Here is a 458523-nt window from a genome sequence, read left to right as displayed (position 1 = left end):
GAACGGAGGCTGGGAATGCGCCCCGCCGGCGTGGTGCTGATGGACACCTACCGGGTCGACACCGACGACCGGGACCAGTCCCGGCTGATGGAGCAGCTCACCGTCGGGCTGGTCCAGGCCGACGCCCGCTTCGGGATGCTCAACAGCGCCGCCCTGTCGGGGATGAACCGCTACTTCGACCTGGTGCCCCGGTTCCGGCTGGACCCGGTCGAGGCGCCGGTGCTCTTCGTCGGCGCGGCCGAGCCGTTCCAACCGGACGCGGCCGACGACGGCTCCTGGCAGGCCCGGCCCTGGGAGCCGACGCACGAGTACCGCACCGTCGCGGCCACCCACTTCACCATGATCGAGGACCGGGCGGCGGTCGCCGCGGAGGTCGTCGAGGAGTGGCTCGGGACGCTCCCCCCTAGGGGCTGATAGGGGTATGGACCGCCCGCCCCGGTCCATAGTGTCTGCCACGGGAAGCGATCGACGCACGATAGGGAGCAACGGATGAGCACCGACGGCAGCTGGCAGCTGGACATCGAGAGCCCGCTCGGCAAGCAGAGCCTCTGGGTCGACCTGACCGCCGAGGGCGAGAAGCTGATCGGCAAGGCCCGGGCCAACGGCCAGGTCATCGACCCCGACATCATCGACGGCGAGCTGGTCGGCGACGTCGCCTCGTGGAAGATCAAGTGCCGCAAGCCGGTGCCGCTGACCATGAAGGTCACCGTCACCGTCAACGGCGACACCATGACCGGCAAGGCCAAGCCGGGCATGTTCGGTACCTTCCCGGTCACCGGCCGCCGCGTCTAGTGACCGCACCGACGACCAAGGGGACGGCGCCGTTCGGCGAATTCCGGACCTGGTACCGGGTCACGGGGGAGCTGTCGCCGCAACGGACCGCGCTGGTGGTCGTGCACGGCGGCCCCGGCAGCACCCACGACTACCTGACCAGCCTCTCGGTGTTCGCCGACGGCGGCACCCCCGTCGTCCACTACGACCAGCTGGGCAACGGGGGTTCCACCCATCTGCCGGGCCGGCCGGCCGAGTTCTGGACGGTCCAGCTCTTCCTCGACGAGCTGGACAACCTCCTGCGCCACCTCGGGATCGCCGACAACTACGTCCTGTTCGGACACTCCTGGGGCGGCCTGCTGGTGGCGAAGCACGCCGCGGCGGCGCCGGCCGGCCTGAAGGGCCTGATCATCGCCGACGCGCCGGCGTCGTATCCGTTGTGGCTGGACGCGATGGCGGAGCTGCGCGCCGCGCTGCCGGCCGGGGTCGACGACACGCTGCGCCGGCACGAGGCGGCGGGCACCACCGACAGCGACGAGTACCACGCCGCCACGAAGGTCTTCTACGACCGGCACCTGTGCCGGCTCGACCCGTGGCCCCGCGACTACCAGGCCTCCTTCTACGAGCTCTACAACGACCCGACCGTCTACCTCGCGATGAACGGACCGAGCGAGTTCCACGTCATCGGGTCGCTGAAGGACTGGGGCGTCACCGACTGTCTCGCCGACATCGCGGTGCCCACCCTGGTCATCTCGGGCCGCCACGACGAGGCCACTCCGGCCACCGTCCGGCCTTTCGTCGACCTCATCCCGGACGCGCGCTGGGAGCTGTTCGACGACTCCAGCCACGTGCCGCACCTGGAGGAGCCGGACCGGTTCCGCCAGACGGTGGGCGACTACCTCAAGACCGTCGCGCAGGTGTGAAGAAGGACGGACATCCGATGACCGACGCGGTCGGGCGGTTTCCCGCCGACACCCTGGACCAGTTCGTACTCGGCCCCGCCGCCCGCACCCCGGACAAGCCGGCGGTGATCGAGCGGGCCGGCGGCGCGCTGGTGACGGTCACGTACGGCGAACTGGCCCGCGCGGTCGACGCGCGGGCCGCCGCGCTGGCCGAGGCGGGCGTCGGCACCGGCGACCGCGTCGTCATCGAGTCGCAGACCTCCGCCGCGGCCATCGCGCTGCTGCTCGCCTGCTCCCGGCTCGGCGCGGCGTTCGTGCCGGTCGACCCGGACACCCCGGACCTGCGGGTACGCGCCATCGTCGAGGCGACCGACCCGGTGCTGCACATCCGGCCCGCTGGCCGCCCGGCCCGGGAACTGCCGTCGACCACCGCGGTCGCCGAGTTCAGCCCGGACGGGCTGGTCGCCCCCGCCGGCAAGCCCCGGCAGCGCCGCCGCCGCGCGGTGGTGGGCACCGACCCGGCGTACCTGATCTTCACCTCCGGCACCACCGGGCAGCCGAAGGGTGTGGTGCTCAGCCACCACGCCGCGCTGGCCTTCTACCGGGGCGCCCAGCGGTTTCCGGTGGTGGCCGCCGACGACGTGGTGGCCAGCACCTCGCCGCTGGCCTTCGACGTCTCGCTCTTCGACCTCGGGGTCACGCTGGGCAGCGGGGCGACCCTCGCGCCGGTGCCCCGCGAGTTCCTGAGCTTCCCGCGCCGGCTGCTCGGCTTCCTCCGCGACGCCGGCGCGACCGTGGTGCACGGCGTGCCCTCGCTGTGGCGGCCGTTGCTGCGCCACGAGCCCGACGACCTGGCCGCCCTGGACCGGCTGCGCGGCATCCTCTTCGCCGGCGAGAACTTCCCGCTGGCCGAGCTGCGCCGGCTGCGCGAGCTGCACCCGGGACTGCGGGTGGTCAACGCGTTCGGCGCCACCGAGACGGTGGCCTGCTCCTTCGCCGAGGTGCCCGACCCGCTCCCCGCCGACGCCGAGCGGCTCTCCATCGGCGACGGCTACCCGGGGGCCGAGCTGCTGCTGGTCGACTCCGACGGCAGCGTGGTCGACGCGCCCGGCGCGGTCGGCGAGATCCACGTCCGCTGCCCGTCGCTGTTCAGCGGCTACTGGGACGACCCGGCGGCCACCCGGCAGGTGCTGGTGCCCGACCCGCTGGAGCCCCGCTCCGGGCAGCTCGTCTACCGCTCCGGTGACCTGGCGTACCGGGGGGCCGACGGGGAGCTGTACTTCTGCGGCCGGACCGACTCGATGGTGAAGATCCGGGGCAACCGGATCGAGCTAGGCGAGGTGGAACGCCGGCTGCTGGACCACCCGACGGTCGGTGCGGCGGTGGCGGTGGCGGCCCCGGCGGCCGACGGCGAGCCGAGCCTGCACGCCTTCGTGGTGCCCCGGCAGGGCGCCACCGTCGGCGCGGCCGAGCTGGTGGAGCGGTGCCGGCGCACCATGCCGGCGTACATGGTCCCGGCGCGGTTCCACTTCCTCACCGAGCTGCCGCTGACCGCCAACGGCAAGGCGAACCGGACCGCGCTGGCCGAACTGGCCCGCGCGGCCCGGTAGGCCGCCGGATCATCCCACCAGGGTCCGCTGCCGCGGCCGGGGCCGCAGCGCGAGCGCCGGGGTCAGGGTCAGCACGTCGAACGGTCGCCGTGCCGCGTCCACCCGGCCCCACAGCCCGTCCGGACCGGAGACGCAGAGCCGGGACACCCCGTGGGCGCGCAGCGTCTCCAGCGCCCCGGGCCAGCGCACCTGCCGGACGATCCCGTCCAACAGCAGCCGGCGCACCTGCTCGCCCCGGGTCAGCACCGCGCCGTCGTGGTCGGAGACCATCGGCAGCCGCGGGTCGGTGAACGGCAGCCCGGCCACCAGTTCCCGCTCCACCGTCGCCCGCAGCGGGGCGAACGCGGCCGAGTGCATCGGCGGGCTCATCGTGTACAGCGGCAGGCCGCCGCGCGCCCGCACGGCGGCCTGGAGCCACTCCAGGCGGTGCCGGCGCACCGAGAGCATCCAGAAGTCGTCGTCGACGTGGCAGGCCGTCTCGTACCACTCGCCGGCCTCGTCCAACTCGCCGAGGATCTCCGCCAGCCGGGCCCGGGGCGTCCGGGCGAAGGACTGGGTGACCACGTCGCTGTGGGCGTGGGCGAAGTACTCGTCCAGGTGCCGGTTCCAGCCGACGGTGAGCCGTACCGCGTCGGGGAAGCTGAGCGCCCCGGCGTAGACGGCGGCCGGCGTGCCGCCGAAGCTCGGCCCGACGACGATGTCGGGCCGGACGTCCAGCGCGTCCTCCGCCCAGTGCGCCAGCGCCAGGCAGACCACCAGGAACGCGACCCGTTCGCTCTCCGAGTAGCCGCCCTCGGCCTGCCGGTAGCGGTCCACCAGCGACCAGCCGAGCGTCTCGTCGGCCTCCGCGGTGAGCCGGCGCGCCTCCGGGTTGATCAGCAGGAAGCGCCCGACCTGCGCGAACGAACTGGGGCTGATGCCGGGGAAGACCACGGCGGTGGCCCCACCGCCGGGCTCCGCATCAGCGCCGTCGGGCGCGGGGCCGGTCACAGCAGGACCTCCGACCGGTACGCCGGCGGCGCGGCCAGGATCTGGGTGGCGATCGCCTCGACGTAGTCGGTGATGGTGACGTCCCGGTCGAGGTAGGGGACCAGTTCCCGGGTCCGCTCGTAGAGCTCGCGGGTGACCGGGGAGAGACCCTCGTTGCCCCGGATGTCGACCGCCTGGGCGGCGCAGAGCAGCTCGAAGGCGACCACGTAGGTGGCGTTGGCGAGCACCTCCCGGGCCCGCCGGGCGGCGACGAAGCCGAACGAGACGATGTCCTGGAAGTCACCGGTGCTGGTCAGCGACTGCACGGACATCGGCACCGCCAGGGCCCGCGTCTCGGCGGTCAGCGAGGCGGTCATGAACTGCCCGCCCATCAGGCCGAGCCGCAGGCCGGGGTTCTCCCGGCACAGGAACGCCGGCAGCCCGTTGCTGTTGCTCTTGTCGAGGAACCGGTCGATCCGCCGGTTGGCCAGGTTGGTCAGGGTGGTCAGCGAGATGACCAGGTGGTCCATCGCCATCGCCACGTACTGGCCGTGGAAGTGCCCGTTGTGGAAGACGTCGTTCTCGTCCGGCACCACCAGCGGGTTGTCGTTGGACGAGTTGAGTTCGGCCTCCAGCGTCTCGCCGATCCGCAGGAAGCTGTCCAGCACCGGACCGAGGATCTGCGGCGTGCACCGGATCGAGTACGCGTCCTCGATGGGCTGCGAGCCGGCCTTGGCCGAGGAGTCCATCTCGGCGGCCAGCGCCGCCTCGGTCTCCTGCTCGTTGACCGCCAGGGTGGACTCCTGCAGGGTGCGCCAGAGCCGGGCGGCGATCTCGCGCTGACCCTTGTGCGGCTTCAGCTCGTGCACCCGCGGGTCGAACGGCTTGGTCATCCCGCGCAGCCCCTCCACGGACAGCGCCGAGACCGTCAGGTACGTCTCCAGCAGCCGGCTGGCCTGGGCGAAGACCAGGCCGCCCAGGCCGACCATGCCGGAGGTGCCGTTGATCAGCGCCAGCCCCTCCTTGAAGCTGAGCGTCATCGGCGCGATGCCGGCCAGCCGCAGCGCCTCCGCGGCGGGCATGGTCTCGCCCCGGTAGCGGGCCCGCCACTGGCCGACGCAGGCCAGCGCGATCGCGGCGAGCGGGCCGAGGTCCCCGCTGGTGCCCAGCGACCCCTTCTCCGGTACGCACGGGATGATCCCCGCGTTGTACACGGCGATCAGCTTCTCCAGGTTCGCCGGCGAGATCGCCGAGTTGCCCCGGGCCAGCGACACGATCCGGGAGAGCATGATCGCCCGGACCGTCCGGTCGTCCAGGTGCGGCCCGACGTTGGTGGCCACCGCGTTGATCAGGTTCTCCTGGAGCTGCTGGGCCATGGTGACCGGCACCAGCCAGTCGACGAAGCCACCCATGCTGGTGTTGACGCCGTAGATGACCCGGCCCTCGTCGACGAAACGCTGCAGCGTCTCCCGGGAGGTCTGGACGCGCTGCCAGACCTTGTCGTCGAGGCCGACCGGCACCGAGTGCGTGGCCGCCGCCTCCAGTTGCTCCAGCCGGACCCACTGGTCGGCTGCCACAGTGAATTCCACGAGATCGAACCCCCTCCGCGGGACGGATGTCAGCGTTGTCCGCGTCGGGCGGGACCATCGGGCAGCGCGGTGTCGCACTGCCTCTGAGCAGGTGCCCCGTGGAACCCGACGGGTGCGCAGGGTCAGTCAAGCCGCCTCCGTCGCGGGTGGAACAGACCGGGCGTACCCCTAGAAGGGCGCGACCGGCCCCTAACCCGGGCCCGGTCCGGACCCCTTGCCCCGACGGGCGCCGGCCCGGGGGAGGGCGTTCCCTCTGCCGGGGGAGGCCCCAGCGGCGGCCAGTTTCTAGCGTCACTGGCATGGATACGACAGGCGCCGCTGCGCTCACCGTCGGGGGTGGGCGCTGATGCTGGTGCGGACCACCACCCTGGTACGCCGGCCGCCGGAGGCGGTCTGGCCGCTGCTCTGCGACTCGCGGATCACCTCGACGCCCCGCTGCCCGGTGTTCCAACTCGGCGCGCCCACCCCGGTCGAGTGCTTCCTGCCGGCGGGGCCGGGTGCGGTGGGCGCGCCCCGGCAGTGCGTCTCCGATCGGGGCGTGGTGTACCAGCGGATCACCGAGTGGTCGCCGCCGGCCCGGCTGGCGTTCCACATGGAGCGTACCGACCTGCCGTTCGGCTCGTGCGTCAGCGCGTTGAGCGACACCTTCGAGCTGACGCCGGTGGCCGGCGGCCGGGCGACCCGGCTCACCCGCAGCACCCGCGTCGAGGTGCGCGGTCGGTTCCGGTGGGCCCGGGCCCTGGCGGTCGGGATCGGGCTCAAGGCGGTGCACCGGTTCGTCTTCCGCGACTGGCGCCGCTGAGCCGGGCCCTTCAGCTCCCGGAGTTTGTGCCTACGCCTCGCCGGCGCGGTGGGCCGCGGCGAGGCGTTTCGGCGCGCGGGCGTACCAGGCGTCCAGGACCAGCTCGGTCAGCTCCGGCACGGTGATCCGGTCCAACCGGACCAGCACCGCCGGGTAGCCGTCGAAGTGCGGGGTGGTGAAGTAGATCGCCGGGTCGTCGGCGAGCAGTGCCTCCTTGGCGCCCAGGTCGGGCAGCTGCGCGCCGAGGATCGGACCGTCGGGAGCGGTGTCGCCCAGGGCTTCGTGGTCCGCCTTGCGCAGCGGTCGCTCCCACACGAACGGCTTGTCGCGTACCCGCCAGGCCGGTGCGCCGTCGTACGACGGCCGCTCCGTCGTCTCCGGCAGGGCGAGCGCGAGCCGACGTACATCGTCCCAGGTTGCCACGGTCCGACCATACGACCCGCGGCACGACCGGAACAGGACCTCACCCCGTCCTCCGGTCCGCCACCGCCAGGTGATCAAGAAGTTTGCGTCCTCCCGAGGCGGAATCCTGACGCAAACCTCTTGAGCAACTCGCCTGGGGGGAGGGAGCGGGGGTCAGGGGAGGGGGTGGGAGATGTTGCGGGCGTGGTCGGCGACGGCGGCGGCGACCACCGTCGCCTCCAGGGGCAGCATCTCCAGGCACCGTCGGACGGCGGCGGCCATCAGCACGTTCGGCACCCGCATGGACAGCGTGCAGTGCGGCACCCAGCGCCCCGGGCGGTACTGCTCGGACAGGGTGATCCCGGCCCGGGTCAGCCGCTCGTGCACCAGGGCGTGCTGGGCCAGCAGCTCGACGGTGGGGGTGACGCCGAGCCAGAGCACCCGGCCGACGAACTGGCCGGCGTGGTCGAAACCCAGCCGCAGCGGCGGGGCGACCACCGTCCCGCGCAGCGCGTCGGCCACCCGCTCCGGGTCGAGCCGGGGCGCCACGGCGAGGGACACGTGCGGCCGGTGCCGCTGCTCCAGCAGCGAGCGCATGCTCTGTACGCCCTCGGCCTCCAGCGCGTCCCAGAGCACCCGGATACGACGGGTGGCGTCGGTGTCCAGATACAGCTCCAGCGCCGCGACCACGTGATCACCCTAGATGCCGGGTTTACCGGCCCCGGCCGGCGGTACCCGACGGGAGGCGGCGGCCCGCGAAGGAGTGCTCCGGTGGATGTGAACGACCTGCTGACCGAGATCTACGACCGGCTGCCCGACCTGGTGCGCGCGGCGGTGGACGGGCTGAGCCCGGCGGAGCTGCGCCGGTCGCCGGCGCCCGGCGGCAACCCGGTCGGCTGGCTGGTCTGGCACCTGACCCGGATCCAGGACCACCATGTCGCCGACCTGCTCGGCACGGAGCAGGTCTGGACCTCCGGTGACTGGGCCGCCCGGTTCGGGCTGGACCCCGACCCGAACGACACCGGCTACGGCCACACCCCGCAGCGGGTCGCCTCGGTACGCCCGGACAGCTCCCGCGCCCTGGTCGACTATTACGACGCGGTCGCGGGGCGTACCCGGATGTTCCTGGCCGGGCTGCGGCCGGCGGACCTGGACCGGGTGGTGGACGAGGCGTGGGACCCGCCGGTGACCCTCGGGGTGCGGCTGGTCAGTGTGGCCGACGACGGCCTTCAGCACGCCGGCCAGGCCGGCTACGTCCGGGGCCTGCTCCGCGCCGGCTGAGCCGCCGTCACCCGGCCCGGCGCAGGGCGGCGTACGCGAGCAGGTGGAACGCCTGCGCCTCCGGGGAGGTGCCGGGGCGCGTGAAGTCCGGCGCGCCGCTGACCGGCCGGACCAACCCGTGCCGGTCGACCTGCCGGGTCGCGGCGGCCAACAGGTCCCGCCCGACGTCCCGGTACGCGGCCGGCAGCCAGCCGTCGGCGACCCCGGTCAGCGCCGCGTACGCCAGCATCTGCGCGACGTTGGCCTCGACGAAGCTGCCGGGGTCGTCGAGCACGTCGTGGAAGAGCCCGTCCGGCCTGCGGTGGGTCAGGCAGGCGTCGAGCACCGTCCGGGCGTGTCCGAACAGCTCCTCGCGCTGCCCGGTCGGCCAGTCGGGCCGCAGCCGCAGCGCGCGGGCGATGCCGGCGACCACCCAGCTGTTGCCGGTGCCCCAGTGCTGCGGGTGGTCCAGCCGGGCCCGGTCGGAGTCCCAGCGGGCCGCGTAGAGCCCGCTGCGCTCGTCGTACAGCCGGCGACGGTGACCGTCGACCTGGGCCGCCGCCGGTCCGGGATGCCCGCAGAGGGCGAGCAGCGGCACCACCATGTACACCGTGTCCGCCCAGACCTGCCGGTTGCCGAGCAGGTGGAACAGGGTGCCGTCGTCGGCCCGGGGCGCCCGGGTCAGCAGCCAGTCGAGCTGCCGGTCCAGCGCCGCCGCCCAGCGCTCGTCGGGGTGCGCCCGGACGGCGTACCGCAGCGCCTCCCCGCAGGCCGCGCCGTTGACCGCGCCGTCCTCCCCGGAGACGTCGCCGAGCCGGCCGTCCGGGTGCTGGCGGGTCACCGCCGCGTCGGCGAGCAGCACCGCCTGCTGCTCGAACCCGAGGTCGAGCAACGCGTGGCCGGTCACCCCCTGCTCCCACGACTGCCGCTGCATGGCCAGCAGTGCCGCGAGCACCCGACCCACCCGGGGGTCGTCGAGCTCACCCATCGTCGCCTCCCCCCGCTCCTGCTACCCCGGATCCGGCGGCGCACCCCCGGGTTCCAGGCTTCGAGGGGAGGGACCGGGCCGGCTCACCCGGTTCGGGTGAGGCGACCTCACCCTGACGCCTGCCATCGTGCTCACCGGACTGCGGACCGGACGGGGAGGGGTGCCATGGCGACGTCGGGCGCGGAGTTCCTGCAGCGGCTGACGTCGCGCCGTCGCCCGCAACTGCCCGAGACCTTGTCCGGCACGATCCGGCTCGACCTGCACGACGGGGGCAGCACGGAGCACTGGTACCTCACCGTGCACGACCAGTCCCTCGACGTGACCCGCTCGCCCGACGACGCCGACCTGGTGGTGCGCGCCGACCGGGAGGTCTTCGACCGGCTCGTCGACGGCCGGACGGAGGTGGTGCAGTCGCTGATGCGCAACGAACTGACCGTGCAGGGCGAGGTGCGCCTGCTGCTGGCCTTGCGGCGGATCTTCCCGGGCCCGGTCGACGCCCGGCACCCCCGCGACGTCGCCCGAGAGAGCCTGCGCCGGTGAGACAGGAACGGGTCCACGTCATCGCCGGCAACGCCTTCGCGGCCAGCGACGCCCAGGGCGACATGGAGGTCGACCCGCGGGCGCCGGTCGGGCTCTTCTCGTTCGACACCCGGTTCCTGTCCCGCTGGGTGCTCACCGTCGACGGTCAGCGGCTGGACGCCCTGTCCCGGGACGACATCAGCCACTTCGAGACCCAGTTCTTCCTGGTACCCGGCACGGCCAGCCACTACGTCGACGCGGACGTCTCGGTCATCCGGTACCGCTCCATCGACGACAGCTTCAACGAGCGGATCACGGTGCTCAACCACTCCACCGGCCCGGCTGAGTTCGTCGTCCGGATGGACATCGGCGCCGACTTCGCCGACACCTCGGAGATCCGCAGCCCCCGGCCCCGCCGGACGACCGCGACCGCCTTCCCGAACGAGGGCGTGCTCCGGCTGCGGTACGAGCGGGACCGGTTCTGCCGGGAGGCGGCGGTCTCCACGACCGCCCCGGGCCACGTCGACCAGCGTGGCATCACCTACCGGATCACCGTGCCCCCGAACGGGCGGTGGGTGACCGACCTGCACGTCAACATGATCGCCCGCGGCGAAGGCGGCCGGGACGTGCGGGCCAGCCTGGAGACGCACCGGCAGCGGGTCGACCACGACATGCGTCATGACCTGCGGGACTGGCTGGATCGGGCACCGCGGCTGGTGGCCGAGCGTGACGTGCTGACGGACGTCTACGAGGGCGCGTTGACCGACCTGGCCGCGCTGCGCTACACACCGCTGTCCTACCCCGCGCGGGTGCCGGTGGGCGGCCTGCCGTGGGCGATGGCGCTCTACGGCCGGGACGCCATGATCACCTGCCTGCAGACGCTGCCGTTCACCCCCGAACTGGCCCCGGCCACCCTGCGGCTGCTGGCTCTGCTCCAGGGCGGGCGACTCGACGACCACCACGACGAGGAGCCCGGCAAGATTCTCGGCGAGCTGCGCTACGGCGAGTCCGCCGGCTTCGGCGAGGAGCCGACCGCGCTCTACTACGGTGCTGCCGACACCACGCCGCTCTTCGTCGTCCTGCTCGACGAGTACGAGCGCTGGTCCGGCGACGCCGCGCTGGTCCGGGAGCTGCAGCACCCGGCGCGGATGGCCCTGGACTGGATCGACGAGTACGGGAATCTGACCGGCGACGGCTACCTGCGCTACCAGCGGCGCTCGCGCAACGGGCTGGTCAACCAGACCTGGAAGAACTCGCCCGACGCGATCGTGCACCGCGACGGCCGCGAGCCCGGCCACCCGCGGGCGACCTGCGAACTCCAGGGGTACGCGTACGACGCGAAGCTGCGGGGCGCCCGGCTGGCGCGGGAGTTCTGGGGCGACCCGGCGTACGCCCACCGGCTGGAGCGGGAGGCGGCGGCGCTCAAGGAGCGGTTCAACCGGGACTTCTGGCTGCCCCGGCGCGGGCACTACGCGCTGGCGTTGGAGCCGGACGGCACCCCGGTGGAGACGCTCACCTCCAACATCGGCCACCTGCTGTGGAGCGGGATCGTCGAGGAGGAGCGGTCCGCGCAGGTCGCGGAGCACCTGCTCGGGCCGGAGATGTTCACCGGGTGGGGCGTGCGGACGCTGGCCGAGGGGCAGCTGCCATACAACCCGGTGGGGGCGCACGTCGGCGCGGTCTGGCCGTCGGACAACTCGCTGATCGCCGCCGGCCTGCGCCGCTACCACCACGACGACGAGGCGGCCCGGGTCGCGGCCGGCATCCTCGCGGTCGCGGAACTGCTCGGCGGTCCGGTGCCCGAGGTGATCGCCGGCTACCCACGTGAGAGCACCCGGTATCCCGTCCAGTTGCCGATGGCGGGCCGCCCGCAGTCCTGGGCCTCCGGGGCGCTGCTGATGCTGCTGGGCACCATCCTCGGGCTGCGGCCCTGCGGGGACGAACTGCTGGTCACCCCGGCCGTGCCGCAGGGCTTCGGCCGGCTGGAGCTGCTGGACGTCCCCGGACGCTGGGGCCACGCCGACGCGTACGGCCGGGACCGCTCGGTGCGCGCGGACGGGAGGCCTTCCCGGCTGCGCTGACCGCGACCGCGTCGCGCCTTCGACCGTGGCCGCGGTGCGGTCACCGCTGGGCGGCGGGTGTCTCCGTCGCGGCGTCGTCGGGGGCCGGACCCGGCGCGGGAACGGCGGGCGCCGGGGCGTCGGCCGGCCGGGCGGCGACCCGGCGGGACAGTCCGCGGTCGACGCCGACGAAGAGCAGGCCGAGCAGCCAGAACGCGAAGGCGAAGAAGACCGCGCTGACCGACACCCCGGCGTAGCCGAGCTGTCCGGCGTCGATGAACGGGTACGGGTACCGGTGCACGACGAGCCCGCGCACCAGCGCGAAACCCAGGTACGCCAGCGGGAAGGCCAGCCACCAGGCGGCGTAGCGCAGCCGTAGCCGGCCGCGCTGGTCGAACAGCGCCCAGTCGGCGATCGCGAGCAGCGGCACGACGGTGTGCAGGAACTGGTTGCCCAGCGCCTCGCCGAGCGCGCGGTCCGGCTGGGGCATCGCGAAGGGGCTGGCCGGGTTGGCCAGGACCAGGTGGTAGACCACCCCGGTGATGGTGATGTAGAGGGTGACCGCGCCCTTGAGCGCCGACGGCGGCTCGGGCCGGGCCCGCCAGGCCCGCCAACCCGCGTGGCCGGCGAAGAGTCCGACCGCGACGTTGCTCTGGATGGTGAAGTACGGCAGGAGGCCGGTGACCGTGGCCGGACCGAGCGCGGTGAGCACGATCCCGGCCAGCACGCTGATGACGATCGCCAGGCGGAAGGCCACCGGCACGCGTCGACGCCGCAGACTCATCGGCGCAAGCTATCAGCCCCGCCGATCACCAGCCGGCGGAGCCGGCTGGCCGGCGATGGTCAGTGGGTCGGGCGGGACGGGACGGTCCGGGCGGGGGCGTCCGGCTTGCCGCCCGCGGTGGAGGGCGCCTGTGAGGGCCGGCCGGTCGGCCGTTCGGCTGGCGTCGGGTGGTCGGCCGAGGGGGGTGCGGAGGGAGGTGTCGGGGCCCCGCTGTCGCGGACCACGCGCTCGCAGTAGCCGGCCACCTCGTCCCGGCCACCGGCCCTGTTGATGAGGTCGGCGAAGGCCGGGTTGTCCAGGGCTCGGCCGGGGTTGTCCCCGGCCGCGGCGCGGTAGGAGCGGCACAGTCCGAGGATCGACGCGGGTGGCATCGGCCTGCTCGGCTCCGGCTTCACGCTGGACGGAGCGGCGGACCCGCCGGGCCCGGCGGTGGTGGGCGGGGTGGACTGCGGCACGGCGGACGGCGGGGTGACCGGCGCGTCGCGGTGCAGCGGTCCGGGCAACGTGCCGGTGGCGGCGGCGAAGGCGACGCCCCCGGTGGCGGCCACGGCCAGGCCGGCGAGCGCGACCTTCAGCCCGGCCAGTCGGGCCAGGGAGAATGAGCGGGCGGGTGACGGAGCCGGCAGCGGAGCCCCGGCGCGGGCGCTGCGGAACGCGTGCATCGCGGCGCTCTCCCCGCGCAGCTCGCCGGGGTGCGGCGCGGCACGCACCGCCGTCAGCAGCCGGACGAGCGGCTCCGGGCCGTCGTGCGGGTCGACGACCGGACCGACGAGCAGCCGCTCGACGGTTTCCTGGTCCATCCGATGTGCGTTCATCTCGTGTCCCTCAGCGCCGGGCACCCCCCCGACGTCACATCTCTGCCCGGAGGGTGGCGCTGATCACGCGGCGACACCCGTCAGGTCAACCGCGACGCGCCAGCACCCTTACGGTGCGTGACAATGAGGGTGTTGCGCTGCCCGCTGCGCTGGAGGGGCAGGCCAGCGAGATCGGCGGGATCCGGGACGACCTCTGCGACCTCGATCGACCCCGCTGACCCGGGGCGGATCAGCCCATCGTCTTGGTGCCGTCGATCGCCTCGCGGAGGATGTCGGCGTGCCCGGCGTGCTGCGAGGTCTCCGCGACGAGGTGCAGCAGGACCCGGCGCACCGACCAGCTCGCACCCGGCTCGAACCAGGGCGCCACCGGCAGCGCCTGCGCGGCGTCCAGGTCGAGGGTGGCGATCAGCTCGTCGGTGCGGGCGGCGACCTGCGCGTAGTGGTCGAGCAGGCCGGCGAGCGTCTCGCCCTCGACCATCCGGAACCCGTTCACCCAGTCCAGCGGCTCGCTCTGCATCGCCTCCGCGCCGCCGACCGCGAACCGCATCCAGCGATCCTCGATGACCGCCACGTGCTTGATCAGCCCGCCGAGGCAGAGCTCACTGACCGTGGTGCGCGCCGCGGCCTGCTCGTCGGTCAGCCCGCGCACCGTCTGCCGCAGAAACCCCCGGTGCCGGCCGAGGGTCTGGGTCAGGTCGGCCCGCTCGCCGGTGAGAACCCGCTCCGAAGTGGTCATCGCTGCACCTTCCGTCGACGTCGTCGAGGCTCAGGCTAGGCCGGTGCACCGACAGTTCCGCGCCCGCCACGCGACGCCAGCGGTTGCCGATCCGGCGCTCCGGCGGTCCACTGAACTACATGGGTGACATTTTGGTCGGCACGTCCTCCTGGGCGGACCAGACGCTGCTGCGGTCCGGCTGGTACCCACGGTCGGCGAAGACCCCCGCCGACCGGCTCGGCTTCTACGCCCGCCACTTCGGACTGGTCGAGGTGGACACCTCGTACTACGCGGTCCCGGCGCCGGAGACCACCGCCGGCTGGGTCGAGGCCACCCCGCCCGGGTTCACCTTCGACGTCAAGGCGTTCAGCCTCTTCACCGGCCACCCGACGCCGGTGTCGATGCTGCCGAAGGACCTGCGGCCGGCCGGTGGCCCGACCCGGATCCGCCGCCGTGAGCTGCCCGAGCGGGCGTACGAGGAACTGTGGCGCCGGTTCCGGGCGGCGCTGGAGCCGCTCGCGGCGGACGACCGGCTCGGCGCGGTGCTGTTGCAGTTCCCGCCGTGGTTGACCCGGGGCGAGGCCGCCCGGCGGCGGATCGTGGAGCTGGCGGGGCGCTGCCGGCCCTGGCCGGTGGCGGTGGAGCTGCGGCACGCCTCCTGGTTCGAGGACGCGGCCGCCGCCGAGACGGTGACCTTCCTGCGCGACAACGACCTCGGCATGGTCTGCGTGGACATGCCCCAGGGCCATCCGTCCTCGGTGCCGCCGATCATGGTCGCCACGGCCGAGCCGGCGGTGGTCCGGTTCCACGGCCACAGCGCCCACTGGGAGGGCGGCAGCAAGGAGGACCGGTTCCGGTACGCCTACTCCGACGGCGAGCTGCGCCGCTGGGCGGAGCTGCTGACCGACCTGGCGGAGAGCGCCGGCGAGCTGCACGTGTTGTTCAACAACTGCTGCGAGGGGCAGGCCCAGCGCGACGCCGGCCGGCTGGCCGAGCTGCTCGGCGTGACCCCCGCGCCGGAGCGCGCCGGGGTGTGAGGCGGTTTGTCGTCCCGGGGCACGGGTACCGCGCCGGCAACGACAGAAAGGTGCCGCGATGACGCAGGAACAACAGCCGGGCGTGCCGGACGACGCCGAGGCCCGCCGGGTTCGCGAGGCGGAGGAGGCGCACGGTGGCAGCATGGCGCCGGGACTGGTGGACGAGACCGGCCGGCCGGTCGCCGAGCCGCCGCCGCCACCGGCCGGTGAGGAGGACGGCACCGGCTCCTGACCGGCGGGCCCGGTCCCGGACGGACGCCGGCGGGGCCGGCCACGGATCTCCGTGGCCGGCCCCGCCGTTGCAAGTGGTCGGTGCACTTACCGTGCGACCGGGGCCGGGGTCGGGGCGCGAGTCGTCCTGCCCCAGCCCGGCCCGCCACACCACCGTCAGTCCCGGGTGACCCCTTCCGGGTGCATCCCGGTGGCCTCCTCCAGCGCGTTGTCCGGCAGGTCCCCGCCGGCCGTGTCGTCGGGGAAGGTGCGTGCCGACGGCGCCGGGTCGGGCGGGGCGCCCGGCCCCGCGTCCGTGTAGCGGGTCGGCTCCACCGAACCGAAGCCGTGCCGGCCCTCCCGCCCGGACGGCCCGCTCGGCGCGCCCGCGCGGCGCTCACCCCGCCGGCCCTCCGGCACGGCGGTCTCCTCGCTGCCCTCGTCCATCGGGTCGTGCTCGCCCGCGCCCCAGGGCGGGTCCGCGTCGAAGCCGTCCGTGGTGCCCCAGGGGGCGGCGGACTCCGGCCCCCGCCCCGCGCCTCGCCTCGGTCCCTTGTTCGCCGTCATGGCCACCTCGCAGCTCGTCTTCCCGACCGGCCGTTGTCGCGCCCGTCCCGACCGGTACGCCGGCCGCCGTCGCGGACGGCCACCGGCGCACCGGTCGGGCGCGGCGTTCAGCCGGCCATCGCCATCCGGCGCTGACGGTTGGCCGTGCCCATCGCCGCGAGCTTCCCGATCGTCGACGGCGCGCTCATGAACCCGCCGGCGCGGCCCATCATCCCGCGGAACACCTGGCCGGGCTTCTGCTGCTCGCCCATGTACGACGTGACCACGACCAGCGCCCCGGTCAGCGCCGGAACGGCCCACTGGAGCAGCTTCATCTGCCGCTGGCAGGAGGCCACGTCGGACGGGGTCTGGTAGTTGGGCTCGGTGGTCCCCTGGACCGGCGGGTTGCCGGCCTTCTCCAACCGCATGCCGAGCAACCGGCTGTATCCGGTCACGGCGAGAGCGCCGATGGTCAGCGCCGTCTTGACCGCGCTGACCTTCCCCACGCCCCGCTGGCTGAACACCCGCGGGCTCTCCGCGGCCAGTTCGCCGACCGCGCCGGCCAGGTGGGCGCCGATCGCCGCCGCGTTCACCGGCGTCCAGCGGGACCACCCCGCCGAGGCGACCGGGAGTCGCTGAGTCGAGTCGCTGATCCGCGCCGCCGCCCCGTTGACGCCGAGCGCTCCCATCAGGGAGCCACCGAACCAGGCTGCCAGGCCCAGGTCGTGCATCGAGCGCAGTGCGGTGTGCCGTTCGGACATCTGATCCCCCTCCACCGTATTCGGGCGCAGCGGCATACCCGCCCGGCGCGCGGCTACGCACCCGATCTCATCGGCGGTCGGGACGTCCCCTGCCGCGCCGTTCGTCCCGGCGGTGCCGCCGGGGAATCCGGCGGTGGGGCGGGCCGGTACGGCCGCTCAGCGGCGGGGCAGGCCCGCCGCGAAGGTCGCCACCCGGGCGGCCAGCGGCCGCCCGGCGCGTACCCAGGTGAAGTGGTCCAGCGCGGCGCCGGCCTCGGCGGACGTGTAGCGGTCCCGGGTGACCGGCGCGGCGGTCAGCTTGGCGCAGAGGTGGTCCAGGGTGCCGTGCGGGGTGTACTGGTCGTCGTCGACGCTCACCGCCAGCACCGGCGTGCCGATCCGCCCCACCGCCGCCTCGGCGTCCACCCCGTCCAGCACCGGGAAACGCCCGGTCCGGGCGGTGTACGCCCAGTCCCGGATCACCCCGCGCGCCTGCCGCCCGCCGAAGCCCCAGCCCGGCCAGACGCCGAGCGCCGCCGCGGTCGCCGCGATGCCCTGGGTGTACGGCAGCACCCCGTACCGCCGGGCGCCGGGGTAGCTGCGCCAGTACGGCACGCCGACGGCGAGCAGGGCGAGCCCGTCGACCGCGTCCGCGCCGTGCAGGGCGAGGTGCAGCAGGGCCGCCTGCCCGCCGAGGGAGTGCCCGAGCAGCAGCCGGGTACGCCCGTCCAGCCGGGGCTTGAGCGCGTCGAGCACCGCGCCGACGTCACCGGCCAACTCGGCGTAGCCGTAGCGGCAGGCACGGCTCGGCGCGGGAGTGCTGGCGCCGGTGCCGCGCAGGTCGGCCACGACCACGGCCAGGCCGGCGTCGCGCAGCGCGACGGCGAACGGGCGGTAGTAGCGGGCCCGGACGCCCATCGCCGGCCAGAGCACCACCACCGGCGCGCCGGCCGGCCCGTCCGGTTCGGGGTAGACCTGCACCCCGATGCGCGCGCCGTCGACGTCGACGAACTCCTGGCTGTACCCGATGTCCCCGCTCACCGCCCCAGCCTAAGCGGAAGCTACCGGCGGGTAGCAAGGGGCGTGCCCCGCTCCACCCGCTCCACGGCGGCCAGCACCGCCGGCACGTCCAGCGCGGCCAGCGCCGGGTGCACGGCGGCGGCGTCGACCGGTTGCCGCTGCCCCACCCAGAGCGCCTGGTGCCAGGGCCGGTCCGGCGGGGGACCCCACTGCGCGGGCGGTACCGGGCCGAAGAGCAGCACCGACGGGGTGGCGTAGGCGGTGGCCAGGTGACCGATGCCGGTGTCGCCGCTGACCACCAGGCGGGCGTGGGCGACCAGCGCGGCCAGCTCCCCGAGGCCGGTCTCCCCGGCGAGCACCGCGCCGGCCGGCAGCCCGGCCAGGGCCCGCACCTGCTCGGCGATGCTCCGCTCGCCGGCGGTGCCGGTGACCACCACCCGGTGTCCCCGGTCGGTGAGCGCCCGGGCCACCTCGGCGAACCGGGCCGGCGGCCAGCGCCGCTGCGCCGCCTTCGCTCCCGGGTGGACGATGCTCACCCCGGTCGGCGTCCGTCCCGCATCCGGGCGGCGCAGGGCCAGGTCGGTGCGGTCGGCGGGGATGCCGTACCAGGCCAGCATCCGGCACCAGCGGTCGATCTCGTGCTCCTCGGCCCGCCAGTCCGGGCCGTCGCGGTGGCCGGCCTCGGCGTTGGCGAAGGCGAGCAGCCGGCCCGGCCGGACCCCGGCGAGCATCCGGTGCGACTGCGGGCCGCGACCGTGCAGGTTGACCGCCAGCTCCGGCGGCGGGCCGGGCCACGCCAGGTGGCCCAGCCCGTCCGCCCCGACCAGCCGGTCGACCCCGCCGACCAGGTCGACCAGCGGGGCCAGCCAGCGCGGCGCGACCAGCGCCAGCTCCTCGTCCGGGTACGCGGCCCGCAACGCGCGCAGCGCCGGCACCCCGGTCGCGAGGTCGCCGACGCCGAGCGCCCGTAACACCAGGATCACGGGTACGACGACTCCTGCTCGGCGCAGACCACCAGCTCGCGTACCGCGCAGCCGGGCGGCTGGGCGAGGGCGAACATGACCGCCGCGGCGGTGTCGGCCGGGTCGTTGAGGATCGCGTCCGGACCCGGCTTGTACTGCTCGTCCCGGTCGTCGAAGAAGGCCGTGCGCATGCCGCCCGGGATCAGCAGGGTCACCCCGACCCGGCCGGCCAGCTCGGCGGCGAGCGCCCGGGTGAAGCCGACCACCCCGAACTTCGCCGCGCAGTACGCGGTGGCGTCGCTGACCGCCTTGATCCCGAGCGTCGAGGCGACCGTCACCACCGTGCCGTGCGCGCGCTCCAGGTGCGGCAGGGCCGCCCGGACGACGGCGGCGGTGCCGAGCAGGTTGATGCCGACGATCCGGTCCCAGGTCGCGCCGTCGATGTCGGCGAGTTTGCCGGGCACGTCCATCCCGGCGGCGGTGACCAGGCCGGTCAGCCCGCCGGCCTGCTCGGCGACGCGCCGGGTGGCCGCCTCGGCGGCGCGGGTGTTTCCCAGGTCGCACTCGACCCACGGCACCCCGTCGGCCGGCGGCTGCCGGTCCAGCACGTACGGCCGCCCGCCGGCCTTGGTCACGGCGGTCACCACCGCCGCGCCGAGGCCGCTCGACCCGCCGGTGACCAGCACCGCCGATCCGTTCAGATCCCTGCTCATCGTGCTCCCTTGACCAGTCGGGCGCCGCGCGAGCGCGCGGCGCTGATCGTCGCGGTGGTGGACCGGCCCGCCAGGTAGGGCACGGTCACCACCCGGCCGCCCCAGCCGCGTACCAGCTCGGCCTCGGGCAGTTCGGGGGCGCCGTCGCCGGCGTAGTCGCCACCCTTGACCCAGACGTCGGGGCGCAGCCGGGCCAGCGCGGTGGCCGGGGTGGGCTCGTCGAACACCACGACGGCGTCGACGCAGTCCAGCGCGGCCAGCAGCCGGGCCCGGTCGGCCTCCGGGTTGACCGGGCGGTCCGGACCCTTGAGGGCGCGGACGCTGCGGTCGGAGTTGAGGCAGACCACCAGGCAGTCACCCAGCCGGCGGGCCGCCTGGAGGGTGGCGACGTGCCCGGCGTGCAGGATGTCGAAGCAGCCACCGGTGGCCACCACGGTGCCGCCGTCGGCGCGTACCCGGGCCACCAGCTCCTCGGCGGCGGACGCCGGGCGGCGCGACCCGGCCGGTTCGGGCTCCCGGCGGGCCAGCCCGGCCGCCCCGCCGGCGGCAACGTACGCGGACGCGGCGGCGACCGCCTCCTGCACCGCCTCGGAGGTGACCGCTCCGGCGGCCAGCGCGGTGGCGGCGGTGGCGGCGAAGCGGTCCCCGGCGCCGCAGGTGTCCTCGGCCCGTTCCACGTCGGACGGTGGTGGCACCACCAGCGGGGTGCTGCCGGAGTGGCAGAGCACCGCGCCGTCGGCGCCCATCGTCACCGCCACCGCGCCGACCCGCCAGCGCCGGCGCAGCTCGTGCCCGGCGCGGGTGGCGGTGGACAGGGGCGACCCCGCGCCGGCGTCGCCGGTGAGCTGTCGCAGCTCGGCCAGGTTGGGGGTGGTCAGCCGGGCGCCCGGCACCGCAACCGGCCCCCGGGGGTGTGGGTCCCAGACCACCGGGGCGCTCGCGTCGGCGAGCGCGGCCCGTAGCGCGGGCTGCCGGACCAGGCCGCGACCGTAGTCGCTGACCAGGATGGCGCCGGCCGAGGCGAGCACCTCCAGCGCCGCCTCGGGCGGCTCGCCGGGGGGCCGTGGCTCACCGCCGCGGTCCAGCCGCAGCAGGGTCTGCCCGCCCGCCCGGAGTCGGATCTTCTCCGGCGTCGCCCCGGGCAGCCGCAGCGGGTACAGGCGTACCCCGGCGGTGGTGAGCAGTTCGGCGATGCGGGCTCCGGCGGCGTCGTCGGCGAGCGCGGTCACCAGCGCCACCTCGGTACCCTGGGCGGCGGCGAGCAGCGCGGCGAGTCCGGCGCCGCCGGGCCGGTCGGTGCTGGCCCGCTCGTCGAGCACCGGCACCGGCGCGTCCGGGCAGACCCGGTTGACCGCGCCCTCGACGTCCCGGTCGAGCAGGGCGTCGCCGACGACCACCAGCGGCCGGCTCACGACGGGCACCCGCGGCGGCTCGACCCGTGCCCGTTCGGCCCGTGGCCGTTGGCGCCGTGGCCGTTGGCGGCATGCCCGTTGAGGGCGTGCCGGTTGATCCCGGGGCCGCTGCCGGCGGCGGCGAGGGCGGGTGCGTCGGCGCCGCCGGGGAGCCGGCCGGTGAACTCGACGCTCCGCTGCCGCGGGGCCGCCGTGCGCGGCAGCTGGCGGACCAGCGGCAGCGCCTCGTCGACGTACTCGCAGAGCAGGTGCAGCGAGACCAGGTGCAGCTCCTGCACGACCTGGCTGTCCGGCGAGGGCACCGCGAGCACGTCGTCGCAGACCTCGGCCAGCGGGTTCGGCGCGGGACCGGTGAACGCCCAGCAGCGCACCCCGACCTCCCGGGCCGCCTCCACCGCCCGCAGCAGGTTGGTGCTGGTGCCGCTGGTGGACATCAGCAGCAGGACGTCGTTCTCCCGGCCGTGGGCGCGCACCTGGCGGGCGAAGATCTCGTCGTAGCCGTAGTCGTTGCCGATCGCGGTCAGCGACGACGTCTCGGCGTGCAGCGCGATCGCCGAGTAGGGCTCCCGGTCGTCGCGCAGCTTGCCGACCAGCTCGGCGGTGAGGTGCTGGGCCTCGGCGGCGCTGCCGCCGTTGCCGGCCGCCAGCAGCCGGCCGCCGGTGGCCAGCGTCCAGGCCAGCTGGGTGCCCCAGCCGGCCAGCCGCTCGGCGGTACGCCGGTACGGCAGCAGCGCGGCGGCCAGCCCGGACAGGTGCCCGTCGAGGGCGGACATCGCGTCGTTCATCAGGCCACCGCCGGGACGACTCGACCGACCGTGCTGACCGTGGCGTAGACCGCGCTCAGCTGCTCGGCGCAGCGCTTCCAGGAGTACCGGCTGCGGATGCGGTCCAGCGCCGCCGTGGCGTACGCGAACCGGCGCACCCGGTCGGCGAGCAGCCGGCGGATCGCGGTGCCCAGCGCGCGCGGGTCGCGCGGCGGCACCAGATCACCGGTCAGCCCGTCGACCACGGTGTCGGCGATGCCGCCCACGTTCGTGCCGATCACCGGCACGCCGCAGGCCATCCCCTCCAGCGGGGTGAGCCCGAACGGCTCGTACCAGGGGGCGGCCACGAGCACGTCGGCGGAGCGGTACCAGGTGCCCATCTCCTCGCGCGGGACCGCGCCGACCAGCTTGACCCGGTCGGCGACCCCGCAGGACTCGGCGAGCGCGCCCAGCCGGCGGGCGAAGCTGTCGGCGGGCAGCAGCTCGGCCGCCGGGCCGCCGACCACCACGCACTCGGCCTCCGGCACCGCCGGCAGCGCCCGGATGACGTCCTGGAAGCCCTTGCGCTCCACCATCCGGCCGACGGTGAGGATGCGCGGGCGGGCCGGGTCGCGGGGCGCGACCGGCCCCTCCGGACGAAACATCTCCTCGTTGACCCCGGACGGGACCAGCGCCATCCTCGATCGGGGCACGCCGAGCCGGACCAGCTCGCCGATCTCGTCCTGGCACTGGACGATCACCCGGTCGGCCGCCCGGCCCAGCGCGCGTTCGTAGCCGATCCGGCCCGGTGGACTGGTGTCCCGGGCCCCCTGGTGGCGGCGCTTCACCGAGCCCAGCGCGTGGTACGTCAGCACCACCGGCGTGTTGGTGCGCCGGCCGGCGTGCAGGGTGGCCAGGCCGCTCATCCAGAAGTGGGCGTGCGCCACGTCCGGCCGCCAGCCCCGGTCGCCCCACTGTTCGGCCATCCACCGCCCGAACTCGCCCATGTACGGCAGCAGCTCGTCCTTGGGCACCCGCTGCGCCGGCCCGGCGGGCACGTGCCGCACCTGGTAGCCGGCGGCGGCGTCGACCACGTCGGGCAGGTCGACCGCGTCCCGACGGGTGTAGACGCGCACGTCGTGCCCCTCGCCGACCAGGGCCGCCGCCAGTTCGGCGACGTGCGTGTTCTGCCCGCCCGCGTCCTCCTCGCCGAGGACGGCGAGCGGGCTGGCGTGCTCCGAGATCATCGCGATGCGCATGTTTCCTCCTCAAGGATCCGGTCCCAGTCGGCGAGGAACCGGTCGAGCCCGAAGCGTTCCTTCGTCACCTCCCGCGCCCGCGCACCCAACCGGTACGCGGCGTCGCGGTCCTCCGTCAGCCAGCGGGCCGCCTCGACGAGCGTGTCGACCCGGGTGGAGAGCACTCCCGCGTCGGGCGGCACCGCGTCCACGGCCTCGGTGGTGGCCAGCGCGACGACCGGCATGCCGATCGTCATGGCCTCGACCAGGCTCAGCCCCAGCGACGTCCACCGGCACAGGTGCAGGTACGCCCGCCGCCGGGCCACCTCCCGGTGCATGACGTCCTGCGGCAGGTCGTCGTGGCTGGCCAGGCGGTGCCCGGGCAGCCCGAGCCGGTCGGCCAGCCCGGTCACCCCCATGCCGAAGACGTCCAGCGGGGCGACCTCGGCGAAGCGGGGCATCAGGTCGGTGCCGGTGACCCGCCAGCGCCGGATGGGTTCGTTCGTCACCACGGCGAGCCGGTCCAGCTCGCCGGTCCACTCCACCCTTGGCGGCACGATGCCGTGCTCGACGACGGCCGTGCGGGTGCCGCCGTTGTCCCAGAACAGCTCGTTGAAGTGGGTGACGTGGGTGAGCAGCAGGTCGTCCCGGTCGGCCATCGGGTGGCGGGTGGTGGGCACGTCGCCCTTGGGGGTGTTGTGCTCGACGTAGATCGCCGGCAGGTCCCGCCCCGGCCGCCGGCGCAGCCAGCGCTCGGCCAGCTCCAGCTCCTCGGGGCGTTGCAGCACGACCACGTCCACGTCGGCGTCGGCCAGTTCCTCCGGGGTCAGTTCGACCGCGCCGGCCGGCCACGGGTAGGTGCGGGCCCGGCCCAATCCGTACGGGCCACGGTCGGGGGTGACCGGCACCAGGTAACGGTGCCTGCCGTGCACGAAGGACGTGGTCCAGGAACCGTGCACGTGCCAGAGCAGGACGTTCATGACCCTCCTTCAGCGTCGGATTCCCGTGGTGAGCAGGCGGACCGCGGCGACCACCCCGGCCGGGTCGACCCCGGCGGTGAGGCAGGGGTGGCCGGGCACCGGGCAGCGGGTGGCCCGGCTGTCCCGGCAGGGCACGGCGGCGTCGCCGAGTCGGACCAGCGGCACCCGGTAGGGCGCCCACTGGCCGAAGGAGACGGTGGGGGCGAAGAGGCTGACGACGGGTACGCCGACGGCGGCGGCGAGATGGGCGGGGCCGGTGTTGCCGACCACCACGCAGCTCGCTCCGGCGAGGACTCCGGCCAGCTCCGCCAGCCCGGTGCGCCCGCCGAGGTCGGTGCCGCCGGCGGCGGCCACCCGGGAGGTCAGCGCGGTCTCGACCGGCCCCCCGGTGACCACTACCCGATGGCCGGTCGCGGTAAGCCTGCGCACGATCTCCACCCACCGCTCGGGCGGGCAGGCCCGGGCCGGCACGGACGCCCCGGGGTGCACCACCACGTACGGGCCGTCGGGAAGGGCGGTCGTGGGCACCTCGACGCGCAGCGTCGGCTCCTCGCCGACGGGCAGGCCGAACCCGGCGGCGGCGGCGAGGGAGAGGGCCCGCTCCGGCTCCGGCACACCGACCGGCACCTTGTGTCGGACGTCCAGCAGGGAGCCGGGGTAGTCGTCGCTGATCGCGCTGATCCGGCCCACCCCGGCCAGCCGCAGCAGCAGCGCGAGGGGGAGCGCCGACTGGTGGAAGGAGGTGAAGACGACCGCCTCGTCGGCGCCGACGGCGGTGAGCCGGCCGGTCAGCGCGCGGATGTCGTCGGGGTCGACGGGGGCGGGGTCGCCGTCGATCCAGGGCAGCGGCCATTCGACGATCTCGTCCACGCCGGGGAGCAGCTCGGCGGCGGCCCGGCCCCGGGGACCGCAGAGCAGCACCACCCGCCGCGCCCCGGCGGCGACGGCCCGGATCGCCGGGCCGGTGACCAGCACGTCGCCGGCGGAGTCACTGCGTACCACGAGGACGGTGCCGGCGCGGCGTGGCGCGGTGGGCCGGACGGCGGCCTGCCGGCGCAGGATCTCGTCCACGGCCGCCGGCAGGTCGCGGGCGACGTGCGGGGCGGCGGCGATCTCCTCGGGCCGGGTGACCGGGGTGGGCACCAGGACGCCGGTGGCGCCGGCGGCGAGCGCGGCGGTCATGTCCCGCCCGATGTCGCCGACCATCACGCAGCGTCCGGCGGAGGTGCCGAGCGCGGCGGCGGCCGCGTGGACCATCCCCGGCGCGGGCTTGCGGCAGCCGCAGCCGTCGCCGTCGTCGTGCGGGCAGATCTGCCAGTCGTCGAACGGGCCGAGCAGCTCCTCGATCCGGGCGTGCACCGCCCGCATCTGGTCGGCGGTGAAGAGCCCCTTCGCCAGGCCGGACTGGTTCGTGACGACGCCCAGGCGCAGGCCCGCGGCGCGCAGCCGGTCCAGCGCCTCGCGCGCGCCGGGCAGCGGACGCACCTTCTCCGGGTCGCCGTTGTACGGCACGTCCTCGACCAGGGTGCCGTCCCGGTCGAGCAGCACCGCGTCGAAGAGGTCGTACGTCGTCGCCGCGCCCCCGTTCATGGCAGACCAGTTGCCCGGGGCAGGGGGTGTAAACATCAACTCTGCGCTCCGGCGGGGTCACCGTCCGCACCGGAGGGTCGGTGTCGCCACCAGCCGCGTACCCAGTGGGCGACGGCGACCGGCGGGATGAGCGCGCTGGTCAGCAGCATGGTGGACACCTCGCCGCGGGTGCGCGGCCCGGGCGCGATCCGCACCGCCGCGAACTCGGCCGTTCCCGCCACCCAGCCCAGCGCGCCGGCGGCGGCGACCGCGCCGAGCACCCGGCGCGGCGCGCCGTCGCGGGGCAGCAGAGTCCGCAGCGCGCCGGCGGTCACCGCCAGGGCCCCGGCGGCGGCGGTCGCGACGTGCCGGGGCCGCCGGCCGGGCGGCAACCCCAGCTCGGCGCGCCAGTCCGGGCCGTAGAGCCGGCGCAGCAGCGCGTCGTCGGCGTTGCCCCGCTGCACCCGCAGGCTCACCCAGCGGTCCTCCGGCCGCACCGGGTGGGTGACGACGCGTCGGCCCCGGACCAGCTCCCAGCCGGCGAGGCGGACCCGGTGGGCCAGCTCGGCGTCCTCCCGGTAGGCCCGGGGGAAGCGTTCGTCGAAGCCGTCGACCGCCTCCAGCGTGGCCCGCCGGTAGGCCATGTCCGCCGTGATCCACTCGCCCTCGGCCAGGCCGGCGGTGCTCCGCTCCCAGTCGGTGGGGCGCCGGTCGCCCGGCAGCGGCACCGCCACCGTCCCCTGCACCCCGCCGACCCGGTCACCGACCGCCAGGTCGGCGAGCAGCCGCCGGGCCCAGTCCGGTGCCGGCACCACGTCGTCGTCGAGGAAGACCACCCAGGGCCGGCGGGCCGCCCGCCAGCCGACGTTGCGCGCCGCCGCCGGGCCCGCGCCGCGACCGGTCACCACCTTGGCGTACGCGGACAGCGCCCCCGGCACCGCCAGCTCGCCCGCGGTGTCGCGCCGGTCGTCGACCAGCAGGATCTCCACGTCGGGCAGCTCGGCGAGCTGCGGGGCGAGGGCGTCGAGCAACGTGCCGAGGCTGGGCCGGCCGAGGGTCGGCACCACGATGCTGATCACCGGCCACCGCCGAGCGCGCCGCGGCGCACCGCGAACGGGCCGAGGGCCAGCAGCTCCACCGGGGCGGAGCCGAACAGCTCCATCGCCTCGCGCGGGGTGTCCACCATGGGCCGGCCGGCGGTGTTCAGCGAGGTGTTCACCACCACCGGCAGCCCGGTGAGCCGTTCGAACTCGGCCAGCAGCTCGGCGACGAGGGGCTCGGTGTCGGTGTGCACGGTCTGCACCCGGGCGGTGCCGTCGACGTGGGTGACCGCCGGGATGCGGTCGCGCCACTCCGGCTTCACCCGGTGCACGAAGAGCATGTACCGGCTGGGGAAGACCCCGTCGAAGATGTCGGCGAAGCGTTCGGCGCGGACCATCGGCGCGATCGGGCGGAACTGCTCCCGCCCCTTGACGTCGTTCATCCGGGCGGTGGTCGCCGGGTCGCCGGGGTGGGCCAGCAGCGAGCGGTGTCCGAGGGCGCGCGGGCCGTACTCGCTGCGCCCCTGGTACCAGGCGACGATGCCGTTGTCGGCGAGCACCCGGGCCGCCTCGGCGGCGATCGAGTCCGGCCGGAAGTACGGCAGCGCCGCCCGGCGCAGCTCCGCCTCCAGCTCCTCCACCGACCAGCCGCGGCCGAGGTCCGCCCCGCTCATCGGCGTCGCCCGGTCGCCGAGGGCGCCGGCGACGTGCAGGGCGGCGCCCAGCGCGGTGCCGGAGTCGCCGGCCGCCGGCTGCACCCAGACGTCCCGGTACGGCCCGTCGGCCGCGAGCCGGGCGTTCGCGACGCAGTTCAGCGCCACCCCGCCGGCCATCGCCAGGGTCGAGGCGCCGCCCGAGGCGTCGTACAGCCAGCGGGCCAGGTCGAGGACGACCTCCTCCAGCCGGGCCTGCACGCTGGCGGCCAGGTCGGCGTGGTCCTCGGTCAGCTCGGCGCCCGGCTCGGCGGCCTTGGCCAGGCTGGCCCAGTCGATCCGGTCGACGTGGAAGCCGCCGGCGTCGGTGACCCGGACCAGCTCGCGCAGCAGCCCGAGGTGCTTCGGCCGGCCGTACGAGGCCAGCGCCATCACCTTGTACTCGTCGCTGGAGTGCAGGAAGCCGAGGTGGCGGGTGAGGTCCTCGTAGAGCAGGCCGAGCGAGTGCGGCAGTTCCTGCGAGTACAGCGGGCTCAGTTCGCCGTCGCGGTAGACGCCGGCCAGGTGGCTGGCCACCTCGCCCCGGCCGTCGAGCACCAGGACGGCGGTGTCGTCGCCGGCCGGCGGGGCGGCCAGCCCGGCCGAGGCGGCGTGCGCCACGTGGTGCGGGACGAAGCGCACCTTCTCCGGGTCGAGGCCGGGCAGGGCGGCGGCGAGGAACTGCGGGGCCCGCCGGGCGTAGTCGACGCGCAGCCAGTCCCACGGGTCGGCCAGGCCGAGGTCGGCGGCGTCGCGGCACAGGCCGGGGTCGAAGGAGTAGGCCACCGCGTCGAGGCTGTCGACGTCGACGCCGGCGCTGGACAGGCACCAGGCCGCGGAGAGTTCGGGCAGTTCCCAGGCGGAGAACGGGACCGGTCGCTTGCCGTGCTTGCGGCGGCTGAACCGTTCCTCTTCGGCGGCGGCCACCACCTGCCCGTCGACCACCAGGGCGGCGGCCGGATCGTGGAAGATCGCATTGATACCGAGGACGCGCATGGCAGGGTCGGTACCCTCGCCTTCTCCTCCTAACCTGTAGATCATCGAGTTCTCCCGCCGGCCACGAATCTCCAGGTTGGAGCTTCGCGGCCGGTCCGGTCGCCGTGCCGGCCCGGTGGCGGGCGTGGAGCGGCGGTGCGCTGGCCGGCGGACGGTAGCCTGCAGGTGGAGCGGCCCACGTCGATGCGGAGCGCCGATGTCCAACTCCCGGGTGTCCCACCCGCTGTTCGCCCGGTTGTTCGCGCGGGCGAGTGTGGCCCTGGACCGGGCCGGCGCGGCCGAGCACCGGCGTCGACTGGTCGCCGGCCTGCGTGGGCGGGTGGTCGAGGTGGGCGCCGGCAACGGCCGGATGTTCGCGCACTACCCGTCCGAGGTGGACGCCGTGCTGGCGGTGGAGCCCGAGCCCTGGCTGCGCGCTGCCGCCTGCGGCGCCGCCGAGCGCGCGCCGGTGCCGGTGACGGTCACCGACGGGCTGGCCGAGGCGCTGCCGGTCGCCGACGCCAGCGTCGACGCCGTGGTGATGTCGCTGGTGCTCTGCTCGGTCCCCGACCAGTCCGTCGCGCTGCGGGAGGCGTACCGGGTGCTGCGTCCCGGCGGGTGGTTGCGCTTCTACGAGCACGTCGCCGCGGGCACCCCCGGGCTGCGCCGGACGCAGCGGGTGGTCGACGCCACCTGCTGGCCGCTGCTCTGCGGCGGCTGCCACACCGGACGGGACACGGTGTCGGCCATCGTCGCGGCCGGCTTCAGCGTGGTCCGGCTGGACCGGTTCCGCTTCCCGCCCGGGCGGTTGCCGGCGCCGGCGTCGCCGCACGTGCTCGGCGCCGCGATCCGGTCCTGAGCCGTCGTCGGGCGGGCGCGCGTCGGGGGCGACCCGGGTGGGCCGCCCCCGACGGGGCACTCAACCGACGGTGACGGTGCCGTCGGGCGCGCGTACGCAGGAGACCGCCCGGGAGGCGGTCGCGGCGGCGCCGGTCAGGCATCGGCCGAGCACCCTGTGCCCGGCGGCGTTCGGGTGCCAGGACTCCTGGCAGGTCTGGAAGTACGTCCCGCAGGCGTTGGCGATCCGCTGGATGTCCAGCTTGTCGTAGCCGGAGAGGCTGGTGACGAAGACGCCGGACGGGCCGTCCTGGAGGCGGATCGGGGTGGCCAGCGTGCCGGTGGGGCTGCCCGCCTGCTCGCAGAGCCGGGCGCCGTCGAAGGCGCGCTGCACGTTGAGGTAGACCAGGTCGGCGGCGGGGAACTCGGCGGCCAGGGTGGCGCGTACCGAGTTGACCAGCGTGCCGAGTCCCTGGGAGAAGCGGTGGCCAGGGGCGAGGCTGGCCCGGTGGATCGGGCAGCCGGCGGCGTACCGCTCGGCGCCCAGCGCGCGGAACTTGTCCCGGGTGTCGTCCCGGTCGTCCTCGCTCCAGTAGACCTGGGCCAGCTCCGGCGGCAGCGGGTTGGTGTAGTCCTGGAACACGATCCGGTGCTGACCGTCGGCGTCGATCTGGTCGAGGGTGGTGAGGATCTGGCGGACGGCCGCGGTGGTCTCCGCGGTCGCGGCGCTGAACTGGGCGGCGGTGGCCAGGTCGGCGTCGCCGCAGGGCTTCTGCTCGACCGGTCCGCCCAGGTACGCCCAGAACTCCCACCAGCCGGTCCACGCGTCGGCGATGAACCGGTTGGCGCACTTCTCGGCGACGCTGCCGAAGGTGAACGAGCTGTTGTTCGAGCCGAGGCCGACCAGCACCAGGTCGATGTCGTGGGTCTGCCCGACCGCGCGGAGCTGGTCGAGCTGCGCGGCGACCTGCCGGCCCTTGGCCCGGGTGGCGGACGCGGCGGCGATGTCGTACGGCTGGCCGCCGGAGCAGGCGAGGTTGAACCGGGCCTGGACGCCCGGCAGGTCCGCCTGGTGCAGCGAGGCGTTGGGTGAGCGGTGGCAGAAGTAGGCGTTGCTGTTCGGCGCCGACCAGCCTGGGAAGGGCTGCGAAGCGCCGATGACGTCGACCACCGGGGAGTACGCCCCGGCGCCCTCGCCGCTGATGAAGCTGTCGCCCAGCGCCACGGCGGCGGTGGGCAGCGCCGCGGCGGCGGGAGCGGGCAGGCCGACGGCGGCCGAGAGCGCGGCCGTGGCGACGGTGAGCACTGCGGCGAGAGCGGTACGACGGAACCTGACCATCGCGTCCCCCATCTGTCCATCGAAATGTGAAAGATCCTCCGATGGTCGCGATCAGATCACTTCGGCGTGATGGGCGTCAATGGGTGGTAACGCGTTCGTTCAACGCTCGACACACGCGTGTGGCACGCGTGGCACCAACCGGCCCGGCCCCGGGGAACACCCCGGCGGGGACCGGCGTTGCTGCCGGGAGACCGACGACCGGCACCCGGTTCGCGATGGCTCCAGCGGGGCTGCGCGGTTGTGTCGGGGCGTGCGGCTAGGCTCGCTGCGGCGCGCCGCGCGTGGAGATCGAGTCAGGGTGGATCAAGACGGTGAGCGGCACCACACCGCCGAGACCTGGGAGTACGACCAGTTGACCGCACAGCCTGAGACCCTCTACGGGGCCGACGACCTCACCCACCTCGAGGGCCTGGACGCCGTCCGCAAGCGTCCCGGCATGTACATCGGCTCCACCGACAGCCGTGGCGTGGGTCACCTCGTCAACGAGATCCTCGACAACTCCACCGACGAGGGTGTCGCGGGTCACGCCAGGAAGGTCGAGGTGACGCTGCACGCCGACGGTTCGGTGCAGGTCGACGACGACGGCCGCGGCATCCCCACCGACGTGCACGCCAAGTCCGGCATCTCCGGGGTCGAGCTGGTGCTCACCCGGCTGCACGCCGGTGGCAAGTTCGGCGGCTCCGGCTACAAGACCTCCGGCGGCCTGCACGGCGTCGGCGCCTCGGCGGTCAACGCGCTCTCCCGCCGCTTCGACGTCACCGTCCGGCGCGGCGGCAAGGTGCACGCCATGTCGTTCCGGCACGGCGTGCCGGGCATCTTCGACGGCGACGGCCCGGACGCCCCCTTCACCGCCGGTCCCGGGCTCCAGATCGTCGGGGCGATGAAGCGCGGCCAGCGCACCGGCACCTCGATCCGCTACTGGCACGACGCCCGCTACTTCGAGACCGGCGCGACGCTCGACGTCGACGCCGTCCGGATGAAGCTGCGCAACACCGCCTTCCTGGTGCCCGGGGTCGACTACCGGCTGCGCGACGAGACCGGTGAGCAGCCCGCCGAGGAGCGCTTCCACTTCCCCAACGGCCTCACCGACATGGTCGAGTTCCTGGCCCCGGCCGGCGACCGGCCGGTCTCCGGCACCCTGCTGGTCACCGGCGAGGGCACCTACCGGGAGAACGCCGCCGACGCCAACGGCGTGATGCAGTCCAACGTGCAGCGCCGCGCCGAGGTCGAGGTGGCCTTCCGCTGGGGCACCGGCTACGAGCGCACCGTGGAGTGCTTCACCAACACCATCCGCAACGCCCACGGCGGCACCCACCGCAAGGGCTTCGAGCGGGCGCTGGCGCGCACCCTCGCCGACGCCGTACGCAACACCCGTGGCCTGCTCAAGGCCAAGGAGGAGCCGCCCACCCTGGACGACGTCCTGGAGGGGATGACGGCCGTGGTGCACGTGCGCATCCCGGAGCCGCAGTTCACCTCGCAGACCAAGGACGAGCTCTCCACCGCCGGCATCACCAAGGTGATGCAGTCCCTGATCGAGCAGCACCTGAAGGCCTGGCTGGAGGACCGGCGCACCAAGGCCGAGGCGCGCACGGTGCTCCAGAAGATCGTCGACGCGGCGCGGGTCCGGCTCACCCAGAAGCAGCAGAAGGACGCGGCCCGGCGCAAGACCGCCCTGGAGGGCGCGTCGATGCCGGCCAAGCTGGTCGACTGCCGCGCGGCCGGCATCGACCGCAGCGAGCTGTTCATCGTCGAGGGCGACAGCGCCCTGGGCACCGGCCGGCTCGCCCGGTCGGCGGAGTACCAGGCGCTGCTGCCGATCCGCGGCAAGATCCTCAACGTGCAGAAGGCGAACCTCCAGCAGGTGCTGGACAACGCCGAGTGCGCCGCGATTGTGCAGGTGCTCGGCGCCGGCTCGGGGCGTACCTTCGACCTGTCGGCCCTGCGGTACGGCCGGGTCCTGATCATGGCGGACGCCGACGTGGACGGCGCGCACATCCGTACCCTGCTCATCACGCTCTTCGCCCGCTACATGCGGCCGCTGATCGAGGCCGGTCGGCTCTTCGCCGCGATGCCGCCCCTGCACAAGATCACCACCAAGGGGCGCAACCCGCAGACCATCTACACCTACACCCAGGCCGAGATGGAGGCGACGGTCCGCAAGCTGGAGAAGGCCGGCAAGCAGATCGTCACCCCGATCCCGCGCTTCAAGGGCCTCGGTGAGATGGACGCCGACGAGCTGTGGGAGACCACGATGAACCCCGCCACCCGGGCGGTCCGCCGGATCACCCTCGACGACGTCGACGCCGCCGAGCGGATCCTCGAACTGCTGATGGGGGAGAAGGTCGAGCCGCGCCGCAACTGGCTGATCGACTCCTCCGACCGGGTCGACCGGGAAGCGATCGACGCATGAGCACCGGGTCCGTTCGAGGGGAAAGCTGACGATGGCACGCCGCAAGGAAGACCGCGCCAAGGTGGACCTGTCCGCCTTCGACCAGGCCGGCGCGCGGGTCTTCGACAACCCGCTGGTCACCGAGGTCTCCGACTCCTACCTGGAGTACGCCTTCTCGGTCATCCACTCCCGCGCCCTGCCCGACGCGCGCGACGGGCTCAAGCCGGTGCACCGGCGCATCCTCTGGTCCATGCACGAGGCCGGCCACCGGCCGGACCGGGGGCACGTGAAGTCCGCCCGGGTCGTCGGCGACGTGATGGGCAAGTACCACCCGCACGGGGACACCGCGATCTACGACGCGATGGTCCGGCTGGCCCAGGACTTCTCGCTGAACGCGCCGCTGATCGACGGGCACGGCAACTTCGGCTCCCCGGACGACGGCCCCGCCGCGGCGCGCTACACCGAGGCCCGGCTCTCCCGCGAGGCGATGCTGCTCGTCGGCGAGCTGGGTGAGGACACCGTCGACGTCGAGCCCAACTACGACGGCTCGCTGACCCAGCCCACCGTGCTGCCGGCCGCCTTCCCCAACCTGCTGGTCAACGGCGCGTCCGGGATCGCGGTCGGGATGGCGACCAACATGATCCCGCACAACCTCGGCGAGGTGGTCTCCGCCGCCCGCTGGCTGATCAACCACCCGGACGCCGACCTCGACAAGCTGATGGAGTTCGTCCCCGGCCCCGACCTGCCGACCGGGGGTCTGCTGCTCGGCCTGGACGAGGTGCGTCGGGCGTACGAGACCGGGCGGGGCGTGGTCCGGATGCGCGGCCGGGTCGAGATCGGCCCGCTGGAGGGCAGCCGCGGCCGGCAGGCGATCACCGTCGTCGAGCTGCCGTACGGCGTCGGCGCGGAGAAGGTCATCGCGGCGATCACCAACGAGGTCACCAAGACCAAGCGGCTGACCGGCATCGCCGACGTCAAGGACCTCACCGACCGGGAGAGCGGCACCCGCCTGGTCATCGAGTGCAAGGTCGGCGTCAACCCGCAGGCGCTGCTGGCCGACCTCTACCGGCTCACCCCGCTGGAGCAGTCGTTCGGCGTCAACAACCTGGTGCTGGTCGACGGCCAGCCGCGCACCCTCGGGCTGAAGGCGCTGCTGGAGGTCTTCCTGGCCCACCGCTACGAGGTCGTCACCCGGCGCAGCGCGTACCGCCGTCGCAAGCGCGAGGAGCGGCTGCACCTGGTCGACGGCCTGCTGATCGCCCTGCTCGACATCGACAAGGTGGTCAAGCTGATCCGGGCCAGCGACGACGCCCAGGCGGCCAAGGACGGCCTGATGCAGAAGTTCAAGCTCTCCGAGATCCAGGCCACCTACATCCTGGACACTCCGCTGCGCCGGTTGACCAGGTACGACCGGATCGAGCTGGAGGCCGAGCAGGAGAAGCTGCGCGGGGAGATCGCCGAGCTGTCCAAGATCCTCGACGACGACAAGGTGCTGAAGAAGGTCGTCTCCGACGAGCTGTCGGCGGTGGTGAAGCAGTTCGGCGCGCCGCGGCGTACCACCCTGGTCGACGGCGACCTCAAGGAGGTGCTGGCGGCGTCGGTGCCGGCCGGCCCCTTGGAGGTGGCCGACGACCCCTGCCAGGTGATCCTCTCCGCGACCGGGCTGGTGGCCCGCACCGCGGCCGAGTCGGAGGAGGCGGCCGAGGGGCGCCGGCGCAACGGCCGGGTCAAGCACGACACGGTACGCGCGGTCGTGCACACCACGGCCCGGGGCCGGGTGCTCCTGGTGACCAGCGCCGGCCGGGCGTTCAAGATCGACGTGCTGCCGCTGCCGGTGCTGCCGGAGCAGGCCGGCACGGTCTCGCTGCGCGGCGGCATGTCCGCCGCCGAGCTGGTGCCGCTGGAGGCCGGCGAGACGGTGGTCGGGCTCGCCCCGCTCGGGGCGGCCGCGCAGGGCTCGCCGGGCCTGGCGCTCGGCACCCGGCAGGGCGTGGTCAAGGTCTGCGCGCCGGAGTGGCCGGTCCGCTCGGACGAGTTCGAGGTGATCGGCCTGCGCGAGGGCGACGAGGTGGTCGGGGCGACCTGGCTCACCGACGGCCAGGAGGCGCTGACCTTCATCACCTCGGAGGCGTCGCTGCTGCGCTTCGCCGCCACGCTGGTCCGCCCGCAGGGGCTCAAGGGCGGTGGCATGGCCGGCGTCAACGTGCCCGACGGGGCGCGGGTGGTCTGGTTCGGGGCGGTCCGCACCGACGACCCCGGGCACGGGGAGCCGATGGTGGTCACCTCGACCGGCGCGACGGTCAAGGTGACGCCGTTCGGGGCGTACCCGGCGAAGGGGAGGGCGACCGGCGGCGTGCGCGCGCAGCGGTTCCTCAAGGGCGAGACGGACCTGGTGGTCGCCTGGGTCGGCGCCCGGCCGGTCGGCGCGACCGCCACCGGCGACCCGGTGGAGCTGCCTCCCGCCGACCCGCGCCGCGACGGCAGCGGCTTCGCCGTCATGCTCGGCCCCACGGTCCTCGGCCACCTCATCGAACGCGACTGACCCGCACGCGCAAGGGGCCCGGGGGCTGACGCCCCCGGCCCCCTTCCGCATCCCCCGCGCCCCCGGTACCCCCGCGTGCCCCCGCGTTGATCATGAAGTTGTTGCTCTGCCCACCGGCGTTTTGCGGCAATAACTTCATGATCACCGAGCCGAGAGGCGACGGGGGCGGCGTGGGGTGGCGGTGGTGCTGCGGGGGTGGGCGCTGTCACGGGCGGTGATCAAGAGGTTTGCGTCAGAAAGCCGCGCCGGCCCGACGCAAACTTCTTGATCAACAGCGCGATGGCCGGCGGCGGAGGCCGGGGGAGGCCGGGGGTGGGTCAGGCGACGCCGGTGGGGCGGAACTGGACGCTGACGCGGGGGCCGACCGGGCGGGCGGTCTTGGGGATGGCGTGTTCCCAGGTGCGCTGGCAGGAGCCGCCCATCACCACCAGGTCGCCGTGCCCGAGCGGGAAGCGCAGGCTGGCGCCGCCGCCGCGCGGGCGCAGCAGCAGCGGCCGGGGCGAGCCGAACGAGACGATGGCGACCATGGTGTCGGTGTGCGCCGACCGGCCCTGGGTGTCGCCGTGCCAGGCGACGCTGTCCCGGCCGTCGCGGTAGAGGCACATGCCGGCGGTGACGAAGGGCTCGCCCAGCTCGGCGGCGTAGTGCCGGGTCAGGGTTTCGCGGGCCTCCGTCAGCACCGGGTGCGGCAGCGGGCGGCCGCCCGCGTACCAGCAGAGCAGACGGGGGACCTCGACCTCGGCGTCGTACATGGTGCGGCGCTCGGCGCGCCACGGCACCTCGGCCAGCAGGGTGTCGAGCACCGCGTCGGACCCGCGCACCCAGCCGGGAAGGTGGTCGACCCAGGCGCCCCGGGTGAGCACGTGCCGGCGCAGCGCGCCCGGCAGCGGCCCGAGCGACGGACCGGCGTCGGCGAGGTCGAGCATCGACGGCTGGTAGGCGGCCTGCGTCATGCCGCCACCCTATCAGCGGTTTAGTACAGGCGTACGATCGCCGCGCTGGACCAGGTCGAGCAGCGCGTCGGCGACCCGGGCCCGGCCGCGCCCGTCGACGGTGGCCCAGGCCCGCGCGGCGAGCGCGGCCCGCCGCCGGGGGGAGCCGAGCAGGCCGGTCATGGTCCGCGCGGCCGCCGCCCGGGCCGCCCGCCCGGCCACCCCGGCCCCGGCCAGCTCCGGCAGCTCGCCCAGGCCGGCGACCAGCCCGTGGTCCACCACCCGGCGGTACGACTCGCGCTGGTTGTCCACCACGCAGACCAGTGCCGACGGCGCGCCCAGGCAGCACAGTTCCCAGGTGGACGTGCCGGCGGCGCTGACCACCAGGTCCGCCGCCCCGATCAGGGCGGGCAGCTCGTCGGTGGGCGGGACCGGACGCAGCGACTGGCCCCGGCCAGGGGTCAGCGCCTCCAGCTCCGCCTCGGCGTCGGGACGGCCGACCACCACGGTCAGCTCCATCGGGTGCCCGGTGGCGAGCAGCACCCGGGTCAGCACCGGGGCGGCGCCGAGGGCGTCGGTCCCGCCGAAGAAGGCGAGCACCCGGGGCCGGTCCACCGGCGCGGGCTGCTTCGGGGCGGCCGGCCGGGCGCCGATCACCGAGTCGCGCAGCAGCGCGTACCGGGTGCCGGCCAGCAGCCGCCCGGCGGGCGCGTCGGTCCGGGCGCCGAAGTTCTGGTCCAGGTAGAGGTCGGCGTCCTGCCCCCGGGTGTCGCCGTCGACCACCGCCAGGGTGACCACGCCCGCCGCGCGCAGCGCCCCGGCGCCGGCCGGGTCCAGCTCGTACGAGTCGAGCACCATCGCGTCCAGCCGGTGCCGGTGGGCCGCCTCGACTAGCCCGGCCGGGGTGTCCGGGCCCGGGTGCGCCGGGATGCCCCGGGCCGCCAGCTGCGCCTGCGCCCAGCCGATCCGCTCGACGGTGCCGAACAGCTCGACCCGGGCCCCCCGGGCCAGGAACTCCTCGCCGAGGGCCAGGCAGCGGACCAGATGCCCGACCCCGCGCCGGGGCCCGGCGTCGCAGCGCAACCCGATCCGTGGCGTGTTCAGGACTCCTCCAGGCGCTTCTGGCGTACGTCGGCGTTGAGGGCGCGCAGGGCGGGCTGGCCGTCCAGCCAGTCGGCGAGCTTGGCCAGCGGCACGCTGACGTCGCCGAAGTGGTCGGTGACCGCCCGCACCAACGCCCAGTCCTGCTCGGTGTCGAGGGTGAGCCGCAGCGCCGACCGGTCCGGGGTGAGGGTCACCCCGAGCACCCGGAACAGCTCCGGGTGGGTGTACGCGTACGAGGTGACGTGCACCCGGTGGTGGTCGGTGGCGAGCCGGTCCAGGGTGCGCAGCGCGTCCGCCCGGATGATCTCGACGTCCAGCCCGCGGGGCAACGTACGGGCGATCGAGGTGCTGGCGTAGTCCAGGCCGGGCACCGCCCGGTACACCGACGCCACCAGCGCGATGATCTCCGGGTCGAGCAGCGGGCAGTCGGCGGTGAACCGCATGACCGCGTCACCGGGGTGGGCGGCCAGCGCGCCGACGAAGCGACCCAGTACGTCGTCGACCGGGCCCCGGTGGCACGGCGCGCCCAGCCGGTCGCACTCGGCGGCCACCGCGTCGTCGACGGCGTCGGTGCTGGTCGCGACGACCAGGTCGGCGAGCACCCCGCTGTCCCGGGCGGCCCGGACCACCCGGCCGAGCACGCTGCGCCCGGCCAGCGGGCGCAGCACCTTGCCGGGCAGCCGGGACGAGCCCATCCGCGCCTGCACGATCCCCACGATCCGCGGACCACCAGCCGACCAGGTCGCGGCGCTCACTGCTGCTCCTCCCGCGGACCGCGCTGGTTCAGCGCCTCCCGGGCGCGGCGCTTGGCCGCGCGGGCGCCCCGCTTCGCCAGCCGGGCCGGCGTGATGGCCAGCCGGCCCACCCGGTAGCTCAGCGAACCGCTGAGCAGGTTGATCGTGGCGTCGGCCCGGCGCAACGCCCGCTCCCGCGAGGTCAGCAGCTCCTCGGTCCACTTCAGCAGCGCGCCCAGCCGGGTCAGCTCCTCCCGCTGGCGCAGCCACGCCTCCCGGAGTTGCTGGTAGCTGCGCGGCCCGGCCGGCGGGTCGGTCGGCTCGACCGCGCGCAGCTCGGTGGCGAGGCGGACCCGCCCGTCGGCGTCGAGGCCGCGCAGCGCGGCGGAGACCGCCGCCTCCGCCTCGATCGCCGCGTCGACGGTGCGCCTGTCCAGCTCCCGGCCGGCGAGGCCACCGAGCACGACGGTCAGCCCGGCGACGTCCAGGGTGGACGGCCAGGGGTGGGCGTACCCGCCGGTGAGCAGCGCGGCGGCGAACCGCCACAGGCTCCGGGCCAGCACCACGTCCACGTCCATCGGCGCGGCGGCCCGCCAGCTCGGGTCGAGCACCGCGTGCTCGTCGCCGGCGACCACCACGTTGTCCGTGCCGGCGAGAGCCACCGCGCCGCCCAGCCGGCCGTCGGAGTCGGCCTCGGCGGCGAGCCAGGTCGCGTACCCGCGCAGCAGCCGGCGCACCGTGTCCAGGTCGCGGCGCAGGCAGGCGTCGAGCAGCAGGGTGCGCAGCAGCCGCCCCTCGGGCACCGGCCCGTCCAACGCGCCCGCGTCCCGGTAGGCCGCCTCGCGGGTGGCGAACGGCGCCGGCTCCGGCCGGCTGACCCGGCCGCCCACCCGCCACCGCCAGCCGTCCGGCCCGTCGACCACCTCCACCACGCCGATCCCCGGCGGCCCGGTCTGCACCAGCGCCACGGGCAGCGCGTCCGCCGACGGGTCGACCGGCCCGGTGTCCGGGTCGGCGGGCCGGCGGGCGAGCAGCAGCCAGCCCGGCGCCAACGCCGAGCCGAGGCCCGCGTGCAGCGCGTCGACGGCCAGCCGGGCCGGATCCTGGAGCACGGTGGCCGCGCCGTCCGCGCAGGCACCGTGCAGCACCGCGTCGAACAGCCCCGACGTGGTCCGCCGGTCCAGCTCGTCGGCGGCCACCAGCGCGGTCGGCGTGCTCGGATCGGGGTACGCCGCGAAGCACCCCGCCGGTCGCAGTCCCGCCCCGGTGAGCCGGTCGCGCAACTGCTCCGGGTTGGCCGGCCGGTCGGTGTCGAGCACCCCGCCGATGGTCCAGGCGGAGTCGGCGCGGTCGGCGTACCAGGGGGCGGTGGCGACCAGCCGGTGCACGCCGAGCGGGTTGTCCAGCCGCAGCAGCAGCGTCCCGCCCGGGCGCAGCGCCCGCGCCAGCCGGTCCAGCACGCCGTCCCAGCCCAGCCGGGGGCCCTCCACCGACTCCACGGCGTCCAGCCCGGCGGCCGCCACCACCACGTCGAAGGTCTCGCCGGCGGGCAGGCCGGACGGGCCGCCCACCACCACCCGGGCGCCCCGCTCGGCCAGCGCCACCCCGTCCGGGTGGCTGCGCAGCAGGCAGGTCACCTCGGCGTGCGCCAGCCGGGTCAGCAGCGCCGGGTCGTGCGGCCCGGCCAGCAGCACCCGCGCCCCCGCCGGTACCACCCGCGCCGCCAGCGCGGCCAGCGGCCCGCCGTCGGGCAGCCGCTCCTCCGGCAGGTCGGACCAGGCCAGCATCTCCCCGCCGGGCAGCGCGATCCGGGCCACCGTCTCAGTGGTCAACTCTTCTCCTCCTGGAGGTTCGCCCACCCGAGCAGCTCGCGCAGCTCGGCCGGCGTACAGCGGTGGTCGGTGCCCAGCTCGGCGCGGGCGATCTCGACGGCGGTCGGCAGGTCGACGGACTCGCCGTGCAGCTCCGGCCACTGCCGGCGGATCCGGGCGGTGCCGCCGAAGGTCGGGTCCTCGGCGGCGAGGATCATCGGGTCGCCGTAGACGGCGGGTTCGCAGCCGGCGGCGATGCCGTAGAAGATCGCGCTAGTCAGCCGGTTGGAGGCGACCCGCTTGTGCCGCCGCAGCTCGGTGAGCTGCTTGTCGAGGAAGAGCGGGTCGGTGTCCTTCCACCAGTGGCCGCGGTAGCCGTGGCAGATGACCCGGAAGCCGGCGTTCTCGTAGAGCCGGCGCACCCGGCGCATGCCGTACTCGTGCCAGTAGAGGCAGACCGTGACCGGGCCGGGCTCGGTGGCCCGGATCCGGGCGATCAGCTCCTTGTGGTCGCCCTTGACGTGCTGGCCCTCCCAGCCGTGGAACGGGTACCAGATGGTGCCCGCCCGCTCCGCCTCCGGCGGGTCCTGCGGACGCAGCGACAGCAGGTAGGCGAACGGCGCGCCGACGGTGACCACGTTGCGCCGCCCCACCGACCAGGCCCGCCGCCGGGTCTGCTCGGACCAGAGCAGGCTGGGGGTGAACTCGGCGTACGGGTGGCCGGGGGCCAGCCCGTCGCCGATGTTCCAGCCGTGCTGGACGTACCCGTTGATCCGGGGCGGGTGCCCGTCGCCCAGCCCGCAGTAGCGGGCCAGCACGTGCGCGTGGCCGTAGAAGTGGTTCGCGTGGTGCATCGGTTCCCCCGTCAGGCGGCGGCGGGACGTGCCGGGACGCCCCGCAGCGCCGCGCCCAGCGCGTCGATCACGCGATCCTGGTCGGCGTCGGTCAGAGTCGGGAAGAGCGGCAACGACAACTGCTGCTCGTAGAACGACTCGGCCACCGGACAGGATCCGCGCCGGTAGCCGAGGTCGGCGAAGGCCGGGTGCCAGTGCGCCGGCAGGTAGTTGACCTGGACGCCGATGCCGGCGGCCCGCATCCGGTCGTACACCTCGCGGCGGCGGCCGTCGAGCACCCGGATCGGGTAGAGGTGCCAGGCCGGGGCGGCCCACGAGCGGCGGCCGGGCCGCAGCACGCCGTCCAGGTCGGCCAGCGCCTCGTCGTACCGGGCCACCAGCCGGGCGCGGGCGGCGAGGAAGTCGCCGAGCCGGCGCAGCTGGCTGCGGCCCAGTGCGCAGAGCACGTCGGGCAGCCGGTAATTCAGGCCGAACTCGTGCACCTCCTGGTGCCAGCCGCCCTCGTCCGGCCAACGCAGCGCGTCCCGCTCGCGGACCAGCCCGATGTTGCGGAACCGGCGGGCCCGGGTCAGCAGCTCCGCGTCGAGCGCGGCGACCGCGCCGCCCTCGGCCGTGGTCAGGTTCTTGGTGGGGAAGAACGAGAAGGTGGTCAGGTCGGCCAGCGAGCCGACCGGCCGGCCCCGGTAGGTGGCGCCGATGGAGTGCGCCGCGTCGGCCAGCAGCAGCGCGTCGCTGCCGGCGAGGGCGCCGCGCAGGGCGTCGTAGTCGGCCGGGTGGCCGGCGTAGTCGACGGCGGAGACCACCCGGGTACGCGCGGTCGTCGCGGCGGCCGCCGCGGCCGGGTCGAGGGTGAAGGTCTCCTCCTCGACGTCGGCGAAGACCACCTTCGCGCCGAGCGCCACCGCGCTGCTGGCGGTGGCGACGAACGTCATCGGCGGCACCACCACCTCGTCGCCGGGACCCACCCCGGCCGCCGCGTACCCGACGTGCAGCGCGGCGGTGCCGTTGGAGACCGCCGCGCAGCCGACCCCGCCGGTCCAGCTCGCCAGGTCGGCCTCGAAGGCGTCGACCTGCGGGCCGGTGGTGAGCCAGTCGCTGCGCAGCGCGGCCACCACGGCGGCGACGTCGTCGGCGGTGACCGACTGCCGCCCGTACGGCAGCATCGCCGTCACGCGCCGAGGCCGAGCATGTCGCGCAGCTGCTCGACGCTCAGCCACTCGTCGTTGGTGTCCGACTGGTACGCGAACCCGTCCGGCACCGGCTCGCAGCCGACCGGCGGCTGGTAGCCCCAGGTCGCGATGGTGGGCTGGACGATGAACCGGTCCTTGGCGCGCAGCGTCCGCCGGCTGTCGTCCGGGGCGATCATCTCCTCGTGCAGCTTCTCGCCCGGCCGGATGCCGATCTCGTGGGTGGTGGCGTCCGGGGCGACCGCCTCGACCAGGTCGAGGATGCGCATGCTGGGGATGCGCGGCACGAACAGCTCGCCGCCCTGCATCTGGTCGAAGCTGTCCATGACGAACTGGACGGCCTGGTCGAGGGTGATCCAGAACCGGGTCATCCGCTTGTCGGTGATCGGCAGGCTCTTGCCCTCGGCGGCCAGCCGGCGGAACAGCGGCACCACCGATCCGCGACTGCCCACCACGTTGCCGTAGCGGACCACCGCGAAGCGGGTGGGGTGCTGGGCGGCGTAGTGGTTGGCGGAGACGAAGAGCTTGTCGCCGACCAGCTTGGTGGCGCCGTACAGGTTGATCGGGCTGGACGCCTTGTCGGTGGAGAGCGCGATGACCTTCTTGACGCCGGCCTCGATCGCGGCGTCCACCACGTGCTGGGAGCCGGTGATGTTGGTGGCGATGAACTCCGACGGGTTGTACTCGGCGGTGTCCACCTGCTTCAACGCCGCCGCGTGCACCACGTGGTCGACGCCGTGCATGGCCCGGGTGAGCCGGTGCCGGTCCCGGATGTCGCCGATGAACCAGCGCAGCCGCGGGTCGTCGCCGAGCTGCTGGCGCAGCTCGTACTGCTTCAGCTCGTCGCGGGAGAAGACCACCACCCGGGCCGGGTCGGCCTCGGCCAGGATGTGCCGGAGGAAGGTCCTACCGAAGGAACCGGTGCCGCCGGTGACCAGGATGGAGGATCCCGTCAGCTCGCTCAATGTGGTGCTCCCATGATCGCAGGTTGTGCGCCGGTGGCCGGGGGCCACGCGACCGGACGGACGCTAGCCACGGCGGGTTAACACCCCGACGCGCCCGGGTGAACCGACCGCGCTGGTCCCGTGAATGCCGGACACCCGGCAGGCGAACACTTGCGCCGACCTCGCCGAGCGGCTGACCGGCGGGAACTGTGCTGGCTACAGTGACCGCGCGTACGCGACGGCGGGCCCCGGCCCGGTCGCCCTCCGGCCCCGCGCCGCCGGCCACCACCCTCCGCCCGACCCGCCCGCCGCGACCCGCCGCGCGGCCGGCGCGGCTCACCAGCGACCAGGAGACGAGATGACGTCCGACGTACGGGAACGGGTCGCCGACCCGGCCGACCCGGCCGAGGCCCCGGCGGCGCCGGCCCGGCGGCGCTGGCTGGTGCCGGCGCTGCTGGTCCTGGGCTGGCTGGCCGGGGTGGCCTGGCGGATGTGGCTGGCCCGGCACGTCGCCCTGCCGATCGCGCACACCGACGAGGACAGCTACCTCAACACCGCCCGGGCACTGGCCGGCGGGCCGGGCGGCTTCAGCAGCGAGAACGGCCCGCTGCGCCGGGTCGGCTACCCGATGCTGATCTCCCCGGCGTTCCTCGGCGAGCGGGACTTCACCGACAGCTACCGCCTGGTGCAGCTGATCAACGCGGTGGTCAACGCCACCGTGCTGCCGCTGGCGTACCTGCTGGCCCGTCGGCTGCTCGCGCTGCGCCGCTCGTACGCGCTGGTCGCCGCCGCGGTGGCCGCGACCTTGCCGGCCACCGCCTTCTACGCCGAGGTGGCGATGATCGACGCGGTGCTGGCGCCGCTGGTGCTGGCCTGGCTGCTGGCCGTGCACCGGTGGGTCGCCCGCCCGGGAGCGCTGGCCGCCGCGACGGTGGGCACGCTGGTCGGCGCGTTCCACCTGCTGCACTCGCGGGGCCTGGTGATCGTGGCGGTGCACGCCGGTCTGGTCCTGCTGCTGCTGGTCCGCCGCCGGGCCACCCTCGCGCAGGGGCTGGCCGCGGTGCTGCCCGTGCTGGCCCTGGCCCTGGTGAACGCCGCCGGCATCCGGCTGCTCGGCGACCGGGTCTACCTGCTGGGCAACCCGCCCGGCGGCGGCACCGTCCGGGCCGTCGCCTCCGGCCAGGGGCTGCTGCGGCTGGGGGCGGCCGTCGCCACGCAGCTCTGGTACCTGGTGGTGATCACCTTCGGGATGGCCGGGATCGCCTGGGCCGCCGCGGTGCGCGAGCTGCGCCGGCGCGGGGGCGACCCGGCCGTCCGCTGGACGCTCGGCGTCGCCCTGGTGACCAGCGTCGGGGTGGCCGGCGGCGCGTCGGTGATCCTGGCCGGCATCACCACCAAGCCGCTGGACGCCATCTACGGGCGGTACGTGCAGATGCTGGCCCCGTTCTGGCTGCTGGTCGGGGTGGGGGTGCTGCTCACCGTGGCGTACCGGGTGCTGCTGGCCCGGGCGGCCGTCGCGGTCGCGCTGCTGGTGGGGGGCGCGGCGCTGATCGCCGCCCGGCTCGCCTACGTGGCGAGCCGGGGGCACGAGCTGCGCTACGGCGGCTTCGGCGCCCCCGACCTGATGGCGCTGACCGGCGGCTGGCGCGAGTTCCGCCCGTTCACCGGGGCGGCGGTGGGCGCGGTGGCCTGCCTGCTGCTGGTCGCCGCGGTCCGGGTGCCGAGGCTGCGGGTGCCGGTGCTCGCCGCGCTGGTGGTGGTGAACCTCGGCACCATGCAGGTGATCACCGACCGGCTGGTCCGGCCGATGGTGGCGGCGACCGCGCCGACCCCGCGCCTCGCCGACCTCGGGGTACGCCCCGGCGAGCGGGTCTACGCCTCCGTCGGCGTGCACTACATCCTGCGGTTCAACCTGAGCCACCAGGTGACCTGGAGCGACGTGCGGTGGTTCAGCGACCGGCCGCCGGCCGCCGCCGACGTGGTCTTCGCCCGCTGGGCGCCCGGCGCCCCGGACGACTGGGACGGCACCCGCTACGGCTTCGTCCGCCTCGGCGGCAATCCGGGCCAGCACTGGGCGGCCTGGCGGCGCGGCTGACGGTTCTTTCCCGACGTCGATGAACGGGGAATGGCCGGCCGGTTAATGCGCGGCGGACAATTGTCGACATCAGCGCCGTCGACGATTCTCCCGATCCAGCGAAACGGGGACGACGGTGATTTCCCGCCCGTCGTGCACCTGCATTTCGGGGATGCCCTCGACGAACCGGAACCGGCGGTTCATCTGGCGGACCACCGTGTTGTCGGCGAGCACCTCGCCGTCGAGCCGGTCGAGCCGCAGCTCGTCGAAGGCGTGGTCCACCGCCGCCCGCATCACCTCCAGCCAGGCGGGCAGCGTCTCGCCCCGCTCGGCCAGCCCGTCGGCGTCCAGGTAGAAGCCCCAGGAACCGGTACGCGGACCGTCGAGACGCAGTTCGAAGAAGGTCACCACGCCGCAGGGCCGCCCGTCGCGGACGTACACCAGCACCCGCCGGTTGGGGTCGGTACGCACCCGCGACCACCACGCGGCGTGCTCCTCGGCGGTGATCTCGTGACTGTTCTTGCTGACCTGCCGGTTGGTTTCCTGATTACGCCAGGACAACATCAGGTTAACGTCGTCCTCGGTCGCCCCACGCAGCACGTCGACCTCTTTCCATCCGATTCCCACGGGCCCCGGAAACCCTACCCGGGAAATGCCGGGACCAATTCCCGGGCTGTACACTCCGCCGCATGAACGAATTGAGTCGCGCGCAGATCCGCGACCTCATGGCGCAGGTGCTCGCCAACCAGGGCAAGGTGCTCCCGGACGACGACGCCGCCGACCTGCGGGAGATCGGCTTCCGGTCGCTGGACTTCTCCGAGCTGGCCCTGCGGGTCGAGGACGAGACGGGGGAGGAGTTGAACTTCGACGCCCCCGGCCTGCGCCGGATCGCCACCGTCGGCGACGTCCTCGACTTCCTCGGCACGCTCCAGCGGCAGTGACCATCACGACCTCCACCCCGGCCGGCCTGGACAACCGGGTCGTCCTCGGGGGTGCCGCGCGCACCTGGCGGGCGCTGCCCGCGCCGGCGCTGCCATCGCCCGCCGCGGTCCTCGCCGCCGGCTCCGCCGACGCGCTGGCCGCCGCCCGGCAGCACGCCGAGCACGGCACCGAGCTGCTGCTGAGCACCGCCCACCGGGTCGACCCGGCGATGCGGGACGAGCTGCGCGAGGCCGGCTTCGCGCTGACCACCCTGGACGCCGACGGGCCGGTGACCGTACCGCCCACCCGGCCTCGCCCCGCCGAGCCCGGCCGGCTCTGGCTGCTCACCTCCGGGTCCACCGGGCGGCCCAAGCGGGTCGGGCACACGCTGGAATCGCTGACCACCGTCCGGGGCGCCCAGCCGGAGCGGACCTGGCTCTGCCCGTACGCCCCCGGCACGTACGCCTGGTGGCAGGTGGTGACGCTGTCGCTCACCCAGCCCGGGCAGCACCTCGTGGTGGTCGACCCGGACGAGCTGGACGAGTGGCCGGCCGTCGCCGCCGCGCACGGCGTGGACGCCGCCTCCGGCACGCCGACCTTCTGGCGGCGCACCCTGCACCGCGACGGCACGGCGCTGGCCCGGGTGCCGCTGCGCCAGCTCACCCTCGGCGGGGAGCCGGTCGACCAGGCCGTCCTGGACCAGCTCCGCGCGGTCTTCCCGACCGCCCGGATCTCCTGGATCTACGCCTCCTCCGAGGTCGGCGCGTCCATCGTGGTGCACGACGGCCGCGCCGGGTTCCCGGTCGACTGGCTGGACCGGGAGGTGCCCGGCCGGCCCCGGCTCTCCGTCGACGGCGAGGAGCTGGTGGTCAGCTCGCCGTACCACGGGGTCGGGCTCGACGGGCCGGTGCGCACCGGCGACCGGGTGCAGGTGGTCGACGACCGGGTGCTGATCACCGGCCGGCTCGACTCCGACGAGATCAACGTCGGCGGCAGCAAGGTCTCCGCCGGGCTGGTCCGCGGCGTGCTCACCGCCCACCCCCGGGTGGCCTGGGCACGGGTCACCGGTCGGCGGGCCCCGGTGCTCGGCCGGATGGTCGTCGCCGAGGTGGTGCCGACACCGTCCGGCGACCCGCTGGACGAGGCCACGCTGGTGCGCTGGTGCGCCGACCGGCTCCCCGACTACGCGGTGCCGCGCCGCATCCGCATGTTCACCGAGATTCCCGTCAAGGAGACGTTGAAGAGCGATGTCTGACTCCCCGCTCGTCCCGCCCAGCACCGTGGTCCTCGTCTCCGGCGGCTCCCGGGGGCTGGGCCTGGCCATCGTCACCGACCTGCTCGACGCCGGCGTACGGGTGGCGGCCTTCGCCCGTACCGTCACGCCGGAGCTGGAGAAGCTGGCCGCCGAGCATCCCGACCGGGTGCACGTCGGCGCGGTCGACGTCACCGACCCGGCCGCCACCCAGGCCTTCGTGCGGGAGGTGGAGGAGCGGCTCGGCCCGATCGACGGCGTCGTCAACAACGCCGCCGTCGGCCAGGACTCGCTGCACGTGCACACCTCCACCGGCGACATCGCCCGGATCATCGAGACCAACCTGACCGCGCCGTTGCAGCTCACCCGCCTGGTGATCCGGCGGATGCTGGGCAAGGGGCTGCGCGGACGGATCGTCAACATCACCTCGATCTGCGCGCAGCGCGGCTTCCCCGGGTTGGTGGCGTACTCGGCCACCAAGGGCGGCATGGACGCCGCCACCCGCTCGCTGGCCCGGGAGCTGGGCGGCCGGGTGCTGGTCAACTCGGTGGCGCCCGGCTTCTTCGCCTCGGAGATGTCCGCCGTGCTGGGCAGCACCCAGCTCGACCAGATCGTCCGGCGCACCCCCACCGGCCACCTCACCGAGCCGGAGGAGGTCGTGCCGGTGGTGCGGATGCTGCTGCGCGAGCAGACCAACATCAACGGCCAGGTGATCGTGGTGGACGGTGCGGCCTCCGTCTGACGCCGCGCTGTCCCGGCCGGGGCCCGCCACCCGCGCGCCCCGGCCGGTGCCGGCCCTGCTCGGCACCGCCGAACGGCACCTGCGGGTGGGCCGGCCGGCCGACCTCGGGTACGCCGTCACCCGCAGCCACCTCGACGACGGGCGCTGCGTCGGCTGGTACGGCCCACCGACCCCGGGCTGGCGGGTCGCGGTGGACGCCGAACGGGCCGACGCGGACGTCCCGCCCGCCCTGGCGCACCGCTTCGGGCGGGCCGACTTCTGGGCCCGTTGGACCCGTGCGGAGAGCCTCTGCAAGCTGGCCGACGTGCCGGTGGCCGCCTGGTGGCGGCGGCACGGGCTGGCCGTACCCCCGGAGAGCCGGGCGGTATGGCGGACCCTGCGCCTGGACGACCTGGTGGTCACGGTGGCCTTCGCCCCGGCGCGCCCCGGCCCGTGACGCTCGCCGCCTCGCGGCATGTCGCGGTGTCGCCCCTTCGGGGCAGCGCGACGTGCCGCGCCCGGTCCGCTCGGCACGGACCGGGCGCGGGATGGTCAGGTCAGACGAGGTCCCAGCTCAGCGGGGTGCCGCGCGGGACGTCGACGGCGAAGGTACGGCCCAGCACCTTCTCGATCTCCACCGGCGGCAGCCCGCCCGCGGGCCGGATCGACCGCACGTTGTCGGCGGTCACCGGGTCGCCGGCGCGCACGTCCGCCACCACGTAGAGCGAACGGCGGAACCGCAGCCCCTCCCGCTCGGCGGGGGTGGGGCCGATCGCGGTACCGCCGAGCGCCGCGTACGCCCGCCCCGACTCGACCACCAGCGCGGCCAGCTCGTCCGGGTTGAGGGAGAAGTCGGAGTCCACCCCGCCGTCGGCGCGGTCCAGCGTCACGTGCTTCTCGATGAAGCAGGCGCCCAGCGCCACCGAGGCGACCGGCACGCCGATGCCGGGGGTGTGGTCGGAGAGCCCCACCGGTACGCCGAACGCGTCGGCGAGCACCGGGATGCGGCGCAGGTTGCTGTCGGCCGGCGGGGCCGGGTAGGAGGCGGTGCAGGCCAGCAGCACGATGCCGCCGGCCCCGCCCTCCCGGGCGGTCCGCACCGCGGCGTCGATCTCGGCCACCGTCGCCATTCCGGTCGAGATCACCAGCGGCTTGCCGGTGCCGGCGACCAGCCGGATCAGCGGCAGGTCGACCAGCTCCGACGAGGCGATCTTGTACGCCGGCGCGTCCAGCTCCTCCAGCAGCTCGACGGCGGTCGCGTCGAACGGCGACGAGAAGACGGTCAGCCCCCGCTCGCGGGCGCGGGCGAAGATCGGCGCGTGCCACTCGTACGGCGTGTGCGCCCGCTCGTAGAGCCGGTACAGGTTCTGCCCGCCCCACAGCTCGTGCCCGCCGGAGATCCGGAAGGCCGGGGTGTCGACGTCGATGGTGATCGTGTCCGGCCGGTACGTCTGGAGCTTCAGCGCGTGCGCCCCGCTGGCCGCGACCGCGTCCACGATGGCCAGCGCCCGGTCCAGGTCACCGTTGTGGTTGCCGGACATCTCGGCGACCACGAAGGGCCGCTCCCCGGCGCCGACCACGTGCGGCCCGATCTTCACTGTCGTCGTCATGTCCGACCTCTGTCCGCTGTGCGTCCGCGCAGGCGCGCGGTCCCTGCCTCGTCGTCCGGGGACGACCTGGAAAAACTCCGCCGCCGGTTGCCGACCGGACCGGGTCCGGACATCACGGCGGCGCGACGTGTCGACCCTCGCCGTCACGGCGTGCCGTGACGGGCCAGCGCGTCGGTCGCCTCGGCCCGCTCCGCCGGGTCGGCGGCGACCCGGTCCGTACCCGCTGGCGCGACGGCGGCACCGGCCGGGGGCGCGGCGGGCCGGCGCAGCCGACCGGCCAGCCGGTGGGCCTGGCGCAGCGCCGCGTACGCGAGGTAGTTGTCCCGGCCCACCAGCCGGTGCTTGAGCCCGGCCACCCCGCCGGGGCGGGGGTAGCCGCCCGCCGGCAGGTGGCGACGGTACTGGGCGGCCACCCGGTGGAAGAAGTCCCGGCGCAGGTGCGGGTGCAGCCGGTCGTCGTTGCCGACCACCACCAGCATGTGGTTGACCATCAGCCCGAACAGCTCGGCCCGCAGCCGCTCGTCCGGGTACCGCCGCCCGACCCAGTCCAGCAGCCGGTCGTACTGGTCGAAGGCGTCGAAGTGCCGGCCGCTGCGGGTGGAGGTGATGGCGCCCTGCCGGCCCTGCCGGTAGAGGTAGCAGACCCGGTCCAGCACGGAGATCTTCTCCGCGCCGATCAGCAGCGGGTGGCTGAACGGGATGTCCTCGTACCAGCCGGGGTGGAAGCGCAGCTCCAGCTCGTCCATGAAGGCGCGGCGGACCACCTTGTTCCAGGCGGTGTGCTGCACCCGCAGCAGCTGCGGCCGGTCGGCCAGGCGGACCACGTCGGGCACCCCGCGCAGCAGGGGACTGCTGGCGTCCAGTTCCCGCCGCCCGCCCTCGTGCACCCGTACGTGGTCCAGCAGCAGCACGTCCGGGCGGTGCGCGCGCAGCCGGTCCAGCACCGCGGGGATGGTGCCCGGCGGCAGCCAGTCGTCGCTGTCGACGAACCAGACGTAGTCGCCGGTCGCCACCGCCAGGCCGGCGTTGCGGGCCGGGCCCAGCCCGACGTTGCTGCTCAGGTGCACGGTGCGGACCTCGGACCGGCCGGCGGCGTACGAGCGCAGCATGTCACCGCACCGGTCCGGGGAGGCGTCGTCGACGGCGACCAGCTCGACCGTGCCCCGCTCGCCGGCCGGTATGTCCGCCCGGATCGACTCGAGGCACTGGTACAGGTACGCCTCCACCCCGTGGACCGGCACCACGATGCTCAGCAGAGGGGTGGCGCGCGTCGGCTCGTTGACCACGCCGCCACCCTGGTGCACCCGGGTGGACGGCCCCGGAACCTGACGTATCCGGTGGAGATGGAGTTACTGAACAGCCGCCGAGCGGCGGGTTAACGACTCAGGATCCGCCGTACCGGCGCGCCGACCGCCCGCCTGACCCGGGCCCGCAGCCGCTGCTCCTCCAGCGTCCGCACCTGGCCGTCCAGCGCGGTGTTGCGGTCCCGCAGCCACTGGATCCGCTCCAGCAGGGCCTCCGGGGAGGTCGAGGTGGCCGGGCGGACGGCCGGCGGGAAGCTGGTGGCGCGGACCCGCTCGTCGAAGCGGGCGGTGGCGTCCCCGTCGTCGAACGCGTTGCCGAGCCGGTGCGCGGCGAGGAACGCCGTCATTCGCTCGTAGCGGGCCCGGTGGCCGGCGTGCAGGGCGGTGTAGTCCGCCTCGGCGTAGAGCTGCGCGGCGTCGACGTCGGCGGGCACCTCCTTCATCGTCCGGTGCGGGATGTCGAAGTACCGGGCCAGCTCCAGCGTGCGCGAGTCGTGCGCGAAGAGGTAGCCGGGGGTTCCGGCGACCAGCGCGGTGATGGTGCCGTGGATGCGGGTGCCGAAGGCGAAGTCGAACCCGGAGAGGTAGTCCATCCAGGTCCACGGGTCCAGGAACATCCGCACCTTGTCCTCGACGAACAGCGGGTGGGAGGTGTGCACCGGGATCGGGCTGGTCTTGCCCCGGTCCTCCGGGGCGTCGCCGTAGAGCAGCGTGCCGAGGGTGGTGAGGTCCTGCGGCAGGTAGCGCAGGTTCGGGTAGCGCCGGTGGTGCGCGGCGATGATCTTCGCCATCGACTTGACGTACGGGGAGACGGTCAGCGCCACCCGGGCGTCCGGCTCCAGCGTCGGCCTGGTCTTCTCCACCGTCAGCCGGTCGCCGTGCAGGAACATCGACGGGCAGCCGATCACGTCGACCGCCGAGAAGCCCAGGGTGCGCAGGTAGCTCTCGGTGATCTCGCCGCGTACGCCGATGCTGGGGGAGCGGTCGAGCACGGCCCGGACGAACCGGCTGACCACGGCGTCGATCGGGCGCAGGTACTCCCGGTCGCCGGTGACGTCGGTCTGCACCCCGACGCCGAGCACGACCACCGGGATCTTCAGCCGCTCGACCAGCCGGGTCATCAGTTCGATGCGGTGCGCGTAGCTGCGCCGGAAGGCGTTGGCCAGCGGTACGACGTAGACGTCGTACCGTTCGTTGATCTCGTCGGCGTCGCGCGGGTTGACCTTGAACTCGGTCGGCGTGATCTCGGCGGTCGTCGTGCTGAGCAGCTTGTGGGCGGCGTGGCTGAAGACGAGGTTGCCGTTGTTGACCCCGATCCAGTCGCCCTCGAAGGCCTCCTCGGCGGAGCGGACGTCGAACGGGCCCTTCTTCGCCCGCATCAGGATCCGCTGGTGCATCGCCGCTCCATTTCGTGGTCCACGCGTGCCGGGGCGGCCTGGAGGGAGGACGCCGGCCGGCCCGCCGCCGGGCACGACGTCGGCTGCGGGTCCGGGGAATATTAGGGCAATCTGCAGCCCGCGTACATCTCCCGGTGGGTCCGCGTCCCCCGGCCCGGTCGTGGCGGCCCCACCAGCCGGTAGGGTGCCCGGACGGTGGCACGACCGGTGCCGCCGTCCGGCACCGGGCCGCGGTCGCGGCGGCGAGCGGCCGGGGGAGGAGAGGTACGTGCGGGTGAGCGTGGCGACGGCGGGGTGCCCGGCATGACGAGCGCGCAAGGCGCACCGACGGCCACGGCGAGCCGGCTGCCCTCGCTGACCGGGCTGCGCTGGGTGGCCGCGATGCTGGTCTTCGGCTACCACGCGGGCACCATGCGGATCGTCGGCGAACCGGACTACCAGGCGGTCGTCGGCGGGGTGTTCACCCTGGGCCTGTCCGGGGTGCAGTTCTTCTTCATCCTCAGCGGGTTCGTGCTGGTCTGGTCGGCCCGCGACGGGGACCGGCGGCGCGACTTCTGGCGGCGGCGGCTCGCCAAGATCTACCCGAACCACCTGCTGACCTGGGTGGCGGCCCTGCTGGTGATGTGGTGGTTCGCGGACACCATCGTGCCCCGCGCCGCGCTGGAGAGCCTCCTGCTCGTGCAGGCCTGGGACCCGACGCCCGGCTACTTCTACGCCATCAACACGGTGAGCTGGTCGCTCTCCTGCGAGCTGTTCTTCTACCTCTGCCTGCCGCTGGTGCTGCCGGCGCTGCGCCGGGCCCGCGCCGGCCTGCTCTGGGCGGTGGTGGCGGCGGTGCCGCTGCTGATCGTGGCCCTCTGGCCCGGGCAGGCGCTGGTGCCGGAGGAGAGCACCTGGTGGTTCACCCAGATCTTCCCGGTGGTCCGCTCGCTGGAGTTCTGGCTGGGCGTGGCGGCCGCCGAGCTGATGCGGCGGGGCCGCTGGCGGGGGCCCGGCCTGCCGCTGGCCAGCCTCGTCTTCGTGGTCACCTGGGTGGTGGCGGCGCAGTGGATCCGCGCCGAGCTCTGGGCGGCGATCCTCTCCGTGGCGTACATCCTGGTCATCACCGCCGCGGCGGACGCCGACGTGCGCGGCCTGCCCTCGCCCTGGCGGCACCGCCGGCTGGTCTGGCTCGGTGAGGTCTCGTTCGCCTTCTACCTGGTGCACGTGCTGGTGATGGTCACCGTGCTGCGGGCCACCGGCCACCTCGGCGTCGGGCTGCCCGGCTGGTGGGGACCGCTGGCGGTGCTCGGCTTCCTGGCGGTGAACCTGGTGCTGGCCGCCCTGCTGCACCGCTGGGTCGAGACGCCGATGATGCGCCGCCTGGCCCCCCGCCGCCGGCCCCGCCTCGCCCCGTCCACCCTGGACGCGGAGACTGCGCCGGCGCCGCGCCCCACGCCGGCGCCGCGGGCGGCCGCCGACGGCCCGCCGGCCGGCCGACCCATCGAGTACGCGGGCCCGCGCGACCCCCACTGACCCCACGTCCACCCTGGCCGGCGCGCTCCGGTTCGGTCCCCGTGCCCGTGCGCCCCGCGCGGTTTGCGGCATGTCGCGGTGACGCTCGTCCGGGATCGCGCGACACGCCGCAAACCGCGCTGGTCGGTCGCTGGGACTCCATCGGCAGGTGTTCGTTGGCCGCCCGCGCTCGTGCCCATGCGCCTCGCGCCGTTTGCGGCGTGTCGGGGTGACGTCCCCGAGGGAGGGCGCGACACGTCGCCAACGGCGGGCGTTCGTCACGTCGCACGGTGGTGAGTGTCGCGCCGACACGCCCGGCGACGCTGCGATCACCCGGCATCGGCGGTAGCGTGGTGCCGTGCTCCCGGTCGCGCTCACCAGTCCTCTGTGGTGGGTGGCGCGCTGGAGCTCCCGGCTGCTGACCGGCCTCGCCCTGGCGGTCGCGCTCTCCCTCGGCGGTCCGGCCGGGCCGGACGCCGGCGCGCTCCCCGCCGCCCCGAGTCCGGCGGGCGCCCCGGTCCTCGCCGACCTGGCGGTGCCCGACGGGTCCGCCGTCCGCGCGGCCGCCGTCCCCGCCGTGACGATCGCCGCCGACGACGCCCAGAGCGCGGGCCGCGCATCCGTCGCCCCGCCCGCCGCGCCGCTCGCTCAGGTCACCTCGATCGACCCGGTCGGCCGGCCGGCCCATCCGGTCACCGCGCCGCCGCTGCCCCTGACCGGGCTCGCTGCCGGCACGACCGGTCCCCGCGCCCCGCCGGTCGGCTGACCGCCACGCGGGGCCACCCGCGACCGCGCCTTCGAGAACCGCACCACCGCACCCGCTCCCCGGCACGCGGCGCCGCCCCGGCCTCGCCCCGTCGCCCCCGGACCGGTGTGTGACTCCTCTTTCCGCATCCCGCTTCCGGGAGGTGCCCACCGTGAACACCGTCCTCTACCAGTTCCTCGTCGAGGTCCCGACCGCCGCCGCCATCTGGTCGGCCCTGCTCGTACTCGCCCTGACCGTGCTCACCGTGCTGGTCGCCCGCCCCGAGCGGGACCCGGCTCCCGACGAGCCGGTCGTCGACCCGGCCCCGGCCGCCGACCCCGCGACCGAGCTGGCGGATCTGCGTCGGTACGCCGAGGAGGTCGCCGTCGCCGCGGCGGGCGCCGCCCAGACCGCGCGCCGGTGGCGGGAGGCCTGGCTGGCCGCCCAGGAGGAGGTGGACCGGGCCTGGACGGCGTACGACGAGGCGGAGTCCGCCGCCCGCCGGTTCACCGGCGCCGCCGCGCTGCCCGCCCCGCGTACCCCGCGTACGCCGGCCGAGTACGCGGGCCGGGAGCGCTGGCTGCACCAGGCGGCGGTGGCGGCCCACTGGCGCGGCGAGCTGCCGGTGGAGCGGCTGCGGGACGTCTTCGCGCACCGGGACGGGTGGGACCCCCGGCGGCACCCCGTCGAGCAGGAGGTGCTGCTGGCCCGGGCGGTACGCGACGGCCGGCGGGACGCGTACCGGGCGGCGGCCGGGCGGGAGCGGTCGGCGTGGCGGGACGCGGAACTGGCCGCCGAGGCGGCCCGCGCGCTCGCCGCCGAGGCGTACGCGGCGGCGGAGCGGCTGCGTCCGGCGCGGCTGCCCGCCCAGCGGACGGCGACGGCGACGGCGCGGACCGCGCTCGCGGCGCGGTGGCGGCCGGCCCGGGTGGGCTGAGGACGCGACCGAATTGTTACCCGTATTTCCGTGACTCGCGTCACGGCAATCGGGAAACCGGTCATCCGGTCACAGTCGGTGACATCGATCGCGACGAGCGGCAGGGTTTGCCGCCGTGCTGTCCGGTTGTCGCCCGACGGTCCCGGAACAACCGCCTGTCCCATTGAGTGACGTCAGTGCCGAACTGTACGGCAAATTTGTCGCCCTGATCATGTTTACGCAGCTGACGGCGCTTGGCCGACACGTGACCGACCAGTAGTGTCGCCCGGGTCCGGTGCGGTTTCCGATCGCAAGAGGCGACGCCGCGCCGACCCGCTCAATCGTGATTTCACGAACCGGGGACCCATGCACGTCCGGGGTGAATCCGCGGGCCACGGCCCGTGGTAGGGCGCTCTTCCCGCCCGAATCCGTCAGCTAACCCGGTAGGCGGTGTCGGAAGGAGTTCCAACTTTTGCTGCTCCGTCGCATTCCTCGGCTTGATCTCCACCTCGGTACCGGGGTGTTCGTGCCGGTCCGCCGCGCCCTCGCGCGCTGATTCCGGCCCCACCCCGCCGCCCGGTCACCGACCGGGCGCACCCCCGCCGAGCGGCCTCGCACACCGGTCTTGACACCGCGGGTGACGTTTCGTCACGCGCCGGTCCGGCACGCCGCTCCCGCCCTCGTACCGTGGAGGAAAACACGTGAAGCACCCCCTGAAGCGGCAGCTGCGACGCCTGGCCACCGAGCGGTCGTACCAGCTGGTCGCCGGCTCGGCCGCCGCGCTCGTGCTCGTCTCCGGCGCCAGCACCCTGCTCGCCGACGAGGCGCCCGCCCGCCAGCAGACCTCGGCCGCCGTCGCCGAGGTGGCGCCCCGGCTGGACGACGTCGCGACCCGCGGCCAGGCCCGCGTCGGCACCCCGTCCGCCAGCCCGTCGCCCTCGGCCAGCCCCTCGGCGTCGGCGAGCGCCACCAAGAAGGCCAAGGCGGACCCGGACCTGACCCGCAAGGCGGCCCCCAAGCCGCCGTCGACCAAGGTTCTCCGCTACGACTACCAGGCGCAGACCACCTTCTACAACTGCGGTCCGGCCGCGGTGCGCAACGCGCTCAGCGCGGCGGGCGTCGAGCGGACCCAGGCCGAGCTGGAAGGCCCGCTCGGCACCACCGAGATGGGCACCAACTCGGCGCTGGACACCACCCGGGTCCTGAACCAGTCGGTCAAGGGCGACCCGTACCGGACCCGGATGTTCCAGGGCACCCCCAGCTCCGCCCAGATCGACCGGCTCCAGGCCGACGTGATCGCGGCGATCACCGACGGCCGGGGCGTCGTGGCGAACGTGGCGGGGAGCGCCACCGACACCGACGGCGGCTGGCACTCCTTCCCGGGCGGCCACTACATCGCGGTGGTCGGCTACAAGAACGACGGCCGGACGGTCCGGATCGCCGACTCGGCGGACCCGAACCTGCCGTCGTACTGGGTCAGCACCATCGACCTGGCGAACTGGATCGCCACCCGCGGCTACTCCGCCTGATCCACACCGTCGCTCGTCCGGGCACCGGCTCCCCTGGGGGCCGGTGCCCGTCGCCGTTGGCGCGGGTCTCGCGCGGCGGAACCGGGCGATGGCACACTGCGGCCCATGACCGACGACTCGGGTAACCGCCGGCTGCTGTTGCTGCTGCACGGGATGGGCGCCACCGGCGACGTGTGGCTGCCCTGGGCGCCGCTGCTGGAACACCGCTGGCCGGGCCGCTGGCTGGCGCCGGACCTGGCCGGCCACGGCTTCTCGCCGCCGCTGCCCGGGTACTCCTTCGCCGGGTTCGCCAAGCAGGTCGCGGCGGGGCTCGGCCCGGTGCCCGAGAGGGCCCGCCCGGGTGACCGGCTGGTCGTCCTCGGCCACTCCCTCGGCGGGGTGGTCGCGCTGGCGCTGGCCGCCCGCGACGCCGGGCTCCCGGTGGACGCGGTGGTCGGGCTGGGCATCAAGGCGGTCTGGTCGCCGGCCGAGCTGGCCCGGGCGCGCGAGCTGGCGGAGCGCCCGGTGACCTGGTTCGCCACCCGGGACGAGGCGGCCCGCCGCTACCTGAAGGTGGCCGGCCTGGGCGGGCTCTTCGCGCCGGACCACCCGGTGGTCGACGCGGGGCTGCGTGCCGAGGACGGCCGCTGGCGGCTGGCCATGGACCCGGCCGCCTTCGCGGTGGGCGCGCCGGAGCTGCCGGCCCTGCTGGCCGCCACCGACGTCCCGGTGCTGCTGGCCCGGGGCGAGCACGACCCGATGGTCAGCGACGCGCAGCTCGCCGAGCTGGGCGTGCCGGTGGCGACCCTGCCCGGCCTCGGCCACAACGCGCACGTCGAGGAACCGGCGGCGGTGCTGGCCCTGCTCGACCCGTACCTGTGACCGGTTGCGGACGGCGGGCGTCGCCGTCGTGGGCGGCATTCGGCTCGGGACTACCTGCCGACCCGGAGGTTCGAGCTCGCCGTCCACACCGGACGTTGTCACGGCGCTTGGTGTACCGCCGGACGTTGTCCGCCACTGACCGCAGTCCGTTCGTTAGGCCTGACCAGGGGATAAAGCCACGATGACCTCTTCGGTGTGAAGGAACCACCAGCCGTCGATGAGCTGCGCCAGCAGCAGGGCTGAGCTGTCCCAACGGTCCACCAGAATCCGTGGACGTCCGGCGCTGCCCGCGCCCGTCGTCACCCAGTTGGTCACCCAGCCCGAGCTCCTTGACCCCAGGCACGCGCTGGTTCGTATGGCTCTAAGATCCTTCTCTTCGGCAGGTATACGCCTCCGGAGTCCTCGAAGGCGGATTCGCCATGATCCCTGATCCGACTGACGTGAGCGGCCGCCTGGATGTGGCGCTGGCGGGTGTGGCCGCCACGTTCCGGGGCATGACGGCCCACCGGCAGGAGTCCAACTGCGAGTGCCACTGGGGCAGCGCGGAGGAACTGGCACTGCTCAAGACCCCGGACGTGCCGCTTGACGACGACTGCTCCGCCGCACGTACTGGACCACGGACTGGCGCTACCCCGGGCCGCTGCTGCGCCGGATCCTGCCCCAACTGACCCAGGGCCTCGTGGCGGGCCGAGTAGAGCCGATGGCCGGGACGGAGAGCCTGGGACGTCTGTTCACCGCCGGCCGCTGGCAGGAGTGGCCCACCGAGCAACGCAGCGCTCTGCGGGAATTCCTGGACGCCTGGTGGCTTCACGTCCTGGTCGAGCCCGATGCAAAGGTGCCCGCCCATGAGGCCCTGACGCTCCTCGCCGAGGTCACCACGAAGCTCACCCCGTGGTTGACCCTCTGGGCGGAGTTGCTGGTCGACGCGGTGGCGCGGCGGCGGCTGGTTACTGCCGTGGATGAGTGGATGTACGACCTACTGGGCGATGCGCTCCCCTGGTCGAGTTGGCACGACGAGGACACGTGGTGCCGCGCGCTGTCGCTGTGGGTGCTGCGACACGCGCCGGCCGTACTGCGAGAGCACGGCGCGTCGACCGAGTTATACGACCACGTGCGGCTGCTTGGCCTACCCTACGCCGATCGGTGGGACCGATAATCCCGTGTGCAAGGGATGGGTGTGATGACCTGCTGATCAGCGCGCGTACTCGTCCCACGATGGAGGCCAGCGCCTTCTTCGACGGGTAGGTGTAGACCACGCGTTTGGTGCCTCGCTTGCGTTTCCGTTGGATGCGGAAGCCCAGAAAGTCGAAGCCCTGGTTGATGTGGCTGACCTTCGTCTTCGCCTCTGACAGGCGTAGGCCGATCGGGGCGAGGACCTCGGCAACCTGTTCCGGTAGAACCTCCGCGTGCGCCCGGCTGCCGCTGACCATGACCACGAAATCGTCCGCGTAACGGACGATTCGGTAGTTCGGTAGCCCAACCCGGCGACGCTTGGTCCGTTGGTAGTCGGTGCCGCTATCGGTCTGCCAATGCTCGGTGAAGTGCTCATCGAGCACGGACAGCGCCACGTTCGCGAGCAGGGACGACAGAATGCCCCCTTGCGGGGTGCCGGCGATGGTGGCCTGCGCCTGGCCGTCCTCGGCGAGGATGCCCGCGCGCACGCCTTCACCAAGGCCAGGACACGTTTGTCCCCGATCCGTTGACGCAAGCGGTCCATCAGGGCCGGATGCGAAATCTGGTCGAAGCACGCCTCGATGTCAGCTTCGAACACCCACTTGTAGGAGCGGGAGGTGAACTGATGGATCTCAGCGATCGCGTCATGGCTCGGCGCTTCGGGCGGAACCCGTAGGAACACGGGAAAGTCCGCCTCGAAAATCGGCCCCAGCACCAGCTTGAGGGCCGCTTGCAGGGTGCGGTCCCGATGTTCGCGGTCGTCAGATCAGGGCGGTGATCTGCTCCTGGACACCGAGCAGTGCTCGGCCGTAGAGCTCGAAGCCGATCTCGGGGTTGACCACGCCGTGGCGGCTGCCGGTCTCCAGGTCACGCCAGACTCGCTGGAGCGGGTTGGCCTCGGCGAAGCTGCCGGCGCCGTGCACGTTCAGCAGCAGGTCGACGGCCTCGCGGCAGCTGCGGGCGACCGTGCCGACGTCGGCGCGCACGCGGGCTCGGGTGTCGAAGTCGAGGTACTCGCCGGACGCTGCGGCACGGTCGATGTCGCCGGCGGCACGGAGCATGTGGAGCTCTGCGGTGTCGATCAGCTGGGCGGCCTGGGCGACCTGGAGCTGGGTGGTCGGGGCGAGCGAGGACTTGTCGTAGAACGTGTAACTGATGCCGCGGCCTTTGGCGAGGGAGGCTTGCACGATCTCCAGGGCCTGCTTGGCCAGGCCCACCTGGGGTGCGACCAGTACCAGGGCGAGGACCGGCACGAGCGCCGACCGGTAGAGCGCCTCGCCGGTGTGCTCGGTCGGGTAGTCCCCACCGATCGCGCGCGTCACCGAGAGGATGCGGTGGTCGGGCACGAAGACCTCGTCCGCGACCAAGGTGTTGCTTCCGGTGCCGCGCATGCCCGCGACGTACCAGGTGTCCTCGACGGACAGGTCGCTCATCGGGATCAGCGCCATGCCCTGGTCGATCGGCTCGCCGGCCTCGTTCACGATCGGGATGCCCAGGCCGGCCCACTGCGAGTGCAGGCAACCGGAGGCGAAGCCCCACCTGCCGGTGACGACCAGTCCACCCTCGACCTTGCGGCTGGTGGCGGTCGGTGCGAGTACGCCGCACACGCGAGCGGTCGGGTCCTCGCCCCACACCTCCTGCTGGGCGCGGTCGGGAAAGAGCCCGATCATCCAGGCGCTTACGTTCATCAGCGTGGTGGCCCAGGCGGTCGAACCATCGCCCCGGGCCAGCTCGACGCTGACGCGCAAGGAGGTGGTGACGTCGGTCTGGAGGCCGCCCAGGCGCGACGGCACGGAGATCCGGTAGAGGTCCGCGGCCTTGATCGCCTCGATGTTCTCCTCGACCACGCGTCGCTGCTTCTCGGTGGTCTCGGCGTTGCTGCGCAGCAGCGGCACCAGGTTGGCCGCGCGTGCGACCAGCTCGTCGCTGGACGGCACCGCGTCGGCGGTCGAGGGTCGGTCGGTGGTGATAGCGGTCATGATGTGCTCCTGTGCAGGTCTGGTCCCGCCTCGGGTGGGCCGCGGTGGTGTGCGGGATCGCCGCAACCATGCGACAAGGTCACACCGGCTGCCTGCGCTGCCGCACCATACTTCCGGCGCAGCTTTGGACTCGGCGTGATCCCTGTCATGCAGTGCAACGGGCGCCCCGAGCATTGGCCCCGAAGGCCAAGGCAGGTAGGAACGTGACGTCTTAACTTGTAGGGTCGGCGGGAGTCGGACTCCCGGTCACCTGACGTCCCACCTGGAGAATCGGCCATGATCATGACCAGCGTGCAACCACAGTTTGACGCGACGACGTTCCGCCGGGCCCTCGGTCACGTGCCCACCTCGGTGTGCGTGGTAACCTCCTGCGACGACGACGGTCCGACCGGTATGACCGTCGGCAGCTTCACCTCCATCTCGCTGGACCCGCCGCTGGTGGGCTTCTTCGCCGACTCCGGCTCCGCCACCCTTCAGCGGGTGCGTCGGGCGGGGAGGTTTACCGTCAATATGCTTGCCGACGACCAGGGAGCCCTGTGCCAGGTGTTCGCTCGCAAGGGAGCAGACCGGTTCGCCGGCGTTCCGCTGGTGGCGGGCGACCACCCGGCTCCGCGCCTGACCGACGCGCTGGGGTGGATCGACTGTGAGCTCGAGTCGGTCGTCCCGATCGGCGACCACGACGCGATCGTGGGCCGCGTCGTGAATCTCGACGTACCCCCGCTGCCGCGAAGGCCACTGGTGTTCTACCGCGGCACCCTGTGTCAACTCGACGCGCGCACGGTCCCGAGCAAGGGCAACTGGCAGCGCGACCACTACGCCGAATGGTGAGTCGCGACAACCCGCGCCGAATGGTGAGTCGCGACAACCCGCCCGAGCCCGCCGGGCAGTGGGTGCTCAAGCTCTCCGGATCGGGGCGGCATGCTCCAGCCAGCCACGCACCGCTGATCGCGGCTGCCACTGAGACACTGGGCAGCGAGGCACTGGCGTGGGCCGTCGATATGGGGCATGAGATGGCGTCCACGATCATCGCCGAGATGCCGGACTTCAGCGGTGGCGAGGAGGCGTTCCAGACTCTGCGGATGGGAACGGAGTCCTCGACCATCCATGGCATGCTGCTGCTGGTCTCGAACGACCTCGTGACAGTGAGGGCGAGCGAGGAGGCACTCGAGGGTGACCGCGACTTCGCGCGACGGAAGATCCCGCTCGACCACGTGCTGCGCGGCATCCGGTTCGGCCATTCGATCATGTCCCGAGCATTGCTGGAGGCGGCGTCGACCACCGTCGAGGAGCCGATGCGCACAGCGGAGATGAAGCGCAGCTCAGAACTGCTCTTCGCCTACATCGACGACTTTGCCTCAAGCATGGCTACCGAGTACCTCGCTGAGCACGATCGCTGGGTGACCAGCGCGGCCGCCGAACGTGCAGAGCTGGTGCGTTCGATCCTCGATGGGGATCCCGTGTCGGCACCCAAAGCGTCGGCCACACTCGGCTATCCACTGGACCGTCACCACGTGGCGCTGGTGGTTTGGCGGGATCCCGGCAGCGTGGGGACACTCAGCGACCTGCAGCGCGTTGCTTCCCGCCTGCTGGAGGGCAGCGGGTGCAGCGCCACCCTCGTTGTACCCTTCGGGGCGTCCTCGGTGTGGGTGTGGTCATCATGGTGCTCCCGGAACGTCCAGCGTCCCTCGCTCGTGGCCCCGGACGCGCCAGGCGTGAACGTCGCAGTCGGCACCCTGGCAACGGGGGTCGACGGGTTCCGGCAGTCCCACCACGAAGCAGCCCAGGCTGCGGAGCTCATCCGTGGCGGCGCACCGGCCCCCGCATGGCTCACGTGGTACGCCGACGTGGAACTCGCCGTCCTGCTCAGCCGGGATCCGGCACTGGCTCGCGCGTTCGTGTCCCGCGAACTCGGCCAGCTGGCGCAGAACACCCAGGCGGCCGCGGAACTGCGGGAGACCGTAGCCGCCTATCTCGCCTGCGACCGAAGCCTCGCCCGAGCCGCGGACATCCTCCACGTCGCTCGTAACACGGTCGCCTACCGGGTCAAGAAGGTCGAGCAGGAGACCGGCAGGGATCTTCGCGACCGCCGCCTGGAGTACGAATGTGCACTGCGCCTGGCCCAAGCCCTCGGCCCAGCCGTACTCGCCTAATTCACTCGAGGTGGACGCGCAAATGGCCCCCTCGACAACCGGCATGCATGGTGCGATTGGCTTGTTCCGGCGGCTCCCGGCTGTCGAGTCCCACCTGATGCTTGACGAATCCGTCCAGGTGTTGCTTGACGGTTGGTCTAGAGATAAGTGCGGAGATCGTATCGCCGTCCTGGCGCTACGGGTCCTGGCGTGGTGGTGAACCGGCCCTCGGTGTGGCCTGACCGATGATTCTTCCGCGCCGTGCTGGTCTGTACGCCGAGTACCGACTCACGGGAGGCTGACACCATGCGAAAACTGACCTTCGGCATGAACCTGAGCCTGGATGGCTACATCGCCGCGCCCGGCGACGACCTCGGCTGGAGTGTGCCGAGCGACGAGCTGTTCCAGTGGTGGTCCGACCGGGTGAGGGCGACAGGCGTGGCGCTGTACGGGCGCAAACTGTGGGAGACGATGAGCTCCCACTGGCCGACCGCCGACCAGCAGCCGGGTGCCACACCGGCGGAGATCGAGTTCGCCCGCCGCTGGCGGGACATGCCGAAGGTGGTGTTCTCCTCGACGACCAGCACGGTCGACTGGAACACCCGCCTGGTCACCGGCGACGCGGTCACCGAGATCACCCGGCTCAAGGCCGAGGACGGCGGCCCCATGGATATCGGCGGCGCCACACTCGCCGCAGTGGCCATGCGGGACGGGCTGATCGACGAGTACGCGATCGTCACCCATCCGGTCCTGGTAGGTGGCGGCACGCCGTTCTTTGCGGCCCTGGACAACTGGGTGAACCTGACCCTGGTGGAGACCCGGACGTTCCCTGACGGCGTGGTCCTGACCAGGTACGAGACCAGGCGCTGAGTACCCAACCTCGGATCGGCCCGGGCTTCGGGCCGCCCAAGGATCAGGCAGCACAGCTTCATGAGGTCTGTGTCCTGGTCATGCTGCTCAAGGTCCGCTAGGGCTTGGAGTATTTCGCGGATGTGGGGCAGGTCGGCTGAGGACGACAGCCGGCAGCCCTGATCGGCGCAAGGCAGAGGCCCCCACCGTGTGGATCTTTCACGGCGTCGCTTCCGACCGAGCAAGCCCCACCATGGGACGCCAGAACATGTCGCCGGTTTCTCATCTGGCCTTCGCCATCGGCATCTGACCGAAGGCGCGCCGGACTAGCCGGACCGGAGCCGGTGGACGCGCCCCGGGCCGACGTTCAGGCGGTGGGGGAGAGGGGTGACCCCTCCTGCGCCACCGAGTCGGCGGCGCGGGGCGACGGGGGCTCCCACCCCGGCTCCAGCTCACGCCGGGCCGCCTCGAGGAAGCCGTCGGCGTACGAGTCGGCGGGGAAGTCGCCGAGGTAGCGGCGGCGGGTCTCCCACCGGGCCGAGGCCAGCGGGTCGGTGTCCAGCAGCCCGGTCAGCACGTCGTCCACGTTGGACATGTCCCGCCGCAGCACGTAACCCGAGCCGGCGAGGGGGAACCGCGTCACGAAGTCGTCACCGTCCACCCCCATGTCGGTCACCGCGTACGGCTTGCCGGAGTAGAGGAAGTCGGAGATAACCCCGGAGACGTCGGAGACCAGCGCGTCCGCCCGGTTGACGCAGTCGACCAGGGACAGCTCCCGGCTCGCCGCGGCGCCCCAGAGGTGCTGCCGGCCGGTGCCGGCCCGGTCGGCAGCCAGCAGCTCGGTCAGCCGGGCCAGCTGCCGGGCCGAGGCCGGGTTCTGCGAGGTGTACGGGTGGGCCCGCAGGATCACCGTCGCCCCCCGGTCCAGCAGCCGGCGCAGCAGCGTCTCGGCCACCGGCAGGGAGCAGTAGTTGGCGTCGGCGTGGTGCCCCGTCCAGGTCGGGGTGTAGAGCACGGTCGGGTGCGCCAGGCCGGTGACCGGCTCGGTGCGTACCTCGATCGCCTCGACCTGCGGGCGGCCGACCACGACGAACTTCTCCGCGGGGATCTCCACCCCGGCGCGGGCGTACCGCTCGACGGCGGCCGGACCGGCCACGAAGATCCGGTCGAAGATCGCCGACACCGGGTTGGCGCTCGGCGCCTTGTCGCTGTCGCCGTGGTGCAGCTGCACGTGGGTGAGCTGGGAGAACCGGATGCAGTGGCTGTTCTTCGCGCCGTGGTTGACGTAGAACGCCACCCGCAGGCTCGGCACCAGCGCCTCGTCCATCGCCTTGAGCGTCGGGCAGTAGACGACGGGGGCGCTCGTCGCGGCGGCGACCGCCGGCAGGAACTCCGGCTCCCGCAGCAGCACCACGAAGGGCCGGCCGAGCCGCTCCAGGTACGGCAGCCACATGGTGACCTGGTACTCGGAGCCGGGGGGAGCGGAGAAGTAGAGCAGGAACTCCGGCTGGTGCGCCCGCAGTGCCCGGGCGACCGGCCCGCCGCCCGCCGCCGGCCGGAACCGCCGGCGGGCCAGGTCGAGCCCGACCGCCGCGCAGGCGCCGGCCACCAGCAGGCTGGCGGCCAGCGCGACGACGGCGGGCAGGGTGAGCGCGGCGCACACCGCCACCACCCCCAGCAGGGCCAGCAGCGCGCCGCCGAGTCGCGCGGCGACCAGCGGGGTCCAGGTGCGCACGGGCAGGTTGGCGGCCCGGATCTCCAGGTTGCCGGCGTCGCGCAGCGGCCCGATCAGCAGCACCAGGCCGAGCAGCGCCAGCGCGGTGAGCACCAGCGCCGGGTCGAAGCCGCCGTCGAGTCGGCGGGCGTACCCGACCAGGATCCCGGCGGCGAGCAGCACCGACTCGGCGCTGATGTCGGCGCCCGGCCGGACCCGACGCTCCGCCGCGGCCGCGACGAGCGCGGCCACCGCCAGCGCCAGACCCCAGCCGGTGGCGCCGGTCAGCGCCACCACCAGGAACGCGACCACGGCCAGACCGGTGGTCAGGCACCGCGCGATCAGTTTTCTGACCAGGTCACCACGCATGTCGCCCACTCGCCTCCGGGTCGTGGGTCAGCCGGCGTCGACGCCGCTGGCCAGCCGGTCATGGTCGGCGACGGTGGGCTGCGCCGGCACCGGGGCCGGTTCGCCCGGCGCCCGGCGTACGTCGATCACCTGGCCGGTCAGGTCGGAGATCAGCACGTCCAGCGAGGACTGGGCCACCGTCTCGGCGGCGAGCAGGGTGTGCTCGGGCTCCTCGCCGAAGGCCTTGGTACGCATCGGGGTGGCGGTGCGCTCCGGGTTGATGCAGTTGACCCGCACGCCGAACTCGGCCCACTCGTCGGCCAGCGCCTGGGTCAGGTTGACCAGGGCCGCCTTGGTGGCGGAGTAGAGGGCGTACTGGGCCCGGCCCCGGGTGTAGGAGCTGGACGTGTAGAGCAGCAGCTGACCCTTGGTCTGCTGCAGGTACGGCAGCGACTGCCGGGCGGCGATGACCGGGCCGACGAAGTTGACCTGGAGCACCCGGTCCATCGTCTCCTGGTCCATGTCGGTCAGCGAGCCCTTCTCCAGGATGCCGGCGGTGACCACCACGTGGTCGATCCGGCCGGTGGCCTCGAAGGCGGTCTTCAGCGCGGCCTCGACGTCCTCGGCGCGCTCGACGTGGGTGCCGGTGGAGGAGCGGCTGAACGGGAAGACCTGGGCGCCGTAGCGGCGGGCCAGCTCGGCCAGGTCGTGGCCGATGCCGTAGCTGCCGCCGAAGATCACGATCGTGCGGCCGGTCAGCTCCTCGGTGTAGCTGCGGTGGTCGGTCAGCCGGGGCGCCTGGGCGGCGGCGAGCTGGAAGAGCTTGTCCGCCAGGTGTACGTCGACCGGGTGGGTGACCTTGATGTTCTCGTCCGAGCCGTCGATCACCTTGATCGGCGTACCGGGCAGGTAGCGCAGCACCACGCCGCAGTCGTCGGTGGCGGCGAAGTCCGGGTCGCCCTCGGCCCGCCGGTACGCCTCCCGGATGGTGCCGGAGCGGAACGCCTGCGGGGTCTGGCCACGGCGCAGCGTGGCGCGGACCGGGATGTCGGTGATGCACTCGTTCTCGTCGACCTGGATGATCGTGTCGGCCGAGGGGATCGCCACGTCGACCGCGGAGTAGGTCCAGAGCGCGTTCACGCACTCGCGCACGATGCGGGCGCTGACCAGCGGCCGGACCGCGTCGTGGAAGAGGATGTTGACGTCGCCCTCGCCGACCGCGTCCAGGGCGATCCGGGTGGTGGCGTTGCGGGTGTCGCCGCCCTCGATCACCTTGCTGACCTTGCGGAAGCCGGCCCTGTCGACGATCTGCTGGGCGTCGGCGACGTGGCCGGTGGCCATCAGCACGATGATCTCGTCGATCTCCGCCGCGGCCTCGAAGACGGCCAGGGTGTGCTCGATGATCGGCTTACCGGCGATCTTCAGCAGCTGCTTCGGGATGCCCAGGCCGAGCCGGGTCCCGGTGCCACCGGCCAGCACCACCGCCACCGTCCGCGAGGGCCGCCACGGCGCCGGGGTCTCCGGTGTGGCGTCCGGGCCAGTGGTGTGGTCCTGCGTCATTGCCGATCCTCACTTCCGGGAATGCCTGAACGAAAGATTGCGCCCGAGTGGCGACGGGTTGAACCTTAACGCGCGGACCGCGCCGTCCCAACGGGGCGGCGCGGTCCGGGATGTTACTTACCGTTGGAGAATGCCTCGTATGCCCGGATCACCTCGTCGGTCGGTCCGTCCATCCGGAGCACGCCCGATTCCAGCCAGATCGTCCGTTCACAGGTGTCCCGGATCGAGGAGAGCTGGTGGCTCACCAGGAACACCGTGCCGGCGCCCTCCCGCAGCTCGCGGACCCGCTGCTCGCTGCGCTTGCGGAAGCCCTTGTCGCCGGTGGCGAGCGCCTCGTCGATCAGCAGCACGTCGTGCTTCTTGGCGGCGGCGATGGAGAAGCGCAGCCGGGCCGCCATGCCGGAGGAGTAGGTCCGCATCGGCAGGCTGGCGAAGTCGCCCCGCAGGTTGATCCCGGAGAACTCGATGATCTCCGGGGTCATCCGGGCCACGTCGTCCGGGTGCATGCCCATGGCCAGGCAGCCGAGCGTGACGTTCCGCTCACCCGACAGGTCGTTGAGCAGAGCGGCGTTCACGCCGAGCAGCGAGGGCTGGCCCTGGGTGTAGACCGCGCCCCGGTTCACCGGCAGCAGGCCGGCGATGGTGCGCAGCAGGGTGGACTTCCCGGAGCCGTTGCTGCCGATCAGCCCGATCGCCTCGCCCCGGTACGCGGTGAAGGAGACCCCCTTGACCGCGTGCACCTCCTGGATGTTCGGTGCGGAGGACCGCTTCACCAGCCGCCGCAGCGCGGCCACCGGCGTGCTGCCCCCACCGGCGCCCTTGTGCACCCGGTAGATCACGTGCGCGTCGTCCACCACCACGGTGGGGATCCGCTCCGTCAGCCGGGGCAGCGTGACGGTGACGTCGTTGGACGCCTCGAAGTGGTCAACCACGGCCGTACTCCTGTTCGCCGCGCCAGAAGTAGATGAAGCCCCCGACACCCGCCAGCACCGCCCACGCCGCGCCGACCAGCCAGAGCTGGGTCAGCGACTCGTTGAGCAGTGGCGCCTGCTCGAGCAGGGAGTAGCGGGCCAGCTCGATGTAGACCAGCATCGGGTTGAACTGGACCACTGTCGTCGCCCAGCCCGGCAGCCGCTCGAAGAGGCTGACGCTGTAGAGCACGCCGGAGCCGTACATCCAGGTCCGCAGGATGAAGGGCATGACCTGCTTCAGGTCGCTGGCCTTCGAGCCCATCCGGGCGACCAGCATCACGATGCCGGCGTTGAAGACCGCCTGGAGCAGCAGCGCCGGGACCACCATCAGCCACTTGAGGGTGATCGGCTCGCCGGTCACCAGCACGATCCCGACCAGCACGACCATCGAGGCCAGCAGCTGCTGGAACTGGGTGAGCGTGGCGGCCAGCGGCAGGCTGGCCCGGGGGAAGTGCAGCGCCCGGATCAGCCCGAGGTTGCCGCTGATCGACTGGGTGCCGGCCAGCACCGCGCTCTGGGTGAAGTTGAAGATGAACAACCCGGTGGTCAGGTACGCGATGAAGTTCGGGATCTGGTTCTGGGCGAGCACGATCCCGAAGATCAGGTAGTAGACCAGGGCGTTGGTGAGCGGGGTCAGCACCTGCCAGACCTGACCCAGCTTGGCGTTGCTGTACGAGGCGACGAGCTTGGCGTTGGCGTACGCGGCGATGAAGTGCCGGTAGGACCACAGCCGGCGGCTGTATTCGGCCAGGGAGGGGCGCTCACCGGCGACCCGTAGTCCGTGCCGGGCGGCCAGCTGCGCCTGGGTCAGGCCCGTTTCGGGGTCGACCAGCGCGGTGTCGGCCATGGAAGGGCACTCCGATCTTTCGTGCCAACGGGATGCTCGCGACGATGGAATCTTACGAGGAGCTGTTCGCGGAGGCCGCCTCGTCGCTGCGTGGACGGTAGTCCAAAACACGTCGGGACGCAACCGTACCGTCGTTGCGGTACATTGGCCCACGTGACAGCTGCGGAAGGTCCCCGATGACCAGCGAGAAGAGGCGTACGCCGGCCGGCGCCGCGGTGCTCCGGGGCGACATCACGAAGGCCATCCGGCGCGCGCTGATGCAGGAGCTCGCCGCGGTCGGCTACGGCCGGCTCTCGATCGAGGCGGTCGCCCGCCGGGCGGGGGTCAGCAAGACGGCCATCTACCGGCGGTGGAGTTCCAAGCTCGAACTGGTCCTGGAAAACGTGGTCGCCGCCGCCGGCAGCAAGCTGCCCGCGCTGGACACCGGCACCCTCCGCGGCGACCTGGCGCTGCTGTTCCAGGTGATGGCGCACGCGCTGAGCCACCCGCTGGCCTCGCAGATCATCCCCGACCTGCTCGCCGAGGCGGCCCGCAACCCGACCATCGACCAGACCCTGCAGCAGGTGCTCCGGGGCAAGCAGCAGGAGATCGGCGGCCAGCTCATCGGCCGGGCGATCGAGCGCGGCGAGCTGCCGGCCGACACCGACCCGGACGCCGCGGTCGACCTGATCGTGGGGCCGCTCTACTGGCGGCTCGCCATCGCCCGCACCCCGCTCACCGACACCTACCTCGACACCCTCGCCGAGGCGGTCGCGGCCGGCCTCGGCGCCGAACCGATGCTGCCCCGCCAGCGCGAGGCGCCGGTGCCCGGCTGACCCGGAACACACCGGTGCGCCCCGACGCGTCACCGCCACGCCATCTGCCGGACATCACGAAAGGGTGGTTCCGGCTACTCTGCAACCCGGACCGGAGCCGGGCCGCCCCCGTGGCGCCGCCCGCCGCATGCCTGTCGCGCACATCGCCCACACAACGACAAGGACGACCCGTGTCGAACGCCGACCACGTTGCCGTCGAGGAGCGTCCCGCTCCCGCGGACGCGTCCCCCCAGAGCCCGCACGCGCCCGGTCGGCGCCGCCTGTCCGCGCTGATCGCGGCGGCGCCCGCCGCCGTCACCGACGCCGGCGTGGTCGGCTTCGCCCTGTGGACCGTGCTCTACCACGCCGCGTTCCTGTTCAGCCTCCGCCCGTCGGTGACCTTCCTGATCTGGGTGGCGTCCGGCGTCCTGCTGGCCGGCTGGGCGGGGGTGCGCGCCTGGCGGCGCAGCGGCGCGGCCACGTCGTCGACGCCCGTGGCGCCGAGCCCGTCGCCCGCGGCTCACCCGCGCCGCTGGGTGCTGCCGGTCGTGGCGGCCGCCGCCGTGGCGGCGATCACCGCCGGCCTGGCCGGCACGCCGGCCGGGGACGGCATCTCCTGGTGGGTGCCGGCCGCCGCCGGGATCGTCGCGGCCGTCGGCGTGATGCTGCTGACCCGGCGGGCCTGGCTGGCCGGGCCCGCGCCGGAGCCGGCGGCGCCCGCGCCGACCGCGCTCCAGTCGGCGTACGCGCTGCTGGTCTCGGTCGGGGTGGCGATCTCCTCGCTGTTCATCGCGCGCAACACCCCCGACGACGTCTACTACGTCGGCAAGTCGGTCTGGGTGGCCGAGCGCGACATCGTCCCGCTCAACGACTTCCTCTTCACCGAGAACATCGCCCCGGCGATGGGCTCGCAGCCGCCGACCCCCTCCATCGAGGTCTTCGCCGGCGCGCTCGGCCGCGTTCTCGGCATCCACGGCGCCTCCGCGACCTGGTACGTGCTGCTGCCGGCGCTGGCCGTGCTGGCCATCCTGGCGCTCTGGCGGCTGGTCCACCGGTGGGCGCCCCGCCGCCCGGTGCTCGCCTTCAGCGTCGCCGTCGCCTACCTCTACCTGGTGGCCGGGGCGGACGCCGCGCTGGGCACCTTCCACCTGCCCCGGCTCTACGAGGGCAAGGGCATGTTCGTCTCGGCGGTCATCCCGCTGATGTGGCTCTACCTGACCGAGTGGTTCGACACCCGCTCGCGCCGGTCGCTGCTGCTGGTCTTCGCGCTGTCGGTGACCGCCGCCGGCCTGACCACCACCTCGGCGATCATCCTGCCGATGCTGGTCGGCGCGGCGGGGCTGGCCATGCTGCTGGTCGGCCGCTGGAAGGACGCCCTGATCGGCGGAGTGGCCGCCGTCGCGTACCCGATCGGGGCGATCGTGGTGTCCCGGCTGGTGCTCGGCGGGATGAACGCGACCGGCGCGGACGACGCCTTCTTCGACGCCGAGTACACCTACCGGCGGACGCTGCTGGTGGGGATCGTCGGCGTGATCAGCGGCCTGGCGCTCTGGTGCGGCCCGCTGCTGGCCCGGCGCCGCACCCCGGCGCTGCTGGCCGCCGGCGCCACCCTGACGATGAGCGTGCTGCTGATCCCCGGCGTGCTGGAGGTGCTGGGCGACCTCAGCGGCATCTCCGTGGTGCTCTGGCGGGTGCCCTGGCTGCTGGCCCTGCCGGCGCTGATCGGCCTGCTCTGCACGGTGGACGTCCCGTCACCCGCGCCGCTGCTGCGCGGCGCGGTCGGGGCCGTGCTCGCGGCGGCGATGGTCGCCTGCTTCGCGCTCTGGGCGACTCCGATGTGGTCCCCGGTGAGCTGGGTGGAGACGCACGACCGGCCGACCTGGAAGCTGCCCCAGCAGCGGCAGAAGATCGCGTTCTGGATCAAGGACCAGGACCGGCCGGACGGCCTCCTGCTCGCCCCCTCGGTGATCATGCGGACCTCGCTGATCGTCACCAGCGAGGTCCGGGTGGTCCTGCCGCGCGACTTCTACCTGGTCGAGTACGACCTCACCTCGGACTTCGCCAAGGACCGGCTGCTGCTCGCCAGGTTCGCCGACGGCCGGATCCAGCCCCCGAAGGACGAGGTGGCCACGGCGGTGCGACGGGTCGGCGTGGGCACCATCTGCGTCTACAACGGCAACCGGTACGCCCGCGACACCGTGGTCGACCTCGGCTTCCAGGAGTTCGCCGCGCGCAAGGGGCCGGGGGCGATGACCTGTTACCGACCGGCCGGCTGAGCGGTCCGACACCCACGCCCCGGCGGCGCGCCGGTCCGGGTCGCGGCGACGATGATCGTGCCCGACACCCGACCGACGCCGGGGCATCCACTCGCGTTAAGGTCGCAGTCACCCGCAGCCGGGTCGAATGGGACACGGCGCGGGACAGACCACCCACGTCGCGGCGTGACGTCGACGACACGGGCAATGCCCGTCATCGATCTCGTAGGGAGCGTAACCGTTGTTCGGCACGTTAATGGAACGCATCGGCGTCGCCGCCCGTGGCGCACTGCTGGTGCTGTCCTACCTGGTCATGCTCGTCGCGGGCACCCTCGGCTGGGTGCCCGTCTTCGCCGTGGCCGGGCTGGCCGCCGTCGTCGGTGAGTTCGCCCTCTCCCGGTGGTCGCCGCCGTCGGACCTCCTGCTGGAGAAGGTCGGCCTCAACCGGGGCTACCGGCAGCTCAGCCGCGACCTGGCCACGGTGCTGCTGGTCGCCGCGACCGTCCGGCTGACCGCGATCGAGGTGACCTGGCTGCTGATCCTGCCGGCCGTGGTGTGGGTGATCGCGGTCTTCTCCGGCGCGCTCAACACGATGATCGACCGTCGCAACCCGATCTCCGCGCTGGTCCGCAACATTGAGCTGGGCCCGATCCGGTCCGCGCCGCGCCCGCCGCAGTGGGCGTCCGACCTCGCCGGCGTCCCGCTGGCGGTGGCGAACGTGCTGCTGATCCCGGCCGCCGTGGTGGCCGCGGTCCAGGACGACGTCGCCCCGGTCCTGGTCGTCGGCGCGGTGGCCGCCGTCGCCGCCGCGGCGGTGGGCGCGATCATCGCGCTGACCTGGCTGCGCGGCCGGGGCACCGGCAAGAGCCCGGTGCTGCCGGTGCTCCAGCGCTGGCTGGACAGCTACCGGCCCGAGGTGGCGCTCTACTTCGCCGGCCCGGCCAAGGACGTCTACCAGGCCAACATGTGGCTGGCCCCGACCGAGGCCCTGAACCAGCGCGGCATCGTGCTGATGCGCAGCAGGGAGGCCTTCCTCGAGCTGGCCGACACCCGGCTGCCGGTGGTCTGCGTACCGGCCGGGGTCGACTTCATGAACCTCGAACTGGGCACCGTCCGCGCCGCGCTCTACGCCGCGAACGTCGGCGCGAACATCCACATGCTCCGCGAGCCGGGCATGAAGCACGTCTTCGTCGGGCACGGCGACAGCGACAAGCAGGCCAGCGTCAACCCCTACAGCAAGGTGTACGACGAGGTGTGGGTCGCCGGCCTCGCCGGCCGGGAGCGCTACGCCCGGGCCGGTGTCGGCGTACGCGACGAGGACATCGTCGAGATCGGACGCCCGCAGCTCGCCGGCGTGCACACCTTCGGCGCGCGCGCCGAGGACCGGCCGTTCACCGTCCTCTACGCCCCCACCTGGGAGGGCTGGCTGGACGACGACCCGTACCACACCTCGGTGGTGCTGATGGGGGAGCGGATCGTCAAGGGACTGCTGGCCACCTCGCCCACGGTCCGCCTGATCTACAAGCCGCACCCGCTGACCGGCTCCCGCTCCAAGGAGGCCAAGGCCGCGCACGAGCGGATCGTGTCGCTGGTCCGGGCGGCCGGCGGCGACGTCGACGCCACCTCGCTGGACGGCCCCGGCCACCGGGTGGTCACCGGCCGCGTCCCGGCGCTGTTCGACTGCTTCAACCAGACCGACCTGCTGATCAGCGACGTGTCCAGCGTGGTCTCCGACTTCGTGCAGAGCCAGCGGCCGTACGTGGTCGCCAACCCGAGCGGGCTGCCCGAGGACGAGTTCCGCCGGGAGTTCCCGACCTCGCGGGCGGCGTACCTGCTCTCGGTCGACTGCGGCGAGCTGGAGAAGATCCTCGCGCTCACCCGCACCGGCGACGACCCGATGACCGAGGCGCGGCGCGAGCTGAAGACCTACCTGCTCGGCCCGGCCGAGGCGAACCCGATGGACCGGTTCCAGGAGGAGATCGGGCGGCTCTGCCGCTGACCCAGCGCACCAGGAGGCCCGGGACGGACGACTCGTCCCGGGCCTCCTCGGCTGCCGGCTCAGCGCAGCAGGTCGGCCACGGCCTCGGCGGCGGGCACGTCCGCCGGCAGCTCCGCGACGCCGCTGACCGCCTCCAGCGGCAGCTCGCCGTACAGGTGCGGGAACCAGGCGCCGTCGCGGGACGGCTCCCAGCGCAGGTCGTCGCCGAGCAGGTCCTCCTCGACGGTGAGCAGGGCCAGCCCGGTGGCGCCGGCGTAGTGCCGCCGGGCGGTCTCCACGATCTGGTCCGCCGCCGACAGGTGCAGGAACCCGTCCTGGCGGTCCAGGGCCGAGGCGGGGACGTACCCGTCGACCCCGGCCCGCGCCCACTCGTCGAGGGTCACCAGTTTGTAGATCATGACGGCAGCCTACGGCCCGCTCCGCCCACCCCGGCGCCGGTCGAGCTGCCCGATGGCCGGACCGGGCCTCCCGCCCGTCGCGCTCTTCTGCCACCATTCGCACGTCATCCGTACGACGAATGGGGGTCACCCGTGCGCATCCTGCTGGTCGAGGACGACCGTCGGGTGGCCGCCGCCCTCTCCTCGGCGCTGACCCGGCGCGGGTACGAGGTCGAGCACGCCGCCACCGTCGCCGCGGCCCTCTCCGCCGCCCCGTGCGACCTGGTGCTGCTGGACCTGACCCTGCCCGACGGGGACGGCACCGAGGTCTGCCGGGAGCTGCGCCGGCGCAGCAGCCAGCTCGGCATCATCGCGGTGACCGCCCGGGGCGAGGAACGCGACCGGGTGCTCGGCCTGCGGCTCGGCGCCGACGACTACGTGGTGAAGCCGTTCTCGATGGTGGAACTACAGGCCCGGATAGAGGCGGTGCTGCGCCGCGCGTCGCACACCGTGCCGGAGCGGGACCTGATCGAGGCCGGCGCCGTGCGCATCGACGTCGCCGGCCGTACGGTCACCGTCGCCGGGCGGCCGGTGGCGCTGACCCGCAAGGAGTTCGACATCCTGCTCTCGCTGGCCCGCCAGCCCGGCGTCGCGGTGCCCCGGGACCGGATCCTGCTGGACGTCTGGGGCACCACCTGGGCCGACCGGCACACCGTCGAGGTGCACGTGGGCTCGCTGCGCGGCAAGCTCGGCGAGCCCCGCCTGGTGGAGACCGTGCGCGGGGTCGGCTACCGGCTCCGCGGCGAGTGAGGGGCGGCCGGTGCGTCGCCGACTGGTGATCAGCTACCTGCTGCTGATGGTGCTGGTGCTGCTGGCGTTGGAGACTCCGCTGGCGGCCACCCTCGCCTCCCGGGAGACCGACCGGGTCCGCGCCGACCGGCTCGCCGACGCGACCCGGTTCGCCTCGCTGGCCGGGCCGGCGCTGCGCGGCGGCGTGCCCGGACCGCTCAGCGGCGAACTGGCCGCCTACGAGGAGCTCTACGGCATCGGCGCGGCGGTGGTCGACCGGGACGGCCGTACCGTGGTGGTGTCGCCCGACTGGCGCGCCGGCCGGGCCGCCGAGACGGCGCGTGACACGGCCCTGGCGGGCCAGCAGTTCAGCGGGCCGGAGGCGGTCTGGCCGTGGGTGGACGGCCCGCTGGTGGTGGCGGTGCCGATCAACGACGGTGGCGAGGTGCTCGGCGCGGTGGTGACCGCCACCCCGGCCGGCAAGGTCCGGCGCACGGTGACGGTCTGGTGGCTGCTGCTGGCCGGGATCGGCCTGCTCGCCGTGCTGGCCTGCGTCTCCACCGCGTTCGGGCTGGCCGGCTGGGTGCTGCGCCCGGTCACCGAGCTGGACGCGGTGACCCACGAGATCGCCGAGGGCGACGGCGGGGCGCGGGTGCAGCACCGGCTGGGCCCGCCCGAGCTGCGCCGCCTCGCGGCCAGCTTCAACAACATGGCCGACGCGGTCTCCGACGTGATGGACCGGCAGCGCGCGTTCGTCGCCCACGCCAGCCACCAGCTCCGCAATCCGCTGACCGCGCTGCGACTGCGGGTGGAGGAGCTGGGGCCGAGCCTGACCGACCCGGACGGCCGGGCCGAGCACCGGCTCGCGCTGGAGGAGACCGACCGGCTGGCGCTGGTGCTCGACGCCCTGCTCACGCTGGCCCGGGCGGAGCGGGAGGAGAACCAGCGGGTGACCGTGGACGCGGCGGAGGTCGCCGCCTCGCGGGTCGCCGCGTGGGAGCCGCTGGCCCGGCACCGCTCGGTGGCCCTCCGGCTGCACGCCCGTGGCCCGGCGTACGCCCGGACCGTGCCCACCGCCGTCGACCAGGCGCTGGACGCGCTGATCGACAACGCGGTGAAGTTCAGCGGGGCCGGGGGAGAGGTCACGGTGACCGTCCGGTACGCCGACGACGGCACCGCCCTGGAGGTACGCGACACCGGGCCGGGCATGACGCCGGGCCAGCTCGACCAGGCCACCGAGCGGTTCTGGCGGGCGCCGGACGCGCAGAACATCGACGGCGCGGGGCTCGGGCTGACCATCGTCGCGGTGCTGGTGGACGCCTCCGACGGGCGGCTGACCATGCGGGCGGGGGAGCCGCGCGGCCTGGTCGCGGAGCTGTGGTTCCCGGCCCCGGTCGACCCGCCACCGGCGTTGGCCACCATCGGGACCACCCCGGCGGACGCCCCGGTGCCGAAGCAGGTGGGCCCGGGGCACTCCGCCGAGGACGTGGGCGTCGACGGGGCGCCGGCCGGGGCCTGAGCGGTCAGGGTTTGACGGAGCGGTACCAGCCCGCCGCGCCCGGGTGCAGCGGCAGCGGCGCGGTGGCGATCGCCGAGCGGGGACTCATCCGGCCGGCCGCCGGATGGGCCGCAGCCAGCTCGGCCCGGCGCTCCATCAGCAGCCGGGTCACCTCCCGCACCAGCGGCTCCGGCAGGTCCGCCCGGACGATCAGGTAGTTCGGGTTGGCCACCGTGGTGACCGGGTCGAGGTGGTACACCGAGCGCGGGATGTCCCGCGACACGTACACCTCGCGGTAGCTGCGGCGCAGCGGCTCGGTCCACTCGCCGAGGTCGACGACCCGGGTGGCCGAGTCGGCGGTCAGCTCGCGCACGGCGCGCACCGGCAGCCCGCCGGAGAAGAAGAACGCGTCGATCTCGCCGGCCCGCAGCGCGGCCACCGAGTCGTCCAGGTTGAGGTGCTTCTGCTGGACCCGGTCGCCGCCGAGCCGGGCCACCTCCAGCAGCCGGGTCGCGGTGACCTCGGTGCCGGAGCCCGGCGCGCCCACCGACACCCGCCGACCGCGCAGGTCGGCGACCGTCCGGACCGGGCCGCCGGCGGTGGTGACCAGGTGCAGCAGGTCGTCGTAGACCCGGGCCACCGCGAGCACCGACGGGTGCGAGGCGGGCCCGGTGGGCAGCACGTCGGCCTGGGTGAAGCCGAGTTCGGCCGCACCCGCGCCGACCAGCCGCATGTTCTCGGCGGAGGCGGCGGTGACCACCACGCTGGCCCGCACCCCGGGCAGCTCCCGGTTGAGGATGGCGGCCAGCGACTGGCCGAAGGCGTGGTACACGGCCGTCGCGCTGCCGGTGGCGATCCGGATCGGCACCGGCTCGGGCGGAGAATCGCGGCAGGCAGCCAGCCCGCCCGTCGACACGAGCAGCAGCATCAGCAGCGCCGCCGGGGCGGCGGCACGCCGCCGGCCGGGGACAGACCAGCAACGGCTCACGCGCAGCACTCTGCGCCGCGCACTGCCCTGGGCGCAAGCCCGGGGCGGTCGGCGTACCGGGTCAGCGGGCCGGGGCGAGCGCCGCGCGGTCCATGATCCGGAGCCGGTCCGGGCCGTCGGCGACGCTGACCACGAAGCAGCCGGCGCCCGGCCGGAGCAGGGCCGGCACGTCCAGCAGGGCGGCGCTCCGGACCAGCACGGCGGCCAGCTCCCGGTCGGTCAGCCGGATCCCCAGGATGTGCCGGCGCACGTGCCGGCCGCCGGCCAGCAGCGCCGACCGCCAGGCCGCCGCGGCCAGCCGGGAGCGCCAGGCCGCCCGAGCCGTCGACGCGCCGGGGGCCGGCCCGCCCAGCAGCTCACGGCGGCCCCGCCGCCAGCCCGACTCACGCAACTCCGCGTACGCCGCCCGGTGGTCCCGGGGTACGTGCAGCCGGTGCAGCTCGTAGCGGCGGCGCAGGCCACCGCTGACCACCTCGTGCTCCACCGGCACGTCCAGCCGGTTGAGCAGTTGCCGCATCCGCAGCGCGGCGTCCTCCCGGTTGAACTCCACCGGCCGGTACGGCTCGATCGGGCCGCGCTCGGCGGCGGGTGGGGGTGTGCAGCGGACCAGGCAGGCCACCTCGAACGCGTCGCCCAGGGTGAGCCAGTCCATCGGCGGCGGGGGCGGCGGAACACGGGGCCGGTCGAGCACAGTGGGTTGCGGGGCCATCGGACCGCTCCTTGTCGGCGTCGGGGGTCCCCATACCGTCACCCGCGCGCCGGCCGGGTTCCACCGATCCGGCCCAGCCTTGAGGAAATCTTGCGGCTCGTCAGAGCTCGGTGACCACCACGTCGAGCTGCCGGGGGCGCCCGGGCGGCGTCGGCTGCTCCTCGACCGTGTACTTGAGGTCACGCAGCGCGGTGACCAGCCCGGCGGCGGTGCGCGGCCGGGCGCCGGCCATCAGCAGGTCGCGGACCAGCCGGCCCTTGGTGGCCTTGTTGAAGTGGCTGACCACGCTGCGGGTCGGCCCGGCCGGCGTCTCCCGCTCGTGCAGCACCCGCACCGTCACCGTGCGGCCGGCCTGCTCGCCGCGCGGCGTCCAGGTGGCGGCGTACGCGCCGGAGCGCAGGTCCAGCACCGGCCCGTCGCCGGCCGCCGCCGCCATCGCCGGGGCCAACGCCCGACGCCAGTACGCCGACAGCGCCCCCACCCCCGGCAGCTTCGCCCCGATCGGGCAGCGGTACGGCGGGATCCGGTCGGTGAGGCGCACGGCGCCCCAGAGGCCGGAGCTGATCAGCACGGTCCGGCGCGCCGCCCGCTGTGCCGGGGCCGGCAGCGAGGCCAGGTCGAGCGCCTCGTAGAGCACCCCGGTGTAGACCTGCCCCGCCGGTGCGGTCGCCGCCCGGTCCAGCCGCGCGTTGCGGGCCAGCTCACCCCGCTGCCCGGCGCTGAGCCCGAGGGCGGCCAGCGCCGCCGTCTCGTCGCCACCGCTCAGCGCGATCAGCGCGGCCAGCACCTCCTGGCGGGCGGGGGTCAGCTCGGGCAGGGAGAGCCGGGTCAGGTCGAGCCGCCGGCCCGTGCCGGTGTCGGCCTTCCCCTCGGAGGGCGGCAGCAGGATGAGCACGCCGCCAGCGTACGGGCCGGACTCAGCGCCACGGCCGCACGGCGGTCGGCGGGTGGTACACGCGATATCCGGCGACCTCCACCAGGGCGGCGGCGTCGGCCCGCTCGCCGAGCAGGCGGCGTAGCCGGCGGTCCGCCGCGGAGCCGACCTCCACCACGTACCCGGGCCGCTCCGCCCGGCCGACCTGCTCCCAGTACGGCCGGTAGCGGTTTTGCCCGGGGGTGAGCGCGCCGTCGAGCACCGCGCAGACCACCCGCTCGCCGGTGGCGAAGGTGAGCCGGTTGCAGGTCCAGTAGTCGCCGTACACCTCGCGCAGCCCGGTCCGGCGCACCGCGTCGGCCAGCTCCCGCGCCTGCCGCTCCTCGTCCTGGGCCGCCTCCGTCCCGGTCAGGAAGAGCCCGGTGGCCACCACGGCGGTGGCGGTCAGCCCGGCCAGCACGGCGGTCGCGGTCGCCCCGGCCAGCCGGCCCGCCGCACCGACCGTGCCCCGCCAGCAGGCCACCGCCGCCGCCCAGAGCGGCCAGAGCACCGCGGGCAGGGAGATCTGGAGCACCGACAGGTAGCGGGCGTTGCCCAGCGGGTCCGTCACGGTGAGCGGACTGCGGACGTACGCGAGCAGGGTCAGCGCCGCGCCGACGACCAGGGTGAGCTGCGCGACCGGCCGGACCCGCCGGGCCGTGGGCAGGCCGGCGGTCCGGCGGTACGCGACCAGCGCGAGCAGCCCGGCGACGGCCAGCAGCACCGGGTAGAGCAGGCCGAACCACTCCTGCCAGCGGGCGCAGCCGGTGATCGGGCAGAGCCCGGTGGCCAGCGGCACCCCCTCCAGCAGACCGCCGCGCAACCGGAGCGACCAGGGCGGCGGCGGGCCGCCGGTGGAGTTGATCTCACGGAGCACCGACAGCGAGTCCGACCCGGGCGGCGCGAGAAGGTTGTCCCAGATCATCGGCGCCACCCCGACGGCGAAACCGGCCACCAGCAGCAGCCCCGGCCAGCCGAGCAGGTCCCGGCGGGCGGCGTAGAGCAGCAGCAGCCCGGCCACCGCCAGGTACGGCACGATCAGCCAGTCCGACCAGAGCGCCAGCCCGGCCAGCAGCCCGGCCAGGCCGATCGCGGCCCACCGGCGCGGCACCCGGTCCTGGGCCAGCGCCACCGCGATCAGCAGCATCGCCAGCACCGCCGGTTTTACCTCGGGCCGGCCGCCCACCACGGTCAACTGGTCACGCACCACCCGTTCGGTGCCGAGCACCAGCAGACCCACCACGAAGGTGGCGAACCAGGGCGAGTAGAGCCGACGGGTCAGCCGGTACGACAACCAGAGGAAGAGCGCGTACAGCACCAGCAGCGGCAGCCGCAGCACCGGCCAGCTCGGACCGGCCAGCGCCACCAGCGGCGCCGCCAGGTACGCCTCGGCCATGCCCATGTAGTGCTGCCCGTAGAGGAACACCGGGCGCTCCCGGCCGGCGGCGATGTGCAGGGCGGCGAGCCCGAAGGTGGCCTCGTCGCTGTTCGACGGGGGCACGGTCAGCAGGGTCAGCACCAGCCGGTAAACCACCCCGACCGCCCCGAGCAGCAGCGCGACGAGCGCCGGCCGGTCGAGCCGCGGCCGCTCCGCGTGGTCCTGCGATCCTGATGTCGACACGACCAACGCCCCCGTCGTCGTCCCGACCGGAGTGTTTCACGCCGTACCGGACGCCCGGGGCGGATCCCGGGAGCCGGGCGTCTCTCGCGTGGCCGCTTCCGCCCACGTGTGGCAGGGTTGCAGCGTGCCACCCACTCCCGCAGGCCAGCTGGCCGTACCGAACCTGCACCGAGCCGCGCGGCTCGAGGACGCCGTGCACCAGCTGGTGGAGCGTCGCCTGCGCCGCACCGGCTGGCAGGCCAACATCGTCGCGTACGCCGGCTACGGCGCGCCGGGCTGGGCGCGGGTGCTCTGCCGGGTGCTGCTCGGCCGCCCGGACACCCGGCAGCGGGGCCGGCTGGACAAGGTACGCGGCTGGCGCAGCTTCACCACCCTGCCGGCCAAGCACGTCAAGGTGACCATCGAGGCGGGTGGGGTCACCCACGAGGCGCAGGCCGACCGGAGCGGCTTCGTCGACACCGTCGTCGAAGGCGACTTCACCCCCGGCTGGTCCTCGGTACGCCTCAGCGTCGCCGACGCCGAGCCGGCCGAGGCGTTGGTGCGGATCCTCGACCCGGAGGTCCGGTTCGGCATCCTCTCCGACATCGACGACACGGTCATGGTGACCGCGCTGCCCCGGCCGCTGCTCGCCGCCTGGAACACCTTCGTGCTGGACGAGCACGCCCGGGCCGCGGTGCCCGGCATGGCGGTGCTCTACGAGCGGCTGGCCACCGCCCACCCGGGCGCGCCGGTCTTCTACCTCTCCACCGGGGCGTGGAACGTCGCGCCGACGCTGACCCGGTTCCTCTCCCGGCACCTCTACCCGGCCGGCCCGCTGCTGCTGACCGACTGGGGGCCGACCGCCGACCGGTGGTTCCGCAGCGGCCGGGAGCACAAGCGGGCCACCCTGGCCCGACTGGCCCGGGAGTTCCCCGAGGTGCGCTGGCTGTTGATCGGCGACGACGGGCAGCACGACCAGGAGATCTACCGCGAGTTCGCCGCCGCCCACCCGGAGAACGTCGCCGGGGTGGCGATCCGCCGCCTCTCGCCGACCCAGTCGGTGCTGGCCGGTAGCCTGCCCGCCCCGGCCGGTCAGTCCTCGTCCGGCCCGGTGGGGCAGAAGTGGCTCTCCGCGCCGGACGGCGCCGGGCTCTGGAAGCTGCTGCGGGACGCGGGCCTGGTCTGACGTACGCCCGACCAGGCCGCGCCCACCGCCGTCCTTAGTCCGTGCGTGACCCGCTGACCGTGCCGGCCTTGCGGCCGTCGGCACCCGCACCCGTGCCGGTGTCGGCCGTCCCGCCGTCGGCGGCGGACCCGCCGGACTTTTCCCCGGCTGCGTCGGCGCAGCCCGGCGCACTCGGATCGGCCACCATATAGACCGAACCGGCATTGCCCGCGCCCTGGTCCTCGGCTCCGGCCTGGTCCTCGGCTCCGGCTTGGTCCTCGGCTCCGGCCTGGTCCTCGGCTCCGGCTTGGTCCTCGGCTCCGGCCTGGTCCTGCGCTCCGGCCTGATCCTGTGCCCCGGCCTGATCCTCAGCTCCGGCCTGGTCTGCTGCGCCGCTCTGGTCGTGGGCGCCAGCCTGGTTCTCGGCTCCGGCCTGGTTCTGTGCGTCGGCCTGGTCGTCGGCCTCGTTCTGGTTCCCGGCTTCGTTCTGGTTCTGTGCCCCGGCCTCGTTCTGCGCCTGGTCCTCGGCTGCGGCCTGGTCGCGCGCGGCCTGCCGGGCCTCCCGCACCTGCTGCACGATCGCCCGCAGTTGCTGGATCCGGACGCGGATCTGCTGGATCCGGTCGGCGACCTGCCCGCCGGCATTCGCCGCCTTCTGGCCGCCCGTGTTCCCAGCCTTTTGACCGCCCGTGTTCCCGGCCTTCTGGCCGCCCGCGTTTCCGGCCTTCTGGCCGCCGGCGTTCCCCGCCTGCTGGCCGGCGGCCTGCTCGGCGCCCGCCTCCTGCCCGCCGGCCTCCTGCTCACCTGCGGCCTGCTGTCCGCCGGCCGCCTGCTGCCCTGCGCCCTGTTGCTCGCCGGCCTGCTGCCCACCGGCCCCCTGCTCTCCGGCGCCGGCCTGCTGGCGAGCCCTGGCGGCCTCGATGATGTCGGCGATCTGCCCTAGCAGCCCACCCACAGCGTCGATGATCCCGGCCGCCCGCGCCGCGCCGCCGCCGCCCGCCGCACCTGCGCCGGGAGCCGCGCCTTCGCCGGGAGCCGCGTCTTCGCCGGCCGCCGCGCCTGCGCCGGGAGCCGCGCCGCCGCCGGGGGCCGCGTCCCCGCCGGGAGCGGCCTTCCCGGCCTGGGCCTGCTGCGCACCCTGCACGATGTCGCGGACGCCGCCGAAGATCCCGTCGAGCCGCTGCACCCGGGCCTGGGTCGCCTGCGGGTTGGCGAGCTGGCCGGTCCGCTTCCCGGCCAGCTGCTCGGTGATCGCCCACGCCTGGTCCAGGCGGGTGGCCATGGCCACCTCCCACGGGACCATCGGGCAGGCGGCCCCGGCGACGTCCACGTCGCCGTCGCAGCCGGCGGCGGCGCGGCGCTGCTGGATCAGGTCGACCACGGCCTGCCGGTTGGCGATCCGGGCCGGCGAGTTGGCGTCCGGATTCTGCCGCTGTCCCGCGATGAAGGTCAGGTTGTTGCGCAGGGCCGTGTCCAGGCCCTGGCAGTTTTCCGCCGCCTGACCGGTCCCGGTCGCGACCGCGAAGGCCGCGCCGGCCGTCACCGCGAGCGCGACCCCGCCGGCGATCTTCCGCTGACGGGACGAGCCCGTCACCCTTTGTCTACTCGTCGTGCCCCTGCTCCACGCCATCGAAGCTCCTCCGCCTCGTCGTCACGGGTGTCCGGCATCCGATGCGGGATACGGCGGCGACTGCGGGGACGGTTCACGTCGCGGCACGGCAGCGGCGCAAAGTTCGACGGAGGGTGAGAGTTTTGGCGTTGCCGGCTACGGCCAGTAGTGCATGCCTGGTCGATGATGCGCTGAGCGATATGACTCTGAGGCATATTTATGACTCACAGGCATATCGCTCACCACGAACATGTCTCCCCGGCGGCGACCTGACCAACCCGCCCGCGAGCTGACTGACCGGCCCGCGACCTGACCAACCCGCGACCTGACCGACCAACCCGCGACCTGACCGACCGGCCCGCGACGCGACCGACCGGCCCGCGAGCCGGGTGACTGTCCCGCGACGGAGGCGACGAGTCCGACGAACCGCGCCGATCCTTGCGACGCGGGCGGGAAACGAGAGGCGGGCGGGTAACGACCAGCCGACCCGGGAACGGCGCGGTCAATCGCGGCGGAGCCAGAGCACGCCCAGCGGCGGCACCCGCAGCGGCACCGACGCCGGCATCCCGTGCCACGGCACGTCCTGCGCGTGTACCGCGCCGAGGTTGCCGACCCCGGAGCCGCCGTAGTGGTGGGCGTCGGTGTTGATCACCTCGGTCCAGGTGCCGCCGGCCGGCAACCCGATCCGGTAGTCCTCCAGCGGCAGCGCGGAGAAGTTCGCCACGCAGACCAGCGTCGCGCCGTCGGGGGCGATCCGGACGAAGGAGACGGTGTTGTGGGCGACGTCGTCGCCGGCGATCCACCGGAAGCCGGCCGGGTCGGTGTCCTGCGCCCAGAGTGCCGGCGTCGCCCGGTAGACCGTGTTGAGGTCCCCGATGAGGCGTTGCACGCCGGCCCGGGCCGGGTCGTGGGTCAGGTACCAGTCGAGGCCGCGCTCCTCGCTCCACTCCCGGTCGTCGGCCAGTTCGCAGCCCATGAAGAGCAGTTGCTTGCCCGGGTGCGCCCACATGTACGCCAGCAGCGCCCGCACGTTGGCCAGCCGCTGCCAGGTGTCGCCGGGCATCTTGGCGGCGAGCGAACCCTTGCCGTGCACCACCTCGTCGTGGCTGATCGGCAGCACGTAGTTCTCGCTCCAGGCGTAGGCCAGGGAGAAGGTGAGCTGATGGTGGTGGTGCTGCCGGTAGATCGGGTCCTTGGAGGTGTAGAGCAGGGTGTCGTGCATCCAGCCCATGTTCCACTTGAACCCGAAGCCGAGCCCGCCGTCGGCGGTCGGCCGGGTCACCCCGGGCCAGGCGGTGGACTCCTCGGCGACCATCACCACACCGGCGTGGTGCTTGTAGACGGTGGCGTTGACCTCCTGGAGGAACGCGATCGCCTCCAGGTTCTCCCGGCCGCCGTGCACGTTCGGGGCCCACTGCCCCTCCTGGCGGGAGTAGTCCAGGTAGAGCATCGAGGCGACGGCGTCCACCCGCAGGCCGTCGACGTGGAACTCCTCGCACCAGTAGAGCGCGTTGGCGACGAGGAAGTTGCGTACCTCGCGGCGGCCGAAGTCGAAGACGTACGTGCCCCAGTCGGGGTGCTCGCCGCGCCGCGGGTCGGCGTGCTCGTACAGCGGGGTGCCGTCGAAGCGCGCCAGCGCCCACTCGTCCTTGGGGAAGTGCGCCGGCACCCAGTCCAGGATCACGCCGATGCCGGCGCCGTGCAGCCGGTCGACCAGGTGGCGGAAGTCGTCCGGGTCGCCGAAGCGGGAGGTCGGCGCGAAGTAGCCGGTGACCTGGTAGCCCCACGACCCGCCGAACGGGTGCTCCATCACCGGCAGGAACTCCACGTGGGTGAAGCCCATCTCGGTGACGTACGCGGTCAGCTGCTCGGCCAGTTCCCGGTAACCCAGGCCGGGCCGCCAGGAGCCGAGGTGCACCTCGTACACGCTCATCGGCTCCTGGTGCGGCTGCCGTCGGGCCCGCCGCTCCAGCCAGACGGCGTCTGACCACTCGTACGTCGAGTGGTGCACCACCGAGGCCGTGGCCGGCGGCACCTCCGCGTACGCGGCCAGCGGGTCGGCCTTGTCCCGCCACCGCCCGTCGGCGCCGAGGATCCGGTACTTGTACCGGGCGCCGATCCGCGCCTGCGGCACGAAGATCTCCCACACGCCGCTGGAACCGAGCGAGCGCATCGGCCAGCCGTCGTCCGGGCCCCAACCGGTGAAGTCGCCGACCACCCGCACACCCCGGGCGTTGGGCGCCCACACCGAGAACGCCACGCCCTCGTCGAAGACCCGCGCGCCGAGCGCCTCCCAGAGCCGCTCGTGGCGCCCCTCGCCGATCAGGTGCAGGTCCAGCTCGCCGATGGTCGGCGGGTACCGGTACGGGTCGTCGGTGACCTGCCCGTCGGCCTCGATCCGGTAGTCGAGCACGGTGCCCTCGACCCGGGTCTCGAAGACGCCGACGTCGTGCACCCGCTTCATCGGGTGCCGCTCGTCGCCGACCAGCAGCATCACGTCGCCGGCACCCCGGCGCATGGCGCGGATGGTGGTCCACCCGTCGGCGGGGTGCGCGCCGAGCAGGGCGTGCGGGTCGTGGGTCTCGCCGGCGATCAGCTGGTCCATCGCGCGTCCTCCGGGGCGGGAGCGGTCGGGGCGGTGCCGCCCGAAAGGTCGGTCGGCACGTCGGCGACGGTGAGGTCGGCCGGGGCGTGCCCGGTGGGCTCCGCCGCGGCCGCGGCGGCCGGGCGGCGCACCGTCAACACGTGGGCGGGCTGAAGATACGGGTCGAGGCGGACGGCGTTGCGCTGCCCCCACTCGTAGCCGGCGCCGGTCAGTTCGTCGTGGACGGTGAACCGCTCGTGCCAGTCGAGGCCGAGGGCGGGCATGTCGAGGGTGGTGTTGCCCCACTGCACGCTGCGGGAGTCGAACGAGCAGACCACGATGACGGTGTTGCCGCTGTCCGGGTCGTGTTTGGACCAGCAGAGCAGCGCCGGGTTGTCGATGTCGTGGAAGCGCAGGTTGCGCAGCTGGTGCAGGGCGGGGTTGTCCCGGCGTACCCGGTTGAGGGTGGCGATGAACGGCGCCAGCGAGCGGCCCTGCGCCTGCGCGCCGGCCCAGTCCCGGGGGCGCAGCTCGTACTTCTCGTTGTCCAGGTACTCCTCGGCGCCGGGGCGGGCGACGTGCTCGAAGAGCTCGAACCCGGCGTACACGCCCCAGGAGGGGGAGAGCAGCGCGGCCAGCACCGCCCGGATCTTGAACATCGGTGGGCCGCCGTGCTGCAACGAGGAGTGCAGGATGTCCGGGGTGTTGGGCCAGAAGTTCGGTCGCATGTAGTCGGCCGCGGCGACCAGTTCCTCGCAGTACGCCCGCATCTCCGCCGCCGACGTGCGCCAGGTGAAGTACGTGTACGACTGGGTGAAGCCGATCTTGCCCAGCCCGTGCATGATGGCCGGTCGGGTGAACGCCTCGGCGAGGAAGAGCACGTCCGGGTCGACCTTCTTGACCTCGGCGATCAACCAGTGCCAGAAGTCGAACGGCTTGGTGTGCGGGTTGTCCACCCGGAAGATCCGGATTCCCTCGCCGACCCAGTGCAGCACCACCCGCAACACCTCGGCCCGGATCCCCTCCGGGTCGTTGTCGAAGTTCAGCGGGTAGATGTCCTGGTACTTCTTCGGCGGGTTCTCCGCGTACGCGATGCTGCCGTCGGCCCGGGTGGTGAACCACTCCGGGTGCTCGGTCACCCAGGGGTGGTCCGGCGCGCACTGCAACGCCAGGTCCATCGCCACCTCCAGGCCCTGCTCGGCGGCGGCCGCGACGAAGTCGCGGAAGTCCTCCGGCGTACCCAGGTCGGGGTGGATGGCGTCGTGGCCGCCCTCGGCGGCGCCGATCGCCCACGGCGAGCCCACGTCGTCGGGCCCGGCGGTGAGCGAGTTGTTGGGGCCCTTGCGGTTGACCCGGCCGATCGGGTGGATCGGCGGCAGGTAGAGCACGTCGAAGCCCATCGCCGCGACGCCCGGAAGCCGCTCCATCGCGGTGACGAAGGTGCCCGAGCGGGCCGGGGAGTCGACGGTGGCCGGGATCGCGCCCTCGGAGCGGGGGAAGAACTCGTACCAGGCGGAGAAGAGCGCGCGGGGGCGGTCCACCCAGAGCCGGTGCTCCTCGCCGGTGGTGACCAGCTCGCGCACCGGGTTCTCCCAGAGCAGGTCGGCCAGCTCCAGCGCCGGGGCGACCCGGTGGGGCAGGTCCAGCCCGGTGTCGCGCAGCGCGGCCACGGCGGCCTTCACCCGCACGACCTCGGCGGCGGGCACCAGCTCGGCCGCCGCCGTCAGCACCCGGGCGCCCTCGGCGAGGTCGTTGGCCAGTTCCGCCGGCCCCTGCCCGGCGGCGATCTTCTTGGTCACCGCGTTCTGCCAGGTGAGGTAGGGGTCCTGGAACGCCTCGACGGTGAAGACCCAGTCGCCGACCGCGTCGGGCCGGATGGTGGCGTGCCAGGTGTCCTGGCCCGGCTCGCCGGGGCGCATCCTGGTGAAGGGTCGCGCCGCGCCGTCCGGGCCGAGCCAGACCACGTTGCAGCCGAGCGCGTCGTGCCCCTCCCGGTAGGCGCGGGCCGACACGGGCACCACCTCGCCGACCACCGCCTTGGCCGGATAGCGACCGCAGGCGACGACGGGGGAGACGTCTTCGATCGGGAACCGTCCGCTCACCCCGCCAACCTACTGCCCGAGATCGCTTCGCGCTCGGGTCAGCCTGCGGCGCCCACCGACCGGTACACCTCCATGGTGCGGGCCGCGACGGCGTCCCAGGAGAAGTGCTCCACCGCCCGCCGCCGCCCGGCCCGGCCGAGCTCGGCGGCGCGCGCCGGGTCGGCCAGCACCTCGTTGATCCGGGCCGCCAGGTCGGCCACGAACCGCTCCGGCTCCAGCGGCCGGCCGGAGCCGTCGCCGGCCTGCTCGATCGGTACCAGCAGCCCGGTCTCGCCGTCGGCGACCACCTCGGGGATGCCGCCGGTGGCGGTCGCCACCACGGCCGTCTCGCAGGCCATCGCCTCCAGGTTGACGATGCCCATCGGCTCGTAGACGGACGGGCAGACGAAGATCGTCGCGTGCGTGAGCACCTGGATCACCTCGTGCTTGGGCAGCATCTCGGCCACCCAGATGACCCCGGAGCGGTTGGCTCGCAGCTCGCCGACCAGGCCCTCGACCTCGGCGGCGATCTCCGGGGTGTCCGGGGCGCCGGCGAGCAGCACCAGCTGGGTGTCGGCGGGCAGCTCCCGGGCCGCGCGCAGCAGGTAGGGCAGTCCCTTCTGCCGGGTGATCCGGCCGACGTAGACCACGCTGGGGCGGGACGGGTCGATGCCGAGCCGGTCGACGACGTCGGTGGCGGTGTCCGGGGCGTACTGGGCGGTGTCGATGCCGTTGTAGACCACGCGGACCCGGTCCGGGTTCACCTCCGGGTACGCGGTGAGGACGTCGCGGCGCATCCCCGCGCTGACCGCGATGATCGCGTCGGCCGCCTCCACCGCCGTGCGCTCGCACCAGGACGAGAGCGCGTACCCGCCGCCGAGCTGTTCGGCCTTCCACGGCCGCAGCGGCTCCAGGCTGTGCGCGGTCACCACGTGCGGCACGCCGTGCAGCAGCTTCGCGGTGTGCCCGGCCAGGTTGGCGTACCAGGTGTGGCTGTGCACCACGTCGGTGCCGGCGCAGCCCGCGGCCATCTCCAGGTCGACGCCCATGGTGCGCAGCGCGGCGTTCGCGCCGGCCAGGCCGGCCGGTTCGGCGTACGCGGTGACGCCCGGCTCGGTGCGCGGCGCGCCGAAGCAGTGCACCCGTACGTCGGCGAGTCGGCGCAGCTCCCGGGCCAGGTACTCGACGTGCACCCCGGCGCCGCCGTACACCTCGGGCGGGTACTCCCGGGTCAGCAGATCCACGCGCAGCCGTGCCGATTCCGTCATGCCCCCGCACCCTAGTGCAGAACTGTGCCCGTACGAGTGGTGAAGTCGCAGCGGGATGGATAGCGTCGGGACATGGCTGCCAAGGTGCTCGCGATCGTCCTCGCCGGCGGAGAAGGCAAGCGCCTCATGCCGCTCACCACGGACCGGGCCAAGCCGGCCGTCCCGTTCGGCGGGATGTACCGCATGGTCGACTTCGTCCTGTCCAACCTGGCGAACGCGGGCTTTCTCAAGATCGTCGTGCTGACCCAGTACAAGTCCCACTCGCTGGACCGGCACATCACCCAGACCTGGCGGATGTCGACGATGCTCGGCAACTACGTCACGCCGGTGCCGGCGCAGCAGCGCCGCGGCCCGTGGTGGTTCGCCGGGTCCGCCGACGCGATCTACCAGAGCTTCAACCTGATCAACGACGAGCAGCCCGACTACGTGATCGTCTTCGGGGCCGACCACATCTACCGGATGGACCCCCGGCAGATGGTGGACGACCACATCGCCTCCGGCGCCGGCGTGACCGTGGCCGGCATCCGGCAGCCGCTGTCGATGGCCGACCAGTTCGGGGTGATCGAGGTCGGCGAGGACGGCCGGCGGATCCGGGCGTTCCGCGAGAAGCCCACCGACGCGGTCGGCCTTCCCGACGCCCCGGACCAGATCTACGCCTCGATGGGCAACTACGTGTTCAGCACCGGCGCCCTCTGCGAGGCGGTCGAGCGGGACGCGGAGGACAAGACCAGCAAGCACGACATGGGCGGCAGCATCATCCCGATGCTGGTGGAGCGGGGCGAGGCCAACGTCTACGACTTCAAGGACAACGAGGTGCCCGGCAGCACCGACCGGGACCGCGGCTACTGGCGGGACGTGGGGACGCTGGACTCCTTCTACGACGCCCACATGGACCTGATCAACGTGCACCCGGTGTTCAACCTCTACAACTTCGACTGGCCGATCTACAGCAACCAGCCGCCGTACCCTCCAGCGAAGTTCGTCCACCAGTGGGGCGAGCGGGTCGGCCGGGCGGTCGGCTCGATGGTCTCGCCCGGCGCGGTGATCTCCGGCTCGCTGGTGGAGAACTCGATCGTGTCGCCGAAGGTCAAGGTCCACTCCTGGGCGCACGTGGACGGCGCGGTGCTGATGGAGGGCGTCGAGATCGGCCGGCACGCCGTGGTCCGCCGGGCCATCCTGGACAAGAACGTCTTCGTTCCTGAGGGCGCGGAGATCGGTGTCGACCTGGAGAAGGACCGGCAGCGCTACACCGTCTCCGACAACGGCATCGTGGTGATCGGCAAGGGCCAGCGCGTCGAGCCGTGAACCAGGTGTGACCCCGGCCGTGGCCGGGAAGCAATGAGCGTCGGAGTACCGCCCTTGGAGGTTGCAGCAGTGGCCCATCCCCGCGCCGGACAGCCCGCCGAGCCCGCCGACCTGGTGGACGTGCCGCGGCTGGTGACCGCCTACTACGCCGAGCACCCGGACCCCGACGACCCGGCGCAGCAGGTCTCCTTCGGCACGTCCGGGCACCGCGGGTCGTCGCTGCGCAACGCCTTCAACTCCGACCACATCCTCGCGGTCACCCAGGCGCTCTGCGACTACCGCCGGGAGCGGGGCCTCGACGGCCCGCTCTTCCTCGCCCGGGACACCCACGCGCTCTCCGCCCCCGCCGAGGCCGACGCCCTGGAGGTGCTCGCCGCCAACGGCGTCACCGTGCTGCGGGACAGCCGCGACGGCTACACCCCCACGCCGGCGCTCTCGCACGCCGTGCTCACCCACAACCGGGGGCGCACCAGCGGCCTCGCCGACGGCATCGTCATCACCCCGTCGCACAACCCGCCCGACGACGGCGGGTTCAAGTACAACCCCACCCACGGCGGCCCCGCCGACAGCGACGTCACGAAGTGGATCCAGGACCGGGCCAACGCCATCCTGGCCGCCGGCCTCAAGGAGGTCCGGCGGATCCCGTACGCCCGAGCCCGCGCCGCCGACACCACCGGCGGGTACGACTTCCTCGCCGGCTACGTCGACGACCTGCCCGCCGCGATCGACATCGACGCCATCCGCGACGCCGGGGTGCGCATCGGCGCCGACCCGCTCGGCGGGGCCAGCGTCGCGTACTGGGGGGAGATCGCCGAGCGGCACCGGCTGGACCTGACCGTGCTCAACCCGACGGTCGACCCCACCTGGCGGTTCATGACCCTGGACGGCGACGGCAAGATCCGGATGGACTGCTCCTCGCCGAACGCGATGGCCTCGCTGATCGCCGCCCGCGCCGACTACCAGGTCTCCACCGGCAACGACGCCGACGCCGACCGGCACGGCATCGTCACCCCCGACGGCGGCCTGATGAACCCCAACCACTACCTCGCGGTGGCGATCGGGCACCTGTTCCGTACCCGGGAGCAGTGGGGCCCGGCGGCGGCGGTCGGCAAGACGCTGGTCTCCTCCTCGATGATCGACCGGATCGCGGCGGACCTGGGTCGTCCGCTGCTGGAGGTGCCGGTGGGCTTCAAGTGGTTCGTGCCCGGGCTGCTCGACGGCGCGGTCGGCTTCGGCGGCGAGGAGAGCGCCGGCGCGTCCTTCCTGCGCCGCGACGGGAGCACCTGGACCACCGACAAGGACGGCATCCTGCTCTGCCTGCTCGCCTCGGAGATCATCGCCACCACCGGCCGGACCCCCAGCCAGCACTACGCCGAGCTGACCGAGCGCTTCGGCGCCCCCGCGTACGCCCGGATCGACGCCCCGGCCAGCCGGGAGCAGAAGGCCGTGCTCGGCAAGCTCTCCCCGGAGCAGGTGGGCGCCACCGAGCTGGCCGGCGAGCCGATCACCGCGACGCTCACCACCGCGCCCGGCAACGGCGCGGCGATCGGCGGGCTGAAGGTGACCACCGAGTCGGGCTGGTTCGCCGCCCGGCCGTCCGGCACCGAGGACGTCTACAAGATCTACGCCGAGTCGTTCCGGGGGCCGGAGCACCTGGCCCGCATCCAGGAGGAGGCGAAGGCGCTGGTCGACGGGGTGCTCGCCAAGGCCTGAGCCACGGGGCGCGGTCAGCGCGGCGGGGGCAGCTCGCGGCGGTTCAACTGCTTGCGCATCCCGTCCGGCAGCAGCTCGCGCAGCTGCTCCGGCAGCAGTGGCAGGTCCAGCAGGCTGAGCTTGAGCTGGTTGCGTTCCGCGTAGCGGCGGGGGTCGAGGCGGACCACCAGGCCGGCGTTCTGCTGGTACCGCACGTGCACCGCACCCTCGGTCGAGGCGTCCCGGATGATGATGCCGTCGATCTCCACGGCCACCGGCGCCGAGTCGGGCAGCAGCTCCAGCCGGATGGTCTCGTCGGAGGAGAGCACCACCGACCGGGAGATGCCGGCCATCGGCGCTGACGGCGTCACCACCACGGCCTGCGTCGCCGGCGAGATCAGCGGCCCGCCCGCCGCGTAGCTGTACGCCGTCGAGCCGGTCGGCGTGCTGATCACCAGCGCGTCGCACCGGTAGTAGCCGTAACGCTGCCCGTCGACGGCGAGGGTGGCGGTGACGAAGCCGGACCCCGGATGGCGGACGAGGGCGATGTCGTTGAACGCCACCACGTCGTCCCCGCACACGTCGCAGGCCAGGCAGGCGCGCGACTCGACGATGAAGTCGTGGGCGACCAGCCGGTCCAGCGCCCGGGGCAGATCCGGCGGCTCGACCTCGACGAGGAAGCCGAGCTTGCCCAGGTGCACCCCGAGCACCGGCTTCGGGTCCCGCACGGCCGAGCGCAGCGCACCGAGCATGGTGCCGTCCCCGCCGATGCTGATCAACGCGTCCGACCGGTGGGCCAGCTCCGCCGCCGGCACCAGCTCCACCGACGGCGGCACCCGGTGCCGGTCCTCGGTGCGGACGGCGAGGCTCTTGCCGTGCCGGACCGCCCAACGGTCGACGATCTCGACCACCTCGGAGACGTCCCGGCTGGGATGCAGCACCAGACCGAACAGGAACCCCGCCACCGGTACAGCTCATCACACGGGCGGACGGTCCGGCAGCCGTACGGACAGGTGCGGCGGCGGTGGGAGCCCGCCGCCGCACCCGCGTCCGCTAGCGGCGCGGCCGGCCGCTCAGGTGGGCCAGCGACCGGGCGACCAGGTCGTCCCGGACCGCCGGGGCCAGCCCCTCCAGGCCGAAGCCGAGGTAGACGGTGTCGTCGGTGACCACCGCCGCGCCCTCGGTGAACGCCTGCTGGCTACGGGCCCAGTCGTTGCCGCCCGGTGCGGAGCCCGGCGGCGGCCCGGCCACCGTCCACCCACCCAGGTCCGGCGTCTCGAAGGAGGTCTCCGAGACGACCGTGCCGTCGGTGATCACCCGCGCGTCGTCCAGGAACACACCCAGGCCCTGGGTGCCCCAGTCGGAGACGTACGAGATGGAGATCTCGACCTGCTTGCCGGCGTACGCCGACAGGTCGACGGCGAACTCCCGCCAGCCGCCGGAGCTGCCGGTGGCCGCGTTCCAGCTACCGGTGCTGCCCGTCGGAGAGCAGTCGGCGCCCTGGTAGTGGGCGAGGAACGGGTGCAGGGTCTCCGCCCAGCCCGACTCGCAGCTGTCGCCGGTCTCGGTGCCGGTCCGACCGTTGGCGTCGGGCAGCGTCGTCCAGTTGTCGCTGCCCACCTCGTGCGCCTCGACGATCAGGAAGTCCCAGTTCTGCTCGATGTCGTACGAGGCGAAGAAGCGCAGCTGCCCGCTGGTCGCCGAGGTGAGGTCGACGGTCCGGGTGAGCCGCTTGTACGACTCGTCGGACCGCCCGCTGTACAGGTACCAGTCGCCGGTGCGGGGGTCGAACGGCGCGCTGCCCGGCCGGGCCCAGTCCACCGCCGCCGAGCTGGCGAACTGCGGGAACCGGTCCGGGGCCAGGAAGCTCGACGTGGTGAGGAACGAGGCCGTGTGGTCCTGGTTCCCCGCCGAGCCGGGCGCGTTGAGCTGTCCCTCGAAGCCGGCGAAGGCGCCGTCCGCGCCGCGCAGCGGGTACGGCGTGCTGTCCGGGTCGCTGCCGCCGTCGCTGACGTAGTTGTACGCCCCCAGGTAGTACTGCTGGAAGTCGTTCAACAACGGCAGGCAGGTGGCGTCGTCCGGGTCGGCGCACTCCGCCACCGCCGGGTCCGGCTGGTAGACGTACGAGCCGTTGGCGGCCTGGGCTAACAGCGCGTACTTGCCGCTGACCAGGAGCTTGCCGCCCTCGTTGAGGTAGTCGCGGACGGCCAGCTCGGTGTCGAGCGCCGCCCGGGCGGCGGTGCCGCCGACCTGGCCGGGCGAGCGCAGGATGATGTCGTCGCCGGTCTCCCAGACCACCGTCCGGTAGTGCGACAGCACGCCCAGCGGGTGCGGGGCGGCGCGGCCCATCGCGTCGAAGTCGTAGACGTCGCTGCTGCGGCCGGCCTTGGCCAACGACGCGGCGATCTCGTCGGCGTACTTCGCGGTCGGGCCGCCGGTCTGCACCGGGCTGAGCCCGGTCACGTCCTCCACCGCGAGCACCAGCACGTCCCCGCCGATGTCGGTGTGCACCCGGTAGGTGAAGTGCTCGCTGGCCACCGGGCCGCTGCGCGGCTTGACCCCGGTGAACCACACCTCGACCCGGTCACCCGGCTTGGTACCGGTGACCGTGCCGCGCAGCTCGGCGTAGTAGTCGTCGTGGGTGTCGCCGTACCGTTCGCCGCCGCGCCACTCGCGGACCTTGATCGTCTTCGGGCGGCCACCGTTGACCACGTAGTGCATCCGGACGTCGCGCAGCGCGCGGCGGGTGATCGACGCGACCTGCTGGGTACGCCCGTAGGAGGTGTCGAAGGAGTCGACCACGAAATCGGGGGTGCTGCGGCCGACCACCGACACCGGGTCGTCCGGGTCGGCCGCCGACTTCGCCACCGACAGCGCGAACGGCAGGTTCTTCGCCACCTCGGCGGAGATCAGCTTCTCGTCGTCGGGGAAGATGAACCCGCTGATGCAGTCCTCCGGCCGCCACTGGTCGTCCGGGTCGGAGGCGGCCGCCGACTGGCAGGTGGACATCTCCGGGGTGAAGCCGAGTGTGCCGTAGCGGACCGTGGCGTGGCTGTCGGTGTCCCCGTTGGTGGTGTACAGCTCGGCGGAGATGTCCGGGTCGTAGCCGGGCACCGCCGGGTGCGCGTCGTCGCCGGCCATCGCCTGGTAGATGACGTCGTCCGGGGTCGGCGTGCTGACCTGCCAGCCGACGCCGTAGAGCAGCAGCTGGGCCGCCGAGTGGTAGTTGACGAAGAACTCGAAGCGCACCCGCTTGAAGAGCGCGTCGAGCGCCTTCGTCTCCGGCTCCGAGTTGGGGTCCGGGCCGCGGTAGGTGTCGCTGTTCGGCTCCGGCGAGGAGCCCTCGTCGTCGTACCCCCACTTGTAGCTGAAGTTGCGGTTGAGGTCGACGCCGTCGGCGGTGGTGACCTGGCCGTCACCGTCGTTGTCGCGCAGGTTCTTGCGCCACAACCGGTTGCCCGGGGTGAAGGTGTGGTCGTAGCCGTCCGGGTTGGCCACCGGCAGGAACCACAGCTCGGTGCGGTCCACCAACCGGGTGATCTCCGGGTCGGTGCCGTAGTTGTCCAGCACGTGGTGCAGCAGGCGGCGGGTCATCTCCGGGGTGATCCACTCGCGGGCGTGCTGCGCGCTGCCGTAGAGCACCGCCGGGCGTCGCCCGTCCGGCACGGTCCGCGCGTTCTTCGTCACCTTCACCGCCAGGATCGGCTTGCCCTGGACGGTGCGGCCGATCGTCTCCAGCTTGGCCAGCTTCGGGAAGCGCGCTGCCGTGGCGGTGATCTCGTCCCGGAGGCCACCGGGCTCGCTGTACGACCGGAACGCGTCCCAGCCGGCCGCCGCCTGCTCGCGCAGCGCCCGGGAGGCCTCCTTGCCGCGCACCTTCTTGACCTCCAGCCGCACGCCCTGGTCGGCCAGGCGCGCCGCCTCCCGTCTGCTGAGCACCGTCTCGACCCGGGTGGCCCCGTTCTCATCGGTGCCGCGGTGGTCGTGGCCGAGGTCGACGCCGGACGCGCGCAGCTTCTCCAGCTGTTGCGGGTCGAGCGTGCCGACGTACACCTCCAAGCTGTCGCGGCCGCCCGGGTCAGACGGTGGCCGTGCGCTCGCCGGTGCGGTCAGCGCCAGCGCGCCGACCAGGGTGAACACGCCGGCGATCGCCAGCCGTGTTGGTCTCATCGCATCCCCTTCGGTGGAAGGACCGGTAACGGAGAGCCTTCCCAACATGACTCACGCGTGTCAATGGGGCGCTCGGCTCCGCCGGTATCCCGGGATGCCGTCACTGTCGTCGGTGGTGGCCCACCTGGCCGGCCTGCCTTCGTAACCCGCATTCTGTCGCCTCGTTTAGGGAGGTGCTGATGAATGGGCGGTGCGGCGAAGATCAGGATGCCCCGACGGTCGGCAGCCAACCCTGGGAGCGATTGGAGGTGGATGCGTTGACGCGGGCGAAGGTGATGTTCGCGGAGCGTCGTCGGCAACTCGCCCGGAAGGCTGCCCTGCATGACGAGCGCCGGGCGCACCCCCGACCGCTACCGGCGCGGACGCCCAGTCAGGTGGGCCGATCGTCCGGCTGTGAAGAACGCCTGGGCCGAGTTCACGCCGTTCCTCGCCGTCGGCGTCGAACTCCGCAAAGTCATCTGTTCCATGAACGCGATCGAGAGCGTCAACGCCCGCAATCCGCAAGGCCGTACGCGCCCGCGGGTGCCTCCCCAACGAGCAAGCAGCACTCAAGTGCGTGTACATGGCCCTGATGAGCCTGGACCTCACCGGCACCGGCCGCCGCCGATCCACACTTCCAGGCGGATGATTTCCGGATACACCCGCGGGTTGATTAAAGGCCTTAATATTGCACTTCGGGCTTGTCTAATTGCGTTGGAGGAGTGAGTGATTTTCGCCATGTACCGTGGCCCGGGCCAGCTCGATTGGCGCCGGCAGGTTGAGGAGCATGCCCGCTGGCTCGGCCTGGTATCGGCGTATGTCACGTATGGAGCCTTTACGTGCGCACAGCTTTCCAAGCTCGGGGAATCCCCTGCGATCAGTCAGATCGGTGATGCGATCCGGCTTCGTACGACGCGAGCAACGGCGGCCAACGCCATGGCGATCGCGGCCAGCGAGCCGGCTGGGAACGACATCTGGATCGATCACCGGCTGGGCACTGACACCGTGCAGGTCCACGTACCGCCAGCCACGCCGGAACAGGTGGTCTTCCGGGCTGCGGACGGCGGCTTCTGCCTCAGCAACGACCTACGCCTCCTCGGCCGTATCGGGCGCAGTCGCCTCGATCGCCGCGCGGTGCACGCGCTCCTGCAGTACGGCGCCATCCCGGCTCCGCTCACCCTGTTGTCCGGCGTCGAGCGTGCGGCACCCGGGCATGTCACCAGCATTGATCTCAGCAGCGGCGTGGCAACTGCCGCCGTCAATCACCTTCAGCCACGCGAGGCTGCCGATGGCATACGCTTTGACCGATGCCTCGACGCCATCCTCGACACCGCGCCCAAGGGTTCGGTACTGACCTTCAGCGGTGGAGTGGATTCGGGGCTTCTCGCGGCCCGACTGTCCGCCCTGCGGCGTACCGATGTCTGGTTGCTCAACTTTTCCTTCGGCGACGCCGACCCGGAAGCGAAGCATGCGGCCGCGATGGCCAGGCATTTCCACCTGGACTTCGAGCAGACGACCTACGAGTCCACGGAGATGAACGCGTTTCTGGCCGACATCGGCCGCGACTACACGTACCCGTTCGGGGATTTCGCCACCATATCTGCCAACTTGATGGTGCGGGCCGGCATCAAGATGGCCCCCGACGCCCCGCAGTTCATCGACGGAACCGGCGCGGACGGCGCTTTCGGCGTCGGTCAACTGGCAACGTGGCAAAAGCTCTACCGGCTGCCTCGGCCGCTACTGCGTGGCGCAGCAGGGCTCTACTCCTGGGCCGGACTATGGCGGCGGCCAAGCCGGTTCGAACATCGCACGAGGGCTCTCCGGCGAGCCGCCCAAATGCCGCTCTTGGAAGCCGCGGTGGTGGCAACCAATGCACTCGACGGCGTCCTCTACCGCTTGCCCCCGCCGGACCGCGCGTACCTGTCGCGGGCGATACGCACGTACATCATCGACTGCGCGCCCTCGACCGACGTTCGTGACCAGTATCAATGGCTGGACCTTCTCCATGTCTGCGCCGGCGAGTATGCGGCCAAGAGCTTCGATCCATTGCGCATGCGGGGAGTACGTGCATCCTTCCCTTTCCTGGAGCCAGATCTGCTCGCCGAAGCGTTCGCCATGCCGCGGGAGATCAAGTACACCTTCCGGGATGCCAAACTAGCGCTGAAAAACAGCCTTGCCGCGTCCGTACCGGCTGAGCTGGTCTACCGCCCCAAGTCCGGTTTCGTTCCGCCGTTAGACCGGTGGCTGACCGAGGAGCCGCTGCGTGGTGTTGTGCAGCGGATCTCGGCAGAACCTGGGGCATTGGCCGATTACCTCGAGATCACCCGTCTACGGCGGATCGTCGAACGCGCTGCAGAGGGCCAGCCGTTGACCCAGGGTGTGAGGAACTTCGTCTGGATGGTGACTTTCTTGAAGCTCTGGTTGGATCAGCAGCCGTGGTTTGCCGATTAGCCTCGCGCCTTCAGGCTGGCGGTGGTGGGTCGGGAACATGAGTGCCCTCTGGGTTGGGCGGATGTGACTTGGCGGCCGCGCCACCGGCGCGCCGGAGCGCTGCTCGTCACCTGCCGACGGCAGTGGAGGAACGGGGCCGGTCACGATCCTGACCGGCGGCAGCGGTGTGCGACCCGTTCGCCCTCGTGCGTCCGTACCAGCGCAACGCGGCCAGCGCGACCAAGACGCCGGCGACGGCCGCTTCCGCGATGCAGGTTGCGGCGGCGACGCCCGTCGGACCGAGCGTCAGGGCCTGGACGAGCAGTCCACCGGTGACCACCATGGCGATGGACACGGCCACCCGGGTGGCGGCCCGGTAGTTGCCGTCGCCAATGCGATTCAGCATGAAGGCCCGGTTGACCGTGGCGAACGGGAGGGCGAGCGCCAGCAGTTGTAACCAGATCGCCGATTCGGGGATCGGCAGGCCGAGCAGGCTGGTGGCCATCCAGGGAGCCCAGGCGACGACGCCTGCGGCGATCACCGCCCCGGTGGTCACGGAGATAACCTCGGCCTCCCGGCTGACCGCACCGGTCGGCCCCAGATTGTGCCGGTGCCGCGTGCGCATTGCCATCGGCACCCGCAGCCCGCTGAAGACGACGGCGACCAGCGCCTGATAGACGCTGACCAGGGCACCGAAGCAGCCCACGACGTGCGGGCTGGCGACCAGGGAGAGGGCGATCGTGCCGGCTCGCCCGGTGAGCGACTCCGCGAAGCTGTGGGTGAACAGTTGTCGGTTCAACCGGAACGCCCGCCTCGCCCACGAGGGCGACAACCCGGTCCACATCGGGGGGCCGCCGGACGGGCTGCGGCAGACAAGCGCCTCGGTCGTGGCCAGGTAGGCGGCCGCGCCGGCCGCCAGCGCGATCGTCAGCGGCACGCCGGCGATCAGCAGCACCAGCGCGAAGAGCCGGGTGGCGGTCATCGCTGCCGAGGCCGCGATGAATCTCATCTGGCGGACGAGATCGCTGAAGCGTAGCTCGGCGAGACTGTTCAGGATCATTACGCCGCCGGCGCTCAGCAGGGCCACCGTCCCGTACCCGCGACCGCCGTACAGCCAGGCGAGCAGCACGGTGGCGGCGGCCATGGCCGGCGCCGCGATCAGCAGGCGCTGACAGCGGACCGACCGACGTTCGTCCTCGTCCCCCGTCGCATAGAGGAGCGACGATCCGCCCATGATCAGAATCGCGATCCAGGTGAGCGCGGCGGTCATGACGCTGTAGGCGGCGATTTCACCGGTCTGCCCCTGCCGTGCGCTGTAAGCGAGTATCCCGGCGTTGAGTACGCCACTCACCAGACTCGACGCAGACGCCACGATGGTGTTCGACCGGACTCCTGTCGCGCGGGTCCGGCCCGCCCTGGGAGGCGCGGCGGGCGAGGGGGCCATCGTCTCCCGCGTGAACCGGTCGTTCAAGCGCATTCCTTTCGCGGCAACGAGCGGGTCGACGAGCCAATGGTTGATTGCCCGCCGGTGAGGCTGGCCCCACAGGCTCCCGACGATCCGGCGTCAGTGCCCCCGACTGTCAGCCTGATCCGGTCGAGAATGTTCAGACGGCTCCGACGAGCCCAGCTCCCGGTCCCTGGTCACCATCGTGACCTCGACCGCTGGCGACACGACGTCGAGCAACTGGGCGATGGATCGGGCTGGCCCCCCGGCGCGGAATCCCGGCTCGAAGAAGTCACCCGTCAGCAGCACGCGAATCGGCCGGAAGGGTGCCGGTGGATGGGTGTTTTCCCCGGGACGTGCCGTGGGTCGCCCCTGATGGACCGTCACGGCGGATCCCCTGGACCGAGAATATGGTTCGAGGCTGAGCGCGTGTTGCCGCCAAGGGGAACGTCGGACAATTCAGCCACGCTGGACTAACGCTGAAGAGTTCGAGTCGGTGACGCCGGAACTGCTCGGTCGGAGTGTCGGCGCTCAGCCGGAGCGCCACGTGTCGACGGCCTCGGACACGTCCCGGGTCGGATGCGGACCTGCCCGAACCGGTACCTCCCCACCGGATTCCACCTCGATCCCGCGAGCCGCGCCCGTCCCACGGGCGTGGCGGCGGGCGGCCGCCGCGATAACCCCCAATGCGATATAAGGCATTCTCAGCCGTAATCTGCAGGAACGCCGCAGGGCGTTCCGCGTCGCCGGGCGCCTGCCTCACCGGACGTTGCATTCCAGGATCTTTTCGGGGAACGGACAGCATGAACAAGATCACGATTCGCGAGCTGGTGCGGCACGGCCTGCACGCCACGTCGCTCGACCAGCTCCTGCTCCGACGCCGCGCGTCCCGCGGTCTGGACGTGAGCTACCTGCGGACGGGGGCCCGTAAGGAGGCGTTCGAGCGGATCTACCGACAGGGGATCTGGCTGGTCGGTCCGAACCGTGACTGCCTCTCCGGCGCCGGTTCGCGGCTGGAGGCGACGGCGGTGCTCCAGGCCGAGCTGCCGAAGGTGGTCGCGCAGCTCGGCGCCGAGTCCCTGCTGGACGTCGGATGTGGCGACTTCACCTGGATGCAGCACGTGCAACTTGGGGTTCCCTACCTAGGGGTGGACATCGTCGAGTCGGTCATCGAGGAGAGCCGGAGGCGGCACGGTTCCCCGCTGCGGGAGTTCCGGTGCGTCGACGCGGTCACCGAGCCGCTGCCCGCCGCCGATGTCGTGCTCTGCCGGGAGGTCCTCTTCCACCTCTCGTTCGCCGACGCGACGAGCCTGTTGTCGAACGTCCGGGCGTCCGGTGCCCGGTACCTCATCGCGACGACCGACGAGGCGACCGCGTTCAACGCCGACATCCGCAGCGGCGACTTTCGGGTGCTCAACCTGCGCAAGCGTCCGTTCCACCTGCCGGCGCCGATGTACGAGATCAGGGACGACGCGGTCCAGCACGGGCGGGTCATGGGCGTCTGGCGGGTCGCCGACCTCCGAACGGCGCGGACGGGGTCGACCGCAGGGCCGGGCGCGTGCCGCCGCGACCCGCGGTCACCGCCGAGCCCGGCCCACCGGCGGCGGGTTGATGATCCAGGCCGACAGCCGGCCACGCCGGCGCAGCACGGCCAGGCCGAGCACCGCAGCGGTGAGCACCTCGGCCGCGAGGGTGGCGGCCGCCGCCCCGGTCGGGCCCGCCAGGGGTACGGCCACCAGCGCCAGCGGAGTGATCAGCCCGGCGTTGAGCAGCATGATCCGGGTGGCCCGCCGGTACGCCGCGTCGCCGATCTGGTTGAGGATGGCCACCAGCTCCGCCCGTCGATCGGGTGCGGCGCTGCCGATGCCCTGCCGGCTGCGCACGCGCCCGACCATCGGCACGCGCAAAGTGGCGAGCAGGACGCCGCCCAGTGCCTGGTAGACGCTGATCACCGCGCCGCCGGCGACCATCACCAGCGCGGGGATCTTGCAGCCGCAGGTGACCAGCGCGCTGCTGACGAACCGCAGGTCGCGCGCCAGGTCGCCGAGTTGGAGCAGGGCGAGGTTGTTGCCCATGGCGACTGCCCCACCGCCAGCATGGCCGGCCGCTCATAGCCGGAGCGGCTGTAGAACGCGCCCACCGCCAGCGTGCCGAGCGCATGGTCGGCAGGGTCAGGAAGACCCACTGGCTGCGCACCGCGCGGCGTTGCCCCGCGTCTCCGCTGATGTACAGCAGAGGCGAGCCGCCGGCGACGGCGACGAGGGTCAGGGCGGCGGTGACGACGGCGTAGGTGGCGATCTCTCCGGTCTGGCCGGTCCGGGCGCTCAGGGCGAGCATCGCCGCGTTCAGCAGACCGCTCGCCAGGCCCGAGGAGGAGGCGATCAACGAGTTGCGGGTGGACGAGGGGAGCTTTCGCGGTACCCACGGGCGTCGCTGACGCGTGTCGGTGTGGCGGTGCCGAGTGCTGACCAAAGACTACTTCGGGGTTTCTGAATGGCGCTCTGTTTCCTGCCGTCGGAAGCGCCGGTCACGATTGCCGCGGTTTGTCGCGGTGATCCGTGACCTCCACGCGCGGAAACGGGTTTGTATGACGGGCGGACCCGGTGTCCAACCGGGCCGACCCCCAGCAGGCTCTTCGGGTCGGTGTTCGAGGTGATCGCATGCGTACGAAGGCGAGGTCGGTGTGAGCGGAGACCGCGGGTTGCTGTCGATCGACATCGACCAGATGTCGGACGGGACGCCGGTGACCTACCGCGTGCTGGCCACCAGCCGGGCCTTCCAGCCGGGCTACCGCGGCGGAGGTCCGGTCCGGTCCCTGGAGAAGATCCTGGACAGCTGTCCGGCGCACGTCGAGGTCATGCTCGTCACGCGCGACCGGGACCTGGGCACGTCCGACCCGTACCCCGGCCTCTCCGCGCGGTGGGTACGCCGCCGGGGGGCGCTGGTCCACTATCTGCGGGTCAGTGACGTCCGCAACTGGGTGCGCCTGGCCCGGCAGCTGCGGGCCCGCCGGATCGACCTGCTCTACGTCAACAGCCTGTGGTCGCTCTTCTCGCAGGTGCCGGTGCTCGCGGCCGCCGTGGGGCTGCTGCCGGTGCGCAGCATCCTCCTCGCGCCCCGGGGTGAACTCTCGCCGGGCGCGCTGCGCCTCAAGGCCGGCAAGAAGCGGCTCTTCCTGCTGTTCTGGGCGCCTCTGCTCAAGCGGCTGCGGGTCCGTTGGCAGGCCTGCAGCGATCTGGAGGCACGGCACATCGCCGCGCGGTTCCCCTGGGCCCGGATCATCGTGCACGGCCAGCAGACGTCCCTGCCCGACGACGCGAGGCCGCCGCAGGACCGTCCCGACGGGCCGCTGCGCCTGGTCTTCATCAGCCGGATCTCGCCGATGAAGAACCTCGACCTGGCACTCGCCGGCCTGCACAAGGTGACCCGGCCGGTGAACTTCGACATCTTCGGCCCACTCGAGGATCAGGCCTACTGGGCGCGCTGCCAGCGGCTGATGGCCGGCATGCCGGCGAACGTCACGGTCCGCTACCGCGGATCGCTGCCGCCCGAGCAGGTGATCCGTACCTTCGGCGAGTACGACGCCTTCCTGCTGCCGACCCGGGGCGAGAACTTCGGTCACGTCATCCTGGAGAGCCTGGCGGCGTCCTGCCCGCTGATCTGCTCCGACGAGACCCCGTGGAACGATCTGATCGAGGCCGGCGGCGGCGCCGTCGTGCGGCCCCTCACCGCCGACGCGGTCGCCGCCGGCGTGGAACGCTTCGCCGCCCTCTCGCCGACCGACCGCCGGCGGGCCAGGGACCGCGCCGCGGAGGCCTTCGGGGCCTGGCGCGGCCAGCAGCGCTTCACCAACCTCTTCGAAGAGGTACGCCTGCTGGGCTGACCGCGCCGCCGGGTCACGTCGGATCCGCCGCCACATCCACCATTTCGATCGGTGACGTTTCTCGTCGACTCCACGATTCGTTGTGTCTACGGGCGCCCGGTGCGTCGGACACCGGTCGTCGGTCGGAAGGGACGTGAGATGACGCGGGTTGTGACGGTGGTAGGGACGCGACCGGAGATCATCCGGCTATCCCGGGTCGTCGACCGGCTCGACCGCACGGTCGACCACGTCCTCGTCCACACGGGGCAGAACTGGGATCCGGCGCTGTCCGAGGTGTTCTTCCGCGAGCTACGGATGCGCGAACCCGACCGGTTCCTCAACGTCGACACCACGTCGCTGGGCCGGATGCTGGGCGGGGTGCTCGCCGGTGTCGAGGACGTCATCCGTGAGGTCCGGCCGGACGCGATGCTGATCCTCGGCGACACGAACAGCTCCATCGCCGCCCTGATCGGACGGCGGATGCGGGTGCCGGTGTACCACATGGAGGCCGGCAACCGGTGCTTCGACCTGAACGTGCCGGAGGAGACCAACCGCCGCCTCGTCGACCACGTCTCGGACTTCAACCTGGTCTACACCGAACACGCCCGGCGCAACCTGCTGGCCGAAGGGCTGCACCCCCGCCGCATCCTGCACACCGGGTCACCGATGCGTGAAGTGCTGGATCACTACCGCGCCGACATCGACGCCTCGACGGTGCTGCGGCAGCTGGAACTCGCCCCGGGAGGCTACTTCCTGGTGAGCGCCCACCGCGAGGAGAACGTGGATCAGCCGGAGCGGCTGCGCCAGCTGCTCGGCTGCCTGCGGGCGGTACGCGACGAGTGGGACCTGCCGGTGCTGGTGTCCACCCACCCGCGCACCCGCAAGCGGCTCGAGGCGCTCGCCCCCGACCCCAGCGACCTCGACGGTCTGGCCTTCCACGAACCATTCGGTCTCTTCGACTACATCCAGCTCCAGCGCAACGCCCGCTGCACGCTCTCGGACAGCGGCACCATCAGCGAGGAGGCGGCGATCGTGGGCTTCCCCGCGGTGACGCTGCGGGAGTCCATCGAGCGTCCCGAGGCATTGGACGTCGGCAGCGTCATCATGACCGGACTGGATCCGACCGGCGTGTCGGAGGCCGTCCGGGTCACGGTTGACCAGAGCCGGGAAGGCGTCCCGTGCCCCGCCGACTACCAGGTGCGCGACACCTCACGCCGGGTCGTCGACTTCATGCTGTCCACCGTCCGCCGGCACCACGGGTGGGCCGGCATCCGGCGGTGAGGCCGGCCCGGGACCGGTCAGGACCCGGTCCCGGGCGGCCGGGGCCAGTCCCACCAGGCCGAAGCCGAGGTACACGGTGTCGTCGGTGACCACCGCCGCGCCCTCGGAAACGCCTGCTGGCTGTGGGCTCAGTCGTTGGCGCCGGGCGCCGGGCGCGGAGCCGGGCGGCCGCCGGGCCACCGTCCAGCCGCCCAGGTCCGGCGTCTCGAACGAGATCTCGGCGGTGAACACCTTCCAGCCGCTCGAGGAACCGGTGGCCGTGTTCCAATGCCGGTGCTGCCGCTCGAGGGGCAGTCGGCGGCCTGGTGGTGGGCGAGGAACGGGGTGCAACTCGGCCCAGCCACCGGCGCAGCTGTCCCCGGTCTCCGTACCGGTGAGGCCGCCGGCGTCCGGCAGCGTGGTCCAGGCGTCGCTGCCCGCCTCGTGCGTCTCGACGATGAGGAAGTCCCAGTTCTCCTCGATGTCGTACGTGGTACCCGAGTGCCTGACCTGGCCGCCGGGCCCACCGCCACCCGGGCGGACACGCTCGTTCGGCCGGGCGACCACCCGGCTGGACGAGTGTCCGAGGTCGGTCAGCTGGCCGGAGCCAGACTTGCCAGGCGTCCCGCCGGCAAGTTCCACCGCGACATCGCCTCGCGCAATTGGCTGATCATCTCCGGCCAGGCGGGCGGGCGGTACCCCGTGGCGGCGAAGAGCGCGTCGGCCGACAGGGATCGGTCGCAGCGGAAGCCGTCCTCGGGCAGGATCCGTCCCGTCCAGCCGTAGGTGCGGGCGACGAGCCGGAGCAGGTCATACTTGGACACGGGCGCGGCCGCGAGGTGGTAGAGCCCCTGAAGATCCTCGCGCGGCAGCACGACCGTCCTGAGGAAATGGGCGAACTCGGTGGTGGTGACCCCGGTGTAGATCGCCTTGGTGTAGCCCCGGACGTCGGTCGTCTGGGACAGGAACCAGTCCACGAGTGACCGGTTGCTGGTCAGCTCGTGGCCGATGATGGACGTCCGAAGCGTGAGGGTTGGGGGAGCGGTCTCCCCGAGCAGCTTGGACCGACCGTAGAGGTCCGGGGGATCGGGAATATCCGTCTCCATGTAGTTGCCACGGTCGCCGGAAAAGACACAATCGGTGCTCACGCTGACCAGGCGGACACCGCGCGTCCCGCACTCGTGGGCCAGGATCTGGGGAAGGAGCGCGTTGATCGTGACCGTGCGGACGGCGTCGTGCACATCGGACCGTTGCTTGATCACACCGACGCCGTTGACCACCAGGTCGGGTCGGACGTCGTCCAGCAGGCGACGGACGCGGTCGGTGTCGAGAGCGTCGACGCCGGGCGTGATGCGACGTGCGAGGTGCGGCGGGAAGAAGCGTGACAGGTCGTCAGCGGAGCGGGCCGAGCCGAACACGTCCAGCTCACCGCCGCGGTCCAGTTCTCGCAGCAACGTGTGCCCCAGCATTCCGGTGGCGCCGAGGACGAGCACCCGCTGACTCATGCCATCTCCTGTCCCCGCCCGCGTGGCACCCTGCCGGTGTTCCGGGCCGCGCAGGCGACGGCCACGTCCGCGAGCAGCTGCGAGCTGACGGATTCGCTCATGTGTTCGAGGTAGTAGGCGCGCCCGGCCTGCCCCATGGCTCGCCGGCGGTCTGCGGAGGCGGCGTGCGCCTGTCGGAGCGCCGCAGCCAGTCCGGCCGGATCGCCCGGCGGGCAGGTGAGGCCCGCACCGGCCTCGTCGACCACCCTCGACGCGTCACCCGGTACGCAGGCCACCACCGGCTGCCCGCAGGCGAAGATCGACTGGATCTTGCTCGGCATGGTGATCCTGAACAGCGGTTCGTCCGCCAGGGACACCAGCTGGATGTCGGCCGAGGCCATCAGGCCGGCCATCCGCTCCGGTGGCTGGGCCGGCAGGAAGTGCACGGTACGCAGGCGGAGCCGGTCGGCCAGCGACTGCAGCGCGCGCTTCTCGATGCCGTCACCGACCAACACGAGGTGGACGTCCGATAGATCGTCGAGGCGTGCCAAGGCTTCGATCGCGACGTCGAGTCGCTGGGCCATGCCGTGATTGCCGCCGTACATGACGACGAACTCGTCGGTGAGGCCCAGCTGCCGGCGCAGCTCCCCGTCGGGCTCCGTCGGGTGCATGACCTTCTCGTCGACCCAGTTGTAGACGACGGAGACCCGGTCCGGGGCCACTCCCCGGGCGACGATCGCGTCGCGTTGTCCCGGAGACGTGACGGTGACATGGTCCGCGCGCCGGTACGTCTGGTTGGTGAACCAGCTGAGGGCGTTCTCCGCGACCCGCCGGCTCACGCCCCCGGTCAGGAACCCGGACGCGAAGACCGAGTCGGGCCAGAGGTCCATCACCATGGCCACGTAGGGCGTCCGCCACCGGAGCCGGGCGGTCATGGCCGCCGTCGCGGCTGTGGCCGGGCCGGAATAGACCAGCGCCACGTCGGCGCCCCGGAGCGCCTTCGCGCCGAGGGCCGAGGACGAGGCGGCGTAGCTGAGGTAGTTCGCGGCCCGGCCCGCCGCCGAGTGGTTGTGGCTGGGGTAGAGCGGGGTCCGGACAACGCGCAGGCCGTGCTCCGTTCCGGTCGTCCGACGCCAGGCCCGATATCCCGGCTTGAGCTTGCCGTCGGGATAGTTCGGCATGCCGGTCAGGACGTCCACCTCGAATCCCCGCCGGTGCAGGGAGTGGGCGATGCTCAGCGGGACGGGGGTGGGCTCGGGTGGGAACCACTGGGTGATGAGTGTCGCCCGGCAGGGCCCCTCCGACTGGACGTGGTGGCCGCGCACGCTGCCGTCAGGCCCTTCCCGCGCCAGCGAGGTCCATGACCTCGGTCAGCCGGGCACGCACCTCCGGGAGCGTGTCCAGCAACCTCATGACGTCAGTGACGTCGAGGCGCTCGGCGTTGTGCGAGGTGTAGTCCCACGGGTGGTGCCGGCGGGGGTCTCCCTCCTCGAAGTACAGCGAGTAGTTGAGGTCCCGACTGTCCACCGGCACGCGGAGGAACTGCCCGAGGTCTTCCGCCCTGGCCAACTCCTCCTGACTGGCCAGCGTCTCGTGCAGTTTCTCGCCGTGCCGGATACCCAGCACCTCGATCTTGGCGGGGACCTCGAACAGGTTGCACATGGCGGTGGCGAGGTCGCCGATCGTGCAGGCGCGGGCCTTCTTGATGAAGATGTCGCCGCTGCGCCCGTGCTGGAACGCGTGCTCGACGAGTTCCACGGACTCCGGCAGTGACATCAGGAAGCGCGTCATTTCCGGATCGGTGACCGTCAACGGCACGCCGTTGCCGATCTGGTCGAGAAAGAGCGGAATGACGGAGCCCCGCGAACACATGACGTTGCCGTACCGGACGATGCAGATGCGGGTGCGGGCACCGGGGTTGTTCCGCGTGTGCGCCTGGGCGACCTTCTCCATCAGGCCCTTGCTCATGCCCATGGCGTTCACGGGGTAGACCGCCTTGTCGGTGCTCAGGAATACCACAGCCTCGACGCCGTTCTGCACCGCCGCGTCCGCGACGTTCGCGCTGCCCAGGATGTTCGTCCGGACGGCTTCGAGCGGGAAGAACTCGCAGGAGGGGACCTGCTTCAGCGCCGCGGCGTGAAACACGAACTGGACCCCGCGGCTCGCCTTCGACACGGTGTCGAGGTCGCGCACGTCACCCACGTAGTACCGGACGCGGTCGTCCCGGAGCCGGAGCCGCATGGCGTCCTGCTTGGACTCGTCCCGGCTGAGTACGCGGACCTCTGCCGCCCCGGTGGACAGCAGCCGGTCGACCATCGTCTGACCGAATGAGCCGGTCCCGCCGGTGATCAAGAATCGTCCGTTCGCTAGCGAAGGCGTCACCCTTTGTCCTTTCGTCTTCGACCTCCGGCCGGAGCCGGGTCGGGGCGGTCTCGCCAAAGGCTGACGTTAGCCCAGAATCGGACTCTATCCCCTTAAAGCGACAAAATAGGTTTTTCGACGTAAGACGGGACCTGCGCCCCGAATCATCGGCGGCGTCCGGCGGGTCCCGCCCCCGGCGGCCGGCCCGAGTGCGACCCGCCCGACGACCGGGCCTCGGAAACGACGCGCAGGTGCGGCAGGAGGCGGCGCGGAGCGGCTGAACGTCGGAGGCGACGCACGGGCCGCCGACCCGGAGTTCGGGCCACCCGGATCGGGGTCCCGTCGTCGGCCGCGACCTCTGGTCGACCTGACCGCTGGCGCTGGCCCGACCGCCGGTCGCGTCACGAGATCGCCGCCGTCGTGACCTCAGGTCGGACGCGCAGTCGGCAGACCGCCGCGTCGTTCCGGCGGCCTGCCTGGTCAACGACGAGCGGTGCACCCGGTGACGACGGCCCGCGTACCGTCACCGGCGGGGCGCCTCCCGGGTGGTGACGGCCGTAACCAACCCGCGACGCTCCCGTTGAGCCCGGTGTTCCGGCCCGGTCGGAGGTGACTCCTCGCCGACGTCGCACCCGAGCTGGTCGCGACCGCGCCGGTTCTCCGGTCGCGACCGGAAGGCCGTTGCTCGCTCGTCGGTGCGCTCACCTGTGCATCCGCTCCGGCCGGCAGTTGCGCAGCGCTCAGGAGGTAGTCGTCATGGGGGATCGCCGGCCGGATGAACCGCGTCCACTCGAGCCGCGAGGGCGGCCCCTCGTCGGAGCACCCGGGGGCGGCCCGGTCGGGTCGGTCGAGCCCGAGGCGCGAACTCGGTTCGCCGAGCGGCGGTACGCGCAGGTGCTGGCCGGTCTGGGCTGGCTCTGCCTGGGGTGCGTTCCGCTCGTCCTCGACTCCCTGACCGCGATCGAGGATCGGCGTTACCACGGCACCATGGTCTTCGCCGTCCTCGCCCTGTTCTTCGGGATCTGGGTCTTCTGGCGGGATGGCGGGCCGAGGATCACTGTCGTCGGCACCTACAACCTCGGCTTCGCGCTGTTCGTCGGCTTCGCCGCCGCCTACCACGCTGTCCGGGACACGTCACCGGAGCTTCCGCTCTTCCGCGCGGTGACCCTCTGCTACTTCGTCCACGTCCTGACCTGGATGCTGTTCTGGAGCGCGCCGTCCGCCAGGCCGGCCACGAGCCCGGCCCTGCGGGTGGACCCGGCCGTCTCCCGATGGGCCGTCCGGTGGGGTCTGACCCTGCTGACCCTGGCGGTCCTCCTTCAGCTGTCGCTGCCGGAGCAGGACAAGCACATCCTCATCAACGCGGCGGGATTCGTCGGTGTCGTGCTGTTGAGCGTCGGATTGCTGCGTACCCCGCTGCACAAGCCGCCGCTGGTGTACGGCCTCGTGCCGGTCGCCGGCTTCGCCGTCTACTGCACCTTTCTCTTCGACGGTTTCGGTCGGATCGTCGTGGGTTCGCTCGGTCTTGCCCTGGCAGCCGTCCTGATCGACCGGAGCGGTCGCGGACGGCACGTCAAGGTCGCGATCCTCGCCCTGACGCCGATCGCGGTCCTGGTGCTGGCGCGGATCCGCGCCGCGGCCCCGGTCGAGTCGGTGGTGGACAACGCCAATCGGGACATCGACGGCCTCTACTCGGTGGTGTGGCCGTTGCGTGACTTCGCTCAGCTCCTCAGCATGAACGACCTCGGTCTGCTGCCGCGGGCGTGGGGCGGGACGTTCTACGCCGCGGCCGTCTTCCTGGTGCCGAGGGCCGTCTGGCCGGACAAGCCGCTGGGACTCGGCGCCGAGTTGGTGCCGTTCCTGTCTCCCGACATGGTCGGAACCAACCAGTCCGACGCGGCGCTCTTCTTCGGCGAGTGGCTGTTCAACTTTGGCGTCGGCGGTCTGGCGCTGATGATCCCGGCGGCCGGTCTGGCTATCCAGTACCTCGACCGGCTCGCCCGACGGATCACGTCGGTGCCGCTGATGACGCCCCGGACGGTGCTGGCGTACGTGACCGGGATCGTCCTCACCGTGGGGCTCTTCGACGTCATCTGGGTCGGCGCCGCCACCTTCGCCGGACGTACCGGGTGCCGCCTGCTGGTGCTCGCCGCGCTGCTCCTGATCATCCCCAAGGGCGCTGCGGCGCAGCGGACGAGCGCGGTGCCGCACCGGCCCGGCGGCGCCGGGGTCCACGCCGAGCGGCTGCTCCCGGCCGCTGCGGGCATGTCGTCCTCCGCGCCTGGCCGCCAGGACCCGGCGGTGGGCCGACCCCCGCACGGAGGCGGATGACCGCGCGCTCGGCCGGCCACCGGGACGGTCGGAGAGCGCGGGGAGCGCCGAGACATGAAGGGCCATTTTGTTCCGCTTTGGGGCCTTTCATGGCTTTTCATGCTGATAGGACTGTTGTATGGCTAAAGGCATTCTCGAAGAACCGGTGGGGCGCGCCCTGGCTCACCCCCCTGCCGCCGCCGACCAGGCCCGTTCCGGCGCCTTGGCGGGGCGGCCGTACGACCGCTGGAAGCGGTTGATCGACATCGTCGGTGCGATCGTCGTGCTGATCCTCGCCGCGCCGGTGATGGCCGTCGTGGCCGGCGCGATCCTGCTCGTCCTGGGCCGTCCGGTGCTGTTCCGGCACACCCGGCCCGGTCGCGACGGCAGGCTGTTCGAGCTGGTCAAGTTCCGCACCATGCACCCCGTCGACCCGGCGCGCGGACTGGTGTCGGACGCCGACCGGCTCAACCCGCTGGGTCGGTGGTTGCGTGCCACCAGCCTGGACGAGCTTCCCGAGTTCTGGAACGTGCTCCGCGGTGAGATGAGCATCGTCGGGCCGCGGCCCCATCTCGTCCGCTACCTCACCCTGTACAGCCCGCGACAGGCGCGGCGGCACGAGGTGCGACCCGGCATCACCGGGCTCGCCCAGGTGCGCGGCCGCAACGCCCTCGACTGGCAGCACAAGTTCGAGTACGACGTCGAGTACGTCGACCGGCGATCGTTCTGGTTGGACGTGCGGATCCTCGCCGCGACGGTGCGGGTGGTGCTCAGGCGGGACGGCATCTCGGCGCCGGGCGCCGCCACCTGGCACGAGTTCACCGGCAACGCGGAGCCCGACCCCGGCTTGCTGCGGCCCGCCGGAGAGTCCGTCCGTCCCGGCGCTCGATGAGCCGGGTACTGCTCTTCGGCGCCGGCGGCTTCCTGGGCCGGCACATCCACGGTGCGCTCGCGTCGCATTCCATGGTCCTGGCGCCGGATCGATGGGAGTGCGACCTGGTCGGCATCGAACTGTCGGCGCTGGTCGCCCTGCTCCGCCGGGAGAAACCGGACGCGGTGGTGACCGCAGCGGGTCGGATCAGCGGCTCCGGGTACGACTTCGTGCAGGCGCACGTGGCCACCACCGCCAAACTGATCGAGGCGGTGGCTGCCGGTGCGCCCCAGGCCCGGCTGGTCCGGATCGGTTCCGCGGCGGAGTACGGCGCCGTACCGCACGGGAGCGCCGTGACGGAGGACCATCCCGCCAGCCCGGTGGGCGAGTACGGACTGAGCCATCTCACCGCCACCCGGCTGGCGCAGCTCGCCGGGGAGTCGGCCCGGGTGGACACGGTGGTCCTGCGGGTGTTCAACCCGGTCGGTCCGGGCATGCCGGCCGGCAACGTGCTCGGCCGAGCGGCGACGCTGATCAGGACGGCGCTGGCCCGGGGGGAGGAGCGGGTGTCACTCGGCCTGCTCAGCACTTACCGGGACTTCGTCGACGTGCGGGACGTGGCGGACGCGGTGCTGGCCGCGATCCGCAGCGGGCCGCTCGCCGAGCGGATCTTCAATGTCGGCAGCGGGCGGGCGGTGGCCACCCGGGAGGCGATCGGCCGGCTGGCCGAGGTCGCGGGCTTCACGGGGGAGGTAGGCGACGGCTCGTTGGCGCCCGACGCCGGTCGGTCGGCCGCCGTTCCCTGGATGTGCGCCGACATCGGGCGCAGCGCCCGTGTGTTGAACTGGGCCCCGCGACACACCTTGACCGGCTCGCTGATGACGCTCTGGCAGGAGACGGCCGCTGGCCGGCCGACGCCGGAGCTCGTGCCGTAGATCCGTGGAACCGCAGTGGACGTGCTGCGCTCCTGACTGGAGTCGGTACAGTGCTGCGGCCAGTGACAGGCACACGTCCGACCGCAGGGAGCCCGACGGCGCTGCACTTGAGGATCATCGTGCCGGGTGACCGCGCCACCGCCGTGGCGGCATGCTCGGCGACGACCCCGGCTGGCTCCACCCGGCGGTCATACCCGGTGCTGCCCGGCAGCTCCGCCGGCGACCTCATCCGCTGCGACGCTGTCCTCGGGCGTCGACGGCCTCGGTCCGCGCCCGGTTGACGTACCAGCCGCTGAGCCGGGTGCGGTAACGGCTGCGGCCGTCGTACGCCGTCGCCGTGATTCGGTCCGGGCGCAGACCCCGTCGGGTCGCCTCGGCGGCGAACCAGGCCACCAGTTCCGCGGCCGCCGCATGCTCGGTCGCCTGCCGGCGCTCGTCGGCCGCCGCGTGCGCGGCCGCCGCGCGCCGCTGCCGCTCCCGCCAGTCCGCGCCGTCCTGCTCACCCACGACCGCGACGGTACGCCCCGACGCCACTCGCCGCCGGCCACCGCGCTCGCGGAGGTGGGGAGGGGCACGACCATCACCGAGCCAGCTTCGTCCCGACCGTGTGAGCTGGCCCGGGTGGTCGTAACGGCAGATCTGAAGGAGTGGTCGCCCCCGGGCCACGTGGTGGCGTGGGCCGGGGGTGTGACGCTTCAGCTTCCGCCCGTCCGTACGGTGGCCAGGGCGCTGTCGAGCCGGGGCGCGAGCGTCCGGGCGTAGGTGGCGGTGAGATGGTTGGTGTCCCGATAGACGAGTACGCCGCCGATGACCGGCGCGCAGCGGTCGGTGGGACAGATCGCGTCGTTGAGATTGACCAGGTGGATTCCCGGCTGTCCCTCGGCGGCCCGCTCCTGCGCGCTGCCACCCCCGGCAGCCAGCACCTCGTCACGTTGCGGCGCGCACCGAGTGAGCCGGTCCGGGTTGGCGGAGACGCACTCGACCGGGTCTCGGCGGTGGTACGGCGTGTCCCGGAGCACCACCACCCGCACCCCGATCGTGGTCATCTCCCGCCACGTGTTCCGTAGCCCGGTGGCCAGGATGTCGTGCGCATCCCGGGTCACCAGCTCGCCGTCGCGCACCGTCAGGTAATGGGAGTTGCCCACCAGCAGCAGGTCGGGCGGGTCGGCGCGCAGATGGCCGCGGACCCGCTGGTTCCACTCGGTGCAACTGGTGTACGGCCGGCCGTCCAGCGCCACCTCCATCGCCAGGAACGGGCACGAGGACTTGGTGTGGGTCACCACCCGCCACTTCCGCTGTACCGCGACCGCCTCCAGCGCCGGCAGCCACTGCGCGGCATGCGAGTCGCCGGCGAGCACGACGGTGTAGGAGGCATCCTTGACCCCGTACACACAGGTCAGTGGCTCGCTGCTGTTCTGTTGGACGTGACAGTTGGTGCGGGTCGTCGCCGGGACGTCCTTCGCGGCGACCAGCGGGTCGGGGGTGATCGAGTCGACCCGGTCGACCGGCCTCCCGGCCTGGTCCCCTCTGGGCGACTTGCGCAGGACGGCGGCTCCCGGTGGCCCGGCCGGGGCGAGGGCGCCCGCCGACGCGCTGCTGCCGCCCAGTGGCGGCACTGCGGACGTGGACAGGGACGGTCGGGCCGGCGACCAGACGGTCAGCTGGAAGAGCAGGCCGGCCATCACCGCCGTGCCCGTGCAGAGGGCGCCGATGCCCAGCGCCTGCGCCGGCTGCCAGTGCAACGTCTGCGATCGGCGGATGGGGTTCTCGACGAAGTGGTAGGTGAGGACCGCCGGCACCGCGGAGAGCGCGACCACCGCCAGGCGCGCGGACGCGCTCAGCTCGCCGAACCGGTAGTCGGCGACGATCAGCAGCGGCCAGTGCCACAGGTAGAGCGAATACGACAGCGCACCGACGCCGCGCATCGGCGGCAGGCTGAGCAGCCCGGCCGGCCCGGCCCGCCCGGCGGCCACCGCGAAGGCGATCACCACCGCTGTGCCGGCGGTGGGCAGCAAGGCGACGTACCCGGGGAAGGCCGACGCGGAGTCCAGCAGGAAGGCCGAGGCGACCACGGTGACCAACCCGGACCAGGCGAGCACGACGGCCAGCGCACGTGGGGTGCGGTGCAGTCGGGCACCGACGATGGCCACCGCGCCGCCCAGGGCGAGCTCCCAGATCCGGGTGGTGGTCACGAAGTACGCCGGGGCCCGATCGGTCGACGTCAGGAATACCGACCAGGCGAAGGACGGCAGGGCCACCACGGCGAACCCGACCATCAGCACGCCGCGGCGTAGCCGTCGCCGGCCACCGAGGACGGCCAACCCGAGCAGCAGCAGCGGCCAGATCAGGTAGAACTGCTCCTCGACGCTGAGCGACCAGTAGTGCTGCAGGACGCTGGGTGCCTGGTCGACGAACATGTAGTCCACCGACTGCTCGGCGAGCCGCCAGTTCATCACGTACAGCGCGCTGCTCACCACGTCCCACGCGGTGTTGGAGAAGCGCACCTTCGGCAGGAACAGGTACGTCAGCAGCAGGGTGACCACGAGCACCAGGCCGGCGGCCGGCAGCAGCCGCTTCGCGCGTCGGGCGTAGAAGCCCACCAGCGAGATCCGTCCGGTGCGGTCGAGTTCCTCGACGAGCAGGCCGGTGATCAGGAAGCCTGAGATCACGAAGAAGACGTCCACGCCGACGAAGCCGCCGGGGATGAACTGGCTTCCGGCGTGGCCGACCAGTACCAGCAGGACCGCCAGGGCGCGCAGTCCCTCGATGTCGCCCCGGAAGGATGCCCATGGTGGGGCATTCGGCCTGCTTCGTGTCTGGGTCATTGTCCCGTCCTGCGCTAGAAATCCGGTGAGCGTTGCCGTTAGGGGTTATATCCCACAAACGCACGTTCGTCCGGTTTCCGCAGTCTTGCGCCGTGTCGCCGTCTCGTCGGAGTTCGGCCGTCCGCCGCTCCCGTGCGGGGCGAGCGCCGCCGAACCGGTGTCCGTCCGGCGTGGAACCGTGAGGGCTGACATCCCGAAGGTGCGCCGTGGCGACGGGTCCCGGGCGCGGGCGGTAGGGTTCTCCGGGCCGCGCCCGGCGGTTGGTGCCTCGAGGGGAGCGATTCTTGCTGCACTTGAGGATCATCGCGCCGGCCGACCGGTCGTCCCAGGTGGCGGACCTGCTCGCCGACAACCCGGGGGTGGTGCACCTGGCCGTGATCCCCGGCGCGGCCCGGCAGCCCGCCGGCGACCTGGTCCTCTGCGACGTGGTCCGGGAGAGCGCCGACCGGGTGCTGCACCAGTTGCAGGAGCTGGGGGTCGAGGCGCACGGCGGGATCTCCGCCGACGACGTCGAGCTGACCCTGTCCCGGGCGGCGAAGCAGGCCGCCCGGGACGCCCCCGGTCACGGCGAGGACGCGGTCGTCTGGGACGAGATCGCCGCCAAGACCGGCGAGCAGACCGAGCTGACCGGGACGTACCTGGCGCTGATCATCGTCGCCACGATGATCGCCGGGGTGGGCGTGCTGCTGGACCAGCCGATCCTGATCGTCGGCGCGATGGTGGTCGGCCCCGAGTTCGGCCCCCTCGCCGCACTCTGCGTCGCGCTGCTGCGCCGCAAGCCCCGCACCATCGTCCGCTCGGTGCAGGCGCTGACGGTGGGCTTCCTGGCCGCCATGGTGGCCACCGTGCTGAGCACCTGGGCGCTCACCGCCGTCGACCTGGTCAACCGGGAGATGCTGCTCGCCGAGCGGCCGTTGACCGACTTCATCTGGCGGCCCGACGCGCTCTCCTGGGTCGTCGGCATCCTCGCCGGGATCGCCGGGATGCTCTCGCTCACCTCGAAGAAGTCCGGCTCGCTGGTCGGCGTGCTGATCTCGGTCACCACCGTGCCGGCCGCCGCGAACGTGGCCGTCGCCGCCGCGTACGGGGTGTGGCACGAGGCGGCCGGGTCGGCGCTCCAGCTGGTGATCAATATCTGTGCGATCGTGCTCGCCGGGCTGGCCACCCTCGCCGTGCAGCAGCTGTGGTGGTGGCGGGTGGGCCGGCGCGCCGGCCGGGTCACCGCCAGTCGTCCCCAGCCTCCAGTCGGCGGGTGAGCAGCGTCCGCAGCGGGATCGACTCGCCGTCCCGGCCGCCCCGGCCGAGCACCAGCGGCGCCGGGTCGGGCTCGGGGTCGACGCCGAAGAGCCGGCCGCGCAGGCTGGGCGGCACGCTGAGCAGGTGGAACCGGCCCGCCGTGTCCACCGCCCGGGTCCCGGCCCGGTCGACGTACCAGCCGGTCAGTCGGGTCCGGTAGCGACCGCGACCGTCGTGCCCGCGGGCGACCAGCGGCGTGGTGCGCAGGCCCCGCCGGGTCGCCTCGGCGGCGAACCAGGCGACCAGTTCCGCGGCCTCCGCGTGCTCGGCCGCCCGCTGCCGATCGGCGGCCTCCGCGTGCGCCCGCACCGCCCGCCGCTGCCGCTCCCGCCACTGGAGGCCGTCGTCCGCATCCATGCCGCGACGGTACGCCCACCACGCCGCTCCGGCCCCGCCCGGTCGTCAGGGCTCGCGGGGCCGTCCGGGCATGCGAGGTCGTCGGGGCATGCGGGGTCGGCCGGGTTTCGGCCTTGCCGGGTCGTGCGGCCGCAGGCCGGCACGGCGTGGTCTCCGCTGAGGGCGACCACGCCGTGCCGTCGAGCGTCAGGCCAGGCCGGCCCGGCGCAGCGCCTCGGCCATCGCGTCGTTCACCGGGGCCGGCGCGGAGCCGCCACGGCCCTGCCGCTGCTGCGGTCCGCCCCGCGACCCGCCGCGCTCACCGCGCTGCCCGCCACGCCCGTCAGCGCCGCCGCGCCGGTCACCACCGCCGCGCCCGTCGGCGCCGGCGCGTGCCTCGGCGCCGCCGCGCTGGCCGCGGGCGTCGGAGCCGGTCCGTCCGCCCTGGTCGCCGCGCGCCCCGCCCCGCTCCCGGCGCCCGCCCTCGGCGGGGGCCGAGGGGCGGCCGGTCGGGTCCTCGTCCAGCCGCAGGGTGAGCGAGATGCGCTTGCGGGGCACGTCCACGTCGAGCACCCTCACCCGGACCACGTCGCCGGACTTGACCACGTCCCGGGGGTCCTTGACGAAGGTGTGGGACATCGCCGACACGTGCACCAGGCCGTCCTGGTGGACGCCGACGTCGACGAACGCGCCGAACGCCGCGACGTTGGTGACCACGCCCTCCAGCAGCATCCCCGGGGTCAGATCGCTGATCTTCTCCACCCCCTCGGCGAAGGTGGCGGTGCGGAACTCCGGCCGCGGGTCGCGGCCCGGCTTCTCCAGCTCGGCGAGGATGTCGGTGACGGTGGGCAGGCCGAACGTCTCGTCGACGAAGTCGGTGGCCCGCAGCCCGCGCAGGATCGCCGACTTCCCGATCAGCGAGCGCAGGTCCTGCCCGGTGCTGGCGAGGATCCGCCGCACCACCGGGTACGCCTCCGGGTGCACGCTGGAGGAGTCCAGCGGGTCGTCGCCGCCCGGGATGCGCAGGAAGCCGGCGCACTGCTCGAACGCCTTCGGGCCGAGCCGGGGCACCTTCTTCAGCTCAGTGCGGGACCGGAACGGGCCGTTGGCGTCGCGGTGCAGCACGATGTTCTCCGCCAAGCCGGCGCCGATGCCGGAGACCCGGGTCAGCAGCGGCGCGGAGGCGGTGTTGACGTCCACCCCGACCGCGTTGACGCAGTCCTCGACCACCGCGTCCAGCGAGCGGGAGAGCTTCACCTCGGACAGGTCGTGCTGGTACTGCCCGACGCCGATCGAGCGCGGGTCGATCTTGACCAACTCGGCGAGCGGGTCCTGGAGGCGGCGGGCGATGGAGACCGCGCCGCGCAGCGACACGTCCAGCCCGGGCAGCTCCTGCGAGGCGTACGCGGAGGCGGAGTAGACCGACGCGCCGGCCTCGGAGACCACCACCTTGGTGAGGTTGAGCTGCGGGTACCGCTTGATCAGGTCACCGGCGAGCTTGTCGGTCTCCCGGCTGGCGGTGCCGTTGCCGATGGCGACCAGCTCGACGCCGTGCGCCCCGGCGAGCTTCGCCAGGGTCTCGACCGAGGCGTCCCACTGCCGGCGCGGCTCGTGCGGGTAGATGGTGTCGGTGGCGACCACCTTGCCGGTGGCGTCGACCACCGCGACCTTGACGCCGGTGCGCAGGCCCGGGTCCAGGCCCATCGTCGCGCGGGTGCCGGCGGGCGCGGCGAGCAGCAGGTCGCGCAGGTTGGTGGCGAAGACCCGGACGGCCTCCTCCTCCGCCGCCTGCCACAGCCGCATCCTCAGGTCCGCGCCGAGGTGGATGAGGATCCGGGTACGCCAGGCCCAGCGCACCGTGTCGGCGAGCCACTTGTCGGCGGCCCGCCCCTGGTCGCTGATCCCGAACCGGCCGGCGATGGCCGCCTCGTACCGGGTCGGGCTGGTGACCACGGCGTCGCTGTCGCCCTCGGCCTCCGGGTCCATCGTCAGGTCGAGCACGCCCTCCTTCTCGCCCCGGAACATCGCCAGGATCCGGTGCGAGGGCAGCTTGGTGTACGGCTCGGCGAAGTCGAAGTAGTCGGCGAACTTGGCGCCGGCGGCCTCCTGGCCGTCGCGTACCCGGGAGACCAGCCGGCCCCGCGACCACATCTGCTCGCGCAGGGTGCCGATCAGGTCGGCGTCCTCGCCGAAGCGCTCGATCAGGATGGCCCGGGCACCCTCCAGCGCGGCGGCGGCGTCGGCCACGCCCCGGTCGGCGTCGACGAAGCCGGCCGCGGTCTCGCGCGGGTCCTGCGACGGGTCGGCGAGCAGGGTGTCGGCGAGCGGCTCCAGCCCGGCCTCGCGGGCGATCTGCGCCTTGGTCCGCCGCTTGGGCTTGTACGGCAGGTAGATGTCCTCCAGCCGGGACTTCGAGTCGGCCGCCATGATCTGCGCTTCCAGGGCCTCGTCGAGCTTGCCCTGGCCGCGGATCGACTCCAGCACGGCGGCCCGCCGCTCGTCCAGCTCACGCAGGTACCGCAGCCGTTCCTCGAGGGTGCGCAGCTGCGCGTCGTCGAGCAGGCCGGTGGCCTCCTTGCGGTAGCGGGCGATGAACGGCACGGTGGCGCCGCCGTCGAGCAGCTCCACGGCCGCCCGCACCTGACGCTCCGCGACGCCGAGCTCGTCGGCGATCCGCTGATGAACTGACTGGGTCACGATCTTGATCCGCCTTCGCTGTGGGTTCCGTGCTGCATTCTGCCGCCCGCCCCCGACGGCGCTCGCCACACCCGCCGAACGCGCCTGCGCTAGCGTTGCGATCATGGAACAACCAGCGGATCCGCGGGCCCGCCGGCTCTTCGGCGGCAGCGCCCGGGCGCTCGGCGACCTGGCCGCCAGCCCGTTCCGGGCCGATCGGGACCGGATCGTCGGCTCGCCGTTCTTCGCCCGGCTCAACGGCGTCACCCAGGTGATCAGCCCGGGTGGGTCCGGTCTGCTGGTGCACAACCGGCTCACCCACAGCCTCAAGGTCGCCCAGGTGGCCCGGGCGATCGCCGAGCGGCTCACCGCCGACCCGGCGCACCGTCGGCTCCTCGACGAGCTCGGCGGCCTCGACCCGGACGTGGTCGAGGCCGCGGCGCTCGCCCACGACCTCGGCCACCCGCCGTTCGGGCACCTGGGGGAGCGGGTGCTGGACCGGCTGGCCCGGCAGCGGCTCGGCCTGCCGGACGGCTTCGAGGGCAACGCGCAGTCGTACCGGATCGTCACCAGCACCGAGATCCGGGGGGCGGCCACCACCGGGCTCGACCTCACCGCCGCGGTCCGCGCGGCCCTGCTGAAGTACCCGTGGACCCGGCTGGACCATCCGGACCCGCACCCGCGGCACCTCACCCCGGCGCCCCGGGGCGCGGCCGTCCCGCCCGACGACCCGGAGAGCGGGTCGGCGAAGTTCGGCGCGTACCGGACCGAGCTGGCCGACCTGCGGCAGGCCCGGGCGCCGTTCGCCGGCCGGATCGCCGACTGGCAGCAGACCGTCGAGGCCTCGGTGATGGACACCGCCGACGACATCGCGTACGCGATCCACGACGTGGAGGACTTCTACCGGGTGGGGGTGCTCCAGCAGGGGGCGGTGGCCGCCGAGCTGATGGCCTGGCAGCGGGAGGGCGGTCACCTGCGCGCGGTCACCGACGCGGCGCTGACCGGCGCGGCCCGTCGGCCCGGCTCGGCGATCGAGCGGCTGCGCCGCCAGCTGCACCGTAAGGACGGCTGGATCGCCGCCGACGACGCGTTCGCCGCCGCCGTCGAGCACGTCCGCCAGGAACTGGTCGAGGGCCTGCTGGCGATGCCCTTCGACGGCTCGATCGAGGCCGAGCAGTACGTGGCCCGCTTCTCCGCCCGCTGGACCACCCGCTTCGTGGACGCGATCACCGTGGTCCGCCGGCCGTCGGTGCGCTCCGGTCACGTGCTGCTCGCCCCGGCCCAGTGGCACGAGGTGCAGGTGCTCAAGTTCGTCCACCACCGGTTCGTGCTGGCCCGCCCCGACCTGGCCCTGCACCAGCGGGGTCAGGCCCGGCTGCTGGGCACCCTGGTCGAGGCGCTGTGGGAGTGGCTGCTCGACCCGGAGGAGGAGTCCCGGCTGCCGCGCCGGCTGCACGACCTGGTCGAGCTCGCCGAGGCGGAGCTGCACCCGCGTACGGCGGACCGGATCGGCCGGGCCCGGGGCCGGGCCATCGTCGACTTCGTCGCCCAGCTCACCGACAGCCAGGCCGTCGCCATGCTGGGCGCCCTCTCCGGCCGCTCCGGCGCCCTCTGGACCGACGCCTTCGTCCTCTGACCGCTCGGCGCAAGTGACGGACGGCCGGCCGGCACCGGCGGCGGGTACGTCAGGCGACCGCCTGCCACCAGCCGTCCACCGGCGGCGGGTCGTCGACCACCACCCGCTCGCCGGGGCGGGGTACCGCCAGCCGCACGTCGCGCGCCTTGGCCTCGGCCCAGAGCCGGTCCACCGGCTCGGACCAGTCGTGCAGGGCGAGGTTGAACGTCGCCCAGTGCACCGGGAGGAAGAGCCCGCCGCGCAGGTCGAGGTGGGCCGAGACGGCCTCCTCGGGGAACATGTGGATGGCCGGCCACGCCCGGTCGTACGCGCCGATCTGCATCAGGGTCACGTCGAACGGCCCGTGCTCCGCGCCGATCTCGGCGTACCCGTCGAAGTAGCCGGAGTCGCCGGTGTAGAAGACCCTGCGGTGCGCGCCGGCGATTACCCAGGAGCTCCAGAGGGTGCCGTCGCGACGCAGCCCCCGGCCGGAGAAGTGCTGGGCGGCGGTGGCGATGATGTCGAGCCCACTTACCCGGTGCCGCTCCGACCAGTCCAGCTCGACGATCCGCTCCGCCGGCACGCCCCACCGGTCGAGGTGGGCGCCGACGCCCAGCGGCACCAGGAACGGCGCGGACTGCCGCCGGGTCAGCTCCTGCACGGTGGCCATGTCGAGGTGGTCGTAGTGGTCGTGGGAGATCAGGATGGCGTCGACCGGGGGTAGGTCGGCCAGGCGCACCGGGGGCTGGTGCAGTCGCCTCGGCCCGACCGCGGCGGACGGGGAGCAGCGGTCGCTCCACACCGGGTCGACCAGGACCTTGCGCCCCTCGATCTCGATCATCGCGGAGGCGTGGCCGTACCAGACGATGTTGAGTTCGCGCTCGACGTCGGTCGAGGGCGGGGGCGTCGGGGGCAGCAGCGGGACCGGGGCGCTGGGGCGCCGGCGTTGCTTGCCGAAGATCAGCTCCCAGACCAGGTTCCGACCCGGGTCACCGGTGGTCATCGTCCGGGTGGCGGCCCGGTTGTGGAAGGTGCCGTCGCGGAACTGGGGGGAGCGGGCGGCCCGTTCCGCCCGGGCCCCGGTCAGCCGCCCACCCAGCGCCGCCGGCACGTCCCGCGCCGCCCAGGCCAGGCCGGCCACCGCGGCCAGCCCTGTCATCCGCCACAGCCGCCCGCCGAGTGCCCGGTCGAGTTCCCGGTCCGCTGGTGCCCGCATCGCCACGTCCCCTCCGCCGTCTCCCGAGTACACGGTAGCCACCGCGTCACCCCCGCGCCGGACCGCCGCCGCACCCACACCCCCACCTGCGCACTTTCCAAGAAAGCGTCGCCAGGCCGCCCCGACGAGCCCCCTCATCCACGCACTTTCGGAGAAAGCGTGGCTATTCCGCGCGCCATAGCCACGCTTTCTCCGAAAGTGCGGCCAGAAGGTGGCGCGGCGGGGCCGGGGACGTGGGGCGGGGGTGGAGCGAGGACGGGGTGGTGGGTGGTCAGCGGAGGCGGCGGAGGGCGGCGGCGCCGGCGGTGACCGCTGAGGTGGCGGTGTCGCCCACGGCCCGGGCCAGGCGGGGAAGGTCGGGCAGCCAGCCGCCGCGGAGGGCCTCGCCCGCCGGGTTGGGGGCGAACACCGCGCCGTCGTGCGGCGGCACCTGGCGGTCGGTCAGCCCGCCCCAGCGCATCAGCGGCCCCACCAGCGCGTCGTAGACGCCGGGCAGCACGGTGAAGCCGACCCGCATGATCAGGTTGACCCGGCCCACCGAGATCTCCCGGCGGGGCCGGTCGGCGCAGTCCACGATCGCCCGGGCGACCCGTTGCGGGCTGGTGATCGGCAGTGGCGGTCGGCCCATCCGGCCCAGGTAGTTGGCGGCCTGCTGGTAGACCGGGGTGTCCACGCTGCCGGGGGTGACCAGGCAGACGCACACCCCGGGCAGGTCCCGCGACTCCTGCTGCAACGTCCGGACCAGGCCGTGCAAACCCCACTTGCTGGTGACGTAGCCGCTCATGTAGGGCGCGGTGATGTGCCCGAGCACCGAGCCGGTGAGGATCAGGGTGCCGCCGCCGGCGGCCTTGAACTGCCGCAGCGCGACCCGGGCCACCCCGGCGGAGGCGAGCAGGTCGGTCCGCACCACCTGGTCGAAGACCTCCGCCGGGATCTCCTCGAAGCGCCCGTACGCCATCACCGCCGCGGTGTGCACCCAGACGTCGATCCGGCCGAACTCCCGCAGCGCCGCCTCCGTCAGGGCGTCCAGCGCGCCGGGGGTGGTCACGTCGGTGGGCACCTCGCGTACCTCGGCGGCGCCGGCGTCGTGGCACTCGCGGCGCACCTCGGCCAGGGTGGCGTGGGAGCGGGCGGCGAGGACCAGCCGGTCCCCGCGCCCGGCGAACTCCCGGGCGGCCGCGCGGCCGATGCCGCTGGTCGCCCCGGTGACCACCACCACCCGGCTCACGGTGCGAGCACGACCTTGACGCAGCCGTCCTGCTTCTTCTGGAACATCTCGTACGCCTGCGGCGCCCGCGCCAGCGGCACCCGGTGGGTACGCAGGTCCTCCACGCCCAGCGGGTCGTCGTCGCCGGAGAGCAGCGGCATGATCTCGTCGGTCCAGCGGCGCACGTGGCACTGCCCCATCCGCAGCTGGATGCCCCGGTCGAACATCTCCATCAGCGGCAGCGGGTCCACCTCGCCGCCGTAGACGCCGGAGATGGAGACGGTGCCGCCCCGGCGGACCGCCTTGAGCGCGGCCTTGAGCACCACGAGCCGGTCGACGCCGACCTTGTCGGTCATGGTCTGGGCGAGCTTGTCCGGCAGCAGCCCGGCCGCGGTCTGGGCCAGCTTGCCCGCGGTGGAGCCGTGCGCCTCCATGCCGACCGCGTCGATTACCGCGTCCGGGCCGCGCCCGTCAACCAGGTCGATCAGGGTGGTCGGCACGTCGTCGAGTTCGCTGACGTCGAGGGTCTCGATGCCGTGCCGGCGGGCCATCTCCAGCCGCTCCGGCACCAGGTCCAGCCCGATCACCCGCTCGGCGCCCAGGTGGCGGCCGATCCGGGCGCAGAACTGGCCCACCGGCCCCAGCCCGAAGACGGCGAGGGTGCCGCCGGGCGGGGTGTCGGCGTACTTCACCGCCTGCCAGGCGGTGGGCAGGATGTCGCTGAGGTAGAGGTAGCGCTCGTCCGCGCCGGTCTCCGGGATCTTGACCGGGCCGAACTGGGCGTACGGGACCCGCAGGTACTCGGCCTGGCCGCCGGGGACGGCACCGTAGAGCGAGGTGTAGCCGAACAGCGACGCGCCCTTGCCCTCGGAGGTGACCTGGGTGGTCTCGCACTGGGCGTAGAGCTGCCGCCGGCACATCCAGCAGTCGCCGCAGGAGATGTTGAACGGGACGACGACCCGGTCGCCCGGCTTGAGCCGGGTCACGCCCGGGCCGACCTCCTCGACGATGCCCATCGGCTCGTGCCCGAGGATGTCGCCGGGCTTCAGGTACGGCCCGAGCACCTCGTACAGGTGCAGGTCGGAGCCGCAGATCGCGGTGGAGGTGATCCGGACGATCGCGTCGGTGGGCTCCTCGATCCGCGGGTCGGGTACCTCCTCCACCCGGACGTCACGCTTGCCGTGCCAGGTCAGTGCCTTCATGCCTGTCGTCCCCTCTCGGTGCCGTCCATGGGACTGCTACCCCGAGTGGGCGGCTTGAACCGGCGGGCCGCCCGGGCCGGCGCCAGCGCTGTTTTCCCGCCGTACCGCCGGGAAAACGCCGATCGCCGCACCCCCGGTCGGGGATGCGGCGGTCGGTGCGCAACTGGCGGTCAGGAGCCGGGGGTGCCGGCGCCCTTGGTGGTGGCCTTCAGGTAGTCGCGGTTGAGCCGGCCGATGGTGTTCAGCGGGATGCCCTTCGGGCAGACCACGGTGCACTCACCGGCGTTGGTGCAGCCGCCGAAACCGGCCTCGTCGTGCGCGTCGACCATGCCGATCACCCGGGTGTAGCGCTCCGGCTGGCCCTGCGGCAGCAGCGAGAGCTGGGTGAGCTTGGCGGCGGTGAAGAGCATGCCGGAGCCGTTGGGGCAGGCCGCCACGCAGGCGCCGCAGCCGATGCAGGCGGCCGACTCGAAGGCGGCGTCCGCGTTGGCCTTGGCCACCGGGGTGGAGTGCGCCTCGGGCGCGCTGCCGGTCGGGGCGGTGATGTACCCGCCAGCGGCGATGATCTTGTCGAAGGCGCTCCGGTTGACCACCAGGTCCTTGATGACCGGGAAGGCGCGGGCCCGCCACGGCTCGATGTCGATCGTCTCGCCGTCGGAGAACTGCCGCATGTGCAGCTGGCAGGCGGTGGTGCCGCGCTGCGGCCCGTGCGCGTCGCCGTTGATCATCAGACCGCACATGCCGCAGATGCCCTCGCGGCAGTCGTGGTCGAACGCGACCGGCTCCTCGCCCTGGAGGATGAGCCGCTCGTTGAGGACGTCGAGCATCTCCAGGAACGACATGTCCGGGGAGACGTCGTCGACCTGGTAGGTCACCATCCGACCCTTGTCCTCAGGGCCGGACTGGCGCCAGATGCGCAGGGTCAGGTTCACTTGTAGCTCCGCTGCGTGGGGTGGACGTATTCGAACTTCAGGTCTTCCTTGTGCAGCACGACCGGCTCACCGGTGCCGGTGTACTCCCAGGCCGCCACGTAGGCGAACCGGTCGTCGTCGCGCTGCGCCTCGCCGTCCGGGGTCTGGTGCTCGGCCCGGAAGTGGCCGCCGCAGGACTCCTCGCGGTGCAGGGCGTCGATGCACATCAGCTCGGCCAGCTCGAAGAAGTCGGCCACCCGGCCGGCCTTCTCCAGCGACTGGTTGAGCCCCTCGCCGTCGCCCGGCACCCGCACCCGCTGCCAGAACTCGTCCCGCAGCGTGCGGATCTCGTCGATGGCCTTGCGCAGCCCGGCCTCGCTGCGCTCCATGCCGCAGTGCTCCCACATGATCTGGCCCAGCTCCCGGTGGAACGAGTCCACGGTCCGATCGCCGTTGACCGCCAGCAGCCGGGTGATCCGGTCCTCGACGTCGCGGCGGGCCGCGATCGCCTCGGGGTGGCTGGCGTCGACCTTGTCCAGCGAGCCGGTAGCCAGGTAGTTGGCGATCGTGCTGGGCAGCACGAAGTAGCCGTCGGCCAGGCCCTGCATCAGCGCCGAGGCGCCGAGCCGGTTCGCGCCGTGGTCGGAGAAGTTCGCCTCACCGATCACGAACAGACCCGGGATGGTCGACTGGAGGTCGTAGTCGACCCAGAGGCCGCCCATCGTGTAGTGCACGGCGGGGTAGATCCGCATCGGGACCTCGTACGGGTCCTCGCCGGTGATCCGCTCGTACATCTCGAAGAGGTTGCCGTACTTGGCCTCGATCGCCTTGCGGCCCAGCCGGTTGATGGCGTCGGCGAAGTCGAGGTAGACGCCGAGCTTGGTCGGTCCGACGCCCCGGCCCTCGTCGCAGACGTTCTTCGCGGCGCGGGAGGCGATGTCGCGGGGGACCAGGTTGCCGAAGGAGGGGTAGATCCGCTCCAGGTAGTAGTCGCGCTCGTCCTCGGGGATGTCCCGCGGCGCGCGGTCGTCGCCCTTGGCCTTCGGCACCCAGACCCGGCCGTCGTTGCGCAGCGACTCGCTCATCAGGGTCAGCTTCGACTGGTGGTCGCCGGAGACCGGGATGCAGGTCGGGTGGATCTGCGTGTAGCAGGGGTTGGCGAAGTACGCGCCCTTGCGGTGCGCCCGCCAGGTGGCGGTGACGTTGCAGCCCTTGGCGTTGGTGGAGAGGTAGAAGACGTTGCCGTAGCCGCCGGAGGCGAGCACGACCGCGTCGGCCATCTCGGTGCTGATCTCGCCGGTGACCAGGTCCCGGACGACGATGCCCCGGGCCTTGCCGTCGACGACGACCAGCTCCAGCATCTCGTGCCGGGCGTTCATCTCCACGTTGCCCAGGCCGATCTGCCGCTCCAGCGCCTGGTACGCCCCGAGCAGCAGCTGCTGGCCCGTCTGGCCCCGCGCGTAGAAGGTCCGCTGCACCTGCGCGCCGCCGAAGGAGCGGGTGTCGAGCAGGCCGCCGTACTCACGGGCGAACGGCACGCCCTGCGCCACGCACTGGTCGATGATGTTGACCGAGACCTCGGCGAGGCGGTGCACGTTCGACTCCCGGGAGCGGAAGTCGCCGCCCTTGACGGTGTCGTAGAAGAGCCGGTGCACCGAGTCGCCGTCGTTGCGGTAGTTCTTGGCGGCGTTGATGCCGCCCTGCGCGGCGATCGAGTGGGCCCGGCGCGGGCTGTCCTGGTAGCAGTAGGACTTGACCCGGTAGCCCTGCTCGGCCAGCGTCGCCGCGGCGGAGCCGCCGGCCAGGCCGGTGCCCACCACGATCACGGTCATCTTCCGGCGGTTGGCCGGGTTGACCAGCTTGGCCTCGAAGCGGCGGGTCTCCCAGCGCTTCTCGACGGGGCCCTCGGGTGCCTTGGTGTCGGCGATCGGGTCGCCCTCGATGAAGAGATCCATGGTCAGGACACCAATCCGGTGAGTACGGCGAACGGGACCACCAGGTAGCCGGCGCAGAGCGCGACGGCGAAGACCAGCGCGGCGGCCCGCGCCCGCCGCTCGCCCTTCGGCGTCTGCTGGCCGAGGCTGCGGAAGGCGCTGAACGCGCCGTGCCGCAGGTGGAAGCCGACGGTGACGATCGCCAGGGTGTAGAAGAGCGTGACGTACCAGCGCTCCGGCGCGAAGTCCGCGACCACGTTGCCGTACGGGTTGCTGGCGTCGCCCTGGGGGTTCAGGTGACCGGTGGTCAGGTCCAGGATGTGGTAGATCACGAAGAGCAGGATGATCACCCCACCCCAGCGCATCGTGCGGGCGGCGTAGCTGCCCTGGATCTTCTTGCGGTGGGCGTACTTCACCGGGCGGGCGGCGCGGGCGCGCCGGGCCAGCACGGTGGCGGCCACGATGTGCGCCACCACGGCGACCGTGAGCACGGTGCGCTGGATCCACAGGTACCAGGTGTGGGGCAGCAGCGGCGCGCCGATGTCCCGCAGCCAGTGCGCGTAGTGGTCGAACGACGTCTCGCCGGTGAAGATCTTCAGGTTCCCCAGCATGTGCACGACGAGGAAGAGCACCAGGAGGATGCCCGTCACCGCCATGACGGCCTTCAGGCCGACGTTCGAGCGGATGGGCGACCGAGTTTTCGTGATTACCACCTGACCGACGCTAGGAGGACTTTGATCAGTCGTCCAATGCATCGACCTCGCAGTCTTGATAGCCATAAGCTATGTAGATGCAGCTCCATCAGCTCAAGTACTTCGTGGCGGTCGCAGAAGTACGACATTTCACCCAAGCCGCCGACCTCGTCGGCATAACCCAGCCCTCGCTGAGTAAGCAAATTCACGCCCTGGAGACCGACCTGGGGGCCCCGCTCTTCGAACGGGTAAGGGGCAACATCGCCCTCACCGCTGCCGGCGAGGTGCTGCTGCCGTTGGCCAAGCGGATCCTCGCCGACGTCGACACCGCCACCCGCGAGGTGCAGGAGCTGGTCGGCCTGCGCCGGGGCCGGGTCCGCCTCGGCGCCACCCCCAGCCTGGCCACCTCGCTCGCCCCGCCGGTGCTGCGCCGGTTCCGCGACGCCCACCCCACCGTGGACCTGCGGGTGGAGGAGGGCGGCTCCCAGGACCTGGTCCGTGACCTGCTGCGCGGCGACCTCGACCTGGCGCTGATCATCATGCCGGCCCAGGGCGCCGACCCGGGGCTGCGTGCCGATCCGATCCTGCGGGAGAGCCTCGTCGTCGCGTCGGTGGACCCGCTGCCCGCCGCCCGGGACAACGGCCAGCTGCGCATCACCGACCTGCGTGGCCAGCCCCTGGTGATGTTCCGCGAGGGCTACGACCTGCGCGACGCCACCATCCAGGCCTGCCGGGAGGCCGGCTTCGAACCGACCATCTCGGTCGACGGCGGCGAGATGGACGCCGTGCTCAGCTTCGTCGAGGCCGGGCTGGGCATCGCCCTGGTGCCCGGCATCGTGGTCGCCCGCCGGGCCGGCGTCCGGGTCACCCGGCTCGCCCCGCCCGGCGTACGGCGGACCATCGCGGTGGCCCGCCGCCGGGACGTGGTGCCCACCCACGCCGGTCGGGAGCTGCGCCGGATACTGCTCGACTACGTGCACGACGCCACCGCCGCCGACGAGCTGCCGCCGGGGGTGGAACCGCTGCCGTAACCGGCGAGCCGGCTCAGCCGCCGGGCGAGGGCCGGCCGGATGGGCGGTCCGCAGGCCGGCACAGCCGCAGCGGAGGCAACAGCACGACCGCCTCGCCCAGGTTGACCACCCGTCCATCAGCCCGCGCCGGCGCGGGCTGCGGTCGCTACCAGCGCCGTGAAGCGCGCCACTCCTCGGCGGCGACCAACGCCCGCTTTGCGGCGTCACGGTCGGCGCGGCGCTTCTCCCGGTGCCGGAAGCCCTGGTACAGCTTGTACCCGGCGTAGAACGGCACGAAGAACGCCGGGACGAAGACCACCCCGCGGGTCGCGCCGGTGGCGATCAGGTGCCACGCGTTGCCGGCTGCGCAGACGGCGAAGAACGCGGCGAGCACCCGGTCGACCACGGACGTGGTGGCGAACGACGTCACGGCGACACCGAGCAGCGCCACAGCGCTCGCCACGAGAACCACGATGTAGAAGACGATGACCATGGACACGCTGCACCCTGGGGATCGAAGCCGGTCGCCCGATGACCGGTCGCGCAGACGATAACGAAGCGCCGGCAATCGCGCCGCCCCGTGCGCCGCTCAGTGGCTCAGCGCCCCTCGGCGTCGTCCATCGCCCGGTAGATCCGCTGCTCCGACACCGGGTACGGGGTGCCGAGCGCCTGGGCGAAGACGCTCACCCGCAACTCCTCGATCATCCACCGGATCTGCCGTACCGCCGCCGAGTTGCGCCGGCTCGGCGGCAGTGCGGCGAGCATGTCGGCGTACTCCTTCTGCACCACCGCGATCCGGTCCTGCTGCTGCTTGTCCCGCTGCGGGTTGCCCGGCAGCCGGTCCAGGCGCCGCTCGATCGCGGTCAGGTAGCGCAGCAGGTCGGGCAGGCGCGCGTACCCGGCCTCGGTGACGAACCCCTTGTGCACCAGCCCGGAGAGCTGGTTGCGGATGTCGGCCAGGGCGGCCACCACGGCCAGGTTCCGGGTCGCGCCGAGGCGCTGCTCCACCGCGTACCCGGCGGCGAGGACCCGGCGGACCCGGTCCATCACGTCGACCACGGTGTCGATCAGGTCGGCACGGACCCGCTCGCGCAGCGCGGCGAAGCCCTCGGCGTCCCAGGCCGGCCCGCCCGCGTCGGCGATCAGCTTGTCGATCGCGGCCCCGGCGGCGTCGGCGATCAGCTCCTGCACCCCGCCGTGCGGGTTGCGGCTGAGCGCCAGCTTCGCCTCGTTGGAGAGCCGGCCCTGGAGGAACTTCGCCGGCGACGGCACGGTCAGTCGCAGCAGCCGCCGGGTGCCCGCCCAGTGCGCCGCGGCCTGCTCGGCCTCGGAGTCGAACACCTTCACCCCGACCGTCGCGCCCTCGTCGACCAGCGCCGGGTACGCGGTCACCGCGTAACCGGCCCGGACCTGCTCGATGGTGCGAGGAAGATCGTCGATGCTCCACTCACGGAGGCCCGTCCGGGCCACGTCCGGCGCGGCGGCGGCCACGACCTGGCGTACCTCCTGGCGGAGCTGGCGTTGCAGGGTCGGCAGGTCCTTGCCCTCGGCGACCGGCTTGTTCTCCTCGTCGAGCACCCGGAAGCTGACCCGCAGGTGGGCCGGCAGCCGGTCGACGTCCCAGGCGTCGCGTGGCACGGTGACGCCGGTCATCCGGCGCAGCTGCCGGGTCAGCGCGTCCAGCAGCGGCTCCTCGCCCGCCGGCATCGCCGCCAGCGCCGCCCGGGCGTAGTCCGGCACCGGGACGAAGTTGCGCCGGACGGCCTTGGGCAGCGACCGGATCAGCGCGACGACCAGTTCCTCGCGCAGCCCCGGCACCTGCCAGTCGAAGGTCTCCGCCGGCACCTGGTTGAGCAGCGGCAGCGGGATGTCCACGGTCACGCCGTCGGTCGGGGTACCCGGGTCGAAGGTGTAGGTCAGCGGCAGGGTGACCCCGTCGGCCTGCCACTCGTCCGGGTAGTCGGCCTCGTCCACCCCGCCGCGGCCGGCGTTGATGAGCAACTCGCGGGTGAAGGTGAGCAGCTCCGGCTGCTCCCGGCGGGTCTTCTTCCACCAGGAGTCGAAGTGCCGGCCGGAGACCACGTCGGCGGGGATGCGCTGGTCGTAGAAGTGGAAGATCGTCTCGTCGTCGACCAGGATGTCCCGCCGCCGGGCCCGGTTCTCCAGCTCCTCGATCTCGGTGAGCAGCCGCTGGTTGTCCCGCCAGAACTCGTGGTGGGTCTGCCAGTCGCCCTCCACCAGGGCGTGCCGGATGAACAGCTCCCGCGACAGCGCCGGGTCGATCCGGCCGAAGTTGACCTTGCGGGAGGTGACCAGCGGGATGCCGTACAGGGTGACCTTCTCGTAGGCCATCACCGCGGCCTGCTTCTTTTCCCAGTGCGGCTCGCTGTAGCTGCGCTTGACCAGGTGCTGCGCCAGCGGCTCGACCCACTCCGGCTCGACCCGCCCGGCGACCCGGCCCCAGAGCCGGGAGGTCTCCACCAGCTCGGCGGCCATCACCCAGCGCGGTGGCTTCTTGAACAGCGCCGAGCCGGGGAAGATCGCGAACTTCGCACCGCGCGCCCCCAGGTACTCGTGCTTCTGCGCGTCCTTGAGCCCGACGTGGGACAGCAGGCCGGGCAGCAGCGACTGGTGCACCTTCGGGGTGTCGATCTCCTCCGGCAGGTCCGCGGTCGGGCCGCGCCGGCCGCCGTCCGCCGGGGCCTGTTCCGCGCCGCGCCGGCCACGCCCGCCGCCGCCCTGATCCGGGGTACGCAGCACCTGGCGCAACTGGCTGACGATGTCCTGCCACTCGCGGACCCGCAGGTAGTTCAGGTATTCCGCCTTGCACATCCGGCGGAACGCGCTCGACGACAGCGTCCGCTGCTGCTCCCGCAGGTAGCGCCACAGGTTGAGGAAGGCGACGAAGTCGGACTCCTTGTCGGCGAACCGGGCGTGCGCCTGGTCGGCCTGCGCCTGCTTCTCGGCCGGCCGCTCGCGCGGGTCCTGGATGGAGAGCGCCGCGGCGATCACCACCACCTCGGTGGCGCAGCCGTTGCGCTCGCCCTCCAGCACCATCCGGGCCAGCCGAGGGTCGACCGGCAGCTGGGCCAGCCGCCGGCCCAGCGGGGTGAGCCGCTTCGCCGGGTCGGTCTCGGTCGGGTCGAGCGCGCCCAGCTCGTGCAGCAGGTTGACGCCGTCGGTGACGTTGCGCCGGTCCGGCGGGTCGATGAACGGGAACGCGGCGATGTCGCCGAGCCCGATCGAGGTCATCTGGAGGATGACCGAGGCGAGGTTGGTGCGCAGGATCTCCGGGTCGGTGAACTCGGGCCGGGAGAGGAAGTCCTGCTCGTCGTAGAGCCGGATGCAGATGCCGTCCGAGGTACGCCCGCAGCGGCCCTTGCGCTGGTTGGCCGAGGCCTGCGAGACCGGCTCGATGGGCAGCCGCTGCACCTTGAGCCGGCTGGAGTAGCGGGAGATGCGGGCCGTGCCCGGGTCCACCACGTACTTGATGCCGGGGACGGTCAGTGACGTCTCGGCGACGTTGGTCGCCAGCACCACCCGTCGCCCGGCGTGCGGGGCGAAGACCCGGTGCTGCTCGGCGGTCGACAGCCGGGCGTACAGGGGGAGGATCTCGGTGCCGAGCAGCGACCGTTTCTTCTCCACCAGCTTGCCCAGCGCGTCGGCGGTGTCCCGGATCTCCCGCTCGCCGGAGAGGAAGACCAGGATGTCGCCGGGCCCCTCGGCGGCCAGCTCCTCGACCGCGTCGCCGATCGCCTGGACCTGGTCGCGGACGTTCTCCTCGTCGTCGCCCTCGTCCTCCTCGGTGTCGCTCACCTCGACCAGCGGCCGGTACCGCACCTCCACCGGGTACGTCCGCCCGGAAACCTCGACGATCGGGGCCGGCTCGCCGTCGGCATCGGCGAAGTGCCGGGCGAACCGGTCCGTCTCGATGGTCGCCGAGGTGATGACCACCTTGAGGTCGGGGCGGCGGGGGAGGAGCTGCCGGAGGTACCCGAGGATGAAGTCGATGTTGAGGCTGCGCTCGTGCGCCTCGTCGATGATCAACGTGTCGTACTGGCGCAGCATCCGGTCGGTCTGCAACTCGGCGAGCAGGATGCCGTCGGTCATCAGCTTGACCAGGCTGCGGTCGCTCACCTGGTCGCTGAAGCGCACCTTGTAGCCGACCACGTCGCCCAGCTCGGTGCCGAGTTCCTCGGCGATCCGGTCGGCGACCGTCCGGGCGGCCAGCCGGCGGGGCTGGGTGTGCCCGATCAGGCCGTGCACCCCGCGCCCCAGCTCCAGGCAGATCTTGGGCAGCTGGGTGGTCTTGCCCGAGCCGGTCTCGCCGGCCACGATCACCACCTGGTGGTCGCGGATCGCGGCGGCGATGTCGTCCCGGCGCTCGCTGACCGGCAACTGCGCCGGATAGGTGATCACCGGCACGGCGGCCCGCCGGTCCGCCAGCCGCGCCTCGGCGCGGGCCACGTCCACGGCGATCTCGGCGAGCGCGCCGTCGCGCCGCTCGGGCTCCCGCAGCTTGCGTGCGCCGTCCAGCCGCCGCTGCAGACGGCGCTGGTCGCGGAACATCAGCGAGGAGACGCGACGGTGCAGGTCGCGGACGGTGACGGCCTCGGCGGGTACGGCTGGATTCTGCATGTCGTCGCCAAGGATAGGCAGCCCGCCGCCGGAGCGCCCCCGGGTTACCTCCCCACCGCACCCCGTCGGCGTCGCTGCCCGGGCCGGCGGGCCGGCCAGGCTAGAGTTTCCGCCGAGCGACACCGATCCGGGGGCGGCGACATGACGATGCTGGACACCGACCGCGCGCTGGTGCAGGCGGCGACCGCGGTCGCCAAGCTGCGCTGCCGCAGTGACAACCACACCGTCGCCGCCGCGGCCCGGACCGCCGACGGCCGGGTCTTCACCGGCGTCAACGTCTACCACTTCACCGGTGGCCCGTGTGCCGAGGTGGTCGCGATCGGCGCCGCCGCCACCCAGGGGGCCGGCGAGCTGGAGGCCATCGTCGCGGTGGGTGACCGGGGGCGGGGCGTCATCCCGCCCTGCGGCCGGTGCCGCCAGGTGCTGCTGGACTACTTCCCGTCGATCAAGGTGATCGTCGGGCCGATGGACGCGCTACGCCCGGTGCCCGTCGCCGACCTGCTGCCCGAGACGTACGTCTGGGGCGACCACCAGCTCGACGCGCCGATGGCGGTGCGCACCGGGCAGTGGCCGATGCCCACCGTGCCGAGCAGCCGACCGGCCTCCGAGGACTGACCCTCCGCTCGGCGGCGGCGGCCTGCTTCCCGGCGGCGCCTCGGCACTCTTTCGGCGGCGGGTCAGTCGCCGGCGGCGGCCTCCAGCATCGAGCGGGGCATGCTGACGCTCTCGTAGCGCACGTTGCCCTCCGGCACCAGCCAGCTCGCCACCCGCACCACGAGTTGGCCGGCGCGCACCGCCGGGTCGTTGGCGTACAGCTCGCGGGCCTCGTCCGGGCTGATCGGCAGCACCGCGAGACCGCGCATGGTCGGGTCGTCCGGGTCCACGAACGGGCCGGCGGCGAGCACGAGTCCCTGCTCCACCAGCCCCGCCTGGTGTGCCAGGTGGGTGTCGTGCAGCAGATCCGCCGCGTCCCGGGGCAGCTCCGGCGCGTCCGCCGGGCGGCTGAAGAGGACGAGGGTGTGCTGGTCGAATCGCATGGACCCAGGGTAGGGGGGATTTTCCCCGGTTGGTTCCGGTGTGCCCGGGTCGGTGGCTTATCGACGATGCTCGGTTAGGACACCCTTCACGTCTCGGCTAAGGTAAGGCGTACCTTAGTTCCAGCTCGGGAGCATCGTGACCACCCTCGCCGCACGTCCGGTCGGCGCCGCCCGCCGCACCGGCGGACAGCGGGGCCGCCGCACCGCCGTCGCCGCCGCGGCCGCGCTGGCGCTGCTCCTGGCCATCCTCGCCAGCCTCGCGCTCGGCAGCCGGCCGCTGGGCGTGGGTCAGGTCTGGGACGCGCTGGTCACCCCGGACGGGGGTACGGCGAGCACCATCGTGCGCGAGCTGCGGATGCCGCGTACCGCCCTGGGTCTGGTCGTCGGCCTCGCCCTCGCGGTCGCCGGGGTGCTCTTCCAGGCGCTCACCCGCAACCCGCTCGCCGAGCCGCGGATCCTCGGCATCAGCGCCGGCGCTTCCTTCGGCGTCGTGCTGGCCATCGCCGTCCTCGGCGTCGGCAGCCTCGCCGGGTACGTCTGGTTCGGCATCGCCGGCGCGCTCGGCGCCGGCCTGCTGGTCTTCGCCGTCGCCAACCGGACCCGCGAGGGCGCCAGCCCGGTCACCCTCGCGCTGATCGGCGCGGCCCTCGACGCCAGCCTCGCCTCCGTGGTGTACGCGCTGCTCAGCATCGACGCGCGCACCTTCGAGGAGTACCGGTTCTGGGTCGTCGGCGGGCTGACCGGGCGGGATCTCGGCGTCGCCGCCCAGGTGCTGCCGATCGTCCTGGCCGGGCTGGCCCTGGCCGCGGTGGTCGCCCGGGGCCTCGACGCGCTCGCCCTCGGCGACGACGTCGCCCGTGGGCTGGGCCACCGGATCGGCCTGGTACGCCTCGGCGGCGGTGCGGCCGCCGTGCTGCTCACCGGCGCCGCGGTCGCCTCGGCCGGGCCGATCGCCTTCGTCGGGCTCGCCGTGCCGCACCTGGCCCGCGCCCTGGTCGGCGCCGACCACCGCTGGACCCTGGGCGTCTCCGCCCTGCTCGGCCCCACCCTGCTGCTCGGCGCCGACATCGTCGGCCGGCTGATCGCCCCGCCCGGTGAGGTGCCGGCCGGGATCATCACCGCGCTGATCGGCGCGCCGCTGCTGGCGTACCTGGTCCGCCGCGCCAAGGTGGTGACCGCGTGAGCGCCCCCGACGTGACTGTCGCCCCGCCCGCTGCCGCCACGAGCGGCCCCGCCGGGCTGCCCGGACGGTCGCTGGTGCGGGTCGGGCCGGTCAGCCTCCAGGTGCGCCGCCGCGCGGTGCTCGTCGCGCTCGCCTCGATCGTGCTGCTCGCCCTCGCCGCGCTGCTCAGCCTCAGCCTCGGCACCCCGTACGTCGCGCCGGCCGACGTGCTCCGCGCGCTCTCCGGCGCCGGCACCCCGTACGACCTGGTCGTGCTCGACCTGCGGCTGCCCCGGCTCGTGCTGGCGGCGACGGCCGGCGCGGCCTTCGGGATCGCCGGCACGCTGATCCAGAGCGTGGCCCGCAATCCCCTGGCCAGCCCCGACGTCATCGGCATCACGCAGGGCGCCGGCCTGGCCGCCACCGTCGCGATCACGACCGGCGCGGCGGCCGTGCTGGTCGCCCCGGCGGCCCTGGTCGGCGGGCTGGCCGCCGCGGTCCTGCTGCTCGCGCTCGGCGCCCGGCACGGGCTGGCCGCGCAGCGGTTCGTGCTGGCCGGCGTCGCCGTCGCGTTCGCCCTGCGGGCGCTGACCGAGGTGGTCATGCTCTCCGCCGACCCGATCGACGGGCTGCGGGCGCAGATCTGGCTGATCGGCACCCTCGCCGGCAAGGGCTGGACCGAGACGGTCTGGATCGCGCTCACCCTGGCCGTGCTGCTGCCGGTGCTGGCCTGGGCCGGCTGGGCGCTCAACGGCTCCGCCCTGGACGACGACACCGCCCGGGGGATCGGGCTGCGGCCGGTGGCCCGCCGGATCGGCCTGGCCGCCACCGGCGTCGTCGTCGCCGCCACCGTCACCGCCCAGGTCGGCGCGGTCGACTTCGTCGCCCTGGTCGCCCCGCAGGTGGCCCGCCGGCTGGTCCGGGCCGAGCGGCCGCCGATGGTATGCGCCGCGCTGCTCGGCGCGCTGCTGCTGGTGCTGGCCGACCTCGCCGGCCGGCGGCTGTTCGCTCCCACCCAACTGCCGGCGGGCGTGCTCACCGCCGCGATCGGCGGGCCGTACCTGATGTTCCTGCTGGTCCGCGGCCGTCGGCGGTCGTCGTGACGTCCACCCCTGGCACAGGAGGCGCGATGCTCTCCACCCGCGACCTGGTCGCCGGCTACGACGAACGGACCGTGCTCGACGGGCTCGACCTGGAGCTGCCCGCCGACGCGTTCACCGTCATCGTCGGGCCGAACGCCTGCGGCAAGTCCACCCTGCTGCGCACCATGGCGCGGCTGCTCACGCCCCGCCGGGGCGCGGTGCTGCTGGACGGCACCGCCATCCGCGACCTGCCCACCCGGGAGGTGGCCCGCCGGCTGGGCGTGCTGCCGCAGAGCCCGCTGGTGCCGGAGGGCGTCACCGTGGCCGACCTGGTCGGGCGGGGCCGGCAGCCCTACCAGCGGTGGTGGCGGCAGTGGTCGGAGCAGGACGCCGTCGCGGTGGACCGGGCGATGGCGCTCGCCGACGTCGCCGGGCTGGCCGACCGGCCGGTGGACACCCTCTCCGGCGGCCAGCGGCAGCGGGTCTGGATCGCGATGACCCTCGCCCAGGACACCGAGGCGCTGCTGCTGGACGAGCCGACCACCTTCCTCGACCTGGCCCACCAGGTCGAGGTGCTGGACCTGCTGCACCGGCTGCGCGCCGAGCGGGGCCGCACCGTGGTCGCCGTGCTGCACGACCTCAACCAGGCCGCCCGCTACGCCGACCACCTCGTGGCGATGCGGGCCGGGTCCGTGGTCGCCGCCGGGCCGCCACGGGAGATCCTCACCGCGGAGCTGGTCCGGGACGTCTTCGGGCTCGACTGCGTGGTGGTGCCCTGCCCGGTCACCGGCGCCCCGCTGGTGGTGCCCGGTCTCACCAGCCCGTCGCTGGCCCCGCTGCCCGGCGCCCCGCTGCCCGCCGATCCGGCTCCGGCCGCCGGCACACCCTCCGTTGCCGGCCCGGCCGGCTCGAATCCCGTGGGCCCGACCGCTCCGGCGGCCCGCACCACCGTCGACGCGGACAACCCGCGCGTCGGCCCGTACCCCTCGAAAGGACTCTGATGCGTCGTCTCGCCGCCACCCTCACCGCGGCCCTCGCCCTCGGCGTGGGCCTCACCGCCTGCGGGGAGAGCGACCCGGTCGCCGGCACCGCCACCGGGGAGACCCGGGAGATCACCCACGCCATGGGCAGCACCAAGGTGCCGGCCGAGCCGAAGCGCGTGGTGGTGCTCGACACCGACAAGATCGACACCGCGCTCTCGCTCGGCGTCACGCCGGTCGGCGCCGCCACCGCCGGTGAGGCGAAGAGCTGGCCGACCTACTTCGGCGAGGAGAAGCTCGCCGGCATCAAGGAGGTCGGGGTGCTCACCGAGCCCGACCTGGAGGCGATCACGGCGCTGAAGCCGGACCTCATCCTGGGCAGCAAGTTCCGGCAGGAGAAGTTCTACGACGAGCTGAGCGCCATCGCGCCCACCGTCTTCACCGAGAAGGTCGGCATCACCTGGAAGGAGAACCTGCTCCTCGACGGCAAGGCGCTCGGCAAGGAGCAGCAGGCGCGCGACCTGCTCGCCGGGTACGAGAAGCGGGCCAAGGAGCTCGGCGCGAAGCTGGGTGACGCCGCCTCCCGCAAGGTGTCCATCGTGCGCTTCATCCCGGGCAACATCCGGGTGTACGGCCCCGACTCGTTCTCCGGCATCGTCATCGGCGACACCGGGCTGGGCCGCCCCGAGCGGCAGCGCCTGGAGGGCAAGGAGGACAAGCGCTTCGACCTGGTCAGCGCCGAGCGGATCAACGAGGTCGACGGTGACGTCATCTTCGTGACCGCGTACGGCGAGAAGGCCGCCGCCGAGCAGGCCAAGGTCACCGCCGGCTCGCTCTGGCAGGGCCTCTCGGCCGTCAAGGCCGGCAAGGCGCACGTCGTCTCCGACGAGGTCTGGATGACCGGCATCGGCGTCGGCGCCGCCAACAAGATCCTCGACGACCTCGCCAAGTACCTCACCGCCTGACCTGACCCCCGCGCGCCCTCCTCGGCGCGCACTTACAGAGAAAGAGTGGCTATTCCACGTGGAATAGCCACTCTTTCTCTGTATGAGGGGCCCCGTGTTGGCGGTGGGTGGGGTCAGGGGGTGGGGTGGTCGGATTCGAAGCGGGAGCGGGTGAGGAAGGCGAGTTGGGCCCGCTTGTCGGGCATCTCGATCTCCTCGTCGAAGGTGAAGCCCTCGCGTTCGAGGCGGCGCAGCGCGAGGTGGTTGCGGACGTCCGGTTCCACCACGATGCGCTGCCGGGTGGGGTCGCCGAACAGGAAGCGGGCCAGGGCCGGGCCGACGGCGGTGGTCAGGCCGCGCGGGGGCCGGTGGCCGGGGGCGAGCAGCAGGTGCATCCCGATGTCGCCGTCCCGTACCGGGTATCGCTCGCCGACCGGGTCCGCCTCTGGCAGGTAGGTCTGGAACAGGCCGACCGGATCGCCGTCGAGCATGATCAGGTACGCGTGGTGCGTGTCCAGCCCGTCGATGAACGCGTAGACCTCGCGCACCTCGTCCACGGTGTACCCGCCCATGCCCCAGAACGTCGCGCGCGGCTGGGTGACCCAGCCGTGCAGCAGCTCGGCGTGGGCGGTCGGGTCGACCACGACGAGTCGCAGCTCGCCGAAGCCGGGGATGTCCTGCTGGTAGGTCACGGGTTCTCGTCTCCTGGTTGTCGGGTCAGGTATCGCCAGTCGGTGTCCACCGGGTCCAGTTCGCCGGCCGCCCACTGGGGAAGCTGGTCGGCGAAGTGCGGGTCGTCGGGGCGTCCGGACGTGCCGAACGGGACGATCCAGCGGCTGCGGGCGCGGTCGCCGAGGTCCCACACGTAGCGGGCGACCGGCCCGCGCCAGCAGGCGTCGGAAACCCCGGGGACGCTGGAGGTGGCGAGCACGCAGTCGGCGTCCCCGCCCAGCGCGGTCGCGGCCCGCATGGCGGCCACCGCGGCGTCGACGGCGGGGGCCACCCCGAGGTGCACCGGATGCAGCAGGTGCCGCCGCCCCCAGGCCGGCGGCGGCCCGTCGGCGGCGACGTCCGCGAGCGCCGCAGCCGCCACCGGCGCGACGTCGGCGCCGAGGCGGTGCAGGCCGGCCACGACGCCGTCGAGGGCGTGGCCGATCCGCGACAGCGGGTCCGTCCACGGCGTGAACAGCTCGTCGTATGCGCCGGGGGCGCGCAACGGGCGCAGGCTCGGGTGCTCGTGCAGCCGGCGGGCCAGCGCGGTACGCCAGGCGGCGAAGGCGCCGGCGTCGGTGCTGTCGGCCCGCATCGACCCGTCCCAGGCGGTGAGCCGGTCCAGTAGCTCCCGGGCGGGCGGGTCGAGGTCGGCGGGATCGAGCCGGTGGAGCAGCTCGCGCAGCGGCGTCGCGGCGAGCCGGGTGTCCATGTGTACGTCCTCCGGCGCGACGCCGTCGGCCAGCAGGGCCCGGATCCGGTCGGCGCGGTGCGGCGGGGCGAAGTCGGCGCCGAGGTCGGCCACGTCGGAGCGGCGGTCGTTGGCGCAGACCGCGATCTCCTCGACCGGGATCGGCTTCGTCTCGGCGTACCCGCCGCGCCACCGGTACCGCGGGTCCCAGCCGGGCACCGGTTCTGACCGGCAGCGTTCGTCCCGGTCGGGCACCAGCCCGGCGACCAGTTGGTGGACGGCCCCGCTGCGGTCCGCCACGAGGACGCTGTTGACCGGCTCGACCCAGGCGCGCAGCGCGTCGGCGACGTCGTCGACGGTGCGGGAGCGCAGCAGTGGCAGCAGCGCCTCGAAGCCGAGATCCGCCTCGACCCGGGCCGGGGTGCGCAGGCTGATCGCCTCGCCGGTGTGCCGGTCGTGGTCCACCACGGGACCCCGCGGCGTCTCGACGACCTCCACGGTCTCCGGGTCGCCGCCGCGGACGGCGATCCATTCGACGTGGCGGTGCGCCGGCACCCAGCCGTCGGCGTCGCGGACCAGCACCCGGTCGCCGTCGGTGCGCAACTGCTCGCGGTAGAGGTCCTGGTAGTCGGCCATCGCGTTGGTGACCGCCCAGGCCACCTCGCCCGCGTGGCCGAAGTGGGGCAGCCCCGGCACCCCGGGGAAGGCGAAGCCGAGCACGTCGAACTCGGGGCAGGCCAGGCGTACCTGCTGGTAGATGCCGGGCAGTTCGAGGAGGCGGTGCGGGTCGCCGGCGATGACCGGCGCCCGGCCGGTGGCGGCGTCGCCGGGTACCGCCCAGGCGTTGCTGCCGGAGCCGCCCGGGCCCTCGACGGCGAAGAGCCCGGTCGCCGCCGCGCCGAGGGTGGCGGTGACGTGGGCGTGCCAGAGCTTGTTGGGAAAGGTCGAGAAGAGGATGTGCTGAACGAGGAAGACCCCCAGCGGTGACCAGGGCTGCCACCGGCCGGGCGCGCAGCCGACCGCCGCGAACTCGGGGGCACCGGCGGCGCCCTCGGCGAGCCCGTCGTTGACCCCGGCCACGTAGGCGGTGACCCACCGCCGGGTGGTGGGGAAGAGGCGGTGGAAGCACTTCCGCGCGGTGTCGTCGAGCCGGGCGCGCCGGGCGAACCGGTCCCAGCCCAGCGCGTCGGGACCGACGTGCGCGGCGAGCCGGCCCTCCGAGCGCCACCGCTCGACCTCGATCTGCCAGGCCCGGTCGAGCGCGGCCACCCGGCCCTGCAACCGGGCCAGCTCGTCGACCGACCCGGCGCGCAGATGCGGCACGCCCCGGGCATCGCGATAGACGCCCGTCACCGCGCGGCCCGCTCCGGAATCGGGGCGAGCCGCGTGCTCATCGAATATCAACTTAGGTTACCCTCCCCTAACTAAGGCGAACCTTACTGGAGGGCGACACGTGAAACGCAACTGGGAGGCCCTGGTCCTCAAGGCCATGGGCGGCCGGGACTTCCGGCTGACCGTCCTCGACACAGAGGCGGTCGGCGGCCACTACCAGCGGCTGCTGATGGACGGCGGCGGCCTGCTGGAGTCGTGCGGGGTGCACCCGACCATGTGGATCCGGCTCTGGTTCGACGACGGCGGCCGACCGCACCAGCGCGCGTACACGCTGGTCGACCCGGACCCGGCCACCGGACGCTTCCACCTGGAGTTCGCCCTGCACGACGGGTGTGCCGCGCGCTGGGCCACCACGGCCGAGGTCGGCGACACCATCGACGCCACCGTCCAGGGCAGCGCCTTCCACCTGCCCGACCCCGCGCCGGCGCACCTCTACCTGGTCGGCGACGCCGCCTCGCTGCCGGCGGTGAACAGCCTGCTCGACACCGCCGCCGGCATCCCGGCGACGGTCTGGCTGGAGTACGCGCACGAGGGCGAGCAGGCCCTGACGCCGCGCGCCCGGACGGGACACGAGGTCACCTGGGTGCCCCGCCGGGACGAGGGGCGGCACCTGGTCGAGACGGTCTGCGCGGCGCTGCCCGCCGCCGCCGACGCCCACTACTGGGTCGCCTGCGAGGCGGCCAGTACGCGCAGCATCACCCGGCACGTCCGGCGTACCCTCGGCGCCGGCAAGCACCAGGTGACCTCGCTCGGCTACTGGACCGCCCGGTGAACGGCCGCCTCGGCACCCTGACCTCGCTCTACGTCACCCAGTACCTCGGGGTCGGCTTCATCACCGTCGGGCTGACCGCCATCCTGCGCGACGGCGGCACCTCGCTGGACACGTTGGCGCTGCTGCAGTTCGTCGGCCTGGTCTGGCCGCTCAAGTTCCTCTGGGCGCCGATCCTCGACCGGTACGGATCACGCCGGCGGGGCCACTACCGGTCCTGGCTGCTGGTGCTCCAGGCCGGCCTGGTGCTGTCCCTGCTCGCCCTGCTGCCGTTCGACCGTCCGGCCGGGCAGCTCGGCCCGATCGTGGCGATCTGCGCCGCGTACGTGTTCCTCTCCGCGACCCAGGACATCGCCGTCGACGCCGTCGCCGTCCGGCTGTTGTCGGCGCGCGCCCGGGGGGCCGGCAACGGCGTCCAGGTCGCCGCCAGCTATCTCGGCAACCTGCTCGGCGGCGGCGCCTGCGTGGTCGTCTACGACCGGTTCGGCTGGCGGCCGGCGATCCTGCTGCTGGCCGGGCTGACCGCGTTGGGGCTGCTGGTGGTGTGGCGGTTCCGGGAGCCGGACCGGGCCGACCGGGTGGGCTCCGCCGCGCAGGCGTACCGGGCGCTGCTGTCGGTGTTCGCCCAGCCCGGGTGTCGGTGGTGGACGTTCGGGGTCGTGCCGCTGGTCTACACCGGCGCCGGCGCGGCGTATGCGCTGGTCACGCCGGCGCTGGTGGACGCCGGCTGGTCCCTGGGGCGGATCGGGGTGGTGACCGGCGTGGTGACCAGCGCTCCCGCCGTCGTGGCCGGGCTGCTCGCCGGGGCCGGGGTGGGCCGGTTCGGTCGCGGCGCGGTGCTCGTCGTCGCGGGGGTGTCCCTCGCGGTCTCCACGGCGCTGCTGCTGCCGCTGCTGACCGGGCGGGCGCCGGTGGGCGGAACGGTCGCCGCGCTGTGCTGCTTCATGGCCGCGTACACCGTGGCCAACGTGGTGCTCTACACGGTCAACATGGACTACTCCCGGCCCGGCACCGGCGGCACCGACTTCACCGTCCTGTCCTCGTTCGGGCTGGTCTGCTCGTTCGTGGCGGCCTCGATCGGGCTGGCCGCCGCCGACCGGGCGGGCTATCCCGCCGTCGCGGTGGCCTGCGTGGTCCTGGTGGTGCTCGGCGTCGGGGTGGGCGTCGCCCACCAGCGCCGGTTCGCACCCGCAGCCGGGTCCGACGCCGGGGATGAGCCGCCGGTCGCCGAGCCGCGGCGCGCCGAGCCGGTGCGGCGTTGACCCGAACTTAGGTTAGGGTAACCTAACTTCACTCGATCAACTCGGGACCGCTGGCGGACGCCGCGCCGTCGCCCGCCCGCCCGCCGTGTCCACTCTCGACCATTGAGGACTGCCATGAGTCTGCCCGGAGCAACCGTTCAGGCCCTCCCGACCGGAGCCGTCCCCGGCCCGGTGGCCGCCGACCGGGCCCACCTGTTCACCGCCGGCACCGTCGCGGACTACCGGCGGGTGCTGGCCGACGGCATCGACCGGGTGGCCGACCGGGTGGCCGCCGCCGACCGGCCCTTCACCGGCGTCACCCCGCAGGACCTCGCGCCCCGGATCGCCGGCATCGACCTGGACCGGCCGCTCGGCGACACCGGGGCGGCGCTCGACGAGCTCCAGGACGTCTACCTGCGCGACGCGGTGTACTTCCACCACCCGCGCTACCTGGCGCACCTGAACTGCCCGGTGGTGATCCCGGCGCTGCTCGGCGAGGCGGTGCTGAGCGCGGTCAACTCCTCCCTGGACACCTGGGACCAGAGTGCCGGCGGCACGCTGATCGAGCGCCGCCTGATCGACTGGACGACCGACCGGGTCGGACTCGGCCCGGCCGCGGACGGGGTGTTCACCAGCGGCGGGACGCAGTCGAACCTCCAGGCGATGCTGCTGGCCCGGGAGGAGGCGGTCGGCCGGGCGGCGACCTCGGGCGGCACCCGGCCGCCCCGCCCGGAGTCGCTGTCCCGGCTGCGGATCCTCACCTCGGCGGCCGGCCACTTCAGCGTGCAGAAGGCGGCGAAGCTGCTCGGCCTCGACGCCGACGCGGTGGTCACCGTCGGCACCGACGCCGAGCGCCGGATGCGCACCGACGAACTGGCCCGGGAGATCGACCGGTGCCGTCGGGAGGGGCTGCGGGTGATGGCCGTGGTGGCGACCGCCGGCACCACCGACTTCGGCACCATCGACCCGCTGCCGCAGATCGCCGACATCTGCGCGGCGGCCGGCGTGTGGCTGCACGTCGACGCCGCGTACGGCTGCGGGCTGCTGGTCTCGCCGACCCGGCGGCACCTGCTCGACGGTATCGAGCGGGCCGACTCAGTAACCGTGGACTACCACAAGTCGTTCTTCCAGCCGGTCAGCTCCAGCGCGCTGCTGGTGCGCGACCGCCGGGTGCTGCGGCACGCCACCTGGCACGCCGACTACCTCAACCCCGCCCGGGCGGTCGAGCAGCGCATCCCCAACCAGGTCGACAAGAGCATCCAGACCACCCGCCGCTTCGACGCCCTGAAGCTCTGGCTCACCCTGCGCATCATGGGCCCGGACGCGGTCGGGGCGCTCTTCGACGAGGTGATCGACCGGGCCGCCGCCGCCTGGCAACTGCTGACCGAGGACCCCCGCTTCGAGGTGGTGACCCGGTCCCAGCTCAGCACCGTGGTCTTCCGCTACCTGCCGACCGGTCCCGGCCGGGCCCTCGTCGACGAGGCCAACCTGTACGCCCGCGAGGCGCTGGCCGCGTCCGGCGCCGCCCTCGTCGCGGGCACCACCGTGGACGGCGCGCACCACCTGAAGTTCACCCTGCTCAACCCCGAGACCACCGTGGACGACATCGCCTACGTCCTCGACCTGATCGCCGAACACGCCGGCTGGTACGTGCGTACCCGCACGGCCGGTGAGCTGTCCTGCCCCATCCGCTGACCGGCCGTCCCGCCCTGGAGAACCCCATGTCGACCCACGACTTCATCGCCGTCGGGCTGGGCCCGTACAACCTGGGCCTGGCCTGCCTGACCGCGCCGATCGGCGACCTCGACGGCCTCTTCCTCGAGGCCCGCGACGACTTCAACTGGCATCCCGGCATGCTGCTGGAGTCCACCCGCCTGCAGACGCCGTTCCTCGCCGATCTGGTCACCCTGGCCGACCCCACCTCGCCCTACTCGTTCCTGAACTACCTCAAGGAGTCCGGGCGGCTGTACCCGTTCTACATCCGAGAGAGCTTCTTCCCGCTGCGCAGCGAGTACAACGACTACTGCCGGTGGGCGGCGGCGAAGCTGTCCAGCGTCCGGTTCGGCCACGAGGTCACCTCGATCGAGTACGACCCGACCGACGAGCGGTACGTCGTGCACGCCACGGCGGCCGGCCAGCGGGTCACCCACCGGGCCCGGCACCTGGTGCTCGGCACCGGCACCCCGCCCCACGTCCCCGACGCCTGCCGGGACCTCGGCGGCGACGTGATCCACAACTCGCGGTACCTGGAGAACCGGGCGGCGCTGCGGGCCAAGCGCAGCGTCACCGTGGTCGGCAGCGGGCAGAGCGCGGCCGAGATCTACCACGACCTGCTCTCCGACATCGGCACCCACGGCTACCAGCTCAACTGGGTCACCCGCTCGCCGCGGTTCTTCCCGCTGGAGTACACCAAGCTCACCCTGGAGATGACCTCGCCGGACTACGTGGACTACTTCCACGCCCTGCCCGAGGCGACCCGGTACCGGCTGGAGGCCGAGCAGAAGGGGCTGTTCAAGGGCATCAACGCCGACCTGGTCAACGACATCTTCGACCTGCTCTACGCCCGCAGTGTGGCCGGCCCGGTGCCCACCCGGCTGATGACCAACACCGCGCTGAGCACCGCCACCCACGACCCGGCGAGCGGGACGTACACGCTCGGCCTGCGCAACGTCGAGCAGGGCCGCGACTTCACCCTCGCCACCGAGGGGCTGGTGCTGGCCACCGGCTACCACTACCGGGTGCCCGACTTCCTGGAGCCGATCCGCGACCGGCTCCGCTGGGACTCGCACGGCCGCTTCGACGTCGCCCGCAACTACTCCGTCGACCACACCGGCCGAGGCGTCTTCCTGCAGAACGCCGGCACCCAGGCGCACAGCATCACCTCGCCGGATCTCGGCATGGGCGCGTACCGCAACTCGTGGATCATCCGGGAGTTGACCGGGCGCGAGCACTACCCGATCGAGCAGCGCATCGCCTTCCAGGAGTTCGGCGCGCCGGTGGCGGTGACCGCATGACGGTGTTCCGCCGGGTCGACGACCGGCTCGGCGAGTTCGCCCTGCGTACCCTCGATCCGGACGGCGACGCCGCGCTGCTGCACGGCTGGGTCACCCACCCCAAGGCCGCGTTCTGGTTGATGCAGGACGCCGACGTCGCCCGGGTGGCGCAGGAGTACCGGCGGATCGCCGCGCACCCGCACCACGACGCGTACCTCGGCTCGTGGCGCGGCCGGCCGGCGTTCCTCGCCGAGCGGTACGACCCGGCCCACGTCGAACTCGTCGGCCTGCACGACGCCGCCGACGGCGACGTCGGCATGCACTTCCTCTGCGCGCCCGCCGACACCCCCGTGCACGGCTTCACCCGCGCCGTGATCACCACGGTCATGGCGTGGCTCTTCGCCGACCCGGCCGTCCGCCGCGTCGTCGTCGAACCGGACGTGCGCAACCACGCCGTGCACGCGCTCAACGCCGCCGTGGGCTTCACCGTCGTCGGCCCGATCCGCAAGCCCGAGAAGGACGCCCTGCTCAGCGTCTGCACCCGTGAGACGTTCCTGGCCGCCACCCGAGGAGACCTGACCGCGTGAACCCGCTCGCATCCGTGGACCACCTGACCCCGGGGCACTGGGCCGAGGCCAACCGGCTGCTGGTCCGCAAGGCCCTCGCGGAGTTCGCCCACGAACGACTGATCACCCCCGAGCCGCTGGGGGCGGACCGCTACCGGGTACGCGGCGACGACGGCACCGTCGAGTACCGGTTCACCGCCCGGCTGCTCGCCCTGCGGCACTGGCAGGTCGACGCGGCCAGCATCACCCGGCACTCCGACGGCCGTGAGTTGCCGCTGGACGCCGTCGACCTCTGCCTCGACCTGCGCGGGGCGCTCGGCCTCACCGACGAGATCCTGCCGGTCTATCTCGAGGAGATCACCTCGACGCTGGCCGGCACCGCGTACAAGCTCGGCAAGCCGGCGATGGACGCCACCAAGCTGGCCCGGGCGGACTTCCAGGACGTCGAGACGCAGATGACCGAGGGGCACCCCTGCTTCGTGGCCAACAACGGCCGGATCGGTTTCGGGGTGCACGAGTACCACCGGTACGCCCCGGAGACCGCCCGGCCGGTCCGGCTGATCTGGCTGGCCGCACACCGCGACCACACCACCTTCAGCTGCGCCGCCGACCTGGACTACGACACCCTGGTCCGCGCCGAACTCGGCGACGACACGCTCGCCGGCTTCGCCCGTACCCTCACCGGGCTGGGCCTGGACCCGGCCGACTATCTGCTCCTCCCGGTGCATCCGTGGCAGTGGTGGAACAAGCTCTCGGTCACCTTCGCCGGCGAGGTGGCCCGGCGGCAGCTGGTCTGCCTCGGCGAGGGCCCCGACGAGTACCTCGCCCAGCAGTCCATCCGCACCTTCTTCAACGTCACCCACCCGGAGAAGCACTACGTCAAGACCGCCCTGTCGGTGCTCAACATGGGCTTCATGCGCGGGCTGTCCGCCGCGTACATGGAGCACACCCCGGCGATCAACGACTGGCTGGCCGACCTCGTCGCCACCGACCCCGTGTTCCGGCGCAGCCGGCTGACGATCATCCGGGAGCGCGCCGCGATCGGCTACCGCCACCGGCAGTACGAGGCGGCAACCGACCGGTACTCCCCGTACCGGAAGATGTTGGCCGCGCTCTGGCGGGAGAGCCCGGTCGCCGGGCTGGAGCCGGGCCGGCGGCTGGCGACCATGGCGTCCCTGCTGCACGTCGACCGGGGCGGCCGCTCGGTCGCCGGCGCGCTGGTCGCGGAGTCGGGGCTGGCGCCGACGGTCTGGCTGCGCCGCTACCTCGACGCCTACCTGGTCCCCCTGCTGCACAGCCTCTACGCCCACGACCTGGCCTTCATGCCGCACGGGGAGAACGTGATCCTGGTGCTGCACGACGGCGCGGTGGAACGGGTGATCTTCAAGGACATCGCCGAGGAGATCGCGGTGATGGACCCCGAGGCCGACCTGCCACCGGCGGTGCGGCGCATCCGGGTCGCCGTCCCCGACGAGGAGAAGATCCTGTCGATCTTCACCGACGTGTTCGACTGCTTCCTGCGCCACCTCAACGCCATCCTGGTCACCGAGGGCGTCCTGGCCGAGGACGAGTTCTGGCGCACGGTGGCCGAGTGCGCCGCCGACTACCAGCGCAACGTCCCGCACCTGGCCGACCGGCTGCGCCGGCACGACCTCTTCGCCGCCGAGTTCCCGCTGTCCTGCCTGAACCGGCTGCAGCTGCGCAACAACCGGCAGATGGTCGACCTCGCCGACCCGTCGGCCGCGTTGCAGTTCGTCGGCACCCTGGCCAACCCGCTCGCCCGCTTCGCCCCGCCGCGATGAGCGCCCCCGGCGCGGTACGCGACGGCAGCCCGGCGGCGGGGATCCGGCCGGCCGGTCCGGTCCGGCACCGCTGGTTGATCCTGGCCGTGCTCTGCCTGGCCCAGGTCACCGTGGTCCTCGACAACACCGTGCTGACCGTGGCGATCCCGGTGCTCACCGGCGAGCTGGACGCCACCACCGCCGACGTCCAATGGATGATCAACGCGTACGCGCTGGTGCAGTGCGGTCTGCTGCTCACCGCCGGCAGCGCCGCCGACCGGTACGGGCGGCGGCGGATGCTGCTCGCCGGGCTGGTCCTGTTCGGCGTCGGCTCGCTGGCCGCCGGGCTCGCCGGGACCAGCGGTCAGCTCATCGCCGCCCGGGCCGGCATGGGGATTGGCGGTGCCCTCCTGGTCACCGCCACCCTCGCGGTCGCCATGCAGATCTTCGACGCCACCGAGCGGGCCCGGGCGATCGGTCTCTGGGCGGCCACCAGCGCGCTGGGCTTCGCGGCCGGGCCGCCGATCGGCGGCGCCATCCTCGCCCACCTGCCGTGGAACGCGATCTTCCTGGTCAACGTCCCGATCGTGCTGGTCTGCCTGCTGGCCGCCGGGGCGCTGGTGCCGGAGTCCCGCGACCCGGTGGACGGCCGCCTCGACCTGCTCGGCGTGCTGCTCTCCACGGCCGGCCTCACCGGGGTGGTCTGGGCGATCATCTCCGGCCCGGAGCACGGGTGGACGGCGCCGGCGGTGCTCGGCGCGGCCGGCGCCGGCGTGCTCCTGCTGGTGCTCTTCGTGGCGTGGGAGCGGCGGATCCCGGCCCCGATGCTGGACATGAGCCTGTTCTCCGAACGCCGGTTCGTCGGCGCGGTCTCCGGGGTCGTCCTGATCACCTTCGGCGCCACCGGCGCACTGTTCCTGCTGACCCAGCACCTGCAGTTCGTGCGCGGCTATTCGGCGTGGGAGGCCGGGCTGCGGATGGTGCCCTTCGCGCTCTCCATCGTCGTGCTCAACCTCGCCGGCGTCGCCGCCCGGGTCATCCGCCGGCTCGGGTCGCCGGCGGCGATCGCCGTCGGGATGGCGCTGCTGGCCGGCGGCCTCACGGTCGTCACGCACGTACCGGGGGACGGCTACCCCGTGCTGCTCGGCGGGCTGCTGCTGATGGGCGCCGGCTGCGCGCTGGCCAACCCGGCCATCGTCGAGGCGGTGATGAGCGCCGTACCGGCGCGCAAGGCCGGCATCGGCGCGGGGGTGGACGGCACCATGACCGAGGTCGGCGGCAGCCTGGGCATCGCCGTGCTGGGGGCCGTGCTGAACGCCCGGTTCGCCGCGCTGCTGCCGCCCGCCCTGGCCGGCGCGGGATCACTCCCCGCCGCCGTGGCCGCCGCCCGGTCGGAGACCGAACGGCAGGTCGTCTCCGACGCGTTCCGCGCGGCACTGGAGACCGGCCAGACGGTGGGCGCCGTCGCCGTCCTCGTCGGCGGCCTCGTCACCGCCGGGCTGCTGCGCCGGGCCGACCGCGCCGGCTGATCCCCGCGGCCGTCACGGGTCCCGGGACTGCGGCCCATTTGGCGACCGCGCGTCCGGAACTGCGACCGCCCGTCCGGGACGCCGATCGCCCGTCCGGAGCGCCGATCGCCGTCCGGAGCGCCGACGTCCCGTCCGGACCGGTGATCGGCCCGGACGGGATGTCGGGTCAGGCGGCGGTGGACCAGATGGCGCGGAAGGCGGCGGCCTCCCCGGCCAACCACTGCTCGACCTGCTCGGGCTTGATCGTGTCGGGCATCCGGTGGGCCTCGCCCCGCCGCACGTCGACCAGGACCGGCTCGGCGTGCGGCAGCACCGCGTCCATGTGCCGGGCCATCAGGTGCAGCGTCGCGAGGGTCGCCTCCTCGCTCGGCGGGGCCTCGTCGAAGTGCAGCCGGACCGCCTCGGCGTGGCCGTCGGCGTACCGGACGCCGAAGTGCGGGTTGATCTTGACGGGCAGGTCGCCCAGCATGGCGAGCGCGTCGCGGGTCTGGGCCAGGTCGATGCCGGCCGGCTCGCCGAGGGACTCCAGCCAGGCCGTCGCCCCGGGGACGAGGGCCTGGTAGAGCGGGCGCCACCGCGGCTTGACCACGTCGGCCACGCCGGCGAGGTGGGTGCCGCCGGTGTGGAACGCGATGTCGGCCTTGAGGGCCTTGACGAACTGGCCGTGCGGGTTGAACCCGTGCCGGCTGGCCCGCTGCTTGCGCAGCCCGCCGACGAAGGTGGCCTTGGTCGGCCCGGTGCGGTCGACGTACCGGGTGAAGCCGAGGAGCGTGGCGTAGGGGGTGAGCGGGGCGGCGGAGGTGGGCGCGGTCACGAGCGTCCTCCCAGGTCAGGAACCTCGATTAGTACATACATTCTAATCGACGGGGGTGACATCGCCCAGGGAACGAAAGGGGCCGCCCGGACACTCCGGACGGCCCCGCGAAACTCTTTTCTACAGCTGCCCGACGTCGGTGATCCGGACGACCGCGGCGCCCGCCTCGTCGGACGCGGCGAGGTCCACCTCGGCGCTGATGCCCCAGTCGTGGTCGCCCTCGGGGTCGTCGAGGATCTGCCGTACCGTCCAGCGCTCCCGGCCCTGCTCGATCATCAGCAGCGCCGGCCCGCGCGCGTCGGGGCCGACCCCGATCGAGTCGTACGACTCGAAGTACGGCTCCAGCGCCTCGGCCCACGCGTCGGCGTCCCAGCCCGACGCGGAGTCCAGCTCGCCCAGGTCGTACCAGCGGCGCAGCGCGGCCAGCTCGACCCGGCGGAACAGCGCGTTGCGTACCAGCACCCGGAAGGCGCGGGCGTTGCGGGTGACCGCCGGCGGCTTGTCCTCCAGCGAGGAGGCCAGCTCCGCCACGTCGGACGGGTTGCGCAGCCGCTCCCACTCGTCGATCAGGCTGGAGTCGACCTGGCGGACCAGCTCGCCCAGCCACTCGATGAGGTCGACCAGTTCCTCGGTCTTGGCGTCCTCGGGCACGGTCTGCCGCAGCGTCTTGTACGCGTCGGCCAGGTACCGCAGCACCAGGCCCTCCGAGCGGGTCAGCCCGTAGAACTGCACGTACTCGGTGAAGGTCATCGCCCGCTCGTACATGTCCCGGACGATGGACTTGGGGGAGAGCTGGTGGTCGGCGACCCAGGGGTGGCCCTGCCGGTACATCTCGTACGCGGCCTCCAGCAGCTCGGCGAGCGGCTTCGGCCAGGTCACCTCGTCGAGCAGTTCGAGGCGGGCCTCGTACTCGATGCCCTCGGCCTTCATCGCGGCCACCGCCTCGCCGCGGGCCTTGAACTGCTGCGCGGAGAGCACCTGCCGGGGGTCGTCGAGGATCGACTCGACGACCGAGAGCACGTCGAGGGCGTACGAGGGGGACTCGACGTCGAGCAGCTCGATCGCGGCCAGCGCCAGCGGCGACAGCGGCTGATTGAGCGCGAAGTCGAGCTGGAGGTCGACGGTGAGGCGGACCCGCCGGCCGGCCTCGTCCGGCTCGTCGAGCTGTTCGACCACCCCGCCGGCGCGCAGCGCCCGGTAGATCGCGATGGCCCGGCGGATGTGCCGGCGCTGGGCGGCCCGGTCCTCGTGGTTGTCGGTGAGCAGGTGCCGCATCGAGGCGAACGCGTCGCCGGGGCGGCCGATGACGTTGAGCAGCATCGAGTGGCTGACCTGGAAGCTGGAGGTCAGCGGCTCGGGCTCGGCCTCGACCAGGCGCTCGAAGGTGGGCTGCCCCCAGCCGACCGAACCCTCCGGCGGCTTCTTCTTGACCACCTTGCGGCGCTTCTTCGGGTCGTCGCCGGCCTTGGCCAGGGCCTTCTCGTTCTCGATGACGTGCTCGGGGGCCTGCACCACCACCCGCCCGAGGGTGTCGAAGCCGGCCCGCCCGGCCCGCCCGGCGATCTGGTGGAACTCCCGGGCCTTGAGCAGCCGGGTCCGCACCCCGTCGTACTTGGACAGGCCGGTGAAGAGCACGGTGCGGATGGGCACGTTGATGCCGACGCCCAGGGTGTCGGTGCCGCAGATGACCTTGAGCAGGCCGGCCTGGGCGAGGGTCTCCACCAGGCGGCGGTACTTGGGCAGCATGCCGGCGTGGTGCACGCCGATGCCGTGCCGGACCAGCCGGGACAGGGTCTTGCCGAAGCCGGAGGTGAACCGGAAGTTGCCGATCGCCTGGGCGATCATGTCCTTCTCGGCCCGGGTGCAGACGTTGACGCTCATCAGCGCTTGCGCGCGCTCGAGCGCCGCGGCCTGGGTGAAGTGCACGACGTAGACCGGGGCCTGCTTGGTCTCCAGCAGCTCCTCCAGGGTCTCGTGCATCGGGGTCATCGCGTACGAGAAGAGCAGCGGGACCGGCCGCTCGGCGGAGCGGACGACGGCGGTGGACCGCCCGGTGCGCCGGGTCAGGTCGTCGACGAACCGGGTGGTGTCGCCGAGCGTGGCCGACATCAGCACGAACTGCGCCTGCGGCAGCTCGATCAGCGGCACCTGCCACGCCCAGCCGCGGTCGGGCTCGGCGTAGAAGTGGAACTCGTCCATGACCACCTGGCCGACGTCCGCCCGGGACCCCTCGCGCAGCGCGAGGTTGGCCAGGATCTCGGCGGTGCAGCAGATGATCGGGGCGTCGGCGTTGACGCTGGCGTCGCCGGTGAGCATGCCGACGTTCTCCGCGCCGAAGACCTCGCAGAGGGCGAAGAACTTCTCCGACACCAGCGCCTTGATCGGCGCGGTGTAGAAGGTGGTCCGGTCGTCGGCCAGGGCGGCGAAGTGCGCCGCGATCGCGACCAGGCTCTTGCCGGAGCCGGTCGGCGTGTTCATGATCACGTTCGCGCCGGAGACGATCTCGATGACCGCCTCCTCCTGGTGGGGGTAGAGGTCGAGGCCGCGCTCCTTCGCCCAGCCGGCGAACGCGTCGTAGAGGGTGTCGGGGTCGGCGCTTCGAGGCAGCGCGGCAGTGAGCGTCATAGCCGCTCCATCGTGCCCGCCCCGCACCCCCGCCCGCCAACCGGGTGCGCCGCACCCCCGCCCTGCCGGCGCGCACTTTCCGAGAAAGCGTGGCTGTTCCCGCCCCGATAGGCACTCTTTCCGGGAAAGTGCGGCCGGCCCGGGCCGGGGTGGGTGGTCAGGGTTGGCGGGGGTGGATGAGGTCGAAGACGGGGCGGCCGGCGGTCAGGGCGCGGCGCTCGAACTTGGTGACCGGGCGGTGCGCCGGGCGGGGGGCGAAGCCGTTGTGCGGGTCCGTCAGGCCGGGGTCGGCGGTCAGGGTGTCCCGCATCGACTCGGCGTACTCGGCCCAGTCGGTGGCGCAGTGCAGGGTGCCGCCCGGCCGCAGGCGGGAGCGGAGCAACGCCACGTGCTCCGGCTGGATGATCCGCCGCTTGTGGTGCCGGGCCTTGGGCCAGGGGTCGGGGAAGAAGACGTGCACCGCGTCCAGGGCGTCGGTCGGCATGGCCCGGACCAGGTCCAGCGCGTCGCCCTTGGCCACCCGGACGTTGGTCAGCCCGTGCCGTTCCACCAGTTCCAGCAGGTTGCCGAGGCCGGGCGTGTGCACCTCGACGGCCAGGTAGTCCCGGCCCGGGTCGGCGACCGCCATCGCCGCCGTGGCGTCGCCCATGCCGGAGCCGATCTCCAGCACCACGGGGGCGCCCCGGCCGAAGAGCGCGGCCGGGGCGAAGGGGCCGTCGAGCTCGTCGATGTCGACGCCGTACTCCGGCCAGAGCCGTTCCAGCGCGTCCGTCTGGCGGCCGCTCATCCGGCCGCGGCGGGGGTGGAAGGTGCGGATCCGGGCGGCCGCCGGGGCCGCCGGGACGGCGGGGTTCTGGTCGGTGAGTGTCACAGCGACCCGAGCGTACGCGACGGTTCCGTCGTATCGGATGTGATGTACGCCCGGGGGTGAGACGATTCATCCCGTACGGCAGGCCGGCGCTCGCTGTCCCGGCACTGCCCGAGGCAGCCGGAAGGGGGCAGGATGTCGATCACGCTCCAGCGCACCGCGTTGGCCATCACGTTCGGCGCCCTCGGCCCGGCGCTGCTCGGGGCGGGCGCGGCGCTCGCCGCCCCGCCACCCGCGGTGGCCCCGGCCCCCGGCGAGCCGGCTCAGGGCTGGCCGGAGCAGGCCGCCGAGCAGCAGCCGGCCCCCGGCGTGGTCTTCGTCGAAGTACGCCCGAGCCCGGTGCAACCCGGCTACCTGGTCGGCATCCGGGCCAGCTGCCGGGACAACTCCATCCCGGCGACGGTCGTCTCCGACGCCTTCGGTCGCGTGCAGGTGCACTCCCAGCGTGGTGAGCTGACCGCCTCGGCCGAGGTCCGGGAGCGGACCCGGCCGGGCAACTACCGGGTCAAGCTGGAGTGCCGGGACGGCGCGACCGCCTCGACCATGCTCCAGGTGGTCAAGTCGATGAAGCCCAGCCCCGGCCCGCACACCGGCTTCGGTGGTGCCGCCGGTGCCAACCTCACCGGCCTGCTCGTACCCGGTGGCCTGGCCCTGACCATCGCCGGCGCGACCGTCGGCATCATCGCGGCCCGCCGCCCCCGTGGCGCCGCCCGAGGCTGAGCGGCGCGATGGCCTCGCAACCCGTCTCGACACCGGCCGCCCGCGGCGACCGCACCTCGGCACGCAGCCCCTGGTCGGTGCCGCTCGCGGCGGCCCTGGTGCTGCTCGGCGTCTTCGCCACCGGCGCGGGTCTCGGGCGTACCGTCGGTCCGCTGGACTGGGCGGCCGGCCAGCAGCGCCCGGCGGACGCGCAGGAGCGGCCCGCCGCCGGGCGGGGCGGCGGGTTGCCGGCCAGCCGGCCGGTGAGCCTCGCGGTGCCGGCCATCCAGGTGACCGCCCCGGTGGCTCCGGTGGGCAAGGCGAAGGACGGGTCGATCGCCGTGCCGCCGCTGGACCGGCACCACGAGACCGGCTGGTACGACCGCGGCCCGACCCCGGGTGAGCCGGGCCGGGCCATCATCGTCGGGCACGTCGACTCGAAGAGCGGCCCGGCCGTCTTCTACGACCTGCGCAAGCTCAAGCCCGGCGACCGGATCGAGGTGACCCGCGAGGACCGCAAGGTCGCGGTGTTCACCGTCGACTCGGTCGAGTACTTCGACAAGTCCCACCTGCCGGCCGACCGGGTCTACGGCGACGACGGGCCGCCGGCGCTGCGGCTGATCACCTGCGGCGGCGCCTGGGTCGGCGGCCGGACCGGCTACGAGGACAACGTCATCGCCTTCGCCTCGCTGGCCGAGACCCGGCAGCCCTGACCGGCCGGGCGCTCAGCCCTTGCCGGCGACCTGCTGGACGACCTCGAACTCCAGCAGCGTGGCGCCGGAGGCCACCGGTCGCCGCTGCTCGCCGCCCTCGCCGCCGGCGTGCGCGGCCCGGGCCGGGCCGGCCGCCCACGCCTGGTACGCCTCCTCGCTCTCCCACCGGGTGTAGACGAAGTAGCGGCTCTCCCCGGCGACCGGGCGCAGCAGCTCGAAGCCGAGGAAGCCGGGGGAGTTCTCCACCGCGCCGGCCCGGGCGGCGAACCGCTTCTCCAGCTCCTCCCCGGCGCCGGACGGGACGTCGATCGCGTTGATCTTCACGACTGCCATGGCTCCACCCTAACCAGCGGCCGACCAGCCGGCCGGACGTCCCGCCCACGCCCGACGACGGCCGAGCCCGCCGACTGACCGCGTCGAGGCAGGGCTCAGAACGACTCGACGGCCGGCACCAGCTCGGCGTCGACCACGATCGGGGCGTGGTCGGAGGGGCCCTTGCCCTTGCGGGCCTCGCGGTCGACGTACGCGGAGCGGACCGCCCGGGCGAACGGCGCGGAGGCGTAGACGAGGTCGATCCGCATGCCCTTGTTCTGGTGGAACATCCCGGCCCGGTAGTCCCAGTACGTGTAGGGGTGCGGGCCCTTCATCGGGGTCGGCACCACGTCGACCAACCCGAGGTCGCGCAGCGCCGCCAGGGCGGCCCGCTCGGCCGGGGTGACGTGGGTGGAGGCGACGAAGAGCGCCGGGTCCCAGACGTCGGCGTCGGTGGGGGCGACGTTGAAGTCGCCGCAGACCGCCACCGGCGACCCGCCGGCCAGCTCCGGCTCCAGCGCGTCCCGCAGCGCGGCGAACCAGGCCAGCTTGTACGCGTAGTGCGGGTCGTCGGGGGAGCGGCCGTTCGGCACGTACACCGACCAGACCCGGACCCCGTCGCAGTTGGCCGAGATGGCTCGGGCCTCCGGCTCGGGGAACCCGGGCTCGCCGGGGAACCCGACCGCCACGTCGGCCAGCCCGACCCGGGACAGGATCGCCACCCCGTTCCACCGGCCGTCGCTGTGGCTGGCCACCTCGTAGCCCAGCTCGCCCACCTCGGGGCTGGGGAAGGCGCCGTCGGGGCACTTGGTCTCCTGCAGGCAGACCACGTCCGGGCCGGTCGTGGCCAGCCAGTCGAGCAGCCGGGGCAGGCGGGCCTTCACCGAGTTCACGTTCCAGGTCGCCAGACGCATGCCTTCAGCCTGCCGTATCCGGCCCCCGCGCGCCGGGCCAGCGGGGTCGGCGCGTCGCATGATCGGCTCGGAGCCGGCCGGGCGAGGCGGCTTGCCGTATCCGGGCTCAGTGCCCGTCCGGGCCAGCCGGGTCGGCGCACCGCGTGATCGGTTCTGGAGCCGGCGGTCGGCGGGCGGGCGGTCCGCCGTATCCGGACTCAACGCCCGGCCGCGTCGGCGCGGCGCCTGATCCACTTGAAGCCGCACGGGCGGTCGGCGCCGTGGTGACGGCGCCGACCGCCGGTTGTTCAGCGGTCGGCCGGTTCAGCCGTTCGGGGTGTCGCCGGGTCGGGTCTGCTCGGCCAGGAACCGCTCCAGCTCGGCGCCGAGCTCGTCGGCGGTGGGCAGCGGCCCGGCCTCGGCGGCCAGCAAATTCTTCTCGCCGCGCCCACGGGCGAACGCGTCGTACTGCTCCTCCAGGGCCTGGACCAGCGCGGCGGCCTCGTCGGTCTGCGCGACCTGCCGGTCGATCTCGACCCGCACCACCTCGGCGGCCGTGCGCAGGCTGTCGCTGGGCAGCAGCAGCCCGGTGCTGCGGGAGACCGAGGAGAGTAGCACCTCGGCGGCGGCCGGGTACTCGGTCTGGGCGACGTAGTGCGGCACGTGCGCGGCGAAGCCGATCGCGTCCCGGCCCGCCTCGCCGAGCCGGTACTCCAGCAGGTGGCCGACGCTGCCCGGGACCTGCACCCGCTGGAGCCAGGGCTCGTAGCCGGAGATCAGCTCGCGCCGGGTGGCGTGCGCGGTCACCCCGGTGGGGCGGGTGTGCGGCACGGCCATCGGGATGGAGTTCAGCCCGGCGGTGAGTCGGACGCCGAGTCGGGTGGCCAGGGCGGCGACGGCGGCGACGAACCGCTCCCACTGCAGGTCCGGCTCCGGGCCGGTGAGCAGCAGGAAGGGGGTCTCGTCGTCGTCGTGCAGCAGGTGCAGCGCCAGCTCCGGCGCGTCGTAGTGCTCCCAGTGGTCCTCGACGAAGGTCATCACCGGGCGGCGGGAGCGGTAGTCGAAGAGCTGGTCGACGTCGAAGGTGGCGATCTGACGCGATTCCAGTGAGGTGAGCAGCTGCTCACGGGCCAGGCGGCTCGCGCTGCCGGCGTCGACGAAGCCGGTCAGGGCCTGGATCAGCACCGGCTGCCCGAGGTCGGGCAGATCGTCGGTGAGCTGGTAGAGCTCGTGTGGGTCGAGCACCGGTCGAACCTCCTGTGGAAACGCGCGTACGGGCCGCCGTGCGCGCACGGCTCCCGGTTCGCCGAACGTACCCGCCCGCGGTATCCATTCCAGCAACGGGCGGCTCGCGGCGATCCTGGCGAGCAAAGACGGACGAAGTGCGCATTTCGTCGATCATCCGAGGCGCGGTTGTCCGTTGGTCTGCCAATCGCTCATACGAACGGGGGACGCGGTCGATCATGCGGGCCGGGGCGGCGGTGTCGAACCTGTCGTTCCGGGACTCCCGCCGCCGGGGGGTATTCCCGAGATGCCGGTTCTGCGGGGTTACGCCCCACGGCCACGGGGCACCACCGACGCGTCCCGGTTCGACCCGTCGGATTGTGGCGAGGGCCACTCGCTCACGGTGGGTGACCCGTGAAACGCCTGCCTAACGTCGTCGGATGCGTGACGACGACACCATCGACGACCAGTACGCCCACGAGGGCCCGACTGGCCGTTCGGACGATACCCCCTCGTCCGTTCAGGTCGGCGTTCTCCGTGGCACCGAGGCCGCTCCCTCGCTCCGTACCCGCCTCGGCGCCCTCGTTAACCCCCTGACCCGCCGCCCGTCGCGGGTGGCGCTCGCCTCCGGCGTGGTCTGCTGCCTCGGCGTGGCGGCCTTCGCCGGCGTGCAGGCCCTGCCGGCCGACCGGCTCGATCCGGTCGCCGCCCAGCCGGCGCTCACCGAGCGGGCGCAGGAGGGCGCCGCCTCCCGCGGCCAGGCGCGTCCCCCGGTCACCGCGACCCCGACCCCCGCCGCCACCCCGACCGCCTCGCCGTCGCCGACCGCGACGAAGAAGGCCAAGCCGAAGCCCAAGCCGAAGCCGAAGCGGATCGCCCCCGTCGCCGGCCTGGACCAGGCCCAGATGGACAACGCCAAGGCCATCGTCAAGGCCGGCCGGAAGATGGGCGTGCCCCGACAGGCCCTGATCATCGCCGTGGCCACCGCGATGCAGGAGAGCAACCTCTACAACTACGCCAGCGGCGTGCTGCCCGAGTCCCAGAACTACCCCCACCAGGCCATCGGCTGGGACCACGACTCGGTCGGGCTGTTCCAGCAGCGGCCCAGCAGCGGCTGGGGCGAGGTCCGCGACCTGATGGACCCCGAGTACGCCACCCAGGCGTTCCTCTCCGCGCTGCTGGAGATCCCCGGCTGGCAGAACCTCGCGCTGACCGACGCGGCCCAGGCCGTGCAGGTCTCGGCGTTCCCGTGGGCCTACGCCCAGCACGAGTGGCGGGCGACCGAGGTGGTCGAGGCCATCCTGGCCTGATCGGCGCCGGTTGTCGGTTGCCGGTTGTCCGTTCGGGGTACACATGATGCACGACCACCGAACGGAGGACGACATGTCACTGGTGCAACGGATCAGGGCGTTCCTGCGCTCGCCGCGCGGGCAACAGCTGGTCGACCGGGGCCGGCGTGAGTTGGCCAAGCCGGAGAACCAGGCCAAGCTCAGGCAGGTGGCGAACCGGTTCTCCAGCCGCCGCCGCTGATCGTCCCCCGCTCGCCCTCGACACCGGGAGCCCCCGTGACCGACTCCGCCCCCGTCGACGACGAACCCACCACCCCCACCCCGCCGCCGGCCAGCCCGGCGGCGGCGGTCACCCCGCCGGCCACCCGGGCGGGGGAGCCGGACGCCCCCGAGGCGCCGCCCGCCCGGCTCTGGGACCGGATGCGGGAGGACCCGCAGTACGCGCCGGAGCACCTCGCCCTGGAGGCGGTGCGCCGGCTGGGGCCGGAGGCCGCCGAGTGGGCGGCTCGGGCCCGTGCCGAGCGCCCCGACGTGTCCGCCGACGACCTCGCCGAGCAGGCGGTCCGCAAGTTCGTCAACCGGGCCCGCCTCTCCGGGGCGGTCTCCGGCGCGGCCGGGCTCCCCGGCGCGGTGATCGACGTGGGCGTGCTGGCCTGGACCCAGGCCCGGCTGGTGCTGCACATCGCCGCCGCGTACGGGGTGGACCCGGTGCACCCGGACCGGGCCACCGACCTGCTGGTGCTGCAGAAGGTGCACAAGGTCGCCGAGAGCGCCCGGCTGGCCTTGGGCGTGGCGGCGGGGCGGGAACGCGCCGGGGCGCTGTTCGGCCACGGCGCGCAGAACCCGCTCGGCAAGGTGATGCTCCGCCTCGGCGTGCGGCTGGCCCAGATGGCCGGGGTCCGCGCGGCGAAGCGGATGTTCGCCAAGGTCGTGCCGGGCGCCGCCATCGTCCTCGGCACCTGGGCCAACTCGTCGGCCACCAAGGACCTCGCCGAGCGCGCCCGCGCGCTCTACCGGACCGGTCAGGGCGGCGTGCCGCAGCCCCGCCGTTCCTGACCCGCACGGCAGCACGGCGGTGTCCCGGTCTCCGGGGCACCGCCGTTTCGCGTGCCCGGTGGGCACCAGCGGTCCACGCCGCCCGGGGTCGGCGGCCGACCGTTCCACCTCAGGCTCTGCCGAGCGTCCCGGTGACCCGCTCGGAATGCTCGTCAGAGTCGCCAGCCGGCGGTGGCGAAGCTGACGTCGGCGAGCCGGTTCTGCCCGGCCACGTTCGGGTGGAACCAGTCGAGCCCGTTCACCTCGTCCAGGGTGAAGCGCACCCGGTGCACCGCCCCGCCGTCGTGCCGGCAGCGTGTCCCGTACGCCCGGCAGGCCGCCTTCAGTTGGGCGTTGTAGTCGTCGATGCGGTCGCGGAACCTGGCCCGGCGGGCCCGGTCGGCCGGGGCGGTGGAGGTCGGGTTCGCCAGCAGTGAGGGGCAGATGCCGGCCCGCCAGATCCGGGTGGCCCGCGAGTCGGTGTGCCCGACCTCCCAGAGCCGGTACAGGTCGGGGATGCTCACCACCAGCACGCGGGCCTTCGGTCGTCCCTTGCGTAGCACCCGCAGGCCCCGGTCGACCTGGGTGCGGAACGTCGCCACCGGCGTCATCGTGTCGATGTCGTCGCGGCAGGCGTCGTTGGCGCCGATCAGCACGGTCACGTAGTCGGCTCTGTCGCGGACGGCCGCCTGCGCCTGCCCGGCCAGCGCCTCGGCGCGCGCCCCGGGCACGGCATGGTTGTGAGCCCGGCCGCGGATGTCCGGGTTGGCCTCGAGCAGTCGGCGGTAGTGGCTCTCCACCCGGATGCCGTCCCCTGTGGACCAGGAGTTGCGCTGGCAGGAGGTGAGCACCAGGCAGGAGCCGAAGCCGGAGGTGATCGAGTCGCCGAGCGCGGCCATGGTGGTGGGCAGGCCGGACTGGCCCGACTCCCGGGTCGGCCGGGGCGAGGCGCTGTCACCCTCCTCGCACGCGAGGGCGGCCAGCGCCAGCAGGCAGGCGACGGCGGCGACCCAGCGTCGAGGCATTGTCTTCCCCCGGTCCGGCGGCGCAGAGCGACAGCGCGGTAACTCTACGGGGGCGATCGGCCGGTTGAGGCCGTTCGTGTCGACTTTCAGGCAGAGTAAATATTTAGAAACATGAATTTGATAGGTCGGGTCAGCGGGATGCCCGCCACGGCGGCCGCTGCCCGTGCAGCCACCAGTGCAGCGCCCGGGTGATCCGGGGCAGCACCAGGTACGTCATCAGCGGCGTCAGGCAGAGCGTCATGAGCAGCGTCCGCGCGGCCAGCGGCACCCCGCCGATGAACCGGGCGGTGAGCAGAGTGGCGGCCAGGCTCAGCGGGAAGAACGCCAGCCAGATCGTCACCGCCTGCTTCCAGCGCGGCGGGGACACCGGCGCGGCCGGTTCGCCGACGGCCGGCGCCAGGGTCTCGACCACGTGGTCGACCGGCGGGTCGAACCAGCCCTCGATCCCGGTGCGCCGCTCGATCCGGGTGTGCTCGACGATGCCCTGCGCGGAGGTGAGCCACCAGTTCCGCTGCGGGGACTCCTCCCAGCGGCGCAGCGTCTCGTGGTCGGCGAACCGGTAGAGCATGTGCCACTCCGGCGAGCCGGGGGCGCTCTGCACCCAGCCCACGCCGAGGAAACCCGGGAAGCTCTCGGCCAGCGCGCTGCCGGCCCGCATCCAGGCGACCATTTCGTGGGCGCGCGCGGGGTCGGCGCGCCGGGCGATGGCGACGGTCACCGGCACCGCGTGGGTCATGGTCATGCCCTCATCCTTCCCGCCTGCGCCGGTGTCGGCCCGGTCGTGGCGCGTCGGTGTAACGCAACCCACCGCCGGCCGCATCCGCGGCATACCCGCTCCGTGGCCGGCATCACCGCCCCGCCCTTCCGAGCCACCCCGGACCCCTGAGCCCGGTCGGCCCGGCCCCCGGTTTGCGGCGGGTGGGGGTGACGTCAGGACGGGATGGCCCGACACGCCGCAAACCGGGCTCGGGGGTGCGGTTCGCCAGCGGGCGGCGGGTGGGACGGTGGCGGTCGGTGCGGCGGCTGGGGCGGGCGGTTAGGGCCCGTCCTGCGGGGGTAGGCCGGAGGAATGACGAGATCGCAGCCCCGGCGTGCCCGTGGCACGGTCGGCCACGCGTACAGCGCGTTGAACCTCCGGCTCGCGCTGGCCCTGTTCGGCCTGGTCACCATGACCGTCTTCGCGGTGCTGGCGTTCTGGGCCGACGTGGTCTGGCTGGGGGTGGTGTGCGCGATCTTCGCCGTGGTCGCCGTGGTCGACCTGGTCGTCATCCAGCGCCGCCGCGCCGCGCGCCGCCGTGAGGAGCCGGGCGTGCGGCACTCACTCTTCGAGTGACAGGAGTACGAGATGCCCATCGCCACCACCAATCCCGCCACCGGCCAGCTGCTCAAGTCGTACGAGCCGATGTCGGCCGAGCAGATCGACGCCGCGATCGACCGGGCCGACGTGGCGTTCCGGGATCTGCAGGCCACCACGCTCGCCCAGCGGGCGCAGTGGATGAACGCCGCGGCCGACCTGCTCGACGCGGAACGGGACGCCACCGCCCGGCTGATGACCACCGAGATGGGCAAGACGTACGTCGCGGCGCAGGCCGAGGTGACCAAGTGCGCCACCGCCTGCCGGTTCTACGCCGCCAACGCCGAGCGGATGCTCGCCGACGAGCCGGCCGACGCCGGCGCGGTCAAGGCCAGGCGGGCCTTCGTGCGGTACCAGCCGATCGGGCCGGTGCTCGCGGTGATGCCGTGGAACTTTCCGCTCTGGCAGGTGATGCGGTTCGCCGCGCCGGCGCTGATGGCCGGCAACACCGGCCTGCTCAAGCACGCCTCGAACGTGCCGCAGACCGCCCTCTACCTGGAGGAGCTGTTCCGCCGGGCCGGCTTCCCCGAGGGCGCGTTCACCACCCTGCTGGTCGGCTCGGAGGCCGTGGACCGGATCCTCAGCGACCCGCGGGTCCGCGCCGCCACGCTGACCGGCAGCGAGGGGGCGGGCCGTTCGATCGGCCAGATCGCCGGGCGGGAGCTGAAGAAGACGGTGCTGGAACTCGGTGGCAGCGACCCGTTCGTGGTGATGCCGTCGGCCGACCTGGACCGCGCCGCCGAGGTCGCCACCACCGCCCGCTGCCAGAACAACGGCCAGTCCTGCATCGCCGCCAAGCGGTTCATCGTGCACACCGACGTCTTCGACGCCTTCGCCGAGAAGTTCGCGGCCAACATGTCCGCGCTGCGGGTGGGCGACCCGATGGACGAGAACACCGACGTGGGGCCGCTGGCCAGCGAGGGCGGCCGGGACGAGATCCACGCCCAGGTGCAGGACGCGGTCGACCACGGCGCCACCGTGCTCTGCGGCGGCGAGAAGCCCGCCGGCGCCGGCTGGTTCTACCCGCCGACCGTGGTCACCGACCTGAACCCGCAGATGCGGATGTGGTCGGAGGAGGTCTTCGGGCCCGTCGCCGGCCTGTTCCGGGTGTCGTCCTACGCCGAGGCGATCGAGGTCGCCAACGGCACCGCCTTCGGCCTCGGCTCGAACGCCTGGACCACCGACCCGCAGGAGCAGGAGCGCTTCGCCGTCGACCTGGACGCCGGCAGCGTGTTCATCAACGGGATGACCACCTCGTACCCGGAGCTGCCGTTCGGCGGCGTGAAGAACTCCGGCTACGGCCGGGAGCTGTCCGCGCTCGGCATGCGGGAGTTCTGCAACACCAAGACCGTCTGGGTGGGCGAGGGCGCGGCATCGGCCGGTGCCGGCGCGCACGCCGAGTAGCCCCGCTTTTGGCCGGACACCGTCATGGGTAGGGATGAGCCCATGACGGTGTTCGGCTTCCATGCCTCCCACGAGCAGATCCACCCGAGCCGGCTGCTGGAGGCGGTGATCCACGCCGAGCGGGCCGGCTTCGACGCCGCCATGTCCTCGGACCACTTCTCGCCGTGGAGCGCCCGGCAGGGCCAGTCCGGCTTCGCGTGGTCCTGGCTGGGTGCCGCTCTCCAGGCCACCGGCCTGCCGTTCGGCGTGGTCAACGCGCCCGGCCAGCGCTACCACCCGGCGATCATCGCGCAGGCGATCGGCACCCTCGGCGCGATGTACCCGGGCCGGTTCTGGGCCGCGCTGGGCACCGGCGAGGCGAGCAACGAGCACATCACCGGCGACGGCTGGCCGCGCAAGGACGTGCGCGCCGCCCGGCTGCGGGAGTGCGTCGACGTCATCCGGGCGCTGCTCGCCGGCGAGGAGGTCAGCCACGACGGCCTGGTCCGGGTCGACCGGGCCCGGCTCTGGACCCGCCCGGAGCAGCCGCCGGCCCTGATCGGCGCGGCGGTCAGCGTCGCCACCGCCCGCTGGTGCGCCGAGTGGGCGGACGGCCTGATCACCGTCAACGCCCCCACCGCACACCTGCGGCAGATGATCGACGCCTACCGGGACGCCGGCGGACGCGGCCCGCTGCACCTGCAGGTGCACGTCAGCTGGGCGCCCGAGCAGGCCGAGGCCGAGGCGATCGCGTACGACCAGTGGCGCAGCAACGTCTTCGCCCCGCCGATCTGCTGGGACCTGGACACCGCCGAGCACTTCGACGCGGTCTCCGAGCAGGTGCCGATGGAGAAGGTCGCCGAGGTCGTCAACATCTCGGCCGACACCGGCCGGCACGTCGGCTGGCTGGAGGAGTACGTCGAACTCGGCTTCGACCAGATCGCCCTGCACCACGTCGGGCAGGAGCAGCGCGCCTTCATCGACACGTTCGGCGCGCAGGTGCTGCCGAAGCTGCGGACCACGGCCTGATCTCGTCCCGCCCCCGCGCCCCCTAGGCTCGTACCCATGGAGGCTCTGTTCGACGTCGTGGTCATCCTCGCGATCGCGACGTTCGGCGCTGCGCTGGCCCGGCGGCTGGGCGTGCTCGCGCCCATCCTGCTGGTGATCCTCGGTCTCGCCCTGTCCTTCCTGCCCGGCTTCCCGCAGGTGCGGCTCGACCCGGACCTGGTCCTGGTCGGCATCCTGCCGCCGCTGCTCTACGTCGCGGCCCTGGAGACGTCGGTGCCGGCGTTCCGAACCAACCTGCGGCCGATCCTGCTGCTCGCGGTGGGGCTGGTGCTGTTCACCGCGTTCGTGGTGGGCACCGTCGTGCACCTGCTCCTGCCGGATCTGCCGTACGCGATCTGCCTGGCGCTCGGCGCGGTGGTGGCGCCGCCCGACGCGATCGCCGCCACCGCGGTGGCCCGGCGGGTCGGGCTGCCCCGCCGGATCGTCACCATCCTGGAGGGCGAGAGCCTGATCAACGACGCGACGGCGCTGGTGCTGCTCCGCGTCTCGATCATCGCCGCGACGGCCAGCGGTGGCCGGGTGGAGTTCGGGGAGGTGGCCTGGGAGGTGCTGCGCTCCGCCGGCGGCGGCGTCCTGGTGGGCCTGCTCGGCGTGGTGGTCTTCGGCTACCTGCACCAGCGGACCTCCGACGCGCTGCTGGACAACGCCCTGTCGCTGATCGTGCCGTTCGCGGTGGTCCTCGCCGCCGAGGAGATCCACGCCTCCGGCGTGGTCGCCGTCGTGGTGACCGGGCTCGGCATCGGCCACAAGATGCCGCGGCTGATGTCGGCGGCCTCCCGGCTCCAGATCGGCGCGTTCTGGCGGCTGGCCCGGTTCCTGCTGGAGGGGCTGGTCTTCCTGCTGGTCGGCCTCCAGTTGCGCGACGTGGTGCGCGACCTCGACGAGCCGCTCGGCTGGCTGGCCGGCGTCACCGGGGCGGTGCTGCTCGCCGTCTTCCTGTCCCGGTTCGTCTGGCTCTTCCCCGCCACCTACCTGGCCCGGCTGGGGCCCCGGCTGCGGCGCCGGGACCCGGCCCCGCCGCCGCAGGTACCGATCGTCCTGGGCTGGGCCGGGATGCGCGGGGTGGTGACCCTGGCCGCCGCGCTGGCCCTGCCGCTGACCCTGGCCGGCGGCCGGTCGTACCAGCGGGAACTCTTCATCTGGCTGGCCTTCGCGGTGATCGTGGTGACCCTGGTGGGGCAGGGCGCCACCCTGCCGATGGTGGCCCGCCGGCTCAAGCTGCCGCCGGACGACCCGGTGCAGGACGCGCTCTCCGCCGCGGCGGTGCAGCAGCAGGCCAGCAAGGCCGCCCGGGACCGGCTGTACGAGCTGGCGCCCGGCGCGCCGTCGTCGGTGGTGGAGCGGTTGCGCGAGCTGCTGGAGGCACGGACCAACCTGGCCTGGGAACAGCTCGGCGGTGGCGGCCGGGAGACCCCCTCCCAGGCGTACGGCCGGCTCCGGCAGGAGATGATCGACGCCGAGCGGGAGGTGTACCGGGCCGCGCGTGACTCCGGCCGGATACCGGAGGAGGTGCTGGTGCGGGCGTACCGTGACCTGGACCTGGAGGAGTCGTTGCTGACCCGGGAGGTTGACGAATGAGTTGCCAGCACCTGACCGAGGCGGGGAACCCCGAGCCGCAGGCCGAGGACGTCTGCCCGGACTGCGTCGCGATCGGCAACGACTACTGGGTGCACCTGCGCGCCTGCCTGAGCTGCGGGCACGTCGGCTGCTGCGACTCCTCGCCGTACCAGCACGCGACGAAGCACTACGAGTCCAGCCGGCACCCGGTGATGCGCTCGATCCAGCCGGGGGAGACCTGGCGCTGGTGCTTCGTCGACGAGGAGATCGGCTGACCGGTCCGGTCCCCGGATCAGGGGCGGCCGGCGGCTCTCCGTCGAGCGCCAGCACGGGGCGCCGGTGCGGGCAGATCGTTCGCCGCCTGCCCCGCACCGAGGGCGAGAGCCCGCCGGGTCAGGGTCGGGACGAGCAGCCCGACGAGCGCGAAGAGCAGGGCCAGCGCGCACCACCCGGCGACCCCGCCGTCGAGGACCGCCCAGGTCAGCAGCGCCGGTCCGACGGCCCGGGTGAGGCCGGCGAGCAACCCGTCCACCCCCTGGTACGCCCCGATCGACTTCGGCGCGGCCAGACCGTAGGCGAGCCCCGCGCCGGCGGTGCTGTGCCACAGGTCGCCGACGGTGTAGACGGCGGTGGCGAGCAGCAGCAGGCCGGTCGCCGGCCCGGCCGGCATGCCGGTGGTGGCCGCGTACAGCAGCATCGCCACCGCCAGCACCAGGCCGGCCCGGCGCATCGCGGCGGCGGCCGGGGCGGCGGTGTCCGAGCCCCGGGCGAGGCGCACGGCCAGCAGCACCGTGAGCGACGTGTTGACCAGCAGCACCGCCGACACCACGGCCGGCGGGGCACCGGTCCGGCTCACCGTCCACAGCGGCACGACCAGGGTGAGCACCGTGGCGTGCAGTGCCAGCACTGCCGACGCTCCGCTGACGGCCAGGAACGGCAGGTCCCGCAGCGCCCGCGCCCGACCCGACGTGGCCGGCCGCGCCGGGGCCGCCGGGGGCGGGTAGCCGGGCAGGCGCATCAGCAGCGCCGCCGACACCAGATAGGTGGTCGCGTTGCCGACCACCAGCACCTGGTACGCCAGGTGCGTGTCGGCCGCCAGGGCGAACCCGGCCAGGCCGGCGCCGAGCGCGATGCCGAGGTTCGCCACCGCGCGCAGGGTGGCGAACGCCTGCACCCGCCCCTCGGGTCCGCCGACGGCGGCGACCAGGGCGGCGCGGACCGCCAGGTTGCCGGCGGTGAGCAGCGCGTCCAGCACCGCCACCACCAGGAACGCGGGGAAGGACGCCACCAGCAGGTACGCCCCGGCGACCGCGGCCTGCAGCAGTTGCAGCAGCGCGCGCAGCGTACGCGGGTCGCGGCGGTCGGCCAGGCCGCCGAGCGGGACGGCGGCGGTCAGCCCCAGCAGCCCGGCGAGGGTGAGCCCCAGCCCGACCGAGGCGGCACTCAGCCCGACGTCCCGGCTCAGGTAGAGGGGCGCGCCGGCCAGCCAGAGCCCCGAGCCAACGGTGTTGGCGAGCGTGGCCAGGGCCAGGGTGCGCAGCCGGCCGGGCGGCGGCAGTGGCGACCAGCGCCCGGGAACGGTCATCGGCTCGACCGTATGGACCGGCCGCCGCCTGCGGGGACCCGCGGCGGGCGACGCCGGTCACACCTTTGCCGCAATCGGGGCCTGGCGATGTCTGTCCGCCGGGAGAACTCCCGGTTGGCGGGCGGTCAGGCGTGGCCCACCCACCCGTTCTGGACGGCGTACCAGCTCAGTTGCATCCGAGTGCGGACACCCGCCGTGTCCATCAGGTGGCGCAGCCGTCGTTGCAGCGTACGCAGCGACAGGTCGAGCTGCGTCGCGACCGCCTGGTCGGTGAGCCCGGCGAGCAGCAGCGCGATGATCTTCCGGTCGAGGTCGGTGGGTTCGTCGGTGGCCAGCTCCGCGAGCTGCGCCGGGCCGGCCCCGACGGTGGACAGCTCCAGCGGATGGGCGCGCTGCCATACCGCGTCGAACAACGCCTCCATCGCGGTCAGCAGTCCGCTGCGGTGCAGCAGCACCGCTCCCGGCTCACCACCGGGCGCCACGGCGAGCGGCACCAACGCCAGGTCGGCGTCGGCGATGGCCAGTTTCATCGGCAACTCGTCGACCACGCGCAGCTCGACGCCGCGGCCCAGCGAGTCGACGGTCTCCTCGACGTGACCGGGCTGCTCCAGCACCGCACGCTCGAGCACGGCGCGGAAGCGGATCCCGCGCTCGACGGCCGCCGTCTCGGCCGTGTTCTCGCCGGGCGGCACGGCGATGAACGGCGCGGTGATGAACAGACGCAGCTCGGTGCGGGCGGCCTGTTGCAGCTGGAGGAAGCGGTGCCGGATGGCGTCGACCCCGGTCACCACCTCGATCAGCTCGCCGATCGTGCGTCCGGCCACCGCCGCCCGGTGCTCCTCGGCGAGGGTGACGAGCGCGTGCTCGGCCATCCGGAGCGAGTCCCGCCGCTCGGTGATCAGCGCGCCGAGCCCGACGGCAGGTGGCGTCGCCCGGTACGCGCCGGTCGGGTCGCGGTTGACCAGGCCGACGTCCTCCAGCCGGGCCAGCGCCCTGGCGGCGTCCGGCTGCGCCAGGTCGAGGAGCTCGGCGATCCGCAGCGCCGTGGCGCTGGGTCGGTTGAGCAGGGCGCGGTAGACGGCCTCCTCGGCGGGCTCCAGCCCGAGCGCGGCCAGCATCGGTACCCGTCCCTCTCGCCGTATGCGGTAGCGGGGAGAGTATGCGCCATGGCTGCTGACTTCGGTAGGTCGGCACGAGCCGGTGCCCGGCGGGACGGGCCCTGGGACGTGGTCGCCCCAGGGCCCGCTGAGCTGGCTCATCGCAGGCCGTAGGCCCGGATGATCTCTTGTTCGATGCCGTACCCGCTGTCCGTCGCGGCGCCGGCGCGCACCGAGAGGAACCCGTTCGCCTTGGCGGGCGCGCGGAAGGTGCCGTTCCACCAGCCGTCGGCGTTCCTGGTGAGGGTCACCGACCGCCAGGTGGCGCCGTCGTCCGACGAGACGTCCAGCGTGACGCTGGTGATCTTGCCCGGGATGGTGCCGGCGTCCGAGGATCGCGGCCGCACGGCGATCTGGTGGACGGCGTTCGCCTGGACGTCGCCGCGCAGGTCGGTCGCCAGCCGGTAGTCCAGCTGCAGCACGGAGAACGGCCGGAAGAAGTCCGCGTCGACCGTGTCGGAGCGGAACGTCCACTCGGTGTGGGTGCGGGTCGACAGCCGGAACACGTCGCCGGGGCGTTCCGCGTCGAGGACGGCGCGGTAGGGAAGGTCGCCCGCGGGCACCTCCATCCACTGCATGTCCGTGCTGAACGGGTTGTCGTGGATCAGCGTGTCGCCCTGGAAGACCCGCAGATGGGTCGGGGTCTCACCCCACGGCAGGTAGCCGCCCAGGCGTTGGACCTCGCTGGACGAGCTCCACGGCTGCACGTTCCAGGTCATGAAGTTCTGCCAGCGCTCGTTGGTCACCGAGAAGGCGTCGCTGAACGCCGGGCGCACCGCCGGGGCGAACCAGTCCAGCCGGGTGGTGGCGCCGGCCGGGAAGGTGTTGACGCCCGACACCACCTCCCACGGCAGGGCGCCGTGGATGTTCTGGGCGTGCGACTCGGCCCAGACCTGGTCCGGGCTGACCCACTCGGTCCTGGTGCCCGGGTGCCACTCGCGCTCGTGCTCGCCGAGCGTCGGGATCAGCGTCATGTCGTAGCGGTAGCCGGAGCCCTCACCGTCGCGCACGCCGTAGTAGCGGGCGTCGATCCGGGCGAGGTCGTGCTGGCTGGGCCGGTAGACCAGCGGCCGGTCCGGCACCCGCCCCGGGTAGTCCCGGGTCAGGTCGTAGACGAAGTCGCTGTACTCGGACTGGGTGACGGTCAGCTTGCGGCCGAGCCGGGCCAGCGCGATGAGGGCCTTGCCCGCGTCGCGGTGCACGGTGGCGACGGGGATCGGCGACTGGCCGACGTACTCCGTCAGGCCGCCGACGCCGTCGTTGACGACGATGAGCGCCTTGGCGCCGGCCGCGACAGCGGCGGCGGTGCGTTCCTCCGGCGTGACCGCGTCGCTGCGTCTGACGACGACGACCTTGCCCTTCGCGTCGACCTTCCGGTAGTCGTCGGCGGCACCCGTGCCCGCATAGGCCGACCCCACGGTGTCCCTGGCGTCCGCCAGCGTGCTGCCCCGCTGCACCAGGGTCTCGAATGCCGGCTTGCCATCCGGTGCGCTGAGCCCGAGCATGGGCTCACCCTTGCGCCAGCGGGTGGTCAGCGTGAACTGGCCCTGCGTCATCGGCTCGGTGGGCGAGACGTACAGGTCGTCGTAGTTCGGTGGGACCAGGTAGGCGTTGCGGAACGTCAGACCGAAGCCGTCCACCACGCTGAAGTCGACCTTGCGCTGCCGGTCCTCGGTGCGTTGCGGCGCGTCGGTCTGCAGCAGGCGAGCCTCGCTCGCGTCCAGGACGACCTCGGTGTCGCGCTGGAGCACGGTCTCCGGATCGACCAGCACCGCCAGGCCGGACCGGTCCGCCCGCTCGCCGGCCACGTCGAGGTTGGCCGCGACCAGGTACGTGCCGACCGGCATGCGCATGGTCGTCTCGCCGTCGACGTGGATCGCCCACGGCCAGGAGTCGCCGGCCTTGCTGATCCCGACCCAGCCGGCGGCGGGCTCGCCGTCCCGCCCGACCAGCTTGATCTTCAGGTCGTAGCGCTCCTCCTCCTTGACCAGGGCGACCGAGGTGCGGGTCACGGCTCGGCCGGTGGCCGCGTCGGTGCCGACCACGTAGCCGGTGAACCGGCCGAAGTCGGCGGCCCGCGGGTCACCGGTCACCGGCACCGTCGCCTTGCCGCCGGCCGGCACCGTCACCGTGGACCCACCGAGGGTGAACTGGCCTCCGGTGCTGGTCAGCGCCAGGTTCAGCGTGACGTCGGTGGCGCCGTGGTTGGTGAGGACGAGGTCCTTGGTGACGGCGACGTCGGTCGGTTCGTGGGGCCAGTCGTAGTTGCCGAAGAACAGCGAGCCGGTGGCGGTCACCGTGGTGCGCGTGGCGGCGGCGACGTCGAGCCGGCCGGTGCCGACCTCGTACGGCGAGTACCACTCGGCCAGGCCCTTCGCGCTGCTCATCAGGTGCTCCTTGAGCTGAGCGCCGGTCCACCCCGGGTGTTGCTGGGCCAGGATCGCCGCCGCGCCGGCGACGTGCGGGGTGGCCATCGAGGTGCCGCTGATGGTGCGGTACGGGCCGTCCCCGCCGTCGGTCATCGCCTGCGAGCGCGCCGCGGTGATGTCCACGCCGGGCGCCGAGATGTCCGGCTTCATGCCACCGGACCAGGCCAGCGGGCCGGTGCTGGAGAACCCCGCCAGACCGTCCTGCTTGTCCGTCGCGCCGACGGTCAGGGCCGATGCGGCCGCCGCCGGGGTGGAGATCGTCTCCGGGCCGGCGTTGCCGGCGGCGATGACGAACAGCGTCCCGTACTGCGCTGACAGCGCGTCGACCGTCTGCGACATCGGGTCGCTGCCGTCGGAGGGGATGGTGCCGCCCAGGCTCATGTTGACGACGTCGGCACCGGACTCGGCCGCCCACTGCATGCCGGCGATGATCCACGAGTCCTGGCCGGAGCCTTCCTCGCCGCCGAGCACCTTGCCGACGATCAGGTCGGCGCCGGGGGCGACGCCCTTGAGCTCGCCGCCGGAGGCGGCGCCGCTGCCGACGATCGTGCTGGCCACGTGGGTGCCGTGCCCGTTGACGTCGGTGATCGCCTCACCCGGCACGAAACTGGCGGTGCCGTCGATCTGGTTCTTCAGGTCGGGGTGGTCGACGTCGACGCCGGTGTCGAGCACCGCGACCTTGACGCCCTTGCCGTCGTACCCCGCCGACCAGGCTTCGGGCGCGCCGACCAGCGGCACGCTCTCCTTGAGGTTGACCTTGACGCGGCCGTCGAGCCACAGCTTCGCCATGCCGGTGCCCAGCTCCGGCTTGCCGCCGCGCGCCGGGCCGGCCGCCGGCGCGACGGCGGACCAGAAGGTGCGGGCCTGCTTCTTGTCGGCGGCGAGCGCGGCGCCGTGGATGCCCGCCAGTTTGCGGACCACCTTGCTGCCGCGGGGCGCGGTCGGCTGGACCGCCGCACGGGCCGTCGGCCCGGCGTAGGTCGCGATCAGCGGCACGCCGCCGGCCTTCGCGTCGTCGTAGCCCATCTCCACCAGGTCGGAGACGTTGAACAGCCGTCGGTCCAGCTTGTCGGCGCTCAGCAGCGCCGCCGCCTCGTCGGGGACGACGTACAGGTCGCCCTTGATCTCCTGCATGCGTACGCCGCCGACGGCGTCGTCGGGCCGGTCGACGTCGGCGATCTGCCGGCCGTCGGCCAGCGTGGTGACCGTGACGACGTCGCCGGTGACCAGCGTGACCTTGTGGGTCGCGGAAGGCTTGGGTGCAACGGTGGGCCTGGACGGCGCGGCCTGCCCGGGCGCTTGCGCGACGACGGCGCTGGCAGCCAGTACCGGGACCATGGCGGCCGCCGCGACCAGCTGCCAGCGACCGCGGCGCCGGCGAGATGGCTCTGAGGGTGAGGACATGTCACGGGTTTAGCGGTACGCCGGCGACCGCGTGAAGGGCTGGTGACGACGGTCTTCTGCCATGGCGCGGATCCGCCAACCAGGATCGCGCGATACCCGGAGCTTTCGCCCACCTCGACTGCCCGCCCGCCGTGCCACGGCCAGCATATGACGAATCCGGTATTCCACAGACACCCATCGATACATCTAGCATCAATGGACATCTATCGATGGGAGGTCGGATGTTCCGACGACACAATCTTCCGCGTACGGCGGGCGCCCTGCTCGCGATGGTGCTGGCGGCGCTCTGCCTGGTGGCGGTCGAGACGACGGCGGCCTCGGCGGCCGTCCGGACCGTCTACTACGACGCCAGCCGGGCCGGCGAGTTCCGCACCAACTTCGACCAGGCCGCCACGATCTGGAACAGCTCGGTGAGCACCGTGCGGCTCGCGCCGCGCACGCCCGGCAACGTCACCATCTACGTCGACGACGGCTGGCCCCGGGCGCAGCCGACCGGCCTCGGCTCCGGCCGGGTGTGGATGGGCCGGCAGGCGGTGAACCAGGGGTACGACCGGACCCGGATCGCCACCCACGAGATCGGCCACATCCTCGGCCTGCCCGACCGGCGTACCGGGCTCTGCTCCGACCTGATGTCCGGCAGCAGCGCGCCGGTGTCCTGCAGGAACGCATACCCGAGCGCCGCCGAGGCGTCCCGGGTCAACTCGCTGTTCGGCGGCACGCTCACCGCGCCCACCACCGGGGTCAGCTACACCTGGACCGGCGGCGAGGACCCCGGGCCGTTCGTGGTCGGTGGCCGCCCGGCCAGCGAGAACTACCCGTGGATGGTCTACGTCTCCGGCTGCACCGGGACGCTGATCAAGGCGAACTGGGCGGTCACCGCCCGGCACTGCTCGACCCCGTCGTCGGTGCGGGTGGGCAGCGTCAACCGCACCACCGGCGGGACCGTGGTCCGGGTGACCAGGGCGGTGAGCCACCCGTCCGTGGACGTCAAGCTGCTGCAGCTGGCCAGCTCGGTCAGCTACGCCCCGGCGCCGATCCCGGGCACCTCCGGGGCCGTCGGCACGGCCACCCGGATCATCGGCTGGGGGCAGACCTGCCCGCAGCGGGGCTGCGGCTCCGCGCCCGCGGTCGCCAACGAGCTCGACACCTCCATCGTCGCGGACAGCCGCTGCCTCGGCATCAACGCGACGTACGAGATCTGCACCAACAACACGAACGGCAACTCCGGCGCCTGCTACGGCGACTCCGGCGGCCCGCAGGTGCGGCGGATCAACGGGGTGTGGAACCTGATCGGCGCCACCAGCCGGGCCGGTAACAACAACCCCACCTGCGCCACCGGCCCGTCCATCTACGTCGACCTGCCGTCGATCCGCTCCTGGATCAACACCCAGGTGGGCGGCCTGCCCGCCTGAGTACGACCCGTACACCCGGGGCGTCCGTTCCTTCCGCAGCGGGCGCGGACGCCCCACCGGGCCGCCCCGACCCCCGCCGTTCCGGAAACGGTCGCGGCGGTCCGGTTCGGTCGGCCTGACCGCCACCGGTCGGGCGCGGGCCGGGCGGCGTGACCGCTGCCGGTCCGAGCCGGGCGGTCCGGGCCGGCCGGGCGGCCCGAAATTCGGTGGGCGGCACGGCGCCACGGGTGGTTGGGTCTGGGCCGTGGAGCGGATCAGAACGGCCCGGACGGACGAACTCGCCGACCTGCAACGGATCGAGGTGGCCTCCGGCGCGCCGTTCCGGGAGATCGGCATGGTCGACATCGCCGACGCGCCGCCGCTCGACCTGGACGTGCTCGAGGAGGGCCAGCGGGCCGGTCGGGTCTGGGTGGCGGCCGGGCCGGACGACCAGCCGATCGCCTTCGCCGTGGCGCACCTGGTCGACGGCTGCGCCCACGTCCAGCAGCTCAGCGTCCACCCCACCCACGCCCGCCGGGGCGTCGGCCGGCGGCTGCTCGATCACATTGCCGGCTGGGCGGGGCAGCGGGGCCTGCCGGCGCTGACGTTGACCACCTTCCGCAGCGTGCCGTGGAACGCGCCGTACTACGCCCGTTGCGGGTTCGTCGCACTGTCACCGGCGCAGGTCGGCCCCGGCCTGGCGGAGGTGCTGGCGGCCGAGGCGGCGCTGGGCCTCGACATGACCGACCGGGTCGCGATGCGCCGGGCGACGCGCTAGCGGACCGAACCACCGCCGTCGGCCGACGCCGCACCCCGGCCCCTGATTGGTGGCAGTTTCACGGAAAGAGTGGCCTTCCGGAGCCGGGAGGCCACTCTTTCCGTGCACATGCGCGGATCTTGACCGGCGCGCGGGGCGCCGGGGTGGGGTCAGGACAGGGTGCAGGCGGCGCCGTTGAGGGTGATCAGGTTGGGGGAGGGGTTGGCGAGGGTGCCGGCCTTGCCGAGGAGGCCGAAGGTGACGCTGCCGCCGGGCGGGATCTTCCCGTTGTACGCCAGGTTCCGGGCCGTCACGGTGGCGCCGGACTGGCTGACCTGGGCCGTCCAGGCCTGCTCGACCTTCTGGTCACCGGTGAAGGCGTACCGCACGGTCCAGCCGTTCACCGCGCTCGTGCCGGTGTTGCGGATCGTCACCTGGGTGTTGAAGCCGTCCGGCCAGGCGCCGTGCACCCGGTACGCGGCGGCGCAGCTCTGCGCCGGTACCGCCCCGGCGTCGCCCTGGTCGGCGAGGAACGAGGCGAGCCAGGCCAGCGCCGAGTTCCAGTTGATCGCCACCTCGTTGGTCGCGTACGAGTTGATGTCGTCGACGTAGCAGAACATCGGCTTGCAGCCGGCGAGCAGCTGCGCGGCGTACGGGTCCTGGAGGGCGGCGTTCGGGCCACCGGCCAGCGAACCGGCCGGCGGGTTCGGCAGGTCCGGGTCCAGCTGGTGGGCGAAGATGCGGCTGTGCTGGTTGCGGGCGTGCTGCTCGCCCCAGCCGGTCACGTACGACATGTTGAGCGCGTTGCGGCCGAGCAGGTAGTCCGTCGCCTGCACGGCCCCGTCCCGGTAGGTCGCGTTGCGGGTCAGGTCGAAGGCGGTGGCCAGCACGATCGCATTGTTGACGACGTTGCTGTTGCTGCCCCACACGTAGTTGCCGGCGTCAGCGGGCAGTGGCAGGCCGTACGCCTGGGCGCGTAGCGCCGCCAGGTACCGGTCGGCGGCCTCGGTGACCGAGGCGCGGATCCGGGCCTTCTCGACGGCCGGCAGGCCGTTCGGCACGGTGGCCAGGTCGAGGCGACCGAGGGCGGCCACGCTCTGCCAGCCGAAGGCCCCGCCGGCGGCGAAGACGTCGCCGGTGTGGTGCGGCGAGGCGGTCACGTCGTCCAGGTAGGCCTTCGTCCCGCTGCTCAGGTACAGCTCGACCGCCGCCCAGTAGAACTCGTCGGTGACGGTGGTGTCGTCGTACGCCCCACCGCCGGTGCCGTCGGCCGCGCTGGCGTAGACCGCCGGGTGCGCCTTGGCGGCCGCGTACGCGGTCCTCGCGGCGGCGCCGCAGCGGGCGGCGAAGGCCGCGTCGTAGGGGGCGAAGAGGCGGGCGCACTGGGCGGCGACGGCGGCCAGGTTGAGGGTGGCCGCGGTGGACGGCGGGTGCAGCTCGCGCGGCTGCGGGTCCTCGTGCGGGGCCAGCGGCAACCCGGTCCAGTTCCGGTCGTGGATCTTGTGGTGGGCCATCCCGGCGAGCGGCCGGCCGGCCGGCACCTGCATGCGCAGCAGGAACTCCAGCTCCCAGCGGGCCTCGTCGAGCACGTCGGGGACCCCGTTGCCGCGCTCGGGCAGCCGCAGGGTCGCGTCGCCCAGCGCCGCGCCGCCGTCGGCGGTCTCCGCCGTCCTGGTCCGTTCGAAGGTGTTCAGCAGCTGGTAGGTGGCGATGCCGCCGTTGACCACGTACTTGCCGTGGTCGCCGGCGTCGTACCAGCCGCCGCGCACGTCGAGGGAGTAGTCGCAGACGCCGGGCTGGCAGGGCACCTCGGTGTCGCCCTGGTTGGGTGCGACGCCGAGGTGGCCGGCCGGGCGGGCGTACTCGGCGCCGATCAGGTCGCCGTCGATCGGGGTGCCGCTGCGCTGGGCGTAGAAGAACTGGAGGGAGTCGGCGCGCAGCCGGTCGTAGCGGCCGCCGGAGATGTCGAACGGGTGGCTGGTCTCGCCGTCGGCGACCAGCGTGTAGCCGGTGCCCGGCGTGCGGTACGCGGAGAAGTCGACGGTCTGCACGTGCTGCCCGGAGGCGGCGTCCACCCCGCGCGGGGTGCTCTCGCCGCTGGACACCACCGCGCCGGCCGCGGACCGCAGCTCCCAGCGCAGCGGGTCGGTCGCCTCGGTCACCACGGTGGCGTTCTTCGGCCCGCCCGGCAGGTAGCCGACCTGGTTGACCCGCACCCGGGGGCCGGTGTCCGGCTGGTAGGGCGGGGCCGCCTCGCCGCCGCGCAGCGAGACGTTGTCGAGGCAGATCCGCTGCTCGGCGGCGGACCCGCCGACCTGGAAGATCAGCTGCGCGGCGGGGTTGTCGTCCGGCACGGTGAAGGTCTGCTCGACCCGGGTGCTCTCGGGGCCGGCGGTGGCGTCCACGGCCGCGTACGTGGTGTAGGGGGCGCTGCCGAGCTGGAGGACGGCCTTGATCGCGGCGCCGGGGGTGGCGGAGACGTCGAAGCCCAGTCGGTACTCCGCGCCGGCGTTGAGCCGTACCCCGTCCTGGCCGATGCCGGCGTCCCAGGGGTTGGCCGACCCGCCGGCGACGGTGGTGCAGAGCCGGCCGTCGGCCGCGTCCAGCGCGCCGGTGCCGTAGGAGAACCAGGGGGAGACACCGGCGCTGAAGTCGCCGTTGCTGAGCTGTTCGGGGGCGTCCGGCGGGACCTCGGCGTGGGCCACGCCGGCGCCGGCGCCGGTGAGGGCCAGGGCGGTCGCCGCCAGCAACGCGAGGTGGCGGCGTCGGATTGGGATCACGGGGATTCCTTCCGGGCGGGGGAGCGGTGGGGGGGTCGGGAGGGAGCGATGCCTGGGAGCGCTCCCAGCATCGCCCCGATGTTTCCAGCGCATCTCGTCCGTGTCAATTGATCGGGCTGGATGACCTTCCGGCCGGGGTCGATGGCCTCCGGGAACGTGAAGGACAGTGAGATTCGCCGCGCCACGACCCGTCGTCCTGATCTCCTAGAGACAACAGCGGCCTTCGCCTGGCAGGCTGCCTCCCATGACCCTGAAGCTTCGTTCCGTCGGGACGAGCGACCGTGGGCTGATCCGCAGCGGAAACCAGGACGCCCAGCACGCCGGTGCCTGGCTCGTCGCCGTCGCCGACGGCATGGGCGGGATGGCGGCCGGCGACCTGGCCAGCCGGATCGCCATCGACGCGATCGCCCCCCTGGACGTGGAGACCCCCGAGGACGCTCTGGTGGCGGCGCTGCAGAGCGGCATCGAGCTGGCCACCGCGCGGATCCGCCAGGCGGTCGCCGAGGATCCGGAACGGCAGGGCATGGGCACCACACTGACCGCCCTGCTCTTCTCCCGGACCGGTAGCTGCCTCGCCCTGGCCCACATCGGCGACTCCCGGGCCTACCTGTTCCGCGAGGGCACGCTCAAGCAGATCACCCGGGACGACACCTTCGTGCAGATGCTCGTCGACCAGGGCGTGATCGGCCCCGAGGAGGCCGCCAGCCACCCCCGGCGGGCGGTGGTCACCCAGGCGCTGCAGGGCGAGGACGTCTCCCCGGCGTACGCGACCATGGTCCCCTGGGCGGGGGACCGCTGGCTGCTGTGCAGCGACGGCCTTTCCAACGTGGTCCGCCCGGACACCCTCGCCGAGGTGCTGGCCGAGACCGCCGACCGGGAGCTGTGCGCCCGCCGTCTGATCGACCTCGCGCTGCGGGCCGGCGGCCCGGACAACGTCACCGTGCTGATCGCCGACATCGTCGAGGAGTGAGCCGGAGCCGGTTCAGCGGCGCCGGGGTGTGGCGTGCCGGGTGGGCGTGGCGCTGCCCGGGTCCTCCGGCCACGGGTGGCGCGGGTAGCGGCCGCGCAGCTCGGCGCGGACCTGCGGGTACCCGGTCCGCCAGAACGACGCCAGGTCGGCGGTGACCGCCACCGGCCGGCCGGCCGGGGAGAGCAGGTGCAGCAATACCGGCACCCGGCCGTCGGCGATCCGGGGCGCGGCCGGCCAGCCGAACGTCTCCTGGAGCTTCACCGCCAGCACCGGCGCCGCCGGGTCCGCGTAGTCGACCCGGATCTTCGAGCCGCTGGGCACCTCGATCCGCTCCGGCGCCAGCTCGTCCAGCCGGGCCGCCTGCCGCCACGGCAGCAACCGGCGCAGCGCGGCGGCCACGTCGATCCGGGCCAGGTCGGCCCGCCGTCGCGCGGCGGCCAGCTCCGGGCCGAGCCAGTCGTTGACGGCCGCGAGCAGCGCGTCGTCGCTGACCTCGGGCCACTGGTCGCCGAGCGCCCGCCGGCAGAACGCCATCCGCTCCCGCAGCGCGCGGGCCGCCGGCGTCCAGGTCAACACCGACAGACCTTCCTGGCGCAGCCCGTCGCGCAGCGCCGCCGCCAGCAACGTCTGCTCCGGCCGGGCCAGCGGGCGGCTCAGCAGCTCGATCGCGCCGAGCCGGACCACCTCCCGGGCCACCACGTCACCGTCGACCCAGCCGACCTCCCGCGCCTCGCGCAGCAGCGGTCCGCCCGCCTCCCGGGCGGTGGCCTCGTCCAACCCCGCCGCCAGCCGCACCCGGGCGGTCGGCGCGCCGGGTGACCGGTCGGCCACCGCGACGGCCAGCCAGTCGACGCCCGCCAGCCCAGACCCGGGCGCCAGCTCCGCCGCGGTCCCACCCGCCATCAGGTACGACCTCCCGCCGGCCCGGCGGACCCGGGCCAGCCGTTCCGGGTACGCCAGCCCCACCAGCAGCCCGGCGGCCAGGTCGTCGGGCAGGTGGTCCCGGCCTCCCGACCCGGTGCCGCCGGTGGGCAGGGCGGCGCGCAGCCGGCGTACCTCGGTCCGCCAGCGGGCGGTGGCCCCCGGGTCGGCGTTGCCGCGCAGCCGCCGCCAGCCGGCGACCAGGTCGTCGTCCCGGCCGGTCAGGCCCTCCTCGGCCAGCAGCGCGACCAGCTCCGCCGCCCGGTCGGCGCCGACCCGCGGCGCGCCGTCGAGCAGGGCCCGGCCCAGCCGGGGATGGGCGCCGGCGGCCGCGATCGCCCGGCCCCGCGCGGTGATCCGGCCGTCCGCGTCGACGGCGCCGAGGCTGGCCAGCGTCTCGCGGGCCACCGTCAGCGCCGCCGGCGGCGGCGGGTCGGGCAGGGCCAGCCCGGTGCCGTCCGGGCTGCCCCAGGCCGCCAGCTCCAGGGCGAAGCCGGTCAGGTCGGCGGTGGCGATCTCCGGCTCCGGCTGCGCGGCCAGCCGTTCGTGGGTGGCCGCCGACCAGCAGCGGTAGACGTGGCCGGGTGCCTCCCGGCCGGCCCGGCCGGCGCGTTGCGTGGCGGCGGCCCGGGAGACCGGGACGGTGACCAGGGCGCCGAGGCCGCGGGACAGGTCGGTGCGGGCCACCCGGCTCAGCCCCGCGTCCACCACCACCCGGACGCCGGGCACGGTGAGGCTGCTCTCGGCCACCGAGGTGGCCAGCACCACCCGGCGGCGGTCGGCCGGCCGCAGCGCCGCGTCCTGCGCGGCGCCGGGCAGCCGCCCGTGCAGCGGCAGGACGGCCACCCGGTCGGTCAGGTCCGCCAGCCGCCGGGCGATGCCGGCGATCTCGCCGGCCCCCGGCAGGAAGACCAGCAGGTCCCCGTCGCGCTCCTGCAGCGCCCGCCGGACGGTGGCCGCCACGTGGTCGAGCAGGGCCGGGTCCACCCGACCGGCGCCGGGCGGGGCCACCGGGCGGGGTGGGGGCGCCCAGATCCGGGTGACCGGGTGCAGCGCCGCCTCGGCCCGGACCACCGGGACCGGCCGGTCCGTGCCGAGCAGCGCGGCGAACCGGTCCGCCTCCGGCGTCGCCGACATCGCCAGCAGCCACAGGTCGGGGCGCAGGGCGGCCCGGGAGTCCACCGTGAAGGCCAGCGCCAGGTCCGCGTCGAGCTGCCGCTCGTGGACCTCGTCGAGCAGCACCGCGCCGACCCCGGGCAGCTCCGGGTCGTGGTGCAGCCGGCGGACCAGCAGGCCGGTGGTGACCACCTCGATCCGGGTGCCGGGGCCGACCCGGCGCTCCCCGCGCACCGCGTACCCCACCCGTCCGCCGACCCGTTCGCCGAGCAGGTCGGCCATCCGGCGGGCCGCCGCGCGGGCGGCCACCCGACGCGGCTGGGCCACCACCACCCGGCCGTCGACCCGGTCGGCCACCGCGAAAGGCGCGAGCGTGGTCTTGCCGGTGCCGGGCGGCGCCACCAGCACCGCGCCGCCGGCCTCGGCCAGCGCCGCGACCAGCGCCGGCAGGACCGGACTGACCGGCAGTTTCAGGGGTACGTCGGAGAGCACGGTGCCCACTGTGGCACCCGGCGGTCAGCCGGGGCGCACCGCGTCGACGCCGGTGACGAAGGCGACCCAGGTCGCGGACGGGAAGACCAGCACCGGCCCGCCCCGGTCCTTGCTGTCGCGGACGGCGACCCGACCGTCGACGGTGGCGACCTCCACGCAGTTTCCGTTGCCACTGCTGCGCGTGCTGGTGCGCCAGTCCGCCCGGGTCAGGTCGAGCGCGGTCATCCCCGTACCTCTCGTCTTCTGCGGGCGTGCCGCGATGCGGTCACGCAAAGTTACGAGAAGCGGCCTCCAGGCGGGCCACGGAGTCCGCCGGATCCAGTGCCATGCGGCACAGCTCCTCGTGCACAAGGCTATACCCGCGTACGTGAGCGGCATCCTCCAGAGCCAGCCCCATCGTGAGATTGTCCAGGTAGACCACGGAGGCGTCGGCGGCGTCGGCGAACTGCAGGATGACGTACGGGGTGCTCATCGCCGGATGCGCCCCGGCCATGAATGGAAGTACGTAAATAGTCACGTTGGGTGATTGCGCGATCCGGGCCATGTGGGTCAGCTGCTCGGCCATCACCGCCGCACCGCCGACCGGGCGGAGCAGTACGGCCTCGTTGAGCACCACGGAGAGCTGGACCGGGGACTCCCGGCGCAGCACCTCCTGCCGGCGCAGCCGGGCGGCGACCTTGCGTTCCAGCCCCTCCTCGCCCGCGGTGCGCCGGTAGATCTCCCGCGCGTACGCCTCGGTCTGGAGCAGACCGGGCACCGACTCCGCCTCGTACGTGCGCAGCGTCGCCGCCTCGGCCTCCAGTCCGACGTAGAACTCGAACCATTCCGGCAGGACGTCGCTGTAGTTCTGCCACCAGCCGCGCTGCTGCGCCCCGCGGGCGATCTCGATCAGCGCCTCCGCGTCCGCGCCGGTGACCGCGTACAGCGCCAGGGCGGCCCGTACGTCGCGCGGCTTGATGCCGATCTGGGCGTTCTCGATCCGGGACAGGTTGCTCTTGGACATGTCGAGCTGGCGGGCGGCGACGTCGAGCGTCATGCCGGCGCGCTCGCGCAGCTGACGAAGTTCGCGGGCGATCCGGCGGCGGCGGACGGTGGGGCTGGCGGTCACCCTCTGAGTCTGGCACGGCAAGATCCGCAGGTCGCGCCAGCACGGAGTGCAACCATCGAATCCGGGAGTTGCAATGGCCGGAGGGTGCGGGCATCCTGTCACCCGGCGTCGATCACTTGTGGACAACCCGCGTTGGAGGCTCGTTTGCTCATCGCCGACGAGTTCTTCCTCATCGCCCACAACGACAGCCGGGGCAAGGCGAAACTGCACCCGGCCGCCACCGGGCTGGGGCTCGCCGGCGCTCTCCTCGGCGAACTGATCCTGTTCGGACAGATCACCGTCTCCGGCGGGCTCGTCACGGTGCTGGACCGGCGTCCACCGCCGGACGCCCTGGCGCACACCGTGCTGGACCAGTTGATCGGCGAGTCGCAGCACCAGTCGGTGCGTACCTGGCTGAGCTTTCTGGCCCAGACGGCGACCACGTCGGTGGGGGAGCGGCTGGCCCGCGCCGGGGTGCTGCGCCGGCAGGAGAGCCGGCGGTTGCTGCGCACCAGCGTCAGCTACGTCCCGATCGACCTCAACGTGGTGGCCTGGCCGGCCACCCGGCTGCGCGCCCTGCTGGAACGGCCGGATCCCCCTGGCGTGCCGGACGCCGTCCTGCTCGGCCTGGTCTGCGCCGCCGGGTTGAGCCGGGAGGTGCTCTGGAGCGCCGGACCCCGGGCGCACCACCGGCTCGGTGTGCTCATCCCCGCCCTGCCCGCCCCCCTGCGGGAACTCGTCGCGCACACCGAGGCCGCGGTCGGCGCGGCGGTGCTGCGCGGCATCCCCTGAGCTGCGCCACCACCATCCCCCCTCATCCCCCCTCGAACCGGAGCCGCCCCCATGTCTCCCACGACGCTGGAACGCCCCAGCAACGTCTCCGACGCCCTGGCCCGTGGCCGGTTGGGCGTCCCCTCGGTCATCTTCTTCGTCCTCTCCGCCGCCGCGCCGTTCACGGTGGTCGCCGGGGTGGTCACCACCGGGTACGCGGTCACCGGCGTGACCGGCATCCCGCTGGCCTTCCTGGCGGTCGCGGCGGTGCTCGTGCTCTTCTCCGTCGGCTACGTGGCGATGGCCCGCCGGGTCGCCAACGCCGGCGCGTTCTACGCGTACATCTCCCGCGGGCTGGGCCGGCCGGCCGGCGTCGGTGCGGCCTGGGTGGCGCTGATCGCGTACAACGCCCTGCAGGTCGGGCTCTACGGCACCATCGGCATCGCCGCCGAGCCGGTGCTCGACCGGCTCTTCGGCGGGCACCCGCAGTGGTGGGTGGTGGCCCTGGTCGCCTGGGCCCTGGTCGCCGTGCTGGGCCTGCTGCGGGTCGACATCAACGGGCTGGTGCTGGCGGTGCTGCTGGTCACCGAGATCGCGGTGATCGTCGTCTACGACCTCGCCCAGCTCACCCACCCGGCCGGCGGCGAGGTCAGCGTCGCCGCGCTGTCGCCGGAGAACCTCTTCGTGCCGGGCGCCGGGGCGGTGCTCGTGCTCGCCATCACCGGCTTCGTCGGCTTCGAGTCCTCGGTGGTGTTCAGCGAGGAGAGCAAGGACCCGCGCCGGACGGTGCCGATGGCCACCTACCTCTCGGTCGCGATCATCGCGGCGCTCTACGCCCTGTCGTCCTGGACGATGACGGTGGCCACCGGGCCGGACCGGATCGCCGAGCGGGCCGGCGAGGACAGCGTCCTGCTCATCTTCAACCTGGCCGGCGAGCACCTCGGCGACACCGCGGTGCTGATCGGCCAGGCGCTCTTCGTGACCTCGGTGCTGGCCGCGATGATCTCGTTCCACAACACCACCGCCCGGTACGCCTTCGCGCTCGGCCGGGAGCGGGTGCTGCCCGCCGCGTTCGGGCAGACCTCGCCGCGTACCGGGTCGCCCCGGGTGGCGTCGCTGGCGCAGAGCGTCCTCGGTCTGCTGGTGATCGTGCTGTACGCGGTGAACGGCTGGGACCCGGTGCTGAAGCTGTTCTACTGGGCCGGCACCGGCGGCGGCTTCGGCGTGCTGCTGCTGATCGCGGCGACCTCGGTCGCGGTGATCTCGTTCTTCGCCCGGCAGGGGGTGCGGGAGACCCTCTGGCGGCGGGCGATCGCCCCGGGCCTGGCGGCGGTCGCGCTGGCCGTGATCATCGTGGTGGCGCTGGACAACTTCGCCAACCTGCTCGGCGTCGCGCCGGATTCCCCGCTGCGCTGGGCGATCCCGGCGGTCTACCCGGTCGCCGCGCTGCTCGGCGTGCTCTGGGGCGTGGTCCTGCGGCGCAGCCGCCCCGACGTGTACGCGCGGATCGGCCTCGGCGCGGAGAGCGCCGCGGTGGCCGTGCTGCCGGAGCCGGGCCAGCCGACGCCGGCCGGGGCGGGGGTACGGCGGTGACCGGGCTGACCGTCGAGCGGCTCGGGCCGGCGGAGACCCGGGCGGTCGCCGAGCGGATCGCCGGCGCGTTCCACGACCTGGCGGCGACGCGGTGGCTGGTGCCGGACGCCGCCAAGCGGGAGGCCGTGCTGGCGGACAACTTCGAGATCCTGGTCGACCACGCGATGCGGCACGGCCTGGTCCACGCCACCGCCGACCGGTCCGGCGTCGCGGTCTGGTTCCCGCAGTCCGGCGACCCGGCGCCGCCACCGGCCGACTACGACGAGCGGCTGGCCGCGGCCTGCGGCGAGTGGACCGAGCGGTTCCAGCACCTCGACACGCTGTTCGAGGCGCACCACCCGCACGACGACCACCACCACCTGGCGTTCCTGGCGGTGGCCCCGCAGCGGCAGGGGCGGGGCGTCGGCACCGCCCTGCTGCGGCACCACCACGCGGCGCTGGACGCCGCGGGCGTGCCGGCGTACCTGGAGGCGAGCAGCGAGCGCAGCCGCGACCTGTACGCCCGGCACGGCTACCGGGTTGGCGAGCCGTTCCGGCTGCCCGACGGTTCCCCGTTCTACCCGATGTGGCGGGAGCCGGGCACCCGCTGAGCACAGGCCGAAGGCCGGCACCGGTGACCGCCGGGGCCGGCCTTCGCGCTGCCCGACGCGGATTGCGGCGTGTCGCGGTCTCCGCCGCCCGCATCACCCCGACACGCCGCGAAGCGTGAGGCGCGGGCCGTCCCCCCCGGATGCGCGCCCGCATGTCGGCCGCCCCGGACACCGCGCGGCGCCGCACACCGTGAGGCGCGGGGGCGCCTCCCCGGATGCGGGCCGGCCGGTCCGAAGTGGAGGTGCGGGATCCGCCGGTGCTGCGGTGCGCGATGTGGGCGCGGAAAGGCCCGGTCGGCGAACCGCCGACCGGGCCCGAAGGACGCGACGGTGACCGGGTCCGCCGACCCGGCCGCCGTCAGCGCACCCTAGTAGGTTCCGTCGAGCTGACCCCGCAGCTTGGTCAGCGCCCGGGCCAGCAGCCGCGAGACGTGCATCTGCGAGACGCCGATCTGCTCGGCGATCTGCGACTGGGTCAGGTTGCCGTAGAAGCGCAGGGTGAGGATCTTCTGCTCGCGCTCGTCGAGCGTGGCGAGCGCCGGGCCGAGGGCCACCCGCAGCTCGGCCAGCTCGAACTCGTTGTCCTCGCCGCCGAGCATGTCGCCCAGCTCGGTCGCGCGGTCGCCGTCGCCGGTCGGGGTGGACAGCGAGACCGCGTTGTACGCGCGGGCGCCCTCCAGGCCTTCCAGGACCTCTTCCTCGGTGAGCTTGAGGTGGGCGGCGATGTCGGCGACCGTCGGCGAGCGGCCGAGGGTCTGCAGCAGCGAGCTGTTGGCGTCGGAGATGGCCAGCCGCAGCTCCTGGAGGCGGCGGGGCACCCGGATGTCCCACGTGCGGTCGCGGAAGTGCCGCTTCAGCTCACCGATGATGGTCGGGATGGCGTAGCCGGCGAAGTCGACGCCGCGGGAGGGGTCGAACTTGTCGATCGCCTTGATGAGGCCGACGGCGGCGGTCTGCGCCAGGTCGTCGGTGGGCTCGCCGCGACCGCTGTAGCGGTGGGCGAGGTGGTTGGCGAGCGGCAGCCAGGCCTCGATCGCCCGGTCCCGCATCGCGGCGCGGGACGGATGGTTGGCGGGCAGCGCGGCCATCGCGTTGAGCAGGTCGGCGGCGCTGTCGGTGAGCGCGCGCGGGTCCAGCTTCTCGGTGGTCGTCGCGGCGGTGGCCGGCTGCTCAGTGGTCGCTGGCGCGGTCATGGGTGGTCCTCCCTGCACCTCGTCCGCGGACAAAAAGACGTGACGCTTTGGTTTAGCTTCAGATGGTCCGTTCGGGACTCACCTTAGCCTGATCGGCTTGACGAAATCTAGCCGAAAGGACGATGTACTTAAGTAATTTTGAGTCATGAAAGGTGCGGAACGGGCATATATTCGCGGGCTTGTGATCACCGTTACCGGGTCGCTTGACCGATGGCGGTGTCCGACGGATACCCGATCGTCCCGTCCGGTCGGCCGCGCCGGCCCGACCGACCGGTCAATCGCGGAACCGACATGGCGGACGAGTGTCGGCTTTCCGTCGTTGTCCCGTTGACAGGACCGCACGTAGCGTCGCCCTACACCCATCGGTACGGAGGCGTCGTGCTGGACCCCACGGATCCGCAACTCGTCGTCGACAGTCGCACGCTGCACTTCAGCTGGCTGCCGGCGGATCCGGACGCCGTCGCCGCGCTCGTGCCGCCCGGGCTGCGGCCGCGCCGGGACCGGCAGGTCTTCATGAACCAGTACGTGGTGGAGGACGCCGCCCAGACCTCCGGCTTCGGCGCCTACTCGCTGACCTACCTCGGTGTGGCCCTGGACGGGGTGAACGCGCCCGGCGGGGTGACGCCGGGCGGCTGGTGGACGCACTACGTCACCTCCAGCCCGCTGGTGCGGGAGTACGCGGCCGCCCGCGGCGCTCCCGCGGTGCTCGGCCGGACCACCATCGACGTGCGGGGCGAGGCGCTGGTCGCCGAGACCGTGGCCGACGGGTCACCGCTGATCCGGGCCCGGGCGCGGGTCGGCGAGACCGGGCACGTGGTCCACTCCGGGCACCACCGCTACTTCACCCGCTGCGGCGGTCAGCTGGTCAGCGCCGTCTACCCGTTCATCTCCGAGACGGTCGACCCGTTCGAGATCGAGTCGGTGGAGTTCCTGGAGCCCGGGCACCCGGTCTACGCGCTGCGCCCGGAGAACCCGCTGCTGATCACCTGGGGCTTCTACGCCCCGCGCACCGCGTTCGCGTACCCGGGTGGGCTGACCCCGTACCCGGGGCAGCAGGCGCGGGCGGAGGCACGTGGCGACGCCTCACCAGGTGCCGGCGCGCCGGGCTCGCAGCGGTCTGCCGTCCGGGTCGTAGACCAGCCGGTACGCCGGTAGCGCCCAGAGCCGGGTCAGCCACGGCAGCCGTTCCGGCCGGTGCGGGCGCAACCGGCCCGGGGGCCGGGGGCCCTGCCGGCCGCCGTCGTACCACCGCTGGAGGGCGTCGGCCGCCGAGGTGATCGCCTTCACCGCCGCTTCCGGGTCCAGCAGGTCGGCGTCCTCGCCGCCGTCCGGGTCGCGGTCGAGGTGCTCGCGCCACAGCCGCAGCCGCAGTTCCCGGGCGAAGACCCGGGCGCCGTCGCCCTCGCCGGTCGGATCGGTGGGCGCCCGCTCGTCGCGGGTGTCGTCGAGCACCGCGCAGGACAGCTCGCTGTCGTGCGTCCAGGACCGGCGGTTGAAGTTGTCGCTGCCCACGCTCGCCCAGACGTCGTCGACCACGCAGACCTTCGCGTGCACGTAGACCGGCTCGCCCTCGCGGTTCTCCACGTCGAACACGTGCACCCGGTCCGGGGCGGCCTTGTCGCAGAGCGAGAGCGCCTGCTCGCGGCCGACCATGTTCGGCGGCAGGGCCAGCCGGCCGTCCACGTCCGGGTAACGGGGCACCACCGCCACCAGGTGCAGGTCGGGATTGTCCCGCAGCGCGTCGGCGAACAGCTCGGCCACCTCCTCGGACCACAGGTACTGGTCCTCCAGGTAGATCAGCCGGCGGGCCCGGCGTACCGCCTTGGTGTAGCCGCGGGCCACGGTCCGCTCGCCGTCCGGCGCGAAGGAGTAGCGGGGGCGGACCGCCGGGTAGGTGCGCAGCACCTGGATCCGGTGCGGGCCGCAGGTCGGCGGGTCGGCCGGCTGCTCGGGCAGCGGATCGGGGCTGAGGTCGGCGCCGCGCAGCCGGTCGCGCAGGTAGGCCAGCGGGTTCTCCGAGTCCAGCGGCATCGGGTCCGTCCAGCGCTCCCGGAACGTGGTGTCCAGCGCGCCGACCACCGGGCCGCGGACGGCGAGCTGCACGTCGTGCCAGGGCGGGTGCGGGCCGTACCGGGGGGACATCTGCACGGCCTGCGGGTCGCCCCGGTGCGCCGCGTCGTCGCGCCGGCTGTGACACAGGTCGATGCCGCCGGCGAAGGCGATGTCGCGCTCCGGCGCCCCGGGGTGTCGCAGCACCACCAGCTTCTGGTGGTGCGAGCCGCCCCGCCGGACCCGCTGGTCGAGCAGCACCTCGCCGCCGGCCGCGCAGATCGCCTCGCTGAGGTTGCGGTTCTCCGTCTCGCTGTAGGAGAGGGCGTCGAGGTGGGAGCGCCAGATCAGCCCCTTGACCACGACGCCCCGCTGGGCGGCCCGGGCGAAGAGCTGGGCCACGGTCGGGCCGTCCGGGCGCATCCGCTGGTCCGGGTCGCCGCGCCAGTCGGTGAAGAACAGGTGGTCACCGGCGCGCAGCGCCTCCACCTCGTCGACCAGCCGGTCGAAGTACGCCGCACCGTGAATCAACGGCTCGGCGAGGTTTCCCGCCGTCCAGACGGGTAACACCGAGACCGGGTTGGCGCGTTCGTCAGCGGTCAGGAACCAATCCTGGATCGCCACGTTCCAGCCCCCCGAGGTCGTCGACAACGTCCTCACGGTAGGTGTCCTACCGCCGGTACGCACGCCGGGCCTGCTCCGCGTGCCCTGGTGGTGGCACCTGTCGGACCCGAGACGCGCACACCGAGGAGGCCATACCATGCCCGCCGAGACGACGAACCCCGTGACCGAGTACCGCCCTCAGGCGGTGGAGAGCGAACGGGGTGCGCTGTTGGCGGTGTTGCTCATGGTGATCCTCGGGGTCGCCGGAATCTTCGCCGTCTCCTGAGGCCGACGCGGGGCGCCCCGGTGGACCGGGGCGCCCTGGCGTGCGATCAGGGACGGTCGCCCTGGCCGCCGGTGTGCGGCAGCCGCTTGGCGGGGACGACCCCGAGCCGGCCGGCCTGGAAGTCCTCGAAGGCCCGGACCAGCTCGGCGCGGGTGTTCATGACGAACGGCCCGTAGTGCGCCACCGGCTCCCGGATCGGCCGGCCACCCATGATGAAGAGGTCCAGCGCCGGGGTGTGGGCGTCCTGCCGGGCGTCGGCGGTGATCCGCAGCGCGTCGCCCGGCCCGTGCACGGCCAGCTGGCCGGTGCGCACCGGCCGCCGGTCGGTGCCGACGGTGCCGCGGCCGCCCAGCACGTAGACCAGCGCGTTGAAGTTCGGCCGCCAGGGCAGGCTCAGCTCGGCGCCGGGCTGGAGCGTCACGTGCGTGATGGTGATCGGGGTGTGGGTCGAGCCCGGGCCCCGGTGCCCGGCCACCTCGCCGGCGATCACCCGGATCAGCGCCCCGCCGTCGGGCGTGGTGAGCAGCGCCGCCTCCCGACCCCGGATGTCCTGGTAGCGCGGCGGCTTCATCTTCGCCACCTTGGGCAGGTTGACCCAGAGCTGGAGGCCGTGGAAGAGGCCGCCGCTCATCACCAGGTGCTCCGGCGGCGCCTCGATGTGCAGCAGGCCACGGCCGGCGGTCATCCACTGGGTGTCGCCGTTGGTGATAGTGCCGCCGCCACCCTGCGAGTCCTGGTGGTCCATGATCCCGTCGATCATGTAGGTCACCGTCTCGAAGCCGCGGTGCGGGTGCCACGAGGTGCCCTTCGGCTCGCCCGGGGCGTAGTCCACCTCACCCATCTGGTCCAGGTGGATGAACGGGTCCAGCTCGGTCATCGGCACCCCGGCGAAGGCCCGGCGCACCGGGAAGCCCTCGCCCTCGTAGCCGCGCGGGGCGGTGATCAGGCGGCGCACCGGACGGAAGCTGGTGCTCTCGTCGAGCCGGGGCAGGCGGGGCAGGACGAGGACGTCGTCGACGGTGATGGCGGGCATCGCGAACTCCTTAGTCGCTCAGGGTGGACGACGCGTCGCGGTCGGCGCGCAGGCGCCGGCCGAGTCGTTCGAAGACCCGGGTCAGGGTGGCGACCTCGGCGTCGTCGAGGTCGTCCATCAGGTGCCGGCGGACCGAGGCCAGGTGCCCCGGCGCGGCCTCGCGCAGGGCGAGCAGCCCGGCGGCGGTCAGCACCGCCTCGCTGCCCCGGCGGTCCTGCGGGCAGGACTCCCGGGCGACCAGGCCGCGCCGCTGCATGGACGTGATCTGGTAGGTCAGCCGGCTGGGGGAGAAGACCAGGCGGTCGGCCAGCTCGCCCATCCGCAGCCGCTGCCCCGGCGCCTCGGCGAGCAGGACCAGCACGTGGTAGTCGGCGAAGCTCAGGCCGCGGTCGGCGCGCAGGTCGTCCTCCAGCTGGGTGAACAGCCGCTGGCTCGCCTCGATGTACGCGCGCCAGCCGGCCATCCGCGCGCTGTCCAGACTCTCCGTCACGGCTACGACGATAGCACTCTTTCAAATTTAAACAAGCTCTCTTCGAGCTGTCCTTGGCGGGCGGGGCGGGGGTGAGCGGCCGGGTACTTCAGTTGTGAAGGAACGCGATCGGCGGAAAGCGCGGGCGGGCCGGCGGCACGTCGTGCCACACTCCGGCCCGTGGATCCCGTCGACCTGACCGCGCCCGGCCTGCTGCTGCGCGCCTGGCGGGCGCGGGACGCCGCCGCCGTGCTCGCGGCGCTGCGGGAACCCGAGGTCGAGCGGTGGAACCCGCAGGGCGTACGGGACGAGGCCGGAGCGCGCGAGTGGGTGCGCCTGCGCGCGGACCCCAGGGCGGTGGACCGGCTCTCCCTGGCGGTGACCGACGCCGCCGACGGCACCCTGCTCGGCGGGGCCTCGCTCTTCCAGATCCACGACGGCAACGCCTCGATCGGCTACTGGACGGCCGCCGCCGCGCGGGGCCGGGGAGTCGCCTCCCGGGCCGTCACCGCGCTCGGCGGGTGGGCCTTCACTCACCTGGGCGTGCACCGCATCGAGCTCTGCCACGCGGTCGCCAACCCGGCCTCCTGCCGGGTCGCCGCGCGGGCCGGGTACCCGATCGAGGGCACCATGCGCGACTCCCACCGGTACGGCGACGGCCGCCGCCACGACGAGCACCTGCACGCCCGGCTGGCCACCGACCCCTGACCCGGGGCCCGGCTAGGCTCGACGGGTGGACGATCTCGAGCTGCTCGACTGGCGGGAGCGGGTGGCCCGGCTCTACCTCTCCGACCACGACCTGGCCGGCTTCCGCGCGGCCCGCGACGAGCTGTTCGCGGGGCACCCGCAGAGTCCGGTGCCCGCCGCCGACCGGGCGGCCTTCACCGGGCTGGGCTGGTTCCCGCCGAACCCGGACGCCGTCGTGGAGGCGCCGCTGCGCCCCGCCTCGGGCACCGAGAGCATCGACACCGGCGGCCCGGACGGCGTGGTGACCTACCGCCGGGTGGCGGTGGCGCAGACGCCGTGGGGCCCGCTGACCCTGTGGTGGATCGAGGCGTACGGGGGCGGGCTCTTCGTGCCGCTGCGCGACGGCACCTGCGGCCGGGAGAGCTACGGCGGCGGCCGGTACCTGACCGACACCGTCAAGGGCACGTACGGCCGAGGGCTCACCGTGCTCCCCGGCGGGCGGGTACGCCTGGACGCCAACTACCTCTACAACCCCAGCTGTGCCTACGACGACCGGTGGGCCTGCCCGCTCGCCCCGCCGGAGAACCGGGTCGACGTGCCGATCCGGGCCGGCGAGCTGGCGTACCACCGGGCCTGACCCACGCCGCGACGCCCCGGCGCGCGGTGCGCCGGGGCGTCGGGGTACGTGCTCAGCGGGCCGTCGCGCCGGTCGGGGTGAGGTGCATCCGTCCCAGCAGCTGACGCGCCTGGTCGGCGAGGTTCGCGTCCACGGTGACCGCGTACTGGCCGGCGCGCAGCGAACTGGCCGAGGTGAAGTCGCGCTGGCCGCCGGACATGGCGTGCGCGACCGCACCGAAGACGGCACCCCAGATCGCGCCGATGACCAGCCCGACCAGGATCACCGCCAGCCAGTTGCCGACCGTGAAGATGCCGAACAGCAGGCCGATGAAGAGTCCGAACCAGGCTCCGGTGCCCGCGCCGAGCAACGCGGCCCGCCCGGTCGTCAACCGGCCGAGCACGGTCTCCACCAGGGTCAGGTTCGTCCCCACGATCGCGGTGTGTTCCACCGGGAACCGGTTGTCGGCCAGGTAGTCCACCACCCGCTGCGCGGACGGATAGTCCGGGTACGAGCCGATCGTCACGGTGGGCGGCCCGGTCTGCGGGCCGTGCCCGTCACCGCTGGGCGCGGCCGGCCGGCCGGCCGGACCGGACGGGAGGTTCTCGTCGCCCGGCATCCCGGGACGCCAGGCCGCGGTCGGGTTCGAGGGTCTGGTCATCGCTGCCTCCTTCGTCGACCACCCGTCTTCCCGACGGTCCCCACCGGTAACGCCCAACCGCCGCCGACGTCGAGGAATGCTGCTTCGCCGGTCCGGGTAGGCACGGGCGTGCAGAGCGGACGGATCAGTGAGCACGGGTTCCTGGCCGACGGCAGCAGCGCCGTGCTGGTGGATCGTGCCGGCTCGGTGAACTGGTGGTGCCCCGCCCGGTTCGACGCGCCGTCGGCGTTCGGGCGGCTGCTCGACGACCGGGCGGGGCACTGGTCGATCCAGCCCGAGGGCGGGTACACCAGCGAACGCTCCTACCTGGACGACACGCTGGTGCTGCGTACCGTCTTCACCACCACGACCGGCGCGGTGGCCGTCACCGACGCCCTGGCGCTGGAGCCCGGGGCGCGCGGGCACGACATCGGCCGGCGCTCCCCGCGGGTGCTCGCCCGGGTGGTCGAGGGACTCGCCGGCGAGGTGCCAATGCTGGTGGACTACCAGCCCCGGTTCGAGTACGGGAGGGTCAGCGCCTACCTGACGAACTCCGATGGGGTGATCGACGCGGCCGGCGGCGGCTGCCGACTGCGACTGCGCGCCGACGTCGCGCTGGACTGCGGAGAGGACGGGGCCACCGCCCGGGTCACCGTCCGCGCCGGGGAGACCTACCGCTTCACCCTCGGGCACGCCCCGGCCTACGGCGACGCGCAGCCGGCCACGCCCGACGCCGACCAGGTGGTCGCCGATGCCGTCGCCGGCTGGCGGTCCTGGGCGGCGCTGCACGACGACTACCAGGGCTGCTACCGCGACGCGGTGCGGCGCAGCGCGATGGTGGTGCAGGGCATGACCTACGGGCCCAGCGGAGCGGTGGTGGCCGCGGCGACCACGTCGCTGCCCGAGCAACTGGGCGGTGACCGCAACTACGACTACCGCTTCGTCTGGGTGCGCGACTTCAGCCTCACCCTTCAGGCGCTCTGGCTGGCGGCCTGCCCGGACGAGGCGAACCGGCAGTTCTCCTGGGTGGGCCGGGCGATGGGCCGGATCGGCGACGAGCCGGTGCCGATCATGTACGGCGTCGACGGCGGACGGGACCTCACCGAGCACACCCTCGGCCACCTCTCCGGCTACGACAACAGCCGGCCGGTCCTGGTCGGCAACGACGCCTGGCGGCAGCGGCAGACCGACGTGCTGGGCGAGGTCCTCGACGCGGCCTGGCTGATGCGGTACTACCTGGACCCGATGTCGCCGGACGTCCGCCACCTGCTGCGCGCGCTGGCCGACCGGGCGGTGTCGGACTGGCGGCGGCCCGACGCCGGGATGTGGGAGGCGCGCGACGCGGAGCGGCACTACGTCTCGTCCAAGGTGCAGTGCTGGACGGCGCTGGACCGGGCGGTCCGTTTCGGCTCCCGGCTGGGTGACCCGGCGGACGTGGCCCGCTGGGCGGCGGCCCGCGACGAGGTGCGGGCGGCGGTGCTGACGCGCGGCTGGAACGAGCGGCTCGGCGCCTTCACCGGGGCCTTCGACTCCGATCAACTGGACGCCTCGGTGCTGCTCATGCCGCTGGTCGACTTCCTGCCGGCGGACGATCCCCGGATGCGCTCCACGATGGACGTGGTGGAGCGACGGCTGTCCCGCGACGGCCTGCTGCGCCGCTGGGACGACGACCCCGCGGGCTTCGTCATCTGCTCGTTCTGGCTGGTCGGCTGCCTGGCCAAGGCGGGGGAGCGGGACCGGGCGGGCCGGGTGTTCGAACAGCTCGCCGCCCGGGTGAACGACCTCGGGCTGTACGCCGAGCAGATCGACCAGGCGACCGGGGAACACCTCGGCAACTTCCCACAGGCGTTCTCGCACATCGGCCTGATCAACGCGGCGGGTCATCTCACCGCCGCCGACGAGCGGGCCCGCAGGGCCACGGAAGGCGACCGACAGCCCGTGCCGGCCGGTACGGGACCCAGGGAGGGAGCACGCTGATGACCGGACGACTGGCGGGCAGGACCGCGCTGATCACCGGCTCGGACTCCGGGATCGGACAGGCCACGGCGATCGAGTTCGGCCGGGAGGGCGCCGACGTGGTGGTGCACTACCTGCACGACCACGCCGGGGCCAACCACACCCGGGCCGAGGTGGAGAAGGCCGGCCAGCGGGCCATGGTGGTGCAGGGCGACATCAGCGTCGAGCAGCAGGTGGAGGCGATGTTCGACGAGGCGCTGGCCGAGTTCGGCGTGCTGGACGTCCTGATGAACGACGCGGGGGTGGACGCCTCCGGCATCCAGGTCGCCGACCTGGACACCGAGACCTGGGACCGGTGCATGCGCACCAACGTCTACGGGGCCTTCTTCTGCTCCCGACGCTTCGTGCGGCACCGCCGGGACCAGGGTGGACAGGGGAAGATCATCAACATCACCTCGATTCACCAGGAGGTGGCCCGGGCCGGCGGCGCGGACTACGACACCAGTAAGGGCGCGATGTTGGAGTTCGCCAAGAGCCTCGCCCTGGAGGTGGCGCCGATGCGGATGAACGTCAACAACATCGGACCTGGGATGGTGCTCACCCCGTTCAACCAGCGGGCGATCGACGATCCGCAGTACCTGGAGGAACAGGTGCAGTCCATCCCGTGGAAGCGGGCCGCCCAGCCCGGCGAGATCGCCAAGCTGGCCGTCTTCCTCGCCAGCGACGACGCCGACTACGTCACCGGGTCGACGTACTTCATGGACGGCGGCCTGATGCAGAACCAGGGCCAGGGCGCCTGAGCGCACCCTCGCGCCGGTCACCCGGCGGCGCGCAGCCGCGCGGCGGTGGCGTCGTCGGCCGGGAAGAACGACTCGTCGGCCGGGCCAGGCGGCGGCGCCGCGCGCCGGGTGTCCACCCGGATCGGTGGACTGGCGGAGAATGGTGAGATGCGCCTGGTCATCCTCGCCGACACCCACGTACCCAAGCGGGCGCGCGACCTGCCCGCGCCGGTCTGGTCGGCGGTGGAGGCCGCCGACGTGGTGGTGCACGCCGGTGACTGGGTCGACGTGGCGCTGCTCGACGCGATGAGCGCCCGGGCCCGCCGGCTCGTCGGCGTGTACGGCAACAACGACGGCCCGGAGTTGCGGGCCCGACTGCCCGAGGTGGCCCGGGTCGACCTGGACGGCCTGCGGGTGGCGGTGGTGCACGAGACCGGGCCGAAGACCCGGCGGGAGGAGCGCAGCGCGGCCCGCTTCCCCGACCGTGACCTGCTGATCTTCGGCCACTCGCACATCCCGTGGGACAGCGTCGCCCCGGGCGGGCTGCGGCTGCTCAACCCCGGCTCGCCCACCGACCGGCGGTCCCAGCCGTACGCCACCTACCTGACGGCGCGGGTGGCAGCGGGGCGACTCGACGAGGTCGAGCTGCACCGCCTGCCCCCGCGCTGAGGGTCACCGGCCCCGGCCGGTCTCCTCCTGCAACTCGTCGATCCGCCGGGACGCCTCGGCCTTGGTCAGGTCGTCCGGGACCTCCTCGCCGGCCTCCCGGGCCAGCGTGTGCAGGTACGACTCCTGGGCGGCGGTCGGCGGCTCCTCGCCGGTCACCCAGTCGTCCGGGTCCTTGATCGCGCCCCGCGGATCGGGCTGCTGTCTGTTGCGGTCGGCCATGATGTCCACCTTTCTTCGAACAGGTGTACCCCTACCCACGGTGTCGGTCCTTCATGCCGCCCGCCGCCAGGGCACATACGATCACCCGGTGACCTCGGGCGTGATCGTGGTGGGAGCCGGCATCGCCGGCGTGGCGTGCGCGACGGAGCTGGTCCGGGCGGGCGTTGCAGTGCAGATCCGGGAACGGGGCCGGGTGGCGGGCGGGCGGATGGCCAGCCGCCGCTTCGACGGCCGCCCCGCCGACACCGGCGCCGCGTACCTCACCGTCGACGACCCGGACTTCGCCGAGGTCGTGCGGGGGTGGCGGGCCGCCGGGCTGGTCCGGGAGTGGACCGACACCTTCGTGGCGTACGGCCCGGACGGCCGGCGCGAGGTGACCGGTCCGACCCGCTGGGCCGCCCCGCGCGGTCTGCGCTCACTGGTCGAGGAGCTGGCCCGCGATCTGCCGGTGAGCGTGGACCGGCTGGTCATGACGGTGCGGCCGGGCCCGACGGTGGACGGAGCCGGGTGCGCCGCGGTGGCGCTGTGCATGCCCGGCCCCCAGGCGGCGCTGCTGCTCGACCCGGAACTGGCCGACGCGACGCGCGCCGCGCTGGAGCAGCGCTGGGCGCCGACGCTCAGCGCGGTGCTGCGCTTCCCGAACCGCCGCTGGCCCGAATTCCGGGGCGCCTTCGTCAACGACCACCCGCTGCTCGGGCTGGTCTGCGACGACGGCGACCGACGCGGCGACGGCGCCCCGGTGCTCGTCGCGCACACCACGCCGGAGTTCGCCGCCGGCCACCTGGCCCAGCCCAGCGCCGCCGGGCCGGCCGTCGAGGAGGCGGTGCGCGATCTGCTCGGGCTGCCCGAGCCGGCCGAGCTGGTGCACGTGCACCGCTGGACGTACGCCCGCCCGACCGCCGCTGCCGGGGACGGGACGTACCACCTCGACGACGACGGGGTCGGGCTGGCCGGCGACGCGTTCGGCCGGCCCCGGGTGCAGAGCGCGTGGCGCTCCGGGCGGGACCTGGGGCGCGCCCTGGCCGAGCGGGTGCTCGCCGTGCGTGGCTGACCGGTACCGGTGCGCGCACCGGCCGCCGGCGGGGGGCGTATCGTCCGTCAGGGGAGGTGTGCGACGTGGACGGGGATTCCGGACGGTGGGGGACGGCGTGACCGGCCGGGGCCTGCGGCACGACGCGCTGCTCTACGCCGACGACCACGACTACCTCGACGCCATCACCGCCTTCGTGGCGGCCGGCCGGGCGGCCGACGAGCCGGTCCTGGTCGCCGTCCCCGCGTACCGGCTCGGCCAGGTCGGGACCGCTCTCGGCGCGTTCGCCGGGGTGACCCTCGCCGACATGAGTGCCATCGGGCGCAACCCGGCGGCGATCATCCCCACCGCCCTGCGCGACTTCGTGCACCGGTTCCCCGGCCGCCGGCTGCGGATCGTGGGGGAGTCGCTCTGGCCGGGCCGGCGTCCGGCGGCGTACCGGCACTGCGTCGAGCACGAAGCCATGATCAACCTGGCGCTCCCGGCGTACCCGGTGAGTGTGCTCTGCCTCTTCGACCGCTCCCGGCTGCCCGCCGACGCCCTCGCCGACGTGGGGCGGACCCACCCCGTCGTGCGCAGCGGGGCGCTGGCCCGGCCCAGCGCCGGCTACCAGCAGCCCGAGACGGTGCTGGCCGGCTGCGCCGAGCCGCTGCCCCCGGCCCCGCCCGACGCGGCGACGCTGCGGGTGGAGGCGGCCGGCCTGGCCGCGCTGCGGGCCGCCGTCGCCGCCACCGCCGTCGCCGCCGGACTGCCCGCCGACCGCGTCGACGACCTGCAGATCGTCGTCACCGAGCTGGCCGCCAACGCGATCACCCACGCCGGCGGGCCCGCCACGGCCCGCTGGTGGGTGGCGGCGCCGGACGAGCTGGTCTGCGAGATCAGCAGCCACGGCACGCTGGCCGACCCGCTCGCCGGCCGGATCCCGGCCCCGGCGTCGGCCGAGCGGGGACGCGGGCTGCTGCTCGTGCAGCAGCTCTGCGACCTGGTCGACATCCGCACGGTCGACGGTGGTATCACCGTCCGGGTGCACCTGGACCTGCCGGCGCCGGCCGCGGTGCCCGCCCCGCGGTCAGCCCCGGACGCCGCCGAGTGCGGGCTCGCCCCGCTCTGACGGCTCCTTCGTGCGCTCGCCCGCCCGGTCGAGCAGCTGCATGACCGGGGTCGCGGCGATCCCGTGCACCACCACGGACACCACCACCACCAGCCCGACGGTCGCCCAGATCAGGTCGGCCTGGGGGAAGTCGGTCTTGCTGGTGGCGTACGCCAGGTAGTAGAACGAGCCGACGCCACGGATGCCGAACAGCGAGATCACCCAGTGCTCGGACGGTCGGCCGGGCGCGCCCCGCAGCGACAGCCAGGCCACCAGCGGCCGGACCACGAAGAGCAGGGCCAGTCCGACCGCCGCCGCCGGCCAGGTCAGCGGAGCCAGCAGGCCGTCGATCACCGCGCCGCCGAAGAGCAGCAGCAACAGCACCGTCAACAGCCGCTCGATCTGCTCGGCGAAATCGTGCAGCACCGAGTGGAACTCGTGGGTGCGCTCGGCTGCCCGGATCGCCCGCGCGGCCACGAAGACGGCCAGGAAGCCGTACCCGCCGATCACCTCCACCAGCCCGTACGCCAGGAAGGTGGCGGCCAGGGCGAGGAAGCCCTCGGCGTGCCGGGCCAGCCGCAGCTCGCTGGGGGCGCGGAAGAACAGCTTGCCGAGCAGCCAGCCGACGAGCAGCCCGCCACCGACGCCGACGACGAGCTTGTAGAGCACGTCGACGGTGAACCAGTCGGCGAGCCAGTCCGCCGGGGCGAGGCTGGTGGTGGCGATGGCGATGGCGGCGTAGACGAACGGGAAGGCCAGCCCGTCGTTCAGGCCGGCCTCCGAGGTGAGGGCGAAGCGGACCTCGTCCTCGGAGTCCTCCACGTCGGTGGGCTCGCCCACCTGCACGTCGGCGGCGAGCACCGGGTCGGTCGGGGCCAGCGCCGCCCCCAGCAGCAGCGCGGCGGCCGGCACCAGGCCGGCCCACCACCAGCCGAGCAGCGTCACCGCCGCGATGCACACCGGCATCGCGATCGCCAGCAGCCGCCAGGTGGACGACCACCGCCGCCAGCTCAACGGCCGGTCGATCTTGAGGCCGGCGCCCATCAGGGCGACGATCACCCCGATCTCGGTCAGGTGGGTGGTCAGCTCCGGATGGGCCAGCGGGTCCGGCGACGGCAGCCCGGTGGGCAGCAGGAAGACCAGCATGCCCAGCCCGAGGAACGCGATCGGCATGGACAGCGGGCGGCGCTCCAGCACCCGGGGCAGGATCCCGGCCAGCAGGGCGCCCACGCCCACCAGCGCGAACGCGACATCGACCGGTTCCACGGCACCACCTCTCGCACCTCGCCCGCGCCCGCGCGCGAGGTGGGGACTGTGCCCCGTGCTCCGGCGGGCTAAGCCTCGGTGTCCGGCTTGTCCCGCGGTGACGTCCGCCTCGGTGTGACGAGGGGGGAGTCGGCCAGCGCGGCCAGCAGCGCCGCCGGGTCGTCGTAGACGGCGACCGCGCCCGCCCCGGCCAGCTCACCCCGGCTGGTGCCGCCGCAGGTCAGCCCGACGCAGGGGATGTCGAGCTTGGCGGCGGCGGCCACGTCCCAGACCGAGTCGCCGACGAAGACCACCCGCCGGGCGTCCAGGCCGGACTGCTCCAGGGCCGCCACCAGGATGTCCGGCGCCGGCTTGCTCTGCTGGGCGTCCGCCGACGAGGTGACGGTGTCGACCGCGTCGTCGGCGTCCAGCGCGGCGCGCAACGCCCCGACCTCGTGCTCGGCGGCGGAGGTGGCGAGCACCACCCGCAGGCCCCGGGCGGCACAGGCGCGCAGCAGCTCCGCCGCGCCGGGCAGCGGGGCGAGGCGCTCCCAGTACTCGGCGAAGAGGCTGTCGTGCGCGTCGCGCAGCTTGCCGTCGGCGTCCCGATCCCGTTCCGGGCCGAGCAGGTGGTCCAGGAGCTTGTCCGAGCCCATCCCGATGGACCGGTGGATCAGCGACATCGGCACCCGGTGCTCGGCCTGCCGCAGCGCCTCCCACCAGCTCACCGTGTGCAGGTAGGTGGTGTCGACCAGCGTGCCGTCGACGTCGAAGAGGACGCCGGAGGGACTCTCTGCGCTCATGGGCGTCCTCCTACCCCGCTCGGGCGGCGCTGACGCCCGTACTCATCCCGCCGGAATGAGGATCTCGAACCAGACCGTCGAACCACGGACCGTGGGGTCGGTGCCCCAGGCGTCGGAGAGCTGCTCGATCAGGCCGAGGCCCCGGCCCCGGCTGCTCAACGTGTCGGTCTGCGCCCGGGTCACGGTGCCCCGGGTGCCCGAGTCGGCGACCGACACCAGCAGCCGCTCCGGGCTCAGGTCGATCTCCACCCGGGCGGCCGTGCCGGCGTGCAGCAGCGCGTTGGTGGTCAACTCGCTGGTGCACAGCACCGCCGCGCCGATCACCCCCTCCGGCACCCGCCAGTCGGTCAGCTGCGCGGTCAGCCAGTGCCGCACCCGGCTCGGCGCGGTCGGCTCGGCCGGCATCTCCATGCTCGCCGAGCGGCTCGGCTTCAGCGCGTGCTCCACCGCCAGCACCGCGACGTCGTCCTCGGTCGCCCCGGCCACCGCGCCGGTGGCCACCGCGCAGAGCGCGCGCGGGTCGCCGCTGGCCGCGTCGGCCACCGCCGTGACCAGCACGTCCAGCCCCGCGGTGAGGCTCTGCCGCCGCCGTTCGACCACCCCGTCGCTGTACAGCAGCAGGGTGTCCCCGGGCCGGAACGGCACGGTCGCGGTACGCGGCCGGCAGCCCAGCCCGAGCGGGGCGCCCGCCGGCAGCTCGACGAAGGCGGCCGTCGCCGAGCCGTCGGGGTGGCAGCGCCGGATCAGCGGCGGCGGGTGCCCGGCGCTGGCCAGCGTGATCTCGCCGCGGTCGGCGTCCACCACGCCGAAGACCACGGTGACGAAGAGCTCCTGGGTGCCGGTCTCGGTGCCGAGGCTGGCCACCAGCCGGTCCAGCCCGGTGAGCACGGCGTCCGGGCGCGGGTCGGCCAGCGCCAGGGCGCGCAGCGCCGCCCGTACCTGGCCCATCCGGGCCGCCGCCTGCACGTCGTGGCCGGCGACGTCGCCGAGGACCACGCCCAGGTCGCCGGTGGGCAGCACGAAGGCGTCGTAGAAGTCACCGCCGGCGGCGTTGCCGTCGACGCCGGGGTCGTACCGGGCGGCGATGCGCAGCCGGGGCAGCGCGGGCAGCCGCTCCGGCAGCATGCTGCGTTGCAGCAGCTGGGCGGTGCCGTGCTGGGTCTCGAACCGGCGGGCCCGCTCGGCCGCCTGGCCGACCAGCTCCGCCGAGGCGGCCAGCAACGCCCGCTCCGCCGCCGACCAGCCGTGCGGCGTCCGGTAGCCGACGGCGAGGCCGCCGCGGATCACCGAGGAGCGCAGCGGCAGCGCGGCCAGCGAGCGGATCTTCTGGTCGTGCCGGTCGATGGCGCTCGCCCGCAGCGGTTCGCCGTCGCCGACGAAGTACGGCACGCCGCTGCGCGCGGTCACCACCACCGGGGCGGGGGAGTCCGCGGCGGTGGGCCGCCACAGCGGAGGCAGCCGCTCGTCGGCCTCGTCGAGCAGTTCGCCCCGGATGCGCCGGACCATCCGCCAGCCGGGGCCGTCGTCGACGGCGAAGGTCACCCGGTCGGCGTCGAAGGAGTGCAGCGCGTAGCGCAGGGTCACCCGGGCCACGTCGTCGAGGGTGAGCGTGCCGGAGAGCGCGGCGGCGAAGTCGCTGAGGCTCTGCAACTGCTGGGTGAGCTGGGTGGTCTGCGCGGCCACGGTGAGCACGCCGACGATCCGGCCGGTGCTGTCGCGTACCGGCGAGTGGCCGCGGGTGAAGACGGCGTGGTCGCCGGTGGCGGCCAGGTGCCGGTCGACCGGCAGCATCGACTCCCGCTGGAGGAAGGACTCGCCCCGCCGGTAGGCCCGTTCGATCACGTCGCCCACCCCGGGGGTGTGCCAGAGGTCCGCGAAGACCTCGCCGGCGGGCCGGCCGAGGGCGTCCGGGTGCCGGTCCCCGATCAGCTCGGAGTAGCCCTGGTTGTAGAGCAGCACGAACTCGTCGCCGTAGTAGAGCGCCATCGGCACCGGCGAGGAGAGGATCACGTCGACCAGGGCGCGTACCGCCGGGTCCCACCGCTGCGGCGGCCCGAGCGGGGTACCCGCCCAGGGGTGGGCGAGCACGGTCGCCGCCACCTGCGAGACCGGGGCCGGTCCGGGGGCGGCGGGTGGTGGCGTGGGGACTCGCCCGACCGTGCCTGGCATGTCACGCAGCCTAGCCGGAGCGTCGCGCAGAGGTTTGGATCATGCCCCCCGACCGTGCCGAACGGTCCGGGCACGGTGATGTTAGGGCAGGTCAGGAGGTCTTTCGGGGGACATGTCGGGAAATTGATCCTGGGTGTCGCGGCGTGCACCCTGAGCGACCGGGTATCCGGCCGGCGCAGTCCATGCGACAGGAGGGACATCATGCCGGAAACCCTTGCGGTCAGGCAGGCCGACATCGGCGACGCCGTGGCCGACATGTGGAGGTCGGTGCTGCTCTTCATCCCGAGGGCGATCGCGTTCATCGCGATCCTCGTGGTGGGCTGGATCATCGCCCGAGCGGTACTCAAAATCGTGGACAAGGCACTGGAACGGGTGGGGTTCGACCGGGCGGTCGAACGGGGTGGCATCAAACGGGCATTGGAACGCACGAAGTACGACGCGAGTGACATCCTGGCGAAGCTCGCGTACTACGCGGTCCTGCTGTTCACCCTGCAGTTCGCCTTCGGGGTGTGGGGACCCAACGCGATCAGTGACCTGATCCGGGGCGTCGTGGCCTGGCTGCCGCGCGCGTTCGTGGCGATCGTCATCGTGGTCGTGGCGGCCGCGATCGCCAACGCCGTCCGGGACCTGGTCACCGGCGCGCTGGGCGGCCTCTCGTACGGCCGGATCCTCGGCGACCTGGTGGCGGTCTTCATCCTGGCGCTCGGCATCATCGCCGCGCTGAACCAGGTGGGCGTCGCCACCACGGTGACCACGCCGGTGCTGATCGCGGTGCTCGCCACGGTGGCCGGCATCCTGATCGTCGGCGTCGGCGGTGGTCTGGTGAAGCCGATGCAGAGCCGCTGGGACCGCTGGCTGGACCGGATGGCCGAGGAGTCGCGGGCGATCCAGGTGCACCGCCAGGCCCAGACGGCCGGGCGGGGCGACATGAACCGGCAGATGGCCGACCGGGGCGGCGAGCGCGTTGCGCCCATGGCGTCCGCCGAGGAGGCCAGGGCGGCGGCCGGGAGCCGGGGGACGTACCAGTCCGGCAACGTGGGCGAGGAGACCCAGCAGTTCCGCCGTCCGGGGACCTGAGTCGGAGGCGTACCGGGTGGAGGGGGTCCGTGCGTGGCGCGGACGCCCCTCCGTCGTGTGCCGGTGGGGTCAGGCCGCTTCGAGGTGACGCGGGTCGAGCGTGCGGGCCAGCGCGCAGACCGCCAGCAGGCGGATGCGCAGCCAGTCCGGCTCGGTCCAGTCGACCGTGCCGGTGGGCAGGCTCAGGCCGTGCTCCAGTGCGGCCGCCCGCAGCCCGTCGGCGTACCCGACCAGCGCCGCCGGGGTCAGTGGGCGCCGGTCGCCGTCGAGGCTGTCGCGTACCGCGGCCGCGTGCTGGTCGACCATCGCGAGCAGGCCGGGGTTGGCGGCCGCCGCGGCGAGGCCGGAGACGCCGACCGAGGCGCAGAGCAGGGCGAGGGCGGACCTCGCCGCGCTCGCGGCGGTCCGGGTCGCGACCTGGGAGTACGGCAGACGCATGGGGACCGAGGTTAGTCACCCGGCGGCCCGGGCGGCCTCGGCCGCTCGGCCGGTCCCGGGTCCTCTTCCGGTCGGCCGCCCTCCTCCGCCGGGATTGACCCGGCGGAGGGTGGGCAGAAGGAGAACCGCGCGCGAACGGGCGCAGCCGGCACCTTGGGGGGACGGATGGGACAGCACGACGACGGCCCGGACCGGCAGCACCGCCGGCCGGACGGGGTGACCGACGAGACGGTGGCCGCGCTGGGCAAGCTCAGCGAGGCGCTGGAGGCGGTGGAATGGGCGCGCGGGCACCTCTACTCGCTGCACCAGTTGATCGGGCACGCCGACCTGATGCTCGACGACGCGGTCGCGCAGTTGCGGGCCGCCGGCCACGAGGACCTCGCGGAGCGGGTCCGCACCGAGCTGCTCGGCCGCAACGTGATCGCCGGTCGGTGGACGTTCCAGATCGTCGAGGACTTCGACGACAACTACTACGCGGTCTTCCGCGAGCTGGACCGCGCCGCCCGGGACCAACTGGTGGACGGCCGCCGCCACCTCTACGAGGCGGAGATGAAGGAGCGGCGGCGGACCCGGGGCCGACCCGGGCACGAGGCCCGCCCCGCCGAGCCCGGCTCATCCCGGGACTGACGCGGCGGGGCCGCCCGTCAGGTGGGTGTCAGTCGGCCGACGGCGCGTCGGCCGGCCGGCGACGGCTGGTGTCGTCGGCGATGATGACGGTCGCCACCATGAGCGCGACGCAGAGGCTGAACAGCCAGGAGTCGTCGGCGACCAGCTTGGCCGAGACCGGGGCCTGGAGCGCGGCGAGCAGGAAGCCGAGCCAGGCCAGACGCCGCTGACGTGGGGTGAGGATGCCGGAGCCCTGTTGCATCCCGAAAGTCTGACGCGGCACCCCCCGGTTGCCGTCAACCGATCGGCCGATTCTGGATGGGCTGTCCGCATTCCTGCCCGTCCGGGCGTTGCTTTTTGCCGGTTCGGGGGAAGTCGTTGCCGGCTGGAAGTGTTCTCGGCGGGTACGGCAGGATGGCCCCCCGTGTCCGTCACCCCGCCCCGCGCCTCCCTGCTCCTGCTCGCCTACCTCGCCTTCGTCAGCCTCGGCCTGCCCGACGGGCTGATCGGGGTCGGCTGGCCGTCGATCCGCGCGGACCTCGGCGTACCGACGGAGGCGGTCGGGCTGGTGCTCACCGCGGGCACGGTCGGGTATCTGACCTCCAGCGTGCTCGCCGGCTTCACCCTCGCCCGACTCGGCGTCGGTCGGCTGCTGGCCGGCAGCACGGTGCTGGCCAGCCTCGCGCTCACCGGGTACGCCTCGACGCCGGAGCTGGCCCTGATGATCGGCTGCGCGCTGGTTCTCGGGCTCGGCTCGGGCGCCGTCGACTCCGGGCTCAACGCGTACGCGGCCGGGGCGTTCGGGCCCCGGCACATGACCTGGATGCACGCCTGCTTCGGCCTCGGGGTGGCGCTCGGCCCGCTGATCATGACCGGCGCGCTCGGCGCCGGGCTGAGCTGGCGCTGGGGCTACGGGCTCGTCGCCGCGGCGCAGCTCGCCCTGGCCACCGCCTTCGCGCTGACCGTACGGGCCTGGCGGGGGCGGCCGGCGAACCCGGCCGTACCCGTCGTGACCGGCACCGCGCCGGTGCCGGTACGCGAGACGCTGCGGCTGCCGGCGGTCTGGCTGGGCGCGCTCGCCTTCATGCTCTACGTGGCGATCGAGATCAGCGCCGGACTCTGGGCGTTCCTGCTGCTCACCGAGGGGCGCGGCCTGTCGGCGACCACCGCCGGCCTCTGCGTCTCCGGCTACTGGGGGAGCCTCTTCGTGGGGCGGGTCGTCCAGGGCGTGGTCGCCGAGCGCCTCGGCGTCGGTCGGGTGCTGCGGGGCAGCCTGCTCGGCATGACAGCCGGCGCCCTGCTGATCGCGCTGCCCGCGCCGGCCTGGGTGGCGGTGGCCGGCCTGGTCCTGGTGGGCTTCGCCGCCGCGCCGGTCTACCCGCTGCTCACCCTCGCCACCCCGGAGCGGGTCGGCGCGGCGCACGCGGACCGCGCCATCGGCGTCCAGATCGGGACCGCCGGGCTCGGCTCGGCGCTGATCCCCGGCGGGCTCGGCGTGCTGTTCGGCCACACCTCGGTGGCGTTGCTGGGGCCGGCGCTGACCGTGCTGGCGGTGCTGCTGCTGCTCCTGCACGCCATGGCCGGGCGCCGGTCGGTGGCCGTCACCGGCTGAGGCGACCGGGCCGTGGGACGGGCCGGCCCCGGGCGGGTCCCGCCCGGGGCGTCTCGCGCATCAGACGTCGGGGCCGGTCCGGCCGGTGGTGGAGGGGCGGTACGCCCGCTCCGAGTCGGTCATCTCCCGCCGCTCGGCCTGCGGCCCGGCGCCCCGGTCCACCGCCTCGGGGCCGTGCCCGAAGGCGGCCTCCCCACCGGCGTCGTTGCCCGTGACGTCGTCGGCCTGTCCGTCGATGGTCGACCGGGCGATCGCCCGGTCCAGTTCCCCCAGCGGGGTCTTCTGCTCGTCCCGCCACACCCTGTCGTCGTTCTCCGTCATCCCCCTGGCGTACCCGGGGCGGATGATCGCAAACGGCCGGCGGGCGGGCCCGGACGCGGCGATGGCCGCCGGATCCACCGGCGGCCATCGGATGTGTGAGTTCCGGGGGGAACGGTCACGGCTGCGGGCGGTCCACCTTGCCCCGCCAGGCGCCGGTCTCCTGACCGCGGCGCTCGATGAACTGCTTGAACCGCTCCAGGTCGCCCTTGGCGCGCCGGTCCACCACACCCAGCTTGTCGCCGGCCTTCTCCACCACGCCGTGCGGCTCGAAGTCCATCTGCAGGGTGACCCGCGTCCTGCCCTCGTCGAGCCGGTGGAAGGTGACCACGCCGGCCTGCTGGGTGCCGCCGGTCGACTTCCAGGCCACCCGCTCGTCGGGGAGCTGCTCGGTGATCTCGGCGTCGAACTCCCGCTTGACCCCGGCGATCTCGACGGTCCAGTGGGTCATCGTGTCCGTCAGCTGCCGGACCTCCTGCACCCCCTCCATGAAGTGGGGGAACTCCTCGAACTGGGTCCACTGGTCGTACGCGGTGCGGATCGGGACGGAGACGTCCACGTGCTCGGTAACGCCGCTCATGAAGATTCCTCCTTCGGCCGCCGGTGTTCGTCCGGATCGTGGGCCGATCCGGTCACCAGCGGGTCGTCTCGTTCTTGTGGCCGAGGGCGGCCCACACCTCGGAAACGGTGCGGTACCGCGTACCGTCGGGCAGCCGCTCCAGCTCCTCGATGAGGTCGGCGGGCGCCTGGTTCTCGCGGGCGTTGGCGATCAGCTTCTCGCGGTCGCCCGGCAGGGCCGTCATCGTGATGAACCGCCCGAGCCGGCTGCGGTCCTCGACGTCCCGAGAGCTCATGCCCTTCGGGGCGCCGCTTCGCAGCTCACCCGCCGGTGCCGTGGTGGCACCCGGCTGGTCCTCGCCGGCCGGCTCGGGCTCGCGGAACTCCTCGGCGCGCGAGCCCCCGGTGCCCGGGCCCTGGACCAGGCCGGCGACCTCCTGGCTCATCTGCTCGTCGAGCCTCGGTCCGTGCTTGCTGCTGCCACGTTCCAGTTCCATGCTGTGGTGCTACCCCTGGCGGCCCCCGGGAAACGCCGAACCCGGCACGCGGTCACGAATCGGCGGGGGCCTTCGGGGGCAGGACCGGCTCGCCCGGATCCTCCGCCCCGGCCTGGAGCACCCGGCCCCGTTGCAGCTCGGCGTTGATCTGCACGCCGAACATCAGCGCGCAGTTGGACAGGTAGAGCCAGACCAGGAAGGCGATGACCGCGCCCAGGCTGCCGTACGTCACGTCGTAGGAGCCGAAGTTCGCGACGTACAGGCCGAAACCGGCGGAGGCGACGATCCAGGAGAGCAGGGCCACCGCCCCGCCCGGGGTCAGCCAGCGGAACCTCGGCTGCTGGACGTTCGGGGCGATCCAGAACAGCAGGGACAGCAGCGTCATCATCACCAGCGCCAGCACCGGCCACTTGGCCACGCTCCACACCGTGCGGGCCAACCCACCGGCGCCCAGCAGGTCGCCCACCGCGTCGGTCACCGGCCCGCTGACGATCAGGCCGAGGGCCACCACGGCGAGCAGGACCAGCGACACGGCCGCCAGGCCGATCTGCATCGGGCGTAACCGGTAGAACGGCCGCCCCTCCTCGACGCCGTAGATCGCGTTGGAGGCCCGGGTGAACGCGCCGATGAACCCGGACGCCGACCAGAGCGCGCCGAGCAGACCGAAGCTGAGCAGCACCTTCGCCCCGCTCTGCTGGTCGACCACGGTGCGCACCACCGACACGAAACCGTCGTTGGCGACCACCGAGCCGGCGCCGATGTCGCGGGCCAGCTCCAGCACCGTGTCGACGGTGCGCTCGCCGTCGGAGACCAGGCCGACGAGGGCGACCACCACCACGGTGGAGGGGAACAGCGCGAGTACGCCGTAGTAGGTCAGCGCCGCCGCCCAGTCCGCGCAGTTGTCCCTGACGAAGTTGCGCCCGCTGCGCACCAGCGCCCCGCGCCAGGTGGACCAGCTCAGCTGGCGTACCCGGCGGGGGACCCGCAGGCCGTCCCGGCCACCGGCGACCGCGGTCGGCTCCGTCGTCGCTGCCATCTCCCGCTCCCGTCCCCGCCGGCGCACCCGGCACCCGCTGGCCCCGCCGGTACCCGGTGCCGGAAATCGACAAACCCGGCGGACGAGTTTGCCGATGAGGGCCCGGGGAACCGTCCATACGCAGACATCGACGCGGAGGAGGACGAGATGCCCGGGCGCGAGGTACTGCCCAGCACGCTGCGGCGCTCCCCGAAGAAGGCGCAGCGCACCTGGGAGAAGACGCACGACTCGGCGGTGGAGACGTACGGCGAGGGCGAGCGGTCGCACCGCACCGCGTTCGCTGCGGTCAAGCACGAGTTCGAGAAGGTCGGCGACCACTGGGAGCCGAAGGGACGCAAGGGACCCAGCGACCGCCAGGCGCAGGGTGGCGGACCGGCCCGACGGGCTCCCACGGCGGGCGGCGTGGACGCCAACGCCAAGAAGGACCACCTGCTGGAGGTGGCCAGGAAGCTGGACGTACCCGGCCGGTCCCGGATGACCAAGCCGGAACTGGTCAAGGCGATCGAGAAGGCCAACGACCGGCAGACCGCGAAGGCCCGCGAGAGGTCCAAGGCCCGCAGCGGTCGCTGAGCCGGGGGTACGACGCACGGGAGCCCGGGACCGCACGGTCCCGGGCTCCCGCGTTCCCGCTCACCAGTGGCCGCCGCCCGGGGCCTCCAGGTGCACCGTCTTCACCGTGCTGAACTCGTCGAGCAGCTCCGGGCCGTACCCGAAGCCCTGGCCGCTGCCGCGACGCGGCTGCGCGGCGCCGCCCGGCGCCCCGCCGAACACCGCGTTCACCTTGACGGTGCCCACCGGCAGCTCCCGCCAGGCCCGCTGCGCGTGGCTCATCGAGGCGGTGAGCACCGTGCCGGCCAGCCCGTACGGGGAGTCGGCGGCGCACCGCAACGCCTCGCTGAACGAGTCCACCACCACCACGGGCGCCACCGGCCCGAACGTCTCCTCGCGGACCAGCGTCATCTCGTGCCGGCAATCGGCGACCACCGTCGCCGGGTAGAACGCCCCCGGCCCCTCCGGCAGCACACCCCCGGTGCGCAGCGTCGCCCCCTCGGCCACCGCCGCGGTCACCTGGCCGTGCACGTGGTCACGGTGCCGCCGGTCCACCAGCGGGCCCAGCTCGGTCTCCGGGTCCCGGCCCGGTCCGACCCGCAGTGCTTCCGCCCGCTCGACCAGCGCGTCGACGAAGTCCTCCGCCACGTCCCGGTGCACGTAGATCCGCTCGACGGCGACGCAGATCTGGCCGGCGTTGGCGAACGAGCCGATCGCCGCCTGCCCGGCCGCCCAGACCGGGTCCAGCCCGGCGTCGACGATCAGCGGGTCGCTGCCGCCGTTCTCCAGCAGCGCCTTCGCGCCCGTCCGGGCGCAGGCCGCCGCGATGGCCCGGCCGGTGGCGGTGGAGCCGACGTGGGCCACCACGTCCACCTCCTGCGCGGCCAGCGCCGCGCCCACCTCGGCACCGCCGGTCAGCAGGGACAGCACCCCGGCCGGCAGCGCGCCGTCGAGGATCCGGGCCAGCAGCCAGCCGGTGGCCGGGGTCCGCTCGCTCGGCTTGTACAGCACCACGTTGCCGGTCACCAGGGCCGCGCCGAGCAGCCCGCAGGAGACCGCCACCGGGTCGTTCCACGGGGTGATCGCGGCGACCACCCCGCGCGGCTCCGGCGCCATGAAGTCGATGGCGTGCGCGCCGCCGTGCAGCGTCCGCCCGCCCCGCACCGGGCCCAACTCGGCGTACTGTCGCAGCGTGCCGATGCCCGCCTCCACGCCGCCCCGGGCGTCGGCGAGTGGCTTGCCCATCTCCGCCGTCGTCGCCTCGGCCAGTTCGTCCGCCGCCGCGGCCAGCGCGTCCGCGGCCCGGTGCAGTGCCGCCGCTCTGTCCGCCGGGGCCGTCGCCGCCCACTCCGCCGCCGCGCCCCGGGCCGCCTCGACCGCCTTGGCCACCTCGTCCGCCGTCGCCACCGGTACGGTGCTGACCGGCGTGCCGTCGGCGGGATCGTGCACGACCAGTTCACCGCCCGCGCCGCCCGCGCCCCACACTCCACCGATGAGCTGTTCAACCCTGTACATGCGGCAGTGGATGCCCCGGTCCCGGCAAGGCAAACGCGTTTCGCCCGGTTGCTGGCCGGGTAGGCGGATCGGATGACCGGGACCGGCATCGAGACCGCTGACGCCGTCGTCATCGGCGCCGGACACAACGGACTGGTCGCCGCCAACCTGCTCGCCGACGCCGGTTGGGACGTGCTGGTCCTGGAGGCCACCGGCGCCCCCGGCGGGGCGGTCCGGTCCGCCGAGGTGACCGCCCCCGGCTACCTGAGCGACCTCTACAGCTCCTTCTACCCCCTCGGATACGCCTCGCCGGTGCTGCGCGGGCTCCGCCTCGACACGTACGGGCTGGCCTGGACGCACGCGCCCGACGTGCTGGCGCACGTGCTGCCCGACGGCCGGGCGGCGGTGCTCAACCGCGACCCCGACCGCAGCGCCGGGTCGATGGAGACGTTCGCGCCCGGCGACGGGCAGCGCTGGCTCGACACCTACGACGACTGGCGGGCGATCTCCCGTCCCCTGGTGAACGCGCTGTTCACCCCCTTCCCGCCGGTCCGCGACGGGCTGGAGCTGCTGGGCCGGCTGCGCACCGCCGGGGCGCTGCGGCTGGCCCGTCGGCTGGTGCTGCCGAGCCGGCAGTTCGGCCGCGAGGTGTTCCGGGGCGAGGGCGCGGCCGCGCTGATGGCCAGTTGCGCCCTGCACACCGACCTGTCGCCCGACGACGCCGGCTCGGGCATCTATGGCTGGCTGCTCGCCATGCTCGGTCAGGACGTCGGCTGGCCGGTGCCGGTGGGCGGCGCGCAGCGGATCACCGACGCGCTGGTGGCGCGGCTGATCGCCAAGGGCGGCCGGATCACCTACTCCGCCCGGGTGGACCGGGTGCTCATCGCCCGGGGCCGGGCGATGGGCGTACGGACCGAGGGCGGCGCCACCTGGCGGGCCCGTCGGGCGGTGCTGGCCGACGTGCCGGCGCCGGCGCTCTACCTGGACCTGGTCGGCGCGGCCTGGCTGCCGCCGAGGCTGGTCGAGGACCTCGACCACTTCCGCTGGGACGGGTCGACGGTCAAGGTCGACTGGGCGCTGGACGGGCCGATGCCGTGGACCAACCCCCAGGTCGCCGGGGCGGGCACCGTGCACCTGGCGACGGACGTCGACGGGCTCACCCGCTACGCGGCGGACCTGGCCTGCGGGCAACTGCCGGAGGACCCGTTCCTGCTGGTCGGCCAGATGACCACCGCCGACGCGAGCCGGTCACCGGCCGGCACGGAGTCGCTCTGGTCGTACACCCACCTGCCGTTCCGGCGGAACTGGCGGGCCGAGGACGTGGCCGCGCACGTGGACCGGATGGAGGCGGTGCTGGAGCGGCACGCCCCCGGCTTCAAGGGGCTCGTCCGGGGCCGCTTCGTGGCCGGCCCCGCCGACCTGGAGGAGCGCAACCCGAGCCTGGTCGGCGGCGCGGTGGGTGGCGGCACGGCCGCCGTGTACCAGCAGCTCTTCCTGCGCCCGGTGCCCGGCCTGGGTCGGCCGGACACCCCGGTCGACCGGCTCTACCTGGCCAGCGCCTCGGCGAACCCGGGCGGCGGGGTGCACGGCGCCCCGGGCGCGAACGCTGCGCAGGCGGCGCTGAGCCGCAACCGTGCCCTCACCGGCGGCCTGTACGCCCGGGCGATCGGCGCCGCCCACCGCGCGGTCTACCGCTGACCCGGCGCGGCTTCCCCTGCCGGAGACAAGCGACCTGCCCGAGCGGCATTCTCATGCCTCTCGGACAGGTCGCTCACGACGGTGTCCGCCGCACCCGTCACGCCACGTGACGGTCCGGGTGCGGACGGGTGGGTCAGCGCTCCAGGTTGCGGTGCCGGGTCCGCAGCTTGAACGGCATCAGCGCGCTCTCCACCTTGGTGGCGGTGGTCATCTTCGAGGCGCCGTCGCGGCGCTCCTCGAAGCGGATCGGCACCTCCAGGATGGTGTGCCCCAGCTTGGTGGCGAGGTAGTGCATCTCCACCTGGAAGCTGTAGCCGTTGGACTGCACCCGCTCCAGGCCGATGTCGCGCAGCGCGTCCGCCCGCCAGATCTTGAAGCCGGCGGTGAGGTCACGGATCCGCACCCGCAGCAGGGTGTGCACGTAGAGGTTCGCCCAGCCGCTGAGCGCGCGGCGGTACAGCGGCCAGTTCTCGTCCAGCTCGCCACCGGGCACGTACCGGGAGCCGATCACCACGCCGGCCTGGGTGGAGAGCAGCGCGCCGAGCATGCCTGGCAGCGCCTCCGGCGGGTGGGACAGGTCGGCGTCCATCTGCGCCACGTAGTCGGCGCCGCCGTCGAGCGCCCGGCCGATCCCGTCGACGTACGCCCGGCCCAGGCCCTCCTTGCCGGCCCGGTGCACGACCTGGATCCGGTCGGGGTGCTCGATGGCCAGCTTGTCGGCCACCTCGCCGGTGCCGTCCGGGGAGTTGTCGTCCGCCACCAGCACCTTGAGGCCGGGCAGCGGCAGGGCGAGGAGCCGCTCGACCAGCACCGGGAGGTTGCCCGCCTCGTTGTAGGTGGGGACCACGACGGTCAGGCGTGCTTCCCGCCACGGCGAGGGCAGCTCCACGGGTTCGATCATGACGGACATCCTCTGGTTGCCGACGGTTTTCCCCCAAAGGGTAGCCAGTGCCCCGTCGGGCCCCGTCGAGGCTCCCCGCCCCTCAGCTCTCCGCGGCCTCGTCCGCCTTCTGACGGGTGGCGATGTCGGAGAGCCGCCGCAGGGTCTCCTTGTTGCGCTGGTGCAGGACCAGGTCGTTGAGCTTGTTGCGGATCCAGCGCAGCGGCCCGGCGGCGAAGTCCTCGCCGATCCGCACCCGGGTGGCGTCGGCGCCGACCGGTTCCAGGGTGAACACCACGATCGCCTCACCAGCCGGCCAGAGCCCGGCCTTGATGACCATCTTGTGCGGCGGCTCGCAGGCCAGCACGGTCGACGAGTCGTGCAACGAGAGCGGCCACGGCCCGGCCTTGTGGTGCAGTTGGCTGCCCACCCGCGGCCAGGTGTCGTCGACGTCCCGCACGTGCACGGTCCCGACCACCCAGTCGCTGTACGTCCACCCGTCCGCCAGCACGTCGAACACCTGCTGCGGGGGAGCGTCGATCACTTTCTCCACAATCGCCACCGGCGTCCAGTACCCCGGCGGCGACCGGGGCTAACCGACGGGTCGGAGCGGGCGTTAGCTTCTCCGGGGCGACGGGTAAGGCCCGGTCGGCGACCGCTGCGCGGCCGGGACGGCGACGAGCCGTACCGCCGGGTAGATGATGTTTACTCCCCGGGGCTCCGGGAACCCGCCGCCCGTGCGACGGGACCAGATGGAGCCGGATCAGCGCAGGTCAGGCCGGGTCGACCCGGCCGTCGACCGGGCCGTGATCCGGCCGGTCCTGTTCGACGCGGTGCTGCTGGACCGGGACGGCACCCTGGTCGAGGACGTGCCGTACAACGGTGACCCGGAGAAGGTGCGGCCGATGCCGGGCGCGCGGGCGGCGCTGGACCGGCTGCGCGCTGCCGGCCTGCGCCTCGGCGTGGTGACCAACCAGTCCGGGCTGGCCAAGGGGATGTTCACCGCCGCGCAGATGCGGGCGGTGCACGCCCGGATCGAGGCACTGCTCGGCCCGTTCGACACCTGGCAGGTCTGCCCGCACGACGACGGCGACGGCTGCTCCTGCCGCAAACCCGCCCCCGGCCTGGTCCACCGGGCCGCGGCCGCGCTGGGCACCACGCCCGCCCGGTGCGTGCTGGTCGGTGACATCGGCCGGGACATGACCGCCGCGCTCGCCGCCGGCGCCACCGGCCTGCTGGTCCCCACCCCGGTCACCCGGCCCGAGGAGGTGGCCGCCGCCCCGCACGTCGCCCGCGACCTGCCGGCGGCCATCGAGGAGATCCTACGGCGGCAGGCCGCGCTGCGCCCGAGCGCGCCCCGCCGGTCCGGCACCGTGCTGGTCGTCCGCAGCGACTCCGCCGGCGACGTGCTGGTCACCGGCCCGGCCGTCCGCGCCGTCGCCGCCGGCGCCGACCGGGTCGTCCTGCTGCACGGGCCACGCGGTCGGCACGCCGCCGCCCTGCTGCCCGGCGTCGACGAACTCGTCGAATGGCCGCTGCCCTGGATCGACGGCGACCCCGCCCCGGTCGACCCGGACGACATCCGCCGGCTCACCGACCGCCTCGCCGGGGTGCGCGCCGACGAGGCGGTGGTCTTCACCTCCTTCCACCAGTCACCGCTGCCGCTCGCGCTGCTGCTGCGGATGGCCGGCGTGCCCCGGGTCAGCGCGATCAGCGACGACTACCCGGGCGCGCTGCTGGACGTCCGGCACCGGGTCCCCGACGGGCTGCCCGAGCCCGAGCGGGCGCTCTCGCTGGCCGCGGCCGCCGGCTTCCCGCTCCCGGCCGCCGACGACCCGGCGCTGCGCGTCCGCACCGACGGCCTGCCGCCCGCGCCGGCCCGCGTCGGCCGCCCCGGCTACGTGGTGCTGCACCCCGGCTCGGCGGTGCCGACCCGGGCCTGCCCGCCCGAGCTGGCCGCCCGGATCGTCCGGGTGCTCACCGCGGCCGGCCACCGGGTGGCGGTCACCGGCGGCCCGGACGAGACGGAGCTGACCGCCCGGGTGGCCGGCGACACCGGCGTCGACCTGGGCGGGTGGACCGGTCTGGCGGATCTCGCCGCCGTGCTGGCCGACGCCGGCGCGCTGGTGGTCGGCAACACCGGCCCGGCGCACCTGGCCGCCGCGCTGGGCGTACCGGTGGTGAGCCTCTTCGCCCCCACCGTCCCGTTCGGACAGTGGGGGCCGTACCGGGTGCCGGCGGTGCGCCTCGGCGACGCCGCCGCGCCCTGCCGGGACACCCGGGCCACCCGCTGCCCGGTGCCCGGCCACCCCTGCCTGTCCACCGTCGAGCCGGACCACGTCCTGGCGGCGGTACGCCTGCTCGGGGTACCCGCCGACGCGCCCCCGCCGGGCGCGGCGCCGGCCACCGTCGGCATCGATCCGGTGATCGCCGGCGGCGGGAGCGCCCGATGAACATCCTGGTGTGGCACGTGCACGGCTCCTGGACCACCTCGTTCGTGCACGGCAAGCACCGCTACCTGGTGCCGGTCACCCCCGACCGCGGCCCGTACGGGCTGGGCCGGGCCCGCACCTATTCCTGGCCGGACAGCGCCGTGGAGGTCACGCCGCAGCAGCTGCGCCGGGAGGAGGTCGACGTGGTGCTGCTGCAACGGCCCGAGGAGATGGACCTGGCCTGCGACTGGCTGGGCCGGCGGGCCGGCCGGGACCTGCCGGCGATCTACGTCGAGCACAACACCCCGAAGGGCGACGTGCCCAACACCCGCCACCCGATGGCCGACCGGGACGACCTGCTGCTCACCCACGTCACCCACTTCAACGAGCTGTTCTGGGACAACGGCGGCACCCGCACCGCCGTGGTCGAGCACGGGGTGGTCCCGCCGGCGGTGCAGTGGACCGGGGAGCTGGACCGGCTCGCCGTCGTCATCAACGAGCCGGTACGCCGCTGGCGCGTCACCGGCACCGACCTGCTGTCCCGCTTCGCCGAGATCGCCCCGCTGGACGTGTTCGGGATGAAGGTCGCCGGGCTCGCCGAGCACCTCGGCCTTCCCGCCGACCGGCTGGCCAGCCACGACGACGTGCCGCAGCACCGGATGCACGCCGAGCTGGCGCGGCGGCGGGCGTACCTGCACCTGTGCCGGTGGACGTCGCTGGGGCTAAGCCTGATCGAGGCCATGACGATGGGCATGCCGGTCGTCGCGCTGGCCACCACCGAGGCCGTCGAGGCCGTGCCGCCCGGGGCCGGCGCCCTCTCCACCCGGGTGGACGCGCTGCTGGAGGTCGCGGGGCGGTTCGTCACGCAACCCGACGAGGCCCGCCGCGCCGGCGCCGAGGCGCGCACCGCCGCCCGGGCCCGCTACGGCCTGGACCGTTTCCTCGCCGACTGGGACCGCCTGCTGGAGGAGGAAGTATGCGCATCGCGATGATCTCCGAGCACGCCAGCCCGCTCGCCATCCTGGGCGGTGAGGATGCCGGTGGGCAGAACACCCACGTCGCGGAGCTCTCCGCCGCGCTGGCGGCCGCCGGGCACGACGTCCGGGTCTACACCCGACGCGACGCGGTCGACCTGCCGGTCACCGTCCGCGCCCCGGACGGGTACGACGTGGTGCACGTGCCGGCCGGCCCGGCCGAGCCGTTGGCCAAGGACGCGCTGCTGCCGCACATGAAGGAGTTCAGCGGCTGGCTGGTGGAACGGTGGCGCGGCGGCGACTGGGTGCCCGAGGTGATCCACGCGCACTTCTGGATGAGCGGGCTCGCCGCGCTGGCCGCCAGCCGGCAGACCGGGGTGCCGGTGGTGCAGACGTACCACGCGCTCGGCACGGTCAAGCGGCGCTACCAGGGCGTGCAGGACACCAGCCCGGCGCGGCGGATCGCGTACGAGCGGGAGCTGGGCCGCGCGGTCGACCGGGTGGTCGCGCAGTGCCAGGACGAGGTGGGCGAGCTGGTCCGCCTCGGCGTCCCGCGCTCGCGGATGACCGTCGTGCCGTCCGGGGTCAACCTCGCCAGCTTCGCCCCGCTCGGCCCGGCCGCCGAGCGGGAGCCCGACCGGCCCCGGATCCTCACCGTCGGGCGGCTGGTGGAACGCAAGGGCTTCCAGACGGTGATCCGGGCGATGGCCCTGGTGCCCGACGCCGAGTGCGTGGTGGTGGGCGGCCCGCCGGCCGGCCTGCTGGAGACCGACCCGTACGCCCGCCGGCTGCGCGCCCTCGCCACCACCTGCGGGGTGGCCGACCGGGTCAGGCTGGTCGGCGCGGTGCCCCGGGAGGAGATGGGGCGCTGGTACCGCTCCGCCGACGTGCTGGTCGCCGCCCCCTGGTACGAGCCGTTCGGGCTCACCCCGCTGGAGGCGATGGCCTGCGGCGTGCCCGTCGTCGGCACCGCCGTGGGCGGGATCAAGGACACCGTGGTCGACGGGGTGACCGGGGACCTGGTCCCGGCCCGGGACCCGCAGGCCCTGGGCACGGCGATCCAGCGGCTGCTCGACGACCGGATCCGCCGCTTCGGGTACGCCACCGCGGCGCTGCAACGGGCCCGGCGCAGCTACTCCTGGTCGACCACCGCCGAGCGGCTGGCCGAGCTGTACGGCGAGGTGGCCGCCGTGCGCCGGCCGACCCGGGTGGTCGCCTGATGACCACGGCCACCGACGGGCTGTTGGACGCGCACCTCACCCTGCTGGCCGAGGCGCTGCTGCCGTTCCGGTCCTCGGAGCAGCAGCTCGCCCGCTGGGGCACCGAGCTGGCCGCCACGCTGGCCGGCGGGGGCCGGCTGCTGGTCGCCGGCAACGGCGGCAGCGCGGCCGAGGCCCAGCACCTCACCGCCGAGCTGGTCGGCAAGCTCCGCGACGACCGGCAGCCGCTGTCGGCGATCGCGCTGCACGCGGAGACCTCCGCGATGACCGCGATCGGCAACGACTACGGCTACGACGAGGTCTTCGCCCGCCAGGTCCGCGCGCACGGCCGGGAGAACGACATCCTGCTGCTGATGTCCACCAGCGGGGCCAGCGCCAACCTGCTGGCCGCCGCCCGCGCCGGCCGGGAGGTCGGGCTGCGCTGCTGGGCGTTCACCGGCCCGGCACCCAACCCGCTCGCCGACGCCTGCCACGAGACGCTCGCCATCGCCTCGCCGGAGAGCCAGGTGGTGCAGGAGCTGCACCTGGTCTCCACCCACGTGCTCTGCGAGTACGTCGACCGGGCCCTGCCGGCCGCGCTGGCGGTGGCCGGGACGGCCGGCCAGGCCCCCGTCGAGCGGCCCACCGCGCCGGTGCGCACCGGCGTCGAGGTGGTGCTCGACGGCGGCGACCGGCGGGTCGAGGCGGGATGAGGAGGCCGGCCGTGCGGGGACCCCTGGTGGTCATCGGCGACACCCTGCTGGACCGCGACGTCGAGGGCGTGGTGAACCGGCTCTGCCCGGACTCACCGGTACCCGTGCTCGACGAGACGACGTACGCCGACCGCCCCGGCGGCGCCGGCCTGGCCGCGGTCTTCGCCGCCGCCCAGGGCGCCGGCGAGGTGGCGCTGGTGACGGCGCTCGCCGACGACGCCGGCGGCGCCCGGCTCAGCTGCCTGCTCAGCGCCGCCGGCGTGCAGGTGTACGCGCTGCCGCTGCCCGGCGCCACCGCCGAGAAGATCCGGCTGCGGGCCCGCGGCCGGGTGCTGCTGCGCCACGACCGGGGTGGGTCGGCCGCCGACCCCGGGCCGCCCAGCGAGGCGGTGCTCCGGCTGATCGCCGAGGCGTCCGCCGTGCTGGTCAGCGACTACGGCCGGGGCGTCGCCCGGCAGCCCGCGCTGCGCGCGGCGCTCGCCGCGACCCGCGCGCCGGTGGTCTGGGACCCGCACCCGCGCGGACCGGCGGCGGTGCCCGGGGTCACCCTGGCCACCCCGAACGAGGCGGAGGTGCGCGACCTGACCGAGGTCCCGCCGGGCTCGTCCCGGCTGGCCACCGCCTCCCGGGGCGCGCAGGGGCTGCGCGAGCGGTGGCGGGCCGGCGCGGTGGCGGTGACGCTCGGCGGCGACGGCGCGCTGCTCTGTCACGCCGGCGCCACCCCGCTGGTGGTCGCCGCCCCGGTGAACGCCGAGGGGGACACCTGCGGGGCCGGGGACCGGTTCGCCTCGGCGGCCAGCCTCGCGCTGGCCCGGGGCGCGCTGGTCTCCGAGGCGGTGCAGGAGGCGGTGGCGGAGGCGTCGGCGTACGTGGCCGGCGGGGGAGTGGCGGCCGCGCTGCCGCCCGAGGTCCGCGCCGCCGCGCCGGTGCCACTGGGCGGCGGCGGGGAGCGGATCGGGGCCGCCGCGGCCGGTGCGGTGGTGGCCGAGGTACGCGCCGCCGGCGGCACCGTGGTCGCCACCGGCGGCTGCTTCGACCTGCTGCACGCCGGGCACGTGGCGACCCTGCAGGCCGCCCGGCAGCTCGGCGACTGCCTGATCGTCTGCCTCAACTCCGACGCCAGCGTCGCCGGGCTGAAGGGGCCGCAGCGCCCGGTCGTGCCGCAGGGCGACCGCAGCCGGCTGCTCGCGGCGCTGAGCTGCGTCGACGCGGTGCTGGTCTTCGACGAGTCCACCCCGGACGCGGTGCTGAGCTGGCTGCGCCCGGACATCTGGGTCAAGGGCGGCGACTACGCCACCGGCGGCGGCGACCCGGCGAGCCTGCCGGAGGCCGAGGCGCTGCGCCGCTGGGGCGGGCACTCGGTGGTGGTGCCGTACCTGGACGGACGTTCCACCACCGACATGATCGCGGCGGCCCGCGGCGAGCGCCCCGGGGCGTACCGCGCCGCACCCACCGGCGCCGTCAGGGCCGCCGGTGCGCAGCGTCCGACGGCGGAGGGAGCGCGATGAGCAGTGCACCGGGTGCCGGCCCGACCGTCCTGGTCACCGGCGGATCGAGCGGGCTCGGCGCGGCGGTGGTCACCGCGGTGGCCCGGGCCGGCGGGCGGCCGCTGGTGCTGGACCGGCAGCGCCCCGGTGACGGGGTGCCCTGGGTCGAGTGCGACCTGGCCGACACCCGCGCCGCCGAGGAGGCCACCCGGCAGTTGGCCGAGCGCTCCGGCGGCCTCGACGCGGTGGTCACCGCCGCCGGCACCGATGTGCCCGGCAAGCTCGCCGACGTGCCCCGGGAGACCTGGGAGCGGATCGTCGCGGTCGACCTGCTCGCCACGGTGGCGGTGGTCCGCGCGGCGCTGCCGTACCTGGAGGCGTCGCGGGGCGGGATCGTCACGGTGGCGTCCACCCTCGGGGTGAAGGCGGTCAGCGACGCCACCGCGTACTGCGCGGCGAAGTTCGGGGTGGTCGGCTTCACCCGGGCGCTCGCCGCCGAGCTCGCCGGCCGGGTGAACGTGACGCTGCTGATCCCCGGCGGGATGCGCACGGCCTTCTTCGACGCGCGTGATCCGCAGTACCGGCCCGGCCCGGAGGCCAAGCTCAACGACCCGGCCGACACCGCCGCCGCGGTGATGTTCGCCCTCTCCCAGCCGCCCGGCTGCGCGGTCCGCGAGATGGTGGTCTGCGCCGAGCAGGAGACCTCGTACCCGTGATCCTCGTGCTCCGCGCCCTCGGCGTGGGCGACCTGGCCACGGCCGTACCGGCGCTGCGCGCCCTGCGGGTCGCGTACCCCGACCGGGAGCTGGCGCTGGCGGCGCCGGCCTGGCTCGGGCCGCTGGTCGACCTGGTCGGCGGCGTCGACCGGCTGCTGCCCACCGACGGCCTGGGCTCCCCGCCGTGGCCGTCCCCGCCGGTCGCGGCCAACCTGCACGGGCGCGGGCCCGACTCGCACCGGATGCTGGCCGGCGCGGGCCGGCTGCTGGCGTTCCGCTGCCCCGAGGCCGGCCACCCGGACGGCCCGCGGTGGCGCGCCGGGGAGCACGAGGTGCACCGCTGGTGCCGCCTGCTGGCCTGGTACGGCATCCCCGCCGACCCCGGCGACCTCGCCCTGCGCCGGCCGGCGGCGGACCGGACGCCGACCGGGGTCACCGTCGTCCACCCGGGCAGCAAGATTCCCGAGAAGCGCTGGCCGGCGGCGCGCTTCGCCGCGCTGGCCCGGACCCTCGCCGAGCGCGGCCACCGGGTGGTGGTGACCGGCTCGGCCGACGAGCGGGAGCTGGCGCGTCGGGTGGCCGCCGGGGCGGGTCTGCCCGACCCCGCCGTCCTGGCCGGCCGGACCGACCTGGGTGAGCTGGCCGCGCTGGTCGCCCACGCCCGACTGGTGGTCAGCGGCGACACCGGGGTCGGCCACCTCGCCACCGCCTACGCCACCCCGTCCGTGCTGCTCTTCGGCCCGGTCCCGCCGGCCGAGTGGGGTCCGCCGCCGGACCGGCCCCGGCATCGGGTGCTGTGGAGCGGCGCGCGGGATTGGCCCGGCCGGCCCGGGGTAGGAAGCCACCCGACGTTGGCGGCCCTGTCCGTGGACCGGGTGCTGGCCGCGGTGGAAGAGGCCGAAGAGGCGGTGCGGGTCTCCGGTGCGATTGCGGCGTAGTGATCCGGGCCGGGCGGGGTACGGGCGCCGCCGGGCCGGCAAGGGCTGGGTGTTCCTCGACCCCCGGGGCGAGCCGGTCCGCGACCCCGGGGAACTGTCCCGACTGCGCGAGCTGGTCATCCCGCCCGCCTGGCAGGACGTCTGGATCTCGCTGTACCCGAACGGGCACATCCAGGCGACCGGCGTCGACGCGGCCGGCCGCAAGCAGTACCTCTACCACCCGGAGTGGCGGCGCAAGCGCGACGAGGCGAAGTTCGACCACGTGCTGGAGGTCGCCCACCGGTTGCCGGTGCTGCGCGCGCGGATCGCGGACGACCTGGGCCGGCGGGGCCTGAACCGGGACCGGGTGCTGGCGACCGTCGCCCGGCTGCTGGACATGGGGATGTTCCGGGTCGGCAACGACCAGTACGCGGTCGGCGAGGACGCCACCTTCGGGGTCTCCACCCTGCGCCCCGAGCATGCCCGCTCCCGGGGCGGGTGCGTGGTCTTCGAGTTCCCCGCCAAGGGCGGCATCGAGCAGGTCCGCCGGATCGAGGACGAGGAGCTGTGCCAGGTGCTGACCAACCTGCGCCGGCGGCGGCGGGCGGAGGACCGCCTCTTCGGCTACTGGGACGGGCAGCAGTGGCGCGACGTGCGCAGTGACGAGGTCAACGAGTACCTGCGCGACGCCAGCGGCGGCGAGATGACGGCCAAGGACTTCCGCACCTGGCACGCGACGGTGCTCGCGGCGACGGAGCTGGCCACCGTGGGCGTGCAGCGGTCCGCCACCGCCCGGAAGAAGGCGGTCGCCGGGGTGATGAAGGAGGTCGCCGAGCTGCTGGGCAACACCCCCACGGTGGCCCGGACGTCCTACGTGGACCCGCGGGTGGTCGACCTCTACCACGACGGGGTGGTGGCGCCGGTCCGGCCGGACACCCCGAAGCCGGAGGCCGAGCGGACGGTCCTGGAGTTGCTGGAGGAGGCCTGACCGGCCCCGTCGTCGGTCCTGGGGGGAAGAGCGACGGGGCCGGGGTCGGTGTGGCCGGCTGGCGGGCGGCGGCGGGCCGTCCGTGCGGTACCGGGGCGGCCGCCCGTGACAAGGAGGTCACGGGCGCCACCACGGTCCCCCGTTACCGGTGGCCGGCACGGGCCTGCCGACCGCCGATCCGGATTCAGTATGTCGACGTCGAGTTGACGACGGATGCCGCGTCGTTGACGATCCGTGCCTGTTCCCGCCGGGCCACGCGGTACCCCTGCGGGGTCTCCCCGTAGGCGGCGCGGAAGGCGCGACTGAAGACCGCCTTGTCACCGAAGCCCCAGCGGGTGGCGACGGCCTGGATCGCCCGGTGCGCCTGCGCCGGGTCGGCGAGGTCGCGGCGGCACCGGTCCAGGCGCAGGTCGCGCACGTACGACGCCACCGTGGTCTCCTCCGTCTCGAAGAGCCGGTGCAGGGTCCGGACGGAGACGTGGTGCGCGTGGGCGATCGACTGCGGGCTCAGCGTGACGTCGCCCAGGTGCCGCTGGATGTAGCCGCGCACCTGCGCGAGCAGCGCCCGACGGCGTACCTCCCGGGGCACCGCGTCCTCGGCGACCAGGTGCCGGCCGAGCATGGTGACGATCAGGTCGAGCGCGGTCGTGCCGAGCCGGTCGGCGTCCGCCGCGTGGTACTGCTCCGGATGACCGGCGATCTGCACGAGGTACTGGGCCAGCAGGGCGCCCACCCCCTCGGTGCCGGACATCCGGCCGGCGAGCAGGGGAGCCAGCCGGTCGGGGGGCAGCGGTAGCGCGCCGTACGGGATCAGGGCCACCACGGAGCTGGCGTGCTGTTGCCCGCCCTGGGCACCCTCGTGGCTGACCTGGTGGGGGCGCGACCCGTCGTAGAAGGTGAACTCGCTCGGCCCGATCACGCTCTGCCGGCCGGCCTGCCCGGACGCGCCGGTGCCGGTGGTGGTCAGGGCGAGCAGGAAGTAGTCCACCTCGGTCTGCCGGGCCAGCTTGGCGGTCCGTACGGCGTCCAGCGACGGGTAGCGGTAGTTCACCAACTGGATCGGGCCGAGGGGAATGATCTCGGCGCGGGCGGTGAAGTCGTCGGCGTGCGCGGACCGCATCCGCAGCGGCGCGGCGGTGCGGGCGACGAGGTCGAGCCACATGCCGAACCGCTCGCGCGGCGGCAGCGCCTCCGTGTCGATGACGTTCCGGTCCAGCATCTTTCCCGCCTCCATGATTCCGCGTGTGTCCGGCCCATTGTCGACGACGGCCCTGCCGGGGGAAGAGCGCGGAGACGACGGATCCGCGCGACCGGGTGGGCGCGCGGATCCGAGGCGGGGCCGATCAGTCGTTGAGCACGTGCGAAAGCCGGTCCCGGAAGCGCCGCTCCGAGTCGCTGACCTGGTCGCCACCGAGGCCGAGGAGGCCGCCGGTCGCGGCGGCGCCGACCACCTGCTCGGCGATCTCCACCAGCCAGAGCTTGTACGCCCCGGCCTCGCCCTCGTCCACCCGGGCGGCCAGCAGCGCCGACGCCTGGCCGGCCCGGGCCAGCACGTCGTCGATCAGAGCCTGCGGGTCCGCCGGCTCGATGACCGGCAGCTCCTCGCCGGCCTCCGGGTCGCCCACCCGGGACACGATCTCCCCGGCGACCGCCGCGACCAGCGGGTTGGCCGACTCGCGGCCGGCGGAGATGGTCTCCAGCCCGGCGGCGTTCTCCGCGCGGGTGCGCCGGCTGCCGTCGTGCTCCGCGGCGCTGGCCGCGGTCAGGACCGCCTGCGGCAGGCCGACCAGCAGCCCCCACTCCTCGTCGGAGAACCCGAACCCGGTGTACGCCGGCTGTTCGATCACGACTGAGCCCCTCTCGTTTCGTTGCGTCTGCGCCCGGTGTCCGGTCAGGCTAGTCCAGCGTCAGCAGGCCCTGCTCCGACACCACGGGCACGGAGAGCGTCTTGTAGCCGACCTCGTCGAAGAGCACCGTCATCCGGTCCTCCTCGTAGTTGAGCACCAGTCCCGCCCCCCACTCGGGGTGGCGGACCTGGCTGTGCACCGGGAACGGCCCGACCGCGCCGTCGTCGGCGGTGCTGGTGCCGGCGTGGCAGTTGTCGCAGTGCCCGCAGACCTCCGACATCTGCTCACCGAAGTACGCCAGCAGCGTCTGGCCCCGGCAGGCGGTGGTCTCGGCGAAGGCGCGCATCATGTCGGTGCGGGACCGGGTCACGGTCTGCTGCCGTTCCGCCTCGGCCAGGGCCGCCGCGGCGGCGTCGGCCGGTTTCGGGGAGTAGCGGGGTGCGCCGATCTTCTGCCGGGCCCGCGGCTCGGCGGCGCCGATCTGCTCCAGCAGCGACAGGTACTGGCCGAGCTTGCGCGGACCGAGTCCGGTCACCTCGCGCAACTCCTTCTTGGTCCGGGCCTCCGTGCGCAGCAGCGCGGCCAGGTCGCGCAGCTCGGTGGAGTCCGGCAGGCCGCCGCTGAAGTAGCGTTGCAGCCCGACGTCCTCGGCGCGCCAGAGCAGCAGCACCCGGGCCGGCGCGCCGTCCCGGCCGGCGCGGCCGATCTCCTGGAAGTAGCTGTCCGGCGAGTCGGGCAGCGCCATGTGCACCACCCAGGCGATGTTCGGCTTGTCGATGCCCATGCCGAACGCCGAGGTCGCCACCATGATCGGCACCTGGTCGGCGAGGAACGCCTCGTGCAGCTCGTGCCGGGCGCCGGTGGGCATCCCGCCGTGGTAGTACTGCGACGGGAAGCCGGCGTCGGTCAACCGCTGGGCCAGCTCCTCGGCGGCCCGCCGGGTCGGCACGTAGATGATGCCGGGGCGTTGGTCGTCGCGCAGCAGCGCCACCAGCCGCCGCCACCGGTAGTCGTCGGTGGGGCAGTGCGCGACCTCCACGAAGAGGTTGGGCCGGTCCAGCCCGGAGACCACCACCTCCGGGTCGCGCAGCCGCAGCCGGGCGATGATGTCGTCGCGCACCGGGGGTGAGGCGGTGGCGGTCAGGGCCACCACCGGCGGCCGGCCGATGCCCTCGATCAGGTGGCCCAGCGCCAGGTAGTCGGGGCGGAAGTCGTGACCCCAGGCCGAGATGCAGTGCGCCTCGTCGATTGCCACCAGCGCCGGCTTCAGTGCCCTGACCTCGGCCATCCGGTCGGGGTTGCTGAGCTGCTCCGGGGTGATGAAGAGGAACTCGGCCCGGCCGTCGCGGATCTCCTCGATCGCCTGGGCCTGCTGGGCCGGGGACTCGTCGGAGCTGATTCGTACCGCCCGCAGCTCGGGGCGCTGCCGTTCGTTGAGGGCGGCGATCTGGTCCTGCTGCAGCGCCAGCAGCGGGGAGATCACCACCGTCGGTCCGGGGATCAGGCTGGCCGGGATCTGGTAGATCGCCGACTTGCCGGCGCCGGTGGGCAGGACCACCAGGGCGTCGCGTCGCTTCATCACCGCGCGCATGGCGGCGAGTTGGTTGGGCCGCAGCGCGTTCCAGCCGAAGAGGCTCCGCGCCGCGCGGCGCAACGTCGTCGAGTGCATGGACAGCTTCATCGAGGGCCGGAGGTACCCGAGGAGATCAGCGCCGAAACCGTCGACGGCGGCCGATCGACCGGGAGAGGCGCCGAACCGGCCCGGGGTGCCCCGGGTCAGCGCAGGCGGGGCAGCACCTCGCGCTGGTAGAGGTCGAACAGGCCCTGGCTGTGCGGGCCGGTGTTGGCCACGTAGACCTCGTCGAAGCCGGCCTTGGCGTACTGGTCGATCATCTCCAGGTGCGCGTCGGCGCTGTTGCCGCAGACGAACGACTTCTTCATCATCTCCGGCTTGACCAGCTGGGCGGCCTGCTCGAAGTGGCGCGGGGAGGGCAGCACCTGGGACAGCTCGCCCGGCACCCCGGCGTTCGGCCACTTCTCGTACGCCAGCCGCGCGCCCTCCTCCTCGCTGTCGGCGTACGCCGCCTTGAAGCCGGCCTGGCAGGGCTTGTCGCCGCCGCCGCTCTCCCGGAACCGGCGGACCATGTCGGCGTCGGGCATGACGCTGACGTAGCCGTCGCCGATCCGGGCGGCCAGGTCGATGGCTTTGGGACCGAAGCCGGAGACGTAGACCGGTGGGGGAGCGTCGGGCAGCGTGTAGATCCGCGCGTGCTCGACGGTGTAGTGCTTGCCGTGGTGGTTGACGAACTCGCCACGCCACAGCTCGCGCATCACCTCGACCGCCTCCTCCAGCATCTCCAGCCGGACGTCGGTCTGCGGCCAGGCGTCGCCGAGGATGTGCTCGTTGAGCGCCTCGCCGGAGCCGACGCCGAGCACGAAGCGCCCGGAGTGCAGGACCGCGCTGGTGGCTGCGGCCTGGGCCAGCACCGCCGGGTGGATGCGGACGGTCGGGCAGGTCACCGCGGTGGTGACGGGCAGCGAGCAGACCTGGCTGAGCGCGCCGATGGTCGACCAGACGAAGGGGCTCTGCCCCTGCGCGTCCACCCACGGGTGGTAGTGGTCCGAGATCCACAGCGCCTCGAAGCCGGCCCGTTCGGCGCCGCGCGCCTGCTCCAGCAGCTCCGCCGGGGTGAACTCCTCACTGGACAGGAAGTAACCGATCTTCATCTTTCCCCCTCGCCGTCGCCCGGCGCCGGTCGCGCCTTGCTGACCAGGGATGCCCTACCCCGGACCCGGGGGATCAGTCAGCGGCGGCCGAACATGGCCCGGATGGCGGCGAGCAGCAGCAGGCCGCCGACCACCACGCCGAGCAGGCGCACGCCGGGGACGTCGGCCGGCGAGGTGGCGTCGGCGAGCGGCAACAGATCCATTCCCGCACTGTCGCACGCCGCTCCAGAGGGCGCCAGACGGTAACAGTAAGGTTTATTGACTATTTCCTGGCCCGGTGTGACCATGGCAGCACCGCGACGGCGAGAGGCCGTCGGACGACCACACGGGGGTACGGGGGCCGCATGAGCGAGCGGAGCGAGCGAATCATCGGGCACAGCGCATCGGAGCCGCAGGACGCCGCCGGCCGACGGGCGACGGCGTCATGAGCGAGCGCAACCTGGCGGGCCTGGCGGCCGCCGTCCTGCAGCCCGGTTTCGTCGGCACCACCCCGCCCGACTGGGTCTGCCGCTGGCTCGGCGAGGGGCTCGGCTCGGTGGTCCTGTTCGCCCGCAACGTCGTCGACCCCGGCCAGCTCGCCGCGCTCACCGCGACCCTGCGCGCCGAACGCCCGGACGTGCTGGTGGCCATCGACGAGGAGGCCGGCGACGTCACCCGGATCGAGTCGGCGCTGGGCAGCTCCCGCCCGGGCAACTTCGCCCTCGGCGCGGTCGACGACCCGGCGCTGACCGAGGAGGTGGCCCGGGACCTCGGCGTCGACCTCGCCGCGCTCGGCGTCACCCTCAACTACGCCCCGGACGCCGACGTCAACAACAACCCGGCCAACCCGGTGATCGGCGTCCGGTCCTTCGGCGCCGACCCCGAGCTGGTCGCCCGGCACACCGCCGCCTGGGTACGCGGCCTGCAGTCCGCCGGCGTCGCCGCCTGCGCCAAGCACTTCCCCGGCCACGGCGACACCCGGGTCGACTCGCACCACGACCTGCCCCGCATCAACGCCAGCCGGGCCCGCCTCGACGCCGGTGAGCTGGTGCCGTTCCGGGCCGCCGTGGCGGCCGGGGTGCAGGCCGTGATGACCGGGCACCTGCTCGTGCCGGCCCTCGACGAGGAACTGCCCGCCACCCTCAGCCCCCGCATCCTCGGCGACCTGCTCCGCGAGGAGCTGGGCTTCTCCGGCGTGGTGATCACCGACGCGGTGGAGATGCGGGCGGTCACCGACCGGTACGGCTTCGCCGGCGCCGCCGTGCGCGCCCTCGCCGCCGGGGCCGACGCGGTCTGCGTCGGCGGGGAACGGGCCGACGAGGACGCCGCCCGCCATCTGCGCGACGCCATCGTCGCCGCCGTCATGGCCGGGGAACTGCCCGAGGAACGGCTCGCCGAGGCGGCCAAGCGGGTCGGTCAGCTCGCCGCCTGGACGGTGGCCGCCCGCGCCGACCGGCCGGCGGCGGCCGTGCCGGCCCACGACGGTTCGCCGGTCGGCCTGGCCGCCGCGCGCCGGGCGTTGCGGGTCAGCGGCGCCAGCGCCGCCCTGCCGCTGGTCGCCCCCGCCCACGTGGTGGAGTTCGCCCCGCCGCGCAACATCGCCATCGGCCCGGAGACCCCCTGGGGCATCGCCGCCCCGCTGGCCGCGCTGCGGCCCGGCACCACCACCGCCCGGTTCGCCGAGTTGGAGGTGCCGGCGGACCCGACGGCCGAGGCCGGCGGCCGGCCGGTCGTGCTGGTCGTCCGCGACCTGCACCGGCACGACTGGATGCGGTCTGCCGTCGAGCGGGCCCTCGCCGCCCGGCCGGACGCGGTCGTGGTCGAGCTGGGCGTGCCCGAACTGGTCGTCGGCCGGGTGCACGTGGCGACCCACGGCGCCACCCGGGCCGGCGCGCTGGCCGCCGCGGAACTGCTCGCCGGCCCCCGCTGACCACTCCGCCCCGCCGCACCGCGCGACGACCGTCGTCCGGTGCGGCGGGACGGTGCCGGTCAGGCCGGCTCGAAGACCAGGTCGGCGTACTCGGGGTGCCGCTCGATGTACGCCCGCATGAACGGGCACTGCGGCACCAACCGGCCGCCCTGCTCGCGCACCTGGTCGAGGGTGGCCCGGACCAGCGCGGCGCCGACCCCCATGTCCTGGAACTCCGGGCGCACCTCGGTGTGGGTGAAGATCCGCACCTCGCCGCGCGGCAGGTACGCCGTGAAGCCGGCCAGCGCGTCGTCGACCAGGATCTCGAAGCGGTGCTTGGCGGGGTTCTCCTCGACCAGGAAGCTCACCGGCCCATTGTCTCCCGCCGCCGGGCCAGGGTGTGCAGTTCGCTGAGCAACCGGTCCACCTCGTCGGCGGTGTTGTAGTGGTAGACGCTGGCCCGGACCGCGCCGCCGGTCTCCCGAAGCCCCATCGCCCGGAAGTACTCGTAGGCGTAGTAGTCGCCGGAGGAGAGGCAGAGCCGCGCCTCGCCCAGCGCCGCCGCCAACCCGGCCGGCGACCAGCCGGCGAGCCGGAACGACACCGTCGGGCAGCGCCGCGCCGCGGACCCGTACACGGTCACCGCGGGGTTGTCGGCCAGCCCGGCCAGCAGCCGGTCGAAGAGCGACTCCTCGTACGCCTGGGCGGCGGCCAGCCCGGCCCGGACCCGCTCCCGTCGGTCGCCGGTGGCGGTCGGGTCCAGCCCGGCCAGGTGGTCCACCGCGGCGGCCACCCCGGCCAGCAGCGGGAAGCTCGGGGTGCCGGCCTCGAACCGGTCGGGCACCGCGTCGGAGGAGGGGATCAGCTTGGCCGGGCGCAGCGACTCCCAGCGGGCCGGGTCGGCCACCATCGCGGCCAGGTGCGGGCCGGACCACTTGTAGGCGCTGGTGACCAGGAAGTCCGCGCCGGTCGAGGCGAGATCGGTCGGGCCGTGCGGCACCGAGTGCACCCCGTCGACGCAGACCAGCGCCCCGGCCGCGTGCGCGGTCTTGGCAATGGCCGCCACGTCCGGCATCGTGCCGACGGCATTGCTGCCGGCGGTCACCGCGACCAGCCGGGTCCGCTCGCCGACCAGCTCGGCGTACTGGCCGGCGGGCAGCTCACCGGTGGCCGGGTCGAACTCCGCCCAGCGCACGGTCGCGCCGGCCGCCAGGGCCGCCTGCACCCAGGGCCGCACGTTCGCGTCGTGGTCGAGCCGGGAGACCACCACCTCGTCGCCGGGGCGCCAGGTCTCGCCCAGGGTCCGGGCCAGCGTGTACGTCAGCGCGGTCGCGCTCGGCCCGAGCACCACCCCGCGCGGCGCCGCGCCGAGCAGGTCGGCCACCGCGGCGCGGGCGGCGTCGACCAGCTCCAGCGACCGGCGGCCGGGCGCGAAGGCGGGGGTGCGGTTGCCGAGCGCGGTGCCCATCGCCCCGCTGACCGCGTCGATCACCGACTGCGGGGTCTGGGTGCCGCCGGCACCGTCGAAGTGGGCGAAACCCTCGGTCAGGGCGGGGTAGGCGGCCCGGGTCCGGGCGATGTCGAACGGCATGACCGGACCCTAACGCGCGGCCCCGGGCGCCTGATGATCACGCGGCGGTGCCGGTGTCGTCGGCGTCTCGTACCCTTGGTCGCGTGACGACGCGATCCGCTACCTCCCCGCGCACCCCCACCCGCCGCGTTGCCGGCCTGCTCGCCGGCCTGGCCCTCGGCGTGGCCGTACTGGCCGGCTGCAGCTCCGAGGGAGCAGACACCGACTGCGGCCTGGACGCCTGCACGGTCACCTTCGACCGGGGCGTCGACGCCAAGGCGAACATCCTCGGCGTCGAGGCGAAGCTGATCGGGGCCCAGGGCGACCAGGTCACCGTCGAGGTCGCCGGCGAGCAGCTCTCCCTCACCGTCGGCCAGCAGGCCACCGAGGTGGGCGGCTTCGCGGTCACCCTGGACAGCGTCACCGACCAGCAGGTCAAGATCCGCGTGGCGCGCAACACCAGCAGCTGACGGGTATCGGGCGGCGCCGCGTCACGTTTGGGGATCTTCGCATCCGGAGATTGTGGCGCCATGTCTCTCACCCGGAACGCCGAAGCCACCGCCGCCCGCACCGCGGACAGCCGCTGGCTGGAACTCCTCGCCCGGGCCGGTTTCATCGGCTACGGGGTCGTGCACCTGCTGTTCGCCTGGCTCGCCCTGCAGATCGCCTTCGGCAAGCCCGGTGAGAACGGCGACCAGTCCGGTGCGCTGCGGACCATCGCCGCCCAGCCCCTGGGCAAGACGCTGGTCGCCCTGATCGCGATCGGCTTGCTGGCCATGGCCATCTGGCAGGGCCTGGAAGCGGTCGTCGGGCACCGCGCCGAGCAGGGCAAGGAGCGCGTCTGGGAGCGGCTCGCCTCCGTCGGCCGGACGATCGTCTACCTCTACTTCGCCTGGACCGCCTTCAAGGTCTTCAAGGATGCCGGCTCCAACAGCGCCGACCAGCAGGAGGCGCTCACCGGCAAGCTGATGACCTCCGGCGGCGGCCGGCTGGTGGTCGGCCTGGCCGGGCTGGTGCTCGCCGCGATCGGCGTCGGTCTGGTGATCTACGGCCTGGTCAAGCGCTTCGAGAAGCACCTCAAGACCGGCGAGATGAGCCCGAAGGCCCGCACCCTGGCCCGCCGGCTCGGCATCGCCGGGTACGTCGCCAAGGGCGTCGCGTACGGCATCGCCGGCGTGCTGATCGTCGTCGCCGCGGTGAAGTACGACCCGGAGAAGGCCCGCGGCCTGGACGCCGCGCTGCACACCCTGCGCGACCAGTCCTACGGCCAGGCGCTGCTGGTGCTGGTCGCCCTCGGCATCGCCGCCTTCGGCACGTTCTGCTTCCTCCAGTCCCGGTACCGCAAGGTCTGAGCTGGTCGATTCCGGAACCACCGGGCACCATAGGGCTTTTGCCCGAAGTCCGGCCGGAGGGAGAGAGCGTGCAGGACTACCTGGAGACGATCGCCGCCGCGGCTGCCGCGGCGGCGATCGCCCTGTTGCTGGTCGAGGTGGTGCACCGGGTGATCCGGCGGTTCGGCCGGGGCTCGCTGCTGATGACCGAGCTCACCGAGCACGCGCACCGCCCGTTCCAGGTGGCCGGCACCGTCCTCGCCGTCCAGTTCGCGGTCCGGTTCACCACCGGGTACGCCGTCGGCACGCCCTGGCGGCAGGTGGTGCTGCACGCCCTGGTGCTGGCCGTGGTCGCCGCCGTGGCCTGGCTGGTCGCCGCGCTGCTGGTTGCGATCGAGGACACCGCCCTGGCCCGGTTCCGGGTGGACGTGCCGAACAACCGCCACGCCCGCCGGGTCCGTACCCAGGTGGTGCTGCTGCGCCGGCTGACCATCGCGGTGATCGTGGTGCTGACGGTCGGCGTGATGCTGATGACCTTCCCCGCCGTACGCGGCATCGGCGCCGGGGTGCTCACCTCCGCCGGTGTGGTGGGTGTGGTCGCCGCGCTGGCCGCCCAGAGCCTGCTCGGCAACGTCATCGCCGGCCTCCAGCTCGCCTTCAGCGACGCGGTACGCCTCGACGACGTGGTCGTGGTCGAGGGGGAGTGGGGCCGGATCGAGGAGCTGACCCTGAGCTACGTGGTGGTGCAGATCTGGGACGACCGCCGGCTGATCCTGCCCACCTCGTACTTCACCAGCAAGCCGTTCCAGAACTGGACCCGCACCGAGGCCGCCGTCCTCGGCACCGCCGAGTTCGAGGTGGACTGGGCGGTCCCGGTGCAGGCGATGCGCGAGGAACTGCGCCGCCTGGTGGAGAGCACCGAGCTGTGGGACGGTCGGGTCTGCGTGCTCCAGGTGACCGACGCGACCGGCGGCACGATCACCGTCCGGGCGCTGGTCAGCGCCGCCGACGCGGGCAGCCTCTGGGATCTGCGCTGCCTGGTCCGCGAGCACCTGGTCGGCTGGATCCGGGACCACCGCCCCACCGCCCTGCCCCGGACCCGCACCGAGATCGGCGACGCCTCCGGCGCCCTGCCCTGGCAGTGGGCGCAGCCCCGCCGGCCGGTGCGCCGGCTCCAGGAGCCGGAGGTGCCCGACGACGCCCGCGTCTTCGGCGGCAGCCACGACGGCGACGCCCGCAGCGAGGCCTTCGTCGGCCCCGACGAGCACGCCGACTCCCGCCGCTGACCACCCTCCCACCGCACCCGCCGACCGGCCCGCGCGCCGTCGGCGGGTGCTTCGTCGTACCGGCTTCCGCGTTTCGCCGGACGTTGCGGGTCCACCTGCGGTCAGATGTGGTTGGTCACTGCGCGCAGGATTGACGGGCGGCGACTCCGGGCATACAGCGCGGTGATGATGAAAGGAGGACAGCATGGCTGACGTCGCGAACCAACAGACGTCCCGGACCGGGAGCGAGCCGTCCACCGCCGAACTGGTGCAGCGGGCCACCGAGCAGGTCTCCCGCCTCGTACGGGACGAGTTGGCGCTGGCCCGGGCGGAGTTGACCCGGAAGGGCAAGCACGCCGGGATCGGAATCGGTCTCTTCGGCGGGGGTGGGGCGCTGGCCTTCTACGGGCTGGGCGCGCTGGTCGTCACCGCGGTGCTGCTGCTGGACCTGGTCATGCCGGCGTGGCTGGCCGCCCTGATCGTGGCGGTGGTGCTCTTCCTGGTCGCCGGGGTGCTCGCCCTGGTGGGCAAGAAGCAGGTCAGCCAGGCGGTCCCCCCGGTGCCGGCGTCGACGGTGCAGAGCGTCCGGGCGGACGTGGACGTCGTCACCGCCGCGGTGAAGGACAGGGGACGGGCATGACGGGCAACGGGACCGGCGACGCCGAGGCGCTCCGCGAGGAGATCCGGCGTACCCGGGTGGAGCTGGGCGAGACGATGGAGTTGTTGGCCGCCAGGGCCGACGTGAAGGCCCGGCTGCGGGAGTCCGCCGGCCAGGCGAAGGAGCGGATGCGCCAGCAGGCCGCGCAGACCGTCGCCCGGGTGCGCGGGCAGGCGGCGCAGAAGGCGGACGTGGCGCGGGCACAGGCGTCGGAGAAGGGTGCGGCGGTCCGGCGCAACCCGACGCCGTGGGCGACGGTGGCGGCCGGCGCCGTGGCGGCGGTGGTCGTGCTGCTGATCGTCCGGGGGAGGCGCAGATGAGCAGGGGCATCGGCAGGGCCGCGTACAAGCCCGTCGGGGTGATGCTCGGGCTGGCCGCCGGTACGGTCGCCGGGGCGATCTTCCGGCAGGTCTGGACGATGACGGCCGGCGACGGCGAGGCCCCGAGCGCGACCGACGAGGACCGCGGCTGGGGCGAGATCCTGGCCGCGGCGGCGTTGCAGGGCGCCATCTTCGCGGTGGTCCGGGCGGCGGTGGACCGCGGCGGCGCCGTCGGCGTACGACGGCTGACCGGCCGCTGGCCGGACTGAATCAAGCGGGTCGAAGGCCCCCCACCGCATCGACGGGTGGGGGGCCTTTCGCACGGCCGGGGGCACCCGCCCAGCGATCTTCGGCATCCGTCAGGTCACATGTCGGAGAATTTCGTCCGGTAGGCTGTGCAGAGTTTTTGCGTACGTGGTTAAGCTGGCCCGGCTGTTGGAGATGGCGTGGGTTGAGAGAAGTCTCCTTCGTGGGGGCCGCCTCAGGCGCCGCTGCTCGAAAACGGCCAATCGGCCGCACGGCGTGCTCGGCCGCCAGTTTTAGAAGGAGATACACATGGCGCAGGGAACCGTGAAGTGGTTCAACGCTGACAAGGGCTTCGGCTTCATCACCGTCGACGGCGGGGGTGCTGACGTGTTCGTCCACTTCTCGGCCATCCAGACCAGCGGCTACCGCACGCTGGAGGAGAACCAGCGGGTGGAGTTCGAGATCGCCCAGGGTCAGAAGGGTCCGCAGGCCGAGCAGGTCCGCCCCATCTGAGTAGTGCCGGTCGGCAGCCGCCGGCCCGGGTGATCCGGCCCCCCGGATCGACGAGAAGCCCCGTGTCCTGCAGGGACGCGGGGCTTTCCGCGTGTCCGGGCCCGGTGCGGGCCCACGCCCGCCCGTCACCCGGGTGGGTCAGGTGCGGCGGCGGGCCTTCAGGCCCCGCCAGAGCACCAGAAGTCCGATCAGGATCACCACCGGGCCGAGCACCGCCCAGATCCGCTGGTCGGTCATCACGCTGCCGCCGACGTACCCGAGGCCCTGCACCGTCCACACGGCTCCGACCACCACGGCCAGCAGCCCGAGGGTGAGCGTCAGCCAGCCCCTCATCGGTTCCTCCTCACCCGCGCCGGTGGTCCCGGCCTCCGGTCAGCATGCGGCCCGTCCGGCCGGCACGCGAGCACCGCCCCGGCGCGGCTCACCACCGGTCGTGCACCCGGGCACGGACCAGCTCGTCGTAGACCGTCCGGACCGTGTCCCGCTCGGCGGCGGTCAGCGGCGGCAGGTCGGCCGCGGCGGCGTTGCCCCGCGCCTGCGCGGCGTCGCGCGCGCCGGGGATCACCACGGTGACGCCCGGCTGGTCGATGATCCAGCGCAGGGCGAACTGGGCCATCGTGCGGTCCGCGCCGACCAGCGGGGCGAGCCGCCGTACGACCGCCAGGCCGAGGTCGTAGTCGACGCCGGAGAAGGTCTCGCCGACGTCGAAGCTCTCCCCGCGCCGGTTGTAGGTGCGGTGGTCGTCGGCGGCGAAGGTGGTGCGCTCGTCGTACCGGCCGGAGAGCAGGCCACTGGCCAGCGGCACCCGGGCGATGATGCCCACCCCGGCCGCGGCGGCGGCCGGCAGCACCCGCTCCAGGGGCTTGAGCCGGACCGCGTTGAGGATGATCTGCACGCTGGCGACGCCGGGCCGGGCGATGGCGGTGAGCGCCTGGTCGCAGGTCTCCACGCTGACCCCGTACCCGGCGACGCGCTTCTCGGCGACCAGCGTGTCGAGGGCGTCGAAGACCCGGTCGTCGGCGAAGACGGCGGTGGGCGGGCAGTGCAGCTGGACCAGGTCCAGGGTGTCCGTGCCGAGGTTGGCCCGGGACCGGTCGGTCCAGGCCCGGAAGTTGTCCAGGGTGTAGGCCTCGGGCGTCTGCTCCACCCGGCGGCCCATCTTGGTGGCCACGGTCAGGCCGTGCCCGGGCCGCTCCCGCAGGAACCGCCCGATGAGCTGCTCGCTGCGCCCGTCGCCGTAGACGTCGGCGGTGTCCAGGAAGGTCACTCCGGCGTCCACGGCGCCGGCGAGCACGGCCAGGGCGTCGCTCTCGCTGACCCGGCCCCAGTCGGCGCCGAGCTGCCAGGCGCCGAGGCCGACCACACCCACCTGCCGGCCGAGCCGGTCGAAGCTGCGCTGTTCCATCGGACCGAGCCTAGTGATCGCCTTGCCGGACCGCAGCGCGGGCCGTAGGGTCATAGCAAGACGTACGTACGGTTTGGAGGCGGCAATGTGGGATCCGACGACCTACCTGCGCTACGGCGACGAACGGTCCCGCCCGTTCCACGACCTCGTCGCCCGCGTCCCGGCCGACCGGCCGCGCGCCGTGGTCGACCTCGGTTGCGGGCCCGGCACCCTGACCGCCAGCCTCGCCGCCCGCTGGCCGGCCGCCGCGATCCGCGGCCTCGACTCGTCCCCGGAGATGATCGACCGGGCCGCCGCCCTGGCCGCCCCGGTCGAGTTCAGCGTCGGTGACGTCCGGGACTGGCGGCCGGCACCCGACGTCGACGTGGTCGTCTGCAACGCCGTGCTCCAGTGGGTGCCGGAGCACCGGGAACTGCTCGCCCGCTGGGCCCGCGAGCTGCCCGCCGGCGCCTGGCTGGCGTTCCAGGTCCCCGGCAACTTCGACGCCCCCTCGCACCGGGCGCTGCGCGAGGTCGCCCGCCGGGACCGCTGGGCCGCCACGCTGGCGCCGCTGCTGCGCGAGACCCCGGTCGACGACGCCGTCGGGTACGCCGCGTCGTTGGCCGCCGCCGGCTGCGCGGTCGACGCCTGGGAGACTGTCTACGTGCACCTGCTGCCGGCCGACCCCGCCGCCGACCACCCGGTGCTGGCCTGGATGGAGGGGACCGCGCTGCGACCGGTCCGGGCGGCGCTAAACGCCGCCGGCTGGGCGGACTTCCGGGCCGAGCTGGGGGTACGCCTCGCCGAGGCGTACCCGGTGCGGCAGGGCCAGGTGTACTTCCCGTTCCGCCGGATCTTCACCGTCGCCCGTACCGTCGCCCGCGCAGAGGAGAAGCTGTGACCGACCTGCCCACCTTCATCGCCGGACTGCCCAAGGTGGAGCTGCACGTGCACCACGTCGGCTCCGCCTCGCCCCGCATCGTCGCCGAGCTGGCCGCCCGGCACGAGGGGCGCAGCCCGGTCCCGGCGGACCCGGCCGCGCTCGCCGACTACTTCGCGTTCCGCGACTTCGCCCACTTCATCGAGGTGTACCTCAGCGTCGTCGACCTGATCCGCGACCCGGAGGACGTCTGGATCCTCACCCACGAGGTGGCCCGCGAGCTGGCCCGCCAGCAGGTCCGGTACGCCGAGCTGACCATCACCCCGTACTCGCACGTGCGCCGGGGCATCCCCGCCCCGGCGTTCTGCGAGGCGATCGAGGACGCCCGCAAGCGGGCCGAGGCCGACTTCGGCATCGCCCTGCGCTGGTGCTTCGACATCCCCGGTGAGGCCGGGCTGCCCGCGGCCGAGGAGACCCTGCGGATCGCCCTGGAGGAGCGGCCGGACGGGCTGATCAGCTTCGGCCTCGGCGGCCCCGAGATCGGGGTGCCCCGGCCGCAGTTCAAGCCGTACTTCGACCAGGCCCGGGCGGCCGGGCTGCGCTCGGTGCCGCACGCGGGGGAGACCACCGGCCCGCAGACGGTCTGGGACGCCCTGCGCGACCTGGGCGCCGAGCGGATCGGGCACGGCATCTCCGCCGCCGAGGACCCGGAGCTGCTGGCGTACCTGGCCGAGCACCGGATCGCGTTGGAGGTCTGCCCGACCTCCAACGTCCGTACCCGGGCCGTGGCGCGGCTGGAGGAGCACCCGCTGCGGCGGCTGGTCGACGCCGGCGTGCTGGTCAGCATCAACTCCGACGACCCGCCGATGTTCGGCACCACCCTCAACGACGAGTACGCGGTGGCCGCCGCGCTGCTCGACGTCGGCCCCGAGGGGGTGGCCGCGCTGGCCCGGGACGGGGTGACCGCCTCGTTCCTCGAACCGGGCGAGAAGGCCCGGATCAGCGCCGAGATCGACGCCTGGTTGGCAACCGGGACGCGCTGAGCCCGCGGGGCACGTCGGGCGGCCGGGCCCAGGTCGGCCGGCCGCGCCGGCGGCCGGTCCCGCCGGAGCATCAGGGCGCCGAGGCGGCCAGTTCGAGAGCGGTCGGGGCGGTGAGCGCGACCGGTGCCGCGGCGGTCGGCGTCCGGATCGCGGGTCGGGCGGCGTCGTACGCCAGCACCGGGTCCTGCCAGAGCGCGAGCGTGAGGCCGATACCCGCGCCGACCACGGCGGCCCAGCGCAGCAGCCGGGTGACGGACGGGCTCATCGGGTCACCTCACGACTGTCGGTGAGAGGTGGGGCGCGCGGCGGGAGCGGGTGTGGGGGGACCGTGCCCCCGCCGCGCGCTCGGGCTCCACCGGCCGGCAGTTGTCAGGGGCGACAAGACCGGTGGAGCTGATGGGTTCTCCCTGATCCTGGCAGCATCCGGCCGCACCGGCGCCCGCGTTAACCCGGATCTAAGGAAGACTTGCGCCACCCCACAACCAACGCCCGTCCGCCTCGCCGCCGGGCGTCCCCGGTCGCCGGAACGGCGCTGCCGGTCGTGGTGGTCAGTCGTCGGCGGGACGCTGCCGGGGCCAGCGGCGCTTGCTGGTCTTCTGCTCCCGGGCCTCCCGGGCCATCCGGCCGACCAGCCCGAAGCGGTTGACCTGCCGGGGCGTCGCCTCCGGGTCGGCCAGCAACATCACCACGCTGGCCCCGCCCAGCCGGGCCCGGTCGATGCTCACCGAACCGTTGGCCTGCAAGGCCACCCGCTTGGCGATGTCCAGCCCCAGCCCGGTGGAGCCCTGGTCGCTGGCGCCCCGGCGCAGCGCCCGGTCCGGGTTGGCGATGCCGGGGCCGGCGTCGTCGATCCGGATCGCCACGTAGCCGTCCCGGCGGGAGACCGCCACCTCGAACGCCGTCCCCTGCGGGGTGTAGCGGAACACGTTGCCGATCACCGCGTCCAACGCGGCGGCCAGCTCGGCGCGCGGCACCGGCGCGGGGATGCGCAGCTGGGCGCCGCTGACCCGGTGCGGCCGGTTCTGGTCGCCGGCCAGCGCCGCCCAGAACACCATCCGGTCCCGGACCACCTCGCTGACGTCGCACTCCGCCGGCCCGGCCTCGTGGGCCACCGCCTTGCGGGTGGTCTTGATCAGCACGTCGATCTCGCCCTCGAGGGTGACGATCGCCTGCCGGATGCGCCGGATCGTGCGCCGCCGGTCCAGCTCGGCCGGGGTGAACGAGCCGACGCTGGTGTCGTCGGAGTCCAGCCCCTCGGCGTCCAGCCGCAGCACCGTCAGCGGCGTCCGCAGCCGGTGCGACAGGTCCGCCACCAGCTCCCGTTCGTCGGTGCGCGAGGCGACCAGCCGGTCGGCCATCCGGTTGAACGCGTACCCGGCCTCGGCCAGCTCCCGCGGGCCGCTCGGCTCGACGCGTACGCCCAGGTCGCCGTCGCCGACGGCCAGGGCCGCCTTGACCAGCCCCCGGGTGGAGTCGACCGCGCGGGCCGCGACCCGGTCCACCACGATCACGGCGGCGCCGATCAGGGCCACGGCGACGGCGGTCAGCAGCAGCCAGGTGCCGCCGGAGCCCTCGTCGAGGTCGGCCTCGGGGACGAACACCTCCACCACGGCGACCCGGTCGTCGAGCACCACCGGGTCGAGCCGCAGCACCCCGCCGGAGACGTCGGTGACCACCGACCGTTTCTCCGTGCGGGCCCGTTGCAGGTCCGCCTCGGCGGCCCGGCCGCCCGTCTCGTCCCCGCCCAGCCCGTGCACCACCGGCCGGGTCGCCGGGTCGTCCCCGGTCGCCTCCACGGCCCGCCGCACGGCCGCCGGTTCGGTGCTGACCGCCAACGCTCCGGTGACCAGCGCGCTGCGCCGGGCCGCGTCGGCCAGCGCCTCGTCGCGGACGTCGTCGCGCAGGCTCACCCCGAGCGGGATCAGGAACGCCAGCGCGACCAGCGCGCACATGCCGGCCGTGAGGTAGGCCAGCGCCAGCCTCAGTCCGGGGCCACCAGTCGGAAGCCCACCCCCCGCACGGTGCGCAGGTAGCGCGGCTTCGCCGCGGACTCGCCCATCTTTCGGCGTAGCCAGTACAGGTGAACGTCGATGGTCTGGTCCTCGCCGACCGACGGCTGCCGCCATACCTCCTCCAAGAGCTCCCGCCGGGACACTACCCGGCCGGGTCGTGCGGCGAGATACGCCAGCAGGTCGAATTCCTTGCGGGTCAGCGCCAGCGGCTCCCCGTCGAGCACCGCGCTGCGCTCGCCCACGTCCACCCGCAGGCCGCCCACCGTGTGCACCGCCGGCTGCACCGTCCGGCTGGCCCGGCCGACCCGGCGCAGCACGGTGGTGATCCGGGCGTCCAGGTGCGCGCCGGTGAACGGCTTGACCATGTAGTCGTCCGCGCCGGCCCGCAGCAGCCGGACAACCGACTGCTCGTCGTCGCGGGCGGTGGCGATGATGATCGGTACGTCGGTGATGCCGCGCAGCATCCGCAGCGCGTCCGAGCCGTCCAGGTCGGGCAGGCCGAGGTCGAGCACGACGAGGTCGGGGGTCTCGGCGGCGACCCGGCGCAGCGCGTCCAGCGCCGTGCCGACCGCGTGCACCGCGTGCCCCCGCTCGCTGAGTGAACGCAGCATCGCGCCGCGTACGACGTGGTCGTCTTCGACCAGGAGCACGGTGGCCACGTCAGCACCGTACTGCCCGTGGCAAGTTGATCGCGTTGCGGAGGGCTCGCGCACCGGGCAAGCTGGCACGACGATGACGTTCACCCTGTTTCCCGACACCCGGCTGGCCCTGGCCCGGGACAGTCTCACCGGTCTCTCCGTCGGCGACGCCCTGGGCGGGATGTTCTTCGTGCCGGGGCGGGGCGTGGCGCCCTGGCGCGACGGCCTGCCGGCCGGGCCGTGGCCGTGGAGCGACGACACCGAGATGGCCTGTTCGGTGGTCGGCTGCCTGGCCGACACCGGCACGATCGACCGGGACGCCCTCGCCGCCGCCTTCGCCGCCCGCTACGACCCGGCCCGCCGCTACGGCGCCGGCGCCGTCGAACTCCTCGAACTGATCCGCGCCGGCACGCCCTGGCCGGTGGCCGCCGCGTCGGCGTTCGACGGGCAGGGCTCCTGTGGCAACGGCGCGGCGATGCGGGTCGGGCCGCTGGGCGCCTGGTTCGCCGACTCCACCACCCGGGCGGCGGCGCAGGCCCGCGCCTCCGCCGAGGTCACCCACGCCCACCCGGAGGGGATCGCCGGCGCCGTGGCGGTGGCCGTGGCCGCCGCGCTCGCCGCCCGGGCCCGCCTGGACGGCGGCCGCCCCGACCCGGCCCGGCTGCTCGCGGCGGTCGCCGCCGCGCTGGACCCGGCCGCCGAGGTGCACCGCCGGGTACGCCGCGCCGCCGGGCTGCTCGGCCGGGCCCTGCCGGAGGCCGTCGAGGCGCTCGGCAACGGCTCCCGGGTGACCGCCCAGGACACCGTGGCCTTCACCCTCTGGGTCGCCGCCACCCACCTCGACGACTACCCGGCGGCGATCCGGGCCTGCGTCGAGGCGGGCGGGGACGTCGACACCACCGCCGCGATCGTCGGCGCGATCGTCGCCGCCCACACCGGGGTCGGTACGCCGGGCGGGGTGCCCGACGGCTGGCTGGCGGCGCGGGAGCCGCTGCCGGACTGGGCGCGCTGAACTCAGCGCGACCCCACCGGCTCGCCCTTGGCCCGGTCGGTCAGCGAGCGCTCGCCCTCGGGCTGCTCGTCCGTCGACGGCTCGCCGTCGGGCTGGTCGCCCTCGACGTCGTCCGCCGGCTCGGCCCGGTGCCGTCCCCGGCTCACCGCCCAGCCGACCAGGGCGCCGCCGCCGAGGCCGACCAGCAGCCCGCCGCCGAGCAGCACGTCGTCGCTCGGACCGCCGTCCTCCGCGCCCGGGTCGGCCGCCGCCTCGTCCCCGCCGGCGGCCGGCGCGGCGTCGGGGCCGCCGTGGCCGTGGCCGGTCGCCGCCCGGGGGGCCGCCGGAAGCAGGGCCAGGGTCGGGGCCGGGTGGGCGCCACCGGCCGGGTCGGCCCAGCGCACCACCGTGCCGTCGGAGTACGTCTGCACCAGTTCGAAGCTCATCCGGTCGGTCTGCGGCAGCGGGCCCATCGCCAGGGCGAGCCGGGCGGGGCCGGGCTGCGGCTTCCCGGCGGCCCGGGTCCAGACCACAGCGGCGGTCACCGTGGTCACCGAGGGCGCGTGGATGCCGGCCACCGGGGCGTCCAGGTCGCGGGAGGTGATCAGGGGCGCCCAGCCGTCCACCGACAACGGGTAGACCTCCCCGATCGGCGCGTCCGGGGGCAGCTTGACCTCGATCTTCTCGGTGCGGGCGCCGGGCCGCTCCTCCGGCACCACGAAGGTCAGCTCCACCGCGTCGCCCTGGTTCGCCTGCGTCGGCGTGGTCGTCACGTCCGCCGCCAGCGCCGCGCCCGGCCAGGCCAGCGCCCCGGCGACCGCGGCGGCCAGCACGAGACCCGCCCGCCGGCCGCCGTTGCGGGTGATCGCCATCTGTGCCCCCATCCGTCTCCACGCGGCCGGCTCCGGTTTCCGGCCACACCGGGTAGTTCGGATCGCGGGTCGGAAAGGTTCAATCCGCGCCGGCACGATCTGCGCGGCGGGCGGGACACGCGGGCCCATCCTTTCCCGACGACCGGGCGGAAACGGGCGACCGATAGCATCGCAGGAGCCGGAACCGGCAGCATCCGTACCGTCTGCAGTTGAGGAGTCACCGTGTCCGCACCCCGTACCCCCGTCGTGGCCGACCCCGTCGTCGTCGCCGCCGGGACGACGGCGGCCGACGCGGTGGCCGCGGCCGGGCTGCCCATGGCCGGGCCGAAGGCGATCGTGGTGGTCCGCGACCCGCAGGGCGTGCTGCGCGACCTGAACTGGAAGCCGGCCGAGGAGACCAGCGTCGAGCCGGTCACCCTCGACTCGCCGGACGGGCTCAACGTGCTGCGCCACTCGACGGCGCACGTGCTCGCCCAGGCCGTGCAGGACGTCTTCCCGGAGGCCAAGCTCGGCATCGGCCCGCCCATCGAGAACGGCTTCTACTACGACTTCGCCGTCGACAAGCCGTTCCAGCCGGACGACCTGAGCAAGCTCGAGAAGCGCATGCAGGAGATCATCAAGTCCGGCCAGCGGTTCCGCCGTCGCCGCTTCAACAGCCTGGACGAGGCGAAGGCCGAGCTGGCCGCCGAGCCGTTCAAGCTGGAGCTGATCGACGTCAAGGGGGAGGGGCTGGACTCCTCCGAGGTGATGGAGGTGGGCGGCGGCGAGCTGACCATCTACGACAACCTCGCCGCGAACGAGGACAAGGTCTGCTGGTCCGACCTGTGCCGGGGGCCGCACCTGCCCACCACCCGGCTGATCGGCGCGTTCAAGCTGATGCGCTCGGCCGCCGCGTACTGGCGGGGGTCGGAGAAGAACCCGCAGCTGCAGCGGGTGTACGGCACCGCGTGGCCGACCCGGGACGAGCTGAAGGCGTACCTGAAGCTGCTGGAGGAGGCCGCCCGCCGCGACCACCGCAAGCTCGGCGCGGACCTCGACCTGTTCAGCTTCCCCGACGAGATCGGCTCCGGCCTGGCGGTCTTCCACCCCAAGGGCGGCATCATCCGCCGGGAGATGGAGAACTACTCGCGCCGCCGGCACGAGGCGGCCGGGTACGAGTTCGTCAACACGCCGCACATCACCAAGGCCCACCTGTTCGAGACCTCCGGGCACCTGCCCTACTACGCCGAGACGATGTTCCCGCCCATGCAGCTGGAGGGCGCGGACTACTACCTCAAGGCGATGAACTGCCCGATGCACAACCTGATCTTCCGGGCGCGTGGGCGGTCCTACCGCGAGCTGCCGCTGCGGCTGTTCGAGTTCGGCACGGTCTACCGGTACGAGAAGTCCGGCGTGGTGCACGGCCTGACCCGGGTCCGCGGTCTGACCCAGGACGACTCGCACATCTACTGCACCCGCGAGCAGATGCCCGGCGAGCTGTCCACCCTGCTGTCGTTCGTGCTCGACCTGCTGCGCGACTACGGACTGGACGACTTCTACCTGGAGCTGTCCACCCGCGACGACTCGCCCAAGTTCATCGGGTCGGACGAGGACTGGGCGGAGGCGACCGAGGCGCTGCGCACGGCCGCCGAGTCCTCCGGGCTGGACCTGGTGCCCGACCCGGGCGGCGCGGCCTTCTACGGCCCGAAGATCTCGGTGCAGGCCAAGGACGCCATCGGCCGGACCTGGCAGATGTCCACCATCCAGGTCGACTTCAACCAGCCGGAGCGGTTCGGCCTGGAGTACCAGGCGGCGGACGGCAGCCGGCAGCGGCCGGTGATGATCCACCGGGCCCTCTTCGGCTCGATCGAGCGCTTCTTCGGCGTGCTCACCGAGCACTACGCGGGTGCCTTCCCGGCCTGGCTGGCCCCGGTGCAGGTGGTCGGCATCCCGATCCGTGAGGACCACACCGACTACCTGCACGGCTTCGTCGCGGCGCTGCGCGCCGAGGGGATCCGCGCCCAGGTGGACGCGGGTGACGACCGGATGCAGAAGAAGATCCGCACCGCCCAGCAGCAGAAGATCCCGTTCATGGTGATCGCCGGCGACGACGACGTGGCCGCCGGCACGGTCTCCTTCCGCTACCGGGACGGCTCGCAGCGCAACGGGGTGCCGATGGCCGAGGCGGTCACCCACGTGCTGGACGTCGTGAGCTCCCGCTCCAACTCCGGCCCGTCCGCCCAGAGCTGACCCGCCGGCCCCACCGCAAGATCCACGCACTTTCCGAGAAAGAGTGGCTGTTCCTCGCCGGATGGCCACCCTTTCTCGGAAAGTGCGCGCGAGGGGGGAGCGCGGGCCGGGTTCGGGTGGGGCGGTGGGGACGGGTGGGATCCGGCGCGGTGACCGTAGGATCGGCGTGTGACTGGGGCGGCGCGGCACTCTGACGACGGCACGGACATCACCGGCGACACCGGCCTGACGGACGGGCTGGAGCGGCTCTGGACGCCGCACCGGATGACCTACATCTCCGGCGAGGACCGTCCCGAGGGCGGCTACGAGAAGCCCACCGGCTGCCCGTTCTGCCTGGCCCCCGGCCTGCCCGAGGGGGAGAGCCTGGTCGTGGCGCGCGGAGTGCACGTCTTCGCGGTGCTCAACCTCTACCCGTACAACCCGGGGCACCTGCTGGTCTGCCCGTACCGGCACGTCGCCGACTACACCGACCTGGACCCGGCGGAGACCATCGAGCTGGGCGTGTACACCCAGACCGCGATGCGGGTGGTCCGCACGGTCAGCAACGCGCACGGGTTCAACCTCGGCATGAACCAGGGCGGCGTCGCCGGCGCCGGCATCGCCGCCCACCTGCACCAGCACGTGGTGCCGCGCTGGGGCGGTGACGCCAACTTCATGCCGGTGATCGGCCGGACGAAGGTCCTGCCGCAGCTGCTGGCCGACACCCGCGACCTGTTCGCCAAGGCCTGGCCGGCCTGACCCCCCGCGCCGAGCCGGCTCGCGCGGCCGGCCGGGCATACGATCTTGTGCATGGCCCTGCTGCACCGCGCCACGCTGCGCCCCACAAAGCTGGAACTGCTCACCGAGTGGCTGCCCGGCCAAGGCTGGTACGACGGACCCGCCGGCGTCGAGGTGGTGCGCGTCGCGGGCTACCGGTTCGACGACCCGGCCGGGGAGGTCGGCATCGAGACCCTGCTCGTCCGGGCCGGTGACGGGCCGGTCCACCAGGTCCCGCTCACCTACCGGGGCGCACCGCTCGACGGCGCCGACGACCGGCTGGTCGGCACCACCGCGCACTCGGTGCTCGGCCGGCGCTGGGTCTACGACGCCTGCGGCGACCCGGTCTACGCCGCCGCGCTGGCCGCCGCGATCCTCACCGGATCCGGCCAGGCCCAGGAGTACGTCGAGGTCGACGGCGGGCAGGAGCGGCGGGCGCCGACGATGGCCATCGACAGCAGCGGTGCCGACGACGCCGAGCTGCCCGAGGTGGGTACGCCCCGCCGGGTGGTGGACGCCGACCCGACGCTGATCGTCACCGACACCGTCGAGCTGGCGGTCGTCCGCCGTCTCGACCGCGGCACCTCGCCGGCCGGCGCCGTGCTGACCGGCAGCTGGGAGGGCCAGTCGACCCCGCTGCCGCTCGCCTCCGCGATCCGGCGCTGACGGCTGCGGCTCGCATCCGCGATCCGGCGCTGACGGCTGCCACTCGCCTTCGCGATCCGGCGTTGACGGCTGCCGCTCGTCTCCGCCCCCGCGCTGAAGGCCGCCGGCTGCGCGCCGGGCAGTACCGCCATCCGGTGCGCGGCGGACGCGGGGGTCAGTGCCGGTCGGCGGTGCCCTGCCCGGCGTCCGCGGAGATCCGCGCGACCAGCTCCGGCCAGCTCTCGACCCGCTGCACCCCGGCCAGGTGGGCGCGGTGCGCGGCGACCTCGTCCTCCCGGGGCCGCATCAGGTACCGGTGCGGCACCATGTCGAGATAGCTCAGCACCTCCAGCCGGTCGTCGATGAAGTGGGTCAGCCCCAGCTGCGCGGCGATCGGCCCCTTCTCCGGCCGGGTACGGCAGAAGCGCAGCCGCTCCGGGCCGATCCCGGTGCGGGCGTGGAAGTCGTGGTGGGCCAGCCAGTCCCGGGTGCGCTGCTCGGTCGGCTCGGCGCACTTCGACACCACGTACACCTCGTCGAAGCGGGGGACCAGCGCGGCCAGCGCCGCGAACACCCCGTCCAGCGGGGGTGTGCGCAGGTAGTTGTCGCCGAAGAACGAGGTGTCCTCGTTCCCGTCGCTCAGCTCGATGATCACACCGCCGACGTCCACGCCCAGCCGTCCCATGGGGTCGATCCTGCACGACAGGTGACGTTCCCGCCCGTCTGTCGGGTAGAGGTGGCAGGATGCGGCGATGGCAGTGACGACGCGGACGTTGGGCCGCAGCGGCATCGAGGTCAGCGCCCTCGGCATGGGGTGCTGGGCGATCGGTGGCCCCTGGGCCGAGGGCGCCCGCCCGCTGGGCTGGGGCCGGGTCGACGACGAGGAGTCGGTCCGGGCCGTACGGCGTGCGCTGGACCTCGGCGTGACCCTCTTCGACACCGCCGACACGTACGGGGCCGGGCACGGCGAGCGGGTCCTCGGCCGGGCGCTCGCCGGCCGGCGGGACGAGGCCGTGATCGCCACCAAGTGGGGCTACACCTTCGACGAGCAGACCCGCCAAGCCACCGGGGAGGACCCGTCCCCGGCGTACCTGCGCCGGGCGGTCACCGACTCACTGCGTCGGCTGGACACCGACCGGATCGACCTCTACCAGCTGCACCTGGGCGACCTGCCGCTGCCCCGGGTGGAGGCGCTGCTCGGCACGCTGGAGGACCTGGTCGCCGAGGGACTCGTCCGCGCGTACGGCTGGAGCACCGACCGGGCCGACCGGGCGGCGGCCTTCGCCGAGGCGGCCCCGCACGCCACCGCCGTGCAGCACACCCTCTCCGTGCTCCGGGACACCCCGGTGATGCTGGCCGTCTGCGACAAGCACGACCTGGCCAGCGTCAACCGCAGCCCGCTCGGGATGGGGCTGCTCACCGGCAAGTACACCGCGACGTCCACGCTGCCCCGCGACGACGTACGCGGCGTCGCCCCGACCTGGTTGGAGTGGTTCCGCGGCGGGCGCCCGGCGCCGGAGTGGCTGCGCCGGGTGGCGGCGGTACGTGGCGCCCTCACGGCGGACGGGCGCACCCTCAGCCAGGGCGCGCTGGGCTGGATCTGGGCGCGCAGCGCCCGCACGGTGCCGATCCCCGGCTGCCGCACGGTCGCCCAGGTCGAGGAGAACGCCGCCGCCCTGCGCCTCGGCCCGCTCGCCCCGGACCACTTCGCCGAGGTCGAACGTCAGCTCGCCGCCCTGCGCACCGCCGCCCTGCGCGACGCCGACCGCCCCCACTGGCCGATGCCCCCCATCCCCACCGCCCGCCCCTGACCCCTCCCCGCTCGCCCCAGCCCGCACCGCTGGGCCGCGCACTTTCCGAGAAAGCGTGGCCATTCGGCGAGGAACAGCCACGCTTTCTCGGAAAGCGCGCGGCGAAGGGGGAGGGGTGGGTCAGGTGCGGGTGGTGTGTTCCTTGCGGGCCTGGTCGGCGAGGTGGGTGGGCATGGGGTCGTAGCGGGCGAAGTCGCGGGTGAAGGTGCCGGTGCCGTGGGTCATCGAGCGGAGCTCGACCGCGTAGCGGAGCAGTTCGGTGGCGGGCACCTCGGCGCGGACCAGGCTGCGCCCGTCGGCGTCCGGGTCGGGCTCGGTGCCGAGCACCCGGCCGCGCCGGCTGGACAGGTCGCCCAGCACCGCGCCGACCGAGCCGTCGGGCACCCGGATGACCACCTCGTCCACCGGCTCCAGCAGCGCCGGCTGCCCCTTCTCGGCGGCGTCGCGCAGCGCGAGCGCGCCGGCGGTCTGGAAGGCCGCGTCGGAGGAGTCGACGCTGTGCGCCTTGCCGTCGACGAGGGTGACCCGTAGGTCCACCACCGGGTAGCCGGCCACCAGGCCGCGTTCCATCTGCGCCCGCACGCCCTTCTCCACCGACGGGATGTAGTTGTGCGGGACCGCCCCGCCGACCACCCGGTCGACGAACTCGAAGCCTCCGCCGCGCGGCAGCGGCTCCACCTCGATGTCGCAGACGGCGTACTGGCCGTGGCCGCCGGACTGCTTGACGTGCCGGCCGTGGCCCCGGCCACCGACGGTCAGCGTCTCGCGCAGCGCCACCCGGACCGGCTCGGTCTCCAGCTCGACGCCGCCGCTGCGCAGCCGGTCGAGGACGACGTCGGCGTGCGCCTCGCCCATGCACCAGAGCACCAGCTGGTGGGTCTCCGGGTTGCGCTCCAGGCGCAGCGTCGGATCGCCCGCGACCAGCCGGCCCAGGTTGCGGGCCAGGGCGTCCTCGTCGGCCCGGCTCTTCGCCACGATCGCCACCGGCAGCAGCGGCTCGGGCATCGTCCAGGGGGCGACGAGCAGCGGCTCCTCCTTGGCGGAGATGGTGTCGCCGGTCTCCGCGCTGCCCGACTTGGTGATCGCGCAGAGGTCGCCGGCCACGCAGGTGGTCACCTCGCGCAGCGTCGCGCCCAGCGGGGTGTAGATGTGCCCGACCCGCTCGTCGGCGTCGTGGTCGGGGTGCCCGCGCTCGGCCATGCCGTGCCCGGAGACGTGCACCACCTGGTCGGGGCGGAGCGTGCCGGAGAAGACCCGTACCAGCGAGACCCGACCGACGTGCCGGTCGACGGTCGTCTTGACCACCTCGGCCACCAGCGGGCCGTCCGGGTCGCAGCTCAGCGGCGGCCGGGGCGAGCCGTCCACGCCGGTGACCGCGGGCACCTCGTGCTCCAGCGGGGACGGGAAGGCGGCGACCAGGCCGTCCAGCAGCGCGTCCAGGCCCACGCCGGTCTCCGCGCAGACCGGCACCACCGGGTAGAAGTGGCCCCGGGCGACCGCCTTCTCCAGGTCGGTGATCAGCACCTCGGTGTCGATCTCCTCGCCGCCGAGGTAGCGGTCCATCAGGGTCTCGTCCTCGCTCTCGGCGATGACCCCCTCGATCAGCTCGTTGCGGGACTCCAGGATCGCCGGCAGGTGCTCCGGGTCCGGCTCGCGCACGGCGGCGGGCAGCCCGGCGGAGTAGTCGAAGACCCGGCGGGTGATCAGGCCCATCAGGCCGGCCACCGACACGCCGTCGTCGCCCAGCATCGGCAGGTAGAGCGGGAGCACGTTGTCGCCGAACACCCGCTGGCACAGCGCCACCGCCTCGTCGAAGTCGGCGCGCGGGTGGTCCAGCCGGGAGACCGCGACGGCCCGCGGCATGTCCACCGCGGCGCACTCCTCCCACAGGGCGGCGGTGGCCATGTCCATCCCGTCGGCGGCGGAGACCACGAACAGCGCGGCGTCGGCGGCCCGCAGGCCGGCCCGCAGCTCGCCGACGAAGTCGCCGTACCCCGGGGTGTCCAGCAGGTTGACCTTGACGCCCTGGTGCATGAGCGGCGCGCAGGCCAGGCTCACCGAGCGCTGCTGGCGTACCGCCGCCGGGTCGTGGTCGCAGACGGTGGTGCCGTCGGTGACGCTGCCGGCCCGGCCGATCGTGCCGCTGGCCGCGAGCAGCGCCTCGACCAGGGTCGTCTTGCCCGCCCCGGAGTGCCCGACGAGCACCACGTTGCGAACCCTGCCGGGCTCGGTCACCACCGGCGCCGCGCCGGTGACACCCTTCTCCTGGTTCTTCTGCGCCATCGCGGCGCACCTCCCTCAGCGTGGTTGGTGGCGACCGCCGCGCGCGACGGGGAAGCGGGCCCGGGCGGGTGCCGCGGCGATATCCTCCGGTGCTCTCCTGGACGACGGTTATTCAGCCGGGTGAACCGGTGAGCTGGCTCACCCCCCACACCCGATCTCACACCCGTTACCGACCCGACACAAGCCTGCGCCACGCGGGTCGGACGACCGGCTGTGTCGCCGACCGCTGCCGGCCGTTATCGTGGGACCGCCATGGCGAAGATCTTCCAAGTGACGGCCCGCGCGGGGATGACCCGCGTCGTGGAGCCGGTCGCGCGCGGCCTGCTCCGCGCCGGCGTGTCCCCCAACGCGGTCACCGTGACCGGCACCCTCGGCGTGCTCGTCGGCGCCCTCGGCTTCGGCGCCCGGGGTGACCTGGTCGCCGGCGCCCTCATCGTGACGGTCTTCGCGCTCACCGACCTGCTCGACGGGACGATGGCCCGGATGAGCGGCGGCGCCACCCGGTTCGGGGCTTTCCTCGACTCGAGCATGGACCGGATCGCCGACAGCGCCGTCTTCGGCGCGGTGGCGTACTGGCTGGCCACCGAGCACGACTACTCCGGGGTGGCCGCGGCGCTGCTCTGCCTGGCCGCCGGCAGCCTGGTCTCCTACGTCAAGGCCCGTGCCGAGGGGCTCGGCATGACCGGCAACGTGGGCATCGCCGAGCGCACCGAGCGACTGCTGATCGTCGGGGTGGGCGGCCTGCTCACCGGGCTCGGCGTGGACCACGCCCTGGAGGTCGCGCTCTGGCTGCTCGCCGCCGTCTCGATCTTCACGGTGGGGCAGCGCATGGCGCACGTGTACCGGCAGGCCCAGCTGGTCGGCAAGGAGTGAACCTCACCGAGCTCGGCTACGTCGCCGGCTGGCGCCTGGCCCGCGCGCTGCCCCGGCCCGTGGTGGCCGCGGCCTTCTCCGCGGGCGCGGACCGCGCCCACCGCCGAGGCGGCCCGGGTACGGCCCGACTGCGCGCCAACCTGCGCCGGGTGGTCGGCCCCGACCTGCCCGAGGCGGAGCTGGACGCGCTGGTCCGGCGCGGGATGCGCTCGTACGCCCGGTACTGGATGGAGGCGTTCCGGCTGCCGGCGCTGAGCCGTGCCCAGATCCTCGCCGGGTTCCGGCTGGACCCGGCCGGGGTGGACCTGCTCGCCGCCGACGTGGCCGCCGGCCGGGGCGCGGTGGTCGCCCTGCCGCACGCCGGCAACTGGGACGCCGCGGGCGCCTGGGTCGCCGCCACCGGCTGGCCGATCACCACCGTCGCCGAGCGGCTCAAGCCCGAGGCGGTCTACGAGCGCTTCCTCGCCTTCCGGCAGGGCCTGGGCATGGAGATCCTGCCCACCCACGGCGGCGACCGGCCCGCCTTCGACGTGCTGGTGGACCGGGTCCGCAACGGCACGGTGGTGCCGCTGCTGGCCGACCGGGACCTCTCCGCCCGTGGGGTGGAGGTCGAATTCTTCGGCGGCCGGACCCGGATGCCGGCCGGCCCCGCGCTGCTGGCGGTCCGCACCGGCGCCCCGCTCTACGTCGCGTCGATGTGGTACGAACCGGACGCCGCGTGCGCCTCGCTCGAGGGTCCGCTGCCGCTGCCGGACCCGGACTCGGCGCCGTTGGACCAGCGGGTCCGGTTGCTGACCCAGCGGATTGCCGACGCTCTGGCGGCGGGCATCGCCCGGCATCCGGAAGACTGGCACATGTTGCAGCGGATGTGGCTGGACCAGCGGAGCACGGACAGCGGCGCGACACCACCCGCGCCGGTCACCGGCCAGGCCTGACGGGAAGGGCGCCTACGTGCGGATCGGCATCGTGTGCCCGTACTCCTTCGACGTACCCGGTGGGGTGCAGAACCACGTCATGGACCTCGCCGAGGCGCTGATCGGGCTCGGTCACGAGGTGAGCGTGCTCGCCCCGGCCGACGAGGAGTCGGCGCTGCCGCCGTACGTGGTCTCGGCGGGGCGCGCCGTGCCGCTGCCGTACAACGGGTCGGTGGCCCGGATCGCGTTCGGCCCGGTCTCCACCGCCCGGGTGCGCCGCTGGCTCACCCGGGGCGACTTCGACGTGCTGCACGTGCACGAGCCGCTGACGCTGAGCCTGTCGATGCTGGCGGTGCTCTCCGCGAACGGCCCGGTGGTGGCGACCTTCCACACCGCGATGACCCGGTCCCGGGTGCTCGCCGCCGCGCAGGGCGTCCTGCAGATCGTGCTGGAACGGATCACCGCCCGGATCGCGGTCAGCGCCCTGGCCCGCAAGGTCCAGGTCGAGCACATGGACGGCGGCGCGGTGGAGATCCCCAACGGGGTCGCGGTGGCGAAGTTCGCCGGCGTGCAGCCGCTGCCCGGCTGGCCGGGGGAGTGCGCGCCGGGCACCGGCGGCACGCTCGGCTTCCTCGGCCGCTTCACCGAGGCCCGCAAGGGGTTCCCGATCCTGCGCGACGCCTTCGTCGCGCTGGCGCCGCACCGGCCCGGCCTGCGCCTGCTGGTGGCGGGTCCTGGTGACCCGGACGACCTGTTCGGGCGGTTCCCGGCCGAGCTGCGCGACCGGGTGACCTTCCTCGGCATGGTGCCGGAGGAGGAGAAGGCCCGGATGCTGCGCAGCGTGCACCTCTACGTCGCCCCGAACACCGGCGGGGAGTCCTTCGGGATGATCCTCACCGAGGCGCTGGCCGCCGGCACCACGGTGGTCGCCAGCGACCTCGACGCGTTCCGCCGGGTGCTCGACGGCGGGCGGGCCGGCCGGCTCTTCCCGACCGGGGACGCGGCCGCGCTGCGTACCGCCCTGGCCGACCTGCTCGACGACCCGCAGGGCCGGGCCGCCCTGACCGCCTGCGGCGACGAGGTGGTGGCGCACTACGACTGGCCGGTGATCGCCCGCCGGGTCCTGGAGGTCTACGCCGCAGCCATCGAGGCCACCGACGGCCGGGTCATCGACCAGGAATGGGTGGGGCTGGGCGGGGCGGTGTGAGCACTACGATGCCGCACATGTGGTGGGTGGTGGGCGCGACGGTGGTCGTCGCCCTGGTCGCGGCGTACCTGGTCTGGACGGCCGGCCGGGTCGAGCGGCTGCAGTCCCGGGCGGAGTCCGCGGCCCGGGCCCTCGACGCGCACCTGCTGCGCCGGGCGGCCGCCGCCGCGGTGCTGGCCGAGCGGCGCTACGGCGTCGAGCTGTACGCGGCGGCGCGGATCGCGCTGGACGCCCCGCCGGAGGAGCGGGAGGCCGCCGAGAACGACCTGACCCGGCAGTTGCGCACGGTGCGGCTGGACCCGGCCGACCCGGTCTGCGAGGCGGTGATCGCCGCCAGCCGGCGGCTGGCGCTGGCCCGGCAGGTGCACACCGACCTGGTCCGCGACGCCCGGGCGGCGCGCAGCCGGCCGCTGGTGCGGCTGTGCCGGATGGGGCGCCGGCACCCGTGGCCCCGCTACTTCGACGTCGACGACCCGACGCTCGTGGTCGCCGCCGAGGCTCCCGCGAGCTGACGTCGGCTTTCGGCACCGGTGGTGCCGGCTGCCCGGTTCGGCGGCGGTCCGGGTGGGGTGTCCGATCCCGGGTGATGGCAGCCACAGTGCAGGCCACCGGGGGTCTGATTGGCTGTCGGCCCGGCGTTGCACCCGCCGTAGCATCAGCCGTAGCCACCCCCCGAGCACGTCCGAGGAGCGATAACCCGTGCCCGAAACCACCTCCCAGAACGCCAGCGCCACCTCCCTCGTCGGCACCGCCCGCGTCAAGCGCGGCATGGCCGAGATGCTCAAGGGCGGCGTGATCATGGACGTGGTCACCCCCGAGCAGGCCAAGATCGCCGAAGACGCCGGCGCCGTCGCCGTGATGGCGCTGGAGCGCGTGCCCGCCGACATCCGCGCCCAGGGCGGGGTGTCCCGGATGAGCGACCCGGACATGATCGACGGCATCATCAACGCCGTCTCCATCCCGGTCATGGCCAAGGCCCGGATCGGCCACTTCGTCGAGGCGCAGATCCTGCAGTCCCTCGGCGTCGACTACGTCGACGAGTCCGAGGTGCTCACCCCGGCCGACTACGCCAACCACATCGACAAGTGGGCCTTCACCGTCCCCTTCGTCTGCGGCGCGACCAATCTCGGCGAGGCGCTGCGCCGGATCACCGAGGGCGCGGCGATGATCCGTTCCAAGGGCGAGGCCGGCACCGGTGACGTCTCCAACGCCACCATGCACATGCGCAAGATCCGGCAGGAGATCGCCCGGCTCAGCTCGCTGCCGGCCGACGAGCTGTTCGTCGCCGCCAAGGAGCTCCAGGCCCCGTACGAGCTGGTCAAGGAGGTCGCCGAGACCGGCAAGCTGCCGGTGGTGCTCTTCACCGCCGGTGGTATCGCCACCCCGGCCGACGCCGCGATGATGATGCAGCTCGGCGCCGAGGGCGTCTTCGTCGGCTCCGGCATCTTCAAGTCCGGCAACCCGGCCCAGCGCGCCGCGGCGATCGTCAAGGCCACCACCTTCCACGACGACCCGGACGTGCTGGCCAAGGTCTCCCGCGGCCTCGGCGAGGCGATGGTCGGCATCAACGTCGACGAGATCCCGCAGCCGCACCGCCTGGCCGAGCGCGGTTGGTGAGCAGGTTCCGGCGTACGCCGGGACCGGGAACGCACGGCGGGCCGGTGCGCCGGCCCGCCGTCGCGCAGGAACCAGAAGGAGCGCTCACATGAGCGACGCACCCGTCATCGGTGTGCTCGCCCTGCAGGGAGACGTCCGCGAGCATGTCGCGGCCCTGGCCGGGGCCGGCGCGGACGCCCGCCCGGTACGCCGTGCACAGGAGCTGGACGCGGTCGACGGGCTGGTCATTCCCGGCGGCGAGTCCACCACGATCAGCAAGCTGGCCGACATCTTCGAGATGCGCGAGCCGATCGACAAGCGGATCGCCGGTGGCATGCCGGTCTACGGGTCCTGCGCCGGCATGATCATGCTGGCCACCGAGGTCCTGGACGGCCGGCCCGACCAGCGCGGCTTCGCCGGCATCGAGATGACGGTGCGGCGCAACGCGTTCGGCCGGCAGGTCGACTCGTTCGAGGCGCCGGTGGAGATCGCCGGGGTCGCCGGAGAGCCGTTCCACGCGGTCTTCATCCGGGCCCCGTGGGTGGAGCGGGTCGGCGACGGCGTCGAGGTGCTCGGCACGGTCACCCAGGGCCCCACGGCCGGGCGGATCGTGGCGGTCCGGCAGGGAAATCTGCTGGCCACCTCGTTCCACCCCGAGCTGACCGGCGACCTGCGCGTGCACGCGTACTTCGTGGAGCTGGTGCGGGCCGCCCGCTGACCGGTCCCGACGGACGGCCGACGGGGTTCCGTCGACCGGAGGTGCCGTCGTCGAACCTCAGCCGGCCACCGACCGCAGGTGCCCCGGCAGGCGGCCCTGCAGCCGGTCCAACCCGGCCGCCGTGGCCGCGTCGGCGGGCAGGTGGACGACGAGACGCTGGTGGTCGCTGTCGGCGAACTCCAGCGTCTCGTACGTCAGTCGCAGCAGCCCCACCTCCGGATGCCGCAGACCCCGTACGCCGGTGACCGGCGCGGTCACCGGCCGCCGCTGCCACCGCTGCGTGAAGGGCGCGCCGACGGTGCGGGCGAGCCGCTCGGCGAAGTCGTCGGTGGCCCGGTCGCCCTGGCGCAGCCGGTGCAGCTCGGCGACCTGGTGGTCGGCCAGCTGCGCCCAGTCCGGGAAGTGGTCGCGGGCGCGCTCATCGGACAGCACGAACCACACCAGGTTGGGGCGGTGGCCGTCGAACAGGCCCAGGGGGCGGGCCAGGCGGTCGAACGGATCGTTCCAGGCCAGCACGTCGCCGAGCCGGTTGAGCACGTACGCGGGGGAGTCCCGCAGCGCGTCGAGCACCGCGCGGACGGTCGGGCGGACCGTGCGGGAGACCGCCGGCCGCTCGCCAGGGCACAGACTGCGACTGTGGTTGGCCGCCGCCAGCTGCCGCAGGTGCTCGCGGTCGGCGTCGTCGAGCAGCAGGGCGTCGGCGAGCGCGGCGAGGATCTCGGGCGACGGCCGGGTGTCGCGGCCCTGTTCCAGGCGGGTCAGGTACTCGATGCTGACCTGGGCAAGCGTTGCCAGTTCGGCCCGGCGCAGCCCGGGCGTGCGCCGTCGGGCGCCGGTGGCGAGGCCGACCTGGGCTGGCTGCACGGCCTCTCGGCGGCTGCGCAGGAACGCGCCCAACTCTCCGTCCATCACCGAGCCAGTCTGACAGCGTCCCGCGGAACGTGGGTGGCCCTGTCGGGGACACCCTCGCGGCGGCCTCCCCACGCCGACGGGTCGGCCGCAGGCTCCTCGGCATGGACAACACACAGACAACAGGGCCGGTCCGGATCGGCCTGATCGTGGGAAGCACCCGTCCCGGCCGGCGCGGCGCGGCGGTCGCCGGGTGGGTCGCGGAGGTGGCGGCGCGGCACGACGCGGTGCGCGCCGGCACCGCCGTCGTCGAGGTGCTGGACCTGGCGGAGCAGGCCCTGCCGCTGCTCGACGAGCCGGTGCCGGCGATGTTCGGCGACTACCGCAATCCGCACACGCGTCGCTGGTCCGCCGCGATTGCGGCCTGCGACGCGTTCGTGTTCGTGACGCCGGAGTACAACCACTCGGTCCCCGCCGCGTTGAAGAACGCCGTCGACTACCTGTTCGTCGAGTGGAACGGCAAGCCGGCCGGGGTGCTCAGCTACGGCGTGCAGGGCGGCACCCGGGCCGGCGAGCACCTGCGGCAGATCCTGGCCGAGGTTCGGGCGGTGGTCGTGCCCGCGGTGGCCGCCCTGACCGTCTTCACCGACTTCGACTTCTCCGGGTCGGATCCGGGCGACCCGACGGCACCGGGGCGGATCGCGCCGGCCGCCGGGCGGGCGGCTGACGTGTCGGCGATGTTGACGGAGATCGTCATCCGGGCGCGCGAGCCGCGCTCGGGCGACCCGGTGGCGGTGGCCGGCAGCCCGGAGCGGGTGCGGTGAGCATGGAAACCATCCTCATCCGCTACCGGGTCCGTGCCGAGCACCTGTCGGAGCACCTGCTCCTGCTCCGGGCCGTCCACGAGGAGGTGGCCCGGGTCCGGCCGGCCGGGCTGCGGTACGTGACGCTTCAGCTGGACGACGAGCGGAGTTTCGTGGACATCGCCATGGCACCCGAGCTGCCGGGGCCGTTGCCGGGGCTGGAGTCGTTCCGCCGCTACCGGCCCGGGCTGGAGAACCGGTGCGAGGAGCGGTCCACGTCCGGGTTCACCGTGCTGGGTTCGTACGGCTTCGGACCCTGACCAGGCCAGCCGTTTCGTCCCGTCCGTCCCGTTCCGGGCGGGCGGGGCGGCCGGAGGCGCGCGGCGCGGTGACAGCGGGCCGCCGGGCGTCGGTAGGATTGCCGAGATTCGGCAGGGCCATCTGCCCGCCACGGCTTCCACCAGGGCTGACCGGCACCTCCGCGTGCGCCGGCGGGAGCGGGGGCGCGTGCGGTGCGGTCGATGCGACGGCGGGTAGCAACGGAGGTAACAGATGTCCGGCCACTCAAAGTGGGCGACGACCAAGCACAAGAAGGCGGTCATCGACGCCAAGCGCGGCAAGATGTTCGCCAAGCTGATCAAGAACGTCGAGGTCGCGGCGCGCACCGGCGGCGGCGACCCGGCCGGTAACCCGACGCTCTACGACGCCATCCAGAAGGCCAAGAAGAACTCGGTACCGAACGACAACATCGACCGCGCGGTCAAGCGGGGCTCCGGCCTGGAGGCCGGCGGTGCCGACTGGCAGACGATCATGTACGAGGGCTACGGCCCGAACGGCGTGGCGATGCTCATCGAGTGCCTGACCGACAACCGCAACCGGGCCGCCACCGAGGTCCGTACCGCGCTGACCCGCAACGGCGGCTCGCTCGCCGACGCCGGCTCGGTGTCGTACATGTTCTCCCGCAAAGGCGTGGTGATCGTCCCCAAGGCCGGCACCACCGAGGACGACATCATGATGGCCGTGCTCGACGCGGGCGCGGAGGAGGTCAACGACCTCGGCGAGGCGTACGAGGTGGTCTCCGAGCCGACCGACCTGATTCCGGTCCGCACCGCCCTGCAGGACGCCGGGATCGAGTACGAGTCGGCCGAGTCCTCGCTGATCCCCAGCGTCAACGTGCCGCTGGACGCCGACGGCGCGCGCAAGGTCTTCAAGCTGATCGACGTGCTGGAGGACTGCGACGACGTGCAGAACGTCTACGCCAACTTCGACGTCTCCGACGACGTCATGGCCGCGGTCGACGCCTGACCCCGGTGACCGGACGGCGATTCCCGCCGGGCGACGTGGTCGTCCGGCGGGAGGTGCTGCGCGGCGAGGTCTGGTTCGGCTGCCCGACCATCTGCGTCGAGGACTCCGCCGACCTGCTCGCGCTCTACCTGCCGCCGGGGGCCGAGTTCGGCTTCCCGGAGGGCGGCACCTTCCCGTGTGGACGGCACCCCTGGCAGACCGCCGGCCACACGGCCTGGTCCGGGCACGGCAAGCTGATGCTCCAGCGCCCGGGTGAGGCGCACTCGGTGGACGTCTTCTGGTCCGGCGAGGACCGCGCCTTCGCCGGTTGGTACTTCAACCTCCAGGACCCGTTCCGGCGTACCCCGATCGGGGTGGACACCCTCGACCACGAGCTGGACCTGTGGTGGCCGGCGGGCGCCGACCGGTACGTCTGGAAGGACGTGGAGATGTTCGCCCAGCGCCTCACCGAGGGGCGCTACCCGGGCATGGCCGACGCCATCCGCGGGGAGGGGGACCGGATCGCCGCCCTGCTCGACGTGGGCCGGCGCTGGTGGGACGAGGGCTGGGCGCACTGGCGGCCGGACCCGTCCTGGGACGGGCCGCGCCTGCCGGCCGGCTGGGACACCGTTCCCTGCTGAAGGCGGCGGCGAAACTCGGCTGACCGGCCACCCGCTCCCGCCGTAGCCTGCCGGGATGCTCGTCCCCGACCTCCCGCTGCGCACCGAACGCCTCGACCTGCGGCTGTTCACCGCCGACGACTTCGCCGCCCTGCACGGCTACCAGTCCCGCGCCGACGTCACCCGCTACCTCTACTTCGCGCCGAACGACGAGGCCGCCAGCCGGGAGGCGCTGGTTCGCAAGTGCGCCCGGGTGGCGCTGCGCGCGGAGGGCGACGTGCTGAACCTGGCGCTGGTGCTGCGGGAGACCGGCGCGGTGATCGGTGACGTGCTGCTGATCTGGACCAGCGTCGCGCACCGGCAGGGCGAGATCGGGTACGTCCTGCACCCCGACCACGCCGGCCACGGCTACGCCACCGAGGCGGCCCGGGAGATGCTGCGGCTGGGCTTCGACGAGCTGGGCCTGCACCGGATCGTCGGCCGGCTGGACGCCCGCAACACCGCCTCGGCCCGGGTGCTGGAGCGACTCGGCATGCGCCGGGAGGCGCACCTGCGGGAGAACGAGCTGGTCAAGGGGGAGTGGACCGACGAGGCGGTGTACGCCCTGCTGGCCCGCGAGTGGCGGGCCGGTCGGCGCTGAACGGGTCCGGCCCGGCGCCCCCGTGTGCGCCGGGCCGGATGCCTCTGCTCAGGCGTCGCGGCGGCGGGCCTTCAGCACGCTGTCGACGACGTCCCAGAGCGTGATCACGGCGATCACCACCACCGACACCGTGGCGACGGTCTCCAGGTGTTCGCCCTCGCGCAGCCAGGCGAACCGGGCGACCAGGTCCGGGTTGAGCAGCCGGTCGGTGAGCAGCAGCACCACCACCGGCACGGCGAAGGCCAGGTCGAGCGCGGCGTTGACGGCCACCAGCGGCCAGGTCCACCGCCGGGCGCGGTACTTCGCGATCTCCAGCGCCAGGCTCGCGACCAGCACCGCCGCGAGCACCGGCAGCCAGGAGCGCCACAGCGCCGGGTCGAGCAGGGGGATCCGCCCGCCGTCGGTGTCCGTCACCCAGGACTGGAAGTGCTGCCAGGGCAGGAAGGCCAGGGTGAGCAGCAACATCGCCACCGCCGCGCAGGTGTCGGTGAGTCGTACGTCCCGCTCCACCGGGCTCTCGGGTAGCTGGTCGACGGTCCAGTCGGGCAGGTTCAGCGAGGTGTCGGTCCGTTCCAGCACGGCGAAGCACAGGGTGACCCAGAAGGCGATCTGCACCGCCGTCTGGAGGGCGGCGGTGACGCCGGCGCCGATCGCCGGGCCGGGTTCGCCCTCGACGGTCGCCTTGACCACGCCCACCACCACGCCGACGGTGGCGGGGACGACGGCGAGCAGCCCCTTCAGGAACCGCTGCCAGACCAGGTAGTAGGTGGGGCCGATGAGTTGGAGCCGGCGGTCGGCGTAGCGGGCGGCGAGCCGCTCCGGGTGACCCATCTCGGTCAGCACCTCGCGTTCGGCCGCGGCGGCGTCCTCCCCGGAGGCGGTCCGGCCGTCGATCATGTCCTCGATGGAGGCGCGCAGCTCGGTGGCGATCTCCGCCCGGCGTGGTGCGGGCACGGCCCGCAGGGTGGCGGCGACGTAGCGGTCGGTCAGGGAACTCATCGGTCCACTCCTTCGATCAGCCCGGCGACGGAGGTCTGCACGGCGGCGAGGTCGTCGAGGAGTCGGCGCAGCACGGCCTCGCCCACCTCGCTGGTGCGGTAGAACTTGCGCGGGCGACTCTCCTCGGTGTTCCACTCGCTGGTCAGCAGGCCCTGCTCCTCGAGTCGGCGCAGCAGGGGGTAGAGCGTGTTGGCGTCGACCGGGAAGCCGTGCGCGGCCAGCCGTTGCAGCAGCGCGTAGCCGTAGTCGGGGTGCCGCAGGGCGACCAGGCTCGCCACCACCACCGTGCCGCGGCGCAACTCCTGGAGATGGGTCCGCAGGATCTCCTCGCTAACCATGCGTCACACCATACTGTGTGCCACACAGTACTGCCGAGCCCAATAGTGTCGTGCCGGAGGGGAACGATGTGTCGCTCCGCCGACAAGGGGCGCCGGCGGGATGCCGGCGCCCCTCGGTGCGGTCGTTCAGCAGGACTGGCCCTGCCGGAAGCCGCGCTCGACGAAGTCCGCGCGCCCGGCCTCGAACCAGCCGACGCCGGGGCGGATCGGGTGTCCGGTGAACAGCTCCACCCGGCTGCCGAACCGGACCAGGTACGCCGTGGCGTCGCCGGCGTCGTTGCTGATCAGCTCACCGCGCCGGCCGTAGATCTCCTCCAGTTCGGCGAAGGACATGCCGACGCTCGCTCCGGCCGGCGAGCGGGGCGGCGCGGTGGCGGTGCCGACCGCGACCAGTCGCCCGTCCCGGAAGGCGAGCATGATCTTCCCGGCCCAGTCGCCGGTGACGCCGGCGTGGACCACGCCGGCGCAGCCGGCGGCCGTCCAGTCGATCAGGCCGGCGGCCGAGAGCCGGGTAAGGCTCGCGCCGATCCGGAACGGTCCGGCGCCCCGGACGCTGAGCAGGTCGACCGAACCGGCGACCTGGACGATCGTGGCCTGGGCCGGACGACGCCGCTCGGCGCGGTCGGTGGACGCGGCGGCGACGGCGGCCGGGGCCCCGGCGGCGGTGCCGGAGCGGGTCGGAGCGGCGGCGGCGGTGCCGGGGCGCACGGCGGTCGGAGCGTCGGCGGCGGGCCGCGCGACGGCCGGGCCGGCCAGCGCGGGTACGACGGCGCAGAGGGCCAGCGCGCCGGTGAGGACGGTGGACGACAGACGGTTCATGACGGAACTCCTTCGTGGTGGTGCTGTCCTGTCGTCTTGTTCGTCTCCCCGCCGGCCACATCGGTTCGTCGGGTTTCCGACCGGGCCGCTCTGGGTCGGGCGGACCCCCGTCCCGGGCGGTCTCCGCCACCCGTCCGCACCGGTTACCGTCGCAGCGGGGACTGCCGACGAGGGTGGGGCGATGAGCACTCCGGCGTGGATCGGCTCCTACCGGATCGAGCGACTGCTCGGCACGGGCTCGTTCGCGACCGTCTGGCTGGGCCACGACCCCGTCCTGGACTCCCGGGTGGCGATCAAGGTGCTGGCCGAGAACTGGAGTCACGACCTGCGGGTGCGGGAACGGTTCCTGGACGAGGCGCGGCTGCTGCGGCGGCTCGACCACCCCCGGCTGGTCCGGGTGCACGGCGTCGGCGAGCTGCCCGACGGCCGCCCGTACGCGGTGCTGGCCTGGGCGGACGGCGGTAGCCTGCGGGACCGGCTGGGCACGGGGCCGCTGCCGGCGGCGGACGCGCTGGCCCTGCTCGGCGAGATCGCCGCCGGGGTCGCGGTCCTGCACCGGCACCGGGTGGTGCACCGCGACCTGACCCCGGGCAACATCCTGTTCGCCTCCGGTCCGACCGGCGAGCGGGTGCTCATCGCCGACCTGGGACTGGCCAAGGCCCTGGCCGCCGCGTCCGGGCTGACCGCCCGGGCCGGGACGCCCGGCTACATGGCCCCCGAGCAGGACGACCCACTGGCCGTGGTGGACACCCGCAGCGACGTGTTCGGGCTGGGTCGGCTCGGGCTGCGGCTGCTCGGCGACCCCGACGGCGCTCCCGGCCCGACACCCCGGTGGCGGCAGGGCGTCCCGGCCGCCGTGCCGTCGGTGCTGCACCGGGCCACCGCGCTCCGCCCCGCCGACCGCTACCCGGACGCCGACGCCTTCCGGGCGGCACTGCGCCGCGCCACCTCCCCGGCCGACGGCGACGCGGACGACGGGCACCCCTCCGGCCTCGGGTCGCACGGGGGGCGCCGGGCCGACCGGGCGGCGGGCGCGGAACATGGGGCCGACCGGGCGACGGGCACCGGACACCCGGCCGACCGGGGGAGGAGCGCGGGACACCGGACCTACCCGCCATTGGCCGGGAGCGCCGCGCCGGCCGCCCGCCGGGGGCGGGGGCCGGCCCGCCGGTTCGGCCTGGCCGGTGCGGGCGCCCTGACGCTCGTCGCGCTGGGCGCCCTGGCCGGTGACGGCGGCCTGCCCCACCCCGACGGCAGCCGGGGGACCAGTGGGCCGCTCAGTGTCGCGCTGCCGGCGGGGTGGCGGGCCACCGGCACCGGCTGGGCCGGACAGTACGACGACGACGGCAGGCTCGAACCGGCGCTGATCGTCGCGGCCGACCCGGGCCGCTGGGCCGCCGACCCGGACGTGCCGGGCGCCTTCGTCGGCCTCTCCGCCAGCGCCGCCCGGCGTACCACGCCGGAGGGGTTCGTCGCCGAGCGCCCGCACGCGGACTGTGTGGCCGCGCCGGTGCGGCGTACCCGGCAGGCCGGCGTCGACTGGGTGGTGGCCCGGTACGCCTGCCCGGCCGGCCGGCCGGTGCTGGTCGAGGCGGCCGGCCTCGCCGCCGGCCGGGACGCCCTGCTCTACGTGCAGGTCGCGCCGCCCCCCGGCGGCGGGACGGACTTCGTGGACGCGTTGCTGGCCGGGGTGCGGGTGCGCGCCACCGGCGACTAGACCACCACCACGGCGACCGTGTGCGCCTCGCCGCCCTGCGGGATGGTCACCCGGACCGTGCCGGCGCGCAGGAACCGGATGTCCTGCACCCCGGCCTCGTAGCTGCGGGAGACCAGGTCCTCGCGGTCCACGGTCACCTCGCCGGGGCCGATGCCCTGGATGCGCAGCACCCCACCGGCGGCCAGACACAGCGACTTCAGCAGGGCCACCTCGGTCTCGGCGAGGACCAGGTCGTAGCGGACCGGGCCGAGGCAGGCGCTCGACCGCGGGCTGGGCGACGGTGAGCGCGTACCCCTGCCGCGGGTCGGCGCGGGTCCGACCGGGGCGGGCGGTCGCGGCGTGGCGGCGGGGGTGGCCGGGCCGGGCGGTGCGGACGGGGCCGGCGCGGCGGGGGTCGACGGGGTGGCCGCCGGGGTCGGCGGTCGCACCGGCAGCGGCGCGACCGGGGTCTGCCCGCAGGCCGCCACCGACGTGAGCACGCCCAGCGTGGCCACCGGAACCACCCACCGGCGGGCCGACGCGAGCAGGGCGGCGGCCAGGCGGTCCCCGCTCTCAGTCACCGGACATCCGCTGCCGGACCTGCCGGCGGGCCAGGTGGACGCGGGACTTCGCGGTGCCCTCCGGCACGTCGAGCAGGGCGGCGATCTCGCGGTAGTTCAGCCCGAGCACGTCGCGCAGCGTCACCGCCTCGGCGAGTTCGGGGCGCACCGCGTCCAGCGCGTCGAGCAGGTCCAGCCGGGTGCCGGCGACCACGCTGGTGCGCCTCGGGTCGGGCGGATCGGGCAGCGGCACGCCGCCGGACTCGACCAGCCAGCGCCGGCGCAGCGCCCGGTACGTCGACCGGGCCCGGTTGGCGGTGAGCCGGTAGAGCCAGGTGTGGAACGACGATCGGCCCTCGAACCGGTCGATGCCCCGGGCGAGGGCGAGCAGGGCGTCCTGGCACGCCTCCTCGGCGTCCTCCCGGTGGGGCAGCAGGCGGGCGCAGAGCCGCAGCACCTCGGGACGCACGGCCGCCAGCAGGGCGTCGACCGCGCCCGGTTCGCCGCGCGCGGCTGCCCTGGCCAGGTCGTCGATGTCGTCCGCGAGAAGCATCACACCGTCCCCGGTCCGCCGGTGCGCCGTGCCGTCCAGGCTACGGCGGCGCCGGCCTTCCCGGGATCCCCGAGTCGGGCAGCCGACCCGGCCGCGACCGGCTCGGGCGGGCTCCCAGGGAGATCCACACCACCCGGCGGCGGTCTGTCCGCGCGGCTGCTGGAGCCGCCCGTGGGCCCGGGGATAGGGTGGGCCGACCGACTTCCGACCACCCATGAGACCGACCCGGGGGGGCGCCACGCATGGGCGATTCGTTCGCGCATCTGCACGTACACACCGAGTACTCGATGCTCGACGGGGCGGCCCGGCTCAAGGACCTCTTCGCCGAGGCGAACCGGCTCGGGATGCCGGCGGTGGCGATCACCGACCACGGCAACATGCACGGCGCGAACGACTTCTACAAGCAGGCGATGGCCGCCGGCATCACCCCGATCCTCGGTGTCGAGGCGTACGTCGCGCCGGAGTCGCGCTTCCACAAGGCGCGGGTCAAGTGGGGCCGGCCGGAGCAGAAGAGCGACGACGTCTCGGGTAACGGCGCCATCACCCACAAGACCATGTGGGCGAAGAACGCCACCGGCCTGAAGAACCTCTTCACCCTCAACTCGCGCGCCTCCATGGAGGGCCACTACGTCAAGTGGCCCCGGATGGACATGGAGCTGATCGCCGAGCACGCCGAGGGCATCATGGCCACCACCGGCTGCCCCTCCGGCGCGGTGCAGACCCGGCTGCGGCTGGGCCAGTTCGACGAGGCGCTCAAGGTCGCCGCCAGCTACCAGGACATCTTCGGCAAGGAGAACTACTTCCTGGAGATCATGGACCACGGCCTCTCGATCGAGCGCCGGGTCCGCGACGGGCTCACCGAGATCGCCCGCAAGCTGGACATCCCGCCGGTGGTCACCAACGACTCGCACTACACCCACGAGGCCCAGGCCACCGCGCACGACGTGCTGCTCTGCGTGCAGACCGGCAGCAACATCGACGACCCGAACCGGTTCCGGTTCGAGGGCGGCGGGTACTTCATCAAGTCCGCCGAGCAGATGCGCGCGGTCGACTCCTCCGAGCTGTGGCAGCAGGGCTGCCGCAACACCCTGCTGGTCGCCGAGAAGGTCGACCCGACCGGCATGTTCGAGTTCCACAACCTGATGCCGCGCTTCCCGGTGCCCGAGGGGGAGACCGAGGAGTCCTGGTTCCGCAAGGAGACCTTCGCCGGCCTGGCCCGCCGCTACCCCAACGGGATCCCGGAGGGGCACGTCGTGCAGGCCGAGTACGAGCTGGGCGTCATCAACCAGATGGGCTTCCCCTCGTACTTCCTCGTGGTCGCCGACTTCATCCAGTGGGCCAAGAACCAGGGCATCGCGGTGGGCCCGGGCCGTGGCTCGGCCGCCGGCTCGCTGGTCGCGTACGCCCTGGGCATCACCGACCTGGACCCGATCCCGCACGGCCTGATCTTCGAGCGGTTCCTCAATCCCGAGCGCGTCTCCATGCCCGATGTCGACATCGACTTCGACGAGCGCCGGCGCGGTGAGGTGATCAAGTACGTCACCGACAAGTGGGGCGAGGACAAGGTCGCCCAGATCGCGACCTTCGGCACGATCAAGGCGAAGGCCGCGATCAAGGACTCGGCCCGGGTGCTCGGCTTCCCGTACGCGGTCGGCGACCGGATCACCAAGGCGATGCCCCCGGCGGTGATGGGCAAGGACATCCCGCTCTCCGGCATCTTCGACCCGAAGCACCCGCGCTACGCCGAGGCCGGCGAGATCCGTGGCCTCTACGAGTCCGACCCGGACGTCCGGAAGGTCATCGACACCGCGAAGGGCATCGAGGGGCTGATCCGGCAGACCGGCGTGCACGCCGCCGGCGTCATCATGTCCGCCGAGCCGATCATCGACCACATCCCGCTGATGCGCCGGGACGCCGACGGGGCGATCATCACCCAGTTCGACTACCCGACCTGCGAGTCGCTCGGGCTGTTGAAGATGGACTTCCTCGGCCTGCGCAACCTGACGATCATCGACGACGCGGTCAAGAACATCCAGCTCAACCACGGCCGGGACCTCGACCTGCTGGCCCTGTCGCTGGACGACAAGGCCGCGTACGAGCTGCTGGCCCGGGGTGACACCCTCGGCGTGTTCCAGCTCGACGGCGGGCCGATGCGCTCCCTGCTGCGGCTGATGAAGCCGGACAACTTCGAGGACATCTCCGCCGTGCTGGCGCTGTACCGGCCCGGCCCGATGGGCGTCGACTCGCACACCAACTACGCGCTGCGCAAGAACGGCCTCCAGGAGATCACCCCGATCCACCCGGAGCTGGAGGAGCCGCTGCGGGAGATCCTGGCGCCCACCCACGGCCTGATCGTCTATCAGGAGCAGGTGCAGCGCGCCGCGCAGATCCTCGCCGGCTACACCCTGGGCCAGGCCGACCTGCTGCGCCGGGCGATGGGCAAGAAGAAGAAGGAGATCCTCGACAAGGAGTTCATCCCGTTCCGGGACGGCTGCCGCGAGCGCGGCTACTCCGACGAGGCGATCCAGGCGGTGTGGGACGTGCTGGTCCCGTTCGCCGGCTACGCCTTCAACAAGGCGCACTCCGCCGCGTACGGGCTGGTGTCGTACTGGACGGCGTACCTGAAGGCGCACTACCCGGCCGAGTACATGGCGGCGCTGCTCACCTCGGTCGGTGACGACAAGGACAAGATGGCGCTCTACCTGTCGGAGTGCCGCCGGATGCGGATCCAGGTCCTGCCGCCGGACGTGAACACCTCGGCCGGGCCGTTCACCCCGGTCGGCAAGGACATCCGGTTCGGCCTCGCCGCCGTCCGCAACGTCGGCGCGAACGTGGTGGCCGCGATCATGCGGTGCCGGGAGGAGAAGGGCGAGTACGCCGACTTCTACGACTTCCTGGCCAAGGTGGACGCGGTGGCCTGCAACAAGAAGACCATCGAATCCCTGATCAAGGCCGGCGCCTTCGACTCGCTCGGGCACACCCGCAAGGGCCTGCTCGCCGTGCACGCCGACGCGATCGACGCGTACGCCGACGTCAAGCGCAAGGAGGCGGTCGGCCAGTACGACCTCTTCGGCGCCGGCTTCGGCGACGCCGACACCGGCGGCAGCACCACGGTCATGCCGACCATCGGCGACAGCGAGTGGGACAAGCGGGACAAGCTCGCCTTCGAGCGGGAGATGCTCGGCCTCTACGTCTCCGACCACCCGCTCTTCGGCCTGGAGCACGTCCTCGGCGCGGCGGCGGACTGCACCATCGCGTCCCTCTCCGAGGAGGGCACCGTCCCGGACGGCGCGGTGGTCACCCTGGCCGGCATCCTCTCCGGCGTGCAGCGCCGGGTCACCAAGCAGGGCCGGGCCTGGGCCTCGGCCACCCTGGAGGACCTGGCCGGCGGCGTGGAGACGCTGTTCTTCCCGAACACCTACGAGGTGATCGGGCAGTACATCGCCGAGGACGCCATCGTGGTGGTCAAGGGCCGGGTGGACCGTCGCGACGACACGCCGCGGATCATGGCGATGGACATGTCCATGCCGGACGTCAGCAGCAACCCGGCCAACAAGCCGGTCACCCTCACCATCCCGGTGCACCGCTGCACGCCACCGCTGGTGGAACGGCTCAAGGAGACCCTGGTGCTGCACCCCGGCGACACCGAGGTGCACGTCAAGCTGCTCAACGGCGGCAAGACCACCACGCTGCGGCTGGGCCCGTTCCGGGTGGCGGCGACCACCGCGCTGATGGGCGACCTGAAGAGCGTGCTCGGCCCGGCCAACGTGAGCTGACCCGGCCGGGGGACGTCGCGCCAGGGTGGCGGGCAGCCGCTCGCCACCGCAGGGCACCGCGACCGACAGCCGGCCGGGTGTCGGTCAGGTCGGCCGGTACTCGACCTCGGGGCGCCCGGGCGTGCCGTAGCGGGGGCTGCGGACCGCCCGGTCGGTGGTCACCAGGTACTCCAGGTAGCGGCGGGCGGTCACCCGGGAGATGCCGGTGCGCTGGCTCACCTCGGTCGCGGACAGCCCGGCCTCGGCGTCGGCGGGCGTGGCTCGCGGCCGGTCGGCCAGGGCGGAGAGCACCCGGTGCAGGGTGTGCGCGTCCAGCCCCTTGGGCAGGGTGTGCGGGGCGGCACCGCGCAGGGTGGCGAACATCCGGTCCACCTCGTGCTGGGCGGCCACCTCGCCGTCGGCGAGCGCCTGCCGGCGGTAGTCGGCGTAGCGCTCCAGCTTGTCGCGGAAGGCGGCGAAGGTGAACGGCTTGAGCAGGTAGTGGGTCACCCCGAGGGAGACCGCGGTACGGACCACCGCCAGGTCCCGGGCCGAGGTCACCGCGAGCACGTCGACGCCGCTGCCCGCCGCTCGCAACGCCCGGCAGACGTCCAGGCCGTGCACGTCGGGCAGGCGGAAATCCAACAGCACCAGGTCGACGTCCGCGCCGCCGCGCCGGCGCAGCGCCGCCATCGCCTCCCGGCCGGTGTGCGCCACCCCGGCCACCACGAAGCCCGGCACCCGCTCGGTGTACGCGGTGTGCGCCTCGGCCAGCAGCGGCTCGTCCTCGACCACCAGCACCCGGATGTCGTTCATCGGGCCTCGCCGCCTCCGATCGGCAGCCGGACGGTGAACAGGCTCCCGCCGTCGGTCGAGCGGTCAACCTCGTAGCTGCCCCCGTGCCGGCGGACCACCTGCCCGACCAGCGCCAGACCGAGGCCGCGGCCGGCGCTCTTGGTGGACCAGCCGCGCCGGAACGCGTCGTCCACCCGTTCCGGGTCCAGTCCCGGGCCGTTGTCACCGACCCGGACCACCAGTTCGCCGTCGACCGCGCCGACGAAGACCCGGACCCGCCGCGGCGGCGGGTTGCCGGCGACCGCCTCCAGCGCGTTGTCCACCAGGTTGCCCACCACGGTGAGCAGGTCGGCGCTGGGCAGGGGGCTGCCGTCGAGCCGGCACTCGGGGTCGATCACCAGGTCCACGCCGCGCTCACCGGCCTGGGCCGACTTGCCGAGCAGCAGGGCGGCCAGCGCCGGCTCGGTCACCGCGCCGACCACCCGGTCGGTGAGCTGCTGCGCCGCGGCCAGGTCCCGGGTGCCCAGGCGAACCGCCTCGTCGGTACGGCCCAGCTCCACGAGAGTCAGCACGGTGTGCAGCCGGTTGGCCGACTCGTGGGTCTGCGCCTGCAACGCCTCGGTCAACGCGCGTACCGAGTCGAGCTCGCTGGCGAGCGTGCGCAGCTCGGTCTGGTCGCGCAGGGTGAGCACCGTGCCGAGCGCGATGCCCTCGAAGCGGGTGGTCCGCTGGTTGGCGACCAGCACCCGGTCACCGGCCAGGACCGGCTCGTCGCGGGCGTCCCGGGCCGACGTCAGCAGCTCGGCCACCGCGGGCGGCAGGTCGATCCCGGCCACCGGCCGGTCGGTCAGCGGCGCGTCCGCGTCCAGCCCGAGCAGCCGGCGGCCCTCGTCGTTGACCAACGCCACCCGGCGGTCGGTGGTCAGTACCAGCAGGCCTTCCCGCACCGAGTGCAGCACCGCGTCGTAGTACTCGTACATCCGGGTCATCTGGGCCGGCCCGAGGCCGTGCGTCTGCCGACGCAGCCGACGGCTGAGCAGCCAGGAGCCGGTGGCCGCGAGGGTGAGCGCCGGTGCGGCGACGCCGAGCAGCACCGGCCACTGGCCGAGCAGCTTGCGGTCGATCGCCTCGGTGGTGATGCCGACCGAGACCAGGCCGACGATCCGCTCGTCGTCGTACACCGGCACCACCGCGCGCACCGACTCGCCGAGCGTGCCCACGTTGGTGGTGGTGAACGGCCGGCCGGCCAGAGCCGGCGCGATGTCGCCGACGAACGGCTGGCCGATCCGCTTCGGGTGCGGGTGCGAGTAGCGGGTGCGGTCGGGCGCCATCACCACCACGAAGTCGGTGCCGGTCGCCACCCGGGTGGACTCCGCGTACGGCTGGAGGGCGGCGCTGGGGTCGGCGCTGCGCAGCGCCGCGCGGACGTCGGGGGAGCGAGCGACGGTCTGCGCCACCGCGAGCACCTCCTCCTGCGCCGCCTGCCGGGAGTCACTGCGGGCCAGCCAGACGGCCCCGGCGGCGCCGGCCAGGACCAGCAGGGTCACCACCACGGCCTGGAGGGCGAACAGTTGCCCCGCGATGCTCCACTGCCGCCGGGCCACGTTTCCCCTCCTCGTGCGCGCCGTCGTCACCGGCACGGGTCGCCCGTGCTCCGACGGGATGAACAGAATGACCGCAAGGCTGTCTTGTGGTGAGACGGGCTTCACATTGTCGACATGGACACCACCACATCCACCACCACACCGTCACCCCCGGTCCGTCGGGACCGTACCCGTTACCTCTACCTGGCCGTCATCGTGGCCGTGCTGGCCGGCGTCGTGGTCGGCCTCGCCGCCCCCGAGGTCGGCAAGGAACTCAAGCCGCTCGGCACCGGCTTCGTCAACCTGATCAAGATGATGATCAGCCCGGTCATCTTCTGCACCATCGTGCTCGGCGTCGGCTCGGTCCGGCAGGCGGCGAAGGTCGGCAAGGTCGGCGGCCTCGCCCTCGGCTACTTCCTGGTCATGTCGACCGCCGCGCTCGCCATCGGCCTGGTGGTCGGCAACCTCATCCACCCCGGCTCCGGGCTCGATCTGGGGCAGGACCTCGCCGGCTCGGGCAAGGCCGCCGCCGGCGACGAGGCCGGCGGGACCGTCGACTTCCTGCTCGGAGTCATCCCGACCACGCTCTTCTCCGCGTTGACCGAGGGGGAGGTGCTCCAGACGCTGCTCGTGGCGCTGCTGGTCGGCTTCGCCGTGCAGAGCCTGGGCCGGCGTGGCGAGCCGGTGCTGAACGCCGTGGGCCTGCTCCAGCGGGTGGTCTTCAAGGTGCTCGCCATGATCATGTGGCTGGCCCCGATCGGCGCGTTCGGCGCGATCGCCGCCGTGGTCGGCGCCACCGGGATGGACGCGTTGAAGAGCCTGGCGCAGATCATGCTCGGCTTCTACGCGACCTGTCTGATCTTCGTGCTGGTGGTGCTGGGTGCGCTGCTGTGGTTCGTGGCCCGGATCTCGATCTTCTCGCTGCTGCGCTACCTGGGCCGGGAGTTCCTGCTGATCCTGTCGACGTCGTCCTCGGAGTCGGCGCTGCCGCGGCTGATCGCGAAGATGGAGCACGTCGGGGTGAGCAAGCCGGTGGTCGGCATCACGGTGCCGACCGGGTATTCGTTCAACCTGGACGGCACGGCGATCTACCTGACCATGGCGTCACTGTTCATCGCCGACGCGCTGGGCAAGCCGCTGTCGATCGGCGAGCAGGTGTCGCTGCTGCTGTTCATGATCATCGCGTCGAAGGGCGCCGCCGGGGTGACGGGCGCCGGGCTGGCCACGCTTGCCGGTGGCCTCCAGTCGCACCGTCCGGACCTGGTCGACGGGGTCGGTCTGATCGTGGGGATCGACCGGTTCATGTCGGAGGCGCGGGCGCTGACCAACTTCGCCGGCAACGCGGTCGCGACCGTGCTGGTCGGGACCTGGACGGGGGAGTTCGACCGGGACAAGGCCGGTCGGGTGCTGAGCGGCGACGACCCGTTCGACGAGTCGACCATGCTCGATGAGGAGGCCGACGAGGGCGAGCCCGCCACCCGGCGGCCGGCCGACGAGTCGCCCGCCCTGGCCGGCGTACCGGCCTGACGCCGCCGTCGCGGAACCACCAGGGGCCGCGCCGGCCAAGCGCCCGCGCCACCTCCACCGGTAGCGATGCTGCCGGTGGAGGTGGCGTCCTGGCTTCGCGCCGGTGCGAGACCCGTCAGGACCGAGCGGACCCTCAGTCCCAGCTGTCGATCTTGACGTCGTGGGGATGCGGAGCGCCCTTTCCGGTCTCGATCAGCGACTTCAGGCTCAGCAGGTAGACCGCCCACTTGGTGCTGCAGTGGTGCATGAAATCCACCGGCTCCTTCCAGCCCCGGTGGCTGAAGAGCACGACGGCGTAGTCGTCGACCTGAGCGAGGCGCCAGTCCACCTGCGTGCCGATCCACTCGTCGGGTCCGTCGACCACCTCCCACAGCACGCGCCTGCCGGGGTCGAGCTCGAGGACCTTCATGTCGAATCCGCCGGCTGCGAACCGGAACTGGAGCACGCCGCCGACGCCGTCGCCGACGCCCTGGGTGTTGGTCGTCCACCAGCCGGCAAGTCCCTCGACGGTGGTCAGGGCCGTGTAGACCTCGGCCGTGGACGACGGGATTCCGACTTTGTGCAGGATGTCCACCATCTTCGATCCTTCTTTCTGGTGTCGGTTCTCGGGATGACCCTCATGACGTCACTACTGGATGCCGCGCTGGTCCTTCGTGCGCTGGACAGCCTCGGCGATCCGCTTGATGCGCCGGAGTCGGCCGTCCCACGCCGCTCCGACCGAGGACAGTTGGGCGACCGCCCGGGCGAGCTGCGCCTCGTCCACCCGGTACCTTCGCTCGCGCCCGGCGGGGGTGGAGCGCACCAGGCCCACCCGGTCGAGCACGCCGAGATGTTTCGCGATGGCCTGCCGTGTCACGGGCAGCCGCTCACTGAGGCTGGTGGCCGTGCCGTCGCCATCGGCCAGGAGCAGGTCGAGCATCCGCCGACGGGTCGGATCCCCCACCGCGGACCACAGGTCGTCGTCGACGGCGGCGGTCACCGGGTCGACACCAGCCGGGCGAGGTACTCCCCGAGTCGGGGGACGAAGGTGTCCCAGCCGGCGACGTGGTCGCGGTACAGCTCCTCCAGCTTCGCGGCCTCCCAGCCCATCTCCCGGAACCCGGTCTCGGTGAGCCGGATCCTGGTGCCCGTGCCCGACGGGGTGAGTTCGAAGGTGACCAGCAGCGAGGCGGTCGGGTCGTCGACCTGGCCCTCGGGATGACACCAGCGGAACGAGAACAGTCGAGGCGGCTCGGCGTTCACCACGACCATCGGGACGACCTGCGCCCGGTCGCCCCAGACGAGCTCACCGACCGCGCCGGGAGTCGCCTCGAAGTCGGCGTCGTCGGTCCACCACTGCGACATGTGCTCGGGGCTGCTGACGACCTCGAAGACCACCTCCGGCGAGGCGTCGACGTGGATCTCTCGTTCGATGCTGCCGTACTCCATGCTCCGCCACTCCTTGATATGCAACCCTTGGTTGCACGTCACGCTAGCCGACCGCCCGCCGTCGCGCAACCATTGGTTGCTTTTCGATGGAGGAGCAACTGCCCCGGAGCCGGTGGACCGCACCCGGTCAGCGCGGGAGGCACCGGGTCGACCCAGGGACCGAGGCGAGCCGTCGGTTGACCAATGACGGCGGGGGCTCCGGTGGCTACGGTCGTGGGTGCCGAGATTTCCCGACCACTCGAGGAGTGATCGTATGCCCCCCTCTCCGTCCCGGCTCTTCGCGGAGATCGCGACCGCCGAGCGGCCGGCTGGGACCACAATGGTCATGCGTCGTGCCGTGGTGCTGGGCGGCAGCATCGCCGGACTGATGGCGGCTCGGGTGTTGAGTGACCACGCCGAAGAGGTGCTGATCATCGAACGCGACCCGTCCGATGTGGATGACGGGCCCCGGCCGGGCGTGCCGCAGGGCAGCCAGGTGCACGCGCTGCTGCCCGCCGGTCAGATCCAGTTGGAACGGTGGTTTCCCGGCATCGTCGACGAGGCGCACGCGCTCGGTGCTCCGCCGCCGCCCACCGACGAGGGCGCGGCGAAGATCTTCGTGAACGGTGTGCTGGGGCTGCCGCCGGCGCCGTCCGGCAGCGGCCCGACGCTGATCACCACGCGACCGTTCCTCGAGGCGCTGGTCCGGCGGCGGACCCTCGCCGTGGACAACATCCGGATGGTGTACGGCCGTGCGGACGGCCTGGTCTTCGCCGACCGGCGCGTCGCCGGCGCCCGGTACGTGCCCGAGGGCGGTGGTGAGCCGGTGGTCGAACCGGCGGACCTGGTGGTCGACGCGATGGGACGGTCCAGCCGGCTGGGCGACTGGCTGGCCGACAACGGGTGGCCCCGCCCGCCGATGCAGCGGATGCCGATCAAACTGAACTACGCGACCGCGCTCTTCAAGCAGGACGAGAAGGTCAGCGACGCCTGGGTGGTGGTCTACCACACCATGGCCGGCAAGGGCCGTACCGCTCGGATCGGTGGGATCAACTCGGTCGAGGGGGACCGCTGGATCATGTTGGTGGCCGGCTACGACGAGGACCGGCCCAGCCGCGACGTCGCCGACTTCACCGCCCGCTGCCGGGAGCACTATCCGCAGATGTTCGGTGACATCGCGGAGTACGGTGAGATGCTCGGCGGCGTGGTCACGTACCACCAGGCCGACAGCCGACGCCGGGACTTCCACAAGCTCGACCGGATGCCCGCCGGACTGGTTGCCGCCGGGGACGCGATCGCCTCCTTCAACCCGGTGTACGGCCAGGGCATGACCTCCGCGATGCTGCACGCCTCCTGCCTGTCGGCGTACCTCCGGTCGAGCCCGAACCTGCACGAGGAGCCGGCGCGGGCATACTTCGAGCGGGTCCGGGTGATCGTCGATGCCGCCTGGCAGACCTCCACCACCGCCGACATCGAGCTTCCACACGTCGACGGGCCGTACCCGCCGGGGTACCGGGTCACCAAGTGGTTCGGTGACCTGCTCTTCCGGACCTCGCTGACCGATCCGGTGCTCAGCGCCCGGCTGGGCCGGGTCACCACCATGCTCGACCATCCGGCGACGCTGAGCCGGCCCGGCACCCTGCTCCGGGCGCTCCGGCTCGGCCTGTTCCGGCGCCGTGCCGCCACCGGATCGACCGACAACCTCCGGCAGTCCTAGCAGTCGCCGGACCGGTCAGGGCGTGCCGGTGTGCCGCAGGCCGCCGGTCGCCGATTGGCCGTGCCCATCCGACGCCACCCCGCCTAGCGTCGGTGCTGTGGACATCGAGCAGGCGCAGCAGTTGTGGAAGCCGGAGCCCGGCTGGTTGAACACGGCCTCCTACGGGCTCCCGCCCGAGCCGGCCTGGACGGCGTTGCAGGAGGCGCTGGCCGACTGGCGGACCGGGAGCAGCTCCTGGGAGGGCTGGGGGCAGTCGGTGGACCGGGCCCGGGCCGCGTTCGCCGGCCTGGTCGGCGTACCGGCCGGGGACGTGGCGGTCGGCGCGGCCGTGTCCCAGCTCCTCGCACCGGTCGCGGCGGCCCTCCCGGCGGGCGCGAACGTGGTGGTCCCCGAGGTCGAGTTCACCTCGAACCTGTTTCCCTGGCTGGTGCAGGAGGAGCGCGGCGTCAGGGTCCGCACCGTGCCGCTGACGGGGCTGGTCGACGCGATCGACGCCGACACCGATCTGGTCGCGTTCAGCCTGGTGCAGTCCGCCGACGGCGCGGTGGCGGCGTATGACGAGATCGTGGCCGCGGCCCGGGCCCACGGCGCGCTGGTCGCGGTGGACGCGACCCAGGCGTGCGGTTGGCTGCCGTTCGACGGGAGTCGGGCCGACGTGGTGGCGGTGGCCGGGTACAAGTGGCTGATGGGCCCGCGCGGCTGCGCGTACGCCTACCTGGCGCCGGAGCTGCGCGAGCGGCTGCGTCCGGACGCCGCCGGCTGGTACGCGGGCGCCGACCCGCACGCCTCCTACTACGGCCCGCCGCTGCGGCTGGCCGGCGACGCCCGCCGGTTCGACATCTCGCCCGCCTGGTTCAGCTGGGTCGGCGCGGCGCCCGCACTGGAGGTGGTCGCCGAGATCGGCGTGCCGGCGATCCGGGCGCACGACGTGGCGCTGGCCAACCGGTTCCTGGCCGGGCTGGGCCGGCCGCCGGGGGAGAGCGCCATCGTCGCCGTCGACGTGCCCGATGCCGAGCTGCGGCTGGAGCGGGCCGGAATCCGGGCGGCGGTCCGCGCCGGGCGGGTCCGCGCCTCCTTCCACGTGTACTCCACGGAGGCCGATGTGGACGCCGCCCTGACGGCGCTGACCGGCTGAGCCCGCTCAGGTCAGATGGCGGGCGAGCCTACGGGTGGGCGGCTGTCATCGCCGCCCACCCGAGCAGTCCGGCTCACCGGGCCGCCAACTCAGGCCAGGTGACCGCCGATCTTCGTGTACCCGCGCAGCAGGTCCCGCGAGATGATCAGCCGCTGCATCTCGTCGGTGCCCTCGAAGATCCGGTAGAGCCGCACCTGCCGGTACCAGCGCTCGACCGGCAGTTCGCGGGTGTAGCCCATGCCGCCGTGGATCTGGAGCACCCGGTCCACCACCCGGTTGACCATGCCGGCGCCGTAGAGCTTGCCCATCGAGGACGCGTGCCGGGGGTCCAGGCCCTGGTCGACCGTCCAGGCGGAGCGCAGCACCAGCCAGCGGGCCGCCTCCAGCTCGGTCTCCGAGTCGGCGATCATCCACTGGATGGCCTGGTTGGTGCCGATCTTCGCGCCGAAGGTCTCCCGGGTGTTGGCGTAGTCGATGGCCATCTGCAACGCCCGCTCGGCGATGCCGATGGCGTGCGACGGGATGGTGTAGCGGCCCTTGCCGATCCACTCCATGCCCAGCGTGAAGCCCTGGCCGATCTCGCCGAGGATGTTGCGGTGCGGCACCCGTACGCCGTCGAAGATCAGCGACGCCGGCCCGCCCTCGCCCATCGTCTGGATGAACTCCGAGCGCCAGCCCATCGCCCGGTCCACCAGGAACGCGGTCGCCCCGCCGTTGCGGGCGCCCTTCTCCCGGTCGGTCACCGCGACCACGATGGCGAAGTCGGCGTCGTTGCCGTTGGTGATGAAGGTCTTCTCGCCGTCGAGGATCCAGTCGTCGCCGTCGCGACGGGCCGCCAGCCGGATGTTCGCCGCGTCCGACCCGGCGCCCGGCTCGGTGATGGCGAAGCAGGAGATCCGCTCGCCCTCGATGGTGGGCAGCAGGAACTCGCGCTTCTGCTCCTCGGTGGCGTGGAAGAGGATGTTGTCGGCCTCGCCGCCGAAGCGGAACGGCACGAAGGTACGCCCCAGCTCCGTCCAGATCAGCGACTGCATGACGGCGGGCAGGTCCATCCCGCCGTACTCCTCGGGGGTGGCCAGCCCCCAGAAGCCGAACTTCTTCGCCTTCTGCTGGAGCTCGCGCAACTCGTCGCGGGTCACGCCGGGCTGGTGCGCGCGCTCGCGGCGCAGCACCTCCTGCTCCAGCGGCATCACCTCCCGGGTGATGAACGACCGGACGGTGTCCCGGATCGCCCGCTCCTCGTCGGTCAGTGAGAAGTCCATGCTGGTCCCTTCCGCCGTCGTGGTGGCCGTCCCGGATAAACTAGCGGTGTAAGTTTTGTGTCGTCCAGACCCCCGAGGAGTCCATGTGCCCCGACCCCGGCAGCCCGTGCTCACCCGGGAGCGGATCGTCGCCGCGGCCCTGGCCCTGATCGACGCCGACGGGCTGGGCGCCTTCTCCACCCGCCGGCTCGCCGCCGCGCTCGGCGTGCGTGGCCCCTCGCTCTACAACCACTTCGCCAGCCGCGAGGCCATCCTGGACGCGGTCGCCGACAGCGTCACCGCCGCTGTCGACACCGGCGCCTTCGCCCGCCACGACTGGCGCGAGGCGCTGCGCCGCTGGGCCTGGTCGTACCGGGCGGCGCTGACCGCGCATCCGAACGTCGTGCCCTACCTGGCCCAGGGCCCGGGGCGGCGGCCGGCCGCCCTGGCCATGGCCGACGCCGTCTACGGGGCACTGGTCAAGGCCGGCTGGCCGCCGGCCCGGGCCACCCACGTCGGCGCGGCGATGCGGTACTTCGTCGCCGGGTCGGCGCTCGGCTCGTTCGCCCGCGGCTTCGTCGAGGACCCGGAGTTGTACGCCGCGCACTACCCGCACCTGGGCCAGGCGCACCGGCTCGCCGAGCACCAGCGCAGCGTGGACGAGGGCGCCTTCGCCCTCGGCCTGGACGCGCTGCTGCACGGCCTCGCCGCCGAACACCGGCGCGTACTCGCGGTGGAACCACCCGGGCCGAACGGGTAGCGTCAAAACTCCCAGCGCTAGTTTCCTCACCCCCGAAGGACGACATGGATCTCGCCGCCGCGCCCCCCGCGCTCCTGGTCCGCCGTCACCTCTACCTCGGCGGCGCCTGGGCCGACCCGACCGGGACCGAGCCGATCGACGTGGAGAACCCGGCCAGCGGGGAGACCGTCGGGCAGGTGCCGGCCGGCACCCCGGCCGACGTCGACCGGGCCGTCGCCGCCGCCCGGGCCGCCTTTCCCGGCTGGGCGGCCACCGCGCCGGCCGAGCGCGCCGCCCACCTCGACCGGCTGCTCGCCGCGCTGACCGCCCGCGCCGACGACATCGCCCGGACCGTCGCGCTCGAACTCGGCACCCCGCTCAAGCTGGCCGCCCGGGTGCAGACCAGCCTGCCGCTGACCGTGCTGCGCGACTGCGTCGAGCTGGCCGCCCGGCCGCCCGCCGAGGAGACGATCGGCAACTCGCTCGTCGTCCGCGAACCGGTCGGCGTGGTCGGCGCGATCACCCCGTGGAACTACCCGCTGCACCAGGTCGTCGCCAAGCTGGCGCCCGCCCTGGCCGCCGGCTGCACGGTGGTGCTCAAGCCCAGCGAGCTGACCCCGCTGACGGCGTACTTGCTCTTCGACGCAATCGCCGAGGCAGGGCTGCCCGCCGGTGTGGTCAACCTGGTCCCCGGCACCGGGCCGGTGGTCGGCGAGGCCCTGGCCGCCCACCCGGACGTGGACATGGTCTCGTTCACCGGGTCCACCGCCACCGGCCGCCGGATCGCCCACCTCGCCGCCGACCGGATCGCCCGGGTGGCCCTGGAGCTGGGCGGCAAGTCGGCCAACCTGATCCTCGCCGACGCCGACCTGCCCACCGCCGTCAAGGTCGGGGTGGGCAACGCGCTGCTCAACTCCGGGCAGACCTGCACCGCGTGGACCCGGATGCTGGTCCACCGCGACCGGTACGACGAGGCACTCGACCTGGTCGCCCGGGCCGCCGCGGCGTACCGGCCGGGGGATCCGTTCGACCCGGACACCCGGCTCGGCCCGCTGGTCTCCGCCGCCCAGGCCGAGCGGGTGCGCGGCCACGTCGACCGCGCCCTCGCCGACGGGGCGCGCCTGGTCTGCGGTGGCCCGGACGCCCCGCTGCCGCCCCGGGGGCACTTCGTCGCCCCGACCGTGCTGGCCGACGTGCACCCCGACAGCGCGCTCGCCCAGGAGGAGGTCTTCGGCCCGGTGCTCGCCGTCATCCCGTTCGGCGACGACGACGAGGCCGTCGCCATCGCCAACAACTCCCGCTACGGCCTGGCCGGCGCGGTCTGGTCCGCCGACGCCGACCGGGCGCTGGCGGTGGCCCGGCGGCTGCGTACCGGCCAGGTGGACGTCAACGGCGGCGGGTTCAACCCGCGGGCGCCGTTCGGCGGCTACAAGCAGTCCGGCCTGGGCCGCGAGCTGGGCCCGTACGGCATCGACGAGTTCCGCGAGATCAAGGCGATCCAGCGGTGAGGGCGCTGGTCGCCCGCGCGCCCGGCGCGCCGTTGCGCGTCGAGGAGATCCGGCTGCCCGCGCCCGGCCCCGGCGAGCTGCGGGTCCGGGTCCGCGCCGCCGGCGTCTGCCATTCCGACCTGTCCATGGTCAACGGCACCCTCGCGCCCGCGTACCCGCTGGTGCTGGGGCACGAGGCGGCCGGCGTGGTGGTCGAGGCCGGCCCCGGCGCCGCCGTGCCGGTCGGTACGCAGGTGGTGCTGAACTGGGCGCCCGCCTGCCGGCGCTGCTGGCACTGCCGGCACGGCGAGCCGTGGCTCTGCGCCGCCAACACCGCCCCGGCGGTGCCGCGCGGCGAGACCGCCGACGGTGAGGCGTTGCACGTCACGCTCGGGCTCGGCGCGTTCGCCGAGGAGGTGGTGGTGCCCGAGGCCGCCGTCGTGGCGGTCCCCGACGACCTGCCGCCGGAGCGGGCCGCCCTGCTCGGCTGCGCCGTGCTGACCGGCACCGGCGCGGTGCGCAACACCGCCCGCGTCGCCGCCGGCGAGTCGGTCGCGGTGATCGGCCTCGGCGGGGTCGGCCTGTCGGTGCTCACCGCCGCCCGGGCCGCCGGCGCCGCCCCGATCGTCGCGGTCGACGTGGCCGAGGCGAAGCGGGGCCTGGCCCTCGCCGCCGGGGCGACGCACTTCCTCGCGCCCGACGACCGGCTGTCGAAGGAGATCCGGGCGCTCACCGAGGGGCGCGGCGTCGACCACGCCTTCGAGTGCGTGGGGCGGGCGGCCACCATCCGGACGGCCTGGCGGCTCACCCGGCGCGGGGGAGCGGTCACCGTGGTGGGCATGGGCGGCAAGGACGACCTGGTCAGCCTCTCCGCGTTGGACATCTTCCACTCCGCCCGGACGCTGCGTTCCTCGGTGTACGGCTCGTCCGATCCGGACCGGGAGGTGCCGGGCCTGGCCCGCGAGGTCGGCGACGGCACGCTCGACCTGACTCCGCTGATCAGCGGGCTGGTCACCCTCGACGAGGCGCCGGAGGCGTTCGACCGGCTCGCCCGGGGCGAGGGCGCCCGCTGGGTGGTCACCTTTCCCGACTGACCCGGCCGGCCGCCGTCGGAGTCGCGGCCGCGGGGGCGTGGCCGGCCGCCGCCGCGGGCGTGGCCGGCCACGCCCGCCGCGCCCCCACGGGTCAGGTGGCCGGGCCACATGGGAGCGGTCTCCCGGACCATCCGCTCACGCCTGTCGATCCCCTGCGGACCGCTCCCGACCGGTGCTCATGTCGGCCGGCCCCGCGCCGACCGGCCGGAAAGTGTGGGGGACCGACATGGCTGCACTCCGGCCGTTCCCCGTAGGTTTCCTCCACGCGACGGCCCTGTGACCCCGGTCACCGACCCGGCCGTCGCCAGTGACCTGCGGAGGATGAGGCGATGGCCGGGCAAGCGCTCCTGTCGGCGCGCGGGCTGACCCGTGACTTCCGGGGCTTCCGCGCGGTCGACCACGTCGACCTCGACATCGCCCCGGAGAGCGTGCACGCGCTCGTCGGCCCCAACGGTGCCGGCAAGACCACCCTGTTCAACCTGCTCACCGGCTTCCTGCCGCCGACCGAGGGGCGGATCGAGCTGGACGGCCGGGACGTCACCGGCCTGCCCCCGGAGCAGGTGGCCCGGCTCGGGGTGGCCCGCTCGTTCCAGATCACCAGCCTGTTCCCGCAGCTGTCCGCCCGCGAGCACGTCGAGCTGGCGTTGCAGAGCCCGAGCGGGCTCGGCTGGCGGTTCTGGCGGTCGGCCAAGCTGATGGGCCGCTACCGGGAGCGGGCCGACGAACTGCTGGACATGGTCGGGCTCGGCGCGCTGGCCGAGGCCCCGGCCGAGGCGCTGGCGTACGGGCGCAAGCGCGCCCTGGAGCTGGCCATCGCCCTCGCCCTGGACCCGAAGGTGCTGCTGCTCGACGAGCCGACCGCCGGGATGGGGCTGGAGGACGTCGACCGCACGGTGGAGCTGATCGCCCGGGTCCGGGCCGGCCGGACCGTGGTGATGGTCGAGCACAACATGAGCGTCGTCGGCCGCCTCGCCGACACCGTCACCGTGCTGCAGGCCGGCACGGTGCTGGTCGAGGGCCCGTACGAGCAGGTCCGCGCCGACGAGCGGGTCATCACCGCCTACCTGGGAGCCGCTGATGCTGCGCATTGACACCCTCTCCGCCTTCTACGGCGAGGCGCAGGTGCTGCGGGAGGTGAGCCTGGAGGTCGCCGCCGGCGAGGTGGTCACCCTGGTCGGGCGCAACGGCGCCGGCAAGTCCACCCTGCTGCGCTGCGTGATGGGGCTGCACCCCGGCCAGCGCGGCACCGTCGAGCTGGACGGGCGGGACATCAGCCGGCTGCCGGCGTACAAGCGGGCGCGGCTCGGCCTCGGCTGGGTGCCCGACGACCGGGGCGCGTACGCCACCCTCAGCGTCACCGAGAACCTGACGCTGCCGCCGCGGGTCGGCCCCGACCCGTGGCCGCTGGAGCGGGTGTACGAGGCGTTCCCCGCCCTGTACTCCCGGCGCGACTCGGCGGCGACCATGCTCTCCGGCGGCGAGCAGCAGATGCTCGCCCTGGCCCGGGTGCTGCGGATGGGCGCCCGGCTGCTGCTCTGCGACGAGCCCACTGAGGGCCTGTCGCCGCTGCTCGTGCAGCAGGTCGGCGACCTGCTGCGGGAGGCCAAGAAGCACGGGGTGACCGTGCTGCTGGTCGAGCAGAACCTGCACTTCGCCACCGGCGTCGCCGACCGGCACTACCTGCTGGCCGAGGGACGCGTCGTGGAGGCGATGGCGAACTCCGAGGTGCGCTCGCGGGAGCGCGAGCTGCTGGCGTACCTCGGTATCTGAATTTTTCGACGGCTGACCCGCGCGGTGCCCGCGCGGTACGAAGGGGATTGACATGCGTAGGAGCGTGGGTGTGGCCGCCGCCTCGGCGGCGGTGGTGCTGGCCGCGGGTTGCGGCGGCGGTGGGCCCCAGTCCGGCGGCGACCAGAAGCTGACCGGCGACAAGATCGTGCTGGGCGTGCTCAACGACCAGTCCGGGGCCTACTCGGAGCTGTCCGGGAAGAACTCGGTCAAGGCCGTGGAGATGGCCATCGCCGACTTCAAGGCCAAGCACGGCGACAAGGCGGTGACCACCGACATCACCGTGGAGACCGCCGACCACCAGAACAAGCCGGACGTGGCCAACGCCAAGGCCCAGGAGATGTACGACCGCAAGGGCGTCGACCTGATCCTCGACGTGCCCACCTCGTCGGCCGCGCTGAAGGTCGCCGACGTGGCGAAGGAGAAGAAGAAGCTCTACTTCAACATCGGCGCGGCGACCACCGACCTGACCGGCAAGAGCTGCAACAAGTACACGTTCCACTACGCGTACGACACGTACATGCTGGCCAACGGCACCGGCAAGACCACCACCGAGCAGGTCGGCAAGAACTGGTACATCCTGTACCCGAACTACGCCTTCGGGCAGGACATGGAGAAGAGCTTCTCCACCGCCATCACCGCCGCCGGCGGCACGGTCGTCGGCAAGGACGGCGCGCCGTTCCCGAACACCACCGGTGACTACTCCACCTTCCTGCTCAAGGCGCCGACGCTGAACCCCAAGCCGCAGGTGCTCGGCACCATGCAGGCCGGCGCCGAGCTGGTCAACGTGGTCAAGCAGTACAACGAGTTCAAGCTGCGGGACAAGGGCGTCGGGCTGGCGGTCGGCCTGATGTTCATCACCGACATCCACTCGCTGACCCCGGCCGCGCTGGCCGGCACCACCTACACCGACGCCTGGTACTGGAACTTCGACCAGCAGAACCGGGAGTTCGCCGACCGGTTCCAGAAGGAGACCGGCACCCGGCCGTCCTTCGCGCACGCCGCCAACTACTCCGCGGCCATGCAGTACCTGGAGGCCGTGCAGGCCGCCGGCACCGACGACGCGGACACCGTGGTCAAGGGGCTGGAGGGCAAGGAGGTCAACGACGTCTTCCTGCGCAACGGCAAGATCCGCGCCGAGGACCACCGGGTGATCCACGACGCGTACCTCGCCCAGGTGAAGCCGCAGGCCGAGGTCGCCGAGCCCTGGGACTACGTGAAGGTGCTCAAGACCATCCCCGCCGCCGAGGCGTTCCGCGCCCCGTCCCCGGACTGCAAGCTGTGACCGGTTTCCTCCAGAACACGTTCAACGGGTTGGTGAGCGGGGCGTTCTACGCCCTGCTCGCCCTCGGGCTCGCGGTCATCTTCGGCATGCTCCGGGTGGTGAACTTCGCCCACGGCGCGTTCTACATGCTCGGCGCCTTCGGCGCGTACGTGCTGCTGGCCGAGGCGGGCGTGCCGTTCTGGGCGGCCCTGGTGATCATGCCGGTGGCGCTCGCCGTGGTTGGCATGATCCTGGAACGGGCCGTCATCCACCGGCTCACCCGGCTCGACCCGCTCTACAACTTCCTGCTCACCTTCGGCCTGACGCTGATCCTGCAGGACCTGGTGAAGACCCGCTACGGCGTGCAGTCCAGCCCGTACGCCACCCCGGACGAGCTCAGCGGCTCGGTCGACTTCGGACTCTTCGACTTCCCGACGTACCGGGTCTTCATCCTCGGCTTCGCGGTGCTGCTCTGCGTCGCGGTGTGGTGGGTGCTCACCCGTACCCGGATCGGCATGGTGGTCCGGGCGTCGACCGAGCGGCCGGAGCTGACCCGGGCGTTCGGCATCGACGTCGGGCGGTGGGTGACCCCGGTCTTCGGCTTCGGCATCGGCCTGGCCGGGCTCGCCGGCGTGCTCGCCGCCCCGATGCGGGCGGTGAACCCGCTGATGGGCGCCGACCTGATCATCGTGGTCTTCGCGGTGGTGGTGATCGGCGGCCTCGGCTCGATCTTCGGCTCGGTCGCCGCCGGCTTCGGTATCGGTCTGGTTCAGGCGTGGGGCGAGGCGTACCTGTCCGAGTTCCCCATCGTGTCCCAGACGATCGTCTTCGTCGTGATGGCCGCCGTGCTGCTCTGGCGGCCGGCCGGGCTGTTCGGCCGTGAGGAGGCACCGGCATGACCAGCACCGTCGACACCCCGGCCGAGGCGAGCCGGCCGGTCCCGCCGTCCGGGCTCCTCGCCGTCGCCCGCGCGCCCGGCTGGGTCCGGTACGCGCTGCTCGCCGCCGGGCTGGCCGCCGCGCTCTGGCTGCCCAACGGGCTCTACCCGGCGGTGGCGGTGGACATCCTCTGCTGGGCGCTCTTCGCCGTGTCGGTGGACCTGCTGCTCGGCTTCACCGGGCTGATGTCCTTCGGGCACGCGGCGTTCTGGGGCACCTCGGCGTACCTCACCGGCCTGGTCGCCATCCACGCCGGCCTGCCGTTCCCGGTCGCCGTGCTGGCCGGGGCGCTCGGCGCGGCGGCGCTCGCGCTGCCGATCGGCTACCTCGCGGTGAAGCGGGCCGGCATCTACTTCGCCATGGTCACGCTGGCCTTCGCGCAGATGGTCTACTACGTGGCCAACGAGTGGCGTTCGGTCACCAAGGGCGAGAACGGCCTGCAGGGCGTGCCCCGGTCGCTGTTCGGCCTCGACCTGACCGACGACTACTACTTCTACTACGCGATCCTGCCGATCGTGCTGCTCGGCCTGGCCGCCGCCTGGCGGATCACGCACTCGCCGTTCGGCCGGGTGCTGGTCGGCATCCGCGACAACCCGGCCCGGGCGCGGGCGCTCGGCTACCCGGTGCACCGCTACAAGCTGACCGCGTTCGTGCTCTCCGGCTTCATCGCCGGTCTCGGCGGCGGGCTCTTCGCCGTCGGGCACCGGTTCGTCTCTCTCGACGTGCTGCACTGGACCACCTCCGGCAAGGCGGTCATCGTCGTCGTCCTCGGCGGCATCGGCACGCTGTGGGGCGGGGTGCTCGGCGCGGCCGTGGTGGTGCGGTTGGAGGACTGGCTGTCGTTCTCCGGATTCGAGGCGATCGGCCTGGTGACCGGCAGCATCTTCGTCCTGGTCGTGCTGCTGTTCCGCCGTGGGCTGTGGGGCACCGTCTCCGCCCTGGCGCTGCGCTGGATGGCCGCCCGCCGCAGATGAAGTCCCGCGACGGCGCATCCGAACCGCGCCGTCCCAGCGAACCCCCTGGTAGTGATCGCACACCCGGGGGTACGTCTGGTGCTGACCGAACGGATGCCGGCCGACGCCGTCGAGGCCGCCCGCAAGCGGCTCGCGGTGGCCGCCGAGGACCTCGACGCCAACCGGATCGCCGCGCTGGTGCGGGACCTCGCGGCCGAGGCCGGCGTGGCGCCGGTCTGGGAGCGGGTCTGCCGACCGCTGCTCGGCGGACTGCGGGGGCACAGCGCCACCGAGATCGCGATCGAACACGCGCTCTCCGAGGGCGTCCGGATCGGCCTGGACGGTTACCGCCGGGACCGGGGTCGGCCCCTGCCGCCGGACGGGGTGCTGCTCGCCGGGGCCGAACAGGAGGCGCACTGCCTCGGGCTGCACGCGCTCGCCGCCGCGCTGCGCGAGCAGGGCCGGGGCTGCCTGCTGCTGGGGCCGGCGCTGCCGTGGGCCGCGCTGGCCGCCGCCGTGGTGCGGGTCCGCCCGCACACCGTCCTGGTCTGGTCGCAGACCCCGCTCACCGGCCGCGCGTACCGCCTGGTCCGCTTCGGGCGCGACTTTCCCCGGGTACGCCTCTTCGGCGCGGGGCCGGGCTGGATCGAGCCGTTCCCGCCGCCGTCGGTACGCCTCACCACCTTCGCCGCCGCCGTCGCCGCCTGCGGGGCGGGCGGGCCGCCCTAGACATGCCGCTGGCCGGCACCCCGCTCGGGGGTGCCGGCCAACGTGTCGTTCAGGTGGGTCAGCTGTTCCAGTGCTTGGCGACCAGGTCGGCGGCCTGCTTCTCCCACTGGGCGTAGTGGTCGGGGTAGGCCGAGACCTGCACGGTCTGCGCGGCCTTGGTCAGCGGCATGTCCTTCCAGCCGTCGACCTGCTTCAGACCCTTGAGGAACGCCATCGTGGAGTACTCGGGGTCGGTGATCTGCTCAACCGTGCCCCAACCCGACGACGGACGCTGCTGGAACAGGCCCTGCGAGTCGTGGTCGTTGCGCTCACCCAGGTGACCCAGGTTCTCCAGCTTCGACTCCTGCAGGGCGGTGGCGATCGCGACCACGGCGGCCCGCTCGTCCATGCCCGACTTCTTCGTCGCGGCGATGATCGCCTTGACGTTGGCGGTCTGCTCGTCGCCCAGGTCGATGTGCGACTGCTTGCCCTGCACACCGTGCGGGATCAGCTTGTCCTTGTCCACACCGGGCTTGTCGGCCTGCACCACCGCAACCGACTTCGCCTCAACCGCCGGGGCGGCGTGGGCCTCGGTCACGGGGCCGGCGAAGACGCCACCGGCGAAGGCCAGACCAGCAATACCGAGAACGCTCTTACGCAGAATGGTGGTGTTCATCAGAGTGGCTCCATTCGGGGGTTGGCACCCAGCCTCGATGGGGGTCGAGCAGGCGCAAGCACCACGACAAGGCGCTCAAAGATCAAGGGGAAAGTCTTCGTCCCGGCAGGCTTCGCGAGCGGGGCTCACGGCGCCGGGTCCATGTGTAACGACCGGCGGCCCACCATCATTCCGGGGGCCCGCATCCCTGGCGGCCACGGGTTCGGGCCAGGCCAGCGGGGTGCTGCTGCGATCGTCCAGGTGATGTAACGACACCGGCCCGGCCACCATTCCACCGCCAGGGTGCCCCCGGTCACCAGACATCCCGTCCATGGCCGGCCGAGATCGGACATCCCGGGCGCACCGAGTAGTCCCGAACCGGACATTCCGCGCTGGGTGCCTGCAACCACGTCTCGCCGCGCGGTTCGCGGCATGTCGCGGGGACGGGAGCGAGGGACAGCCCGACACGCCGCAAACCGTGTCCGGGAACGCGAGGCCCGGCCGGGCCTTCGACGCGAGGCAGGGAGGGTGACGCCGGACACATACGAAACGATCCGGTTCCGTATCGAAACTCAGGCCCGTACGCTCAGGCTCGTTACGAGTCTGACTCGTATCGTAATTCACGGTACGGGCACGCCGGGGGGAGAACCGGACACATGGAACCGCACGAGAACACCGGACATCCGAGGCGGTGGGGGATCCTCGCGGTGCTGGTGATCAGCCTGCTCGTCGTCGTCCTCGACAACACCATCCTCAACGTCGCACTGCGCACCCTCGCCGACCCGGTGCACGGCCTGGGCGCCAGCCAGGGCGAGCTGGAGTGGTCGATCAACTCCTACACGCTGGTCTTCGCCGGGCTGCTGTTCACCTTCGGCGTGCTCGGTGACCGCTTCGGTCGCCGCCGCTTCCTGCTGATCGGGCTGGTGCTGTTCGGCCTGTCCTCGCTGCTGTCGGCGTACGCGCAGGATCCCGGCCAGCTGATCGCGGCCCGCGCCCTGATGGGTGTCGGCGGCGCGGCGATCATGCCGGTGACCCTGTCGATCATCTCCAACGTCTTCGACCCGCGCGAGCGGGGCCGGGCGATCGGCGTCTGGGCCGGCGCGGTCGGCCTGGCCGTGGCGATCGGCCCGATCCTGGGCGGCGCCCTGCTGGAGCACTACTGGTGGGGCTCGGTCTTCCTGATCAACGTGCCGGTGGTGGCGGCCGGCGTGGTCCTGGTGGCGCTGCTGGTGCCAGAGTCCCGCGACCCCCGGCCGGGCCGGGTGGACCTGCTCGGCGTGCTGCTGTCGGTGGTGGGTCTGGTCGCGCTGACCTACGGGATCATCGACGGCGGCGAGCACGGCTTCGACCGGCCGGTGGTCTGGGCGTCCATCCTCGGCGGCCTGGCGGTGCTGACCTGGTTCGTCGCCCACGAGCGGCGCAGTGAGCACCCGTCGCTGGACGTCCGGCTGTTCCGGGTGCCGCGCTTCGCCGCGCCGGTGGCCATCGTCGGCCTGATCTTCTTCGCCGCGATGGGCGTCATGTTCTTCAGCTCGTTCTACCTCCAGCTGGTCCGTGGCTACAGCCCGCTGCAGACCGGCCTGCTCTTCCTGCCCTTCGCCGGCGCGCAGCTGATCTTCGCGCCGCGCAGCGCCGCCATGGTCCGCCGGTACGGCGGCAAGGCGGTCGCCGTGGTCGGGCTGGTGCTGACCGTGCTGGCGCTCGGCGCGTTCGCCTTCGTCGACGCGAGCACGCCGATCTGGGTGGTGCTGGTGTTCTTCTTCCTCCAGGGCGCCGGGATGGCCAACATCATGCCGCCGGCCACCGAGTCGATCATGTCGGCGCTGCCCCGGGAGAAGGCGGGCGTGGGCTCGGCGGTCAGCAACACCGTGCGGCAGGTCGCCGGCGCGCTGGGCGTGGCCGTACTCGGCTCGGTGCTCTCCGCGGTCTACCGGGAGGACATCGCCTCGGCGGTCGACGGGCTTCCCGCCCCGGCCCGCGAGGCGGCCAACGAGTCCATCTCGGGCGCGTACGCGGCGGCGGGACAGCTCGGGCCGGCGGCGCCGGAGCTGATCGCGGCGGCCAACGACTCGTTCGTCTCGGCCATGCACTGGGCGGCGGCGCTGTCCGCGGTGGTGGCCGCCCTCGGCATCCTCATCGTGCTGCGGTGGATGCCGGGCCGGGCCGCGGAAGCGCCCGCCGCGGCGTCGGTGGTGGGCGAACCGGAGTTGGCCGGAACGGCATAGGTTCGGGGATAATGTCCGACATGACTTCCACCGCAGATGCTCCGCGGTCGCCCGGGCGACCGCGGAGCGTCCGCGCGGACGAGGCCATCATCGAGGCCACCCTCGATCTGCTCGCCGAGGGCAGCACCATCGAGGCGCTGTCGATCGAGGCGATCGCCAGCCGCGCCGGGGTCGGCAAGGCCACCATCTACCGGCGCTGGGCGGGCAAGGACGCGCTGCTGCTCGACGCGCTGCGCCGGCTCAAGGGGATCCTGCCGCAGCCGGCCGGGCATTCCGTCCGCGACGACCTGGTGCTGCTGGTCGGCGCGGTCGGGCACAACATCGACCCGCGCGCCGCGAAGATCATGCCCTGTCTGGTGCCCGAGGTGAACCGCAGCCCGGACCACTTCCAGCTCTACCAGAACATCATCGAGCCGCGCCGGCAGATGATGCGCGAGGTGCTGCGGCGCGGGATCCGCACCGGCGAGCTCCGCGCCGACCTCGACGTCGAGGTGACGATGGCGCTGCTCGCCGGGCCGATGCTGATCCAGCGGATGCTGCGCTGGCATCCCGAGCTGGACGACCTGATCCTGCCCGAGAAGGTCGTCGACGCGGTGCTGGAGGGCGTCCGGGCCCGCTGACCGCTCAGCCCTCGGCGAGCAGCGGGAGCAGGTCGGTGATAGCCGGGAAGCGCGGGCCCCGTCGGGTCCCGCCCTGGCTCAGCTCGTGAGCGTGCGCAGCCGGTGCAGGCGCAGCGCCAACTGCACCTCCAGCGCCCGCTCCGGCTTCTGCCAGTCCGCGCCCAGCAGCTGCCCGACCCGTTCCAGGCGCTGGGTCACCGTGTTGACGTGCACGTGCAGCTGCTCGGCCGCGCGGGCCAGGCTGCCGCCCACCCCGAAGTACGCCTCCAGCGTGCGCACCAGCGCGGTGCCGCGCCGCGCGTCGTAGTCCAGCACCGGCCCCACCGTGGCGGTCAGGAACCGGGCGACGTCCCGCTCGCCCTGGTCGCCGACCGTGCCCAGGAGCAGCCCGACGAAGCCCAGTTCGGCGGTGCTCGCCCCCTCGCCGGCCCGGCCCAGCGCGCCCAGCGCGGTGAGACAGCGGTCCGCCTCGGTGAACGTGGCGGCCAGCGCCGTCGGCCCGCACGCCGGGCCGCTCGCCCCGGCGGTCACCGGGCGACCGGTCACCCGGGACAGGTCGCGGGCCACCGACCGGGCGCTGCCACCGGCGTCCCGGCCGGGCAGCATCAGCACCACCCGCCCGTCGCGGGCCGCGGCCAGGCCACCCCGGGTCGAGGCGTACGTGGTGGCCCAGGAGAGCACCCGCAACCGGGCCGAGCCGGTCGCGGCGATCGCGTCGTCGCCAACCGCCACCAGCACGTGCGGGGCGTCCAGGTCGATCCCGAGCCGGCGGGCCCGGCTGCGCAGCGCGTCGGTGTCCCGCAGCGGCCGGGCGATCAGGTCGTCGAGCAGCTCGCCGCGCACCCGCCCCTCGGCCTCGGCGACCGTACGCCGGAACAGCAGCAGCAGGGCGGTCACCAGCGCGGCGCGCTCCAGGATGCGCTGGTCGGCGTCGACCAGGTCGTCGTCCGGGCGCAGCACCAGCGCGCCCAGGTTCTCCGCGCCGGCGACCACGGCGGCGTACCAGAGCGGGCCCCGGCGCACGCTGCGCCCCTCGGTACGCGACGCGGCCACCGCCTCGACCATGTCCGCCCGGTCCGGCTCCTCGATCTCGCCGACCCGGGCCAGCAGCCGTCCCTCGGCGTCCAGCGCCAGCAGCGCGCCGCCCAGCACCTCGGTGACCGCCGCCGCGACGTCCTCCACCCCGCCGCCGCGGAGCACCAGCGCGGTCATCCGGTCGTGGGCGGCGGCGGCCCGCTCCACCGAGCTGCTGTGCGCCCGGATGGTGGTGTTGGCCGCGGACAACTCCTCCAGCGCCGAGCGGGTCTCGGCGAGCAGCCGCGCGGTGTCGATCGCCACCGCGGCGTGCGCGGCCAGCGACACCAGCAGGGCCACCTCCTCGCGGACGAACGGGCGGGCCGAGCGGTTCGCGGCGTAGAGCACGCCGATCGAGGTCGAGCCGAGCCGCAGCGGCACCCCGAGGATGGCGACCAGCCCCTCCTCGCCCACCCCGGCGTCGATCTCGCCGGTGTGGTGGAAGCGGTCGTCCTCGGGATAGTTGGCGGTGACGTAGGGGGCGCCGGACTGGGCCACCAGGCCGCCGAGACCGGCGCCCATCGGGAGCCGTAGCCGCTGGAACCGGGCCGAGACGGAGCCGTCGGTGACCCGCATGTAGGTGTCGCCGCGCTCCTCGTCGTTGAGGGTCATGTAGGCGACGTCGGCGCCGAGCAGGTGCCGGGCCCGGTGCACGATGGCCCGGAGCACGTCGTCCAGGTCGCGCAGGCCGGCCAGGTCGCTGACGGTGTCGTACAGGCCGGAGAGCTCGGTCTCCCGGCGGCGGCGGCGTTCCAGCAGCGCGCGGACGCGCAGCGCCACCGTCTTGGCCTGTTCGAGTTCGGCCAGCCGGTCGGCGGGCAGCCCGGCGGCCCGGGCGGCGACCAGCGGGCCCTCGAACTCGACCGCAGCCGCCTCCCGGGCGAGCAGCTCCAGGAACTCGACCGGCGACGACATGACGCTCATTGTGCGGGGTGCCACTAGTTCGCCGTCCAGCCCCCGTCGAGGGCGATGGAGGCGCCGGTGATGAAGGCCGCCGGCGGCGAGCAGAGGTACGCCAGCAGTTCGGCGACCTCGTCCGGCTCGATCAGCCGCTTGATCGCGGCCCGGGCCAGCATGATCTTCTCGATCACCTCGTCCTCGCCGATGCCGTGGCTGGCCGCCTGGTCGGCGATCTGGCTCTCCACCAGCGCGGTGCGGACGTACGCCGGGTTGATGCAGTTGGCGGTGACCCCGTGCGCCGCGCCCTCCAGGGCCACGACCTTGGACAGCCCCTCCAGGGCGTGCTTGGCCGACACGTACGCCGCCTTGTACGGCGAGGCGCGCAGCCCGTGCACCGAGGAGATGTTGACGATCCGGCCCCAGCCCCGGGCGTACATGTGCGGCAGCGCCCGCCGGATGATCTGGAACGGCGCCTCCACCATCACCCGGTGCAGGTGGGAGAAGCGCTCGGGGGGAAAGTCCTGCACGGGCGCGACGTGCTGGAGCCCGGCGTTGTTGACCACGATGTCGACGTCGGCGTCGAGCCGGTCCACCGCCGCCAGGTCCGACAGGTCGACCCCCTCGGCGCGGGCGCCGGCCTCGGCGGCCACCACCTTGGCCGCCTCGAGGTTGCGGTCCACCACCAGCACCTTCGCGCCGGCCTCCGCCAGGCGCAGGGCGCAGGCCCGCCCGATGCCACTGCCACCACCGGTCACCAGGGCGCTACGACCGGAGAGGTCGACGTGTACGACGTGGGGGACCGCCACGGGTTCTGCCGTCATGGCGCAAGAAGTTACGAGCTGTGTGGCCGGCGGCACATGGGGCGGCGACACATACTCGACCGTCGGTCTGTGTGGGCGCGCCGGCACCGGCCCGGGAACGGACGGCCCCGGCCCCGTCGCGGGCCGGAACTGTCGGCGGTGGGTGGCACCCTCGCCTCCGGGTGACAGCACCGCGCCGGCCACCCCTCGGCCGGCTCGGCGGACGGGAGGTGGCGATGGCGAGGCACGTGCCGCCGGACGGCCCCGGCGAAGTCCCGACGGGCGGGCCGGCCTTCCGGGCGACACTGGTCCGCTGGCCGGGCGCGGGCGGGTGGGTCTTCGCCCCGGTGCCCGACGCCCACGCGCCGGGCGCCGCCGGCCCGTTCGGCCGGGTGCCGGTGACCGCCACCGTGGACGGCCGCACCTGGTCGACCAGCGTCTGGCGGGACCGGGCGGCGGGCTGGCTGCTGGCGGTGCCGGCGCGGATCCGCGCCGGCAAGGACGACGGGGACGTCGTCACCGTCGCCGTCGAGGTCGACCACGCCCGGATGTAGCGGCGTGGCCCACGCCACCGCGACGCGCCGGCACGGCCGGCGTGTCCCCCGGGATGCGGGGCCGGGCCGACCAGTAGGGTGTCGAACACACGTACTGCTGGCGGCTGGGGGAGGAGGCGGCGTGCGCGTGCTCGGCGTCGACCCGGGGCTGACCCGGTGCGGAGTCGGCGTGGTCGAGGGCGTGCCGGGACGGCCCTGCACCCTGGTCGCCTACTACGTCGTCTACACCGACCCGGCCGACGAGCTGGCGCTGCGCCTGCTGCACCTGGACCGGTCGCTGACCGACCTGGTCGCCGAGCACCGGCCGGACGCCGTCGCCGTCGAACGGGTCTTCAGCCAGCACAACGTCCGCACCGTGATGGGCACCGCCCAGGCCAGCGGGATCGCCGTGCTCGCCGGGGCGCGCGCCGGACTGCCGGTGCAGACGTACACCCCGAGCGAGGTGAAGGCGGCCGTGACCGGTTCCGGTCAGGCCGACAAGCGGCAGATGACCACGATGGTGACCCGGCTGCTGCGGCTGCCCGAGCCGCCGAAGCCGGCCGACGCGGCCGACGCCCTGGCCCTGGCCATCTGTCACGTGTGGCGCGGCGGCACCCGGTCGAAGCTCGCCGCCGCCGCCGATCGGGCACGACGAGGAGGAGCGCGATGATCGCCAGCGTGCGCGGCACGGTGACCGCGACCGGTCCCGACCACGCGGTGGTGGAGGTGGGCGGGATCGGCCTGGCGGTGCAGTGCGCCCCGGGCACGCTCGCCGACCTGCGGGTCGGCCAGCCGGCCCGACTCGCCACCAGCCTGGTCGTCCGGGAGGACTCGCTCACCCTCTACGGCTTCCCCGACGACGACGCCAAGCAGCTGTTCGAGCTGCTCCAGACGGCCAGCGGGGTGGGTCCCCGGCTGGCCCAGGCGGTGCTCGCCGTGCACACCCCGGACGCGGTCCGCAAGGCCATCGCCAACGCCGACACCGCCGCGCTGACCCGGGTGCCGGGCATCGGCAAGAAGGGCGCCGAACGCCTGGTCCTGGAGCTGCGCGACCGGATCGGCCCGGTGCCGGTCGGCGCCGACGGCGCGGCCGGGGTCACCGGCGGGGCCTGGCCCGAGCAGGTCCGCCAGGCGCTGGTCGGGCTGGGCTGGACGGCGGGGCAGGCCGACCAGGCGGTGGCGGCGGTGGCGGAGAGCGTCGACGGGGAGACCCCGCCGGTGCCGGTCCTGCTGAAGCAGGCGATCCGACTGCTGGGCCGCACCCGATGAGCGCGCTCAGCGAGTCGGCCACGCGGGCGGAGGTGGCCCGGTGACCGGCGACGGCCTGGTCTCGGCGCACGTCAACGACGCCGAGCTGGACGCGGAAGCCAGCGTCCGGCCGAAGCGGCTCGCGGAGTTCATCGCCCAGCACCGGGTCCGCGACCAGCTCGACCTGTTGCTGCAGGGCGCGATGCGGCGCGGCTCCCCGCCGGACCACATCCTTCTGTCAGGGCCGCCTGGCCTTGGGAAAACGACGCTCGCCAATATCGTCGCCGCCGAGCTGGGCGCTGGCATCCGGGTGACCAGCGGTCCGGCGATCGAGCGCTCCGGCGACCTGGCGGCCATCCTGACCAGCCTCGCCGAGGGCGACGTCCTCTTCATCGACGAGATCCACCGGATCGCCAAGCCGGCGGAGGAGCTGCTCTACAGCGCGATGGAGGACTTCCGGGTCGACGTGGTGGTGGGCAAGGGGCCCGGCGCCACCGCGATCCCGTTGGACGTCGAGCCGTTCACCCTGGTCGGCGCGACCACCCGCTCGGGTCTGCTGACCGGGCCGATGCGGGACCGGTTCGGCTTCGTCGCGCACCTGGACTTCTACGCCCCGGCCGACCTGGAGGCGCTGCTGCACCGTTCGGCGCGGATCCTCGGCGTGCCGATCACCGACGACGGGGCGACCGAGATCGCCGGCCGCTCCCGGGGCACCCCCCGGATCGCCAACCGGCTGCTGCGCCGGGTGCGGGACTTCGCCGAGGTCCGGGCCGAGGGCGTGGTCAACCTGGAGACCGCCCGGGCCGCCCTGACCGTGTACGACGTGGACGCCCTCGGCCTGGACCGGCTGGACCGCGCGGTGCTGACCGCGCTGGTGGACTCGTTCCGGGGCGGCCCGGTCGGGCTCTCCACCCTCGCGGTGGCGGTGGGGGAGCAGCCGGACACCGTCGAGGAGGTCTGCGAGCCGTTCCTGGTCCGGGCCGGTCTGCTCGCCCGGACGCCCCGCGGGCGGGTGGCCACCGAGGCCGCCTGGCACCATCTGGGCCGGACGCCGCCAAATGGTACATTTGGTGCCGAGGCCCCTTCCGTGCCCGATCTGTTCTCCGCCGCACCGGATCAGCCGTGATGTGAACGTGATCTGTACCGCATTCGGCGTTCTCAGGTGCAGGGATTAGACTCGCCGCGGTCTGTACAGGACGTGAGAATCCGCCTCCGCTCCGGCACCCCTCGTGCCGATCCGGAGGCCAATGGGAAGGTCACACACCGTGGTTTACGCAGCAGCGGGCGGCGGGGGAGCCGGCGGTCTCACGCCGATCCTCATGATCGCCCTGCTCTTCGGCGTCATGTACTTCATGATGATCCGCCCGCAGCAGAAGCGGCGGCGCGAGGCCGAGGCCATGCAGTCCGCGCTGGCCCCGGGCGACGAGGTCGTCACCATCGGCGGGCTCTACGGCACGGTTACCGGTGTGGACGACGACACCGTGCTGCTCGAGGTCGCCCCCGGCGTCCAGACCCGTTACGCCCGGCCGGCCATCGCCCGGGTGGTCAACCGGGCCGAGCGCACCGAGTCGACCGAGCCGGTCACCGAGGAAGCGGCGGACGCCGTCAAGGAGTGAAACGCCCCGCCCGCCCTCCTGACGGAGCGGCGGGCGGACTGCGACAACTGAACAGGTGGGTCGACGCCCGACGCCGGCACGCGCCCCCGACCGACGCCCCCGCGTCGGTGGCGGTACGCCGTGCCGACCGCCGGGTGCCGATCCCGTAGAGCACGTCGGCCCGGACCCCCGGCCCGACATCGCCGCCCCCACCGGCGGCGCGACCGTTACAGGGAGACAGGACAGCCGTGGCACCACCTCAGGGACAGATGCGCCCCGGGCGGCAGCTCGCCGTACTCGGGTTCATCTTCGTCGTCCTCTATCTTTTGGTGTTCTTCTCGGGCGGCGCCAGCGGCGGCTGGAAGGACCGGCTGGAGCCCCGGCTCGGCCTGGACCTGATCGGCGGCACCCGGCTGACGCTCGAGGCCACCAACAGCATCGACGGCAAGCCCCCGACCTCGGAGAACCTCGAAGAGGCGCGGCAGATCATCGAGAGCCGGGTCAACGCCTACGGCGTGGCCGAGGCCGAGGTGGTCACCGAGGGCAACCGGAACATCGTCATCTCCCTGCCCGGTCAGAACCGCGAGCTGACCGACGTCGGCAGCGCGGCGGAGCTGCGCTTCCGCAAGGTGCTCAAGGCCGCGGACGGCAGCGGCGTGGCCACCGCCCCGACGGCGACCCCGACCCCCTCCGGCAGCGCCTCGCCCGCCCCCTCGGGCAGTGCGTCGCCGAAGCCGTCGGGCAGCGCTTCGCCGAAGGTCACCTCCTCGCCGAGCGCCGGTGGCCAGGGCGGCGGCGCCCCCGCGCCGAGCGCCAGCGCCACCCCCTCGGCCCCGGCCTCGCCGAGCGCCCCGGCCGCCTCGCCGAGCGCCAGCGCCGCCCCGGTGCCGCAGAGCATCCAGGAGCAGCGCAACGCCGTCGAGAAGAAGGTGGGACCGGCGGCCTGGACCGCCGCGAGCGCCCTGCAGGGCCCGGCCGACCTCACCGCCGACCCGTCCCTGGCGGAGAAGCTCAAGCCGTTCGGTGCGCTCTCCCCGCAGGAGATCGCGGTGCTGACGCCGCAGATGCAGTTCAACGTCCCGACCATCACCTGCGCCCAGCTGGACAAGCGGCCGGCCGCGTCGATCAAGGACGAGAAGCAGCAGGCGGTCGCCTGTGAGGACGGCGCGGCCAAGTACCTGCTCGACGTGGCGAAGGTGGTCGGCACCGACGTCGACGACGCCAACGCCGTGCTCGACGAGGCCAGCGCCTGGGTGGTCAGCCTGAACTTCACCGGCGACGGCCAGGACAAGTGGACCGAGCTGACCCGCGAGGCGTTCAACAACACCGGTGGCGCCTGCGACCAGACCGCGCTTGGCCAGGACGGCAAGTGCCGGGTGGCGGTCGTGCTGGACAACGAGATCGTCTCCTCGCCCGAGATTCAGGGCGTGCTCACCGGTGACTCGCAGATCACCGGCAACTTCACCAGCACCGACGCCAACAAGCTGGCCAGCCAGCTGCGGTACGGCGCGCTGCCGGTGACCTTCGAGCCGCAGGAGCAGCAGAACGTCACCGCCACCCTGGGCGACAGCCACCTGCGCGCGGGTCTGCTCGCCGCCGGCATCGGCATGCTGCTGGTCATCGTCTACTCGTTCTTCTACTACCGGCTGCTCGGCTCGGTGATCTTCCTGAGCCTGGTGCTGTCGGCGCTGCTGGTCTTCGGCGCGCTGGTGGTGCTCGGCCGGCAGATCGGCTTCACCCTCACCCTCGCCGGCATCGCCGGCATGATCGTCTCCCTCGGTGTGGCGGCGGACTCCTTCGTCATCTACTTCGAGCGGCTCAAGGACGAGATCCGGGAGGGGCGCAGCCCGCGCAGCGCGGTGCCGCGCGCCTGGATCCGGGCCCGCCGGACGATCATCTCGGCGAACGCGATCACGCTGATGTCCGCCGTGGTGCTCTACGTCGTCTCGGTCGGCACGGTGAAGGGCTTCGCCTTCGCCCTCGGCCTGGCGACGGTGCTGGACCTGATCGTGGTCTTCCTCTTCCGGCACCCGATCATGACGATGTTCGCCCGTACCCGGGCGTTCCTGTCCCCGCGGGTCAGCGGCCTCGGCCGGGCCCTGCCGGCCCGGTCGGCCGAGCAGGACTCGCCCCGCACCCCGCGCGTCAAGGAGGCCTGAGATGGCTAAGAGTGGTCTCGCGAGCCGGCTCTACCGCGGTGAGGCCGGGCTCGACATCGTCGGCCGGCGCAAGCTGTGGTTCGCCGTGGCCGGTGCGCTGGTGCTGATCGCGGTGCTCAGCTTCGCGGTGCGCGGGTTCAGCCTCGGCATCGAGTTCGCCGGCGGCAACTCGTTCCAGGTGCCGGCCAGCGTCGGCACCCTGGAGCAGGCCGAGGAGAAGGTCGGCGCCGCGCTCGCGGCCGAGGGCGGCGACGCCGAGGTGGTGACCGCGCAGAAGGTCGGCAGCACCAGCGGCGAGTACTACGAGCTGCGTACCTCGCAGCTCACCCCGGAGCAGGCCACCGAGGTCAAGGCCGAGATGGCCCGGGAGTTCGGAATCAACGCCGACCAGATCAGCGGCAACCAGGTCAGCGAGGCGTGGGGCGAGCAGGTCACCTCGCGCGCCCTGCTCGGTCTGATCATCTTTGTCGCGGTGGTGGCGATCTACCTGATCCTGCGCTTCGAGTGGCGGATGGCGGTCGCCGCGATCGTCTCGCTGTTCATGAACCTCTTCCTCACTGCGGGCATCTACTCGCTGGTCGGGTTCGAGGTGACCCCGTCGACCATCATCGGCTTCCTCACGATCCTGGGCTTCGCGCTCTACGACGTGGTGGTGGTCTTCGACAAGGTGCAGGAGAACACCCGCGGCATCACCGCGAACAACAACCAGACGTACGGCGAGGCGGCCAACCTGGCGCTCAACCAGAGCCTGATGCGGTCGCTGAACACCTCGGTGGTCGCCCTGCTCCCCGTCGGTGGCCTGCTCTTCATCGGTGCCGGCCTGCTCGGCGCGGGCACCCTGAAGGACCTCGGCCTGGTGCTCTTCGTCGGTATGGCGGTGGCGTTCCTGACCTCGATCCTGCTGGCCACCCCGCTGCTGGTGCTGCTGAAGAACTACGACCCGCGGATCCAGGCGCACAACAAGCGGGTGCTGGCGCGGCGGGGTGCGATCGCCCGGGGCGAGCTGGCCCCGAAGGGCGCGCCCCGCGCGGCCGAGGGCGCCGACGAGTCGATCGACTCCGACGCGGCGGCCCTGGCCGGCACGGCGCCGAAGGTGGGCGCCCGTCCCGCCGGCAAGCGCCCGACCGGCGCGCGGGGCGGCCGTCCCAGCGGGGGCGGCGGCAACCGGCCGGGTGGCGCCAAGCGGCGCTGACCCGGGCGGGGACACCCGGTAGGAATCGACCCGACGGCGTCCTTCATGCTGTGCGAGCGGCATGGAGGACGCCGTCGTCGTTGGAGGGAGCACCGTGACGGAGACCCGCAGCACCGGGGTACGGGGGGACAGCGGCCCGCAGGTCGCCCGGCTGGTGGCCAGCCGGGTGTTGGACGTGCCGGACTTCCCCAAGCCCGGCGTCATGTTCAAGGATCTGATGCCGCTCTTCGCCGACGGTGCGGTGTTCCGCGAGGTGATCGACGGGATCGTCGAGTACCACGGGCGTGACTCGTTCGACATCGTGGTCGGCATCGAGGCCCGCGGCTTCGTGATCGCTGCCGCCATCGCGTACGCCACCGGGGTGGGTGTGGTGCCGGTGCGCAAGGCCGGCAAGCTGCCCCGCGCCGCGTACTCCGCCTCGTACGCGCTGGAGTACGGCGAGGCGACCCTGGAGGTGCACCAGGACGCCTTCACCGCCGGGCACCGGGTGCTGGTGGTCGACGACGTGCTGGCCACCGGCGGGACCGCCGAGGCCACCCTCGACCTGGTCGAGCGGGCCGGCGGCACGGTGGCCGGTTTCACCGTCCTGCTGGAGCTGGGCTTCCTCGAGGGCCGCAAGAAGCTCGCCGGCCGCCCGGTCCATGCCCTGCTGACCGTTTGACCCCCATGCGGTCGGACGGACCCGGTGCGGACCGTCCGGCGGAGCGGCACCGCACCCACCGTGCGGGTAGCATTGCCCTTTGCTGACCGGGCGGTTCCCCGTCCGGCGGCGAAGGACCAGACCGGCCGGAGCCACGGCCGGTGTTTTCCGGCGAGCGGTGAGGAGGCCGGTGTCCCACGATGTCGTCCCTCCGGTGGAGGGCACGGTGCACCCGACAGGCGACGCTGACGGCTCGGTGACCGACCGGAAGAGCAACCCGCCGGCCCGTGTGACGGGTGCCGTCGACGGCGCCGTTGCCGAGGCCGTCGACGCCGGCGCGCCCGTGGCGCCGCTGCCGACCGTCGGCGACCCCTCGCCGAGCGGAGGTTTCGCCCTCTCCAACGCGCCGACCGGCCGTCGGGTGCGGGCCCGGCTGGCCCGGTTCAACGCGCCCTGGCAGAGCTCGCAGGTCAGCGAGGTGCTGGAGCCGCTGATCGCCACCCACCGGGAGAACCACCCCAAGGCCGACGCGCGGCTGCTGCAGCGCGCCTTCGACACCGCCGCCCGCTGGCACTCCGGTCAGTACCGCAAGTCCGGCGACCCCTACATCACCCACCCGCTGGCCGTGGCCACCATCCTGGGCAACCTGGGCATGGACACCACCACCCTGGTCGCCGCGCTGCTGCACGACACGATCGAGGACACCGAGTACACCCTCGACCAGATGCGCGCGGACTTCGGCCCGGAGGTCACCCTGCTGGTCGACGGGGTGACCAAGCTCGACAAGGTCAAGCTCGGCGACGCGGCCAAGGCGGAGACCATCCGCAAGATGGTCGTGGCGATGGCCAAGGACCCGCGGGTCCTGGTGATCAAGCTGGCCGACCGGCTGCACAACATGCGTACCCTGACCTTCCTGCCCCGCCCCAAGCAGGAGCAGAAGGCCAAGGAGACGCTGGAGATCCTCGCCCCGCTGGCGCACCGCCTCGGTATGAACACGATCAAGTGGGAGCTGGAGGACCTCGCCTTCGGCACGCTGTTCCCGAAGCGGTACGAGGAGATCAACCGCCTGATCGGGGAGCACCAGCCGCAGCGCGAGGCGCTGCTGCGCCAGGTGACCCAGAAGGTGCAGACCGACCTGAAGGCCGCCAAGATCAAGGCGGAGACCACCGGCCGGCCGAAGCACCTCTACTCGATCTACCAGAAGATGATCGTGCGGGGTCGCGACTTCAACGACATCTACGACCTGGTGGGTGTGCGGATCCTGGTCGACACGGTGCGGGACTGCTACGCGGCGCTGGGGGTCATCCACGCCAACTGGCAGCCGGTGCCGGGCCGGTTCAAGGACTACATCGCGATGCCCAAGTTCAACATGTACCAGTCGCTGCACACGACGGTCATCGGGCCCACCGGCAAGCCGGTGGAGATGCAGATCCGCACCTACGCGATGCACCGCACCGCCGAGTTCGGCATCGCCGCGCACTGGAAGTACAAGGAGCACAAGGGCACCCAGATCGTCGGCCCGCCGGCGCACATCGACGAGATGACCTGGCTGCGCCAGCTGCTGGACTGGCAGCGGGAGGCGGCGGACCCGAGCGAGTTCCTCGACGCGCTGCGCTTCGACCTGTCCAGCCAGGAGGTGTACGTCTTCACCCCGAAGGGTGACGTCATCCCGCTGCCGACCGGCTCGACGCCGGTGGACTTCGCGTACGCGGTGCACACCGAGGTCGGGCACAAGTGCATCGGGGCGCGGGTCAACGGCAAGCTGGTGCCGCTGGAGTCGACGCTGTCCAACGGCGACGTGATCGAGATCTTCACCTCGAAGTCCGACACGGCCGGCCCGACGCAGGACTGGCTGGGCTTCGTCAAGAGCCCCCGGGCCCGCACCAAGATCCGCCAGTACTTCAACAAGGAGCGGCGCGAGGAGGCGATCGAGGCCGGCAAGGACGCGATCGTCAAGGCGATGCGCAAACAGGGCATGCCGTTGCAGCGGATGCTCACCTCGGACGCGCTGATGGCGATCGCCCGGGACCTGCACCTGGCCGACGTCGCCTCGCTCTACGCGGCGGTCGGCGACAGCCAGGTCTCCGCCCAGTCCGTGGTGCAGAAGCTGATGGCCACCTACGGGGGCGAGGAGGGCGCGGCGGAGGACATCGCCGAGACCGCCGTCGCCACCCGGCCGCCGCGCAGCCGGCAGAGCAGCGCGGACCCGGGCGTGGTGGTCCGGGGCGTCAGCGACGTCTGGATCAAGCTGGCCCGCTGCTGCACCCCGGTGCCGCCGGACGCGGTCTTCGGCTTCGTCACCCGCTCCGGCGGGGTGAGCGTGCACCGCGACGACTGCGCCAACGCCGAGGACCTGCGGGCGCAGAGCGAGCGGGTGGTCGAGGTCAGCTGGAAGCTAACCTCCGCCTCGACGTTCCTGGTCGCCATCCAGGTCGAGGCGCTGGACCGGCACAAGCTGCTCGCCGACGTCACCCGGGTGCTCTCCGACGAGCGGGTCAACATCCTCTCCGCCACCGTCACCACCACCCGCGATCGGGTGGCGGTGAGCCGGTTCAGCTTCGAGATGGCCGACCCGAAGCACCTGGGCCACCTGCTGGCCGCGGTGCGCAAGGTCGACGGGGTCTTCGACGCGTACCGGGTCACCTCGGGGGCCTGATCCAGCAACGACAAGCGCCCGCCGGCTCGGCCGGCGGGCGCTTCGTCGTACGGGTGGGTCAGCCCTGGATGTCGCTCATCGCCAGCTTGGTGATGACGACCTCCTTCTTGGGGTGGCCGCCGCCGGCCTGCTGGGCGAACGCCTTGTCGTCGCCGGCCGCCGCGACCTGCTTGACCAGGTCCATGCCGCCGGTGACGGTGCCCAGCACGGTGTAGTTCGGGTCGAGCTGCGAGTCGCCGTAGACGATGAAGAACTGGCTGCCGGTGCTGCCCGGCTGGCCCGAGTTGGCCATCGCGATGACGCCGTCCGGGTACGCGGGGCGCTTGTCGGTCGGCAGGTTCTCCTCGGCCAGGTTGTACGCCGGGCCGCCGGTGCCGTCGGTCTCCCGCCAGCCCTTGCCGGTCGCGCTCGGGTCGCCGCACTGGAGCACCTTGATGCCCTCGGTGACCAGGCGGTGGCACTTGCTGTTGTCGAAGAAGCCCTTGCTGGCCAGGTGGGTGAAGCTGCCCGCGGTGCAGGGCACCGCCGCCCGGTCGATCTTGGCGGTGATCGGGCCCAGGTTGGTGTCGATCGTCATCGTCTGGGTGCCGGTGTTCTTCTGCTGGGCCGGCGGCATTCCGACGTCCTTGATCTGCGGGGTCCGACCCTCCTTCGGCGCCTCGGTGTACGCGCACTGCGCGAAGCCCGGGGCGCCCGCGGTGTCCTGCTTCGTGTCGTCGTCACCGCCGAGGGTCGTCGCCAGCCAGACGCTGCCGGCGACCACGAGCAGCAGGACCGCAGCGGCCCCGACGATCGCCTGCGTCTGCCGGCGCTTGCGGGCCTTGGCCGCGCGCTCGGCCATCTCCCGCTCGAGCCGGGCCCGCGCCGCCGCGCGCTGCCGCTCTCTCGTGGACGTCACGGTCACTCCTCCTGGACTATGTGGCGCGGTCGCCGCCGCGTACGGGTGGTGGGGTCCGGCTCAGCCGGCGCTGGGGCTGGCCGACGGGGCGCCGGAAGCCGGGCTCGTCGGGGCCGGGGCCGCCGCCGTGCTCGGCTCGCCGACGGTGAGCTTCTGGAGCAGCACGTCGGTCTTCGGCTTGACCTTGGCCCCGGTCCCATTGTCCACGGTCGGCAGGGCGCCGATCTTCTCGATCACGTCGAGCCCGCCGGTGACCCGGCCGATGACCGGGTAGGTCGGCTTGGCCGGGTTGAAGTCCTTGAAGAAGACGAGGAACTGGCTGCCGTTGTTGCCCGGCGGGTTCCCGATCATGGCGATCGTGCCCTTCGGGTACGCCGGCGGCTCGCCGGGGGCCGGGCTGGCCGAGGGGCTCGCCTCGGGAACGGTGGGGACGTTCTCGTCGTAGAACGAGTACGTCGGGCCGCCCAGGCCGGTGCCGCTCGGGTCGCCGCAGCGCAGCGCCCCCTCGGTGGTGATCTCGTGGCACCTGGTGTTGTCGTAGAACGACCGGGTCGCCAGGTGGGCGATGCTCGCCCCGGCGCACGGCGCGCCGGCGAGGTCGAGCTCGGCCGTGATCGGGCCGCCCTGGTTGGTGTTGATCGTCATCGGCCGGCTGCCCGCGGTGGGCAGGCCGCTGGTGGCCGGGGTGCCGACGTCCTTGAGGTTGGTGTTCGCGGCGGCGTCCTGCGGCGTCCAGAGGCAGACGTCCTGGGCGGCCTGCTGCTTCGGGTCGCGGTCGAAGGCGCCCAGCGCCCAGGCGGAGCCGACCACGATCAGCGCCAGCACGACCGCGACGCCCACGCCGGCCTGGATCTGCCGGCGCCGCCGGGTCGCGGCGGCCCGCCGGGCCAGCTGCCGGTCGAGCTTCTCCCGTGCCAGCTTGCGCTGCCGGTCCCTGCTGGAAGCCACTCGTGCTCCCCTTCCTCTGCCCTGGTCGTCACCGGCGGTCGGGCCGCTCGCGTCCCCGTGAAGCAGGTGCGCCACGCCACACGCCCGCCAGAGTGTACGGGTAGCCGCTGGGAAAGTGGTGTACGAGGTCGGGGCTGGGTTTATCGGAGTGCGTCACTGTGCCGGACGGGGTGCGCGGGACGGGTGGGTCACGGATATCGGCTCGCCGCGACGGCTAGGCTGCGGAGGGAACGACGTACCGACGGAAGGGGAGCGGACGTGCTCGTGGCCGGCTTTCCCGCGGACGCCTTCGGCACCAACTGCTACGTGGTGGCGACCGCTCCGGGGGAGCAGTGCGTGGTGGTCGACCCCGGCATCGGGGTGCTCGACCGGCTCGACGCCGTGCTCGCCGAACACCGCCTGCACCCGGCCGCGGTGCTGCTCACCCATGGCCACCTCGACCACACCTTCTCGGTGGCGCCGGTCTGCGGCGCGCGCGGCATCCCCGCGTACGTCCACCCGGACGACCGGGAGCTGCTCGCGGACCCGGCCAAGGGGCTCTCCGCGGACCTCGCCCAGCTCTTCGGCGGCCGGCTGCCGTACACGGAGCCGGACGACGTGGCCGAGCTGACCGACGGCGCGACGCTGGCGCTGGCCGGGTTGGAGATCACCGTCGACCACGCCCCCGGCCATACCGGCGGGTCGGTGCTGTTCCGGCTGCCCGGCGCCGGCTCGCCCTGGGAGGCCGAGCAGATCTGCCTCTCCGGTGACGTGCTCTTCGCCGGCTCGATCGGCCGCACCGACCTGCCGGGCGGCAGCATGCCCCGGATGCTGACCAGCCTGCGGGAGAAGGTCCTTCCGCTGGCGGACGACACGGTCGTCCTGCCCGGCCACGGCCCCGCGACCACCATCGGCCGCGAGCGCGCGACCAACCCGTACCTCGCCGAGGTGGCGATGGACGGCGCCGCGCGCCCGGCCGCGCCCACCCGCGGCCTGTAGCCGCGCCCACGACCTCCCCGCGCCGCTGCGCGGGACGCAAGGAGTACGCCATGAGCAAGCCCACGCCCATCTCCGGCTTCCCGGAATGGACGCCCGGCCAGCGGATGATCGAGCAGTTCGTGCTCGACCGGATCCGCGCCACCTTCGAGCTGTACGGCTTCGCGCCGCTGGAGACCCGCTCGGTCGAGCCGCTGGACCAGCTGCTGCGCAAGGGGGAGACCTCGAAGGAGGTCTACGTGCTGCGCCGGTTGCAGGCCGACACCGACGGTCCGGCCGGCGACGACGCGCTCGGCCTGCACTTCGACCTGACCGTGCCGTTCGCCCGGTACGTGCTGGAGAACGCCGGCAAGCTGCAGTTCCCGTTCCGCCGCTACCAGATCCAGAAGGTGTGGCGGGGTGAGCGCCCGCAGGAGGGGCGCTACCGCGAGTTCCTCCAGGCCGACATCGACATCGTCGACCGGGACACCCTGCCCGCGCACTACGAGGCGGAGATGCCGCTGGTCATCGGCGACGCGCTGCGCTCGCTGCCGATCCCGCCGGTGCGCATCCAGGTCAACAACCGCAAGATCTGCGAGGGCTTCTACCGGGGGATCGGGCTGACCGACCCGGAGGCGGCGCTGCGCGCGGTCGACAAGCTCGACAAGATCGGCCCCGCCCGGGTCGCCGAGCTGCTGGCCGAGACGGCCGGCGCGAGCGAGGCGCAGGCCAAGGCGTGCCTGGCGCTGGCCGAGATCTCCGCGCCGGACGCCTCGTTCGCCGACGCGGTGCGCGCCCTCGGGGTGAGCGACCCGCTGCTCGACGAGGGGATCGAGGAGTTGGTCGCGGTGGTGGAGACCGCCGCCGCGCACTCGCCGGGGCTCTGCGTGGCCGACCTGCGCATCGCCCGCGGCCTGGACTACTACACCGGCACCGTCTACGAGACGCAGATGATCGGCTACGAGCGGTTCGGCTCGATCTGCTCCGGCGGCCGCTACGACAACCTGGCCAGCTCCGGCGCCGTCCGGTTCCCCGGGGTGGGCATCTCGATCGGGGTGACCCGGCTGCTCGGGCTGCTCTTCGGCGCCGACGCGCTCTCGGTCTCCCGGACCGTGCCGACCTGCGTGCTGGTCGCGGTCACCAGCGAGGACGCGCGGCCGGCCAGCAACCGGGTCGCCGAGGCGCTGCGCTCGCGCGGGGTGCCGACCGAGGTGTCGCCGAGCGCGGCGAAGTTCGGCAAGCAGATCCGGTACGCCGAGCGGCGCGGCATCCCGTACGTCTGGTTCCCGGGCGTGGAGGGGGCGGCGGACGAGGTGAAGGACATCCGGTCCGGCGAGCAGATCGCCGCTGCGGCGGGGGAGTGGACGCCGCCCCGGGAGGACCTCAAACCGCTGGTCAGCTGAGGTACTACTCGCGCGTACGCTCGCGGGGCCCTACGGTAGCGTAAGTTACGCCACCGTAGGGAGATCCGCATGAGCACCACCCCGCTGAGTCAGACCGCCCTGCTCCTCGAACTCGAAGCCGTGGTGGAGAAGAACCTCGACCGCCACCTGTCGATCGCCAAGGAGTGGTTCCCGCACGAGTACGTCCCGTGGAGCGAGGGACGCACGTTCGACGGGCCGCTCGGCGGCGAGCCCTGGTCGGAGTCGGACTCGACGATTCCCGACGTGGCCCGCACCGCGCTGATCGTCAACCTGCTGACCGAGGACAACCTGCCCTCGTACCACCACGAGATCGCCACCCTCTTCGGCCGGGACGGGGCGTGGGGCACCTGGGTGCACCGGTGGACCGCCGAGGAGGGTCGGCACGGCACCGCGATCCGGGACTACCTGACGGTGACCCGGGCGGTGGACCCGGTCGCCCTGGAGCGGGCCCGGATGACCCACATGTCGGCCGGCTACGAGAACGTGCACGGCGACGAGGTGCTGCACTCGCTGGCGTACGTGTCGTTCCAGGAGCTGGCCACCCGCATCTCGCACCGCAACACCGGCCGGGTCACCGGCGACCCGGCCTGCGAGGCGCTGCTGGCCCGGGTGGCCGCCGACGAGAACCTGCACATGGTCTTCTACCGCAACCTGCTCGGCGCGGCCTTCGAGCTGGCCCCGAGCCAGGCGATGCGCGCGGTCGCCGACGTGGTGGCCGACTTCCAGATGCCCGGCGTCGGCATCGAGGGCTTCGCCCGCAAGTCGGTGGCGATCGCCCTGGCCGGCATCTACGACCTGCGCCAGCACCGCGACGACGTGGTGCAGCCGGTGCTGCGCCAGTGGGACGTCTTCAACGTCACCGGCCTGGACGCCGACGGCGAGGCCGCCCGCGACCAGATCGCCGGCCACCTCGACGACCTGGAGCGGGCCGCGTCCCGCTTCGAGGAGAAGCGCGCCGCCCGCGAGGCCCGCCTCGCCACCCGCGCCTGACCCCCCACCCCACCCCACCCCACCCCACCCCACCCACGTCACCGCCTCGCCGTGGCCGCTCTTTCCGAGAAAGCGTGGCCATGGCGGGCAAAATAGCCACGCTTTCTCGGAAAGTGCCTGCTCGACGCGGGCGGGTCGGCGTGGGGGGCTCCTGCGGGTTCTTTGAGGTGGGTCCGGGTGGTCAGGCGGGGGTGTCGAGGGGGAAGAGCAGGCAGCTCGACGTGGCGTGGGCGATGAGGCGGTCCCGGGCGTCGGTCAGGCGGGCCTCGGCCAGGGCGGTGCGCCGGCCGCGTTGCAGGACGGTGCCCTCGCACCGCAGCATGCCGCTGGCGACGGTCACCGGGCGCAGGAACTTCACGTTCAGGTCCAGCGAGGTGTAGCCGACGCCGGCGGGCAGCGTGGTGTGCACGGCGCACGCGGCGGCGGTGTCCAGCAGGGTGGAGATCACCCCGCCGTGCACGGTGCCGAGCGGGTTGTAGTGGAACTCCTGCGGGACCAGCTCGACCGCGACCCGGCCCTCGTCGGCCTCCATCCGGGCCATGTCGATCAGGTGCATGATCGGCGGCGCGGCGAGCTCGCCGGCGATCATCGCGCGGAGCAGCTCCAGGCCGCCGCGGCGGCCCACGTGCGCGGCACCGGCCACCGGGTCGGACCAGGAGAAGGTACGGCTGCGCGCCGGGTCCTGCGTCTGAGTCATGGACTCAGCCTGGCAGCGCGTTGCTGAGTCTGTCAATCAGACCTAGCCTGGTGGACATGAGACCCGCGGCACTGGACTGGTCGGTGGAGAACTGCACCATCGCCCGGGCGATGGCGGTCCTCGGCGAACGGTGGACCCTGGTGGTGCTCCGCGAGGTCTTCAACGGCGTCCGCCGCTTCGACGACATGCGGGTCCGTACCGGCATCCCCCGGCAGGTGCTGACCACCCGGCTGGCCACCCTGGTCGAGCAGGGCGTGCTGCGTCGCGAGCCGTACCGGGAGCCGGGCAGCCGGCTGCGCCACGAGTACCGGCTGACCGAGAAGGGCCTCGACCTGTGGCCGGTGCTGGTGGCGGTGCTCGGCTGGGGAGACCGTTACCTGGCCGACCCGGAGGGCCCCCCGCTCAGCGTCGGGCACCGCGACTGTGGGGCGGAGGTCCGCGTCGAGCTGCGCTGCGCCGAGGGGCACGAGGTGGCCGACCCGCGCGACGTGCTGCCCCGGCCGGGCCCGGGCGCCCGCCGCCGGGTCGACTGACCCGCCGCCGGGCGGCGTCCCGTCGAGCTCGCGTCGGGCCTGCGGCGGACGCGCCGCAGCGCGCGGGCGGCAGTGCCGCCCGCGCGCCGGGACACCGGTGCTACCAGCCGAAGCCGTTGGCGTACGAGACGCTGGCCAGCACCGCCTGGCCGCTGGTGTTGGGGTGGAAGTAGTCCCAGGTGGAGACCTGGCTCAGCGCGAACGGGTAGTTGAACACCGCGTTGTCGTCGAAGTCGCAGTTCGGGCCGTACGCGGCGCAGGCCTGGGCGAGCTGGGTGTTGAAGTCGACCACCCGCTGCCGGACCCGGGTCCGGCGGTCGACGTCGGCCTGTGCGGTGGAGGTCGGGTTGGCCAGCATCGACTGGCAGATGCCGAAGGTCGACCAGGCGGTCCGGGCGCTGCCGCTGCCCTTGCCGACCGCCCAGAGCCGCTGGATGTCCGGGATGCTGATCACCAGGACCCTGGCGTTGGGCAGCCCCGCCTTGAGCCGGGCGAGCGCGCTGTCGATGTTCGCCCGGTAGGTGGCCACCGGAGTCATCGTCGACTCCGAGCTGGTGCAGGCGTCGTTGGCGCCGATCAGCATCGTGACGTACCCGACGCCCTGGCTGACCGCGGTGCCGGCCTGGCCGTACATGTCGGCGGATTTGGCGCCGCTGCGGGCGTCGTTGAGGTTGCGGCCCTGGATGTTCGGGTTGACCGCGCGGATACGCAGGTAGTGACTGTTCACCGTGGAGTTGTCGCCGGTGCTGAACGACCGTGAGGTGCAGTCGACGTACCAGCCGCAGGCGTTGAAGCCGCGGGTGATGGAGTCGCCGAGGCTGGCCATCGAGTTCGGCGGCGGGCCGGGATCGGCGACGGCGGGGGTCGCGGCGAGCAGGACGAGGGCGGTGGCGCCGGCGAGAGCCGCCAGCGCGCGTCGGGCGAGGGTCATGGTGGCCTCCGGATCACGGGTGCCGGCGTGCTGCGGTGGCCAGATCGTATAGACGACTTTCTGTGTCCACAATGTTGCTTCAGGGTTACATGGGGCGGCGGGGTAAATTCGGGCAAAGCCATGTCTTGCTTACGATCTTAAATATGTGAATACTTCAGTCACTCGGCCGGTTTCCCCAGGTCGGCCGGGTTGTCCCCGGGCGCGTCGACGTGACGCGACCCGTCACCCTCTTCCGGAGGTTGTTACATGCGACCCACGAGGTCATCGCTCCGCCACATCGCCGCCGTCGCCATGGCCGGCACCCTGGTCACCGGCGCGCTGCTCGGCGCCCCCGCCCAGGCCGCCCCCGCCTCGCCCGCCTCCCCCGACGCCGCGGCCGGTCTGGCCGACCGCCTCGGCGACCGCGCCGCCGGCACGTACGCCGACGCCAGCGGCACCATGGTCGTCGCCGTCACCGACGCCGCCGCCGCCCGTCAGGTCCGCGCCGCCGGTGCCACCCCCAAGCTCGTCACCCGGGGCGCTGCCACCCTGAAGGCCGCCACCGCCGAACTGGAGCGGTCCGCGAAGATCCCCGGCACCGCCTGGTGGACCGACCCCGCCACCAACCAGGTCGTGGTCTCGGTCGACAGCACCGTCACCGGCGCCAAGCTGGACAAGGTCAAGGCCGCCGCCGCCCGCACCGGTGGCGCGGTCCGGATCGAGGCCGAGGCCGGCGTGCTGAGCACCCGGATCTCCGGCGGCAACGCCATCTACGCCGGCGGCGGCGGGCGCTGCTCGCTCGGCTTCAACGTGCGCAACAGCGCCGGCACCCAGTTCTTCATCACCGCCGGGCACTGCACCAACATCTCGGCCAGCTGGTACAGCAACTCCGCGCAGACCAGCTACCTGGGCGCGCGGACCGGCACCAGCTTCCCGGGCAACGACTACGGGATCGTGCAGTACAACAGCAGCGTCTCCCGCCCCGGCAACGTCTACCTCTACAACGGCAGCTACCAGGACATCACCGCCGCCGGCAACGCGTTCGTCGGCCAGAGCGTCCGGCGCAGCGGCAGCACCACCGGCCTGCGCAGCGGCTCGGTGACCGCCCTCAACGCCACGGTCAACTACGCCGAGGGCAGCGTCTCCGGCCTGATCCGTACCAACGTCTGCGCCGAGCCGGGCGACAGCGGCGGCTCGCTCTTCGCGGGCAGCACCGCGCTGGGCCTCACCTCCGGCGGCAGCGGCAACTGCTCCTCCGGCGGCACCACCTTCTTCCAGCCGGTCACCGAGGTGCTGAGCCGCTACGGCGTCAGCGTCTACTGATCGACCCCTCGTGAGCGGGCCGCCGGGCGACCGGCGGCCCGCTTCGCGTACCGGCCGCCGGGCTCAGCGCGGTGCGGCTGCGCCACCTGCCGTCCGCCGGGTGAGCGCCAGCACCACCAGCAGCGGGCAGAGCGCCTCCGCGCCGGCGGCCACCCGCTCGGCCAGCCCGATCCGGGCGCCGCCGGTGGTCAGCTCCACCACGAACCAGCCGACCAGAGCCAGCAGCAGCGCCGCGGCGGCCGTACCCCGGCGGGCGGTCAGGGCGGCGGCGCCGACGGGCGCCCGGCGCCGGTGCGCGGCGAGCGCCGGCCAGAGCGCGAGCGCACCGAACGCCACCGCCGCGCTGAGACCGTGCGCGGTGGACGAACCCTGCTGCGCCGGCAGCGGGAAGGTCGCCACGGCGACGGTGGCGAGCCCGCCGAGGGCGAGCAGCAGCCGGCCGGCGGGACGCAGCGGGCGCAGCCCGGCCGCGGTCAGGCAGTGGCACAACCCCAGCCCCAGCAGGCCGACCGTCATGACCCAGCGATCCGTGGCGTCCCGGGCCGCCAGCGCGCTGATGGTGCCGGCGACCTGGTCGAAGCCGCCGGGCTGCCGCGCCGCCCCCAGGGTCCAGCCGCCGACCAGCAGGACCGGGGCGGCGGCGGAGGAGAGCAGGGCCCAACGGGGTACGGCGCGCACCCGGCACACCGTACGCGGGCCGCACCGCGACCGCCGGTGCCGCCGGTGGTGGCAACCGCGCCCGGTGGCATCGGGGGACCGGGCAGCCTGACAGAATGCGGAGGGCAGAGGTGTACCGCAGATGAGGAGACGCAAGTCGTGATCCGTACCCATGACGCCGGCAGCCTGCGCGCGACGGACGCCGGCACCACGGTGACGCTCGCCGGGTGGGTGGCCCGCCGGCGCGACCACGGCGGTGTCATCTTCGTCGACCTGCGCGACGGCTCCGGCGTGGTCCAGGTGGTCTTCCGCGAGGAGGACGCGCACGCGCTGCGCAACGAGTTCTGCGTCCGGGTCACCGGCGAGGTGACCCGCCGGCCCGAGGGCAACGAGAACCCGGAGCTGCCCACCGGCGAGATCGAGGTGACCGCCGCCGAGCTGGAGGTGCTCTCCGAGGCGGCCCCGCTGCCGCTGCCGGTCGACGACCAGATCGAGGCCGGCGACGACATCCGGCTCAGGTACCGCTACCTGGACCTGCGGCGCAGCGGCCCGGCCAACGCGATGCGGCTGCGCTCGCGCGCCAACCAGCTCGCCCGGGGCGTGCTGCACGAGCGGGACTTCCTGGAGATCGAGACCCCCACGCTGACCCGGTCCACCCCCGAGGGTGCCCGCGACTTCCTGGTGCCGGTCCGGCTCCAGCCCGGCAGCTGGTACGCGCTGCCGCAGTCGCCGCAGCTGTTCAAGCAGCTGCTGATGGTCGGCGGGATGGAGCGGTACTACCAGATCGCCCGCTGCTACCGCGACGAGGACTTCCGCGCCGACCGGCAGCCGGAGTTCACCCAGCTCGACATCGAGATGTCCTTCGTCACCGAGGACGACGTGATCGACCTCGGCGAGGCGATCGTGTCGGCGCTCTGGAAGGACCTGGCCGGGCACGAGATCTCCCGGCCGATCCCGCGGATCACCTGGTACGACGCGATGGCCCGGTACGGCTCCGACAAGCCGGACCTGCGCTACGGCGTCGAGCTGACCGAGCTGACCGACTACCTGCGCGGCACCGAGTTCCGGGTCTTCGCCGGCGCCATCGACGCCGGTGGGTACGTCGGCGCGGTGGTGATGCCGGGCGGCGCCGCGCAGAGCCGCAAGGAGCTGGACGGCTGGCAGGACTGGGCCAAGGCGCGCGGCGCGCGGGGCCTGGCGTACGTGGTGCTCGACGCCGAGACCGGCGAGGCGCGCGGCCCGGTGGCGAAGAACCTCTCCGCCGAGCACCTGGGTGGGCTCGCCGACGCGGTCGGCGCCAAGCCGGGCGACGCGGTCTTCTTCGCCGCCAGCGCCAACACCCGCGAGGCGCAGGAGCTGCTCGGCGCGGCCCGGATCGAGATCGCCAAGCGGGCCGGCCTGATCGACGAGAGCGCCTGGGCGTTCTGCTGGGTGGTCGACGCGCCGATGTTCGAGCGCACCGACGAGGGCGGCTGGACGGCCGTGCACCACCCGTTCACCTCCCCGAACGCCGAGTGGGTGGATCGCTTCGAGGAGGCGCCGGACCGGGCGCTGGCCTACGCGTACGACATCGTCTGCAACGGCAATGAGATCGGTGGGGGCTCGATCCGTATCCACCGGGGCGACGTGCAGAAGCGGGTCTTCGACCTGCTCGGCATCACCCCGGAGGAGGCGCAGGACAAGTTCGGCTTCCTGCTGGAGGCGTTCAAGTACGGCGCCCCGCCGCACGGCGGCATCGCGTTCGGCTGGGACCGGGTCTGCATGCTGCTCGCCGGCGCGGACTCCATCCGCGAGGTCATCGCCTTCCCGAAGACCCGGGGCGGCTTCGACCCGCTGACCGGCGCGCCGACGCCGATCACCGCCCAGCAGCGCACCGAGGCCGGCATCGACGCCAAGCCCAAGGCGCCGACCGGCGTGCACGCCGGCACCGCCGGCCCGGCCGCCCCGGTGGCCGACCCGGTCTGACCCGACCCCCGTCACCGAGAGGTCTGCGCCATGATGGCGTGGACCTCTCGGTCGTTTCGCCGCCGCAAACGGGCGACGGTCGGCGGGGCCGGGGAGACGGGGGACGCGATGACGCTGCTCGTGGTGGGAGCCGGTGGCTTCCTGGGCGGGGAGATCTGCCGGCGGGCGGTCGCCGCGGGGCGGCCGGTGGTGGGGACCTGGCACGCCAACCCCGTCGCGTTGCCCGGCCTGGCGACCCGGCAGCTCGACGTGACCGACCGGGAGGCGGTGCGCCGGCTGGTGGCGGCGGTCCGGCCGACCGCCGTGGTCGGCACCCCCTACCGGTACGACGACTGGGTGGTCACCGCCGACGGCGCGGCGCACATCGCGTACGCGGCGGCCGAGGCGGGGGCGCGGCTGGTGCACCTGTCCAGCGACGCGCTGCACGCCGGGCGCCCGACGCCCTACCTGGACGACGACCCGCCCACCCCGATCTACCCGTACGGGGCGGCGAAGGCGGCGGCGGAGACCGCCGTGCGGGCGATCGACCCGAGCGCTGTGCTGGTGCGGACCTCGCTGATCGTGGGGGAGGGGAGCAAGCAGATCCAGCTCTGCCGGGACGCGCTCGCCGGCCGGGCCACCCTCTTCACCGACGAGCTGCGCTGCCCGGTCGACGTCACCGACCTGGCCGACGCCGTCCTCGAACTGGTCGACGGCGATTACGCCGGCCTGCTCAACGTCGCCGGTCCGGAGGCGGTCAGCCGGGCCGGGCTCGGGCTGCTGGTGGCCCGCCGGTTCGGGCTGGACCCGGCCGGAATGAAGACCACCACGGGCGCGGCGGCCGGGGTGGTCCGCCCCACCGACGTACGGCTGGACTCATCGCGCGCCGCCGCGCTGCTGCGGACCCGGCTGCGCGGCGTCACCGAACTCCTCGCGGCCTGACCCCCGGCCCGCTTCCGCCACGCTGACGCACACTTTCTCTGCACAACTATTGTGCAGAGAAAGTGTGCACAGATATTGTGCAGACATGGGGAACGACGAGAACGCCGCGACACCACGTGAGGTCCGGCTCGACCACCGGCAGGTCCGGGTGCTGGCGCACCCGCTGCGGATGCGACTGCTCGGCGCGCTGCGCACCAGCGGGCCGGCCACCGCCACGGCGCTGGCCGAGCTGCTCGACACCAACACCGGCGCGACCAGCTATCACCTGCGTCAGCTCGCCGAGGTCGGGCTGGTCGCCGAGGACCCCGACCGGGGCAGCGGGCGGCAGCGCTGGTGGCAGGCCGCGCACGACGTCACCAGCTGGGAGCCGACCGACTTCGACGACGACCCGGACGCCCGGGCGGCGATCCAGTGGATCCACGGCGACCAGGTACGCCTGCTGGTCGAGCGGGCCGAGCAGTGGCTGGCCGTCGAGCACGAGTGGTCGCCGGCCTGGCGGGACGCCTTCGGCATGGGCGACATCTTCATGGTCGTCCCGCCGGACCGGATGGAGGCGCTGAAGGCCGAGGTGTGGCAGGTCATGCAGCGGTACCACGACGAGGCGGACCCGGCCGCGCCGGGCGCCGAGCCGGTGCACCTCTTCCTCGCCGGCTACCCGATGCTGGAGGGCCGGCGGTGAGCGCCCTGTCCGTACGCCAGGTCCGGTTCCGCTACCTCACCCTCTACGGCCTGCGCTGGCTGCCCACCGGTCTGATGATCCCGGTGATGATCCTGCTGATGCAGGAGCGCGGCCTGTCGCTGTCCGAGATCGGTCTGGTCTCCATCGCGCAGGGGCTGGTGGTGCTCGCGCTGGAGCTGCCCACCGGCGGCCTGGCCGACGCCCTCGGCCGCAAGCCCGTCCTGGTCGTCGCCTGGACGCTGAGCCTGGTCTCGCTCGGGCTCTTCGCGGTGGCCGACTCCTTCGCGCTGTTCTTCCTGGTCTGGGCCTTGCAGGGCGTCTACCGGGCGCTCGACAGCGGCCCCCTGGAATCCTGGTACGTCGACGCCACCCTCGCCGCCGACCCGAAGGCCCAGTACGAGGCCGGCCTCGGCTTCGCCGGCACCGTCGCCGGCGTGACCATCGCGGCCGGGGCGCTGCTCAGCGGTGGCCTGATCGCCCTCGGCCCGGTCGGGCCGGTCAGCGCCCTCACCGTGCCGGTCCTGGTCGCCATCGCCCTCCAGGCGATGGCCCTGGCGGCCCTGCTGCTCCTGCTGGTCGAGACGGGCCCGGCCAAGGGCGCCGGTGCGCTGCGCGCCTCCATGGTCGAGGCGCCCCGGATGGTGGGCCAGGCCTTCGGCCTGCTGCGCCGCTCCCGGGTGCTGCTCGCCCTGGTCGCCGTCGAGCTGTTCTGGGGCTTCGGCATGGTGACGTTCGAGTCGCTGCTGCCGGTCCGCCTCGCCGAGGTGGTCGGAAATCCCGAGCGCGCGGCGGCGCTGCTCGGGCCGGCCAGCTCGGCGGCGTGGCTCGCCTCGGCGGCGGGCGCGGCGCTGACCCCGCTGCTGCTGCGCTGGCTGGGCGCCGCGCCGAGCGCCGCGCTGCTGCGGATCGTCCAGGGCGTGACGGTGGTCGGCATGGGGCTGTTCGCCGGCCCGGTCGGCGTGCTGGTCGCCTATCTGGCCTGCTACACCGTGCACGGCGCCTCGAACCCGCTGCACACGGGTCTGCTGCACCGGCAGGTCGACGGGCCGTACCGGACCAGCGTGATCTCGCTGAACTCGATGGTGGGGCAGCCCGGCTTCGCGATCGGCGCGGTGCTGCTCACCGCCCTCGCCGACACCCGCAGCGTCACCATGGCCATGGTGGTGGGCGGCGTGGTGCTGGCCGTGGCCGCCCCGCTCTACCTGCCGGCCTGGCGCGCCGGGCGCACGGCAGGCGCGGCGGCCGACCCCGGCCCGGCCGGGCCGGACGTCGTCGGGTCGACGGTCGGGTCGAGCACGGTCGGATCCACCGCCGAGCCCGGTGTGGTCGGGCCGACCGGCGACTTCGGCCCGGTGGCCGATGGTCAGGCGGCGGTCCCGGCGGCCGGACCAGGGGGCGGGGAGGCGGCGCCCGTCCGCTGACCGGTCGCCGCGCCACCCGCGGTCGGGGCGGACCTCCGTCCGAGCCTGATACCTCAGAGGCATCTTGATACCTCTGAGGTATCAGGCCGACCGGGGCGGCCGCGTCCAGCGCCGACCGGGGCGGCCGCGTCCAGCGCCGACCGGGGCGGCCGCGTCCAGCGCCGACCTGGGCGGTCGCCCCCAGCGCGGACCGGAGCGGCGGGCCGCCGGCGCGCCGGTTCAGGCCAGGTGCACCGAGCTGCGGGCGAGGGTGCCGGTGAAGCCGAGCCGCCGGTAGAGCCGGATCGCCCCCACGTTGTCGGTGTAGACGCCGAGCGCCACGTGGTCGTAGCGGGCGGCCAGCGCCCGGGTCATCCCGGCGGTCAGGGCCGCGCCGAGGCCCCGGCCCCGCCGGTCCGGCGCCACGGTCAGCCCGGCCAGGAAGCCGACGTCGCCCCGGCTGCGGTCCGCGCCGCAGGCGACGAGCCGGTCGCCGTCGCGGATGCCGTACCAGTCGACGATGCGTGGGTCGCCGGGGCGCGAGGTGGTGCTGGGGAAGGACGCCTCGATCAGCGCGCTCAGCGCCGGGTGGTCCGCCTCGCCCAGGCGTACCACCCGGTCCTCCTCCGGCTGGCGCGGCGGGGCGGTGGTGGTCCAGAGGAAGTCCCACTCGTCGTGCCGGACCACTGCCAGCCGGCCGGCGAGGGCTTCCGGGCCGGTCCGGGGCAGGTGCAGCCACTGCCCGGCGGCGACCGCGCCGGCGGCGACGAGGTCGGTGAAGACCTCCACCGCCGGCTCCGGCGCCCCGATCGCGCCGCCCGCCGGTCCCGGCCCGGACGACAGCAGCCAGGCCACCGCGCCGTCGCGCCGCCAGCCGCGGGGCTCCGCTCCCCGCCACAGCGCGTGCCGCGCGTACGGGTGGTGGTCGGTAGCGGTGAGGAGGGCCGCGCGGCCCGTCAACTCCTGGTCGGCCATGATCACCCGCTCAGCCTAGAACGCGGCCCGGCGCAGCTCGTTCCACGGTGGAGATTGACGAGCCGACCGATTGGGTACATCCCGCCCCGACCTACTGGGAACCCCCACCGGAGGACAACGATGCTCGCCATTCTCGCCGCGATCGTATTCGGCTTCGCGCTGCTGATCGACCTGCTGGACACCAACTTCGGCGCCCCCGACCTCTTCAACGTGCACACCCTGCTGATGCTGGGCCTGCTGCTGCTCTCCCTCTACCTCGCCGGGGTCGGCCGCGGCCCGGGCGGTGGCGGCGGCCGCTGGTACCGCGGTCGGCGGCCGGGTCGCGGCTGACCGCAAGGGATCAGGACGGGCTCGGCCCGCGGCGCGATTCCGGCGCAGCGGACCGAGCCCGGTACTGTCTTCGTGATGGACTCCGACGCCCTCTTCTCCCTCGGTGAACCCGCCGCGGCGCCCAGCGCCCCCGCGGGTCCGAGCGGTGTCGACGGCTTCACGGCGATCGGGGAGGATTCGCCCCTGCCCGTCCGGATGCGCCCCGCCAGCATCGACGAGCTGGTCGGGCAGGACCACCTGCTCGCGCCCGGTGCGCCGCTGCGCCAGCTGGTCGGCGGCGGGGCCCCGATGTCGGTCATCCTCTGGGGGCCGCCGGGCAGCGGCAAGACCACCATCGCCCACCTGGTGGCCCGGGCCACCGACCGCCGGTTCGTCGCCATGTCGGCGCTCTCCGCCGGGGTCAAGGACGTCCGGGCGGTCATCGACACCGCCCGCCGGCAGCGCCGTGCCGGCGGACCGCAGACCGTGCTCTTCATCGACGAGGTGCACCGGTTCAGCAAGACCCAGCAGGACTCCCTGCTCGCCGCGGTGGAGGACCGGACGGTCACCCTGCTCGCGGCGACCACGGAGAACCCGTACTTCTCGGTCATCTCCCCCCTGCTGTCGCGCTGCGTGCTGCTCACCCTCCAGCCGCTGGACGACGCGGCCGTGCGCGGCCTGCTGCGCCGCGCGGTCGCCGACCAGCGCGGCCTGGGCGGCGCGCTCACCCTCGACACCGAGGCCGAGGACCACCTGGTACGCCTCGCCGGCGGCGACGTCCGCAAGGCGCTGACCGCGCTGGAGGCCGCGGCGGCCTCGGCGGTGGCCACCGGCACCGGCCGGATCGACCTGGCCACCACCGAGCAGGCGGTCGACGTGGCGGCGGTTCGCTACGACCGGGACGGCGACGCCCACTACGACGTGACCAGCGCCTTCATCAAGAGCATGCGCGGCTCGGACGTGGACGCGGCGCTGCACTGGCTGGCCCGGATGCTGGTCGCCGGCGAGGACGCCCGGTTCATCGCCCGCCGGTTGGTGATCTTCGCCAGTGAGGACGTCGGGATGGCCGATCCGACCGCGCTGGGCGTGGCCACCGCCGCCGCCCACGCCGTGGAGTACGTCGGCCTGCCCGAGGCCCAGCTCAACCTGGCCCAGGCGGTGATCCACCTGGCCACCGCCCCCAAGTCGAACTCGGCCACCACCGCCATCGGCGCGGCCATCGCCGACGTGCGGGCTGGCCGGGGCGGCCCGGTGCCGCGCGGGCTGCGCGACGCCCACTACGCCGGCGCGCGGGGGCTCGGGCACGGCACGGGATACCGCTACCCGCACGACGACCAGCGCGCAGTGGTCACTCAGCAGTACGCTCCCGACGATCTCGTCGGGACCGACTACTACCGGCCCAGCGGGCACGGTGCGGAGCGGTCGGTGGCCGCCCGGCTGCCGCTGCTGCGCCGGATCGTCCGGGGGCTGTCCGCCCCGGCGCCGCGCCCCGACGAACCGACGCCGGTGGCGGTCAACGGCCGCCACCCGTCGGGTACGGGGCACGCCGGTGGGGCGGATGAAGACGGCGACGCCGTCGTCGGGGAGGGTCAGCAGTGACATCGCGTGGTGGGGAGCGACCGGAGGACGGTCCCGACGAGCGGCGTGACTCCCGCGCCAAGGGACGCCGCTGGGGCCGGGGCAAGGCCGAGGAGCCGCCGCCGGAGCCGGCCGGCGAGGAGTTCGGCTGGATCGACGACCTGCGTAGCGCCAAGCAGCAGCGGGGCGAACTCGGCCCGGACGGTGAGCCACCGCGCCCGACGCCGCCCCCGCCCGCCGGCGGCCGTGGCCCGGCCACGCCGCCCACCGGTCCCCGGCCGGGGTCGGGCGCACCCAGCCCGGACGGCCCGCCGCCCGCCCGCGGGCCACGCCCCGACGTGCCGCCGCCCGGCCGTGCCGCCGCCCCGCGCGCCGGCGCGCCTGCCGCACCCGCCGCGCCGCGTCCCGGGTCCGCCGGGCCACGCCCGGACGGCGGCCCGGCCCGGCCCGGCCCGGTCGTCGGTCCGGGCCCGGACGCCCCCCGCCCGACCCGCGCCGACGGGCCGCCCGCAGCCCGCGCGGGCGTTCCGCAGGCCACCCCACCGGTACGCGGCGGCTGGCCCGCCGCTCCCGAACAGCGTCCCCGCCCCGGCGAGGGTGCCTGGCCCGGCCCGGCGGCCGCGGCGCGCCCCGGCCAGCGGGGGCCCGAGCGACCCCAGCCGGACGCCGCCGGAGCCCCCGTCTCCGGTGCCGGTGGCGGCGCGGCGGCCCGCGCCCAGGCGCCCCGGGCCGCCGGTGCCGGGCAGTCGCCGTCCGGCTGGCCGGCCCCCGGCCCCGAGGCGTCGGCACCCGCGCCCCGAGCCGCAGGCCCCGCCTCCGGACGCCGCACCGTGCCTCGCGCGGGCGCCCGCGGCCCGGCCGACGCCACCGACCCGGCTCGTCGCGGGCCGGCCTTCCCGCCGGACCCGGCCTACCCGAACCCGGTCAGCGGCGGCCCGCGCCCCGACCAGACGCCGGTGAGCGGCGGGCCCCGTCCCCACCCGACGCCGGTCAGCGGCCCACCCCGCCCGGACCCGGCGGCCCCCGAGCCGCGTGCCGGCCGGGGTCGCCGCGCCGCGGCGGAGCCGACCGGCGGCGAGGAACCGGGTACCGCCGCGCGCCGAGGCGGCCGGGGCGCGGCCCCGGAGCGGCCCACCGGTCGACGCCGCGCCGCCGAACCGGACCCGTCCGTGCCGATGACCGGCAACGCCCCACCCGTGCCGCCGACCGCCCCCGTCTCGGGCGCCGGCGCCACCCCGCCCGGCCCCGTGCCCGCCGGACGGGACGGAGACGGCCGACGCCGGCCGCGCGCCGACGAGCCCGGCACCGGACGTCGGGCCACCCCGCCCCGCGGCGACCGGCCGGAACGGCCGGCGGACTGGCTGCGTCAGGCGGGCCGGACCTCGCACACCGATCCGGCGCTGCCGACCCTGAACCGCTCGACCCCGGCCGGCGGTACGGCCGTGCCCCCGGGCACACCGGCTCCCGGCCGTCGTGGTGGCCCCGCCCCGGCGGGTCGGGCCCGCCCCGGTGCCGAGCCCTCCGCCCCGCCCCGCGAGGGCGTACCCGGTCAGCCGGTGCGGGGAGCGGCCCGGCCGGGCGGAGCGCATCCCGACGGCCCGACCTCCGCCCGGGGCCCGCGTGCCGACGGGCCGCACCCGACGGCGGGTCCGCGTGCCGACGGTCCGCACCCCACCGGGGGTGCCCGGGCCGAGGGCGCCGCACCCGTCCGGGGCCCCCGTGGCGACGGCCCGCACCCCGGCCGGGGGGCGCGTCCCGCCGGCCCGGAGGCCGGTGCCCGGGGGGCCGCCCCCATCCAGGGCGGGCGCCCCGGCGCGTCCCCGGCCGGCACCGGCGCGGTGTCCGGCCCCCGTCCCGCCGTCCCCGAGCAGCAGCCCGGGGCGCGCCCCGGCGGTCCGGCCCGCGCGGCGGTGCGCCCGGACGGCGCCGGTCCGGGCGTCGCCCGGCCGCCGGGCGACGACCCGCGTCGGGGCGGTCCCCAGTCCGAGGCCGGGCCGCGTGCCGGGGCCCCGGGCCAGCCGGCGGTGGCCCGCGCGGCCGCCCCGGGCCTGCGCCCCGACGAGCACCCCGACCGGGCCACCGGCCTGCAGCGGCAGCCCGCTCGGCCGGAGCCCGGCGGCACCGGGTCCGCCGCGCCACGCCCGGGCGAGCCGGTGGGCGTCGCCCGCGCGGCGGCGGTGGTGCCGCCGGCCGGGCCGCGACCGGCCACCGAGCCGGTCGGCGGTCCGGGCCGGCCCGACGAGGAGGAGCCCGCCGGCGGGCTGCAGGGCGCCCGCTCCGAGCTGCGCCGGCAGATGCGCGAGCGGCGCCGGCTCCGGCTGGGCATCCTGGTGCTGGTCAGCGTGGTGCTGCTCGGCGCGATCCCGCTCTACTTCGGCATCCGTACGCTCAGCCACGATCCGGTCTTCGACACCCTCGATGAGTTGGACGTGCCCGGCTGGGCGGCGGCGCAGACGGTCGACAACGTCAGCGGCAGCCGCTGGTGCCTGCAGGACTGCCGGCTGCGGGAACGCACCGTGGAGTCGGAGCGCGCGCCGGAGGAGACCGCCGGGGTGTACGAGGCGGCGCTGCGCCGGGACGGCTGGGAGCCCTGGCAGGTCGCCCGCTGCCCGGAGCAGAAGGAGAAGGGCCGGTACACCTGCTGGCGTCGCGACGAGCTCACCCTCGACCTGTGGGTACGCGAACCGACCTGCGCGGCGCCGCCGGCCGCCGGGGCGTCGACGGTCCCGCCGTCCACCGAGGCGTCGCCCGCTGCGGGGACGTGTGCCGGCTCGTTGGTGTCGGTGAAGGTCCGCAACGCGATCGACGACGAACGGACCCGGCCGCAGCCGAGCACGGACCCGTCGCTGACCGGTGAGGATCCCTTCCCGACGTTCACCGAGGATCCGCTCGAGGAACTGACACGCTCACCGTCCTGAGCCGGTTTTCATCACGGACGGTAGGGTCTGGGGCTGGCGTGCCCGCCCGCTCCCGCCGGCCCCTCGTGGGCGCGGAGCGACGGCGGGCCCGGAGACGGTCGCGCGTTCCGGACGTTCGTTCCGGAACTCTGCTTGAGGAGGACATGCGTGGATGGTGGACAGATCGCTGCGCTGATCGCGGCCGGCGCGTTCCTGATGCTGGTGCTCGTGCTGGCGGTGCCGATCCTGCGCCTGCGGCACACCGTGGACGCCACGACCCGGATGATCAACGACATCAACGAGCAGACCACCCCGCTGCTGGGGGACGTGAACACCACGGTGAAGAACGTCAACACCGCCCTCGAGCAGGTGCAGACCTCGCTGGACGGGGTGAACCTCCAGCTCGCCAAGGTCGACACCATGACCAGCCACGCGCAGAACGTCACCGCCAACGTGGCGAACCTGGCGACCGTCGTCTCCGCCGCCGCGGCCAACCCGCTGGTCAAGGTGGCCGCCTTCGGGTACGGCGTACGCCGGGCCGCCTCGGCCCGCCGGCACGCCGAGACCGAGCGTGAGGTGCGCGACACCATCAAGCAGCAGCGGCGTGCCGCGCGGCGCGGCAACCACTGAGCCGGTCGGCGACGAGCCGGAGGGATGAGAGCATGAGGCGATTGTTCTGGCTGGGCATCGGCCTGGCCGTGGGCGTGGTGGTGGTCCGCAAGGCGACCCGCACGGCGCAGGCGTACACCCCGGCCGGAATCGCGAGCGGGCTGTCCGAATCCGCTGGCAGCCTGGTCGAGTCGCTGCGTAGCTTCGTGGAGGACGTACGGGTCGGGATGGCCGAGCGCGAGCAGGAGATCCACGAGGCGTTCGCCCGGGGCGAGGCGTTCGACGACCAGTTCGCCGAGCTGCGGGAGGACCCGCGCATCGGCGACCGAGAAATCTTTCCGGAGGAACACCAGCGATGAAGACGGCGGAGATCAAGCGGCGGTACCTCGCCCACTTCGAGGCGAACGGCCACACCGTGGTGCCGTCCGCTCCGCTGCCCGCCATCAGCGACCCGAACCTGCTGTTCGTCAACGCCGGCATGGTGCAGTTCGTCCCCTACTTCCTCGGGCAGCAGACCCCTTCGTACCGGCGGGCGGTCAGCGTGCAGAAGTGCATCCGCACCCCGGACATCGACGAGGTCGGCAAGACCAGCCGGCACGGCACGTTCTTCCAGATGAACGGCAACTTCTCCTTCGGTGACTACTTCAAGGACGGGGCGATCCCGCTCGCCTGGGAGCTGGTCACCAAGCCGGTCGCCGAGGGCGGCTACGGGCTGGACCCGGAGCGGATCTGGCCGACGGTCTACCTCGACGACGACGAGGCGTTCCAGATCTGGCGCTCGGTGGGCGTGCCGGCCGACCGGATCGTCCGGCGGGGCAAGGCCGACAACTTCTGGTCGATGGGCATTCCCGGCCCGTGCGGCCCCTGCTCGGAGCTGTTCTACGACCGCGGTCCGGAGTACGGCCGCGAGGGCGGCCCGGCGGTCGACGAGGACCGCTACATGGAGTTCTGGAACCTCGTCTTCATGCAGTACGAGCGGGGCCCGGGCACCGGCAAGGAGAACTTCCCGATCCTGGGTGACCTGCCGGCGAAGAACATCGACACCGGCATGGGCCTGGAGCGGATGGCCTCCATCCTCCAGGGCGTCGACAACCTCTACGAGATCGACGAGGTCCGGCCGATCCTCGACCGGGCGGCCGAGCTGACCGGCAAGCGGTACGGCGCCCGGTCCGGGCACGTGGCCAGCGAGTCGCACCCCGACGACGTGCGCCTGCGGGTGGTCGCCGACCACGTGCGGACCGCGCTGATGCTGATCGGCGACGGGGTGACCCCGAGCAACGAGGGTCGCGGCTACGTGCTGCGCCGGATCATGCGCCGGGCGATCCGGGCGGTGCGCCTGCTGGGCTACCAGGACCGGGCGCTGCCCGAGCTGCTGCCGGTGGCCCGGGACTGCATGTCCCCGTCGTACCCCGAGCTGGCGGAGGAGTTCGACCGGATCTCCCAGTACGCGTACGCCGAGGAGGACGCCTTCCTGGCCACGCTGCGCGCCGGCACCACGATCCTGGACACCGCCATCGCCGAGACGAAGTCGGCCGGCAGGCCGGCCCTCTCCGGCGACAAGGCGTTCCAGCTGCACGACACCTACGGCTTCCCGATCGACCTGACCCTGGAGATCGCCGCCGAGCAGGGCCTGCAGGTGGACGCCGATGGCTTCCGCCGGCTGATGGCCGACCAGCGCAACCGGGCCAAGGCCGACGCGCAGGCCCGCAAGACCGGGCACACCGACGTGTCGGCGTACCGGTCGGTGCTGGACGCGGGCGGGGCGGTCGAGTTCACCGGCTACACCGAGCTGAACCGGGAGTCCCGGGTCCGCGCGGTGCTCGCCGACGGCGCCCCGGTGGGCGCGGCGGTCGAGGGCGACACCATCGAGCTGGTGCTGGACACCACCCCGTTCTACGCCGAGGGCGGTGGCCAGCAGCCGGACCAGGGCCTGATCACCGTGGGTGGCGGCCAGGTCGAGGTCTTCGACGTGCAGCAGCCGGTGCCGGGGCTGATCGTGCACCGGGCCAGGGTGCTTCGCGGCGAGGTGCGCGCCGGGGAGACCGGGTACGCGGAGATCGACGTGAGCCGGCGGCGGGCGATCTCCCGCTCGCACACCGCCACCCACCTGGTGCACCAGACGATGCGCAACTTCCTCGGCGAGTCCGCGACCCAGGCGGGTTCGCTGAACGCGCCGGGCCGGCTGCGGTTCGACTTCAACACCCCGACGGGGGTGGCGCCGAGCGTGCTGCACGACGTGGAGCAGCAGGTCAACGAGGTGCTCCTCGCTGACCTGGAGGTGCACGCCTTCATCACCACCCAGGAAGAGGCGCGCCGGATCGGCGCGATGGCGCTCTTCGGCGAGAAGTACGGCGAGCGGGTCCGGGTCGTCGAGGTCGGCGACTACGCCCGGGAGCTGTGCGGCGGCACCCACGTGGCCCGCTCGGCGCAGCTCGGCCTCGTCAAGATCCTCTCCGAGGCGTCGGTGGGCTCCGGCGTGCGCCGGATCGAGGCGCTGGTCGGCATGGACGCGTTCGGCTTCCTGGCCCGCGAGCACCTGCTGGTCACCCGGCTGGCGGAGATGTTCCGGGTGCCCGGCGACCAGGTGGCCGACCGGGTCGAGCAGACCGTGACGCAGCTGCGCGACGCCGAGAAGGAGCTGGAGAAGCTCCGGGCCCAGCTGGTGCTGGGCGGCGCCGCGGCGCTCGCCGGGCAGGCGAAGGACGTCCGGGGCGTGGCGTACGTCGGCACCGAGGCGCCGGAGGGCGCGGCCGGCAACGACGTGCGGACCCTGGCCCAGGAGATCCGCGGCAAGATCGACCCGGCCCGGCCGGCGGTGGTGGCCGTGGCGGCCCGCGCCAACGGCAAGGCGTCCCTGGTGGTGGCCGTGAACGCGGCGGCCCGGGGTCGTGGGCTCGCGGCCAACGACCTGGTCAAGGCGGCGTTCTCCGGCCGCGGCGGGGGCAGCCCGGACGTCGCCCAGGGTGGCGGCCTGCCGGCGGCGGAAGCGCCGAACCTGCTGCTCACCGTCGAGAAGGCGATCGCCGAGGCGTGATCACGCACCATGGAACCCAGGGCGGACCGACCCGGTCCGCCCTGGCCCGTTCCGCCGGGGACGTGGTCCGCCGTGGGTGAGTTGACCCGGGGCGTCCGGCTCGGCGTGGACGTGGGGCAGGTCCGGGTCGGGGTGGCCCGGTCGGACCCGCACGGCATCCTGGCCACCCCGCTGGTCACCCTCGCCCGGGACCTGACGACGGCTCCCGACGCGGTGCCCAGCGACATGACGCAACTGGCGCAGCTGGTCGCCGAGCACGAGGCGGTGGAGGTCGTACTCGGCCTTCCGGTCAACCTCGCCGGTAAGCTCGGTCCGGCGGCGCACCACGTGACGGCGTACGCGGACCGTTTGGCCGATGTAATAGCGCCGGTTCCGGTGACGCTCACCGACGAGAGGATGTCGACCGTCGTCGCGTCTCGTAGGCTGGCGGAGCGAGGCGTCCGGGGAAAGCGCCAACGCGCGGTGGTGGACCAGGCCGCCGCGGTCGAGATCCTGCAGAGCTGGCTGGAAGCGCAGCGGAGGCGGACGGAATGATCGACGATCTGGACCTCGGGTTCGACGAGCCGGAGAGGGGTGAGAAGGGCCGGCACCGACGCGGCTTCGTCGAGCGACGCAACGGCAGGTCCGGTGGCCGGGGGAAGACCATCTTCGCCCTGTTGATGGCGCTCGTCCTGTTGGGTGGCATCGGCGGCGGCGCCTTCTACGGCTTCGACCGGGTCCAGAACTACTTCGTCACCCCCGACTACGACGGCGCCGGCACCGGCGAGGCGATGGTCGAGGTGAAGCAGGGCGCGCTGATCGCCGAGATCGGCGACACCCTCGTCGCCGCCGACGTGGTGAAGAGCACCAAGGCCTTCATCGAGGCGGCCGAGGCGAACGCGCTCAGCAAGAACATCCAGCCCGGCCTGTACAAGGTGCGCAAGCAGATGAGCGCGGAGAAGGCGCTCGCCATGCTGCTCGACCGGAAGAACAAGGTCACCAACCAGGTGACCATCCCGGAGGGGCGTACCGCCAAGGACACGTACAAGCTGCTCTCCGACAAGACCAAGATCCCGGTCAAGGAGTTCGAGGTCGCCGCCAAGGACCCGGAGGCGCTCGGCGTGCCGGACTGGTGGTTCGTCCGCAAGGACGGCAAGAAGGTCACCAAGTCGATCGAGGGCTTCCTCTACCCGGACACCTACGAGATCGCGCCGAAGGCGACCGCCGAGGGCTTGCTCAAGGACATGGTCGACAACTTCCTCAGCGTCACCGGTGAGATGAAGTTCGCCGAGCAGGTGCAGGAGAAGCGGGGCGGGATCAGCCCGTACGAGGCGCTGATCGTCGCCTCCATGGCGCAGGCGGAGGCGGGTAACGCCGACGACCTCGGCAAGATCGCCCGGGTCGCGTACAACCGTGCCTACACGGGCAAGTTCCCGTGCAGCTGCCTGGAGTTCGACGTGTCGGTGAACTACTACTGGCAGCTCACCGGCAAGAAGACCAAGGCGTCGAAGGACATGACCACCGCGGATATCCGTGATCCGAAGAACCCGTACAGCACCCACGCCCACCCCGGCCTGACCCCGACCCCGATCAACAATCCGGGCAAGCAGGCGTTGCAGGGGGCGATGGACCCGCCGGAGGGCGGCTGGCTCTTCTTCGTCGCGATCGACAAGCAGGGGCACTCGGCCTTCGCCACCACCAACGCCGAGCACGACCGCAACGTCGAGAAGGCGAAGCAGAACGGGGTGCTCTGAGTCGCTACGCTGCCCTGGTCCGATCGTGGTCCGCGAAGGGGGAGTGCGGTGACGGTGCACAGGGCCGCGGTGCTCGGCAAGCCCATCGCGCACTCGCTCTCCCCGGTGATCCACAACGCCGGTTACGCCGCCGCCGGGCTCACCGGGTGGTCGTACACCCGGGTGGAGTGCGCGGCCGCGGAGCTGCCGGCCCTGGTCGCCGGCCTCGGCCCGGAGTGGGCCGGGCTGTCGGTGACCATGCCCGGCAAGGAGGCGGCGCTCGCGGTGGCCGACGCCGTCTCGCCGGTCGCCGCCGCCGTCGGTGCCGCCAACACCCTGGTACGCCGGCCCGACGGCTCCTGGTACGCCGACAACACCGACGTCAGCGGCATGGTCGAGGTGCTGGCCTCCGCCGGGGTGGCCCCGGGCGGCACGGTGACCGTGCTCGGCGCCGGCGGCACCGCCCGCGCGGCGCTGGCCGCGGCGGCCCGGCTCGGCGCGGCCTCGGTGACCGTGGTGGCCCGCCGGGCGGCGGCGGTCGACGAGCTGCGACCGGTCGCCGGCGCGGTGGGGGTGGCGCTGACCGGCGTCGGCTGGGCGGACGCCGCCGCGCACGCCGGGGCCGACGTGGTCGTCTCCACCGTGCCGAAGGGCGTCGCCGACCCGCTGGCCGGCGAGATCCGCTGGCGGCCCTCGACGGTGCTGTTCGACGCCCTCTACGACCCGTGGCCGACCCCGCTGGCCGCGTCGGCGCTCGCCGCCGGTGCCCGGGTGGCCTCCGGGCTGGACCTGCTGTTGGCCCAGGCGGTCGGCCAGTTCGAGCAGTTCACCGGCGTGCCCGCCCCCCGGGCGGCGATGGCCCGGGCGCTGGCGGCGCACCGGACCGGGCTTTCTTAGCTGCCGGTTAATTCGGCGCGGCAACCGGATGTCCGACGGACGACGAGCGTCAGGCGTCGATACGCTGCTGCCGGTAATCGTCGCCCACACGGGGAGTGTCCCTTGAGCCGGCACGGACTCCACCGCGCAGCATCCCGCCTCGGCGCGCGCCGCAAGGCCGTCGTCCTGGGTGTCCTCAGCGCCGGCATGGTCGCCGGCGTGGTGGCCACGATGATGCCGCTGGTGGCGGCGGAGGTGCCCCCGCTCGTCGTGGCCGCGGCGGCGGACACCACCGCCACCCAGGTCCCGCAGGACGGGGACAACGGCGTCAAGACCACCCTGGCGAGCTGCCCCCGGCTCTGCGACGGCAACCGCACCGGCGAGCGGAACGCGCTGGTCGAGTTCGCGGTGCGCGACCTGCCGGCCGACGCGGTCGACGTCCGCGCCACCCTGCGGGTGCACGCCTGGCAGCCGTTCTCCTCCCGGGTGCACGCCCACCGGGCCTTCGGCACCGCCGCCGGCACCGGCGCCTGGTCGCTGCGGCCGGAGCTCGGGCCGGCGCTGTCCAGCGTCGAGCGGGTCGGCCAGGGCTTCAACGAGTGGGACGTGTCCGGCTCGGTCACCGGCAACGGCCGGTTCGCCTTCGCCCTGACCCAGGAGACCTGGAACACCCGGATCTACTGGGCGTCCCGGGAGAACGTCAAGGTGGCCATCCGGCCGCAGCTGGTGCTGCGCTACGGACGCGGCGGCCGGCCCGCGCCGACCCGGACGACCGCGGCACCCAGCCCGATCGCGACCACCGCCGCCCCGACGCCGTCGCCGAGTCGTACCGCGTCGCCCACCCCGAGCCGGACCGCCCCGACCCCGCCGCCGAGCACCTCCGCGCCCGCCCCGTCGCCGACCACCCGCCCCGGCGACCAGGTGCCCGGCTGGCGGCTGGTCTGGTCCGACGAGTTCGACGGCGCCGGCGTCGACCGGTCGAAGTGGAACCTGCGCGACGGCGAGGGACGCGACATCGACCGGGGCTGCAACGTGGACGACCCGGAGAACACCTTCGTCGCCGGCGGCGTGCTGACCCTGCGCGCCCAGCGGGAGACCGCGGTGTGCAGCTCGCAGACCCGCGAGTACACGCAGAGCTACCTGGACACCATCGGCCGGGCGTCGTTCCGGTACGGCCGGTTCGAGGTGCGCGCCCAGTCGCCCAACGGGCCCACCGACTCGAAGGGCCTGTGGCCGGCGTTCTGGCTGCGCCCGGACGACGGTGGCCGGGGCGAGATCGACGTGGTCGAGCTGCCCGGCGGCGCCGCGTTCTACCAGGCCGCCACCCTGGGCATCTTCTACGACTACACCCCGGTCAAGCAGGACCAGCGGTACCCGTTCCCGACCGGCTACCCGGGCGACGGCTTCCACACGTACACCACGGAGTGGGAGCCGGACGCGATCCGCTGGTACGTCGACGGCCGGCTGGTCTGGCGACGCGACCGGGCGACCACGCCCTGGTTCGACGAGGTGTTCCACAAGCCGTACAACCTGCGGTTGAACTTCCAGGTGGGCGGCTGGCTGGGCGACCCGGACGCGGCGACCCGCTTCCCGGCCGACTTCCGAGTCGACCACGTCCGCGTCTGGCAGCGCTGAGCGCGGCCACCGACACCACGCCGCCCGGCGGGCTCGGTGCCCGTCCGGCGGCTCCTTGCCCCCGGGCCCTATCGTGTCCGCCAGCGCGGACCGGTGCAGGTCCGGGCGGACGGGAGACGGCATGGCGGCGCACCGGGTGGACGATCCCCGCGAACGCTCCGACGGCATCGGCTGGGTGAGCCGGGCGATCTTCGGCGACCCCCGGTTGTGGCTGGACGTCTCCGCCGCCCCGCCCCCGCCGGGTCACCGCGTCGCCGCCCGCTACGCGGTGGTGCCGTCGGTGGCGCGGGCGAAGTTCCTGCTGCCGCTGGCCTCCCGGCGGGTCGGGGCCGCGTCGACGCTGGCGTACAACGCGTTGCGGCCGCGCCGGGTACGGGCCAACCGGCTCGCCGTCGGCGTGCTGGCCGGGCTCGGCGCCACCGGGCTGGCCCGGATGCCGGTGCTGACGGTCGCCGTGCCGGACGGGGTCGAGGAGACCGAGCTGCTGCTGGCCGCGCACCTGGGCCGGCTGGCCGGCTGCCCGCTGCACGCGGCGATCGGCATCCGGCCGCCGGATCCGCACCACAAGCCGACCCTGCAACTCTTCGACGACCGGGGCGCGGCCCGCGGGTACGCGAAGATCGGCTGGAACGACGCGACCCGGGCGATGGTGGCGGCGGAGGCGGTCGCGCTGCGCGAACTGCCCCGCGACGGCGGCGACTTCCCGGACGTGCCCCGGGTGCTGCGCGAGCTGCGCTGGGGCGACCTGGCGGTGACCCTGGTCGAGCCGATGCCCGCCCGGGTCCGCCGGCTGTCGCACCCGGAGCGTCCCGAGGTGGCCGCGATGCTGGCGGTGGCCCGCCGGGGTGGCCCGGCGGCGGCGCCCCGCCCGCTGCGCGGTTCGCCGTTCCTGGCCGACCTCGGCGCGCGCGCCGAACGGGCCGGCGGTCCGGTCGTCGACGCGGTCGCCGCGCTCGTCGCCCGCGACGGCGACACCACACTGGAGTTCGGCCACTGGCACGGCGACTGGGTGCCCTGGAACCTCGGCCGCCACGGCGGCCGGTTGATCGCCTGGGACTGGGAGAACAGCGGCGCGCACCGCCCGGTCGGGTTCGACCTCGCCCACCAGGGGTTCCAGAGCGCGCTGTCGCTGGGCGGCCGGCCGGTGCCGGAGGCCGCCGCCGAGATGGTCGCGGTGCTCCAGCGGCACGGCGAGGCGTTCGGGCTGGACGCGACCCGCCGCCGGCTCGTCGCCGACGCGTACCTCGTCGAACTGTGGCTGCGCACGGCGGAGCTGGCCGCCGGGGGCGGCGGCTGGAGCGACCGCCTGCATCCCGTGCTGCTGCACGTCCTCGCCGAGCGGCTGCCCGACGGGACCGGCTGATCGGGGCGCGACTGTCGGGGAGGCGACCGGCAAACCCGGGGAAAAGCCGCGTGAGCGAGCTGCTCACTACCGCTCATCGGAACCGGTCCTCTAGGGTGTCAACACTCGATCACCACCTGCCGGCGACGGCGTGGTCGATCCTGCCCGGCGTGGGGGCGCCGCCGGGCTCCGGTGTGGGGCGGCCGGCGGTGCGTCGGCGTGGCAGGGGGACGGATGGCAACGGCAGGTGACGTCGGGCGCGGGGCAGCCCGGCGGACGGTGGTCGGCGGGTCGACCGGCCGACGGAACGGCGGCGACCGACGATGACGCTCATCTACGTGCTGGGGCTGTTGGCGGTGCTGGTGCCCGTGGTGCTGACGCCGGTGGCGGCGACCCGCTGGGCGCCGGTGGTCCGCGACGGTCGGGCGGCGCACCGGCTGCGGGTGGCGGTGGCCGGGCTGACCGACGCGTTCGGCCGGACCGGGGCCGCGCTGGTCGTGCTGCTCGCCGGCTGCGCCGCGGTGGTGGCGATCTGCTGGCCGTTGGGGGAGGCGCTGGCCCGCCTTGAACCGCACGTCGACCATCCGGTCTTCGACTACGTGCACGCCCGACGGGTCGACACCTGGGCGGAGCTGAACTCCTTCTACACCGCGCTCGGTGACCGGTACCCGCTCAAGTGGGTCACCGGGGTGGCGACGGTGGTCTTCGTCGTCCTGTGGCGGCGCCGCCGGTGGTGGGTTCCGCTGGTCGTGCTGCCCCTGCAGTTCATCGTCGAGCAGTACGTCCAGGCCATTCTGGCGACCATGGTCGACCGGGGCCACCCCCCGACCGACCTGGGAACCTACCCGTCGGGCGGGTGCGCGCGGATCATGATGACCTTCGGCACCATCGCCGTGCTGGCGATGGTGACCTGGCGCCTGCCGCGCGGCGTCCGGGTGGCCCTGGTGACCCTGGTGGTGACGCTGGTCAGCCTTGAGGGCTACACGCGGATCTACGCCGAGAAGCACTGGCTGACCGACGTGCTCGGCGGCTGGATCTTCGCCGCGCTGCTGTTCGCGGTGACGGCGCTGGCGGTGCTCGTCGCCGAGGGTCGGATCCGGCCGCCGGCACCGTCCGGCGTGACCACCCCGGCGACCCGCGAACCCGTGCCGACCGCCACCTGAGTACGAGCCCCGGCGCCGCACCCGTTCCGCGGCGGCCGGAACGCCCGACCCACCACTCCTCACCACGGAAGCTGGCACCGACGTGACCACCCTTCTCGTCGCCTCCACCGGTGGACACCTCGCCGAGCTGCACGACCTGGCCCCCCGGCTCGGTGTGCAGGACGACTGCGTCTGGGCCACCTTCGACTCGCCGCAGAGCCGGTCGCTGCTCGACGGCCAGGAGGTCATCCACGTCCCGCCGGCCACCACCCGGGACGCGGTGGGCGCGCTGCGCGACCTGCTCGCGGCCCGCCGGGTGCTCGGCGGCGGACGGTTCCGGCAGGTGATCAGCACCGGCGCCAGCGTCGCCATGTCGTTCTTCCTGCCCGCCGTCCGCCACGGCCTGGCCTGCCACTACATCGAGAGCGCCACCCGCACCGAGGGGCCCTCGCTCACCGGACGGCTGGTCGCCCGGGTGCCCCGCACCCGGCTCTACACCCAGTACCCGGGCTGGGCCGCCGGCCGGTGGGCCTACGGCGGCTCCATCTTCGACGGATACCTCGCCTCCCGGCGGGCGACGCCCCGGCCGGTGTCGCGGATCGTGGTCGCCCTCGGCACCCACGACCGGTTCGGGTTCCCCCGGTTGCTGCGTCGCCTGGTCGACGTCCTCCCGCCGGAGGCGGAGGTCCTCTGGCAGGTCGGCTCGACGGTCGTCCCGGGGATGCCCGCCGGCGCCCGCCGCCAGGTGCCGTACGCCGAGATGCAGCAGGCCATGCGGGAGGCGGACGTCGTCGTCACGCACGCCGGGGTCGGCTCGGCGCTGGCCGCGATGCGCGCCGGGCACCGTGCCGTCTACGTGCCCCGCCGCCGCCGGCACGGCGAGCACGTCGACGACCACCAGGTCGCGATGGCCCGGGAACTGGACCGCCGGGGGTTGGTGCTGGCCCGGGAGGCCGACGAGATCACCGTCGACGACCTGGCCGAGGCGGCATCGTGGACGGTCGGCGCGAGCGGCGCCCCGGCACCGTTCCGGTGGACGACGTGACGCCCGGCCCGGTCGGCACGTCCGCCGGTCGAGGCGCGATCCTCGTCCACCGTGGGTGGTGGCGCCGCGACCCGGACGACGGGACCGGACCGAGCCGCCGTCGGAGCGGACCGGTCGGTTGATGGTGCGACAAATCGGAACCCAGCAAGCTACGCAGGATCTCACTTCATCATTGGGGGCGCCCGTGCTTCTCAGAACGTCGTCTCGATCGCGCCGGGGGCCGGCGCTGCGGCGGTGGCTCGCCGCGCTCGCCGCGCCGGTGCTGGCCGTCGGTCTGCTGGCGGCGCCCGCCCGGGCGGACGGCCTTCCGCCGGTGCCCATGACCCTCACCTCGGCGAACCCCGCCGACAACATCCCGCACGCGCAGAACGGCGACGTGAAGGCCTTCGCCGAGATCGGCACCACCGTCTACGTCGGTGGCTCGTTCACCTCGATCAAGGCGGCCGGCGGCGCGAGCTGGACGGCCCGCAGCTACCTGTTCGCGTACGACCGGGTGAGCGGGGCGCTGAAGGCGGGCTTCGCGCCGGTGCTGGACGGCGCGGTGCACGCGCTGGCGGCCAGCCCGGACGGCAAGCTCATCGTCGGCGGCGCGTTCGGCACGGTCAACGGCGTGGCCCGCAAGAACCTGGTCGAGCTGGACCCGACCACCGGCGCCACCGTCGCCTCCTGGGTCGGCCGCAGCGACGGCGGGCTGGTCCGGCGCACCATCGTGCTGGGCAACAAGCTCTACATCGCCGGGGCCTTCCACTGGGTCAACGGCACCCAGCACTCGCTGCTGGCCCGGCTGGACGCCACCACCGGCGCCATCGACCCGACCTTCCAGATCGACGCCAGCGTCGCGCGCAGCAGCGCCGAGCTGGTCTGGGGCCTCGCCGTCGCGCCGGACGGGAAGACGCTGGTCGCGGTGGGCAACTTCACCCAGGTCAACGGGCAGGCGCGCAACCAGGTGGTGGTCGTCGAGAACCTCGCCGGTACGCCGGCCGTCGCCAACTGGAGCACCCAGCGGTACGTGGCGCCCTGCTACAACGGCTTCCCGTTCTACGCCCGCGACGTCGACTTCTCCGACGACGGCAGCTACTTCGTGATCATCGCGGACGGCGGCCGGGCCGACGGGGCGTACTGCGACGCGATCGCCCGGTTCGAGACCGCGACCCGCGGCGCCGCCATCGACGGCACCTGGGTCAACTACACCGGCACCGACTCGGTGACCTCGGTCGAGGTGGCCGACAACGTGGTCTACGTCGGCGGGCACTTCCGCTGGCTGAACAACGCCAACGGCAACGACTCCGCCGGCGCCGGCGCGATCAACCGGTTCGGCCTGGGCGCGCTGGACCCGATCAACGGCCTGCCGCTGGTGTGGAACCCGACCCGCTCGGGTGCGCCGGCCGGCACCACCGACTGGGGTCCGATCCTGTGGGAGCTGTGGCGCGGCAGCAACGGCCTGCTCGCCGGCTTCGACAACGACGGCCTCGGCAACGAGTACCACGGCCGGATGGGTCTGTTCCCGCTGGCCGGTGGCCGGACGATCCCGGCGGTCAACGCGCCGTCGGCCGCCTCGGGCTACCTCTACGTCGGCACCGCCGACGGCCAGGCGACCAAGGTGCCGTTCGACGGCACCACGCTGGGCACCCCGGTGGCCAGCAGCCAGCCGAACCTCACCGCGGCGGGCGCGGCGTTCTCCGTCGGCAACAAGCTCTACTGGTCCAAGACCGACGCGACCGCGCCGAACGGCAGCTACCTGGACGTGTCGATCTTCTCGGGCGGCTCGGTGGGCGCGCCCTGGATCAGCAGCGGCTACAACAACTGGTTCAAGGCCGCCACCATGAGCGGGGCGTTCTACCTCGACGGCCGGATGTACTACACCAAGTCCGGCACGAACAAGTTGTTCTACCGCTACCTGGAGCCGGACGGCTACATCGTCGGCTGCACCGAGTTCACGCTGCCCAGCCTGAACCTCGCCTGGGGCAGCGTCCGGGGCATGGCCTGGGTGAACGGCAAGATCGTGTACGGCAACGCCGACGGCTCGCTGCGGGCCGTCCCGTTCGACGAGACGGCCGTCGACGGCACCGCCTCGGTCCAGCTCGCGCCCGCCTCGGCCGGCGTGAACTGGTCCAGCCGGACGCTGTTCTTCGCCACCTCCTGACCCGATCCGGGTTCCGGGCGGTCCGCCGGTGTCCCCGTGACACCGGCGGACCGCCCGTACCGCAGGGGGCCGGTCGGCTGTCGACCGCGGGTGAACGGTCGGCGACAATGAGACGACCCACCGGCCCCGGCGCGGTCGTCACCCGGCCGGTGCCGGCCACCCTTCCTCATCGCGCAAGGACCTGACCTGATGGACGTGACCGACGTCGCTTCCGCCCGGCAACGCCCGGTCGGCCTCGTCGAGCTGGCCCGCATCCCGCTGCGGCGGTGGCGGATCGTGCTCGCCTCCGCGGCGCTGGTGCTGGCGGCCGTGCTGGCCTACCTGTTCGTGCTGCCGGCCACCTACACCGGGACCACGGCCGTGGTGGTCCGGCCGGTGGTGACCGACCCGTTCTCGGTGCCGTCCGGCGGCGCCGACCGCGCGGTGAACATGACCGCCGAGAGCGGGATCGCCACCAGCAACGACGTCATCGACAAGGTCGCCGGCATCACCGGGCGGGACACCAAGGAGGTGGCCGACGCCCTGGAGGTGGAGACCCCGGTCGGTGGGCAGGTGATGCGCTTCAGCTACGCCGGGCACAGCGAGCGCGAGGCGGTGGACGGCGCGAACGGCGCCGCCGAGTCGTACCTGGAACTGCGCAAGGGCATGTACGAGAACCAGCGCGCCGCGGTGCTCAAGTCGTACGACGACACGATCGACCTGGTCACCGCCCAGCGCACGACGACGCAGCGGTCGCTGCCGGCCAACCAGAGCTCCAGCAACCCGTCCCCGCGCACCAGCGCCCTGCTGGACCAGCTGCGGGCCCTCAACGACCAGCTCGCCACCCTCGCCGAGCAGCGGTCGAAGGTGGCCTCCGCCGACCTGAGCCCCGGCTCGGTGACCAGCGCCGCCCGTACCCCGGTGCCCTCCAGCCGGGACGCGGCGCCGCTGCTACTGGTCGCCGGCCTGCTCGGCGGTCTGCTCCTCGGCGGGCTGGTGGCCTTCGTCCGGGAGTCCCTGGACCGCCGGGTGCGCACCGCCGCCGAGGCCGCCGCGACGATCGGCGCACCGCTGCTCGGCACGGTGCGGTGCCGCCGGGGCGGGCAGCCGGACGAGTCGGACCTGCGCTACCTCGTGCTGGCCCTGGGCCGCTGGGTCGACGGGCCGCAGCGGACCCCGCTGGTGGTGCTCTCCTCAGCGACCGACGAGGGCCGCGAGCAGGTCACCGCCGGGCTCGCCGCGGTGCTGGCCGCCGCCGGGCACGACGTACGCCTCGGCGTCACGCCGGAGAGCCTGGACCGGATCCGCCCGCTGATGCTGGACGCGCAGCGCCGCAACCCGCCGGTGGAGCCGGCCCGCGCCCGCCCGCTGCCCCGTCCCCGCCCGGTGCCCGCCACCACCCCGGCGACGACGGCCGCCGGGCCGGACGACACCGCCGTGATCCCGGCGGTCCGCAAGCCCCGACCGTTCCCCACCGCCGCCGAGGCGAAGAACGGCGCGGTGTACCGCTCCACCACCACGCCGGAGGACAAGACGGAGATCATCCCGACCCCCCGGCCGGCTGCCGACGGCGCGGCCACCGACGGGCAGGAGCTGCGCATCGGCACCGGCAAGGTCCGCCTCGTCGACCTGGACGGCACCTCCTCGGACGGGCTCACCGTGCTGGACGCGCCGCCCGCGCTGCACGACGAGCGCGGGGTCCGGGCCGCCCGGGAGGGCCGGGCGCTGCTCGTCGCGGCCCGGGACCGGACCCGGACGGGTCAGCTGACCCAGCTGGTGGACCGGCTGCGCGCCGTCGGGGTGGAGCCGGTCGGATTCGTGCTGACGGGAGACGGCCGTGACTGACCAGCCGGGCGCCGCGACGGCGTACCCCCCGGTGACCGTGGTGGTGGCCACCCGGGACCGGCCGGGGCTGCTGGAGCGGGCCGTGCGGGCGGTGCTCGACCAGGACTACCCGGGGCCGGTCGAGTGCGTGGTGGTGTACGACCACACCGAGATCCGCCCGCTCGACCTGGCCGTGCCGGCCGGGCGCACCCTGCGGTACGTCATCAACACGCACCGGCGCGGGCTGCCCGGCGGCCGCAACACCGGCGCGGACGAGGCGACCAGCGACCTCATCGCGTTCTGCGACGACGACGACTTCTGGCTGCCGACCAAGCTCGCCCGGCAGGTGGAGCTGCTGGCGGCCCGCCCCGATGCCGCCGCCGCGAGCTGCGGCATCCGGTTGGAGGGTCCGGGCATCGCCAAGGAGCGGCGCCTGGACCGGGCCGAGGTCGGCCTGCCCGACTTCGTCGAGGACCGGGTGATGGAGGTGCACTCCAGCACCATCCTGGTCCGGCGGTCCACCTGGGACGCGGTCGGCCCGGTCGACGAGGAGCTGCCGGGCGGCTACGGCGAGGACTACGAGTGGCTGCTGCGGGTGGCCGCGCACGGCCCGGTGGTGATCGTGCCGGAGGTGCTGGTGGTGGTGGACTGGCACGGCGGTTCGTTCTTCTTCGGCCGCTGGGCGATGATCGTCGAGGCCACCCGCTACCTGCTCGCCAAGCACCCGGAGCTGGCCGGCAGCCGGACCGGGCTGGCCCGGTTGCACGGCCAGATCGCCTTCGCGCTCGCCTCCGGGCGGCGGCGCCGGGAGGCGCTGCGCGAGCTGGGCCGGGTGGTCCGGCTCAACCCCCGCGAGAAGCGGGTGCTGGTGACGGTGCCGGTGGTGCTCGGCCTGCTCTCCGGGGAGCGGGTGCTCCGGCTGGCCCAGCGCCGGGGCCGGGGTGTCTGACCGGCGGCCCGGGGCGACCGCGCCGCCGCTGCCCGTCTGGCCGCTGACGGCCATGTTCGCCCTGGTGCCGCTCTGGTGGGCGCTGGGCGCGTTCTACCTCGGCTGGTCGGTCTTCGGGGTCGTGCTGCTCGCCCTGCTGGTCACCCGTGGCCGGGTCGCGCTGCCCCCCGGCAGCGCCGCCTGGCTGGTCTTCCTCACCCTGGTGCTGCTCAGCGCCACCCGGCTGGACCGGGTCACCGCCTACCTCACCTTCGGGCTGCGCTTCGGCTTCCTGGCGACCGCGCTGGTGGTCTGCGTGTACGTGCACACCCTGGTCCGCGACGGCACCCGGTGGGACCGGGTGCTGCGCCCGCTGGGCTGGTACTGGCTGGGCGTGGTCGCGCTGGGCTGGCTGGCCGTGCTGATGCCCACCTTCGCCCTGACCACTCCGGTGGAGATGGCCCTGCCGCACAGCATCTCGGGGGAGCGCTTCATCCAGGCGCTGACCCACGTACGGGCCAACGAGTTCAACCCGCAGTCGCGCACCCCGATCTACCGCACCGCGGCGCCGTACCCGTACACCAACAACTGGGGTACCGCGTACGCGTTGCTGGTGCCCTGCGTGCTGGCGTACCTGACCTCGGTGCGTACCGGGCGGTTCCGGGTGGCGCTGTGGGTGTCGCTGCCGCTGTCGGTGGTGCCGGCGTTCCTGACGCTCAACCGGGGCATGTTCCTCGGCCTCGGCGCCGGCCTGCTCTACCTGGGCCTGCGCGCCCTGGTCCGGGGCAACGCCCGGCTGATCGTCTCGATCGGCGGGCTGGTCGTGCTGGTCTGGGTGGTCAGCCTGGTCGTGCCGGTGCAGGAGATGATCGACGCCCGGGTCAGCAGCACCGACACCAACGTCGACCGGATGGACCTCTACGTGCGGACCTGGCAGGCGGTGGAACGCTCGCCGCTGCTCGGGTACGGCGCGCCGAAGAGCGTGGACACCACCCTCGCCGAGGAGCCGTTGGGCACCCAGGGCCTCATCTGGCAGATCCTCTACAGCCACGGCATCCCGGCGCTGGTGGTCTTCCTCGGCTGGCTGGTGCTGGTGGCCCGGCGGCTGGCCGCCGCGGTCTCGCCGGCCGGGCACTGGCTGAGCACCGTGCCAGTGATCGCGCTGGTGGTCATCCCGGTCTATGCCTACATCGACCCGAACCTGTCGGTGATCTTCTTCGCGGTCGGGGCCGGGTTGGCGGCGGTCGGCGGGCCGGTCAACCGGGCGTCGACCGGCCCGTCCACCATGGCCCAACCGGTGCCGCTGGCGCCCTGGCGTACCCGGGGGGTCGGCCGGGCCACGGTGCCCGCGCCGCCGCTGCCCCCGCCCGCGCCGCAGCCCGCGACCGGGGTGGCCGCCGTCCCGCTGCGCATGCCGGAGCCGCCGGCTCCGCCCTCCGCGCCGGCCCCGCCGCCTGCGACGGTCCCGGCCCCGGGCGCCGCGCCGGTCGTGCCGCCCGCGACGGTCCCGGCACCGCGATCCGCGCCGGCCGCGCCGCCCGCGACGGTCCCGGCTCCGAATGCCGCGCCGGTCGTGCCGGCGCCGCGATCCGCGACCGCCCCGCCGCCCTCGATCACCCCGCCGTCGACGGCGGCGGAAACCCCGACTGGCGTGCCTGCGCCCCGAGCCGCGACAGCCCCGCCGCCGTCGGCCGCCCCGCCGGCCACGACGGCGGCGGAGGTCACGAGCGCCCTGCCCGCGCCCCGGGCCGCGACCGCCCCGCCCCCTGCGCCTGCCACGCCGGCCCAGTCGGCCGGGACCGCCGTGCCCGCGCCCCGGGCCGCGACCACCCCGCCTCCCGCGCCGGCCCCGACCGTGCCGGCGGCGGCCGAGGCGGCCCGGCCGCCGGCGTCCGAGCCGGACCGGCCGGTCGCGGACGCGCCACGCCAGGGAGGGGCGGCATGACCGATCCGGGTACGCGGCCGACCGGCGCGGCCGCCACGGCGGTCGCGGACGCCGGTGGGTCGGCCGGCGAGCGGGAGGTACGCCGCAGCACGCGCAGCGGAATGGTCGGGCTGGCCGGCGCGGCGGTCAACGGCCTGCTGGGCTTCGTGCTGACCGTGGTGATCGTCCGTGGGCTCGGGCCGGCCGGCTCCGGCGCGATGTTCACCGCGATCGGCGTGGTGGCGATCATGGGCGTGCTCTGCTGCGCCGGTGCCGACACCGCGCTGGTCTGGGCCCTGCCCCGGCGCCGGACGGGTCGCGACGGTGACGCCGCCCGGCTGCTGCCCGTCGCCCTGCTCCCCGCGCTGCTGTTCACCGTGGTCGTGGCGATGACCGGTGTGGCCCTGTCCGGGGCGCTCGCGCCGGTGCTGTTCGACCCGGGCACGCGCGAGGGCGCCGACCTGCTCCGGCTGGCCTTCGCCGGCCTGCCGTTCGTGGTGGCGACCACGGTGCTGCTGGCCGCCGTGCGGGCGGTGCGCCCGGTCGCCGCCCTGGTGGCGGTGCAGTACGTCTTCGTGCCGGCGGCCCGCCCGGCTCTGGTGTCGGCGGCGCTGCTCGCCGGCGCGGGGGTGACGGTGGCCTTCGCCGGCTGGCTCGCCCCGATCGCCGTGGCCGTGCTGGTCTGCGTGGCGCTGCTGGCCCGACCGCTGGGCCTGGGGGCCGGCGCCGCGCTGCGCCCGGTCGGCGCGGACTGGCGGACGCTGTGGGGCTTCGCGCTGCCCCGGGCCGCCTCGGCGACCATCGACGCCAGCAGCATGTGGCTGACGGTGCTGCTCACCGCCGCGCTCGCCGACCAGGCCGAGGCCGGCATCATCGGCGCGGTCGGCCGCTACGCCCTCGCGGGCCTGCTCATCATGCAGGGCCTGCGGGTGGCCGTGGCGCCCCAACTGTCCCGGCTGCTCGGGCAGGGGCGCACCGGCGAGGCGGCCCTGGTCTACCGGCGGATCACCGCGGTGATCATCACGCTCTCCTGGCCCGGCTACCTGCTGCTGGCGGTCTTCGCGCCCGGTTTCCTGCGCCTGTTCGGCGCGGAGTTCACCGCCGGCGCCGCCGCCATGGTCGTGCTCGCCGGCGCGATGATGGTCAACTCCGGGACCGGGATCGTGCAGACGCTGCTGCTGATGAGCGGCAGCAGCGGGCGGCACCTGCTGGCCGCCGCCACCGGCCTGCTGCTCAACGTGGCGCTGGCCGTGCTGCTGATCCCGCCGCACGGGGCGCTCGGCGCGGCGGTGGCCTGGACGGTCGGCATCGTGGCGGAGAACGTCATCGCGACGGTGGCCGCCCGCCGGGTGGTCGGCGAGCCGCTGATCACCCGCTCGGTGCTGCGCGCCGCGGCCGCCGCCGGCACCGCCACCGCCGTGCTGGCCACGGCCGGTGCGGCCGTCGCCGGCCGGGGCGTGGCCGGCCTGTTCCTCACCCTCGGGGTCGCGGCGCTGCTCGGCGTCGCGCTGCTGCTGCACCCGGGGGTACGCCGACGGGCGCGGGCGACGGCGCCGACCCTGCTCGGCCGCGGGCCGAGCTGACGAGGAGGACGAGATGACGATGCGGGACAGGGTCAAGGCGCTGGTGCCCGCCCCGGTGCGGACCGGGGTGCGCACCTCGCTGGTCCGCTACGGGGAGCGCACCAGCGACCGGCGCCCGCTGCCGGACTTCCTCATCATCGGCACCAAGCGCGGCGGCACCACCTCGCTCTGGCGCTACCTGCTGGAGCATCCGCTGGTGCCCCGGCTCTTCCCGGCCTGGAACACCAAGACCTCGCACTACTTCGAGGACACCTTCGCCCGGGGCGAGACGTGGTACCGCTCGCACTTCCCGACCCTGCGGCAGCGGCGGGCGCTGGAACGCCGGCACGGCGGCCCCACCCGGGTGGGGGAGGCCGCGCCGCTCTACATGTTCCACCCGCTGGCGCCGGGGCGGGTGGCGGACCTGATCCCCGCCGTGAAGCTGATCGTGCTGCTGCGCGACCCGGTGGAGCGGGCGTACTCGCACTGGAAGGAGCGGCGGACCGAGGGCGTGGAGCCGCTGGACTTCGCCGAGGCGCTGGCCCGGGAGGAGGAGCGGACGGCGGGGGAGCGGGAGAAGCTGGTCGCCGACCCGACGTACGTCAGCACCGCCTACGACTGGTACACCTACCGGGCCCGGGGGCGCTACCTGGAGCACCTGGAGCCGTGGCTGGACCGCTTCGACCGCGGGCAGTTGCTGATCCTGCCCAGCGAGACGCTGTACCGCGAGCCCGCCGCGACCTACGCCCGGGTGCTGGACTTCCTCGGCCTGCCGGCCCACCGGCTCGACCGGTACGAGGTCTTCAACGACCGGCGCAGCAGCGCGATGGACCGGTCGGTCCGCGACGAGCTGACCCGGTACTACGCGCCGTACAACGAGGCCCTGGCCAGCCGGCTGGGCATGACCTTCGACTGGGGGAGCTGACCGTGGCGAGCGGGACCCGGACCAACGACGACAACCCGACGGCACGCCGCCGGAGTTCCCTGAACGCGCTGCGCTTCCGCCTGGTCGACTCCCCGGACTCGTACGGCGCGAAGCGCCGGGCGAAGCGGGCGCTCTGGCTGTCGGAGACGTTCCCCGACCTCGCCCAGATGTCCGTGCTCGACCTCGGCGGCCGGGTCGACAGCTGGTCAAAGGTGCCGGTACGCCCGCAGCACGTGCACGTGGTCAACCTGGAGCCGCTGCCGGCGGAGCTGCCCGACTGGGTGGAGGCCGACCACGCCGACGCCTGCGAGCTGCCCCCGGCCATCCTGAGCCGCCGCTACGACCTGGTGTTCAGCAACAGCGTGCTGGAGCACGTGGGCGGGCACGAGCGGCGCCGCCGGATGGCCGAGGCGATCCGGGAGCTCGCTCCCCGGCACTGGGTGCAGACCCCGTACCGGTACTTCCCGGTGGAGCCGCACTGGGTGGCGCCCGGCATGCAGTTCCTGCCGGTGCCGGCCCGGGTGGCGGTGGCCCGCAAGTGGCCACTGGCCTACACCCCGGGCAAGTCCTGGGACCAGGCCATGAAGCAGGTGCTCACCACCGAGCTGATCGGTCGGGCCGAGATGCGCTACCTCTTCCCCGACTCGACCATCCGGGCCGAGCGGATGCTCGGCCTGACCAAGTCGATCATCGCGGTCCGGACGGCCTGACCGGTCACGGGTGACCCGCCCGGCGGACGTGCGCGTCCGCAGGGCGGGACGCGCCGGGCGGCACGTCGGGGCGGCGACCGACCGTGACAGACTGAGCGCTGTGTTGCGCTGGCTGACTGCAGGTGAATCCCACGGACCCGCCCTCGTCGCGATGCTCGAGGGGGTGCCCGCCGGGATCGAGGTGACCACCCGGGAGATCTCCGACGAACTGGCCCGGCGTCGACTCGGCTACGGCCGGGGCGCCCGGATGTCGTTCGAGCGGGACGAGGTCGAGGTCATCGGCGGCCTGCGGCACGGCGTCACCCTGGGCAGCCCGGTCGCCATCCGGGTCGGCAACTCCGAGTGGCCGAAGTGGCAGACCGTGATGGCCGCCGACCCGGTGGACCCCGACGAGCTGGCCCGGCAGGCCCGCAACGCCCCGCTGACCCGCCCCCGGCCCGGCCACGCCGACCTGGCCGGCATGCAGAAGTACGGCCACACCGACGCCCGGCCGATCCTGGAGCGGGCCAGCGCGCGGGAGACCGCCGCCCGGGTGGCCGTCGGCACGGTGGCGAAGGCGCTGGTGAAGCAGGCGCTCGGCATCGAGATCGTCTCGCACGTGGTGGAGCTCGGCCCGGTCGCCGCCAAGCCGGGCCTGCGGCCCCGGCCGGAGGACGCCGAGCGGATCGACGCCGACCCGCTGCGCTGCCTGGACCCGGAGGCGAGCGCCCGGATGGTCGCCGAGGTCGATGCCGCGAAGAAGGCCGCCGACACGCTCGGCGGCGTGGTCGAGGTGCTGGCGTACGGGGTGCCGCCGGGCCTGGGCAGCCACGTGCAGTGGGACCGCAAGCTCGACGCCCGGCTGGCCACCGCGCTGATGTCCATCCAGGCCATCAAGGGCGTGGAGATCGGCGACGGCTGGCAGCAGGCCCGCTCCCGTGGCTCCGAGGCGCACGACGAGATCATGCCCACCGCCACCGGCGTGCGGCGGGTCACCGACCGGGCCGGCGGCCTGGAGGGCGGGATCACCACCGGTGAGCCGCTGCGGGTGAAGGCGGCGATGAAGCCGATCTCCTCGCTGAACCGGGCCCTCGCCACGGTCGACGTGACCACCGGCGAGCCGGCCACCGCCATCAACCAGCGCTCCGACGTCTGCGCCGTGCCGGCCGCCGCCGTGGTCGCCGAGGCGATGGTGGCGCTGGTGCTGGCCGAGGCGGCCACCGAGAAGTTCGGCGGCGACTCGGTGGCGGAGATTCGCCGCAACCTCGCCGGCTACCTCGACGCGCTGGTGATCCGGTGACCGGCCGAGCGGCGGCGGGGCGGAGCGTGATCCGGTGACGAAGCCGCTCTGCGTGCTGGTCGGGGCGCCCGGCTCCGGCAAGACCACCGTCGGCGAGGAGCTGGCGGCGCTGCTCGGGGTCGACTTCCGGGACACCGACGCCGACATCGAGCGGATGGCCGGCAAGCCGATCCCGGAGATCTTCATCGACGAGGGGGAGGCGCACTTCCGTACCCTCGAACGGGCGGCGGTGGCGGCGGCGCTGGCCTCGCACGGCGGGGTGCTCGCCCTCGGCGGCGGCGCGGTCCTCGCCGAGGAGAACCGCGCCGCGCTGGTCGGGCACACCGTGGTGCACCTGTCGGTGGAGCTGCCCGACGCGGTGAAGCGGGTCGGGCTCGGCGCCGGCCGGCCGCTGCTCGCGATCAACCCGCGGGCCACCCTCAAGCACCTGATGGACCAGCGCCGCCCGCTCTACGCCGAGGTGGCGACCGCGACCGTGGTCACCGACGGGCGTAACCCGCCGGAGTTGGCCGCGGAGATCGTCGCCCTGCTCAAGCCCTGACCCGGCCGGCTCAGCCCCGGGCGATGGTGTCGAGCAGGTCGGCGAGGGCCTTCGGCTCGCTCAGCATCGGCCAGTGACCGGTCGGCAGCCCGTGCAGCTCGGCGCCGGCGAGGCCGGCGAAGAACGGGTGGCCCTCGGCGATCATCGCGGCGGCCACCTCCACCGGGAAGGTGCACGCCACCAGCGCGGTCGGCACCGGCCGCCCCCCGGTACGCCGCACCGGCTCGGTCGCCGCGCCCAGCGGGTGCCCGGTGGACCGGCGCCGCAGCAGCGCCAGCGCGCCGTCGTCCAGACCGGCCAGGTTCTGCGGGTCCTCGGCCGGCTCCCAGGCCGGCGGCGGCAGCAGATGCCCGTCGCCGATCCGCGCGCGCAGCCGCTCCTGCTCCTCCGGCGGGTTGGTGTCGAACTGGGACACGCCGTCGGGCAGCGGCCCGCTCTCCACGTAGACCACCCGGGCGATCCGGTCCGGCATCCGGTCGGCCGCCTGGGTCACCGGCATCCCGCCGCCGGAGTGCCCGACCAGCACCACGTCGCGCAGGTCCTCCGCCTCGATGAGCGCGGTGAGGTCGGTGGTGTGCGTCTCCAGGCCCACCTCCGGGCCGGCCAGATGGGCCCGGTCGGCCACCCCGGTCAGGGTCACCGCGTACACGTCGTGACCGCGCCCGCGCAGGTCGGCGGTCACCTCCCGCCACGCCCAGCCGCCCAACCAGAACCCCGGCACCAGCACGAACGTCGCCATCTCGGATCTCCCTCGTCTCGATGTCCATGGACACCGTAAGCTGGAATCCGGACAGTTTCCGCCCGGTATTGCGAGGTGGCCCGTGTCACATCCCGCCGGTCGGGTGCTCGCGATGCTCGAACTGCTCCAGAGCCACCACCGGCTCACCGGCGTCGAGCTGGCCGACCGGCTGCGGGTCGACGAGCGCACCGTGCGCCGGTACGCCGCCACCCTGGTCGACCTCGGAATCCCGGTCACCGCCGAGCGGGGCCGGTACGGTGGCTACCGGCTGCGCCCCGGCTACAAGCTGCCGCCGCTGATGCTCACCGACGACGAGGCGGTCGCGGTGCTGCTCGGCCTGGTCGCGGCGGAACGGCTGGGGCTGGGCACCGAGGAGCCGGCCACCGCCACCGCCCTGGCCAAGATCCGGCGGGTGCTGCCGGCTCCCCTCGCCGAGCGGCTCGCCGCCGTCCAGGACCACCTCGGCTTCACGCTGCGCCGCGCCGACCCGGCGCTGCGCCCGGCCACCGGCACGCTGCTCACCCTCGGCGCGGCGGCCCGGCAACGGCGCCGGGTGACGCTGGACTACCGCTCCTGGCGGGGTGAGCCGTCGCGGCGGCAGCTCGACCCGTACGGGCTGGTCTTCCACGCCGGCCGCTGGTACGTCACCGGTTACGACCACCTCCGGGACGAGGTACGCACCTTCCGGCTGGACCGGATCGGTGCGGTCAGCACCGGCCCGGAGACGTTCGCCGTGCCCGACGACTTCGACCCGGTGGCCCAGGTGACCCGCTCACTGGCCGGCGTGCCGTACGCGCACTCCGTCGAGGTGCTGCTGGAGACCGATCTGGTCGCCGCCCGACGCCGCGTCCCGCCCAGCGTCGGCGAGCTCACCGAGGTCGCCGACGGGGTGCTGCTGCGGACCCGCGCCGAGCAGCTCGACGGGATGGCGCAGCTGCTCGCCGGGCTCGGCTGGCCGTTCACCGTGCTCCGCCCGGACGCGCTGCGCGACGCCGTCCGCGCCCACGCGACCCGACTGGCCGGCTGGGCTGACCGGCCCGGCCCCGCCCCACCGTCCGGCTGACGAACGACGGGAGGCGGCGAAGCCCGCGCCGGCCGGACCGGTGGCGGCCGGGACCGGTGGACGGGGGTTCCGGTTCAGGCCGGCGACGGCGCCGGCTCGGACCGGGCGTGCCGGGCCGCCGGTCGCCAGGTGACCAGCAGGGCGAGGGCGAGCAGGATCTCGGCCAGGTCGCCGCCGTAGTACATCAGCGTCGCCGCCGCCCGCAGCTGCGCCACCGGCACGGCGGTGTCGACCAGGCCGGCGTACATGAGTTGGGCGAGGGTGGCGTGCGCGGCCACCGACAGCCCCAGCACGACCAGCCGCAGCGGCACCCCGGGGCGGTGCGGCCCCGGGTCGGGGCCGGCGATCGCCCAGGTGAAGAGGTACCCGCTGGCCAGGAAGTGCAGCAGCACCAGGCCGTGCAGCCCCGGGTGGGCCAGGGTGGCCCGGTACAGCGGGGTCAGGTGCAGCAGGTAGAGCCCGCCGGCGGTGAGCAGCAGGCCGGTGACCGGGTGGGCGGCCACCCGCGGGACCGGGTGGCGCAGCACCCGCAGCGCCGCCCGCCCGACGTCGCGGCGCACCGTGCGCAGCGCGAGGGTGCCGGGCGCGCCGAGCACCAGCCCGAGCGGCGCCAGCATCCCGACCAGCAGGTGCCGCCACATGTGCCCGACCAGGTCGTGACCGGGCAGCACCGCGGCCACCGCCAGCAGCGCGGCGCCCGCACCGAAGCTCGCGGTACGCCAGTGGCTCCAGCCGCCGCGCCCCGGGTCGCGCTGGCGCAGCGCCGCGGCCAGGTAGACCCAGAAGACCAGCAGCGGTACGAGCAGCAGCGGGCCGACTCCGTCGCCGTGCTGCCCGGTCATCGCCGGTCGGCGCAGGTGTCCACCGTGCCGGCGTGGCGCTGCACCGCCCAGCCCACGGCGATCAGCGCCACGCCGAACAGCAGGAAGCCGACGTCCCAGGCCGTCTGGTGGGGGCCGCCGTGTACGTGGTGGATGCCCAGCAGGTGGTGGTCGACGAGCCCCTCGACCAGGTTGAACAGGCCCCAGCCCACCAGCGCCCAGCCCCACAGCGCCGGGGAGCGCCAGAGCCGGCCGCGGGACCGGGTCACCCGGGCGTAGAGCAGGGCCAGCCCGGTGAGCACCGCCACCCAGGTGACGACGTGGAAGATGCCGTCCCAGAGGGTGTTCATCTCAAGGCCGGGGACGGTGTCCACCGGGTACGGCCGGATTCCGACGTTGTCGGTGTCGGTGCTGCTGAGCAGGTGGTGCCACTGGAGCACCTGGTGCAGGACGATGCCGTCGGCGAAGCCGCCGAGTCCGACGCCGAGGATGGTGGCGGGCAGCCGGATGGCTGCGCCGTCGATGGTCGTGGTGGCCATGGGGAACCTCCGCCGTCGTGGGCCGGGTCCGCTTCGCCCCACGTCCGGCCCTTACGAGCCGAACGTACCCCGTGGCCGGCAATGTCGCTTGCCACCAGATGGACGAGCGCCGCCGCGGTGCGGCCGGCTGCACTAGGCTCCCCTGCGATGGACGAGGTGACCCGGATTCCGGTCGGCGGCGAGCGGCCGTACGACGTGCTCGTGGGGCGCGACCTGCTCGATCCGCCGCCGCGGCTGCTGCCCGGCGCCGAGCGGGTCGCGCTGCTGTTCGCGCCGCCGCTCAAGGACCTGGCCGACACGCTGGCCGAACGGCTCCGCGCGGTCGGCGTGACCCCGCTGCCGATCGAGGTGCCCGACGCCGAGGCGGGCAAGCGGATCGAGGTGGCCGCCGACTGCTGGGAGCGGCTCGGCGCGGCCGGGTTCACCCGTACCGATGCGGTGGTCGGGGTGGGCGGGGGAGCGGTGACCGACCTGGCCGGCTTCGTGGCCGCCTGCTGGCTGCGCGGGGTGCGCTGGGTGCCGGTGGCGACCTCCCTGCTCGGCATGGTCGACGCGGCGGTCGGGGGCAAGACCGGCGTGAACACCGCCGCCGGCAAGAACCTGGTCGGCGCGTTCCACCCGCCGGCCGGTGTGCTCTGCGACCTGGCGACGCTGGACAGCCTGCCCCCGGCCGACCTGGCCGCCGGGATGGCCGAGGTGGTCAAGTGCGGCTTCATCGCCGACCCGGTGATCCTCGACCTGGTCGAGCGGGACCCGGCCGCCGCCGTCGACCCGACCGGCCCGGTGGCCCGCGAGCTGATCGAGCGGGCGATCCGGGTGAAGGCCGACGTGGTCTCCGGCGACCTGCGCGAGTCCGGGGTGCGCGAGGTGCTCAACTACGGCCACACCCTGGCGCACGCGATCGAGAAGGTGGAGGGCTACCGCTGGCGGCACGGGCACGCCGTCGCGGTGGGCACCGTCTTCGCCGGCGCCCTGGCTCGGCTGGCCGGCCGGCTCGACGCCGCCACCGCCGAACGGCACCGCACGGTGCTGGCCGCGCTCGGCCTGCCCACCAGCTACCCGGCCGACGCCTGGCCCGACCTGCTGGCCGCGATGCGGGTGGACAAGAAGGCCCGGGGCAGCACCCTGCGCTTCGTGGTGCTCGACGGCCTGGCCCGGCCGGCGATCCTGGAGGGGCCGGACGACGAGCTGCTGCACGCCGCCTACCGGGAGATCAGCGGGTGAGCGGGGCGAACGAGGGTGGCGCCGTGCGGGTGTACGTGCTGAACGGGCCGAACCTGGGCCGGCTCGGCACCCGGCAGGTCGACGTGTACGGCGTGACCAGCTACGCCGACCTGGTGACGCTATGTGTGGACACCGGCCGCGAGTTGGGGCTGGACGTGGTCGTCCGGCAGACCGACGCCGAGCACGAGCTGCTGGGCTGGCTGCACCAGGCGGCCGACGAGCAGGCGGCGGTGGTGCTCAACCCGGCCGCCTGGTCGCACTACTCGATCGCGGTCCGGGACGCCTGCGCGATGCTGCGCGGGCCGCTGGTGGAGGTGCACATCTCCAACATCCACGCCCGGGAGGAGTTCCGACACCACTCCGTGGTCTCCGCCGTGGCGACCGGGGTGATCTGCGGCCTGGGCGTCGACGGCTACCGCCTCGCCCTGCGCCACCTGGCCACCGTCCTCGGCGCGACCGGCTGAGCGGTCGCCGCCGCAGGGCGACCGACCGCCCGGCCGTCCCCTGCAACCGGCGCCGCACGCCACCGTCGCGGCGCCGGGCCACAGCGTGACCGGCGGCACGATCGCCGTCGACGGCCGGGCAGGCCGCGCGCGGCGCCATCGTTGACGATCACCGTGAGTGGTGGGCGAGTCGTGCAACGCTCGGTGATGGGCGGCCTCCCCGCCGCTGGCCTTCTCCGACGCCTTTGCTCTGCTGCCTTCCCGGCAACACCGGACGTGACCTGCTCGGATGGGTCGTCGTGCGATCGACCCCTTCTTTGGGTGCGGACACGTTCGGTGACTGTTGCGTCCGGGGCAGCAGAGCAAAGGAGGGGTGGGGGCGTCCGGGGGTGGCCCTGTTGGTAACGCATGGTGACCGGGAGGGCGGCATCGGTCGGGCCGGGAGGGGGCCGGGCGGAGGCGGAGTCGCCGGTTGGACACAACTAGTAGACTTGCCAGGTCTGTCCGCCAATTGATGATCAAGGCAGGAAATGGCATCCACCAACGACCTCAAGAACGGCCTGGTACTCAACCTCGACGGGGAGCTCTGGGCCGTCGTCGAGTTCCAGCACGTCAAGCCCGGTAAGGGTGGGGCGTTCGTCCGCACGACGCTGAAGAACGTGCTGTCCGGCAAGGTCGTCGACAAGACCTTCAACGCGGGCACCAAGGTCGAGACCGCGACCGTCGACAAGCGCACCATGCAGTACCTGTACGCCGACGGCGAGGACTACGTCTTCATGGATCTGGAGACGTTCGACCAGATCACCGTCCCCGGCGGCACCGTCGGCGAGGCGGCCAACTACCTCCTCCCCGAGGCCGAGGCGACCGTCGCCACCCACGAAGGTGTCCCGCTCTACATCGAGCTGCCGACCTCGGTCGTGCTCGAGGTCACCTACACCGAGCCGGGCCTGCAGGGCGACCGGTCGACCGGCGGCAACAAGCCGGCCACCGTCGAGACCGGCGCGACCGTGCCGGTGCCGCTCTTCATCACCACCGGCGAGAAGATCAAGGTCGACACCCGCGACGGCCGTTACCTCGGCCGAGCCTGATGGCCGAGGGTCCCAAACAGCAGATGCCGTCGCGCCGCAAGGCGCGCAAGCGGGCGCTGGACGTGCTCTACGAGGCCGACCTGCGTGACCGGCCCCCGGTCGGGGTGCTGGCCGGCTACGTCGAGCGGATCGAGAAGCCGCGGCCGGAGCACCTGGGCTACGCGGTCGGCCTGGTCGAGGGGGTCGCCGCCCACCTCGACCGGATCGACGAGGTGATCGCCAGCTACGCCGAGGGGTGGACGCTGGACCGGATGCCGGTGGTCGACCGCAACCTCGCCCGCATCGCGGTCTACGAGCTGCTCTACGTCGACGAGATCGACGACGCGGTGGCGATCAGCGAGGCGGTGGAGCTGGCCCGGCAGATGTCGACCGACGACTCGCCGCGCTTCCTCAACGGCATCCTCGGCCGGATCGCCGAGTACGCCACCCGCTGATCCGACGCGCCGGCGCTCCGCGCCGACCGCACCCGATCACCAGATCACGCAGAAGGGGCCCGTGCCGGACGGCACGGGCCCCTTCTGCGAACAGTGGATCAGGACGCGAAGAACGCCCGCGGGTCGGCGACCAGCACACCGTGCTCGGTGAGCCGCTCGATCAGGCCCGACGGCGAGGCGTCGTACACGATGGCGAGGGCGCGCAGGTCGTCGGCGCGGATGGAGAGCACCCGGCCGTTGTAGTCGCCACGCTGCTGCTGGATGGCGCGGGCGTACCGGGCGACGTAGGCGAGGTCCTCGGAGGCCTCGTCGTAGAGCCGCTCCAGGTCCAGGACGATCTTGCTGGTGGGCTCGTGCCGCACCCCGCTGCCGTCGGGCAGCAGCTCCGAGACGGGAACGCGGTAGAAGTCGGCCAGCTCCGCCAGGCGGGACACGGTGACGGCCCGGTCGCCGCGCTCGTACGAGCCGACCACCACGGCCTTCCACCGCCCGTTCGACTTCTCCTCCACCCCCTGCAGGGACAGGCCCTGCTGCTGGCGGATGGAGCGCAGGCGGGCGCCCAGCGACTTGGCGTATTCAGAGGGCATTCGGACACTCCCAGTGCTGCTTTGGGGTTCTCCCAGCGATCGCTACGGAGCGTGACGGTACGGGGATTGCGACACGTGGTCAAGTGGTCGTGTCCTTACAGTTGGGGAGCGCGGGGGGACTTATCCCCATTTCACCGCCCTGATCCGGGGATCAGTGGGTGCCGGGGGCCGCGCCGGTGACCGCTGGTAACGTGGCACGAAGCCCCGGTCCGGGCCGTTCGCGATCCGACCGGAGTCCCCAGACGTCCTTTAACGACCCGTCCCGTGAGGCGGGGAAGGAGGTCCGCCGTGGCCTGCCCACCGGCTGCCCAGTCGTCGCTGCCGCGACAACCCTCGGTGAAGGTGATCCTCGCCAGTGCCGACGTCCAGCGCGTCGTCGACCGGATCGCCCACCAGATCCTGGAGAAGACCCAGGGCGCCGCCGACACCGTTCTGCTCGGCATACCCACTCGCGGCGCTCCACTCGCTAGGCGCCTCGCCGCCCGGATCAGCACCTTCGAGGACGTCGACGTCCCGGTCGGGGTGCTCGACATCACTCTCTACCGCGACGACCTGCGCCGGCACGCCACCCGCGCGGTCGGCCCGACCCAGCTCCCGCCGGGCGGCATCGACGGCAAGCGGGTCATCCTCGTCGACGACGTGCTCTTCTCCGGCCGCACGGTCCGGGCCGCGCTCGACGCGCTCAACGACGTCGGCCGCCCGGCCAGCGTCCAGCTCGCCGTCCTGGTCGACCGCGGCCACCGCGAGCTGCCGATCCGCGCCGACTACGTCGGCAAGAACATCCCGACCGCGCTCACCGAGAGCGTCAAGGTCACCCTCGCCGAGACCGACGGTGCCGACGAGGTCAAGCTCTTCGGGGGTGCCCACCTGTGAGCGCGAGGAGTGCAGCGAAGCGCAGCCCCGCAGTCGCGAACGAAAGGCAGGCACAGTGATCCGGCACCTGCTCTCCGGGGCCGACCTGGACGCGGCCACCGCCACCCAGATCCTCGACACCGCCGCCGAGATGGCCACCGTCGCCGGCCGGGAGGTCAAGAAGCTCCCCGCCCTGCGCGGCCGGACCGTGGTGAACCTCTTCTACGAGGACTCCACCCGGACCCGGATCTCCTTCGAGGCGGCCGCCAAGCGGCTCAGCGCCGACGTGATCAACTTCTCGGCCAAGGGCTCCAGCGTGGCCAAGGGGGAGAGCCTGAAGGACACCGCGCTCACCCTCCAGGCGATGGGGGCCGACGCGGTGGTGGTCCGGCACCCCGCCTCGGGCGCGCCGCACCGGCTGGCCAACTGGGTGGACGGGTCGGTGGTCAACGCCGGCGACGGCACCCACGAGCACCCCACCCAGGCGCTGCTCGACGCGTACACGATGCGCTCCCGGCTGGGTCGGCTCGCCGGCCTGCACGTCGCGGTGGTCGGGGACGTGCTGCACTCCCGGGTGGCCCGCTCCAACGTGCTGCTGCTCTCCACCCTCGGTGCCAAGGTCACCCTGGTCGGCCCGCCGACGCTGATCCCGGTGCACATCGGCCAGGCGCTCGCGCCCGGCACCGACGTCTCCTACGACCTGGACGCGGTGCTGCCGCAGTCGGACGTGGTGATGATGCTGCGGGTGCAGCGGGAGCGGATGAACGACTCCTACTTCCCCTCCGCCCGCGAGTACGCCCGCCGCTACGGCCTGGACGGCCCGCGCATGCGCCGGCTGCCCGAGCACGCGATCGTCATGCACCCGGGGCCGATGAACCGGGGCATGGAGATCACGCCCGAGGTCGCCGACTCGCCCCGCTCCACCATCGTCGAACAGGTCGCCAACGGGGTCTCCGTGCGGATGGCCGTCCTCTACCTGCTGCTCGGGGGGAACAACCTGTGAGCTCGTACCTGATCCGCAACGTGAGCGTCGTCGGCGCCGCGCCGACCGACCTGCTGATCCGCGACGGCGTCGTCGCCGAGACCGGCGCCGGGCTGACCGCGCCGGAGGCCACCGTCGTCGACGGCACCGGGCTGGTCGCCCTGCCCGGCCTGGTCGACCTGCACACCCACCTGCGCGAACCCGGCCGGGAGGACGCCGAGACGGTCGAGTCCGGCTCCCGCGCGGCCGCGCTCGGCGGCTACACCGCCGTCTGCGCGATGGCCAACACCTCCCCGGTCGCCGACACCGCCGGCGTGGTCGAGCAGGTCTGGCGGCTGGGCCGCGAGGCCGGGCTGGTCGACGTGCAGCCGATCGGCGCGGTCACCGTCGGCCTGGCCGGCGAGCGGCTGGCCGAGCTGGGCGCGATGGCCGACTCCGCCGCCCGGGTCCGGATCTTCTCCGACGACGGCTTCTGCGTCGCCGACCCGAAGCTGATGCGCCGGGCCCTGGAGTACGTCAAGGCGTTCGACGGGGTGATCGCCCAGCACGCCGAGGAGCCCCGGCTCACCGAGGGCGCCCAGATGCACGAGGGTGAGGTCTCGACCCGGCTCGGGCTCACCGGCTGGCCGGCGGTCGCCGAGGAGGCGATCATCGCCCGGGACGTGCTGCTGGCCGAGCACGTCGGCAGCCGGCTGCACGTCTGCCACGTCTCCACCGCCGGCAGCGTCGAGGTGCTGCGCCAGGCCAAGGCGCGCGGGGTGCGGGTCACCGCCGAGGTGACTCCGCACCACCTGCTGCTCACCGACGGGCACGCCGAGACGTACGACCCGGTCTACAAGGTCAACCCGCCGCTGCGCACGGCCACCGACATCGCCGCGCTGCGGGCCGCGCTGGCCGAGGGCGTCATCGACGTCGTCGCCACCGACCACGCCCCGCACGCCGTGGAGGACAAGGAGTGCGAGTGGGCGTACGCCCGGCCGGGGATGCTCGGCCTGGAGACGGCGCTCTCGATCGCCCTGGAGGTGTTCGGGCCGCAGTGGGACCTGATCGCCGAGCGGATGTCGCGCACCCCGGCCCGGATCGCCGGGCTCGACCGGCACGGCATCGACCCGGCGCCCGGCGTGCCGGCCAACCTCACCCTGGTCGACCCGGCCGTCCGTCGGGTGATCGAGCCCGCGGAGCTGGCCAGCCGCAGTCGTAACACCCCGTACGCCCGCATGACGCTGCCGGGTCGCATCGTGGCGACCTTCCTGCGCGGCGAGCCGACGGTCCTGGACGGAAAGGCAGTCAAGTGACCCGTAGACGACCCGCGATCCTCGTACTCGAGGACGGGCGCACGTTCCACGGCGAGGCGTACGGCAGCGTCGGGGAGACCTTCGGCGAGGCGGTCTTCAACACCGGCATGACCGGCTACCAGGAGACCCTGACCGACCCCTCGTACCACCGGCAGGTGGTGGTGCAGACCGCGCCGCACATCGGCAACACCGGCGTCAACGCCGAGGACGACGAGTCCGGCCGGATCTGGGTCGCCGGGTACGTGGTGCGCGACCCGGCCCGGATCGGCTCCAACTGGCGCGCCACCGGCGGGCTGGAGGACCGGCTCGCCGCCGAGGGTGTGGTCGGCATCGCCGGCGTGGACACCCGGGCGCTGACCCGGCACCTGCGCGAGCGCGGCGCGATGCGGGTCGGCATCTCCAGCGTCGACGACGACCCGCGCGCCCTGCTGGCCCGGGTCCGCCAGTCGCCGCAGATGGTCGGCGCGGACCTCTCCGCCGAGGTGACCACCGCCGAGCCGTACGTCGTCGAGGCGATCGGCCCGCACCGGTTCACCGTGGCCGCGCTCGACCTGGGCATCAAGCGCAACGTGCCGCGGCGGCTCGCCGCGCGCGGGGTGACCACGCACGTGCTGCCGGCCGGCTCCACCATCGACGACCTGCTGGCCACCGGCGCGGACGCGGTCTTCCTCTCGCCCGGCCCGGGCGACCCGGCCACCGCCGAGGGGCCGGTCGCGCTGGCCCGGGAGGTGCTGCGCCGCGAGGTGCCGCTGTTCGGCATCTGCTTCGGCAGCCAGATCCTCGGCCGGGCGCTGGGCTTCGGCACCTACAAGCTCGGCTACGGCCACCGCGGCATCAACCAGCCGGTGCTCGACCGGGCCACCGGCAAGGTCGAGGTGACCAGCCACAACCACGGCTTCGCCGTGCAGGTGCCGGGCGCCGGGCAGGGCGCGGTGGTCCCCGACCAGGTGATCGAGACCGAGTTCGGGGGCGTGCAGGTGTCGCACGTCTGCCTCAATGACAACGTGGTCGAGGGGCTGCGGGCCAAGGACGTGCCCGCCTTCACCGTCCAGTACCACCCGGAGGCGGCGGCCGGCCCGCACGACGCGGACTACCTGTTCGACCGCTTCGCCGAGCTCATCGAAGGCGGGAAGAATGCCTAAGCGCACCGACCTCAAGCACATCCTGGTGATCGGCTCCGGGCCGATCGTCATCGGGCAGGCCTGCGAGTTCGACTACTCCGGCACCCAGGCGTGCCGGGTGCTGCGCAGCGAGGGCATCCGGGTCAGCCTGGTCAACTCCAACCCGGCGACGATCATGACGGACCCCGAGTTCGCCGACGCCACGTACGTCGAGCCGATCACCCCGGAGTTCGTCGAGCTGGTCATCGCCAAGGAGCGCCCGGACGCCCTGCTGCCCACCCTCGGCGGGCAGACCGCGCTGAACACCGCGGTCGCCCTGCACGAGGCCGGCGTGCTGGACAAGTACGGCGTGGAGCTGATCGGCGCCAACATCGACGCGATCAACCGCGGCGAGGACCGGCAGCTGTTCAAGGACATCGTCGCCAAGGCCGGCGCCCGGATCGGCGTCGAGGACCCGACCGGCCTGGTGCCCCGCTCCCGGGTCTGCCACTCGATGGCCGAGGTCGAGGCCACCGTCGCCGAGCTGGGCCTGCCGGTGGTGATCCGGCCGTCGTTCACCATGGGCGGCCTGGGCTCCGGCATGGCGCACACCGACGAGGACCTGCACCGCATCGCCGGGTCCGGCCTGGCCGCCAGCCCGGTGCACGAGGTGCTCATCGAGGAGAGCGTGCTCGGCTGGAAGGAGTACGAGCTCGAGCTGATGCGCGACCGCCACGACAACGTGGTGGTGGTCTGCTCGATCGAGAACGTCGACCCGATGGGCGTGCACACCGGCGACAGCGTCACCGTCGCCCCGGCCATGACGCTCACCGACCGGGAGTACCAGCGCCTGCGCGACCTGGGCATCGCGGTGCTGCGCGAGGTCGGGGTGGACACCGGCGGCTGCAACATCCAGTTCGCGGTCAACCCGGCCGACGGCCGGATCGTCGTGATCGAGATGAACCCCCGGGTGTCCCGCTCCTCGGCGCTGGCCTCCAAGGCCACCGGCTTCCCGATCGCCAAGATCGCCGCGAAGCTGGCCATCGGCTACACCCTGGACGAGATCCCCAACGACATCACCCTGAAGACCCCGGCGGCGTTCGAGCCGACGCTGGACTACGTGGTGGTGAAGATCCCCCGGTTCGCGTTCGAGAAGTTCCCCGGCGCCGACCCGGAACTGACCACCACCATGAAGTCGGTCGGCGAGGCGATGAGCCTCGGGCGCAACTTCACCGAGGCGCTCAACAAGGCGATGCGCTCGATGGAGACGAAGGGCGCGGGCTTTTGGACCCAGCCCGACCCGGCGGGCGCGACCAGGGAGAACACCCTCGCCGCGCTGCGGATGCCGCACGACGGCCGGCTCTACACGGTGGAGCGGGCGCTGCGGCTCGGCGCCACCATCGCGGAGGTCGCCGCGGCCTCCGGCGGGATGGACCCCTGGTTCCTGGACCAGATCGCCGGCCTGGTCGAGCTGCGCGCCGAGATCGTGGACGCCCCGGTGCTCGACGCCGAGCTGCTGCGCCGGGCCAAGCGGGCCGGCCTGTCCGACCGGCAGCTGGCCGCGCTGCGCCCGGAGCTGGCCGCCGAGGACGGCGTACGCACCCTGCGGCACCGGCTCGACGTGCGGCCGGTCTACAAGACGGTGGACACCTGCGCGGCCGAGTTCGAGGCGACCACGCCGTACCACTACTCGACCTACGACCAGGAGACCGAGGTCGCGCCCTCGGACCGGCCCAAGGTGCTCATCCTGGGTTCCGGGCCGAACCGGATCGGCCAGGGCATCGAGTTCGACTACTCCTGCGTGCACGCGGTGATGGCCCTGCGGGCGGTCGGCTACGAGACCGTCATGGTCAACTGCAACCCGGAGACGGTCTCCACCGACTACGACACCGCCGACCGGCTCTACTTCGAGCCGCTGACCTTCGAGGACGTGCTGGAGGTCTGGCACGCCGAGGACTCCTCGGGCAAGGCGGCCGGCGGGCCGGGCGTGGTCGGGGTGATCGTGCAGCTCGGCGGGCAGACCCCGCTGGGGCTGGCCCAGCGGCTCAAGAACGCCGGCGTGCCGGTGGTCGGCACCTCCCCGGAGTCGATCCACCTGGCCGAGGAGCGCGGCGCGTTCGGCGCGGTGCTGGCCCGGGCCGGGCTGCGCGCCCCGGCGCACGGCATGGCCACCTCGTACGACGAGGCGAAGGCGATCGCCGACGAGATCGGCTACCCGGTGCTGGTCCGGCCGTCGTACGTGCTCGGCGGGCGGGGCATGGAGATCGTCTACGACGACGCCACGCTGCGCGACTACATCGGCCGGGCCACCGACATCTCCCCGGACCACCCGGTGCTGGTGGACCGCTTCCTCGACGACGCCATCGAGATCGACGTGGACGCGCTCTGCGACGCCGACGGCGAGGTCTACCTCGGCGGCGTGATGGAGCACATCGAGGAGGCCGGCATCCACTCCGGCGACTCGTCCTGCGCGCTGCCGCCGATCACCCTCGCGGGCTCGCACCTGACCCAGGTGCGCCGCTACACCGAGGCGATCGCCCGGGGAGTGGGCGTCAAGGGCCTGCTCAACGTCCAGTACGCCCTCAAGGACGACATGCTCTACGTGCTGGAGGCCAACCCCCGGGCGTCCCGGACCGTCCCGTTCGTCTCCAAGGCCACGGCGGTGCCGCTGGCCAAGGCGGCGGCCCGGATCGCGCTCGGCGCCACCATCGCCGAGCTGCGCGCCGAGGGGCTGCTGCCGCCGACCGGGGACGGCGGCGTGATGCCGGCGGACGCCCCGATCGCGGTCAAGGAGGCGGTGCTGCCGTTCAAGCGGTTCCGCACCCCGTCCGGCAAGGGCATCGACTCGCTGCTCGGCCCGGAGATGAAGTCCACGGGCGAGGTGATGGGCATCGACACCAACTTCGGGCACGCCTTCGCCAAGAGCCAGTCGGCCGCGTACGGGTCGCTGCCCACCGGCGGCCGGATCTTCGTCTCGGTCGCCAACCGGGACAAGCGCGGCATGATCTTCCCGATCAAGCGGCTGGCGGACCTGGGCTTCGAGATCGTCGCCACCACCGGCACCGCCGAGGTGCTGCGCCGGCACGGCATCGCCTGTGAGCAGATCCGCAAGCACTACGAGTCCGGCGAGGGCGAGGACGCGGTGTCGATGATCCTCGGCGGCGACGTGGCGCTGGTGATCAACACACCGCAGGGCTCCGGCGCGAGCGCCCGCTCGGACGGCTACGAGATCCGCAGCGCCGCCGTGACCGCCGACATCCCCTGCATCACCACCGTCCCCGGCGCCGCCGCGGCGGTCATGGGCATCGAGGCCCGCATCCGCGGCGACATGCAGGTCCGGCCCCTCCAGGAGCTCCACGCCGCCCTGCGAGCCGGCGAGTGACCCGCGCCGTCCCCGCGTCGATCATGAAGTTGTCGCCCCGACCCGCCGCTGGACCTGGCGACAACTTCATGATCACCGAGCCGGGGGGAGCCGGGGCGTGATCTTCGAGAAGGTGGTGCGGCCCCAGCTGTTCCGGGTGGGGGGCGGGGACGCCGAGGCGGCGCACGAGTGGACGTTGCGACGGCTGGCGGCGCTCTCGGGGCGGCCGGCGGCGCTCGCGGCGTTGCGGGCCCGGTACCAGGTGCGGGCGCCGCGCACGGTGTTCGGGGTGGAGTTTCCCAACCCGGTGGGGCTGGCCGCGGGGATGGACAAGAACGGCGTGGCCCTGCCGGCCTGGCCGGCGCTGGGCTTCGGCTTCGTCGAGGTCGGCACGGTCACCGCGCACGCCCAGCCGGGCAACCCCCGGCCCCGGCTGTTCCGGCTGCGCGACAGCGAGGCCGTGGTCAACCGGATGGGCTTCAACAACGCCGGCGCCGAGGCCCTGGCGGCCCGGCTGGCGGCGCTGCCCCGCCCGATCGGGGCGCCGCTGGGCATCTCGCTCGGCAAGTCCAAGGTGACCCCGCTGGCCGACGCGGTCGAGGACTACCTGGCCTCGTACCGGGCGCTGCGGGAGCACGGCGACTACTTCGCGGTCAACGTCTCCTCGCCGAACACCCCCGGCCTGCGCTCGTTGCAGGACAAGTCCCACCTGGACGCGCTGCTGGCGGCGCTGGTGGGGGAGAAGCCGGTGCTGGTGAAGATCGCCCCGGACCTGACCGAGCCGGCCATCGCCGAGCTGCTGGAGGTCTGCCTGGCCCGCGGCGCCGCCGGGGTGATCGCCACCAACACCACGCTGGCCCGCGACGGGCTCGCCCCGGCCGACGCGGACCGGGGCGCGGAGACCGGCGGGCTCTCCGGCCGCCCGCTGGCCACCCGGGCCCGCGAGGTGGTCGCCTTCGTGCACCGGGAGACCGGCGGCCGGCTGCCGGTGGTCGGCGTCGGCGGCATCCTCGACCCGGACGACGCCGCCCGGATGTTCGACGCCGGGGCCAGCCTGATCCAGCTCTACACCGGCTTCATCTACCGGGGTCCCGGCCTGGTCCGGGCCGCGGCCCGCGCGTCGGCGGGCGCCACCGCGCCGGTGCCGGCCGGGTGACACCTCCCGGCCGGGCAACCCTCGACGGTACGAAGGAGAGCGTGTGACGCCCGAGGAGATCCTGGCCGCCGACCGGGCCCACGTCTGGCACCCGTACGCCGCACTGCCGCCGGCCCACCCGCCGTACGTGGTGGAGAGCGCCCAGGGCGTCCGGCTGCGGCTGGCCGACGGCCGGGAACTGGTCGACGGGATGTCGTCCTGGTGGGCGGCGATCCACGGCTACCGGCACCCGGTGCTCGACGCGGCGGTCACCGACCAGCTCGGCCGGATGAGCCACGTGATGTTCGGCGGGCTCACCCACGAGCCCGCCGTGCGGCTGGCGCGGACGCTGGTCGAGCTGGCCCCGGACGGGCTGGAACACGTCTTCCTGGCCGACTCCGGCTCGGTCAGCGTCGAGGTCGCCGTCAAGATGTGCCTGCAGTACCAGCGGGCCACCGGTCGGCCGGAACGCCGCCGGCTGGGCACCTGGCGGGGCGGCTACCACGGCGACACGTTCCACCCGATGAGCGTCTGCGACCCGGAGGGCGGCATGCACCACCTCTGGGGCGACGTGCTGCCCCGGCAGGTCTTCGCGCCGGTCCCGCCCGGTGGCTTCGACGACCCGCCCGACCCGGCGTACGTGGCGGCGCTGACCGACGCGGTGGAGCGGCACGCCGACGAACTGGCCGCGGTCATCGTCGAGCCGGTGGTGCAGGGCGCGGGCGGGATGCGTTTCCACCACCCGGAGTACCTGCGGGTGCTGCGCGAGGTGACCCGGGCGCACGGGGTGCTGCTGGTCTTCGACGAGATCGCCACCGGCTTCGGCCGTACCGGCGCCATGTTCGCCGCCGAGCACGCCGGGGTCAGCCCGGACGTGCTCTGCGTCGGCAAGGCGCTGACCGGCGGGTACCTCACCCTGGCCGCCGCGCTGTGTACCCCGCGGGTCGCCCGGGGCATCTCCGCCGACGGGGTGCTGGCGCACGGTCCCACCTTCATGGGCAACCCGCTGGCCTGCGCGGTCGCCAACGCGTCCCTGGAGCTGCTGCGGGCCGGTGACTGGGCCACCCAGGTCGCCCGGGTGGGCGCGGGCCTGCGGGCCGGCCTGGAGCCGTTGCGCGGCGCGCCCGGCGTGGCCGACGTGCGGGTGCTGGGCGCGATCGGCGTGGTGCAGCTCGACCACGAGGTGGACATCGCGGCGGCGACCGCCGCCGCCGTGGCCCAGGGCGTCTGGCTGCGCCCGTTCCGCGACCTGGTCTACACCATGCCGCCGTACGTGACCGACGACGCCGACCTGGCCCGGATCGCGGCCGGGATCGCCGCGGCGGTGAAGGCCGGCTGAGCCGGCGGGCAGGACGGGGCCGGCTGAGCCGGCGGACAGGACGGGGCCGGCACGGGCCGGCCACCGAGCGCGAGCGTGAGGAGAGGAACGCCGATGGAGAGTTTCGGGACCCGGCTGCACCGCGCCGTCGCCGAGCGGGGGCCGCTCTGTGTGGGCATCGACCCGCATCCCGGGCTGCTGGCCCGCTGGGGGTTGCCGGACGACGTCGACGGGTTGGACCGGTTCGCGCGGACCGTCGTGGGAGCGCTTGCGGACCGAGTCGCGGTGGTCAAGCCCCAGTCGGCCTTTTTCGAGCGGTTCGGTGCCCGAGGTGTCGGAATTCTTGAGTCAACTATCCGACAGTTACGAGATTGTGGCGCGCTCGTTCTCCTGGACGTGAAGCGCGGCGACATCGGCTCGACCGTCGCCGCGTACGCCTCGGCCTACCTCGACCCGTCCGGTCCGCTGCACGTCGACGCGGTCACCGCGAGCCCCTACCTGGGGGTCGGATCGCTGGCCCCGATGTTCGAGCTGGCGGCCACCCACGGCGGTGGTGTCTTCGTGCTGGCGCTCACCTCCAACCCGGAGGGAGCCGCGGTCCAGCGCGCCCGTACGGCCGACGGGCGCACCGTCGCGCAGACCGTCATCGACGAGATTTCCCAGCTCAACAGGGGTGCGGAGCCGCTCGGCAGCTTCGGGCTGGTGGTCGGCGCGACGATCGGCGACACCGGTCACGACCTGTCCAAGGTGAACGGGCCGCTGCTCGCCCCGGGGCTCGGCGCGCAGGGCGCGACGGCTGCGGACCTGCGGACGGTCTTCGGCTCCAGCCTGTCGTCGGTGCTGCCGTCGTACTCCCGCGAGGTGCTGAACGCCGGCCCGGACGAGGCCGCTCTGCGGGCCGCCGTGGACCGCGTGCTGGCCGACTGTCGGGACGTTCTGGCTGACTGACGGCTCGGTCACTTTCTCCGATCTTGGCGCGCCCACGTTGCCGAAACCGCCCGCGACCGCTAGTTTTCCCCGCGCTGGGAACCACGGACCCCTTTGGTTGCCAGCGACACCACGTTTCACAGAGCGGCGGTGCGCCCCGCCCGTCGCGATAGGGACCTGAGGAGAACTGGTGCCGCTCCCGTCACTGACCCCCGAGCAGCGCGCTGCCGCGCTGGAGAAGGCCGCGGAGATCCGCAAGGCCCGTGCTGAGCTGAAGGAGCAGCTCAAGCAGGGCAAGACCACCCTCGCCGCCGTCCTCGAGCGGGCCGAGTCCGACGACGTCGTCGGCAAGCTGAAGGTTTCGGCCGTCCTGCAGGCGATGCCGGGCATCGGCAAGATCCGGGCTACCCAGATCATGGAGAAGCTCAAGATCGCCGACAGCCGTCGCCTGCGCGGGCTGGGCGAGCAGCAGCGCAAGGCTCTGCTTGGAGAGTTCGCCGCCAACTGAACGCCGCAACGTGTAGAAACAAGCGGTGAGCACGGATGACGAGGCGCGCCCGGCGGCTCGGCTCACTGTCCTGGCGGGGCCCTCGGGCGCCGCGCGGGAGAGTGTCGTTGAGCTGGTCCGGGCGCGTTCTCCGTCCGTGTGGGTGCCGGTGCCGGTGACCACCCGGCCCCGTCGCCCCGACGAGGTCGACGGCGTCGACCGACGCTTCGTGGACCCGGTCGGCTTCGACCGGATGGTCGCCGCGGGCGAGCTGCTGGAGTGGTCGCGAATCGGCGGGCACCGCCGTGGCACGCCCCGCGAGCCGCTGCGGTCCCGGCTGGCCGACGGCCGGCCGGTGCTGCTCCCGCTCGACCTGCCCGGCGCGCTCGCCGTCCGGGAGGCCCTGCCGGACGTCCGGCTGGTCCTGCTGACGCCCCCGGGCCACCGTCCGGACCCGGCGGTCCTCGCGGCCGTCGGACACACCGTGGTCCACGACCTCACCGAGCGGGTCGTGGCCGAACTGGTAGGCTTGCTCGGTTCTTCCTATCTGGCTCCCGCCCAGCCGCGACTGCGCGGTTGAGCGACCAGCCGCGCTCGCGCGGACACTTCAGACGCAGAGGGTATTTCGTGGGATCCATCGCCAACCCCGAGGGCATCACCAACCCGCCGATCGACGAGCTCCTCGAGAAGACCACCTCGAAGTACGCGCTGGTGATCTTCGCCGCCAAGCGTGCCCGCCAGGTCAACGCCTACTACAGCCAGCTCGGTGAGGGCCTGCTGGAGTACGTCGGCCCGCTCGTGGAGACCACCCCGCAGGAGAAGCCGCTCTCGATCGCGATGCGCGAGATCAACGCGGGCCTGCTCACCGCCGAGCCGACCGACCAGCCGTAACCCCCGCTCCGCCGATGCCCGCCGAGATCGTCCTCGGGGTCGGCGGCGGCATCGCCGCCTACAAGGCGTGTGAGCTGCTGCGGCTCTTCACCGAGTCGGGCCACCGGGTCCGGGTCGTGCCGACCGCGTCGGCGCTCCGTTTCATCGGGGCGCCGACCTGGGCGGCGCTCTCCGGCCAGCCGGTCGCCGACGACGTCTGGTCCGACGTGCACGAGGTGCCGCACGTCCGGCTCGGCCAGCGGGCCGACCTGGTGGTGGTCGCACCGGCGACGGCCGACCTGCTCGCCAAGGCGGCCCACGGCCTCGCCGACGACCTGCTCACCAACACCCTGCTCACCGCGCGCTGCCCGGTGGTGCTCGCCCCGGCGATGCACACCGAGATGTGGGAGCACCCGGCCACCGCCGCCAACGTCGCGACGCTGCGCTCGCGCGGCGTACGGGTGATCGAACCGGCGGTCGGCCGGCTCACCGGCGCCGACACCGGCAAGGGGCGGCTGCCCGATCCGGCCGAGATCTTCGCCGTCGCCCGCCGGGCCCTGGCCCGGGGCCTGGCCGCCCCCGCCGACCTGGCCGGCCGGCACGTCGTGGTGACCGCCGGCGGCACCCGCGAACCGCTGGACCCGGTCCGCTTCCTCGGCAACCGCTCCTCCGGCAAGCAGGGGTACGCCTTCGCCCGCGCGGCCGTCGCCCGGGGCGCCCGCGTCACCCTGATCGCGGCGAACGTCGCCCTGCCCGACCCGGCCGGGGTCGACCTGGTCCGGGTGGGCACCACCGAAGAACTGCGCAAGGCCACCCTGGAGGCCGCCGCCGACGCCGATGTGGTGGTGATGGCCGCCGCGCCCGCCGACTTCCGGCCGGCGATCTACGCCCCCGGCAAGATCAAGAAGTCGGAGGACGGCAGCGCGCCGACTATCGCGCTGGTCACCAACCCCGACATCGCCGCCGAGCTGGGGCGGCAACGCCGCCCGGAGCAGCTGCTGGTGGTCTTCGCCGCCGAGACCGGCGACGCCGAGGCCAACGGCCGGGCCAAGCTCGCCCGCAAGCGGGCCGACCTGATCGTCATCAACGAGGTGGGCGTGGACAAGGTCTTCGGGGCCGAGACCAACGCGGCGACCGTGGTGGGCGCGGACGGCAGCGTGACCACCCTTCCGGAACAGTCCAAGGAAGACCTGGCCGACCGGGTCTGGGACCTCGTGGTGACCCGGCTGGCCGCGTTGTCCTGAACGCTGGTCACTTTCGCGTTGGCTGCGGCACCCTGGAACCGGGTGACTAAACTGCCGCGGAGCGACCTTTCCAGAGAGACTCAAGTGCTTAGGAGTGCCGTGACACGTCTTTTCACGTCCGAATCGGTCACGGAGGGCCACCCGGACAAGATCGCCGACCAGATCAGCGACGGCATCCTGGACGCCCTGCTGGCCAAGGACCCGCACAGCCGTGTCGCGGTGGAGACCCTGATCACCACCGGGCAGGTGCACGTCGCGGGCGAGGTGACGACCAAGGCGTACGCCGACATCCCGACGATCGTCCGGGAGACCATCCTCGGGATCGGGTACGACTCGTCGAAGAAGGGCTTCGACGGCGCCTCCTGCGGCGTCAGCGTCTCGATCGGCGGCCAGTCCGCCGACATCGCCCAGGGCGTGGACAACGCCTTCGAGCTGCGTACCGGTGAGTCGGAGAGCGCGCTCGACGCGCAGGGCGCCGGCGACCAGGGCATGATGTTCGGCTTCGCCTGCTCGGAGACCCCCGAGCTGATGCCGCTGCCGATCGCGCTGGCGCACCGGCTGGCCCGCCGGCTGGCCGCCGTGCGCAAGGACGGCACCATCCCCTACCTGCGGCCCGACGGCAAGACCCAGGTCACCATCGAGTACGACGGCCTGCGTCCGGTCCGGCTCAACACCGTGGTCGTGTCCAGCCAGCACGCCGCGGACATCTCGCTGGACTCGCTGCTCACCCCGGACGTGCGCGAGCACGTCATCGCCCCCGAGTTGGAGAGCCTCGGCCTGGACACCGAGGGCTACCGGCTGCTGGTCAACCCCACGGGCCGGTTCGAGATCGGTGGCCCGATGGGCGACGCCGGCCTGACCGGCCGCAAGATCATCGTCGACACCTACGGCGGGTACGCCCGGCACGGCGGCGGCGCGTTCTCCGGCAAGGACCCGTCGAAGGTGGACCGGTCGGCCGCGTACGCGATGCGCTGGGTGGCCAAGAACGTGGTGGCCGCCGGCCTCGCCGAGCGCTGCGAGGCGCAGGTCGCCTACGCGATCGGCAAGGCCCACCCGGTCAGCCTGTTCATCGAGACCTTCGGCACCGAGACCGTGCCGGTCGCCTCGATCGAGAAGGCCGTCACCGAGGTCTTCGACCTCCGCCCGGCCGCCATCATCCGGGACCTCAACCTGCTCCGCCCGATCTACCAGCAGACCGCCGCGTACGGCCACTTCGGCCGCGAGCTGCCGGATCTGACCTGGGAGAGCACCGACCGGGCCGCCGACCTCAAGTCGGTAGCGGGAGCCTGACCGGCACCAGGCGCAGCGACCGGCGACCCGCCGAGGGGTCGCCGGTCGCTCGTGTCTGCGTCGACGTGCCGCTGCCGCACCTCGACCGCCCGTTCGACTACCTGGTCCCCGCCGAGCTGGACGCCGACGCCGTGCCCGGGGTGCGGGTGAAGGTGCGCTTCGCCGGGCAACTGGTCGACGGCTGGCTGCTGGACCGCGCCGACGGCTCCGGGCACACGGGCCGGCTGGCGTACCTGGAGAAGGTGGTCTCCCCGGAGCCGGTGCTGGCGCCGGAGATCGCCCGGCTGGCCCGGGCCGTCGCCGACCGGTACGCCGGCAGCCTCGCCGACGTGCTCCGGCTCGCCGTCCCGCCCCGCCACGCCCGGGTCGAGAAGGACCTGCGCGCGCAGCCGCCGACCGCCGCCGCCGACGACTCCGACACTCCCGCCTCCGGCACCGCCACGACGCCCGACGAGGTCAGCGCGGCCCCGACCACCGACACCGCGCCAACGCACGGGGTCGCCGCCGCGCCGTCTCCGTCCGCCGGGGTCGGTGCCGCGTCGGACGCGTCGGGGCCGATCGGGGTCGCCGCCGCGTCGCACCCGGCCGGGCCGATCGGGGTCACCGCCGCACCCGACACGACCGGGCCGACCGGGGTCGCCGCCGCGCCCGACCCGACCCGGGCCGGCGCCGCGTCGGACGCGTCGGAGCCGGGCGGCGCGCCGGCCCCGCCCGTGGTCGACCCGCGCGGCTGGCGGGACTACCCGGCCGGCCCGGCGTTCCTGCGCGCGCTCACCGACGGCCGACCGGCCCGCGCCGTCTGGTCGGCGCTGGCCGGGGAGGACTGGGCCGCCCGGTACGCCGACGCGGTCGCCGCGACCGTGGCCGGGGGGCGGGGCGCCGTCGTCGTGGTCGCCGACGCCCGGGATCTGGACCGGCTGGACGCCGCGCTGACCGGCACGCTCGGCGCGGGCCGGCACGTCTGCCTCTCCGCCGCGCTCGGCCCGGCCCGTCGCTACCGGGCCTTCCTCACCGCCCGGCGCGGCACAGCGCCCGTGGTGATCGGCACCCGGGCGGCGATGTTCGCCCCGGTCGACCGGCTCGGCCTGGTGGCGATCTGGGACGACGGTGACGACCTGCACGCCGAGCCCCGCGCCCCGTACCCGCACGCCCGGGACGTGCTGCTGACCCGGGCCCAGCTCGCCGGGGCCGCCGCGCTGGTCGGCGGGTACACCCGGACCGCCGAGGCGCAGTTGCTGGTGGAGACCGGCTGGGCCCGCGAGGTGGTCGCCGACCGGGCGACCCTGCGGGCGCGTACCCCGAGCATCGCGCCGACCGGCGACGACCCGCAGCTGGCCCGCGATCCCGGCGCGGCGACGGCCCGGCTGCCCAGCCTGGCCTGGACCACCGCCCGGGACACCCTGCGCGCGGACGCCCCGGTGCTGGTGCAGGTGCCGCGTCGGGGTTACCTGCCCTCGATCTCCTGCGCGGACTGCCGCACCCCGGCCCGCTGCCCGCACTGCGCCGGCCCGCTGGCGCTGCCCTCCGCCGAGGGTATCCCCGCCTGCCGCTGGTGCGGCCGGGTCGCCGCCGCGTACGCCTGCCCGGAGTGCGGCGGCCGGCGGCTGCGCGCGGCGGTCACCGGCGCCCGGCGCACCGCCGAGGAGCTGGGCCGCGCCTTTCCCGGCGTGCCGGTCCGCACCTCGGGCCGGGAGGAGGTGCTGGCCAGCGTGCCCGGCGGCGCCGGCCTGGTGATCGCCACCCCGGGCGCGGAGCCGCCGGCCGAGGGGGGCTACGGCGCGGTGCTGCTGCTGGACTCCTGGGCCCTGCTCACCCGGGCCGACCTGCGCGCCGGCGAGGAGACGCTGCGCCGCTGGCTGAGCGCGGCCGCGCTGGCCCGGCCGGCGTCGGCGGGCGGGCGCGTGGTGGTGGTCGCCGACGGCGCGCTGGCGCCGGTGCAGGCGCTGCTGCGCTGGGACCCGGCCTGGTTCGCCGCCCGGGAGCTGGCCGAGCGGCGGGAGCTGGGCTTCCCGCCGGCGACGAAGATGGCCAGCGTGACCGGTCCGGCGGTTGCGGTGGCCGACCTGCTGGCGGAGGCCCGGCTGCCCGACGGGGCGGAGGTGCTCGGCCCGGTCCCGGCCGACGGCGACCGGGAGCGGATGCTGGTGCGGGTGCCCCGGGCCCGGGCCGCCGCCCTCGCCGAGGCGCTGCACACCGCCGCCGGGATGCGCAGCGCCCGCAAGGCGGCCGACCCGGTACGCCTCCAGGTCGACCCGCTGAGCCTCTTCTGACCCGGCCGTGATCCGCGGCACCGGCCGGGCGCGACCCGGCCCGGAGCGGGTACCGTCGCACACCTCGTCCGGCAAACCGGTGGCGGCGAAGTGATAACATCGCCCGTCATGCCCGGGCGCACGGATGGCGCGACGATGGCGGAGCGCGTCGATCCGACGCCATATCGATGATGTCAATCAGCCGGTGATCAGGGGTGGACCAGTCGTGACCGTTCGTCAATCGATCGTCTTCAACGGGGACCTCGGCAGCGGCAAGAGCACCGTCTCCGTCGAGATCGCCAAGCGGCTGGGGCTGCGCCGGGTCAGCGTCGGCGACCTCTACCGGCAGATGGCGCAGGAGCGGCAGATGACCGCCCTCCAGCTCAACCTGCACGCTGAGCTGGACCAGGCCGTCGACGGCTACGTCGACCAGCTCCAGCGGGACATCGCCGCCTCCGGCGAGTCGCTGGTCATGGACTCCCGGCTGGCCTGGCACTTCTTCACCGACGCGCTCAAGGTGCACATGATCACCGAGCCGGGCGAGGCGGCCCGTCGGGTGCTGCTGCGTCCCTCCGGCCCGGCCGAGAGCTACACCTCGCTGGAGGAGGCCAAGGCCAAGCTCCGCGAGCGCAGCGAGAGCGAGCGGAACCGGTTCATCCTCCGCTACGGCGTGGACAAGGCCCGGCTGCGCAACTACGACCTGGTCTGCGACACCACCCGGGCCTCGGCGCCCGAGGTGATCGAGCACATCGTCGACGCGTACGAGGGTCGGCTCGGCGCCGAGGTGCTGCGCGACGCCCCGCCGCTGCTGCTGCTCGACCCGGCCCGGGTCTACCCGACCGAGGACATCACCACCCTGCGCGGGCTCTGGGACTCGGAGTTCGTCGGCGACGTGGCCGGGGCCGGCGACGAGGCCCTGGAGCCGCTGCGGATCGGCTACACCGGCGAGTACTTCTTCGTCGTCGACGGGCACCGCCGGCTCAGCGCCGCCCTGCAGAACGGCTTCAACCTGGTCCCCGCCCAGCTGGTCGCCGAGGTGGACGAGCCGGTCGTCGGCGGGATGAGCGCGGTGGACTTCTTCGCCGCCCAGGTCCGGCCGAGCACCGTCTACGACTGGGAGGCCGCGCACGGCATCCAGCTCCCGCTGCCCGAGCACGCCCTGCTCGGCGGGCCCGCCGTGCTGGCGGGGGAGCCCGGCGTCGGCGCCTGAGCCTCGCCACGACCGCCGGCGGGCCGACCCCGCCGCCCGCCGCCGCGACCGGCCGCCGTGGCGGCGGATCGCGCGGGGTCGCCGGGCGAGGCCCGGACGCGCATGATGGAGCCTCCGACGCATCGACGCGGGAGGCCGGTCATGGACGCAGCCGAGGCGCTCGCCCTGCTCATGTCCCCGCAGGGGCGCATCGATCCGTACCCCACGTACGAGCGGCTGCGCCGGTACGGGCCGGTGGTCCAGGCCGGGCCGGTGTTCTACGTGGTCACCGGCTACGCGGAGGCCGACGAGATCCTGCGCGACTCCCGGTTCGGGGTGATGGACGACGCGCTGCGCGACGAGTTCTTCCCCGGCTGGCGGGACAGCCCGGCCGTCGCGTCGATCTCCCGGTCGATGCTGCGCACCAACCCGCCCGACCACAGCCGGATGCGACGGCTCGCGGCCGGCGCCTTCACCCCGCGCCGGATCGCCGCCATGCGCGACGTGGTCGAGGCGCAGGCCGACGAGCTGGTCGACGCGATGCTGGAGCGGGCCCGCGACGGCGAGCCCGTCGACTTCCTGGCCGAGTTCGCGTACCCGCTGCCGGTGGGGGTGATCTGCGCGCTGCTCGGCGTGCCGGCGGCCGACCGGCCGCTGTTCCGGCGTTGGGCCGCCGACCTGACCGGGGTGCTGGAGCCGGAGATCACCACCGAGGAGCTGGCGGTCGCCGACCGGGGCGCCACCGAGCTGCGCGACTACTTCGCCGCGCTGGTCCGGGCCCGCCGCGCCGCGCCGGCCGACGACCTGACCACCGCCCTGGTCCAGGTGCACGACGCCGACGGCGACCGGCTCTCCGGCGAGGAGCTGCTGGCCAACCTGGTGGTGCTGCTGGTCGCCGGCTTCGAGACCACCACCAACCTGCTCGGCAACGGCCTCGTGGTGCTGCTGGACCACCCGCGCGCGGCCGAGGCGCTGCGCGAGCATCCGGACTTCGCCCCCGGGTACGTCGACGAGCTGCTGCGCTACGACTCGCCGGTGCAGCTCACCACCCGGATCAACGAGGCGCCGGTGCGCTGCGGCGGGGTCGAGCTGCCGGCGGGCAGCTGGACGTTGCTGCTGCTCGGCGCGGCCAACCGGGACCCCCGGCGCTACCCCGAGCCGCAGCGGTTCGACCCGTGGCGCCCGCAGGTGCACCCGCTGTCGTTCGGGGCCGGGCCGCACTACTGCCTGGGCGCCGGGCTGGCCCGGCTGGAGGCGCAGGTCGCCTTCCCGCTGCTGCTGCGCCGGCTGCCCGGCCTCGCCCTGGCCGGCCGGCCCCGGCACCGGACCCGGCTCACCCTGCGCGGCTACGAGACCCTGCCGGTGATCATCGACACGGAGTCGGCGGCGGCGCATCGCGGTACGCCGGCCGGGGCGGCCCCCGGCACTCCGTAGACTGGTACGGCATTCGTCCGTACAGCCGAAGGAGCCACACCGCGTGACCGTCCAGCCCATCCGTCTGTTCGGGGACCCGGTGCTGCGCACGCCGGCCGATCCGGTCGTCGACTTCGACACCGAGCTGCGTAGGCTCATCGCCGACCTCACCGACACGATGCGGGAGCAGAGCGGCGCCGGCCTGGCCGCGCCCCAGCTCGGTGTGGGCCTGCGGGTGTTCACCTTCGACGTGGACGACGTGCTCGGGCACCTGGTCAACCCGGTGCTGGAGTTCCCCGACGAGGAGGAGCAGGACGGCCCGGAGGGCTGCCTGTCCATCCCCGGGCTCTACTTCGACACCAGGCGCCGGCAGAACGTCATCGCCAAGGGCTTCAACGGCTACGGCGACCCGATGCAGATCGTCGGCACCGGGCTGATGGCCCGCTGCGTGCAGCACGAGACAGACCACCTCGACGGGGTGCTCTTCGTCGACCGGCTGGACCCGGCCGGGCGCAAGGAGGCCATGAAGGCCATCCGCCAGGCCGAGTGGTACGACCCGGCCGCCCCGCCCACGGTCAAGCTCAACCCGCACGCCTCCGGCAGCCCCTTCGGTCTGGGGCGGTGAGGCGGATGCGTCTGATCTTCGCCGGCACGCCGGCCGTCGCCGTACCCGCCCTGGACGCCGTCGCCGCCTCCGGGCACGAACTGCTGGCCGTGGTCACCCGCCCCGACGCCCCGGCCGGGCGCGGTCGCGGCCTGGTCCGCTCGCCGGTCGGCGCCTGGGCCGACGAGCGCGGGATCGAGGTGCTGACCCCGGCGAAGCCCCGCGAGCCGGAGTTCCTCGACCGGCTGCGCGAGCTGGCGCCGGACTGCGTGCCCGTGGTCGCGTACGGCGCGCTGGTGCCGCCGGTGGCCCTGGAGATCCCCCGACACGGCTGGATCAACCTGCACTTCTCGCTGCTGCCCGCCTGGCGCGGCGCGGCCCCGGTGCAGCAGGCCGTGCTGCACGGCGACGAGCTGACCGGCGCGAGCGTCTTCCAGCTCGAACAGGGCCTGGACACCGGCCCGGTCTACGGCACGCTCACCGATGAGATCCGGCCGACCGACACCTCCGGCGACCTGCTGGAGCGCCTCGCGCACTCCGGCGCGGGCCTGCTGGTGGCCGTCCTCGACGCGATCGAGGCCGGGACGGCCCGGGCCGAGCCGCAGCCGGCCGACGGGGTTTCCCTGGCCCCGAAGCTGACCGTGGAGGACGCCCGGGTGCGCTGGACCGATCCCGCCTTCGCCGTCGACCGGCGGATCCGGGCCTGCACGCCGGCCCCCGGGCCGTGGACGACCTTCCGCGGCGACCGGGTCAAGCTCGGCCCGGTGACCCCGGTCGGCAACGGCCCCGAGTTGAAGCCGGGAGAACTGCTGGTGGAGAAGTCCCGGGTGCTGGCCGGCACCGCGACCGTGCCGGTGCAGCTCGGTGAGGTGCGCGCGGCGGGCAAGAAGGCCATGCCGGCGACCGACTGGGCGCGCGGCGTCCGGGTCGGCGCCGGCGAGGTGCTCGCGTGAGCACCCCCTCGGACCGTCCCGACAGCTCCCGTTCCGACGGTCCCCGCGCCGACCGGTCCGCCGGTCGCGCGGACGGCCCCCGCGGTGACCGGTTCGACCGGTCCGCGCCCCGCCGCTCGGACGCGCCGCGCGGCGACCGCCCGACCGGCGGTTACCGCGGCGACCGCCCGACCGGCGGCGGTTACCGCGGCGACCGCCCCGGTGGTGGCCGTCCCGGCTTCGACCGGCGTGGCGGTCGCCCCGCCCGCCCGGCCGTCGACCTGCCCCGGTACGCCGCCTACCAGGCCGTCGCGGCGGTGCACCGCGACGACGCGTACGCCAACCTGGTGCTCCCGTCGATCCTGCGCGAGGAGGGGCTGGTCGGCCGGGACGCCGCCTTCGCCACCGAGCTGACCTACGGCACCCTGCGGCACACCGGCACCCTGGACGCGATCATCACCGACGCCGCCGGGCGGGAGGTCGAGCGGATCGACCCGCCGGCCCGCGACGCCCTGCGGCTCGGGGCGTACCAGCTGCTGCACACCCGGGTGCCGGCGCACGCGGCGGTCTCCTCGACCGTCGACCTGGTCCGCTCGGTCGTGCCGGGCGCCGCCGGCTTCGCCAACGCGGTGTTGCGGGAGATCGCCGGCCGGGACGCCGACGCCTGGGTGGCCAAGCTCGCCCCGCCGATGGAGACCGACCCGGTCGGCTACCTGGCGCTGGCGTACAGCCATCCGCAGTGGATCGTGCGGGCCTTCGCCGAGGCGCTCGGCGGGGACCTGGGGGAGACCGCCCGGCTGCTGATCGAGGACAACGAGCGACCCCCGGTGCACCTGTGCGCCCGGCCCGGCCTGGCCGACCCGGTGGAACTGGCCGACGAGGTGGGCGGCGCGCCCGGCGCCTTCTCGCCGTACGCGGTGTACCTCTCCGGTGGCGCGCCGGGTGACCTGCCGGCGCTGGCGCAGGGGCGCGCGCACGTGCAGGACGAGGGCTCGCAGCTGGTGGCGAACGCGCTGGCCGTCGCGCCGCTGGACGGCCCGGACGGGCGCTGGCTCGACCTGTGCGCCGGCCCCGGCGGCAAGTCCGGCCTGCTCGGCGCGCTCGCCGCGCAGCGCGGCGCCCGGCTGACCGCCGTGGAGGTCTCCGAGCACCGTGCCCGGCTGGTCGAGCAGGCCACCCGGGGCCTGCCGGTGAGCGTGCTGCACACCGACGGCCGCACGGTCGGCGCGGACCCGGAGCTGCCCGAGGGGCACTTCGACCGGGTGCTGGTGGACGCCCCGTGCACCGGCCTGGGCTCGCTGCGCCGCCGGCCGGAGTCGCGCTGGCGGCGTCAGCCGTCGGACCTGCCGCCGCTGACCCGGTTGCAGCGCGAACTGCTCACCGCGGCCCTGCGCGCGGCCCGTCCCGGCGGCCTGGTCGCGTACGTCACCTGCTCCCCGCACGTGGTGGAGACGCACGTGACGGTGACCGAGGCGGCCCGGCGCGCCGAGGTGCCGGCGGACTTCGTCGACGCCCGTACGCTGCTGCCGGCCGGCATGCCCGGGCTGGGCGACGGCCCGACGGTGCAGCTCTGGCCGCACCGGCACGGCACGGACGCGATGTTCCTGGCGGTGCTGCGCCGCGGCTGAGCGGCGGGCGGCGCAGCGGTACGGGGGCGGGGCGGAGCACGACAGGGCCGCCTCGCCGCCGGCTCAGCGGACCGGCAGGCCCCCGGTTCCGACGCCCTTGAGCGAGCGGGTCAGGGTGCGGTCGCTGACCCACACGAAGCACTGCACCCCGCGGTTGCCGTCGCGCCATTCCCGCTCCAGCGGGTGGTAGAAGATCGAGCCGGCGCGGAACCGCAGGTTGCCGTCGTTCGGCACCCCGGTGTACTTCGCCAGCACGCCGAGGCATCCCTTGTGGACCCGCCCGTCACCCTTGGTGACCTGGGCGTAGCTGAGGCCGCCGGCCTGCCAGACGCCGACGAACTCGGCGTGGTGCCGGGCGGTGCAGGAGACCGGCTTCATCGCCTCGACGTCGTCGCCGTCGACCTTCGGTTCGAAGCAGCGCAGCCGCAGGTCGGTGTCGCGGGTCAGGGCGCCCCTCAGGCTGCCGGTGCGAGGGGTGGCCCGCGCCTCGTCGACGCTCTCGACCTCGGTCAGGTCGCAGCGGAACCAGCGGGCGCCACCCGTCCAGGCCGCCGGTGAGGGGAAGACGACGGCGAGGCCGAGCCGGCCGGAGCGCCAGTCGGCGCCCACCGCCCGCCGGACCTCCCGGTCACACTCGGCGCGGGCGGCGAGCATCGCGCCGGTGCCGCCGGCCGGGGGAGTGGCGCGCCGGGCGTCGGCGCCGGTCAAGGTGCCGACGTGCATCGTCTCGGCCCGGTGCGACCGGGCGCAGTCGACCGGGTGGTAGCCGCTGAGGTAGCCGACGTCCTGCACCCCGGCGTGGCAGACCCCGGCGGCGGGGACGAAGCCCTGCGGCGCGGCCAGGGCCGGCCAGTCGTCGGCGAGGTCCGCGTCCACCCCGGCGGGGGCGCCGCACCCGGTCAGCGCCAGCAACGCCGCGCCGCCCACGGCGACCGCCGTCCACCAACGCCGCATCGCACCCGACCTTCCGTCGACCGTGACCGTGGCGCCCGCCGAGCGGGTGTCACGGTGCGGCAGCTTACGGCACCGGGCCTCAGATGGCGGGGAGTCCCTTCGGGCCGGCGCCGCGCATCGAGCGGGTCAGCTTCCGGTCGTCGCTCCACAGGAAACAGCGGATGCCGCGGTCGCCCTCCTCCCACTCCCGCTGCGACGGCGGGTAGAAGATCGACCCGGCCCGGTACGGCAGGTCGGAGTTGTTCGGCACGGCGGCGAAGTTGGCGATCAGCGCCATGCAGCGCCGGTGCACCTCCTGGTTGGCCCGGCCGAACTCCGCCCAGGTCATGTCCCGTTCGAGGTAGACCCCGACGAACTCGGCCCGGTGCGGCTCGGAGCAGAGCACCGGCGCCATGTAGTTGAGGTTGTCGCCGATCAGCTTGGGGTCGAAGCAGCGGTGGGTGAGCGGGTTGTCACCGATCATCGCGCCGCGCAGGCTGCCGGTGCGGTTGACCGGGCGGGTGTTGTCGATGCTGTCGGTCTCGCTCAGGTCGCAGCGGAACCAGCGGGCGCCGCCGTTCCACGCCGGCACGGAGGGCAACGCGATGTTCATGGTGAGCCGGGCCGAGTGCCAGTCGCCCCCGAGTACCTCGCGGGCCCGCTGGTCGCACTCGGCGCGGGCGGGACGCAGCGCCGGGGAGCCCGGCTCGGGGCGCGGCCCGGCCGCCGCGTCGCCGGTGAAGGTCCCGACGTGGATCGCCTCGGCCAGGTGGCTGCGGGCGCAGTCCACCGTGTCGTACGTGCCCGCCTGGACCACCGCCGTGATCCGGGGCAGGCAGGCGTCCGTGGCGGGCACGAACATCCGCGGTGCGGGCAGGTCCGGCCAGTCGTCGGCGAGGTCGCCGTCGGGCCGGTGCTGCGGGACGCAGCCGCTCATCGCCATCGTCGCCGCGCCGGCCAGCGCCAGCGCCACGAGCCACCGTCGCATCGTCCGCCCTTTCCGGGAGATGACGGCCGGTCGTTGCGGCCCACGCGGAGTTGCGGTTCCGCGGGACGTGCAGCACGGCTGACCGTCTCTGATGGAGTGTTGCCGCCTTTCCGTCGGTCGGCCAGTCGCGGCTGGCCGTCCGTCCGGTTTTGCGTTCCGTGGAGCCCAATCTTGCACCAGCGGTCACTCCTGGGTCACAGGGCGTTCCCGTGGGGCCGCGATGCCCGCGGCGGGTGGCCGCATTCGTACACTGACCCCGTGACCGTACCGCCGCCGATCGTCGCGCCCAGCATCCTCGCCGCCGATTTCGCCCGCCTCGCCGACGAGGTCCGTGCCGTGGAGAACGCCGCGGACTGGCTGCACGTCGACGTGATGGACAACCACTTCGTGCCCAACCTGACCATCGGCCTGCCCGTGGTGCAGAGCCTGCGCGCGGTGACCCGGATCCCGTTCGACGTGCACCTCATGATCGAGGACCCGCGTCGCTGGGCCCCCGGTTACGCCGACGCCGGCGCGTACAACGTCACCTTCCACGCCGAGGCCTGCGACGACCCGGTCGCGCTGGCCAAGGACCTCCGCTCGGCCGGCGCCAAGGCCGGGCTGGCCATCGACCGGGACACCCCGATCGAGCCGTACCTGGAGCTGCTGCCCAGCTTCGACACCCTGCTGATCATGACGATCAAGGCCGGCTTCGGCGGGCAGCGGTTCATCCCGCAGCTGCTGGAGAAGGTCCGCGCCGCCCGCCGGCACGTCGACACCGGCCACCTGGAGCTGCGCATCGAGGTCGACGGCGGGATCGCCGCCGACACCATCGAGCAGGCCGCGGCGGCCGGCGCGGACGCCTTCGTCGCCGGTACCGCCGTCTACGGGGCGGCCGACCCGGCCGAGGCGGTGCGCCGCCTGCGGGGGCTCGCGGAGCGCGCGGTTCCCGGAGCCTGACGTGGACCCGGCCGGCGACCGACCCGACGTCATCCTGGTCGTCGACGACGACGAGGACATCGCCCGCTTCGTCGAGTTCAACCTGCGGCTGCACGGCTTCGAGGTGCTCCACGCCGGCGACGGCCAGGAGGCGCTCGAGATGATCGAGCGGCACCGGCCCGACCTGGCCGTGGTGGACCTGATGATGCCCCGGATCGACGGGTTGGAGCTGACCCGCCGGCTGCGCGCCGACCCGATGACCTCCGCCCTGCCGGTGATCATGCTGACCGCCAAGGGGATGACCGTGGACAAGGTGCACGGCCTCAGCGCCGGCGCCGACGACTACCTGGTCAAGCCCTTCGACACCGCCGAGCTGGTGGCCCGGGTCAGCTCCACGCTGCGCCGCAACAAGGAGTTCCGGGAGGTGTCCCCGCTGACCGGGCTGCCCGGCAACAGCCGGATCCGCCGGGAGATCAGCGACCGGGTCCGCAGCGGCGTCGACTACGCCGTCGGCTACATCGACATCGACCGGTTCAAGAGCGTCAACGACCGGTACGGCTTCGTCCGCGGCGACGAGTTCATCTCCGCGCTGGCCCGCAGCCTGCACCGGGCGGTGGTCTCGATCGGGCTGCCGCCGGCCTTCCTCGGCCACGTCGGCGGCGACGACTTCGTCGTCGTCTGCACCCCGGAACAGGTCCGGCCGTTGACCTTCCGCGCGGTGGAGGACTTCGAGAAGGCCGCCGACAAACTCTACGACCCGACCGACGCCGAGCGGGGCTACGTCGAGCTGAAGGACCGCCGGGGCAACGTGCGCAGGGCGCACCTGGTCACCCTCTCCATCGGGGTCTCCCTCTCCGACGCCCGGAAGCGCTTCACCGACCCGCTCGCCGCGATCGCGGTCGCCTCGGAGATGAAAACCGTCGCCAAGAGCCAGCCCGGTTCGTACGTGGCGGTGGACCGGCGGCGCGCCGACGGGGTGTGAGGTAGCCCGCGTGCAGTGGCGTACCGGCCGGGGGAACGTGTAAGACTTCCCATGTACCCACCACGCGCTGGCGGGGCTCGGTGAAATTCCGAACCGGCGGTGATCCACGGTCCGACCGTGGTAAGCCCGCGACCCGGACGGCTCAGGCCGCCCGGTGGACCTGGTGAGAATCCGGGGCCGACGGTTGGGAGCGGAGAACGTTCCGCACCCAGAAAGTCCGGATGGGAGACAGCGCGCGGGACGGGGCGGGCCTGCGTGGGTCGCTGTATCCAGCCATCGCGTGGGCTCCCCGGGGGCGGCCGTGCCGTTCCCGGATCCGCCGCCGCCTGCCCGCGGCTCCTCCCGTACCGCCCGCGCGCGGCCCGGCGAGTGAGAGGGCAGAGGCATGGCCGGCGTCTCCGTCGACGAGGCGATGCGTCGCGCCGTCACGCTGGCGGCCCGTGGCCTCGGCACCACCAGCCCCAACCCGGTCGTCGGCTGCGTCCTGCTCGATCCGGACGGCACGGTCGTCGGGGAGGGATTCCACGCGTACGCGGGCGGACCGCACGCCGAGATCGTCGCGCTCGCCCAGGCCGGTGAGCGCGCCCGCGGCGGCACCGCCGTGGTCACCCTCGAACCCTGCGACCACACCGGCCGCACCGGCCCCTGCAGCCTCGCGCTGGTCCAGGCCGGCGTGGCCCGGGTGGTGATCGCCGTGCCCGACCCCAACCCGGTCGCCTCCGGCGGCGCCGCCACCCTGCGGGCCGCCGGCATCCAGGTCGAGCTCGGGGTACGCGCGCAGGAGGCCGAGGCCGGCAACGTCGCCTGGCTGACCTCGATGCGCCGCGGTTGGCCGTACGTGATCTGGAAGTTCGCCGCGACGCTCGACGGCCGGTCGGCGGCGGCCGACGGCACCAGCATGTGGATCACCTCCGAGGCGGCCCGCATCGACGTGCACGCGCTGCGCGGCACGGTCGACGCGGTGCTCGCCGGGGTGGGCACCGTGCTCGCCGACGACCCCCGGCTCACCGCCCGCAACCTGCGCGACGGCACCCTGGCCATCCGGCAGCCGCTGCGGGTGGTGGTGGACAGCTCCGGGCGTACCCCCGCCGGGGCCCGGGTCCGCGACGGCGCCGCCCGGACGTGGATCGCCACCGCGGCGGAGGTCGGGGCCGGCCCGGACGGCCGGGTCGACCTGCCGGCGCTGCTGGCCGAGCTGCACCGCCGCGGCGTGCGGGCCGCGCTGCTGGAGGGCGGCCCCCGGCTGGCCGGCGCGTTCCTCGCCGCCGGCCTGGTCGACAAGGTCGTCGGGTACGTCGCGCCGAAGCTGCTCGGCGCGGGTCGGACCGCGCTGGTCGACGCCGGCGTGACGACCATCGCCGATGCCATCGACCTGGAGCTCACCGACGTTACGCAGATCGGTCCCGATCTGCGGATCACCGCGCTGCCCCGGAAGAGGGAGGCCTGACATGTTCACCGGCATCGTCGAGGAGTTGGGCGAGGTCGTCCGCGTCACGGACACCGGGGGTGACTCCGCGCTGGTCGCCGTCCGCGGCCCGCTGGTCACCTCCGACGCCCGGCACGGCGACTCCATCGCGGTCAACGGCGTCTGTCTCACGGTCGTCGACGTCGAGGAGGGCGTCTTCACCGCCGACGTGATGGGGGAGACGCTGCGCCGCTCCGCGCTCGGCGCGCTGCGGGTGGGCGACCCGGTCAACCTGGAGCGGGCCGCCGCGCTGAACAGCCGGCTCGGCGGGCACATCGTGCAGGGCCACGTCGACGGGGTGGGCGAGATCGTCGCCCGGGAGCCCGCCGCGCAGTGGGAGACGGTCCGCTTCCGGCTCCCCGCCGACCTGGCCCGGTACGTGGTGGAGAAGGGCTCGATCACCATCGACGGCGTCTCGCTGACCGTGGCCGCGGTCGGCGACGACTGGTTCGCCGTCGGGCTGATCCCCACCACGCTGAAGCTGACCACGCTCGGCGGCAAGGGCGTCGGCGACCCGGTCAACCTCGAGGTCGACGTGCTGGCCAAGTACGTCGAGCGCCTGCTCGGCGACCGCCTCGCCGGCGGCGGCCTGCCCGGCGCGCCCGCCGGAGGTGGGCGCTGATGGGCCCGCTCGGCTGGCTGCTCGAGGCCCAGCTCGAGATCGCCGGCTCGCCGGTGCTGGTCCGCGAGATCGTCGGCAACGTCTTCGGGCTGACCTCCGCGCTGCTCGGGCTGCGCCGGCTGGTCTGGGCCTGGCCGGTCGGCATGATCGGCAACGCGCTGCTGTTCACCGTCTTCCTCGGCGGCGCCTTCGCCACCCCGCAGGCGCACGACCTCTACGGCCAGGCCGGCCGCCAGGTCTTCTTCTTCTCGGTGAGCGTCTACGGCTGGTGGCGCTGGTCGCGCAACCGCCGGCAGGGCGACGACCAGCCGGCGGTCAGCCCGCGCTGGGCCACCGGCCGGGAGCGGCTCGGCCTGCTGCTGGCCGCCGCCGTCGGCACCGCCGCGGCGTACCCGGTGCTCGCCGCGCTCGGCTCCTGGGGCCCGCTGCCGGACGCCTGGATCCTGACCGGCAGCCTGCTCGCCACGTACGGCATGGCCCGCGGCTGGGTCGAGTTCTGGCTGATCTGGATCGCCGTCGACGCGGTCGGCGTGCCGTTGCTGCTGCGCGGCGGCTTCTACCCGTCGGCGGCCATGTACCTGTTCTACGGCGCGTTCTGCGTCTGGGGTCTCGCCGCCTGGTGGCGGACCTCGCGGGCGGCCCGCTCGGCCGCCCCGCCGATCCCGTCCACCTACTCGGAGGCTGTCGCATGAGTGAGCGCAGCGAGCGAATCGTCAGGTACCGCCCGGCGGACGGCGCCGCGCACCGTCCGATCCCCGGCGCCCGCCGGGTCGACGGTGCCGGACGCGCCGGCGCGGCCGGGGCGCGGACCGTTCGACGAAGTGGGGTGCCGGCATGAGCGCGTTCGCCAGCATCGAGCAGGCGGTGGCGGACATCGCCGCCGGCCGGCCGGTGGTCGTGGTCGACGACGAGTCCCGGGAGAACGAGGGCGACCTGATCTTCGCCGCCGAACTGGCCACGCCGGAGCTGGTGGCGTTCATGGTCCGCTGGACGTCCGGCTACATCTGCGTGTCGCTGACCGAGTCGGAGTGCGACCGGCTGGACCTGCCGCCGATGCACCACACCAACCAGGACCGGCGCGGCACCGCGTACACGGTGACCGTCGACGCCCGGGAGGGGATCGGCACCGGCATCTCGGCCGCCGACCGGTCGCACACCATCCGGCTGCTGGCCGACCCCGCCACCGACCCGACCGACCTGTCCCGCCCCGGGCACGTGGTGCCGCTGCGCGCCCGCGAGGGCGGGGTGCTGCGCCGCCCCGGGCACACCGAGGCGGCCGTCGACCTGACCCGGCTGGCCGGGCTGCGTCCCGCCGGCGTGCTCTGCGAGCTGGTCAACGAGGACGGCACCATGATGCGGGTGCCCGACCTGGAGAAGTTCTGCGCCGAGCACGCCCTGACCCTGGTGACCATCGCCGACCTGGTGGCGTACCGGCGGCGGCACGAGAAGCAGGTGGAGCAGGTCGCCGACGCCCGGATGCCCACCCCGTACGGGGTGTTCCGGGCGCTGGGCTACCGCGCCGAGCACGACCCGGCCGAGCACGTCGCCCTGGTCTACGGGGACATCGGTGACGGGCAGGACGTGCTGGTGCGGGTGCACTCGGAGTGCCTGACCGGGGACGTCTTCGGCTCGCTGCGCTGCGACTGCGGCCCGCAGCTGCAGGCGGCCCTGGCCCGGGTCGCCCGGGAGGGGCGGGGCGTGGTGCTCTACGTGCGCGGGCACGAGGGGCGCGGCATCGGGCTGCTGCACAAGCTCCAGGCGTACCAGCTCCAGGACCTGGGCCGGGACACCGTGGACGCCAACCTCGACCTGGGGCTGCCCGCCGACGCCCGCGACTACGGCACCGGCGCGCAGATCCTCTACGACCTGGGTGTGCGCTCGATGCGGCTGCTGACCAACAACCCGGCCAAGCGGGCCGGGCTGGAGGGGTACGGCCTGACCATCACCGGCCGTGAGGGGCTGCCCATCCGGCCGCACCCGGAGAACGTGCGGTACCTGCGCACCAAGCGGGACCGGATGGGACACCTGTTGGACGAACTGGACGAGGTGACCGAGGCCCCGATGGGCCGCCCGGTCCCCGGCGACGAGATCGGAGCGTAGACATGGCGGGATTCGGCGAGCCCGGGGTGACCACGGTGGACGCCGCCGGGCTGACCGTGGGCGTGGTGGCCGCGCGCTGGCACGCCGACCTGACCGACCACATGCTCGACCGGGCGGTGGCGGCGGCCGAGGCGTGCGGCGCCCGGTCGGTGGTCGCCCGGGTGGCCGGCTCGGTGGAGCTGCCGGTGGTGGCCCAGGCCCTGGCCCGGCGCTGCGACGTGGTGGTCGCCCTCGGCGTGGTGGTCCGCGGCGCCACCGCGCACTTCGACTACGTCTGCCGGTCGGTGACCGACGGCCTCACCCGCGTCGCCCTGGACGAGGGGAAGCCGGTGGCGCACGGGGTGCTCACCGTGGAGACCATCGAGCAGGCCCGCGACCGGGCCGGGCTGCCCGGCTCGGCGGAGGACAAGGGGTGGGCGGCCACCGTGGCGGCCCTCGACGCCGCGCTGGCCATCCGGGACGTGGCCACGGCCAACGGCCACCGGGTCGGTTTCGGCCGCTGACCCCCGCCCGGTCCGCGCCTCGGCCTGGTGCGCGCGTCGCCCGCTCCCGGGCGTGATCGACTCCGTTCCGCCGAGGTGGCGGTGTCCGAGACATCCGGACACCGCCACCTCGGCGTTCCGGAGTGGATCTGCCCGGAAGGTGACACGGCCGGACCCGGTGCGCGAGGTGTCGCCCGGTGACTGGAAGAATCGGATCCCGTGAAGACGTTCGAGGAGTTGTTCGCCGAGCTGCAGGCCAAGGCCGCCGCCGGCACCCCGGGCTCGGGCACGGTCGCCGCCCTGGAGAAGGGCGTGCACTTCATCGGCAAGAAGGTCGTCGAGGAGGCGGCCGAGTCGTGGATGGCCGCCGAGCACGAGGGGCCGGAGCGGACCGCCGAGGAGATCTCCCAACTGCTCTACCAGGTCCAGGTGCTGATGCTCGCCAGCGGTCTCGAGCTCAAGGACGTCTACCGACATCTGTGAGTGCGCCCCGTCGTTGATCACATCTGATCGAAGGAGCACTCCGTCATGCTGCGTGTCGCCGTACCCAACAAGGGCGCCCTGGCCGAGAAGGCCGCCGAGATGCTGCGCGAGGCGGGCTACCGCCAGCGCACCGACCCCAAGGACCTCGTCAGTCGGGACGAGCCCAACGACATCGAGTTCTTCTACCTGCGTCCCAAGGACATCGCCACCTACGTCGGCTCCGGTGACCTCGACGTCGGGATCACCGGCCGCGATCTGCTGATCGACTCCGGCGCGCCGGCCGAGGAGGTGATGGACCTGGCCTTCGCCCGGGCCACCTTCCGCTTCGCCGCCCGCCCGGAGGACGTCCACTCCGTGCAGGAGCTGGGCGGGCACCGGATCGCCACCGCGTACCCGGGGCTGGTCGACCGGTACCTCGGCGAGCTGGGGATCAAGGCCGACGTGATCCGGCTGGACGGGGCCGTGGAGAACGCCATCCGGCTCGGCGTCGCCGACGTGGTCGCCGACGTGGTGGAGACCGGGGCCACCCTGCGCCAGGCCGGCCTGGTCGTCTTCGGCGACCCGTTGCTGCGCTCCTCGGCGGTGCTGGTCCGCCGCGCCGGCGCCCCGACCCACCCGCAGGCCGAGCAGTTGCTGCGCCGCCTGCACGGGGTGCTGGTCGCCCGCCGCTACGTCATGCTCGCCTACGACGTGCCGGCCGGCCTGCTGGACCGGGCCAGCTCGCTGACCCCGGGCATCGAGTCGCCGACCGTGTCGCCGCTGCACCGGGAGGGCTGGGTCGCCGTGCAGGCGATGGTGCTCCGCGACGACGTGCACCGGATCATGGACGAGCTGTACGAGCTGGGTGCCCGCGCCATCCTGGTCACCAACATCCACGCCTGTCGGCTGTGAGGTCACTGCCGCCGACGGCCGCGCTGGCCCTGGTGGTGCTCGGCGGGGTGGCGTCGGCCGCCCAGGGGGCGGCGAATGCCGAGCTGGGCGAGCGGGTGGGCAGTCCCGTGCTCGGGGCGGTGGTCAACAACGCCGGTGGCACGCTGCTGGTCCTGGTCGGATTGCTGGTCCTGCCGTCGATGCGGACCGGGCTCGCCGTGCTGCGCCGGTCCCGGCTGCCCTGGTGGTGCTACCTGGGTGGGCTCGGCGGGGCGGCGATCATCGTGATCGGCACGTACGTCGTACCGGTGCTCGGGGTGGCCGTCTTCACCATCGCCCAGGTCGCCGGGGGTAGTCTCGGCGGCCTGGCGGTGGACCGGGCCGGGCTCGCCCCGGTGGGCCGGCTCGCGCTCACCCCGTCCCGGGTGGCCGGCGCCCTGCTCGGCACGGCGGCGGTGGGGCTCGCCCAGCTGGGTCAGCCCCTGGGCGAGCTGGCCGTCGGCCTGGTCCTGCTCGCCGTGGTGGGCGGGCTGGCGGTCGCCCTGCAGTCCGCGCTGAACGGCCGGGTGGCCGCAGCGGGCACCGCCGCGGCCAGCACCGCGATGAACTTCGCCGTCAGCACGCCGGCCGTGCTGGCCGTCGCGGTGCTCGCCGGCGCGTTCACCGTGGCCCGGCCCGACTGGCCACCCGCCTGGTACCTGTACACCGGCGGGCTGCTCGGGGTCGGCATCGTGGCCAGCCTGCTGGTCGGCGTGCGGGCGCTGGGCGTGCTGCGGACCGGTCTGGCGTTGGTCGCCGGCCAGCTCGGCGGGGGACTGCTGCTGGACCTGCTGCTGCCCGGTGGGCCGGGGCTGCGCTGGCCCGTCCTGGCCGGCGCGGTGCTCACGCTGGTCGCCTCGGTGGTCGCCGGCCAGCAGCGGCGTCCCCGGACGGCCTCGGCGTCCGCCGTCGCCCGGTCGGTGCCGGCGGCGCGGTCGACCCCGGAGGATCCGGCGGGACGGCAGCGGCGGGGCTCCGCGTACGCCGACCGGCCCGCTCCGCCGGCCGGCTGACATCGCCCTGCGCTCGGGCGACGTGGGTGCCGGCCGTGTGGCGGCGGAACACCGCCCGGGACCGGGTGGCAGACTGGTGGGGTGAGCGATACCGAGCTGATCCGCCTCAAGCCCCGTCGCATCCGGGTGGTCTGCTGGGCCTCGGCCGCCGCTCTCCTGGTGGTCTTCAGCCTGGTGGCGACCACGCTCACCGGCTCCACCGGCGACGGCTACGGCACCTTCCAGCGCGGCGACCAGCTCGCCATGGTCGGCCTGGGCGTCTTCGGCGCGCTGGCCATCCTGCTCTTCACCCGACCGCGGGTCGAGGCGGACGCCCGGGGCGTGCGGGTGCGCAACGTGATCGGCTCGTACGAGCTGCCCTGGGAGGTCGTCCGCGGGGTGCGGTTCGACCGGGGCACCCCCTGGGCCAGCCTGGAGCTGCACGACGACGACGTGCTCCCGATGGTCGCCCTCCAGGCCGCCGACAAGGAGATCGCGGTCGAGGGCGTCCGCGCGCTGCGCCGGCTGCACCAGGCCCACCTGGCCGCGTCGGCCGCCGGCCAGACGAGTCGCTGAGCCCCCGGTCACACCCGCGCTGACCTGCGAGCCCGGTTTGGGGATGCCTGGGGCGAGGGTGTAGTGTTGCCGAGTCGACCAGACTGCCCCCGTTCCGACGTGCGGGCGGTCTTGAAGCGGAGCGCCTGCTCCCACCCGAGTCGCCCCTGACGGTGGCCGGGTCCGGTCCCCGGTTCCGGGCACGTCCCGGTCCCGGATGCGCGATCATGTGATCGTGCCGACCGGTCGAGCGGGCCCTGGCATGCGCCAGGGCCTTCTGCTTTCCGGCGGCCCCCACCCGGGGGCCCACGGGGTCGCCACACGCAGGACACTCGACTCGAGGAGGCCCCATCAGCGTCGAACCACGCGTGAACGAGCAGATCCGGGCACGTGAGGTCCGACTGGTCGGCCCTGAGGGTGAGCAGGTGGGCATCGTCCCGCTGGAGCGCGCCCTGCAGCTGGCCGCGGACGTCGACCTGGACCTGGTCGAGGTTGCGCCGATGGCGCGCCCGCCGGTGTGCAAGCTCATGGACTTCGGCAAGTTCAAGTACGAGAGCGCACTCAAGGCGCGCGAAGCGCGGCGTAACCAGCAGCAGACCGTCATCAAGGAGATGAAGCTCCGGCCGAAGATCGACCCGCACGACTACGAGACCAAGAAGGGTCACGTGGTGCGGTTCCTCAAGGCGGGCGACAAGGTCAAGGTGACGATCATGTTCCGCGGTCGCGAGCAGAGCCGCCCGGAGCTGGGTTACCGGCTCCTGCGCCGGCTCGAGTCCGAGATCACGGACCTGGGATACGTCGAGGCCGCTCCGAAGCAGGACGGTCGAAACATGATCATGGTTCTCGCCCCGCACCGGGCCGTGAAGGCCTCCGCGGTCGCCGCCACGGCGTCCCGCGGTGGACCTCGGGAACGGGCCGCGGAGGAGGCCGGTGCTCCAGAGGCCGGCGAGACCCCGGAGGCCGGCGAGACCGCAGCAGCCGGCGAGACCGGCCCGACCGCTGACACCAGCGGCCAGTAACAGGGAGAAGACGTTCCACATGCCGAAGATGAAGAGCCACACGGGTATGGGCAAGCGGGTCAAGGTGACCGGCAAGGGCAAGATCGTTGCCCAGCAGGCCGGCCTCCGCCACAACCTGGAGAAGAAGCCCTCCACCCAGACCCGCCGGCTGACCGGCACGGTCGAGCTGGCCAAGGCTGACGTCAAGCGCATCAAGAAGCTGCTCGGCCGCTGACGCGCGCCACCTGAACCGAAGAAGGAGTTGAGATGGCACGCGTCAAGCGGGCTGTGAACGCCCAGAAGAAGCGTCGTACCCTGCTGGAGACCGCGAGTGGTTACCGCGGTCAGCGCTCCCGGCTGTACCGCAAGGCCAAGGAGCAGGTGCTGCACTCGATGCAGTACGCCTACCGGGACCGTCGTGACCGCAAGGGCGACTTCCGGCAGCTCTGGATCCAGCGCATCAACGCTGGCGCCCGGGCCAACGGCATGACCTACAACCGGCTGATCCAGGGCCTGCGCCTGGCCGGCATCGAGGTCGACCGCAAGATCCTGGCCGACCTGGCCGTCAACGACGCCGCGGCGTTCGCCGCGATCGTCGAGCTGGCCCGCGCCGCCGTGGCGGCCGAGGGCACCGGTGGCGCCGCGGCCCAGGCCGCCTGATCCACCCACAGCAGATCGAGGCGTCTCCCATGCAGTCACCATCGCGCGGGAGGCGCCTCGACGCTGTCTCCGGCCCGTTCACCCCGCGTACCCCGCGTATCGTCGCCGCCCGCCGGCTGCAGCGCCGCCGGGACCGCGACGCCGCGGGCCGGTTCCTGGCCGAGGGGCCGCAGGCGGTCCGCGAGGCCCTGGCCCGGGCCGGCACGGTCACCGAACTCTTCGGTACGCCGGCCGCCCTCGACCGGTACCCCGACCTCGCGGCGCAGGCCGCCCACGCCGACGTGCCCGTCTCCGAGGTGACCGACGAGGCCCTGGCGGCGCTCGCCGAGACCGTCGCCCCGCAGGGCCTGGTCGCCGTCTGCCGGCACCTCGACGTGCCGCTGGAGCAGGCGCTGGCCGCCGGCCCGCGGCTGGTCGCGGTGCTCGCCGAGATCCGCGACCCGGGCAACGCCGGCACCGTGCTGCGCACCGCCGACGCGGCCGGCGCGGGCGCGGTGATCTTCGCCGGTGACGCGGTCGACCCGTACAACGGCAAGTGTGTGCGGGCGTCGGCCGGCAGCCTGTTCCACGTCGACGTGGTCCGCGCCCCCGACCCTCTCGACGTGGTCGCCGCGCTGCGGGCCGCCGGGCTCACCGTGCTCGCCACGACCGGGTACGGCGACAGCGACCTCGACGACCTCATCGACTACGGGCGGCTCGCCGCCCCCACCGCCTGGCTGTTCGGCTCCGAGGCGCACGGCCTGCCCGAGGAGCTGACCGCCGCCGCCGACGCCCGGGTCCGGGTGCCGCTGCACGGCCGCGCCGAGAGCCTGAACCTGGCTGCGGCCGCCGCCGTCTGCCTGTACGCTTCAGCCAGAGCACTGCGCTGACCTCGTCACGCGCGCTACTGAGCACAGGGGAGTCGTCCGCATGGTGAACGCGTCACGGCGTTCGTTTAGCCAGCCCGCCGGTGTCGGCGGGCGGCGGGCCTGACCCCTTCCTCCCGCGTAACTCCCACCGGCGGGCTGCGGCACAGCCGCGCGTCCGTAGACTCGCCTAGCCGCCCGTGAGGGCCGGCGCCGCCGTGAGGGAGTGCCCGTACGCCATGAGCTACCGCAACGATCCGTACGACCCGAAGCAGGTCGCCCTGCTGGACCCGGCCGCCCTGGCCGAGGCCGTCGCCGCCGCCGAGAAGGCGTTCGCCACCGCCGCCGACCCGGACGCGCTGACCGCGCTGCGCCCCGCGCACCTCGGGGACCGGGCCCCGGTCTCGCTCGCGCGCCGGGAGATCGGCGCGCTGCCGCCGGCCGCGAAGTCCGACGCGGGCAAGCGGGTCAACGAGGCCCGCCGGGCGATCGAGAGCGCCTACGCCGCCCGCCAGGAGGTCCTGGAGCGCGACCAGGCCGCCCGGGTGCTGGTCGAGGAGCGGGTCGACGTGACCCTGCCGTACGACCGGCACCCCCGGGGCGCCCGCCACCCGTTGAGCACCCTGATGGAGCAGATCAGCGACCTGTTCGTCGGGATGGGCTACGAGGTGGCCGAGGGCCCCGAGGTCGAGCTGGAGTGGACCAACTTCGACGCGCTGAACATCCCCGCCGACCACCCGGCGCGGGGCCTGATGGACACCTTCCACATCGCACCGTCCGACGGCGCGGAGAGCTCCGGCCTGGTGCTGCGCACCCACACCTCGCCGGTGCAGGCGCGCACCATGCTCACCCGCAAGCCGCCGATCTACGTGGTGGTGCCCGGCCGGGTCTACCGCACCGACGAACTGGACGCCACCCACGCGCCGGTCTTCCACCAGGTCGAGGGCCTGGTGGTGGACAAGGGCATCACCATGGCGCACCTGCGTGGCACGCTCGACCACTTCGCCCGGGCGATGTTCGGCGAGGGCGCGAAGACCCGCTTCCGGCCGCACTACTTCCCGTTCACCGAGCCGTCGGCCGAGTTCGACGTCTGGTTCCCGGAGCACCGGGACGGGCCGCGCTGGGTGGAGTGGGGCGGCTGCGGCATGGTCAACCCGCGGGTGCTGCGCGCCTGCGGCATCGACCCGGAGGTCTACTCCGGATTCGCGTTCGGCATGGGCATCGACCGCACCGTGATGTTCCGGCACGGGGTCAGCGACATGCGGGACATGGCCGAGGGCGACGTGCGGTTCACCCGCGCGTTCGGGGTCGGGGCGTAGGCGATGCGGGTACGAGTCACGGGAACGGTGGTCTGAAGTCATGCGAGTTTCTGTCAGTTGGCTGCGGGAGTACGTCGACCTCCCCGCCGACCTGCCCACCGGGGACCTGGAGCAGGCCCTGGTCGACCTCGGCATCGAGGTCGACTCCGTGGTGGACCTGCGGGAGAGCGTCACCGGTGCGCTGGTGGTCGGCGAGGTCCTGGAGATCGAGGAGCTGACCGGCTTCAAGAAGCCGATCCGGTTCTGCCGGGTCGACGTCGGCGCCGCCAACGGCACCGGCGAGCCGCAGGAGATCGTCTGCGGGGCGCGCAACTTCGCCCAGGGCGACCGGGTGGTGGTGATCCTCCCCGGCGGCGTGCTGCCGGGGGACTTCGTCATCGGCGCGCGCAAGACCTACGGGCGCAACTCCGCCGGCATGATCTGCTCCGCCAAGGAGCTGGGCCTGGGTGACGACCACTCCGGCATCATCGTGCTGCCCCCGGACACCCCGGCCAAGCCGGGCGACGACGCGCGCCCCGTCGTGGGGCTCGACGACGTCGTGGTCGAGCTGGACATCACCCCCGACCGGGGGTACGCGCTGAGCGTGCGCGGCCTGGCCCGCGAGCTGGGACACGCCCTCGGCGTGCCGTTCCGCGACCCGGGCCTGGCGCCCGCGCCCGGCGGCACCGCCGAGCCGGCGTACCCGGTCGAGGTGCGCGACACGGTCGGCTGCGACCGGTTCGCCGCGCGGATGGTGCGGGGCATCGACCCCACCGCCGAGACGCCCGGCTGGATGTCGCGGCGGCTCACCGTGGCCGGCGTGCGCAGCATCTCGCTGCCGGTCGACATCACCAACTACGTGATGCTCGAACTCGGCCAGCCGATGCACGCCTTCGACGCCGACCGGATCAACGGTCCGCTGGTGGTCCGCCGCGCCGAGGCGGGGGAGAAGCTGACCACCCTGGACGGGGTGGCCCGCACCCTGACCGCCGAGGACATGGTCATCTGCGACGACACCGGGCCGATCTCGCTCGCCGCGGTGATGGGCGGCGAGACCAGCGAGGTCATCGGCGGCACCACCGACGTGCTCTTCGAGGCCGCCCACTGGGACCCGGTGATGGTTGGGCGTACCGCCCGCCGGCACCGGCTGTTCAGCGAGGCGGCGAAGCGCTGGGAGCGGGGCGTCGACCCGGCCCTGCCGCTGGTCGCCCTGGAGCGGGCGGTGCGGCTGCTCACCGAGCACGCCGGTGGCACCGTCGGCGAGCAGATCCTGGACATCGACCACGTCCGGCCGGTGCGGCCGGTCATCCTCCCGGCCGACCTGCCGTCCCGGCGGGTCGGGGTGGCGTACTCCCCGGAGCGGGTGGTCGCCCTGCTGGAGCAGGTCGGCTGCACCGTCGTCCGGGGCGCCGACCGGCTGGCCGAGGACCCGGGGGAGGTCGGCGTGGCGGCCGGCGCCGGGGACGTGCTCACCGTGACCCCGCCGACCTGGCGACCCGACCTCACCGACCCGGCCGACCTGGTCGAGGAGGTGGTCCGCCTCGACGGGTACGACCGGGTGCCGTCCGTGCTGCCCACCGCGCCCGCCGGGCGTGGCCTCACCTGGCAGCAGCGCCGCCGCCGGGCGGTGGCCCGCGCGCTGGCCGAGCGCGGCCACGTCGAGGTGCTGGCCCACCCGTTCACCGCGCCGGAGCTCGCCGACCAGCTCGGCCTGCTCGCCGACGACCCGCGTCGGGCGGCGGTCCGGCTGGCCAACCCGCTCTCCGAGGAGGAGCCGGTGCTGCGGACCACGCTGCTCGGCCCGCTGCTCGGCATCCTCAAGCGCAACCTGGGCCGGGGCCAGCGGGACCTCTCCATCTACGAGATCGGGACGGTCTTCCACCCGCGCGTCGGCGCCGGCACCCCGCCGGCGATGGGCGTGGACCGGCGGCCCACCGAGGCCGAGTTCGCCGCCGCCGACGCGGTGGTGCCGTACCAGCCGCGGCACGTCGCGGTCGTGCTGGCCGGCGACGTCGACCCGGGCGGCTGGTGGGGTCCGGGTCGGGCGGCCGGCTGGGCGGACGCGGTCGAGGCCGGCCGGGTGGTGCTCGCCGCCGCCGACATCCCCGCGGACCGGATCGAGGTGCGGGCCGTCGAGTACGCGCCCTGGCACCCGGGACGCTGCGCGGAGCTGCTGGTCGACGGGGCGATCGTCGGTCACGCCGGCGAGCTGCACCCCGCCGTGGTGGCGGCGCTGGAGCTGCCCCGCCGCACCAGCGCCATGGAGCTGGACCTGGACGCGCTGCCGGCCCCGCCGGTCGCGCCCGCGCCGACCGTGTCCGGCTTCCCGCCGGCGCTGATCGACGTGGCGCTGGTGCTGGACGAGTCGGTGCCCGCGGCCCAGGTGGAGCAGGCGCTGGTCGAGGGCGCCGGCGAGCTGCTGGAGAGCGTCCGGCTCTTCGACGTGTACGCCTCGGAGCAGCTCGGCGCGGGACGCCGGTCGCTGGCGTACAAGCTCACCTTCCGGGCCCCGGACCGTACGCTGACCGTGGAGGAGGCGGTGGCCGCCCGCGACGCGGCCGTCGCCCTCGCGGCGCAGCGGTTCGGCGCCACGCTGCGCGGCGCCTGACCGGCCAGCGAGGGCCCCTTCCGCGACGGCGGGAGGGGCCCTCGTCGGGTCCGTCGCCGGCCGATGTCGGCGCGACCGAGCGTGCCGGCAGCTCGCCGAGGTGCTGACCGGCCGCCCGCAGCCACCCCACACGCACTGGCCGCTGGCCGGCACTGCAGCCTCGGCCACGCCGGGTTCCGAATGGGTGACCGCTGCGCCACGGAGCGTGGCCCATCGGCCGAAAGGCCACCGCCGACGGCATGTTCGGCTACCCACCGGTCACATGGAAGCGGTTAACCTGCTTGGATTCCAACTCACCACCCCGATCACACCCCACCACCCCCACCGGGAGCTGACCCCATGTCCGAGGATCCGGGCCCCGCGCCGCTCTCCGTCGACGTCTGCATCGTCGGGGGTTGTGGCCGGGTCGGCTTGCCGCTGGGCATCGCGTTCGCCGCCCGCGGCCTCTCCGTCGTGCTGTACGACATCAACGCCGACGCGGTCGCCACGGTGAACGCGGGCACCCTGCCCTTCGCCGAGCCGGGCGCGGCCGACGTGCTGGCCGAGGCGGTCTCCGCCGGCCGGCTGCGGGCCACCACCGACCCGGTTGCCGTGGGCGCCTCCGAGCACCTGGTGGTGGTCGTCGGCACGCCGGTCGACGAGCACCTCAACCCGGACCTGGGCGCGGTGCCCCGCGCGCTGGAGCGCTGCGCCGAGCACCTGCGCGACGGGCAGTTGGTGGTGCTGCGCAGCACCGTCTACCCCGGCGTGACGGCGCTGACCGAGAAGCTGCTCGCCGGCAAGGGCGTCAAGGCGGACGTGGCGTTCTGCCCGGAGCGGATCGCCGAGGGCCGGGCGATGACCGAGCTGTTCACGCTGCCGCAGATCGTCGCGGCCCGCACGCCCGCCGCCCTGGCCCGGGCGGAGAAGCTGTTCCGGCACCTCACCGAGCAGATCGTCCCGCTCGAGCCGGAGGAGGCGGAGCTGGCGAAGCTGTTCACCAACACCTGGCGGTACATCAAGTTCGCCACCGCCAACCAGTTCTGGATGATGGCCAACGACTTCGGGCTGGACTTCGCCCGGATCCGGCACGCGGTCGCCCACGACTACCCGCGCGCGGCGGATCTGCCGATGCCGGGCTTCGCCGCCGGGCCGTGCCTGTTCAAGGACACCATGCAGCTGGCCGCGTTCAACCGGAACAACTTCGTGCTGGGCCACTCCGCGATGCTGATCAACGAGGGGCTGCCGCTCTACCTGGTGTCCCGGCTGGAGGACCGGTTCGACCTGTCCGAGTTGACCGTGGGCATCCTCGGGATGGCCTTCAAGGGCGGCTCGGACGACCCGCGGGAGAGCCTGGCGTACAAGCTGCGCAAGATCCTGGCGCTGAAGACCCGGGAGACCATCTGCACCGACCCGTACGTGGCCGACGAGCGCCTGGTCGACCTGGACGAGGTGCTGCGCCGGGCCGACCTGCTGGTCATCGCCGCGCCCCACGAGCAGTACGCCCGGCTGGACACCGACAAGCCGGTGATCGACATGTGGGGCCTGACCGGGACGGGGGTGCGGGTGTGAGGCCCCGGGTGTCGGTGATCGTGCCGGTCTACAACGAGGGCGAGGCCATCCTGCGCTGCCTCGAACGGATGCTGCGCGAGATGCTGCTCCCGGCCGAGGTGCTGATCGTGCACGACATGCCGGAGGACACCACCGTCCCGTACGTCGAGCAGATCGCCCGTACCGACCCGCGGGTGCGCGCGGTGCTCAACACGTACGGGCGCGGGCCGGCCAACGCCATCCGGTTCGGCATCGACGCCGCGCTCGGCCCGGTCGTCGTGGTCACCATGGCCGACGGCTGTGACGATCCGCGCCAGATCGACGAGCTGGCCCGGCTGGTGGACCGGGGCGTGGTGGTCGCCGCCGCCTCCCGCTACATGCCCGGCGGGCAGCAGGTCGGCGGGCCCCGGCTGAAGCGGATGATGTCCCGCTGGGCGGGGCGCAGCCTCTACACGCTGGCCCGGGTGGGCACCCGGGACGCCACCAACAGCTTCAAGGCGTACGACACGGCGTTCGTCCGGGAGGTCGGCATCGAGTCGCGCACCGGCTTCGAGATCGGGCTGGAGCTGACCGCGAAGGCCACCCGGCTGCGGCTGCCGGTCGCCGAGATCCCCACCATCTGGCTGGACCGGCCGCTGGGGGAGTCCCACTTCGACCTGGGTCGGTTCCTCCCCGGCTACCTGCGGTGGTACTTCTTCGCCTACGGTCGACGGCTGAGCCCGGAGAAGCTGACCGCCCGCACGGCCCCGGCCGTGCCCGCCCCGCGCGGTGAGCGGGACAGCACCGAGTACGAGAAGACCGCATAGGAGCGCACGTGGCGAAGGTCCTGGTAACTGGTTCGGCCGGCTTCATCGGCGGTTACCTCGTCGAGGAGTTGCTGGGCCGGGGCCACGAGGTGGTCGGCATCGACAACTTCTCCAAGTACGGCCCGGTCACCCACAGCTACGACACCCATCCCCGGTTCCGGTTCGTGGAGGGCGACGCCCGCGACGTCGACCTGCTCACCGAGCTGCTGGACGGCTGCGATCACCTGGTCGCCGGGGCGGCGATGATCGGCGGCATCTCCTACTTCCACGCCTACGCCTACGACCTGCTCGCTACCAACGAGCGGATCATGGCGGCCACCTGCGACGCGGCCATCCGCGCCCACCGCGAGGGCAGCCTGGCGAAGGTCACCTACCTCTCCTCCTCGATGGTCTACGAGTCCACCGAGCACTGGCCCAGCAAGGAGGGCGACGAGCGGCTCATCCCGCCGCCGCTGTCCTCGTACGGCTTCCAGAAGCTGGCCGTGGAGTACTACGCCCGGGCCGCCTGGGAGCAGTACCAGCTGCCGTACACGATCGTCCGGCCGTTCAACTGCGTCGGCGTGGGGGAGGGGCGGGCGCTGGGCCAGGCCGAGGTGCTCTCCGGCAACGTCAAGCTCGCCATGTCGCACGTCGTGCCGGACCTGGTGCAGAAGATTGTCAAGGGGCAGGATCCGCTGCACATCCTCGGCGAGGGCCACCAGGTGCGGCACTACACCTACGGCGGGGACCTGGCCCGGGGCATCGCCACCGCGGTGGAGCACCCGGCGGCCCGCAACGAGGACTTCAACCTCTCCACCGCCGAGTCGACCAGCGTGCTGGAGCTGGCCGAGCTGATCTGGCACAAGATCAAGGGCCCGGACGTGCCGTTCCGGTACGTCTCCGACGAGCCCTACCAGTACGACGTGCAGAAGCGGGTGCCGGACGTGACCAAGGCCCGCGAGGTCCTCGACTTCACCGCCACCACCTCGCTGGACAAGATGCTCGACGAGGTCGTGCCGTGGGTGACCCGGGCCGTCGAGGAGGGCCGCCTGTAGTCCCCGCCCGTTGTCGTCCCGCCCGGCCCGGTTCGCGTCCCGCGACCCGGGCCGGGCCTTTTGCTGCCCGGTGACCGGAGTCACGATCACATGTCCATGCAGTGGGACGTATGAACTTGCAGCAAGGGGGTCCGGGCCGTTAGCCTTCTTTGCATAGTCATGCGGAGGTGAGTATGGGCATTCGAGTCGCGGTCGCCGGGGCGAGCGGATACGCCGGGGGTGAGCTGCTGCGCCTGGTCGCCGGGCACCCCGAGCTCGACCTGGTAGCCGCCACCGCCCATTCCCAGGCCGGCCAGCCCGTCAGCGCCGTACACCCGCAGCTCGCCGGCCTCGACCTGACGCTCACGGCGACCGACCCGGCGGCCCTGGCCGACGCGGACCTGGTCTTCCTGGCCCTGCCGCACGGCGAGTCGGCGGCCCTCGCCGCCGCCCTGCCGGCGACGGTCAAGGTGGTCGACCTCGGCGCCGACCACCGGCTGCACGACGCCGACGCCTGGGCCCGCTACTACGGCGGCCCGCACGCCGGCGCCTGGACCTACGGCCTGCCCGAGCTGCCCGGCCAGCGGGCGGCGATCGCCGCCGCGGCCCGGGTGGCCAGCACCGGCTGCTACGCCGTGGCCACCACCCTCGCCCTGGCCCCGCTGATCGCCGCCGGCGCGGTCTTCCCCACCGACGTGGTGGTGGTCGCCGCCTCCGGCACCTCCGGCGCCGGCCGGGCCGCCAAGGCCCACCTGCTCGGCAGCGAGGTGATGGGTGACCTGTCGCCCTACAAGGTCGGCGCCCACCAGCACGTGCCGGAGATCAAGCAGGCCACCGGCGCGACCAGCCTCTCCTTCACCCCGGTGCTCGCGCCCATGCCGCGCGGCATCCTCGCCACCGTCACCGCGGTGCCGACCGGCGACGCCGACCCGCGCGACGTGCTGGCCCGGGCGTACGCGGACGCGCCGTTCGTGCACGTCCTGCCCGAGGGGGCCTGGCCGCACACCGCTGCCACGGCGGGCGCGAACTCCTGCCACCTGCAGGCGGGCGTCGACGTCGACTCCGGCCGGGTGATCGTGGTCAGCGCGATCGACAACCTCGGCAAGGGCGCCGCCGGCCAGGCCGTGCAGTGCGCCAACCTCATGCTCGGCCTGCCCGAGACCACCGGCCTGACGACCTTCGGAGTCGCACCATGACCGTCACCACCCCCCGGGGATTCCGGGCGGCCGGGGTCGCCGCCGGGCTCAAGACCAGCGGCGCCGCCGACCTCGCCCTCGTCGTCAACGACGGGCCCGACGCCGGGATCGCCGGCGTCTTCACCGCCAACCGGGTCAAGGCCGCGCCGGTGCTCTGGACCCAGCAGGTGGTCCGGGGCGGCGTGGTCCGCGCCGTGGTGCTCAACTCCGGCGGCGCCAACGCCTGCACCGGCCCGGCCGGCTTCCAGGACACCCACGCCACCGCCGAGCACACCGCCGCCGCGCTGACCTCGGTCAGCCCCCGGCTGATGCTCGGCGCCGGCGAGGTCGCGGTCTGCTCCACCGGCCTGATCGGCGAGCGGCTGCCGATGCAGAAGCTGCTGCCCGGCGTGCGCAGCGCCATCCGGGGGCTCGGCCGCGACGGCGGCACGGCGGCCGCCGAGGCGATCATGACCACCGACACCCGCCCCAAGACCACGGTCGCCCGCGGCAGCGGCTGGACCGTCGGCGGCATGGCCAAGGGCGCCGGGATGCTCGCCCCGGCCATGGCCACCATGCTCTGCGTGCTCACCACCGACGCGGTCGCCGGGCCGGAGGCGCTCGACGCCGCGCTGCGGGCCGCCACCGCGGTCACCTTCGACCGGATCGACTCCGACGGCTGCATGTCGACCAACGACACGGTGCTGCTGCTGTCCAGCGGCGCGTCCGGCGTCGAGCCCACCGCCGCGGAGCTGACCGCCGCGGTCACCGCCGCCTGCCACGACCTGGCCCAGCAGCTCATCGCCGACGCCGAGGGCGCCACCAAGCAGATCGCGATCGACGTGGTCGGCGCCGCCACCGAGGCCGACGCGGTCGAGGTGGGCCGGTCGGTGGCCCGGAACAACCTGGTCAAGACCGCGCTGTTCGGCAACGACCCGAACTGGGGGCGGATCCTCGCCGCCGTGGGCACCACCGCCGCCGCCTTCGAGCCGGACGGCGTCGACGTCGCGGTCAACGGGATCTGGGTGTGCCGCTCCGGCGCCGCCGCCGAGGACCGCGCCAAGGTCGACCTGTCCGGCCGGGACGTCACCATCCGGATCGACCTGCACGCCGGCTCCTCGGCTGCGACGATCTGGACCAACGACCTGTCGCACGCGTACGTGCACGAGAACTCGGCGTACTCGTCATGAGCCTCTCCGCGGACCTCACCCGGGCCCAGGTCAAGGCCGAGACGCTGATCGAGGCCCTGCCCTGGCTGGCCCGCTTCTCCGGCGCCACCGTCGTGGTCAAGTACGGCGGCAACGCCATGGTCGACCCGGCGCTCCAGCGCGCCTTCGCCGCCGACATGGTCTTCCTCCGGTACGCCGGCCTCAAGCCGGTCGTCGTGCACGGCGGCGGCCCGCAGATCTCCGCCATGCTCGGGCGGCTCGGCATCGCCAGCGAGTTCCGGGGCGGCCTGCGGGTCACCACCCCCGAGGCGATGGACGTCGTCCGGATGGTGCTGGTCGGGCAGGTCGGCCGGGAACTGGTCGGGCTGATCAACGCGCACGGCCCGTTCGCCGTCGGCCTCTCCGGCGAGGACGCCGGGCTGTTCACCGCCGTCCGCCGGCCCGCGTACGTCGACGGGCAGCCGGTGGACGTCGGGCAGGTCGGCGACGTGGAGTCGGTCGACGTCTCGGCGGTGACCGACCTGATCGCGGCCGGCCGGATCCCGGTCATCTCGACCGTCGCGCCGGACGTCGACGGGGTGCTGCACAACCTCAACGCCGACACCGCCGCCGCCGCGCTCGCCGTCGCCCTCGACGCCCGCAAGCTGGTCGTGCTCACCGACGTGGCCGGCCTGTACGCCGACTGGCCGGACACCACCAGCCTGGTCAGCGAGATCACCGACGACGAGCTGGCGAAGCTGTTGCCGTCCCTGGAGTCGGGGATGGTCCCGAAGATGGAGGCCTGCCTGCGGGCGGTGCGCGGGGGCGTACCCGCCGCGCACGTCGTCGACGGCCGGGTCGCCCACTCCACGCTGCTGGAGGTCTTCACCTCGGAAGGATTCGGCACGATGGTGGTTTCGGCATGAGCACGCTGGTCGAACGCTGGGGCCAGGCCCTGATGGACAACTACGGCACGCCGCCGCTGGCGCTGGTCTCCGGCTCCGGCGCCGTCGTGGTCGACGAGGCCGGCCGGGAGTACGTCGACCTGCTCGGCGGCATCGCGGTCAACGCCCTCGGCCACGCCCACCCGGCCGTGGTGGCCGCCGTCTCCCGGCAGGTCGCCACCCTGGGCCACGTCTCCAACCTGTTCGTCGCCGAACCCCCGGTGGCCCTGGCGGAGCTGCTGCTGGCCCTCGCCGGCCGGCCCGGCCGGGTGTTCTTCGCCAACTCCGGCGCGGAGGCCAACGAGGCGGCGTTCAAGCTCTCCCGGCTCACCGGCCGCAGCCACGTGGTGGCGGCCCGGGGCGGCTTCCACGGCCGGACCATGGGGGCGCTCGCGCTCACCGGCCAGCCCGCCAAGGCCGACCCGTTCCGCCCGCTGCCCGGCGACGTCACCCACGTGGCGTACGGCGACACCGCCGCCCTCGACGCGGCCGTCAGCGACGCGACCGCCATGGTGATCCTGGAGCCGATCCAGGGTGAGAACGGCGTCGTCGTGCCGCCCGCCGGCTACCTGGCCGACGCGCGGCGGATCACCGCCCGGCACGGCGCCCTGCTGGTCCTGGACGAGGTGCAGACCGGGATCGGCCGCACCGGGCACTGGTTCGCCCACCAGGCCGACGGGATCGAGCCGGACGTGGTGACCCTGGCCAAGGGGCTCGGCGGTGGGCTGCCCATCGGGGCCTGCCTCGCCTTCGGCCGGGCCGGGGAGCTGCTCGCACCCGGCTCGCACGGCACCACCTTCGGCGGCAACCCGGTCAGCTGCGCGGCCGCCCTGGCGGTGGTCGCCACCATCGCCAGCGAGGGGCTGCTCGACCACGTCAAGCGGACCGGCGAACGGCTGCGCCGGGGCGTCGAGGCGCTCGGGCACCCGCTGGTCGCCGAGGTCCGGGGCGCCGGCCTGCTGCTCGGGATCGTGCTCACCGCGCCAACCTCCGGCCCGGTCACCGGCGCGCTGCGCGAGGCGGGCTTCCTGGTCAACCCGGTGCAGCCGGACGTGGTCCGGCTCGCCCCGCCGCTGATCCTCACCGCCGACCAGGTGGACGCCTTCCTGGCCGCCCTCCCCGCCGCCCTCGACGCGGCGGCGCCCGCCGACCTCGCGCCGGCCGCCGCCCCGACCACGACCAGCGCCACGGAGGTCAACGCATGATCCGGCACTTCCTGCGCGACGACGACCTGACCCCCGCCGAGCAGTCCACCGTGCTCGACCTGGCCGCCCGGATGAAGGCCGACCGGTTCGCGTACACGCCGCTGGCCGGGCCACGGTCGGTGGCGGTGCTCTTCGACAAGCAGAGCCTGCGCACCCGGATCTCCTTCGACGCCGGCATCGCCGAGCTGGGCGGCCACCCCCTGGTCGTGGACACCCAGGTCACCCACTTCGGGCGGGGCGAGTCCCTCGCCGACGCCGGGCGGGTGCTGTCCCGCTACGTCGCCGCGATCGTGCTGCGTACCCACGGCGACGACCGGATCGCCGAGGTCGCCTCGCACGCCACCGTGCCGGTGGTCAACGCCCTCACCGACGGCTACCACCCCTGCCAGCTGCTGGCCGACCTGCTCACCGTCCGCGAGCACTGCGGCGGCACCCGGGGGCGGACCCTGGCGTACGTCGGGGACGCCGCCAACAACCTGTCGCACTCCTACCTGCTCGCCGGCGCGACCGCCGGGATGCACGTACGGGTCGCCGGCCCGGCCGGCTTCCAACCCGACCCCGACGTGGTGGCCCGCGCCGAGAAGATCGCCCTCGGCACCGGCGGATCGGTCCGGGCGCTCGTCGACCCGGTCGAGGCGGTCCGCGGGGCCGACGTGGTCGCCACCGACACCTGGACCTCGATGGGCCAGGAGGACGACGGGCTGGACCGGATCACCCCGTTCCTGCCGTACCAGGTCAACGACGCGCTGCTGGCCCACGCCGCGGCCGACGTGATCGTGCTGCACTGCCTGCCCGCGCACCGGGGTGAGGAGATCACCGACGAGGTGCTGGACGGGCCGCGCAGCGCGGTCTTCGACCAGGCGGAGAATCGCCTGCACGCCCAGAAGGCGCTGCTGACGTATCTCCTGGAGGCCTCCGCATGACCGCCCCGCTGACCCGCGCCGCCCGGCACGGCCGCATCGTCGAGCTGATCCGCGACAAGGCGATCCACTCGCAGACCGAGCTGGCCGACCTGCTCGCCACCGACGGCATCCAGGTCACCCAGGCCACCCTCTCCCGCGACCTCAAGGAGCTGGGCGCGGTCACCGCGCGCGGCGGCGACGGGCGGGGCGTCTACCTGATCCCCGAGGACGGCCAGCGGCCGCTGCGCGACGCCGAGGCCGCCCCGGCCCGGCTGGTCCGGCTGCTGCGCGAGCTGCTCAACGGGGTCGACTCCAGCGGCAACATCGCCGTACTGCGCACCCCGCCGGGCGCAGCCCACTACCTGGCCAGCGCGTTGGACCGAGCGGGCCTGCCCGAGATCGTCGGCACCATCGCCGGCGACGACACCATCCTCGTCGTGGCCCGCGAGGCCGTCGGCGGGGCCGCGCTCGGCGACAAGCTCGCCGGGTGGGCCCGCCGGGAAGAAAATGTTGAAGGGAGCACCACACCATGACCGAGCGGGTCGTCCTTGCCTACTCCGGAGGTCTCGACACCTCCGTGGCCATTCCGTACCTCGCCGAGCAGACCGGCGCCGAGATCGTCGCGGTGGCCGTCGACGTCGGACAGGGCGGCGAGGACCTCGACGCCATCCGGCAGCGCGCGCTGGACTGCGGCGCCGTCGAGTCCGAGGTGGTCGACGCGCGCGACGAGTTCGCCGCCGACTACTGCCTGCCGGCGATGCGCGCCAACGCCCTCTACATGGACCGCTACCCGCTGGTCTCCGCGCTGTCCCGGCCGCTGATCGTCAAGCACCTGGTGGCCGCGGCCCGCAAGCACGGCGGCACGATCGTCTCGCACGGCTGCACCGGCAAGGGCAACGACCAGGTCCGCTTCGAGGTCGGGCTGGGCGCCCTCGCCCCCGACCTGAAGATCATCGCCCCGGCCCGGGACTTCGCCTGGACCCGGGACAAGGCCATCGCCTTCGCCGAGGAGAAGGGCCTGCCGATCGACGTGTCGGCCAAGTCGCCGTACTCCATCGACCAGAACCTCTGGGGTCGCGCGGTGGAGACCGGCTTCCTCGAGGACATCTGGAACGGTCCCATCGAGGACCTGTACTCCTACACCGCCGACCCGGCCGAGCCGCGCGACGCCGACGAGGTCGTGATCACCTTCGACGCCGGCAACCCGGTCGCCATCGACGGCGAGACCGTCACCCCGTACCAGGCGATCCTGGAGCTGAACCGGCGCGCCGGCGCCCAGGGCGTCGGCCGGCTCGACATGGTCGAGGACCGCCTCGTCGGCATCAAGAGCCGCGAGGTGTACGAGGCCCCCGGCGCGATCGCGCTGATCACCGCCCACCAGGAGCTGGAGGCGGTCACCGTCGAGCGCGACCTGGCCCGGTTCAAGCGCGGCGTCGACCAGCGCTGGGGCGAGCTGGTCTACGACGGTCTCTGGTTCTCGCCGCTCAAGGACAGCCTGGACGCCTTCATCGACGACGCCCAGCGGCACGTCTCCGGCGAGGTGCGGCTCACCCTGCACGGCGGCCGGGCCACCGTGACCGGCCGGCGCTCCGAGGCCAGCCTCTACGACTTCGGCATGGCCACCTACGACACCGGCGACACCTTCGACCAGTCCCTGGCGAAGGGCTTCGTGCAGCTGTGGGGCCTGCCCAGCAAGATGGCCGCCGCGCGGGACGCCCGGCTGGGTGGCTCCTGATCGTGGGGACCACAATGGGCGGGGTGGACGACAAGAGCCTGACCGAGAACAGCGCCGCCACCAACCGGACGAGCCTGTGGGGTGGCCGGTTCGCCGGCGGCCCCGCCGAGGCCCTCGCGCGGCTGTCGGTGAGTGTCCAGTTCGACTGGCGCCTCGCCCCGTACGACATCGCCGGCTCCCGGGCGCACGCCCGGGTGCTGGCCGGCGCGGGCCTGCTCGACCCGGAGGAGCTGGGTCGCATCCTGGCCGCGCTGGACGACCTGGAGGCGGCCTGCGCCTCCGGGCAGTTCCGCCCGACCATCGACGACGAGGACGTGCACACCGCCCTGGAGCGGGGCTTGCTGGAGCGGCTCGGCAGCCTCGGCGGCAAGCTGCGCGCCGGGCGGTCCCGCAACGACCAGGTCGCCACCGACCTGCGGCTCTACCTGCGCGACCACGCCCGGGGCGTGGCCGGCCGGCTGGTCGAGCTGGCCGAGGCGCTGGTCGAGCAGGCCGAGCGGCACGTGGACACCGCCGCGCCCGGGATGACCCACCTCCAGCACGCCCAGCCGGTCACTTTCGGGCACTGGCTGCTCGCCCACGTGCAGCCGCTGCTGCGCGACCTGGAGCGACTGCGCGACTGGGACCACCGGGCCGCGATCAGCCCGCTCGGGGCGGGCGCGCTGGCCGGCTCCGGCCTGCCGCTGGACCCGGTGGCCGTCTCCAAGGAGCTGGGCTTCCGCACGTCCTTCGCCAACTCGATGGACGCCGTCGCCGACCGGGACTTCGTCGCCGAGTTCCTGTTCGTCACCGCGCTGGTCGGGGTGCACCTGTCCCGCCTCGGCGAGGAGGTGGTGCTCTGGACCTCGCACGAGTTCGGCTGGGTGGAGCTCGACGACGCCTTCGCCACCGGCTCGTCGATCATGCCGCAGAAGAAGAACGCGGACGTCGCCGAGCTGGCCCGGGGGAAGTCGGGCCGCCTCGTCGGCGGGCTGATGAGCGTGCTCACCATGCTCAAGGGCCTGCCGATGACCTACGACCGGGACATGCAGGAGGACAAGGAGCCGGCCTTCGACGCGGTCGACACCCTGGAACTGCTGCTGCCGGCGCTCGCCGGGATGATCTCCACCATGACGGTACGCGTCGATCGGCTGGTCGCCGCCGCGCCGGTGGGCTTCTCGCTGGCCACCGAGGTGGCCGACTGGCTGGTCCGCAAGGGCGTGCCGTTCCGCGACGCGCACGAGATCACCGGCAAGCTCGTCGCGCTCTGCGTGGCCCGGGACTGCGCCCTGGACGAGGTCTCCGACGACGACCTCGCCACGGTCAGCGAGCACCTGGACCCGAGCGTGCGCGACGTGCTCTCGGTCCGCTCCGCGCTGGCCGCCCGGACCACGCCCGGCTCGACCGGCCCCGGCCCGGTGGCCGACCAGCTCGCCGCCGCCGCCGACAAGTTGGCCGGCTGGCGGGAGTGGGCCAGCGAGCGGGTCGTACCCCGCTGACGTCGACGGGTCGGCGCGGCGCGACGCCGCGCCGACCCCTCACACCGTCGGCCGCTCCCGTTTCGGCAGCTTCGCCACCACCGCCTCGTACGAGCCGTCGACGGCTTCGATCAGCTCGTCGTCCGGGATCGCGCCGTTCAGGCGCAGCGAGTTCCACCCCGACCGCCCGATGTACGCCGACGCCTTCGCGTCGTCCGGGAACCGGTGGACCCACTCGTCGGCGACCTCCCGGTTCGGGCCGCACTTCACGCCGACCCGCGCCTCCCCGTCCGGCGAGCCGAGGAAGGCGAAGATCCGGCTCCCCACCTTCACCACCTCGTCGCCCTCCCAGGGCTGGTCCAGCCGGGCGCCCGGCTTCCCGAGGCAGTACGCCAGCATCTCGTCGCGCGTCATCGCGTCCTCCCGGTGGCAGCGGTCACCGGCACAGTCTCTCCGACCCGTCCAGCCCTCGGGCCCCTCCGCGCCGACCGGCCGGTCGGGAAGCCGGCCCCGCGGCGCCGATCGGGCGGTCGGGAAGCCGCCCCCTCGGCGCCGATCGGGCGGTCGGGGAGCCGGCGCCTCGGCGTTGCGGGTGGCCGGCAGAAGCGCGATCGCCGGTCAGTCGGTGCCGGCGGTGCGGGCGGACACCCGCTCGAAGCGCTGCTTGGCGGCCTGCGCGCTGCCCAGCCCCAGCCCGAAGGCGATCGCCTGCCAGGTCATGCCGCGCCCCCGGGCGAGGGTCAGCAGCCCGGCCTCCAGGGTGTCGAGCTCGGCGCGCAGGTGGGGCAGGAGGGTCAACGCTGCCGTCAGGTCGGCCTCGTCGACCGGTTCCTCGCCGGGATCCCGCTCCGCCCCGCCGGCGGCGAGGGCGGTCACCAGCGCGACCGCCTCGTACGGATCGGCCAGGTACGGGTTGGTGTGGCGCCGGCGGCGCGCCTCGGTGCCGGCGTGCCGCGCGGTGATGCGTTCCAGCGCGGCGTAGGTGCGGTGGGCGCGGGCGCGCGCCGCGTCGGGGGCGGTGAAGGCGTCGCTCATGCCTCCAGCAGACCCCACCGTGCCCGCGTTGTCAACGAAGTCTTTTCAACCAACCGTTGATGACCGGTCCGGCCCGCTGCACCAGGGCCGCGTACCCGACGCCCAGCGCCAGCGACGCCACCAGGGCCAGCAGCGGCTGGTCGCGCAGGTGCGGGTAGACCTGCCAGTGGGTCAGGTAGATGTACAGGGAGCTGCCCGCCAGCACGCCGGCCACCCGGTTCAGCGGACCCAGGCTCGGCACGGTCGGCAGCCAGACCAGCAGCGCGAACCCGGCCACGATCAACGCCTCCCGCTGCGGCTGGCCGAAGAAGCCCGGCACGGTGGCCGCCGCGGCGGCGGTGACCAGCAGCCGCTGCCGTACCCCGTCGGCGCGGGCCGCCGCCCACCCGAGCGCGAACAGCCAGAACGCCACGATCGCCGTCGGTAGGTCGTACCGGGCGTCCAGGCCGAACACGTCGTAGCGGCTGAGCAGCCCGAGCCCGGCGAGGGTCAGCGGCAGGCCGAACGGGTGGCGGCGTTCCAGCCGGTCCATCCCCGGCACCGCCAGCAGGACGGCCACCGCGACCAGGATGTAGACCAGCGCCTCGACGAACCAGAAATGCCACTCGGTGCGCCCGTCGTCCGGGCCGACGAGGCTGTTGAGCAGCAGCAGGTTGCTCCACCGGTACTGGTCGGTGAGCACCAGCATCGCCGCGATCCAGGCGGTGGTCGGCAGCACGATCCGGGTCAGGGCGGAGCGGACCTGTCGCAGCCGGTCGGCCCGTCCGGCGTCGGTGAGCAGGAACCGGGCGAAGTTGAAGCCGGCCACCCCGAGCAGGAGGTGCGCCCCGCCGGTGAGGGTGAACATCGGGATGTGCGAGCCGACGACCAGCACGATCGCCACGGCCCGCAGCGCCACGCTGGTTTCCAGCGCCCGCCGACGACGCGGCCGCCCGCCGCGCGGCGCGGGCAGCGCCCCGATCGGCATGGTGTGCCAGTTCGGGGGCAGTTGCCCGAGCGCCCGCTCCAGGCGGACCGACATCTCGACGTACGACAGCGAGTCGCCGCCCAGGTCGACGAAGCTGTGCTCCGGGGTCACGTCGGTGCGGTCGAGCACCTCGGCGAAGAGCCGGCACAGGTCGTCGTCGGGAGCGGGGGCCGACGGGACGGGCGGGGCGACCGGCCCGGCCGCCAGCTCGCGCAGCGCCGGGTAGTCCACCTTGCCGGTGGCCAGCCGGGGCAGCCGTGGCAGCGCCAGCACCCGCACCGCCCGGGGCGGCAGGGCCAGCTCGCCGGCGACCAGCCGGCGGACCCGCGCCGGGTCCACCTCGCCGGCCACCGCCACCAGCAGCTCGTCGTCCGCGCCCAGGCAGGCCGCGTCCACGTCGTGCGCGGCCAGCAGCGCCTCCACCCGCTGCGGGTCCACCCGCAGGCCGAGGATCTTGGCGAACCGGCTGCGCCGGCCCACCAGCTCGTACAGGCCGTCCGGGCCGCGGCGGGCCAGGTCGCCGGTGTGCAGCTCGGTCACGGTACGCCCCGACGCCAGGTCGGCCGGGCGCTCGGCGTAGCCGAGCATCACGTTCGGGCCGGCGTACACCAGCTCGCCGACGCCGTCCGGCTGCTCCGGCAACGCAGCGAGCCGGAACTCGCCGCCCGGCACCGGCACGCCGATCGCCTCCGGTCGGCTGGCCGCCAGGTCCGGCGGCAGGTACGCCATCCGGGCCGTCGCCTCGGTCTGCCCGTACATGACGAACAGGTCCCAGCCGCTGCGCCGGCCCAGCTCGGCGAAGCGGACCACCTTCTCCGGCGCCAGCCGGCCGCCGGCGGCGGTCACGTAGCGCAGGTGCGGCAGGTTCATCGCGGCGAAGCCGACCCGGTCCAGCAGGTCGAAGGTGTACGGCACCCCGGCGAAACTGGTGGCCCGGGCCTGGCGGAACAGCTCCCAGAAGCAGTCGTCGGCGACGGAGCGGTCGGTAAGCACCAGCGCGGCGCCCCGGGCCAGGTGGCTGTTCACCACCGACAGGCCGTAGCAGTAGTGCAGCGGCAGGCTGGTCGCCGCCCGGTCGGTCTCCCGCACCCCCAGGTACGCGGCGATCGACTCGGCGTTGGCCTGGAGGTTGGTGTGCGACAGCCGGACCAGCTTCGGCGAGCCGGTCGACCCCGACGTGCTCAGCAGCAGCGCCAGGTCCGGGTGCAGCTCGTGCGCCGACCCGATCCGCCGCTCGTGCAGCGTCCACGCCCCGTCGACCGGCCCGATCACCACGTCCGGGTCGTACGCCTCGGTCAGCGCCCGCGTCGCCGGGCCGTCGCCGGGCACCAGCAGCACCGGGTGCCCACCGTGCAGGCCGGCCAGATAGCCCACCAGCGCGTCGACCGTGTTGGCGCCGGTGACGAGCACCAGCCGGCGCTGCGGACCCAGCCGGCGCGCGGTCTCGGCGACCCGGCCGGCGAGCTCGGCGTACGACAGCACGCCGTCGGCGGTGACCACGGCGGGGCGGTCACCGTGGTCGGCCAGGTCGCGGGCGAAGGGCACCGCGCGCACGGCCGGCAGCAGGTCAGGCGGGTGCGTCACGGGGGCCACTCTAAGGTGAGGCAACCCTAATCAGAAGGACGGGTGGCGAGACACACGGCTGGGTACCGTGGTCGCGTGACCTCCTCCCGCACCGACCTCTCGCCGCTGGCCGACCTGCTGGCCGGGCCGCTGGTGCCCGCCGCGCGCGGGCTGCTCGGCTGCCGGCTCTCCGCCGGTGGCGTCACCGTCCGGATCACCGAGGTCGAGGCGTACGCGGGGACGGCCGGCGACCCCGCCTCGCACGCGCACCGGGGGCGCACCCCGCGCAACGCGGTCATGTTCGGTCCGGCCGGCCACGCCTACGTCTACTTCACCTACGGCATGCACTGGTGCATGAACGTGGTCACCGGCCCGGACGGCGAGGCCGCCGCGGTGCTGCTGCGCGCCGCCGAGGTGGTCGACGGCCTCGAGGTGGCCCGCGCCCGCCGACCCGCCGTACGCCGGGACGTCGACCTGGCGCGCGGCCCGGCGCGGCTCTGCGCGACCCTCGGCATCGACCGCTCGGCGTACGGCCTGGACCTGCTCGGCGACGGCCCGGTCCGGCTGCGGCCGGCGGTGGCGCCGGTGCCGGAGGCGGCGATCTCCGCCGGCCCCCGGGTCGGCGTGACCGGGGCACACGACGTGCCCTGGCGGTTCTGGATCACCGGCGACCCGACGGTGAGCAGCTACCGGCGGCACGTCCCGCGCGCGCGGGGTTGAGCTTCCCGGCGTGGCCGGGCGACTCTGTCGGGGGGTGTGGCCATAATCACGCCACGCGCTCATCGACGGATCGGAGGACGGTCATGCCCACGCTGCTCGCGATCGGCACCGCCAAGGGGCTCTTCCTCGCCACCAGCCCGGGCGGGCGCGGCTGGGAGGTGAGCGGCCCGCACTTCCCGATGACCGGGGTCTACGCCGTCGCCGTCGACCCCCGCCCCGGCACGCCCCGGCTGCTCGTCGGGATGACCAGCTCGCACTTCGGGCCGAGCGTCGCCACCAGCGACGACCTCGGTGCCTCCTGGGCCGAGCCGGAGCAGGCGCCGGTGGCCTTCCCGACCGACACCGGCGCCAGCCTCGGCCGGGTCTGGCAGATCGTCCCGGGCGGCGCGGACGCGCCGGACGTGGTCTGGGCGGGCACCGAGCCCTCGGCGCTGTTCCGCTCCACCGACGGCGGGCGCAGCTTCACGCTGGTCCGCTCGCTCTGGGACCACCCGCACCGGGAGCAGTGGGGCGCCGGCTTCGGCGGCCAGGCGATGCACACCGTGCTGCCGCACCCGCGCGACCCCGACCGGATCCTGGTCGCCATGTCCACCGGCGGGGTCTACCGCTCCGAGGACGCCGGCCAGAGCTGGTCGCCGGGCAACACCGGCATCCGGGCGTACTTCCTGCCCGACGAGTGGCCCGAGTTCGGCCAGTGCGTGCACAAGGTCGCCCGGGACGCGGGCAACCCGGAGCGGCTCTACGCGCAGAACCACCACGGCGTCTACCGCTCCGACGACGACGGCCGCACCTGGACGTCGATCGCCGCCGGCCTGCCCAGCGACTTCGGCTTCCCGATCGTGGCCCACCCGTCGCGCCCCGGCACGGTCTTCACGTTCCCGCTGGTCGCCGACTCCCAGCGGTACCCGGTCGACCACCGGTGCCGGGTGTTCCGCTCGACCGACGCCGGCGACAAGTGGGAGCCGCTGTCGGTGGGGCTGCCGGACGAGCCGTTCCACCCCTCGGTGCTGCGCGACGCGATGTGCGCCGGCGGGGCGGGTGACGTCTACTTCGGCACCCGCTCCGGCGAGGTCTACGCCAGCCGCGACGACGGCGACTCCTGGTCGCTGGTCGCCGCCCACCTGCCCGACGTGCTCTGCGTCCGCGCGGCGGAGGTCTGACGATGGTCACCGTGCTGGTGCCGGGTCCGCTGCGCGGCGAGGCCGGCGGCGCGAGCCGGCTCACCGTGGAGGCCGCCGGGTCGGTGGGGGCCGTCCTCGACGCGCTCGCCGACTCCTGGCCCCGGCTGGCCCGCCGGATCCGCGACGAGCGGGGCGAACTGCGCCGGTACGTCAACGTCTACGTCGACGGGGAGGACTGCCGGCACGCCGGGGGAGTGGCCGCGCCGGTCGCCGACGGGGCCGAGGTGCAGGTGCTGCCCTCGGTGGCCGGCGGCTGACGCCCGACGGGGCACCCCCCGTGCCCATGATCCGCTAACATTCGGCGCTCACCCACGACGGACAGGGGAGCGGCGACATGGACGCGCACCAGGCGGGTTACCTCGTGGGCCGGCTGGCCTGCCTCGTCGTCCCGCTGCTGCTGATCGTCGGGCTGGTCGTGCTCGGCGTGGTCCTGCTCGTCCGCAAGGGTCGCCCGACCACGCCGCCGCACCACCCCGGCGGGTTTTACCCCGCGCCCGGGACGTTTCCCACTCCGCCGTACCCGACCCCGCCGCCGTCCGGCCAGGCCTACCCCGTGCCCGGGCCATCGCACCCCGCTCACCCAGGGCACGGTGAGGGGTACCCGCCGCACGGGTGGTCGCCGCCGGGAGATGGTTCGCGGTGAGCGATATGCCTGCCAGGCATATTCATGCCTCACCGGCATATCGCTCGCTGGAACATCGATCAGTCGGGCACGGCCGCTGACGTCGCGCTACTCCCCGCCGGCCCGTCGCCGGCCCGCGCCGCCGTGGGGTGACCCGGACCACCCCACGACACTTCGGCGACGGAATAGTTGATTCGTCAAATATGTTGTGGGCAGCGTCCGGGTGGCCACCGCGGCCCCGGTCTTCCCACGCGAGGAGCTGGTCATGCAGTTCGGAGTCTTCACCGTCGGTGACGTCACGGTCGACCCGACCAACGGTCGGGAACCGACCGAGCATGAGCGGATCAAGGCGATGGTGGCCATCGCGCTGAAGGCCGAGGAGGTCGGCCTCGACGTCTTCGCCACCGGCGAGCACCACAACCCGCCGTTCGTGCCCTCGTCGCCCACCACCATGCTCGGCTACATCGCGGCACGCACCGAGCGGCTGCTGCTCTCCACCTCCACCACGCTGATCACCACCAACGACCCGGTGAAGATCGCCGAGGACTACGCCATGCTCCAGCACCTGGCCGACGGCCGGGTGGACCTGATGATGGGTCGCGGCAACACCGGGCCGGTCTACCCGTGGTTCGGCCAGGACATCCGCAACGGCATCCCGCTGGCCATCGAGAACTACGACCTGCTGCGCCGGCTCTGGCGCGAGGACGTGGTCGACTGGCAGGGCCGCTTCCGTACCCCGTTGCAGTCGTTCACCTCGACGCCGCGCCCGCTCGACGGCGTGCCGCCGTTCGTCTGGCACGGCTCGATCCGCAGCCCGGAGATCGCCGAGCAGGCGGCCTACTACGGCGATGGCTTCTTCGCCAACCACATCTTCTGGCCCAAGGAGCACACCCAGCGGATGGTCGGGCTCTACCGGCAGCGCTTCGCCCACTACGGGCACGGCAGCCCGGAGCAGGCCATCGTCGGCCTCGGCGGCCAGGTGTTCGTCCGGAAGAACTCGCAGGACGCGGTCCGGGAGTTCCGGCCGTACTTCGACAACGCCCCGGTCTACGGGCACGGCCCGTCGCTGGAGGAGTTCAGCCGGGAGACCCCGCTGACCGTGGGCAGCCCGCAGCAGGTCATCGACCGCACGCTGGGCTTCCGCGAGTACGTCGGCGACTACCAGCGGCAGCTGTTCCTCGTCGACCACGCGGGCCTGCCGCTGAAGACCGTCCTGGAGCAGCTCGACATCCTCGGCGAGGAGGTGGTTCCCGTGCTGCGCAAGGAGTTCGACACGCTGCGCCCCGCGCACGTGCCCGAGGCGCCCACGCACGCCTCGCTGCTCGCCGCCCGGGACGCCGCCGGCCTGGCCGGTACGGAGGCGACCCGATGACCCGGCGCACCCTGGCCGTGGTCTCGGCCGGCCTCAGCCAGCCCTCCTCGACCCGACTGCTCGCCGACCAGCTCGCCGCGGCCGCCCGCGACGAGCTGGTCCGGCGCGGCCACGAGGTCGAGCTGCGCACCGTCGAGCTCCGCGACCACGCGCACGACGTGGTGAACAACATGCTCACCGGGTTCCCGTCGGCGGCGCTGCGCGAGGCCCTGGACGCGGTGACCGGCGCGGACGGGATCGTGGCGGTCACGCCGATCTTCAACGCGTCGTACAACGGGCTGTTCAAGTCCTTCTTCGACGTGGTGGAGTCCGGGTCGCTGGTCGACCGGCCGGTGCTGATCGCCGCGACCGGCGGCACCGCGCGGCACTCGCTCGCTCTGGAGCACGCCCTCCGCCCGATGTTCGGCTACCTGCGGGCCGTGGTGGTCCCCACTGCGGTCTTCGCCGCTCCGGAGGACTGGTCGGGCGGCACCGCCGACGGCGCGCTGCGCGGCCGGATCCTGCGCGCCGGTGCGGAGCTGGCCGACCAGGTGGAGCGGCGCCCGCCGTCGACCGGCCCGGTCGACCCGTTCGCCCTCACCACCGACTTCGCGCAGCTGCTCGGCGGCCGGGAGGGCTGAGCGGTCAGTCCGCCCGGTCGTACGGGTGGGCGACCAGGACCGGGCAGTGCGCGTGGTGAATGACCGTCTGGCTGACGGAGCCGAGCAGCAGCCCGGTGAAGCCGCCGCGGCCCCGGGTGCCGATCGCCAGCATCGAGGCCGCACCGCTCGCCTCGATCAGCCCCTGCGCCGCGCCGGCCGCCCGGACCGGGTGCTCGCGCACCACCAGGTCCGGGTGGTCGGCCCGGACGGCGGCGGACGCCTCGGCCAGCAACCGCACCGCCTCCGCGTGGTACGCGGCCTGCGACTCCTCGACCTCCTCCGGCACCGGACGGTCCCCGTCCGGCGGGCCGACGTGCACCAGCACCAGCGGCACGTCGCGGCGGGCCGCCTCGTCGGCGGCGTACCCGGCGGCCAGCCTGGCCGACTCCGAGCCGTCCACCCCGACCACCACCGGCCCGTCCGCCGGGATCGGCTGCTCATCGGGGCGGACCACCAGCACCGGGCAGTGCGCGTGCGCGGCGACCTGGGCGCCGACCGAGCCGAGCAGCAGTCCGGCGAAGCCGCCCAGGCCCCGGCTGCCCACCACCACCAGCTCGGCGCGGCGGGACTCCTCGATCAGGGTGGCGCCCGGGCCGCCGGCGACCTGGCGTACCTCGACGGTCAGGTCGGGCCACCGGTCGGCCAGGTCCGCCGCGGTGCGCTCCAGCATCTTTCCCGACTCCTCGGTGGGCGCCGGCAACCCCAGGTCGTACGGGTTGAGCGGCACCCCGTACCCGAGCGGGTGCAGGTAGCCGTGCACCAGGTGCAGCGGCCGGCGGCGCAGCGCGGCGGCGCGGGCCGCGTGCTCGGCGGCGACCAGGCTGGACGGCGATCCGTCGACGCCCGCCACGACCGGTCGGTTCATCAGCACCCCCACGACTCGTCAGCTCATTGTCGACGTACCCGGCGCACGGCACGGGCATTCGGCGCCGACCCGCGCGCCGCCTCCGCGCGTCAGCGCCCGCGCGTCGGCACCCGGGCGTCGGCGGCGGCCGGACGGCGACGGCCTTTCGGTCGCCGGGCCCGGGACCATCGGCCCTGACGTCGTCGGCCGGCGCGGTGTGCAATGGAGTCAGGACACCGAGGTCCCCCGGCCCCGCCGAGGTGAGGAGGACCAGCCCATGACCCCGCTGGACATGCTGCGTGAGCACCCGTTCCTGACCGGACTGCCGCCGGAGTGGCTGCCCCGGCTGACCGGGTACGCCCGGCCGGTGGCCTGGCATCCCGGCCATCGGCTGTTCCGCGCCGGTCAGCCGGCGGAGCGGTTCTGGCTGGTCCGGGGCGGCGAGGTGGCGCTGGACTTCCCGGTGCCCGGTCGGGGCGACGTCGGCATCGAGATGATCGGTCCGGGCGGGGTGCTGGGCTGGTCCTGGCTCTTCCCGCCGTACCGCTGGCAGTTCGGCGCGGTCGCCGTGCGGCGCACCACGACGGTGGAGTTCACCGCCGCGGGGGTGCGCCGGTTGATGGACTCCGACGACGCGCTCGGCCGGCAGCTCACCACCCGGTTCATGAGCGTGGTGGTGGACCGGCTCCAGGCGTCCCGGGGCCGGCTGCTGGACCTGTACGGCTACCCGACGTCGTCGGCGAGCTGATAGGTCCGCTTCCGCTGCGGGGGGCGTGGCGCGCCGACCGGCCTCCGCCCGCGCCACCGGCCGATCAGGGTACGCGCGGCGAGCGTCGCGGCGACGGCCAGCAGGACGATCGCGAGCGCCTGACCGAGGAAGGTCCCCACCACGTACGTCAGGTCCTCGGGCCGGGCTGCCACGGGACCGTCGGCCCACTCGGCCAGCTGTGCGTCCAGCCCCGCCGCCAGCACCAGCCACCCCGCCCCGGCGGCGAGCGGACCGGCCGCCGGCCGGGGCAGCAGGATCGCCAGTGGCACCGCCACCAGCAGCGTCACCTGGAGGGCGAGCGCGGCGACCGGGGTGCCGAGCCGGGGGTCCAGCGTCGCCCAGACGTCGAGCGCCACGGCGTCGGCGACCCCCAGCCGGGGCAGCGCCAGCACGAGCAGCGCGCCCGACAGGGCCGCCCCGGCCGCCGTGACCAGGGCGCCCCGGGTGCTCCGGCGCAGCGTCACCGCCAGCAGCGCGAGGACGGCCAGCGACAGCACCCCGACCGCCCACGGCATGCCGGCCACCCGCAGCGCCAGCCGCCCGGTGTCCAGCGGTCCGCACTCCACCGGGTAGTGGTCGCACTCGTACGCCCAGCCGCCCACCCACAGCAGCGTCTCCCACGCCAGCAGCAGCACGCCGACCCCGACCGGCAGCGCCGGCAGCAGCAGGACCCGGCGACCCACGGAGGTGGTCGGGGCGGCCCGCCGCACCAGCCCGGTCAGCCACCGGCAGAGCAGCACCGCCGCCGCAGCGAGCACGACCAGGCTCGGCAGCAGCGGCCAGCCGTCCGGCCGTGGCTGGTGGACCAGTCCGGTGTACGGGGCGAGGTACGTCCCGGCGAGCAGCCCCACGGCGAACACCGCACCGAGCGCGGCGGGCCGCTCCGGGCGTCCGGCGAGCTGCCGTCCCCGTACGTCGCGCCACACGCCGTCGGCCAGGAAGATCGCCGGCTGGATCGCGGCCAGCGCCAGCACGGCGAGCCCACCCCAGAGCACCTCCTCGCCGGCCGGCACGGCCAGCACCTCGTCGGCGAGCATCAGCTCGACCAGGAGCTGCGCGTTGGTCAGCGCGACCGCGGTGAACACGCCGCCGGCGAAGAGCTGCCCGAGCGGGAAGGTCAGCGCGGCGGTGGGGTCGGCCAGCGCGGCGAGGCGGGTGGCCACGCTCGGATGCCGGTCCCACAGCCGCTCCCACAGCCGGCTCGGCAGCCCCCGGGGTGCCGAGGGTCCCTGGTGCAGGGCGACCCGGATGCCGTCCGGGTCGCCCCCGGCGGCGCGCACGTCCGCCTGGTGCTCCCGCAGCCGCAGGAACGCCCGGGTGGTCAGTTCGGCGAGGACGGCCAGGACGGTGGCACGCACCAGCACGCCGAGCGTCTCGCCCGCCGTGGGCGGCTCCGGCGGCCAGATCAGCTGGGCCAGGAGCAGCATCCCGGTGCCCAGCGCGGTGGCCCGGGTGCTGATCCGCAGCACGGTGGCGAAGCGCAGCCGCAGCAGGTCGTGGTTCTGCACGTGGGCCAGCTCGTGCCGGAGCACCGCCTCGAAGACCGCCCGACCCTCCGGGCCCTTCGCCGCGGTGGCGAGCAGTTCCGGCCCGAGCGCCACGTACGGCTTGTCGCCGGTGCCGCCGGTGAACGCCCGCCGTCCCAGCCGGGTGCCGAGCAGCACCGGGGTCGGCCGGCGCAGGGTGACCGAGGCGAGCACCTCGGCGATCACCTCCTCGGCGGCGCGGAACATGCCCGGTTCCAGCGGCCGGGTGTGGCGCCGCTGCCGCCGGGTCTGCCAGGCGAACAGCACCACCCCGGGGACCGCCATCAGGTTGAAGAAGTTCGACATCCGCACGAACATCTCGCTGCACGGGTGGTCGAGCACGTCCCCGAGGCCGCAGCCGGGCCGGGCGAGCACGGTCAGCCCGAACACGACGGCGAGCAGCACCGCCGAGCTGAACACCAGCGCGGCGAGCGGGAGCAGCAGGAAACCGGTCTCGTCCGGCCGTCCGCGCCAGACCGGGGTCGGCGCGCTCACCGGTCGGGCTCCGCGTCGAGCACCAGGGCCGTGACCACGGCGTCGGCGATGGCCACGGCGAGGGCCGGTTCGGCGCCCAGCGCGGCGGCCCGCGCGGACGCCACGGCCCGCACCCGGGCCAGTTGCTCCCGGCTGAACTCGGCCGGCGGGGGCGGCGCCGGCCGCCGGCGCAGCGCGCCGAACAGGCCGCGGGTGGCCCGGCCGCCGAGCTGTTCCAGCTCGCCCTCCGCGCCGCGCAGCAGCGCCCCGGTCACGGTCGCGCAGACCAGCGTCACCACCGGCGTCACGGTGGCGACCGCGTCGAGCACCCCGAACTCCAGCCGACCGCCGTCGGTGGAGGTGTCCACCCCGGTCAGGTACGGCGCGGCGAGCATCTCGAAGGCGGGCAGCTCCTCGGGGGCGAGGCGGGCGATCACCGTACGGGCGAGCGCGGCGGTCCGGTCGACGTCGACGGGTCTGCGTGACATGCCTCATTGGTAGCGGGCGGTGACCACCCGTGCCACGGTGGGCACTGTCCGTTATCCGTCGCCGCCCCGCGTCGGGTCGGCACGCCCATGCACGATCAACTCGTCCACCTCCAGCCGGCCGATGCGCAGCTCCCTGATCACGGCCCGGCGCACCGCCAACCGGCCGATCGCCAGTACGCCCAGCGCGGTGGCCCCGCCGGCGAGCGCGGACACCGCCAGCGAACCGATCGCCGCGGCACCGATCGCCCGGGCGCCCACCGCCAGGGCGCCGGTCGCCACCGCGCCGACCGCGCGCGGACCGGCGACGCCCCGTCGACCCCGCCGCTCCCACATCCCCCGCATGTGCCGATCCTGCGCGCCAACGATCCGCGCCACCCCGTGGCCACCCGCACCTCCACCGGCCGGGTGAACCTCCGAACGCCGAAAGGCCCCGAGCCCGGAAAGGCTCACCCCGACGCCGCCGTCACCGCCGCTCCAGCCCACCCGCCCGACGAACTGCCCGCACACCCCGGACACCAGCCCGGGAGGTCTTCGAGCGGGCCAGCCCGATCCGGGTGCACTTTGCCGGAAAGCGTGGCTATCCGGCCCCGAATAGCCACGCTTTCCGGGAAAGTGTCGCCTCCAGCACCGGGGCCCCGGGGCGGTGGCGGTGGGGTGGGCGGTGTGGCCGGCGGTCCGGAAGTGTCGGAGTGGGTGCGTATCGTCCGGGGGCGTGACGGCCGACCTTCAGCTGCGCCCGGTGCGCGACGACGACCTGTCCGTGCTCTTCGGCCACCAGCAGGATCCGCAGGCGAACTGGATGGCTGCCTTCGGTCCCGCCGACCCGACCGACCGGGCGGCCTTCGACGCGCACTGGGCGCGGATCCGCGCCGACCCGCGGAACGTGGTGCGCGCCGCCACCGTCGCCGGCGAGGTGGTGGGATACGTGACCGCCTTCCCGGTCGAGGAACGCACCGAGGTCAGCTACTGGATCGATCCGACCCGCTGGGGCCGGGGGTACGCCACCGCCGCGCTCGCCGCGCTGCTGCGCGAGCTGCCGCAGCGGCCGGTGCACGCCCGCGCCGCCAAGGACAACCGCGCCTCCCTCGCCGTGCTGCGCAAGTGCGGCTTCGTCGTGGTCGGCGAGGACTCCGGGTACGCCGCCGGCCGCGGCACGGAGGTGGAGGAATGGGTGCTGGAGCTGCCCGCCGAGGCGGCTGACCAGCGCAACCACTAGTGTCCCCGGGGTGAACTGGCTGGAACTCGTCGGCTGGGCCGGCTCCGCGCTGCTGGTCTGGTCCCTGCTGCAGACGCGCATCCTGCGGCTGCGCGCGCTCAACCTCGTCGGCTGCCTGATCCTCATCGGCTACAACGCCGCCGTGCACGTGTGGCCCATGGTCGGCCTGAACGTGGTGCTCGCCGTGATCAACGTGTGGTACCTGCGCAAGATGCTGGCCACCCGGCACGACGAGGAGACCTACCAGGTGGTCGAGGTGGGCGTGGACGACCAGTTCCTGGCGCACACGCTGCGGGTGCACGCCGCCGACATCGCCCGGTTCAACCCCGACTTCCGGTGGCCGGCGCCCGCCGCCGAGCGGTCGGCGTTCCTGGTCGTGCGCGCCGACGAGGTGGTCGGCGTGGTGCTCTCGCACGCCGAGCCCGACGGGGTGGCCCAGATCGACCTGGACTACGTCACCCAGCGGTTCCGCGACTTCACCCCGGGGGAGTTCGTCTACCGCCGCAGCAGCCTGTTCACCGACCGGGGCTTCCGCCGGGTGGTCAGCCCGCCCGGCATGGTCGCCCCCTACTACCACCGGCTCGGTTTCCGCCCCGAGGGCGGCTCGTACGTGCTGGACCTGCCGACCTCCACCCCGGCGTAGGCGGCACCCGCCCGGAGGATTCACCCGGGTCCGCGCTGGGCACTGACAGGCCTACGCCGGTCGGGTCCTCCGTCCGGCGGTGTCGGCCATGGCGGCCGGCGCCGGTCGCGTGAGGGAGAGAACCGGGCGTGCAGAGCTACTGGAGCCAACTGGCCCTGGTCGGAGTCCTGGTGGTCCTGAACGCGATCTTCGCGGGCAGCGAGATGGCGCTGGTGTCGCTGCGCGACAGCCAGGTGCAGCGGCTGGAACGCGTCAGCCGGGCCGGGCAGGTGCTGGCCCGCCTCGCCAAGGACCCGAACCGGTTCCTCGCCACCATCCAGATCGGCATCACGCTGGCAGGTTTCCTGGCCTCCGCCGCCGCGGCGGTCTCGCTGGCCAAGCCCCTGGTGCCGCTGCTCGGGTTCTTCGGCGGCGCCGCGGAGACGGTCGCCATCGTGGTGGTCACCCTGGCCCTGACCTTCGTCACCCTGGTCTTCGGCGAGCTGGCGCCGAAGCGGATCGCCATGCAGTCCGCCGAGCGGTGGGCGCTGCTGGTGGCCCGCCCGCTGGACCTGCTGGCCAGCGTCACCCGGCCGGCCGTCTGGGCCCTCGGCGCCACCAGCGACCTGGTGGTACGCCTGGTCGGGCTCAACCCGAAGCACCAGCCCGAGGAGATCGGCCCGGACGAGCTGCGCGACATCGTCGCCGGCAACCACGGCTTCACCAAGGAGCAGCGCACCATCATCGCCGGCGCGGTGGAGATCGCCGACCGGCAGCTCCGGGCGGTCCTCGTACCCCGGTTGCAGGTCTTCACGCTCGACAGCGGGACCACCGCGGAGGCCGCCCGGCTGCTGCTGGCCGCCACCGGCCACTCCCGGGCCCCGGTGGTCCGGCACGGCGGCCTGGACGACGCGGTCGGCGTGATCCACCTCCGTGACCTCGTCGGCGTCCCCGAAGACCGTCCGGTCGACGAGTGCGCCCGCCCGCCCATGCTGCTGCCCGATTCGCTGCCGGTGGTGGACGCGCTGCGCCAGTTCAAGGCGGAGCGGCAGCACATCGCCCTGGTGGTGGACGAGCGCGGCGCCGTCGACGGGATCGTCACCCTGGAGGACATCCTCGAGGAGATCGTCGGGGAGATCTACGACGAGACCGACCGGGACGTCCGTTCGGTGCGCACCGAGGCCGACGGCGCGCTGCTGCTGCCCGGCACCTTCCCCGTGCACGACCTGCCGGACATAAGCGTCGAGGTGCCCGCCCGCCCGGCCGGCGACTACACCACCGTCGCCGGCATGGTGCTGGCCTGCCTCGGGCACATTCCCACCGTCGCGGGGGAGAGCGTCACCATCGACGCCTGGGAACTGGAGGTGTCGGCGATCGACCACCGGGCGATCACCCAGGTCCGGCTGCGCCGCGTCGCCCAGCCCGCCGACGAGAGCGCCGACCAGGAGGAACAGCTCCTGGACGAGGCCCGCAGCTGACCCGACGGCGGCCGGGCGGCCACCCGCCCGCCGGCCATCCGTGCCGGCCGGGGAGAACGACGAGAACCGGTGGCCGGACGACGGCCGCGAGCTCGGGTCAGGGTCCCGGGTCGCCGAACGGGAAGCCGGACACGGGCGGCAGGAGCTGCACCTGGTCGGCGGGGAGCTGCCGGCTGCCGCGGCTCAGCGCCCGCGCCACCACCCGGATCGCCCACGGCCCCGATGGGTGCCGCTCCGCCCCGATCAACCGCCCCACAACCCGGCTCCACCAGTGCCGGGTGACGATCACGTCGGTCAGCCGCAGCCGGCCGTCCGGGAAGCCCCCGCGCACCACCACGTCCACCACCCGGCCGAGCCGCCGGCCGTGCAGGTCGTACGCGGCGCGGCCGAGCAGCTCACCCGCTCGCACGGTCGGCTCCCGGGATCCGGTCGATCAGGTGCCGGCGCAGCCAGGCCTCCGCCGGCGGCCGGGGCAACTCGTCCGCGTGGGTGCGCAGCCGTACCGCGCTGTCGATCCGGGCGACCTGGGCGAACGGGATCCGCAGCGGCCGCACCGGCGGGTCGTCGGCGAGCCGGTCGGCGACCGCGACCAGGAACCGGCCCGTCCGCCCACCGATCCGCCGGGCGAGCGCCGCCTGGCCGGTGAGCAGGAAGGCCAGGTACGGGACGCCGTCGGCGTCGACCGCGAACTCCACGTCGTCGACCTTGCCCACCAGCCGGCCGTCGCGGTCCACGATCTGCCGGTCCAGCAACTGCCGACCCAACTGGAGCCTCATCGGCCCATCCCCGTCGTGACGGCGAGCGGGATCGCGGCCACCGACGCCGCCACGATCACCACCAGGAACACCGCGCCGAGCAGGTTCAGCAGCGGCCCGTTGACCCGGTCGCCCAGGTACGTCCGGTCGTTGGCGACGATCAGGATCGGCAGGTACGTCAGCGGCAGCGCCACCGCGCTGACCACCAGCATGTACTCGGTCAGCCGCACCGGGTCGACCGAGGTGAGGAGCACCAGCACCCCGAGCAGCACGCTGACCAGCAGCACGCTGTGGAAGCGGGCCGCGTCCCGGGGGCTGACCCGCTTGCCCCACTGCCAGCCGAAGTACTGCGCCGCCGCGTACGCCGCCGACAGCCCCGTCTCCAGCGCGGCGCCGAAGGTGACCGCGAAGAACGCCAGCGCGGCGATCGCCAGCCCCACCCCGCCGAACGCGATGACCACCGGCGCGGCCACCTGGTCGAGCGTCGACAGCGAGGTCCCCGTCGGGTGGAAGACCACCGCGGCGGTGGCCACCAGCGACAGGGCGAGGAACCCGCCCACGGGGAAGCCGACCAGCACGCTCGCCCGGGCGTCGGCCAGGTCCGCGGCGCTCCACTTCTCCTCCACCCCGCCCGAGGAGAAGAAGAACACCTCGTACGGGCTGACCGTGGAGGCGAACAACGCCACCGCCACGAACCAGTACGCCGCCCAACCCTGCCCGGCCGCGCCGGGGTGCAGCGCGCCCCGGGCCAGCGCGCCCCAGTCGGTCGGCAGCCGGAACAGCGCCACCGCGAACACCACCAGGGCCAGGCCGGCCAGCCCGAAGACCCGCTCCATCAGCTGGAAGCGCATCCGCCACAGCACCAGCCAGACCCCGAACGCGGCCACCGGCACCCACAGCAGGTAGCTCACCCGGGAGGCCAGGTGCAGGGCGAGCGCCACCCCGCCCAGCTCGGCGGCCAGGGTGAGCACCGTGACCAGGTAGGAGGCGACCAGGTTGAGCAGCGCGACGCGCGGCCCGAGCCGCTCCCGGACCAGGTCGAACACCGCCCGGCCGCTCACCGCCGCGATCCGGCCGGCCATCTCCGCGTACGCGCAGATGCCGACCACCCCGGCCACCAGCACCCAGGCGTGTCCCATGCCGAAGCGGGCGCCCGCCTGGCTCGCCGCCACGAGGTCGCCGATGTCGACGAAACCGCCGACGGCCGACAGCACGCCGAGCGTGGCGGCCAGCAGCTTCTTCACCTCGGGTACGCGTCGGCCGGCGTCATCGAGGCCGACGATAGCGGCGCGCGGACCCGCTTTCCCGGCAAACCGGGCAGGCGCGGTCGGTCAGCCGGCGGTGAGGTTCTGCAGGCGGACCTGGCCGCGCGAAACCAGCCGGCCCTCCCCGTCGGTGATCTCCACCTGCCAGAGCTGCTGGCTGCGACCCCGGTGCACCGGAGTGCCGACGGCGGTCAGCTCGCCGTCGCGGACCGCGCGGAGGAAGTCCGTCTGGTTGGACACGCCGACCACGGTGCCGCGCCCGCCGAGCCAGATCGACCCGCCGACGCTCGCCGCCGTTTCCACCACCGCGCAGTACACGCCGCCGTGCTGGATGCCGAACGGCTGGTGCAGCTCGGGGCGGACCTCCCAGCGGATGACCACCCGGTCCGGGCCGACCTCGTCCAGCTTCAGCCCGAGCAGGGCGACCAGCCCGCCCGTCAGGTCCGGCATCTCCACGACGTTCCTCCTCGATTCGCGGAGCCGCCAGCCTAGTCAACCGCCGGAACGACCAAACCCGGTACGGTCCGGTGCCCGGCATGGGGGAGAATCGGTGACCGTGACCGACAGCAACCTCCCGCACGGGCGGGACTCCCTGACCGAAGACCTGCGGTGGCGGGGCCTGATCCAGGACTCGACCGGCCTCGACGAGCTGCGCGAGCTGCTCGACGGCGGGAGCGCCACCTTCTATGTGGGCTTCGATCCGACCGCGCCCAGCCTGCACGTCGGCCACCTCATGCAGGTCACCACCGCCCGCCGGCTCCAGCTCGCCGGCCACCGCCCGCTGCTGCTGGTGGGCGGGGCGACCGGGCAGATCGGCGACCCGAAAGAGAGCGCCGAGCGGACGCTCAACCCGCCGGAGGTGGTCGCCGGCTGGGTCCAGCGCATCCACGACCAGCTCTCGCCCTTCGTGTCGTACATCGGGGAGAACGCGGCGCAACTGGTCAACAACCTGGACTGGACCGGCGAGATGTCGGTGGTCGAGTTCCTCCGCGACGTCGGCAAGCACTTCCCGGTGAACAAGATGCTGGCCCGGGAGGTGGTCCGGGCGCGGCTGGAGACCGGCATCAGCTTCACCGAGTTCAGCTACCAGCTGTTGCAGGCCAACGACTTCTTCGAACTGCACCGCCGGCACGGCTGCCAACTCCAGTACGGCGGCTCCGACCAGTGGGGCAACATCACCGCCGGCGTCGACTACGTGCGGCGTCGGGGCGCCGGCCCGGTGGAGGCCTTCACCACCCCGCTGGTGACCCGGTCCGACGGGACGAAGTTCGGCAAGACCGAGGGCGGGGCGGTCTGGCTCGACCCCAACATGACCAGCCCGTACGCCTTCTACCAGTTCTGGGTCAACGCCGACGACCGGGACGTCACCCGCTACCTGCGCTACTTCAGCTTCCGCTCCCGTGAGGAGATCGAGGCGCTGGAGAAGGAGACCGCCGAGCGGCCGGCCGCCCGGTCGGCCCAGCGGGCCCTCGCGGAGGAGTTGACCACCCTGGTGCACGGTGAGCGGGAGATGGCCCAGGCCGTCGCCGCCAGCCAGGCGCTCTTCGGCCGGGGGTCGCTCGACGAGCTGACGCCCGAGACGCTGCGGGCCGCGCTGACCGAGGCCGGCCTGGTCCACCTGGACGCGTTGCCCGACGTGGCCGGGCTGCTGCGCGACTCCGGACTGGTGCCGAGTCTCAAGGAGGCGAGGCGGGTGATCGCCGAGGGCGGCGCCTACGTCAACAACACCCGGGTGACCGAGGTGGACGCGACGGTCGCGCCGGAGGACCTGCTGCACGGCCGGTACCTGGTGCTGCGCCGGGGCAAGCGGTCGTTCGCGGGGGTTGAGCTGCGCGGATAGTCGCCGCTTGATGGTGTGACGGGGGACGCGCCCGGCCGAGTTGACGATCAACTCGCCGGGCGCGTAACTTTCTCTCTGCCAGCGCGGAACGGACGAAACAGGCGAAAGACCTGGTAGGCCGGGCGCGGGAATGGTCTGAGGGTCGGCCGGGTCGCTATCCGGCACGGTCCTGGATCGGGCTCCCCAAGGTTTGCGAAAGCCGGTGGGAGTGCGGGAATGACCCCAGGCTCGGATGGGTTGTAACCCATGTGAGCTTGGACCGGGCGGTGCCCCGGATCGGCCTGAGGGCCGATTTGGTGACGCGGAGCCGACCGGGTATGGTTCATCGCCGGTAGGGAACCGGGCGTGCTTGTGGGAGACCGCAGCGGCCGGCCTGTCGGAAGCCATGAGGACAGCGGTGAGAGCCGGTGGTAATTGTGGTGCCCGTAATTGTGGTGGAAGTGGTGCGGATCGCGACAGAGCGGTTTGACACGGCGGATATCAGCGGGTAACGTAGTAAAAGTGCCCGGCGCGGAAGCGGCGGTTACGACAGAGCGAGAATTGCCCCGGGTCGGGGGTCCTCTTCGGGGGGTTTCCGGGCGGTGTGTGGTTGTTCTTTGAGAACTCAACAGGGTGCTTGATAAGCCAGTGCCAATTATGATTTATACCCCGGACTGGCAGTTCTTCTTCGGGAGTGCTGTTGGTTGGGATTCCTTTGGCAACACTTTTGTTGTCAGGACAGTTTTTCGACAAGTTTTTGTTGGAGAGTTTGATCCTGGCTCAGGACGAACGCTGGCGGCGTGCTTAACACATGCAAGTCGAGCGGAAAGGCCCTTCGGGGTACTCGAGCGGCGAACGGGTGAGTAACACGTGAGCAACCTGCCCTAGGCTTTGGGATAACCCCGGGAAACCGGGGCTAATACCGAATATGACCTGGCCTCGCATGAGGCTTGGTGGAAAGTTTTTCGGCCTGGGATGGGCTCGCGGCCTATCAGCTTGTTGGTGGGGTGATGGCCTACCAAGGCGACGACGGGTAGCCGGCCTGAGAGGGCGACCGGCCACACTGGGACTGAGACACGGCCCAGACTCCTACGGGAGGCAGCAGTGGGGAATATTGCACAATGGGCGGAAGCCTGATGCAGCGACGCCGCGTGAGGGATGACGGCCTTCGGGTTGTAAACCTCTTTCAGCAGGGACGAAGCGTAAGTGACGGTACCTGCAGAAGAAGCGCCGGCCAACTACGTGCCAGCAGCCGCGGTAAGACGTAGGGCGCGAGCGTTGTCCGGATTTATTGGGCGTAAAGAGCTCGTAGGCGGCTTGTCACGTCGACCGTGAAAACTTGGGGCTCAACCCCAAGCCTGCGGTCGATACGGGCAGGCTAGAGTTCGGTAGGGGAGACTGGAATTCCTGGTGTAGCGGTGAAATGCGCAGATATCAGGAGGAACACCGGTGGCGAAGGCGGGTCTCTGGGCCGATACTGACGCTGAGGAGCGAAAGCGTGGGGAGCGAACAGGATTAGATACCCTGGTAGTCCACGCTGTAAACGTTGGGCGCTAGGTGTGGGGGGCCTCTCCGGTTCCCTGTGCCGCAGCTAACGCATTAAGCGCCCCGCCTGGGGAGTACGGCCGCAAGGCTAAAACTCAAAGGAATTGACGGGGGCCCGCACAAGCGGCGGAGCATGCGGATTAATTCGATGCAACGCGAAGAACCTTACCTGGGTTTGACATGGCCGCAAAACTCACAGAGATGTGAGGTCCTTCGGGGGCGGTCACAGGTGGTGCATGGCTGTCGTCAGCTCGTGTCGTGAGATGTTGGGTTAAGTCCCGCAACGAGCGCAACCCTCGTTCGATGTTGCCAGCGCGTTATGGCGGGGACTCATCGAAGACTGCCGGGGTCAACTCGGAGGAAGGTGGGGATGACGTCAAGTCATCATGCCCCTTATGTCCAGGGCTTCACGCATGCTACAATGGCCGGTACAATGGGCTGCGATACCGTGAGGTGGAGCGAATCCCAAAAAGCCGGTCTCAGTTCGGATCGGGGTCTGCAACTCGACCCCGTGAAGTCGGAGTCGCTAGTAATCGCAGATCAGCAACGCTGCGGTGAATACGTTCCCGGGCCTTGTACACACCGCCCGTCACGTCACGAAAGTCGGCAACACCCGAAGCCGGTGGCCCAACCCCTTGTGGGAGGGAGCCGTCGAAGGTGGGGCTGGCGATTGGGACGAAGTCGTAACAAGGTAGCCGTACCGGAAGGTGCGGCTGGATCACCTCCTTTCTAAGGAGCACCTTCACCCGAAAGGGTGCAAGGAGCCCGCGCCATCCGAATGTGGTGGCGGGGTGCTCAATGGCGGAGACACTGGCGAGTCTGGTCCTGGCAACGGCCGGGTTCCTCCTAGTACGACCACCTTGGTGGTAGGGAACGGGGTCCTGGTGCGGCTGGGCACGGATGTAGAGCACCCTGTTGGGTCCTGAAGGAACAACCTCGGTTGTCTTTCAGAACCATGACCCCACCTTGGTGGGGGACGGTTGCCAGGCATGACCTGGCCTCGCATACCGCCGGCGTTGGTCGGGCTGGTGTGGGGTGGATCTGGTTGTGGGTTGGTCGTTTGTTGAGAATTGCACAGTGGACGCGAGCATCTTTGTGGTCAAGTTGTCAAGGGCGAACGGTGGATGCCTTGGCACCAGGAGCCGATGAAGGACGTGGGAGGCCGCGATAGGCCTGGGGGAGCTGTCAACCAAGCTGTGATCCCAGGGTGTCCGAATGGGGAAACCCGGCACCAGTCATGTGGTGTCACCTGCACCTGAACACATAGGGTGTATGGAGGGAACGCGGGGAAGTGAAACATCTCAGTACCCGTAGGAAGAGAAAACAAATAGTGATTCCGTGAGTAGTGGCGAGCGAAAGCGGATTGAGGCTAAACCGGCTGCGTGTGATACCTGTCAGGGGTTGCGTGGTCGGGGTTGTGGGACCCCGCTGAACAAGCTGACACTTGTTCGAGGAGTTACAAAGTCAGTGGCTAGCCGAATGGTGTGGAAAAGCCAACCGTAGACGGTGATAGTCCGGTACGTGAAAGTTGCTGACCTTCTGTGGGTGTTCCCGAGTAGCGGCGGACCCCTGAAATCTGCCGTGAATCTGCCAGGACCACCTGGTAAGCCTAAATACTTCCTGGTGACCGATAGCGGACGAGTACCGTGAGGGAATGGTGAAAAGTACCCCGGGAGGGGAGTGAAATAGTACCTGAAACCGTTCGCCTACAATCCGTCGGAGCCTTGCGGGGTGACGGCGTGCCTTTTGAAGAATGAGCCTGCGAGTTAGTGGCATGTGGCGAGGTTAACCCGTGTGGGGGAGCCGTAGCGAAAGCGAGTCTGAATAGGGCGATTCAGTCGCATGCTCTAGACCCGAAGCGGAGTGATCTAGCCATGGGCAGGCTGAAGCGCGGGTAAGACCGCGTGGAGGGCCGAACCCACCAACGTTGAAAAGTTGGGGGATGACCTGTGGTTAGGGGTGAAAGGCCAATCAAACTCCGTGATAGCTGGTTCTCCCCGAAATGCATTTAGGTGCAGCGTCGCGTGTTTCTTGCCGGAGGTAGAGCACTGGATGGTCTAGGGGGCCCACAAGCTTACCGAAATCAGCCAAACTCCGAATGCCGGTAAGTGAGAGCGCGGCAGTGAGACTGCGGGGGATAAGCTTCGTAGTCGAGAGGGAAACAGCCCAGATCACCAGCTAAGGCCCCTAAGCGTGTGCTAAGTGGAAAAGGATGTGGGGTCGCATAGACAACCAGGAGGTTGGCTTAGAAGCAGCCACCCTTTAAAGAGTGCGTAATAGCTCACTGGTCAAGTGGTTCCGCGCCGACAATGTAGCGGGGCTCAAGCACACCGCCGAAGCTGTGGCATTCACATTTCAACCTCGCTTGGACTTGATTCCTTGTGCAGGTGTGTGGATGGGTAGGGGAGCGTCGTGCCGCGGGTGAAGCAACGGGGTGACCCAGTTGTGGACGCGGCACGAGTGAGAATGCAGGCATGAGTAGCGAAAGAAGGGTGAGAAACCCTTCCGCCGGATGACCAAGGGTTCCAGGGCCAGGCTAATCCGCCCTGGGTGAGTCGGGACCTAAGGCGAGGCCGAGAGGCGTAGTCGATGGACAACGGGTTGATATTCCCGTACCCGCGAAAGAGCGACCCTGACGAACCTCGCTGTGCTAACCACCCAAACCGGCGGCGACCTTCGGGTCAATGTTGGGGAGCGTGGGAACCTGGCGGGTAGTAGTCAAGCGATGGGGTGACGCAGGAAGGTAGCTGAGCCCGGCCGGTGGTTGTGCCGGGGTAAGCGTGTAGGCCGCACCATAGGCAAATCCGTGGTGCATGAAGGCTGAGACGTGATGCCGAGCCGATTCAGGTGAAGTCAGTGATCCTATGCTGCCGAGAAAAGCCTCTAGCGAGTTCTTAGCGGCCCGTACCCCAAACCGACACAGGTGGTCAGGTAGAGAATACCGAGGCGATCGGGCGAACTGTGGTTAAGGAACTCGGCAAATTGCCCCCGTAACTTAGGGAGAAGGGGGGCCGGAGACGTGAAGCCCCACGCGGGTGGAGCGTTGTATGGCCGCAGAGAGCAGGGGGAAGCGACTGTTTACTAAAAACACAGGTCCATGCGAAGAAGTAATTCGATGTATATGGACTGACGCCTGCCCGGTGCTGGAACGTTAAGGGGACCTGTTAGCTCTTCGGGGCGAAGCGGAGAACTTAAGCGCCAGTAAACGGCGGTGGTAACTATAACCATCCTAAGGTAGCGAAATTCCTTGTCGGGTAAGTTCCGACCTGCACGAATGGCGTAACGACTTCCCCACTGTCTCAACCACAGGCCCGGCGAAATTGCATTACGAGTAAAGATGCTCGTTACGCGCGGCAGGACGGAAAGACCCCGGGACCTTTACTATAGCTTGACATTGGTATCCGAATTAGCTTGTGTAGGATAGGTGGGAGCCGGTGAAGTCCATACGCCAGTATGGGTGGAGGCAATCTTGAAATACCACTCTGGTTGATTTGGGTATCTAACTTCGGACCGTTATCCGGTTCAGGGACAGTGTCTGGTGGGTAGTTTAACTGGGGCGGTTGCCTCCTAAAGGGTAACGGAGGCGCCCAAAGGTTCCCTCAGCCTGGTTGGCAATCAGGTGTTGAGTGCAAGTACACAAGGGAGCTTGACTGTGAGACTGACAGGTCGAGCAGGGACGAAAGTCGGGACTAGTGATCCGGCACTTGCGAGTGGAAGCGGTGTCGCTCAACGGATAAAAGGTACCCCGGGGATAACAGGCTGATCTTCCCCAAGAGTCCATATCGACGGGATGGTTTGGCACCTCGATGTCGGCTCGTCGCATCCTGGGGCTGTAGCAGGTCCCAAGGGTTGGGCTGTTCGCCCATTAAAGCGGTACGCGAGCTGGGTTTAGAACGTCGTGAGACAGTTCGGTCCCTATCCGCCGTGCGCGTAGGATACTTGAGAAGGGCTGTCCCTAGTACGAGAGGACCGGGACGGACGAACCTCTGGTGTGCCAGTTGTCCCGCCAGGGGCACGGCTGGTTAGCTACGTTCGGAAGGGATAACCGCTGAAAGCATCTAAGCGGGAAGCTCGCTTCAAGATGAGGTATCCCACCATCCTTTGGATGGGTAAGGCCCCCAGCTAGACGACTGGGTTGATAGGCCGGAAATGTAAGCCCGGTAACGGGTTCAGTTGACCGGTACTAATAGGCCGAGGACTTGACTACAAAGCTGCTACGCGTCCACTGTGCAACTCCCGACAAACGAACAACACCCAGCAGAAGTGCTGGTTGAGTTGTTTGACATGTCGATAGAGTTACGGCGGTCATGGCGGAGGGGAAACGCCCGGTAACATTCCGAACCCGGAAGCTAAGCCCTCCAGCGCCGATGGTACTGCACTCGGGAGGGTGTGGGAGAGTAGGACACCGCCGGACAATCTTCCAGTCGAGGGCCGCCCCATCCGGGTCGGCCCTCGACTGCGTAGCGCCACTGATGGCGCAATGAGGAAGGATGTACCTGTGAGTTCAGAACCGCAGGGCGGAGATCGTCCGCGCCGTTACCAGGATCGCGCCGACCGCCCCGAAGGGCGAGGCGCCGGCCCGCGTCGGGACGACCGTCCCCCGTACCGGGGAGACCGAGACGACCGAGGCGGCCAGCGGGGCGGCTCCGGCGCCGACCGCGGCGGCCGTGACAGCGGCGGCTTCCGTGGCGGTGACCGCCGCGAGGGCGGCTTCCGTTCCGGTTCGCGTGAGGGTGGCGCGCCGAGCGGCGACCGTCGTGAGGGCGGCTTCCGCCGCGACGGCGGCGCTCCCCGCAGCGACGCCCCCCGCAGCGGCGGCTTCCGCGACGGTGACCGCCGTGAGGGCGGTTTCCGTTCGGGTCCGCGTGAGGGTGGCTTCCGCCGCGATGGTGACACCCGTGGGGGCGAGCGCCGCGAGGGTGGCTTCCGCCGCGACAGCGAGGCCCCCCGCGAGGGTGGCTTCCGCGGCGGTGACCGTCGCGAGGGTGGCTTCCGCCGGGACGGCGAGGCGCCGCGCGGTGGCGGTTTCCGTGGTGGCGAGCGCCGTGAAGGTGGCTTCGCCGGCGGTGACCGTCGTGAGGGCGGTTTCCGTTCCGGTCCGCGTGAGGGTGGCTTCCGCCGCGACGGTGACACCCGGGGCGGCGAGCGCCGTGAGGGTGGTTTCCGCCGTGACGGCGAGGCCCCCCGCGAGGGTGGCTTCCGCGGCGGTGACCGTCGCGAGGGTGGCTTCCGCCGGGACGGCGAGGCGCCGCGCGGTGGCGGCTTCCGTGGTGGCGAGCGCCGCGAAGGTGGCTTCGCCGGCGGTGACCGTCGTGAGGGCGGCTTCCGTTCCGGTCCGCGTGAGGGTGGCTTCCGCCGCGACGGTGACACCCGGGGCGGCGAGCGCCGCGAGGGTGGCTTCCGCCGCGACGGCGAGGCCCCCCGTGAGGGTGGCTTCCGCGGCGGTGACCGCCGTGAGGGCGGCTTCCGTTCGGGTCCGCGCGAGGGTGGCTTCCGCCGCGACGGCGACACCCGTGGCGGCGAGCGCCGCGAGGGTGGCTTCCGCCGCGACGGCGAGGCACCCCGTGGTGGCGGCTTCCGTGACGGCGAGCGCCGTGAGGGCGGCTACCGTTCCGGCCCGCGCGAGGGCGGTTTCCGCCGCGACGGCGAGGCGCCGCGCGGCGGTGGCTACCGTGGCGGCGAGCGCCGTGAGGGCGGCTTCGCCGGCGGTGACCGTGACCGTCGTGAGGGTGGTTTCCGCCGTGACGGCGACACCCGGGGCGGCGAGCGCCGCGAGGGTGGCTTCCGCCGTGACGGCGAGGCTCCCCGTGGTGGCGGTTTCCGTGGTGGCGAGCGCCGTGAGGGCGACACGCGGGGCGGTGAGCGCCGCGAGGGTGGTTTCCGCCGTGACGGTGAGGCCCCCCGTGAGGGTGGCTTCCGTGGCGGCGAGCGCCGTGAGGGCGGCTACCGCGGCGGTGACCGTCGTGAGGGCGGCTTCCGCCGCGAGGGCGAGGCGCCCCGTGAGGGTGGCTTCCGTGGCGGCGAGCGCCGCGAGGGCGGCTACCGTGGCGGCGAGCGCCGTGAGGGTGGCTACCGCGGCGGCGACCGGCCCGACCGGGGCGGCGAGCGTGGCGGCTACGGTGACCGGCCGCGTCGTGACGACCAGCGGGGCGTCGAGGACCGGCGTCGCGAGGGTGGCTTCGGCCCCGACCGCGAGCGGCAGGACGAGGCCGAGGGTGGTCGTGCGGTCGCGCCGGCGCTGCCGGACGAGATCTCCGCGACCGACCTCGACACGGCTGTTCGCGCCGAGCTGCTCTCGCTGAACAAGCCGGTGGCGGAGACCGTCGCCCGGCACCTGGTCGCGACCGGTCAGCTGATCGACGAGGACCCTGCCGAGGCGCTCGCCCACGCGATGGCGGCCCGCCGGCTGGCTTCGCGGATCTCCGCGGTGCGGGAGGCGGTCGGGCTGGCCGCGTACCACGCCGGGGAGTGGCAGACGGCCATCGCCGAGCTGCGGACGTACCACCGGATGACCGGGTTGCAGAGTCACCTGGCGGTGCTCGCCGACTGCGAGCGGGCGCTGGGGCGTCCGGAGCGGGCCATCGACCTGTTCCGGGGCGCCGACCGGGAGAAGCTCGACCAGGCCGTCGCCATCGAGCTGCTGATCGTGGCCGCCGGTGCCCGGGGTGACCTCGGGCAGAAGGACGCCGCGGTGGCCATGCTTCAGGTTCCCGAGCTGACCACCGAATCGACCGACCCGTGGACGGCCCGGCTGCGCTACGCCTACGCCGACGCGCTGCTGGCCGTCGGCCGTCGCGAGGAGGCCCGCGAGTGGTTCTCCCGCGCCGCCGACGTGGACACCGACGGTGAGACCGACGCGGCGGAGCGGCTGCTCGAACTCGACGGCGTGCTGATCGAGGGCGACGAGGACGAGCCGGCCGAGGAGATCGCCACCGGTCCGGGCGCGCCCGGCGCGGTGCCGGCGCAGCCGGACGTCGACCTGACCGCCGCCGCCGGCGACCGCACCGACGAGGACCGTCGCGACGACCAGGACGACGACCGCGACGACGAGGACGACGACTTCGACGAGGACGACGAAGACGACGACCGCGACGAGGACGACGACCGCGACGAGGACGACGACCGCGACGAGGACGACGACCGCGACGAGGACGACGACTTCGACGAGGACGAGGACGAGGACGACGACGACCGTGACGCGGACGACGACCGTGACGCGGACGGGCTCACCGACGACGAGCTCACCGACGAGGCGGCCACGGCCGTCGCGGCCGAGCCGCGCGCGACCGACGCCGAGTCGACCGTGAGCGACGCGGTGCCGCCGGCCGGCGACGAGCCGGCCGGGCGGGGGTCGGAGTCGGACCAGCGATGACCGAGGTCGCCGGGGATCGGCTGGTCGACGGGTACACCCTGGTCGTGTTCGACCTGGACGGGGTGATCTACCTGATCGACCGGCCGATCCCCGGCGCCGTCGAGGCGGTCGGCCGGCTGCACGCCGCCGGCCGCGCGGTCGCGTACGCGACCAACAACGCCTCGCGCCGGTCGAGCGAGGTCGCCGACCTGCTCACCGGCATGGGCGTGCCGGCCGAGCCACAGGAGGTGCTGACCTCCGCCGCGGCCGCCGCCGAGCTGCTCCGCGACCGGTTCCCCGCCGGGGCGCCGGTCCTGGTCGTCGGCGCGGAGGCGCTGCGCGCCGAGATCCGCGCCGCCGGGCTCACCCCGGTGGCCCGCGCCGACGAGTCGCCGGTCGCGGTGGTCCAGGGGTACGGCCCGCAGGTGTGCTGGGCGGACCTGGCCGAGGCGTCCGTCGCGATCCGTGCCGGGGCGACCTGGGTGGCCACCAACACCGACCGGACGCTGCCCAGCGGCCGTGGCCCGCTGCCCGGCAACGGCTCGCTGGTGGCCGCGCTGCGGCACGCCCTCGACCGGGAACCGGACGTGGTCGTCGGCAAGCCCGAGGCCGCCCTGTTCGCCACCGCCGCCCGCCGCGCCGGTGCGGGCCGGACGCTGGTCGTCGGCGACCGCCTCGACACCGACATCGAGGGTGCCCGCCGTGCCGGGCTGGACAGCCTGCTGGTGCTGACCGGCGTCAGCGACGTACCCGAACTGCTGGCGGCGCCCGAGTCGCGCCGCCCGACGTACGTGGCGATGAACCTGGCCGGGCTCTTCGACCCGGCGGCGGTGGCCCGGGTGCCGGGCGAGCCGGACACCGGCGGCTGGTCCGCCGCCCGGGTCGACGGCGGCCTGGAGCTGCGCGGCGCGGGACGGCCGCTGGACGCCCTCGTGGCGCTCTGCGCGGCGGCCTGGTCGGCGCCGGTGGACGCCGCGGACATCCGCCCGGCGACGCCGGAGGCGCAACGCGCCCTCGCGGCGCTCGGCCTGTCGGCCTGACCGGCCCGGCCATCGCGGCCGGTGGCGCCGCGCCGGCCGTCAGAGCAGCTTGCGGAGCTTCATCAGGTCGAACGGGTTCGCCTTGATCGAGACCCGGCGGGAGGCGACCGCCTTGGTGATGTCGAGCTGACCGTGCACCAGGGCGACCAGGTCGTCGCTGCCGGTGATCAGGGCGATCTTGGCCTTCGGGTCGTCGCCGTCGGCCAGGTCGACCAGCCGGCCGCCGGTGATCCGGCCGTGGAACGCGGTGTCCAGGTCGGTGACGCGGCAGGCGAGCGTGCGGTCCAGGTCGATGCGCTGGCCCACCTCGGCGTGGCGCTCCAACCGGCTCGCCAGGTCGTGCAACGCCTGCCGGCACTCGTCCACGCTGGCCACATCGTCTCCTCACACCCGCCACGCCGTTCCTCGGCACCGTACCGCAATGGGCCGTCCGGGGCGCCCGGTAGCGTGAGACCCGCACACCCCGCCCCGCGGAAGGAAAACCGGCATGCAGGATGCGTGGCGCGCCTACCTCGAGCTGGCCATGGGCCTGACGGAGGCGCCTCGGAAGAAGGCCCAGGACGCCGCGCGGCGGCTGGTCGGCACGGGCGGCGCGACCGCCGCCCAGCTCCAGTCGCTCGCCGAGGAACTCGTCTCCACCGGCGCCGCCAACCGCGAGGCGCTGACCAAGCTGGTCCGCTTCGAGGTGGACCGGGCGCTCGGGGCGGTCGGTCTGGCCACCGCCGACGAGGTCGCCGAGCTGACCCGCCGGGTGCACGAGCTGGAGCGGCAGCTGCGCGAGGCCAAGGGCGGGCCGGGCGGGCCGTTGCCAGGCACGTCGCCGGTCGGCGTCACCCCGTCGGGTGTCGCCCCGACCGGCGCGGCCGGTCCCGCCACCGCCGGCGGCGCGGCCGGCCCCGGCGGTGGCGCGGCCGCCGGCTCCACGGGCGCCGCCCCGCCGGTCCCCGCCCCGACCAAGGCGGTGGCGAAGAAGGCCGTGGCCAAGAAGGCCATCGCCAAGAAGCCACCGGCGTCGGTGAGCACCACCACCGGCGACGGCGCGACGTCGCCGGCCCGGCCGGTGAAGAAGGCCGCCCCGCGCAAGCGGACCACCGGCGGCGCGGAATGACGCCCGCCGACGGCCGGAGCGCCCGGTGAGCGCCCCGTTCCGCCCCGGGCCACCGCCCGGCGCGCGTCCGGGGCCGCCACCGGCGGCGCGTCCCGGTCCGCCGCCCCGGCCGGGGCCGCCGCCGACCGGGTACGAGGACGTCGAGGAGGCGCACCACCCGGCCGTCGACGCCGCCGTGCAGGCGATGATCAACGCCGAGGGGCTGCCCCCGGCCGACCAGATCGCCCAGTACGAGGCGGCGTACCAGACGCTGCGGGAGACCCTCGCCACCATCGACCAGGCCTGAACCGACCGGAGAACCACCCCATGGCACGTCGTACCCGCCTCGACGCCGAACTCGTCCGCCGCGGCCTGGCCCGTTCCCGGGAGCAGGCCGCCGCGCTGGTCGAGGCCGGCCGGGTCCAGCTGCGCGGGGTGCCGGCGCGCAAGGCCGCCGCGATGGTCGACCCGGCCGACCCGCTGCTGGTCACCGGCGAGGACCCCGGCTCGGAGTACGTCTCCCGGGGCGGGCACAAGCTGGCCGGCGCCCTCGCGGCGTTCGCGCCGGGCGGGCTGACCGTCGCCGGGCGGCGCTGCCTCGACGCGGGCGCCTCCACCGGCGGCTTCACCGACGTGCTGCTGCGCGCCGACGCCGCGGAGGTCGTGGCGGTGGATGTCGGGTACGGCCAGCTCGCCTGGCCGCTGCGCACCGACGAGCGGGTGAAGGTCTTCGAGCGCACCAACGTCCGTACCCTGACCCCGGAGGTCATCGGCGGCGAGGTGGACCTGACCGTGGCCGACCTGTCGTTCATCTCACTGCGCCTGGTGCTGCCGGCGCTGGCCGGCTGCACCCGCGCCGACGGTGACCTGGCGTTGATGGTCAAGCCGCAGTTCGAGGTGGGCAAGGAGCGGGTGGGTGCCGGCGGCGTGGTCCGCGACCCGGCGCTGCGCGCCGAGGCGGTGCTCGACGTGGCCGCCGCCGCGGCCGGGCTCGGGCTGGGCCTGGCCGACGTGGCGGCCAGTCCACTGCCGGGACCCAGCGGCAACGTCGAGTTCTTCGTATGGTTACGCCGGGGCGCCCCGGCGGCCGACCCCGAGCGGGTGCGGGCCGTGGTGGCGGCGGGACCCGAGGGCCCGCCGACCGCCGGCGATCTGCCGGCGGACCGGACCGGGGAGGTGACAGGGTGAGCGACGAGCGGAACCCGACGAGCGGGGGACGAGAGGCGGGGCCGGTGGGCGACAGCGACGGGGTGAGCCCCGGCGGCACGCACAGGCGGGTGGCCCGGTGAGCCGCACCGCGCTGCTGGTGACGCACACCGGGCGGCGGCGCAGCACCGAACACGCCCGGGCGGTGGCCGCCGATCTCATCGCCGCCGGCTTCGAGGTGCGGGTGGTGGCCGAGGAGGCCGACGACCTCGACCTGCCCGGCGTGGTGCCGGTGACCGGGCTGGAGGCGGCCGAGGGCGCCGAGATCGTCTTCGCCCTCGGCGGGGACGGCACCTTCCTGCGCGCGGCCGAGCTGGCCCGCCCGGCCAAGGCGCCGCTGCTCGGCATCAACCTCGGCAAGGTCGGCTTCCTCGCCGAGGCCGAGATCAACGATCTCGACGTGGCGGTCCGCGACGTGGTCGGGCGCAACTACACCGTGGACGAGCGGCTCACCCTCGACGTGACCGCCGAGTTCGACGGCGGGCCGACCATCGAGTCCTGGGCGCTCAACGAGATCAGCGTCGAGAAGGGCGAGCGGGCCCAGATGCTGGAGCTGCTCGTCGACGTCGACGGCCGCCCGCTGTCCCGGTACGGCTGCGACGGGGTGGTCTGCGCGACCCCCACCGGCTCCACCGCGTACGCGTTCTCCGGCGGCGGCCCGGTGGTCTGGCCGGAGGTGGAGGCCCTGCTGCTGGTGCCGATCAGCGCGCACGCGCTGTTCAGCCGCCCGCTGGTGACCGCGCCGACCTCCACCTTCTCGATCACCGTGGACCCGTTCACCACCCTCGCGGTGCTCTGCTGCGACGGCCGGCGGGTCTTCGACCTCCCGCCGGGCGCCCGGGTGACGGTGCGCCGCGGCGCGCTGCCGGTGCGCATCGTCCGGCTGCGGGCCCGGCCGTTCACCGACCGCCTGGTGGCCAAGTTCGGGCTGCCGGTGCAGGGCTGGCGCGGTAGCCGCCGCTGATCCCCACCGGGCGGAGCCCGGCGCCCGTTCCGGTTGCCCGGACCGTCGAATGCCGGCAACGTGCCGGACAGGCAACGGTCCGGTCCCGGTCGCCCCGTGTCCACCTGGCGACATGTCGCCGGTGCGGCGCAGCTCCCCTAGTGACCAACGATGATCTCCGGCGCAGACTCCGGAGCGCCGACCTCCCCGAGGCCGGCCTCGGAGTAGAGGAGTCATCGCATGCACCGGTCCCCACGCTGGCTTAGTGCCGGCGCGGTCGGCGCGTTGGTGGTCGGACTCGCCGTACCGGCGTCCGCCGACCCGCCCGCCCGACCCACCGGCCCGAGTCCGGCCGCGTCCGCCCCGGGCGCCGCCCCCGTCCGCATCACCCTGATCACCGGCGACCAGGTCGACCTGGTCCCGGCCGCGCCCGGCCGGGTCGCCGCCACCGTCCGCCCCGGCCCCGGCCGGGACCGGATCACCTTCCACACCATCGAAGCCGACGGTGGGCTGCGGGTGCTGCCCAGCGACGTCGTGCCGTACCTCTCCGCCGGTGTGCTCGACGCCGACCTTTTCGACGTGCAGGAACTGGTCGCCGACGGGTACGGCGACGCGGCGCAGGGAGCCCTGCCGCTGATCGTGCGCTACCAGGAACCGGCCGCCGGGCGCGTGCGGCCGCTCGCCGGCGCCACCGCCGCCCGGCCGCTGAAGAGCATCAACGGCGCGGCGCTGCGCGTCGGCAAGGGCGACCTTGGCGGCCTTTGGACAACGCTGCGCGGCACGCCGGAGGCCCGGACCACCGCCGGCGCGCCCCGGCTCGGCGCCGGCATCGACCGGATCTGGCTGGACGCGCGGGTCCACGCGGACCTGGAGCACAGCGTGCCGCAGATCGGCGCCCCGGCGGCCTGGGCGGCCGGCCGGGACGGCAACGGCGTCCGGGTCGCGGTGCTCGACACCGGGGTCGACGCCGGCCACTCCGACCTGGCCGGCCGGATCGCCGGGACGCAGGACTTCACCAGCAGCGGCAGCGCCCGGGACGGCCACGGCCACGGCACCCACGTGGCCTCCACCATCGCCGGCAGCGGCGCCGCCTCCAACGGGCTGCGCAAAGGTGTAGCCCCCGGCGCGCAGCTGCTCATCGGCAAGGTGCTCGACGACAACGGCAGCGGCTACGGCTCGGACATCATCGCGGGCATGGAGTGGGCCGCCCACTCCGGCGCGAAGGTCGTCAACATGAGCCTCGGCGGCGGCGCCACCGACGGCACCGACCCAATGAGCCAGGCGGTCAACGACCTCACCGCCGAGACCGGCACACTCTTCGTGGTCGCCGCCGGCAATTCGGGCGCGGCGCAAACCGTCGGCTCGCCGGGCGCCGCGACCGCGGCGCTCACCGTCGGCGCGGTGGACCGCGACGACAATCTGGCCGACTTCTCCAGCCGCGGCCCCCGGATCGGCGACAACGGCCTGAAGCCGGAGATCACCGCCCCGGGCGTCGGCATCGTCGCCGCCCGCGCCGCCGGCACCACCATGGGTACGCCGGTGGACGACGCGTACACGCGGGCGTCCGGGACGTCGATGGCGACCCCGCACGTCGCTGGCGCGGTGGCTATCCTCGCCCAGGAACACCCGGACTGGACCGCCGGGAAGCTCAAGGACGCGCTGGTCAGCACGACGAAGCCGAACCCCGCGCTGACCGTCTTCGAGCAGGGCGGCGGCCGGGTCGACGTGGTCCGCGCGCTGAGCCAGCGGGTGTACGGCTCGGCCACCGCCGACTTCGGCCGGGTGAACACCGGCGGTGCGGCGGTGGAGCGGACCGTTACGTACACCAACGGCACGTCGTCCCCGCAGACCCTGCGGCTGGCCCTGGAGCTCCGCAACCTGGACCGCGGTGCGGCCGAGCCGGACGGGGTGTCGCTCGACGGCACGGAGGTGACCGTGCCGGCCGGCGGCAGCGTGAACGTCCCGCTGCACGCCGACCCGGCGAAGCTGGACCGGGGAGTGCACGGAGGGTGGCTGGTGGCCACCGGCGCGGACGGTGTCGCGGTACGTACGGCCGTCGGGCTCACCCTCAGTGGCCCGATCCACACCGTCACCCTGCGCGCGCTCGACATGGCCGGCCAGCCCGGCGTGGCGACGGTGTTCACCCTCTTCGGCGAACACCGCGAGTCGGACCAGCTCGGCTGGATCCCCGGCGAGGTGCAGGTGCAGGTCGAGGAGGGCCCGTACCTGCTCGAGGGGCTGATCCATCACGGCGCACCGCTGGACGAGCAGCTCACCCTGGCCACCGATCCCGAGCTGATGGTCGACCGGGACCTCACCGTGGTGCTCGACCCGCGCAAGGGCACGCCGGTGCGGATCGAAACGCCGAAGCCGACCGAGCAGCGGGCGGTGCTCAGCTTCTTCGAGCACCGGATCTTCGGCAACGGCCGGCAGGTCGACCACGGCGTGATGGAGTTCAGCACGATCCAGCAGGTGAACGTCACCCCGACCCGGCCGGTGCGCCAGGGCGAGTTCGAGTTCGCCTCCCGCTGGCAGTTGGTCGCCCCCCTGGTGGACGCCCAGGTCAGCAACGTCTCCGGTCCGCTGGACATCAACCTGCTGCGCCAGTCGCCAGCTCCGGACGGCCGACGGAAGCTGCCGCTGGTGTGGGCGGGTGACGGCACCGCCGCCGAGCTGTCCCGAGCCGGGGTCCGAGGTGCGGCCGCGCTGGTCGCCGGCAACCCCGAACTCGTTGCGGAGGACCAGATGGTCGCCGACGCCGCCGCGGCCGGCGCCGCGATGGTGCTCATCGTCCGGCCGGCGCATTGGAGCGCGTGGACGGACTGGGCTCCCGACGGGGACCGCCTGCCGATCCCGTCGATGGTGGTTGCCTACGACGACGGGCAGCGGATGATCGCGGCGGCGAAGGCCCGACGCGTGACGCTGGACCTGACGCTGACCGCGAACAGCCCCTACCTGTACGACGTGTGGCAGGTGTCGAAGGGGCGGATCCCGGATCGCATCGTGCACCGGGTGACCGCGGACAACACCGCCGAGGTGACCGCCCGCTACGCCGACACCGGCGGGTTCGACTGGACCGGCGAGCAGCGGTTCGGCTGGCGGCCCTGGCAGCAGTACTCCTGGATGGACGAAAAGCGGTTGGTGCGTACCGGCACCACGCGGCAGGAGTTCGTCAGCGCCGGGGACTCCTGGTGGCAGCAGCGGGTGCTGCACCGGCTCCCCTGGTCCTGGGGCCGGCTGAACGGGGGCGCTATCCAGCAGCCCCGGCGGTACGCCGCCGATGACCGGGTCACCGAGACCTGGCACGCTCCGGTTGCGCGCCCGGCGGTGCCGGCCGGCGGCGGGGTGCCGCTGCCCACGCGTACCGGGGACAACCTCGACCTGCGGGTGGCCGAGTTCGTCGACGCCGACGGCCACTACAGCCCGGCCGGGGGCAGCGAGGAGCAGGACACCGTCGAGCGCCGGCTGAGCCGGGACGGGCAGCAGATCGCCGACCTCTCCGGCGGCTGGGCACCGGTGCCGACCACCCCGGGTTCGGCCCGCTACCGGCTGGACGTCACCACGCGGCGGTCGTCGGACGAGTGGCGGTGGGCCACGCGTACCGAGACGGCCTGGCAGTTCACCTCGGCCCGCCCGGCCGGTGACGCCGCCCAGCCGCTGTCGCTGCTGCAGGTGGACTACCAGGTCCCGGCGGACCTGCGGGGCGAGGTGCCCGGCGGCCGGTCGCACCAGCTGGGGCTGACCCTGCGCCAGCCGGCCGGCGTACCGGCGCCGACCGGTGTCGGGGTGCGGGTCGAGGTGTCGTTCGACCGCGGACACAACTGGCGGACCGTGCCGGTGCGCGGCTCGGGCACGCAGTTCACCGCGACCGTGCCGGCTGGACGCGGCGCGGTGTCGCTGCGCGTGCACGCCGCCGACCGCGCCGGCAACGTCGTCGACCAGACCGTGATCGACGCGTACGGGCTGCGCTGAGCCGGCGTCCGCGCGGGTCGACCCCCCTCCCGCGCGGACGCCTCCGTCGGCCCGTCCGGCTGCCCGCCAGAACATGGTGGGCAACCGGACCGGGCCGCGGCAGTGGCCGCCGCCGGCACCGCCTTCGGGTGGCGGGACCGGCGGCGGCTCGGCCGGTGGCGGGGCCGGCCGGCGGTTCAGAGCCAGCCGCGCCGGGCGGCCTGGTAGGCCAGGCCGGGGCGGGTGTCCACCCCGGCGACCGTCATCAGGTCGGCGAGCCGGCGTTGCACGGTGCGCCGGCTCACCCCGAGCTGGGAGGCGATGGACTTGTCCGGCACCCCGGCCACGAAGAGCGAAAGCAGCCGGACCTCGTCGGCGTCCGGCAGGTAGCCGTCCACGTCGGCGGCCGGCAGGTAGCCGTCCACGTCGGCGGCCGGCGTGGTGGCGGACCGCAGCGGAGTGGCCACCAGCCAGTGGCTCTCGAAGAGGGCGAGCAGCGCGTCGAGCAGTTGGCTGCGGCCGATCACCGCGGCGCTCGGCTCTCCGATGTCCCGGTCGGGCACCAGCGGGCAGATCGCCGTCCGGGCGTCCACGATGGCCAGCCGGACCGGCAGCCGGTCCAGCACCCGGGCCTGCTCGCCGGCGCGGACGCCCAGCTCCACGTCCGCCAGCGCGCCCGGTTCGAGGAGCATCTCCCGCTCGTAGATGGCCCGGTAGCGCACCCCGCGGGCCAGCGCGTCGAACTCCTCGACGTTCTCCGATCCGGGCATCGTCAGCGGGTTCGCCCGGCAGAACCAGAGCACCTCGCTGCGCGCCGAGTTCTGCACGTCGCGCAGCCGTTCCCGGAGCAGTCCGGCGCCGGTGATCACCTCCACCAGGTGGTCGGCGTCGTGCCGGCGCAGGCCGGCCCGGTACTCCTCGGTGAGCCGGGTGACCGCCGCGCGGGCCGCCTCCAGTGCCTCCTGGCGGCGCAGCAACGCCTCGCCGAGCGCGACGTCGGGGGCCAGCGGCCGCAGCGGCCCGTCCGGGTCGGGACCGGTCGGCAGGACCAGCCCCTTGTCGCGCAGGGTCTCGAGCTGGGCGACGACCTCGGCGCGCGGGCGGCGCAGCCACCGGGCCAGCTCGTCGACCCGCGCCACGGTGAGCTGCACCAGGCGGCGGTACAGCTCCTCCTCGTCCGGGGTCAGGCCGATCACGTCCAACACGGGGCTGAACTGTACGCACGACTCCCCCCGGCGTCGCCGGCTGGTCAAGTGTCGGGGGCCGCGTCTACTGTCGGTTGCTGTGCTGGAAGAGCTGCGCATCACCGGACTGGGCGTCATCGAGGACACCACGCTGCCGTTGACCGGCGGGATGAACGTCATCACCGGCGAGACCGGTGCCGGCAAGACCATGGTGGTGACCGGCCTCGGCCTGCTCTTCGGTGGCCGGGCCGACGCCGGGCGGGTCCGGGCCCAGCCAGGCCGGGCGGTGGTCGAGGGGCGACTGCGCCTCGGCGGCCGGCTCGCCGACGCCGTGCACGCCCGGATCGTCGACGCCGGCGGCGAGCCCGACGAGGACGGCTCGCTGCTGTTGAGCCGCACGGTCACCGTCGAGGGCCGGTCCCGGGCCCACCTGGGCGGGCGGAGCATGCCGGTGTCGATGCTCGGCGAGGTCGGCGAGCAGGTGGTGGCGGTGCACGGCCAGTCCGACCAGCTGCGCCTGCTGCGTCCGGCCGAGCAGCGCGCCGCGCTGGACCGGTTCGCCGGGCCGGAGCACGAGAAGCTGCTCGACGCGCTGCGCGAGGCGTACGGCCGGTGGCGGCACGTGGTGGACGACCTGGCCGACCGCCGGCGCAACGCCCGCGCCCGCAACCAGGAGGCCGACCTGATGCGGCTGGGCCTGGACGAGATCACCCGGGTCGACCCGCAGCCCGGCGAGGACGACGAGCTCAAGGCTGAGGCGCAGCGGCTGGAGCACGCCGAAGGGCTGCGCACCGCGGCGCAGCTCGCCCACCAGTGCGTCGCCGGTGGCGCGGAGGCCGCCGACGAGACACCCGACGCCACGGCGCTGCTGGGCACGGCCCGGCGCACCCTGGAGGCGCAGGCCGGCACCGATCCGGCCCTCGGCGAGCTGGCGGGCCGGCTGGAGGAGGCGGCCACCCTGGTCGCCGACGTCTCCGCCGAGCTGTCGACGTACCTGGCGGCGCTGGACGCGGACCCGGCCCGGTTGCAGGTCATCTACGAGCGGCGGGCCGCGCTGCGCGCGCTGACCCGCAAGTACGCCGACGACGTCGACGGGGTCATCGCCTGGGCCGAGCGGGCCCGCACCCGACTGTCCGACCTGGACAGCTCCGACGAGCTGCTCGACGAGCTGGACCGCGAGGCCACCCGGCTCGCCGGCGAGGTGGCCGAGCTGGCCGGCCGGGTGTCCACGTCCCGCCAGGAGGCGGCGACCCGCTTCGCCGAGCAGGTCACCGTCGAGCTGGCCGGGCTGGCCATGCCGCACGCCCGGATCGACGTGGCGGTGGTCTCCCGGCCGGTGGGCCGGGCCGAGCCGAGCCTCACGGTCAACGGCGTCGAGGCCGGCATCGGCCCGGACGGCGCCGACGAGGTCGAGTTGCGGCTGCTGGCCCACCCGGGCGCGCCCTCGCTGCCGCTGCAGCGCGGCGCCTCCGGCGGCGAGCTGTCCCGGGTGATGCTCGCCATCGAGGTGGTCTTCGCCGGCTCCGGCGGCCCGCCCACGTTGGTCTTCGACGAGGTGGACGCCGGCGTCGGCGGCCAGGCGGCGGTGGAGATCGGCCGCCGGCTGGCCCGGCTGGCCCGCAGCCACCAGGTGCTGGTGGTCACCCACCTGCCACAGGTGGCCGCCTTCGCCGACCGGCACCTGGTGGTGGCGAAGGACACCGGGGGAGCGGTGACCACCAGTGGGGTCCGTGTGGTGGAGGACACCGAGCGGGCCCGGGAGCTGGCCCGGATGCTCGCGGGTTTGCCGGATTCCGACCTGGGTATCGCGCATGCGGAGGAACTCCTGGCGGTGGCGGCCAAGGAAAGGCGGCCCTGACCGTCGCTATTGTGAGCGCAAGCACACCGGCCTGCGCTCCGGTGTGCTTCCCTGGGTAGGCGGCCCTGCTCAGGCATGTCGCGACAGAAAAGCCTGCCTCACATGCCAGGATGGTCACGATGCGTCTACCCACGTTGCGCCGGACCCGGAACGCGGAACCGGGCTCAGTCCTCGGCACCGCACGTCTCGATCGTCGTACGAAACGGCTGGTCGGCCGGCTCCGCCCCGGTGACATCGCGGTGATCGACCACGTCGACCTGGACCGGGTGGCGGCCGACTCGCTGGTCGCCGTCGGCGTCGCCGCGGTGCTCAACGCCAAGCCGTCGGTCTCCGGGCGCTACCCCAACCTCGGCCCCGAGGTGCTGGTGGGTGCCGGCATCCCGCTCCTGGACGACCTGGGCGAGGGGGTGTTCGAGCGGATCCGCGAGGGCGACACGATCCGGATCGAGGGCAACACCGTCTACGTCGGCGACGAGCCGGTCGCCCACGGTGAGCTGCAGGACGCCGAGACGGTGGCCAAGGCGATGGCCGACGCCCGGGAGGGGCTGTCGGTCCAGCTCGAGGCGTTCGCCGCCAACACCATGGACTACCTGCGGCAGGAACGCGACCTGCTGCTCGACGGGGTGGGCGTACCGGACATCCAGACCCAGGTCCAGGGCCGGCACTGCCTGATCGTGGTCCGCGGCTACGACTACAAGGACGACCTGGACGTGCTGCGGCCGTACATCCGGGAGTTCAAGCCGGTGCTGATCGGCGTCGACGGCGGGGCGGACGCGCTGGTCGAGGCGGGGTACACCCCCGACATGATCATCGGCGACATGGACTCGGTCACCGACGACGTGCTGCGCTGCGGCGCCGAGGTGATCGTGCACGCGTACCCGGACGGGCGGGCGCCCGGCCTGGCCCGGGTCAACGGGCTCGGCGTGCCGGCGATCACCTTCCCCGCCGCCGCCACCAGCGAGGACCTCGCGATGCTGCTGGCCGACGAGAAGGGCGCCTCGCTGCTGGTCGCCGTCGGCACCCACGCCACGCTGGTGGAGTTCCTGGACAAGGGCCGCGGCGGCATGGCCTCGACCTTCCTCACCCGGCTCAAGGTCGGCGGCAAGCTGGTCGACGCCAAGGGCGTGAGCCGGCTCTACCGGCAGAGCATCTCGGGCTCCTCGCTGCTGCTGCTGGTCCTCTCGGCGGTCGCCGCGATGGCCTCCGCGGTGGCGGTCTCCACCGTCGGGAAGGCGTATTTGGGCGTGGTCTCGGAGTGGTGGGACAATTTCGTGTTCCAGCTCGGCCAGCTCTTCTAGCTCCCCGACCGATCAAGAGGCTGCAAGCGTGATCAACTTCCGGTACCACGTGGTGTCCCTGACCGCGGTCTTCCTGGCGTTGGCCATCGGCCTGGTGGTCGGCACGGCCGCCCTCAACGGCCCCGTGGCGGACTCGCTCAAGGAGAACGTCAACGCGCTGCGCAAGGACAACCAGCAGATGCGTCAGTCGGTCAACAACATGCAGAAGGAGCTTGAGCTCGAGGAGGACTTCGCCGCCCAACTGGCGCAGGTCGTCCTGCCGGGCAAGCTCACCGGCAAGCGGGTGCTGGTGCTGAGCCTGCCCACCGGCCGCGACCACACCGAGGGCGTGCTGAAGATGCTCGAACTCGCCGGGGCCGACGTGACCGGCCGGGTCGACCTGCAGGACAAGTTCATCAACCCGGACAACAACACCAACCTGATGGAGCTGGCGGTGACCGCCGCGCGGCCCACCGCGCCCGCCTCCGCGCTGCCGGGCAACGGCAACGGGGTGGAGACCTCCAGCGCCCTGCTGGCCAGCGTGCTGCTCGACCGGGCCCAGGGCACCCCCGCCGTGACCGACGCCGACCGCCGGGCGGTGCTCAACTCGTACTCCAACAACGGCTACCTGACCACCGAGCAGAAGGTGACCGGGTCGGCCGAGGCCGTCGTGCTGGTCAGCGGGCAGCCGTACGTGGACAAGGACTCCGCCAAGAAGGACGAGTCGGTGGTGAAGGTCGCCGAGCAGTTCGACCGGACCGGCTCGATCGTGGTCGGCGGCAACGGCTCGGCCGGCGGCAACCTGGTCGCGATCGTCCGCGGCGACCCGGTGCTCGCCCAGACCATCTCCACCGTCGACAACGCCAACACCGTGCAGGGCCAGCTGGTCACCAGCCTCGCCCTGGTGCAGCAGCTCACCGAAAAGAAGGCCGGCCAGTACGGCGTCGGCGACAACGCCGCGTCCCTGCTGCCTAGACTGCCCCAGTGAGCGAACGACGTACCCCGGTGACCGGAGTCCACCCGAGCGTCGCATCCGGCAGGGCCGCGTGAACGGGCTGGGGCGGCTGCTGGCCGCCGCCGTCGGCGCCGCGACCGCCCGGTACGCGCTGCGCGAGATCCGTACCGCCCCGCCCGCCCCGGCGCTGGAGCGGACCAACTTCCGCGGCCGTACCGTCACCCTGGCGGCCGGCCCGGCCCTCGCGGTCGGCGCGGCGGGTGCCGGCGCGTTCGGCGCCACCAGCGTCCCCGCCGGCGCGGCGGCGCTGGTCGCCGGCCTCGGCGCCGGCGCGGTCGGGCTCTACGACGACGTGGTGGGCGGGCGGCCCGAGCAGAAGACCGCGAAGGGCTTCACCGGCCACCTGGCCGCGCTGCGCGAGGGCCGGGTCACCGCCGGCACGATCAAGGTGCTCGGGGTGGGCGCCGCCGGGCTCGGCGCGGCCGTCCTGCTCGCCGCCGACCCCCGGGTCGCCGCCCGGCGGGCGGGCCAGCGCCCCCTCGCCCGCGCGGTCGACGTGCTCCTCGGCGCCGGGGTGGTGGCCGGCACCGCCAACCTGCTCAACCTGCTCGACCTGCGACCCGGCCGGGCCCTCAAGTCCGGCCTGCTGCTCGGCGCCCCGCTGACCCGGGGCCCGCACGGCGGTATCGCCGCCGGAGCGGTCGGCGCGGCCGGCGGGTTGCTCGGCGAGGACCTCGACGAGCGGGTGATGGTCGGCGACAGCGGCGCCAACGCCCTCGGCGCGGTGCTCGGCGTGGCGCTGGCCGCCCGGACCGGGCCGGTCGGGCGGGCCGGGATCCTGGCCGTGCTCGCCGGGCTCACCGCGGCCAGCGAGAAGGTCAGCTTCACGGCTGTCATCCAGCGCACCCCCGGCCTGCGCGAACTCGACGCCCTGGGTCGGCGATCCGGCTGACGTGACCAGACCGGCACCCCTCGCCGGCGCCGGCCGTGTGGCCGGAGCGGCCGCCCTCATCGCCGTCCTCACCGTGGTCAGCCGCCTGGCCGGCTTCGGTCGTACCGCCGTGTTCACCTGGACGCTGGCCCCGACCGACCTCGGCGGCGCGTACGTGGTGGCCAACGCCGTACCCAACTTCATCTTCGAGATCGTCGCCGGCGGGGCGCTGGCCAGCCTGGTCGTACCGCTGCTGGCCGGCGCGGTCGCGGCCGGCGACCGGCGGGCGGTGGCCGCCACCACCGGCGCGCTGCTCACCTGGACGGTCACTCTGCTGGTGCCCCTCGCGGTGCTGGTCGCGCTGGCCGCCGGGCCGATCGTCGGCCTGCTCGGCGACGGCCTCAGCGTCGCCCAGCAGCACAGCGGCGAGCGGATGCTGCGGCTGTTCGCGCCGCAGCTGCCGCTCTACGGCATCGGCATCGTGCTGACCGGGGTGCTCCAGGCGCACCGGCGGTTCGCCTGGCCGGTGATCGCTCCGCTGCTCAGCAGCGTCACCGTGATCACGGTCTACCTCGCCTTCACCGCCACCGAGGGGCGGCTGGCCACGGTCGCCGAGGTCAGCGGCGCGGGGGAGTTGATCCTGGCCGGTGGTACCACCGCCGGGGTGGTGGTGCTGTCGCTGTCGCTGCTGGTCCCGCTGCGCCGGCTCGACCTGCGGCTGCGACCCGGGTACGGCTTCCCGGCCGACGCCCGGGCCCGGGTCGGCGGGCTGGCGGTGGCCGGCGCGGTGACCGTCACCACTCAGCAGATCGCGCTGATCGTCAGCCTCAACCAGGTCACCTACGGCGCGGCGACCAACCCCGGCGTGTACAACCTCGCGCAGACCGTCTACCTGCTGCCCTGGGCGGTGCTCGCCGTGCCGCTGGCGGTCGCCGCGTACCCGACGCTGGCCGCGGCCCGGGCCGCCGCCGACGAGGACGCCTACCGGCGGACCCTCGCCCCCGCCGTGCGCGGCGTGCTGATCTTCAGCAGCCTCGGCGCCGCCGCCCTGGTGGGTGTGGCGACGCCCATCGGGTACTTCTTCTTCCCGGCGCAGACCGCGCCGGCCGCCGCCGCCGCGATCGCCGGTTTCGCCCCCGGACTGCTCGGCTACGGCCTTTTCGCGGTACTCACCCGCGCCCTCTACGCCCGGGGCGAGACCCGGACGGCGACCTGGGCCACCGCGCTCGGCTGGCTGTCGGTGCCGGCCGCCGCGCTGGTGCTGGGGGCGGCGCTGCCGCTGCGCGACCGGGTGCTGGCGGTGACCCTGGCCAACTCGCTGGGGATGCTGCTCCTCGGCGGCCTGCTGCTGGCCGCGGTGGCCCGCTCGGCCGGCCGGGCGGCCCTGTCCGGCGCGGGTCGCGCCGCCACCGCCGGCGTGCTCGCCGCCGCGCTCGCCGCGCCCGCCGGCGCGCTCGCCGCCCGGTGGCTCGCCGACGTCGCCGACGGCACCCCGACGACACCGGAGGCACTCGTTCAGGGCATGCTGTCCGGGGCCGTGGTGGGCGTGGTGTTCCTCGGCGTGGTCTACCTGGCCGACCGGCCGGACGTCCGGCCGCTGCTCGCCGGCGTGGGCCGCCGGCTGCGCCCGCGCCGCCGCGGTCCGGGGCCCGGCCCGACGCAGGAGGGCGGCCGGCCGGAACGGGATGACGGGAAGGAGACGGTGTCCCGGTGAGCGCGAGGAGTGAGCCGGGTCTGCGAGCCCCGCAGTCGCGAACGGAAGATGTCGCGGTGAGCGCGAGGAGTGAGCCGGGTCTGCGAGCCCCGCAGTCGCGAACGGAAGGTGAGCACCGATGACCGACGCTTCCTCGGCGCCGCGCTCGCAGGGCACGGTCGTCCTGCTGCTCGCCTCCAGCACCGGCGGGGTCGGGCAGCATGTCCGCTCGGTGGCCCGCGGCCTCACCGAGGCCGGCGTCCCCGTGCTGGTGTGCGGGCCCGCCGCCACCCAGGACCAGTTCGACTTCACCGCCGTCGGGGCCCGCTTCGCCCCGGTGGAGATCAAGGCCAGCCCCACCCCGGGCGACGCGCGCGCCGTGTCCGCGCTGCGCCGGACACTGGCCGCCGAGACGGTACGGGTCGTGCACGCCCACGGGCTGCGCGCCGGTCTGGTCGCCACGCTTGCCCGGCCGGCCGCGCCGGTCGTGGTCACCTGGCACAACGCGGTGCTCGCCGGCGGGGTGCGCGGTCAGCTCTCCCGACTGGCCGAGCGGGTTGTGGCCCGCTCCGCCCGGGTCGCGCTCGGCGCCTCGGCCGACCTGGTCGAGCGGGCCGCCGCGCTGGGCGCCACCGACGCCCGGCTCGCCCCGGTCGCCGCACCCACCCTGCCCGCCCCGCGCCGCCGGCGCGCCGCCGTACGCGCCGAGTTCGGCGTCGTACCGGGCCAGCCGCTGGTGCTCTCCGTCGGCCGGCTGCACCCGCAGAAGCGGTACGACGTGCTGGTCGACGCCGCGGCCCGCTGGCGTACCCGGACTCCACCGCCGGCCGTCGTGATCGCCGGCAGCGGACCGGCGTACCTGCAACTGGCCGCCCGGATCTCCGCCGCCCGGGCGCCGGTGACCCTGCTCGGCCACCGCACCGACGTGGCGGACCTGCTCGCCGGCGCGGACCTGGCGGTGGTCACCAGCGACTGGGAGGCCCGGCAGTTGTTCGCGCAGGAGGCGCTGCGGGCCGGCGTACCGCTGGTGGCGACCGCCGTGGGCGGCCTGCCGGAACTGGTCGGCGACGCCGCGGTGCTGGTGCCGGCGGGAGACGTCGACGCGGTCGACGCGGCGGTGCGCGCGCTGCTGGACGACGAGAGCCTCCGCGCCGACCTCGCCCGGCGCGGCGCCGCCCGCGCCGCGACCTGGCCCACCGAGGAGGACACCGTCGGCGCGCTGCTCGACCTCTACGCCGAGCTCGGTCCCGACCCCGCCGGGCCGGCCGCGCCCGGCGCGGACACCCCCTCGACGGGACGCCGCTGATGCTGCGCAGACTCACCCCGGTCCTGCTCACCCTGCTCGTGGTGGTGCTCGGCGTGACCGCCCTGGCGGCCCGCCCGGAGACCGGCGCGCCCCGGCGCACCGCCGACTTCGTGGTGCTCGCCGGCGTGGCCGGGCTGCGCTGGGACGACGTCGACCCGCAGACCACCCCGACGCTGTGGCGGATGGCCCAGCAGGGCTCGATCGGCTCGCTGTCCACCCGCTCCGCGCACCGCCCCACCTGCCCGGTGGACGGGTGGCTCACCCTCGGCGCGGGCAGCTACGCGGCCTGGAACGGCAGCCGGCAGCAGGGCGCCTGCCCGCCGGTCGGCGTGACGATCGAGCAACCGGACCGGATCGGCGCGAACCTGCCCGACCAGGAGAGCGTCGTCCTGCACAACCAGGAACGGCTGCCCTGGGGGGCGGTGCCGGGCTCGCTGTCGGAGTCGGTGCGCTGCTCGGTGGCGATCGGCCCCGGCGCCGCCGTCGCCGCGGCCCGCCCCTTCGGCCGGGTCGACCGGTACGCGCCGAAGCTGCCCGACGACCCCGCCGGCCTGCTCGGCTCCTGCGTGCTGAGCATCGTCGACCTGGGCACGGTGGCCGGCGACGACCCGGCGACCCGGGCCGCCGAGGCCCGCCGGGTCGACGCGGCGCTGGCCACGGTGCTCGCCGCCCGGCCGCCCCGCTCGCTGGTGATGGTGGCCGGGGTCTCCGACACCGAGACGCCGTCCCGGCTGCACGTGGCCGTCGCCGACGGCCCGGGCTGGGAGGGCGGCCTGCTCACCTCCGCCAGCACCGGCCGGGAGGGCTACCTGCAACTGGTCGACCTGGCCCCCACCGCGCTCGCCGCGCTCGGCCGGCCGATGCCCGAGCAGCTCTTCCTCGGCCGCCCGGCCATCCGCGTCGACGGCCGCCCGGACGACCTGGCCACCGCGATCGCCGCCCCGGCGGACGCCGACCGGGAGGCCGGCGCCCAGCGGAGGGTGGCCGGCTGGTTCTTCGCCCTGCTCGCCCTGGTGCAGGTGGCGCTCTTCGTGACCGTGCTGCCGCTGCTGCGCCGGGCCCGCCGGCTCGCCGGCCCGCACGGCCCGCCGCCGGTCTCCCGCCGGGTGGTGGCGACCGTGGAGCTGCTGCTCATCGCCGCCGCGCTGGCGGTGCCGGCCGCGCTGCTCGCCGACGCGGTGCCCTGGTGGCGGGTGGACCACGCCGGCTGGTGGTTCGCGCTGGTGACCGTGGCCCTGATCGTCGCGGCCACCGCCCTGGTGCGCTTCGCACCCGGCCACGACCGCACCCTCGGCCCGCTCGGCGCGGTCGCCGGGCTGGCCTCCCTGGTGGTCGGCGCGGACGTGCTCAGCGGGGCCCGGTTGCAGCTCAACGGCGTGGTCGGCTACTCGGCGCTGGAGGGCGGCCGGTTCTCCGGGCTGGGCACGGTGGGCCTCGGGGTGTTCCTCGCCGGCGCGCTGCTCAGCGCCGGTTGGCTCGCCCAGCGGTTCCGCCGGGCGTGGCGGCCGATGGTGGTGGTGACGGTCGGCGGGACGGCCGTGGTGGTCGTCGGCAGCCCGTACCTCGGCTCCGACCCGATCGGCGCGGTCGCGCTGACCGCCGGGGTGGCGGTCGCCGCGGCGATCTCCACCGGCGGCTGGCTCACCGTCAGCCGGCTGGTCTGGGCCGCCATGGCGGGCCTGGCGGTGACCATCGGGTACGCCGTGGTGGACCTGCGCCGGCCGGCGGAGGAGCGGGGCAGCCTCGGGCGGTTCCTCGCCGCCCTCGGCGACGGCACCGGCGGGTTGACGGTGCACCGCTCCAGCACCGCCAACTTCGAGACCCTGGTGAACAGCCCGCTGACCCTGCTCGCCGTGGTCGGCGCCCTGCTGGTCTGGTTCGCCCTGCTCCAGCCCTGGGGCGGGCTGATGCGGCTGTTCGGCATCTACCCGGCGATCCGGGCGGCGATGGCCGGTACCGCCGTGGCGGCGGTGATCGGCGGGCTGCTCGGCGGCTCGGCCCTGGACGTGGCCGGGGCGGCCGCCGCGCTGGTGGTGCCGATGGCGGCGCTGGCCTCGCTGCGGGTGCTCGACCACTCCACCGACCGCACCCAGCCGGGCGCCGGCCGGCAGCGCGGCGACGGGCCGGCGGGCCCGCCCGCCGGTGACGCGCCGGACGGCGGACCGGGCGGGGGCAGCACCACCACGGCCGACGAGCACCCACGCGCCGACCGCCCGCTGCCCGACGGCGCGGGTACCCGGGACGCTGCCCCGGCCGACGGCGCGGCCCCGGCCGACGGCGCGGCCCCGGCCGACGGCGCGGCCCCGGCCGACGGCGCGGCCCCGGCCGACGGCGCGGCCCCGGCCGACGGCGCGGCCCCGGCCGACGGCGCGGCCCCGGCCGACGGCGCGGCCCCGGCCGACGGCGCGGCCCCGGCCGACGGCGCGGCCCCGGCCGACGGCGCCGCCCCGGCCGACGACGAGGGCGGCTCCGGCGACCGGAGTACGGCGGCCGGCGACACCGCCGGCACCGCCGACAGCGAGGCCGGTGACGACGACGGCGACGGCGACGGTGGTGTACGGAGCGCGGGGGAGCGGGCGGCGGGAGCGGGCGGTGCCCCCGGTGCCGGCGTGCCCGCCGCGCGGGCCGGGGAGTCGGCCACCCCGACATCGACCGAGGTCACGACGGGTTGACCCATTGCGGGCTCCGACGCGGGCCGGGGTGGGTGCGACGCCCGCCCCGGGCCGGAGAGGTGTTACCGTGGAATCCCGTGGATCGCGTGATCACTTTGCTGATCGGCACGGCGGTTCGCACGACCGCTACGGACGACACGGGAGCAGGCCTTGGCCCCTTCAGCACGGACGACCAGGCACATTTTCGTCACCGGGGGCGTCGCCTCCTCGCTGGGTAAGGGCCTCACCGCCTCCAGCCTCGGCAATCTGCTCACCGCGCGCGGGCTGCGCGTGGTGATGCAGAAGCTCGACCCGTACCTCAACGTCGACCCGGGGACGATGAACCCGTTCCAGCACGGTGAGGTCTTCATCACCGAGGACGGCGCCGAGACCGACCTCGACGTCGGGCACTACGAGCGCTTCCTCGACCGGGACCTGTCCGGCAAGGCGAACGTCACCACCGGCCAGATCTACTCGGACGTGATCGCCAAGGAGCGGCGCGGCGAGTACCTGGGCGACACGGTCCAGGTGATCCCGCACATCACCAACGAGATCAAGTCCCGGATCCTCGGCATGGCCGACCCGGACGGCGAGGGCCAGATCCCGGACGTGGTGATCACCG

Annotated in this window: 412 protein-coding genes, 3 rRNA genes, 8 pseudogenes and 2 riboswitches (2 of these 425 cut by a window edge); of the genes and pseudogenes, 262 read left to right on the top strand and 161 right to left on the bottom strand. The window is 73.7% G+C overall.

All coding sequences use genetic code 11. From position 1 onward, the window contains the following. The 4 genes and pseudogenes from FHX75_RS10820 to FHX75_RS10805 all read left to right on the top strand — a co-directional run. Positions 1-357, top strand: a pseudogene (locus FHX75_RS10820) (type I polyketide synthase); its annotated part reaches 11526 nt to the left of the window's first position; the annotation flags it as partial. 132 nt (positions 358-489) lie between these two features. Then, positions 490-792, top strand: a complete 303-nt coding sequence (locus FHX75_RS10815; RefSeq protein WP_154938578.1) for a hypothetical protein — start codon at positions 490-492, stop codon at positions 790-792. Beyond that, entirely contained in the window at positions 792-1694 is a 903-nt protein-coding gene (locus tag FHX75_RS10810) for a proline iminopeptidase-family hydrolase (RefSeq protein ID WP_154938576.1), read from the top strand. Before FHX75_RS10815 ends, FHX75_RS10810 begins: the two co-directional genes overlap by 1 nt. 17 nt (positions 1695-1711) lie before the next feature. Next, positions 1712-3283, top strand: coding sequence for an amino acid adenylation domain-containing protein (locus FHX75_RS10805; protein ID WP_154938574.1), 1572 nt, complete (start codon positions 1712-1714; stop codon positions 3281-3283). A 9-nt stretch (positions 3284-3292) separates the two neighbouring features. On the opposite strand, the gene FHX75_RS10800 is transcribed toward FHX75_RS10805, so the two are convergent. Further along, complete coding sequence (locus tag FHX75_RS10800) at positions 3293-4273, bottom strand: ACP S-malonyltransferase (protein ID WP_211364381.1); 981 nt, start codon at positions 4271-4273, stop codon at positions 3293-3295. After that, positions 4270-5841, bottom strand: coding sequence for a phenylalanine aminomutase (D-beta-phenylalanine forming) (locus FHX75_RS10795; protein WP_154938572.1), 1572 nt, complete (start codon positions 5839-5841; stop codon positions 4270-4272). Before FHX75_RS10795 ends, FHX75_RS10800 begins: the two co-directional genes overlap by 4 nt. A gap of 346 nt (positions 5842-6187) precedes the next feature. On the opposite strand from FHX75_RS10795, the gene FHX75_RS10790 reads away from it, so the two are divergent. Continuing rightward, positions 6188-6643, top strand: a complete 456-nt coding sequence (locus FHX75_RS10790) for an SRPBCC family protein (protein WP_154938570.1) — start codon at positions 6188-6190, stop codon at positions 6641-6643. 30 nt (positions 6644-6673) lie between these two features. Here the strand turns inward: FHX75_RS10790 and FHX75_RS10785 are convergent, their stop codons facing one another. After that, a complete protein-coding gene (locus tag FHX75_RS10785; RefSeq protein ID WP_154938568.1) occupies positions 6674-7066 on the bottom strand; it encodes an MmcQ/YjbR family DNA-binding protein in 393 nt (130 codons plus the stop codon). A gap of 153 nt (positions 7067-7219) precedes the next feature. Continuing rightward, complete coding sequence (locus FHX75_RS10780; RefSeq protein ID WP_154938566.1) at positions 7220-7735, bottom strand: 2'-5' RNA ligase family protein; 516 nt, start codon at positions 7733-7735, stop codon at positions 7220-7222. Between the two features lie 81 nt (positions 7736-7816). Between FHX75_RS10780 and FHX75_RS10775 the strand changes: the two genes are divergently transcribed. Further along, on the top strand, positions 7817-8326 hold the full coding sequence (locus FHX75_RS10775) for a mycothiol transferase (RefSeq protein WP_154938564.1): 510 nt from the start codon (positions 7817-7819) through the stop codon (positions 8324-8326). A 7-nt stretch (positions 8327-8333) separates the two neighbouring features. Here FHX75_RS10775 and FHX75_RS10770 read toward each other — a convergent pair whose 3' ends face one another. Further along, the gene (locus FHX75_RS10770; RefSeq protein WP_154938562.1) at positions 8334-9293 is read right to left on the bottom strand and encodes a glycoside hydrolase family 88 protein; all 960 of its coding nucleotides are present in this window, start codon (positions 9291-9293) and stop codon (positions 8334-8336) included. Between the two features lie 165 nt (positions 9294-9458). Between FHX75_RS10770 and FHX75_RS10765 the strand changes: the two genes are divergently transcribed. Beyond that, a complete protein-coding gene (locus tag FHX75_RS10765) occupies positions 9459-9833 on the top strand; it encodes an SCP2 sterol-binding domain-containing protein (RefSeq protein ID WP_154938560.1) in 375 nt (124 codons plus the stop codon). Then, on the top strand, positions 9830-11893 hold the full coding sequence (locus FHX75_RS10760; protein WP_154938558.1) for an amylo-alpha-1,6-glucosidase: 2064 nt from the start codon (positions 9830-9832) through the stop codon (positions 11891-11893). Before FHX75_RS10765 ends, FHX75_RS10760 begins: the two co-directional genes overlap by 4 nt. Positions 11894-11933: 40 nt before the next feature. Here the strand turns inward: FHX75_RS10760 and FHX75_RS10755 are convergent, their stop codons facing one another. The 3 genes from FHX75_RS10755 to FHX75_RS10745 form a co-directional block, all read right to left on the bottom strand. Continuing rightward, a complete protein-coding gene (locus tag FHX75_RS10755) occupies positions 11934-12656 on the bottom strand; it encodes a Pr6Pr family membrane protein (RefSeq protein WP_170285333.1) in 723 nt (240 codons plus the stop codon). Between the two features lie 59 nt (positions 12657-12715). Further along, positions 12716-13471: a hypothetical protein gene (locus FHX75_RS10750; protein ID WP_154938556.1), complete on the bottom strand. Its 756-nt coding sequence runs from the start codon at positions 13469-13471 to the stop codon at positions 12716-12718. A gap of 229 nt (positions 13472-13700) precedes the next feature. Continuing rightward, positions 13701-14207: a DinB family protein gene (locus FHX75_RS10745; protein ID WP_154938554.1), complete on the bottom strand. Its 507-nt coding sequence runs from the start codon at positions 14205-14207 to the stop codon at positions 13701-13703. 119 nt (positions 14208-14326) lie between these two features. Between FHX75_RS10745 and FHX75_RS10740 the strand changes: the two genes are divergently transcribed. Beyond that, positions 14327-15223: a DUF72 domain-containing protein gene (locus tag FHX75_RS10740; protein ID WP_154938552.1), complete on the top strand. Its 897-nt coding sequence runs from the start codon at positions 14327-14329 to the stop codon at positions 15221-15223. Between the two features lie 58 nt (positions 15224-15281). Further along, positions 15282-15455 (top strand): hypothetical protein, encoded by a 174-nt coding sequence (locus FHX75_RS30695; RefSeq protein ID WP_170285332.1) that lies wholly within the window; start codon positions 15282-15284, stop codon positions 15453-15455. A 155-nt stretch (positions 15456-15610) separates the two neighbouring features. Here the strand turns inward: FHX75_RS30695 and FHX75_RS10735 are convergent, their stop codons facing one another. The 12 genes from FHX75_RS10735 to FHX75_RS10680 all read right to left on the bottom strand — a co-directional run bounded on the left by FHX75_RS10735 (position 15611) and on the right by FHX75_RS10680 (position 28084). Continuing rightward, the gene (locus tag FHX75_RS10735) at positions 15611-16000 is read right to left on the bottom strand and encodes a hypothetical protein (RefSeq protein ID WP_154938551.1); all 390 of its coding nucleotides are present in this window, start codon (positions 15998-16000) and stop codon (positions 15611-15613) included. A 107-nt stretch (positions 16001-16107) separates the two neighbouring features. Further along, a complete protein-coding gene (locus FHX75_RS10730; protein ID WP_154938549.1) occupies positions 16108-16740 on the bottom strand; it encodes a hypothetical protein in 633 nt (210 codons plus the stop codon). A gap of 156 nt (positions 16741-16896) precedes the next feature. Beyond that, positions 16897-17760, bottom strand: coding sequence for an alpha/beta hydrolase family protein (locus FHX75_RS10725; RefSeq protein ID WP_154938547.1), 864 nt, complete (start codon positions 17758-17760; stop codon positions 16897-16899). A 20-nt stretch (positions 17761-17780) separates the two neighbouring features. Further along, positions 17781-18722, bottom strand: coding sequence for a glycosyltransferase family 9 protein (locus FHX75_RS10720; RefSeq protein WP_154938545.1), 942 nt, complete (start codon positions 18720-18722; stop codon positions 17781-17783). Further along, entirely contained in the window at positions 18719-19414 is a 696-nt protein-coding gene (locus FHX75_RS10715; RefSeq protein ID WP_154938543.1) for an SDR family oxidoreductase, read from the bottom strand. Before FHX75_RS10715 ends, FHX75_RS10720 begins: the two co-directional genes overlap by 4 nt. After that, the gene (rfaE2, locus tag FHX75_RS10710) at positions 19411-20826 is read right to left on the bottom strand and encodes a D-glycero-beta-D-manno-heptose 1-phosphate adenylyltransferase (RefSeq protein WP_154938541.1); all 1416 of its coding nucleotides are present in this window, start codon (positions 20824-20826) and stop codon (positions 19411-19413) included. Before rfaE2 ends, FHX75_RS10715 begins: the two co-directional genes overlap by 4 nt. Beyond that, entirely contained in the window at positions 20823-21611 is a 789-nt protein-coding gene (locus FHX75_RS10705) for a D-sedoheptulose-7-phosphate isomerase (protein ID WP_154938539.1), read from the bottom strand. The genes rfaE2 and FHX75_RS10705 overlap by 4 nt, the downstream gene beginning before the upstream one ends. Then, complete coding sequence (locus tag FHX75_RS10700; RefSeq protein ID WP_154938537.1) at positions 21611-22828, bottom strand: glycosyltransferase; 1218 nt, start codon at positions 22826-22828, stop codon at positions 21611-21613. The genes FHX75_RS10705 and FHX75_RS10700 overlap by 1 nt, the downstream gene beginning before the upstream one ends. Then, entirely contained in the window at positions 22813-23787 is a 975-nt protein-coding gene (locus FHX75_RS10695) for a glycosyltransferase (RefSeq protein ID WP_154938535.1), read from the bottom strand. The genes FHX75_RS10700 and FHX75_RS10695 overlap by 16 nt, the downstream gene beginning before the upstream one ends. Positions 23788-23796: 9 nt before the next feature. Beyond that, positions 23797-25413 carry an HAD-IIIA family hydrolase gene (locus tag FHX75_RS10690; RefSeq protein ID WP_154938533.1) on the bottom strand — a complete coding sequence of 539 codons (1617 nt, stop codon included), beginning with the start codon at positions 25411-25413 and terminating at the stop codon, positions 23797-23799. Further along, positions 25413-26435, bottom strand: coding sequence for a glycosyltransferase family 2 protein (locus FHX75_RS10685; protein WP_154938531.1), 1023 nt, complete (start codon positions 26433-26435; stop codon positions 25413-25415). Before FHX75_RS10685 ends, FHX75_RS10690 begins: the two co-directional genes overlap by 1 nt. Continuing rightward, positions 26432-28084 (bottom strand): carbamoyltransferase family protein, encoded by a 1653-nt coding sequence (locus FHX75_RS10680; protein WP_154938529.1) that lies wholly within the window; start codon positions 28082-28084, stop codon positions 26432-26434. The genes FHX75_RS10685 and FHX75_RS10680 overlap by 4 nt, the downstream gene beginning before the upstream one ends. Positions 28085-28280: 196 nt before the next feature. Between FHX75_RS10680 and FHX75_RS10675 the strand changes: the two genes are divergently transcribed. After that, positions 28281-28922 (top strand): class I SAM-dependent methyltransferase, encoded by a 642-nt coding sequence (locus FHX75_RS10675; protein WP_154938527.1) that lies wholly within the window; start codon positions 28281-28283, stop codon positions 28920-28922. 60 nt (positions 28923-28982) lie between these two features. On the opposite strand, the gene FHX75_RS10670 is transcribed toward FHX75_RS10675, so the two are convergent. Further along, the gene (locus tag FHX75_RS10670; protein WP_154939027.1) at positions 28983-30239 is read right to left on the bottom strand and encodes an SGNH/GDSL hydrolase family protein; all 1257 of its coding nucleotides are present in this window, start codon (positions 30237-30239) and stop codon (positions 28983-28985) included. 352 nt (positions 30240-30591) lie between these two features. Here FHX75_RS10670 and FHX75_RS10665 point away from each other — a divergent pair, with 352 nt between their 5' ends. Beyond that, positions 30592-32649: a DNA gyrase/topoisomerase IV subunit B gene (locus FHX75_RS10665; protein ID WP_154939025.1), complete on the top strand. Its 2058-nt coding sequence runs from the start codon at positions 30592-30594 to the stop codon at positions 32647-32649. 31 nt (positions 32650-32680) lie between these two features. Then, on the top strand, positions 32681-35170 hold the full coding sequence (locus tag FHX75_RS10660) for a DNA gyrase/topoisomerase IV subunit A (protein ID WP_154938525.1): 2490 nt from the start codon (positions 32681-32683) through the stop codon (positions 35168-35170). A gap of 317 nt (positions 35171-35487) precedes the next feature. Here FHX75_RS10660 and FHX75_RS10655 read toward each other — a convergent pair whose 3' ends face one another. From FHX75_RS10655 to pseB, 7 genes are read right to left on the bottom strand one after another with little or no spacing between them, the layout of a single operon-like run. After that, the gene (locus FHX75_RS10655; RefSeq protein WP_154938523.1) at positions 35488-36123 is read right to left on the bottom strand and encodes an alpha-ketoglutarate-dependent dioxygenase AlkB; all 636 of its coding nucleotides are present in this window, start codon (positions 36121-36123) and stop codon (positions 35488-35490) included. 12 nt (positions 36124-36135) lie between these two features. After that, positions 36136-37206, bottom strand: coding sequence for a PseG/SpsG family protein (locus FHX75_RS10650; protein ID WP_154938521.1), 1071 nt, complete (start codon positions 37204-37206; stop codon positions 36136-36138). Next, positions 37203-37961 carry a cytidylyltransferase domain-containing protein gene (locus tag FHX75_RS10645; protein WP_281290803.1) on the bottom strand — a complete coding sequence of 253 codons (759 nt, stop codon included), beginning with the start codon at positions 37959-37961 and terminating at the stop codon, positions 37203-37205. The genes FHX75_RS10650 and FHX75_RS10645 overlap by 4 nt, the downstream gene beginning before the upstream one ends. Beyond that, on the bottom strand, positions 37958-39772 hold the full coding sequence (locus FHX75_RS10640) for a class I SAM-dependent methyltransferase (protein WP_154938519.1): 1815 nt from the start codon (positions 39770-39772) through the stop codon (positions 37958-37960). The genes FHX75_RS10645 and FHX75_RS10640 overlap by 4 nt, the downstream gene beginning before the upstream one ends. Next, positions 39769-40605 (bottom strand): hypothetical protein, encoded by an 837-nt coding sequence (locus FHX75_RS10635; RefSeq protein ID WP_154938517.1) that lies wholly within the window; start codon positions 40603-40605, stop codon positions 39769-39771. The genes FHX75_RS10640 and FHX75_RS10635 overlap by 4 nt, the downstream gene beginning before the upstream one ends. An 11-nt stretch (positions 40606-40616) precedes the next feature. Then, positions 40617-41777, bottom strand: coding sequence for a DegT/DnrJ/EryC1/StrS family aminotransferase (locus FHX75_RS10630; protein WP_154938515.1), 1161 nt, complete (start codon positions 41775-41777; stop codon positions 40617-40619). Further along, entirely contained in the window at positions 41774-42757 is a 984-nt protein-coding gene (gene pseB, locus FHX75_RS10625; RefSeq protein ID WP_154938513.1) for a UDP-N-acetylglucosamine 4,6-dehydratase (inverting), read from the bottom strand. Before pseB ends, FHX75_RS10630 begins: the two co-directional genes overlap by 4 nt. A gap of 337 nt (positions 42758-43094) precedes the next feature. Here pseB and FHX75_RS10620 point away from each other — a divergent pair, with 337 nt between their 5' ends. Further along, entirely contained in the window at positions 43095-44831 is a 1737-nt protein-coding gene (locus tag FHX75_RS10620; protein ID WP_154938511.1) for a hypothetical protein, read from the top strand. Between the two features lie 69 nt (positions 44832-44900). On the opposite strand, the gene FHX75_RS10615 is transcribed toward FHX75_RS10620, so the two are convergent. After that, on the bottom strand, positions 44901-45437 hold the full coding sequence (locus FHX75_RS10615; protein WP_246157832.1) for a GNAT family N-acetyltransferase: 537 nt from the start codon (positions 45435-45437) through the stop codon (positions 44901-44903). Positions 45438-45499: 62 nt separating this feature from the next. Here FHX75_RS10615 and FHX75_RS10610 point away from each other — a divergent pair, with 62 nt between their 5' ends. Genes FHX75_RS10610 through FHX75_RS10595 form a run of 4 tightly spaced genes read left to right on the top strand, consistent with a single transcriptional unit; the run spans position 45500 to position 48161 of the window. Further along, positions 45500-45751: an acyl carrier protein gene (locus FHX75_RS10610; RefSeq protein ID WP_170285331.1), complete on the top strand. Its 252-nt coding sequence runs from the start codon at positions 45500-45502 to the stop codon at positions 45749-45751. Further along, entirely contained in the window at positions 45748-46986 is a 1239-nt protein-coding gene (locus tag FHX75_RS10605) for an AMP-binding protein (protein ID WP_154938509.1), read from the top strand. The genes FHX75_RS10610 and FHX75_RS10605 overlap by 4 nt, the downstream gene beginning before the upstream one ends. Next, complete coding sequence (locus FHX75_RS10600) at positions 46979-47725, top strand: SDR family NAD(P)-dependent oxidoreductase (RefSeq protein WP_154938507.1); 747 nt, start codon at positions 46979-46981, stop codon at positions 47723-47725. The genes FHX75_RS10605 and FHX75_RS10600 overlap by 8 nt, the downstream gene beginning before the upstream one ends. Then, positions 47709-48161: a hypothetical protein gene (locus FHX75_RS10595; RefSeq protein ID WP_246157831.1), complete on the top strand. Its 453-nt coding sequence runs from the start codon at positions 47709-47711 to the stop codon at positions 48159-48161. The genes FHX75_RS10600 and FHX75_RS10595 overlap by 17 nt, the downstream gene beginning before the upstream one ends. A gap of 100 nt (positions 48162-48261) precedes the next feature. On the opposite strand, the gene pseI is transcribed toward FHX75_RS10595, so the two are convergent. The 3 genes from pseI to FHX75_RS10580 all read right to left on the bottom strand — a co-directional run bounded on the left by pseI (position 48262) and on the right by FHX75_RS10580 (position 52015). Continuing rightward, positions 48262-49314 (bottom strand): pseudaminic acid synthase, encoded by a 1053-nt coding sequence (pseI, locus tag FHX75_RS10590; RefSeq protein ID WP_154938505.1) that lies wholly within the window; start codon positions 49312-49314, stop codon positions 48262-48264. Between the two features lie 143 nt (positions 49315-49457). After that, on the bottom strand, positions 49458-50600 hold the full coding sequence (locus FHX75_RS10585; RefSeq protein WP_154938503.1) for a glycosyltransferase family 2 protein: 1143 nt from the start codon (positions 50598-50600) through the stop codon (positions 49458-49460). Between the two features lie 89 nt (positions 50601-50689). Beyond that, the gene (locus FHX75_RS10580; protein WP_154938501.1) at positions 50690-52015 is read right to left on the bottom strand and encodes a polysaccharide pyruvyl transferase family protein; all 1326 of its coding nucleotides are present in this window, start codon (positions 52013-52015) and stop codon (positions 50690-50692) included. A 303-nt stretch (positions 52016-52318) separates the two neighbouring features. Here FHX75_RS10580 and FHX75_RS10575 point away from each other — a divergent pair, with 303 nt between their 5' ends. The 5 genes from FHX75_RS10575 (at position 52319) to FHX75_RS10555 (ending at position 57560) form a co-directional block, all read left to right on the top strand. Beyond that, positions 52319-53530, top strand: a complete 1212-nt coding sequence (locus FHX75_RS10575; RefSeq protein ID WP_154938499.1) for an acyltransferase family protein — start codon at positions 52319-52321, stop codon at positions 53528-53530. A 337-nt stretch (positions 53531-53867) separates the two neighbouring features. Further along, positions 53868-54275, top strand: a complete 408-nt coding sequence (locus tag FHX75_RS10570; protein WP_154938497.1) for a hypothetical protein — start codon at positions 53868-53870, stop codon at positions 54273-54275. A 151-nt stretch (positions 54276-54426) separates the two neighbouring features. After that, positions 54427-55191 (top strand): hypothetical protein, encoded by a 765-nt coding sequence (locus tag FHX75_RS10565; protein ID WP_170285330.1) that lies wholly within the window; start codon positions 54427-54429, stop codon positions 55189-55191. A gap of 303 nt (positions 55192-55494) precedes the next feature. Continuing rightward, positions 55495-55635, top strand: a riboswitch (cyclic di-AMP (ydaO/yuaA leader). A 236-nt stretch (positions 55636-55871) separates the two neighbouring features. Next, entirely contained in the window at positions 55872-56699 is an 828-nt protein-coding gene (locus FHX75_RS10560; protein WP_154938493.1) for a C39 family peptidase, read from the top strand. A gap of 105 nt (positions 56700-56804) precedes the next feature. Beyond that, positions 56805-57560, top strand: coding sequence for an alpha/beta fold hydrolase (locus tag FHX75_RS10555; protein WP_154938491.1), 756 nt, complete (start codon positions 56805-56807; stop codon positions 57558-57560). Positions 57561-57713: 153 nt separating this feature from the next. Here FHX75_RS10555 and FHX75_RS30690 read toward each other — a convergent pair whose 3' ends face one another. Further along, entirely contained in the window at positions 57714-57875 is a 162-nt protein-coding gene (locus tag FHX75_RS30690) for a hypothetical protein (protein WP_170285329.1), read from the bottom strand. A gap of 385 nt (positions 57876-58260) precedes the next feature. Between FHX75_RS30690 and FHX75_RS31565 the strand changes: the two genes are divergently transcribed. Next, a complete protein-coding gene (locus FHX75_RS31565) occupies positions 58261-58716 on the top strand; it encodes a hypothetical protein (RefSeq protein WP_246157830.1) in 456 nt (151 codons plus the stop codon). 190 nt (positions 58717-58906) lie between these two features. Here the strand turns inward: FHX75_RS31565 and FHX75_RS31965 are convergent. Then, positions 58907-59140: pseudogene (locus FHX75_RS31965) on the bottom strand (hypothetical protein); the annotation flags it as partial. Here FHX75_RS31965 and FHX75_RS31560 point away from each other — a divergent pair. Next, the gene (locus tag FHX75_RS31560; RefSeq protein WP_246157828.1) at positions 59102-59263 is read left to right on the top strand and encodes a hypothetical protein; all 162 of its coding nucleotides are present in this window, start codon (positions 59102-59104) and stop codon (positions 59261-59263) included. The pseudogene FHX75_RS31965 and the gene FHX75_RS31560 overlap by 39 nt on opposite strands. Positions 59264-59494: 231 nt before the next feature. Here FHX75_RS31560 and FHX75_RS10540 read toward each other — a convergent pair whose 3' ends face one another. After that, entirely contained in the window at positions 59495-60712 is a 1218-nt protein-coding gene (locus tag FHX75_RS10540) for an acyl-CoA dehydrogenase family protein (RefSeq protein ID WP_154938489.1), read from the bottom strand. A 276-nt stretch (positions 60713-60988) separates the two neighbouring features. Here FHX75_RS10540 and FHX75_RS10535 point away from each other — a divergent pair, with 276 nt between their 5' ends. The 4 genes from FHX75_RS10535 (at position 60989) to FHX75_RS32225 (ending at position 64020) form a co-directional block, all read left to right on the top strand. Next, the gene (locus FHX75_RS10535; RefSeq protein WP_211364379.1) at positions 60989-61540 is read left to right on the top strand and encodes a flavin reductase family protein; all 552 of its coding nucleotides are present in this window, start codon (positions 60989-60991) and stop codon (positions 61538-61540) included. Beyond that, complete coding sequence (locus tag FHX75_RS10530; RefSeq protein WP_154938487.1) at positions 61534-62862, top strand: PucR family transcriptional regulator; 1329 nt, start codon at positions 61534-61536, stop codon at positions 62860-62862. Before FHX75_RS10535 ends, FHX75_RS10530 begins: the two co-directional genes overlap by 7 nt. A gap of 285 nt (positions 62863-63147) precedes the next feature. Then, positions 63148-63711 carry a dihydrofolate reductase family protein gene (locus FHX75_RS10525; protein WP_154938485.1) on the top strand — a complete coding sequence of 188 codons (564 nt, stop codon included), beginning with the start codon at positions 63148-63150 and terminating at the stop codon, positions 63709-63711. A 189-nt stretch (positions 63712-63900) separates the two neighbouring features. After that, positions 63901-64020, top strand: coding sequence for a DUF7710 domain-containing protein (locus FHX75_RS32225; RefSeq protein ID WP_425463477.1), 120 nt, complete (start codon positions 63901-63903; stop codon positions 64018-64020). Between the two features lie 37 nt (positions 64021-64057). Here the strand turns inward: FHX75_RS32225 and FHX75_RS10520 are convergent, their stop codons facing one another. From FHX75_RS10520 to FHX75_RS10505, 4 genes are all read right to left on the bottom strand, one after another. After that, a complete protein-coding gene (locus FHX75_RS10520) occupies positions 64058-65773 on the bottom strand; it encodes a CDP-glycerol glycerophosphotransferase family protein (protein WP_154939013.1) in 1716 nt (571 codons plus the stop codon). 27 nt (positions 65774-65800) lie between these two features. Continuing rightward, positions 65801-67312 carry a bifunctional cytidylyltransferase/SDR family oxidoreductase gene (locus tag FHX75_RS10515; RefSeq protein ID WP_154938483.1) on the bottom strand — a complete coding sequence of 504 codons (1512 nt, stop codon included), beginning with the start codon at positions 67310-67312 and terminating at the stop codon, positions 65801-65803. A gap of 113 nt (positions 67313-67425) precedes the next feature. Continuing rightward, positions 67426-68244 carry an ABC transporter ATP-binding protein gene (locus FHX75_RS10510; RefSeq protein ID WP_154938481.1) on the bottom strand — a complete coding sequence of 273 codons (819 nt, stop codon included), beginning with the start codon at positions 68242-68244 and terminating at the stop codon, positions 67426-67428. Then, the gene (locus FHX75_RS10505; protein ID WP_154938479.1) at positions 68237-69130 is read right to left on the bottom strand and encodes an ABC transporter permease; all 894 of its coding nucleotides are present in this window, start codon (positions 69128-69130) and stop codon (positions 68237-68239) included. The genes FHX75_RS10510 and FHX75_RS10505 overlap by 8 nt, the downstream gene beginning before the upstream one ends. A gap of 215 nt (positions 69131-69345) precedes the next feature. On the opposite strand from FHX75_RS10505, the gene FHX75_RS10500 reads away from it, so the two are divergent. From FHX75_RS10500 to FHX75_RS10490, 3 genes are all read left to right on the top strand, one after another. Continuing rightward, positions 69346-69945, top strand: coding sequence for a TetR/AcrR family transcriptional regulator (locus FHX75_RS10500; RefSeq protein ID WP_154939011.1), 600 nt, complete (start codon positions 69346-69348; stop codon positions 69943-69945). 170 nt (positions 69946-70115) lie between these two features. Beyond that, positions 70116-72200 (top strand): DUF6077 domain-containing protein, encoded by a 2085-nt coding sequence (locus FHX75_RS10495; protein WP_154938477.1) that lies wholly within the window; start codon positions 70116-70118, stop codon positions 72198-72200. A gap of 220 nt (positions 72201-72420) precedes the next feature. Further along, positions 72421-74178 carry a CDP-glycerol glycerophosphotransferase family protein gene (locus FHX75_RS10490; protein WP_211364378.1) on the top strand — a complete coding sequence of 586 codons (1758 nt, stop codon included), beginning with the start codon at positions 72421-72423 and terminating at the stop codon, positions 74176-74178. A 59-nt stretch (positions 74179-74237) separates the two neighbouring features. Here FHX75_RS10490 and FHX75_RS10485 read toward each other — a convergent pair whose 3' ends face one another. Beyond that, complete coding sequence (locus FHX75_RS10485) at positions 74238-74576, bottom strand: DUF952 domain-containing protein (protein ID WP_154938475.1); 339 nt, start codon at positions 74574-74576, stop codon at positions 74238-74240. 132 nt (positions 74577-74708) lie between these two features. Here FHX75_RS10485 and FHX75_RS10480 point away from each other — a divergent pair, with 132 nt between their 5' ends. Together FHX75_RS10480 and FHX75_RS10475 are read left to right on the top strand one after the other, a co-directional pair. Beyond that, positions 74709-75365, top strand: a complete 657-nt coding sequence (locus tag FHX75_RS10480; protein ID WP_088962950.1) for a response regulator transcription factor — start codon at positions 74709-74711, stop codon at positions 75363-75365. Between the two features lie 10 nt (positions 75366-75375). After that, positions 75376-76863, top strand: a complete 1488-nt coding sequence (locus FHX75_RS10475; RefSeq protein ID WP_154938473.1) for a sensor histidine kinase — start codon at positions 75376-75378, stop codon at positions 76861-76863. 4 nt (positions 76864-76867) lie between these two features. On the opposite strand, the gene FHX75_RS10470 is transcribed toward FHX75_RS10475, so the two are convergent. From FHX75_RS10470 to FHX75_RS10455, 4 genes are all read right to left on the bottom strand, one after another. Next, a complete protein-coding gene (locus tag FHX75_RS10470) occupies positions 76868-77830 on the bottom strand; it encodes a TAXI family TRAP transporter solute-binding subunit (protein WP_425463476.1) in 963 nt (320 codons plus the stop codon). A 61-nt stretch (positions 77831-77891) separates the two neighbouring features. Then, on the bottom strand, positions 77892-78539 hold the full coding sequence (locus tag FHX75_RS10465; RefSeq protein ID WP_154938471.1) for a hypothetical protein: 648 nt from the start codon (positions 78537-78539) through the stop codon (positions 77892-77894). 100 nt (positions 78540-78639) lie between these two features. Beyond that, positions 78640-79434 carry a peroxide stress protein YaaA gene (yaaA, locus tag FHX75_RS10460; protein ID WP_154938469.1) on the bottom strand — a complete coding sequence of 265 codons (795 nt, stop codon included), beginning with the start codon at positions 79432-79434 and terminating at the stop codon, positions 78640-78642. Between the two features lie 22 nt (positions 79435-79456). Continuing rightward, positions 79457-81079 carry a hypothetical protein gene (locus FHX75_RS10455; RefSeq protein WP_246157827.1) on the bottom strand — a complete coding sequence of 541 codons (1623 nt, stop codon included), beginning with the start codon at positions 81077-81079 and terminating at the stop codon, positions 79457-79459. Positions 81080-81197: 118 nt separating this feature from the next. On the opposite strand from FHX75_RS10455, the gene FHX75_RS10450 reads away from it, so the two are divergent. Next, complete coding sequence (locus FHX75_RS10450) at positions 81198-82238, top strand: App1 family protein phosphatidate phosphatase (RefSeq protein ID WP_154938464.1); 1041 nt, start codon at positions 81198-81200, stop codon at positions 82236-82238. Positions 82239-82272: 34 nt separating this feature from the next. On the opposite strand, the gene FHX75_RS31165 is transcribed toward FHX75_RS10450, so the two are convergent. The 4 genes from FHX75_RS31165 to glgA all read right to left on the bottom strand — a co-directional run bounded on the left by FHX75_RS31165 (position 82273) and on the right by glgA (position 89759). Further along, a complete protein-coding gene (locus tag FHX75_RS31165) occupies positions 82273-83811 on the bottom strand; it encodes a hypothetical protein (protein WP_211364377.1) in 1539 nt (512 codons plus the stop codon). A 517-nt stretch (positions 83812-84328) separates the two neighbouring features. Then, positions 84329-86431 (bottom strand): 1,4-alpha-glucan branching protein GlgB, encoded by a 2103-nt coding sequence (gene glgB, locus FHX75_RS10430; RefSeq protein WP_154938462.1) that lies wholly within the window; start codon positions 86429-86431, stop codon positions 84329-84331. Continuing rightward, positions 86419-88512, bottom strand: a complete 2094-nt coding sequence (locus tag FHX75_RS10425) for an alpha-1,4-glucan--maltose-1-phosphate maltosyltransferase (protein WP_154938460.1) — start codon at positions 88510-88512, stop codon at positions 86419-86421. Before FHX75_RS10425 ends, glgB begins: the two co-directional genes overlap by 13 nt. A gap of 38 nt (positions 88513-88550) precedes the next feature. Next, positions 88551-89759, bottom strand: coding sequence for a glycogen synthase (glgA, locus tag FHX75_RS10420; RefSeq protein WP_154938458.1), 1209 nt, complete (start codon positions 89757-89759; stop codon positions 88551-88553). A 72-nt stretch (positions 89760-89831) separates the two neighbouring features. Here glgA and glgC point away from each other — a divergent pair, with 72 nt between their 5' ends. After that, entirely contained in the window at positions 89832-91064 is a 1233-nt protein-coding gene (glgC, locus tag FHX75_RS10415; protein ID WP_154938456.1) for a glucose-1-phosphate adenylyltransferase, read from the top strand. Between the two features lie 69 nt (positions 91065-91133). Then, positions 91134-92777, top strand: a complete 1644-nt coding sequence (pgm, locus tag FHX75_RS10410) for a phosphoglucomutase (alpha-D-glucose-1,6-bisphosphate-dependent) (protein WP_154938454.1) — start codon at positions 91134-91136, stop codon at positions 92775-92777. A 14-nt stretch (positions 92778-92791) separates the two neighbouring features. On the opposite strand, the gene FHX75_RS10405 is transcribed toward pgm, so the two are convergent. Beyond that, positions 92792-93721 carry an NAD(+)/NADH kinase gene (locus FHX75_RS10405; RefSeq protein WP_154938452.1) on the bottom strand — a complete coding sequence of 310 codons (930 nt, stop codon included), beginning with the start codon at positions 93719-93721 and terminating at the stop codon, positions 92792-92794. Positions 93722-93809: 88 nt separating this feature from the next. Then, the gene (locus FHX75_RS10400) at positions 93810-96926 is read right to left on the bottom strand and encodes a M14 family metallopeptidase (protein WP_154938451.1); all 3117 of its coding nucleotides are present in this window, start codon (positions 96924-96926) and stop codon (positions 93810-93812) included. Positions 96927-97322: 396 nt separating this feature from the next. Between FHX75_RS10400 and FHX75_RS31555 the strand changes: the two are divergent. Beyond that, positions 97323-97533 (top strand): annotated as a pseudogene (locus FHX75_RS31555) (transposase); the annotation flags it as partial. A gap of 98 nt (positions 97534-97631) precedes the next feature. After that, positions 97632-99356 (top strand): asparagine synthase-related protein, encoded by a 1725-nt coding sequence (locus FHX75_RS10390; RefSeq protein ID WP_154938449.1) that lies wholly within the window; start codon positions 97632-97634, stop codon positions 99354-99356. A 106-nt stretch (positions 99357-99462) separates the two neighbouring features. On the opposite strand, the gene FHX75_RS10385 is transcribed toward FHX75_RS10390, so the two are convergent. Next, entirely contained in the window at positions 99463-100686 is a 1224-nt protein-coding gene (locus FHX75_RS10385) for a polysaccharide biosynthesis protein (protein WP_154938447.1), read from the bottom strand. A 779-nt stretch (positions 100687-101465) separates the two neighbouring features. Between FHX75_RS10385 and FHX75_RS32220 the strand changes: the two are divergent. Continuing rightward, positions 101466-102050, top strand: a pseudogene (locus FHX75_RS32220) (class I SAM-dependent methyltransferase); the annotation flags it as partial. Positions 102051-102356: 306 nt separating this feature from the next. Here FHX75_RS32220 and FHX75_RS31545 read toward each other — a convergent pair. After that, positions 102357-102854, bottom strand: coding sequence for a hypothetical protein (locus FHX75_RS31545; RefSeq protein ID WP_170285254.1), 498 nt, complete (start codon positions 102852-102854; stop codon positions 102357-102359). 215 nt (positions 102855-103069) lie between these two features. Here FHX75_RS31545 and FHX75_RS30680 point away from each other — a divergent pair, with 215 nt between their 5' ends. The 3 genes from FHX75_RS30680 to wecB all read left to right on the top strand — a co-directional run bounded on the left by FHX75_RS30680 (position 103070) and on the right by wecB (position 105922). Then, entirely contained in the window at positions 103070-103216 is a 147-nt protein-coding gene (locus FHX75_RS30680) for a hypothetical protein (protein WP_170285328.1), read from the top strand. A gap of 246 nt (positions 103217-103462) precedes the next feature. Then, positions 103463-104662: a glycosyltransferase family 4 protein gene (locus FHX75_RS10375; RefSeq protein ID WP_154938445.1), complete on the top strand. Its 1200-nt coding sequence runs from the start codon at positions 103463-103465 to the stop codon at positions 104660-104662. A 138-nt stretch (positions 104663-104800) separates the two neighbouring features. Continuing rightward, the gene (gene wecB / locus FHX75_RS10370) at positions 104801-105922 is read left to right on the top strand and encodes a non-hydrolyzing UDP-N-acetylglucosamine 2-epimerase (RefSeq protein WP_154938443.1); all 1122 of its coding nucleotides are present in this window, start codon (positions 104801-104803) and stop codon (positions 105920-105922) included. On the opposite strand, the pseudogene FHX75_RS10365 reads toward wecB, so the two are convergent. The 4 genes and pseudogenes from FHX75_RS10365 to FHX75_RS10350 all read right to left on the bottom strand — a co-directional run. Next, a pseudogene (locus FHX75_RS10365) lies at positions 105851-106396 on the bottom strand (hypothetical protein); the annotation flags it as partial. The gene wecB and the pseudogene FHX75_RS10365 sit on opposite strands and share 72 nt — an antisense overlap. A gap of 98 nt (positions 106397-106494) precedes the next feature. Next, entirely contained in the window at positions 106495-107406 is a 912-nt protein-coding gene (locus FHX75_RS10360) for a dTDP-4-dehydrorhamnose reductase family protein (RefSeq protein ID WP_154938439.1), read from the bottom strand. Beyond that, a complete protein-coding gene (locus FHX75_RS10355) occupies positions 107403-108710 on the bottom strand; it encodes a glycosyltransferase family 4 protein (protein WP_281290802.1) in 1308 nt (435 codons plus the stop codon). Before FHX75_RS10355 ends, FHX75_RS10360 begins: the two co-directional genes overlap by 4 nt. Before the next feature lie 7 nt (positions 108711-108717). Then, positions 108718-109767, bottom strand: coding sequence for a polysaccharide biosynthesis protein (locus FHX75_RS10350; RefSeq protein ID WP_154938435.1), 1050 nt, complete (start codon positions 109765-109767; stop codon positions 108718-108720). 873 nt (positions 109768-110640) lie between these two features. On the opposite strand from FHX75_RS10350, the gene FHX75_RS10345 reads away from it, so the two are divergent. The 3 genes from FHX75_RS10345 to FHX75_RS10335 all read left to right on the top strand — a co-directional run bounded on the left by FHX75_RS10345 (position 110641) and on the right by FHX75_RS10335 (position 113862). Next, positions 110641-112077, top strand: coding sequence for a hypothetical protein (locus tag FHX75_RS10345; RefSeq protein WP_154938433.1), 1437 nt, complete (start codon positions 110641-110643; stop codon positions 112075-112077). A 118-nt stretch (positions 112078-112195) separates the two neighbouring features. Further along, positions 112196-112948, top strand: a complete 753-nt coding sequence (locus FHX75_RS10340) for a sugar transferase (RefSeq protein WP_154938431.1) — start codon at positions 112196-112198, stop codon at positions 112946-112948. Further along, positions 112945-113862, top strand: a complete 918-nt coding sequence (locus FHX75_RS10335) for an NAD-dependent epimerase/dehydratase family protein (protein WP_154938429.1) — start codon at positions 112945-112947, stop codon at positions 113860-113862. The genes FHX75_RS10340 and FHX75_RS10335 overlap by 4 nt, the downstream gene beginning before the upstream one ends. A gap of 240 nt (positions 113863-114102) precedes the next feature. Here FHX75_RS10335 and FHX75_RS10330 read toward each other — a convergent pair. After that, positions 114103-114369, bottom strand: a pseudogene (locus FHX75_RS10330) (hypothetical protein); the annotation flags it as partial. A 188-nt stretch (positions 114370-114557) separates the two neighbouring features. Further along, positions 114558-116687: an acyltransferase family protein gene (locus tag FHX75_RS10325; protein ID WP_154938425.1), complete on the bottom strand. Its 2130-nt coding sequence runs from the start codon at positions 116685-116687 to the stop codon at positions 114558-114560. A 284-nt stretch (positions 116688-116971) separates the two neighbouring features. Here FHX75_RS10325 and FHX75_RS10320 point away from each other — a divergent pair, with 284 nt between their 5' ends. Further along, positions 116972-117943 (top strand): DUF389 domain-containing protein, encoded by a 972-nt coding sequence (locus tag FHX75_RS10320; protein WP_154938423.1) that lies wholly within the window; start codon positions 116972-116974, stop codon positions 117941-117943. On the opposite strand, the gene FHX75_RS10315 is transcribed toward FHX75_RS10320, so the two are convergent. Beyond that, positions 117906-118340, bottom strand: a complete 435-nt coding sequence (locus tag FHX75_RS10315) for a hypothetical protein (RefSeq protein WP_154938421.1) — start codon at positions 118338-118340, stop codon at positions 117906-117908. The two genes, FHX75_RS10320 and FHX75_RS10315, sit on opposite strands and share 38 nt — an antisense overlap. A gap of 186 nt (positions 118341-118526) precedes the next feature. Continuing rightward, the gene (locus FHX75_RS10310; RefSeq protein WP_246157822.1) at positions 118527-121016 is read right to left on the bottom strand and encodes a Tex family protein; all 2490 of its coding nucleotides are present in this window, start codon (positions 121014-121016) and stop codon (positions 118527-118529) included. A gap of 103 nt (positions 121017-121119) precedes the next feature. Between FHX75_RS10310 and FHX75_RS10305 the strand changes: the two genes are divergently transcribed. Then, positions 121120-122631 carry a deoxyguanosinetriphosphate triphosphohydrolase family protein gene (locus tag FHX75_RS10305; RefSeq protein ID WP_154938419.1) on the top strand — a complete coding sequence of 504 codons (1512 nt, stop codon included), beginning with the start codon at positions 121120-121122 and terminating at the stop codon, positions 122629-122631. 49 nt (positions 122632-122680) lie between these two features. Here the strand turns inward: FHX75_RS10305 and FHX75_RS10300 are convergent, their stop codons facing one another. The 6 genes from FHX75_RS10300 to FHX75_RS10275 all read right to left on the bottom strand — a co-directional run bounded on the left by FHX75_RS10300 (position 122681) and on the right by FHX75_RS10275 (position 129835). Beyond that, positions 122681-123826, bottom strand: a complete 1146-nt coding sequence (locus tag FHX75_RS10300; protein ID WP_154938417.1) for an MBL fold metallo-hydrolase — start codon at positions 123824-123826, stop codon at positions 122681-122683. A 271-nt stretch (positions 123827-124097) separates the two neighbouring features. Beyond that, on the bottom strand, positions 124098-125054 hold the full coding sequence (locus FHX75_RS10295) for an SDR family NAD(P)-dependent oxidoreductase (RefSeq protein WP_154938415.1): 957 nt from the start codon (positions 125052-125054) through the stop codon (positions 124098-124100). Then, positions 125051-126235 carry a zinc-dependent alcohol dehydrogenase gene (locus tag FHX75_RS10290; protein WP_154938413.1) on the bottom strand — a complete coding sequence of 395 codons (1185 nt, stop codon included), beginning with the start codon at positions 126233-126235 and terminating at the stop codon, positions 125051-125053. The genes FHX75_RS10295 and FHX75_RS10290 overlap by 4 nt, the downstream gene beginning before the upstream one ends. 170 nt (positions 126236-126405) lie before the next feature. After that, positions 126406-127167, bottom strand: coding sequence for a succinate dehydrogenase/fumarate reductase iron-sulfur subunit (locus FHX75_RS10285; RefSeq protein ID WP_154938411.1), 762 nt, complete (start codon positions 127165-127167; stop codon positions 126406-126408). After that, on the bottom strand, positions 127164-129101 hold the full coding sequence (locus FHX75_RS10280; protein WP_154938409.1) for a fumarate reductase/succinate dehydrogenase flavoprotein subunit: 1938 nt from the start codon (positions 129099-129101) through the stop codon (positions 127164-127166). The genes FHX75_RS10285 and FHX75_RS10280 overlap by 4 nt, the downstream gene beginning before the upstream one ends. 2 nt (positions 129102-129103) lie before the next feature. Continuing rightward, entirely contained in the window at positions 129104-129835 is a 732-nt protein-coding gene (locus FHX75_RS10275; protein ID WP_211364374.1) for a succinate dehydrogenase cytochrome b subunit, read from the bottom strand. A 35-nt stretch (positions 129836-129870) separates the two neighbouring features. On the opposite strand from FHX75_RS10275, the gene FHX75_RS10270 reads away from it, so the two are divergent. Continuing rightward, positions 129871-130803 (top strand): LysR family transcriptional regulator, encoded by a 933-nt coding sequence (locus FHX75_RS10270; protein WP_154938407.1) that lies wholly within the window; start codon positions 129871-129873, stop codon positions 130801-130803. A gap of 145 nt (positions 130804-130948) precedes the next feature. On the opposite strand, the gene FHX75_RS10265 is transcribed toward FHX75_RS10270, so the two are convergent. Together FHX75_RS10265 and hrpA are read right to left on the bottom strand one after the other, a co-directional pair. Then, positions 130949-131281, bottom strand: a complete 333-nt coding sequence (locus tag FHX75_RS10265; protein ID WP_154938405.1) for a hypothetical protein — start codon at positions 131279-131281, stop codon at positions 130949-130951. 98 nt (positions 131282-131379) lie between these two features. Beyond that, positions 131380-135420, bottom strand: coding sequence for an ATP-dependent RNA helicase HrpA (gene hrpA, locus FHX75_RS10260; protein WP_154938403.1), 4041 nt, complete (start codon positions 135418-135420; stop codon positions 131380-131382). A gap of 141 nt (positions 135421-135561) precedes the next feature. Between hrpA and FHX75_RS10255 the strand changes: the two genes are divergently transcribed. Next, positions 135562-136035 carry a cytidine deaminase family protein gene (locus FHX75_RS10255; protein WP_154938401.1) on the top strand — a complete coding sequence of 158 codons (474 nt, stop codon included), beginning with the start codon at positions 135562-135564 and terminating at the stop codon, positions 136033-136035. A gap of 62 nt (positions 136036-136097) precedes the next feature. Here FHX75_RS10255 and FHX75_RS10250 read toward each other — a convergent pair whose 3' ends face one another. Next, a complete protein-coding gene (locus FHX75_RS10250) occupies positions 136098-136457 on the bottom strand; it encodes a YciI family protein (RefSeq protein WP_154938399.1) in 360 nt (119 codons plus the stop codon). 136 nt (positions 136458-136593) lie between these two features. Between FHX75_RS10250 and FHX75_RS10245 the strand changes: the two genes are divergently transcribed. The 4 genes from FHX75_RS10245 to FHX75_RS10230 are packed head-to-tail and all read left to right on the top strand — an operon-like array spanning position 136594 to position 140646. Further along, the gene (locus FHX75_RS10245) at positions 136594-137640 is read left to right on the top strand and encodes a FecCD family ABC transporter permease (protein WP_154938397.1); all 1047 of its coding nucleotides are present in this window, start codon (positions 136594-136596) and stop codon (positions 137638-137640) included. Further along, positions 137637-138722: a FecCD family ABC transporter permease gene (locus FHX75_RS10240; protein ID WP_246157821.1), complete on the top strand. Its 1086-nt coding sequence runs from the start codon at positions 137637-137639 to the stop codon at positions 138720-138722. The genes FHX75_RS10245 and FHX75_RS10240 overlap by 4 nt, the downstream gene beginning before the upstream one ends. A 26-nt stretch (positions 138723-138748) precedes the next feature. Continuing rightward, positions 138749-139702: an ABC transporter ATP-binding protein gene (locus FHX75_RS10235; protein ID WP_154938396.1), complete on the top strand. Its 954-nt coding sequence runs from the start codon at positions 138749-138751 to the stop codon at positions 139700-139702. After that, positions 139702-140646: an ABC transporter substrate-binding protein gene (locus FHX75_RS10230; RefSeq protein WP_154938394.1), complete on the top strand. Its 945-nt coding sequence runs from the start codon at positions 139702-139704 to the stop codon at positions 140644-140646. The genes FHX75_RS10235 and FHX75_RS10230 overlap by 1 nt, the downstream gene beginning before the upstream one ends. Positions 140647-140759: 113 nt before the next feature. Here the strand turns inward: FHX75_RS10230 and FHX75_RS10225 are convergent, their stop codons facing one another. Both FHX75_RS10225 and FHX75_RS10220 read right to left on the bottom strand, forming a co-directional pair. Beyond that, positions 140760-141317, bottom strand: coding sequence for a GNAT family N-acetyltransferase (locus FHX75_RS10225; protein ID WP_154938393.1), 558 nt, complete (start codon positions 141315-141317; stop codon positions 140760-140762). After that, complete coding sequence (locus FHX75_RS10220; RefSeq protein ID WP_154938391.1) at positions 141314-143380, bottom strand: penicillin acylase family protein; 2067 nt, start codon at positions 143378-143380, stop codon at positions 141314-141316. The genes FHX75_RS10225 and FHX75_RS10220 overlap by 4 nt, the downstream gene beginning before the upstream one ends. A 100-nt stretch (positions 143381-143480) precedes the next feature. Between FHX75_RS10220 and FHX75_RS10215 the strand changes: the two genes are divergently transcribed. From FHX75_RS10215 to FHX75_RS10185, 7 genes are all read left to right on the top strand, one after another. Continuing rightward, positions 143481-144191, top strand: coding sequence for a siderophore-interacting protein (locus FHX75_RS10215; RefSeq protein WP_154938390.1), 711 nt, complete (start codon positions 143481-143483; stop codon positions 144189-144191). Next, a complete protein-coding gene (locus tag FHX75_RS10210; RefSeq protein ID WP_154938388.1) occupies positions 144188-145450 on the top strand; it encodes an MFS transporter in 1263 nt (420 codons plus the stop codon). Before FHX75_RS10215 ends, FHX75_RS10210 begins: the two co-directional genes overlap by 4 nt. 114 nt (positions 145451-145564) lie before the next feature. Beyond that, positions 145565-147124 (top strand): pyridoxal phosphate-dependent decarboxylase family protein, encoded by a 1560-nt coding sequence (locus FHX75_RS10205; RefSeq protein WP_154938387.1) that lies wholly within the window; start codon positions 145565-145567, stop codon positions 147122-147124. 26 nt (positions 147125-147150) lie between these two features. Then, positions 147151-148443: a lysine N(6)-hydroxylase/L-ornithine N(5)-oxygenase family protein gene (locus FHX75_RS10200; RefSeq protein ID WP_154938386.1), complete on the top strand. Its 1293-nt coding sequence runs from the start codon at positions 147151-147153 to the stop codon at positions 148441-148443. After that, complete coding sequence (locus FHX75_RS10195) at positions 148440-149009, top strand: GNAT family N-acetyltransferase (protein ID WP_154938384.1); 570 nt, start codon at positions 148440-148442, stop codon at positions 149007-149009. The genes FHX75_RS10200 and FHX75_RS10195 overlap by 4 nt, the downstream gene beginning before the upstream one ends. Continuing rightward, positions 149006-150790 carry an IucA/IucC family protein gene (locus tag FHX75_RS10190; protein WP_154938383.1) on the top strand — a complete coding sequence of 595 codons (1785 nt, stop codon included), beginning with the start codon at positions 149006-149008 and terminating at the stop codon, positions 150788-150790. The genes FHX75_RS10195 and FHX75_RS10190 overlap by 4 nt, the downstream gene beginning before the upstream one ends. Further along, positions 150787-152298: an MFS transporter gene (locus tag FHX75_RS10185; protein ID WP_154938382.1), complete on the top strand. Its 1512-nt coding sequence runs from the start codon at positions 150787-150789 to the stop codon at positions 152296-152298. Before FHX75_RS10190 ends, FHX75_RS10185 begins: the two co-directional genes overlap by 4 nt. A 166-nt stretch (positions 152299-152464) precedes the next feature. Here the strand turns inward: FHX75_RS10185 and FHX75_RS10180 are convergent, their stop codons facing one another. The 3 genes from FHX75_RS10180 to trmB form a co-directional block, all read right to left on the bottom strand. Next, positions 152465-153112 carry a hypothetical protein gene (locus FHX75_RS10180; protein WP_154938380.1) on the bottom strand — a complete coding sequence of 216 codons (648 nt, stop codon included), beginning with the start codon at positions 153110-153112 and terminating at the stop codon, positions 152465-152467. Between the two features lie 120 nt (positions 153113-153232). After that, complete coding sequence (locus FHX75_RS10175) at positions 153233-155737, bottom strand: DEAD/DEAH box helicase (protein WP_154938378.1); 2505 nt, start codon at positions 155735-155737, stop codon at positions 153233-153235. 157 nt (positions 155738-155894) lie between these two features. After that, positions 155895-156608: a tRNA (guanosine(46)-N7)-methyltransferase TrmB gene (gene trmB, locus FHX75_RS10170; protein WP_154938376.1), complete on the bottom strand. Its 714-nt coding sequence runs from the start codon at positions 156606-156608 to the stop codon at positions 155895-155897. A gap of 132 nt (positions 156609-156740) precedes the next feature. Between trmB and FHX75_RS10165 the strand changes: the two genes are divergently transcribed. Continuing rightward, positions 156741-157325: a hypothetical protein gene (locus FHX75_RS10165; protein WP_154938374.1), complete on the top strand. Its 585-nt coding sequence runs from the start codon at positions 156741-156743 to the stop codon at positions 157323-157325. An 8-nt stretch (positions 157326-157333) separates the two neighbouring features. Continuing rightward, on the top strand, positions 157334-158017 hold the full coding sequence (locus FHX75_RS10160; protein ID WP_154938373.1) for a class F sortase: 684 nt from the start codon (positions 157334-157336) through the stop codon (positions 158015-158017). 12 nt (positions 158018-158029) lie between these two features. Here FHX75_RS10160 and FHX75_RS10155 read toward each other — a convergent pair whose 3' ends face one another. From FHX75_RS10155 to FHX75_RS10145, 3 genes are all read right to left on the bottom strand, one after another. Beyond that, a complete protein-coding gene (locus FHX75_RS10155) occupies positions 158030-158350 on the bottom strand; it encodes an antibiotic biosynthesis monooxygenase family protein (protein WP_154938371.1) in 321 nt (106 codons plus the stop codon). A 95-nt stretch (positions 158351-158445) separates the two neighbouring features. After that, a complete protein-coding gene (locus FHX75_RS10150) occupies positions 158446-159243 on the bottom strand; it encodes an exodeoxyribonuclease III (protein ID WP_154938369.1) in 798 nt (265 codons plus the stop codon). 303 nt (positions 159244-159546) lie between these two features. Beyond that, positions 159547-160467, bottom strand: coding sequence for a proteasome assembly chaperone family protein (locus FHX75_RS10145; RefSeq protein ID WP_154938367.1), 921 nt, complete (start codon positions 160465-160467; stop codon positions 159547-159549). Positions 160468-160886: 419 nt separating this feature from the next. Here FHX75_RS10145 and FHX75_RS10140 point away from each other — a divergent pair, with 419 nt between their 5' ends. The 3 genes from FHX75_RS10140 (at position 160887) to FHX75_RS10135 (ending at position 162791) form a co-directional block, all read left to right on the top strand. Further along, the gene (locus FHX75_RS10140) at positions 160887-161756 is read left to right on the top strand and encodes a peptidase M23 (protein WP_154938365.1); all 870 of its coding nucleotides are present in this window, start codon (positions 160887-160889) and stop codon (positions 161754-161756) included. Between the two features lie 73 nt (positions 161757-161829). Next, complete coding sequence (locus FHX75_RS30675; RefSeq protein ID WP_170285326.1) at positions 161830-161976, top strand: hypothetical protein; 147 nt, start codon at positions 161830-161832, stop codon at positions 161974-161976. A gap of 35 nt (positions 161977-162011) precedes the next feature. Further along, positions 162012-162791 (top strand): EcsC family protein, encoded by a 780-nt coding sequence (locus tag FHX75_RS10135; protein ID WP_170285325.1) that lies wholly within the window; start codon positions 162012-162014, stop codon positions 162789-162791. A gap of 152 nt (positions 162792-162943) precedes the next feature. Here the strand turns inward: FHX75_RS10135 and FHX75_RS10130 are convergent, their stop codons facing one another. Continuing rightward, positions 162944-163795, bottom strand: coding sequence for a GDSL-type esterase/lipase family protein (locus tag FHX75_RS10130; RefSeq protein ID WP_154938362.1), 852 nt, complete (start codon positions 163793-163795; stop codon positions 162944-162946). A gap of 130 nt (positions 163796-163925) precedes the next feature. Then, on the bottom strand, positions 163926-164537 hold the full coding sequence (locus tag FHX75_RS10125; RefSeq protein ID WP_154938360.1) for an antibiotic biosynthesis monooxygenase: 612 nt from the start codon (positions 164535-164537) through the stop codon (positions 163926-163928). 327 nt (positions 164538-164864) lie between these two features. On the opposite strand from FHX75_RS10125, the gene FHX75_RS10120 reads away from it, so the two are divergent. The 5 genes from FHX75_RS10120 to FHX75_RS10100 are packed head-to-tail and all read left to right on the top strand — an operon-like array spanning position 164865 to position 169432. After that, the gene (locus FHX75_RS10120; protein WP_154938358.1) at positions 164865-165128 is read left to right on the top strand and encodes a DUF6343 family protein; all 264 of its coding nucleotides are present in this window, start codon (positions 164865-164867) and stop codon (positions 165126-165128) included. 12 nt (positions 165129-165140) lie between these two features. Beyond that, positions 165141-166553, top strand: coding sequence for an NADP-dependent succinic semialdehyde dehydrogenase (locus FHX75_RS10115; RefSeq protein ID WP_154938356.1), 1413 nt, complete (start codon positions 165141-165143; stop codon positions 166551-166553). Positions 166554-166595: 42 nt separating this feature from the next. After that, positions 166596-167561 (top strand): TIGR03885 family FMN-dependent LLM class oxidoreductase, encoded by a 966-nt coding sequence (locus FHX75_RS10110; RefSeq protein ID WP_154938354.1) that lies wholly within the window; start codon positions 166596-166598, stop codon positions 167559-167561. 36 nt (positions 167562-167597) lie between these two features. After that, the gene (locus FHX75_RS10105) at positions 167598-169178 is read left to right on the top strand and encodes a Na+/H+ antiporter (RefSeq protein WP_154938352.1); all 1581 of its coding nucleotides are present in this window, start codon (positions 167598-167600) and stop codon (positions 169176-169178) included. Further along, on the top strand, positions 169175-169432 hold the full coding sequence (locus FHX75_RS10100; RefSeq protein ID WP_154938350.1) for a UBP-type zinc finger domain-containing protein: 258 nt from the start codon (positions 169175-169177) through the stop codon (positions 169430-169432). Before FHX75_RS10105 ends, FHX75_RS10100 begins: the two co-directional genes overlap by 4 nt. Before the next feature lie 17 nt (positions 169433-169449). On the opposite strand, the gene FHX75_RS10095 is transcribed toward FHX75_RS10100, so the two are convergent. The 3 genes from FHX75_RS10095 to FHX75_RS10085 all read right to left on the bottom strand — a co-directional run bounded on the left by FHX75_RS10095 (position 169450) and on the right by FHX75_RS10085 (position 175732). Continuing rightward, entirely contained in the window at positions 169450-170742 is a 1293-nt protein-coding gene (locus tag FHX75_RS10095) for an MFS transporter (protein WP_154938348.1), read from the bottom strand. A 125-nt stretch (positions 170743-170867) separates the two neighbouring features. Continuing rightward, on the bottom strand, positions 170868-171860 hold the full coding sequence (locus FHX75_RS10090) for a helix-turn-helix domain-containing protein (protein ID WP_154938346.1): 993 nt from the start codon (positions 171858-171860) through the stop codon (positions 170868-170870). 137 nt (positions 171861-171997) lie between these two features. Further along, entirely contained in the window at positions 171998-175732 is a 3735-nt protein-coding gene (locus FHX75_RS10085) for a S8 family peptidase (protein ID WP_211364373.1), read from the bottom strand. A gap of 209 nt (positions 175733-175941) precedes the next feature. On the opposite strand from FHX75_RS10085, the gene FHX75_RS10080 reads away from it, so the two are divergent. Both FHX75_RS10080 and FHX75_RS10075 read left to right on the top strand, forming a co-directional pair. Next, positions 175942-177144 (top strand): snapalysin family zinc-dependent metalloprotease, encoded by a 1203-nt coding sequence (locus FHX75_RS10080; protein WP_425463475.1) that lies wholly within the window; start codon positions 175942-175944, stop codon positions 177142-177144. A gap of 244 nt (positions 177145-177388) precedes the next feature. Continuing rightward, positions 177389-177901: a GNAT family N-acetyltransferase gene (locus FHX75_RS10075; protein ID WP_246157819.1), complete on the top strand. Its 513-nt coding sequence runs from the start codon at positions 177389-177391 to the stop codon at positions 177899-177901. A 149-nt stretch (positions 177902-178050) separates the two neighbouring features. Here the strand turns inward: FHX75_RS10075 and FHX75_RS10070 are convergent, their stop codons facing one another. Next, positions 178051-180660, bottom strand: a complete 2610-nt coding sequence (locus FHX75_RS10070) for a glycoside hydrolase family 9 protein (protein WP_425463474.1) — start codon at positions 180658-180660, stop codon at positions 178051-178053. Positions 180661-180904: 244 nt separating this feature from the next. On the opposite strand from FHX75_RS10070, the gene FHX75_RS10065 reads away from it, so the two are divergent. After that, a complete protein-coding gene (locus FHX75_RS10065; protein ID WP_154938340.1) occupies positions 180905-181630 on the top strand; it encodes a PP2C family protein-serine/threonine phosphatase in 726 nt (241 codons plus the stop codon). A gap of 12 nt (positions 181631-181642) precedes the next feature. On the opposite strand, the gene hrpB is transcribed toward FHX75_RS10065, so the two are convergent. Genes hrpB through FHX75_RS10050 form a run of 3 tightly spaced genes read right to left on the bottom strand, consistent with a single transcriptional unit; the run spans position 181643 to position 185267 of the window. Further along, positions 181643-184159 carry an ATP-dependent helicase HrpB gene (gene hrpB / locus FHX75_RS10060; protein ID WP_154938992.1) on the bottom strand — a complete coding sequence of 839 codons (2517 nt, stop codon included), beginning with the start codon at positions 184157-184159 and terminating at the stop codon, positions 181643-181645. A 24-nt stretch (positions 184160-184183) separates the two neighbouring features. Next, complete coding sequence (locus FHX75_RS10055; RefSeq protein ID WP_154938338.1) at positions 184184-184384, bottom strand: DUF397 domain-containing protein; 201 nt, start codon at positions 184382-184384, stop codon at positions 184184-184186. 40 nt (positions 184385-184424) lie between these two features. Then, entirely contained in the window at positions 184425-185267 is an 843-nt protein-coding gene (locus FHX75_RS10050; protein ID WP_154938336.1) for a helix-turn-helix domain-containing protein, read from the bottom strand. A gap of 144 nt (positions 185268-185411) precedes the next feature. On the opposite strand from FHX75_RS10050, the gene FHX75_RS10045 reads away from it, so the two are divergent. From FHX75_RS10045 to FHX75_RS10035, 3 genes are read left to right on the top strand one after another with little or no spacing between them, the layout of a single operon-like run. Next, the gene (locus FHX75_RS10045; protein WP_154938990.1) at positions 185412-186038 is read left to right on the top strand and encodes a GOLPH3/VPS74 family protein; all 627 of its coding nucleotides are present in this window, start codon (positions 185412-185414) and stop codon (positions 186036-186038) included. A 51-nt stretch (positions 186039-186089) separates the two neighbouring features. After that, positions 186090-187610 (top strand): APC family permease, encoded by a 1521-nt coding sequence (locus FHX75_RS10040; RefSeq protein ID WP_154938334.1) that lies wholly within the window; start codon positions 186090-186092, stop codon positions 187608-187610. Then, positions 187607-188200 (top strand): GNAT family N-acetyltransferase, encoded by a 594-nt coding sequence (locus FHX75_RS10035; protein WP_154938332.1) that lies wholly within the window; start codon positions 187607-187609, stop codon positions 188198-188200. The genes FHX75_RS10040 and FHX75_RS10035 overlap by 4 nt, the downstream gene beginning before the upstream one ends. Positions 188201-188568: 368 nt before the next feature. Here FHX75_RS10035 and FHX75_RS10030 read toward each other — a convergent pair whose 3' ends face one another. Further along, positions 188569-189393 (bottom strand): SigB/SigF/SigG family RNA polymerase sigma factor, encoded by an 825-nt coding sequence (locus tag FHX75_RS10030; RefSeq protein ID WP_154938330.1) that lies wholly within the window; start codon positions 189391-189393, stop codon positions 188569-188571. Positions 189394-189771: 378 nt separating this feature from the next. Between FHX75_RS10030 and FHX75_RS10025 the strand changes: the two genes are divergently transcribed. Continuing rightward, positions 189772-190548 (top strand): acetoacetate decarboxylase family protein, encoded by a 777-nt coding sequence (locus FHX75_RS10025; protein ID WP_246157818.1) that lies wholly within the window; start codon positions 189772-189774, stop codon positions 190546-190548. On the opposite strand, the gene FHX75_RS10020 is transcribed toward FHX75_RS10025, so the two are convergent. Then, on the bottom strand, positions 190477-192066 hold the full coding sequence (locus FHX75_RS10020; RefSeq protein WP_154938988.1) for a phospholipase D family protein: 1590 nt from the start codon (positions 192064-192066) through the stop codon (positions 190477-190479). The two genes, FHX75_RS10025 and FHX75_RS10020, sit on opposite strands and share 72 nt — an antisense overlap. Positions 192067-192202: 136 nt before the next feature. On the opposite strand from FHX75_RS10020, the gene FHX75_RS31960 reads away from it, so the two are divergent. Continuing rightward, on the top strand, positions 192203-192331 hold the full coding sequence (locus FHX75_RS31960) for a hypothetical protein (protein WP_257028442.1): 129 nt from the start codon (positions 192203-192205) through the stop codon (positions 192329-192331). 46 nt (positions 192332-192377) lie between these two features. On the opposite strand, the gene FHX75_RS10015 is transcribed toward FHX75_RS31960, so the two are convergent. Then, positions 192378-193364: a pirin family protein gene (locus FHX75_RS10015; RefSeq protein WP_154938328.1), complete on the bottom strand. Its 987-nt coding sequence runs from the start codon at positions 193362-193364 to the stop codon at positions 192378-192380. A gap of 10 nt (positions 193365-193374) precedes the next feature. Further along, positions 193375-193854 carry a MarR family winged helix-turn-helix transcriptional regulator gene (locus FHX75_RS10010; protein WP_088962874.1) on the bottom strand — a complete coding sequence of 160 codons (480 nt, stop codon included), beginning with the start codon at positions 193852-193854 and terminating at the stop codon, positions 193375-193377. A 159-nt stretch (positions 193855-194013) separates the two neighbouring features. Between FHX75_RS10010 and FHX75_RS10005 the strand changes: the two genes are divergently transcribed. Beyond that, complete coding sequence (locus FHX75_RS10005; RefSeq protein ID WP_154938326.1) at positions 194014-194541, top strand: GNAT family N-acetyltransferase; 528 nt, start codon at positions 194014-194016, stop codon at positions 194539-194541. A 25-nt stretch (positions 194542-194566) separates the two neighbouring features. Further along, entirely contained in the window at positions 194567-195157 is a 591-nt protein-coding gene (locus FHX75_RS10000) for a DUF1684 domain-containing protein (protein ID WP_154938324.1), read from the top strand. Between the two features lie 52 nt (positions 195158-195209). Here FHX75_RS10000 and FHX75_RS09995 read toward each other — a convergent pair whose 3' ends face one another. After that, the gene (locus FHX75_RS09995) at positions 195210-195797 is read right to left on the bottom strand and encodes a YflT domain-containing protein (RefSeq protein WP_154938322.1); all 588 of its coding nucleotides are present in this window, start codon (positions 195795-195797) and stop codon (positions 195210-195212) included. Positions 195798-195905: 108 nt separating this feature from the next. Here FHX75_RS09995 and FHX75_RS09990 point away from each other — a divergent pair, with 108 nt between their 5' ends. Beyond that, the gene (locus FHX75_RS09990; protein ID WP_154938321.1) at positions 195906-197753 is read left to right on the top strand and encodes a glycoside hydrolase family 15 protein; all 1848 of its coding nucleotides are present in this window, start codon (positions 195906-195908) and stop codon (positions 197751-197753) included. Continuing rightward, positions 197753-198532: an SDR family oxidoreductase gene (locus tag FHX75_RS09985; protein ID WP_154938319.1), complete on the top strand. Its 780-nt coding sequence runs from the start codon at positions 197753-197755 to the stop codon at positions 198530-198532. Before FHX75_RS09990 ends, FHX75_RS09985 begins: the two co-directional genes overlap by 1 nt. A 17-nt stretch (positions 198533-198549) precedes the next feature. On the opposite strand, the gene FHX75_RS30670 is transcribed toward FHX75_RS09985, so the two are convergent. Next, positions 198550-198693, bottom strand: a complete 144-nt coding sequence (locus tag FHX75_RS30670) for a hypothetical protein (protein WP_170285324.1) — start codon at positions 198691-198693, stop codon at positions 198550-198552. Here FHX75_RS30670 and FHX75_RS09980 point away from each other — a divergent pair. Next, positions 198680-199180: a metallophosphoesterase family protein gene (locus FHX75_RS09980; RefSeq protein ID WP_154938317.1), complete on the top strand. Its 501-nt coding sequence runs from the start codon at positions 198680-198682 to the stop codon at positions 199178-199180. The genes FHX75_RS30670 and FHX75_RS09980 overlap by 14 nt on opposite strands. Before the next feature lie 3 nt (positions 199181-199183). On the opposite strand, the gene FHX75_RS09975 is transcribed toward FHX75_RS09980, so the two are convergent. After that, complete coding sequence (locus FHX75_RS09975; RefSeq protein WP_088962867.1) at positions 199184-199399, bottom strand: DUF3072 domain-containing protein; 216 nt, start codon at positions 199397-199399, stop codon at positions 199184-199186. 100 nt (positions 199400-199499) lie between these two features. Between FHX75_RS09975 and FHX75_RS09970 the strand changes: the two genes are divergently transcribed. Both FHX75_RS09970 and FHX75_RS09965 read left to right on the top strand, forming a co-directional pair. Continuing rightward, on the top strand, positions 199500-200450 hold the full coding sequence (locus FHX75_RS09970) for an NAD(P)/FAD-dependent oxidoreductase (RefSeq protein WP_154938986.1): 951 nt from the start codon (positions 199500-199502) through the stop codon (positions 200448-200450). An 85-nt stretch (positions 200451-200535) separates the two neighbouring features. Further along, positions 200536-201540 (top strand): anti-sigma factor RsbA family regulatory protein, encoded by a 1005-nt coding sequence (locus tag FHX75_RS09965; RefSeq protein WP_170285323.1) that lies wholly within the window; start codon positions 200536-200538, stop codon positions 201538-201540. Here FHX75_RS09965 and FHX75_RS09960 read toward each other — a convergent pair. The 3 genes from FHX75_RS09960 to FHX75_RS09950 all read right to left on the bottom strand — a co-directional run bounded on the left by FHX75_RS09960 (position 201499) and on the right by FHX75_RS09950 (position 205736). Next, on the bottom strand, positions 201499-202785 hold the full coding sequence (locus FHX75_RS09960; RefSeq protein ID WP_154938313.1) for a cation:proton antiporter: 1287 nt from the start codon (positions 202783-202785) through the stop codon (positions 201499-201501). The two genes, FHX75_RS09965 and FHX75_RS09960, sit on opposite strands and share 42 nt — an antisense overlap. Before the next feature lie 68 nt (positions 202786-202853). Next, positions 202854-203567: an HAD family hydrolase gene (locus FHX75_RS09955; RefSeq protein ID WP_154938311.1), complete on the bottom strand. Its 714-nt coding sequence runs from the start codon at positions 203565-203567 to the stop codon at positions 202854-202856. Between the two features lie 42 nt (positions 203568-203609). Continuing rightward, positions 203610-205736, bottom strand: coding sequence for an ATP-binding SpoIIE family protein phosphatase (locus FHX75_RS09950; protein ID WP_154938309.1), 2127 nt, complete (start codon positions 205734-205736; stop codon positions 203610-203612). Between the two features lie 201 nt (positions 205737-205937). On the opposite strand from FHX75_RS09950, the gene FHX75_RS09945 reads away from it, so the two are divergent. Then, on the top strand, positions 205938-206813 hold the full coding sequence (locus FHX75_RS09945; RefSeq protein WP_154938308.1) for a mechanosensitive ion channel family protein: 876 nt from the start codon (positions 205938-205940) through the stop codon (positions 206811-206813). Between the two features lie 69 nt (positions 206814-206882). On the opposite strand, the gene FHX75_RS09940 is transcribed toward FHX75_RS09945, so the two are convergent. Further along, positions 206883-207251, bottom strand: a complete 369-nt coding sequence (locus FHX75_RS09940) for a DUF6401 family natural product biosynthesis protein (protein ID WP_154938306.1) — start codon at positions 207249-207251, stop codon at positions 206883-206885. A 165-nt stretch (positions 207252-207416) separates the two neighbouring features. Here FHX75_RS09940 and FHX75_RS09935 point away from each other — a divergent pair, with 165 nt between their 5' ends. Continuing rightward, positions 207417-207878: a hypothetical protein gene (locus FHX75_RS09935; RefSeq protein WP_154938304.1), complete on the top strand. Its 462-nt coding sequence runs from the start codon at positions 207417-207419 to the stop codon at positions 207876-207878. Between the two features lie 28 nt (positions 207879-207906). Here the strand turns inward: FHX75_RS09935 and FHX75_RS09930 are convergent, their stop codons facing one another. Next, on the bottom strand, positions 207907-208119 hold the full coding sequence (locus tag FHX75_RS09930; protein WP_154938302.1) for a hypothetical protein: 213 nt from the start codon (positions 208117-208119) through the stop codon (positions 207907-207909). Between the two features lie 162 nt (positions 208120-208281). Between FHX75_RS09930 and FHX75_RS09925 the strand changes: the two genes are divergently transcribed. Beyond that, positions 208282-209469, top strand: coding sequence for an MFS transporter (locus tag FHX75_RS09925; RefSeq protein ID WP_154938300.1), 1188 nt, complete (start codon positions 208282-208284; stop codon positions 209467-209469). 60 nt (positions 209470-209529) lie between these two features. Here FHX75_RS09925 and FHX75_RS09920 read toward each other — a convergent pair whose 3' ends face one another. The 4 genes from FHX75_RS09920 to FHX75_RS09905 form a co-directional block, all read right to left on the bottom strand. Next, positions 209530-209790 carry a hypothetical protein gene (locus FHX75_RS09920; protein WP_154938298.1) on the bottom strand — a complete coding sequence of 87 codons (261 nt, stop codon included), beginning with the start codon at positions 209788-209790 and terminating at the stop codon, positions 209530-209532. Between the two features lie 115 nt (positions 209791-209905). Further along, entirely contained in the window at positions 209906-210367 is a 462-nt protein-coding gene (locus FHX75_RS09915) for an SRPBCC family protein (RefSeq protein WP_154938296.1), read from the bottom strand. A 52-nt stretch (positions 210368-210419) separates the two neighbouring features. After that, positions 210420-210836 carry a DUF2795 domain-containing protein gene (locus FHX75_RS09910; protein ID WP_154938983.1) on the bottom strand — a complete coding sequence of 139 codons (417 nt, stop codon included), beginning with the start codon at positions 210834-210836 and terminating at the stop codon, positions 210420-210422. Positions 210837-210894: 58 nt separating this feature from the next. After that, a complete protein-coding gene (locus FHX75_RS09905) occupies positions 210895-211878 on the bottom strand; it encodes a YihY/virulence factor BrkB family protein (RefSeq protein WP_154938294.1) in 984 nt (327 codons plus the stop codon). Positions 211879-212025: 147 nt separating this feature from the next. Between FHX75_RS09905 and FHX75_RS09900 the strand changes: the two genes are divergently transcribed. Beyond that, positions 212026-212448 carry a ChaB family protein gene (locus tag FHX75_RS09900; protein WP_154938292.1) on the top strand — a complete coding sequence of 141 codons (423 nt, stop codon included), beginning with the start codon at positions 212026-212028 and terminating at the stop codon, positions 212446-212448. A 60-nt stretch (positions 212449-212508) separates the two neighbouring features. Here the strand turns inward: FHX75_RS09900 and FHX75_RS09895 are convergent, their stop codons facing one another. Further along, a complete protein-coding gene (locus FHX75_RS09895; protein WP_154938290.1) occupies positions 212509-213942 on the bottom strand; it encodes an aldehyde dehydrogenase family protein in 1434 nt (477 codons plus the stop codon). Between the two features lie 72 nt (positions 213943-214014). Here FHX75_RS09895 and FHX75_RS09890 point away from each other — a divergent pair, with 72 nt between their 5' ends. Continuing rightward, entirely contained in the window at positions 214015-215619 is a 1605-nt protein-coding gene (locus FHX75_RS09890) for a phytoene desaturase family protein (RefSeq protein ID WP_154938288.1), read from the top strand. A gap of 133 nt (positions 215620-215752) precedes the next feature. Here FHX75_RS09890 and FHX75_RS09885 read toward each other — a convergent pair whose 3' ends face one another. Continuing rightward, on the bottom strand, positions 215753-216520 hold the full coding sequence (locus tag FHX75_RS09885) for a polyprenol monophosphomannose synthase (RefSeq protein WP_154938286.1): 768 nt from the start codon (positions 216518-216520) through the stop codon (positions 215753-215755). A gap of 82 nt (positions 216521-216602) precedes the next feature. Then, a complete protein-coding gene (locus tag FHX75_RS09880; RefSeq protein ID WP_342798324.1) occupies positions 216603-217043 on the bottom strand; it encodes an SRPBCC family protein in 441 nt (146 codons plus the stop codon). A gap of 208 nt (positions 217044-217251) precedes the next feature. Here FHX75_RS09880 and FHX75_RS09875 point away from each other — a divergent pair, with 208 nt between their 5' ends. Genes FHX75_RS09875 through FHX75_RS09840 form a run of 8 tightly spaced genes read left to right on the top strand, consistent with a single transcriptional unit; the run spans position 217252 to position 225925 of the window. Continuing rightward, entirely contained in the window at positions 217252-218952 is a 1701-nt protein-coding gene (locus FHX75_RS09875; RefSeq protein ID WP_246157896.1) for an HAD-IIIA family hydrolase, read from the top strand. Beyond that, positions 218949-219923, top strand: coding sequence for a glycosyltransferase (locus FHX75_RS09870; protein ID WP_154938282.1), 975 nt, complete (start codon positions 218949-218951; stop codon positions 219921-219923). Before FHX75_RS09875 ends, FHX75_RS09870 begins: the two co-directional genes overlap by 4 nt. Beyond that, the gene (locus FHX75_RS09865; RefSeq protein ID WP_154938280.1) at positions 219908-221125 is read left to right on the top strand and encodes a glycosyltransferase; all 1218 of its coding nucleotides are present in this window, start codon (positions 219908-219910) and stop codon (positions 221123-221125) included. The genes FHX75_RS09870 and FHX75_RS09865 overlap by 16 nt, the downstream gene beginning before the upstream one ends. Further along, positions 221125-221817: a D-sedoheptulose-7-phosphate isomerase gene (locus FHX75_RS09860; protein ID WP_154938278.1), complete on the top strand. Its 693-nt coding sequence runs from the start codon at positions 221125-221127 to the stop codon at positions 221815-221817. Before FHX75_RS09865 ends, FHX75_RS09860 begins: the two co-directional genes overlap by 1 nt. Before the next feature lie 11 nt (positions 221818-221828). Beyond that, positions 221829-223325 carry a PfkB family carbohydrate kinase gene (locus FHX75_RS09855; protein ID WP_154938276.1) on the top strand — a complete coding sequence of 499 codons (1497 nt, stop codon included), beginning with the start codon at positions 221829-221831 and terminating at the stop codon, positions 223323-223325. Beyond that, positions 223322-224020, top strand: coding sequence for an SDR family oxidoreductase (locus FHX75_RS09850; RefSeq protein ID WP_154938274.1), 699 nt, complete (start codon positions 223322-223324; stop codon positions 224018-224020). Before FHX75_RS09855 ends, FHX75_RS09850 begins: the two co-directional genes overlap by 4 nt. Further along, the gene (locus FHX75_RS09845; protein ID WP_154938272.1) at positions 224017-224958 is read left to right on the top strand and encodes a glycosyltransferase family 9 protein; all 942 of its coding nucleotides are present in this window, start codon (positions 224017-224019) and stop codon (positions 224956-224958) included. Before FHX75_RS09850 ends, FHX75_RS09845 begins: the two co-directional genes overlap by 4 nt. Beyond that, positions 224942-225925, top strand: a complete 984-nt coding sequence (locus FHX75_RS09840; protein ID WP_154938270.1) for a DNA topoisomerase IB — start codon at positions 224942-224944, stop codon at positions 225923-225925. The genes FHX75_RS09845 and FHX75_RS09840 overlap by 17 nt, the downstream gene beginning before the upstream one ends. A gap of 184 nt (positions 225926-226109) precedes the next feature. Here the strand turns inward: FHX75_RS09840 and FHX75_RS09835 are convergent, their stop codons facing one another. The 5 genes from FHX75_RS09835 to FHX75_RS31955 all read right to left on the bottom strand — a co-directional run bounded on the left by FHX75_RS09835 (position 226110) and on the right by FHX75_RS31955 (position 230702). Continuing rightward, positions 226110-227159, bottom strand: coding sequence for an AraC-like ligand-binding domain-containing protein (locus tag FHX75_RS09835; RefSeq protein ID WP_246157817.1), 1050 nt, complete (start codon positions 227157-227159; stop codon positions 226110-226112). A 109-nt stretch (positions 227160-227268) separates the two neighbouring features. Beyond that, a complete protein-coding gene (locus tag FHX75_RS09830) occupies positions 227269-227772 on the bottom strand; it encodes a hypothetical protein (RefSeq protein WP_154938268.1) in 504 nt (167 codons plus the stop codon). 49 nt (positions 227773-227821) lie between these two features. Next, positions 227822-229453, bottom strand: a complete 1632-nt coding sequence (locus FHX75_RS09825; protein ID WP_154938266.1) for a RecQ family ATP-dependent DNA helicase — start codon at positions 229451-229453, stop codon at positions 227822-227824. A gap of 95 nt (positions 229454-229548) precedes the next feature. Then, positions 229549-230499, bottom strand: coding sequence for a TIGR03557 family F420-dependent LLM class oxidoreductase (locus tag FHX75_RS09820; protein WP_154938264.1), 951 nt, complete (start codon positions 230497-230499; stop codon positions 229549-229551). Between the two features lie 77 nt (positions 230500-230576). Further along, on the bottom strand, positions 230577-230702 hold the full coding sequence (locus tag FHX75_RS31955; RefSeq protein ID WP_255541416.1) for a hypothetical protein: 126 nt from the start codon (positions 230700-230702) through the stop codon (positions 230577-230579). Between the two features lie 221 nt (positions 230703-230923). On the opposite strand from FHX75_RS31955, the gene FHX75_RS09815 reads away from it, so the two are divergent. Further along, positions 230924-232408, top strand: coding sequence for a glycoside hydrolase family 3 protein (locus tag FHX75_RS09815; protein WP_154938262.1), 1485 nt, complete (start codon positions 230924-230926; stop codon positions 232406-232408). Positions 232409-232467: 59 nt separating this feature from the next. On the opposite strand, the gene FHX75_RS09810 is transcribed toward FHX75_RS09815, so the two are convergent. Together FHX75_RS09810 and FHX75_RS09805 are read right to left on the bottom strand one after the other, a co-directional pair. Further along, positions 232468-232755: a GNAT family N-acetyltransferase gene (locus FHX75_RS09810; protein ID WP_154938260.1), complete on the bottom strand. Its 288-nt coding sequence runs from the start codon at positions 232753-232755 to the stop codon at positions 232468-232470. Further along, entirely contained in the window at positions 232752-233978 is a 1227-nt protein-coding gene (locus tag FHX75_RS09805; RefSeq protein WP_154938258.1) for a cysteine desulfurase-like protein, read from the bottom strand. Before FHX75_RS09805 ends, FHX75_RS09810 begins: the two co-directional genes overlap by 4 nt. 83 nt (positions 233979-234061) lie before the next feature. Here FHX75_RS09805 and FHX75_RS09800 point away from each other — a divergent pair, with 83 nt between their 5' ends. From FHX75_RS09800 to FHX75_RS09770, 7 genes are all read left to right on the top strand, one after another. Further along, entirely contained in the window at positions 234062-234427 is a 366-nt protein-coding gene (locus FHX75_RS09800; RefSeq protein WP_154938256.1) for a hypothetical protein, read from the top strand. Between the two features lie 60 nt (positions 234428-234487). Continuing rightward, positions 234488-235309: a DUF1206 domain-containing protein gene (locus FHX75_RS09795; protein WP_154938254.1), complete on the top strand. Its 822-nt coding sequence runs from the start codon at positions 234488-234490 to the stop codon at positions 235307-235309. A 68-nt stretch (positions 235310-235377) separates the two neighbouring features. Next, on the top strand, positions 235378-236574 hold the full coding sequence (locus FHX75_RS09790) for a mechanosensitive ion channel family protein (protein ID WP_154938252.1): 1197 nt from the start codon (positions 235378-235380) through the stop codon (positions 236572-236574). Between the two features lie 184 nt (positions 236575-236758). Then, positions 236759-237193, top strand: coding sequence for a phage holin family protein (locus FHX75_RS09785; protein ID WP_154938250.1), 435 nt, complete (start codon positions 236759-236761; stop codon positions 237191-237193). After that, positions 237190-237531, top strand: a complete 342-nt coding sequence (locus tag FHX75_RS09780) for a DUF3618 domain-containing protein (RefSeq protein WP_154938248.1) — start codon at positions 237190-237192, stop codon at positions 237529-237531. Before FHX75_RS09785 ends, FHX75_RS09780 begins: the two co-directional genes overlap by 4 nt. Further along, positions 237528-237800, top strand: coding sequence for a DUF4235 domain-containing protein (locus FHX75_RS09775; protein WP_154938246.1), 273 nt, complete (start codon positions 237528-237530; stop codon positions 237798-237800). Before FHX75_RS09780 ends, FHX75_RS09775 begins: the two co-directional genes overlap by 4 nt. A gap of 286 nt (positions 237801-238086) precedes the next feature. After that, positions 238087-238290, top strand: coding sequence for a cold-shock protein (locus tag FHX75_RS09770; protein WP_007075740.1), 204 nt, complete (start codon positions 238087-238089; stop codon positions 238288-238290). A 138-nt stretch (positions 238291-238428) separates the two neighbouring features. Here FHX75_RS09770 and FHX75_RS09765 read toward each other — a convergent pair whose 3' ends face one another. After that, positions 238429-238623 carry a hypothetical protein gene (locus FHX75_RS09765; RefSeq protein WP_154938244.1) on the bottom strand — a complete coding sequence of 65 codons (195 nt, stop codon included), beginning with the start codon at positions 238621-238623 and terminating at the stop codon, positions 238429-238431. Positions 238624-238711: 88 nt separating this feature from the next. Further along, positions 238712-239695: an aldo/keto reductase gene (locus FHX75_RS09760; RefSeq protein WP_154938242.1), complete on the bottom strand. Its 984-nt coding sequence runs from the start codon at positions 239693-239695 to the stop codon at positions 238712-238714. An 85-nt stretch (positions 239696-239780) separates the two neighbouring features. On the opposite strand from FHX75_RS09760, the gene FHX75_RS09755 reads away from it, so the two are divergent. Both FHX75_RS09755 and FHX75_RS09750 read left to right on the top strand, forming a co-directional pair. Continuing rightward, the gene (locus FHX75_RS09755) at positions 239781-240575 is read left to right on the top strand and encodes a trans-aconitate 2-methyltransferase (RefSeq protein WP_154938240.1); all 795 of its coding nucleotides are present in this window, start codon (positions 239781-239783) and stop codon (positions 240573-240575) included. Continuing rightward, a complete protein-coding gene (locus FHX75_RS09750) occupies positions 240572-241597 on the top strand; it encodes an adenosine deaminase (RefSeq protein ID WP_154938238.1) in 1026 nt (341 codons plus the stop codon). The genes FHX75_RS09755 and FHX75_RS09750 overlap by 4 nt, the downstream gene beginning before the upstream one ends. A gap of 70 nt (positions 241598-241667) precedes the next feature. On the opposite strand, the gene FHX75_RS09745 is transcribed toward FHX75_RS09750, so the two are convergent. The 3 genes from FHX75_RS09745 to FHX75_RS09735 form a co-directional block, all read right to left on the bottom strand. Next, a complete protein-coding gene (locus FHX75_RS09745; protein WP_154938236.1) occupies positions 241668-241862 on the bottom strand; it encodes a hypothetical protein in 195 nt (64 codons plus the stop codon). Positions 241863-242145: 283 nt separating this feature from the next. After that, complete coding sequence (locus tag FHX75_RS09740) at positions 242146-243549, bottom strand: HAMP domain-containing sensor histidine kinase (protein ID WP_154938234.1); 1404 nt, start codon at positions 243547-243549, stop codon at positions 242146-242148. A gap of 29 nt (positions 243550-243578) precedes the next feature. Beyond that, entirely contained in the window at positions 243579-244268 is a 690-nt protein-coding gene (locus FHX75_RS09735) for a response regulator transcription factor (RefSeq protein WP_088962822.1), read from the bottom strand. A 73-nt stretch (positions 244269-244341) separates the two neighbouring features. On the opposite strand from FHX75_RS09735, the gene FHX75_RS09730 reads away from it, so the two are divergent. After that, the gene (locus FHX75_RS09730; protein ID WP_154938232.1) at positions 244342-245259 is read left to right on the top strand and encodes an ADP-ribosylglycohydrolase family protein; all 918 of its coding nucleotides are present in this window, start codon (positions 244342-244344) and stop codon (positions 245257-245259) included. Positions 245260-245261: 2 nt separating this feature from the next. Here the strand turns inward: FHX75_RS09730 and FHX75_RS09725 are convergent, their stop codons facing one another. Next, the gene (locus FHX75_RS09725) at positions 245262-246122 is read right to left on the bottom strand and encodes a DUF1775 domain-containing protein (RefSeq protein ID WP_246157816.1); all 861 of its coding nucleotides are present in this window, start codon (positions 246120-246122) and stop codon (positions 245262-245264) included. A 210-nt stretch (positions 246123-246332) separates the two neighbouring features. Between FHX75_RS09725 and thrS the strand changes: the two genes are divergently transcribed. The 3 genes from thrS to FHX75_RS09710 all read left to right on the top strand — a co-directional run bounded on the left by thrS (position 246333) and on the right by FHX75_RS09710 (position 249761). Next, the gene (thrS, locus tag FHX75_RS09720; RefSeq protein ID WP_154938231.1) at positions 246333-248339 is read left to right on the top strand and encodes a threonine--tRNA ligase; all 2007 of its coding nucleotides are present in this window, start codon (positions 246333-246335) and stop codon (positions 248337-248339) included. A 225-nt stretch (positions 248340-248564) separates the two neighbouring features. Then, a complete protein-coding gene (locus tag FHX75_RS09715) occupies positions 248565-249077 on the top strand; it encodes an HIT family protein (protein WP_154938977.1) in 513 nt (170 codons plus the stop codon). A 51-nt stretch (positions 249078-249128) separates the two neighbouring features. Further along, entirely contained in the window at positions 249129-249761 is a 633-nt protein-coding gene (locus tag FHX75_RS09710; RefSeq protein ID WP_154938230.1) for a CG0192-related protein, read from the top strand. A 154-nt stretch (positions 249762-249915) separates the two neighbouring features. On the opposite strand, the gene FHX75_RS09705 is transcribed toward FHX75_RS09710, so the two are convergent. Further along, positions 249916-250425, bottom strand: a complete 510-nt coding sequence (locus FHX75_RS09705; RefSeq protein WP_154938229.1) for a hypothetical protein — start codon at positions 250423-250425, stop codon at positions 249916-249918. Between the two features lie 67 nt (positions 250426-250492). Here FHX75_RS09705 and FHX75_RS09700 point away from each other — a divergent pair, with 67 nt between their 5' ends. Further along, positions 250493-251551, top strand: coding sequence for an aldo/keto reductase (locus tag FHX75_RS09700; RefSeq protein WP_154938228.1), 1059 nt, complete (start codon positions 250493-250495; stop codon positions 251549-251551). A 120-nt stretch (positions 251552-251671) separates the two neighbouring features. On the opposite strand, the gene FHX75_RS09695 is transcribed toward FHX75_RS09700, so the two are convergent. Continuing rightward, positions 251672-253834, bottom strand: coding sequence for an elongation factor G-like protein EF-G2 (locus FHX75_RS09695; protein WP_154938227.1), 2163 nt, complete (start codon positions 253832-253834; stop codon positions 251672-251674). A gap of 252 nt (positions 253835-254086) precedes the next feature. Between FHX75_RS09695 and pgsA the strand changes: the two genes are divergently transcribed. The 6 genes from pgsA to pdxT all read left to right on the top strand — a co-directional run bounded on the left by pgsA (position 254087) and on the right by pdxT (position 259142). Further along, positions 254087-254707, top strand: coding sequence for a phosphatidylinositol phosphate synthase (gene pgsA / locus FHX75_RS09690; protein WP_154938226.1), 621 nt, complete (start codon positions 254087-254089; stop codon positions 254705-254707). Beyond that, on the top strand, positions 254704-255642 hold the full coding sequence (locus tag FHX75_RS09685) for a phosphatidylinositol mannoside acyltransferase (RefSeq protein ID WP_154938225.1): 939 nt from the start codon (positions 254704-254706) through the stop codon (positions 255640-255642). The genes pgsA and FHX75_RS09685 overlap by 4 nt, the downstream gene beginning before the upstream one ends. Before the next feature lie 16 nt (positions 255643-255658). Next, positions 255659-256828 carry a glycosyltransferase family 4 protein gene (locus tag FHX75_RS09680; RefSeq protein ID WP_154938224.1) on the top strand — a complete coding sequence of 390 codons (1170 nt, stop codon included), beginning with the start codon at positions 255659-255661 and terminating at the stop codon, positions 256826-256828. Positions 256829-256845: 17 nt separating this feature from the next. Beyond that, positions 256846-257340 (top strand): hypothetical protein, encoded by a 495-nt coding sequence (locus tag FHX75_RS09675; RefSeq protein ID WP_211364372.1) that lies wholly within the window; start codon positions 256846-256848, stop codon positions 257338-257340. A 187-nt stretch (positions 257341-257527) separates the two neighbouring features. Next, positions 257528-258445 (top strand): pyridoxal 5'-phosphate synthase lyase subunit PdxS, encoded by a 918-nt coding sequence (gene pdxS, locus FHX75_RS09670; protein ID WP_154938223.1) that lies wholly within the window; start codon positions 257528-257530, stop codon positions 258443-258445. Positions 258446-258533: 88 nt separating this feature from the next. Next, positions 258534-259142 (top strand): pyridoxal 5'-phosphate synthase glutaminase subunit PdxT, encoded by a 609-nt coding sequence (pdxT, locus tag FHX75_RS09665; protein WP_154938222.1) that lies wholly within the window; start codon positions 258534-258536, stop codon positions 259140-259142. 57 nt (positions 259143-259199) lie between these two features. On the opposite strand, the gene FHX75_RS09660 is transcribed toward pdxT, so the two are convergent. Beyond that, entirely contained in the window at positions 259200-260051 is an 852-nt protein-coding gene (locus FHX75_RS09660) for a helix-turn-helix transcriptional regulator (RefSeq protein WP_246157815.1), read from the bottom strand. Positions 260052-260155: 104 nt separating this feature from the next. Between FHX75_RS09660 and FHX75_RS09655 the strand changes: the two genes are divergently transcribed. From FHX75_RS09655 to FHX75_RS09635, 5 genes are all read left to right on the top strand, one after another. After that, entirely contained in the window at positions 260156-260815 is a 660-nt protein-coding gene (locus tag FHX75_RS09655; RefSeq protein ID WP_154938220.1) for an NADPH-dependent FMN reductase, read from the top strand. 2 nt (positions 260816-260817) lie between these two features. Next, positions 260818-261114 (top strand): hypothetical protein, encoded by a 297-nt coding sequence (locus tag FHX75_RS09650; RefSeq protein WP_154938219.1) that lies wholly within the window; start codon positions 260818-260820, stop codon positions 261112-261114. 232 nt (positions 261115-261346) lie between these two features. Continuing rightward, positions 261347-262099, top strand: coding sequence for a YebC/PmpR family DNA-binding transcriptional regulator (locus FHX75_RS09645; RefSeq protein WP_154938218.1), 753 nt, complete (start codon positions 261347-261349; stop codon positions 262097-262099). A gap of 5 nt (positions 262100-262104) precedes the next feature. Beyond that, positions 262105-262719, top strand: coding sequence for a ribonuclease FAU-1 family protein (locus FHX75_RS09640; RefSeq protein ID WP_170285322.1), 615 nt, complete (start codon positions 262105-262107; stop codon positions 262717-262719). 55 nt (positions 262720-262774) lie between these two features. Beyond that, positions 262775-263338, top strand: coding sequence for a GNAT family N-acetyltransferase (locus FHX75_RS09635; RefSeq protein WP_154938217.1), 564 nt, complete (start codon positions 262775-262777; stop codon positions 263336-263338). Positions 263339-263386: 48 nt separating this feature from the next. Here the strand turns inward: FHX75_RS09635 and FHX75_RS09630 are convergent, their stop codons facing one another. From FHX75_RS09630 to FHX75_RS09620, 3 genes are all read right to left on the bottom strand, one after another. Next, positions 263387-264337, bottom strand: coding sequence for a permease prefix domain 1-containing protein (locus FHX75_RS09630; protein ID WP_154938216.1), 951 nt, complete (start codon positions 264335-264337; stop codon positions 263387-263389). Next, positions 264334-264675 carry a PadR family transcriptional regulator gene (locus FHX75_RS09625; RefSeq protein WP_154938215.1) on the bottom strand — a complete coding sequence of 114 codons (342 nt, stop codon included), beginning with the start codon at positions 264673-264675 and terminating at the stop codon, positions 264334-264336. The genes FHX75_RS09630 and FHX75_RS09625 overlap by 4 nt, the downstream gene beginning before the upstream one ends. Before the next feature lie 126 nt (positions 264676-264801). Further along, the gene (locus tag FHX75_RS09620) at positions 264802-265494 is read right to left on the bottom strand and encodes a hypothetical protein (RefSeq protein ID WP_154938213.1); all 693 of its coding nucleotides are present in this window, start codon (positions 265492-265494) and stop codon (positions 264802-264804) included. 181 nt (positions 265495-265675) lie between these two features. Here FHX75_RS09620 and FHX75_RS09615 point away from each other — a divergent pair, with 181 nt between their 5' ends. Continuing rightward, positions 265676-267211, top strand: coding sequence for a serine/threonine-protein kinase (locus FHX75_RS09615; protein ID WP_246157814.1), 1536 nt, complete (start codon positions 265676-265678; stop codon positions 267209-267211). Here FHX75_RS09615 and FHX75_RS09605 read toward each other — a convergent pair. Then, entirely contained in the window at positions 267208-267771 is a 564-nt protein-coding gene (locus FHX75_RS09605) for a hypothetical protein (RefSeq protein ID WP_246157813.1), read from the bottom strand. The two genes, FHX75_RS09615 and FHX75_RS09605, sit on opposite strands and share 4 nt — an antisense overlap. Continuing rightward, entirely contained in the window at positions 267764-268303 is a 540-nt protein-coding gene (locus FHX75_RS09600; RefSeq protein ID WP_154938209.1) for an RNA polymerase sigma factor, read from the bottom strand. Before FHX75_RS09600 ends, FHX75_RS09605 begins: the two co-directional genes overlap by 8 nt. 242 nt (positions 268304-268545) lie before the next feature. Here FHX75_RS09600 and dnaE point away from each other — a divergent pair, with 242 nt between their 5' ends. Continuing rightward, positions 268546-272079 carry a DNA polymerase III subunit alpha gene (gene dnaE / locus FHX75_RS09595; protein ID WP_154938207.1) on the top strand — a complete coding sequence of 1178 codons (3534 nt, stop codon included), beginning with the start codon at positions 268546-268548 and terminating at the stop codon, positions 272077-272079. Positions 272080-272163: 84 nt separating this feature from the next. Here the strand turns inward: dnaE and FHX75_RS09590 are convergent, their stop codons facing one another. Together FHX75_RS09590 and FHX75_RS09585 are read right to left on the bottom strand one after the other, a co-directional pair. Continuing rightward, complete coding sequence (locus FHX75_RS09590; protein ID WP_154938205.1) at positions 272164-272874, bottom strand: response regulator; 711 nt, start codon at positions 272872-272874, stop codon at positions 272164-272166. Continuing rightward, positions 272871-274457: an ATP-binding protein gene (locus FHX75_RS09585; protein ID WP_154938203.1), complete on the bottom strand. Its 1587-nt coding sequence runs from the start codon at positions 274455-274457 to the stop codon at positions 272871-272873. The genes FHX75_RS09590 and FHX75_RS09585 overlap by 4 nt, the downstream gene beginning before the upstream one ends. Positions 274458-274571: 114 nt before the next feature. Between FHX75_RS09585 and FHX75_RS09580 the strand changes: the two genes are divergently transcribed. Beyond that, the gene (locus FHX75_RS09580; RefSeq protein ID WP_154938201.1) at positions 274572-275963 is read left to right on the top strand and encodes a cation:dicarboxylate symporter family transporter; all 1392 of its coding nucleotides are present in this window, start codon (positions 274572-274574) and stop codon (positions 275961-275963) included. A 133-nt stretch (positions 275964-276096) separates the two neighbouring features. Here FHX75_RS09580 and FHX75_RS09575 read toward each other — a convergent pair whose 3' ends face one another. The 3 genes from FHX75_RS09575 to FHX75_RS09565 are packed head-to-tail and all read right to left on the bottom strand — an operon-like array spanning position 276097 to position 277391. Continuing rightward, complete coding sequence (locus FHX75_RS09575; protein ID WP_154938199.1) at positions 276097-276540, bottom strand: SRPBCC family protein; 444 nt, start codon at positions 276538-276540, stop codon at positions 276097-276099. 51 nt (positions 276541-276591) lie between these two features. Beyond that, positions 276592-276942, bottom strand: coding sequence for an ArsR/SmtB family transcription factor (locus FHX75_RS09570; RefSeq protein WP_154938197.1), 351 nt, complete (start codon positions 276940-276942; stop codon positions 276592-276594). After that, positions 276939-277391, bottom strand: coding sequence for an SRPBCC family protein (locus tag FHX75_RS09565; protein WP_154938195.1), 453 nt, complete (start codon positions 277389-277391; stop codon positions 276939-276941). The genes FHX75_RS09570 and FHX75_RS09565 overlap by 4 nt, the downstream gene beginning before the upstream one ends. Before the next feature lie 253 nt (positions 277392-277644). Between FHX75_RS09565 and FHX75_RS09560 the strand changes: the two genes are divergently transcribed. Continuing rightward, positions 277645-279087 (top strand): FAD-dependent oxidoreductase, encoded by a 1443-nt coding sequence (locus tag FHX75_RS09560; RefSeq protein ID WP_211364371.1) that lies wholly within the window; start codon positions 277645-277647, stop codon positions 279085-279087. Between the two features lie 97 nt (positions 279088-279184). Beyond that, positions 279185-280222, top strand: coding sequence for an aminotransferase class V-fold PLP-dependent enzyme (locus FHX75_RS09555; protein WP_154938193.1), 1038 nt, complete (start codon positions 279185-279187; stop codon positions 280220-280222). Positions 280223-280311: 89 nt separating this feature from the next. On the opposite strand, the gene FHX75_RS09550 is transcribed toward FHX75_RS09555, so the two are convergent. Beyond that, positions 280312-281484, bottom strand: a complete 1173-nt coding sequence (locus FHX75_RS09550; RefSeq protein ID WP_154938191.1) for an acyl-CoA dehydrogenase family protein — start codon at positions 281482-281484, stop codon at positions 280312-280314. 85 nt (positions 281485-281569) lie between these two features. On the opposite strand from FHX75_RS09550, the gene FHX75_RS09545 reads away from it, so the two are divergent. The 9 genes from FHX75_RS09545 (at position 281570) to FHX75_RS09505 (ending at position 290455) form a co-directional block, all read left to right on the top strand. After that, entirely contained in the window at positions 281570-282223 is a 654-nt protein-coding gene (locus tag FHX75_RS09545) for a TetR/AcrR family transcriptional regulator (RefSeq protein ID WP_154938188.1), read from the top strand. A gap of 44 nt (positions 282224-282267) precedes the next feature. Further along, positions 282268-283710 (top strand): aldehyde dehydrogenase family protein, encoded by a 1443-nt coding sequence (locus FHX75_RS09540; protein WP_154938186.1) that lies wholly within the window; start codon positions 282268-282270, stop codon positions 283708-283710. Beyond that, the gene (locus FHX75_RS09535; RefSeq protein WP_154938184.1) at positions 283707-284783 is read left to right on the top strand and encodes a zinc-binding dehydrogenase; all 1077 of its coding nucleotides are present in this window, start codon (positions 283707-283709) and stop codon (positions 284781-284783) included. The genes FHX75_RS09540 and FHX75_RS09535 overlap by 4 nt, the downstream gene beginning before the upstream one ends. A 329-nt stretch (positions 284784-285112) precedes the next feature. Further along, complete coding sequence (locus FHX75_RS09530) at positions 285113-285874, top strand: ABC transporter ATP-binding protein (RefSeq protein ID WP_088962787.1); 762 nt, start codon at positions 285113-285115, stop codon at positions 285872-285874. Next, positions 285861-286553: an ABC transporter ATP-binding protein gene (locus FHX75_RS09525; protein WP_154938182.1), complete on the top strand. Its 693-nt coding sequence runs from the start codon at positions 285861-285863 to the stop codon at positions 286551-286553. The genes FHX75_RS09530 and FHX75_RS09525 overlap by 14 nt, the downstream gene beginning before the upstream one ends. 52 nt (positions 286554-286605) lie before the next feature. Next, positions 286606-287856 carry an ABC transporter substrate-binding protein gene (locus tag FHX75_RS09520; RefSeq protein ID WP_211364370.1) on the top strand — a complete coding sequence of 417 codons (1251 nt, stop codon included), beginning with the start codon at positions 286606-286608 and terminating at the stop codon, positions 287854-287856. Beyond that, the gene (locus FHX75_RS09515; protein ID WP_154938178.1) at positions 287853-288734 is read left to right on the top strand and encodes a branched-chain amino acid ABC transporter permease; all 882 of its coding nucleotides are present in this window, start codon (positions 287853-287855) and stop codon (positions 288732-288734) included. Before FHX75_RS09520 ends, FHX75_RS09515 begins: the two co-directional genes overlap by 4 nt. After that, positions 288731-289747, top strand: coding sequence for a branched-chain amino acid ABC transporter permease (locus FHX75_RS09510; RefSeq protein WP_154938176.1), 1017 nt, complete (start codon positions 288731-288733; stop codon positions 289745-289747). The genes FHX75_RS09515 and FHX75_RS09510 overlap by 4 nt, the downstream gene beginning before the upstream one ends. 78 nt (positions 289748-289825) lie before the next feature. Then, positions 289826-290455, top strand: a complete 630-nt coding sequence (locus FHX75_RS09505) for a transcriptional regulator (protein ID WP_246157811.1) — start codon at positions 289826-289828, stop codon at positions 290453-290455. A gap of 58 nt (positions 290456-290513) precedes the next feature. Here FHX75_RS09505 and FHX75_RS09500 read toward each other — a convergent pair whose 3' ends face one another. Beyond that, complete coding sequence (locus tag FHX75_RS09500) at positions 290514-291110, bottom strand: hypothetical protein (RefSeq protein ID WP_154938174.1); 597 nt, start codon at positions 291108-291110, stop codon at positions 290514-290516. Between the two features lie 635 nt (positions 291111-291745). Between FHX75_RS09500 and FHX75_RS09495 the strand changes: the two genes are divergently transcribed. Further along, complete coding sequence (locus FHX75_RS09495) at positions 291746-293314, top strand: MFS transporter (protein WP_154938172.1); 1569 nt, start codon at positions 291746-291748, stop codon at positions 293312-293314. An 11-nt stretch (positions 293315-293325) separates the two neighbouring features. After that, positions 293326-293934 (top strand): TetR/AcrR family transcriptional regulator, encoded by a 609-nt coding sequence (locus FHX75_RS09490; protein ID WP_154938170.1) that lies wholly within the window; start codon positions 293326-293328, stop codon positions 293932-293934. A gap of 78 nt (positions 293935-294012) precedes the next feature. On the opposite strand, the gene FHX75_RS09485 is transcribed toward FHX75_RS09490, so the two are convergent. Together FHX75_RS09485 and FHX75_RS09480 are read right to left on the bottom strand one after the other, a co-directional pair. Next, complete coding sequence (locus tag FHX75_RS09485) at positions 294013-295932, bottom strand: helix-turn-helix domain-containing protein (protein ID WP_154938168.1); 1920 nt, start codon at positions 295930-295932, stop codon at positions 294013-294015. Positions 295933-295946: 14 nt separating this feature from the next. Then, the gene (locus FHX75_RS09480) at positions 295947-296729 is read right to left on the bottom strand and encodes a 3-hydroxybutyrate dehydrogenase (RefSeq protein ID WP_154938166.1); all 783 of its coding nucleotides are present in this window, start codon (positions 296727-296729) and stop codon (positions 295947-295949) included. A 161-nt stretch (positions 296730-296890) separates the two neighbouring features. Here FHX75_RS09480 and FHX75_RS09475 point away from each other — a divergent pair, with 161 nt between their 5' ends. The 9 genes from FHX75_RS09475 to FHX75_RS09435 all read left to right on the top strand — a co-directional run bounded on the left by FHX75_RS09475 (position 296891) and on the right by FHX75_RS09435 (position 306731). Continuing rightward, positions 296891-297262: a DUF1905 domain-containing protein gene (locus FHX75_RS09475; RefSeq protein WP_154938164.1), complete on the top strand. Its 372-nt coding sequence runs from the start codon at positions 296891-296893 to the stop codon at positions 297260-297262. Between the two features lie 121 nt (positions 297263-297383). After that, the gene (gene ruvC / locus FHX75_RS09470) at positions 297384-297911 is read left to right on the top strand and encodes a crossover junction endodeoxyribonuclease RuvC (protein WP_154938162.1); all 528 of its coding nucleotides are present in this window, start codon (positions 297384-297386) and stop codon (positions 297909-297911) included. Continuing rightward, entirely contained in the window at positions 297908-298510 is a 603-nt protein-coding gene (ruvA, locus tag FHX75_RS09465) for a Holliday junction branch migration protein RuvA (RefSeq protein ID WP_154938160.1), read from the top strand. Before ruvC ends, ruvA begins: the two co-directional genes overlap by 4 nt. A gap of 40 nt (positions 298511-298550) precedes the next feature. After that, positions 298551-299615 (top strand): Holliday junction branch migration DNA helicase RuvB, encoded by a 1065-nt coding sequence (gene ruvB, locus FHX75_RS09460; RefSeq protein WP_154938158.1) that lies wholly within the window; start codon positions 298551-298553, stop codon positions 299613-299615. Between the two features lie 193 nt (positions 299616-299808). Further along, positions 299809-300105: a preprotein translocase subunit YajC gene (gene yajC / locus FHX75_RS09455; protein ID WP_425463487.1), complete on the top strand. Its 297-nt coding sequence runs from the start codon at positions 299809-299811 to the stop codon at positions 300103-300105. 227 nt (positions 300106-300332) lie between these two features. After that, on the top strand, positions 300333-302243 hold the full coding sequence (secD, locus tag FHX75_RS09450) for a protein translocase subunit SecD (RefSeq protein ID WP_211364368.1): 1911 nt from the start codon (positions 300333-300335) through the stop codon (positions 302241-302243). A gap of 1 nt (position 302244) precedes the next feature. Continuing rightward, positions 302245-303435 (top strand): protein translocase subunit SecF, encoded by a 1191-nt coding sequence (secF, locus tag FHX75_RS09445; RefSeq protein WP_154938155.1) that lies wholly within the window; start codon positions 302245-302247, stop codon positions 303433-303435. Between the two features lie 94 nt (positions 303436-303529). Then, positions 303530-304096 (top strand): adenine phosphoribosyltransferase, encoded by a 567-nt coding sequence (locus FHX75_RS09440; RefSeq protein ID WP_154938152.1) that lies wholly within the window; start codon positions 303530-303532, stop codon positions 304094-304096. Positions 304097-304289: 193 nt separating this feature from the next. Beyond that, positions 304290-306731 (top strand): RelA/SpoT family protein, encoded by a 2442-nt coding sequence (locus tag FHX75_RS09435; RefSeq protein WP_211364440.1) that lies wholly within the window; start codon positions 304290-304292, stop codon positions 306729-306731. Between the two features lie 58 nt (positions 306732-306789). Here FHX75_RS09435 and FHX75_RS09430 read toward each other — a convergent pair whose 3' ends face one another. Continuing rightward, positions 306790-307629 (bottom strand): peptidylprolyl isomerase, encoded by an 840-nt coding sequence (locus FHX75_RS09430; protein ID WP_154938148.1) that lies wholly within the window; start codon positions 307627-307629, stop codon positions 306790-306792. 60 nt (positions 307630-307689) lie between these two features. Further along, a complete protein-coding gene (locus FHX75_RS09425; protein WP_154938146.1) occupies positions 307690-308577 on the bottom strand; it encodes a peptidylprolyl isomerase in 888 nt (295 codons plus the stop codon). Between the two features lie 258 nt (positions 308578-308835). Here FHX75_RS09425 and FHX75_RS09420 point away from each other — a divergent pair, with 258 nt between their 5' ends. The 3 genes from FHX75_RS09420 (at position 308836) to FHX75_RS09410 (ending at position 311945) form a co-directional block, all read left to right on the top strand. Continuing rightward, a complete protein-coding gene (locus FHX75_RS09420; RefSeq protein ID WP_154938144.1) occupies positions 308836-309555 on the top strand; it encodes an MBL fold metallo-hydrolase in 720 nt (239 codons plus the stop codon). A gap of 50 nt (positions 309556-309605) precedes the next feature. Further along, positions 309606-310934 (top strand): histidine--tRNA ligase, encoded by a 1329-nt coding sequence (hisS, locus tag FHX75_RS09415; protein WP_154938142.1) that lies wholly within the window; start codon positions 309606-309608, stop codon positions 310932-310934. Positions 310935-311003: 69 nt separating this feature from the next. After that, positions 311004-311945: an acyl-ACP desaturase gene (locus FHX75_RS09410; protein ID WP_154938140.1), complete on the top strand. Its 942-nt coding sequence runs from the start codon at positions 311004-311006 to the stop codon at positions 311943-311945. 181 nt (positions 311946-312126) lie between these two features. On the opposite strand, the gene FHX75_RS09405 is transcribed toward FHX75_RS09410, so the two are convergent. Then, positions 312127-312642, bottom strand: a complete 516-nt coding sequence (locus tag FHX75_RS09405) for a PaaI family thioesterase (RefSeq protein ID WP_154938139.1) — start codon at positions 312640-312642, stop codon at positions 312127-312129. Positions 312643-312698: 56 nt separating this feature from the next. Between FHX75_RS09405 and FHX75_RS09400 the strand changes: the two genes are divergently transcribed. Beyond that, a complete protein-coding gene (locus FHX75_RS09400; protein ID WP_154938137.1) occupies positions 312699-313175 on the top strand; it encodes a winged helix-turn-helix transcriptional regulator in 477 nt (158 codons plus the stop codon). Positions 313176-313275: 100 nt separating this feature from the next. Here FHX75_RS09400 and FHX75_RS09395 read toward each other — a convergent pair whose 3' ends face one another. After that, the gene (locus FHX75_RS09395; RefSeq protein WP_154938135.1) at positions 313276-314106 is read right to left on the bottom strand and encodes an SGNH/GDSL hydrolase family protein; all 831 of its coding nucleotides are present in this window, start codon (positions 314104-314106) and stop codon (positions 313276-313278) included. Between the two features lie 246 nt (positions 314107-314352). Here FHX75_RS09395 and FHX75_RS09390 point away from each other — a divergent pair, with 246 nt between their 5' ends. After that, positions 314353-315408 (top strand): S1 family peptidase, encoded by a 1056-nt coding sequence (locus FHX75_RS09390; protein WP_154938133.1) that lies wholly within the window; start codon positions 314353-314355, stop codon positions 315406-315408. A gap of 63 nt (positions 315409-315471) precedes the next feature. Here FHX75_RS09390 and FHX75_RS09385 read toward each other — a convergent pair whose 3' ends face one another. Continuing rightward, on the bottom strand, positions 315472-316086 hold the full coding sequence (locus tag FHX75_RS09385; RefSeq protein ID WP_154938131.1) for a DUF998 domain-containing protein: 615 nt from the start codon (positions 316084-316086) through the stop codon (positions 315472-315474). 138 nt (positions 316087-316224) lie between these two features. Between FHX75_RS09385 and aspS the strand changes: the two genes are divergently transcribed. The 4 genes from aspS to FHX75_RS09365 all read left to right on the top strand — a co-directional run bounded on the left by aspS (position 316225) and on the right by FHX75_RS09365 (position 321051). Beyond that, positions 316225-318030, top strand: a complete 1806-nt coding sequence (gene aspS / locus FHX75_RS09380) for an aspartate--tRNA ligase (RefSeq protein ID WP_154938129.1) — start codon at positions 316225-316227, stop codon at positions 318028-318030. A 108-nt stretch (positions 318031-318138) separates the two neighbouring features. After that, the gene (locus FHX75_RS09375) at positions 318139-318951 is read left to right on the top strand and encodes an SDR family oxidoreductase (protein WP_154938127.1); all 813 of its coding nucleotides are present in this window, start codon (positions 318139-318141) and stop codon (positions 318949-318951) included. Positions 318952-319036: 85 nt separating this feature from the next. After that, positions 319037-319630: an ArsR/SmtB family transcription factor gene (locus FHX75_RS09370; RefSeq protein WP_154938125.1), complete on the top strand. Its 594-nt coding sequence runs from the start codon at positions 319037-319039 to the stop codon at positions 319628-319630. Continuing rightward, positions 319627-321051, top strand: coding sequence for an MFS transporter (locus tag FHX75_RS09365; RefSeq protein ID WP_154938123.1), 1425 nt, complete (start codon positions 319627-319629; stop codon positions 321049-321051). The genes FHX75_RS09370 and FHX75_RS09365 overlap by 4 nt, the downstream gene beginning before the upstream one ends. A gap of 219 nt (positions 321052-321270) precedes the next feature. Here the strand turns inward: FHX75_RS09365 and FHX75_RS09360 are convergent, their stop codons facing one another. After that, positions 321271-322005, bottom strand: a complete 735-nt coding sequence (locus FHX75_RS09360) for a GNAT family N-acetyltransferase (RefSeq protein WP_246157891.1) — start codon at positions 322003-322005, stop codon at positions 321271-321273. Positions 322006-322125: 120 nt separating this feature from the next. On the opposite strand from FHX75_RS09360, the gene FHX75_RS09355 reads away from it, so the two are divergent. The 22 genes from FHX75_RS09355 (at position 322126) to FHX75_RS09245 (ending at position 349999) form a co-directional block, all read left to right on the top strand. After that, entirely contained in the window at positions 322126-322335 is a 210-nt protein-coding gene (locus tag FHX75_RS09355; protein WP_154938119.1) for a hypothetical protein, read from the top strand. A gap of 75 nt (positions 322336-322410) precedes the next feature. Further along, complete coding sequence (locus FHX75_RS09350) at positions 322411-323913, top strand: replication-associated recombination protein A (protein WP_154938117.1); 1503 nt, start codon at positions 322411-322413, stop codon at positions 323911-323913. 2273 nt (positions 323914-326186) lie between these two features. Next, complete coding sequence (locus FHX75_RS09345) at positions 326187-326810, top strand: hypothetical protein (RefSeq protein ID WP_154938963.1); 624 nt, start codon at positions 326187-326189, stop codon at positions 326808-326810. A gap of 147 nt (positions 326811-326957) precedes the next feature. Next, the gene (locus FHX75_RS09340; RefSeq protein WP_154938115.1) at positions 326958-327419 is read left to right on the top strand and encodes a DUF948 domain-containing protein; all 462 of its coding nucleotides are present in this window, start codon (positions 326958-326960) and stop codon (positions 327417-327419) included. Positions 327420-327451: 32 nt separating this feature from the next. After that, positions 327452-327757, top strand: a complete 306-nt coding sequence (locus FHX75_RS09335; protein WP_154938113.1) for a hypothetical protein — start codon at positions 327452-327454, stop codon at positions 327755-327757. Then, positions 327754-330432 carry an alanine--tRNA ligase gene (gene alaS, locus FHX75_RS09330; protein ID WP_154938111.1) on the top strand — a complete coding sequence of 893 codons (2679 nt, stop codon included), beginning with the start codon at positions 327754-327756 and terminating at the stop codon, positions 330430-330432. Before FHX75_RS09335 ends, alaS begins: the two co-directional genes overlap by 4 nt. A 72-nt stretch (positions 330433-330504) precedes the next feature. Beyond that, positions 330505-330966: a Holliday junction resolvase RuvX gene (ruvX, locus tag FHX75_RS09325; RefSeq protein WP_154938109.1), complete on the top strand. Its 462-nt coding sequence runs from the start codon at positions 330505-330507 to the stop codon at positions 330964-330966. Beyond that, positions 330963-332165 (top strand): endolytic transglycosylase MltG, encoded by a 1203-nt coding sequence (mltG, locus tag FHX75_RS09320; protein ID WP_154938107.1) that lies wholly within the window; start codon positions 330963-330965, stop codon positions 332163-332165. The genes ruvX and mltG overlap by 4 nt, the downstream gene beginning before the upstream one ends. A 48-nt stretch (positions 332166-332213) precedes the next feature. Beyond that, positions 332214-333041 carry a shikimate dehydrogenase gene (locus FHX75_RS09315; RefSeq protein ID WP_154938105.1) on the top strand — a complete coding sequence of 276 codons (828 nt, stop codon included), beginning with the start codon at positions 332214-332216 and terminating at the stop codon, positions 333039-333041. A gap of 102 nt (positions 333042-333143) precedes the next feature. After that, entirely contained in the window at positions 333144-334655 is a 1512-nt protein-coding gene (locus tag FHX75_RS09310; RefSeq protein ID WP_154938103.1) for a glycoside hydrolase family 16 protein, read from the top strand. Positions 334656-334776: 121 nt separating this feature from the next. Beyond that, positions 334777-336018 (top strand): hypothetical protein, encoded by a 1242-nt coding sequence (locus FHX75_RS09305; protein ID WP_154938101.1) that lies wholly within the window; start codon positions 334777-334779, stop codon positions 336016-336018. Between the two features lie 302 nt (positions 336019-336320). Beyond that, a complete protein-coding gene (locus tag FHX75_RS09300) occupies positions 336321-337160 on the top strand; it encodes a phosphatase PAP2 family protein (RefSeq protein WP_154938099.1) in 840 nt (279 codons plus the stop codon). Positions 337161-337242: 82 nt separating this feature from the next. Then, positions 337243-338184, top strand: coding sequence for a glycosyltransferase (locus FHX75_RS09295; protein ID WP_154938097.1), 942 nt, complete (start codon positions 337243-337245; stop codon positions 338182-338184). Positions 338185-338368: 184 nt separating this feature from the next. After that, complete coding sequence (locus FHX75_RS09290; protein ID WP_425463473.1) at positions 338369-340327, top strand: delta-60 repeat domain-containing protein; 1959 nt, start codon at positions 338369-338371, stop codon at positions 340325-340327. Positions 340328-340516: 189 nt separating this feature from the next. Further along, a complete protein-coding gene (locus tag FHX75_RS09285) occupies positions 340517-342151 on the top strand; it encodes a Wzz/FepE/Etk N-terminal domain-containing protein (protein ID WP_154938093.1) in 1635 nt (544 codons plus the stop codon). Then, positions 342144-343079 (top strand): glycosyltransferase family 2 protein, encoded by a 936-nt coding sequence (locus tag FHX75_RS09280; RefSeq protein ID WP_154938091.1) that lies wholly within the window; start codon positions 342144-342146, stop codon positions 343077-343079. The genes FHX75_RS09285 and FHX75_RS09280 overlap by 8 nt, the downstream gene beginning before the upstream one ends. Beyond that, on the top strand, positions 343072-345003 hold the full coding sequence (locus FHX75_RS31155) for an O-antigen ligase family protein (RefSeq protein ID WP_246157798.1): 1932 nt from the start codon (positions 343072-343074) through the stop codon (positions 345001-345003). Before FHX75_RS09280 ends, FHX75_RS31155 begins: the two co-directional genes overlap by 8 nt. After that, a complete protein-coding gene (locus FHX75_RS09265) occupies positions 345000-346565 on the top strand; it encodes a lipopolysaccharide biosynthesis protein (RefSeq protein WP_154938088.1) in 1566 nt (521 codons plus the stop codon). Before FHX75_RS31155 ends, FHX75_RS09265 begins: the two co-directional genes overlap by 4 nt. A 19-nt stretch (positions 346566-346584) precedes the next feature. Then, positions 346585-347469, top strand: coding sequence for a sulfotransferase domain-containing protein (locus FHX75_RS09260; protein WP_154938961.1), 885 nt, complete (start codon positions 346585-346587; stop codon positions 347467-347469). A gap of 167 nt (positions 347470-347636) precedes the next feature. Beyond that, positions 347637-348179 carry a class I SAM-dependent methyltransferase gene (locus FHX75_RS09255; RefSeq protein WP_342798442.1) on the top strand — a complete coding sequence of 181 codons (543 nt, stop codon included), beginning with the start codon at positions 347637-347639 and terminating at the stop codon, positions 348177-348179. Between the two features lie 100 nt (positions 348180-348279). Beyond that, on the top strand, positions 348280-349458 hold the full coding sequence (aroC, locus tag FHX75_RS09250; protein ID WP_088962740.1) for a chorismate synthase: 1179 nt from the start codon (positions 348280-348282) through the stop codon (positions 349456-349458). Between the two features lie 34 nt (positions 349459-349492). Then, on the top strand, positions 349493-349999 hold the full coding sequence (locus FHX75_RS09245; RefSeq protein ID WP_154938086.1) for a shikimate kinase: 507 nt from the start codon (positions 349493-349495) through the stop codon (positions 349997-349999). A 10-nt stretch (positions 350000-350009) separates the two neighbouring features. Here FHX75_RS09245 and FHX75_RS09240 read toward each other — a convergent pair whose 3' ends face one another. Then, positions 350010-350738: an alpha/beta fold hydrolase gene (locus FHX75_RS09240; RefSeq protein ID WP_154938084.1), complete on the bottom strand. Its 729-nt coding sequence runs from the start codon at positions 350736-350738 to the stop codon at positions 350010-350012. Positions 350739-350820: 82 nt separating this feature from the next. On the opposite strand from FHX75_RS09240, the gene FHX75_RS09235 reads away from it, so the two are divergent. Next, positions 350821-351801: a helix-turn-helix transcriptional regulator gene (locus tag FHX75_RS09235; protein WP_154938082.1), complete on the top strand. Its 981-nt coding sequence runs from the start codon at positions 350821-350823 to the stop codon at positions 351799-351801. A gap of 74 nt (positions 351802-351875) precedes the next feature. Here FHX75_RS09235 and FHX75_RS09230 read toward each other — a convergent pair whose 3' ends face one another. Together FHX75_RS09230 and FHX75_RS09225 are read right to left on the bottom strand one after the other, a co-directional pair. Further along, positions 351876-352643 carry a cytochrome c oxidase assembly protein gene (locus FHX75_RS09230; protein ID WP_154938080.1) on the bottom strand — a complete coding sequence of 256 codons (768 nt, stop codon included), beginning with the start codon at positions 352641-352643 and terminating at the stop codon, positions 351876-351878. Then, a complete protein-coding gene (locus FHX75_RS09225) occupies positions 352640-353161 on the bottom strand; it encodes a DUF2243 domain-containing protein (RefSeq protein ID WP_154938078.1) in 522 nt (173 codons plus the stop codon). The genes FHX75_RS09230 and FHX75_RS09225 overlap by 4 nt, the downstream gene beginning before the upstream one ends. Before the next feature lie 147 nt (positions 353162-353308). On the opposite strand from FHX75_RS09225, the gene aroB reads away from it, so the two are divergent. From aroB to nusB, 4 genes are all read left to right on the top strand, one after another. Next, on the top strand, positions 353309-354385 hold the full coding sequence (gene aroB, locus FHX75_RS09220) for a 3-dehydroquinate synthase (protein ID WP_154938076.1): 1077 nt from the start codon (positions 353309-353311) through the stop codon (positions 354383-354385). 23 nt (positions 354386-354408) lie between these two features. Beyond that, complete coding sequence (gene aroQ, locus FHX75_RS09215; RefSeq protein WP_154938957.1) at positions 354409-354849, top strand: type II 3-dehydroquinate dehydratase; 441 nt, start codon at positions 354409-354411, stop codon at positions 354847-354849. Positions 354850-355358: 509 nt separating this feature from the next. After that, entirely contained in the window at positions 355359-355916 is a 558-nt protein-coding gene (efp, locus tag FHX75_RS09210; protein ID WP_088962732.1) for an elongation factor P, read from the top strand. A gap of 23 nt (positions 355917-355939) precedes the next feature. Continuing rightward, on the top strand, positions 355940-356350 hold the full coding sequence (gene nusB / locus FHX75_RS09205; RefSeq protein WP_211364367.1) for a transcription antitermination factor NusB: 411 nt from the start codon (positions 355940-355942) through the stop codon (positions 356348-356350). Between the two features lie 98 nt (positions 356351-356448). On the opposite strand, the gene bldD is transcribed toward nusB, so the two are convergent. Next, positions 356449-356937, bottom strand: coding sequence for a transcriptional regulator BldD (gene bldD, locus FHX75_RS09200; RefSeq protein ID WP_013285505.1), 489 nt, complete (start codon positions 356935-356937; stop codon positions 356449-356451). A gap of 288 nt (positions 356938-357225) precedes the next feature. Here bldD and pyrR point away from each other — a divergent pair, with 288 nt between their 5' ends. The 19 genes from pyrR to FHX75_RS09105 all read left to right on the top strand — a co-directional run bounded on the left by pyrR (position 357226) and on the right by FHX75_RS09105 (position 379813). After that, complete coding sequence (gene pyrR / locus FHX75_RS09195; protein ID WP_154938072.1) at positions 357226-357810, top strand: bifunctional pyr operon transcriptional regulator/uracil phosphoribosyltransferase PyrR; 585 nt, start codon at positions 357226-357228, stop codon at positions 357808-357810. Between the two features lie 55 nt (positions 357811-357865). After that, positions 357866-358792 carry an aspartate carbamoyltransferase catalytic subunit gene (locus tag FHX75_RS09190; protein ID WP_154938070.1) on the top strand — a complete coding sequence of 309 codons (927 nt, stop codon included), beginning with the start codon at positions 357866-357868 and terminating at the stop codon, positions 358790-358792. Continuing rightward, positions 358789-360066: a dihydroorotase gene (locus tag FHX75_RS09185; protein WP_154938068.1), complete on the top strand. Its 1278-nt coding sequence runs from the start codon at positions 358789-358791 to the stop codon at positions 360064-360066. The genes FHX75_RS09190 and FHX75_RS09185 overlap by 4 nt, the downstream gene beginning before the upstream one ends. Then, positions 360063-361208 carry a glutamine-hydrolyzing carbamoyl-phosphate synthase small subunit gene (carA, locus tag FHX75_RS09180; RefSeq protein ID WP_154938066.1) on the top strand — a complete coding sequence of 382 codons (1146 nt, stop codon included), beginning with the start codon at positions 360063-360065 and terminating at the stop codon, positions 361206-361208. The genes FHX75_RS09185 and carA overlap by 4 nt, the downstream gene beginning before the upstream one ends. Then, positions 361201-364548 carry a carbamoyl-phosphate synthase large subunit gene (gene carB, locus FHX75_RS09175; protein WP_154938064.1) on the top strand — a complete coding sequence of 1116 codons (3348 nt, stop codon included), beginning with the start codon at positions 361201-361203 and terminating at the stop codon, positions 364546-364548. The genes carA and carB overlap by 8 nt, the downstream gene beginning before the upstream one ends. A 97-nt stretch (positions 364549-364645) precedes the next feature. After that, positions 364646-365683, top strand: coding sequence for a quinone-dependent dihydroorotate dehydrogenase (locus tag FHX75_RS09170; protein ID WP_154938062.1), 1038 nt, complete (start codon positions 364646-364648; stop codon positions 365681-365683). A 43-nt stretch (positions 365684-365726) separates the two neighbouring features. Beyond that, positions 365727-367001 (top strand): adenosylmethionine--8-amino-7-oxononanoate transaminase, encoded by a 1275-nt coding sequence (locus tag FHX75_RS09165; protein ID WP_154938060.1) that lies wholly within the window; start codon positions 365727-365729, stop codon positions 366999-367001. A 93-nt stretch (positions 367002-367094) separates the two neighbouring features. Next, positions 367095-367928 (top strand): orotidine-5'-phosphate decarboxylase, encoded by an 834-nt coding sequence (pyrF, locus tag FHX75_RS09160; protein WP_154938058.1) that lies wholly within the window; start codon positions 367095-367097, stop codon positions 367926-367928. A 169-nt stretch (positions 367929-368097) separates the two neighbouring features. Continuing rightward, a complete protein-coding gene (mihF, locus tag FHX75_RS09155) occupies positions 368098-368415 on the top strand; it encodes an integration host factor, actinobacterial type (RefSeq protein ID WP_088962722.1) in 318 nt (105 codons plus the stop codon). A 25-nt stretch (positions 368416-368440) separates the two neighbouring features. After that, positions 368441-368974 carry a nucleoside/nucleotide kinase family protein gene (locus tag FHX75_RS09150; protein ID WP_088962721.1) on the top strand — a complete coding sequence of 178 codons (534 nt, stop codon included), beginning with the start codon at positions 368441-368443 and terminating at the stop codon, positions 368972-368974. A 47-nt stretch (positions 368975-369021) separates the two neighbouring features. Further along, the gene (rpoZ, locus tag FHX75_RS09145; protein WP_007075826.1) at positions 369022-369285 is read left to right on the top strand and encodes a DNA-directed RNA polymerase subunit omega; all 264 of its coding nucleotides are present in this window, start codon (positions 369022-369024) and stop codon (positions 369283-369285) included. 14 nt (positions 369286-369299) lie between these two features. Further along, a complete protein-coding gene (gene coaBC, locus FHX75_RS09140) occupies positions 369300-370508 on the top strand; it encodes a bifunctional phosphopantothenoylcysteine decarboxylase/phosphopantothenate--cysteine ligase CoaBC (protein WP_154938056.1) in 1209 nt (402 codons plus the stop codon). A gap of 99 nt (positions 370509-370607) precedes the next feature. Beyond that, positions 370608-371798, top strand: coding sequence for a methionine adenosyltransferase (metK, locus tag FHX75_RS09135; RefSeq protein ID WP_154938054.1), 1191 nt, complete (start codon positions 370608-370610; stop codon positions 371796-371798). 65 nt (positions 371799-371863) lie between these two features. Continuing rightward, positions 371864-374068, top strand: a complete 2205-nt coding sequence (locus FHX75_RS09130; RefSeq protein WP_154938052.1) for a primosomal protein N' — start codon at positions 371864-371866, stop codon at positions 374066-374068. A 205-nt stretch (positions 374069-374273) separates the two neighbouring features. Beyond that, the gene (locus FHX75_RS09125) at positions 374274-375257 is read left to right on the top strand and encodes an AAA family ATPase (RefSeq protein WP_154938050.1); all 984 of its coding nucleotides are present in this window, start codon (positions 374274-374276) and stop codon (positions 375255-375257) included. 141 nt (positions 375258-375398) lie between these two features. Then, on the top strand, positions 375399-376670 hold the full coding sequence (locus tag FHX75_RS09120; RefSeq protein ID WP_154938048.1) for a cytochrome P450: 1272 nt from the start codon (positions 375399-375401) through the stop codon (positions 376668-376670). Positions 376671-376713: 43 nt separating this feature from the next. After that, positions 376714-377274 (top strand): peptide deformylase, encoded by a 561-nt coding sequence (gene def, locus FHX75_RS09115; RefSeq protein WP_154938046.1) that lies wholly within the window; start codon positions 376714-376716, stop codon positions 377272-377274. Positions 377275-377279: 5 nt separating this feature from the next. After that, complete coding sequence (gene fmt, locus FHX75_RS09110) at positions 377280-378206, top strand: methionyl-tRNA formyltransferase (protein ID WP_154938044.1); 927 nt, start codon at positions 377280-377282, stop codon at positions 378204-378206. Then, positions 378203-379813, top strand: coding sequence for an RsmB/NOP family class I SAM-dependent RNA methyltransferase (locus tag FHX75_RS09105; RefSeq protein ID WP_154938042.1), 1611 nt, complete (start codon positions 378203-378205; stop codon positions 379811-379813). Before fmt ends, FHX75_RS09105 begins: the two co-directional genes overlap by 4 nt. Before the next feature lie 63 nt (positions 379814-379876). Here the strand turns inward: FHX75_RS09105 and FHX75_RS09100 are convergent, their stop codons facing one another. Then, entirely contained in the window at positions 379877-380767 is an 891-nt protein-coding gene (locus FHX75_RS09100) for a septum formation family protein (RefSeq protein WP_154938040.1), read from the bottom strand. 79 nt (positions 380768-380846) lie between these two features. Continuing rightward, entirely contained in the window at positions 380847-381734 is an 888-nt protein-coding gene (locus FHX75_RS09095) for a septum formation family protein (protein ID WP_154938038.1), read from the bottom strand. 258 nt (positions 381735-381992) lie between these two features. On the opposite strand from FHX75_RS09095, the gene rpe reads away from it, so the two are divergent. The 28 genes from rpe (at position 381993) to argH (ending at position 409587) form a co-directional block, all read left to right on the top strand. Continuing rightward, the gene (rpe, locus tag FHX75_RS09090) at positions 381993-382673 is read left to right on the top strand and encodes a ribulose-phosphate 3-epimerase (RefSeq protein ID WP_154938036.1); all 681 of its coding nucleotides are present in this window, start codon (positions 381993-381995) and stop codon (positions 382671-382673) included. A 1-nt stretch (position 382674) separates the two neighbouring features. After that, positions 382675-383634 carry a response regulator gene (locus FHX75_RS09085; protein WP_154938034.1) on the top strand — a complete coding sequence of 320 codons (960 nt, stop codon included), beginning with the start codon at positions 382675-382677 and terminating at the stop codon, positions 383632-383634. 62 nt (positions 383635-383696) lie between these two features. After that, positions 383697-383871, top strand: a riboswitch (FMN riboswitch). 148 nt (positions 383872-384019) lie between these two features. Next, on the top strand, positions 384020-385081 hold the full coding sequence (gene ribD / locus FHX75_RS09080) for a bifunctional diaminohydroxyphosphoribosylaminopyrimidine deaminase/5-amino-6-(5-phosphoribosylamino)uracil reductase RibD (protein WP_154938032.1): 1062 nt from the start codon (positions 384020-384022) through the stop codon (positions 385079-385081). Position 385082: 1 nt separating this feature from the next. Next, entirely contained in the window at positions 385083-385721 is a 639-nt protein-coding gene (locus tag FHX75_RS09075; protein ID WP_154938030.1) for a riboflavin synthase, read from the top strand. Continuing rightward, positions 385721-386413, top strand: coding sequence for a nicotinamide riboside transporter PnuC (gene pnuC, locus FHX75_RS09070; protein ID WP_154938028.1), 693 nt, complete (start codon positions 385721-385723; stop codon positions 386411-386413). Before FHX75_RS09075 ends, pnuC begins: the two co-directional genes overlap by 1 nt. A 142-nt stretch (positions 386414-386555) precedes the next feature. Continuing rightward, a complete protein-coding gene (locus tag FHX75_RS09065) occupies positions 386556-387821 on the top strand; it encodes a bifunctional 3,4-dihydroxy-2-butanone-4-phosphate synthase/GTP cyclohydrolase II (protein WP_154938026.1) in 1266 nt (421 codons plus the stop codon). 2 nt (positions 387822-387823) lie between these two features. Continuing rightward, complete coding sequence (gene ribH / locus FHX75_RS09060; protein WP_154938024.1) at positions 387824-388324, top strand: 6,7-dimethyl-8-ribityllumazine synthase; 501 nt, start codon at positions 387824-387826, stop codon at positions 388322-388324. Positions 388325-388522: 198 nt separating this feature from the next. Continuing rightward, complete coding sequence (locus FHX75_RS09055) at positions 388523-388786, top strand: phosphoribosyl-ATP diphosphatase (RefSeq protein ID WP_013732805.1); 264 nt, start codon at positions 388523-388525, stop codon at positions 388784-388786. Between the two features lie 45 nt (positions 388787-388831). After that, complete coding sequence (gene hisG / locus FHX75_RS09050) at positions 388832-389677, top strand: ATP phosphoribosyltransferase (RefSeq protein WP_154938022.1); 846 nt, start codon at positions 388832-388834, stop codon at positions 389675-389677. Next, entirely contained in the window at positions 389674-390708 is a 1035-nt protein-coding gene (locus FHX75_RS09045) for a DMT family transporter (RefSeq protein WP_154938020.1), read from the top strand. The genes hisG and FHX75_RS09045 overlap by 4 nt, the downstream gene beginning before the upstream one ends. Before the next feature lie 81 nt (positions 390709-390789). Further along, positions 390790-391263, top strand: a complete 474-nt coding sequence (locus FHX75_RS09040) for a PH domain-containing protein (protein WP_211364366.1) — start codon at positions 390790-390792, stop codon at positions 391261-391263. Between the two features lie 347 nt (positions 391264-391610). Next, positions 391611-392261, top strand: a complete 651-nt coding sequence (infC, locus tag FHX75_RS09035; RefSeq protein WP_089015062.1) for a translation initiation factor IF-3 — start codon at positions 391611-391613, stop codon at positions 392259-392261. A gap of 19 nt (positions 392262-392280) precedes the next feature. Then, the gene (gene rpmI, locus FHX75_RS09030) at positions 392281-392475 is read left to right on the top strand and encodes a 50S ribosomal protein L35 (protein ID WP_026267805.1); all 195 of its coding nucleotides are present in this window, start codon (positions 392281-392283) and stop codon (positions 392473-392475) included. A gap of 32 nt (positions 392476-392507) precedes the next feature. Beyond that, entirely contained in the window at positions 392508-392900 is a 393-nt protein-coding gene (gene rplT / locus FHX75_RS09025) for a 50S ribosomal protein L20 (RefSeq protein WP_030335718.1), read from the top strand. 29 nt (positions 392901-392929) lie between these two features. Further along, positions 392930-393769 (top strand): TrmH family RNA methyltransferase, encoded by an 840-nt coding sequence (locus FHX75_RS09020; protein ID WP_154938018.1) that lies wholly within the window; start codon positions 392930-392932, stop codon positions 393767-393769. Positions 393770-393984: 215 nt separating this feature from the next. Then, the gene (pheS, locus tag FHX75_RS09015; RefSeq protein ID WP_154938016.1) at positions 393985-395064 is read left to right on the top strand and encodes a phenylalanine--tRNA ligase subunit alpha; all 1080 of its coding nucleotides are present in this window, start codon (positions 393985-393987) and stop codon (positions 395062-395064) included. A 40-nt stretch (positions 395065-395104) separates the two neighbouring features. Continuing rightward, entirely contained in the window at positions 395105-397651 is a 2547-nt protein-coding gene (pheT, locus tag FHX75_RS09010) for a phenylalanine--tRNA ligase subunit beta (RefSeq protein WP_154938014.1), read from the top strand. 339 nt (positions 397652-397990) lie between these two features. Continuing rightward, a complete protein-coding gene (locus FHX75_RS09005; protein WP_154938012.1) occupies positions 397991-399202 on the top strand; it encodes a nucleotide sugar dehydrogenase in 1212 nt (403 codons plus the stop codon). After that, positions 399199-399987 carry a glycosyltransferase family 2 protein gene (locus tag FHX75_RS09000; protein ID WP_154938011.1) on the top strand — a complete coding sequence of 263 codons (789 nt, stop codon included), beginning with the start codon at positions 399199-399201 and terminating at the stop codon, positions 399985-399987. The genes FHX75_RS09005 and FHX75_RS09000 overlap by 4 nt, the downstream gene beginning before the upstream one ends. Positions 399988-399995: 8 nt before the next feature. Next, the gene (locus FHX75_RS08995; protein ID WP_154938010.1) at positions 399996-401021 is read left to right on the top strand and encodes an NAD-dependent epimerase/dehydratase family protein; all 1026 of its coding nucleotides are present in this window, start codon (positions 399996-399998) and stop codon (positions 401019-401021) included. Positions 401022-401194: 173 nt separating this feature from the next. Next, the gene (gene argC, locus FHX75_RS08990; protein WP_154938009.1) at positions 401195-402196 is read left to right on the top strand and encodes an N-acetyl-gamma-glutamyl-phosphate reductase; all 1002 of its coding nucleotides are present in this window, start codon (positions 401195-401197) and stop codon (positions 402194-402196) included. Beyond that, positions 402193-403365, top strand: a complete 1173-nt coding sequence (gene argJ / locus FHX75_RS08985) for a bifunctional glutamate N-acetyltransferase/amino-acid acetyltransferase ArgJ (RefSeq protein ID WP_154938007.1) — start codon at positions 402193-402195, stop codon at positions 403363-403365. The genes argC and argJ overlap by 4 nt, the downstream gene beginning before the upstream one ends. Next, entirely contained in the window at positions 403362-404249 is an 888-nt protein-coding gene (gene argB, locus FHX75_RS08980; protein WP_154938005.1) for an acetylglutamate kinase, read from the top strand. Before argJ ends, argB begins: the two co-directional genes overlap by 4 nt. Next, complete coding sequence (locus tag FHX75_RS08975; protein ID WP_154938003.1) at positions 404246-405472, top strand: acetylornithine transaminase; 1227 nt, start codon at positions 404246-404248, stop codon at positions 405470-405472. Before argB ends, FHX75_RS08975 begins: the two co-directional genes overlap by 4 nt. Continuing rightward, on the top strand, positions 405469-406395 hold the full coding sequence (gene argF / locus FHX75_RS08970) for an ornithine carbamoyltransferase (RefSeq protein ID WP_154938001.1): 927 nt from the start codon (positions 405469-405471) through the stop codon (positions 406393-406395). The genes FHX75_RS08975 and argF overlap by 4 nt, the downstream gene beginning before the upstream one ends. Continuing rightward, complete coding sequence (locus FHX75_RS08965) at positions 406392-406907, top strand: arginine repressor (RefSeq protein ID WP_154937999.1); 516 nt, start codon at positions 406392-406394, stop codon at positions 406905-406907. Before argF ends, FHX75_RS08965 begins: the two co-directional genes overlap by 4 nt. Beyond that, positions 406904-408109, top strand: coding sequence for an argininosuccinate synthase (locus FHX75_RS08960; protein WP_154937997.1), 1206 nt, complete (start codon positions 406904-406906; stop codon positions 408107-408109). Before FHX75_RS08965 ends, FHX75_RS08960 begins: the two co-directional genes overlap by 4 nt. A 14-nt stretch (positions 408110-408123) precedes the next feature. After that, positions 408124-409587, top strand: a complete 1464-nt coding sequence (gene argH / locus FHX75_RS08955; protein ID WP_154938953.1) for an argininosuccinate lyase — start codon at positions 408124-408126, stop codon at positions 409585-409587. A 39-nt stretch (positions 409588-409626) separates the two neighbouring features. Here argH and FHX75_RS08950 read toward each other — a convergent pair whose 3' ends face one another. The 3 genes from FHX75_RS08950 to FHX75_RS08940 form a co-directional block, all read right to left on the bottom strand. Next, a complete protein-coding gene (locus FHX75_RS08950) occupies positions 409627-409980 on the bottom strand; it encodes an MmcQ/YjbR family DNA-binding protein (RefSeq protein WP_154937995.1) in 354 nt (117 codons plus the stop codon). Positions 409981-410184: 204 nt separating this feature from the next. Next, complete coding sequence (locus FHX75_RS08945; RefSeq protein ID WP_154937993.1) at positions 410185-410601, bottom strand: DNA-binding protein; 417 nt, start codon at positions 410599-410601, stop codon at positions 410185-410187. Between the two features lie 31 nt (positions 410602-410632). After that, positions 410633-413152, bottom strand: a complete 2520-nt coding sequence (locus FHX75_RS08940; RefSeq protein WP_154937991.1) for an AMP-binding protein — start codon at positions 413150-413152, stop codon at positions 410633-410635. 75 nt (positions 413153-413227) lie between these two features. On the opposite strand from FHX75_RS08940, the gene FHX75_RS08935 reads away from it, so the two are divergent. From FHX75_RS08935 to FHX75_RS08910, 6 genes are all read left to right on the top strand, one after another. After that, the gene (locus tag FHX75_RS08935) at positions 413228-413851 is read left to right on the top strand and encodes a DNA-3-methyladenine glycosylase (RefSeq protein WP_154937989.1); all 624 of its coding nucleotides are present in this window, start codon (positions 413228-413230) and stop codon (positions 413849-413851) included. 83 nt (positions 413852-413934) lie between these two features. After that, a complete protein-coding gene (locus FHX75_RS08930) occupies positions 413935-415011 on the top strand; it encodes a WD40/YVTN/BNR-like repeat-containing protein (protein ID WP_154937987.1) in 1077 nt (358 codons plus the stop codon). Positions 415012-415013: 2 nt separating this feature from the next. Next, a complete protein-coding gene (locus FHX75_RS08925; protein ID WP_088962682.1) occupies positions 415014-415289 on the top strand; it encodes a ubiquitin-like small modifier protein 1 in 276 nt (91 codons plus the stop codon). 77 nt (positions 415290-415366) lie between these two features. Beyond that, entirely contained in the window at positions 415367-415675 is a 309-nt protein-coding gene (locus FHX75_RS08920; protein ID WP_154937985.1) for a hypothetical protein, read from the top strand. A 244-nt stretch (positions 415676-415919) separates the two neighbouring features. Beyond that, complete coding sequence (locus FHX75_RS08915; protein ID WP_154937983.1) at positions 415920-417026, top strand: LLM class flavin-dependent oxidoreductase; 1107 nt, start codon at positions 415920-415922, stop codon at positions 417024-417026. Continuing rightward, positions 417023-417646, top strand: a complete 624-nt coding sequence (locus FHX75_RS08910) for an FMN reductase (protein WP_154937982.1) — start codon at positions 417023-417025, stop codon at positions 417644-417646. The genes FHX75_RS08915 and FHX75_RS08910 overlap by 4 nt, the downstream gene beginning before the upstream one ends. Positions 417647-417650: 4 nt before the next feature. Here FHX75_RS08910 and FHX75_RS08905 read toward each other — a convergent pair whose 3' ends face one another. Continuing rightward, positions 417651-418538: a universal stress protein gene (locus FHX75_RS08905; RefSeq protein ID WP_154937980.1), complete on the bottom strand. Its 888-nt coding sequence runs from the start codon at positions 418536-418538 to the stop codon at positions 417651-417653. 250 nt (positions 418539-418788) lie between these two features. On the opposite strand from FHX75_RS08905, the gene FHX75_RS08900 reads away from it, so the two are divergent. Beyond that, positions 418789-419259, top strand: coding sequence for a cyclic nucleotide-binding domain-containing protein (locus tag FHX75_RS08900; protein WP_154937978.1), 471 nt, complete (start codon positions 418789-418791; stop codon positions 419257-419259). Here the strand turns inward: FHX75_RS08900 and FHX75_RS08895 are convergent. Genes FHX75_RS08895 through FHX75_RS08890 form a run of 3 tightly spaced genes read right to left on the bottom strand, consistent with a single transcriptional unit; the run spans position 419235 to position 422110 of the window. After that, complete coding sequence (locus FHX75_RS08895) at positions 419235-421301, bottom strand: M48 family metalloprotease (protein WP_170285320.1); 2067 nt, start codon at positions 421299-421301, stop codon at positions 419235-419237. The genes FHX75_RS08900 and FHX75_RS08895 overlap by 25 nt on opposite strands. Further along, positions 421298-421768: a hypothetical protein gene (locus tag FHX75_RS30665; protein ID WP_170285319.1), complete on the bottom strand. Its 471-nt coding sequence runs from the start codon at positions 421766-421768 to the stop codon at positions 421298-421300. Before FHX75_RS30665 ends, FHX75_RS08895 begins: the two co-directional genes overlap by 4 nt. Before the next feature lie 51 nt (positions 421769-421819). Beyond that, complete coding sequence (locus FHX75_RS08890; protein ID WP_246157797.1) at positions 421820-422110, bottom strand: hypothetical protein; 291 nt, start codon at positions 422108-422110, stop codon at positions 421820-421822. Positions 422111-422480: 370 nt separating this feature from the next. Between FHX75_RS08890 and FHX75_RS08885 the strand changes: the two genes are divergently transcribed. From FHX75_RS08885 to FHX75_RS08875, 3 genes are all read left to right on the top strand, one after another. Next, positions 422481-422984, top strand: coding sequence for a GNAT family N-acetyltransferase (locus FHX75_RS08885; RefSeq protein ID WP_154937974.1), 504 nt, complete (start codon positions 422481-422483; stop codon positions 422982-422984). 10 nt (positions 422985-422994) lie between these two features. Continuing rightward, positions 422995-423627: a YgjV family protein gene (locus FHX75_RS08880; RefSeq protein ID WP_154937972.1), complete on the top strand. Its 633-nt coding sequence runs from the start codon at positions 422995-422997 to the stop codon at positions 423625-423627. Between the two features lie 128 nt (positions 423628-423755). After that, positions 423756-425084: a hemolysin family protein gene (locus FHX75_RS08875; RefSeq protein WP_154937970.1), complete on the top strand. Its 1329-nt coding sequence runs from the start codon at positions 423756-423758 to the stop codon at positions 425082-425084. A 97-nt stretch (positions 425085-425181) separates the two neighbouring features. Here the strand turns inward: FHX75_RS08875 and FHX75_RS08870 are convergent, their stop codons facing one another. The 4 genes from FHX75_RS08870 to FHX75_RS08855 all read right to left on the bottom strand — a co-directional run bounded on the left by FHX75_RS08870 (position 425182) and on the right by FHX75_RS08855 (position 427554). Then, on the bottom strand, positions 425182-425493 hold the full coding sequence (locus tag FHX75_RS08870; RefSeq protein ID WP_154937968.1) for a PRC-barrel domain containing protein: 312 nt from the start codon (positions 425491-425493) through the stop codon (positions 425182-425184). After that, positions 425480-425860, bottom strand: a complete 381-nt coding sequence (locus FHX75_RS08865; RefSeq protein WP_154937966.1) for a hypothetical protein — start codon at positions 425858-425860, stop codon at positions 425480-425482. Before FHX75_RS08865 ends, FHX75_RS08870 begins: the two co-directional genes overlap by 14 nt. Next, on the bottom strand, positions 425857-427083 hold the full coding sequence (locus FHX75_RS08860; RefSeq protein ID WP_154937964.1) for an NRAMP family divalent metal transporter: 1227 nt from the start codon (positions 427081-427083) through the stop codon (positions 425857-425859). Before FHX75_RS08860 ends, FHX75_RS08865 begins: the two co-directional genes overlap by 4 nt. A gap of 87 nt (positions 427084-427170) precedes the next feature. After that, positions 427171-427554, bottom strand: a complete 384-nt coding sequence (locus FHX75_RS08855) for a PaaI family thioesterase (RefSeq protein WP_172894699.1) — start codon at positions 427552-427554, stop codon at positions 427171-427173. A gap of 106 nt (positions 427555-427660) precedes the next feature. Here FHX75_RS08855 and tyrS point away from each other — a divergent pair, with 106 nt between their 5' ends. The 4 genes from tyrS to rrf all read left to right on the top strand — a co-directional run bounded on the left by tyrS (position 427661) and on the right by rrf (position 434882). Continuing rightward, positions 427661-428944, top strand: a complete 1284-nt coding sequence (tyrS, locus tag FHX75_RS08850) for a tyrosine--tRNA ligase (protein WP_170285349.1) — start codon at positions 427661-427663, stop codon at positions 428942-428944. A 736-nt stretch (positions 428945-429680) separates the two neighbouring features. Beyond that, positions 429681-431197 (top strand): 16S ribosomal RNA (locus FHX75_RS08845). A 368-nt stretch (positions 431198-431565) separates the two neighbouring features. Continuing rightward, a 23S ribosomal RNA gene (locus tag FHX75_RS08840) occupies positions 431566-434675 on the top strand. A 90-nt stretch (positions 434676-434765) separates the two neighbouring features. After that, positions 434766-434882: ribosomal RNA gene (gene rrf, locus FHX75_RS08835) — 5S ribosomal RNA — on the top strand. The 16S, 23S and 5S rRNA genes sit together here, the layout of an rRNA operon. Before the next feature lie 90 nt (positions 434883-434972). On the opposite strand, the gene FHX75_RS08830 is transcribed toward rrf, so the two are convergent. Continuing rightward, on the bottom strand, positions 434973-436856 hold the full coding sequence (locus FHX75_RS08830; protein WP_154937960.1) for a hypothetical protein: 1884 nt from the start codon (positions 436854-436856) through the stop codon (positions 434973-434975). Between the two features lie 3 nt (positions 436857-436859). Between FHX75_RS08830 and FHX75_RS32215 the strand changes: the two are divergent. Further along, positions 436860-437445, top strand: a pseudogene (locus FHX75_RS32215) (tetratricopeptide repeat protein); the annotation flags it as partial. 391 nt (positions 437446-437836) lie between these two features. Continuing rightward, positions 437837-438859 carry an HAD-IIA family hydrolase gene (locus FHX75_RS08820; protein ID WP_154937956.1) on the top strand — a complete coding sequence of 341 codons (1023 nt, stop codon included), beginning with the start codon at positions 437837-437839 and terminating at the stop codon, positions 438857-438859. Positions 438860-438898: 39 nt separating this feature from the next. Here FHX75_RS08820 and FHX75_RS08815 read toward each other — a convergent pair whose 3' ends face one another. Beyond that, positions 438899-439234 (bottom strand): SCP2 sterol-binding domain-containing protein, encoded by a 336-nt coding sequence (locus FHX75_RS08815; protein WP_154937954.1) that lies wholly within the window; start codon positions 439232-439234, stop codon positions 438899-438901. Between the two features lie 112 nt (positions 439235-439346). On the opposite strand from FHX75_RS08815, the gene FHX75_RS08810 reads away from it, so the two are divergent. The 5 genes from FHX75_RS08810 to FHX75_RS08790 all read left to right on the top strand — a co-directional run bounded on the left by FHX75_RS08810 (position 439347) and on the right by FHX75_RS08790 (position 446067). Next, on the top strand, positions 439347-439967 hold the full coding sequence (locus FHX75_RS08810) for a phasin family protein (RefSeq protein ID WP_154937952.1): 621 nt from the start codon (positions 439347-439349) through the stop codon (positions 439965-439967). 25 nt (positions 439968-439992) lie between these two features. Beyond that, the gene (locus FHX75_RS08805; RefSeq protein ID WP_154937950.1) at positions 439993-440253 is read left to right on the top strand and encodes a hypothetical protein; all 261 of its coding nucleotides are present in this window, start codon (positions 439993-439995) and stop codon (positions 440251-440253) included. A gap of 20 nt (positions 440254-440273) precedes the next feature. Beyond that, positions 440274-441134 (top strand): TlyA family RNA methyltransferase, encoded by an 861-nt coding sequence (locus FHX75_RS08800; protein ID WP_154937948.1) that lies wholly within the window; start codon positions 440274-440276, stop codon positions 441132-441134. Positions 441135-441231: 97 nt separating this feature from the next. Then, positions 441232-442116 (top strand): NAD kinase, encoded by an 885-nt coding sequence (locus tag FHX75_RS08795; RefSeq protein WP_154937946.1) that lies wholly within the window; start codon positions 441232-441234, stop codon positions 442114-442116. Positions 442117-442335: 219 nt separating this feature from the next. After that, entirely contained in the window at positions 442336-446067 is a 3732-nt protein-coding gene (locus FHX75_RS08790; protein ID WP_154937944.1) for a S8 family serine peptidase, read from the top strand. Positions 446068-446243: 176 nt separating this feature from the next. Here FHX75_RS08790 and FHX75_RS08785 read toward each other — a convergent pair whose 3' ends face one another. Further along, a complete protein-coding gene (locus FHX75_RS08785) occupies positions 446244-447251 on the bottom strand; it encodes a helix-turn-helix domain-containing protein (RefSeq protein ID WP_154937942.1) in 1008 nt (335 codons plus the stop codon). Positions 447252-447330: 79 nt separating this feature from the next. Between FHX75_RS08785 and recN the strand changes: the two genes are divergently transcribed. From recN to FHX75_RS08745, 8 genes and pseudogenes are all read left to right on the top strand, one after another. After that, positions 447331-449088, top strand: a complete 1758-nt coding sequence (gene recN, locus FHX75_RS08780; RefSeq protein WP_154937940.1) for a DNA repair protein RecN — start codon at positions 447331-447333, stop codon at positions 449086-449088. A gap of 119 nt (positions 449089-449207) precedes the next feature. Further along, entirely contained in the window at positions 449208-450386 is a 1179-nt protein-coding gene (gene steA / locus FHX75_RS08775; RefSeq protein ID WP_088962657.1) for a putative cytokinetic ring protein SteA, read from the top strand. Positions 450387-450414: 28 nt separating this feature from the next. Continuing rightward, positions 450415-451353 (top strand): copper transporter, encoded by a 939-nt coding sequence (locus FHX75_RS08770; RefSeq protein WP_154937938.1) that lies wholly within the window; start codon positions 450415-450417, stop codon positions 451351-451353. Between the two features lie 58 nt (positions 451354-451411). Continuing rightward, the gene (locus FHX75_RS08765; protein ID WP_154937936.1) at positions 451412-452272 is read left to right on the top strand and encodes a hypothetical protein; all 861 of its coding nucleotides are present in this window, start codon (positions 451412-451414) and stop codon (positions 452270-452272) included. 1 nt (position 452273) lies between these two features. Beyond that, positions 452274-453965, top strand: coding sequence for a murein biosynthesis integral membrane protein MurJ (gene murJ / locus FHX75_RS08760; protein ID WP_154937934.1), 1692 nt, complete (start codon positions 452274-452276; stop codon positions 453963-453965). A 118-nt stretch (positions 453966-454083) separates the two neighbouring features. Further along, the gene (locus FHX75_RS08755; protein ID WP_154937932.1) at positions 454084-455250 is read left to right on the top strand and encodes a glycosyltransferase family 4 protein; all 1167 of its coding nucleotides are present in this window, start codon (positions 454084-454086) and stop codon (positions 455248-455250) included. After that, positions 455250-457425 (top strand): annotated as a pseudogene (locus FHX75_RS08750) (hypothetical protein); the annotation flags it as partial. The gene FHX75_RS08755 and the pseudogene FHX75_RS08750, both read left to right, overlap by 1 nt. A gap of 647 nt (positions 457426-458072) precedes the next feature. Beyond that, positions 458073-458523 carry the start of a CTP synthase gene (locus FHX75_RS08745; protein ID WP_154937930.1) on the top strand. 1301 nt of this gene lie beyond the right edge of the window, so 451 of the gene's 1752 nt are visible here — the first part of the coding sequence; its start codon is at positions 458073-458075; its stop codon lies beyond the right edge, outside the window.

It is taken from the genome of Micromonospora palomenae, assembly GCF_007829925.1.
Taxonomy (GTDB): domain Bacteria; phylum Actinomycetota; class Actinomycetes; order Mycobacteriales; family Micromonosporaceae; genus Micromonospora; species Micromonospora purpureochromogenes.
Note: the sequence above shows the minus strand (reverse complement) of the source record. Positions and strands in the feature narration are given on the sequence as shown.

Excerpts from the sequence above, each read along its gene's own strand:
- hisS (WP_154938142.1), top strand. The coding sequence starts at position 309,606 with ATGAGCAAGCCCACGCCCATCTCCGGCTTCCCGGAATGGACGCCCGGC.
- FHX75_RS09870 (WP_154938282.1), top strand. The coding sequence starts at position 218,949 with ATGAACATCCTGGTGTGGCACGTGCACGGCTCCTGGACCACCTCGTTC.
- FHX75_RS09065 (WP_154938026.1), top strand. The coding sequence starts at position 386,556 with ATGAGCGCGTTCGCCAGCATCGAGCAGGCGGTGGCGGACATCGCCGCC.
- FHX75_RS09240 (WP_154938084.1), bottom strand. The coding sequence starts at position 350,738 with ATGGCGACGTTCGTGCTGGTGCCGGGGTTCTGGTTGGGCGGCTGGGCG.
- FHX75_RS09480 (WP_154938166.1), bottom strand. The coding sequence starts at position 296,729 with ATGACGGCAGAACCCGTGGCGGTCCCCCACGTCGTACACGTCGACCTC.
- FHX75_RS08820 (WP_154937956.1), top strand. The coding sequence starts at position 437,837 with ATGACCGAGGTCGCCGGGGATCGGCTGGTCGACGGGTACACCCTGGTC.
- FHX75_RS31565 (WP_246157830.1), top strand. The coding sequence starts at position 58,261 with ATGGCCGGGACGGAGAGCCTGGGACGTCTGTTCACCGCCGGCCGCTGG.
- FHX75_RS10340 (WP_154938431.1), top strand. The coding sequence starts at position 112,196 with ATGGCTAAAGGCATTCTCGAAGAACCGGTGGGGCGCGCCCTGGCTCAC.
- bldD (WP_013285505.1), bottom strand. The coding sequence starts at position 356,937 with ATGCCCTCTGAATACGCCAAGTCGCTGGGCGCCCGCCTGCGCTCCATC.
- FHX75_RS10280 (WP_154938409.1), bottom strand. The coding sequence starts at position 129,101 with ATGGATCTCTTCATCGAGGGCGACCCGATCGCCGACACCAAGGCACCC.
- FHX75_RS09625 (WP_154938215.1), bottom strand. The coding sequence starts at position 264,675 with ATGGTTAGCGAGGAGATCCTGCGGACCCATCTCCAGGAGTTGCGCCGC.
- glgB (WP_154938462.1), bottom strand. The coding sequence starts at position 86,431 with ATGGACCAGCTGATCGCCGGCGAGACCCACGACCCGCACGCCCTGCTC.
- FHX75_RS09660 (WP_246157815.1), bottom strand. The coding sequence starts at position 260,051 with ATGGACGGAGAGTTGGGCGCGTTCCTGCGCAGCCGCCGAGAGGCCGTG.
- FHX75_RS08975 (WP_154938003.1), top strand. The coding sequence starts at position 404,246 with ATGAGCACGCTGGTCGAACGCTGGGGCCAGGCCCTGATGGACAACTAC.
- FHX75_RS10255 (WP_154938401.1), top strand. The coding sequence starts at position 135,562 with ATGACGATGCTGGACACCGACCGCGCGCTGGTGCAGGCGGCGACCGCG.
- FHX75_RS10790 (WP_154938570.1), top strand. The coding sequence starts at position 6,188 with ATGCTGGTGCGGACCACCACCCTGGTACGCCGGCCGCCGGAGGCGGTC.
- FHX75_RS10325 (WP_154938425.1), bottom strand. The coding sequence starts at position 116,687 with ATGACCCAGACACGAAGCAGGCCGAATGCCCCACCATGGGCATCCTTC.
- FHX75_RS10125 (WP_154938360.1), bottom strand. The coding sequence starts at position 164,537 with ATGACCATGACCCACGCGGTGCCGGTGACCGTCGCCATCGCCCGGCGC.
- FHX75_RS09945 (WP_154938308.1), top strand. The coding sequence starts at position 205,938 with ATGCCGGAAACCCTTGCGGTCAGGCAGGCCGACATCGGCGACGCCGTG.
- FHX75_RS10165 (WP_154938374.1), top strand. The coding sequence starts at position 156,741 with ATGTCGATCACGCTCCAGCGCACCGCGTTGGCCATCACGTTCGGCGCC.
- FHX75_RS10305 (WP_154938419.1), top strand. The coding sequence starts at position 121,120 with ATGGAACAACCAGCGGATCCGCGGGCCCGCCGGCTCTTCGGCGGCAGC.
- FHX75_RS09355 (WP_154938119.1), top strand. The coding sequence starts at position 322,126 with ATGCTCGCCATTCTCGCCGCGATCGTATTCGGCTTCGCGCTGCTGATC.
- FHX75_RS31545 (WP_170285254.1), bottom strand. The coding sequence starts at position 102,854 with ATGGGCAACAACCTCGCCCTGCTCCAACTCGGCGACCTGGCGCGCGAC.
- FHX75_RS10270 (WP_154938407.1), top strand. The coding sequence starts at position 129,871 with ATGCAGCTCCATCAGCTCAAGTACTTCGTGGCGGTCGCAGAAGTACGA.
- FHX75_RS09940 (WP_154938306.1), bottom strand. The coding sequence starts at position 207,251 with ATGCGTCTGCCGTACTCCCAGGTCGCGACCCGGACCGCCGCGAGCGCG.
- FHX75_RS09520 (WP_211364370.1), top strand. The coding sequence starts at position 286,606 with ATGCGTAGGAGCGTGGGTGTGGCCGCCGCCTCGGCGGCGGTGGTGCTG.
- FHX75_RS09780 (WP_154938248.1), top strand. The coding sequence starts at position 237,190 with ATGACGGGCAACGGGACCGGCGACGCCGAGGCGCTCCGCGAGGAGATC.
- FHX75_RS10705 (WP_154938539.1), bottom strand. The coding sequence starts at position 21,611 with ATGAACGACGCGATGTCCGCCCTCGACGGGCACCTGTCCGGGCTGGCC.
- FHX75_RS10535 (WP_211364379.1), top strand. The coding sequence starts at position 60,989 with ATGATCATGACCAGCGTGCAACCACAGTTTGACGCGACGACGTTCCGC.
- FHX75_RS10485 (WP_154938475.1), bottom strand. The coding sequence starts at position 74,576 with ATGATCTACAAACTGGTGACCCTCGACGAGTGGGCGCGGGCCGGGGTC.
- FHX75_RS10015 (WP_154938328.1), bottom strand. The coding sequence starts at position 193,364 with ATGCCCGCCATCACCGTCGACGACGTCCTCGTCCTGCCCCGCCTGCCC.
- FHX75_RS10525 (WP_154938485.1), top strand. The coding sequence starts at position 63,148 with ATGCGAAAACTGACCTTCGGCATGAACCTGAGCCTGGATGGCTACATC.
- pyrF (WP_154938058.1), top strand. The coding sequence starts at position 367,095 with ATGGAGAGTTTCGGGACCCGGCTGCACCGCGCCGTCGCCGAGCGGGGG.
- FHX75_RS10275 (WP_211364374.1), bottom strand. The coding sequence starts at position 129,835 with ATGCATTGGACGACTGATCAAAGTCCTCCTAGCGTCGGTCAGGTGGTA.
- FHX75_RS10805 (WP_154938574.1), top strand. The coding sequence starts at position 1,712 with ATGACCGACGCGGTCGGGCGGTTTCCCGCCGACACCCTGGACCAGTTC.
- FHX75_RS09020 (WP_154938018.1), top strand. The coding sequence starts at position 392,930 with ATGCAGTCACCATCGCGCGGGAGGCGCCTCGACGCTGTCTCCGGCCCG.
- FHX75_RS09705 (WP_154938229.1), bottom strand. The coding sequence starts at position 250,425 with ATGGGACGGCTGGGCGTGGACGTCGGCGGTGTGATCATCGAGCTGAGC.
- FHX75_RS10065 (WP_154938340.1), top strand. The coding sequence starts at position 180,905 with ATGACCCTGAAGCTTCGTTCCGTCGGGACGAGCGACCGTGGGCTGATC.
- FHX75_RS09885 (WP_154938286.1), bottom strand. The coding sequence starts at position 216,520 with ATGATCGAACCCGTGGAGCTGCCCTCGCCGTGGCGGGAAGCACGCCTG.
- glgC (WP_154938456.1), top strand. The coding sequence starts at position 89,832 with ATGGCTGCCAAGGTGCTCGCGATCGTCCTCGCCGGCGGAGAAGGCAAG.
- FHX75_RS09700 (WP_154938228.1), top strand. The coding sequence starts at position 250,493 with ATGGCAGTGACGACGCGGACGTTGGGCCGCAGCGGCATCGAGGTCAGC.
- wecB (WP_154938443.1), top strand. The coding sequence starts at position 104,801 with ATGACGCGGGTTGTGACGGTGGTAGGGACGCGACCGGAGATCATCCGG.
- FHX75_RS09975 (WP_088962867.1), bottom strand. The coding sequence starts at position 199,399 with ATGGCCGACCGCAACAGACAGCAGCCCGATCCGCGGGGCGCGATCAAG.
- FHX75_RS10235 (WP_154938396.1), top strand. The coding sequence starts at position 138,749 with ATGCTCTCCACCCGCGACCTGGTCGCCGGCTACGACGAACGGACCGTG.
- FHX75_RS09410 (WP_154938140.1), top strand. The coding sequence starts at position 311,004 with ATGAGCACCACCCCGCTGAGTCAGACCGCCCTGCTCCTCGAACTCGAA.
- FHX75_RS09980 (WP_154938317.1), top strand. The coding sequence starts at position 198,680 with ATGCGCCTGGTCATCCTCGCCGACACCCACGTACCCAAGCGGGCGCGC.
- FHX75_RS09860 (WP_154938278.1), top strand. The coding sequence starts at position 221,125 with ATGACCACGGCCACCGACGGGCTGTTGGACGCGCACCTCACCCTGCTG.
- pdxT (WP_154938222.1), top strand. The coding sequence starts at position 258,534 with ATGAGCGACGCACCCGTCATCGGTGTGCTCGCCCTGCAGGGAGACGTC.
- FHX75_RS08945 (WP_154937993.1), bottom strand. The coding sequence starts at position 410,601 with ATGAGCGACGCCTTCACCGCCCCCGACGCGGCGCGCGCCCGCGCCCAC.
- FHX75_RS09920 (WP_154938298.1), bottom strand. The coding sequence starts at position 209,790 with ATGACGGAGAACGACGACAGGGTGTGGCGGGACGAGCAGAAGACCCCG.
- FHX75_RS10040 (WP_154938334.1), top strand. The coding sequence starts at position 186,090 with ATGTCTCCCACGACGCTGGAACGCCCCAGCAACGTCTCCGACGCCCTG.
- FHX75_RS10520 (WP_154939013.1), bottom strand. The coding sequence starts at position 65,773 with ATGCGTGGTGACCTGGTCAGAAAACTGATCGCGCGGTGCCTGACCACC.
- FHX75_RS09615 (WP_246157814.1), top strand. The coding sequence starts at position 265,676 with ATGAGCACTCCGGCGTGGATCGGCTCCTACCGGATCGAGCGACTGCTC.
- FHX75_RS10205 (WP_154938387.1), top strand. The coding sequence starts at position 145,565 with ATGAGTCTGCCCGGAGCAACCGTTCAGGCCCTCCCGACCGGAGCCGTC.
- ribD (WP_154938032.1), top strand. The coding sequence starts at position 384,020 with ATGGCCGGCGTCTCCGTCGACGAGGCGATGCGTCGCGCCGTCACGCTG.
- FHX75_RS08800 (WP_154937948.1), top strand. The coding sequence starts at position 440,274 with ATGGCACGTCGTACCCGCCTCGACGCCGAACTCGTCCGCCGCGGCCTG.
- FHX75_RS09655 (WP_154938220.1), top strand. The coding sequence starts at position 260,156 with ATGGACAACACACAGACAACAGGGCCGGTCCGGATCGGCCTGATCGTG.
- FHX75_RS10290 (WP_154938413.1), bottom strand. The coding sequence starts at position 126,235 with ATGAAGGCACTGACCTGGCACGGCAAGCGTGACGTCCGGGTGGAGGAG.
- FHX75_RS09305 (WP_154938101.1), top strand. The coding sequence starts at position 334,777 with ATGGCGGCGCACCGGGTGGACGATCCCCGCGAACGCTCCGACGGCATC.
- FHX75_RS09675 (WP_211364372.1), top strand. The coding sequence starts at position 256,846 with ATGTGGTGGGTGGTGGGCGCGACGGTGGTCGTCGCCCTGGTCGCGGCG.
- FHX75_RS09530 (WP_088962787.1), top strand. The coding sequence starts at position 285,113 with ATGGCCGGGCAAGCGCTCCTGTCGGCGCGCGGGCTGACCCGTGACTTC.
- secF (WP_154938155.1), top strand. The coding sequence starts at position 302,245 with ATGGCTAAGAGTGGTCTCGCGAGCCGGCTCTACCGCGGTGAGGCCGGG.
- FHX75_RS09490 (WP_154938170.1), top strand. The coding sequence starts at position 293,326 with ATGTCCGACATGACTTCCACCGCAGATGCTCCGCGGTCGCCCGGGCGA.
- FHX75_RS08855 (WP_172894699.1), bottom strand. The coding sequence starts at position 427,554 with ATGCCGGACCTGACGGGCGGGCTGGTCGCCCTGCTCGGGCTGAAGCTG.
- FHX75_RS09785 (WP_154938250.1), top strand. The coding sequence starts at position 236,759 with ATGGCTGACGTCGCGAACCAACAGACGTCCCGGACCGGGAGCGAGCCG.
- fmt (WP_154938044.1), top strand. The coding sequence starts at position 377,280 with ATGCGTCTGATCTTCGCCGGCACGCCGGCCGTCGCCGTACCCGCCCTG.
- FHX75_RS09950 (WP_154938309.1), bottom strand. The coding sequence starts at position 205,736 with ATGCCAGGCACGGTCGGGCGAGTCCCCACGCCACCACCCGCCGCCCCC.
- hrpA (WP_154938403.1), bottom strand. The coding sequence starts at position 135,420 with ATGCAGAATCCAGCCGTACCCGCCGAGGCCGTCACCGTCCGCGACCTG.
- FHX75_RS09405 (WP_154938139.1), bottom strand. The coding sequence starts at position 312,642 with ATGACTCAGACGCAGGACCCGGCGCGCAGCCGTACCTTCTCCTGGTCC.
- FHX75_RS09865 (WP_154938280.1), top strand. The coding sequence starts at position 219,908 with ATGCGCATCGCGATGATCTCCGAGCACGCCAGCCCGCTCGCCATCCTG.
- FHX75_RS09550 (WP_154938191.1), bottom strand. The coding sequence starts at position 281,484 with ATGGACTTCTCACTGACCGACGAGGAGCGGGCGATCCGGGACACCGTC.
- FHX75_RS10715 (WP_154938543.1), bottom strand. The coding sequence starts at position 19,414 with ATGAGCAGGGATCTGAACGGATCGGCGGTGCTGGTCACCGGCGGGTCG.
- FHX75_RS08960 (WP_154937997.1), top strand. The coding sequence starts at position 406,904 with ATGACCGAGCGGGTCGTCCTTGCCTACTCCGGAGGTCTCGACACCTCC.
- FHX75_RS08790 (WP_154937944.1), top strand. The coding sequence starts at position 442,336 with ATGCACCGGTCCCCACGCTGGCTTAGTGCCGGCGCGGTCGGCGCGTTG.
- FHX75_RS10505 (WP_154938479.1), bottom strand. The coding sequence starts at position 69,130 with ATGGCCGACACCGCGCTGGTCGACCCCGAAACGGGCCTGACCCAGGCG.
- FHX75_RS09260 (WP_154938961.1), top strand. The coding sequence starts at position 346,585 with ATGCGGGACAGGGTCAAGGCGCTGGTGCCCGCCCCGGTGCGGACCGGG.
- FHX75_RS10600 (WP_154938507.1), top strand. The coding sequence starts at position 46,979 with ATGTCTGACTCCCCGCTCGTCCCGCCCAGCACCGTGGTCCTCGTCTCC.
- FHX75_RS10660 (WP_154938525.1), top strand. The coding sequence starts at position 32,681 with ATGGCACGCCGCAAGGAAGACCGCGCCAAGGTGGACCTGTCCGCCTTC.
- FHX75_RS09100 (WP_154938040.1), bottom strand. The coding sequence starts at position 380,767 with ATGCGGCGTTGGTGGACGGCGGTCGCCGTGGGCGGCGCGGCGTTGCTG.
- FHX75_RS09755 (WP_154938240.1), top strand. The coding sequence starts at position 239,781 with ATGTGGGATCCGACGACCTACCTGCGCTACGGCGACGAACGGTCCCGC.
- glgA (WP_154938458.1), bottom strand. The coding sequence starts at position 89,759 with ATGACGGAATCGGCACGGCTGCGCGTGGATCTGCTGACCCGGGAGTAC.
- FHX75_RS08920 (WP_154937985.1), top strand. The coding sequence starts at position 415,367 with ATGGACGCGCACCAGGCGGGTTACCTCGTGGGCCGGCTGGCCTGCCTC.
- FHX75_RS09835 (WP_246157817.1), bottom strand. The coding sequence starts at position 227,159 with ATGGAGGCGGGAAAGATGCTGGACCGGAACGTCATCGACACGGAGGCG.
- FHX75_RS10675 (WP_154938527.1), top strand. The coding sequence starts at position 28,281 with ATGTCCAACTCCCGGGTGTCCCACCCGCTGTTCGCCCGGTTGTTCGCG.
- FHX75_RS09775 (WP_154938246.1), top strand. The coding sequence starts at position 237,528 with ATGAGCAGGGGCATCGGCAGGGCCGCGTACAAGCCCGTCGGGGTGATG.
- FHX75_RS10130 (WP_154938362.1), bottom strand. The coding sequence starts at position 163,795 with ATGCCTCGACGCTGGGTCGCCGCCGTCGCCTGCCTGCTGGCGCTGGCC.
- FHX75_RS30665 (WP_170285319.1), bottom strand. The coding sequence starts at position 421,768 with ATGTCACGCAGACCCGTCGACGTCGACCGGACCGCCGCGCTCGCCCGT.
- FHX75_RS10620 (WP_154938511.1), top strand. The coding sequence starts at position 43,095 with ATGACGTCCGACGTACGGGAACGGGTCGCCGACCCGGCCGACCCGGCC.
- FHX75_RS09225 (WP_154938078.1), bottom strand. The coding sequence starts at position 353,161 with ATGGCCACCACGACCATCGACGGCGCAGCCATCCGGCTGCCCGCCACC.
- FHX75_RS09795 (WP_154938254.1), top strand. The coding sequence starts at position 234,488 with ATGTCTCTCACCCGGAACGCCGAAGCCACCGCCGCCCGCACCGCGGAC.
- FHX75_RS09650 (WP_154938219.1), top strand. The coding sequence starts at position 260,818 with ATGGAAACCATCCTCATCCGCTACCGGGTCCGTGCCGAGCACCTGTCG.
- FHX75_RS09725 (WP_246157816.1), bottom strand. The coding sequence starts at position 246,122 with ATGGGGGCACAGATGGCGATCACCCGCAACGGCGGCCGGCGGGCGGGT.
- FHX75_RS10400 (WP_154938451.1), bottom strand. The coding sequence starts at position 96,926 with ATGAGACCAACACGGCTGGCGATCGCCGGCGTGTTCACCCTGGTCGGC.
- FHX75_RS09995 (WP_154938322.1), bottom strand. The coding sequence starts at position 195,797 with ATGACCAGACCCTCGAACCCGACCGCGGCCTGGCGTCCCGGGATGCCG.
- dnaE (WP_154938207.1), top strand. The coding sequence starts at position 268,546 with ATGGGCGATTCGTTCGCGCATCTGCACGTACACACCGAGTACTCGATG.
- FHX75_RS09390 (WP_154938133.1), top strand. The coding sequence starts at position 314,353 with ATGCGACCCACGAGGTCATCGCTCCGCCACATCGCCGCCGTCGCCATG.
- FHX75_RS10155 (WP_154938371.1), bottom strand. The coding sequence starts at position 158,350 with ATGGCAGTCGTGAAGATCAACGCGATCGACGTCCCGTCCGGCGCCGGG.
- FHX75_RS09230 (WP_154938080.1), bottom strand. The coding sequence starts at position 352,643 with ATGACCGGGCAGCACGGCGACGGAGTCGGCCCGCTGCTGCTCGTACCG.
- FHX75_RS08865 (WP_154937966.1), bottom strand. The coding sequence starts at position 425,860 with ATGAGGCTCCAGTTGGGTCGGCAGTTGCTGGACCGGCAGATCGTGGAC.
- FHX75_RS08950 (WP_154937995.1), bottom strand. The coding sequence starts at position 409,980 with ATGACGCGCGACGAGATGCTGGCGTACTGCCTCGGGAAGCCGGGCGCC.
- FHX75_RS31955 (WP_255541416.1), bottom strand. The coding sequence starts at position 230,702 with ATGGATCTGTTGCCGCTCGCCGACGCCACCTCGCCGGCCGACGTCCCC.
- FHX75_RS10230 (WP_154938394.1), top strand. The coding sequence starts at position 139,702 with ATGCGTCGTCTCGCCGCCACCCTCACCGCGGCCCTCGCCCTCGGCGTG.
- yajC (WP_425463487.1), top strand. The coding sequence starts at position 299,809 with ATGATCGCCCTGCTCTTCGGCGTCATGTACTTCATGATGATCCGCCCG.
- FHX75_RS09770 (WP_007075740.1), top strand. The coding sequence starts at position 238,087 with ATGGCGCAGGGAACCGTGAAGTGGTTCAACGCTGACAAGGGCTTCGGC.
- FHX75_RS09600 (WP_154938209.1), bottom strand. The coding sequence starts at position 268,303 with ATGCTTCTCGCGGACGACATCGACGACCTGGCCAGGGCAGCCGCGCGC.
- argC (WP_154938009.1), top strand. The coding sequence starts at position 401,195 with ATGGGCATTCGAGTCGCGGTCGCCGGGGCGAGCGGATACGCCGGGGGT.
- coaBC (WP_154938056.1), top strand. The coding sequence starts at position 369,300 with ATGCCCGCCGAGATCGTCCTCGGGGTCGGCGGCGGCATCGCCGCCTAC.
- FHX75_RS09820 (WP_154938264.1), bottom strand. The coding sequence starts at position 230,499 with ATGAAGATCGGTTACTTCCTGTCCAGTGAGGAGTTCACCCCGGCGGAG.
- FHX75_RS10670 (WP_154939027.1), bottom strand. The coding sequence starts at position 30,239 with ATGGTCAGGTTCCGTCGTACCGCTCTCGCCGCAGTGCTCACCGTCGCC.
- FHX75_RS10115 (WP_154938356.1), top strand. The coding sequence starts at position 165,141 with ATGCCCATCGCCACCACCAATCCCGCCACCGGCCAGCTGCTCAAGTCG.
- FHX75_RS09360 (WP_246157891.1), bottom strand. The coding sequence starts at position 322,005 with ATGGCCGACCAGGAGTTGACGGGCCGCGCGGCCCTCCTCACCGCTACC.
- FHX75_RS09590 (WP_154938205.1), bottom strand. The coding sequence starts at position 272,874 with ATGAACGACATCCGGGTGCTGGTGGTCGAGGACGAGCCGCTGCTGGCC.
- FHX75_RS09900 (WP_154938292.1), top strand. The coding sequence starts at position 212,026 with ATGCCCGGGCGCGAGGTACTGCCCAGCACGCTGCGGCGCTCCCCGAAG.
- FHX75_RS10140 (WP_154938365.1), top strand. The coding sequence starts at position 160,887 with ATGCGTGACGACGACACCATCGACGACCAGTACGCCCACGAGGGCCCG.
- argH (WP_154938953.1), top strand. The coding sequence starts at position 408,124 with ATGGGCGGGGTGGACGACAAGAGCCTGACCGAGAACAGCGCCGCCACC.
- FHX75_RS10360 (WP_154938439.1), bottom strand. The coding sequence starts at position 107,406 with ATGAGTCAGCGGGTGCTCGTCCTCGGCGCCACCGGAATGCTGGGGCAC.
- FHX75_RS10030 (WP_154938330.1), bottom strand. The coding sequence starts at position 189,393 with ATGACCGCGCCAGCGACCACTGAGCAGCCGGCCACCGCCGCGACGACC.
- FHX75_RS09265 (WP_154938088.1), top strand. The coding sequence starts at position 345,000 with ATGACCGATCCGGGTACGCGGCCGACCGGCGCGGCCGCCACGGCGGTC.
- FHX75_RS09565 (WP_154938195.1), bottom strand. The coding sequence starts at position 277,391 with ATGGAGTACGGCAGCATCGAACGAGAGATCCACGTCGACGCCTCGCCG.
- FHX75_RS09935 (WP_154938304.1), top strand. The coding sequence starts at position 207,417 with ATGGGACAGCACGACGACGGCCCGGACCGGCAGCACCGCCGGCCGGAC.
- FHX75_RS09765 (WP_154938244.1), bottom strand. The coding sequence starts at position 238,623 with ATGAGGGGCTGGCTGACGCTCACCCTCGGGCTGCTGGCCGTGGTGGTC.
- argF (WP_154938001.1), top strand. The coding sequence starts at position 405,469 with ATGATCCGGCACTTCCTGCGCGACGACGACCTGACCCCCGCCGAGCAG.
- FHX75_RS10740 (WP_154938552.1), top strand. The coding sequence starts at position 14,327 with ATGGGTGACATTTTGGTCGGCACGTCCTCCTGGGCGGACCAGACGCTG.
- FHX75_RS10745 (WP_154938554.1), bottom strand. The coding sequence starts at position 14,207 with ATGACCACTTCGGAGCGGGTTCTCACCGGCGAGCGGGCCGACCTGACC.
- FHX75_RS09905 (WP_154938294.1), bottom strand. The coding sequence starts at position 211,878 with ATGGCAGCGACGACGGAGCCGACCGCGGTCGCCGGTGGCCGGGACGGC.
- FHX75_RS10730 (WP_154938549.1), bottom strand. The coding sequence starts at position 16,740 with ATGTCCGAACGGCACACCGCACTGCGCTCGATGCACGACCTGGGCCTG.
- pseI (WP_154938505.1), bottom strand. The coding sequence starts at position 49,314 with ATGACGACGACAGTGAAGATCGGGCCGCACGTGGTCGGCGCCGGGGAG.
- FHX75_RS09645 (WP_154938218.1), top strand. The coding sequence starts at position 261,347 with ATGTCCGGCCACTCAAAGTGGGCGACGACCAAGCACAAGAAGGCGGTC.
- FHX75_RS10540 (WP_154938489.1), bottom strand. The coding sequence starts at position 60,712 with ATGACCGCTATCACCACCGACCGACCCTCGACCGCCGACGCGGTGCCG.
- efp (WP_088962732.1), top strand. The coding sequence starts at position 355,359 with ATGGCATCCACCAACGACCTCAAGAACGGCCTGGTACTCAACCTCGAC.
- FHX75_RS10765 (WP_154938560.1), top strand. The coding sequence starts at position 9,459 with ATGGCGACGTCGGGCGCGGAGTTCCTGCAGCGGCTGACGTCGCGCCGT.
- FHX75_RS10120 (WP_154938358.1), top strand. The coding sequence starts at position 164,865 with ATGACGAGATCGCAGCCCCGGCGTGCCCGTGGCACGGTCGGCCACGCG.
- FHX75_RS09485 (WP_154938168.1), bottom strand. The coding sequence starts at position 295,932 with ATGAGCGTCATGTCGTCGCCGGTCGAGTTCCTGGAGCTGCTCGCCCGG.
- FHX75_RS09335 (WP_154938113.1), top strand. The coding sequence starts at position 327,452 with ATGAGGCGATTGTTCTGGCTGGGCATCGGCCTGGCCGTGGGCGTGGTG.
- FHX75_RS09540 (WP_154938186.1), top strand. The coding sequence starts at position 282,268 with ATGGATCTCGCCGCCGCGCCCCCCGCGCTCCTGGTCCGCCGTCACCTC.
- FHX75_RS09620 (WP_154938213.1), bottom strand. The coding sequence starts at position 265,494 with ATGAACCGTCTGTCGTCCACCGTCCTCACCGGCGCGCTGGCCCTCTGC.
- FHX75_RS10610 (WP_170285331.1), top strand. The coding sequence starts at position 45,500 with ATGAACGAATTGAGTCGCGCGCAGATCCGCGACCTCATGGCGCAGGTG.
- FHX75_RS09760 (WP_154938242.1), bottom strand. The coding sequence starts at position 239,695 with ATGGAACAGCGCAGCTTCGACCGGCTCGGCCGGCAGGTGGGTGTGGTC.
- FHX75_RS10700 (WP_154938537.1), bottom strand. The coding sequence starts at position 22,828 with ATGCGCATCGCGATGATCTCGGAGCACGCCAGCCCGCTCGCCGTCCTC.
- mltG (WP_154938107.1), top strand. The coding sequence starts at position 330,963 with ATGATCGACGATCTGGACCTCGGGTTCGACGAGCCGGAGAGGGGTGAG.
- FHX75_RS08810 (WP_154937952.1), top strand. The coding sequence starts at position 439,347 with ATGCAGGATGCGTGGCGCGCCTACCTCGAGCTGGCCATGGGCCTGACG.
- FHX75_RS09005 (WP_154938012.1), top strand. The coding sequence starts at position 397,991 with ATGTCCGAGGATCCGGGCCCCGCGCCGCTCTCCGTCGACGTCTGCATC.
- pheS (WP_154938016.1), top strand. The coding sequence starts at position 393,985 with ATGAGCTACCGCAACGATCCGTACGACCCGAAGCAGGTCGCCCTGCTG.
- FHX75_RS10580 (WP_154938501.1), bottom strand. The coding sequence starts at position 52,015 with ATGCACCAGCGGATCCTGATGCGGGCGAAGAAGGGCCCGTTCGACGTC.
- FHX75_RS10750 (WP_154938556.1), bottom strand. The coding sequence starts at position 13,471 with ATGAACGCACATCGGATGGACCAGGAAACCGTCGAGCGGCTGCTCGTC.
- nusB (WP_211364367.1), top strand. The coding sequence starts at position 355,940 with ATGCCGTCGCGCCGCAAGGCGCGCAAGCGGGCGCTGGACGTGCTCTAC.
- FHX75_RS09710 (WP_154938230.1), top strand. The coding sequence starts at position 249,129 with ATGGCCCTGCTGCACCGCGCCACGCTGCGCCCCACAAAGCTGGAACTG.
- FHX75_RS10695 (WP_154938535.1), bottom strand. The coding sequence starts at position 23,787 with ATGAACGTCCTGCTCTGGCACGTGCACGGTTCCTGGACCACGTCCTTC.
- argJ (WP_154938007.1), top strand. The coding sequence starts at position 402,193 with ATGACCGTCACCACCCCCCGGGGATTCCGGGCGGCCGGGGTCGCCGCC.
- FHX75_RS09255 (WP_342798442.1), top strand. The coding sequence starts at position 347,637 with ATGTCCGTGCTCGACCTCGGCGGCCGGGTCGACAGCTGGTCAAAGGTG.
- FHX75_RS09370 (WP_154938125.1), top strand. The coding sequence starts at position 319,037 with ATGGGGAACGACGAGAACGCCGCGACACCACGTGAGGTCCGGCTCGAC.
- FHX75_RS08890 (WP_246157797.1), bottom strand. The coding sequence starts at position 422,110 with ATGCGGGGGATGTGGGAGCGGCGGGGTCGACGGGGCGTCGCCGGTCCG.
- FHX75_RS30670 (WP_170285324.1), bottom strand. The coding sequence starts at position 198,693 with ATGACCAGGCGCATCTCACCATTCTCCGCCAGTCCACCGATCCGGGTG.
- FHX75_RS09890 (WP_154938288.1), top strand. The coding sequence starts at position 214,015 with ATGACCGGGACCGGCATCGAGACCGCTGACGCCGTCGTCATCGGCGCC.
- FHX75_RS10185 (WP_154938382.1), top strand. The coding sequence starts at position 150,787 with ATGAGCGCCCCCGGCGCGGTACGCGACGGCAGCCCGGCGGCGGGGATC.
- FHX75_RS09350 (WP_154938117.1), top strand. The coding sequence starts at position 322,411 with ATGGACTCCGACGCCCTCTTCTCCCTCGGTGAACCCGCCGCGGCGCCC.
- ribH (WP_154938024.1), top strand. The coding sequence starts at position 387,824 with ATGGCGGGATTCGGCGAGCCCGGGGTGACCACGGTGGACGCCGCCGGG.
- FHX75_RS09895 (WP_154938290.1), bottom strand. The coding sequence starts at position 213,942 with ATGTACAGGGTTGAACAGCTCATCGGTGGAGTGTGGGGCGCGGGCGGC.
- FHX75_RS10555 (WP_154938491.1), top strand. The coding sequence starts at position 56,805 with ATGACCGACGACTCGGGTAACCGCCGGCTGCTGTTGCTGCTGCACGGG.
- FHX75_RS10110 (WP_154938354.1), top strand. The coding sequence starts at position 166,596 with ATGACGGTGTTCGGCTTCCATGCCTCCCACGAGCAGATCCACCCGAGC.
- pnuC (WP_154938028.1), top strand. The coding sequence starts at position 385,721 with ATGGGCCCGCTCGGCTGGCTGCTCGAGGCCCAGCTCGAGATCGCCGGC.
- FHX75_RS09695 (WP_154938227.1), bottom strand. The coding sequence starts at position 253,834 with ATGGCGCAGAAGAACCAGGAGAAGGGTGTCACCGGCGCGGCGCCGGTG.
- FHX75_RS10105 (WP_154938352.1), top strand. The coding sequence starts at position 167,598 with ATGGAGGCTCTGTTCGACGTCGTGGTCATCCTCGCGATCGCGACGTTC.
- FHX75_RS10655 (WP_154938523.1), bottom strand. The coding sequence starts at position 36,123 with ATGACGCAGGCCGCCTACCAGCCGTCGATGCTCGACCTCGCCGACGCC.
- argB (WP_154938005.1), top strand. The coding sequence starts at position 403,362 with ATGAGCCTCTCCGCGGACCTCACCCGGGCCCAGGTCAAGGCCGAGACG.
- FHX75_RS09805 (WP_154938258.1), bottom strand. The coding sequence starts at position 233,978 with ATGCCGTTCGACATCGCCCGGACCCGGGCCGCCTACCCCGCCCTGACC.
- FHX75_RS09955 (WP_154938311.1), bottom strand. The coding sequence starts at position 203,567 with ATGAGCGCAGAGAGTCCCTCCGGCGTCCTCTTCGACGTCGACGGCACG.
- FHX75_RS09510 (WP_154938176.1), top strand. The coding sequence starts at position 288,731 with ATGACCAGCACCGTCGACACCCCGGCCGAGGCGAGCCGGCCGGTCCCG.
- alaS (WP_154938111.1), top strand. The coding sequence starts at position 327,754 with ATGAAGACGGCGGAGATCAAGCGGCGGTACCTCGCCCACTTCGAGGCG.
- FHX75_RS10150 (WP_154938369.1), bottom strand. The coding sequence starts at position 159,243 with ATGCGTCTGGCGACCTGGAACGTGAACTCGGTGAAGGCCCGCCTGCCC.
- FHX75_RS08925 (WP_088962682.1), top strand. The coding sequence starts at position 415,014 with ATGGTCACCGTGCTGGTGCCGGGTCCGCTGCGCGGCGAGGCCGGCGGC.
- FHX75_RS09850 (WP_154938274.1), top strand. The coding sequence starts at position 223,322 with ATGAGCAGTGCACCGGGTGCCGGCCCGACCGTCCTGGTCACCGGCGGA.
- FHX75_RS10085 (WP_211364373.1), bottom strand. The coding sequence starts at position 175,732 with ATGTCCTCACCCTCAGAGCCATCTCGCCGGCGCCGCGGTCGCTGGCAG.
- FHX75_RS09495 (WP_154938172.1), top strand. The coding sequence starts at position 291,746 with ATGGAACCGCACGAGAACACCGGACATCCGAGGCGGTGGGGGATCCTC.
- FHX75_RS09815 (WP_154938262.1), top strand. The coding sequence starts at position 230,924 with ATGAGCGAGCGCAACCTGGCGGGCCTGGCGGCCGCCGTCCTGCAGCCC.
- FHX75_RS09630 (WP_154938216.1), bottom strand. The coding sequence starts at position 264,337 with ATGAGTTCCCTGACCGACCGCTACGTCGCCGCCACCCTGCGGGCCGTG.
- aroB (WP_154938076.1), top strand. The coding sequence starts at position 353,309 with ATGGACGAGGTGACCCGGATTCCGGTCGGCGGCGAGCGGCCGTACGAC.
- FHX75_RS10095 (WP_154938348.1), bottom strand. The coding sequence starts at position 170,742 with ATGACCGTTCCCGGGCGCTGGTCGCCACTGCCGCCGCCCGGCCGGCTG.
- FHX75_RS10770 (WP_154938562.1), bottom strand. The coding sequence starts at position 9,293 with ATGGGTGAGCTCGACGACCCCCGGGTGGGTCGGGTGCTCGCGGCACTG.
- FHX75_RS09740 (WP_154938234.1), bottom strand. The coding sequence starts at position 243,549 with ATGTGCGCGCTGGTCGCGCTGGCGTTCCTGATCCCGCTCGGGGTGAGC.
- rplT (WP_030335718.1), top strand. The coding sequence starts at position 392,508 with ATGGCACGCGTCAAGCGGGCTGTGAACGCCCAGAAGAAGCGTCGTACC.
- FHX75_RS09095 (WP_154938038.1), bottom strand. The coding sequence starts at position 381,734 with ATGCGACGGTGGCTCGTGGCGCTGGCGCTGGCCGGCGCGGCGACGATG.
- FHX75_RS09825 (WP_154938266.1), bottom strand. The coding sequence starts at position 229,453 with ATGAAGCTGTCCATGCACTCGACGACGTTGCGCCGCGCGGCGCGGAGC.
- FHX75_RS10250 (WP_154938399.1), bottom strand. The coding sequence starts at position 136,457 with ATGCGATTCGACCAGCACACCCTCGTCCTCTTCAGCCGCCCGGCGGAC.
- FHX75_RS09560 (WP_211364371.1), top strand. The coding sequence starts at position 277,645 with ATGCCCCCCTCTCCGTCCCGGCTCTTCGCGGAGATCGCGACCGCCGAG.
- FHX75_RS08965 (WP_154937999.1), top strand. The coding sequence starts at position 406,392 with ATGACCGCCCCGCTGACCCGCGCCGCCCGGCACGGCCGCATCGTCGAG.
- FHX75_RS10575 (WP_154938499.1), top strand. The coding sequence starts at position 52,319 with ATGACGAGCGCGCAAGGCGCACCGACGGCCACGGCGAGCCGGCTGCCC.
- FHX75_RS31960 (WP_257028442.1), top strand. The coding sequence starts at position 192,203 with ATGCCCGCCGAGACGACGAACCCCGTGACCGAGTACCGCCCTCAGGCG.
- pgsA (WP_154938226.1), top strand. The coding sequence starts at position 254,087 with ATGGCGAAGATCTTCCAAGTGACGGCCCGCGCGGGGATGACCCGCGTC.
- steA (WP_088962657.1), top strand. The coding sequence starts at position 449,208 with ATGCGTCTACCCACGTTGCGCCGGACCCGGAACGCGGAACCGGGCTCA.
- FHX75_RS10175 (WP_154938378.1), bottom strand. The coding sequence starts at position 155,737 with ATGACGCTCACTGCCGCGCTGCCTCGAAGCGCCGACCCCGACACCCTC.
- FHX75_RS09285 (WP_154938093.1), top strand. The coding sequence starts at position 340,517 with ATGGACGTGACCGACGTCGCTTCCGCCCGGCAACGCCCGGTCGGCCTC.
- FHX75_RS09730 (WP_154938232.1), top strand. The coding sequence starts at position 244,342 with ATGACGTTCACCCTGTTTCCCGACACCCGGCTGGCCCTGGCCCGGGAC.
- FHX75_RS10680 (WP_154938529.1), bottom strand. The coding sequence starts at position 28,084 with ATGCGCGTCCTCGGTATCAATGCGATCTTCCACGATCCGGCCGCCGCC.
- carB (WP_154938064.1), top strand. The coding sequence starts at position 361,201 with ATGCCTAAGCGCACCGACCTCAAGCACATCCTGGTGATCGGCTCCGGG.
- FHX75_RS08900 (WP_154937978.1), top strand. The coding sequence starts at position 418,789 with ATGACCCCGCTGGACATGCTGCGTGAGCACCCGTTCCTGACCGGACTG.
- FHX75_RS08755 (WP_154937932.1), top strand. The coding sequence starts at position 454,084 with ATGACCGACGCTTCCTCGGCGCCGCGCTCGCAGGGCACGGTCGTCCTG.
- FHX75_RS09525 (WP_154938182.1), top strand. The coding sequence starts at position 285,861 with ATGCTGCGCATTGACACCCTCTCCGCCTTCTACGGCGAGGCGCAGGTG.
- pheT (WP_154938014.1), top strand. The coding sequence starts at position 395,105 with ATGCGAGTTTCTGTCAGTTGGCTGCGGGAGTACGTCGACCTCCCCGCC.
- FHX75_RS09300 (WP_154938099.1), top strand. The coding sequence starts at position 336,321 with ATGACGCTCATCTACGTGCTGGGGCTGTTGGCGGTGCTGGTGCCCGTG.
- FHX75_RS10530 (WP_154938487.1), top strand. The coding sequence starts at position 61,534 with ATGGTGAGTCGCGACAACCCGCGCCGAATGGTGAGTCGCGACAACCCG.
- ruvA (WP_154938160.1), top strand. The coding sequence starts at position 297,908 with ATGATCGCCAGCGTGCGCGGCACGGTGACCGCGACCGGTCCCGACCAC.
- FHX75_RS10735 (WP_154938551.1), bottom strand. The coding sequence starts at position 16,000 with ATGACGGCGAACAAGGGACCGAGGCGAGGCGCGGGGCGGGGGCCGGAG.
- FHX75_RS10090 (WP_154938346.1), bottom strand. The coding sequence starts at position 171,860 with ATGCTGGCCGCGCTCGGGCTGGAGCCCGCCGAGGAGGCCGTCTACCGC.
- FHX75_RS10755 (WP_170285333.1), bottom strand. The coding sequence starts at position 12,656 with ATGAGTCTGCGGCGTCGACGCGTGCCGGTGGCCTTCCGCCTGGCGATC.
- rpmI (WP_026267805.1), top strand. The coding sequence starts at position 392,281 with ATGCCGAAGATGAAGAGCCACACGGGTATGGGCAAGCGGGTCAAGGTG.
- FHX75_RS09075 (WP_154938030.1), top strand. The coding sequence starts at position 385,083 with ATGTTCACCGGCATCGTCGAGGAGTTGGGCGAGGTCGTCCGCGTCACG.
- FHX75_RS09500 (WP_154938174.1), bottom strand. The coding sequence starts at position 291,110 with ATGAACACCACCATTCTGCGTAAGAGCGTTCTCGGTATTGCTGGTCTG.
- FHX75_RS09985 (WP_154938319.1), top strand. The coding sequence starts at position 197,753 with ATGACCGGACGACTGGCGGGCAGGACCGCGCTGATCACCGGCTCGGAC.
- FHX75_RS30695 (WP_170285332.1), top strand. The coding sequence starts at position 15,282 with ATGACGCAGGAACAACAGCCGGGCGTGCCGGACGACGCCGAGGCCCGC.
- FHX75_RS08910 (WP_154937982.1), top strand. The coding sequence starts at position 417,023 with ATGACCCGGCGCACCCTGGCCGTGGTCTCGGCCGGCCTCAGCCAGCCC.
- FHX75_RS09745 (WP_154938236.1), bottom strand. The coding sequence starts at position 241,862 with ATGAGCCCGTCCGTCACCCGGCTGCTGCGCTGGGCCGCCGTGGTCGGC.
- FHX75_RS09930 (WP_154938302.1), bottom strand. The coding sequence starts at position 208,119 with ATGCAACAGGGCTCCGGCATCCTCACCCCACGTCAGCGGCGTCTGGCC.
- FHX75_RS09120 (WP_154938048.1), top strand. The coding sequence starts at position 375,399 with ATGGACGCAGCCGAGGCGCTCGCCCTGCTCATGTCCCCGCAGGGGCGC.
- FHX75_RS09375 (WP_154938127.1), top strand. The coding sequence starts at position 318,139 with ATGACGCTGCTCGTGGTGGGAGCCGGTGGCTTCCTGGGCGGGGAGATC.
- FHX75_RS10335 (WP_154938429.1), top strand. The coding sequence starts at position 112,945 with ATGAGCCGGGTACTGCTCTTCGGCGCCGGCGGCTTCCTGGGCCGGCAC.
- FHX75_RS08930 (WP_154937987.1), top strand. The coding sequence starts at position 413,935 with ATGCCCACGCTGCTCGCGATCGGCACCGCCAAGGGGCTCTTCCTCGCC.
- FHX75_RS09395 (WP_154938135.1), bottom strand. The coding sequence starts at position 314,106 with ATGACCCTCGCCCGACGCGCGCTGGCGGCTCTCGCCGGCGCCACCGCC.
- FHX75_RS09575 (WP_154938199.1), bottom strand. The coding sequence starts at position 276,540 with ATGGTGGACATCCTGCACAAAGTCGGAATCCCGTCGTCCACGGCCGAG.
- FHX75_RS09400 (WP_154938137.1), top strand. The coding sequence starts at position 312,699 with ATGAGACCCGCGGCACTGGACTGGTCGGTGGAGAACTGCACCATCGCC.
- FHX75_RS10160 (WP_154938373.1), top strand. The coding sequence starts at position 157,334 with ATGGCCTCGCAACCCGTCTCGACACCGGCCGCCCGCGGCGACCGCACC.
- FHX75_RS09915 (WP_154938296.1), bottom strand. The coding sequence starts at position 210,367 with ATGAGCGGCGTTACCGAGCACGTGGACGTCTCCGTCCCGATCCGCACC.
- FHX75_RS10515 (WP_154938483.1), bottom strand. The coding sequence starts at position 67,312 with ATGACGCAGGACCACACCACTGGCCCGGACGCCACACCGGAGACCCCG.
- FHX75_RS10100 (WP_154938350.1), top strand. The coding sequence starts at position 169,175 with ATGAGTTGCCAGCACCTGACCGAGGCGGGGAACCCCGAGCCGCAGGCC.
- FHX75_RS10690 (WP_154938533.1), bottom strand. The coding sequence starts at position 25,413 with ATGTTTACACCCCCTGCCCCGGGCAACTGGTCTGCCATGAACGGGGGC.
- FHX75_RS09635 (WP_154938217.1), top strand. The coding sequence starts at position 262,775 with ATGCTCGTCCCCGACCTCCCGCTGCGCACCGAACGCCTCGACCTGCGG.
- FHX75_RS10195 (WP_154938384.1), top strand. The coding sequence starts at position 148,440 with ATGACGGTGTTCCGCCGGGTCGACGACCGGCTCGGCGAGTTCGCCCTG.
- hisG (WP_154938022.1), top strand. The coding sequence starts at position 388,832 with ATGCTGCGTGTCGCCGTACCCAACAAGGGCGCCCTGGCCGAGAAGGCC.
- FHX75_RS10080 (WP_425463475.1), top strand. The coding sequence starts at position 175,942 with ATGGGAGGTCGGATGTTCCGACGACACAATCTTCCGCGTACGGCGGGC.
- FHX75_RS10055 (WP_154938338.1), bottom strand. The coding sequence starts at position 184,384 with ATGACCGCGCTCGACCTGACCCGGGCGGACTGGCGCACCAGCACGCGC.
- FHX75_RS10300 (WP_154938417.1), bottom strand. The coding sequence starts at position 123,826 with ATGCGGGCACCAGCGGACCGGGAACTCGACCGGGCACTCGGCGGGCGG.
- FHX75_RS09580 (WP_154938201.1), top strand. The coding sequence starts at position 274,572 with ATGGACACCACCACATCCACCACCACACCGTCACCCCCGGTCCGTCGG.
- FHX75_RS10200 (WP_154938386.1), top strand. The coding sequence starts at position 147,151 with ATGTCGACCCACGACTTCATCGCCGTCGGGCTGGGCCCGTACAACCTG.
- FHX75_RS30675 (WP_170285326.1), top strand. The coding sequence starts at position 161,830 with ATGTCACTGGTGCAACGGATCAGGGCGTTCCTGCGCTCGCCGCGCGGG.
- FHX75_RS09875 (WP_246157896.1), top strand. The coding sequence starts at position 217,252 with ATGGAGCCGGATCAGCGCAGGTCAGGCCGGGTCGACCCGGCCGTCGAC.
- FHX75_RS10465 (WP_154938471.1), bottom strand. The coding sequence starts at position 78,539 with ATGGCCCCGCAACCCACTGTGCTCGACCGGCCCCGTGTTCCGCCGCCC.
- FHX75_RS10815 (WP_154938578.1), top strand. The coding sequence starts at position 490 with ATGAGCACCGACGGCAGCTGGCAGCTGGACATCGAGAGCCCGCTCGGC.
- FHX75_RS10635 (WP_154938517.1), bottom strand. The coding sequence starts at position 40,605 with ATGCACCACGCGAACCACTTCTACGGCCACGCGCACGTGCTGGCCCGC.
- FHX75_RS08915 (WP_154937983.1), top strand. The coding sequence starts at position 415,920 with ATGCAGTTCGGAGTCTTCACCGTCGGTGACGTCACGGTCGACCCGACC.
- FHX75_RS10315 (WP_154938421.1), bottom strand. The coding sequence starts at position 118,340 with ATGGATGCGGACGACGGCCTCCAGTGGCGGGAGCGGCAGCGGCGGGCG.
- FHX75_RS09345 (WP_154938963.1), top strand. The coding sequence starts at position 326,187 with ATGCGCGAGCGGCGCCGGCTCCGGCTGGGCATCCTGGTGCTGGTCAGC.